Annotated in this window: 452 protein-coding genes, 4 tRNA genes and 5 pseudogenes (2 of these 461 only partly in view); 181 read left to right on the forward strand and 280 right to left on the reverse strand. The window is 65.0% G+C overall.

Going from position 1 to position 447,327, the window contains the following annotated elements; translation table 11 throughout:
* Positions 1-879, reverse strand: the 5' portion of a protein-coding gene (locus tag LH19_RS19110; RefSeq protein WP_234715970.1) for a GGDEF domain-containing protein. 267 nt of this gene lie to the left of the window's left edge; the window shows 879 of its 1,146 coding nt (coding positions 1-879); it begins with the start codon at positions 877-879; its stop codon lies beyond the left edge, outside the window.
* 229 nt (positions 880-1,108) lie between these two features.
* On the opposite strand from LH19_RS19110, the gene LH19_RS19115 reads away from it, so the two are divergent.
* Complete coding sequence (locus LH19_RS19115) at positions 1,109-3,049, forward strand: lipoxygenase family protein (protein WP_234715971.1); 1,941 nt, start codon at positions 1,109-1,111, stop codon at positions 3,047-3,049.
* Between the two features lie 79 nt (positions 3,050-3,128).
* Here the strand turns inward: LH19_RS19115 and purC are convergent, their stop codons facing one another.
* Positions 3,129-3,908, reverse strand: coding sequence for a phosphoribosylaminoimidazolesuccinocarboxamide synthase (gene purC, locus LH19_RS19120; protein WP_054589128.1), 780 nt, complete (start codon positions 3,906-3,908; stop codon positions 3,129-3,131).
* Positions 3,909-4,147: 239 nt separating this feature from the next.
* Between purC and LH19_RS19125 the strand changes: the two genes are divergently transcribed.
* A complete protein-coding gene (locus LH19_RS19125; protein ID WP_054731363.1) occupies positions 4,148-5,047 on the forward strand; it encodes a crotonase/enoyl-CoA hydratase family protein in 900 nt (299 codons plus the stop codon).
* A 78-nt stretch (positions 5,048-5,125) separates the two neighbouring features.
* On the opposite strand, the gene LH19_RS19130 is transcribed toward LH19_RS19125, so the two are convergent.
* The 28 genes and pseudogenes from LH19_RS19130 to LH19_RS19265 all read right to left on the reverse strand — a co-directional run bounded on the left by LH19_RS19130 (position 5,126) and on the right by LH19_RS19265 (position 29,103).
* Positions 5,126-5,668 (reverse strand): hypothetical protein, encoded by a 543-nt coding sequence (locus LH19_RS19130; protein WP_054589130.1) that lies wholly within the window; start codon positions 5,666-5,668, stop codon positions 5,126-5,128.
* A gap of 195 nt (positions 5,669-5,863) precedes the next feature.
* Positions 5,864-6,391 carry a hypothetical protein gene (locus tag LH19_RS19135; RefSeq protein WP_054731364.1) on the reverse strand — a complete coding sequence of 176 codons (528 nt, stop codon included), beginning with the start codon at positions 6,389-6,391 and terminating at the stop codon, positions 5,864-5,866.
* Between the two features lie 188 nt (positions 6,392-6,579).
* On the reverse strand, positions 6,580-7,428 hold the full coding sequence (locus LH19_RS19140; protein WP_054731366.1) for a glycine zipper 2TM domain-containing protein: 849 nt from the start codon (positions 7,426-7,428) through the stop codon (positions 6,580-6,582).
* A 123-nt stretch (positions 7,429-7,551) separates the two neighbouring features.
* Positions 7,552-8,049: a GAF domain-containing protein gene (locus LH19_RS19145; RefSeq protein WP_054731369.1), complete on the reverse strand. Its 498-nt coding sequence runs from the start codon at positions 8,047-8,049 to the stop codon at positions 7,552-7,554.
* A gap of 16 nt (positions 8,050-8,065) precedes the next feature.
* On the reverse strand, positions 8,066-9,205 hold the full coding sequence (locus LH19_RS19150) for an exonuclease/endonuclease/phosphatase family protein (protein ID WP_054731371.1): 1,140 nt from the start codon (positions 9,203-9,205) through the stop codon (positions 8,066-8,068).
* Positions 9,181-11,334 carry a prolyl oligopeptidase family serine peptidase gene (locus LH19_RS19155; protein WP_082395909.1) on the reverse strand — a complete coding sequence of 718 codons (2,154 nt, stop codon included), beginning with the start codon at positions 11,332-11,334 and terminating at the stop codon, positions 9,181-9,183. The genes LH19_RS19150 and LH19_RS19155 overlap by 25 nt, the downstream gene beginning before the upstream one ends.
* Positions 11,335-11,431: 97 nt before the next feature.
* Complete coding sequence (locus LH19_RS19160) at positions 11,432-13,087, reverse strand: SDR family oxidoreductase (protein ID WP_054731373.1); 1,656 nt, start codon at positions 13,085-13,087, stop codon at positions 11,432-11,434.
* Positions 13,088-13,089: 2 nt separating this feature from the next.
* Entirely contained in the window at positions 13,090-13,509 is a 420-nt protein-coding gene (locus LH19_RS19165) for a thiol-disulfide oxidoreductase DCC family protein (RefSeq protein ID WP_054731375.1), read from the reverse strand.
* A complete protein-coding gene (locus LH19_RS19170; RefSeq protein ID WP_054731378.1) occupies positions 13,502-14,179 on the reverse strand; it encodes a DUF4166 domain-containing protein in 678 nt (225 codons plus the stop codon). The genes LH19_RS19165 and LH19_RS19170 overlap by 8 nt, the downstream gene beginning before the upstream one ends.
* A 10-nt stretch (positions 14,180-14,189) precedes the next feature.
* Positions 14,190-14,765 carry a GbsR/MarR family transcriptional regulator gene (locus tag LH19_RS19175; protein ID WP_054731380.1) on the reverse strand — a complete coding sequence of 192 codons (576 nt, stop codon included), beginning with the start codon at positions 14,763-14,765 and terminating at the stop codon, positions 14,190-14,192.
* Between the two features lie 155 nt (positions 14,766-14,920).
* Positions 14,921-15,250, reverse strand: a complete 330-nt coding sequence (locus LH19_RS19180; protein ID WP_054731381.1) for a helix-turn-helix domain-containing protein — start codon at positions 15,248-15,250, stop codon at positions 14,921-14,923.
* A 188-nt stretch (positions 15,251-15,438) separates the two neighbouring features.
* Positions 15,439-15,861 carry a 50S ribosomal protein L17 gene (rplQ, locus tag LH19_RS19185; protein WP_054731383.1) on the reverse strand — a complete coding sequence of 141 codons (423 nt, stop codon included), beginning with the start codon at positions 15,859-15,861 and terminating at the stop codon, positions 15,439-15,441.
* A 155-nt stretch (positions 15,862-16,016) separates the two neighbouring features.
* Positions 16,017-17,075, reverse strand: coding sequence for a DNA-directed RNA polymerase subunit alpha (locus tag LH19_RS19190; RefSeq protein ID WP_054589141.1), 1,059 nt, complete (start codon positions 17,073-17,075; stop codon positions 16,017-16,019).
* Positions 17,076-17,175: 100 nt separating this feature from the next.
* Positions 17,176-17,565, reverse strand: a complete 390-nt coding sequence (gene rpsK, locus LH19_RS19195; protein ID WP_003040416.1) for a 30S ribosomal protein S11 — start codon at positions 17,563-17,565, stop codon at positions 17,176-17,178.
* Between the two features lie 99 nt (positions 17,566-17,664).
* Positions 17,665-18,033 carry a 30S ribosomal protein S13 gene (gene rpsM, locus LH19_RS19200; RefSeq protein WP_054589142.1) on the reverse strand — a complete coding sequence of 123 codons (369 nt, stop codon included), beginning with the start codon at positions 18,031-18,033 and terminating at the stop codon, positions 17,665-17,667.
* Between the two features lie 217 nt (positions 18,034-18,250).
* Entirely contained in the window at positions 18,251-19,042 is a 792-nt protein-coding gene (locus LH19_RS19205; protein WP_082395911.1) for an inositol monophosphatase family protein, read from the reverse strand.
* A gap of 11 nt (positions 19,043-19,053) precedes the next feature.
* Positions 19,054-20,397, reverse strand: coding sequence for a TldD/PmbA family protein (locus LH19_RS19210; RefSeq protein ID WP_054731385.1), 1,344 nt, complete (start codon positions 20,395-20,397; stop codon positions 19,054-19,056).
* Positions 20,398-20,455: 58 nt separating this feature from the next.
* Entirely contained in the window at positions 20,456-20,854 is a 399-nt protein-coding gene (locus LH19_RS19215; RefSeq protein WP_054731387.1) for a hypothetical protein, read from the reverse strand.
* 225 nt (positions 20,855-21,079) lie between these two features.
* Positions 21,080-21,694: a hypothetical protein gene (locus LH19_RS19220; protein ID WP_054733902.1), complete on the reverse strand. Its 615-nt coding sequence runs from the start codon at positions 21,692-21,694 to the stop codon at positions 21,080-21,082.
* 80 nt (positions 21,695-21,774) lie between these two features.
* Positions 21,775-22,290, reverse strand: coding sequence for a demethoxyubiquinone hydroxylase family protein (locus LH19_RS19225; protein WP_054731389.1), 516 nt, complete (start codon positions 22,288-22,290; stop codon positions 21,775-21,777).
* Positions 22,287-22,766 (reverse strand): disulfide bond formation protein B, encoded by a 480-nt coding sequence (locus LH19_RS19230; protein WP_054731391.1) that lies wholly within the window; start codon positions 22,764-22,766, stop codon positions 22,287-22,289. The genes LH19_RS19225 and LH19_RS19230 overlap by 4 nt, the downstream gene beginning before the upstream one ends.
* An 11-nt stretch (positions 22,767-22,777) precedes the next feature.
* On the reverse strand, positions 22,778-24,169 hold the full coding sequence (locus tag LH19_RS19235) for a S41 family peptidase (protein WP_054589147.1): 1,392 nt from the start codon (positions 24,167-24,169) through the stop codon (positions 22,778-22,780).
* Between the two features lie 130 nt (positions 24,170-24,299).
* On the reverse strand, positions 24,300-25,514 hold the full coding sequence (locus LH19_RS19240; RefSeq protein ID WP_054731393.1) for a murein hydrolase activator EnvC family protein: 1,215 nt from the start codon (positions 25,512-25,514) through the stop codon (positions 24,300-24,302).
* Complete coding sequence (locus LH19_RS19245; protein ID WP_054733904.1) at positions 25,511-25,939, reverse strand: 23S rRNA (pseudouridine(1915)-N(3))-methyltransferase RlmH; 429 nt, start codon at positions 25,937-25,939, stop codon at positions 25,511-25,513. Before LH19_RS19245 ends, LH19_RS19240 begins: the two co-directional genes overlap by 4 nt.
* Before the next feature lie 171 nt (positions 25,940-26,110).
* Entirely contained in the window at positions 26,111-26,542 is a 432-nt protein-coding gene (gene rsfS, locus LH19_RS19250) for a ribosome silencing factor (protein ID WP_054731395.1), read from the reverse strand.
* Positions 26,506-27,162: pseudogene (locus LH19_RS19255) on the reverse strand (nicotinate-nucleotide adenylyltransferase); the annotation flags it as partial. The gene rsfS and the pseudogene LH19_RS19255, both read right to left, overlap by 37 nt.
* 34 nt (positions 27,163-27,196) lie before the next feature.
* Positions 27,197-27,823, reverse strand: coding sequence for a hypothetical protein (locus LH19_RS19260; protein ID WP_145923526.1), 627 nt, complete (start codon positions 27,821-27,823; stop codon positions 27,197-27,199).
* A complete protein-coding gene (locus LH19_RS19265; protein WP_054731401.1) occupies positions 27,820-29,103 on the reverse strand; it encodes a glutamate-5-semialdehyde dehydrogenase in 1,284 nt (427 codons plus the stop codon). Before LH19_RS19265 ends, LH19_RS19260 begins: the two co-directional genes overlap by 4 nt.
* Before the next feature lie 76 nt (positions 29,104-29,179).
* Here LH19_RS19265 and LH19_RS19270 point away from each other — a divergent pair, with 76 nt between their 5' ends.
* The 6 genes from LH19_RS19270 to LH19_RS19295 all read left to right on the forward strand — a co-directional run bounded on the left by LH19_RS19270 (position 29,180) and on the right by LH19_RS19295 (position 33,645).
* Positions 29,180-30,313: a DUF3667 domain-containing protein gene (locus tag LH19_RS19270; RefSeq protein ID WP_054731403.1), complete on the forward strand. Its 1,134-nt coding sequence runs from the start codon at positions 29,180-29,182 to the stop codon at positions 30,311-30,313.
* Positions 30,314-30,379: 66 nt separating this feature from the next.
* The gene (locus LH19_RS19275; RefSeq protein WP_082395913.1) at positions 30,380-32,011 is read left to right on the forward strand and encodes an alkaline phosphatase D family protein; all 1,632 of its coding nucleotides are present in this window, start codon (positions 30,380-30,382) and stop codon (positions 32,009-32,011) included.
* Between the two features lie 56 nt (positions 32,012-32,067).
* A complete protein-coding gene (locus tag LH19_RS19280) occupies positions 32,068-32,391 on the forward strand; it encodes an ArsR/SmtB family transcription factor (RefSeq protein WP_054733909.1) in 324 nt (107 codons plus the stop codon).
* A complete protein-coding gene (locus LH19_RS19285; protein ID WP_054731405.1) occupies positions 32,388-32,810 on the forward strand; it encodes an SRPBCC family protein in 423 nt (140 codons plus the stop codon). The genes LH19_RS19280 and LH19_RS19285 overlap by 4 nt, the downstream gene beginning before the upstream one ends.
* A gap of 23 nt (positions 32,811-32,833) precedes the next feature.
* Positions 32,834-33,244, forward strand: a complete 411-nt coding sequence (locus LH19_RS19290) for a DUF1801 domain-containing protein (RefSeq protein ID WP_054733913.1) — start codon at positions 32,834-32,836, stop codon at positions 33,242-33,244.
* On the forward strand, positions 33,241-33,645 hold the full coding sequence (locus tag LH19_RS19295) for a DUF1801 domain-containing protein (RefSeq protein WP_054731409.1): 405 nt from the start codon (positions 33,241-33,243) through the stop codon (positions 33,643-33,645). The genes LH19_RS19290 and LH19_RS19295 overlap by 4 nt, the downstream gene beginning before the upstream one ends.
* Positions 33,646-33,842: 197 nt before the next feature.
* Here the strand turns inward: LH19_RS19295 and LH19_RS19300 are convergent, their stop codons facing one another.
* Positions 33,843-34,772: an isopenicillin N synthase family dioxygenase gene (locus tag LH19_RS19300; protein ID WP_054733916.1), complete on the reverse strand. Its 930-nt coding sequence runs from the start codon at positions 34,770-34,772 to the stop codon at positions 33,843-33,845.
* Between the two features lie 119 nt (positions 34,773-34,891).
* Here LH19_RS19300 and LH19_RS19305 point away from each other — a divergent pair, with 119 nt between their 5' ends.
* Positions 34,892-35,317, forward strand: coding sequence for an EVE domain-containing protein (locus tag LH19_RS19305; RefSeq protein ID WP_054731410.1), 426 nt, complete (start codon positions 34,892-34,894; stop codon positions 35,315-35,317).
* Here LH19_RS19305 and LH19_RS19310 read toward each other — a convergent pair whose 3' ends face one another.
* The 7 genes from LH19_RS19310 to LH19_RS19340 form a co-directional block, all read right to left on the reverse strand.
* On the reverse strand, positions 35,318-35,641 hold the full coding sequence (locus LH19_RS19310) for a PilZ domain-containing protein (protein ID WP_054731412.1): 324 nt from the start codon (positions 35,639-35,641) through the stop codon (positions 35,318-35,320).
* A gap of 89 nt (positions 35,642-35,730) precedes the next feature.
* Positions 35,731-36,318: an SOS response-associated peptidase family protein gene (locus LH19_RS19315; RefSeq protein WP_054731414.1), complete on the reverse strand. Its 588-nt coding sequence runs from the start codon at positions 36,316-36,318 to the stop codon at positions 35,731-35,733.
* A gap of 10 nt (positions 36,319-36,328) precedes the next feature.
* Positions 36,329-36,730 carry an alternative ribosome rescue aminoacyl-tRNA hydrolase ArfB gene (gene arfB, locus LH19_RS19320; protein ID WP_054731416.1) on the reverse strand — a complete coding sequence of 134 codons (402 nt, stop codon included), beginning with the start codon at positions 36,728-36,730 and terminating at the stop codon, positions 36,329-36,331.
* The gene (locus LH19_RS19325; RefSeq protein ID WP_054731418.1) at positions 36,723-37,406 is read right to left on the reverse strand and encodes an RluA family pseudouridine synthase; all 684 of its coding nucleotides are present in this window, start codon (positions 37,404-37,406) and stop codon (positions 36,723-36,725) included. The genes arfB and LH19_RS19325 overlap by 8 nt, the downstream gene beginning before the upstream one ends.
* Positions 37,407-37,412: 6 nt before the next feature.
* Positions 37,413-38,231, reverse strand: coding sequence for a DODA-type extradiol aromatic ring-opening family dioxygenase (locus LH19_RS19330; RefSeq protein WP_054731420.1), 819 nt, complete (start codon positions 38,229-38,231; stop codon positions 37,413-37,415).
* Between the two features lie 4 nt (positions 38,232-38,235).
* Positions 38,236-38,832, reverse strand: a complete 597-nt coding sequence (locus tag LH19_RS19335) for an FMN-dependent NADH-azoreductase (protein ID WP_054731422.1) — start codon at positions 38,830-38,832, stop codon at positions 38,236-38,238.
* Between the two features lie 89 nt (positions 38,833-38,921).
* On the reverse strand, positions 38,922-39,620 hold the full coding sequence (locus LH19_RS19340) for a pirin family protein (RefSeq protein WP_054731425.1): 699 nt from the start codon (positions 39,618-39,620) through the stop codon (positions 38,922-38,924).
* A gap of 135 nt (positions 39,621-39,755) precedes the next feature.
* On the opposite strand from LH19_RS19340, the gene LH19_RS19345 reads away from it, so the two are divergent.
* Together LH19_RS19345 and ctrA are read left to right on the forward strand one after the other, a co-directional pair.
* Positions 39,756-40,703, forward strand: coding sequence for a LysR family transcriptional regulator (locus LH19_RS19345; protein WP_054731428.1), 948 nt, complete (start codon positions 39,756-39,758; stop codon positions 40,701-40,703).
* A gap of 204 nt (positions 40,704-40,907) precedes the next feature.
* A complete protein-coding gene (gene ctrA, locus LH19_RS19350) occupies positions 40,908-41,615 on the forward strand; it encodes a response regulator transcription factor CtrA (protein ID WP_054589165.1) in 708 nt (235 codons plus the stop codon).
* A gap of 89 nt (positions 41,616-41,704) precedes the next feature.
* Here the strand turns inward: ctrA and LH19_RS19355 are convergent, their stop codons facing one another.
* From LH19_RS19355 to ald, 6 genes are all read right to left on the reverse strand, one after another.
* The gene (locus tag LH19_RS19355) at positions 41,705-42,139 is read right to left on the reverse strand and encodes a PilZ domain-containing protein (RefSeq protein ID WP_054731429.1); all 435 of its coding nucleotides are present in this window, start codon (positions 42,137-42,139) and stop codon (positions 41,705-41,707) included.
* A gap of 189 nt (positions 42,140-42,328) precedes the next feature.
* Positions 42,329-44,131 (reverse strand): succinate dehydrogenase flavoprotein subunit, encoded by a 1,803-nt coding sequence (gene sdhA, locus LH19_RS19360; protein WP_054731431.1) that lies wholly within the window; start codon positions 44,129-44,131, stop codon positions 42,329-42,331.
* Position 44,132: 1 nt separating this feature from the next.
* The gene (sdhD, locus tag LH19_RS19365; protein ID WP_054589168.1) at positions 44,133-44,540 is read right to left on the reverse strand and encodes a succinate dehydrogenase, hydrophobic membrane anchor protein; all 408 of its coding nucleotides are present in this window, start codon (positions 44,538-44,540) and stop codon (positions 44,133-44,135) included.
* Complete coding sequence (gene sdhC / locus LH19_RS19370) at positions 44,533-44,913, reverse strand: succinate dehydrogenase, cytochrome b556 subunit (RefSeq protein ID WP_407696669.1); 381 nt, start codon at positions 44,911-44,913, stop codon at positions 44,533-44,535. Before sdhC ends, sdhD begins: the two co-directional genes overlap by 8 nt.
* A 324-nt stretch (positions 44,914-45,237) precedes the next feature.
* The gene (locus LH19_RS19375; RefSeq protein ID WP_054589170.1) at positions 45,238-45,471 is read right to left on the reverse strand and encodes a hypothetical protein; all 234 of its coding nucleotides are present in this window, start codon (positions 45,469-45,471) and stop codon (positions 45,238-45,240) included.
* A 20-nt stretch (positions 45,472-45,491) separates the two neighbouring features.
* A complete protein-coding gene (gene ald / locus LH19_RS19380; protein ID WP_054590379.1) occupies positions 45,492-46,607 on the reverse strand; it encodes an alanine dehydrogenase in 1,116 nt (371 codons plus the stop codon).
* Between the two features lie 161 nt (positions 46,608-46,768).
* On the opposite strand from ald, the gene LH19_RS19385 reads away from it, so the two are divergent.
* The 4 genes from LH19_RS19385 to LH19_RS19400 all read left to right on the forward strand — a co-directional run bounded on the left by LH19_RS19385 (position 46,769) and on the right by LH19_RS19400 (position 50,523).
* Positions 46,769-47,242: an Lrp/AsnC family transcriptional regulator gene (locus LH19_RS19385; protein WP_145923527.1), complete on the forward strand. Its 474-nt coding sequence runs from the start codon at positions 46,769-46,771 to the stop codon at positions 47,240-47,242.
* A 217-nt stretch (positions 47,243-47,459) separates the two neighbouring features.
* Entirely contained in the window at positions 47,460-48,812 is a 1,353-nt protein-coding gene (locus LH19_RS19390; RefSeq protein ID WP_054731433.1) for a methyl-accepting chemotaxis protein, read from the forward strand.
* Between the two features lie 43 nt (positions 48,813-48,855).
* Positions 48,856-49,548, forward strand: a complete 693-nt coding sequence (locus LH19_RS19395; RefSeq protein WP_054731435.1) for an SDR family NAD(P)-dependent oxidoreductase — start codon at positions 48,856-48,858, stop codon at positions 49,546-49,548.
* A gap of 3 nt (positions 49,549-49,551) precedes the next feature.
* A complete protein-coding gene (locus tag LH19_RS19400) occupies positions 49,552-50,523 on the forward strand; it encodes a 50S ribosomal protein L11 methyltransferase (protein ID WP_054731437.1) in 972 nt (323 codons plus the stop codon).
* 100 nt (positions 50,524-50,623) lie between these two features.
* On the opposite strand, the gene phhA is transcribed toward LH19_RS19400, so the two are convergent.
* From phhA to LH19_RS19475, 15 genes are all read right to left on the reverse strand, one after another.
* On the reverse strand, positions 50,624-51,493 hold the full coding sequence (gene phhA / locus LH19_RS19405; RefSeq protein WP_054731439.1) for a phenylalanine 4-monooxygenase: 870 nt from the start codon (positions 51,491-51,493) through the stop codon (positions 50,624-50,626).
* A gap of 51 nt (positions 51,494-51,544) precedes the next feature.
* On the reverse strand, positions 51,545-52,162 hold the full coding sequence (locus LH19_RS19410) for a molybdenum ABC transporter ATP-binding protein (protein ID WP_054731442.1): 618 nt from the start codon (positions 52,160-52,162) through the stop codon (positions 51,545-51,547).
* Complete coding sequence (gene modB, locus LH19_RS19415; RefSeq protein WP_201258381.1) at positions 52,152-52,847, reverse strand: molybdate ABC transporter permease subunit; 696 nt, start codon at positions 52,845-52,847, stop codon at positions 52,152-52,154. Before modB ends, LH19_RS19410 begins: the two co-directional genes overlap by 11 nt.
* Positions 52,847-53,614, reverse strand: coding sequence for a molybdate ABC transporter substrate-binding protein (gene modA / locus LH19_RS19420; protein ID WP_054733925.1), 768 nt, complete (start codon positions 53,612-53,614; stop codon positions 52,847-52,849). Before modA ends, modB begins: the two co-directional genes overlap by 1 nt.
* Before the next feature lie 26 nt (positions 53,615-53,640).
* Positions 53,641-54,984, reverse strand: coding sequence for a PepSY-associated TM helix domain-containing protein (locus tag LH19_RS19425; RefSeq protein WP_054731444.1), 1,344 nt, complete (start codon positions 54,982-54,984; stop codon positions 53,641-53,643).
* Positions 54,985-54,996: 12 nt separating this feature from the next.
* Positions 54,997-56,988: a TonB-dependent receptor family protein gene (locus tag LH19_RS19430; RefSeq protein ID WP_054731446.1), complete on the reverse strand. Its 1,992-nt coding sequence runs from the start codon at positions 56,986-56,988 to the stop codon at positions 54,997-54,999.
* Positions 56,989-57,059: 71 nt separating this feature from the next.
* The gene (locus tag LH19_RS19435) at positions 57,060-57,452 is read right to left on the reverse strand and encodes a hypothetical protein (protein WP_054731448.1); all 393 of its coding nucleotides are present in this window, start codon (positions 57,450-57,452) and stop codon (positions 57,060-57,062) included.
* A 40-nt stretch (positions 57,453-57,492) separates the two neighbouring features.
* Positions 57,493-58,662 carry a sterol desaturase family protein gene (locus LH19_RS19440; RefSeq protein WP_054731450.1) on the reverse strand — a complete coding sequence of 390 codons (1,170 nt, stop codon included), beginning with the start codon at positions 58,660-58,662 and terminating at the stop codon, positions 57,493-57,495.
* Positions 58,663-58,821: 159 nt separating this feature from the next.
* Positions 58,822-60,966, reverse strand: a complete 2,145-nt coding sequence (gene ligA, locus LH19_RS19445; RefSeq protein WP_054731452.1) for an NAD-dependent DNA ligase LigA — start codon at positions 60,964-60,966, stop codon at positions 58,822-58,824.
* Positions 60,963-61,358, reverse strand: a complete 396-nt coding sequence (locus LH19_RS19450) for a putative quinol monooxygenase (protein WP_082395917.1) — start codon at positions 61,356-61,358, stop codon at positions 60,963-60,965. Before LH19_RS19450 ends, ligA begins: the two co-directional genes overlap by 4 nt.
* Entirely contained in the window at positions 61,358-62,041 is a 684-nt protein-coding gene (locus LH19_RS19455; protein WP_054731455.1) for a GNAT family N-acetyltransferase, read from the reverse strand. The genes LH19_RS19450 and LH19_RS19455 overlap by 1 nt, the downstream gene beginning before the upstream one ends.
* Positions 62,038-62,403 carry a hypothetical protein gene (locus LH19_RS19460; RefSeq protein WP_054731456.1) on the reverse strand — a complete coding sequence of 122 codons (366 nt, stop codon included), beginning with the start codon at positions 62,401-62,403 and terminating at the stop codon, positions 62,038-62,040. Before LH19_RS19460 ends, LH19_RS19455 begins: the two co-directional genes overlap by 4 nt.
* The gene (gene recN, locus LH19_RS19465) at positions 62,403-64,085 is read right to left on the reverse strand and encodes a DNA repair protein RecN (protein WP_054731458.1); all 1,683 of its coding nucleotides are present in this window, start codon (positions 64,083-64,085) and stop codon (positions 62,403-62,405) included. Before recN ends, LH19_RS19460 begins: the two co-directional genes overlap by 1 nt.
* 49 nt (positions 64,086-64,134) lie before the next feature.
* A complete protein-coding gene (locus tag LH19_RS19470; protein WP_054731460.1) occupies positions 64,135-64,926 on the reverse strand; it encodes an outer membrane protein assembly factor BamD in 792 nt (263 codons plus the stop codon).
* Between the two features lie 61 nt (positions 64,927-64,987).
* Positions 64,988-65,707 carry a peptidylprolyl isomerase gene (locus LH19_RS19475; RefSeq protein WP_054731462.1) on the reverse strand — a complete coding sequence of 240 codons (720 nt, stop codon included), beginning with the start codon at positions 65,705-65,707 and terminating at the stop codon, positions 64,988-64,990.
* Positions 65,708-65,809: 102 nt separating this feature from the next.
* Between LH19_RS19475 and LH19_RS19480 the strand changes: the two genes are divergently transcribed.
* The gene (locus LH19_RS19480) at positions 65,810-67,333 is read left to right on the forward strand and encodes a M28 family peptidase (RefSeq protein WP_082395921.1); all 1,524 of its coding nucleotides are present in this window, start codon (positions 65,810-65,812) and stop codon (positions 67,331-67,333) included.
* Positions 67,334-67,611: 278 nt separating this feature from the next.
* Here LH19_RS19480 and pnp read toward each other — a convergent pair whose 3' ends face one another.
* The 6 genes from pnp to LH19_RS19510 form a co-directional block, all read right to left on the reverse strand.
* Positions 67,612-69,930 carry a polyribonucleotide nucleotidyltransferase gene (pnp, locus tag LH19_RS19485; protein WP_054731464.1) on the reverse strand — a complete coding sequence of 773 codons (2,319 nt, stop codon included), beginning with the start codon at positions 69,928-69,930 and terminating at the stop codon, positions 67,612-67,614.
* A gap of 192 nt (positions 69,931-70,122) precedes the next feature.
* The gene (gene rpsO, locus LH19_RS19490) at positions 70,123-70,392 is read right to left on the reverse strand and encodes a 30S ribosomal protein S15 (protein WP_054733936.1); all 270 of its coding nucleotides are present in this window, start codon (positions 70,390-70,392) and stop codon (positions 70,123-70,125) included.
* A gap of 25 nt (positions 70,393-70,417) precedes the next feature.
* Entirely contained in the window at positions 70,418-71,314 is an 897-nt protein-coding gene (gene truB / locus LH19_RS19495) for a tRNA pseudouridine(55) synthase TruB (RefSeq protein ID WP_054731465.1), read from the reverse strand.
* A 47-nt stretch (positions 71,315-71,361) separates the two neighbouring features.
* Positions 71,362-71,769: a DUF6491 family protein gene (locus LH19_RS19500; protein ID WP_234715973.1), complete on the reverse strand. Its 408-nt coding sequence runs from the start codon at positions 71,767-71,769 to the stop codon at positions 71,362-71,364.
* A 44-nt stretch (positions 71,770-71,813) separates the two neighbouring features.
* Positions 71,814-72,356: a GNAT family N-acetyltransferase gene (locus LH19_RS19505; protein ID WP_054731466.1), complete on the reverse strand. Its 543-nt coding sequence runs from the start codon at positions 72,354-72,356 to the stop codon at positions 71,814-71,816.
* Entirely contained in the window at positions 72,349-72,951 is a 603-nt protein-coding gene (locus LH19_RS19510) for a thymidine kinase (protein WP_054731467.1), read from the reverse strand. The genes LH19_RS19505 and LH19_RS19510 overlap by 8 nt, the downstream gene beginning before the upstream one ends.
* 123 nt (positions 72,952-73,074) lie before the next feature.
* On the opposite strand from LH19_RS19510, the gene LH19_RS19515 reads away from it, so the two are divergent.
* Positions 73,075-74,502, forward strand: a complete 1,428-nt coding sequence (locus LH19_RS19515; protein WP_054731468.1) for a WS/DGAT/MGAT family O-acyltransferase — start codon at positions 73,075-73,077, stop codon at positions 74,500-74,502.
* Positions 74,503-74,514: 12 nt separating this feature from the next.
* Here LH19_RS19515 and LH19_RS19520 read toward each other — a convergent pair whose 3' ends face one another.
* Genes LH19_RS19520 through rimP form a run of 6 tightly spaced genes read right to left on the reverse strand, consistent with a single transcriptional unit; the run spans position 74,515 to position 81,227 of the window.
* Positions 74,515-75,270: a hypothetical protein gene (locus LH19_RS19520; protein WP_145923528.1), complete on the reverse strand. Its 756-nt coding sequence runs from the start codon at positions 75,268-75,270 to the stop codon at positions 74,515-74,517.
* Complete coding sequence (rbfA, locus tag LH19_RS19525) at positions 75,267-75,668, reverse strand: 30S ribosome-binding factor RbfA (protein WP_054731470.1); 402 nt, start codon at positions 75,666-75,668, stop codon at positions 75,267-75,269. The genes LH19_RS19520 and rbfA overlap by 4 nt, the downstream gene beginning before the upstream one ends.
* Positions 75,669-75,720: 52 nt before the next feature.
* A complete protein-coding gene (gene infB, locus LH19_RS19530; protein WP_054731471.1) occupies positions 75,721-78,264 on the reverse strand; it encodes a translation initiation factor IF-2 in 2,544 nt (847 codons plus the stop codon).
* 17 nt (positions 78,265-78,281) lie between these two features.
* Entirely contained in the window at positions 78,282-79,052 is a 771-nt protein-coding gene (locus LH19_RS19535; protein ID WP_082395923.1) for a DUF448 domain-containing protein, read from the reverse strand.
* Positions 79,033-80,682 carry a transcription termination factor NusA gene (nusA, locus tag LH19_RS19540; RefSeq protein ID WP_054731472.1) on the reverse strand — a complete coding sequence of 550 codons (1,650 nt, stop codon included), beginning with the start codon at positions 80,680-80,682 and terminating at the stop codon, positions 79,033-79,035. The genes LH19_RS19535 and nusA overlap by 20 nt, the downstream gene beginning before the upstream one ends.
* Entirely contained in the window at positions 80,682-81,227 is a 546-nt protein-coding gene (gene rimP / locus LH19_RS19545; protein WP_054589192.1) for a ribosome maturation protein RimP, read from the reverse strand. The genes nusA and rimP overlap by 1 nt, the downstream gene beginning before the upstream one ends.
* 300 nt (positions 81,228-81,527) lie before the next feature.
* Here rimP and LH19_RS19550 point away from each other — a divergent pair, with 300 nt between their 5' ends.
* Positions 81,528-83,018 (forward strand): CpaF family protein, encoded by a 1,491-nt coding sequence (locus LH19_RS19550; RefSeq protein ID WP_054731473.1) that lies wholly within the window; start codon positions 81,528-81,530, stop codon positions 83,016-83,018.
* 4 nt (positions 83,019-83,022) lie between these two features.
* Here the strand turns inward: LH19_RS19550 and LH19_RS19555 are convergent, their stop codons facing one another.
* Both LH19_RS19555 and LH19_RS28790 read right to left on the reverse strand, forming a co-directional pair.
* Positions 83,023-84,009, reverse strand: coding sequence for an isopenicillin N synthase family dioxygenase (locus tag LH19_RS19555; protein ID WP_054731474.1), 987 nt, complete (start codon positions 84,007-84,009; stop codon positions 83,023-83,025).
* A gap of 10 nt (positions 84,010-84,019) precedes the next feature.
* Complete coding sequence (locus tag LH19_RS28790) at positions 84,020-84,205, reverse strand: hypothetical protein (protein ID WP_145923529.1); 186 nt, start codon at positions 84,203-84,205, stop codon at positions 84,020-84,022.
* A gap of 55 nt (positions 84,206-84,260) precedes the next feature.
* Here LH19_RS28790 and LH19_RS19560 point away from each other — a divergent pair, with 55 nt between their 5' ends.
* Entirely contained in the window at positions 84,261-85,109 is an 849-nt protein-coding gene (locus LH19_RS19560) for a class I SAM-dependent methyltransferase (RefSeq protein WP_054731475.1), read from the forward strand.
* Positions 85,110-85,114: 5 nt separating this feature from the next.
* Positions 85,115-85,879, forward strand: a complete 765-nt coding sequence (aat, locus tag LH19_RS19565; RefSeq protein ID WP_054733945.1) for a leucyl/phenylalanyl-tRNA--protein transferase — start codon at positions 85,115-85,117, stop codon at positions 85,877-85,879.
* Positions 85,880-85,923: 44 nt separating this feature from the next.
* Here the strand turns inward: aat and LH19_RS29750 are convergent.
* The 4 genes and pseudogenes from LH19_RS29750 to LH19_RS19585 form a co-directional block, all read right to left on the reverse strand.
* Positions 85,924-86,283: pseudogene (locus tag LH19_RS29750) on the reverse strand (DUF2155 domain-containing protein); the annotation flags it as partial.
* 53 nt (positions 86,284-86,336) lie between these two features.
* Positions 86,337-86,723 carry an NADH:ubiquinone oxidoreductase subunit NDUFA12 gene (locus tag LH19_RS19575; protein ID WP_054731477.1) on the reverse strand — a complete coding sequence of 129 codons (387 nt, stop codon included), beginning with the start codon at positions 86,721-86,723 and terminating at the stop codon, positions 86,337-86,339.
* Positions 86,724-86,784: 61 nt separating this feature from the next.
* Positions 86,785-87,246 carry a DUF192 domain-containing protein gene (locus LH19_RS19580; RefSeq protein ID WP_054731478.1) on the reverse strand — a complete coding sequence of 154 codons (462 nt, stop codon included), beginning with the start codon at positions 87,244-87,246 and terminating at the stop codon, positions 86,785-86,787.
* Positions 87,247-87,281: 35 nt separating this feature from the next.
* Positions 87,282-87,854, reverse strand: a complete 573-nt coding sequence (locus LH19_RS19585; protein ID WP_054731479.1) for a regulatory protein RecX — start codon at positions 87,852-87,854, stop codon at positions 87,282-87,284.
* A gap of 181 nt (positions 87,855-88,035) precedes the next feature.
* On the opposite strand from LH19_RS19585, the gene LH19_RS19590 reads away from it, so the two are divergent.
* From LH19_RS19590 to LH19_RS19600, 3 genes are all read left to right on the forward strand, one after another.
* On the forward strand, positions 88,036-89,796 hold the full coding sequence (locus tag LH19_RS19590) for a fatty acyl-AMP ligase (RefSeq protein WP_054731480.1): 1,761 nt from the start codon (positions 88,036-88,038) through the stop codon (positions 89,794-89,796).
* Between the two features lie 97 nt (positions 89,797-89,893).
* The gene (locus tag LH19_RS19595; protein WP_054731481.1) at positions 89,894-92,245 is read left to right on the forward strand and encodes a putative bifunctional diguanylate cyclase/phosphodiesterase; all 2,352 of its coding nucleotides are present in this window, start codon (positions 89,894-89,896) and stop codon (positions 92,243-92,245) included.
* Positions 92,246-92,420: 175 nt separating this feature from the next.
* Positions 92,421-93,002: a CHAP domain-containing protein gene (locus tag LH19_RS19600; protein WP_054731482.1), complete on the forward strand. Its 582-nt coding sequence runs from the start codon at positions 92,421-92,423 to the stop codon at positions 93,000-93,002.
* A gap of 305 nt (positions 93,003-93,307) precedes the next feature.
* Here LH19_RS19600 and LH19_RS19605 read toward each other — a convergent pair whose 3' ends face one another.
* From LH19_RS19605 to hflK, 4 genes are all read right to left on the reverse strand, one after another.
* Complete coding sequence (locus tag LH19_RS19605) at positions 93,308-93,676, reverse strand: VOC family protein (RefSeq protein ID WP_054731483.1); 369 nt, start codon at positions 93,674-93,676, stop codon at positions 93,308-93,310.
* 133 nt (positions 93,677-93,809) lie between these two features.
* A complete protein-coding gene (locus LH19_RS19610) occupies positions 93,810-95,306 on the reverse strand; it encodes a Do family serine endopeptidase (protein ID WP_054731484.1) in 1,497 nt (498 codons plus the stop codon).
* A 138-nt stretch (positions 95,307-95,444) separates the two neighbouring features.
* Positions 95,445-96,296 carry a protease modulator HflC gene (gene hflC / locus LH19_RS19615; RefSeq protein ID WP_054731485.1) on the reverse strand — a complete coding sequence of 284 codons (852 nt, stop codon included), beginning with the start codon at positions 96,294-96,296 and terminating at the stop codon, positions 95,445-95,447.
* Complete coding sequence (gene hflK, locus LH19_RS19620; RefSeq protein WP_082395927.1) at positions 96,296-97,462, reverse strand: protease modulator HflK; 1,167 nt, start codon at positions 97,460-97,462, stop codon at positions 96,296-96,298. Before hflK ends, hflC begins: the two co-directional genes overlap by 1 nt.
* Before the next feature lie 91 nt (positions 97,463-97,553).
* Between hflK and LH19_RS19625 the strand changes: the two genes are divergently transcribed.
* The 8 genes from LH19_RS19625 (at position 97,554) to phbB (ending at position 106,234) form a co-directional block, all read left to right on the forward strand.
* Positions 97,554-98,531, forward strand: a complete 978-nt coding sequence (locus tag LH19_RS19625; RefSeq protein ID WP_054731486.1) for an Mrp/NBP35 family ATP-binding protein — start codon at positions 97,554-97,556, stop codon at positions 98,529-98,531.
* Complete coding sequence (locus tag LH19_RS19630; protein ID WP_054733951.1) at positions 98,531-98,953, forward strand: CoA-binding protein; 423 nt, start codon at positions 98,531-98,533, stop codon at positions 98,951-98,953. The genes LH19_RS19625 and LH19_RS19630 overlap by 1 nt, the downstream gene beginning before the upstream one ends.
* Entirely contained in the window at positions 98,950-99,546 is a 597-nt protein-coding gene (locus tag LH19_RS19635) for a hypothetical protein (protein ID WP_054731487.1), read from the forward strand. The genes LH19_RS19630 and LH19_RS19635 overlap by 4 nt, the downstream gene beginning before the upstream one ends.
* 54 nt (positions 99,547-99,600) lie before the next feature.
* Positions 99,601-100,317 (forward strand): SIMPL domain-containing protein, encoded by a 717-nt coding sequence (locus LH19_RS19640; protein WP_054731488.1) that lies wholly within the window; start codon positions 99,601-99,603, stop codon positions 100,315-100,317.
* A 65-nt stretch (positions 100,318-100,382) separates the two neighbouring features.
* Positions 100,383-102,671: a xanthine dehydrogenase family protein molybdopterin-binding subunit gene (locus LH19_RS19645; RefSeq protein ID WP_054731489.1), complete on the forward strand. Its 2,289-nt coding sequence runs from the start codon at positions 100,383-100,385 to the stop codon at positions 102,669-102,671.
* Positions 102,668-103,639, forward strand: coding sequence for a ferrochelatase (hemH, locus tag LH19_RS19650; RefSeq protein WP_054731490.1), 972 nt, complete (start codon positions 102,668-102,670; stop codon positions 103,637-103,639). The genes LH19_RS19645 and hemH overlap by 4 nt, the downstream gene beginning before the upstream one ends.
* 77 nt (positions 103,640-103,716) lie before the next feature.
* Complete coding sequence (locus LH19_RS19655) at positions 103,717-105,402, forward strand: DUF1963 domain-containing protein (protein ID WP_054731491.1); 1,686 nt, start codon at positions 103,717-103,719, stop codon at positions 105,400-105,402.
* A gap of 109 nt (positions 105,403-105,511) precedes the next feature.
* Positions 105,512-106,234, forward strand: coding sequence for an acetoacetyl-CoA reductase (phbB, locus tag LH19_RS19660; RefSeq protein ID WP_054731492.1), 723 nt, complete (start codon positions 105,512-105,514; stop codon positions 106,232-106,234).
* A 294-nt stretch (positions 106,235-106,528) separates the two neighbouring features.
* Here the strand turns inward: phbB and LH19_RS19665 are convergent, their stop codons facing one another.
* On the reverse strand, positions 106,529-107,278 hold the full coding sequence (locus LH19_RS19665; protein ID WP_054731493.1) for a helix-turn-helix domain-containing protein: 750 nt from the start codon (positions 107,276-107,278) through the stop codon (positions 106,529-106,531).
* Positions 107,279-107,391: 113 nt separating this feature from the next.
* Here LH19_RS19665 and LH19_RS19670 point away from each other — a divergent pair, with 113 nt between their 5' ends.
* Complete coding sequence (locus LH19_RS19670) at positions 107,392-107,619, forward strand: ribbon-helix-helix domain-containing protein (RefSeq protein WP_054731494.1); 228 nt, start codon at positions 107,392-107,394, stop codon at positions 107,617-107,619.
* 25 nt (positions 107,620-107,644) lie between these two features.
* Here the strand turns inward: LH19_RS19670 and LH19_RS19675 are convergent, their stop codons facing one another.
* From LH19_RS19675 to LH19_RS19690, 4 genes are all read right to left on the reverse strand, one after another.
* The gene (locus tag LH19_RS19675; RefSeq protein ID WP_054731495.1) at positions 107,645-107,950 is read right to left on the reverse strand and encodes a hypothetical protein; all 306 of its coding nucleotides are present in this window, start codon (positions 107,948-107,950) and stop codon (positions 107,645-107,647) included.
* 52 nt (positions 107,951-108,002) lie between these two features.
* Positions 108,003-108,866, reverse strand: a complete 864-nt coding sequence (locus tag LH19_RS19680) for an ATP-grasp domain-containing protein (protein ID WP_054731496.1) — start codon at positions 108,864-108,866, stop codon at positions 108,003-108,005.
* Entirely contained in the window at positions 108,866-113,578 is a 4,713-nt protein-coding gene (locus LH19_RS19685; RefSeq protein WP_054731497.1) for an NAD-glutamate dehydrogenase, read from the reverse strand. Before LH19_RS19685 ends, LH19_RS19680 begins: the two co-directional genes overlap by 1 nt.
* A gap of 160 nt (positions 113,579-113,738) precedes the next feature.
* Positions 113,739-115,070 carry a PAS domain-containing protein gene (locus LH19_RS19690; RefSeq protein ID WP_054731498.1) on the reverse strand — a complete coding sequence of 444 codons (1,332 nt, stop codon included), beginning with the start codon at positions 115,068-115,070 and terminating at the stop codon, positions 113,739-113,741.
* Between the two features lie 313 nt (positions 115,071-115,383).
* Here LH19_RS19690 and LH19_RS19695 point away from each other — a divergent pair, with 313 nt between their 5' ends.
* Positions 115,384-115,815: a DUF983 domain-containing protein gene (locus LH19_RS19695; protein ID WP_054733955.1), complete on the forward strand. Its 432-nt coding sequence runs from the start codon at positions 115,384-115,386 to the stop codon at positions 115,813-115,815.
* Entirely contained in the window at positions 115,805-117,175 is a 1,371-nt protein-coding gene (locus LH19_RS19700; protein ID WP_269465196.1) for an aminotransferase-like domain-containing protein, read from the forward strand. Before LH19_RS19695 ends, LH19_RS19700 begins: the two co-directional genes overlap by 11 nt.
* 5 nt (positions 117,176-117,180) lie before the next feature.
* Here LH19_RS19700 and LH19_RS19705 read toward each other — a convergent pair whose 3' ends face one another.
* The 5 genes from LH19_RS19705 to LH19_RS19725 form a co-directional block, all read right to left on the reverse strand.
* A complete protein-coding gene (locus LH19_RS19705) occupies positions 117,181-118,590 on the reverse strand; it encodes an efflux transporter outer membrane subunit (RefSeq protein ID WP_145923530.1) in 1,410 nt (469 codons plus the stop codon).
* A gap of 11 nt (positions 118,591-118,601) precedes the next feature.
* Positions 118,602-121,787 carry an efflux RND transporter permease subunit gene (locus LH19_RS19710; protein ID WP_054731500.1) on the reverse strand — a complete coding sequence of 1,062 codons (3,186 nt, stop codon included), beginning with the start codon at positions 121,785-121,787 and terminating at the stop codon, positions 118,602-118,604.
* Between the two features lie 135 nt (positions 121,788-121,922).
* Complete coding sequence (locus tag LH19_RS19715) at positions 121,923-123,191, reverse strand: efflux RND transporter periplasmic adaptor subunit (protein ID WP_054731501.1); 1,269 nt, start codon at positions 123,189-123,191, stop codon at positions 121,923-121,925.
* Positions 123,192-123,593: 402 nt separating this feature from the next.
* On the reverse strand, positions 123,594-124,205 hold the full coding sequence (locus tag LH19_RS19720) for a TetR/AcrR family transcriptional regulator (RefSeq protein WP_054731502.1): 612 nt from the start codon (positions 124,203-124,205) through the stop codon (positions 123,594-123,596).
* Positions 124,206-124,255: 50 nt separating this feature from the next.
* On the reverse strand, positions 124,256-124,636 hold the full coding sequence (locus LH19_RS19725) for an OsmC family protein (protein WP_054731503.1): 381 nt from the start codon (positions 124,634-124,636) through the stop codon (positions 124,256-124,258).
* A gap of 140 nt (positions 124,637-124,776) precedes the next feature.
* Here LH19_RS19725 and LH19_RS19730 point away from each other — a divergent pair, with 140 nt between their 5' ends.
* Positions 124,777-126,168 carry an amidohydrolase gene (locus LH19_RS19730; protein WP_082395929.1) on the forward strand — a complete coding sequence of 464 codons (1,392 nt, stop codon included), beginning with the start codon at positions 124,777-124,779 and terminating at the stop codon, positions 126,166-126,168.
* Between the two features lie 19 nt (positions 126,169-126,187).
* On the opposite strand, the gene LH19_RS19735 is transcribed toward LH19_RS19730, so the two are convergent.
* On the reverse strand, positions 126,188-126,943 hold the full coding sequence (locus tag LH19_RS19735; RefSeq protein ID WP_054731504.1) for a helix-turn-helix domain-containing protein: 756 nt from the start codon (positions 126,941-126,943) through the stop codon (positions 126,188-126,190).
* A 202-nt stretch (positions 126,944-127,145) separates the two neighbouring features.
* Between LH19_RS19735 and LH19_RS19740 the strand changes: the two genes are divergently transcribed.
* From LH19_RS19740 to LH19_RS19785, 10 genes are all read left to right on the forward strand, one after another.
* Entirely contained in the window at positions 127,146-129,299 is a 2,154-nt protein-coding gene (locus tag LH19_RS19740; protein ID WP_201258382.1) for a prolyl oligopeptidase family serine peptidase, read from the forward strand.
* Positions 129,300-129,331: 32 nt separating this feature from the next.
* Positions 129,332-130,780 (forward strand): amidohydrolase family protein, encoded by a 1,449-nt coding sequence (locus LH19_RS19745; protein WP_054731505.1) that lies wholly within the window; start codon positions 129,332-129,334, stop codon positions 130,778-130,780.
* Positions 130,781-130,859: 79 nt separating this feature from the next.
* Entirely contained in the window at positions 130,860-132,365 is a 1,506-nt protein-coding gene (locus LH19_RS19750) for an amidohydrolase (RefSeq protein ID WP_234715975.1), read from the forward strand.
* A 380-nt stretch (positions 132,366-132,745) separates the two neighbouring features.
* On the forward strand, positions 132,746-133,291 hold the full coding sequence (locus LH19_RS19755; protein ID WP_054731507.1) for a Csu type fimbrial protein: 546 nt from the start codon (positions 132,746-132,748) through the stop codon (positions 133,289-133,291).
* A 22-nt stretch (positions 133,292-133,313) separates the two neighbouring features.
* The gene (locus LH19_RS19760) at positions 133,314-133,859 is read left to right on the forward strand and encodes a Csu type fimbrial protein (RefSeq protein WP_082395932.1); all 546 of its coding nucleotides are present in this window, start codon (positions 133,314-133,316) and stop codon (positions 133,857-133,859) included.
* Between the two features lie 22 nt (positions 133,860-133,881).
* Positions 133,882-134,643 carry a fimbrial biogenesis chaperone gene (locus tag LH19_RS19765; protein WP_054731509.1) on the forward strand — a complete coding sequence of 254 codons (762 nt, stop codon included), beginning with the start codon at positions 133,882-133,884 and terminating at the stop codon, positions 134,641-134,643.
* A gap of 6 nt (positions 134,644-134,649) precedes the next feature.
* Positions 134,650-137,019: a fimbria/pilus outer membrane usher protein gene (locus LH19_RS19770; protein ID WP_054731510.1), complete on the forward strand. Its 2,370-nt coding sequence runs from the start codon at positions 134,650-134,652 to the stop codon at positions 137,017-137,019.
* A complete protein-coding gene (locus LH19_RS19775; protein ID WP_054731511.1) occupies positions 137,007-138,002 on the forward strand; it encodes a Csu type fimbrial protein in 996 nt (331 codons plus the stop codon). The genes LH19_RS19770 and LH19_RS19775 overlap by 13 nt, the downstream gene beginning before the upstream one ends.
* A gap of 90 nt (positions 138,003-138,092) precedes the next feature.
* On the forward strand, positions 138,093-138,641 hold the full coding sequence (locus tag LH19_RS19780; RefSeq protein ID WP_145923531.1) for a winged helix DNA-binding protein: 549 nt from the start codon (positions 138,093-138,095) through the stop codon (positions 138,639-138,641).
* A gap of 126 nt (positions 138,642-138,767) precedes the next feature.
* Positions 138,768-139,544, forward strand: coding sequence for a GntR family transcriptional regulator (locus tag LH19_RS19785; RefSeq protein ID WP_054731512.1), 777 nt, complete (start codon positions 138,768-138,770; stop codon positions 139,542-139,544).
* On the opposite strand, the gene LH19_RS19790 is transcribed toward LH19_RS19785, so the two are convergent.
* From LH19_RS19790 to LH19_RS19825, 8 genes are all read right to left on the reverse strand, one after another.
* Positions 139,545-141,500 (reverse strand): cellulase family glycosylhydrolase, encoded by a 1,956-nt coding sequence (locus LH19_RS19790; protein ID WP_054731513.1) that lies wholly within the window; start codon positions 141,498-141,500, stop codon positions 139,545-139,547.
* The gene (locus LH19_RS19795) at positions 141,497-142,369 is read right to left on the reverse strand and encodes a phytanoyl-CoA dioxygenase family protein (protein ID WP_054731514.1); all 873 of its coding nucleotides are present in this window, start codon (positions 142,367-142,369) and stop codon (positions 141,497-141,499) included. The genes LH19_RS19790 and LH19_RS19795 overlap by 4 nt, the downstream gene beginning before the upstream one ends.
* Positions 142,366-143,184, reverse strand: coding sequence for a phytanoyl-CoA dioxygenase family protein (locus LH19_RS19800; protein WP_054731515.1), 819 nt, complete (start codon positions 143,182-143,184; stop codon positions 142,366-142,368). Before LH19_RS19800 ends, LH19_RS19795 begins: the two co-directional genes overlap by 4 nt.
* Positions 143,181-143,984 carry a phytanoyl-CoA dioxygenase family protein gene (locus LH19_RS19805; protein WP_082395937.1) on the reverse strand — a complete coding sequence of 268 codons (804 nt, stop codon included), beginning with the start codon at positions 143,982-143,984 and terminating at the stop codon, positions 143,181-143,183. Before LH19_RS19805 ends, LH19_RS19800 begins: the two co-directional genes overlap by 4 nt.
* A 96-nt stretch (positions 143,985-144,080) precedes the next feature.
* Positions 144,081-145,448 carry an MFS transporter gene (locus LH19_RS19810; protein ID WP_054731516.1) on the reverse strand — a complete coding sequence of 456 codons (1,368 nt, stop codon included), beginning with the start codon at positions 145,446-145,448 and terminating at the stop codon, positions 144,081-144,083.
* Positions 145,445-147,028, reverse strand: coding sequence for a carboxylesterase/lipase family protein (locus LH19_RS19815; protein ID WP_054731517.1), 1,584 nt, complete (start codon positions 147,026-147,028; stop codon positions 145,445-145,447). The genes LH19_RS19810 and LH19_RS19815 overlap by 4 nt, the downstream gene beginning before the upstream one ends.
* On the reverse strand, positions 146,992-147,882 hold the full coding sequence (locus LH19_RS29095; RefSeq protein WP_158514455.1) for a hypothetical protein: 891 nt from the start codon (positions 147,880-147,882) through the stop codon (positions 146,992-146,994). The genes LH19_RS19815 and LH19_RS29095 overlap by 37 nt, the downstream gene beginning before the upstream one ends.
* On the reverse strand, positions 147,869-150,094 hold the full coding sequence (locus tag LH19_RS19825; RefSeq protein WP_158514456.1) for a TonB-dependent receptor: 2,226 nt from the start codon (positions 150,092-150,094) through the stop codon (positions 147,869-147,871). Before LH19_RS19825 ends, LH19_RS29095 begins: the two co-directional genes overlap by 14 nt.
* A gap of 146 nt (positions 150,095-150,240) precedes the next feature.
* On the opposite strand from LH19_RS19825, the gene LH19_RS19830 reads away from it, so the two are divergent.
* From LH19_RS19830 to LH19_RS19860, 7 genes are all read left to right on the forward strand, one after another.
* On the forward strand, positions 150,241-150,951 hold the full coding sequence (locus LH19_RS19830; protein ID WP_158514457.1) for a phytanoyl-CoA dioxygenase family protein: 711 nt from the start codon (positions 150,241-150,243) through the stop codon (positions 150,949-150,951).
* Complete coding sequence (locus tag LH19_RS19835) at positions 150,948-152,156, forward strand: glycoside hydrolase family 1 protein (RefSeq protein WP_054731521.1); 1,209 nt, start codon at positions 150,948-150,950, stop codon at positions 152,154-152,156. Before LH19_RS19830 ends, LH19_RS19835 begins: the two co-directional genes overlap by 4 nt.
* 305 nt (positions 152,157-152,461) lie before the next feature.
* On the forward strand, positions 152,462-152,755 hold the full coding sequence (gene fliQ / locus LH19_RS19840) for a flagellar biosynthesis protein FliQ (protein ID WP_234715976.1): 294 nt from the start codon (positions 152,462-152,464) through the stop codon (positions 152,753-152,755).
* Positions 152,756-152,771: 16 nt separating this feature from the next.
* Positions 152,772-153,533 carry a flagellar biosynthetic protein FliR gene (locus LH19_RS19845; protein WP_158514458.1) on the forward strand — a complete coding sequence of 254 codons (762 nt, stop codon included), beginning with the start codon at positions 152,772-152,774 and terminating at the stop codon, positions 153,531-153,533.
* Positions 153,534-153,537: 4 nt separating this feature from the next.
* Entirely contained in the window at positions 153,538-154,626 is a 1,089-nt protein-coding gene (locus LH19_RS19850; RefSeq protein ID WP_054731523.1) for an EscU/YscU/HrcU family type III secretion system export apparatus switch protein, read from the forward strand.
* Positions 154,623-156,653: a flagellar biosynthesis protein FlhA gene (locus LH19_RS19855; RefSeq protein ID WP_054731524.1), complete on the forward strand. Its 2,031-nt coding sequence runs from the start codon at positions 154,623-154,625 to the stop codon at positions 156,651-156,653. Before LH19_RS19850 ends, LH19_RS19855 begins: the two co-directional genes overlap by 4 nt.
* A 43-nt stretch (positions 156,654-156,696) precedes the next feature.
* Complete coding sequence (locus LH19_RS19860; protein ID WP_054731525.1) at positions 156,697-157,812, forward strand: tetratricopeptide repeat protein; 1,116 nt, start codon at positions 156,697-156,699, stop codon at positions 157,810-157,812.
* A 25-nt stretch (positions 157,813-157,837) separates the two neighbouring features.
* On the opposite strand, the gene LH19_RS19865 is transcribed toward LH19_RS19860, so the two are convergent.
* Genes LH19_RS19865 through LH19_RS28145 form a run of 3 tightly spaced genes read right to left on the reverse strand, consistent with a single transcriptional unit; the run spans position 157,838 to position 159,321 of the window.
* Complete coding sequence (locus tag LH19_RS19865) at positions 157,838-158,182, reverse strand: hypothetical protein (RefSeq protein WP_054731526.1); 345 nt, start codon at positions 158,180-158,182, stop codon at positions 157,838-157,840.
* A 15-nt stretch (positions 158,183-158,197) separates the two neighbouring features.
* A complete protein-coding gene (locus tag LH19_RS19870) occupies positions 158,198-158,764 on the reverse strand; it encodes a tetratricopeptide repeat protein (RefSeq protein WP_145923532.1) in 567 nt (188 codons plus the stop codon).
* A gap of 5 nt (positions 158,765-158,769) precedes the next feature.
* On the reverse strand, positions 158,770-159,321 hold the full coding sequence (locus tag LH19_RS28145) for a sigma-70 family RNA polymerase sigma factor (protein ID WP_082395947.1): 552 nt from the start codon (positions 159,319-159,321) through the stop codon (positions 158,770-158,772).
* Here LH19_RS28145 and LH19_RS28150 point away from each other — a divergent pair.
* Positions 159,299-159,454 (forward strand): annotated as a pseudogene (locus LH19_RS28150) (dihydrofolate reductase family protein); the annotation flags it as partial. The gene LH19_RS28145 and the pseudogene LH19_RS28150 overlap by 23 nt on opposite strands.
* Positions 159,455-159,674: 220 nt before the next feature.
* On the opposite strand, the gene LH19_RS19880 reads toward LH19_RS28150, so the two are convergent.
* The 8 genes from LH19_RS19880 to ectA all read right to left on the reverse strand — a co-directional run bounded on the left by LH19_RS19880 (position 159,675) and on the right by ectA (position 168,338).
* On the reverse strand, positions 159,675-160,934 hold the full coding sequence (locus LH19_RS19880; RefSeq protein ID WP_234716197.1) for a chloride channel protein: 1,260 nt from the start codon (positions 160,932-160,934) through the stop codon (positions 159,675-159,677).
* Positions 160,935-161,075: 141 nt separating this feature from the next.
* The gene (locus LH19_RS19885) at positions 161,076-162,428 is read right to left on the reverse strand and encodes an MFS transporter (RefSeq protein WP_054731530.1); all 1,353 of its coding nucleotides are present in this window, start codon (positions 162,426-162,428) and stop codon (positions 161,076-161,078) included.
* Positions 162,421-163,689: an MFS transporter gene (locus tag LH19_RS19890; RefSeq protein WP_054731531.1), complete on the reverse strand. Its 1,269-nt coding sequence runs from the start codon at positions 163,687-163,689 to the stop codon at positions 162,421-162,423. The genes LH19_RS19885 and LH19_RS19890 overlap by 8 nt, the downstream gene beginning before the upstream one ends.
* Positions 163,690-163,710: 21 nt before the next feature.
* Positions 163,711-165,150, reverse strand: a complete 1,440-nt coding sequence (locus LH19_RS19895) for an aspartate kinase (protein ID WP_054731532.1) — start codon at positions 165,148-165,150, stop codon at positions 163,711-163,713.
* Positions 165,147-166,067 (reverse strand): ectoine hydroxylase, encoded by a 921-nt coding sequence (gene thpD, locus LH19_RS19900; protein ID WP_054731533.1) that lies wholly within the window; start codon positions 166,065-166,067, stop codon positions 165,147-165,149. The genes LH19_RS19895 and thpD overlap by 4 nt, the downstream gene beginning before the upstream one ends.
* Positions 166,068-166,097: 30 nt before the next feature.
* On the reverse strand, positions 166,098-166,499 hold the full coding sequence (locus LH19_RS19905) for an ectoine synthase (protein ID WP_054731534.1): 402 nt from the start codon (positions 166,497-166,499) through the stop codon (positions 166,098-166,100).
* A 17-nt stretch (positions 166,500-166,516) separates the two neighbouring features.
* Positions 166,517-167,821, reverse strand: coding sequence for a diaminobutyrate--2-oxoglutarate transaminase (gene ectB, locus LH19_RS19910; protein WP_407696744.1), 1,305 nt, complete (start codon positions 167,819-167,821; stop codon positions 166,517-166,519).
* A gap of 4 nt (positions 167,822-167,825) precedes the next feature.
* Entirely contained in the window at positions 167,826-168,338 is a 513-nt protein-coding gene (gene ectA / locus LH19_RS19915; RefSeq protein ID WP_054731536.1) for a diaminobutyrate acetyltransferase, read from the reverse strand.
* 257 nt (positions 168,339-168,595) lie between these two features.
* Between ectA and LH19_RS19920 the strand changes: the two genes are divergently transcribed.
* Positions 168,596-169,075 carry a MarR family winged helix-turn-helix transcriptional regulator gene (locus LH19_RS19920; RefSeq protein WP_054731537.1) on the forward strand — a complete coding sequence of 160 codons (480 nt, stop codon included), beginning with the start codon at positions 168,596-168,598 and terminating at the stop codon, positions 169,073-169,075.
* 522 nt (positions 169,076-169,597) lie between these two features.
* On the opposite strand, the gene hemN is transcribed toward LH19_RS19920, so the two are convergent.
* From hemN to ccoN, 10 genes are read right to left on the reverse strand one after another with little or no spacing between them, the layout of a single operon-like run.
* Complete coding sequence (gene hemN, locus LH19_RS19925; RefSeq protein WP_054731538.1) at positions 169,598-170,920, reverse strand: oxygen-independent coproporphyrinogen III oxidase; 1,323 nt, start codon at positions 170,918-170,920, stop codon at positions 169,598-169,600.
* 59 nt (positions 170,921-170,979) lie between these two features.
* Entirely contained in the window at positions 170,980-171,210 is a 231-nt protein-coding gene (locus tag LH19_RS19930; protein WP_054731539.1) for a hypothetical protein, read from the reverse strand.
* On the reverse strand, positions 171,207-171,362 hold the full coding sequence (ccoS, locus tag LH19_RS19935; protein ID WP_054731540.1) for a cbb3-type cytochrome oxidase assembly protein CcoS: 156 nt from the start codon (positions 171,360-171,362) through the stop codon (positions 171,207-171,209). Before ccoS ends, LH19_RS19930 begins: the two co-directional genes overlap by 4 nt.
* Positions 171,359-173,473 carry a heavy metal translocating P-type ATPase gene (locus tag LH19_RS19940; RefSeq protein WP_054731541.1) on the reverse strand — a complete coding sequence of 705 codons (2,115 nt, stop codon included), beginning with the start codon at positions 173,471-173,473 and terminating at the stop codon, positions 171,359-171,361. Before LH19_RS19940 ends, ccoS begins: the two co-directional genes overlap by 4 nt.
* Complete coding sequence (locus tag LH19_RS19945) at positions 173,470-173,940, reverse strand: FixH family protein (protein ID WP_054731542.1); 471 nt, start codon at positions 173,938-173,940, stop codon at positions 173,470-173,472. Before LH19_RS19945 ends, LH19_RS19940 begins: the two co-directional genes overlap by 4 nt.
* Positions 173,937-175,394, reverse strand: a complete 1,458-nt coding sequence (gene ccoG / locus LH19_RS19950; protein WP_054733974.1) for a cytochrome c oxidase accessory protein CcoG — start codon at positions 175,392-175,394, stop codon at positions 173,937-173,939. The genes LH19_RS19945 and ccoG overlap by 4 nt, the downstream gene beginning before the upstream one ends.
* Positions 175,381-176,307, reverse strand: a complete 927-nt coding sequence (gene ccoP, locus LH19_RS19955) for a cytochrome-c oxidase, cbb3-type subunit III (protein WP_054731543.1) — start codon at positions 176,305-176,307, stop codon at positions 175,381-175,383. The genes ccoG and ccoP overlap by 14 nt, the downstream gene beginning before the upstream one ends.
* Positions 176,300-176,458: a cbb3-type cytochrome c oxidase subunit 3 gene (locus LH19_RS19960; RefSeq protein WP_054731544.1), complete on the reverse strand. Its 159-nt coding sequence runs from the start codon at positions 176,456-176,458 to the stop codon at positions 176,300-176,302. The genes ccoP and LH19_RS19960 overlap by 8 nt, the downstream gene beginning before the upstream one ends.
* Complete coding sequence (ccoO, locus tag LH19_RS19965) at positions 176,455-177,219, reverse strand: cytochrome-c oxidase, cbb3-type subunit II (protein ID WP_054731545.1); 765 nt, start codon at positions 177,217-177,219, stop codon at positions 176,455-176,457. Before ccoO ends, LH19_RS19960 begins: the two co-directional genes overlap by 4 nt.
* Before the next feature lie 12 nt (positions 177,220-177,231).
* Positions 177,232-178,890, reverse strand: coding sequence for a cytochrome-c oxidase, cbb3-type subunit I (gene ccoN / locus LH19_RS19970; protein WP_054733977.1), 1,659 nt, complete (start codon positions 178,888-178,890; stop codon positions 177,232-177,234).
* A gap of 171 nt (positions 178,891-179,061) precedes the next feature.
* Here ccoN and LH19_RS19975 point away from each other — a divergent pair, with 171 nt between their 5' ends.
* The gene (locus tag LH19_RS19975) at positions 179,062-179,733 is read left to right on the forward strand and encodes an OmpW/AlkL family protein (RefSeq protein ID WP_054731546.1); all 672 of its coding nucleotides are present in this window, start codon (positions 179,062-179,064) and stop codon (positions 179,731-179,733) included.
* 25 nt (positions 179,734-179,758) lie between these two features.
* Here the strand turns inward: LH19_RS19975 and LH19_RS19980 are convergent, their stop codons facing one another.
* Together LH19_RS19980 and LH19_RS19985 are read right to left on the reverse strand one after the other, a co-directional pair.
* Positions 179,759-180,448, reverse strand: a complete 690-nt coding sequence (locus tag LH19_RS19980) for a Crp/Fnr family transcriptional regulator (RefSeq protein ID WP_054731547.1) — start codon at positions 180,446-180,448, stop codon at positions 179,759-179,761.
* A gap of 31 nt (positions 180,449-180,479) precedes the next feature.
* Positions 180,480-181,289, reverse strand: coding sequence for a universal stress protein (locus LH19_RS19985; protein WP_054731548.1), 810 nt, complete (start codon positions 181,287-181,289; stop codon positions 180,480-180,482).
* Between the two features lie 334 nt (positions 181,290-181,623).
* Here LH19_RS19985 and LH19_RS19990 point away from each other — a divergent pair, with 334 nt between their 5' ends.
* From LH19_RS19990 to LH19_RS20000, 3 genes are read left to right on the forward strand one after another with little or no spacing between them, the layout of a single operon-like run.
* Positions 181,624-182,169, forward strand: coding sequence for a GNAT family N-acetyltransferase (locus tag LH19_RS19990; RefSeq protein ID WP_054731549.1), 546 nt, complete (start codon positions 181,624-181,626; stop codon positions 182,167-182,169).
* A 51-nt stretch (positions 182,170-182,220) separates the two neighbouring features.
* A complete protein-coding gene (locus LH19_RS19995; protein WP_054731550.1) occupies positions 182,221-183,237 on the forward strand; it encodes a zinc-dependent alcohol dehydrogenase family protein in 1,017 nt (338 codons plus the stop codon).
* Positions 183,237-183,503: a hypothetical protein gene (locus LH19_RS20000; RefSeq protein ID WP_054731551.1), complete on the forward strand. Its 267-nt coding sequence runs from the start codon at positions 183,237-183,239 to the stop codon at positions 183,501-183,503. Before LH19_RS19995 ends, LH19_RS20000 begins: the two co-directional genes overlap by 1 nt.
* 22 nt (positions 183,504-183,525) lie before the next feature.
* On the opposite strand, the gene LH19_RS20005 is transcribed toward LH19_RS20000, so the two are convergent.
* The 3 genes from LH19_RS20005 to LH19_RS20015 form a co-directional block, all read right to left on the reverse strand.
* Positions 183,526-183,939, reverse strand: coding sequence for a response regulator (locus tag LH19_RS20005; RefSeq protein ID WP_054733980.1), 414 nt, complete (start codon positions 183,937-183,939; stop codon positions 183,526-183,528).
* Between the two features lie 136 nt (positions 183,940-184,075).
* A complete protein-coding gene (locus LH19_RS20010; protein ID WP_054731552.1) occupies positions 184,076-184,870 on the reverse strand; it encodes a universal stress protein in 795 nt (264 codons plus the stop codon).
* Positions 184,871-185,008: 138 nt separating this feature from the next.
* Entirely contained in the window at positions 185,009-185,668 is a 660-nt protein-coding gene (locus tag LH19_RS20015) for a BON domain-containing protein (protein ID WP_054731553.1), read from the reverse strand.
* A 284-nt stretch (positions 185,669-185,952) separates the two neighbouring features.
* On the opposite strand from LH19_RS20015, the gene LH19_RS20020 reads away from it, so the two are divergent.
* Positions 185,953-186,438 carry an Hsp20/alpha crystallin family protein gene (locus LH19_RS20020; RefSeq protein ID WP_225940942.1) on the forward strand — a complete coding sequence of 162 codons (486 nt, stop codon included), beginning with the start codon at positions 185,953-185,955 and terminating at the stop codon, positions 186,436-186,438.
* Positions 186,439-186,517: 79 nt separating this feature from the next.
* Positions 186,518-186,646 carry a hypothetical protein gene (locus tag LH19_RS29670; RefSeq protein WP_257720438.1) on the forward strand — a complete coding sequence of 43 codons (129 nt, stop codon included), beginning with the start codon at positions 186,518-186,520 and terminating at the stop codon, positions 186,644-186,646.
* Positions 186,647-186,670: 24 nt separating this feature from the next.
* Here the strand turns inward: LH19_RS29670 and LH19_RS20025 are convergent, their stop codons facing one another.
* Positions 186,671-187,615, reverse strand: a complete 945-nt coding sequence (locus LH19_RS20025; RefSeq protein ID WP_234715977.1) for a L,D-transpeptidase family protein — start codon at positions 187,613-187,615, stop codon at positions 186,671-186,673.
* Between the two features lie 37 nt (positions 187,616-187,652).
* Positions 187,653-188,336 (reverse strand): Crp/Fnr family transcriptional regulator, encoded by a 684-nt coding sequence (locus LH19_RS20030; RefSeq protein ID WP_054731554.1) that lies wholly within the window; start codon positions 188,334-188,336, stop codon positions 187,653-187,655.
* A 268-nt stretch (positions 188,337-188,604) separates the two neighbouring features.
* Between LH19_RS20030 and LH19_RS20035 the strand changes: the two genes are divergently transcribed.
* The 4 genes from LH19_RS20035 to LH19_RS20050 are packed head-to-tail and all read left to right on the forward strand — an operon-like array spanning position 188,605 to position 191,860.
* Positions 188,605-188,853 (forward strand): YdcH family protein, encoded by a 249-nt coding sequence (locus tag LH19_RS20035; protein ID WP_054731555.1) that lies wholly within the window; start codon positions 188,605-188,607, stop codon positions 188,851-188,853.
* Positions 188,853-189,182 carry a TraR/DksA family transcriptional regulator gene (locus LH19_RS20040; RefSeq protein WP_054731556.1) on the forward strand — a complete coding sequence of 110 codons (330 nt, stop codon included), beginning with the start codon at positions 188,853-188,855 and terminating at the stop codon, positions 189,180-189,182. The genes LH19_RS20035 and LH19_RS20040 overlap by 1 nt, the downstream gene beginning before the upstream one ends.
* 20 nt (positions 189,183-189,202) lie before the next feature.
* Positions 189,203-190,480 (forward strand): MgtC/SapB family protein, encoded by a 1,278-nt coding sequence (locus LH19_RS20045; protein ID WP_054731557.1) that lies wholly within the window; start codon positions 189,203-189,205, stop codon positions 190,478-190,480.
* A gap of 60 nt (positions 190,481-190,540) precedes the next feature.
* The gene (locus LH19_RS20050; RefSeq protein ID WP_054731558.1) at positions 190,541-191,860 is read left to right on the forward strand and encodes an NRAMP family divalent metal transporter; all 1,320 of its coding nucleotides are present in this window, start codon (positions 190,541-190,543) and stop codon (positions 191,858-191,860) included.
* On the opposite strand, the gene LH19_RS20055 is transcribed toward LH19_RS20050, so the two are convergent.
* From LH19_RS20055 to LH19_RS20065, 3 genes are all read right to left on the reverse strand, one after another.
* A complete protein-coding gene (locus LH19_RS20055; protein ID WP_058538791.1) occupies positions 191,857-192,180 on the reverse strand; it encodes a response regulator transcription factor in 324 nt (107 codons plus the stop codon). The two genes, LH19_RS20050 and LH19_RS20055, sit on opposite strands and share 4 nt — an antisense overlap.
* A gap of 72 nt (positions 192,181-192,252) precedes the next feature.
* On the reverse strand, positions 192,253-192,867 hold the full coding sequence (locus LH19_RS20060; protein WP_054733988.1) for a response regulator transcription factor: 615 nt from the start codon (positions 192,865-192,867) through the stop codon (positions 192,253-192,255).
* Positions 192,857-194,416 (reverse strand): PAS domain-containing sensor histidine kinase, encoded by a 1,560-nt coding sequence (locus LH19_RS20065; protein WP_234716199.1) that lies wholly within the window; start codon positions 194,414-194,416, stop codon positions 192,857-192,859. Before LH19_RS20065 ends, LH19_RS20060 begins: the two co-directional genes overlap by 11 nt.
* A 644-nt stretch (positions 194,417-195,060) precedes the next feature.
* On the opposite strand from LH19_RS20065, the gene LH19_RS20070 reads away from it, so the two are divergent.
* The 8 genes from LH19_RS20070 (at position 195,061) to LH19_RS20105 (ending at position 201,913) form a co-directional block, all read left to right on the forward strand.
* A complete protein-coding gene (locus LH19_RS20070; RefSeq protein WP_054731560.1) occupies positions 195,061-195,645 on the forward strand; it encodes an NAD(P)H-dependent oxidoreductase in 585 nt (194 codons plus the stop codon).
* A gap of 48 nt (positions 195,646-195,693) precedes the next feature.
* Entirely contained in the window at positions 195,694-197,310 is a 1,617-nt protein-coding gene (locus tag LH19_RS20075) for an MBL fold metallo-hydrolase (protein WP_054731561.1), read from the forward strand.
* Between the two features lie 89 nt (positions 197,311-197,399).
* Positions 197,400-198,467 carry a zinc-dependent alcohol dehydrogenase family protein gene (locus LH19_RS20080; RefSeq protein ID WP_054731562.1) on the forward strand — a complete coding sequence of 356 codons (1,068 nt, stop codon included), beginning with the start codon at positions 197,400-197,402 and terminating at the stop codon, positions 198,465-198,467.
* Positions 198,464-199,117 carry a hypothetical protein gene (locus tag LH19_RS20085; protein ID WP_054731563.1) on the forward strand — a complete coding sequence of 218 codons (654 nt, stop codon included), beginning with the start codon at positions 198,464-198,466 and terminating at the stop codon, positions 199,115-199,117. Before LH19_RS20080 ends, LH19_RS20085 begins: the two co-directional genes overlap by 4 nt.
* Before the next feature lie 73 nt (positions 199,118-199,190).
* On the forward strand, positions 199,191-199,748 hold the full coding sequence (locus LH19_RS20090; RefSeq protein ID WP_054731564.1) for a hypothetical protein: 558 nt from the start codon (positions 199,191-199,193) through the stop codon (positions 199,746-199,748).
* Positions 199,736-200,110 carry a SpoIIAA family protein gene (locus LH19_RS20095; RefSeq protein WP_054731565.1) on the forward strand — a complete coding sequence of 125 codons (375 nt, stop codon included), beginning with the start codon at positions 199,736-199,738 and terminating at the stop codon, positions 200,108-200,110. The genes LH19_RS20090 and LH19_RS20095 overlap by 13 nt, the downstream gene beginning before the upstream one ends.
* Positions 200,107-200,838 (forward strand): VIT1/CCC1 transporter family protein, encoded by a 732-nt coding sequence (locus LH19_RS20100; protein ID WP_054731566.1) that lies wholly within the window; start codon positions 200,107-200,109, stop codon positions 200,836-200,838. Before LH19_RS20095 ends, LH19_RS20100 begins: the two co-directional genes overlap by 4 nt.
* Positions 200,839-201,028: 190 nt before the next feature.
* Positions 201,029-201,913 carry an ATP-grasp fold amidoligase family protein gene (locus LH19_RS20105; protein WP_082395951.1) on the forward strand — a complete coding sequence of 295 codons (885 nt, stop codon included), beginning with the start codon at positions 201,029-201,031 and terminating at the stop codon, positions 201,911-201,913.
* Between the two features lie 30 nt (positions 201,914-201,943).
* Here LH19_RS20105 and LH19_RS20110 read toward each other — a convergent pair whose 3' ends face one another.
* The 4 genes from LH19_RS20110 to LH19_RS28795 all read right to left on the reverse strand — a co-directional run bounded on the left by LH19_RS20110 (position 201,944) and on the right by LH19_RS28795 (position 204,460).
* Positions 201,944-202,399: a potassium channel family protein gene (locus tag LH19_RS20110; protein ID WP_054731567.1), complete on the reverse strand. Its 456-nt coding sequence runs from the start codon at positions 202,397-202,399 to the stop codon at positions 201,944-201,946.
* A 73-nt stretch (positions 202,400-202,472) separates the two neighbouring features.
* Positions 202,473-204,026, reverse strand: coding sequence for a flavin-containing monooxygenase (locus LH19_RS20115; protein ID WP_054733998.1), 1,554 nt, complete (start codon positions 204,024-204,026; stop codon positions 202,473-202,475).
* A gap of 129 nt (positions 204,027-204,155) precedes the next feature.
* The gene (locus LH19_RS29675) at positions 204,156-204,284 is read right to left on the reverse strand and encodes a hypothetical protein (RefSeq protein WP_257720439.1); all 129 of its coding nucleotides are present in this window, start codon (positions 204,282-204,284) and stop codon (positions 204,156-204,158) included.
* 2 nt (positions 204,285-204,286) lie between these two features.
* Positions 204,287-204,460, reverse strand: coding sequence for a hypothetical protein (locus LH19_RS28795; protein ID WP_156344052.1), 174 nt, complete (start codon positions 204,458-204,460; stop codon positions 204,287-204,289).
* Positions 204,461-204,666: 206 nt separating this feature from the next.
* Here LH19_RS28795 and LH19_RS20120 point away from each other — a divergent pair, with 206 nt between their 5' ends.
* Complete coding sequence (locus tag LH19_RS20120) at positions 204,667-205,134, forward strand: NUDIX domain-containing protein (RefSeq protein WP_054731568.1); 468 nt, start codon at positions 204,667-204,669, stop codon at positions 205,132-205,134.
* 61 nt (positions 205,135-205,195) lie between these two features.
* Here the strand turns inward: LH19_RS20120 and LH19_RS20125 are convergent, their stop codons facing one another.
* The 4 genes from LH19_RS20125 to LH19_RS20140 all read right to left on the reverse strand — a co-directional run bounded on the left by LH19_RS20125 (position 205,196) and on the right by LH19_RS20140 (position 208,532).
* Complete coding sequence (locus LH19_RS20125) at positions 205,196-205,858, reverse strand: BON domain-containing protein (RefSeq protein WP_234715978.1); 663 nt, start codon at positions 205,856-205,858, stop codon at positions 205,196-205,198.
* Between the two features lie 293 nt (positions 205,859-206,151).
* The gene (locus LH19_RS20130) at positions 206,152-206,457 is read right to left on the reverse strand and encodes an alkylphosphonate utilization protein (RefSeq protein WP_054731569.1); all 306 of its coding nucleotides are present in this window, start codon (positions 206,455-206,457) and stop codon (positions 206,152-206,154) included.
* Positions 206,458-206,553: 96 nt separating this feature from the next.
* The gene (locus LH19_RS20135) at positions 206,554-208,215 is read right to left on the reverse strand and encodes a SulP family inorganic anion transporter (RefSeq protein WP_145923534.1); all 1,662 of its coding nucleotides are present in this window, start codon (positions 208,213-208,215) and stop codon (positions 206,554-206,556) included.
* A complete protein-coding gene (locus LH19_RS20140) occupies positions 208,212-208,532 on the reverse strand; it encodes a helix-turn-helix domain-containing protein (RefSeq protein ID WP_054731571.1) in 321 nt (106 codons plus the stop codon). The genes LH19_RS20135 and LH19_RS20140 overlap by 4 nt, the downstream gene beginning before the upstream one ends.
* Before the next feature lie 149 nt (positions 208,533-208,681).
* Between LH19_RS20140 and LH19_RS20145 the strand changes: the two genes are divergently transcribed.
* A complete protein-coding gene (locus LH19_RS20145) occupies positions 208,682-209,185 on the forward strand; it encodes a DUF983 domain-containing protein (protein WP_322787389.1) in 504 nt (167 codons plus the stop codon).
* A 181-nt stretch (positions 209,186-209,366) separates the two neighbouring features.
* On the opposite strand, the gene LH19_RS20150 is transcribed toward LH19_RS20145, so the two are convergent.
* Entirely contained in the window at positions 209,367-209,795 is a 429-nt protein-coding gene (locus LH19_RS20150) for a hypothetical protein (protein WP_167346289.1), read from the reverse strand.
* Positions 209,796-210,071: 276 nt separating this feature from the next.
* On the opposite strand from LH19_RS20150, the gene LH19_RS20155 reads away from it, so the two are divergent.
* On the forward strand, positions 210,072-210,353 hold the full coding sequence (locus tag LH19_RS20155) for a DUF1153 domain-containing protein (protein ID WP_054731574.1): 282 nt from the start codon (positions 210,072-210,074) through the stop codon (positions 210,351-210,353).
* A gap of 89 nt (positions 210,354-210,442) precedes the next feature.
* Here the strand turns inward: LH19_RS20155 and LH19_RS20160 are convergent, their stop codons facing one another.
* Positions 210,443-210,817 (reverse strand): glycine zipper 2TM domain-containing protein, encoded by a 375-nt coding sequence (locus LH19_RS20160; protein WP_054731575.1) that lies wholly within the window; start codon positions 210,815-210,817, stop codon positions 210,443-210,445.
* 749 nt (positions 210,818-211,566) lie between these two features.
* Between LH19_RS20160 and LH19_RS20165 the strand changes: the two genes are divergently transcribed.
* From LH19_RS20165 to LH19_RS20175, 3 genes are all read left to right on the forward strand, one after another.
* Positions 211,567-212,292, forward strand: coding sequence for an Ntn hydrolase family protein (locus LH19_RS20165; protein WP_054731576.1), 726 nt, complete (start codon positions 211,567-211,569; stop codon positions 212,290-212,292).
* Between the two features lie 132 nt (positions 212,293-212,424).
* A complete protein-coding gene (locus tag LH19_RS20170; RefSeq protein WP_006954973.1) occupies positions 212,425-213,639 on the forward strand; it encodes an IS256-like element ISSpma2 family transposase in 1,215 nt (404 codons plus the stop codon).
* Between the two features lie 546 nt (positions 213,640-214,185).
* Positions 214,186-215,100 carry an MBL fold metallo-hydrolase gene (locus LH19_RS20175; protein ID WP_054731577.1) on the forward strand — a complete coding sequence of 305 codons (915 nt, stop codon included), beginning with the start codon at positions 214,186-214,188 and terminating at the stop codon, positions 215,098-215,100.
* Between the two features lie 142 nt (positions 215,101-215,242).
* On the opposite strand, the gene LH19_RS20180 is transcribed toward LH19_RS20175, so the two are convergent.
* Entirely contained in the window at positions 215,243-216,136 is an 894-nt protein-coding gene (locus LH19_RS20180) for a LysR family transcriptional regulator (protein WP_054731578.1), read from the reverse strand.
* Positions 216,137-216,234: 98 nt separating this feature from the next.
* On the opposite strand from LH19_RS20180, the gene LH19_RS20185 reads away from it, so the two are divergent.
* The 9 genes from LH19_RS20185 (at position 216,235) to LH19_RS20225 (ending at position 224,880) form a co-directional block, all read left to right on the forward strand.
* On the forward strand, positions 216,235-216,984 hold the full coding sequence (locus tag LH19_RS20185; protein WP_054731579.1) for an SDR family NAD(P)-dependent oxidoreductase: 750 nt from the start codon (positions 216,235-216,237) through the stop codon (positions 216,982-216,984).
* A gap of 29 nt (positions 216,985-217,013) precedes the next feature.
* A complete protein-coding gene (locus LH19_RS20190; RefSeq protein WP_054731580.1) occupies positions 217,014-217,436 on the forward strand; it encodes a hypothetical protein in 423 nt (140 codons plus the stop codon).
* 72 nt (positions 217,437-217,508) lie between these two features.
* Positions 217,509-218,120: an outer membrane protein gene (locus LH19_RS20195; RefSeq protein ID WP_054731581.1), complete on the forward strand. Its 612-nt coding sequence runs from the start codon at positions 217,509-217,511 to the stop codon at positions 218,118-218,120.
* The gene (locus LH19_RS20200) at positions 218,075-218,764 is read left to right on the forward strand and encodes an RrF2 family transcriptional regulator (protein ID WP_234715979.1); all 690 of its coding nucleotides are present in this window, start codon (positions 218,075-218,077) and stop codon (positions 218,762-218,764) included. Before LH19_RS20195 ends, LH19_RS20200 begins: the two co-directional genes overlap by 46 nt.
* Positions 218,761-219,411 carry a response regulator transcription factor gene (locus LH19_RS20205; protein WP_054731583.1) on the forward strand — a complete coding sequence of 217 codons (651 nt, stop codon included), beginning with the start codon at positions 218,761-218,763 and terminating at the stop codon, positions 219,409-219,411. Before LH19_RS20200 ends, LH19_RS20205 begins: the two co-directional genes overlap by 4 nt.
* 94 nt (positions 219,412-219,505) lie before the next feature.
* Positions 219,506-219,886, forward strand: a complete 381-nt coding sequence (locus LH19_RS20210; RefSeq protein WP_054731584.1) for a response regulator transcription factor — start codon at positions 219,506-219,508, stop codon at positions 219,884-219,886.
* Positions 219,883-221,916, forward strand: coding sequence for an ATP-binding protein (locus LH19_RS20215; RefSeq protein ID WP_054731585.1), 2,034 nt, complete (start codon positions 219,883-219,885; stop codon positions 221,914-221,916). The genes LH19_RS20210 and LH19_RS20215 overlap by 4 nt, the downstream gene beginning before the upstream one ends.
* Positions 221,913-223,766: a PAS domain-containing sensor histidine kinase gene (locus LH19_RS20220; RefSeq protein ID WP_054731586.1), complete on the forward strand. Its 1,854-nt coding sequence runs from the start codon at positions 221,913-221,915 to the stop codon at positions 223,764-223,766. The genes LH19_RS20215 and LH19_RS20220 overlap by 4 nt, the downstream gene beginning before the upstream one ends.
* A gap of 283 nt (positions 223,767-224,049) precedes the next feature.
* Positions 224,050-224,880, forward strand: coding sequence for an alpha/beta fold hydrolase (locus LH19_RS20225; RefSeq protein ID WP_054734004.1), 831 nt, complete (start codon positions 224,050-224,052; stop codon positions 224,878-224,880).
* 87 nt (positions 224,881-224,967) lie between these two features.
* On the opposite strand, the gene LH19_RS20230 is transcribed toward LH19_RS20225, so the two are convergent.
* The 5 genes from LH19_RS20230 to LH19_RS20250 form a co-directional block, all read right to left on the reverse strand.
* Positions 224,968-225,576 (reverse strand): LOG family protein, encoded by a 609-nt coding sequence (locus LH19_RS20230; protein WP_054731587.1) that lies wholly within the window; start codon positions 225,574-225,576, stop codon positions 224,968-224,970.
* Positions 225,576-226,559 (reverse strand): SDR family NAD(P)-dependent oxidoreductase, encoded by a 984-nt coding sequence (locus LH19_RS20235; protein ID WP_054731588.1) that lies wholly within the window; start codon positions 226,557-226,559, stop codon positions 225,576-225,578. Before LH19_RS20235 ends, LH19_RS20230 begins: the two co-directional genes overlap by 1 nt.
* 111 nt (positions 226,560-226,670) lie before the next feature.
* The gene (locus LH19_RS20240; RefSeq protein ID WP_054731589.1) at positions 226,671-227,885 is read right to left on the reverse strand and encodes an NAD(P)/FAD-dependent oxidoreductase; all 1,215 of its coding nucleotides are present in this window, start codon (positions 227,883-227,885) and stop codon (positions 226,671-226,673) included.
* A gap of 245 nt (positions 227,886-228,130) precedes the next feature.
* A complete protein-coding gene (locus tag LH19_RS20245; RefSeq protein WP_006954973.1) occupies positions 228,131-229,345 on the reverse strand; it encodes an IS256-like element ISSpma2 family transposase in 1,215 nt (404 codons plus the stop codon).
* An 877-nt stretch (positions 229,346-230,222) separates the two neighbouring features.
* The gene (locus tag LH19_RS20250) at positions 230,223-232,481 is read right to left on the reverse strand and encodes an AAA family ATPase (RefSeq protein ID WP_082395953.1); all 2,259 of its coding nucleotides are present in this window, start codon (positions 232,479-232,481) and stop codon (positions 230,223-230,225) included.
* Positions 232,482-232,756: 275 nt separating this feature from the next.
* Here LH19_RS20250 and LH19_RS20255 point away from each other — a divergent pair, with 275 nt between their 5' ends.
* On the forward strand, positions 232,757-235,306 hold the full coding sequence (locus LH19_RS20255) for a hypothetical protein (RefSeq protein ID WP_054731590.1): 2,550 nt from the start codon (positions 232,757-232,759) through the stop codon (positions 235,304-235,306).
* A 406-nt stretch (positions 235,307-235,712) separates the two neighbouring features.
* On the opposite strand, the gene LH19_RS28800 is transcribed toward LH19_RS20255, so the two are convergent.
* The 6 genes from LH19_RS28800 to LH19_RS20285 all read right to left on the reverse strand — a co-directional run bounded on the left by LH19_RS28800 (position 235,713) and on the right by LH19_RS20285 (position 240,386).
* Positions 235,713-235,874, reverse strand: coding sequence for a hypothetical protein (locus LH19_RS28800; protein WP_156344053.1), 162 nt, complete (start codon positions 235,872-235,874; stop codon positions 235,713-235,715).
* 178 nt (positions 235,875-236,052) lie between these two features.
* A protein-coding gene (locus LH19_RS20260; RefSeq protein ID WP_145923348.1) for an IS3-like element ISSpma1 family transposase occupies positions 236,053-237,230 on the reverse strand; the annotation gives its coding sequence in 2 pieces (ribosomal slippage) (positions 236,053-236,966 and positions 236,966-237,230; 1,179 coding nt in all).
* Between the two features lie 60 nt (positions 237,231-237,290).
* Complete coding sequence (locus tag LH19_RS20270) at positions 237,291-237,491, reverse strand: site-specific integrase (protein WP_054731591.1); 201 nt, start codon at positions 237,489-237,491, stop codon at positions 237,291-237,293.
* Positions 237,488-238,426, reverse strand: coding sequence for a tyrosine-type recombinase/integrase (locus tag LH19_RS20275; RefSeq protein WP_054725041.1), 939 nt, complete (start codon positions 238,424-238,426; stop codon positions 237,488-237,490). Before LH19_RS20275 ends, LH19_RS20270 begins: the two co-directional genes overlap by 4 nt.
* Positions 238,423-239,640 (reverse strand): tyrosine-type recombinase/integrase, encoded by a 1,218-nt coding sequence (locus tag LH19_RS20280; protein WP_054732971.1) that lies wholly within the window; start codon positions 239,638-239,640, stop codon positions 238,423-238,425. The genes LH19_RS20275 and LH19_RS20280 overlap by 4 nt, the downstream gene beginning before the upstream one ends.
* Before the next feature lie 59 nt (positions 239,641-239,699).
* Positions 239,700-240,386 (reverse strand): ArdC family protein, encoded by a 687-nt coding sequence (locus LH19_RS20285; RefSeq protein WP_054731592.1) that lies wholly within the window; start codon positions 240,384-240,386, stop codon positions 239,700-239,702.
* A 551-nt stretch (positions 240,387-240,937) separates the two neighbouring features.
* Between LH19_RS20285 and LH19_RS20290 the strand changes: the two genes are divergently transcribed.
* The gene (locus LH19_RS20290; RefSeq protein ID WP_054734008.1) at positions 240,938-241,171 is read left to right on the forward strand and encodes a helix-turn-helix transcriptional regulator; all 234 of its coding nucleotides are present in this window, start codon (positions 240,938-240,940) and stop codon (positions 241,169-241,171) included.
* A gap of 52 nt (positions 241,172-241,223) precedes the next feature.
* On the opposite strand, the gene LH19_RS20295 is transcribed toward LH19_RS20290, so the two are convergent.
* From LH19_RS20295 to LH19_RS20405, 23 genes are all read right to left on the reverse strand, one after another.
* Positions 241,224-241,547, reverse strand: coding sequence for a DUF736 domain-containing protein (locus LH19_RS20295; protein ID WP_054731593.1), 324 nt, complete (start codon positions 241,545-241,547; stop codon positions 241,224-241,226).
* A gap of 722 nt (positions 241,548-242,269) precedes the next feature.
* The gene (locus LH19_RS20300; RefSeq protein ID WP_054731594.1) at positions 242,270-244,045 is read right to left on the reverse strand and encodes a ParB/RepB/Spo0J family partition protein; all 1,776 of its coding nucleotides are present in this window, start codon (positions 244,043-244,045) and stop codon (positions 242,270-242,272) included.
* Between the two features lie 493 nt (positions 244,046-244,538).
* Positions 244,539-244,706 (reverse strand): helix-turn-helix domain-containing protein, encoded by a 168-nt coding sequence (locus LH19_RS20305; RefSeq protein WP_054731595.1) that lies wholly within the window; start codon positions 244,704-244,706, stop codon positions 244,539-244,541.
* Positions 244,707-245,674: 968 nt separating this feature from the next.
* A complete protein-coding gene (locus LH19_RS20315; protein WP_082395954.1) occupies positions 245,675-246,991 on the reverse strand; it encodes a tyrosine-type recombinase/integrase in 1,317 nt (438 codons plus the stop codon).
* A gap of 163 nt (positions 246,992-247,154) precedes the next feature.
* A tRNA-Cys gene (locus LH19_RS20320) sits at positions 247,155-247,228 on the reverse strand.
* Positions 247,229-247,377: 149 nt separating this feature from the next.
* Positions 247,378-248,412 (reverse strand): tyrosine-type recombinase/integrase, encoded by a 1,035-nt coding sequence (locus LH19_RS20325; protein WP_054731597.1) that lies wholly within the window; start codon positions 248,410-248,412, stop codon positions 247,378-247,380.
* A complete protein-coding gene (locus tag LH19_RS20330) occupies positions 248,399-248,668 on the reverse strand; it encodes a MerR family transcriptional regulator (protein WP_054731598.1) in 270 nt (89 codons plus the stop codon). Before LH19_RS20330 ends, LH19_RS20325 begins: the two co-directional genes overlap by 14 nt.
* A gap of 4 nt (positions 248,669-248,672) precedes the next feature.
* Entirely contained in the window at positions 248,673-249,002 is a 330-nt protein-coding gene (locus LH19_RS20335) for a hypothetical protein (protein WP_145923536.1), read from the reverse strand.
* The gene (locus LH19_RS20340; protein WP_201258385.1) at positions 248,999-250,048 is read right to left on the reverse strand and encodes a hypothetical protein; all 1,050 of its coding nucleotides are present in this window, start codon (positions 250,046-250,048) and stop codon (positions 248,999-249,001) included. The genes LH19_RS20335 and LH19_RS20340 overlap by 4 nt, the downstream gene beginning before the upstream one ends.
* Entirely contained in the window at positions 250,017-250,220 is a 204-nt protein-coding gene (locus LH19_RS20345; protein WP_054731600.1) for a TraR/DksA C4-type zinc finger protein, read from the reverse strand. Before LH19_RS20345 ends, LH19_RS20340 begins: the two co-directional genes overlap by 32 nt.
* Positions 250,213-250,521 (reverse strand): hypothetical protein, encoded by a 309-nt coding sequence (locus LH19_RS20350; protein WP_054731601.1) that lies wholly within the window; start codon positions 250,519-250,521, stop codon positions 250,213-250,215. Before LH19_RS20350 ends, LH19_RS20345 begins: the two co-directional genes overlap by 8 nt.
* Positions 250,521-250,706 carry a hypothetical protein gene (locus tag LH19_RS20355; protein WP_054731602.1) on the reverse strand — a complete coding sequence of 62 codons (186 nt, stop codon included), beginning with the start codon at positions 250,704-250,706 and terminating at the stop codon, positions 250,521-250,523. Before LH19_RS20355 ends, LH19_RS20350 begins: the two co-directional genes overlap by 1 nt.
* A gap of 1 nt (position 250,707) precedes the next feature.
* Positions 250,708-251,439, reverse strand: a complete 732-nt coding sequence (locus LH19_RS20360; RefSeq protein ID WP_054731603.1) for a hypothetical protein — start codon at positions 251,437-251,439, stop codon at positions 250,708-250,710.
* Positions 251,440-251,474: 35 nt separating this feature from the next.
* Positions 251,475-251,798 (reverse strand): hypothetical protein, encoded by a 324-nt coding sequence (locus tag LH19_RS20365; protein WP_054731604.1) that lies wholly within the window; start codon positions 251,796-251,798, stop codon positions 251,475-251,477.
* Positions 251,795-252,004, reverse strand: a complete 210-nt coding sequence (locus LH19_RS20370; protein ID WP_054731605.1) for a hypothetical protein — start codon at positions 252,002-252,004, stop codon at positions 251,795-251,797. Before LH19_RS20370 ends, LH19_RS20365 begins: the two co-directional genes overlap by 4 nt.
* Positions 252,005-252,233: 229 nt before the next feature.
* A complete protein-coding gene (locus tag LH19_RS28805) occupies positions 252,234-252,497 on the reverse strand; it encodes a hypothetical protein (RefSeq protein WP_145923537.1) in 264 nt (87 codons plus the stop codon).
* A complete protein-coding gene (locus LH19_RS20375) occupies positions 252,494-252,712 on the reverse strand; it encodes a hypothetical protein (protein WP_054731606.1) in 219 nt (72 codons plus the stop codon). Before LH19_RS20375 ends, LH19_RS28805 begins: the two co-directional genes overlap by 4 nt.
* Positions 252,709-253,677, reverse strand: coding sequence for a hypothetical protein (locus tag LH19_RS20380; protein WP_054731607.1), 969 nt, complete (start codon positions 253,675-253,677; stop codon positions 252,709-252,711). Before LH19_RS20380 ends, LH19_RS20375 begins: the two co-directional genes overlap by 4 nt.
* Positions 253,678-253,789: 112 nt before the next feature.
* On the reverse strand, positions 253,790-254,485 hold the full coding sequence (locus LH19_RS20385; protein WP_054729124.1) for a hypothetical protein: 696 nt from the start codon (positions 254,483-254,485) through the stop codon (positions 253,790-253,792).
* Positions 254,482-255,741, reverse strand: coding sequence for an ATP-binding protein (locus tag LH19_RS20390; protein ID WP_054729127.1), 1,260 nt, complete (start codon positions 255,739-255,741; stop codon positions 254,482-254,484). Before LH19_RS20390 ends, LH19_RS20385 begins: the two co-directional genes overlap by 4 nt.
* A complete protein-coding gene (locus LH19_RS20395) occupies positions 255,738-256,868 on the reverse strand; it encodes a DUF6551 family protein (RefSeq protein WP_054729130.1) in 1,131 nt (376 codons plus the stop codon). The genes LH19_RS20390 and LH19_RS20395 overlap by 4 nt, the downstream gene beginning before the upstream one ends.
* Positions 256,865-257,386 carry a hypothetical protein gene (locus tag LH19_RS28810; protein ID WP_145923538.1) on the reverse strand — a complete coding sequence of 174 codons (522 nt, stop codon included), beginning with the start codon at positions 257,384-257,386 and terminating at the stop codon, positions 256,865-256,867. The genes LH19_RS20395 and LH19_RS28810 overlap by 4 nt, the downstream gene beginning before the upstream one ends.
* A 41-nt stretch (positions 257,387-257,427) precedes the next feature.
* Entirely contained in the window at positions 257,428-258,069 is a 642-nt protein-coding gene (locus tag LH19_RS20405) for an XRE family transcriptional regulator (protein WP_054731608.1), read from the reverse strand.
* Positions 258,070-258,153: 84 nt separating this feature from the next.
* Here LH19_RS20405 and LH19_RS20410 point away from each other — a divergent pair, with 84 nt between their 5' ends.
* From LH19_RS20410 to LH19_RS20420, 3 genes are read left to right on the forward strand one after another with little or no spacing between them, the layout of a single operon-like run.
* A complete protein-coding gene (locus LH19_RS20410) occupies positions 258,154-258,435 on the forward strand; it encodes a hypothetical protein (RefSeq protein WP_054731609.1) in 282 nt (93 codons plus the stop codon).
* Between the two features lie 52 nt (positions 258,436-258,487).
* Positions 258,488-259,921, forward strand: a complete 1,434-nt coding sequence (locus LH19_RS20415) for a DnaB-like helicase C-terminal domain-containing protein (RefSeq protein WP_054731610.1) — start codon at positions 258,488-258,490, stop codon at positions 259,919-259,921.
* Positions 259,918-260,736, forward strand: a complete 819-nt coding sequence (locus LH19_RS20420; RefSeq protein ID WP_054731611.1) for a DUF1376 domain-containing protein — start codon at positions 259,918-259,920, stop codon at positions 260,734-260,736. The genes LH19_RS20415 and LH19_RS20420 overlap by 4 nt, the downstream gene beginning before the upstream one ends.
* A 34-nt stretch (positions 260,737-260,770) precedes the next feature.
* Here the strand turns inward: LH19_RS20420 and LH19_RS28815 are convergent, their stop codons facing one another.
* The gene (locus LH19_RS28815; protein ID WP_145923539.1) at positions 260,771-261,274 is read right to left on the reverse strand and encodes a hypothetical protein; all 504 of its coding nucleotides are present in this window, start codon (positions 261,272-261,274) and stop codon (positions 260,771-260,773) included.
* Positions 261,275-261,322: 48 nt separating this feature from the next.
* Here LH19_RS28815 and LH19_RS20430 point away from each other — a divergent pair, with 48 nt between their 5' ends.
* From LH19_RS20430 to LH19_RS20555, 27 genes are all read left to right on the forward strand, one after another.
* Positions 261,323-261,799: a hypothetical protein gene (locus tag LH19_RS20430; RefSeq protein WP_054731613.1), complete on the forward strand. Its 477-nt coding sequence runs from the start codon at positions 261,323-261,325 to the stop codon at positions 261,797-261,799.
* The gene (locus LH19_RS20435; protein WP_062913001.1) at positions 261,783-262,340 is read left to right on the forward strand and encodes a terminase small subunit-like protein; all 558 of its coding nucleotides are present in this window, start codon (positions 261,783-261,785) and stop codon (positions 262,338-262,340) included. The genes LH19_RS20430 and LH19_RS20435 overlap by 17 nt, the downstream gene beginning before the upstream one ends.
* Complete coding sequence (locus LH19_RS20440; protein ID WP_201258386.1) at positions 262,315-263,949, forward strand: terminase; 1,635 nt, start codon at positions 262,315-262,317, stop codon at positions 263,947-263,949. The genes LH19_RS20435 and LH19_RS20440 overlap by 26 nt, the downstream gene beginning before the upstream one ends.
* Positions 263,950-264,118: 169 nt before the next feature.
* On the forward strand, positions 264,119-264,394 hold the full coding sequence (locus LH19_RS20445; RefSeq protein ID WP_054731615.1) for a hypothetical protein: 276 nt from the start codon (positions 264,119-264,121) through the stop codon (positions 264,392-264,394).
* 103 nt (positions 264,395-264,497) lie between these two features.
* On the forward strand, positions 264,498-264,629 hold the full coding sequence (locus LH19_RS29680; protein ID WP_257720440.1) for a hypothetical protein: 132 nt from the start codon (positions 264,498-264,500) through the stop codon (positions 264,627-264,629).
* Positions 264,630-264,754: 125 nt separating this feature from the next.
* Positions 264,755-266,443 (forward strand): portal protein, encoded by a 1,689-nt coding sequence (locus tag LH19_RS20450; RefSeq protein WP_054731616.1) that lies wholly within the window; start codon positions 264,755-264,757, stop codon positions 266,441-266,443.
* Positions 266,443-266,730 carry a hypothetical protein gene (locus LH19_RS20455; RefSeq protein ID WP_054731617.1) on the forward strand — a complete coding sequence of 96 codons (288 nt, stop codon included), beginning with the start codon at positions 266,443-266,445 and terminating at the stop codon, positions 266,728-266,730. Before LH19_RS20450 ends, LH19_RS20455 begins: the two co-directional genes overlap by 1 nt.
* Positions 266,705-267,505: a hypothetical protein gene (locus tag LH19_RS20460; protein WP_145923540.1), complete on the forward strand. Its 801-nt coding sequence runs from the start codon at positions 266,705-266,707 to the stop codon at positions 267,503-267,505. The genes LH19_RS20455 and LH19_RS20460 overlap by 26 nt, the downstream gene beginning before the upstream one ends.
* A gap of 19 nt (positions 267,506-267,524) precedes the next feature.
* Positions 267,525-268,547, forward strand: coding sequence for a major capsid protein (locus tag LH19_RS20465; protein WP_054731619.1), 1,023 nt, complete (start codon positions 267,525-267,527; stop codon positions 268,545-268,547).
* Positions 268,548-268,567: 20 nt separating this feature from the next.
* A complete protein-coding gene (locus LH19_RS20470) occupies positions 268,568-268,996 on the forward strand; it encodes a Bbp16 family capsid cement protein (RefSeq protein ID WP_145923541.1) in 429 nt (142 codons plus the stop codon).
* A 13-nt stretch (positions 268,997-269,009) separates the two neighbouring features.
* On the forward strand, positions 269,010-269,462 hold the full coding sequence (locus tag LH19_RS20475) for a hypothetical protein (RefSeq protein ID WP_054731621.1): 453 nt from the start codon (positions 269,010-269,012) through the stop codon (positions 269,460-269,462).
* A 146-nt stretch (positions 269,463-269,608) separates the two neighbouring features.
* A complete protein-coding gene (locus tag LH19_RS20480; RefSeq protein ID WP_145923542.1) occupies positions 269,609-270,115 on the forward strand; it encodes a hypothetical protein in 507 nt (168 codons plus the stop codon).
* Positions 270,115-270,792, forward strand: coding sequence for a hypothetical protein (locus LH19_RS20485; RefSeq protein WP_054731623.1), 678 nt, complete (start codon positions 270,115-270,117; stop codon positions 270,790-270,792). Before LH19_RS20480 ends, LH19_RS20485 begins: the two co-directional genes overlap by 1 nt.
* Positions 270,783-271,433, forward strand: a complete 651-nt coding sequence (locus tag LH19_RS20490; protein ID WP_054731624.1) for a ubiquitin-activating E1 FCCH domain-containing protein — start codon at positions 270,783-270,785, stop codon at positions 271,431-271,433. The genes LH19_RS20485 and LH19_RS20490 overlap by 10 nt, the downstream gene beginning before the upstream one ends.
* A gap of 15 nt (positions 271,434-271,448) precedes the next feature.
* Positions 271,449-273,215: a hypothetical protein gene (locus LH19_RS20495; RefSeq protein ID WP_054731625.1), complete on the forward strand. Its 1,767-nt coding sequence runs from the start codon at positions 271,449-271,451 to the stop codon at positions 273,213-273,215.
* Between the two features lie 3 nt (positions 273,216-273,218).
* Positions 273,219-273,677: a hypothetical protein gene (locus LH19_RS20500; protein WP_054731626.1), complete on the forward strand. Its 459-nt coding sequence runs from the start codon at positions 273,219-273,221 to the stop codon at positions 273,675-273,677.
* Positions 273,598-274,173 (forward strand): hypothetical protein, encoded by a 576-nt coding sequence (locus tag LH19_RS20505; RefSeq protein ID WP_145923543.1) that lies wholly within the window; start codon positions 273,598-273,600, stop codon positions 274,171-274,173. The genes LH19_RS20500 and LH19_RS20505 overlap by 80 nt, the downstream gene beginning before the upstream one ends.
* Positions 274,174-274,176: 3 nt before the next feature.
* Entirely contained in the window at positions 274,177-276,312 is a 2,136-nt protein-coding gene (locus LH19_RS20510; protein WP_082395960.1) for a transglycosylase SLT domain-containing protein, read from the forward strand.
* Positions 276,309-282,413, forward strand: coding sequence for a hypothetical protein (locus tag LH19_RS20515; RefSeq protein WP_054731629.1), 6,105 nt, complete (start codon positions 276,309-276,311; stop codon positions 282,411-282,413). The genes LH19_RS20510 and LH19_RS20515 overlap by 4 nt, the downstream gene beginning before the upstream one ends.
* Before the next feature lie 117 nt (positions 282,414-282,530).
* Positions 282,531-282,737, forward strand: a complete 207-nt coding sequence (locus LH19_RS20520; protein WP_054731630.1) for a hypothetical protein — start codon at positions 282,531-282,533, stop codon at positions 282,735-282,737.
* Positions 282,734-282,937 carry a hypothetical protein gene (locus tag LH19_RS20525; RefSeq protein ID WP_054731631.1) on the forward strand — a complete coding sequence of 68 codons (204 nt, stop codon included), beginning with the start codon at positions 282,734-282,736 and terminating at the stop codon, positions 282,935-282,937. Before LH19_RS20520 ends, LH19_RS20525 begins: the two co-directional genes overlap by 4 nt.
* A 60-nt stretch (positions 282,938-282,997) precedes the next feature.
* Positions 282,998-285,139 (forward strand): hypothetical protein, encoded by a 2,142-nt coding sequence (locus LH19_RS20530; RefSeq protein ID WP_145923544.1) that lies wholly within the window; start codon positions 282,998-283,000, stop codon positions 285,137-285,139.
* A gap of 1 nt (position 285,140) precedes the next feature.
* Positions 285,141-285,425, forward strand: a complete 285-nt coding sequence (locus tag LH19_RS20535; RefSeq protein ID WP_054731633.1) for a hypothetical protein — start codon at positions 285,141-285,143, stop codon at positions 285,423-285,425.
* 45 nt (positions 285,426-285,470) lie between these two features.
* On the forward strand, positions 285,471-285,926 hold the full coding sequence (locus LH19_RS20540; RefSeq protein WP_054731634.1) for a hypothetical protein: 456 nt from the start codon (positions 285,471-285,473) through the stop codon (positions 285,924-285,926).
* Positions 285,923-286,630: an N-acetylmuramidase domain-containing protein gene (locus LH19_RS20545; protein ID WP_054731635.1), complete on the forward strand. Its 708-nt coding sequence runs from the start codon at positions 285,923-285,925 to the stop codon at positions 286,628-286,630. The genes LH19_RS20540 and LH19_RS20545 overlap by 4 nt, the downstream gene beginning before the upstream one ends.
* The gene (locus LH19_RS20550; RefSeq protein ID WP_054731636.1) at positions 286,627-286,968 is read left to right on the forward strand and encodes a hypothetical protein; all 342 of its coding nucleotides are present in this window, start codon (positions 286,627-286,629) and stop codon (positions 286,966-286,968) included. Before LH19_RS20545 ends, LH19_RS20550 begins: the two co-directional genes overlap by 4 nt.
* Positions 286,965-287,327, forward strand: a complete 363-nt coding sequence (locus LH19_RS20555; RefSeq protein WP_054731637.1) for a hypothetical protein — start codon at positions 286,965-286,967, stop codon at positions 287,325-287,327. Before LH19_RS20550 ends, LH19_RS20555 begins: the two co-directional genes overlap by 4 nt.
* A 258-nt stretch (positions 287,328-287,585) precedes the next feature.
* Here the strand turns inward: LH19_RS20555 and LH19_RS20560 are convergent.
* From LH19_RS20560 to LH19_RS20580, 5 genes are all read right to left on the reverse strand, one after another.
* Positions 287,586-287,659, reverse strand: a tRNA-Gln gene (locus LH19_RS20560).
* Position 287,660: 1 nt separating this feature from the next.
* A tRNA-Trp gene (locus LH19_RS20565) sits at positions 287,661-287,734 on the reverse strand.
* 19 nt (positions 287,735-287,753) lie between these two features.
* Positions 287,754-287,829: transfer RNA gene (locus LH19_RS20570), tRNA-Pro, on the reverse strand.
* A gap of 104 nt (positions 287,830-287,933) precedes the next feature.
* Positions 287,934-288,161, reverse strand: coding sequence for a hypothetical protein (locus tag LH19_RS20575; RefSeq protein WP_054729234.1), 228 nt, complete (start codon positions 288,159-288,161; stop codon positions 287,934-287,936).
* Positions 288,151-288,591, reverse strand: a complete 441-nt coding sequence (locus tag LH19_RS20580) for an HIRAN domain-containing protein (RefSeq protein WP_054729237.1) — start codon at positions 288,589-288,591, stop codon at positions 288,151-288,153. The genes LH19_RS20575 and LH19_RS20580 overlap by 11 nt, the downstream gene beginning before the upstream one ends.
* 424 nt (positions 288,592-289,015) lie before the next feature.
* On the opposite strand from LH19_RS20580, the gene LH19_RS20585 reads away from it, so the two are divergent.
* From LH19_RS20585 to LH19_RS20595, 3 genes are all read left to right on the forward strand, one after another.
* The gene (locus tag LH19_RS20585) at positions 289,016-289,678 is read left to right on the forward strand and encodes a protein-L-isoaspartate O-methyltransferase family protein (RefSeq protein ID WP_054731638.1); all 663 of its coding nucleotides are present in this window, start codon (positions 289,016-289,018) and stop codon (positions 289,676-289,678) included.
* A gap of 34 nt (positions 289,679-289,712) precedes the next feature.
* The gene (locus LH19_RS20590) at positions 289,713-291,206 is read left to right on the forward strand and encodes a TolC family outer membrane protein (RefSeq protein ID WP_054734013.1); all 1,494 of its coding nucleotides are present in this window, start codon (positions 289,713-289,715) and stop codon (positions 291,204-291,206) included.
* A 102-nt stretch (positions 291,207-291,308) separates the two neighbouring features.
* The gene (locus tag LH19_RS20595; RefSeq protein WP_234715980.1) at positions 291,309-291,707 is read left to right on the forward strand and encodes a DUF2497 domain-containing protein; all 399 of its coding nucleotides are present in this window, start codon (positions 291,309-291,311) and stop codon (positions 291,705-291,707) included.
* On the opposite strand, the gene nudC is transcribed toward LH19_RS20595, so the two are convergent.
* The 3 genes from nudC to LH19_RS20610 are packed head-to-tail and all read right to left on the reverse strand — an operon-like array spanning position 291,708 to position 294,936.
* Positions 291,708-292,577 (reverse strand): NAD(+) diphosphatase, encoded by an 870-nt coding sequence (gene nudC, locus LH19_RS20600; RefSeq protein ID WP_054731640.1) that lies wholly within the window; start codon positions 292,575-292,577, stop codon positions 291,708-291,710.
* A complete protein-coding gene (locus tag LH19_RS20605) occupies positions 292,574-293,863 on the reverse strand; it encodes a serine hydrolase domain-containing protein (protein ID WP_054731641.1) in 1,290 nt (429 codons plus the stop codon). Before LH19_RS20605 ends, nudC begins: the two co-directional genes overlap by 4 nt.
* Positions 293,860-294,936 carry an A/G-specific adenine glycosylase gene (locus LH19_RS20610; protein WP_407696671.1) on the reverse strand — a complete coding sequence of 359 codons (1,077 nt, stop codon included), beginning with the start codon at positions 294,934-294,936 and terminating at the stop codon, positions 293,860-293,862. Before LH19_RS20610 ends, LH19_RS20605 begins: the two co-directional genes overlap by 4 nt.
* 26 nt (positions 294,937-294,962) lie before the next feature.
* On the opposite strand from LH19_RS20610, the gene LH19_RS20615 reads away from it, so the two are divergent.
* The 4 genes from LH19_RS20615 (at position 294,963) to smc (ending at position 300,644) form a co-directional block, all read left to right on the forward strand.
* Complete coding sequence (locus LH19_RS20615; RefSeq protein WP_054734018.1) at positions 294,963-295,535, forward strand: DUF721 domain-containing protein; 573 nt, start codon at positions 294,963-294,965, stop codon at positions 295,533-295,535.
* 14 nt (positions 295,536-295,549) lie between these two features.
* Positions 295,550-296,275 (forward strand): thioredoxin domain-containing protein, encoded by a 726-nt coding sequence (locus LH19_RS20620; protein WP_054731642.1) that lies wholly within the window; start codon positions 295,550-295,552, stop codon positions 296,273-296,275.
* 37 nt (positions 296,276-296,312) lie between these two features.
* Positions 296,313-297,056 carry a thioredoxin domain-containing protein gene (locus tag LH19_RS20625; RefSeq protein WP_054731643.1) on the forward strand — a complete coding sequence of 248 codons (744 nt, stop codon included), beginning with the start codon at positions 296,313-296,315 and terminating at the stop codon, positions 297,054-297,056.
* A 144-nt stretch (positions 297,057-297,200) separates the two neighbouring features.
* Positions 297,201-300,644, forward strand: coding sequence for a chromosome segregation protein SMC (gene smc, locus LH19_RS20630; protein WP_054731644.1), 3,444 nt, complete (start codon positions 297,201-297,203; stop codon positions 300,642-300,644).
* A 14-nt stretch (positions 300,645-300,658) separates the two neighbouring features.
* On the opposite strand, the gene ubiA is transcribed toward smc, so the two are convergent.
* The 4 genes from ubiA to LH19_RS20650 all read right to left on the reverse strand — a co-directional run bounded on the left by ubiA (position 300,659) and on the right by LH19_RS20650 (position 304,809).
* The gene (gene ubiA, locus LH19_RS20635; RefSeq protein WP_054731645.1) at positions 300,659-301,567 is read right to left on the reverse strand and encodes a 4-hydroxybenzoate octaprenyltransferase; all 909 of its coding nucleotides are present in this window, start codon (positions 301,565-301,567) and stop codon (positions 300,659-300,661) included.
* 70 nt (positions 301,568-301,637) lie between these two features.
* On the reverse strand, positions 301,638-302,294 hold the full coding sequence (locus tag LH19_RS20640) for a TadE/TadG family type IV pilus assembly protein (RefSeq protein ID WP_054734023.1): 657 nt from the start codon (positions 302,292-302,294) through the stop codon (positions 301,638-301,640).
* Positions 302,291-302,890, reverse strand: a complete 600-nt coding sequence (locus LH19_RS20645) for a TadE/TadG family type IV pilus assembly protein (protein WP_054731646.1) — start codon at positions 302,888-302,890, stop codon at positions 302,291-302,293. The genes LH19_RS20640 and LH19_RS20645 overlap by 4 nt, the downstream gene beginning before the upstream one ends.
* On the reverse strand, positions 302,887-304,809 hold the full coding sequence (locus LH19_RS20650; protein ID WP_054731647.1) for a TadE/TadG family type IV pilus assembly protein: 1,923 nt from the start codon (positions 304,807-304,809) through the stop codon (positions 302,887-302,889). The genes LH19_RS20645 and LH19_RS20650 overlap by 4 nt, the downstream gene beginning before the upstream one ends.
* A 204-nt stretch (positions 304,810-305,013) precedes the next feature.
* Between LH19_RS20650 and LH19_RS20655 the strand changes: the two genes are divergently transcribed.
* The 4 genes from LH19_RS20655 to LH19_RS20670 all read left to right on the forward strand — a co-directional run bounded on the left by LH19_RS20655 (position 305,014) and on the right by LH19_RS20670 (position 311,630).
* Entirely contained in the window at positions 305,014-305,760 is a 747-nt protein-coding gene (locus LH19_RS20655) for a 16S rRNA (uracil(1498)-N(3))-methyltransferase (RefSeq protein WP_054731648.1), read from the forward strand.
* Positions 305,761-305,894: 134 nt separating this feature from the next.
* On the forward strand, positions 305,895-307,829 hold the full coding sequence (locus LH19_RS20660; protein ID WP_054731649.1) for a proprotein convertase P-domain-containing protein: 1,935 nt from the start codon (positions 305,895-305,897) through the stop codon (positions 307,827-307,829).
* Positions 307,829-310,195, forward strand: a complete 2,367-nt coding sequence (locus LH19_RS20665; RefSeq protein ID WP_054731650.1) for a beta strand repeat-containing protein — start codon at positions 307,829-307,831, stop codon at positions 310,193-310,195. Before LH19_RS20660 ends, LH19_RS20665 begins: the two co-directional genes overlap by 1 nt.
* A gap of 61 nt (positions 310,196-310,256) precedes the next feature.
* Positions 310,257-311,630, forward strand: a complete 1,374-nt coding sequence (locus LH19_RS20670) for a glutamate--cysteine ligase (RefSeq protein WP_054734028.1) — start codon at positions 310,257-310,259, stop codon at positions 311,628-311,630.
* 60 nt (positions 311,631-311,690) lie between these two features.
* Here the strand turns inward: LH19_RS20670 and LH19_RS20675 are convergent, their stop codons facing one another.
* The 4 genes from LH19_RS20675 to LH19_RS20690 all read right to left on the reverse strand — a co-directional run bounded on the left by LH19_RS20675 (position 311,691) and on the right by LH19_RS20690 (position 313,921).
* Complete coding sequence (locus LH19_RS20675; protein WP_054731651.1) at positions 311,691-312,158, reverse strand: Dps family protein; 468 nt, start codon at positions 312,156-312,158, stop codon at positions 311,691-311,693.
* A 106-nt stretch (positions 312,159-312,264) separates the two neighbouring features.
* Positions 312,265-312,825: a hypothetical protein gene (locus LH19_RS20680; RefSeq protein ID WP_234715981.1), complete on the reverse strand. Its 561-nt coding sequence runs from the start codon at positions 312,823-312,825 to the stop codon at positions 312,265-312,267.
* A gap of 42 nt (positions 312,826-312,867) precedes the next feature.
* A complete protein-coding gene (locus LH19_RS20685; RefSeq protein WP_054589242.1) occupies positions 312,868-313,197 on the reverse strand; it encodes a hypothetical protein in 330 nt (109 codons plus the stop codon).
* Positions 313,198-313,276: 79 nt separating this feature from the next.
* Positions 313,277-313,921 carry a GGDEF domain-containing protein gene (locus tag LH19_RS20690; protein ID WP_054731653.1) on the reverse strand — a complete coding sequence of 215 codons (645 nt, stop codon included), beginning with the start codon at positions 313,919-313,921 and terminating at the stop codon, positions 313,277-313,279.
* A 178-nt stretch (positions 313,922-314,099) separates the two neighbouring features.
* Here LH19_RS20690 and purE point away from each other — a divergent pair, with 178 nt between their 5' ends.
* From purE to LH19_RS20735, 9 genes are all read left to right on the forward strand, one after another.
* Positions 314,100-314,597: a 5-(carboxyamino)imidazole ribonucleotide mutase gene (gene purE / locus LH19_RS20695; RefSeq protein ID WP_054731654.1), complete on the forward strand. Its 498-nt coding sequence runs from the start codon at positions 314,100-314,102 to the stop codon at positions 314,595-314,597.
* Between the two features lie 4 nt (positions 314,598-314,601).
* The gene (locus LH19_RS20700; RefSeq protein WP_234715982.1) at positions 314,602-315,675 is read left to right on the forward strand and encodes a 5-(carboxyamino)imidazole ribonucleotide synthase; all 1,074 of its coding nucleotides are present in this window, start codon (positions 314,602-314,604) and stop codon (positions 315,673-315,675) included.
* The gene (locus LH19_RS20705) at positions 315,672-316,166 is read left to right on the forward strand and encodes a dihydrofolate reductase (RefSeq protein ID WP_054731655.1); all 495 of its coding nucleotides are present in this window, start codon (positions 315,672-315,674) and stop codon (positions 316,164-316,166) included. The genes LH19_RS20700 and LH19_RS20705 overlap by 4 nt, the downstream gene beginning before the upstream one ends.
* Positions 316,166-317,383 carry a dipeptidase gene (locus LH19_RS20710; protein ID WP_054734035.1) on the forward strand — a complete coding sequence of 406 codons (1,218 nt, stop codon included), beginning with the start codon at positions 316,166-316,168 and terminating at the stop codon, positions 317,381-317,383. Before LH19_RS20705 ends, LH19_RS20710 begins: the two co-directional genes overlap by 1 nt.
* On the forward strand, positions 317,380-318,309 hold the full coding sequence (locus tag LH19_RS20715; RefSeq protein ID WP_054731656.1) for a bifunctional riboflavin kinase/FAD synthetase: 930 nt from the start codon (positions 317,380-317,382) through the stop codon (positions 318,307-318,309). Before LH19_RS20710 ends, LH19_RS20715 begins: the two co-directional genes overlap by 4 nt.
* A gap of 75 nt (positions 318,310-318,384) precedes the next feature.
* Complete coding sequence (locus tag LH19_RS20720; RefSeq protein WP_082395965.1) at positions 318,385-319,431, forward strand: glycerophosphodiester phosphodiesterase family protein; 1,047 nt, start codon at positions 318,385-318,387, stop codon at positions 319,429-319,431.
* A 147-nt stretch (positions 319,432-319,578) separates the two neighbouring features.
* Positions 319,579-322,575, forward strand: a complete 2,997-nt coding sequence (locus LH19_RS20725) for an isoleucine--tRNA ligase (RefSeq protein WP_054731657.1) — start codon at positions 319,579-319,581, stop codon at positions 322,573-322,575.
* A complete protein-coding gene (gene lspA / locus LH19_RS20730) occupies positions 322,572-323,105 on the forward strand; it encodes a signal peptidase II (protein WP_054731658.1) in 534 nt (177 codons plus the stop codon). Before LH19_RS20725 ends, lspA begins: the two co-directional genes overlap by 4 nt.
* Before the next feature lie 25 nt (positions 323,106-323,130).
* The gene (locus LH19_RS20735) at positions 323,131-323,550 is read left to right on the forward strand and encodes a DUF3035 domain-containing protein (protein ID WP_054731659.1); all 420 of its coding nucleotides are present in this window, start codon (positions 323,131-323,133) and stop codon (positions 323,548-323,550) included.
* A 56-nt stretch (positions 323,551-323,606) separates the two neighbouring features.
* Here LH19_RS20735 and LH19_RS20740 read toward each other — a convergent pair whose 3' ends face one another.
* The 5 genes from LH19_RS20740 to LH19_RS20760 form a co-directional block, all read right to left on the reverse strand.
* Entirely contained in the window at positions 323,607-324,275 is a 669-nt protein-coding gene (locus LH19_RS20740) for a hypothetical protein (protein WP_054731660.1), read from the reverse strand.
* 295 nt (positions 324,276-324,570) lie between these two features.
* A complete protein-coding gene (gene dxs, locus LH19_RS20745) occupies positions 324,571-326,499 on the reverse strand; it encodes a 1-deoxy-D-xylulose-5-phosphate synthase (RefSeq protein ID WP_054731661.1) in 1,929 nt (642 codons plus the stop codon).
* Positions 326,500-326,554: 55 nt separating this feature from the next.
* Positions 326,555-327,076: a hypothetical protein gene (locus LH19_RS20750; protein ID WP_145923545.1), complete on the reverse strand. Its 522-nt coding sequence runs from the start codon at positions 327,074-327,076 to the stop codon at positions 326,555-326,557.
* Positions 327,063-327,311 carry a hypothetical protein gene (locus tag LH19_RS20755; protein WP_054731663.1) on the reverse strand — a complete coding sequence of 83 codons (249 nt, stop codon included), beginning with the start codon at positions 327,309-327,311 and terminating at the stop codon, positions 327,063-327,065. Before LH19_RS20755 ends, LH19_RS20750 begins: the two co-directional genes overlap by 14 nt.
* Positions 327,308-328,135: a hypothetical protein gene (locus LH19_RS20760; protein WP_054731664.1), complete on the reverse strand. Its 828-nt coding sequence runs from the start codon at positions 328,133-328,135 to the stop codon at positions 327,308-327,310. The genes LH19_RS20755 and LH19_RS20760 overlap by 4 nt, the downstream gene beginning before the upstream one ends.
* A gap of 188 nt (positions 328,136-328,323) precedes the next feature.
* On the opposite strand from LH19_RS20760, the gene LH19_RS20765 reads away from it, so the two are divergent.
* Positions 328,324-329,334, forward strand: a complete 1,011-nt coding sequence (locus LH19_RS20765) for a MipA/OmpV family protein (RefSeq protein ID WP_054731665.1) — start codon at positions 328,324-328,326, stop codon at positions 329,332-329,334.
* Positions 329,335-329,374: 40 nt separating this feature from the next.
* On the opposite strand, the gene LH19_RS20770 is transcribed toward LH19_RS20765, so the two are convergent.
* Together LH19_RS20770 and LH19_RS20775 are read right to left on the reverse strand one after the other, a co-directional pair.
* Positions 329,375-330,088 (reverse strand): Bax inhibitor-1/YccA family protein, encoded by a 714-nt coding sequence (locus LH19_RS20770; protein WP_145923546.1) that lies wholly within the window; start codon positions 330,086-330,088, stop codon positions 329,375-329,377.
* Positions 330,089-330,334: 246 nt separating this feature from the next.
* On the reverse strand, positions 330,335-331,687 hold the full coding sequence (locus LH19_RS20775; RefSeq protein ID WP_054731667.1) for a flavin monoamine oxidase family protein: 1,353 nt from the start codon (positions 331,685-331,687) through the stop codon (positions 330,335-330,337).
* A 65-nt stretch (positions 331,688-331,752) separates the two neighbouring features.
* Between LH19_RS20775 and LH19_RS20780 the strand changes: the two genes are divergently transcribed.
* Both LH19_RS20780 and LH19_RS20785 read left to right on the forward strand, forming a co-directional pair.
* On the forward strand, positions 331,753-332,385 hold the full coding sequence (locus tag LH19_RS20780; protein WP_054731668.1) for a TetR/AcrR family transcriptional regulator: 633 nt from the start codon (positions 331,753-331,755) through the stop codon (positions 332,383-332,385).
* A gap of 143 nt (positions 332,386-332,528) precedes the next feature.
* Positions 332,529-334,529 carry a serine hydrolase domain-containing protein gene (locus LH19_RS20785; RefSeq protein ID WP_201258387.1) on the forward strand — a complete coding sequence of 667 codons (2,001 nt, stop codon included), beginning with the start codon at positions 332,529-332,531 and terminating at the stop codon, positions 334,527-334,529.
* Between the two features lie 67 nt (positions 334,530-334,596).
* Here LH19_RS20785 and LH19_RS20790 read toward each other — a convergent pair whose 3' ends face one another.
* Genes LH19_RS20790 through LH19_RS20805 form a run of 4 tightly spaced genes read right to left on the reverse strand, consistent with a single transcriptional unit; the run spans position 334,597 to position 338,676 of the window.
* Positions 334,597-335,637 carry an alcohol dehydrogenase family protein gene (locus LH19_RS20790; protein ID WP_054731669.1) on the reverse strand — a complete coding sequence of 347 codons (1,041 nt, stop codon included), beginning with the start codon at positions 335,635-335,637 and terminating at the stop codon, positions 334,597-334,599.
* Between the two features lie 21 nt (positions 335,638-335,658).
* Entirely contained in the window at positions 335,659-336,885 is a 1,227-nt protein-coding gene (locus tag LH19_RS20795) for an acyl-CoA dehydrogenase family protein (protein WP_054731670.1), read from the reverse strand.
* Positions 336,886-336,899: 14 nt separating this feature from the next.
* On the reverse strand, positions 336,900-337,637 hold the full coding sequence (locus tag LH19_RS20800) for an SDR family NAD(P)-dependent oxidoreductase (protein WP_054731671.1): 738 nt from the start codon (positions 337,635-337,637) through the stop codon (positions 336,900-336,902).
* A gap of 10 nt (positions 337,638-337,647) precedes the next feature.
* Complete coding sequence (locus LH19_RS20805; RefSeq protein ID WP_054731672.1) at positions 337,648-338,676, reverse strand: phosphotransferase family protein; 1,029 nt, start codon at positions 338,674-338,676, stop codon at positions 337,648-337,650.
* A 70-nt stretch (positions 338,677-338,746) separates the two neighbouring features.
* Between LH19_RS20805 and LH19_RS20810 the strand changes: the two genes are divergently transcribed.
* Positions 338,747-339,382: a helix-turn-helix domain-containing protein gene (locus LH19_RS20810; RefSeq protein WP_054734045.1), complete on the forward strand. Its 636-nt coding sequence runs from the start codon at positions 338,747-338,749 to the stop codon at positions 339,380-339,382.
* Between the two features lie 2 nt (positions 339,383-339,384).
* On the opposite strand, the gene LH19_RS20815 is transcribed toward LH19_RS20810, so the two are convergent.
* The 7 genes from LH19_RS20815 to LH19_RS20845 all read right to left on the reverse strand — a co-directional run bounded on the left by LH19_RS20815 (position 339,385) and on the right by LH19_RS20845 (position 346,876).
* Positions 339,385-340,881 carry an acyl-CoA synthetase gene (locus LH19_RS20815; protein ID WP_054731673.1) on the reverse strand — a complete coding sequence of 499 codons (1,497 nt, stop codon included), beginning with the start codon at positions 340,879-340,881 and terminating at the stop codon, positions 339,385-339,387.
* Complete coding sequence (locus LH19_RS20820) at positions 340,878-341,384, reverse strand: hypothetical protein (RefSeq protein WP_054731674.1); 507 nt, start codon at positions 341,382-341,384, stop codon at positions 340,878-340,880. Before LH19_RS20820 ends, LH19_RS20815 begins: the two co-directional genes overlap by 4 nt.
* Positions 341,381-342,472 (reverse strand): zinc-binding dehydrogenase, encoded by a 1,092-nt coding sequence (locus LH19_RS20825; RefSeq protein ID WP_234715983.1) that lies wholly within the window; start codon positions 342,470-342,472, stop codon positions 341,381-341,383. Before LH19_RS20825 ends, LH19_RS20820 begins: the two co-directional genes overlap by 4 nt.
* Entirely contained in the window at positions 342,469-342,987 is a 519-nt protein-coding gene (locus LH19_RS20830) for a cupin domain-containing protein (RefSeq protein ID WP_054731676.1), read from the reverse strand. Before LH19_RS20830 ends, LH19_RS20825 begins: the two co-directional genes overlap by 4 nt.
* 12 nt (positions 342,988-342,999) lie before the next feature.
* Entirely contained in the window at positions 343,000-343,791 is a 792-nt protein-coding gene (locus tag LH19_RS20835; protein WP_054731677.1) for an SDR family NAD(P)-dependent oxidoreductase, read from the reverse strand.
* A 13-nt stretch (positions 343,792-343,804) separates the two neighbouring features.
* Positions 343,805-346,132 carry a TonB-dependent receptor gene (locus tag LH19_RS20840; RefSeq protein ID WP_054731678.1) on the reverse strand — a complete coding sequence of 776 codons (2,328 nt, stop codon included), beginning with the start codon at positions 346,130-346,132 and terminating at the stop codon, positions 343,805-343,807.
* 102 nt (positions 346,133-346,234) lie between these two features.
* Positions 346,235-346,876 carry a TetR/AcrR family transcriptional regulator gene (locus LH19_RS20845; RefSeq protein ID WP_167346290.1) on the reverse strand — a complete coding sequence of 214 codons (642 nt, stop codon included), beginning with the start codon at positions 346,874-346,876 and terminating at the stop codon, positions 346,235-346,237.
* A 191-nt stretch (positions 346,877-347,067) separates the two neighbouring features.
* Between LH19_RS20845 and LH19_RS20850 the strand changes: the two genes are divergently transcribed.
* Together LH19_RS20850 and LH19_RS20855 are read left to right on the forward strand one after the other, a co-directional pair.
* Positions 347,068-348,282: an IS256-like element ISSpma2 family transposase gene (locus LH19_RS20850; protein WP_006954973.1), complete on the forward strand. Its 1,215-nt coding sequence runs from the start codon at positions 347,068-347,070 to the stop codon at positions 348,280-348,282.
* A gap of 578 nt (positions 348,283-348,860) precedes the next feature.
* Positions 348,861-350,129: a site-specific integrase gene (locus LH19_RS20855; protein ID WP_145923658.1), complete on the forward strand. Its 1,269-nt coding sequence runs from the start codon at positions 348,861-348,863 to the stop codon at positions 350,127-350,129.
* 13 nt (positions 350,130-350,142) lie between these two features.
* Here the strand turns inward: LH19_RS20855 and LH19_RS20860 are convergent, their stop codons facing one another.
* Together LH19_RS20860 and LH19_RS20865 are read right to left on the reverse strand one after the other, a co-directional pair.
* Entirely contained in the window at positions 350,143-353,346 is a 3,204-nt protein-coding gene (locus LH19_RS20860) for a hypothetical protein (protein WP_054731681.1), read from the reverse strand.
* Between the two features lie 61 nt (positions 353,347-353,407).
* A complete protein-coding gene (locus tag LH19_RS20865; protein ID WP_234715984.1) occupies positions 353,408-354,754 on the reverse strand; it encodes an antitoxin Xre/MbcA/ParS toxin-binding domain-containing protein in 1,347 nt (448 codons plus the stop codon).
* 48 nt (positions 354,755-354,802) lie between these two features.
* Between LH19_RS20865 and LH19_RS29515 the strand changes: the two genes are divergently transcribed.
* A complete protein-coding gene (locus LH19_RS29515) occupies positions 354,803-355,033 on the forward strand; it encodes a hypothetical protein (RefSeq protein WP_234715985.1) in 231 nt (76 codons plus the stop codon).
* A 9-nt stretch (positions 355,034-355,042) separates the two neighbouring features.
* Here the strand turns inward: LH19_RS29515 and LH19_RS29890 are convergent.
* The 12 genes and pseudogenes from LH19_RS29890 to trbB all read right to left on the reverse strand — a co-directional run.
* A pseudogene (locus LH19_RS29890) lies at positions 355,043-355,276 on the reverse strand (competence protein CoiA family protein); the annotation flags it as partial.
* Positions 355,277-355,326: 50 nt separating this feature from the next.
* The gene (locus LH19_RS20870; RefSeq protein WP_037556048.1) at positions 355,327-355,542 is read right to left on the reverse strand and encodes a DUF2274 domain-containing protein; all 216 of its coding nucleotides are present in this window, start codon (positions 355,540-355,542) and stop codon (positions 355,327-355,329) included.
* Positions 355,539-356,753 (reverse strand): TrbI/VirB10 family protein, encoded by a 1,215-nt coding sequence (locus LH19_RS20875; protein WP_054731683.1) that lies wholly within the window; start codon positions 356,751-356,753, stop codon positions 355,539-355,541. The genes LH19_RS20870 and LH19_RS20875 overlap by 4 nt, the downstream gene beginning before the upstream one ends.
* Positions 356,750-357,586 (reverse strand): P-type conjugative transfer protein TrbG, encoded by an 837-nt coding sequence (trbG, locus tag LH19_RS20880; RefSeq protein ID WP_082395975.1) that lies wholly within the window; start codon positions 357,584-357,586, stop codon positions 356,750-356,752. The genes LH19_RS20875 and trbG overlap by 4 nt, the downstream gene beginning before the upstream one ends.
* Positions 357,583-358,266 (reverse strand): conjugal transfer protein TrbF, encoded by a 684-nt coding sequence (gene trbF, locus LH19_RS20885; RefSeq protein ID WP_054731684.1) that lies wholly within the window; start codon positions 358,264-358,266, stop codon positions 357,583-357,585. Before trbF ends, trbG begins: the two co-directional genes overlap by 4 nt.
* 4 nt (positions 358,267-358,270) lie before the next feature.
* The gene (trbL, locus tag LH19_RS20890) at positions 358,271-359,557 is read right to left on the reverse strand and encodes a P-type conjugative transfer protein TrbL (protein ID WP_054731685.1); all 1,287 of its coding nucleotides are present in this window, start codon (positions 359,555-359,557) and stop codon (positions 358,271-358,273) included.
* Positions 359,554-359,805 carry a putative entry exclusion protein TrbK-alt gene (gene trbK-alt / locus LH19_RS20895; RefSeq protein ID WP_039579026.1) on the reverse strand — a complete coding sequence of 84 codons (252 nt, stop codon included), beginning with the start codon at positions 359,803-359,805 and terminating at the stop codon, positions 359,554-359,556. Before trbK-alt ends, trbL begins: the two co-directional genes overlap by 4 nt.
* Before the next feature lies 1 nt (position 359,806).
* Entirely contained in the window at positions 359,807-360,523 is a 717-nt protein-coding gene (gene trbJ, locus LH19_RS20900; protein WP_037553367.1) for a P-type conjugative transfer protein TrbJ, read from the reverse strand.
* The gene (gene trbE / locus LH19_RS20905; RefSeq protein ID WP_054731686.1) at positions 360,520-362,961 is read right to left on the reverse strand and encodes a conjugal transfer protein TrbE; all 2,442 of its coding nucleotides are present in this window, start codon (positions 362,959-362,961) and stop codon (positions 360,520-360,522) included. Before trbE ends, trbJ begins: the two co-directional genes overlap by 4 nt.
* Positions 362,958-363,227, reverse strand: a complete 270-nt coding sequence (locus tag LH19_RS20910; protein WP_054731687.1) for a VirB3 family type IV secretion system protein — start codon at positions 363,225-363,227, stop codon at positions 362,958-362,960. The genes trbE and LH19_RS20910 overlap by 4 nt, the downstream gene beginning before the upstream one ends.
* The gene (locus LH19_RS20915) at positions 363,227-363,559 is read right to left on the reverse strand and encodes a TrbC/VirB2 family protein (RefSeq protein ID WP_054731688.1); all 333 of its coding nucleotides are present in this window, start codon (positions 363,557-363,559) and stop codon (positions 363,227-363,229) included. Before LH19_RS20915 ends, LH19_RS20910 begins: the two co-directional genes overlap by 1 nt.
* A gap of 2 nt (positions 363,560-363,561) precedes the next feature.
* On the reverse strand, positions 363,562-364,539 hold the full coding sequence (gene trbB / locus LH19_RS20920; protein ID WP_054731689.1) for a P-type conjugative transfer ATPase TrbB: 978 nt from the start codon (positions 364,537-364,539) through the stop codon (positions 363,562-363,564).
* A gap of 271 nt (positions 364,540-364,810) precedes the next feature.
* Between trbB and LH19_RS20925 the strand changes: the two genes are divergently transcribed.
* The 4 genes from LH19_RS20925 to LH19_RS29105 all read left to right on the forward strand — a co-directional run bounded on the left by LH19_RS20925 (position 364,811) and on the right by LH19_RS29105 (position 367,128).
* Positions 364,811-365,278 carry a LuxR C-terminal-related transcriptional regulator gene (locus LH19_RS20925; RefSeq protein WP_234715986.1) on the forward strand — a complete coding sequence of 156 codons (468 nt, stop codon included), beginning with the start codon at positions 364,811-364,813 and terminating at the stop codon, positions 365,276-365,278.
* Positions 365,279-365,339: 61 nt separating this feature from the next.
* Complete coding sequence (locus LH19_RS20930; protein WP_054731691.1) at positions 365,340-365,672, forward strand: hypothetical protein; 333 nt, start codon at positions 365,340-365,342, stop codon at positions 365,670-365,672.
* 38 nt (positions 365,673-365,710) lie between these two features.
* On the forward strand, positions 365,711-366,190 hold the full coding sequence (locus LH19_RS29100; RefSeq protein WP_167346291.1) for a hypothetical protein: 480 nt from the start codon (positions 365,711-365,713) through the stop codon (positions 366,188-366,190).
* 164 nt (positions 366,191-366,354) lie between these two features.
* Positions 366,355-367,128 carry a JAB domain-containing protein gene (locus LH19_RS29105; protein WP_257720455.1) on the forward strand — a complete coding sequence of 258 codons (774 nt, stop codon included), beginning with the start codon at positions 366,355-366,357 and terminating at the stop codon, positions 367,126-367,128.
* 23 nt (positions 367,129-367,151) lie between these two features.
* On the opposite strand, the gene LH19_RS20945 is transcribed toward LH19_RS29105, so the two are convergent.
* Positions 367,152-367,382, reverse strand: coding sequence for a hypothetical protein (locus LH19_RS20945; protein ID WP_054731693.1), 231 nt, complete (start codon positions 367,380-367,382; stop codon positions 367,152-367,154).
* A 166-nt stretch (positions 367,383-367,548) separates the two neighbouring features.
* Between LH19_RS20945 and LH19_RS20950 the strand changes: the two genes are divergently transcribed.
* The 3 genes from LH19_RS20950 (at position 367,549) to LH19_RS20960 (ending at position 369,333) form a co-directional block, all read left to right on the forward strand.
* Positions 367,549-368,265: a hypothetical protein gene (locus tag LH19_RS20950; RefSeq protein WP_054731694.1), complete on the forward strand. Its 717-nt coding sequence runs from the start codon at positions 367,549-367,551 to the stop codon at positions 368,263-368,265.
* 2 nt (positions 368,266-368,267) lie between these two features.
* The gene (locus LH19_RS20955) at positions 368,268-368,897 is read left to right on the forward strand and encodes a hypothetical protein (RefSeq protein ID WP_054731695.1); all 630 of its coding nucleotides are present in this window, start codon (positions 368,268-368,270) and stop codon (positions 368,895-368,897) included.
* A gap of 238 nt (positions 368,898-369,135) precedes the next feature.
* The gene (locus LH19_RS20960) at positions 369,136-369,333 is read left to right on the forward strand and encodes a hypothetical protein (protein ID WP_145923548.1); all 198 of its coding nucleotides are present in this window, start codon (positions 369,136-369,138) and stop codon (positions 369,331-369,333) included.
* 14 nt (positions 369,334-369,347) lie between these two features.
* On the opposite strand, the gene LH19_RS20965 is transcribed toward LH19_RS20960, so the two are convergent.
* From LH19_RS20965 to LH19_RS29110, 13 genes are all read right to left on the reverse strand, one after another.
* Positions 369,348-369,767: a hypothetical protein gene (locus tag LH19_RS20965; RefSeq protein WP_054731697.1), complete on the reverse strand. Its 420-nt coding sequence runs from the start codon at positions 369,765-369,767 to the stop codon at positions 369,348-369,350.
* Positions 369,764-371,734, reverse strand: coding sequence for a conjugal transfer protein TraG (locus LH19_RS20970; RefSeq protein WP_054731698.1), 1,971 nt, complete (start codon positions 371,732-371,734; stop codon positions 369,764-369,766). The genes LH19_RS20965 and LH19_RS20970 overlap by 4 nt, the downstream gene beginning before the upstream one ends.
* A 13-nt stretch (positions 371,735-371,747) precedes the next feature.
* A complete protein-coding gene (locus LH19_RS20975) occupies positions 371,748-373,493 on the reverse strand; it encodes a relaxase/mobilization nuclease domain-containing protein (protein WP_054731699.1) in 1,746 nt (581 codons plus the stop codon).
* 223 nt (positions 373,494-373,716) lie between these two features.
* The gene (locus LH19_RS20980) at positions 373,717-374,430 is read right to left on the reverse strand and encodes a lytic transglycosylase domain-containing protein (RefSeq protein WP_082396359.1); all 714 of its coding nucleotides are present in this window, start codon (positions 374,428-374,430) and stop codon (positions 373,717-373,719) included.
* Positions 374,431-374,435: 5 nt separating this feature from the next.
* Positions 374,436-374,768, reverse strand: a complete 333-nt coding sequence (locus LH19_RS20985) for a DUF736 domain-containing protein (protein WP_054731701.1) — start codon at positions 374,766-374,768, stop codon at positions 374,436-374,438.
* Positions 374,765-375,355 (reverse strand): S26 family signal peptidase, encoded by a 591-nt coding sequence (locus LH19_RS20990; protein WP_054731702.1) that lies wholly within the window; start codon positions 375,353-375,355, stop codon positions 374,765-374,767. The genes LH19_RS20985 and LH19_RS20990 overlap by 4 nt, the downstream gene beginning before the upstream one ends.
* Entirely contained in the window at positions 375,352-375,873 is a 522-nt protein-coding gene (locus LH19_RS20995) for a DUF2840 domain-containing protein (protein WP_054731703.1), read from the reverse strand. The genes LH19_RS20990 and LH19_RS20995 overlap by 4 nt, the downstream gene beginning before the upstream one ends.
* Positions 375,873-376,115 (reverse strand): helix-turn-helix transcriptional regulator, encoded by a 243-nt coding sequence (locus LH19_RS21000; protein WP_054731704.1) that lies wholly within the window; start codon positions 376,113-376,115, stop codon positions 375,873-375,875. Before LH19_RS21000 ends, LH19_RS20995 begins: the two co-directional genes overlap by 1 nt.
* A 128-nt stretch (positions 376,116-376,243) precedes the next feature.
* Positions 376,244-376,654 carry a DUF2285 domain-containing protein gene (locus LH19_RS21005; RefSeq protein WP_257720441.1) on the reverse strand — a complete coding sequence of 137 codons (411 nt, stop codon included), beginning with the start codon at positions 376,652-376,654 and terminating at the stop codon, positions 376,244-376,246.
* A gap of 163 nt (positions 376,655-376,817) precedes the next feature.
* A complete protein-coding gene (locus LH19_RS29520; protein ID WP_322787390.1) occupies positions 376,818-377,132 on the reverse strand; it encodes a transcriptional regulator domain-containing protein in 315 nt (104 codons plus the stop codon).
* A gap of 78 nt (positions 377,133-377,210) precedes the next feature.
* Positions 377,211-377,522: a DUF736 domain-containing protein gene (locus tag LH19_RS21010; protein ID WP_054731705.1), complete on the reverse strand. Its 312-nt coding sequence runs from the start codon at positions 377,520-377,522 to the stop codon at positions 377,211-377,213.
* A 263-nt stretch (positions 377,523-377,785) separates the two neighbouring features.
* Positions 377,786-378,274 (reverse strand): hypothetical protein, encoded by a 489-nt coding sequence (locus LH19_RS21015; protein WP_145923549.1) that lies wholly within the window; start codon positions 378,272-378,274, stop codon positions 377,786-377,788.
* Between the two features lie 123 nt (positions 378,275-378,397).
* The gene (locus tag LH19_RS29110) at positions 378,398-378,562 is read right to left on the reverse strand and encodes a hypothetical protein (RefSeq protein ID WP_162928261.1); all 165 of its coding nucleotides are present in this window, start codon (positions 378,560-378,562) and stop codon (positions 378,398-378,400) included.
* A gap of 349 nt (positions 378,563-378,911) precedes the next feature.
* Between LH19_RS29110 and LH19_RS21020 the strand changes: the two genes are divergently transcribed.
* Positions 378,912-379,763 (forward strand): hypothetical protein, encoded by an 852-nt coding sequence (locus LH19_RS21020; protein ID WP_145923550.1) that lies wholly within the window; start codon positions 378,912-378,914, stop codon positions 379,761-379,763.
* Between the two features lie 57 nt (positions 379,764-379,820).
* Positions 379,821-380,951, forward strand: coding sequence for a hypothetical protein (locus tag LH19_RS21025; RefSeq protein ID WP_054731708.1), 1,131 nt, complete (start codon positions 379,821-379,823; stop codon positions 380,949-380,951).
* Positions 380,952-380,959: 8 nt separating this feature from the next.
* Here the strand turns inward: LH19_RS21025 and LH19_RS21030 are convergent, their stop codons facing one another.
* The 4 genes from LH19_RS21030 to LH19_RS21045 form a co-directional block, all read right to left on the reverse strand.
* Positions 380,960-381,280, reverse strand: a complete 321-nt coding sequence (locus tag LH19_RS21030; protein ID WP_037553339.1) for a DUF736 domain-containing protein — start codon at positions 381,278-381,280, stop codon at positions 380,960-380,962.
* A gap of 186 nt (positions 381,281-381,466) precedes the next feature.
* Positions 381,467-384,676: an error-prone DNA polymerase gene (locus LH19_RS21035; protein WP_054731709.1), complete on the reverse strand. Its 3,210-nt coding sequence runs from the start codon at positions 384,674-384,676 to the stop codon at positions 381,467-381,469.
* Positions 384,673-386,481: a DUF6504 family protein gene (locus tag LH19_RS21040; RefSeq protein WP_082395981.1), complete on the reverse strand. Its 1,809-nt coding sequence runs from the start codon at positions 386,479-386,481 to the stop codon at positions 384,673-384,675. Before LH19_RS21040 ends, LH19_RS21035 begins: the two co-directional genes overlap by 4 nt.
* Entirely contained in the window at positions 386,399-387,181 is a 783-nt protein-coding gene (locus LH19_RS21045) for an ImuA family protein (protein ID WP_201258388.1), read from the reverse strand. Before LH19_RS21045 ends, LH19_RS21040 begins: the two co-directional genes overlap by 83 nt.
* 128 nt (positions 387,182-387,309) lie before the next feature.
* Between LH19_RS21045 and LH19_RS29525 the strand changes: the two genes are divergently transcribed.
* From LH19_RS29525 to LH19_RS21055, 3 genes are read left to right on the forward strand one after another with little or no spacing between them, the layout of a single operon-like run.
* The gene (locus LH19_RS29525; RefSeq protein ID WP_234715987.1) at positions 387,310-387,558 is read left to right on the forward strand and encodes a hypothetical protein; all 249 of its coding nucleotides are present in this window, start codon (positions 387,310-387,312) and stop codon (positions 387,556-387,558) included.
* Positions 387,559-387,574: 16 nt separating this feature from the next.
* A complete protein-coding gene (locus tag LH19_RS29530; RefSeq protein WP_234715988.1) occupies positions 387,575-387,943 on the forward strand; it encodes a retropepsin-like aspartic protease family protein in 369 nt (122 codons plus the stop codon).
* 54 nt (positions 387,944-387,997) lie between these two features.
* Positions 387,998-388,555 (forward strand): cytochrome b, encoded by a 558-nt coding sequence (locus tag LH19_RS21055; RefSeq protein ID WP_054731710.1) that lies wholly within the window; start codon positions 387,998-388,000, stop codon positions 388,553-388,555.
* Here LH19_RS21055 and LH19_RS21060 read toward each other — a convergent pair.
* Complete coding sequence (locus LH19_RS21060; protein ID WP_054731711.1) at positions 388,552-389,004, reverse strand: DUF1810 domain-containing protein; 453 nt, start codon at positions 389,002-389,004, stop codon at positions 388,552-388,554. The genes LH19_RS21055 and LH19_RS21060 overlap by 4 nt on opposite strands.
* On the reverse strand, positions 389,001-389,618 hold the full coding sequence (locus LH19_RS21065; RefSeq protein WP_054731712.1) for an SOS response-associated peptidase family protein: 618 nt from the start codon (positions 389,616-389,618) through the stop codon (positions 389,001-389,003). Before LH19_RS21065 ends, LH19_RS21060 begins: the two co-directional genes overlap by 4 nt.
* Before the next feature lie 136 nt (positions 389,619-389,754).
* On the opposite strand from LH19_RS21065, the gene LH19_RS21070 reads away from it, so the two are divergent.
* Genes LH19_RS21070 through LH19_RS29760 form a run of 3 tightly spaced genes read left to right on the forward strand, consistent with a single transcriptional unit; the run spans position 389,755 to position 390,771 of the window.
* Positions 389,755-390,186, forward strand: coding sequence for an SOS response-associated peptidase family protein (locus tag LH19_RS21070; protein ID WP_234715989.1), 432 nt, complete (start codon positions 389,755-389,757; stop codon positions 390,184-390,186).
* The gene (locus LH19_RS29755; RefSeq protein ID WP_322787391.1) at positions 390,183-390,395 is read left to right on the forward strand and encodes a hypothetical protein; all 213 of its coding nucleotides are present in this window, start codon (positions 390,183-390,185) and stop codon (positions 390,393-390,395) included. The genes LH19_RS21070 and LH19_RS29755 overlap by 4 nt, the downstream gene beginning before the upstream one ends.
* Before the next feature lie 49 nt (positions 390,396-390,444).
* The gene (locus LH19_RS29760; protein WP_322787392.1) at positions 390,445-390,771 is read left to right on the forward strand and encodes an alpha-ketoglutarate-dependent dioxygenase AlkB; all 327 of its coding nucleotides are present in this window, start codon (positions 390,445-390,447) and stop codon (positions 390,769-390,771) included.
* A gap of 13 nt (positions 390,772-390,784) precedes the next feature.
* Here LH19_RS29760 and LH19_RS21080 read toward each other — a convergent pair whose 3' ends face one another.
* From LH19_RS21080 to LH19_RS21105, 7 genes are all read right to left on the reverse strand, one after another.
* Positions 390,785-391,165, reverse strand: a complete 381-nt coding sequence (locus LH19_RS21080; protein ID WP_234715990.1) for a nuclear transport factor 2 family protein — start codon at positions 391,163-391,165, stop codon at positions 390,785-390,787.
* A gap of 24 nt (positions 391,166-391,189) precedes the next feature.
* The gene (locus LH19_RS21085; RefSeq protein WP_054731713.1) at positions 391,190-391,444 is read right to left on the reverse strand and encodes a hypothetical protein; all 255 of its coding nucleotides are present in this window, start codon (positions 391,442-391,444) and stop codon (positions 391,190-391,192) included.
* Between the two features lie 48 nt (positions 391,445-391,492).
* Positions 391,493-391,861, reverse strand: a complete 369-nt coding sequence (locus LH19_RS21090; RefSeq protein ID WP_054731714.1) for a PRC-barrel domain-containing protein — start codon at positions 391,859-391,861, stop codon at positions 391,493-391,495.
* Positions 391,862-391,995: 134 nt separating this feature from the next.
* The gene (locus LH19_RS21095; RefSeq protein WP_054731715.1) at positions 391,996-392,265 is read right to left on the reverse strand and encodes a hypothetical protein; all 270 of its coding nucleotides are present in this window, start codon (positions 392,263-392,265) and stop codon (positions 391,996-391,998) included.
* A 74-nt stretch (positions 392,266-392,339) separates the two neighbouring features.
* Positions 392,340-392,636, reverse strand: a complete 297-nt coding sequence (locus LH19_RS21100) for a hypothetical protein (protein ID WP_145923551.1) — start codon at positions 392,634-392,636, stop codon at positions 392,340-392,342.
* A 281-nt stretch (positions 392,637-392,917) separates the two neighbouring features.
* On the reverse strand, positions 392,918-393,091 hold the full coding sequence (locus LH19_RS28825; RefSeq protein ID WP_156344055.1) for a hypothetical protein: 174 nt from the start codon (positions 393,089-393,091) through the stop codon (positions 392,918-392,920).
* Between the two features lie 343 nt (positions 393,092-393,434).
* Positions 393,435-393,710 (reverse strand): HU family DNA-binding protein, encoded by a 276-nt coding sequence (locus LH19_RS21105; RefSeq protein ID WP_054731717.1) that lies wholly within the window; start codon positions 393,708-393,710, stop codon positions 393,435-393,437.
* Between the two features lie 139 nt (positions 393,711-393,849).
* On the opposite strand from LH19_RS21105, the gene LH19_RS21110 reads away from it, so the two are divergent.
* On the forward strand, positions 393,850-394,755 hold the full coding sequence (locus LH19_RS21110; protein WP_201258389.1) for an endonuclease/exonuclease/phosphatase family protein: 906 nt from the start codon (positions 393,850-393,852) through the stop codon (positions 394,753-394,755).
* A 208-nt stretch (positions 394,756-394,963) separates the two neighbouring features.
* Here LH19_RS21110 and LH19_RS29685 read toward each other — a convergent pair whose 3' ends face one another.
* A complete protein-coding gene (locus LH19_RS29685; protein WP_257720442.1) occupies positions 394,964-395,092 on the reverse strand; it encodes a hypothetical protein in 129 nt (42 codons plus the stop codon).
* Between the two features lie 268 nt (positions 395,093-395,360).
* Here LH19_RS29685 and LH19_RS21115 point away from each other — a divergent pair, with 268 nt between their 5' ends.
* The 4 genes from LH19_RS21115 to LH19_RS29255 all read left to right on the forward strand — a co-directional run bounded on the left by LH19_RS21115 (position 395,361) and on the right by LH19_RS29255 (position 402,681).
* Positions 395,361-398,033: a TrlF family AAA-like ATPase gene (locus tag LH19_RS21115; protein WP_054731718.1), complete on the forward strand. Its 2,673-nt coding sequence runs from the start codon at positions 395,361-395,363 to the stop codon at positions 398,031-398,033.
* 109 nt (positions 398,034-398,142) lie between these two features.
* Positions 398,143-398,829, forward strand: a complete 687-nt coding sequence (locus LH19_RS21120) for an MgtC/SapB family protein (RefSeq protein WP_054731719.1) — start codon at positions 398,143-398,145, stop codon at positions 398,827-398,829.
* A 133-nt stretch (positions 398,830-398,962) separates the two neighbouring features.
* Positions 398,963-399,748 carry a hypothetical protein gene (locus LH19_RS21125; RefSeq protein WP_054731720.1) on the forward strand — a complete coding sequence of 262 codons (786 nt, stop codon included), beginning with the start codon at positions 398,963-398,965 and terminating at the stop codon, positions 399,746-399,748.
* A complete protein-coding gene (locus tag LH19_RS29255) occupies positions 399,745-402,681 on the forward strand; it encodes an SEC-C metal-binding domain-containing protein (RefSeq protein WP_054731721.1) in 2,937 nt (978 codons plus the stop codon). Before LH19_RS21125 ends, LH19_RS29255 begins: the two co-directional genes overlap by 4 nt.
* A gap of 141 nt (positions 402,682-402,822) precedes the next feature.
* Here LH19_RS29255 and LH19_RS21135 read toward each other — a convergent pair whose 3' ends face one another.
* The 3 genes from LH19_RS21135 to LH19_RS28830 all read right to left on the reverse strand — a co-directional run bounded on the left by LH19_RS21135 (position 402,823) and on the right by LH19_RS28830 (position 405,587).
* Positions 402,823-403,731 (reverse strand): hypothetical protein, encoded by a 909-nt coding sequence (locus tag LH19_RS21135; protein ID WP_054731722.1) that lies wholly within the window; start codon positions 403,729-403,731, stop codon positions 402,823-402,825.
* Complete coding sequence (locus tag LH19_RS21140; protein ID WP_054734069.1) at positions 403,731-404,828, reverse strand: MarR family transcriptional regulator; 1,098 nt, start codon at positions 404,826-404,828, stop codon at positions 403,731-403,733. The genes LH19_RS21135 and LH19_RS21140 overlap by 1 nt, the downstream gene beginning before the upstream one ends.
* 135 nt (positions 404,829-404,963) lie before the next feature.
* Complete coding sequence (locus LH19_RS28830; RefSeq protein WP_145923552.1) at positions 404,964-405,587, reverse strand: hypothetical protein; 624 nt, start codon at positions 405,585-405,587, stop codon at positions 404,964-404,966.
* Between the two features lie 175 nt (positions 405,588-405,762).
* On the opposite strand from LH19_RS28830, the gene LH19_RS21160 reads away from it, so the two are divergent.
* From LH19_RS21160 to LH19_RS21180, 4 genes are all read left to right on the forward strand, one after another.
* On the forward strand, positions 405,763-405,993 hold the full coding sequence (locus LH19_RS21160; RefSeq protein ID WP_234715991.1) for an EexN family lipoprotein: 231 nt from the start codon (positions 405,763-405,765) through the stop codon (positions 405,991-405,993).
* Between the two features lie 49 nt (positions 405,994-406,042).
* Positions 406,043-406,738 (forward strand): HNH endonuclease, encoded by a 696-nt coding sequence (locus LH19_RS28835; protein ID WP_145923553.1) that lies wholly within the window; start codon positions 406,043-406,045, stop codon positions 406,736-406,738.
* On the forward strand, positions 406,738-407,610 hold the full coding sequence (locus LH19_RS21175) for an RES family NAD+ phosphorylase (protein ID WP_054731728.1): 873 nt from the start codon (positions 406,738-406,740) through the stop codon (positions 407,608-407,610). Before LH19_RS28835 ends, LH19_RS21175 begins: the two co-directional genes overlap by 1 nt.
* A gap of 332 nt (positions 407,611-407,942) precedes the next feature.
* A complete protein-coding gene (locus tag LH19_RS21180) occupies positions 407,943-408,848 on the forward strand; it encodes a HEPN domain-containing protein (RefSeq protein WP_054724984.1) in 906 nt (301 codons plus the stop codon).
* A gap of 18 nt (positions 408,849-408,866) precedes the next feature.
* Here LH19_RS21180 and LH19_RS21185 read toward each other — a convergent pair whose 3' ends face one another.
* From LH19_RS21185 to LH19_RS21210, 6 genes are all read right to left on the reverse strand, one after another.
* Positions 408,867-409,868, reverse strand: a complete 1,002-nt coding sequence (locus tag LH19_RS21185; protein ID WP_054724983.1) for a tyrosine-type recombinase/integrase — start codon at positions 409,866-409,868, stop codon at positions 408,867-408,869.
* On the reverse strand, positions 409,865-410,791 hold the full coding sequence (locus LH19_RS21190; protein ID WP_054724981.1) for a tyrosine-type recombinase/integrase: 927 nt from the start codon (positions 410,789-410,791) through the stop codon (positions 409,865-409,867). The genes LH19_RS21185 and LH19_RS21190 overlap by 4 nt, the downstream gene beginning before the upstream one ends.
* Entirely contained in the window at positions 410,788-411,780 is a 993-nt protein-coding gene (locus LH19_RS21195) for a tyrosine-type recombinase/integrase (RefSeq protein WP_158514395.1), read from the reverse strand. Before LH19_RS21195 ends, LH19_RS21190 begins: the two co-directional genes overlap by 4 nt.
* A 289-nt stretch (positions 411,781-412,069) precedes the next feature.
* Entirely contained in the window at positions 412,070-412,978 is a 909-nt protein-coding gene (locus LH19_RS21200) for a HEPN domain-containing protein (RefSeq protein WP_082395986.1), read from the reverse strand.
* Between the two features lie 83 nt (positions 412,979-413,061).
* Complete coding sequence (locus LH19_RS21205) at positions 413,062-413,385, reverse strand: DUF736 domain-containing protein (RefSeq protein WP_054731729.1); 324 nt, start codon at positions 413,383-413,385, stop codon at positions 413,062-413,064.
* Between the two features lie 306 nt (positions 413,386-413,691).
* Positions 413,692-414,093 (reverse strand): MerR family transcriptional regulator, encoded by a 402-nt coding sequence (locus LH19_RS21210; protein WP_054734077.1) that lies wholly within the window; start codon positions 414,091-414,093, stop codon positions 413,692-413,694.
* A 74-nt stretch (positions 414,094-414,167) separates the two neighbouring features.
* Between LH19_RS21210 and LH19_RS21215 the strand changes: the two genes are divergently transcribed.
* The 7 genes from LH19_RS21215 to LH19_RS21245 all read left to right on the forward strand — a co-directional run bounded on the left by LH19_RS21215 (position 414,168) and on the right by LH19_RS21245 (position 423,971).
* Entirely contained in the window at positions 414,168-415,007 is an 840-nt protein-coding gene (locus LH19_RS21215; protein WP_082395989.1) for a cation transporter, read from the forward strand.
* 181 nt (positions 415,008-415,188) lie between these two features.
* On the forward strand, positions 415,189-416,115 hold the full coding sequence (locus LH19_RS21220; RefSeq protein WP_054731730.1) for a lipid kinase: 927 nt from the start codon (positions 415,189-415,191) through the stop codon (positions 416,113-416,115).
* Positions 416,116-416,329: 214 nt separating this feature from the next.
* A complete protein-coding gene (locus tag LH19_RS21225) occupies positions 416,330-417,142 on the forward strand; it encodes a TerC family protein (RefSeq protein ID WP_054731731.1) in 813 nt (270 codons plus the stop codon).
* A 234-nt stretch (positions 417,143-417,376) separates the two neighbouring features.
* Complete coding sequence (locus LH19_RS21230) at positions 417,377-418,021, forward strand: RNA polymerase sigma factor (protein WP_145923554.1); 645 nt, start codon at positions 417,377-417,379, stop codon at positions 418,019-418,021.
* Complete coding sequence (locus tag LH19_RS21235; RefSeq protein WP_054731733.1) at positions 418,018-418,938, forward strand: FecR family protein; 921 nt, start codon at positions 418,018-418,020, stop codon at positions 418,936-418,938. Before LH19_RS21230 ends, LH19_RS21235 begins: the two co-directional genes overlap by 4 nt.
* Before the next feature lie 87 nt (positions 418,939-419,025).
* Positions 419,026-421,953 carry a TonB-dependent receptor gene (locus LH19_RS21240; protein WP_054731734.1) on the forward strand — a complete coding sequence of 976 codons (2,928 nt, stop codon included), beginning with the start codon at positions 419,026-419,028 and terminating at the stop codon, positions 421,951-421,953.
* Positions 421,954-421,964: 11 nt separating this feature from the next.
* The gene (locus tag LH19_RS21245; RefSeq protein ID WP_054731735.1) at positions 421,965-423,971 is read left to right on the forward strand and encodes an Atxe2 family lasso peptide isopeptidase; all 2,007 of its coding nucleotides are present in this window, start codon (positions 421,965-421,967) and stop codon (positions 423,969-423,971) included.
* A 91-nt stretch (positions 423,972-424,062) separates the two neighbouring features.
* Here LH19_RS21245 and LH19_RS21250 read toward each other — a convergent pair whose 3' ends face one another.
* The 10 genes and pseudogenes from LH19_RS21250 to LH19_RS21290 all read right to left on the reverse strand — a co-directional run.
* The gene (locus tag LH19_RS21250; RefSeq protein ID WP_054731736.1) at positions 424,063-425,775 is read right to left on the reverse strand and encodes an asparagine synthase-related protein; all 1,713 of its coding nucleotides are present in this window, start codon (positions 425,773-425,775) and stop codon (positions 424,063-424,065) included.
* Entirely contained in the window at positions 425,772-426,422 is a 651-nt protein-coding gene (locus LH19_RS21255) for a lasso peptide biosynthesis B2 protein (RefSeq protein WP_158514467.1), read from the reverse strand. The genes LH19_RS21250 and LH19_RS21255 overlap by 4 nt, the downstream gene beginning before the upstream one ends.
* An 81-nt stretch (positions 426,423-426,503) precedes the next feature.
* On the reverse strand, positions 426,504-426,635 hold the full coding sequence (locus LH19_RS29690; protein ID WP_257720443.1) for a hypothetical protein: 132 nt from the start codon (positions 426,633-426,635) through the stop codon (positions 426,504-426,506).
* A gap of 81 nt (positions 426,636-426,716) precedes the next feature.
* On the reverse strand, positions 426,717-427,355 hold the full coding sequence (locus LH19_RS21260) for a GntR family transcriptional regulator (protein WP_054731738.1): 639 nt from the start codon (positions 427,353-427,355) through the stop codon (positions 426,717-426,719).
* Positions 427,352-428,260 carry a phytanoyl-CoA dioxygenase family protein gene (locus LH19_RS21265; RefSeq protein WP_407696745.1) on the reverse strand — a complete coding sequence of 303 codons (909 nt, stop codon included), beginning with the start codon at positions 428,258-428,260 and terminating at the stop codon, positions 427,352-427,354. Before LH19_RS21265 ends, LH19_RS21260 begins: the two co-directional genes overlap by 4 nt.
* A 16-nt stretch (positions 428,261-428,276) precedes the next feature.
* Positions 428,277-428,894: an acyl-homoserine-lactone synthase gene (locus tag LH19_RS21270; RefSeq protein WP_054731740.1), complete on the reverse strand. Its 618-nt coding sequence runs from the start codon at positions 428,892-428,894 to the stop codon at positions 428,277-428,279.
* Between the two features lie 91 nt (positions 428,895-428,985).
* Complete coding sequence (locus tag LH19_RS21275) at positions 428,986-429,729, reverse strand: helix-turn-helix transcriptional regulator (protein ID WP_054731741.1); 744 nt, start codon at positions 429,727-429,729, stop codon at positions 428,986-428,988.
* Positions 429,730-429,973: 244 nt separating this feature from the next.
* Entirely contained in the window at positions 429,974-430,906 is a 933-nt protein-coding gene (locus LH19_RS21280) for a DUF2493 domain-containing protein (protein WP_054731742.1), read from the reverse strand.
* Positions 430,907-431,212: 306 nt separating this feature from the next.
* On the reverse strand, positions 431,213-432,244 hold the full coding sequence (locus LH19_RS21285) for a DUF7146 domain-containing protein (protein ID WP_054731743.1): 1,032 nt from the start codon (positions 432,242-432,244) through the stop codon (positions 431,213-431,215).
* An 11-nt stretch (positions 432,245-432,255) separates the two neighbouring features.
* Positions 432,256-434,121, reverse strand: a pseudogene (locus LH19_RS21290) (strawberry notch C-terminal domain-containing protein); the annotation flags it as partial.
* A gap of 53 nt (positions 434,122-434,174) precedes the next feature.
* Here LH19_RS21290 and LH19_RS21295 point away from each other — a divergent pair.
* The 3 genes from LH19_RS21295 to LH19_RS21305 are packed head-to-tail and all read left to right on the forward strand — an operon-like array spanning position 434,175 to position 437,631.
* Entirely contained in the window at positions 434,175-435,722 is a 1,548-nt protein-coding gene (locus tag LH19_RS21295) for a tyrosine-type recombinase/integrase (RefSeq protein WP_054725389.1), read from the forward strand.
* A complete protein-coding gene (locus tag LH19_RS21300; RefSeq protein WP_030540399.1) occupies positions 435,716-436,630 on the forward strand; it encodes a tyrosine-type recombinase/integrase in 915 nt (304 codons plus the stop codon). The genes LH19_RS21295 and LH19_RS21300 overlap by 7 nt, the downstream gene beginning before the upstream one ends.
* Complete coding sequence (locus tag LH19_RS21305) at positions 436,627-437,631, forward strand: tyrosine-type recombinase/integrase (RefSeq protein ID WP_030540398.1); 1,005 nt, start codon at positions 436,627-436,629, stop codon at positions 437,629-437,631. Before LH19_RS21300 ends, LH19_RS21305 begins: the two co-directional genes overlap by 4 nt.
* 137 nt (positions 437,632-437,768) lie before the next feature.
* On the opposite strand, the gene LH19_RS21310 is transcribed toward LH19_RS21305, so the two are convergent.
* From LH19_RS21310 to LH19_RS21335, 6 genes are all read right to left on the reverse strand, one after another.
* Positions 437,769-440,327, reverse strand: coding sequence for a strawberry notch-like NTP hydrolase domain-containing protein (locus tag LH19_RS21310; RefSeq protein WP_082395994.1), 2,559 nt, complete (start codon positions 440,325-440,327; stop codon positions 437,769-437,771).
* Between the two features lie 91 nt (positions 440,328-440,418).
* A complete protein-coding gene (locus LH19_RS21315; RefSeq protein WP_054731744.1) occupies positions 440,419-441,219 on the reverse strand; it encodes a DUF7007 domain-containing protein in 801 nt (266 codons plus the stop codon).
* Complete coding sequence (locus LH19_RS21320) at positions 441,216-441,695, reverse strand: hypothetical protein (RefSeq protein ID WP_054731745.1); 480 nt, start codon at positions 441,693-441,695, stop codon at positions 441,216-441,218. Before LH19_RS21320 ends, LH19_RS21315 begins: the two co-directional genes overlap by 4 nt.
* Before the next feature lie 70 nt (positions 441,696-441,765).
* Positions 441,766-442,269 carry an NUDIX hydrolase gene (locus LH19_RS21325; RefSeq protein ID WP_145923555.1) on the reverse strand — a complete coding sequence of 168 codons (504 nt, stop codon included), beginning with the start codon at positions 442,267-442,269 and terminating at the stop codon, positions 441,766-441,768.
* Positions 442,262-442,753 (reverse strand): hypothetical protein, encoded by a 492-nt coding sequence (locus LH19_RS21330; RefSeq protein WP_054734083.1) that lies wholly within the window; start codon positions 442,751-442,753, stop codon positions 442,262-442,264. Before LH19_RS21330 ends, LH19_RS21325 begins: the two co-directional genes overlap by 8 nt.
* A 150-nt stretch (positions 442,754-442,903) precedes the next feature.
* Positions 442,904-445,033 (reverse strand): ParB/RepB/Spo0J family partition protein, encoded by a 2,130-nt coding sequence (locus tag LH19_RS21335; protein WP_054731747.1) that lies wholly within the window; start codon positions 445,031-445,033, stop codon positions 442,904-442,906.
* A gap of 431 nt (positions 445,034-445,464) precedes the next feature.
* Between LH19_RS21335 and hutC the strand changes: the two genes are divergently transcribed.
* On the forward strand, positions 445,465-446,235 hold the full coding sequence (gene hutC, locus LH19_RS21340) for a histidine utilization repressor (protein WP_082395996.1): 771 nt from the start codon (positions 445,465-445,467) through the stop codon (positions 446,233-446,235).
* A 4-nt stretch (positions 446,236-446,239) separates the two neighbouring features.
* Here the strand turns inward: hutC and LH19_RS21345 are convergent, their stop codons facing one another.
* Complete coding sequence (locus tag LH19_RS21345; protein ID WP_054731748.1) at positions 446,240-446,974, reverse strand: PepSY domain-containing protein; 735 nt, start codon at positions 446,972-446,974, stop codon at positions 446,240-446,242.
* Positions 446,971-447,327 carry the 3' portion of a PepSY domain-containing protein gene (locus tag LH19_RS21350; RefSeq protein WP_054731749.1) on the reverse strand. The gene runs 348 nt beyond the window's last position, so only the last 357 of its 705 coding nucleotides appear in the window; the start codon falls outside the window, past its right edge — the gene reads right to left on this strand; it ends in the stop codon at positions 446,971-446,973. Before LH19_RS21350 ends, LH19_RS21345 begins: the two co-directional genes overlap by 4 nt.

Genomic DNA, 447,327 nt, shown 5'->3' on the forward strand with positions numbered 1-447,327 from the left:
GCCCTGCCGCGCCACCGCCGCATGGTCGCCGCACGCGCGGCGCAGGCGCGCCGCGACTTCGCAGAGCAGCAGGTCGCCGGCCGCATGGCCGTGCCGGTCGTTGACGGGTTTGAACCCGTCGAGATCGAGCAGCGCGATGGCAAAGGGCCTGCCCGGGCTCGCTGCGGCGATTTCCTCGTCGAGCCGCAGGTCGAATTCGCGGCGGTTCGACAGGCCGGTGAGCGGGTCGGTATGAGCAAGCTCGCGCATCTGGCGCTGCAGTTCGAGGAGGTCGATGAGCTGCCCGTGCTGCTGGATCATCATCCGGAGCAGGAACAAGGTCGCGACGACAAGGCTAGTCCCCGCGCCGATCTCTGCCGGGTTGCCCGACAACAGCATGAGCAGCGAGATCGGGACGAGGCCGATCGACAGGTTGACGAAGGTCGCGAGACGGATCGACGACAGGCAATAAGCGGTCGCGAGCGAGCCCATCGCCATGATCATCGCATAATAGCTGTGCGCTTCGGGCGGCGCGGCGAACCAGTTGGTCACCGTCCAGATGCTGCACATCGCGCCCATCGATCCCGACAGCCAGGTCGATTCCTTGACCACCCGGCGGGCGCGGCGCGGGCTCATCTTGCGGCCGCGATTGTGCATCAGGACGCCGAAGCCCAATAGGCAGACGACCGCGAGGATCACCGGAAAACCGATGCGGATGAAGGGATGGACGCTCGCGACGCCGGCATAGATGGCGGTCGGCGTCGTAGCCGCGAGCATCAGGAACAGCATCGGGGTCAGTGTTTCGACGCGATAGGCGCGCAGCATCGCGACATCGTCGCGGATTGCCTCCGGAACCGGCGGGAAAAACCGCCGCTGTATCGATTGAAAGACCCCCGTCATGCGAGGGGGATAGCGGGTCAGGGGTAAAACATCGGTTAAGGAAGGAAGCGTCGCCTTTTCCTCCGCTTGGCAGGGCTTTCCCCACAGATGGCTCGCGAAATATTAACCATGTTGGGGCACCTCCGCAGGCCTTATCGCAGGAGCCCAGCCCATGTCCTTTGTGTCGCCTTCGCTGACCCCGTCTTCGTCCGCCCCTTCGCCTGCCCCATCGCCTGCCCAAGCATCGCCGTTGCCATCGGCCAATCCCAGCCTGCCGCAAAACGATACGCCCGCCGAGCAAGCGGCGCGCGCGGCACAGCTCGCCGCTTCGCAGGCCGTCTATGTCTGGACCACCGACGTCCCGACGCTGCCCGGCGTGCCGCTCGCCACCGACGTGCCGAAGAACGACGAACCGACGATCGCCTGGTTCGGCATCTTGATCGGCGTCGGCCTCGCGATCGTGCGCAATGCGCTGACGGTGAAGCTCGGCGGCGTCGACCGGGGCGAGCTCGACACGCCGCGCGCCGAATATGAAACCGCGCTCGCCGAGTGCGACGCGATCGAGCTATCGACCGCGAAGATCGTCGCCGAACATGGCGTTCACAGCGGCGGCAATATCTTCGAACGCATCGTCGGCGACGTGGAAAATGCCGTCGCCGCGGCTGAGCGCGACGTGCATCTCGCTTTGCTTCAGGGATATAAGGAGCGGCTCGAGGATCTCATGAAGGTCGACGAGGCCGAGGTGGCGGGGCTGGGCAGCAAGACGCCGCGCAGCCTCGACGCATATCGCGCGCTGTTCGCTACCCTGCCGGTGCCGGGCATCAGCTATATGTTCCAGGACGACAAGGAGTTCGCCCGCCTGCGCGTGCAGGGGCCGAACTGCATGCTGATCGCGGCGGTCGAGGGAGCGCTGCCCGCCAATTTCCCGCTGAGCGAAAAGGCTTACGCCGCGGTGGTGAATGGCGACACGCTGGCCGCCGCGCTCGCCGACGGCCGCCTCTTCATGCTCGATTACAAGCCGCTCGCGATCCTCGACCCCGGCACCTATGGCGGCGAAGCCAAATATGTCTCGCAGCCGATGGCGCTGTTCGCGGTACCGCCGGGCGGCGCATCGCTCATCCCCGTCGCGATCCAGTGCGGCCAGGACCCCGCCGACTGTCCGATTTTCACGCCCTCACCGGCGGCCGACAGGCAATGGGGCTGGGAAATGGCGAAATTCGTCGTGCAGGTCGCCGACGGTAATTATCATGAGCTCTTCGCCCATCTGGCACGCACCCATCTGGTGATCGAGGCGTTCGCGGTCGCGACGCACCGCCATCTTGCCGAGGCGCATCCGGTGTGGGCGCTGCTCGTCCCGCATTTCGAGGGGACATTGTTCATCAACGAACAGGCGGCGACCTCGCTGATCGCGGCGAACGGCCCGATCGACCATATTTTCGCGGGGACGATCGCGTCGAGCCAGCTTGCCGCAGTCGATGCGCGGCTGGCGTTCGATTTCCGGGGCAAGATGCCGCACGCCGATTTTGCCGCGCGGGGCGTCGGGGTCGATTCGGCGCTCGCCGACTATCCGTATCGCGACGACGCGCTGCTGGTGTGGGACGCGATCCACGAATGGGCGCGGCAATATGTCGATCTTTATTATACGGGCGACACCGATATCGTCGCCGATACCGAGCTGGCGGCATGGGCCGCGTGCCTCGCGGGCGAAGCCAAGGTCGGCGGGCTCGGCCCGGTGACGACGCGCAACCAGCTCGCCGAAATCTGCGCGATGGTGATGTTCACCGCCAGCGCGCAGCATGCGGCGGTCAATTTACCGCAAAAGGACATCATGGCCTTCGCCCCCGCGGTGACCGGCGCAGCGTGGCAACCGGCGCCGAACGGCCAGCGCGGACACGACAAGACGGGCTGGCTCGCGATGATGCCGCCGATGGCCCTCGCGCTCGAACAATTGAACGTGCTCGAACTGCTGGGGTCGGTGCATTATCGCCCGCTCGGCGACTATCGCAGCAACGCCTTTCCCTATCCGCAGTGGTTCCAGGATCCGCGCGTCACCGCGGCGGAGGGCCCGCTCGCCTGGTTTCAGGCGGCGCTTGCCGACGTCGAGGCGGAAATCGTCACGCGCAATGCCGAGCGGATGCAGCCCTATCCCTATCTGCAGCCGAGCCTGATCCCGACGAGCATCAATATCTGATGCGCTAATGAGAACCCCGGCAAAAGCCGGGGTTCGTTGGCAAGCCATGCTGGCTCCGGCTTTTGCCGGGTTGGCCCGCTCAGCTACCCTTTTTCTTGCGGTGGCTTTCGAGGTCGAGCACGGCATTTTCGCTGCCTTCGGGCAGCAGGCCCAGACGGCGTGCGACTTCCTGATAGGCTTCGACCTCGCCGCCGAGGTCGCGGCGGAAGCGGTCCTTGTCGAGCTTTTCGTTCGTCGTCATGTCCCACAGGCGGCAGCCGTCGGGGCTGATCTCGTCGGCAAGGATGATGCGGCTGAAGTCGCCTTCGTAAAGCCGACCGAACTCGAGCTTGAAGTCGACGAGGCGGATACCGACCGCGGCGAACATGCCCGACATGAAATCGTTGATGCGGATCGCCATGTCCTGGATGTCGTGAAGCTCGTCCTGGCTGCACCAGTTGAAGCAGGCGATATGCTCCTCGGCGACCAGCGGATCGCCGAGGGCGTCGTCCTTGTAGCAATATTCGATCAGCGTGCGGGGAAGCTGCGTCCCCTCCTCGATCCCGAGCCGCTTCGACAGCGTGCCCGCGGCGACGTTGCGCACGATCACTTCGATCGGCACGATCTCGACCTGCCGGATCAACTGCTCGCGCATGTTCAGGCGGCGGATGAAGTGGGTCGGGACGCCGATATTGCCGAGCAGCGTGAAGACATGCTCCGAAATCCGGTTGTTGAGCACGCCCTTGCCGTTGATCGTGCCGCGCTTCTGCGCGTTGAACGCGGTCGCATCGTCCTTGAAATACTGGATCAGCGTGCCGGGTTCGGGGCCTTCGTAAAGGATCTTGGCCTTGCCTTCATAGATCTGGCGGCGACGGGACATGGGCGCGGACTTTCTGTCGGAACCAAAAGAATGACCCCGGCAAGCGACTCAGTGGGAGGCGCGGCGCCGGGGCGGTCGGGCGCCCTATAGCGACAAAGGTCGCGCACGTCATCCCCGGCGTAAAGCACCCCTTCTCCCCGTCCGAAGAGCGAGGATTTACATCTTTACGCTTACGTAAACTAGAGCTTGCCTTCGGCCGCTTGGCTTGCGACCATGGCCGCAACCACAAGGAGAGAAACATGAGCTACGACCAGATTCGCCTCGACAAGCACGAGGGTATCGCGCTGCTGACGCTGTACCGGCCCGAGCGGATGAACGCGTTCACCGGCGAGATGATGGCCGAGATCATCGCGGCACTCGACGACTGCGACGCCGACGACGGCGTGCGCGCGGTGATCTTCACGGGCCATGGCGAAAAGGCCTATTGCGCGGGCGCGGATCTGGGCGCGGGCGCCGCGACCTTCGATTATGACAAGCATGGCGACGGATCGGACAGCCCCGTCGCGGCCGACGGCACGATCGACTGGTCGCACCCGCTGGTCCGCGACGGCGGCGGCCGCGTATCGATGCGCATCTTCGAGGCGAAGAAGCCGGTGCTCGGCGCGATCAACGGCGCCGCGGTCGGCATCGGCGCGACGATGACGCTGTCGATGGATGCGCGGCTGGCGAGCGATACCGCACGCTATGGTTTCGTCTTCGCGCGCCGCGGTATCGTGCCCGAGGCGGCGTCGAGCTGGTTCCTGCCGCGCCTCGTCGGCATCCAGACCGCGGTCGACTGGTGCTATTCGGGACGGCTGATCCCCGCCGCCGAAGCGCATGAAAAGGGCCTCGTCCAGTCGGTGCACGCCCCGGGCGAACTGATCGACGCCGCGATCGCCAAGGCGCGCGAATATACCGCCGACAGCGCGCCGGTATCGGTCGCGCTGACGCGGCACATGATGTGGCGGATGCTCGGTGCGCCGCACCCGATGAGCGCGCATCGCTGGGACAGCCGGGTGATCTTTTCGCGCGGGCGCAGCGCCGACGCCGCCGAGGGCGTCACCAGCTTCCTCGAAAAGCGCCCGCCCAATTTCACCGCCAGCGTCGCGAGCGACTATCCGTCGTTCGCCGAGTTCGAGGATGCGCCGCCTTACGGGTGATCGCTACCCGCACTTCACAAACGAAAGGCCCGCCGCATGCCGGAGCATGGGCGGGCCGAAAGGGACTGCTGCTATCGCTTAACGCAGGCCCGAGAAACGGATGTCCTGCACGCGGCCATAACGGATGTCGCAGCTGAACTTGCCCTTGTCGTAATAGCCGCCGCGACCCCAGCGGCCGCCGTAGCCGTCGCGGACAACGACGCGGCCCTTGATCTTGTAACCGTCGCGCTTGCGATCGATACCGGTCACCTCGGTCACGTCGGTGCGGCCGTAACGGCTGCTGCCGCGTTCAACCGCGCTGACGCACTGGCTGACCGCGCTGCGGCTGTTGCCATAGCGGTTATAGTCATAACCATAGCCATAGCGTGGGTCGTTATAGCCACCGCGGTAACGGTCGTTATAGCGGTCATTGTAACGGTCGTAGCGATCATAGCGGTCGTTATCGCCGCTCGACAGGATCGCGGCGAGGCCGCCGATCACGACGGCGCCGGCGATGATTTCGCCCGCGCTGATGCCGTCGCGGTCATAACGGTCGCGCGCAGCGGCGGGTGCGGCGCTCATCAACATCGCACCGGCGGTGGCCGCACCAATCGCGGCCTTGGTCAATTTGGTCATAGCCATGGTTCGGTCTCCTCAAGCGCAGGCGTCGTCGTCGCTGCCTGTTGATGCGCTTTTACCGCGGCGGGGGTGACACGGTGCTGAACCCCCTGCTTATCTGCGGTTCAGACTCGGTTGGCTGGCGTTCAGCTTCAAAAAGAAGGGCCCCGCCATCGGGTGGTGGCAGGGCCCTTGTGGCGGCAGCCAGAAACGGCCGGGTCAGCCGAAACTGACGTCGACGACGCGGCCGTTGCGGTAGCTGCAGCCGAAACTCCGCGTCTCGCCGCCCAGCCGCGACGCGGTGCCGGTGACGTACCAGCCGCCATCGCTCGGTTCGGTGCTGCCGATGCTGTCGACGCGGGCGTCGGCCCCCATTTCGCCCTCGACCGCCCAGCTGCACGCGTCGGCGGCGCGCGCCTCGGCCTCGCCGCGCCCATAGGCGCCGGGCTGTGCCTCGCCCTGGTTCTCGGGCTCGTAGCGCGGGACTTCGCGATAATCGTCATCGCGGTAAGGCGGGTCGTAGCGATCGTCGCGGCGCTCGGCCTTGTTCTTGCTCGCGGCGCCCGCGATGGCAGCGATCGCGCCGATCACGAACAGTCCGCCCAGCACTTCGCCGGTGCTGATCCGGTCGCGGTCGCGGTGGCCCCAGCCGCCATGGCGGCTTCGTGCTTCGGCGGGCACGGCGCTGAAGCCCACCGAGGTAACAACGACGGCGGCGGCGGCCGCGAGGCTGGTCAATTTACGCATAGCGGGAAACTCCCCACAGCACGGGCAACGACAGTCGGCCCGCAATCGCCCTCGTCTTTAGGCCCAGGATGCTGTCGCGCCGGTGAACCGCCCCGCACGCGCGACGGGCCGACACCGGACGGCAAAAGGCCCGCCTTCCTTGCGGAGGGCGGGCCCATAACCGTTGGGTGACCAGACCTTCGGGTATATCAGCAGACGCAGCGCGGCTTGGGCCGCGGTTTCCACTTCTTCTTTGCGACATAGCGCTTCCGCACCGGGACGTTCTCATAATAGGTGCGGGTCGAGGTCTCGACCGTTTCGGTCACGACCGGCGCGCCATTGGTGATCACCGTCGTCACGACGACGCCCGGCGTGTAATAGCCATAAGGCGCGCCATAATAGCCGTAGCCGCCCTGCTGGTAGACGGTGGTGCCGCCCTGATAATAGCCGTCCTGCGCATAACCGCCGCGGCTGGCCCACCATTCTTCGCATTTCTTGCGGTCGGCCGCATTGCCGATCGCGCCGCCGGCGATCGCGCCGATCCCGCCGCCGATCAGCGTGCCCGCAGTGCGGTCGCCGCGTCCGGCTATGCGGTTGCCGGCGATGCCCCCCACGATGCCGCCGACAACCGCGCCGCCCACCGTGCCCCCCCGGCCACAGCGGCGTTCCATATCGGCGTCGTAGCGGCCGTCGTAACCGCGGCGATCGTCGCCGTCATAATAGGGATCGTAGGGCGGCGGGGCATAGCTGGTGCCCGCACCCTCGACCGTACCCTCGTAACGGCCGTCATAGCGGCGGCCGTCGGGGGCTTCGTAGGTGCCATCCCAAGTGCCGGTCCAGCGCCCTTCGGCGTCATAGGTGCCATTGACCTGCCGATAGTCGCCGCCGCCACGATAATCCACTTCGCCCGGCACGCGGTCGGGATAGCCGGTGTAGACGCGCGTATCGGGTGCCGCAGGCATGCCATAGTCGAGCGTCGGGCGCGGATCGCCGGCGAATGCGGGCGTTGCCATCAGCATCGAACCCGCCGCAGCCCCCAGGATGAAAATGGTGCGCATGCTAAACTCCCTGCTTCCGTCGGTCGCGCCGGCGCGGCGACAACCAATTGGTTAACAGCTTGTTAGCAAAATCGCTCCTTTTCGGCGAATCCGTTAACCTTGACCTTTGCGTCCCATTTTGGGTCAGAAGCCCGCAGGGGCGAGCGCTGCCGCGATGCGCGCGACGAGCGCCTCGGCGCCCGACTGGTCGTCGGCCGTGAAGCGGCCGGGAACCGGGCTGTCGAGGTCGAGCACCCCGACCAGCCGGTCGCGCGCCACGATCGGCACGACCAGCTCGCTGCGGCTCGCGGCGTCGCAGGCGATATGGCCGGGAAAAGCATGGACGTCGTCGACGCGTTGCGTAGCACGCAGCCGGGCCGCGGCGCCGCACACGCCCTTGTCGAGCGGAATGCGGATGCACGCCGCCTTGCCCTGAAACGGCCCAAGGACGAGTTCCTGCCCGTCGAAGCGGTAGAAGCCCGCCCAGTTGAGGTCGGGGATCGCCTGCCAGATCAGCGCCGCGATATTGGCCATGTTGGCGATGGCGTCCGGCTCGCCGGCGACCAGCGCCTCGGCGGCGTCGGCCGCCTCGGCCCAGCGCGCGTCGGCCTCGGTCGCGGTGAAGGAAAGGGCATAGGACATCGGCGGTTCTTTCCGGTCAGGCGGGGCAGCGGGGGACGGCAACCGGCAGTGCCGGCGCATCGCCGCGCCAGCTCAACCGGAAGACGATATATTGGGCGTCATGGTCCGAAAGGCGAGGACCATTTTTGCCGTCGAACAAGGTCGCGACCGCCAGCGGCTCGATGCGAAGTGCGTCGGAACTGCGAAAGCCGAGGAGATCATAGGCGTCGGTCCACGCTTTCGCGTCGGTCATCGGCGCCGCCCGCGCGCGCAGGCCCGCACCCTTGGCAGCAAGCCGGAACGCCGGGTCGTTCGCGAAGCGGCCGATCCGGTCGCCGGCGCGATAATTGTTGAAATCGCCCGCGGCGATCATCGCACCGTCGCCGCCGAACCCGTGCAGCAGCGCGTCGTTCTCGCGCGTCTGCATTGCATGCGCGGCTTCGGCGCGCGCGATGCTCACCCCCGACGGCTCGCGCGAATTGCGGTGGGTGTTGAAGATGGTCAGCGGCGCGGGCGCGCCGGGCACCGCGAGATGGACGATCATGCCGCCCTTGTTGGACAGGCAGTCGTAGCCGGCGCAGCTATCGGCGTAAAAGGCATCGCTGGCATAAGCGGGTAAGGGCCGTTCGCGCGTCCCCTCGAGCAAAGGCAAGTCGGTCGCGACATAGAGGCCGCTGTCGAGCCATTTGCCGATGCCCTCGCCTTTCCACCACCGGCCGCCTTCGGCATGTCCCGCCGGCGGTATGGGGATCGGCATATGGCGCGGTCGATCGACCGCCGGACCGGGAAGGATCGAGCGATAGCCCGCAGCACCGGCGATTCGCGACGCCGCAGGGATAAAAGCCTTGTGCAGGATCAATATGTCGGGGCCGAGCCCCGCCGCCCGCCGCTTCGCGATCCAGTCGGCGATGCGGGCCAGCTTGGGATCGCGCCCGCTGCGGATCGGCCAGGGCAAACCCTCAACGTTCCAGAGCAGCACGCTGAGTTGCACCGCCTTCCGCCCGTCGGCGAGCGTTTCGACCGATGGCAGTCCGGCGGGATCGTAGCAATCGGCGCGCCGCTCGACACGCGCGAGCTTGCCGTTCGGCAGCACGGCCCACACCGCAACCATCAGCCCGAGCAGGGTGACGGCGGCGATGGCGAGCCGGCGCGCTATTTTACGTCGAGGCCGGTCCATCGGGCGGCAAAGGCATATTTGTCGGCGGCTTCGGCGATGATCTTGTCGGTCGGCTTGCCCGACCCGTGGCCGGCGCGCGTTTCGATGCGGATGAGGTGCGGCTTGCCGCCCGTCCGCGCATGCTGGAGCGCGGCGGCATATTTGAAGCTGTGCCCAGGCACGACGCGATCGTCGGTGTCGGCGGTGGTCACCAGCACCGCCGGATAGGCCTTGCCGTCGCGGATATTATGATAGGGCGAGTAAGCGAGAAGGTTCCGGAAATCGGCCTCCTTCGACGGAAAACCATAATCGTCGGTCCAGTAGCGCCCGGCGGTGAAGCGGTCGAAGCGCAGCATGTCCATTACCCCGACGGCGGGGAGTGCGGCGGCGAACAGATCGGGGCGCTGGTTGGTCACCGCAGCGACGAGCAGGCCGCCGTTCGACCCTCCCTCGATCGCAAGCTGTCCCTTGCCGGTAATCCCCTCGGCGATCAGATATTCGCCCGCGGCGACGAAATCGTCGAAGACATTCTGTTTCTTGTCGAGCCGACCAGCATCGTGCCAGGCTTTGCCATATTCGCCGCCGCCGCGCAGGTTGGCGATCGCGAGCACCCCGCCCTTGTCGACCCACGCCAGCCGGGTGGGCGAAAAGGCCGGGGTCATCGACACGTTGAAGCCGCCATAGCCGTAGAGGATCGTCGGCGATCCCTTGGTTCGGTCGAGCCCCTTTTTCATCACCAGGAACATCGGCACTTCGGTGCCGTCCTTCGAGGTGTAGAAGCGCTGCTCGACCGTGAAATCGGCCGGTTTGAAGGTCAGCTTCGGTTCGGCGAAAATCTCGGTCTGTCCCGTCACCGTGTCGAGCCGGTAGATTGTCGTCGGCCGCGCGTAGCTGGAAAAGGCGTAGAAGGTTTCGGCGTCGGTCGACTTGCCGCCAAAGCCCGACGCCGACCCGATGTCGGCAAGGTTGATGTTCGCAACCCGCCTGCCGTCGAGCGCGACCATCCGCGCCTCCGATTTTGCGTCGCCGAGATAGGAGAGGATGATGCGGTCGCCGACACGCGAAGCACCGACGAGCGTGCCCTCCTCTTCGCCGACGAGTTCGGTCAGCACGCCGGGTTGGCGGATGTCCATCGACACGAGCCGCTGGCGCGGCGCCCCCTTGTTCGTGAGGAAGGTGAAACGCGTGCCGCTGTTGGTCACATATTCCCAATTATTCTCGTAATCGCCGACCAACAGCTTCGGTTTCGTGCCCGCCTTGCCCGTCCGGTACAGCGTCAGGCTGTAACGTTCGTCGGTACCCGTCGAACCCGTCACCAGCAGATATTTGCCGTCGTCGGAAACCACCGCCCGGTTGCTCAGCTCCGGCTGGCCGGGCGTCGCGTGGATCAGCCGGTCGGCGTCCTGCGGCGTGCCGAGACTGTGGAAATAGACCGCGTGATTTTCGTTGAGCGACTGGAAGGCTTCGCCCGCTTTCGGGGCGGGAAAGCGCGAATAATAAAAGCCGCTGCCATCCTTCGCCCAGTCGAGCGCCGAAAATTTCACCCAGCGGATCTCGTCGGGCAGATCCTGCCCGGTCGCGACATCCTTGACCCGGACGATGCGCCAGTCGGTGCCACCGTCCTGCACCGAATAAAGCAGGTGCCGGCCGTCGTCCGAAGGCACCCATTCGGCAAGCGCCGTCGCGCCGTCCTTTGCCCAGCCATTGGGGTCGATCAGCACCCTGCCCTCGCCCTTCAGCCCTTCGCGGACGTAAAGCACCGATTGCGGCTGCAGCCCGTCGTTGCGGGTGTAGAAATAGCGTGTCCCCGCGCGCCTCGGCAGGCCGAAGCGTTCGTAATTATAGAGCTCGGTCATCCGCCTCGCGAACGCATCGCGGCCGGGCAGCGTGCCCAGATAGGCGTCGGTCACCCTGTTCTGCGCCGCCACCCACGCCGCAACCTTCGGGTTGACGCGGACGTCGTCCTCCAGCCAGCGATAGGGATCAGCGACATCGACGCCGAACTGCGGGTCGACGATATTGTCGCGCGCGGTATCGGGATAGGCGAGCGCCGGCGCGGGCGCCGCCATGTCGCCCGCCGCCTCTGCCGTCACGGGAGTCATCATCAGCGCGGCCAGTGCCAGCGGTGCCGAGACGGGTCTGCGGGACATGGCAAGGCGATCCTCATTCTTCGGGTCATGGTCGGGAGCTTCAATGTAAGGACGGACAAGGCGGCGGCAAGGGAATTTGCGCCGCCGGCAGGCAAGATCATGCGGGTTCGAGCGTGCCCTGATAGGCGACGATCAAGCCAATCAGGGGCAGCGAAATCTCGACATGGAAACCGAATTTCTCGTCGCTTTCGCTCTCGAAGCTCGTTCCGCGGGGGAGCAGGAAGCGCGGCATCGGGATGCCGAATGCCGACCAGCGGCGCGGCACCAGATGCAGTCGGCCGTGCTCGGCAACGAGCGCCATGGCGAAGGCCAGCGGCCCGAAACGCTCGACCAGCAAATAGGCGTTGCGACCGGTGCCGGCGGACTGGAGCGAAGCGAAGCTGCGGCCCCCGAAGTCGCGCGTCCAGCGCTCGGCATCGCCCTCGGGTGTGAAGCGGACGGTGACGGGCACGCGCGCCGCGGCCTTGGGAAAGCCAAAGAGCGCCGCGACGAGGCGCGCGAGTAGCCCCCGCCCGCGGCGAACCGCGGCCTCGCCGCGCCATTCGCGCGCTTCCCGCTTGTCGTGCAACGCCTGCACCTGCGGCGGCAGGCCGTCGAACGCCGAACCGAGCAGGCGGCGGTAGAGCGGCGCCTTGGCGTCGTCGCTGCGAAAGCCGCTGTGGATCGACCGGCCGGCGAACAGATTGTCATAGTCGACGAGGTCGAGCGCCCCGACGCTCGACCGCGCACCCGCCGCCGGCCGCTCGCCGGCCAGCAGCTTGCGGACGATCGCCTCGATCGCCATCGACGGAATATACGGGCCATCGTCGCCTTCGGCCAACAGATGCCAGCTCCGCTCGACCGCCTTGCCGCCCGCGACGCCGCGGGCGCGGATGAACATGCCGCCGCGATGCTCGCCGAACTTCATCCAGTTGAGGATGGTGTAGAAGAGGCGCGAGAAGGGCAGCAGCGACGGCAGGCGGAACCGCGCCCGCGCCTTGGCCAGCAGGTTGAGGATGCGGTGCAGAATCTCGGGCACCGGCCCCGCGCCCATCCAGATGTCGGCGATAGCCGGATAGGCGCGCGGCAGGACGAGCAGGTCGGGCACATCGACCAGCGAGAAATGGATGTTCCTGAGCGGCAGGCGCCCCGGCACCGCGACGGTGAAGCGCAGGCTTTCGGCGAGCCCAATGCCATGGGTATCCCGGCCGCCGCGCCGCAGCCTCACCGGCGCGCCGGCATAGCCGACGACGGCGCGCATGACGTTGAGGCCGATGCCGGCGAAGGGAGATGGCGCGATACCCCCGTCGATACTGTGAATGTCCATCGTCTTCGCCATTTCGGCGAGCACGGCTGCGGTCAGCGCCGGAAAGCTGCTGACCCCCGACAGGACGAAGACCCCCGCCGCCTGCGCCGCCGCATCGAAACGGTCGATGCCGAAGACGAAATCGGCGGCATCGGCGAAATCGAGATAATCGACACCCGCCGCGATGCACGCCTCGACGACGCCGTAGCGCTCGGCGCCGTAATCCTGGAATGGCCCCGACGCATCGATGACAAGGTCGGGCGTGTGGATCGCAAGCGCCTCGCCGATCGCGCGCCGGTCGAGCCTGCAGGGTATCGCGCGCGGGTGGCCGCGATAGCGGGCGCAAAAATCTTCGGCGCGCGCGAGGTCGCGGCCGCAGATCAGCAGTTCGACATCGGAGAGGTCGGACAATAGCTCGGCGAGCCTCCCGCCAAAGACGCCATAGCCGCCGAGAATCAATATCTTCATCGTCACAGGATGCGGCCCCTATATTCGGGCGGCGCGACCCAGCAGCTATCGCGCCGGCCGAACAGGCGATAGCGATGGCGCGCGACCCAACGATATGCGGCATCGCGGATTTTCGCCGGGATAAGCCGCAGCACCCCGACCAGCCGCCACGGAAAGCCGAGCTGCTCGTAAATGAACAGCACCGCATCGCTGTCGCGCCGGACGCGCGCGCCATCGACGACGAGCATAGTGACCGGATCTGCGGGATCGATGCCATGGCGGCGACAGATTTCGGCACCGATGCCGGTCTGCACCGACGCGAGCCGGAAACGCGCCGCCCGATCGCGACGCAGGACGAAGCGGGCATTGGCGCAGCAGAGGACGCATTCGGCGTCGAACAGGATGACCGGCCCTCGCGGCGCGGGATCTTCGGGCTCAACCATCGCGGAACAGCCCATGCTGGTTCACCAGCTCGCCCAGCCGGCGGTGCACGACCCTGAGGTCGAAAGCGAAGCGGCCGCTGCCGAGATGCTGATGCGTCACGACGGTCGTCCCGGGCGCCAGCCATGACGGAAACGGCAGCCGCAGCCGCCCCGCCTGCCAGAAATAATGGTCCGAGGTGAAGACCAGCGCATCGCCTTCGGCCTGCACCGTCAGCGCCATGCCGAAGCCGCCGCCGATATGTTCCTCTAGCCCCGTCGGCCCTGCGAAGCGCTTGGCGCTGTGGATCGCCTGCGGATGGCCGCGCATGCGGCCATAGAGGCGCGTCCATATCTGTCCGCCGCTCACGCGATCCTCGCTAACCACCACCGCTGCAGGCGCCGGGCCGCTGGCGGCCGTCGGCAGCGGCGCGCCGATCAGCCGGCAAAGCTGCGCGAGCAGCCAGCCAGCCGGCGACAGCCGCGTCCACACGATCTCGCCGCTGTAGGTCGCGGTCGCCCGCCCCGTGAGGCGCTTGGAAAAGCGGCGGCGTACGTCCGCGGGCAGCGCGTCCCACGCGTCGGCGGCGACCAGCCGGCGGAAGCGGTCGTCATGCGGCGCGGCCTCGCCAACGGGCGCCGGAACGGCGACGGCTGCCGGCGTCTCGCCTCGCTCGATCGTCCGCCCGTGCATTGCCCTTCTCCTACCCCGCGTCCTTCGCCTTGCCCGGCCGCCAATTGAGCAACTTGGTCACCCCCGCGCCGAGCTTGATCAGCCGCATCAGCGCGGGTTTCGGGACACCCAGCATCTCGTCGTGCCAGCGGCTCATCGTCGTCACGAAATCGAGCATGTCGGACAGGCGCGCCTTGGCCCCCGCGCTGAGGCCGGGGTCATGTTCGGCGCGTGCCACGCAGGCGCGGAGCGCCGCCTCGGCGGGATCGACTTCGCGCGCCTTGCGCCCCGCGGCGATCCGCGTCACCATTTCCCAGATGTCGGTCTCGGCCGCGAAATGGTCGCGGCGGTCGCCGAGGACGGGCACGCGGTGGATGAGCCGCCAGCCGAGCAGTTCCTTGATCGAGTTCGACACGTTCGAGCGCGCCAGACCGAGCAGGTTGGCGATCTCCTCGGCGTGCAGCGGACGGTCGGAGACGAAGAGCAAGGCATGGATCTGAGCCACCGACCGGTTGACGCCCCATTGTCCGCCGAGATTCCCCCAATGGAGAATGAACTCGGTTGCCGCCGGAGACAGTTGCGCCGTTCTTTCGTTAATTTCTGTCATAACAGAAATATCGGACAAAACAGGTTTGGAGTCAAGCGGCCGCGCGTCCGTTGTCCGGCCGCGCCTTTGCGTGTCGCTACTGACGATAGGACGTGACCACGAAAGGCCGTCGCGGACGCCCGTTCGAAACGTGGTGGGTGCGGTGACCGCTGTTCTTAGACCTCGATGATAATCCGCACCTTTTCCGGCGTCGTGCCGGCGATGCGCGCGATTTCCTCGCGGCTTTGCGCGAGCTTTTCGTGCAACTGTCCTGTCGGGCCGCTCGTCAGCAGCTCGGCGGTCGAAAGGCTGAGCAGCGCGGCGATGGCATGGATCCGGCTGACCTTGGGGCGCGACCGATCCTGTTCCCAGCTGCACACCGCAGCGGTACTCACCGAAAGCGCGGCCGCGAATTCGGACTGGGTAATACCCTTTGCGCTGCGCAGCCGCCGCAGGCGGGCGCCGAAACTTTCAGCAGAAATATCCTGGCGCCGAACCTGATCCATGACCTCGTGATGACAGAAATTTTAGCAGATGAGAAGCATTATCAAGTAAACTTAAGTTAATTTCGCTTTGTTTTCAATTCGAAATGCTTCAAATGCGCGACCGAGCGCGTGTTCCTGTCAATCCAACGCACGAAAAAGGGCGGCGATCCTTGCGGACGCCGCCCTTGATTCGATTCGGGACCGGAAGCTCAGGCGGCTTCCATATCCTCGTCATATTGCTCGACCGGACCCGAGTCCTGGCCCTTGGCATCGACGTCGCGGTCGACGAATTCGATGATCGCCATCGGCGCCGCGTCCGAAGCGCGGATGCCAGCCTTGATGACGCGCGTGTAACCGCCGTTGCGGTCCTTGTAACGCTCGGCGAGGACGTCGAACAGCTTCACGAGCTGCGTGTCGTCCATCAGGCGGCTGTTGGCGAGACGGCGATTGGCAAGCCCGCCGCGCTTGGCGAGCGTGACCAGCTTTTCGACATAGGGGCGCAGTTCCTTCGCCTTGGCGAGGGTCGTCGTGATCTGCTCATGCTTGATGAGCGAGGCCGACATGTTGCGGAACAGGGCCGTGCGGTGCGCGCTGGTGCGCTGAAGCTTCCGGCCACCCGATTTATGACGCATAATCCATTCCTTCGTTTGTCAGAGGGGCCGTTCGAGGTACCCCAAGCCAGGCCCACTTGAGGGGGAGCCCTTTGCCCTTCGTGTTCCCCGGCGAAAGCCGCGGCCCATATACGCTTGCGACTGGACCCCGGCTTTCGCCGGGGAACAGTTTGAGATCAGCCGAGAAGTTCCTGTTCGAGCTTCTTGGCCATTTCCTCGATGTTCTCGGGCGGCCATCCGGGGATGTCCATGCCGAGGCGCAGGCCCATCGACGACAGCACTTCCTTGATTTCGTTCAGGGACTTGCGGCCGAAGTTCGGGGTGCGAAGCATTTCGGCTTCGGTCTTCTGGACCAGATCGCCGATGTAGATGATGTTGTCGTTCTTGAGGCAGTTGGCGCTGCGGACCGACAGTTCGAGCTCGTCGACCTTCTTGAGAAGGAAGCGGTTGAGCTGGTTGACGTCCGACTCGTCGGCGGTGGTCGACGGCGCGGCCATGCCGATCATGCCGCTGTCGTTCATCGCTTCTTCGAAGTGGACGAAGACCTGAAGCTGGTCCTGAAGGATGCGCGCGGCGTAAGCGACGGCGTCTTCCGGGGTCACCGTACCGTCGGTTTCGACGGTCAGGTTCAGCTTGTCATAGTCCAGCTCCTGACCGATGCGAGCATTGTCGACCTTGTAGGCGACCTGGCGCACCGGCGAGTAGAGCGAGTCGACCGGGATCAGGCCGATCGGCGCGTCGGCCGGGCGGTTGGCGGTCGCGGGGACATAGCCCTTGCCGGTGTCGGCGACGAGTTCCATGTTCAGCGTCGCGCCGTCGTCGAGGTGGCAGATGACATGGTTCGGGTTCATCACCTTGATGTCGCCCGACACCATGATGTCGCCGGCCTTGACGGTCGCGGGACCGGTCGCCGAAAGCTGCAGCCGCTTCGGGCCTTCGCCTTCCATCTTGAGCGCGATCTGCTTCACGTTGAGCACGATGTCGGTGACGTCTTCACGCACGCCGGCCAGGCTCGAGAATTCGTGCAGCACGTTCTCGATCTTGATCGACGTGATGGCCGCACCCTGGAGCGACGAGAGCAGCACGCGGCGCAGCGCGTTGCCGAGCGTCAGGCCGAAGCCGCGCTCGAGCGGCTCGGCGACGAAGGTCGCCTTGCGCTTGCCGTCGCTGCCAGCCTTGATTTCCAGGTTGCTGGGCTTCTTCAATTCCTGCCAGTTCCGGATATTGACAGTCATGGACTTCCCTTTGCTTTGGGCGGGACGGGCGGGGATCGGCCACCTGTCCAGCGAGGATTTTATGCGGGCGGCGCTCCGGCGGAGCGCGCCCGTAGAGACGTCAGACGCGGCGGCGCTTGGCCGGGCGGACGCCATTGTGCGGGATCGGCGTCACGTCGCGGATCGACGTGATGTGGAAACCGACCGCCTGCAGGGCGCGGAGGGCCGATTCACGACCCGCGCCGGGGCCCTTGACCTCGACTTCGAGGGTACGGACGCCATGTTCGGCGGCCTTCTTGCCGGCGTCTTCGGCGCACACCTGAGCGGCATACGGGGTCGACTTGCGGCTGCCCTTGAAGCCCATCATGCCGGCGCTCGACCAGGCAATCGCATTGCCCTGCGCGTCGGTGATGGTGATCATCGTGTTGTTGAAGGTCGCGTTGACGTGGGCGACGCCCGACGAGATATTCTTGCGTTCGCGCCGACGAAGACGCTGCGGTTCACGAGCCATGATATATTCCTAACCTAATCCTGAATGGCCGGCGGTGGGCACTGGGCCGCTGCCCCGGCAGGGAAAGCAAGGAAGCGCGCCGGAAGGGCGCGCTCGACCTTACTTCTTCTTGCCGGCGATCGGCTTGGCCTTGCCCTTGCGGGTGCGCGCATTGGTGTGCGTACGCTGGCCACGAACCGGCAGGCCCTTGCGATGACGCAGGCCGCGATAGCAGGCGAGGTCCATCAGACGCTTGATGTTCATCGCCGTGTTGCGGCGAAGGTCACCCTCGACCGTGTGGTCGGCGTCGATCGCTTCGCGGATCTGCAGCACTTCGGCGTCGCTGAGGTCCTGAACGCGACGCGTGTGGTCGATGCCCAGCTTGTCGGCGATGTCGACGGCGGTCTTGCGGCCGATGCCGTGGATATAGGTGAGCGCGATGATCACGCGCTTGTTGGTGGGCAGGTTGACGCCCGCAATACGTGCCATTTATTCTTTCTCCTGCTCCACAGGGCGGCTGGCAATCGGCCCCATCTCAAAGCGTCTGATTTCCAACGCAAAAAACGGACCACGATGCGCAGGCGCGCTTCGCCGTCCGGTCAAGATGTCGGAATGGATGGGCAATTAGGGTGAGTCGCGCGCAAAGTCAAGGGAAGTGCGGCGGATCGCACCAACTCCTCCCTGTCGCGAAGCGATGGGGAGGTGATCAGGGTTGCGACGTAAGCGCGACCGCGCGATCGTGCAAGCGCTCGACGACGGCCCGGTGGATTCCGGGGGCGCAAGCGATGACGCCAAAGGCCTGCGCGCGCGGGGTGTTGAAGACGAGCGGCTGGCCGAAGGCATCGGTGACGGTCGCCCCCGCCTCGGTGCCGATCAGCGCTGCGGCGGCCACATCCCATTCGAAACCCCAGCGCAGCGTCGCCACCAGATCGGCGCGGTCGTCGGCGACCAGCGCCATGCGCAGCGCGATGCTGTTCGGTTTGGTGACCATGACGAGGTCACGGTCGATTTTCGGCAGGCTGTCGGCGGGAACGCGCGCACCGTCGAAACTCGTGCGGCGGCTCGCCTGCAGCGGCTCGCCGTTGAGAAGCGCCCCCTTGCCCTTTTGCGCAACCCACAGTTCATCAAGCGCGGGCGCGTAGAGCACGCCCAGCTCGACCGCACCGTCGACGACGAGCGCGACCGACACTGCCCAGCCGGGGCGGCCACGAATGAAATCGCGGGTGCCGTCGATCGGGTCGACGCACCACATCGCGCGGCGCGACAGGCGGTCGGCGCTGTCGGCGGTTTCCTCCGACAGCCAGCCGGCTTCGGGCACCATCGCGCCGAGCACCGCCTTCAGCCGCGCATCGACCGCGAGGTCGACGTCGCTGACCGGGTTGTCGTGCGACTTGTTCCAGACGTTGACCGCCTGCCCCTCGCCGCGCCAGCGCGCCATCGCCATGTCGCCGACCTCGCGCGTCGCGGCGATCACCGCCTCGAGATTGCGACCCGGCACCCGCCGTTTGCCTAGCTGCTCGCGACGGTCATGCCGTCGATGCGGAGGGTGGGAACGTTGGTGCCGTGGCGGAACACCAGGTCGTCGGCGGGAATGAGCGCGGCGAACATGTCGACGAGGTTGCCGGCGACGGTGAATTCGGCGATCGGCCCGGCGATCTCGCCATCGCGGATGACGAAACCCGACGCACCGCGGCTATAGTCGCCGGTCACCGGATTGACCCCCTGCCCGATCAGTTCGGTCAAGTAGACCCCCGTCTTGATATCGGCGATCAGCGCCGTGGGCGACTGGCTGCCCGGCGCCAGATGCAGGTTGCTCGCGCTCACCCCCGATGCGCCGCCGCCACGGCTCGCATGGCCGGTGGGTTCGAGGCCGAGTTGCTTCGCCGAGGCGGTGTCGAGCAGCCAGCCGGTGATCTTGCCGCCGGTCACGATATCGCGCGCCGCGGTCGGCAGGCCCTCGCCGTCGAAGGCGCGGCTGCGCAGGCCGCGCGGCCGGTGCGGCTCGTCACGGATGACGATGCCGCTGTCGAACAGTATGCTGTCTTCCTTGCCGAGCAGGAAGCTGGTTCCGCGCGCGATCGCGGGACCGGCGATCGCGCCGAGCAGATGGCCGACGATGCTGCTGCCGACCCGCGGATCGATGACGACCGGGACTTTGCCGACCGGCGCCTTGCCGGGATTAAGGCGCGCGACGGCGCGCGTGCCGGCGCGCGCGCCGATCTCTGCCGCACTTTCGAGGTCGCCCAGATAATGCGCGCTATGCCAGCCATAGTCGCGCTGCATGCTCGCGCCCTCGCCCGCGATGACGCTTGCCGACAGGCTGTGCCCGCTCGATCCATAGCCGCCGACGAAGCCATGGCTGGTCGCGAGCGCGAAGCGGGTGCGGCTGTGGCTCGCGGTGCCGCCTTCGCTGTTGGTGACCCCGGCGACGGCGCGCGCGGCCTCTTCGACCGCCAGCGCCGCTTCGCGCAGCGCCTGGGGATCGGCCTCGCTGCCGTCGTCGAGATCGAGGTCGGGCGCCGGGCCGCGCATCAGCCGGTCCTGCGGCGCGAGGCCGGCATAGGGATCCTCGGGCGCCTCGCGTGCCATCGCGACGCAGCGCTCGACCAGCTTGGCGAGTTCGCCCGCATCCATGTCGGCGGTCGACACGCTGGCGCTGCGCTGGCCGACGAAGACGCGGAGCGCAATATCCTGCCCTTCGGAGCGCTCGACATCCTCGAGCGCGCCGAGCCGCATCGAGACCGAGGTCGCGGCGTTGCAATAATAGAGGGCATCGGCGGCGTCGGCGCCGGCTTTGGTCGCGGCGTCGCACATCATCTGCGCGCGGTCGAGGGCTTCGGCAACAGTCAGCATGGCCGCGCCCTATACGGCGCAGGCGTGGGCGTCAAAATCTAAGTCTGTGAGCGAGAGCTCAGCGGGTGATCGCGGCGATGGCGTCGGTTGCTGCCATTGCGCCGCTGACCCACAGGAAGGGCAGCGTCAGTGCCGCGACCCACAGGCGGCGCACGTCGCGGCGAAAGCGCGCGTGCAGGCCCCAGCTTGCAAGCGCCTGACGGCTGAGATGATACCAGCGCCGCTCGGTCGAGCGAGCGACGGGAAGCGCGAGCGCAAGCAGCACGACCAGTGCGACGACGATCAGCGCCGAAGGGGCGCCCGCGGCGATCGCGCTCGACACCAGCCAGATCTGCAGCGCGGCAAAGGCGATCAGGGCGGCCGCCGTGTGCAGCGTCATCCGGCGTCCGAGGCTGCGCGCGGGAGGCACGCTGGCCGATGAGCGCCGGAACAGGCGCGGTCCGAATGTCGATGCCATTATCAGCCTCCCCGGCCGGCGATTCCCAGAAACGCCAAGTTTTCAGCCAAATATTACCTCGTCAAGACAGGCTGCCAGCGAAACGTTAATTTTTGCACTCGGTTCACCCCGGATTCGCAACAAAAGTGCGCCGGGCTGCAAAAAACGGCGGCCGAAACCCCACATCGCGATCATTTCAGGGTGAAAAAAGGGCAACCCGGCGCGCGCTGCGGCCGAATCGCGCGATCAGTGCTGCGGCGGCACGGGGAGCGGCTCCGCATCGGCGCCGCTTTCGTCCGCAGTTGCGGGTGCAGGCGCCATGCCGCCGGCCTGGCGCTCCAGCTCTTCGGCGGCGCGCTGGCGTTCCTGCAGCGCCTTTTCCTCGGCGACCACCGCGGCTTCGACCTCGTCGGCGGCGGCGTCGATACCGGCGATACGCTTTGCGCGTTCATCGGCGATCATCGCCTGCCAGTCGGTCTTGTCGGCCGCCTTGCGTTCGGCCTTGGCACCCTCGACGAGCGCCCGGGTGCAACCGGTGAAACCGCCGAGACCCGTCGGCGAACAGCTGTCGGTGCCGAAGCGGCCGACGCGTTCGACCGCGACGATCTTGTTCGCCCAAGCTTCGTTGCGCGGATCGAGCGGGCTGCCGCCACGGAAGATCTGCGGCACGCGATAGCGTTCGGTTTCGGGCAAGCGGTTGCAGACGACGATTTCGTCGGGGCTCGACTGTTCGCACTTGTCGTCGCCATAGACGATGACCTGGTTGATCTTTTCGCCGTCGACCGTCGTTTGCTGCGCTGCGGCGGGCACGGCGGCGGCGCTGCCGGCAAGGATCAACGCGAACAGGGGGAGGCGGGTCATCGATCGTTCCTTCATCATGTCGTGCCCTCTGGCATCGGAGTCCTGCATCCGTGCTGAACGGGCAGGCAGGTCACACTCTATCAGATACGTTTCGACAGCGCGATGGCTGCACGGCAACCGGCGCGAATGGCAAGGCTGAGCAGCGGATAGCCGGGCGCCTGTTCGGCCCCCGAAGCGAGCGCCTTTTCCTTATGCTCGAGCTCTTCGGCACGGAAGTCGGCAACCGCAGTGCTGAGTTCGGGGTCGCTGTCCGCAAGTTCGTCGAGCTGGTCGCGGTAGTGGCGGTCGATCTCGGTCTCCACCGCGGCGGTGCATGCCATCGCCGCGCGCGGCCCCATCGCGGCAGTCACCGCGCCGAGGGCGAAGCCCGCGACGTTCCAGACCGGCTGCAACGCGGTGGGGCGCACGCCGCGCCGCGCCACCATCGCGTCGAAGAATTTGCGGTGCCGTTCTTCCTGCTCGGCCATATGCGCGATCTCGCGCGCCATCGGATGGCGGTCGCCCATCACCGCGAGCTGCCCGGCGTAGATGCGCGTCGCGCCATATTCGCCGGCCTGATCGACGCGGATCATCGAGGCGGTGCGCTTATTGGTCATCGGACGGCCTTTCCGCGGCGAAGCAGCGCGAGGACGAAGGCAGCGCCGGCGAGCGAGAAGATCGCGTTGAACCCGGCGAGCGAAATGCCCGCCAGCGTCCATTGCGGCACGTCGCAGCGGGTGATCGGCGCGGCCATGATGTCGTCGAGCGAAATCGGCCCGCTCGCGGTCGTGCTGCACGTCGTCAGCCCTTCCCACCAGCCATATTCGACCCCGGCGTGGAAGATGCCGATCGCACCGCTGACCGCAATCGCGAGCGCGGCGAGGATGGTGAGCAGGCGCATCGCGCCGTCGTTGCGGCGCAGCAGCAGCGCGAGCGCCGCGAGCGGCATCGCCGCCTGATGCGGCCAGCGCTGCCAATAGCACATTTCGCATGGGTGCAGGCCAAAGCCATATTGCGACACGAGCGCGCCGCCATAGAGGAGCAGCGGCACGGCGAACGCCACGACCGGCGCAGCAAGACGCGAATTCAGCATCGCTTAGCGGCTCAATTGCGCTGCGCGGGCTTGGCAGCGGGCGGCTTCGTGCCCTGCGCCACGCGCGTCGCTGCCGGTCCGATCCGGCCGATCGTCTGCAGCGCGTAATAGAGCTGATAATCCTCGATGCCCTTGGCCTTGAGCTGCTCGGCAGTCTGGCTGAAGCGCGGATCGGTCTTCTCGTCCTTTTCGAGCAGCCCGTCGTCGACCTTTTTCTCGTTGATCAGATGGCGGCGCAGGTCGCTCTCGCGGAACTTCGGCCGCGACGCATAGTCGGGGTCCGAAAGCTGCGGCACGCGAATGTCGGGCGCGATGCCGCCCTCCTGCACGCTGCGACCCGAAGGCGTGTAATAGCGGGCGGTGGTCAGGCGCAGCGCGGTGGTGTCGGTCAGCGGCAGCACCGTCTGGACCGATCCCTTGCCGAAGCTGCGTTCGCCCATCACCAGCGCGCGGTGCTGGTCCTGCAAGGCGCCGGCAACGATTTCCGAGGCCGAGGCCGAACCCGAATCGATCAGCACGACGACCGGAGCGCCCTGCGCCGCATCGCCCGGTTCGGCGAAATAGCGTTCGATATCGCCCTTCTTGCGTCCGCGCTGCGAGACGATTTCACCGCGTTCGAGGAACAGGTCGCTGATCCCGACCGCTTCGTCGAGCAGCCCGCCGGGGTTCGAGCGGAGGTCGAGGATCCAGCCGCGCGGTTTCTTGCCGAGCGACTTTTCGACCGCGAGCATCGCAGCCTTGACGTCGGTCGTCGCGTCGGCGGAGAAGCTCGCGACCGTCAGCACGCCGACGTCGCCCTTCACTTCCCACTTGACCGGTTTCAGGTCGATGATTTCGCGCGTCAGCGACAATTCCATCGGCTTGTCCTGGCCTTCGCGCACGACGGTGATGTCGATCTTGGTGCCCGGGCGCCCCTGCATCTGCTCGACCGCTTCGTCGAGGGTGAGGCCGAAGATGAGCTGGCCGCCGATGTGGGTGATGAAATCGCCGGCCTTGATCCCGGCGCGCGCCGCCGGGGTGTCGGCCATCGGCGCGATCACCTTGACCACGCCGTCCTCCATCGTCACCGACAGGCCTAGCCCGCCATATTGGCCGTCGGTCTGGGTCCGCAGCGTCGAATAACCGCGCTTGTCGAGATAGCCCGAATGCGGGTCGAGGCTGGCGAGCATGCCGTTGATCGCGCCTTCGATCAGCTTGTCGTCGCTGACCGGCTCGACATAATTGGCCTTCACCTCGAGATAGACGTCCATGAAGCGCGCGATTTCCTGCTGCGTCGAGGCATCGACGCTGGCCATCGCGCCGGTCGCGAGCGGGATCAGCGCCAGCGTGCTGAGCGCGGCCGCTCCCTGCCAGAGCGCGAAGCGGCGCTTGGGAGTGGCGGAAATCTTCGTCGTTTCGGTCATGATCGTCTTTCGGACATGCGGGCCTTTGCCGCCTTATAAACCCCGGCGCGCCAACCTCCAACGCATTTGCGCGGGCGTCAAGCGCGACATCCCGATACGGTTCAATTGCCGAACCGGGGCTTAATGCCGCCTAACCCAGCATCTGCGCGACATCGACCGGACGGCCGCCGCGGCGCAGTTCGATCGTGATGCGGCTGTCGTCCGACCCGGCGCGGCCGATCGGGGTGCCGGCGTCGACCGTATCGCCGACCCCGACCGACAGGCCGATCATCCCGGTGAGCAAGGTCGTCCAGCCGCCGCCATGGTCGATGATGACGATCTTGCCATAGCCGCGATAGTCGCCCGCATAGCTCACATGGCCGGGGGCGGGCGCGACGACCTGCCCGCCCGGCTGCGCAGCAACGGTCAGCCCGCGCGAACGCACGCCGCTTTCATTGACCTCGCCAAGCCCCGCGACGATGCGTCCGACGACGGGCAGGCGATAGGCGCCCCGCGTCAGTTCGGGTTCGGCGGCGACGGGCGGTGCGGCATTCGGCGCCGCGCTGGCGGGGTTGCGAGGGCGCGGGACGGGGCCGGACAGTTCGGCAAGCTCGGCGCGCACCGCACCATCTTCTTCGAGTGCGTCCATCAATTCGACGATATCGCGCGCCTTTTCGCCGAGGCCGAGCGCGCGGTCGGCCTCGAGCCGGGCGCTGCTCATCAGGTCGCGCGACCGCAGCCGGCCTTCGTTCTCGAGCCGGGTCAGCGCGTCGCGGCGCGCCGCAAGCTGGGTCCGGCTCGCGCCAAGCGCCTGCAGCGCCACCGATTGCTGCCGCCGAATCGTGCGCAGCGCGCCAAGCTCGCGGCGGACGCCGGCGGTGCGGCGCTCGATCACCGGCATCACCGCGTCGAGCACCGCGCGGGCATGGACCATGTCGGTGAGTGATCCAGGCTGCGCCAGCACGCTTACCGGAGGCTGGCGGCTCAATTGCTGGAGCGAAGCGGTGAGTTCGAGCAGCGGCTGCTGCTGCTCGGCGAGCCGCGCCTCCTGCGCGGCCAGCCGCCGCCGGACAAGCGCGACGCGCGCCTCGCCGGCGCTGATGTCGGCTTCGGCCGACTGGATGCGCGCGGCGAGCGCGGCGCTGCGCTTCTTCAGCCGGTCGGCTTCGCTGAGTGCCGCGGTCGCCTGTCGTTCCAGCGTCGCGCTCCGCGCCATCGCTTCGGCCGATTGCTGCTTGGCGGTCAGCAACTGCTCGCGTTCGCGCGCCGCGATCGCCTGCGGATCGAAGACGTCGCTTTGTGCCACGGCAAGCGCGCCGCCGCCAGCGGCGGCGAGGATCGCGAGCGCGGCAAAGGCGCGCCTCACTGCCGGCCCTCGCGGTGATAGGGATGGCCCGCGACGATGCTCGTCGCACGCCACAATTGCTCGGCGAGCATCGCGCGCGCCATCAGATGCGGCCAGGTCGCGCGGCCGAAGGCGATGACCTTGTCGGCGCCTTCGCGCTCCTCTGGCGTAAAACCGTCGGCGGCGCCGAGGCAGAAGCGCGCCTCGCGCACCCCGCCGTCGCGCCATTTTTCGAGGAGCCGGGCAAATTCGAGCGACGACATCTGCTCGCCACCCTCGTCGAGCAATATGGTCCGGCTGTTGTCGGCGGGAAGCGGTATGCGCCCGCCGGTATCGGGAAGTTCGCTGATCTTCTGCGCCCAGGTCACGCGCTTCATATAGCGCTCGACCAGCTCGGCCTCGGGTGAGCGCCCGATGCGCCCGCGCGCGATGATGTGCAGCAACATGACGTTTTCGTTCACCTTCGGTGAAAGCGGCACCAGCCCGCTCCCCCTCCGCCCGATGACGACGCGTGGCGTCGGAGGGCCTCCCTGACGATAGTAGCCTATGGGAGGCCGGGAGGGGGAGCGGGCTGGTGCCGCTTCTGTTCGGGCGTTAGGCCGAACAGAACATAGACGTCAATTCGCTGCTGCAACCGGCGGCGCGTCGCCGAACGACCACATGCGTTCGAGGTTGTAGAAGCTACGCACCTCGGGACGGAACAGATGGACGATGACGTCGCCCGCGTCGATCAGCACCCAATCGGCGTTGGGAAGTCCTTCGACGCGAACGCTGCGGCCCGCTTCCTGCTTGATCCGCTGCGCCAGCTTGTCGGCGATCGCCGAGACATGGCGCGTCGACCGGCCGCTCGCGATCACCATATGATCGGCGATGCTGCTCTTGCCGGCAAGCGGGATGGAGATGGTCTCCTGGGCCTGGTCCTCGTCCAGCTGGTGGAGGATCAGCGCGTGGAGCGCGTCCACGCTATCATTGGCGGGTGCGGCGCCGGAGGCGGCCCCCTGGGTGGCGGAGATCAAATGCGTCCTTTCCTGATCGGTTCCACCAGCCATGAACGCGTCAGCGGGTCGCGCATCGCGCGGCCTTCATAGCGTTCGAACCAGCGGGGGTTGGCCTGCCGTATCGCAGTCGCGGATCGCACATCGGGCGAAAATCGCAAGAACACGAGGGCGGGCGGTCTCCAGTCTGTCCAATGCTTCTTCTGGTCTGCGGGCCGGACAAAGCGCCGCAGCCATCCCATCGCACGTCTTGCATGGGCGCGGTCATTATAGCCCGGACGCGCGACAACCGCAATCGGCATGAGTCGGGCAATTCCCCGCCAGTCGCGCCATTGGGGCAACTGGACCAGATTGTCGGCGCCCATGATCCAGATGAACCGCCGGTCGGGGTAGCGGCGCACCAGCTTCTTCAGCGTGTCGATGGTATAACGCGTGCCAAGCTCGGCCTCGATCGCGGTCGCGCGGATCGGCGCGCGGCGTGCCATGTGCTGCGCCGAGCCGAGCCGCGCGGGGAGCGACGCCATGCCGGCCTTGGGCTTCAGGGGATTGCCGGGCGACACCAGCCACCAAAGCTCGTCGAGATCGAGCGCATCGATCGCATTGAGGCTGATCGCGCGATGCCCGCCATGCGCGGGATTGAAGCTGCCGCCGAGGAGGCCGGTGGTGATCACAGGCTTTTTTTCCGGCCGCCACGCTCGTGGAGAAAGCTCAAGGCTTGATCACCCGCGGCATCGTAAAACATGATCGCCCCGACTCTTTCGCGCGCCGAAGCATAAGGCCGCGCGACACCATAACTTCGCGATAGCTCTTGTAATATTTGTCCCTCAAACGGTCCGATATCCGCGCTTCGCACCAACCGGCGAAAGGCGTCGCCGAGAGGCAGGCATTGAACAGCATGAGCTCGCTCGTCGAAAAGTTCCTCGAAAGAAGCTGATGTTGTGAAATCTGAGAGGCTGCACGCTCGGCAAGCATTTCGTGTTTGGCAAAGATCTTGTCGAATTCAACCCAACGCTGGCTTCCCTCGGGCGATTGCGCGGGGGGCGTATCGCTCGGGCGAAATGCCGACGCATCGACAACAAAGCAGTTCGGCTCATGCGCCCGTGAGCTTATCATCGGCGCTTGCGCATCGGTCCTGATGTCGGAATAACCGATGGTCTGGGCAAGACGCTCTGCCAAGATCCACTGGGCTTCTTCCTTCTTCTCACCGTCGTTGGCGCGCAGCAGCATCACCGTGTCGCGGACGATCAACCAGAGGAAGGGCGTGGCGGCGATCACGGCGGCCAGTACAGACCAGCAAAGCCATTTCCTGACTTGCGGTCGTGCGGCGGCCGTCAAAGCCGGACCTGTCCCGTACCGCGCACCAGCCATTTATAGGTGGTGAGCCCTTCCAGCGCGACCGGGCCACGCGCGTGGAGGCGGCCGGTGGCGATGCCGATCTCCGCGCCTAGGCCGAACTCGCCGCCATCGGCGAACTGTGTCGAGGCATTGTGCATGACGATCGCGCTGTCGACTTCGGCGAGGAAGCGTTCGGCCGTCGCGGCGTCTTCGGTGACGATCGCGTCGGTGTGGCGGCTCGAATGCGCGTCGATATGGGCAAGCGCGCCGGCGAAGCCGTCGACCTGCCCGATCGAGACGATCGCGTCGAGATATTCGCAGTCCCAGTCGCCCGCCGTCGCGGGTTCGACATGCGGGCTGAGCGCCGCGATGGCCTTGTCGCCGCGCACTTCGCAGCCCGCCGCAATCAGCGCATCGACGATCGCGAGCGGCGCCGAATAGGCGCGGTCGATCAGGATCGTCTCGGTCGCGCCGCAGATGCCGGTGCGGCGCATCTTGGCGTTGACGGCGAGTTCCACCGCCTTCGCGGGATCGGCCGCGGCGTCGATATAGAGATGGTTGATCCCGTCGAGATGCGCGAGCACCGGCACGCGCGCCTCGTCCTGGACGCGCGCGACAAGGCCCTTGCCGCCGCGCGGGATGATGATGTCGACCAGCCCCTGCGCGCGAAGCAGCGCGCCGACGGCGGCGCGATCCTGCGTCGGGACGAGCTGCACCGCATCGGCGGGCAGGCCCGCTTCTTCTAGGCCCGCGACGAAAGCGGCGTGGATCGCGCGGTTCGAATGGACTGCTTCGCTGCCGCCGCGCAGGATCACCGCATTGCCCGACATCAGGCCAAGCGCCGCGGCGTCGGCGGTGACGTTGGGGCGGCTTTCATAGATGATGCCGACGACGCCCAGCGGCACGCGGACGCGGCTCAGCTCCATGCCGTTCGGTCGCACGCTGCGCTCGATTTCGGCGCCGACCGGATCGGGCAGCGCCGCGACCGCTTCCACCGCATCGGCGATGCCCGCCAGCCGGCCTTCGTCGAGCCGCAGCCGGTCGAGCAGCGCGGCGGTGAGGCCGGCGGTCTTTCCCGCCGCCATGTCGCGCGCGTTGGCTTCCAATATCACCGCCGCCTGCGCCCGGAGCTGATGCGCAGCGGCGTGCAGCGCCGCAGCCTTGTCGGCAGTCGGCGCGACGCCAAGCCGTTTCGCGGCGGCGCGCGCGCGCGCGCCCATCTCGGCGATCAGCGTGGCGGCATCGGCCAGCGGCGGCAGGGTCAGGGCTTCGGCGTTCATCGCGCCGCCCTATCACGCTTTGCGGCGGCGGTGAAAGTCCCGTTGCGCCATCGGCGCGCGCTGCTACCTAGGGACGATGAGCGGGGATATCGAGGCAATCGGCGCGGCGGTGACCGCGGGGCTGGCGGGACATGCGGTCGAACCGCGCCATGGCGGCGACGCGGCGCATGGCGGCGCGCGCTGCCTCAACTGCGGAACCAGCCTCGCCGGTTCGCACTGCCATCATTGCGGGCAAAAGGCCGACATTCATCGCAGCTTCGGCGCGATCGGCCACGACCTTGTCCACGCGATCTTCCATTTCGAGGGCAAGATCTGGAACACGCTGCCGCTGCTCGTCTGGCGGCCGGGCGACCTGACGCGGCGCTATATCCATGGCGAGCGTGCGCGCTTCATCTCGCCGCTGGCGCTGTTCCTGTTCGCGGTGTTCCTGACCTATGCCGTGCTGGCGATGGTCGGCAGCGGCGGGGGCGTCGGCGAGGAACTCAGCAAGGCCGCCGCCGAGCAGACGCGCACCGCGGCGATCAAGGACAGCATGCAGCAGGAGGTCGACCGGATCGACGCCGAACTGGCGAAACCGGGGCTCGCCGCTGGCTCCCGGCGCGAACTGGAGACCGAACGCGACGTGCTGCAGAAGAGCGCCGATTATCTCGGCGTCGCGCGCAGCCGCAGCAAGACCGAACGCGCCGCCGATCGCGCCGCCGGCCCGCCGGTCCTCGACGATCCCGCGGCGCAGATAAAGACCAGCGCCGATTTCATCTCGCAGAACAAATATGACACCGGGGTGGCGTTCATCGACCACGGCCTCGCGAAGGCGTTCGCGAACCCCGCGCTCGTCCTCTACAAACTCCAGGCCAACGCCTATAAATTCGCCTGGGCGCTGATCCCGCTATCGCTGCCCTTCATGTGGCTGCTCTATCCGTTCAGCCGCCGCTTCCACACCTATGACCATTTCGTCTTCGTCACCTATTCGATCTCGTTCATGCTGCTGCTCTTCGTCGTCGTGCGGCTGTTCAATCTGACACTGCTTGGCGAAATCGCGACCTTCTGCGCGATGCTTTACGCGCCGTTTCACATGTACCGGCAAATCCGCGGCGCCTATCGCGCGTCGTGGTTCGGGGCGCTGGCGCGCACGACATTATTGCTGTTCTTCAGCCTGTTCGCGGTGATCACCTTCATGCTGCTCCTGCTGGCGCTGGGGGTGATGGGATAGACGGCGAGACGTAACAAAAGGCGGGCAGGACCAGACAGGCCCGCAAATCCGCAAAGGAGAGAGGCGATGCATCGGCTGTGGGGCGAGATGGACAGGCGCCTGCTGATCAAGCTCGGTACCGCGGGGCTTGCGGCGCTGACCTTGCCCGGCGCGGCCAAGGCGGCGATGGCGGAAGGTTTTACCCACGGCGTCGCGAGCGGTGAGCCGGGGCCTTATTCGGTGCTGCTGTGGACGCGCTATGCCGCGGCGAACGACACCGCGCTGACCGCCGAGCTTTCCGAAAGCGCCGATTTCGCGCGCATCGCGGGCGGCGGCACGGTGACGGCGGCCGGCGCGCGCGATCATACCGCCAGACTGCTCGTCGACGGGCTCGAACCCGGGCGCTGGTATTTCTATCGCTTCATCGCTCCCGACGGGACGACATCGCCGACCGGGCGGACGCGGACGCTGCCTGCGGGACCAGCGAGTGCCTTCACCCTCGCGCTCTTCTCCTGCGCCAACATGCCCTTCGGCTGGTTCAACGCCTATGCCCATGCCGCCGCCCGAAACGACATCGACCTCGTCGCGCATGTCGGCGACTATCTCTACGAATATCGGGTCGGCGACTATCCGTCGCTGCGGGATGCGGTGCCGGGCCGCGAGGTGCAGCCCTCGCACGAACTGATCGCGCTCGCCGATTATCGCCTCCGCTATGCCGCCTATCGCAGCGATCCCGACCTGCAACGGCTGCACCAGTTGTTCCCGATGATCGCGCAATGGGACGATCATGAATTCGCCAACGACACATGGAAGGGCGGCGCCGAGAACCACAACGAGGGCGAAGGCGAATGGCGCGCCCGCGAAGCGGCGGCCGAGCGGGCCTATCGCGAATGGATGCCGGTCGCCGACACGCGCTGGCGCCACTATCAGGTCGGCGACCTCGCGACGATCTTCCTTCCCGAAACGCGGATCACCGCGCGCGACAAGCCGTTCGAGATCGAGGAGATCGTTGCGGGCGGCGGCGACGCGGCGGCAAAGCTCAAGCGCTTTGCCGAAACCGCCTATCGCGATCCGGCGCGCCAGTTGCTCGGCGGCGATCAGGAAAAATGGCTGTTCGACGGCTTTGCGGCGTCGGTGAAGGCCGACACGCGCTGGCAGGTCTGCGCGCAGCAGATCGTCATGGGCAGCCTGTTCACGCCGCCCGAATCGGCGGGCTGGTTCGGCGCCAATCCGCCCGACATCGTCCGCCGCCGCGTCGCCGCGGCACAGCTCGCGGCGAAGGTCGGGCTGCCGCTCAACCTCGATGCATGGGACGGCTATCCGGCGGCGCGCGATCGCCTGCTCGCGGCAGCACAGGCGGCCGACGCCGATCTCGTCACGCTTGCGGGTGACAGTCACAATGCCTGGGCCTTCGACCTGTCGCACGACGGACGCCCCGCCGGGATCGAGGTCGGCGGCCACAGCGTCAGTTCGCCGGGGTTCGAAGCCTATACGCCGGAGATTCCCGACGCGACGCGCGTATCGGCGCTCCGCGCCTCGTCGCCGCAGCTCAAATGGGCCAATACGCAGGACCGCGGCTATGTCTCGGTCGCGCTGACGCGCGATCGGGTCACCGCGAACTGGCACAATATGACGGACATTCGCACCCGCAATCCGGCGCTTTCGGGGACGCACAGCATGACGGCCGAACGCGGGCGGCGAGCGTATAGCACCACTTGACTCATTCATAACCCAATGGTTATGAGAAATCCATAACCAGAAAGTTATGAATGCCGATGACCGCATCCCCCGACCTGCTGTTCCGGGCGCTCGCCGATCCGACGCGGCGGGCGCTCTTCGAACGGCTTTGCCTCGACGGCGAACAGACCGTCGGAACGCTCACCGCCGGGGCCGGCATTTCGCAGCCGGCGGTGTCCAAACATCTCGGCGTGCTGCGGCAGGCGGGGCTCGTCGTCGACCGCCACGAAGGGCGCCAGACCCACTATCGCGCGCAGCAGCGTGCGCTTGCGCCGCTGGTCGACTGGACCGGCCGGATGGCGCCGTTCTGGGAGGCGCGCTTCGACGATCTCGAAGATTTTCTGAAAAGGATGGATCAATGACGGCGATCGAACTGCGCAGCGTGACCGTCGAGCGCGACATTCCGCATCCGCCCGAAAAGATCTGGCGGGCGCTGACGACGCAGCATCTGATCGAGGAATGGCTGATGAAGAACGACTTCGGGCTCGACCTCGGCCACCGGTTCCAGTTCTGCGGCGACTGGGGCCATGTCGATTGCGAGATCCTCGATGTCGATCCGGGCCGCAGCCTGTCCTACACTTGGAATTATGCGCACGACGATCCGGCCTATCGCCTCGACAGCAAAGTGACCTTCACGCTCGAACCGAGCGGATCGGGCACGTTGCTGCGCATGGAACAGGTCGGCTTCCGCCCCGATCAGAAACAGGCGTTCGGCGGCGCCAAGAGCGGCTGGCGCATCCATCTCGAAAATCTCGAGAAGCTCGTCGCCGGGCTCGATTGAAGATTGGCGAAGGAGAAGAAGCGATGACCGGCAAGTCCCCGAAACTCCTCTCGGGCGGCAATCCGCAGATTCCGAAAGGCTATGGCGACGCGCCGGTGCAGGCCTATATCGCCGCGATGCCCGGGTGGAAGCGCGCGGTCGGCGAACGGATCGACGCGCTGATCGAAAAGGCCGTCCCGGGCGCCGAAAAGGCGGTCAAATGGAACTCGCCCTTCTATGGCATGGAAAAGGACATCTGGTTCGTGTCGTTCCATTGCTTCGACAAATATATCAAAGTGAGCTTCTTTCGCGGCGGGTCGCTCGATCCGGTGCCGCCGGTCGCATCGAAGGTCGCAGACACGCGCTATTATCATATCCACGAGGATGATTTCGACGAGGTGCAATTCGCCGACTGGGTGAAACAGGCGAGCACGCTGCCGGGAGAGAAAATGTGAGCGCTGACGACAATCCCTCCGACCTCATCGATGCGCGGATCGCAAAGCTGGACGACTGGCGCGGATCAGCGCTCGCCAGGATGCGCGCGCTGATCCGCGCGGCCGAGCCCGAGGTCGCCGAAACGGTGAAGTGGCGCAAGCCGTCGAACCCGACGGGCGTGCCCGTCTGGGAGCATGGCGGCATCCTCTGCACCGGCGAGACCTACAAGGACAAGGTCAAGTTCACCTTCGCCCGCGGCGCCGCGCTCGACGATCCGGCGCGCCTGTTCAATTCGAGTCTCGACGGCAATGTCCGGCGCGCGATCGACATTTTCGAAGACGACGCGATCGACGAAAAGGCGTTCAAGGCGCTGGTCCGCGAAGCGGTGGCGCTCAACGCATCGAAAGCGCCGCGGAAATAGGGGTGGTGCCGGGTTAGCTTCGCGCATCGACGGCTCTCGGCCGGGAGTGGACGTAAGTCGTTTGGAATTCCTCAATTGTGTCATTCCCGCGAAAGCGGGAACCCAGGGCGGGTTTACACTACTCTGGGTCCCCGCTTTCGCGGGGATGACAAAAGTTGGCAACGTCCGCTTCCCACCCCAAAGTGATCTATCTACCGCTACGCCTTCAACCCGATCTCGCGGAGCCGTTCCTGCAGATAGGTATCGGCGGTAATCGGATCGGGATAAAGGTCGGGGTGCGCCGCATCGACGCAGCTTGCCAGCGTCTCGATCGGATAATCGGACCGGAAGTGCAGGAAGAAGGGCATCGAATAGCGCGCGAGGCCGGCCCGCCCCGCGTCGGGATTGCGGACGCGGTGGGTGGTCGACGGCAGGCGGTTGTTGGTCAGCCGCTGGAGCATGTCGCCGACATTGACCGCCATCGCCCCCGGCGGCGGATTGACCGGCAGCCAGCTGCCGTCCTTGTCGAGGATTTCGAGCCCCGCCTCTTCGGCGCCGAGCAGCAGCGTGATCGTGTTGATATCCTCATGCGCCTCGGCGCGGATACCCTTCGCGGGGGCGGCGACCGGCGGATAGTGGAGCAGGCGCATCACGCTGTTCCCGTCGGCGATCGTGTCGTCGAAGAAGTCGGGAGCGAGCCCCAGATAGCGCGCGATCCCCGACAGGAGCCGCGCGCCGACGCGGTCGAACTCGGCAAAGAGCTTGTCATAGACGGTACGGAAACCCGTAACCTCGGCGGGCCAGACATTGTTCGGCTGTTGCGCCGCGAGCCGGTGCCCCGGCGGCAGGTCGCGCCCGACGTGCCAGAATTCCTTGAGATCGACCTCCTTCGCCCCCTTCGCGATCTCGGTACCGAACGGCGTATAGCCGCGCGCGCCGCCGCCGCCGGAGATATGATAGGCGCGCTTCACCTCCTCGGGCAGCGCGAAGAAGGCTTTCGCCTTGTCCCACGCCTCGTCGATCAGCGCCGGGTCGATGCCATGATCGGTGATCATCGCGAAGCCGAAGCGCTCGAAGGAGGCGCCGAAAGCGCGGGCGAATTCGTCGGCGGGAAGCGACATCGAGATTGTGGGTACGGCGGCAGTCATGATCTGGATCCATATGGGGCGGCCGATGCCGCGATTCTGCTTCCGCATGTAGGGCGACCGGCGCTGCGGCGAAAGAGGCTCGCTCTTTTCAAACCGGCGATCGTTGCTAAGAGAGCGGCATGGCAAAGCAATATTGGCTGATGAAATCCGAACCCGACGCCTATGCGTGGGAACAGCTCGTCGCAGACGGCACCGGCATGTGGGACGGGGTGCGCAACCACACCGCCAAGCTCAACCTGATGGCGATGAAGAAGGGCGACGAAGCGCTTTTCTATCACAGCAATATCGGCAAGGAATGCGTCGGGATCATGAAGATCGTCGAGGAAAGCTTCCCCGACCCGACCGCCGAAAAGGGCGCGCCCTGGGTGGTGGTGCGCGTCGAACCCGTCCGCGCGCTGAAGCATCCGGTGACGCTGGCGGCGATCAAGGCCGATCCGAAGCTCGCCGACATGGACCTGATTCGCCAGTCGCGCCTGTCGGTCGGGCGCGTCACGCCCGACGAGTGGAAGCATATCCTCAAGAAATCGGAGAAGCCCGCGGGCTGATTATTTGCGCAGCTTCGACTGCATATGCTGCGTCACCGACGGATGCAGCGGGCTGACGAACTCGCAGCCGCAATTGGTTTTGTCGACACGGCGAACGACCGCTTCGAGCAGTTGCAGCCCGGGCAGGTTGACCCACAGATGCGTGTCGACCGCGGGCGGCGAGTAAGAGAAGAAGCGAAAGCCCGTCGCCGACAGGTCGAACAGGTCGACGTCGAACGGGTTCATGCCGGCCACGCGCAGGCGGGCCCGCGCTGAAACATCGGTGCGTGCGGCGCGGCGGCCGTCGGGGGCGGATTGAGCGATGCTGCTGTTGTTACCCGGCACGGTTAGCGATCCCTGAAGCGATTCGATTCGGGCTTTTCTACTCCGCCGATGGTTACCGTTGTGTCAAAACACGTGGTGAAATCTTCGGGTTAAGGCGGGGTGTCGCCGACCGTCATTAACTGGCTGGGAAAGGCGGATACGAGCGCTTTCGCCTCGCGCCAGTCGGCCGACAGCCAGCGACCATAATCTTCGGCATGGATGATGACCGGCATCGCGCCCGGACGGTGATGCGCGACCAGCCGATTGGCCTCGGTGGTGACGATCGCAAATCCGGGCCAATCCTCGATCTGCCGCTGGATTCCGGCGAAGGCGAAGATGCGGCGCGACGATACCGAAAACCAGTGCTGCCGCTTCGCACCCGCCGCCCCCGACCAGGCGGGAAATGCCGTCGCGGGGACAAGGCAGCGCAGTTCGGGATGGCGCAGCGTGCCGATCCAGAACGGGCTTTCAAGGTTACGCACCGTGGTTACCGGCTGCGTTCCCTGCGGTGGCGGCGGAACGCCCCATAATTTCGGACGCAGATATCGCCGGGCTCCGCCGCGGCCGTCGCTGACGATCACCGGCGCGGGGCGCCCCGGCGCGACATAGCCGCCCATCCAAGGATCATTGCCCGCCTCGGCACCGCAGGCCGCGGCAATCGCGCTCGCCGGCGCGTCGAGGCGGTAGAGGCTGGTCATGTCGGACGCGCTAATCGATCCCGCGAACCCGCCCGCGCCCAGTCTTTACCGTGCTGCGCGCTTTCTTGCTGTCGACGCGCTTCGCCTTTGCCGCCTTGCTCGGCTTCGTTTTGACGCGGCGTTGGGGGCGGACGAGCGCAGCGTCGATCAACTCGCCGAGCCGCGCCCGCGCATCGGCGCGGTTGGCTTCCTGGGTGCGGTAGCGGCGCGCGAGGATGACCAGTTCGCCTTCGCTTGTCATCCGGCTTCCTGCCAGTGTTTTCAATCGCTTGTAGGCATCGGGCGCCAGGCCGAGCGCGTAGACGTTGACGCGAAGCTGGCACGCGGTTGCGACCTTGTTGACATTCTGACCGCCCGGACCCGATCCCGCGAGGAACTTCTCGCTGATCGCGCTTTCGGGAATGTCAGCCACGGGTCGGCTCCGCACCCTCCGGCGCGGCAAAGCCCAGTGCGACGAAGCTTTCCGGAAAGGGCGCCTCGGCGATTATTGGCGGCTTGACGTCACGTTTTACGACCAGCCTTTCGGCGTGAAGCAGCGTGCGCGTCCTTGTGCCGCCACGCCCGTAAACCGGATCGCCGACGAGCGGAAAGCCGAGCCCTTCGAGGGCGTGGACGCGGAGCTGATGGGTGCGGCCGGTTTCGGGGCGAAAGCGGAGCAGGCTGCGGCCATTGGCAACAGCGAGCTTCTCCCAATGCGAGACCGACGGCTTGCCTTTCGGATCGACGACCATGCGCCAACCCTCTTCGGCGGTCGATACCTTGCCGAGCGGCAGGTCGATCGTGCCGCCGTCGCCGTCGGGCACGCCATCGACGATCGCGAGATATTGCTTCTCGACCTCGCGATTCTCGAACGCGCGCGTGAAGCGGCCGTGCGCCTTCGGATTGCGGGCGAGCAGTAGGCAGCCCGACGTGTCGCGGTCGAGCCGGTGGACCGCGAGCGGCCAGCGCTTGAAACCGAAACGCAGGCCGTCGAGATGATTCTCAAGGCTGAGGCTGCCGTCGCGCGGCGCGTCGACAGGCAGGCCGGCAGGCTTGTCGATGACGAGGGCCTCGCCGTCGAGGAACAGGACACGGTCTGAAAGGAGCATGGCGCGCTATAGGGCGGCGGCTTCTCCACCGAAAGCGTAAACGTCCATCGCGAGCAGGCCGTAGGTGACGCTGGCGTGCAGGCGCTCGGCAGCGAACGGCTCCCCGCCCGCGCCCATCGCGACGAACAGCGGCAGGATATGGTCGGGGGTCGAGTGATTGTCGCGGCCGTGCGGCGCGCGCTCGACTGCGCCCAGGATATCGTCGACGGCGCCCGCCGCCATGCGATCGGCGAGCCAGTCGGTGAAGCCGGTGACCCACGCCGGCGCGGGCGCGTCGATCGGTAGGCGTGCGGAAAACAGTGCACGCAGATTGTGGGTCATGCTGCCCGATCCGATGATCAGTACGCCCTCGTCGCGCAAAGGAGCGAGGGTCTGGCCGAGCGCATAATGCCATTCGGGGCTGGCGTTCGACGCGATCGAGAGCTGGACCACGGGGACATCGGCATCGGGATAGACCAGCGACAGCGGTACCCACGCGCCATGATCGAGTCCGCGATCGGGGTCGGCAGTGACAGCGAGGCCGTGCCCCGCGAAAAGCTCGACAATGCGCACGGCCAGCGCCGGATCGCCCGGCGCGGGATAGCGCATCGCGAACAGCTCGTCCGGAAAACCGCCGAAATCGTGGATTGTCGGCGGCGCGGGCGAGGCCGTTACCGTTGCTTTGCCGTCCTGCCAGGCCGCGTCATGATGCGCCGAGACGACGAGGATCGCGCGCGGACGCGGCAACCGGACACCCAGCCCGGCGAGGAAGGTCCGCACCGGGCTGGGCTCGAGCGCCATCATCGGCGAGCCGTGCGAAACGAAAAGGCTCGGGAGACGGCGCATCGGGTCAGGCCGCCTGCTTGAGGCCGTCGATCGCCGAGGTGGCGCGGCCGACGGCTTCGCCGTCGGTCAGGTGGCCGTCGGCTGCGATGATCGTGACGTCGGTGATACCGACGAAGCCGAGGATATGCTTCAGATAGCCGCTCGCGAAATCGACCGCGCTGCCGAGCGGAACGCCGCCCGAGGCGAAGACGATGAAAGCGCGCTTACCCTTGAGCAGCCCTTCGGGGCCGGATTCGGTGTAGCGGAAGGTGCGGCGGGCGCGGGCTATCAGGTCGACCCACGCCTTGAGCGACGCGGGAATCGCGAAATTATAGATCGGCGCGGTGATGACGATCGTGTCGGCGGCTTCGAGTTCGGCGATCAGTTCGTCCGATCCCGCAAGCAGCGCCTTCTGTTCGTCGGTCCGCGCCGCCTCGTCGGTGAAATTGGCGCCGACCCAGCCTTCGGTGAGCAGAGCCGGCGGCGCGGCGTTGAGGTCGCGGCGGGTGACGGTCGCGCCATAGCCCTGTTCGACAAGGCGGTTCACCAGTTGGTCGGCGAGCAGGCGCGTCGTCGATCCTTCGTTGCGGGCGCTGGCGTCGATGCGAAGAATATGGCTCATTTCGGTTACTCCTTTGGCGGGGATGGAAGGCAAGAAGGGGGTGGGCCGCCGCACCAGGGAGGGGGACATGCGGCGGCCCGGGGGAGGGCTTAGAGGCTGTCGACGAGCACCAGCTCGGCATCGTCGAGCGCCTCGACTTCGATCGTGCCGACGTCGCGGAGCGCGATGCCGTCGCGGGGCTCGGCATCGGTGCCGTTGACGCGGATACGCCCCTTGGCGGCAACCAGATAGGCGTGGCGCCCGCCGGCAAGGTCATAGGAGACCTTTTCTCCGGCGTTCACCGTCGCCGCCGCGACGCGGGCATTGGCGCGGATCGGCAGCGCATCGTCGTCGCCTTCGATACCGCTCGCCAGCGTCACGAACTGCCCCGAGCGGTCGGCCTTGGGAAACTGGCGCGCACCCCAGCCGGGATTGCCGCCCGCCTGGTCGGGGATGATCCAGATCTGGAACAGCGTCGTTTCCTCGTCCTCGAGGTTGAACTCGCTATGCGTCACACCGGTGCCGGCGCTCATCACCTGCACGTCGCCCGCTGCGGTGCGGCCGGCGTTGCCCATAGAGTCGCGATGGCTGATCGCGCCGCTGCGGACATAGGTGATGATTTCCATGTCGCGGTGCGGGTGGGCGGGGAAGCCCGACTGCGCCGCGATCGCATCGTCGTTCCAGACGCGCAGCGCGCCCCAGCCCATGCGATCGGGATCGTGGTAGTTCGCGAAGGAGAAATGATGGCGGGCGTCGAGCCAGCCGTGGTCGGCGTGGCCCAGCGTGTCGAATTTGCGAATGTCGATCATGGCCTTGTCCTTTCAATCGGGCCGCTCGCAGGCATCGGGCCCGGCGGCGCATCGTGTTGAGGCCAAGATAGGGATATGTATCGTTTCGAAAATAGCGTAGATGGAAAACCATCGTTTCCATTTACGAGATAATCAATGTCGCTTCCCGATTATGAAGGCTGGGCCTGTTTCGTCGCGGTCGCCGACGGCGGCAGCTTCACCGCCGCCGCAACCGCGCTCGGCCTCTCCAAGGCGAGCGTGTCGAAAGCGGTGACGCGGCTCGAAGCCTCGCTCGGCATCACCCTCCTCCACCGCAGCTCGCGCGTCGTGGCGGTGTCGACCGCCGGCGAGGGCCTGCTCGGCGAAGCGCGCGCCATGGTGGCGGCAGCGACCGCGGCGACCGAAGCGGCGCGCGGCGACCGGGTCGATCTCGCGGGGCCGATCCGGCTCGCGGCGCCGATGAGCTTCGGGATCAAGGTGCTCGGCCCGCCGCTCGCCGCCTTTCTGGACAGGCATCCGGCGGTCGAGATCGAAGTGCTGCTGAGCGACGCGCGGCACGATCCCGTTGCCGAGGGCATCGACCTGACGCTGCGGATTGCGCCGCTCGCCGATTCGAGCCTGCTCGCGCGGACGATCGCGCCGGTCGCCGCGTCGGTGATTGCCAGCCCCGCCTATCTGGAGAAGCACGGCACGCCGAAACATCCGCTCGAACTGTCGGGACACCGGCTGATCGGTTACGGGCATCGCCAGCGTGCGCTGCCGCTCCATTTCCAGCGCGCGGGCGAAGAGGCGACGGTGCTGCCGACCGGACCGTTGTTCGCGAACAACGGCGACATCATGGTGCCGCTGATCGTGGCCGGCGGCGGCATCGCAGTGCTCCCCGATTTCATCGCGGCCGACGAACTGGCGTCGGGCGCGGTCGTCCCGGTCCTTGCGGACTGGTCGTTGCCGCAGTCGCACCTGCACCTGCTGTCGCCGCCGTCGCGGCTCCGCCCCGCCCGCGTGCGCGCGCTGTCGGACCATCTGGTCGATGTGCTCAAGATCAGTTGCACCGGTGCGCATGAGCGCTTCCTAAAGCAGCATCATGGCATCGAAAACGGCTGACCGGGGTGTGGCAAATTGGCCGCGACTCGTGGAGTTCTGCGGGTTAAATCAAAATTAACCTTTTCCCTTCATTAGTTTCATGGTTAATGTTCCGGCAGTCCTGCAACAGGGGTCGGTCGGCGCATTTCCACAGGGTCGCGCGGATGGATCGCGGGATCATCGTGGGAAACAGTCCCAATCGGGATAGAGGTTAAGGGGTGCCCAATGCGCGTACTGCTGATCGAGGACGAGCCGACGACCGCGAAAGCGATCGACACGATGCTCACCACCGAAGGCTTCAACGTCTATACCACCGATCTCGGTGAGGAAGGCCTGGACCTGGGTAAGCTCTATGATTACGACATCATCCTGCTCGACCTGAACCTGCCCGACATGCACGGCTATGACGTGCTGAAGAAGCTGCGCACCGCGAAGGTGCAGACGCCGGTGCTGATCCTGTCGGGCATTTCGGAAATGGATTCGAAGGTGCGTTCGTTCGGCTTCGGTGCCGACGATTATGTCACCAAACCCTTCCACCGCGACGAACTGGTGGCCCGCATCCATGCGGTCGTCCGCCGTTCGAAGGGCCACAGCCAGAGCGTGATCAAGACCGGCAAGCTGGCGGTCAATCTCGATACCAAGACGGTCGAGGTCGACAGCACCCGCGTGCACCTGACCGGCAAGGAATATCAGATGCTCGAGCTGCTCTCGCTGCGCAAAGGCACGACGCTGACCAAGGAAATGTTCCTGAACCACCTCTATGGCGGGATGGACGAGCCCGAACTGAAGATCATCGACGTCTTCATCTGCAAGCTGCGCAAGAAGCTGGCGCTGGCCTGCGGCGGCGAAAATTATATCGAGACGGTCTGGGGCCGCGGCTATGTGCTGCGCGACATCGACGACGACGGCAACGAAGTCCGCCGCGTCGCCTGACACAGCATCCTATCGAAACAAACGGGGGAACCGGCGCGGAGCGATCCGCGCCGGTTTTCCTTTGTCCGGCGTAAACGCATGCGGCTTGTTCAGTGCCGTTTCCAGCTATCATTCCGGGGCGACACGCCGAGCGTGAGCCCCGGCCGGCGCGCCGAGAGTCGGGGTGCGGGGACGATCTGGAATTCGGCCTTGCTGTCGGTGGTCGTCAAACCGTCGCCCTGCGCACCGCGCAGGCGTGCGGTGTCGATCGCCCGGTCGGTCTCGATGCCGAACCGCCGGTCCTGGACCCAGCGGACCGTTCCAGGCATCGGGTCGTGGCCGGGCAGGATTATCGTCATTCGCTCGCCGATCTGCAGCATATGCGGGCCCTGCCCGCCGATACCGGTCTGCGAGACATTGCGGATCGTGACGTCGAACCGGCCAAGCCGCGCACAGCCAAGCTCCGCCTTGACCAGACGCGACTGGCGCGGCTGGCGTTGGTCGGCGGCGGCCGGCGAGTCGGTCTCGGCCCCAGGATCTGGCATGGGCGACCCAAATGCTGCCCCCCGGCATCCCACTCCGGGCGGTGACGATGGTCCCGTCCGCCGCATTAGCAGCGGAAGGTAAATTTTCGTTATAGATGTTCGGTCATGATTTGGCGGCGGCCGGCGCCAAACGCGATCGGGCCCCGGCTTTCGCCGGAGCCCGAGAAAAATAGACCGTTCCGCGGCGCCTTAGTAAACGCGCGCCTTCGGCTTGATATATTCGACGTCGTCGGACAGCGTATATTCGTGAACCGGACGGTAATCGAGCTTCACGCCGCCGCCCTTGCCACCCCAGCCGTCGAACCAGCTGATCGTGTGCTTCATCCAGTTCGGATCGTCGCGGTTCGGGAAATCCTCATGCGCATGCGCGCCGCGGCTTTCCTTGCGGTTGTACGCCGAATGCATCGTCACCGTCGCCTGCGCGATCAGATTGTCGAGCTCGAGCGTCTCGATCAGGTCGGTGTTCCAGATCAGGCTGCGGTCGGTGACGTGGACGTCGTTCATCCGCTGGTAGGTCTTGGCGAGCTTTTCCTTGCCTTCGGCCATCAGCTCGTCGGTGCGGAACACCGCGGCATGCTGCGACATGGCGCGCTGCATCTCGGTCCGGATTTCCGCGGTCGGCGAACCACCGCTCGCGTTGCGGAAATGATCGAGACGGCCGAGCGCGAGGTCGGCGCTGTCCTTCGGCAGCGCGGCCTGCGCCGCGCCGGGCTTGATCAGTTCCTTGAGGCGATGCCCCGTCGCGCGGCCGAAGACGACAAGGTCGATCAGGCTGTTCGAGCCGAGGCGGTTAGCGCCATGGACCGACACGCACGCGGCTTCGCCGACCGCGAACAGGCCGGGGACGACGGTGTCGGGGCCGTCCTTGCCCAGCGTCACGACTTCGCCGTGATAGTTACAGGGGATGCCGCCCATATTGTAATGGACCGTCGGCACGACCGGCAGCGGCTGGCGCGTCAGGTCGACGCCCGCGAAAATCTTGCCGCTTTCGGTGATCCCCGGCAGGCGCTCGGCGAGCACCGCGGGATCGATATGGTCGAGGTGCAAGTAGATATGGTCGTTGTGCGGCCCGACGCCGCGGCCTTCGCGGATTTCGAGCGCCATTGAGCGCGACACGACGTCGCGCGACGCAAGGTCCTTCGCCGACGGGGCATAGCGTTCCATGAACCGCTCGCCTTCGCTGTTGGTCAGGTAACCGCCCTCGCCGCGCGCGCCTTCGGTGATCAGCACGCCCGCGCCATAAATGCCGGTCGGGTGGAACTGCACGAACTCCATGTCCTGCAGCGGCAAGCCGGCGCGCAGCACCATGCCCCCGCCATCGCCGGTGCAGGTGTGCGCCGAAGTCGCAGTGAAATAGCAGCGGCCGTAGCCGCCCGTCGCGAGCACGACGGCCTGCGAACGGAAGCGGTGGATGCTGCCATCCTCCATGCACAGCGCAATCACGCCGCGGCACGCGCCGTCTTCCATGATCAGGTCGAGCGCGAAATATTCGATGAAGAAGTCGGCGTCATACTTCAGGCTCTGCTGATAAAGCGCATGGAGCATCGCGTGGCCGGTACGGTCGGCCGCGGCGCAGGTGCGCTGCACCGGCGGGCCCTCACCCATATTCTGCATATGGCCGCCGAACGGACGCTGGTAGATCGTCCCGTCCTGATTGCGGCTGAAAGGCACGCCGGCATGTTCGAGTTCGTAGACCGCCGCCGGTGCCTCGCGCACCATATATTCGATCGCGTCCTGATCGCCGAGCCAGTCGGACCCCTTGACGGTGTCGTACATGTGCCACTGCCAATGGTCGGGGCTGTTGTTGCCGAGCGAGGCGGCGATGCCGCCCTGCGCCGCGACGGTATGGCTGCGGGTCGGGAACACCTTGGTGATGCACGCGGTCTTGAGGCCGGCTTCGGCACTACCCATCGTGGCGCGCAGGCCCGAGCCACCGGCGCCGACGACGACGGTGTCGTACACATGGTCGATGATCTTGTACGCTTCGGTCATCTTACATTCCCCCCGGAGCGAGCCCGGCGGCGGGCGCAAGCACGATGCGGACGATCGCGAAGATGCCATAGGCAGCCCCGCCGATCGCGTAGAAATTCAAAAGGACGAGCGCGAGCAGGCGCGTCCCGTCGCCGTGGACATAATCCTCGATCAGCACCTGCAGGCCGAGGCGAAGGTGCCAGAAGACGCTGACCACCATCAGGATCAGCGCCAGCGCGACCGTCGGGTTCGACGCCCAGCGCACGACCGCGCCATGGTCGGTCATCGGCAGGCGCAGGAACGAGACGAAGAGGAAGCCGACAAGCAGGATGTTGCCGAGCGCGGTCAGGCGCTGCTGCAGCCAGTGGTGCGAACCATGGTGCGACGAGCCGAGCCCGCGTACCCGGCCGAGGCGCGTTCCGTTACCCATTGAGCGCCTCCTTGAAGATATAGAGCCAGGTCACCGCGGTCGCGAGCAGCGCGCCGAGGATGACGACGGTCGACCACAGCTTGTTCGTCTTGAGCTCGTACCCCGCGCCGGTGTCGAGGACGAGGTGGCGCAGGCCCGAGAAAAGATGCTGGAAAAAGGCCCAGGTCAACCCGATCAGCACGACCTTGCCGAGGATGTTGGTGATCAGGTGGAACGTGCCCGCCTCGGGGCTGGGATCGTGCCAGACGCAGGCAATGAAGGCGGCATAGGCGTCGGGGCCGGCGGCAAGCGCGCCGAGCCACCAGAGGAACATCAGCGCGCCGACGATCGCAAGACCGTCGCCGCTGACGCGGTGGAGGATCGAGGTGGCCATCGCGGGCCCCCATTTATACACCTGCAGGTGCGGGGCGCGCGGACGCGCACTCGGTTCGTTGCCAGCCATATCAGCCCTGTCCTGACTCTAAACGGTCGATGCGGTGCCGGTAAGCCCTCCTGCCACGATATGCAATTGCCTTAAGTCCATCTTGTCGAGATTGGGGCGAAGACGAAGACGATCGCGCGGCCATCATGACGCACGGCTGGAAGCTGCCATTGCTTCGCGCAGGAAAAAGGGCGGCACAGGGCCGCCCTTCGAATCCCTCCGTCAGGGGGACGACGCATGTCCAATCCACGCGCTGTCAGCGCGCGGGGAAATGCGTCACTTGATCTTGCCGCGGTTCGCGTAGAGCAGCGCGGCGATCACCGCTGCCGACCCGATGCCGAGACCCGCCGCCGCCGCCGTTTTCCAGCCGCGCTTGCCCTTCGCGGCGTCCTTGTCGGCCGCTTCGGTGGCTTCGGCTGCCTCGCGCTGCTGCTGACGCTCGCGCGCGGCGCGGATCACTTCATTCTCTTCTTCCTCATCCTGCGGGGGAGGCGGCACCTGGTCGGTCATCGGGTCTTCTGTCCTTGTTGTCAGGCGAGCGCCTGATCAACAGGCACATAATCGGTTCCGATCGCTTCCGCTACGGCTTCGAACGTCACCTTACCATTCCAAACGTTCAAACCCTGCGCAAGATGCATGTCGCGCTTCAAAGCCTCTTTCCAGCCGAGGTCGGCGATGCGCAGTGCGTGCGGCAGGGTGACGTTGTTGAGCGCATAAGTGCTGGTGCGCGCGACGCCGCCCGGCATGTTGGCGACCGCATAATGCACGATGCCGTCGACGACATAGGTCGGTTCGGCGTGCGTCGTCGCGTGGCTGGTCTCGAAACAGCCGCCCTGGTCGATCGCGACGTCGACGAGCACCGACCCGGCCTGCATCGTGCCGAGCATCTCGCGGCTGACCAGCTTCGGCGCCTCGGCGCCGGGGATCAGCACCGCGCCGATGACGAGGTCGGCCTCGGCGACGCATTCGGCCAGGTTGGCGCGGTTCGAAAAGCGCGTCTTGGCGCGCGATTCGAAGAAGGTGCCGACGCGTTCGAGCACTTCGGGATCGCGGTCGAGGATGGTGACGTCGGCGCCGAGGCCCGCCGCCATCTGCGCCGCGTTGAAGCCGACGACGCCGCCGCCGATCACCGTGACCTTGCCCGGCGCGACGCCGGGAACGCCGCCGAGCAGGACGCCGCGGCCGCCATGCGCCTTTTCGAGCGCGGTAGCGCCGGCCTGGATCGACATGCGGCCCGCGACCTGGCTCATCGGCTTCAGGAGCGGCAGGCCGCCGTGCGGGCTGGTGACGGTTTCATAGGCGATGCACACCGCACCCGATTTCATCAGGTCGCGCGTCTGCTCGGGATCGGGCGCGAGGTGGAGATAGGTATAGAGGATCTGCCCTTCGCGGAGCATCGCGCGCTCGACCGCCTGCGGTTCCTTGACCTTCACGACCATTTCGCAAGTGGCGAAGATTTCCTCGGCGGTCTGGACGATCTCGGCCCCCGCTTCGACATAATAGCGGTCGTGCGCGCCGATGCCTGCGCCGGCGCCGGTCTGGACGAGCACGCGGTGGCCGTGGACGACGAGTTCGCGCGCGCTTTCGGGGGTCAGGCCGACGCGATATTCGTGGTTCTTGATTTCCTTGGGGGTGCCGATGATCATGCTTCGCTCTCCATTGCCAAGCCGCCGCTCGCGCACTGCCGCGATGCCGGCGATCTTATGGACGCGATATAGCAGAACCATGGTGCGAGGTGCTTGCATATCGTCGTTCGTTTCGCGACAAGGACGCGCGATTTTTGCGCGTAATCGGCATTGGACGCACAATGATTGATCGAATCGACATAAAGCTCCTCAACTTGCTGCAACGGCACGGCCCGCGCCCCGCCGCCGAACTGGGCGAAGCGGTCGGCCTGTCTGCCTCGGCATGCCATCGGCGCATCCGCGCGCTCGAAACCGCGGGGATCATCACCGGTTACACCGCGCGGCTGGCGCCGGACCGCATCGGGCTCGGCCTCGACGTGTTCGTCGACATCAGCCTGACGTCGCAGAGCGAGGAGGCGCTCAACGCGTTCGAAAGCGCGGTCCGCAGCTATGACGAGATCCTCGAATGCCAGCTCATGTCGGGGGCGTCGGACTATCGGCTCCGCGTCGCGGCGCGCAGCGTCGCCGACTTCGACCGGCTGCACCGCCAGTGCCTGTCGCGCCTGCCCGGTGTCGCGGCGATGCACAGCGCCTTCACCCTGCGCACGATCAAGGCGTTCGAGGGCTATCCGGTCCGCGCCGCCGACGGGCGCTAAGTCTCCGGCACCGGCCCGCTTCCCCACCCGGCCTCCCTTACGATAGTAACCTAGGGAGGCCGGGTGGGGGAGCGGGCCGGTGCCGGTCTCTTCGAAAAAACGGACGCTGGTTAACGGCGAATTTACCCGGCCCGCAGCATATCCCGGTTACGAGTTTCGCGGACCAATGCGGGCGGCAGATCCGCGCCTCCGCGCGCGATCGACGAGGGCACGGGATATGGTGAAGGAAAATCCGATTCATAAGCAGCAGATCGACCCCGTGTTGATGGTCGAACGCTTCCCCTTCTACGATCTCGACGGAAGCCTCGCCGCCGATGCCATGGAAATCCACGGCATCATCGCCGGGCGCGAAGAAAGCATCGCGCGCGCCTATTGGGACAGCTTCAACGCCCTGCCGTCCATCGAGCGCAAGGTCGAGGGCGAGCTTCTCCATTCCTATATCAAAGGCAGCACGCGCCATACCGAGGCGAAATATCGCGATGCCGCCGGGCAGGAAGTCGCGACGATCGCTTGCCAGAACACGCATATGGCGCGGCGCGTCAAACTGCCGCTCGCGTCGGTGCTGTCGTGCATGGCCGAGAGCCAGCGCCTGACGATCGAATATGTGGTGGCGGCGTGCAGCGGCGATGCCGAACGCATCGTCCGGCTGACCAGCGCGATCAACCGCCTCGGCCTGCTCGAATATGACGTCATGCAGCGCTATGCGAAAAAGCTCGACCGCGCGGTCATATCGGCCGAGCGCCAGTCGCTCGCGGGCGATTTCGACCGCTCGATCGCCTCGCTGGTCCAGGACACCGACGGGGTGCGTCAGCAGCTCGCCAAACAGGCCGCATCGGCCGACCACGCCGCAAAGGATATGATCGCCAAGACCAGCGAAGTCGCCGCAGCGTCCGAACAATCGGCGATGGCGATGCGCGAAGCGGCGTCGACCGCCGCGGGACTGATCCGCGCGATCGAGGATGCGCGGAGCGAGGTCGAAGCATCGGCGAGCGTCGCAACGCGCGCCTCCGAACAGGCGGGCGAAGCGGTCGCGATGTCCGAAACGCTGTCGCACCATGCGCAGTCGATCGAATCGATCCTCGGCCTGATCCGCGAGATTGCGGGCCAGACCAACCTGCTGGCGCTCAACGCGACGATCGAAGCGGCGCGCGCCGGCGAATCGGGCCGCGGCTTTGCCGTCGTCGCGCAGGAGGTCAAAAGCCTCGCCAATGAAACCGCACGCGCGACCGACGATATTGCGGGCAAGATCACCGCGATCCAGCAGGCGACGCGCGGGTCGGTCAGTGCCAACCAGTCGATCCAGGCGACGATCGTCGAAGTCCAGCAATCGGCGCGGCGCATCCAGCACGCGATGGACGCGCAGGCGCAGACGGTCACCTCGATCACCGCGGCGGTCGACGAAACTGCGCTCGCCGCCGACAGCATGTCGTCGACGATCGCCAGCATCCGCAACGATTCGGGCATGGTCGCGAGCGAGATCAGCGTGCTCAGCAACGAATTCGCCAAAATGGGCGCGCGGCTCCAGTCGCTCGAACAGGCGGCGAGCGAGTTCAGCCGCAGGGTGGCGTAACGCCAAGCTAGCGCGGTCCCCTGGACGGCTCTATGGCGGAGCCATGCAGACCCATATCCTGATTACCGGCGCCAGCCGCGGTATCGGCGCCGCGATCTCCGATGCGCTGGCCGGCGACGCGACGAAAATCGTGGCGCTGTCGAGCGCCGACGGCGACCTTGGCGATCCCGCGGTTCCCGAGCGGCTGTGGCAGCAGAGCCTTGACCGGCTGGACGGGCGGATCGACGTGCTCGTCAACAATGCCGGGGTGTTCGAAGACAATGTGCTGGACGCCGGCGATGCCGACTGGCTCGCGAACTGGAACCGGACGCTGCAGATCAACCTGACCGCGAGCGCGCAGCTCTGCCGCCGCGCCGTACTGCACTGGCAGGAGCGCAACGCCGCGGGCCGCATCGTCAACATCGCGAGCCGTGCGGCGCATCGCGGCGACAGCCCGTCGCATTGGCATTATGCGGCGTCGAAGGCGGGCATGGTCGCGATGACCAAGACGATCGCGCGCGGCTATGCGAAGGATGGCATCCTGGCCTTTGCCGTCTGTCCCGGCTTCACGCTGACCGGGATGGCCGAAGCGCATCTGGCGGGCGATGGCGGCGAAAGACTGCTCGCCGAAATCCCGCTCGGCCGTGTCGCGACGCCCGACGAGATCGGTGAAATGGCACGCTGGTGCGCACTCGACGCGCCGCCGTCGATGACCGGCGCAGTGCTCGACGCCAATGGCGCCAGCTATGTGCGCTAGACCATGAGCTGGCTCGTCTCCCTCCCCTGCACGCGCGGCGAGGCCGAAGCGCTGTCGGGCGAAATCCCCGAACTCGATGTGCGGCCCGAAGCCCCCGTCGTGGTGACGCGCGAGATCGACGAGGACGCAGGGCTGTGGCAGCTCGACGCCTATATGGATGACAAGCCGGGCGCGGCGCTGCTCAAACTGCTCCAGTCGTTCGTGCCGAGCGCGAAGGGCGTCAAACCCGCGGTGAGCGAGCTGCCCGAGGAGGATTGGGTGACGCTGAGCCAGCAGGGCCTCGAGCCCGTGCAGGCCGGCCGCTTCTTCGTCCATACGAGCAGCCACGCCGATCGCGTCCCGCCGGGGACGATATCGTTCCTGATCGATGCGAGCCAGGCGTTCGGCACCGGCGGGCACGACACCACCGCGGGCTGCCTCGCGATGCTCGACCGGCTCGCGCGCGCCGGCGCCAGCCCGCGCAACATCGCCGACATCGGTACCGGGACCGGCCTGCTCGCCTTTGCCGCGATGGCGCTGTGGCCCCGCGCCAAAACGATCGCATCGGACATCGACCCCGCGAGCATCCTCGTCACCCGCGACAATGCCGCAATCAACGACGTGCCGCTCGGCCGCGGCGGCGGACGCCTCGCACTCGCGGTCGCGCCGGGAACCGACCATCCGGCGATCCGCCACCGCGCGCCTTACGACCTCGTCGTCGCCAACATCCTTGCGGGGCCGCTGATCACGCTGGCGCCCGATATCGCCGCCGCGACCGCGCCGGGCGGCCATGCGATCCTCGCCGGGCTGATCGCGCGGCAAATGGAACCGGTGCTCGCCGCCTATCGCGCGCAGGGCTTTCGCCTCGCCGCGCGCGGCGGCAGCGCTGAATGGCCGTGCCTGCTGTTAGTCAAGCGGCGGCGCTATGGCTGGCGGCGCAAGGAACGCGCGCGACACCGCGCGAGCCCGTCGGACGCGAGCTTCGGGAGCTGGTAGTTAAAAGTCATTGCGAGCGCAGCGAAGCAATCTCCAGCCTTCGTTCAGCTTTGCCGATAGCTGGAGATTGCTTCGTCGCTACGCTCCTCGCAATGACGGGCTAAGCTTTCGCCGTTGCATAATCCTGCGTGCCGCGCGTGATCACCTCGTCGCCGGGCAGGATGTCGGCGATCGGGATCGGCGGTAGCGCGGCGTTTTCGACATAGAGCGGCGCGAAGTCGGTGTTGACCGTCGTGTCGAGCAACTGGCCCAAGCTGTCGATGACGAAATAATTCTGCTGGAAATCGTCGATCCGGTAATCGGTGCGCATGACGCGCGCGAGGTCGAAACCGATGCGGTTCGGGCTGTCCGAATCGAGCGCGAAGACGCTCTCGGAATAGGAAGAGACGATGCCGGCGCCGTAGATGCGCAGGCCGCCAGCTTCGCGGATCAGACCGAATTCGACCGTATACCAATAGAGGCGCGCGAGTTGCTTCAGCGCGTCGAACTTCAGGCTGCGCAGCCCGCCGAGGCCATAGGCAACCATATAGTCGGCAAACACCGGGTCGGCGAGCATCGGGACATGGCCGAACACGTCGTGAAAGACGTCGGGCTCCTGAAGATAATCGAGCTGTTCGGGGGTGCGGATGAAGTTGCCGGCGGGAAAGCGCCGGTTCGCCAGATGGTCGAAAAAGACCTCGTCGGGCACCAGCCCCGGCACCGCGACGACCTGCCACCCCGTTGCATCGACGAGCCGCGCATTGAGTTCGCGATAATCGGGAATGCCGGGTTTTTCGAGCCGGAGGACGTCGATCCCGCGCAGGAAAGCGTCGGAGGCGCGCCCCGGCAACATATCCCACTGGCGCGCGAAGAGGCGATCCCACATCGCATGTTCGCCGGGCGAAAAGGCGTCCCAATTCTGCGGACAGGTCCAGTCCGGCGCGGAACCCGGCGGCGGCGTCTCGTGGACGTGCGTATCAGGACTTTTCATCGACCCCGCCCATAGCATGACAAGGTTTCAATTGAAATTTCCCCTGCCGCCTCACTCCAGCGCGACGACCCCGGTCGCCAGCCGGTCGACCTCCGCCCGGTCGTGGCTGACATAGAGGATCGGCAACTTGAGCTCGTCGCGAATCCGTTCGATCACCGCCATGATCTCGCCGCGCCGCGCCGCATCGAGCGAGGACAAAGGTTCGTCCATCAGCAGGCATTCGGGGCCGCTGAGCAACGCGCGGCCGATCGCGACGCGCTGCGCCTCGCCGCCCGACAGGCTTGCGGGCCAGCGCCCGAGCAGGTGACCGATGCCGAGGAAGTCGACCGCTTCGTCGAGGCCCATCCAGCGCGCGGCGGGGTCGGCAAGGTCGTGGCCGTACAGCAGATTGGCGCGTACCCGGCGATGCGGGAACAGGCGCCCGTCCTGAAACACATAACCGATCCGCCGCGCTTCGGGCGGCAGGTCGACGCCGTCGCCGAACAGCGTTCGCGTCCCAACGCGGATATGCCCGCGGTCGGGGCGCAGCAGCCCCGCGACCATGTTGAGGATGCTCGTCTTGCCCACCCCCGACGGGCCGAACAGCGCGGTCAGCCCCGGACCGGCGGTAAAGCGCGCCGCGATGACCCGGTCGCCGAGCCGCCGTTCGATGTCGATATCAATCGCCATGCGGCGGCCTTCCGGCGTGCGTTCGCCGCACCAGCCATTCGGAGAGCACCAGCGCGCCGAGCGACAGCGCGACCGAGAGCAGCGCCAGCCGCGTCACCATCGCTTCCGCCCCCGGCACCTGCAACGCCGAATAGATGGCGAGCGGCAGCGTCCGCGTTTCGCCCGGGATGTTCGAGACGAAGGTGATCGTCGCCCCGAACTCGCCGATCGAGCGCGCGAAGCCGAGGACGAGCGCGGCGAGCACGCCGGGCAGCGCGAGCGGCAGGCTGACCGTCCGGAACGCGTGCCAGCGGCCGGCGCCGAGCGTTCGCGCCGCGCCCTCCAGTCGCCGGTCGATGCCCTCGATCGACAAGCGCATCGCGCGCACCATCAGCGGCAGCGCCATGATCGCCGCCGCGAGCGCGGCGCCGGTCCAGCGGAACATCAGGCTGACCCCGAACCAGCTTTCGAGCCATCGTCCGGCGGGGCCAAGCGGCCCGAAGGCGATGAGCAGCAACCAGCCGGTGACCACCGGCGGCAGCACGAGCGGCAGATGGACGAGCCCGTCGAGCAGCACGCGCCCCGGAAAGCGCTTGCGCGCCAGCACCCAAGCGAGCGCAAAGGCGACCGGCAGGGTGACGAGCACCGCCGCCCCGCCGACCTTCAGCGACAGCGCGACAATGCTCCATTCTTCGGCGGAAAGCATCAGGGCGTGGAAAATCCGTGGCGGGCGAAGATGGCGCGCGCCTGTTTCGACAGCAGGAAGGCGCGGAAACCGGCCGCGTCTTTGTGGCGCGACGCCTTCAGCACCGCGACCGGGTAACGGATCGGCGGATGGCTCGCCGCGGGAAAGGTGCCGACGACACGCACGGCGCGCGATGCCTTCGCATCGGTCGCATAGACGATGCCGAGCGGCGCGGCGCCGCGTTCGACGAGCGCCATGGCGGCGCGGACATTTTCGGCGGGCGCGACCCGCGCCGCGACGCCGCGCCACACGCCGAGGTGCATCAATGCTGCCTTCGCATATTTGCCCGCCGGGACGGCATCGGGATCGGCCAGCGCGAGACGGCCGCTGCCGAGGGCGCGGGCCAGCGGGAAACCGCGCGCGGGCGTGAGCCGGACCGCACTCGCGGCCGGGGCGATGAGCACCAGCCGATTGCCGAGCAATGTCGTGCGCGTCCCCCGGCGCAGCAGCCCCGCCTTCGCGACCGCGTCCATCCATTCCTCGTCGGCCGACAGGAACAGGTCGGCGGGAGCGCCCGCGATCACCTGCCGCGCGAGTGCCGACGAGGCGGCGAACGACAGCACGGGTTTGGGGTGCCCCTTCGCCGCCCAGGCACCGGCCGCTTCGGTCAGCGATTCCTGCAGGCTGGCGGCGGCCAGCACCACCGGACCGCGATCGGCCGCCAGCGCAGCGGGTGCGAACAACAGCGCGGCAAGGACGAGGCAAAGCTTGCGGAGAAGTCGGATCATCGGACCGCTATATACGGCCGGATAGGTCACGCCAAGGCACGAACGCCAAGCCAGCGTGCGAGCCGCGGCAGCCGGGGTATCACCAGCCGGTCGACGATCCACAGCAGGATCAGCGACGCCGCGAGCAGCGGTAACAGCGCGGCCAGCAACAGGACGATCGCCGCGACGCCCTTCAGCCGGGCCGGATCGCGCGGCAACGGCGGCGCGCCGAGCGCCGCTTCCGGCTTGCGCCGCCGCCAGAGCAGGAAACCCGAAATCGCGAGCGTCACCAATGCCAGCGCCGTCGCCACCCCGATCAACTGGCTGACGATCCCGAACAGCGCGCCCTCGTGCCAAGCGATGCCGATGCCGACGATACGGTCGATGACATGCTTGTCGGCAAAGCCGCTTCGCGACACCTCGATGCCCGTTGCGGGATCATAGCCGACCTTGCGCACCAGCGGCCGGTTCTGCGTCTGCGTCGTCAGCGTCCACACATCGCCGTTCGGGGCCCCGAACAGGTTCGGCGCGCCGGGCGGCTGGACGATCACCGGCGGCGGCAGCGCCTCGCTCCGCGCGCGCAACACGATGGTGGCGAGCGGGACGCCGGGCGGCGCGGCGGAGGGTGCCGCCATCGCCATCGCGCGATGATCGTGCGCGGCATGATGACCGGCGGCCCCGCCCTTCCAGTCCGGCGCCCCCGCTACCCAGCCCATTTCGGCGCGCACGGTCCGGAAGCCGCTCGCCCAGACGTCGGTCCACGGCAGTGCGGTGAGCAGGAGGACCAGCGCGAGGCCCGAGACCCAGAAGCCCGTCACCGAGTGAAGATCGCGCAGCGCCGTTCGCCCGCCGAGCGACAGCCGCGGCCAGACCACCCCCGCCGCCCCGCGCCCGCGCGGCCACCAGAGATAGAGGCCGGTCAGGATCATCACGATCGCCCAGCTCGCCGCGAGTTCGACGAGCAGCCCGCCAGCGCGCCCGATGAGCAGGCTCGAATGGATACGCGCGAGCCAGGCCGAGATGCGCGTCTCGGGATCGGCGGCGCCGACGACGCGCCCGCGCGGCGACACCGCGACGTCGCGCATGCCGCCGTCCGGCAGGGCGAGGTGGACGACCGCCGCATCGCCCGACGCCTCGGGGATGCGGTAATAGTGGAAGCTCGCGCCCGGAAACGCCGCCAGCGCCGCCGCGACCTGCGCGTCGGCGTCGACGCGCTCGGCCGCCGGCAGCCCGCGCCAGCCGCGTTCCTGCCATCGGTCGAGCTGCGGCTTGAACAGATAGGCGGCGCCGGTCAGCGACAGCAGAAGGACGAAGGGGATGACGAACAGCCCGGCATAGAAATGCCAGCGCCAGATCGTGCGATAGAGCGGTGCGGTCTTGATGTCGGTCATCCCCCGCCCCTCTCAGAAACGCGCGCGAAGGCCGGCCGACACGGCGCGGCGTTCGACCGGATAATAGATGGCCGACGTATCGGTCACCGCGATTGCCGCGCTGATATCGCCGATCGCCTTCTTGCCGGTGATGTTGCGGACATCGACGAAAGCGTCGACGCCCTCGGCGAGACGCGCGCCGCCGGTGAACCCGATCAGTGTATAGCCGGGGGTCCGAACGCCATTGCCATAATCGGCGAACGGCCCCCGCGGCACCCATTCGAAATTGGGCGCGATATGCAACGCGTCGCTGCCGAGCCGCAATTCGGCGCGATAGACGTGGCGCGGCACCACCGGCAGGCGATTGTCGCCATATTGCGCATCATCGCGGAAGCGGAAATTGCTGTAGGTATAGACCTGCCGCAGCCGCAGCCAGTCGGCCGGCGCGAGCTCGACCGCCGCCTCGATGCCTTCGTGCCGCGTCCTACCGGCGTTGAAGGTCGAGGCGGGAATATCGGCGCCGACCATATATTGCAGCAACTCGCCCTTGATGTCGGCGCGGTAGAGCGACAGGTCCCAGCTCGCGATACCCGACCGGCCGCGCGTGCCGATCTCGGCCGTCCACGCGCGTTGCGGATCGAACGGAACGAAGGCCGACACCTGCGCGAGTTCGATGAACCCGGGAAATTCGACCGAGCGGCTGTAGTTGGCGTAGAATTGCATCCCCGGCGCGGGCTCGTACAACAGGCCGAGCTTGGGGGAGAAGGCGTCGAAATCGGCGCGGCCACCGCGATCGACCGGGCCATTGTTGAACGCCTCGTGCTGGCGCCGCATCCCGTCGCCGTAGATGCCGCCCGCGATCAGGGTCAGCGTATCGACCGGCCGCAGCCGCAGCTCGCCGTACAGCGTCGCGGTGCGCGCATCCTGCTTGGCGTCGAAGGTCTTCGCGCCGCGTTTGCCCGCGAGATTGAGGAAGCGCCGCGAATTGACGTCGCCGACGCGCAATTCGCCGCCGAGCGTCGCCTCGACCGGACCGCCCGCATAATCGAAGCGGAAGAAGGCGCCGCGATCGACGCTCTTCTGGTCGATGAGCTGATAGATGGGATGATGCAGCGCCTTCGCATTGACGAAAGCGCCGACGTCGAGTTTCACCGCACCGAAATCGAAGCTGGTGCGGTTCTGGAGACGCAGCGAATCGATATCGCGCGCCTGATCGAGTGCGACGGCGCCCGCATTGGCCCGGCGCGGCGTGGTTAGTGCCTCGTCCCGGGTCAGCGCGCCGGGCAATTCCTGCCGGATGCGGTTGAGGCTGGCATAGAAGCGGGTGGCAACCGTGTCGCTGAACTTCAGCCCGACATTGCCGTGGAAACGGACGCTGCGACGCTTCGCATGGTCGCGATCGCCGTCCGACGTGTCGGCGCTGATCGCCCCCCATGCGTCGACCTGCGCCCCCGCGACGCCCGCGGCGACGAGCCCGCGCCAGCTATCGAAACTGCCCGCGTCGGCGCGCAGGTAAACTCCCCCGGCGCTGCGGCCGGTCGGGGTAACCCCATTGATGGCGCCGCCCAAGGTGCCCGACCCGAAGCGCAATGCGTTGGCGCCGCGATAGACTTCGAGATGGTCGAAGAAGATCGGTTCGAGTTCCTGGAAATCGCCATTGTCGTCGGCGAGGTTGATCGGGATCCCGTCCTGCAGCAGCGTCAGCCCGCGCATATGATAGCCGCGCGACAGCCCCGAGCCGCGAATCGAAATGCGCACTTCCTGCCCGAAACGCGGCTGGAGATAGACGCCGGGCGAGAAGGCGAGCGCGTCGCGCAGCGATACGACCGACTTGTCGGCATAATCCTCGTGCGCGACGATATCGCTGCCGCCGGGCGTGCGCGCGGCGCGCGCTTCGGCGGCGTCGGTCGCGGTCGGCGCGGTGACGATGATGGTGGCGTCGGCCTCTTCGGCGCGGACGGGCAGGGCGGCAAGGCAGGTGACGAGCGCGAGCAAGGGCGCCGCGCGGCAGATATGGTTCTTCATCGGAAAATCTTCCCCGGATACAGGCATGGAACCGCGCCGCGCTTTCCGCGCGGGCGGCGTTTCAGGCTGGATCAGGCGAAAGCGGGTGGTCCGGTACTCGGCGGCAGCGGTGAAGCGATGCCCGGCGCGAAGCCGAGTGAAGCCAGCGCGACGGGGGCCGGTTCGGCAAGCATCGGCGCCGCGGGCAGCACCGGCAGGTCGGGAACGATCGGTGCGGCGGCGAGCGCGCCCCATGGGCAATGCTGCTGCCCCTCGCCCGCCTGATGATCGCCGACCTTTTCGATCGGGATCGTCACGGTTCCGCCGGGGTTGGCGGGATCCGAACAGACGCGGACGGTGATCGCCCCGCCGGCATCGCTTTCGATCATCCAGCCCGGCGCGACGAGCACCCGCGCGGCGAGCGCCAGCAGCAAGGGCAGCAGCAAGAGGATGCCGGGACGGCGAAAGGCGGCGAGCGGACTCACGCGGCGGCTCCTATGCGCGCCGCCCGGGCGTGGCAAGCCGCTATTCGGCCGGCGTCTCGTCGGTCTTCTTGCCAGTGCGCGTCCATGGGTAGAGGAACTGGCCCCAATAGTTTTTCGGCACATCCTCGGGGATGCCGTAATTTTCGGGCCAGCGGTCCTTCGGCAGATGGAAGGTGCCGAAGAGCTTGTCGATCCAGGGGAAATGGATCGCGAAATTGACGTCGAACGCCTCGCGCTCGAGCCCGTGATGCCAGTGGTGAAAGCGCGGCGTCGCGATCCAGTGGCCGAGGCGGTTGAAATTGCCCCCGACATTGGCGTGGAGCAGCGACGACCAGACATAGACGAAGCCGATATAGGCTTGCATCACCGACGGGCTGAAGCCGAGGGTGAACAGCGGCAGCGAGGTGATCGAACGCAAAAGGATGATCTCGACGAAATGCATCCGCGACCCCGCGAGCCAGTCCATCGACTTCGCGCTGTGATGCACCGCGTGGAAACCCCAGAGGAAGGGGTAGCGGTGGAAGGTGCGGTGGAAGAAATATTGCGCCACGTCCGACGCGACGAGCACGATCGCGAACTGGACGATCCACGGCAATGAGGCGACCGCGGCGCGGAACGCCTGCCAGTTCGACGTATGTTCGTTGATGATCGTCGAGGGCGCGAGCGCGAGGAAACCGAGCACCTGCACGAACATCGTGCTGACGAGATAATAGAAGAGGTCTTCGCGCCATTCGGTGCGGAACAGGCGCTGCGTCCGGCGATGCGGAAAGGCGCGCTCCAAGGGCGCGAACATGAAGCCGGTGACGAGCAGGTTCACGACGAAGAAGTCGAGCCCGAAGAAGATGCCCCAGTCGCGCGTCTCCTGCGGCTGGACGTTCGAGCCGCCGACGAGGATTGCCGCCAGTCCGATCATCAGCGCGGTAAGGCCGAGCACCTTGCGCGGCCGCAGCAGCAGGCTGAGCAGGGAAAGGCCATAGCTGACGAGCAGCACCGCGTGAACAAGGCCGCGAAACCCGCCCCAATCCTTGATGATCGCCAGCTCGGGGGTTGCGAACCAGTCGGGAAAGCGCAGCGCAACGACCATGAAAAAACCGGCGATCGCGAACAGCAGCCCGAAAAAGCCCGACAGCCAGCCGCTGCCGAAGCGGCGCACCTCGGTATGCGATTCGAGGTCGCGCATCAGGTTCTGAAGATAGTCACGCTTTGCCATGTGGCCCCTTCACAGCATATTGGCCGCGCCGTCTGTGACGATGCGCACCGTTCAGTCTCAGCCTCTCATTCGTCATGCCGGGCTTGACCCGGCACCCGCCTTCACTCCTGCAAGAAAGGCGGGCCCCGGATCAAGTCCGGGGTGACGGGATAGTGTTACTTACCCAGCCGCCGCGACAATCTCCGCCCATTCGGCCTCGTCGATCACGCGGATGCCGAGCGCGCTCGCCTGCTTGAGCTTCGATCCCGCGCCGGGCCCCGCGACGACGAGGTCGGTCTTCGCGCTCACCGATCCCGCGGCCTTGGCGCCCAGCGCCTCGGCCTGCGCCTTTGCTTCGTCGCGGCTCATCGTTTCGAGTTTGCCGGTGAACACCACCGTCATTCCCGAAACTTCGCTTTCTCGCGTCTCCACCACATAAGGCGGCGGCGAGACTTCGGAGAGGAGATCGTCCCACAGGGCGCGATTATGCGGCTCGTGGAAGAAATCGCCCAGCGCTTCGGCGACCGCGGGCCCGATCCCGTCGGCGCGAACGTCGAGGATCGCCTTGATCGCCTCCATCTTGCGGGCGACGAACTTGCCGTCGGACTCGCCTTCGGCCTGCGGGTTTGCGTCGAGATAGGCCTGAATTTCAGCGGCTTTTCCGGGAAGAACGGCGATGTCGCCGAGCCCCTTGAGCAGGTCGCGCGCGGTCACCGCACCGATATGGCGGATACCGAGCCCGAACAGCAGCCGCGCCGCGTCGGGTTGCCGTTTCGCCTCGATCGCGGCGAAAAGATTGTCGACCGACTTTTCCTTCCACCCCTCGCGCCCGAGCAGGTCGGCGCGGTGGTTCCTGAGGCGGAAAATGTCCGCAGGCCCCTTGTCGAGCCAGCCAAGCTCGAGAAATTCGGCGATGCTCTTTTCGCCGAGCCCCTCAATATCGAGCGCGCCGCGGCTGACGAAATGGCGCAGGCGCTCGAACTTCTGCGCGCCGCAGATCAAGCCGCCCGTGCAACGGACGTCGACCTCGCCCTCTTCGGCGACCGCCTCGCTGCCGCAGACGGGGCAATGGTCGGGGAACATGTAAGGCGCGCGGTCCTCGTCGCGGGTCAGATTCTCGACCACCTGCGGGATGACGTCGCCGGCGCGCTGGACGACGACGCGGTCGCCGGGGCGTACCCCCAATCGGCCGATCTCGTCGCGGTTGTGGAGCGTGACGTTCGACACGACGACGCCGCCGACGGTCACGGGAACGAGCCGCCCGACCGGGGTCAGTTTCCCGGTGCGGCCGACCTGGATGTCGATGGCTTCGAGCGTCGTCTGCGCGCGTTCGGCAGGGAATTTATGCGCGATGGCCCAGCGCGGCGCCTTGGCCACGAAGCCGAGGCGTGCCTGCCAGTCGAGCCGGTCGACCTTGTAGACGACGCCGTCGATGTCATAGGGCAGTTCGGCGCGCTCAGCCTCGATCAGCGCATAATGGGCGAGCACATCCTCGACCGCCTCGAAGCGCCTCAGCAGCGGCGACACGGGCACGCCCCAGCTTTCGATCTGCTTCATCATCGCAAATTGCGTCGTCTCGGGAACGTCGCTTACCTCGCCCCAGCCGTGCGCGAGGAAACGCAGCGGGCGCGCGGCGGTGATGCCGGCGTCCTTCTGGCGCAGCGAGCCCGCGGCGGCATTGCGCGGATTGGCGAACTGGCGCGCTTTTTCGGGGTCGTCGGCCTCGGCGAGCAGCCGTGCGTTGAGCGCGGTGAAATCGGCCTTCGCCATGTAAACTTCGCCGCGGATCTCGAAGACATCGGGAACCGCGCCGGCAAGCTGTTGCGGGATGTCGGCGATGGTGCGGACGTTGGGCGTCACATCCTCGCCGACGCTGCCGTCGCCACGCGTCGCGGCCTGCACGAGCAGGCCCTTTTCGTAGCGTAGCGAACAGGACAGGCCGTCGATCTTGTCCTCGGCAGTCAGCGCGACGATGTCGCCCTCGCCGAGATTGAGGAAGCGCCGCACCCGCGCCGCGAACTCCTCGACATCCGCGCCGCTGAACGCATTGTCGAGGCTCATCATCCGCTGTGCGTGCGTCACTTTTGCCAGCGGCGAAGCCTCGACCGCGGCGCCGACCTGGTTGTTCGGGCTGTCGGCGCGGATCAGGTTCGGGAAGGCCGCTTCGAGCTCGTTGTTGCGGCGGACAAGCGCGTCATAGTCGGCATCCGAAATTTCGGGCGCGTCCTCGGCATGATAAAGCTTGCTGTGACGGGCGATGGTCTTCGCCAGCCGCATCAGTTCGTTGGCGGCATCGGCTTCGGTCAGCGATTCAATCTCGGTCATGCACGGGCTTTTGCCACCGGCTTGAACTCGGCGCGAGCACCAAATCCTGCAATCAGCGGGCGTCCCCTTTTGATTGCGTCCTGCACCGCCGGCAGCGCGAGCGACGCCGCATGAGCCTCCTGTGTCTCCCAGATTTCGACGATCCAGATCGCGTCGGGGTTCGTACTGTCCTCGCCGATCAGATAGCCCATGTTGCCGGGCATCGATCCCGTTCCTTCGGACAGGATTGCGATCAGCGCCGCGCGCTGCCCCGGATGCGCAATCATCTGGCCGATCAGGCCATATTCGGGAATCAGTTCTTCCATTTGCGCCTCCAGCGCCTTCAATTGTCCCGCCGGCAACAACATCGTCGCCATCGCCACCAGCGCCGCGATATGTTCGCGCCGGTTCATCACCGCGCGATCACCAGCACATGCACCTCGCGGCGGATGCGAAAGCCGAGCGATTCATAAAGCCCGATCGCCCCCGCATTGTCGGCGTAGCTGTGCAGAAAGGGTTGCTCGCCGCGCCGGACCATATCGCGCATGACATGGCCGATCAGCGCCCGCGCCAACCCGCGGCCGCGGCAATCCTCCCATGTCGATACGCCGCTGACCTCGGCCATGCCCGGCACGAGGATGCGCTGCCCCGCCATCGCGAGCAGGCGGCCCTCTTCGCGGATGCCGAAGAACGGACCGTAGCGGTGCGTCGCCGGGCCCCATGGACCGGGCTTGGCATGTTCAGCCAGCGCCGCCATTTCGGCAGCGTCGTCCTCGCCGAGCGGCAGAATATCGGGTTCGCCCGCGCGCGGTACCGGCGGCGCGCCTTCGGCGACCATCTGCGCGAGCACAGCGCGCTTCACCTCACGCATCCCGGGCGGCACGGACGCCGGCTCGCCCTCTACGACCCAGATTTCGCCCTCGTCGGGCACCAGCGCGGCAAGCGCCGCCTGCGCCTCGGCGCCCGTATCGGCCGCGACGCCGAAAACGCCGTAACCGCGATCGATGCGCAGCGCGCGATCATCGCCCTCGGCAAGATGCGCCTGCCGCCCGGTGAGCATGCTCCAGATCGGCCGGTCGAGGGGATGGGGAGTCATTTCCCGACGTCGCCCGGATAATATTCGCGCGTCACGACGATCTCCCCAACAATCGCGGCATTGAAATTACCGAGATCCTCGGCCGGAATCCAATATTCCTGATGCGCGCGGCCGCCTGCGGTTTCGACCCGATATCGATCGAGATAGGATTTGAGGACATCGAAGCGGGTAACGAAGCCGCTGCCACTTGCGCGTACGTTCCAGTCGCGTGCAATCTTGATCGCATACTCCTCGGTGGTAACCGGATAGAAGATGGGCTGTTCGGGCAGACGCGGCGGAAATGCGCGCATGCCGCTGTCGCGGATCAGCGCAAGCTCCCTTGGCCCGACCGGACGCCACAATGTGGTTGTTGGGTTATCCATCACACCGTCTCCAGCAACCGTTCGGCCTGCGCGCGCGCTTCGTCGGTGACTTCGGCGCCCGACAGCATGCGCGCGATTTCTTCGCGGCGGCCGGCGGCGTCAAGCGCGCGGACGCTGGTGCGGGTGACCGTCCCTTCGCTCGACTTGGCGATGATGAAATGCGCGGCGCCTTTCGCCGCGACCTGCGGGCTGTGGGTGACCGCGAGCAATTGCTTCCCCGCAGCGCTCCCAGTTCCCTTGGCCAGCCGCGCCAGCCGCTCGCCGATCGCGCTCGCCACCGCGCCGCCGACGCCGCGGTCGATTTCGTCGAAGATGATCGTGTCGGCGCCGCCCTCTTCGGCGAGGGCGACCTTGAGGGCGAGGATGAAGCGCGAGAGTTCGCCGCCCGACGCGATCTTGGCGAGCGGCGCAAAGGGCGCGCCGGGGTTGGTCGAGATGAGGAATTCGACGCGATCGATGCCGGCCTCGCCCCAGCGTTCGGCGGGCAGACGCTCGACGAGCGTCCGGAAACGCGCGGCGTCGAGCTTCAGCGGCAGCAGTTCGCCCGCCACCGCCGCGTCGAGCCGCGCCGCGGCTTTCGTGCGCAGGTCGGACAGTGCAGTCGCGGCATGGGTGTAGGCGGCGGCCGTCTCTGCCACCTCGGTTTCGAGCTTCGCGAGCCCGGCGCTGCCGCCCTCGATCGCATCGAGCCGCGCAGCGAGGTCGTCCGCCAGCGCCGCAAGATCGTCGGGCTGACACCCATGCTTGCGCGCCATCGCGCGCAGTTCGAACAGGCGCGTCTCGGTCGCTTCGAGCCGATCCGGGTCATATTCCATCGCGCGCGCCGCTTCGTGCAGCTTCGTCTCGGCCTCGTCGGCCTCGATGATCGCGCGGTCGAGCCCGGCGAGTGCCTCGGCGAGCAGCGGATGGTCGCCCGCGAGCCGGTCGAGCCGCCGCGCCGCACCGCGCAGCAGCGCCGGACCGCTTTCGCTGCCCTCGAAGGCTTCCATGATCGCGCCGAGATCGCCAGCCAGCCGTTCGCCCTTCTGCATCGCGGCGCGGGCTTCGGCGAGTTCGGCTTCCTCCCCCGGTTGCGGGCCGAGCGCCTGCAATTCGGTAACGCAATGCTCGAGCCATTCGCGATCGCGTTCGGCTTCGAGGATCGCGGCGCGCGCGGCGGCGAGTTTCGCTTCGGCGGCGCGCCACGCGGCATGCGCCGCCGCCACCGCCGCCGTATCGGCGCGCCCATAGGTATCGAGCAGGGCGCGGTGCCCCGCGGGCGCCAGCAGGCCGCGGTCGTCGTGCTGACCATGAATCTCGACCAGATGGGTGCCGATTTCGCGGAGCAGCGCCGCCGAACAGGGCTGATCGTTGAGGAAGGCGCGGCTGCCGCCGTCGGCCTTCAGTGTGCGGCGGATCAGCAAAGCTTCGCCCGCTTCCAGCGCGATTTCGTTCGCCGCGAGCAGCTCGGCAAGCGGGGTGCCCGGCGCGGGCGGCGCGAAACTTGCCGTCACCTGTGCCTGATTGCTGCCCTGCCGGACCAGCGCGCTGTCGGCGCGCATGCCGAGCGCGAGGCCGAGCGCGTCGAGCAGGATCGACTTGCCCGCTCCGGTCTCGCCGGTCAGCACGCCGAGCCCCGCCTCGAAATCGAGGTCGAGCCGCTCGATCAGCACGATATTGGCGATGGACAGGGCGGTCAGCACAATGCGCCCCTTACATTAGAACAAAGCGCGAATCCACGCCGACGCGAGTTCAGGCGCTGGGCGCGTGCTTCTGCATCAGCTTGTACGCGCGCTCGTACCATTTGCTGCCCGGATAATTGGCGCCGAGCACTGCGGCCGATTTCTTGGCTTCCGCCGGGATACCGAGCGCAAGGTAGGATTCGGTCAGGCGATAAAGCGCCTCGGGCGCGTGGCTGGTCGTCTGATATTTGTCGATGACCTCGCGGAAGCGGATCGACGCGGCAAGCCAGTTCGAGCTGCGCTGATAGAAACGGCCGATCTCCATTTCCTTGCCGGCAAGGTGATCCTGCACAAGGTCGACCTTCAACCGCGCGTCGGCAGCATAGCGGCTGTCGGGATAGCGGCGGATGACCTCGCCCAGCGCGTTCGACGCCTGCTGGGTAATCTTCTGGTCGCGGGTCACGTCGCTGATCTGCTCATAATAGCTGACGCCGATCAGATAATAGGCATAGGCCGCGTCCTTGTTGCCCGGATGGATGGCGAGAAAGCGCTGCGCGGATTCGATCGCCGGGGTATATTCGCGGTCCATATAATAGCTGAACGAGCTCATCAGCTGCGCCCGGCGCGCCCAGGGCGAATAGGGATGCTGGCGCTCGACTTCGTCGAACAGCGCGGCGGCAAGGCGGTACTGGCGCCGTTCGAGCCGGTCCTGCGCCGCGCGGTAAAGCGTGTTGACGTCGCGCGCGACATAGCGCGTGTCCTTCTTGACCCCGCCACCCCCGGCACAGGCCGCCAGGGGCGAAATCAACAGGGCGGCGGCGAGCAGGCGCGTCATGGCGCGCGAAGAGGGACGCTGAGTCATGCGGGCGGTATAGCCACAGCGCGCATGAACGCAAAATAAATGATCGCCTGTGGACGCAGCTTTACGGCGCCTTGACGACACAGCCTTTCGGAGCGTCCGCGGGCGCGGGAATCCGGCGGGCGGTCTTGATCGTCACCATCGGTTCGAGCATCTGGCCCTGCATCACGCCTTCGCCCGCGGTGGGCGAGACCGGAGCCGCAAAAATCTTTTCGGCGACGTCGGCGCCGCCGACCAGCTCGCCGAACACCGCAAAGCCCGCATTGTCGCCGCTCTGCGCCGGATCGGCGTCGAAACCCGGGATATCGCTCAAGAGCAGGAAGAAATCGGTCATCGCATCGCCGGGCGCGAGCCGTGCCATCACCAGCGCCCCCTTGCAATTGGTGAGGCCCGTGACGTTCGTCGGCTCGTGCGCGATGACGGGAAAATTCTTGCGCGCATCGCCGCGATTGCCCGCCTGGATGAGCTGGCTGGCGGGGCCCCAGCTGCGCGTCGAGCGATAGAATTTGAACCCGTCCATCCGCTTCGTATCGACATAGCGGAGGAAGTTGGCGGCGGTGACCGGCGCGCGCTTGTCCTCGAGCCGCACGGTGATCGTCCCGAGATCGGTCGCGAGCGCGACATAGGGCCGTGTGTCGGCCTCCACGACCCCGACGACAGGCGACGTAACGGGCGCGGGGACCGGCGGCGCAGGCGGCGGCAATTGGGTCGCCGAGGGTGGGACGGTCGGGGTGGTCGGACCTTGGGCGGCGAGCGCGAGCGCGGAGAGAATGATGGTCAGCATGGGCCAAGGCATAACCGCGCGGCCCGGCGGTGGCGACCCCTTTTGCTGTTTGTCAGCGCGGCTGCCTTCGTTAAGACACCCCGGTTGAACAAGGGGATTGGCATGCGTTTTCCATCGCTTCTGTGTGCGGCAAGCCTGACGGCGGCTTCCCTGGCAACGGCCGCGCTGGCATCACCGCCCGAAACGGCCGACGCCGACACCAAAGCCTGGTGGTCGATCACCGAGGAGTTGTCGAGCGACGCGATGGAAGGCCGCGACACCGGTTCGGCGGGTTATGACCGCGCTGCCGATGTCGTCGCGCGCGCCTTCGCGGCGGCCGGGCTCAAGCCCGCCGGTAACGACGGCGGCTGGTTCCAGCCGGTGGCCATGGACGAGATCGCGATCACCCGCGCCGCATTGCGCGTCGGCGGCCGTCCGTTGACCTTCCTGCACGATTATCGCTTCACCCCCACGGCGGCGATGCCTTTGCAGTTCACCGCCCCGCTCGCCTATCGCGGCTATTGCGATGCGTCGGTACTGGGCACGGTCGCAGGCAAGATCGTCATCTGCCATGCGACGCGGCGCGCCGGACTGCCCGGCGATGCCGATCGCGAAGCCGCGGTCAAGGCGGCGGGCGGCATCGGCATATTGAGCATCGCCGACCCCGGCTTCACCGTCGAGCCACCGCGCTGGCCCGCTGCTTACGCGCGGCAGGTCAAGCTCGCGGGGGCACCCGCCGATACCGACCGCTTCGTGCGGATCGTCGTCAACGCGGACGCGCTCGGCACGCTAACCGGCAAGAGCGGCGCCGAAGCCGCCGACCTGATCGCGCGGGGCAGCCGCGGCGAGCCGCTGCCGGCGTTCGACATCGCCGATCCGCTCGACGCGCGTTTCGAGACCAAGGCCCGGTGGATCAGCTCGTCGAACGTGCTGGGGCTGCTGCCCGGGACCGATCCCGCGCGCGCCGGCGAAGCGATCGTCCTGTCCGCCCATCTCGACGGTTATGGCTATGGCGAGCCGATCGACGGCGACAATCTCTATAACGGCACGCTCGACGATGCCGCCTATGTCGCGCTGTTGATCCGCCTCGCGCAGCAGCGGCAGGGCAAGGGTTATGCGCGCCCGGTGCTGTTCGCGGCCTTTGCGGGCGAAGAAAAGGGCCTGCTCGGCGGCGAATATTTCGTCGCGCATCCGACGCTCCCCAAGGCGGCGCTGGCAGGGAACATCAACCTCGACCAGCTCCGGCCGATCTTCCCGCTCGATCTGCTCACCGTCCATGCGCTGGACGACAACAGCCTCGGCGCCGATGCCCGGGATGTGGCGGCGGGGCTGGGCGTCGCGGTCCAGCGCGACCCCGAACCCGAACGCAATATGCTGAAGCGCTCCGAGCATTGGGCGTTCATCAAGGCGGGCATCCCGGCGACGGGCTTCGTCTTCGGATATCGCCCGGGCACGAAGAGCGAGGAAATATACCGGCACTGGTACAAGACCGGCTATCACACGCCGCAGGACGATCCGGATCAGCCGATCGACTGGCAGGCGGCGGGCGATTTCAACCGCTTCTTTTACGCGCTGGTCGACCGGGTCGCGAACAAGGATAGCGCGCCGGGATGGAATGCGGGGAGTCCGCTGGCGCCGAAGCCCTAGGAAATTTGCGGTCGGGGAGTGACAGGAAGGAATGGCTGCTTTCGGCCGGGAGTGGACGTAAGTCGTTTGGAATTCCTCAATTGTGTCATTCCCGCGAAAGCGGGAACCCAGGGCGGGTTTACACTACTCTGGGTCCCCGCTTTCGCGGGGATGACAAAAGTTGGAAACGTCCGCTTCCTACCCCAGCCGCCAACGATACCGAGCCTGCAAGTCCTGGACCGCCAACGAAAAAGGGGCCGCAAGCGCGGCCCCTTTCCCTTGTTCGATAGCCGAAGGACTTAGTCCTTCAGGAAATCGGGCACATGGCCCTGATCTTCCGGACCGTCGTTGCGCTCGCGGCGCGGACCACGATCGCCACGGTCGCCGCCGTCGCGGCGCGGACCGCGATCGCGGCCACCGCCGCCACGCGGACCACGGTCACCGCGGTCGCCGTCGCGGCGCGGACCACGATCGCCGCGCGGTTCGCGCGGTTCGCGGGCCGGACGGGTGTCTTCCAGCTCTTCGCCGGTTTCCTGATCGACGACGCGCATCGACAGGCGGACCTTGCCGCGCTGGTCGATCTCAAGCACCTTGACCTTGACTTCCTGGCCTTCGGCGAGGACGTCCGAGACCTTCTCGACGCGTTCGTTCTTGATTTCGCTGACGTGGACGAGACCGTCCTTGCCGCCCATGAAATTCACGAACGCACCGAAATCGACAAGGTTGACGACCTTGCCGTCATAGATCTTGCCGACTTCGGCTTCCTCGACGATCCCGCTGATCCACTTGCGGGCCGCCTCGATCTGGTCGAGGTCGCTCGACGAAATCTTGATCAGGCCTTCGTCGTCGATGTCGACCTTGGCGCCGGTGGTCGCGACGATCTCGCGGATCACCTTGCCGCCGGTGCCGATGACGTCGCGGATCTTCGACTTGTCGATCTGCATCGTCTCGATACGCGGCGCGTGCGCCGACAATTCGCTGCGGGTTTCGCCGAGCGCCTTGTTCATTTCACCGAGGATGTGCGCGCGGCCTTCCTTGGCCTGGTTCAGCGCGGCTTCGAAGATCTCGCGCGTGATACCCGCGATCTTGATGTCCATCTGCATCGTGGTGATGCCTTCGGACGTGCCGGCGACCTTGAAGTCCATGTCGCCGAGGTGATCCTCGTCGCCCAGGATGTCCGACAGGATCGCATAATCCTTGCCTTCGAGGATCAGGCCCATCGCGATGCCCGAGACGGGGCGCTTGATCGGCACGCCGGCGTCCATCATCGCAAGGCTGCCGCCGCAAACCGACGCCATCGACGACGAGCCGTTCGACTCGGTGATGTCGCTGGTGAGGCGGATCGTGTAGGGGAATTCGTCCTTCGTCGGCAGCACCGGGTGCAGCGCACGCCACGCCAGCTTGCCATGGCCGACTTCGCGGCGGCCCGGGGCGCCGAAGCGGCCGACTTCGCCGACCGAATAGGGCGGGAAGTTATAGTGCAGCATGAAGTTCTGGTACGACAGGCCATTGAGGCCATCGACCATCTGTTCGCTTTCCTTGGTGCCGAGCGTTGCCGTGGCAATCGTCTGCGTTTCACCGCGGGTGAACAGCGCCGAGCCGTGGGCGCGGGGCAGGAAGTGCGTTTCGGCGACGATCGGGCGAATCTGGGTCGTCGTGCGGCCGTCGATGCGCTTGCCGTCCTTGAGGATGGCGCCGCGAACGATCTCGGCTTCCAGCTTCTTGGTCAGTTTGATGCCGGCCATGACGTCCTGCGGGCTGAGGCCATCCTCGGTGAACTGCGCCTTCGCCTTCGCGCGTGCTTCGTTCAGCGCGTTCGAGCGCGCCGACTTGTCAGTGAGCTTGTAGGCGGCGGCGATGTCCTTGCCGATCAGCTTCTTGAGCTTGTCCTTGATCGCGGCATTGTCGTCGCCGGCGGCGACTTCCCACGGATCCTTGGCGGCCTGCTCGGCGAGCTTGACGATCGCTTTCACGACTTCCTTGCACGCGTCGTGCGCGAACAGGACGGCGCCGAGCATGACCTCTTCCGACAGCTCGTTTGCTTCGGATTCGACCATCATCACCGCATCGTAAGTCGCGGCGACGACCAGATCGAGGTCGCCTTCGGCAACCTGCGCGTCGGTCGGGTTCAGGATATATTCGCCGTCGACATAACCGACGCGCGCAGCGCCGATCGGGCCCATGAAGGGCACGCCCGAGATGGTGAGCGCGGCCGACGCCGCAACCATCGCGAGGATGTCGGGCTCGTTGTGGCCGTCATAGCTCAGCACCTGAGCGATGGCGTTGATTTCGTTATAGAAACCTTCGGGGAACAGCGGGCGGATCGGACGGTCGATCAGGCGGCTGACGAGCGTTTCCTTTTCGGTCGCGCCGCGTTCGCGCTTGAAGAAGCCGCCCGGGATGCGGCCGGCAGCCGAATATTTTTCCTGATAATGGACGGTGAGCGGGAAGAAGTCCTGCCCGTCCTTCACCGACTTCGCGGCGGTCACGGCGCACAAAACGACCGTTTCGCCCAGCGTCGCCATCACGGCGCCGTCGGCCTGGCGGGCAACCTTGCCCGTTTCGAGCGTCAGCGTTTCACCGCCCCACTCGATCGATACTTTTTTCACGTCAAACATGTGGTTTCCTTCGCCCGCCGGGCCCTATGCCGGGCGGGGCCTCTGATTCCGGGCAATCCGGCCCGGGGCGGTTCAGGGCATCGGTCTGCCCTATGGCGGTCCCGCCGGATGCGGGAGCGGCCCTGCGGTCCGGCGCGATTGCACGGGACCAATATGACAGCGGCCCCGGAAGTCCGGGGCCGCCAGAAATTCTTATTTGCGGAGACCCAGCTTCGCGATCAGTGCCTGATAGCGTGCCTCGTCCTTCTTCTTCAGATAGTCGAGGAGGCTGCGGCGCTTGTTGACCATCATCAGCAGGCCGCGGCGGCTGTGATTGTCCTTGTGGTTCGCCTTGAAATGGTCGGTCAGATTGTTGATGCGGTCGGTCAGGATCGCGACCTGCACTTCCGGCGAGCCGGTATCACCCTGTTTGCGGGCATTGTCGTTGATGACTTCGGTCTTGCGCTCGGCGGTAATCGACATATGCAAACTTCCTTCGAACATCGTGTCAAAGATTGAAGCCGCGGACGACCTTCAGCGTTCCCGCCAAAGCCTCGATCAGGGCAACGGGACGCATTTCGCTGTCCCTTCCCCAATAGAGCCCGTCGTCCGTGCTACCCCCGGTCCAGACGCGACCCTGACGGATCGCCCCTGCCGCTTCCGGGGAAAGGTTCAGAGCCGGGATGTCGACCAGCCCTACCTCGAGCGGCAGAAATATTTCTGATTGGGCGGCCCCTTGGCCGAAAGCGTTTAATTTGTCCAGCGAAATCGCCTGTTCGAGCGTGAAGGGCCCGGCTTTCGTGCGGCGCAGCATCGTGACGTGGCCGACGCTACCGACGGCATGGGCAATGTCGCGGGCGAGGCTGCGGATATAGGTGCCTTTGGAGACATGCGCGGTGAGGGTGATAGATTCAAGCCGCCCCTCTCCCGCATCGCCGCCCGCGCGCAGCGAATGGACAGTGACGGCCCGCGCCTTCATCTCGACCGCTTCGCCTTTGCGGGCGCGGTCATAGGCGCGCTCGCCGTCGATCTTGATCGCCGAATAGGCCGGCGGCACCTGCTCGATCGGCCCGGTGAAGCGCGGCAGCACCGCCTCCACGTCGGCCAAGGTCGGCCGGATGTCACTCGTCGCGACAACCTCGCCCTCGGCATCGAGTCCTGCGGTCTCGGTCCCGAATGCAATCGTGAAGTCGTAAATCTTGCTGGCGTCGAGCATCCGGCCGCAGAGCTTGGTTGCCTCGCCGAGCGCAATCGGCAGCACGCCCGAGGCGAGCGGGTCGAGCGTCCCGCCGTGACCGACCTTGACCTTGCCCAGCCCCGCCTCGCGGCACACGCGCTTGACCGCGCCCACCGCCTGCGTCGATCCGAGCCCCACCGGTTTGTCGAGAATGATCCAGCCGTTCATCGCAGCGCCGCTAGGGCGCCGAGGCGGAGCTTGTCAATTTGGGCTTGTCAATTTTTGGCGGCCTTTTCGGCCTCGCGCGCCGCCTTTTGTTCTTCCTTCGTCGGCGGGGGCGCTGAGGTGACGAAGCTGGTCAGCATACAACGCTGGCCGCGCACGATCAGCGTCCCGAACTTGTCGAGCCGCGAGACGCCGCGCGTATCGACGCCGATCGCTTCGGCGAAGTCGAGATTGCGGCAGGTCCCGGCGAAGGTGCCGTAAAACCATTCGCCGCTGCGACCCTCGATCCAGATGCCGCGTTCGCGGTCGGCGCGCCAGTTGCGGATCGTGCTGTCGCTCGGGAAGGTGATGCTCGATTCGACGCCGAGCGCACGCGGCGCCTCAGCGGGCTCGGTGGCCGCCGCCGCAGAAAGGGGAAGCAGCATGGCGGCCAGGGAGAGTGCGAGTTTCTGTTTCATGGACGGCGGATAGCACAGCGAGTCTGAACCGGTGCTGACCCCTGCTACGAACGCGCGCGCCATTCCGCCGCCAACAACGACCACAGCCCGGTATCGCGGACATATCCGGTCCAGGTGATGCGTTCGGACCGCAGCACGCCTTCCTTCGTGCAACCGAGCTTGGCGACCGCCGCCTGGCTACGTTTGTTGCGCTCGTCGATGCGGAATTCGATGCGGCGGATGCCGGCGCCGAACGCATGGTCGAGCATCAGCCGCTTGACCCGCCCGTTGAAACCGGTGCCGCGCGCATCGGGATGGATATAGCTGTTGCCGATCTCGACCGTCTCCGCCGACCAGTCGGGGCGCAGATAGGCGGTCATTCCAACCAGCCGGTCGCCGTCGACGATCGCATAGGGCATGCGGGCATCGTGTCCGATCAGCGCGGTAAAGCTGGCATCGAAATGGTCGGGACCGAAACTCGACGAATAGATCGGCCAGATATCGGCGTCGGCGGCGCAGACGGCGCGCAGCGCCTCGCGATGCGTTTCCGCCAGCTTGACGAGGCGGAGGTCGCCATCCGCGAGTTCGACATAGAGACGGTCACGCATCGGCCAGCACCTTTGCTGCTTCGCGGCGCTTGGCCATGAAATGGCGCCGGCACATCGCGACATAACGATCGTTGCCGCCGATCTCGGTCTGCGCCCCTTCGACCACGGCGCGGCCATTTTCATCGACGCGCAGGTTCATCGTCGCCTTGCGTCCGCACTCGCACACCGCCTTCAATTCGACGAGCGCATCGGCGATGCCGAGCAGCGCCGCCGAGCCGGGAAACAGTGCCGCCGAAAAATCGGTGCGCAGGCCGTAGCAGAGCACCGGGATATTCGCCTCGTCGGCGAGCCGGGCGAGCTGGAAGACTTGTTCGCGCGACAGGAATTGCGCCTCGTCGACGAGGATGCAGGCCAGCGGGCGTTGCCGGTTTTCCGCATTCGCCGCTTCCCACAGGTCGCTGTCGGGGTCGAATTTATGCGCCTCGGCCATCAGCCCGATCCGGCTTGTCACCTGTCCGGCGCCGTAACGGTCGTCGAGCGCCGCGGTCCACAGCATCGTTTCCATGCCGCGCTCGCGATAATTGAAATCCGCCTGCAGCAGCGTCGTCGATTTGCCGGCGTTCATGCTGGCATAGTAGAAATAGAGCTTGGCCATGGGTGGGAGATACCGCGCCATTCCCTCTCCGTCACCCCGATCTGTGAGCGCAGCTTGACTCGCCCACCGCCGCTGTCATGCTGCATCCAAAGAGTGCAGCATATTCAGTGGGGAGAGCTGCGAATGCGCCTGATGCCGGTCAGCGATGCGATGTTCCTGGTGGGCGAGAGCCGCGAGATGCCGATGCATATCGGCGGCATCAATCTCTACACCTTGCCCGAAGGGGTCGACGAGACCGAGTGGCTCAACGAACAGCTCGCGCTGCTCCGGCAATCCGAAGGGCTGCGGCGCCCGTTCAGCGAGGTGCTGAAGCTCACCCCGCTCGGCCAATATGGCCCGATCCGCCTCGAACCCGACCGCGACATCGACATGCATTACCATGTCCGTGCCTCGGCGCTGCCCAAGCCGGGGCGCTATCGCGAGATGTTCGAACTCGCCTCGCGGCTCCATTCGGGACTGCTCGACCGCACCCGGCCCTTGTGGGAGATCACCCTGATCTCGGGCTTGCCCAATCGCCAGATCGCGACCTTCAAGAAGGTCCATCATGCGCTGATGGACGGCGCGGCGAGCATCCATTTCTACAATTCGATGTTGTCGGCGGACCCGAAGGAGCGGCGCGCCGCGTCGCCGCTGTCGGTCGAGGCCTATGAAGCGTATAAACGCCAGTTCCCGGCACCGAAGAAACCGCCGCGCCCCAACCTGATGGACATCAAGGCGATCGGCGATTTCCTGAAGGAGCAATGGGGCAACAGCGTTGGCGTGACCAAGGCGATGAACCAATATCTCGCCGCGATGTTCGGCCTTGGCGGCGACGGGCTGGTCACGCCCTTCGCCGGGGTACCGCGTACCAGCTTCAACCGCAACATTACCGGCGCGCGGCGCTTCGTCGCGCAAAGCTGGTCGCTGGAGCGCGTGCGTGCGGTCGGCAAGGCCTATGACGGAACGATCAACGACGCGGTGCTCGGCATGTGCGCGGGCGCGATGCGCAAATATCTGCAATCGCTGAACGAGCTACCAGACAAGCCGCTGAAAGCCATGGCGCCGGTGTCGATCCGGCCGAAGGACGATATCGATTCGGGCAATTCGGTCGCGTCGGTGACCGCCAATCTCGCGACGCATATCGACGATCCGGCGACACGCATGGCGATGATCCAGGAATCGATGAACTCCGCCAAGGCGCAGCTCCGCGCGATGACCGCGGGGCAGATCCAGCTCTATACGGCGATCACGAGCTTCCCGATGATGCTGACCGCACTGACACGCACCGCCGACAAATTCCCGGCGTACAGCGTAACGATTTCGAACGTTCCCGGCCCGCGCGAGCAGATGTACTGGAACGGCGCGCGGCTCGACGGCATGTATCCCGCGAGCATCCCCGTCGACGGCATGGCGATGAACATCACGCAGGTGTCGAATTTCAAGAATATCGACTTCGGCATCACCGCCTGCCGGCGGAGCGTGCCGCATGCGCAGCGGATGATCGATTATCTGGAGGAAGCGCTGGTCGAACTGGAGCAGGCAGCGGGGATTAAAATGCCGAAGGCGAAATAGACGCCCGCAGCGTCAGAATGCCGAATAGGGACCGTCGGTCGGGAAATCCCATTTGCCCTCGTCTGCGAGCAGACGGATCGAGTCTGCGACAACTGCGCCGGTGTCGACATCCGAGATCATCAGGAACGGTTTCCATTGCTTGTCGGCAGGAATCGGGACCGACATGTCGCCATAGAAAACGCACATGTCGGGGCGCGTCGCATAGACCCAAGCGAGCCGCCGCCCATCGCGCGACCATCTGACGCCGCTGCCGGAAGCCTCCATTTTGTCGACGGGAAGGCACGGCGAAACGCGGTGCGCTTGCGCAAGCCCGGCATCCAGATGACGCCGATGCTCCACGATTCCGGACGGCGTCACCTGAAACACACGCGGCTGCTCCAGGCCCGACCCGATCCAATGATTGATCAGGAACCAGTCGCGCCGCGGCGACCATCGCAGCACGAACGGCATGCTGTCATTGAGAGCAGGGATCGAACCGATGATTCGCCCGTGCGCATCCTCGATCCGAACGTCGTAGATTTCCTGTTCGCCGCCGGTGGGCGGCGTCTGAACGACCTTCCAGCGTCCGTCGGGCGACGTCGCCGATCGCGGACATATCACCATGAACTGCACGCTGCCGTCAGGATTGGCGCCGCTATTGTTGCAATCGGCATCGAGCGCGCCCCGCGCCACATGCCATTCTTGCTCGCCGCCGGACAGCGACACGCCGAGAGCCACCGCGATCGCGATCAGGGTCGCACTGACCACCGCGATCCAGCGGCCCATCATTCCGGATCCCCGCCCCCCAGATCGCGCAGCACCTTCGGATCGCGTAGCAGCTGATCGATATGGCTCGCCTCGTCGAAGCTTTCGTCGGCGAGGAATTTGAGCTTCGCGGCATATTTCATGCGGATGCGATGCGCGACCTCGCGCTGCAGATAGGCGGTGTTGGTGCGCAGCGCCTTGAGCACCGCCGCCTCATCCTTGCCGAGCAGCGGTTTCACAAACACCGTTGCGTGGCGGAGGTCAGGCGACATGCGCACCTCGGTCACGCTGACCGGATGCGTCGCCAGCACATCGTCGTGCACGTCGCCGCGCGCGAGGATTTCGCTCAGCACATGACGCACCTGCTCGCCCACGCGCAGCACGCGCACCGACGGGCCCTGGGGTTGTTCCTTATGCCGCATCTATCGATTCCTTCCGCGTCCCCGCACCGGCGGGGAACGCGGGGGTTTTCAATTACAGCGTCCGTTCGCGCAGCTCGACCTCGAAGACTTCGAGGTGGTCGCCCGGCTTGATGTCGTTGGTATCGGCCAGCACGACACCGCATTCCAGACCGGCGCGCACTTCGGCGACGTCGTCCTTGAAACGGCGCAGCGACGCGATCGTCGTCGCCGAGACGATGACGTCGTCGCGGGTGAGACGCGCGTGGAGGCCCTTGCGGATCGACCCTTCGAGCACGAGCAGGCCGGCGGCCTTGTCGCGCTTGCCGGCCGGGAAGACTTCCTTGACCTCGGCGCGGCCGACGACGTTTTCGATGCGTTCCGGACCGAGCTCGCCCGCCATCTCCTTCGCCACGTCGGCGGTCAGGTGATAGATGACGTCATAGTACATGAAGCGCACTTTTTCGCGCGCCGCGATTTCGCGCGCCTTGGCGTTCGGACGGACGTTGAAGCCGATGATCGGCGCACCGGTCGACGCCGCGCGCGTCACATCGCTTTCGGTGATCGCACCGGCACCCGACAGGAGCACGCGGACGCGGATCTCGTCGGTCGACAGCTTGTTGAGCGCATTGACGATCGCCTCGACGCTGCCCTGCACATCGCCTTTGACGATGACCGGATATTCGATGACGTTCGCCTTGTCGGCGAGCGCCGAGAACATGCCTTCGAGGCTGACCGGCGCCTGTTCGGTGCGCTTGCGGGTCGCCTGTTCCTGACGATAGGCGGCGACCTCGCGGGCACGCGCCTCATTTTCGACGACGGTCAGCGTGTCGCCGGCCATCGGCACCCCGCCGAGACCGAGCACTTCGACCGGCATCGACGGCGTCGCCTGCTTGATCTGCTTGCCATGGTCGTCGACGAGCGCGCGGACGCGGCCGCTTTCGGCGCCGCAGACGAAGATGTCGCCGACCTTCAGCGTCCCGCGACGGACGAGAATCGTCGCGACGGGGCCGCGGCCCTTGTCGAGCTTTGCCTCGATCACCGTGCCTTCGGCGGCGCGGTCGGGGTTCGCCTTCAGCTCCATGATCTCGGCCTGCAGCGCGATCGCGTCGAGCAGCTTGTCGAGGCCGGTCTTCTTGAGCGCCGAGACTTCGACATTCTGGACGTCGCCGCCCATTTCCTCGACCACCAGCTCGTGCTCGAGCAGGCGTTCGCGGACGCGCTGCGGGTTGGCGCCGTCCTTGTCGACCTTGTTGATTGCGACGATGATCGGCACCCCGGCCGCCTTCGCATGGTGGATCGCCTCGATCGACTGCGGCTTCAGCCCGTCGTCGGCCGCGACCACCAGGATGACGATGTCGGTGACATTGGCACCGCGCTGGCGCATGTCGGAGAAGGCTTCGTGGCCCGGCGTGTCGAGGAAGGTGATGACGCTGCCGTCATTCGCTTTCACCTGATAGGCGCCGATATGCTGGGTGATGCCGCCGGCCTCGCCCGCCTGCACATTCGCGCCGCGCAGCGCGTCGAGCAGGCTGGTCTTGCCGTGGTCGACATGGCCCATGATCGTGACCACCGGGGCGCGCGGCTTGAGCTGCGCGGCATCGTCGACATCCTCGTCGTGGCGAATGTCGATATCGGCTTCGCTGACGCGCTTGATCTCGTGCCCGAACTCGGTGACGAGCAGTTCGGCGGTGTCCTGATCGATCGCCTGATTGATCGTGACCGGGCTGCCCATCTTGAACAGCGCCTTGACCAGATCGCTGCCCTTTTCGGCCATGCGGTTGGCGAGTTCCTGTACCGTGATCGATTCGGGAACGACGACTTCGCGGACCTGCTTCTCGCGCGGACCCGACGAGGTCATGTGCGAGCGCTTTTCCTTTTCGCGGGCGCGTTTCAGCGCCGCGAGGCTGCGCGCGCGGGCGCCCTCGTCCTCGTTGAGCGCGCGCGTGACGGTCAGCTTGCCCGACTGGCGGCGATTGTCGGTGCCGCGGTTCGCCTTCGGCTCGGGGCGCTTGGGTTCGGGGCGCTTGGGCGCCTCGACGGGCGTGAAGCGGCGCGGCGCAGGAGCGGCGCTGGTGGTCGCAGGACGCGGCGCAGCCTCGGCCTGCGGCTCGGCGGCTGCGGCGGGGGCTTCGGGTACGGCCGGTTCGGCAGCAGCCGGCGCCGGAGCGGGTTCGTCCGCCTTGGCGGCCGCCTGTTCGACACGCGCTTCGGCCCGCGCCTTTTCTTCCTCGGCAGCGCGCGCGCGCGCCGCTTCGTCGCGGCGGCGATTTTCCTCGAGCGCCGCCATGCGGGCCTCTTCGGCTTCGCGGAGCAACTGCGCCTGGCGTTCCTGACGCGACATCAGGCTGTCGGACTCGGTCGCGCGCGGCGCCGCAGGCTTGGGCGCCGGGGCGGGTGCCGGGGCGGGCGCGGGCGCCGGAGCGGCCTGAACCTCTTCGACCTCGGGCGCCGGAGCGGCTTCGCCCGGACGACCGAGCACGCGGCGGCGCTTCACCTCGACCACCACCGTGTTGCGGCGTCCGTGGCTGAACTGCTGCTGCACCTGCCCGGCCTCGACCGTCCGCTTCAGCCCCAGAGGCTTGCGGGTAAGGGTCGGTTTGTCCTGTTCGTCACTCATCGAAAACCATCATTCCTTCAAAACGCGTCCGAAGCGGCGGTGCCAGCAGGCGCCGTCCCTGTTTTTTCCTCGCCGGCGGGCGGCGGGGCAAGCGGATCGGAATCGCGGTTGGCCGCGTCCCTACTCCATCCTGTGAAAAACTGCCAGCGGCTCAAATGCGCCAGCACCCGGTCCGCCGCGCGGGCGTCCGTAATCGCCAGATGCACCGCATTCTCGCGGCCCAATGCCATAGATAGGGTGTGCCGGTCCACCGGCAAGACCTGGCCCTCGCGGCCCGAGCCCTCGTCATCCTCGCCGACGCGCCACGCCTGCGCCAGTTTCTTGCGACCATCCTCGCCCGCGTCGCTGGCGTGGAGCAACAGCCGGACCTGTCCGCGCCGCGCCGCCTGCTCGATCTTTTCGTTGCCGCTGATCAGCGTTCCCGAGCGGGATTCAAGCCCCAGCCGGTCGAGCGTCGCGCGCCGAAGCTGTGCCTCGATCCGCTCGCCCAGATCGTCGGGGATGGTGAACTGACCCTCGTGCAGCGCACGCGCTAGCCCGCCTTTCAGCTTGCCCTTCGCCTGCGCGGTTTCGAGGTCGGCGCGCGACACGCCGATCCACGCGCCGCGTCCCGGCGCCTTGCCATGCACGTCGGGCGCGACGCTGCCGTCGGGGCCGAGCGCCAGACGCACGAGCTGCTCCGCCGGCGAAACCTCGCCGGTGAGGACGCAGCGCCGCTCGGGCACATGCTGGCCGCGCCCCTTTGCGCGGTCGGTTTCGGTCAGCTGATCATTGCGCGGGGTCCGCATCGGCGGCCTCCCCGTTTTGCGGCTCCGCCGCGGGCCCGGCTTGCGCTGCTTCGGCTGCAGGTTCGTCTTCGAACCAGTGCGCACGCGCCGCCATGATGATCTCGTTGCCCTGCTCTTCGCTGAGGCCATATTCGCCGAGCACGCCGCCCTTGTCCTCGGCGCGTTCGCCGCGCGGCGGGCCGCGACGGTTGTCGGTGCGCTTCTTGGCGATCAGTTCGTCGGTCGCGAGGTCGGCGAGGTCGTCGAGCGTCTTGATCCCCGCCTTGCCGAGCACGACGAGCATGGCTTCGGTCAGGTGCGGAATATCGGCCAGATCGTCCTCGACCCCGAGCCCGCGGCGTTCCTGACGCGAGGCTTCCTCGCGGCGTTCGAGCGCTTCGGTCGCGCGGCTCTGCAGCTCCTGCGCCAGTTCGTCGTCAAAGCCTTCGATGCTCGCGAGTTCGTCGATACCGACATAGGCGACTTCCTCGAGTTCGCCGAAGCCTTCGGCGACGAGCAGCTGCGCGAGCGTTTCGTCGACGTCGAGTTCTTCCTGGAACATCGTCGAGCGTTCGACGAATTCGCGCTGGCGCTTCTCGCTCGCGTCGGCTTCGGTCATGATGTCGATCTGGCTGCCGGTGAGCTGGCTGGCGAGACGGACATTCTGGCCGCGGCGACCGATGGCGAGGCTGAGCTGGTCGTCGGGAACGACGACTTCGATGCGGCTGTCGTCCTCGTCGATGACGACGCGCTGGACCGTTGCGGGCTGGAGCGCGTTGACGACGAAGGTCGCCGTGTCTTCCGACCAGGGAATGATGTCGATCTTTTCGCCCTGCATTTCCTGGACGACCGCCTGCACGCGGCTGCCCTTCATGCCGACGCAGGCGCCGACGGGATCGATGCTGCCGTCATAGCTGATGACGCCGATCTTGGCGCGCGAACCCGGGTCGCGGGCGGCCGCCTTGATCTCGATGATGCCGTCGTAGATTTCGGGCACTTCCTGCGCGAACAGCTTCTTCATGAAGTCGGGGTGCGCGCGGCTGAGGAAAATCTGCGGGCCGCGGGTTTCGCTGCGCACCGACAGGATCAAAGCGCGGACGCGGTCGCCGACGCGCATCAGTTCGCGCGGGATCTGCTGGTCGCGGCGGATGACGCCCTCGGCGCGGCCGAGGTTGACGACGATGTGGCCGAATTCGACCGACTTGACGACGCCGGTGATGATCTCGCCCGCGCGGTCCTTGAATTCCTGATACTGGCGCTCGCGGTCGGCTTCGCGGACCTTCTGGAAGATCACCTGCTTCGCCGACTGGGCGTCGATGCGGCCAAGGTCGACCGCGGGCAGCGGATCGACGATGAAGTCGCCGATCTTGGCGTCCTTCTGCAGCTTCTGGCCCGACGCGAGGTCGACCTGCTTGAAATAATCCTCGACCTGTTCGACGACCTCGACGACCCGCCACAGACGGAGGTCGCCGGTCTGGGCGTCGAGCTTGGCGCGGATGTCGTTTTCGGCGCCGTAGCGGGCGCGCGCGGCGCGCTGGATTGCTTCCTCGATCGCCTCGATGACGATCGTCTTGTCGATCATCTTCTCGCTGGCGACCGAATTGGCAATCGCGAGGAGTTCGGCCTTGTTGGCGGAAATGGCAGTGGCCATCAGTCCTGTCCTTCTTCTTCCATTTCGTCGGCGCCCTCGATCGAGAGCGGGACGGTTGCGGCAATCAGTTTGTCGGTGAGGACGAGCTTTGCCGTGTCGATCGCGTCAAACGGCAAGCTGTGCTCCACCTCTTCCTTGTCCAAAATCCTGACGGTATCGCCGTCGATGCCGACGAGCTCGCCGTTGAAACGCTGACGCCCGTTCAGCTTTTCCTTGAGCGCGATCTTTGCCTCATGCCCCGCCCAGTCGGCGAAATCGGCGCGGCGCGTCAGCGGCCGGTCGATGCCGGGCGACGAGACCTCCAGCCGGTACGCCTGGTCGATCGGGTCCTTGCCCGCTTCCTCGAGCGCGTCGAGCCGGTCCGAGATGCGGCGCGACAGGTCGGCGCAATCGTCGATCGTCAGCTGGCGCGTGTCGGGCCGTTCGGCCATCACCTGCAGCGTCGGGTCGCTCTCGCCGCCGAAAAAGGCGACGCGCACCAGCGCGAGGCCCATCGCCTCGGCTTCGGGCGCGATGATCGCATTGAGGACGCCGATATCGACCAATGAAAATTCCCAAAACCATGAACCGGAAGCCATGCAGGAACGGCCGCCGCGGCCCGCGGCCCCGACGTCCCAACTGGCTAACCATGTCAAGAAGTACGCCGCATATAGGCCGATGCGCCGGAGTCGGCAAGGGGGAATGGGAGGATCGCCGTCCGGCCGCAAAGCCCTTGTGCCCGTGCGGGCGCTTCGACGTTCCGCATTAGGAGAATGTCAAAGTTTCCGGATTATTCACCCTGTCGGATTGGGGGTCCGCGTACAAATGTCGCGGTTTCCCGTATAAATAGAGGCAGGACCCACGCGATGAGTGCATTCGGACGTCGACCCGGAACCGCAGGCCGCCCCGCTTTTGGCGTGGCGAAGCCGATGCAGGGCGGTGGCGGAGCAGCCGGCGGCAGCCAGTTTCCGGCGATCGAGCCGGCCGCGATGCCCGAGTCGCCGTCGGGTCCGCTGTCGCCCGAAATGGAGGCGATGGAACGGCTGAACCAGCGTTCGACCGCCGAAATGGCCGAACCCGAAAAGGCCCAGGGGTTCGAGGCTAGCGTCCACAAGATCAAGGAACAGGTGCTGCCGCGCCTGCTCGAACGCGTCGATCCCGAAGCCGCGGCGACGCTGAGCAAGGACGAGCTGACCGAGGAATTCCGCCCGATCATCCTCGAAGTGCTTGCCGAACTGCGCATCACGCTCAATCGCCGCGAACAGTTCGCGCTCGAAAAGGTGCTCGTCGACGAACTGCTCGGCTTCGGCCCGCTCGAGGAATTGCTCGCCGATCCCGACATCAGCGACATCATGGTCAACGGCCCGTACCAGACCTATATCGAACGCAAGGGCCAGCTCGTCATCGCGCCGATCCAGTTCCGCGACGAACAGCATCTGTTCCAGATCGCACAGCGCATCTGTAACATGGTCGGCCGCCGCGTCGACCAGACGACGCCGCTTGCCGACGCCCGTCTCAAGGACGGTTCTCGTGTGAACGTGATCGTGCCACCGCTCTCCTTGCGCGGCACCGCGATCTCGATTCGTAAATTCTCGGCCAAGCCGATCACGCTCGACATGCTCTGCCAGTGGGGCGCGATGAGCCAGAAGATGTGCACCGCGCTGAAGATCGCGGGCGCGAGCCGTTTCAACATCGTCATCTCGGGCGGTACCGGTTCGGGCAAGACGACGATGCTCAACGCCCTCTCCAAGATGATCGACCCCGGCGAGCGCGTCCTGACGATCGAGGATGCCGCCGAACTTCGCCTGCAGCAGCCGCACTGGCTGCCGCTGGAAACGCGCCCCGCGAACCTCGAGGGCAATGGCGCGATCCACATGGGCGACCTCGTCAAGAACGCGCTGCGTATGCGTCCCGACCGCATCATCATGGGCGAAGTCCGTGGCTCGGAGTGTTTCGACCTCCTCGCCGCGATGAACACGGGTCACGACGGGTCGATGTGTACGCTGCACAGCAACAGCCCGCGCGAATGCCTCGGCCGTATGGAGAATATGGTGCTGATGGGCGACATCAAGATTCCGAAGGAAGCGATCTCGAAGCAGATCGCCGATTCGGTCGACATGATCGTCCAGATCAAGCGTCTGCGCGACGGGTCGCGCCGCGTCACCAACGTCACCGAGGTGATCGGCATGGAAGGCGACGTCATCGTCACCCAGGAACTGTTCAAGTTCGAATATCTCGACGAGGACAAGGACGGCAAGATCGTCGGCGAATATCGCGCGATGGGCCTGCGCCCCTATACGCTCGAAAAGGCGCGCCAGTACGGTTTCGACCAGCCCTATCTCGAGGCGTGCCTCTAAGGGCTCAGTCGCGAAACGCTTTGCCGGCGAGGTCGGGAAAGACCTTGCCGACCTTGCCGAGCAGATAATCGCCATAGGTGCCGCTGGCCGCATGGACGTCGACATCGTCCCAGCGCGGCAGGCTGCGCGCCGTAGCCGCGATCGGCAGCGGATCGACCGGCGCGGCAAAATCGGGATCATAGAATAAAGGCCAGGACAGCCGGTCGCGTCCCGATGCGTTGATCACGCGGTGCGGCGCCGAGCGGAAGCGGCCGCGCGTCAGCCGTTCGAACATGTCGCCGATATTGACGACCAGCATCCGTCCTTGCGGCGGCACGGCAATCCAGTCGCCGTTCGCGGCGCGCACTTCCAGCCCGCCATGGCCGTCCTGCCCGAGCAGCGTGAGCAAGCCGTAATCGCTATGCTCGCCAACCCCGAACCGGCCGGGCGCGCCGTCCGGAGGATAGTGGAAGATACGAAAAAGCAGGGTGGGCCGCCGCGTCATGCCCGCCGCGAAATGCTCCGCGGGCAGGCCGAGCGCGAGCGCCATGCCGCGCATCAGCGCCTCGGCGGCAGCGACCGCCGCGTCCAGATAGTCGCCCACCGCTTGCCGCAGTTCGGGGACCGCGCGCGGCCAGAGGTTGGCGCCGTGCAGCGGCCAGCCGGCAACCACCCGCGGGTCGTCGGCGGCCAGATCCTCGCCGAGATAAAGCCCCTCCTTGCGGTCGGGGAGGCCCGAGGTCAGCTCGCCGCCGAGCGGGAACCAGCCGCGCCATGCGATGCCGCCATGCGCCATCGCGATTTCGGCCTTCTCTTTGTCGGACAACGCAAAGAAACGATGGCTCGCCGTTTCGAGCCGCGCGACGAGGCTGTCGGCGATGCCATGTCCATCGGCGTAGAAGAAACCGAATTCGGCGCTCGCCGCGCCGATCGCCGCGGCCGTGCGCTCCACCATCTCCGCATCGTCCATCGCGCGCAGCGGCGCGATATCGATGACGGGAAGCGTCGTCACCGGCGCCGCATCACTGGTGCAGCCAGAGCGCGGTCGAGAGCAGCGCCACCATCGCCGACAGCATCGCGATCCCGCGCCACGGCATGAATCCGACCTTGTCGACGTCGCGGCGGTTGCGGCGGCGCCAGTCGGCGACCTCGGCGAAACCGAACATCGCGGCGGCGCCGATGCCGAGCGAGAGCATGGATACTTGCATTGCCGCGCATCCCTACGCAAACAGGGGCATTCCCCCCAAGAGAGAGGTTGCCCATATGCGTTCCCTGTTGCTGGTTGCAAGTGCCGCCATCGCCCTTTCGGGTCCCGCCGCCTTCGCACAGGACGGCCATGCCGGTCACGACGCGCACGCCGCCCACCAAAGCGCCGATGCCGACGGCACGGCGATTGCCGCCGCGGTCGCCGCTTCGACCCGCAGCCCCGCCAACACCGCGCGCGACCCATATCGCCACCCCGCCGAGACGCTCGCTTTCTTCGGGGTCAAGCCGGGCGACACGATCGTCGAACTGTGGCCCGGCGGCGGCTGGTACACCGAAATCCTCGCCCCGCTGACCAAGGCCGGCGGCGGCACGCTCTATGTCGCGGCGCCGTGGGAAAAAGGGCTGAACAGGATCAAGGAAAAGCAGGCGGCGGACGCCGCGACCTATGGCGCCGTCAAGCTCGCCGAATTCCCGGGCACCGGCGCGGGCGACAAGGTTCCCGACGGCGGCGCCGACGTCGTGCTGACCTTCCGCAACGTCCACAACTGGCGCTTCGGCGGCGCCGACAAGACGGCGGATGCGTTCAAGCAGATCTTTGCGATGCTGAAGCCCGGCGGCACGCTCGGCGTCGTCGAGCACCGGCTGCCCGAGGAGATGGCTTCGGCGCTCGAGGAAAAGAGCGGCTATATGAAGCGCTCTTCGGTCGTCGGTTTCGCTGAGGCGGCGGGCTTCAAGCTCGTCGGCGAGAGCGATATCAACGCCAACCCCAAGGACACGCACGATTATGAAAAGGGCGTGTGGACGCTGCCGCCGAACCTGACCGAAGGCGACAAGGACCGCGAGAAATATCTGGCGATCGGCGAGTCGGACCGGATGACGCTGAAATTCGTGAAGCCAGCAAGCTGAAGCATATAGAGACCATCGACCCCGCGCTGCTGCTGAGCGCCTATGCGCAGGGGCTTTTCCCGATGGCCGACGGGGCGGACGACCCGTCGGTCCATTGGGTCGAACCACGGCTGCGCGCGATCCTGCCGCTCGACGGCTTTCACCTGTCGCGCAGCCTGAAGAAGGTCATCGTCTCCGACCGCTTTCGCGTCACCACCGACACCGCCTTTGCCGAGATGATGGCGCTGTGCGCCGAGTCTGCCGACGACCGCCCGACGACGTGGATCAACCCGGTCATCAAGGCGAGTTACGAGCGCCTGTTCCGGCTCGGCCATGCGCACAGCGTCGAGGTGTGGCTGGACGGCGCGCTGGCCGGCGGACTCTATGGCGTTTCACTCGGGCGCGCCTTTTTCGGCGAATCGATGGTCAGCCGGGCGCGCGACGCGTCGAAGGTCGCGCTGGCGCATCTCGTCGCGCGGCTGCGCGCCGGGGGGTGGCAGTTGCTCGATTGCCAGTTCATCACGCCGCACCTCGCCAGCCTCGGGGCGATCGAAATTCCCCAGCGCGATTATCTGGCGCGGCTTTACTCGGTATTGTCGGAAGGTGCCGGCGGGGCCTTGGGTGCCGGCGCGGGCGCTGCGGCGGGTGCCGGGCTTCCCTCGCCGCCGTTCGTCGCCGGCGACTGGGGGGCGCTCGACGCCTTGGGCGCGGCGGCGCCGGACGCGGCTTTCGGCGCCGAACGCGCGACCGGCTCGCCGCCCGGATATGTCATCGCGCAGCTTTTGACATAAACGTCATAGATCGGATGCTCGATCACGTTGCGGTCGGGCCGTTCCTTGAACAGCCAGCCCGAAAAGACGCGATACCATTTGTCGTCGCGCTGGTCCTGCACGGTCAATTGCACGAAGGCACCGGTTTCGGGCGGGTCTTCCCATGGCGCGGTCTGTTCGCACGCGCGCAGGCGGACGATCGCGCGGCCGACGCGCGCCGAATCGCCGGGCTTCATCTCGAGATCGCGGACCAGCCCGTTGCGCTTGTTGAGCAGGCCGAGCACCGCGACGCGATCGGCCATCGGGGTTGCGCCCTCGATGCCGCCGACTTCCTGCGGCACGCGTTCCGATTTGGCGATCTGCGGCGCCTTGTCGGTACCGCCCGTTTTCGTGGCGGGTGATCGGTCGCAAGCTGCGAGCGACATGGCGGCAACAATCGCCAGCCCCGCCGCACTGGTCAGCCTCGTCACGCCGGCGCTCACTCGGCGCCGGGCCGCCAGGCCTCGTAATCGCCCGTCGCGGCGGCGCGATGCCCGCCGCGTTCGAGCGCGCCCGCCGGGCGATAGGCGCCGGTGCTGCCGGTAAGATTGGCGGTCGGCTCCCTTTCCCACGCACGCGGCGCGGGAAGGACATCGGCGGGAAGCTCCTCGAAAGTGCCGTGCAGCCAGCCGTGCCATTCGGGGGGGACGCGGCTCGCGTCGTTCGATCCGTTATAGATCACCCAGCGGCGGCCGCCCTTCTTGGCGCGGAAATAACGGTTGCCGAGGCTGTCCTCGCCTACCTTCTCGCCGGTGCTCCAGCTGTTCAGCAGCGTGCCGACGGTCGCGCCGTCCCACCAGGTGAAAATCTTGCCCAAAATGCTCATGGCTGCGGCGTTTACAGCCAAGCTGGCGCAATCCGCAAGCCGCAAACCGCCCGCCGCACCGCTATTTCTTGTCGTCCCATGTCACCCTGGCGTTCTCGTCGAGGCCAAGCTCGGCCGCCGTGCCCCCCGCCAGTTCGAGCACCGCCGCCACCTCGCCGCCGCTGGCGACGGGTTCGAGCGATTCGGGGATGGTGTTTTCGGCGATCCGGTCGATGCTGCCGTCGGCGCGGACGAAGATCATGTCGAGCGGGATCAGCGTATTCTTCATCCAGAAGCTCGCGATGCGCGGTTTTTCGAACGGGAAGAGCATGCCGCCGCCCGCCGGCAGGCTGGTGCGGAACATCAGCCCCTGCTGCTGCTCTTCGGCGGTGCGCGCCACTTCGACGTTGAATTTATGCACTTTTTCGCCCGCTGCGATGGTCAGCGGGATGGTCGCGGCTTGTTCCGCCCCGTTGCCGTGCGAGCTGCACGCTGCCATCGGCAAGACGAACGACAGGGCAAGGGCGGCAAGCACGGCACGCATCGGCAAGATCCTTTCGCCGGAAATGATGTCCCGGCCTAGTCGAGCGCCGCTTCGGCGTCCAGCGTGGCCAGGGCATCCTCGTCCCCCGGCGCGACCGCCAGAATCCGCCGCGCGAGCGCGAGGCTGTGGCCCGCGCGGGCAAAGGCCGCGACCTGCCGTTCGCGCATCGCCGGGTCGTCGGCCGCGCGCATCGCGAACGGCCCGAAGCGCCGCCGCCGCGCAAAGCCGATCGCCGACGCCAGCGCCTTGTCCTCGGCTTCCGACAGCGCATCCTCGCTGTCGCCGGGCGCGATTCCGTCGACGAAGAGCTGTGCCTTGACCTGCCGGACGCCCAGCCCGCGGCGCGTCATCGCCCCGGCGCGCATCGCGGCATATTGGCGGTCGTCGAGAAAGCCGAGCCGCTCCATCCGGCCGGCAATCGCCTCGCACGCGGCCATGGCGTCAATTTCGTCAACCCATTCGGATTCGCGAATTTTTCGGGAAAGATAGCGCGTCAGCTTGGCGCGGCTGGTCGCGAATCGCGCCACATAGGCGAGCGCCAGTTCGTCGAGCTTTGCTGCGCCCAAAGGCTTCGGAGACCGGTCGGAACGAGCGTAGCGGTTGGCCATATGCCATGTTTATGCCACAGTCGGGCCCGATTGAGAACGATCAGCACCGCCATATCGGGCAACAAAGCCCGGAAACGGGCCATTTTGTTCCAACAATATAGGGTTCGCGCACGATAACATGGCTCAGAAAGATGACATGCTTGTTGCCGCGCAGCCCGGTTCACGGGACTCAGCACCCATTATGACCGAAAATCCTGCCCTCACCGCAGATGCCGCGGACGGCCTCGCGCCGACGCCGACCCATTGCGCCCAGCCGCGCCGCTTTTCGGATTTCGCCACGGTCGGCGAAGCACTCGATTATGCCGCCAGCGGCTCGCGCGGGCTCAATTTCCACGATCCGCGTGGGCGTCTGACGCGGCCTTATCCGTACCGCGAGCTGCAGGCCGACGCCATCGCCACCGCCTATCGCCTGATCGCGGCGGGGGTGAAGCCCGAAGACCGCATCGCGCTGATCGCCGAAACCGGCCCCGAATTTGCGGCGCTGTTCTTCGGCACCATCTATGCCGGCGCTTGGCCGGTACCGCTGCCGCTGCCGACCAGCTTCGGTGGCCGCGACTCCTATGTCGGCCAGCTCAATGTCCAGCTGACGAGCTGCGACCCGGTGATGTTGTTTTTCCCGCCCGAAATCGCGGCGATGGCGATCGAAGCCGCCGAAGCGAAGGGTGTGACCCCGATCGACTGGAGCGCCTTCGAACAGCGCCCGGCGCCCGTGACCGACCTGCCGGTGCAAGATAGCGACGCGACCTGTTATCTTCAGTACAGCAGCGGCTCGACGCGCTTCCCGCATGGCGTCGCGGTCACCCACGGCGCGCTGCTCAACAATCTGTCGGCGCATTCGCACGGGATGCAGCTCCAGGACAGCGACCGCTGCATTTCGTGGCTGCCCTGGTATCACGACATGGGTCTGGTCGGCTGCCTGCTGTCGCCCGTCGCCAACCAAGTGTCGGTCGATTATCTGAAGACCGAGGATTTCGCCCGCCGTCCGCTCGCCTGGCTCGACCTGATCAGCCGCAACGAGGGCACGACGCTCAGCTATTCGCCGACCTTCGGTTACGACATCTGCGCGCGCCGCATCTCGAGCCAGACCCACGTCGCCGACCGCTTCGACCTGTCGCGCTGGCGCGTCGCTGGCAATGGCGCCGACATGATCCGTCCCGACGTCATGCAAAGCTTCGTCGACGCCTTTGCCGATGCGGGTTTCAAGGCGACCGCCTTCCTGCCGAGCTACGGCCTCGCTGAGGCGACGCTCGCGGTCAGCATCATGCCGCCTGGGCAGGGCATTGTCGTCGAACTGGTCGAGGAAACCGAATTGTCGGGCGCGGCGAATGACGCCGGCCGCCCGACGCGTTATCGCGCGATCGTCAACTGCGGCCGCGCGGTCAAGGACATGACGATCGAGGTCCGCGACGAAGCCGGCAACATCCTGCCCGACCAGACGGTGGGCAAGGTCTGGTGCAGCGGTCCGTCGCTGATGACCGGCTATTACCGCGACCCCGAATCGACCGCCGCCTGTCTGGTCGACGGCTGGCTCGATACCGGGGATATGGGCTATTTGTCAGATGGTTACATCTACATCGTCGGCCGTGCCAAGGACATGATCATCATCAACGGCAAGAATCACTGGCCGCAGGATATCGAATGGGCGGTCGAACAATTGCCGGGCTTCAAGTCGGGCGATATCGCGGCCTTCGCGATCACCGCGCCGGGCGGCGAGGAAACGCCTGCGGTGCTCGTCCAGTGCCGCACCAGCGACGATGCCGAACGCGCCTTGCTGCGCGAGACGATCCGCGAACGCGTCCGCGCGATCACCGGCATGAACTGTGTGATCGAGCTGATTCCGCCGCGCACCCTGCCGCGGACCAGCTCGGGCAAATTAAGCCGGTCGAAGGCGCGCGCGCAATATCTGGCGGGCGAAATCCAGCCATTCGCGATCGCCGCCTGACGATATCGGAAATTTGTCCTGCTGCGGGACAAAAATGATCGACGCGCAGGCCGGTACGGTTACCTTCGGGTAACCCCACCGCATTAAACAGGCACTCGTGAAAAGCCTGTTGACCGACCAGATCTTTGCCGACGACATTCCCGCGCGCACCCTGTTGGGGCTGGGTCCGCGCGACGAGGATGTCGGCGACCTCCGCCAGCTCCAGCTCGCCCCGCTGCGCGGCAAGGGCAGCCTGCGCCTGTGGATGGGGCTCGGGATGGCGCTCGTCGCCGCGCTGACCATGGTCCTGCGCGTCCCCGTCGCGATTGCCGGCGCGTGGTTCGCCGTAGCGCTGCTGTTCAGCCTCTGGTCCTATCGGGCGTTCGCCAGCCTTGCGATCGGCGAACTCAAATTGTCGGGCCTGCCCGAATACCGGCTTTGCCATCGCCACGCCTTTTATTCGGCGATGCTCTGGTCCTCGACCTTTTGGCTGCAGGGTGTGCCGACGCTCGACCATGTGCTGTCGATCTGGACGATCGCGCTGCTGATGATGCTGACGCTCGCGATGATCGCGCACAGCATGCCGATGATCTGCATCCTGTACATCGCGCCGGTCAGCCTGTCGGCGGCCGTGGCACTCGTCCGCGCCGGGGCGCCGCAACTCGCGGCCGTGGCGCTGGTCGCCGCGCTGCTGCTCTGCACATCGTGCATCCGCTTCGCCAAGACGCACGTCCGCTTCCGCCGCGCCGAAGAAACGCTGCACGAAAAGAACGAGACGGTCAGCCTGCTGCTCCGCGAGTTCGAGGAAACCTCGGCCGACTGGCTGTGGCAGACCGACAACGCCCGCCGCCTCGTTCACGTCTCGCCGCGCCTTGCCTATGCGCTCGGCGCCTCGGCCGAAGGGCTGGAGGGCGTGCCGCTGCTCCAGGCGCTGTCGGGTGACGCGTGGGAGACGGGACAATTCCCCCGCAGCCTGCACGACATCGCCGAGCGGATGAAGCGGCGCGAGAGCTTTTCGAACCTGATCGTGCCCGTGACCATCGGCGGCAAGCCGCGCTGGTGGGAATTGTCGGCATCGCCGCGCCTCGACGAAACGGGCAAGTTCCTCGGCTTCCGCGGCGTCGGCTCCGACGTCACCGAACAGCGCGCGTCGGCCGAACAGATCGCCAAGATGGCGCGCTTCGACAATCTGACCGGCCTGCCCAACCGCCTGCACCTCAACGAGGAGTTGGCGCGGGCGCTGAAGCACGCGAATGATGCGAAATCGCGCTGCGCGCTGCTGATGATCGACCTCGACCGGTTCAAGGCGGTCAACGACACATTGGGCCATCCCGTCGGCGACAAGCTGCTCGCGCAGGTCGCCGCGCGGCTGAAGAGCATGATGGATCGCGGCATGACCTGCGGACGGCTCGGCGGCGACGAATTTGCCGTGGTGCTGCAGGATGTGCCCTCGGCGCTCGATGCCGAGGATCTGGCGCAGCGCATCATCGCGGCGGTCAGCCGGCCCTATGTGGTCGACAATCACCAGTTGTTCGTCGGCGCCAGCATCGGCTTCGCGATCGGGCCGCAGGACGGCGCGACGGTCGAGACGCTGACCCGCAACGCCGACCTTGCGCTCTACAAGTCGAAGGACAAGGGCGGCAACCTCGTCGCGGCCTATGTCGCCTCGCTCCATGCCCAGGCCGAGGAGCGGCGGGTCATGGAACAGGAACTGCGCGGTGCGCTCGATCGCGGCGAGTTCGAGATGTATTATCAGCCGGTGGTCACCGCCGCCGACGGCACGCTCAACGGGTTCGAAGGCCTGATCCGCTGGAACAACCAGAAGCTCGGCAATGTTTCGCCCGGCCGCTTCATTCCGCTGGCCGAGGACAGCCGCCTGATCTCGCCGATCGGCGAATGGGTGCTGCGCACCGCCTGCCACGAAGCGATGCGCTGGCCGTCGAATCTCAAGGTCGCGGTCAACGTCTCGGCCGAACAGCTCACCGACCCCGCCTTCGCGTCGGTCGTCGTCTCGGCACTCGCGCAGAGCGGGTTGCCGCCCGAGCGGCTCGAGATCGAAGTCACCGAAAGCGTCTTCCTGCGCGACGGCGGCGGCGCGGCGCAATTGCTCGACCAGCTCATCAGCCTTGGCATCCGCCTGTCGCTCGACGATTTCGGCACCGGCTATTCGTCGCTCGGTTATCTGCGCAAGACGCAATTCTCGACGATCAAGGTCGACCGCAGCTTCGTCGTCGGCGCCGCCAAGGGCAGCATCGAATCGATCGCGATCATTCGCGCCGTCGTCGCGCTCGCCGACAGCCTCGGCATGTCGACGACCGCCGAGGGCGCCGAGACCGAAGTCGAGGTCGATACGCTGCGCGCGCTCGGCTGCAGCAACATCCAGGGCTATTATTATGGCCGCCCGATGCCGGCGAGCGACGTGCTGACGCTTTTCCGCCGCCCGGATTCGCTCGATACCGAAGCGGCATGAAATTCCGTTCCGGCGACGGGCCGAAGGCCTGCCGCGACGAGTTGAAAGCTTTACCAAAAGGTTCCGCCGCCCATCGCACTTCGGGCGCAACTCACCGCTAGATTGTGGTCGCGTTCGTCAAACGTGGCAAACAGCCTCCAACGCTTGAAGACAAGCCAAATGGGGGTCGCAATCCATGCTTTACAGCCGCTTTCTGGGTGCCGTCGCCGCGTCCTTGATGATGCTGACCGGTATCCTTGCCGCCACCCCTGCGGCGGCGCGCGGTTATCTGCAGTGCGTCCCCTTCGCCCGCGCCGAATCGGGCGTCGAAATCCGCGGCAATGCCAAGACCTGGTGGTCGCAGGCGGCAGGCACCTATGAACGCGGCGAAGAACCCCGCAAGGGCGCGGTGATGGCGTTTGCCGGCACCCGCGGCATGCCGCTCGGCCATGTCGCAGTGGTCAAGAAGATCGTCAGCGACCGCGAAATCCTGATCGACCATGCCAATTGGTCGCCGATCAACGGCCGCCGCGGCCAGATCGAACGCAACGTCCGCGTCATCGATGTCAGCGACCGCGGCGACTGGAGCATGGTCCGCGTCTGGTACGCGCCGATCGGCGACCTCGGCCTGCGCGCCAATCCCGTGCAGGGCTTTATCTACGCGGGCGGCGCCAGCGCCCCCGACCGCAATGTCGTCGACGAAGAGCCCGTCTGGACGAAGAACGACTGGAAACCCGGCAACGGCCTCGCAATGGTCGTCGCCTCGCTCGCCAACTGAGCCTTACCCCCCAACCCTCTAAGGCCATTGGCGAGCACTGAAGCCATCCGGGACGGTTCGCCGCTCCGGGTGGCTTCCCCCCTTTTGGGGGTGGGCGCGTCTGTGCATCATGGATAGCTGCGGTGTGCGCGACTGGCGGGTCACGGCCGGTTTCTGCCATTGCCAAGCTGTACCCCGGCGAAAGCCGGGGCCCAGAGCGCCATAGCGCAACCTTGGCTTTCCAACGCCCTGGGCCCCGGCTTTCGCCGGGGTACACTCTAAGCAGAACGTCCGCTTCCCACCCCGAAGCCGCCGTCGGCGTCCCCTCACCCCATGATGAAGGCGTTGAGCTTGTTGCCGTCGGGGTCGCGGAAATAGCCGGCGTAAAAGCCTTCGCCACGCGGTCCCGGCGGGCCTTCGCAGGTGCCGCCGTTCGCGAGTGCGATGTCGTAGAGCCGATGCACCTGTTCCTTGTCGCGCGCCTGCAGCGCGACCATCACGCCATTGCCGACACTCGCCGGATTGCCGTCGAACGGCCGCGTCAGGCCGATGCCCGCGCCGCCGCCATCCTTGCCCCAAGCGATGAAGCCGTCGAATTCCATCATCCGCGGCGTATCCAGTTCGGCGGCGATGGCGTCGTAAAAGACCGCCGCCTTGGCCAGATCGCGCGTCCCCAAAGTCACATAACCGATCATCTTTTCTCTCCCGACTCGATCAATGAGAACATTTTAGGAACAAAAATCCGGGACGCAAACAAAAAGGGCGCCGGACCCGAAGGTCACGGCGCCCTGTTCGATAGCTTGTCCCGCGAGCCGGGACCGCAGCCGATTAAGGCTTCACCCGCACTGCGATAAAGGCCGAGGGGCCGCCGCGGCGGAGGATTTCGAGCAGCACCGCATCGCGGCCCGCCTTCTTCGCATCGCTGACGATCTTCGCCAGCGCGTCGCTCGTCGTCACCGGCGTGCGATTGGCGCTGAGGATCACGTCGCCGCGGCGCAGGCCCTTGCGGCCGGCATCGCTGTTCGCCGACGCCGCGCCGATCACGAGACCCTTGGTCGTCGCATCGACGCCGATCGAGCGCGCGATGTCGCTGGTCAGCGGCTGCACCGCAAGCCCGAGCGCTTCCTGGATCGTCGTATCGGCGGCGCCCGAAGGATCGTCGGGCAGCGTCTGTTCTTCCTCGGGGTCGAAGTTCGTCCCCGCGAGCTGTTCCTCGGGCGGCCGGGTGCCGACGACGGCGTTGAGCGTCATCGGCTTGCCGTCGCGGACGATTTCGAGGGGGATGCGCGTCCCCGGCTTGGTATTGGCGACGATGTACGACAAGGTTTGTTGCGGCGTCACATCCTTGCCGTTGACCTTGGTCACGACGTCGCCGCGCTTCAGGCCGGCCTTGGCGGCAGCGCCGCCATCCTCGACGCGCTGGACGAACTCGCCGCGGTCCTTCGGCAGGCCGAGGGCGGCCGCCAGATCCTCGTCGACCGGTGCGATACCGATGCCGAGGTAACCGCGCTCGACCTTTTCGCCGGCGCGCAGCGCGTTGATCACCGGGATCGCCGCATCGGCGGGGATCGCGAAGTTGACGCCGATGTTCGCGCCGACGGGCGAGATCAGCATGTTATTGATGCCGACGACATTGCCCTGCAGGTCGAACAGCGGACCGCCCGAATTGCCGCGGTTGATCGCCGTGTCGGTCTGGATGTAGCGGTCATAGGCGCCGCCCTGCCCGAGGTTGCGCTGCACCGCCGAGATGATGCCCGCAGTCACCGTCGAACCGAGCCCGAGCGGGTTGCCGATCGCGACCACCCAGTCGCCGACGCGCGCCGTGCTGCTGTCGGCGAATTTGACGAAGGGCAGCCCGGTCGCATCGATCTTGAGCAGCGCAAGGTCGGACGCGACGTCGCGGCCGACGATCGTCGCCTTATATTCTTTCTGGTTGGTCAGCGTCACCGTCACCTGATTGACCGCCTCGCCGCGCGGGCCGCCCGAGATGACGTGGTTGTTGGTGACGATATAGCCGTCGGCCGAGATCAGGAAGCCCGAGCCGCCGCCCTGCTGCTCCTGCGTGATCGGTTCGCGTGTCCCGGCGAAGGGATTGAGCCGGACGCCGAGCGTTACCTCCTGCTTGGTCGAGATGTTGACCACCGCGGGCTGGAGCTGTTCGACGAGGTCGGCGAAGCTTTCGGGCGCGCCCGAACGCGGAACGACCTTGGCGATCTCGCTCTTTTCGTTCTGCGCGACCTGCGCGCCGACGGGGGATTGGGTTACCAGCGCCAGCGCCGTGCCACCCACCAGCAAGGCCGAAGTGATGCCATAAACATAACGCACGATCGCAAATCCTTTTCTCTTACGAAAACCGTTGAAGGTCCTGAATCCCGGCGCTGCGGTATCTGCTCGCCGTTGGCTGAACGCTATTTGAACATGAACGATCCTTGCATCATCCGTTCATCGGGCGTCTTGCCGCGGTCAACCTCCCTGAAAGCGCTTCAGATATTCATTGTCGGGCGACAGGATGATCGACGTCCCGCCCTGGTTGTTCTCACCAAGGAAGGTCTGCCGATAGCTTTGCATCGCGCGATAGAAATCATAGAATTCGGGGTCCTTGCCGAAGCTTTCGGCATAGATGCGCGCCGCTTCGCCGTCGGCGCCGCCGCGAATGATCTGCGCTTCCTTCTGCCCTTCGGCGCGGATCGAGATCGCTTCCTGCTGACGCGCGGTGCGCATGCGGTTGTACGCCGCCTCGAGCGTCGCGCCTTCGGGCAGGTCGGCGCGCTTGATCCGGACGTCGATAATTTCGGCGCCATATTTGTTTGCCTCGCGATTGAGCGCGACCTGGATATTGTCCATCACCGCGCCGCGTTCGGCCGACAGCAGCGTCGCGAAGGTGCGCTTGCCGAGCTCGTTGCGCAGCGACGAGCCGAGGATGGTCGCAAGCTGCGCCTGCAATTTATCCTCGGTGCGGATCGCGGTGTACATGCGCACCGGATTGGTGATGCGGAAACGCGCAAAGGCGTCGACCTGCAGCCGCTGCTGGTCGGTCGACAGCACCTGCTGGCGTTCCATGTTCACGCCGAGAATGCGCTTGTCGATATACTGGATGCCGTCGGTGAACGGCACACGCAGGACAAGGCCGGCGCCCGAGCGTCCGAAATCCTCGTTCGGCTTGTAGCGGTTCACCGTGCGCTCAATCTCGCCGAAGCGCAGGATCAGCGCCTGCTTGTCCTCGGGCACGATCGCCAGCGACTGCGACAGGATGACGAGCAGGACGACAAGGCCGACGAGCAAGCGCATCGGGTTGCGGAAGAGGGCCTCGAACATCACTGGCCTCCCTTCGTCGCCGCTTCGGGCTCGGCCGCCACGCGGCGCTGGACCTGATTGAGCGGCAGATAAGGCGTCACCCCGCGGGGTTCGACGATCGTCTTGTCGACGTTCGACAACACATTCTCCATCGTTTCATAATAAAGCCGCTGGCGCGTCACCGCGGGCGCAAGCTTGTACTGTTCATAGATCTTGTCGAACGCCGCGGTATCGCCGCGCGCGCGTTCGAGCACCTGCTGCTGGTAGGCGCGCGCAAGGTTGATCGCCGATTCGCGCTCCTGTCGCGCCGCGGTCACTTCCTTGAACGCCTCGTCGACCTGGCTCGGCGGGTCGGCCTGACGGATCGCGATGCCCTGGATCGTCACCCCGGCGCGATACTGGTTGAGCAATTCCTGCATGCGCGCCTGAACCTGCGTTTCGATCTCGACGCGGCCGGGACCGATCGCCTGCACAAGGTCGAAATTGGCGACGGTCGCGCGCATCGCGCTTTCGGCGACTTCGCGGATCGTGCCTTCGGGGTCGGCGAGCTGGAAGAAGAAAAGTTCGGGATCGCGCACCGACCAGCGGACCTCATAGGCGAGGTCGACGATGCTCTGGTCGCGCGTCAGGACGAAATTCTCGTCGGTCGCATTGGGCGAGCCGATCGCCATCGTGCGGATGGCGCGCACGTCCTCCAGCCGGATGCGTTCGATCGGCGCCGGCCAGGTGAATTTCACGCCCGGGCCGACGGTGCGCGAATAGCTGCCGAGCCGGGTGACGACGCCTTCCTTTTCGGGCGGGACGATGTGGAAGGAGGAAAACAGCACCCACAGCACGGCAACCGCAAGGATGCCCCATTTCCACAGCCGCGCCGAATCGGGGAGGTTCAGCCCACCGCCACCGCCGCCGCCCGAGCCGCCGCTGCCGAAGCCGCCGCGCCCCTTGCGCAGCAGTTCGTCGAGCGCCGAGGGGCCGCGCGGTTTGCGCGGGCGCTGCTGGTCGGCGGGATCGGGGGTGACCCAGGGATTGCGCGGGCCGGGTTTCTTGCCATCGTCGGGTCCGCCATCGCCGCCGCCCTTGGGGCCGCTGCCCCACGGGCTGTTCGCCATCAGGCTGATCGAATCGAAAAATTGCCGCAATCCCCGGGGAGTGCGGCGTCCCATGCTGCCGTCAATCTTGTCGTTCATATTGCTTTTATAGGGGCGACGGGCGCGATTAACAGGGGGTGCGCGCGAAAATGGCTGGCAATCCCCCCTGCCATCCCTATTTCCCGCTCGCATGACCGATATCGCTCCCCTCGCCAGCATCGCCACCGACCTCAGCGGCGGCCGCACCTCCGGCCTCCGTTTTCTCGACGAGCAAGGCACGCTCGCGATCGTCCTCGACGTCACCGGGCTGGCGGAAGCCGAGCGCAAACCGCTTGAAGACAAGCTGCGCGCCGGACTGCTCGCCCGGCCCGGCGTTGCCGAGGTGCGCGTCGCGATGACCGCCGAGAAAAAGGCGCTGACGATCATCGCGGTCGGCAGCGGCAAGGGCGGCGTCGGGAAGTCGACGCTCGCCGCCAACCTTGCCGTCGCGCTGCGCCGGCAGGGGGTGAAGGTCGGGCTGGTCGATGCCGACATCTACGGGCCTTCGCAGCCAAGACTGATGGACAGCGAGGGCGTCAAGCCCGAGGCGCGCGGGTCGAAGCTTGCGCCCGTCCCCAACGCCTATGGCGTGCCGATGCTGTCGACCGGCCAGATCGCGGCGCCCGGACAGGCGATCGCCTGGCGCGGCCCGATGGCGGGCAAGGCGCTCGAACAGCTCGTCGACGCAAGCTGGGGCGATATCGATACGCTCGTCGTCGACCTGCCGCCCGGCACCGGCGACGTCCAGTTGACGATGATCCAGCGCCACAAGCCCGCCGGCGCGGTGATCGTATCGACCCCGCAGGACCTCGCGCTGATGGACGCGACGCGCGCGATCAGCCTGTTCGAACAGGCCGAGGTGCCGATCATCGGCCTCGTCGAGAATATGGCGGGCTATGCCTGTCCGCATTGCGGCGAGGTCAGCGACCCGTTCGGTTGCGGCGGCGCCGAGGCGGCGGCGCAGACGATGGGGCTCGACTTTCTCGGCCGCGTGCCGCTGTCGATGGGCATCCGCCTCGCCAGCGACGGCGGCGTGCCTCCGGCCGCCGGAACCGATCCGGTGGGCGAGCCGTTCCACGCGATAGCGGCGAAGGTCGCCGCATGGCTGGCCGCAAGAAAGGGGCGATGATGGCGATCAATGACGAAAATGAGATTCGCGAGCTGTTGGGCCAGCCGCGCCGTATCGCCGTCGTCGGCGCCTCGCCGAACCCGGCCCGCGCCTCGAACGAGGTCCTCGCCTTTCTCGTCCGGCAGGGCCATGACGTGATCGCCGTCAACCCCGGCCACGCCGGCAAGACGATCCATGACGCTCCCGTCGTTGCGACGCTCGCCGATGTCGAGCCGCCCGCGCATCTCGTCGATATTTTCCGCAATAGCGCCGAAGCCGGCGCCGCGGTCGACGAAGCGATCGTCCATGGCGCCAAGGCCGTGTGGATGCAGATGGGGGTGATCGACGAAGCCGCCGCCGCGCGCGCCGAAGCGGCGGGGCTGGCCGTGGTCATGGACCGTTGCCCCAAGGTCGAAATCCCGCGCCTCGGCCTGCTCAGGTGAAGGCCCTTCTGCCGCTGCTCATTGCTACCACGCTTGCGGGATGCGCGACCGCGGCGACGCGCGCGAACCCGCAGGACGCTTTCTTCGAGGCTCTCGCCGCGCGCTGCGGCAAGGCCTATGTTGGCAAGCTCGCGAGCGATCAGGACGCCGACACCGACATGCGCGGCAAGGCGATGGTGATGCATATCCGCCATTGCACGCCCGACCGCATCGAAATCCCCTTCCACATCGACGGCCTCGGTCCCGACGGCGGCTGGGACCGCTCGCGGACGTGGATCATCAGCCGCACGGCCAGCGGCCTCCGCCTCAAGCACGACCATCGCCATGCCGATGGCAAGCCTGATACCGTCACCCTCTACGGCGGCGACACCGCCGATGGCGGGACGGCGACGCGCCAGACCTTCCCCGTCGATGCCGAATCGATCGCGATGTTCACGGCGACCGGCCGCAGCGTTTCGAACACCAACATCTGGTCGGTCGAAACGACCGCTGCGGGCTTTACCTATGGGCTGAACCGCGAAGGAAGGCATTTTCGCGTCGCGTTCGATTATGCCAGTCCGGTAGCGCCGCCGCCCGCACCCTGGGGCTGGTAGGGGGAACCCTTCCGCCCGTCATGCGCTAGCCCGGCATCGAACGGGAGAAAATTCATGCGCACCCAGCCCCTAATGCTGATCCCTCTGCTCGCCCTCGCCGCCTGCGGCGACAAGGCGCCCGACCCACGCGGGGTCGAGCATGACGAAACCCTGCTGTCGGTGTCGGCGACCGGCCGGTCAGAGACACGCCCCGACGAGGCGCGCTTCACCGCCGGGGTGAGCACGATCGCCGCCGCGTCCGAAGAGGCGACGCGGCGCAACAACGAAACCATGGCCAAGGTGACCGAAGCGCTGAAAGCCTTTGGCGTTGCCGAAAAGGACCTGCAGACGCGCCAGTTGACCGTCAACCGGATCGACTGGGGCGCCAACAAGGGCAAATATGAAGCTGTGAATCAGGTCGAGGTGCGGATGCGCGCCGTCGACAAGGCGGGCGAAGCGGTGGCGGCAACCACCCGCGCCGGTGCCAATGTCCTGTCGGGTCCGACGCTGCGCGTCTCCGATCAGGAGGCCGCGACCAAGTCGGCCTATGCTGCCGCTTACCGTGCCGCGCGGGCGCGCGCCGACGCCTATGCCGGCGCGGCGGGGCTCAAGATCGACCGCGTCCTTGCGATCCGCGACGGCGGCGGCGCGCCGCCGCCAATGCCCTATTATGAAATGGACGCCGCCAACCGCGTCGCGCCGCAGGCCGTCGCCGCCGCGCCGCCTTTCAACCCCGGCGTCAGTGAATCGCAGGTATCGGTGCAGGTCGATTTCGCGCTGACGAAGAAATAGCGCCGGGCTCCCGCTCGTCCGAAAGCCTTTGCGTCGCCGACTCGCGCCGACTATCAGCGGCGGGGATGGCGGGCATTCGCGACACTGTGGGGAAAGACAAAAGGCGCCTGCCGCATGTCAGCCGCCGTTCGCTGCTCGTCGGCGCGACCGCCGCAGGTGGCCTCGCGATCGCGTGGAGCCTGTGGCCGCGCGATTATAGCCCCAATCTGACTGCCGCGCCCGACGAACATGTCTTCAACGCCTTTCTGAAGATCGGCGACGACGGGCATATCAGCGCCATCGTCCCGCAGTGCGAGATGGGACAAGGCGTCACCACGCTGCTGCCGCAGATCATGGCCGACGAACTCGGCGCCGACTGGCGCACGATCGCGGTCGAAACCGCGCCGATCAGCCCGCTCTATACCAACACGCTGGTGGTCGACGAGGATAGCGCCATCTTCACCCCGCGCAGCGGTGTCCCCGATTTCGTCCAGGACGTGCGCGGCTGGGTGCGCTGCGAATGGGCGGTCCGCCACGCCGTGATGCTCACCGCGAACAGCTCGTCGGTGCGGATGTTCGAGGCGCCGTGCCGCGACGCGGCGGCGCAGGCGCGCGCGCTGCTGATGATGGCGGCGGCGCGGCGCTGGGACGCCGACTGGGAAGCGTGCGACACGCAGGACGGGTTCGTCATATTGGGCGCGAAGAAGCTGCGCTTCGCCGAAGTCGCGGCGGCGGCCGCATTGCTCGAGCCGCCCGCCGAGCCCGTCTATCGCGCGTCGAGCGCCGATCCGCTGTACGGCAAGGAACTGACGCGGCTCGACCTGCCGGCGAAGGTCGACGGATCGGCCAATTACGCGGGCGATATCCGCCTGCCCGACATGGTCTTCGCCGCGATCCGGCAAGGCCCGGTCGGCGCGACCCGATTGAAGAGCATCGACCGCAAGGCGGGGATGAAATCGCCCGGCCTGCTCCATATCGTCGAGCATGAGCGCTGGCTCGCCACCGTGGCGCGCAACTGGTGGGCTGCAAACCGCGCGCTCGACCGCTTCGCCCCGGTTTTCGAAACCGAGGGGGCGCCGGTTTCGAGCGACCGGATCGACAAGGCGCTGAAAAGCGCGCTCAAGGCGGATGCCTTCCGGATCAGGAGCGAAGGCGACGTTGGCGAGGCGATGGCGGGGCGCACCAAGGTCGCGGCCGAATATGCCGTCGCCCCGGCGCTTCACGCCCCGATCGAAACGCGCACCGCGACCGCCGCCCCCGACGGCGCCAAGCTGCGCGTCTGGGTCGCGACGCAGGCGCCCGCGCAGTGCCGCGATGCGATTGCGCGCGCGACCGGGCTGGCGCCGGCGGCCGTCACGCTGTTCCCGATGATGGCCGGGGGTTCGTTCGACGCCTGCCTCGATCACAATGTCGCGGTGCAGGCGGCGATCATCGCCTTGCAGATCAAGCGCCCCGTCCAGCTCGCCTGGTCGCGCGCCGAGGAAATCATGCGCGTGCCGCCGCGCGCGCCAGCGCGCGCGAAGCTGACCGCGACGCTGAACGCCGCCGGCGGGATCGACGCGCTCGTCACGCGCATCGCGGTGCCGTCCACCAACCACGAAGTCCGCGACCGGCTGTTCGACAATAGCCCGCCCGACGTCGCGCAGCGCGCTTCAGCGGGCAAACCCGACGCTGCATCGGTCGAAGGCGCCGCGAACGGCTATGCGATCCCGCATCTCGCGGTCGATCATTGTCCCGCCGATATCGGCCTGCCGACCGCGCGCTGGCGCGGCAACGCCGACAGCTACACCGCCTTCTTCACCGAATCCTTCGTTGACGAGATGGCGGCGCGCGCCGGGACCGACGCGCTGTCGTACCGGATGGCGATGCTCGGCAATGCGCCGTTGCTGGCACGCTGCCTGCTCACCGCGACCAGCCTCGGCGGCTGGGAGGGTGGCCTGTCTGGAACCGCGCAAGGCCTCGCCTGTCACAGCATGCGCCGCAGCCATATCGCGCTGATGGCGACCGCGCGCCAAAGCGACAAGGGGCTGCAGGTCGAACAGCTCGTTGCGGTCGTCGACGCCGGCCGTCTCGTCAATCCGGCGATCGCACGGCAACAGGTCGAGGGCGGGCTGATCTTCGGCCTCGCCGCCGCAGTCGGCGCGACGACCGACTATGAGGGCGGGCTGGCGACCGCGCGCAAGTTCGGCCAGCTCGGCCTGCCGCGACTGTCGCAAACGCCGCAGATATTGATCGAGTTCGTTGACAGCGACCGCGATCCGGGCGGGCTCGGCGAGATCGGCGTACCGGTGGTCGCCCCCGCGATCGCCAACGCGCTGTTCGCGGCGACCGGGCGCCGTATCCGCCGCCTGCCCCTCTCGGCGCATCCACTATGAGTGCCGACGACAGGATCGGGGTGCTGCTGGTCAACCTCGGCACCCCCGACGCGCCCGACCCAGCGTCGGTGCGCCGCTATCTTGCCCAATTCCTGTCCGACCGCCGCGTCGTCGAAATCCCGCAAATCCTGTGGCAGCCGATCCTGCGCGGCGCAATCCTGACCACCCGGCCGCGCAAGTCGGCCGAGGCTTATGCGCAGGTATGGACCGAAGCGGGATCGCCGCTCGCCGCCATCACCCGCGCCCAGGCCGAAAAGCTGCAAGCGGCGCTGGGCGACGCCGCGCTCGTCTCGCACGCGATGCGCTACGGCCAGCCCGCCATCGGCGCCAGCATCGACGCGCTGTTCGCCGCCGGGTGCCGCCGCATCCTGATCGCGCCGCTCTACCCGCAATATTGCGCCGCGACGACGGCGACGGTCGCCGACGCCGCCAATGCGCATCTTGCGACGCTGCGCTGGCAGCCGGCGCTCCGCTTCCTGCCCCCTTATCCGGACGACGGCGCCTATATCGGCGCGCTGAAAATATCGGTCGAGGCGGGATTGGCGGCGCTCGATTTCACTCCTGATGTGCTGCTCGCAAGCTTTCACGGCATGCCCGAACGCACCCGTGCGCTCGGCGACCCCTATCACGACCAGTGCCGCGACACCGCGCGGCGGCTGTCCGAGGCCTTGGGGCACCCCGTCGAGGTCGCCTTCCAGTCGCGCTTCGGCCGCGCCAAATGGCTCGAACCCGCCACCGACGCGACGCTCGCCCGGCTGGGCGCGGCAGGCTCCAGCGTCGCGATCTTCGCACCGGGCTTCGCCGCCGATTGCCTCGAGACGCTCGAGGAGCTGGCGATCCGCGGCAAGGAGCAGTTTGCAGGCGCGGGCGGGCGGCAGTTCGCTTACCTGCCGTGTCTGAACGACAGCGCGCCCGGCATGACGATGCTCGAAACGCTGGTCCGGCGCGAACTCGCAGGATGGCTTTAGCCGCTTACTTCCTGTTTAGGTCCTTGCGTTAAGCTCTCCGGCGCGGCGCAAAGCCGCTTCAGTCGGAGGTAGGATCGATGAGCCAGCTTGAATCGGCAGCAGTGAAGCTGATCGGCGTTACGCTCGCCTTCCTGCTGGTCGCCTGGTTCGTGTGGCGGAAACGTCAGGGCGAGACCGTGCCGGCCGCCCCGAAAACGCCCCGGTCGCCGTCGATGCCGCGCGAATTCAAGCTGCCGACGCTGTCGCGCAAGGAACGCGCGGTCGCCGAGGAACCGGTCGAAATCTCGCCATCGCGGCTCGCGCGGGTCAGCGGCAAGGCGCCGCTCGCCGGGCTAAGCGAACCTGCCCCCAAATCCGAACCGAGCGCGCCGCCGCCCGATCCCGAAACGCGCGCGATGGCCGAAGCGATGCTCGCGTCGATGGTGGCGCAGGTCGAGCATGAGGCCGATCTGGTCGATCGGCGCGGCAGCGAAGCCGTGGCCATCCGCCTTGTCCCGCAAATTCCGCCGCGCGACACGGACGGGGCGACGAGCTGGCTCGGCGGCGCGCCGCGCCTCGACGCGCGCACGCCATGGCCCGAGATTCGCGAGACGCCGGCCGATTTCCTCGCGCAGATCGATTGCACCGCGCTGCCCGCCGAGCTTTGGGACGGCTTGGGACCGCGCAGCGGCGCGCTCGCCTTCTTCATCCATCCGCGCGACGGCGACATGCTCGTCGTCCATGTCGCCGAGCCCGGCGATCCGGTCGGCCCGCCGCAGCCGCAGGACGAGGAGGATGTTTTCTTCGCCCCGCACGGCGGGCTGCGCTTCGGCGACCTGATGCCCTTCGCGCGGCGCGCCTTTCCCCAATGGCCCGTCGATCTGGTCGCGGTACGCCCGGGCGACCCCGATCCGCGCGACGCCGAAGGCAGCGACGACGGCCCGGGCCACCGCCTTTATCGCGCCGGCTATGATATCGCCGACCCGGCATGGCACCCGTTCGACTGGGCGAGCATGACCGCGATGGCCGAGATTCTCGACATGCGGATTTCGCGCTTCTGGCGCGATCCCGGCGATGCACCGTCGCCGATCGAGGTCCAGCGCGCCAATGTCGAGCGGCGCCTCGCCGAGGCTGCCGGCGGAGAAGGCGAACCGGTCGACCGGACGCTGCTCGAAAATCAGCTTGCGACGCTGACCGAGCTTGCCGAAGCCGCACATGCCGCAGCCGAGATGAACCGCGAAGCGCTGGCCAATGCGCAGGAGATCATCGCGATCGTCCGCGAAAGCGCAGGCCGCGACGATTTCTCGCCGGCGGCCGCGGCGGCAGTAATGGGGGCGCTGCAGACGATCCGCTGGGCCAAGGTCAACCGCAAGCCCGATCCCGCGGGACGCCCCGGCGCCGAGGCGATCGAGACGCTCGTGCTGCCGCTCACCGAGCATCATCCCGAGGCGCCCCTGTGGGCGCATGATTACCACAGCATCTGGTTCGACCATGCCAAACATGCCTATGCCGCCGGATCGGACGCGCTGTCGGCCGAGGCGCTCGCGGTCCTCGAACCCTATTGCCGCGAGCTGGCGGCGCGCGAGATGGGCGGCATCGGGCATGTCCCCTTCGCCTATGTCCATGATTATGATGCGGACGCCGATGCGACGATGCTCGAATTGCCGTCGAGCGGGCTGATGAGCTGGATGTTCGGCGATGTCGACCATCTGGTGCTGACGATGCGCAAGGCCGATCTTGTCGCCGGACGGCTCGACCGGCCGGTCGTTCAAGTGAGCAACTAGCGCCCTGCCCACCCCCTGAAATAGCGTTGCGATTGACGTTCCGGTCAACTTGCAGCGCCCCGTAGCGCCGCCTAGTCTGGCCCTCCAACTCTGTGGGAGAGCCTGATTCATGACACGCGTAGCAATCGTCACCGGCGGCAGCCGCGGCATCGGCGAAGCCATTTCGCTGAAATTGCAGGAGCAGGGCGTCACCGTCGTCGCCAACTATGGCGGCAACGACGAAAAAGCCCGGGAATTTACCGAACGCACCGGCATCGCGGCGATGAAGTGGGACGTCGGCGACCATCAGGCGTGTCTCGACAGTTGCGCGCGCATCGCCGAAGAGTTCGGCCCCGTCGACATCGTCGTCAACAACGCCGGGATCACCCGCGACGGCACGCTCGCCCGCATGAGCTATGACGATTGGGACGACGTCATGCGCGTCAATCTCGGCGGCTGCTTCAACATGGCGAAGGCGACCTTTGGCGGCATGGTCGAGCGCGGCTGGGGCCGCATCGTCAACATCGGCTCGATCAACGGACAGGCCGGCCAGTACGGCCAGGTCAATTATGCCGCCGCCAAATCGGGCATCCACGGCTTTACCAAGGCGCTGGCGCAGGAAGGCGCCAAGAAGGGCGTGACGGTCAACGCGATCGCGCCCGGCTATATCGACACCGACATGGTCGCCGCGGTGCCCGCACCGGTGCTCGAAAAGATCGTCGCCAAGATCCCGGTCGGCCGCCTCGGCCAAGCCGACGAAATCGCGCGCGGCGTTGCCTTTCTGTGCAGCGAGGATGCGGGCTTCGTCACCGGATCGACGATGAGCATCAACGGCGGCCAGCATATGTATTGACGATGGCAGGCGCGTAACGAAGGCGTTCGCGCAGCGAACGGCACGTTAGGCGCCGGTGCCGCAAAGCGGCAGCCACCGGCTCGGCCAGCGGGGCGACCGGCCGAAGCCGGGCGAACCCGTCTGACGTCATGGCGGCGGCTTTGCCGTCGCCGCTAGCGCTCCGCCAAATAAAAATCCGTTCGCATCGAGCGAGGTCGAGATGCCCCTCGGGCTTGGCTATCTCGCGGCGTGTCTCGACGTCGCTCGACGCAAACGGGAAGAGGGGGAATTCCGACCCCGCACTGCCCCTCTCGATTACTCCACCATCACGCCCACAACCCGCCAGCTCCCGCCCTCGCGCACTAGCGACAGCGTTTCGATCGCCCCCGCCTTGTTCGCATAGTCGGTGCGGAACTTGACCATCTGATAGCCATAGGGCGGCGCGGGGACCGCCTCTTCGCTCAGCAGCACGCGTGCCTTCACCGCGCCGAGCGGCCCCTGCACCTGGTGCGCCACGCGCGCCCAGGTCTCCGGCGTGTTGAGCGTCTTGAACGACTGGCCCGTCGCCTCCCAGCTACCGTTCCAGTCGCCGCGGTCGACCAGCGCGAGCCAGCCCAGCGCCGCCGCGACCGCGGCGCTTTGGGCGGGGGCGGTCGAGGGCGGTGCCGCAGGGGTATCGGCGCTTCCGGACATCGAGGCGAAAGCGAGCAGGGCAAGAGCGAACGACATGAACAAACCTCCGGCTATCCAGCCGGACCGCCGCCCCATGCGGCGCGTCGCGGCTGATGCCGTCGTCTGTTCCATGCCGGGGACGGCCGCGGCTTCCCCCAAAGCCTTGTCTCCGAGGATTTGGGGGTCTCGATGCTCGAGGTCGCGCAGTTGCCGCGCCGCTTCGCGGCTGCTCGATACCGCGAGCTTGCGCCGCGCATCGCGCAGCCGCTCGTTGACCGTGTGCACCGACAGGCCGAGGTGGCGCGCCATCGACTTGGCGTCATAGCCGCTGACCAGCAGCCGCAGCGTCTCCTTCTCCTTTTCGGTGAGCGCCTGGATTCCGGCTGTCGTCACGTTTCCTGTCCCTCACTCCACTGCTATCGACGCCGACATTAAGCTCCGCCCGAACGCGGTCACCCCCAAATAATTCGTACTCCAATCGGCAGGCGAGCGGCTATGCTGCGGCGATGGCCGCCCCCTATCGTCCCCCCGTCAAACGCTCGGTCACCATCGCCGGCCACCCGACGTCGATCAGCCTCGAACCTTTGTTCTGGGACGCGCTGGAAGAAGCGGCGGCCCGGCTCGCGCTCCCGGTCAACGCGCTCGTCGCACGCATCGATGTCGAGCGGATGGACGCCGACGATCCCCCCAACCTCACATCGGCGATCCGGCAATGGCTATGGCGCGAACGCTGATCCCGCGAGCAAACTCGCCGCTGTGCTAGCCCAAACGGTGCGGCGTCGGGTCGCCCAGTTCGCCGACGAGCTGCCGATAGGCTTCGGCACGGCAGCGCGCATATGACGCGCCGAGTTCTGCCCGATCGAGACTGCGGTCGGCGACAAGCCGGTCCAATATTCCCGCATCGTCGGAAAGCGCGATCTCGCCGACCAGCTCGTCGCCGCTCGCGCCCAGCGCGTCGGCGAGCAGGCGGAACGTCCGCGCGCGCTGCCGGAACTCGAAATCCATCAGCCGCGCCGATTCCACCTCTTCCTTGCGAAGCAGGGCCGCTCTGAGGTCGAAAGCCATGGCGTCGATTTAGGCCGCGAGGCGCGTCGGCGCAATCGTCGTGCGCATGCGCTCAGCCGAACAGTGCCGCCGCCACCGCCCTGCCGAACGCCGCCCCCTTGTCGGGCGCGTGGTGCAGAAAGAGCGAAGGCTCGATCAGTTCGAGTTCGATGATGTGCAACCTGCCCGCCGCATCGCCGACCATATCGACGCGCGCATAGACCGGCGGTGCCGGTGCCGCAGCGAGCGCGGCGGCAGCAAGGTCGCGCGCCGCTTCGCTCGCGTCCCAGTCGGCCTCGCGCCCGCCGAACTGTTCCTGGACGCGAAAATCGCCCGCCGCAGGGCGCTTGACGATCGCGTGGCTGAACTTGCCGGCAAAGAAAAAGAGCGAATATTCGCCGTCGGTCAGAATGCCTTGCATCAGCGGCTGGACCAGCCGGCGCCGGCCGAGCGCATCGCCGGGGATCGGCGCCCCCGGAGCGATACGGTGCGTGCCGTCGGCGCCGCCCGAAATGGCGGGCTTGATCACCACCTCTTCGGCACCGAGCGCGACGCGCGCCTCGCCAAGCCCCGCTTCGTCGAGCGCGGCGATCTCGACCGTCGGCACCACGGCAACCCCTGCCGCGCCCAGTTCGGCCAGATAGGCCTTGTCGCTGTTCCAGCGCAGCACCGGCACCGGATTCACCACCGGCAGCGCCTCGGTTTCCAGCCGGTCGAGCAATGCATACCAGGCCGCGACGTCGCGCTGATAGCCCCAGGTAAAGAGCGGCAGGATCAGCTCATATCCCGTCAGATCGCCGGGATCGGTCCACACGCGCTGCTCGACGACCAGCCCTGCCGCTGTCAGCGCCGCCGCCTTGCGCGCGAAGGCCGGCTGCCATTTTTCATAATAGTCGGACGCCGGGACGAGGATCGCGACGCGGGGCTGGAAAGGCATTACCTCCCCAGCAGCCCGCGCGCCTGCCCGGCGATATGCGACAGCATCGCGCCGTTCGGGTTCGGAATCGTCCGCGCGCGGTCGACCGTCGCCCTGAATTGCGCGACACGCTGCGCATTGTCGGCGAGCCATTTGGTCACCGCCGCGTCGAGATCGCCCTTCGGCAATCCCGCCAGGAAACCCAGCCGCATCTGCTGGAAATCGCGCGCCAGGCTGTTGACCAGCAGCCGCTCCCACGGATCGGCGGGGCTCATATGCGCCGCCAGCGTCTGCGCCCAGTCGAGCCCCAGCGCTTCGCCCAAATGGGTGAAGGCGTGCGTCACCGCGATCTCGTCGTCGCCGCGCCGTTCGGCAAGATCGACGATGCCGATCGCGCCGTCGGTCTTGAACAGGCGCACGACCGACGCGGTCAGCGCCTCGGGCGCCCCGGCATCGAGCAATTGCTGGCTGAGCATATCCCACTGGCGCTTGACCGACGGGCTGAGCAGTCCGTCGACCCCGGCGGTCAGGCGATCGACCCCGGGTTCCAGCCGCGTCACCACCGGACCCGGCAGCGTCAGCGTCGGGTTGACGCGGAGCAGGTCGGCCATTTGCGATGTCATCGCCGATGCGGCCTGCGCAAACAGCGACAGGCGGATCGTCTCGTCGATCTTCGCCGCGTCGAGCGCGGTCCAGATCGCGGGCATGTCGAGCAGGCGTTCGACCGCAACAAACGCCGCCGCGATGTCGCCGAGTGCGCAGCCTTCCTCTTCGACGAGTTCGAAGGGATGGACGACGCCCAGACGGTTGATCATCCGGTTGGCGAGCTTGGTCGCGATGATTTCGCGGCGTAGCTGGTGATCGGCGATCGCCCCCGCAAAGTCGCGCTGCATCTCGGCCGGGAAGGCGGCCGCAAGGTCGGAGCCGAGCGCCGGGTCGCCCGGCAGGTCGCTGTTCTCGATCGCGTCCTGCAAGGCGAGTTTCGCGGTCGACAGCAGCACCGCGAGTTCGGGCCGCGTGAGCCCGCGGCCCTCGGCCGAGCGGCGGAGCAGTTCGTCGTTCGCCGCGAGCCCCTCGACCTTGCGGTCGAGCCGGCCCGACGCCTCGAACGTCTCCATGATCCGGACGAGCGACGGCACCGCCGACGAACCGCCCTTTTCGGCGATCGACAGCGCCAGTGCCTGCAGCCGGTTGTCCTCGAGCACCAGCGCGGCAACATCGTCGGTCATCCGGACGAGCAAGGCATCGCGATCGTCCTGCGCCAGACGGCCTTCGGCCATCTCGCGGTTGAGCGCGATCTTGATATTGACCTCGTTATCCGAGCAGTCGACGCCGGCGCTGTTGTCGATGAAGTCGGTGTTGATCCGGCCGCCCTTCGCCGAAAAGGCGATGCGCGCCGCCTGCGTGACGCCAAGGTTGGCGCCCTCGCCGACCGCCTTGACGCGCAGATCCTCGGCATCGACGCGCAAGGCGTCGTTCGCGGGGTCGCCGACCTCGGCATTGTTCTGGCTCGCGGCCTTCACATAGGTGCCGATGCCGCCGAACCAGAGCAGGTCTGCGGGTGCCCTGAGGATCGCCGAAATCAACGAGCCGGGGTCGATTTCGGACTGCGAAAGGCCAAGCGCCGCCTGCACCTCGGGGGTCAGCGGAATGCTCTTCTGGCTCCGCGGAAAGACGCCGCCGCCCTTCGAGATCAGCTTCTTGTCATAATCTTCCCAGCTCGACCGCGGCAGCGCGAACATGCGGTCGCGTTCCTTCCAGCTCTTCGCCGGATCGGGATCGGGGTCGAGGAAGATATGGCGATGGTCGAACGCCGCGACGAGCTTGATCGCCTTGCTGAGCAGCATGCCGTTGCCGAACACGTCGCCCGACATGTCGCCGCAGCCCACGACGCGGATACTGTCGGTCTGCACGTCGACGCCCATTTCGGCGAAGTGGCGCTGGACCGAGACCCATGCGCCCTTGGCGGTGATGCCCATCGCCTTGTGGTCATAGCCCTTCGACCCGCCGCTCGCGAAAGCATCGCCGAGCCAGAAATTGCGCTCCATCGCAAGGCCGTTGGCGACGTCGGAGAAGGTCGCGGTGCCCTTGTCGGCGGCAACGACGAAATAGGGGTCCTCGCCGTCGTGGATCGCGACGCCCTTCGGATGCACGACCTTGCCCGCGACGATATTGTCGGTGATCGACAGGAGCGAACGGATGAAGATGCGATAGCATTCGGTGCCCTCGGCAAACCACGCATCGCGGTCGAGCGCCACATCGGGGAGCGCCTTGGGATAGAAGCCGCCCTTTGCCCCCGTCGGCACGATCACCGCGTTCTTGACCCGCTGCGCCTTCATCAGGCCAAGGATTTCGGTGCGGAAGTCGTCGCGGCGGTCGGACCAGCGCAGCCCGCCGCGCGCGACCGGACCGGCGCGCAGGTGGATGCCCTCGACGCGCGGGCTGTACACCCACACTTCGCGCCACGGCAGCGGCTTGGGCAGGCCGGGGATCAGGCTGGAATCGATCTTGAACGCCAGCGCTTCGGCCGCCGCGGGCGCAAAGGCGTTGGTGCGCAAGGTCGCGCCGATCACCGCGTGGAAGAGCCGCAGGATGCGGTCGTCGTCGATCGACTTGATGTCGGCGAAACCGGCGACGATCTCTTCGCCGAGCGCCTTGGCGCGGGCCGCGTCGGCGCGTTTCGGATCGTGGAGCGCGCAGAAACGCTCGATCATCTTGGCGGTCAGTTCGGGCGCGTGGCGCAGCGCCGCGACGACCGTGTCCATGCCATAACTCGCCCCGCCCTGCCGCAGATAGCGGAACCAGGCGCGCAGCCAGACGATCGCCTGCGGATCGGTCTGCGTCGCGATGACCAGTTCGTTGAACGCGTCGTTTTCCGCCCCGCCATCGAGCACTGCGGTAATTGCGCCCTCGATCACGTCGGTGTGCGGGAGCAGCGCGGTCTCGTCGACGTTGGCCGGCACGCGCAGCGTGAAGTCGTGGATGAACGCCGGCTGCTCTTCGCCGTCGGCGTCGGGCGCACGGTTCTGCCCGAGCGCGGTCGGGATTTCCTCGAGCACCTCGAAGCCGAAATGTTCGAGCGCGGGGACGACGTCGGACAATGCGAGCGCGCCCGCCGAACTGTAGACCTTGAGCCGCAGCCGGTCGTCGCCGTCGAGGCTCTTTCGCGCAAGACGGACTCCGCGCGGGCTGTCGGCGTCGAGGTCGCGGAGCCGCAGGATGTCGCGTGCGGCCTCCTCGGGCGAATAGAGGTTGCGGTAATTGGGCGGAAACAGCGCGGCGAACCGCGACGCCAGCGCCGCCGCACGGCCGGGATCGCCGCGCTTCGCCAGTTCAGCCTCGACCTCGGGCTGCCAGCCACGCACCATCTGTTCGAGCTGTGCGTTCAGCGTATCGGCGTCGGGAACGACCCCGCCGCTGCGCAGGTCGAGCGTATAACGGAGCAGCGCGGCACCGCCGTCTTCGAGGACCATCGTCCAGCCGATCACCCCGGCCTTCGCCTCGCGCACCAGCAATGTTTCGACCGCAAGCCGGCGGCCGGTCGACACTTCGTCGCGCGGCAGCCAGACAAAGGCGAACAGATGGCGGCCGAGCGCGCTCTGCACCATGACGATGCGCGGACGCGGCCGGTCGGTGATCGACATCGACGTCAGCACCAGTTCCTCGAGGGAGGCGGCGTCGAAGGCGATGAGCAGGTCGTGCGGCAGCGCGGTCAGCGCGTGGGTCAGCGCCTTGCCGGCGTGGCCCGTCGGATCGAAACCGAATTTCGCCATCAGCGCGCCAAGCTGCGCACGCAGCATCGGCACCTTGTCGGGACGCGCCGACAGCGCGGCGCTAGTCCACAGGCCGGCGTGGATCGACAGGCGCTCGGCCTTCGTCCCTTTATATTCGGGGACGATAACCAGATCGAGGAGGACGCGGCGGTGCACCGCCGACAGCCGGTTCGACTTGATGAGCAGCGGCCCCTGATTGCCCTTGTCGAACCAGGCGAATGCCGCTTCGAGCGCCGCCGCGGACAGGAGATCGCCGGCACCCGACGTCGAGATACCGAGCGGGTCCTGCGCCGGGCCCGAACGCGCACGCCATTCGTGGCCGAGCTGCGTCAGCGCGCCGCCTTCGAACCAGCGCAACAGTTCGGCGGCTTCGCCGTCGGCGCGCATCGCGGCATCGGCGAGCATCGCGGCGCGCATCGCCTTCCAGTCCTGGACTGCGGCGCGGACGTCGCCGAGCGCCTGTTCGAGGCCGTCGAGCAGGCGGCGGCGCGCGCGCGCATCGCCGCGTTCGAGTTCCATATAGATGACCGATTCGCGGCCGGCGCTGCCGGGCTGCGCATCGCCGGCTTCCTGAAGCTGTCCCTTGGCATCGCGCTTTGCCGCGACGACGGGGTGGAGGATGCGGTGGACGACGAGCCCCTGCGCCGCGACGACCTGCGAGGTCGAATCGACGAGGAACGGCATATCGTCATTGACGATCGCCAGCCGCATGCGCCGGTCGGTGCCGTCGGCGACGACGGGCTCGAGCAGCAACGAAGGCTTGCCCGGCGCGCGCGCGATCGAGGCGCGGCCGACGAACTGCGCCGCATCGGCAAGTGCCGCCTGATCGAGGTCGTCGCCTTCGCCGGGCAGCGCGCTGCCGCGCAGCGCGGCCAGATAGGCGGCGGCGATTTTGGCGGGGATTTTGGGGATCGAAAGCGTGGCGTCCGTATCGGGGGTTTCGGACAATTTTTTAGGCATGGGGTGCGGCATCCTGAACCGAGGCGAACCCTTGCCGACGATCGGCTGGTCCGTTCGCTGCCGCCCCTATGCGCCTGCCGCGCGCAGGGCTCAACCCCCCGCGCAGCGGTCGCGCAAATAAATATCACGCAATTGATTGACTATTACGTGAACGTCAACGTCAGGGCAAAATCGGGCTCGCCTTGCGCGCCAGCCGGGCGACGAGAGCGGGGTCATCGGCCGCCTTGGCGACGATGCCGATATGCCCGCCCGGCAGCGCCCGTGCGATCAGCACGACAAATTCGGCGCCCTCGGCCTCATGTTCGAGGATCACGGCAGGATGCGCCTGACGGAGCGTGTCGAGCGCCGTACCGCTACCCTCGTCGCCATCCTTCGCCGGCCGCCGCCGGGCGCGCTCGTCCTTGACGAGGCCCTTGAGCCCGCCCGGATAGCGATCGAGATAGGCGGCGAGTTCGCCGCGGCCGACACCCTCGCCCTTCGCATGGCCAAGGACGCAGGCATATTCGGCGAGGCGCGTCTTGTCATAGGCGGCGCCGAAAACCAGTTTCACGACCGGCGTCATCGGCGCGCGGTCCTGCACCGTCAGCCCGGCATCGTCGAGCAGCGCGGCAAAGGCTTCGGGCTGGCGTTCGGCAACGAGCGCAAAATCCCATGCCTGGCCGACCGCCTGATACAGCGCGCTGCGGCTGCGGCTGTCGGCGGCGCTCGCCCGGTCGGCGGTTTCGCGCGCAAGCGCGAGCCAGTCGGCAAGCTCGGCGTCATCGCCAGGATCGACGGCCGAAAGACCCGCGTGCCGCGCGCCACCGCGGACCGAGAGCAATTCGCTCCCCTCGCCCAGCGCCGCAAAGCCCGGCGCCGCATCGTCGTCGATATGCCCCGAGTCGGGACCGTCGGCCCACACCGGTACCGGCGCGGTGAGCGGCGGCGCGCTGCGCAGCGACTGTTCGACCGAAAGCTGGAGCTCCTCCGCCTCGTCGGCGGGCGCCGCTTCCTTCCAGTTGATCACGCCGAGGATGAAATCGATCGTGTCGTCGTCCGACGAGAAGGGCAGCAGGATGCCGCGGTACATGATCGTCACGCCGCGGTCGTTGACGAATTCGGCCTCGAAACCGATCGGCGCGCGGTTGGCGATGATCTGCAGATAATGGTCGGTCAGCCGCGACAGCAGCGAACGCCCCGGTATCTGGTTGATATAATGGACCTCTTCGTCGATTTCCGACTCGGCGCGCAGCCGCTCGCCGATGAAGGCGATGCCGGGGTTCTCGACCCCGGTGGTGAAATCGAGCAAGACCGAATGCGGGCCGAAATCGCCGACATTCTCGAGGTCGAGGTCCTCGACCGACGGGTAGGCGCGATCGGCGAGCAGCGACGCCCAGTAATTATAGGCGCGCACCTGCATCCGCCGTTCGTCGACGCCGACAGAGACGGGCGCGTCGATCGCCCCGTCATCGTGGCCGTGGCTGCCCGAGAGCAGTCCGCGCATGCTGTCCATCATTCATCCCCAGTCGCAAACATTGGTAAACACCATGCAACAGGACTGGTAAAAGCGGCGTAAACGATGGCTTCGCCGCCTCGCGCCGACGCGATGCGCGATCAAGCTGCGCTGCGACCCTCCAGGCCAGGCAAGATTACCGGCAAGACATAGCTGATCATGCATTTTATATGCATGGATACATGGCCTGCTTTATCCATACAAAATAGCCTGTTTGAGATTATATCCTTGTTAATAACGTATTTTTATCGATATGGACAATATCGATTGCATGCCTATGTACGGCACATTGCATGTACAAGCGAGATGACGAATGTTGAGCGAACTCGGCAATGACAAGTTGCGCTGGATCCTGTGGGCAGGCTGGCACGGGCGCTGTCCCGAATGCGGCGAGGGCAAGATGTTCCGGTCGTGGCTGAAGCTGGCCGACCGCTGCGAGGTTTGCGGACTCGATTTCCGCTTCGCCGCGCCCGACGACGGCCCGGCCTTCTTCTCGCAATGCTTCGTCGCCTTTCCGCTGACCTTCCTCGTCCTGTGGCTCGAGATCGCCTATGATCCACCCATCTGGGTCCATCTGTTTTTTTCGATCCCGTTGATGGTCATCGGCTGCGTACTGCCGCTCCGTCCGATCAAGGGTTGGCTCGTCGCTTCGCAATATGTGAACAAGGCGCAGGAATCGGGGACCGAACATCTGTGGGCCAAGCTCCATGCCCGCGAGGAGGCGGACAAGCGGCGTGACAAATAGCGGCTGGCTGCCCGACCTTTCGGCAGAGGCGGGTCCGAAATATCGCGCCGTCGCGGCAGCGATCGCCGCCGACATCGCGCGCGGCCGCCTCCACCATGGCGACCGCCTGCCGCCGCAGCGCGACCTGGCTGCGCGACTCGGCATCGACCTGACCACCGTTACCAAAGCCTATGATCTTGCCCGCCAGCGCGGGCTGATCGTCGCGCGCGGGCGCGCGGGAAGTTTCGTCAGCCCGCAGGCGCGCGATCACGCGGCGGCATCGGCCGCGCAGACCGATATCATGATGAACAGCCCGCCAACCCCGCCCGAAGCACGGCTGAGCGAAGCGATGGCGGCCGCTTTGGGAGCCTTGGCGCGGCGGGGAGAATCGGCGCGGCTCCACTATCAGCGCCCGGGCGGCGCGGCGGCGGATCGCGAGACCGGCAGCGCCCTGCTCGCCCGGGTCGGCCTGGCATCGGACGCCGAACAGCTGGTGGTGACCGCCGGCGGCCAGAACGCACTCCACGCCATCGCTTCGATGCTGCTTCGTCCCGGCGACCGCGTTGCGTGCGGCCTCTATATCTATCCAGGCTTCCATGCTCTTGCCCGGCGGATCGGCTTCACGCTCGTCCCGCTTGCCGAGATCACGCCCGCCGCCCTCGCCGCCGCGCACGACGCCGCGCCGCTCCGCGCGCTTTATGTGGTCCCGACGAACGACAACCCGACCGCGCAGACGATCGCCGCCAACGACCGGGCAGCGATCGCGACCTGGGCGGAGAATGCCGGCGTGCGGGTCATCGAGGACGACGCCTATGGCCTGCTCCCCGAAAAGCCGGTGCCCGCGATTACCAGCTTTGCGCCCGATATCGGCTGGTACATCGCGAGCACGGCGAAGATCGTCTCGCCTGCGCTGCGCGTCGCCTTCGTCCGCGCTCCGACGGTGGTCGACGCCATGGCGCTCGCCGCATGCCAGCATGAAAGCGCGGTGATGGCGCCGCCGGTCAATGCCGCGATGGTCTCCTTATGGCTTGCCGACGGCAGCTTCGACGCATTGGTCGGGGCGGTGCGCAAGGAGTCGGCGTGGCGCCAGCGGCTGGCGGACACGATGCTCGGCGACGCACGGCACACGGCGCACCCCGAGGGTTATCATCTGTGGCTGCCGCTCGCGCCGGGCCTCGCGCCCGAAGTCCTCGCCGCAGCGCTCGCGCTCGAGGGGCTGTCGGCGGTGACCTCGGACCGCTTTGCGGTCGCGGCCGATGCACCGAAGGCGCTGCGTATTTCGCTCGGCGGCGCGATCGACCGCAACAGCCTAGCGCGCGGTCTCCGCACGCTCGACGGCCATTTGCGCTCGCCCGCCGCGCAGGCGCTGCCGGTGATCTGAAAAACTCAGCTCGACCAGCCGCCAGCCAGCGCACGGAACAGGGCGATCTGGCGGCGCGAGATTTGCGCGTCCTGCGCGGCGAGCACCGCTTCGGCCTCCGCGAAGGTGCGTTCGGCGTCGAGCCATTCGAGCGAATCCGACGCGCCCTCGGCGCGTTTCGCGCGGACGATCCGCGCCGCGCGTTCGGACTGGTCGCGCGCCGCGCGCAGCGCCTGCCGCCGGTCGAGCGAGCGGGCGTAGGAGGATAGCGCGGTTTCGGTCTCCTCGATCGCACGCAGCACCGTGCCGTCGAAGCGCGCCAGCGATGCCTGCGTCTCGGCCTCGGCCGCCGCGATGCGGGCCCGCGCCGGTTCCTGATTGGGGAAGGCCCAGTTGAGCAAAGGCCCGAGCAGCCAGCGAAGCGGGCCGCCGCCAAAGACGTCGCCGAAACCCGCTCCCGTCGATCCCACCGAGCCACCGAGCGTGATGCGCGGATAGAGGTCGGCGGTCGCGACGCCGATGCGCGCGGTGTCGGCGGCAAGCCGCCGTTCGGCGGCGCGGACGTCGGGGCGGCGCTTCAGCAGCGCCGCCCCGTCACCGACCGGGATGGGGTCGGTGATCTCGAGGCTGATGTTGCGGTCGGCGGCCATCGTCGGCAACGCCGCGGGGGGGCGGCCGGTCAGCGTTGCGAGACGAAATAATGCCGCCTGCCGGTCGGCCTCGATGTCGGGAATGTCCGCCGCGCGCTGGTCGCGCAGCGTCGTGATGCGCGCGAGGTCGAGCCCGGTCGCAAGCCCCGCCTCCTTGCGCCGCTCGGTCAGCTTCACCTGCTGGTCGAGCAGCTCGACGATATGCCGCGCGACGTCCAGCCGCGCCGCGCCCGAGGCGGCGTCGGCATAGGCGAGCGTGGTGTCGGAGACGACCATCACGCGCACCGCGTCGGCATCGGCCTCGGCGGCTTCACTATCGTCGCGCGCCGCCTCGACCGAGCGGTCGACGCGGCCGAACAGATCGAGTTCATAGGCGACGTTCAGCCCGACATCGACGTTCCAGTCTTCGCGGTCGGCGCCGGGGAGGCGCTGCCCTTCGGGGCTGCGGCCATAATTGGCGCCCGCGCCGATCTCGCCCTGCGGCAACCGGTCGGCGCGCGCGCCGCGCAAGGAAGCGCGGGCCTTGGCGATATTGGCGACCGCGACGCGGACGTCGGTGTTCGCCGCCAGCGCATCGGCGACGAGCCCGTCGAGCACGGGGTCGTTGTATAATCGCCACCAGTCGGCCGCGACCGGGTCGAGGCTCACGGCGCGACTGCTTGCCGAGAGGAACGGCCCGGTCGCGGCGGGCGCCGACGCGGACTGCGGCGCCTTATAGTCGGGGCCAACGGCGCAGGCGGCAAGCGCGAGTGCCGAGGCGGCGGTTATAAGATTGCGGAGCAGCATGGTCATTCTCCTTATTCCGCCGGCACGGGCAGCGCCGCGCCATGGTCGTCCGATCCGCGTCGCCGCGCAGCGATCCATTCGCCGAGCGCGCGGCAGACGACATAGAAGGTCGGGGTGAAAATGAGGCCGAACGCCGTCACGCCGAGCATGCCGAAGAAGACGGCGGTGCCGAGCGCCTGGCGCAGCTCCGCCCCCGCCCCGCTCGCGATCAGCAGCGGCACCGCGCCGAGGATGAAGGCGAAGCTGGTCATCAGGATCGGACGCAGGCGGTCGCGCGCGGCACGCACCGCGGCCTCGACCGGCGACAGTCCGTCCTGTTCCTCGGCCTGCTTGGCGAATTCGACGATCAGGATCGCATTCTTCGCCGCGAGCGCGATCAGCACGACCAGCCCGATCTGGGTCAGGACATTATTGTCCATGCCGCGCAGATTGACCCCGATCATCGCCGCGAGCAGGCACATCGGCACGATCAGGATGATCGCGAGCGGCAGCGTCAGGCTCTCATATTGTGCCGCGAGCACGAGGAAGACGAACAGCACCGCGAGCGCGAAGACGATCCCCGCGGTGTTCGCCGCCGCCTTCTGCTGAAAGGCGATGCCCGTCCATTCGGTGCCGTAGCCCGCGGGCAGCGTTTCGGCGCCGAGCTTCTCCATCGTCGTCAGCGACGCGCCCGACGACGAACCGGGGGCGGTGTCGCCGTCGACCTCGACCGCGGGGAACAAATTGTAACGCGTGACGCGGTACGGCCCGGTGCGGTCCTCGAAATTGGCGACCGACCCAATCGGCACCATCGCGCCCGAATTCGACCGGGTGCGCAGGTTGGCGATGTCGGCGACCGTCTGGCGATAGGGCGCATCGGCCTGCGCGGTGACGCGATAGGTGCGGCCGAGCAGGTTGAAGTCGTTGACGAAGGCCGATCCGAGATAGACCTGCAGCGCCTCGAACACCCGGTCGGACGGGACGCCGAGCGCATTCGCCTTGGCGCGGTCGATATCGGCATAGATGCGCGGGTTGCTGGGATCGAAGAAGGTGAAGACATTCGCCAGCCCCGGCGTCTGGTTCGCCTTGCCGATCAGGCCGTTCACTTCCTTCGCCAGCTCGGCATAGCCGTGGCCGCCGCGGTCCTGCACGATCATCCGGTACCCGCCCGCAGTGCCGATCCCCTGGATCAGCGGCGGCGGGATGATCACGATCTGCGCCTCGGTGATATCGGCGGTGCGCTTTTGTGCCTCGCCCATGATGTCCGCCAGCGTGACGCCGAGTTTCTTGCGCTCCTCGAAGCTCTTGAGCGGGAAATAGGCGGCGGCCGAATTGGGCGCCAGCGTCTGCGACGGGCCGTCGAAGCCCGCGAGCATCACCGACCCGAGCACGCCGTCGACCGGCAGCACCCGCTGCGCGACCTTTTGCAGCACCGCGACGCTGCGTTCGACCGAAGCACCCGAGGGCAGCTTGGCGACGACGAGGAAATAGCCCTGGTCCTGCGCCGGGATGAAGCCCGTCGGGGTTGCCCAGAACAGCGCGACGGTCGCCGCGATCAACCCCGCATAGGTCGCCATCACCTTCTTCGGCGCGCGCACGAGCCGCGCGGTGAGCGCCGCATAGGCGTCGCCCATCCGTTGGAAGCCGCGATTGAACGCGTCGCCGGCGCGGCGGACGAGCTGCATGCCGCGCCCCTCGTTCACCGGCGCCGCGTGAGGCCTGAGCAGGATTGCCGCGAGCGCCGGCGACAGGGTGAGCGAAAGGATCAGCGAGATGATCGTCGCGGTCGAGATGGTGACCGCGAACTGCTGGTAGAAAGCACCCGACAGCCCGGTAAGGAACAAGGTCGGCACGAACACCGCGCAGAGCACGAGCACGATGGCGACGAGCGCCGCCGACACTTCGTCCATCGACGTCCGCGCCGCTTCGAGCGCGCTCATGCCGCGTTCGAGATTGCGCTCGACATTCTCGACGACGACGATCGCGTCGTCGACGACGATCCCGATCGCCAGCACCATGCCGAACAGCGACAGGTTGTTGAGGCTGTAGCCGAAGCCGGCAAGCACCGCGAAGGTACCGATCAGCGACACGGGAATCGCGAGCACGGGGATGATCGCGGCGCGCCATTTCTGCAAGAAAACCAGAATGACGATGACGACGAGCACGACGGCTTCGAACAAGGTATCCATCACCGCGTCGATCGACTGGGCGATGAATTCGGTGGGGTTATAGATGACGCGATATTCGAGCCCCTTGGGAAAGCTCTTCGAGGCGGCCGCCATTTCGGCCTCGACCGCCTGCGCGGCGGCGAGCGCGTTCGATCCCGGGCGCTGGAAGGTTGCGAGAATGACGGTCGGATCGCCCGACAAATAGGTGTTCGAATTATAGTCCGAAGCGCCAAGCTCGACGCGCGCGACGTCCGACACCCGCACCTGCCGCCCGTCGGCGTCGCTGCGGATGACGATGTTGGCAAAATCGGCGGGGTCGGCGAGGCGGCCCTGCGTTTCGACGTTCAACTGAAAGCTGCTGCCATTCGCCTGCGGCGGCTGGCCGAGCGACCCCGCCGCGACCTGCACATTTTCGCGGCGCAGCGCCGCGACGATCTCGCCCGCCGTCAGATCGAGCGCGGCGGCGCGACCGGGATCGATCCACACGCGCATCGCATAATCGCGGCTGCCGAACAGCCGGACGTCGCCGACCCCGTCGATGCGCGACAGCCGGTCGCGCAGCTGGGTCAGCGCATAGTTGGAGATATAGGCGCGATCGAGCGACTTGTCGGGCGACACGAGGTTCACGATCAGCAGGAAGTCGGGCGACGTCTTGCGCGTCACGACGCCGAGCCGCTGCACCGTTTCGGGCAGCCGCGGGGTCGCGATCGCGACGCGGTTCTGCACCAGCACCTGCGCGGCATCGAGGTCGGTACCGATCTTGAAGGTCACGGTGATCGTCACCGCGCCGTCGCCGGTCGACTGGCTGCTCATATAGAGCATATTGTCGACGCCGTTGATTTCCTGTTCGATCGGCGCCGCCACCGTGTCGGCGACGGTTTCAGCCGAAGCCCCGGGATAGGTCGCGGTAACGGTGACCGTCGGCGGGACGATGTCGGGATATTGCGAGACGGGCAGGCCGATATAGGCCACCGCCCCGACGATGGTGATGATCACCGCAAGTACCGCCGCGAAGATCGGCCGGTCGATGAAGAAGCGTGATAGGCGCATGGGAGAGCCCCTGTTCTGGGATGGTGTCGAACCTCCGGACCGATCCGGAGCGTAAGGGGTGAGGACCGCCGGCCTTTGCGGGTGGCCGCAGCCCCCACCCCGGCCCCTCGCCCGATGGCGAGGGGCTAACTCAACTCACTTCGCGAAGGTCGCCTGCGCCGACAGCGGTTCGCTGGCCGATGCGGCTTTCTTCTCCGCCGCCGCCGCGATCCGGCCGGGCTTGGTCGCGGCCTTTTCACCGGGCCGTGCGAACTGGTATCCGGTGATCACGACGCGGTCGGTCGCGGCGAGCCCCGAACGGATGACGCGCAGACCGTCGACCTCGGGGCCCAGCTCGACCGGCTTCGCGGCAACCATGCCGTCCTTGCCGACGACATAGACGATCTTGCGCGCCTGATCAGTCTGCACCGCCGCCGCGGGGACGAGCAGCGCCTGAACGGTCTGGCCGGTCGACAGGCGCATGTTGCCGAACATGCCGGGGGTCAGGAACATTTCGGGGTTGGCGAAGCGGGCGCGGGCGCGGATCGTCCCCGAACGCGGGTCGAGCCCGTTGTCGGTGAAATCGAGCTGGCCCTTCCAGCGATAATCGCCCTCGTCCTGCAACCGCACTTCGACCGTCGACCCATTATCGGCGCCGGCGCGCTTGGCTTTGAGGAACAGCGCTTCCGAACCCTGGAAGCTGAAATAAATGGGATCGAGCGCATTGATCGTCGTCAGCAGCGTGCCGCCGGCGTCGCCGGCCGAGACGAGGTTGCCGGCGTCGATCATGCGATCGGAGATGCGCCCGCTCAAGGGCGCGCGAACGGTAGTGAATTCGACGTCGAGGGCGCGCGCCGCGATGCGGGCGTCGGCCCCGGCGAGCGCCGCGTTCGCCGCGCGGACGCGGGCGCGGAGGCGATCGATCTCGCTCTGCGATACCGCCTCGACATCGACGAGCCGGCCGGCGCGTTCGAGTTCGAGCTCAGCGAGCGCCAGATCGCTGCGCGCGCTGGCCGCCGAGGCGCGCGCTTCGGCGAGTGCGGCGCGATAGGGACGCGGGTCGATGGTGAAAAGCGGCTGGCCCTGACGGACGACCTGACCGTCCCTGAAATGGATCGCGGTGATCGCGCCCGAGACACGCGGACGCACCTCGACCGATTTGCTCGCCTCGAAGCGGCCGATATAATCGTCCCATTCGGTGATCTCGCGCGCCAGCGGCGCCGCGACGGTCAGCACCGGCGGCGGTGCGGCGGCGGCCTGCGGGGTGCGGTCGCCGAGCAACCACCAGGCGCCAGCGATCAATACAAGCAAGGCGCCGACCCACGCTGCGCGCCGGCGGCGGCCGGGGTGGAGCAGCTCATTGAGGTCGCGGCGGACCTTGGCATCGGCGGGATCGAATTTTTCGATCGGAGTGTGGACGGTCATGGCTGGGCCTCTTCTTTTTGTTCGGTCGATCAGGCACACGCCCCCGATCCCGGAAGCGCATCTTCCGGGCCGGATCGGGCAATCCCTTGTCGAGAAGCGGCAAAGCGCCGCCCTCCCTGGACAGCCGCTTCGCCGCGGCTGCCGGTTATTGGCTATATTCGTCGGATCTGTGGCCGCCCCCGGTGGACCGGGCAGCGGCGAATCTTCCCGGCGGCCGCACGGACGGGGTGCGGCAGCCGGTCGGGGGAGAGACTGTTTCCTTTCGAACGCGACCGCGCCTTCTCGGAAAAGCGCCAAGCGCTCCACCGGTGCCGGTTCATCCTTCTTTATGTACTATGCGGTATATAATCTATGCTGCGCCGCGTCAAGACCCTTCTGTACCGCGCAGTAAAAATATTTCTATCAGCGTCCCGGCCACAGCTTCAGACTGGTCTCGACAAGCCGTTCGAGTTCGGCGCGCGTCGCGCCCGCACCCGCCTGCACCGCCATTCCCTGGTTCACCGCGGTGAGGAAGGACGCGAGGCCTTCGGGATCGGTGCCTTCGGGAAAATCGCCCTCTTCCTGGGCGCGCGCGAAGCGTGCAAGCATCGCGCGCTTCGCCGCCGCGCCGCGCGAGACGACCGCCTCGCGGATGCATTCGGCCTCGGCGCCGCAGGCGACCGAGCTGATCACCCCGAGGCAACCGTTCGGATTGTCGGGGCAAGTGTGCATGTCGAGCGCGCCATACATCAGCCGTTCGGCGACCCCGCGCGCAGTCGGCGCATCGAGCGCCGCATGCATATAATCGGCCTTTTCGCGCTCATAGAGATCGAGCGCCTTGTTAAAGAGCGCTTCCTTGTTGCCGAAGGCGGCGTAAAGACTGGGCTTGGTGATCCCCATCGCGTCGGTGAGGTCGGCCATCGAGGCGCCCTCATAACCTTTGCTCCAGAAGACGCGCAGCGCCGCCGCGAGCGCGGCATCGACGCAGAATTCGCGGGGACGGCCTTTAGTGGCTGGGAGGGAATCGACTTCCATAACGGGCGGTATATATGTGGCCTAGAACGATTTGTCTAGTGGCGCCGCATTCAGGCCAGCCGCGTATCGATCGGCAAGCCATTCTTCAGCGTCAGCGTCACCGGCGTCCGCTCTGCGATATCGGCCATCCGGGCCATTTGTTCGTCGTCGAGCCCCGCAATCGTCAGCACCCGGTCGATCCTTCGTTCGTCCTTGCCGTGAAGACGCAGCGCGACTTCGACCGACGCCATCGGCCAGCCCTTGCGGTCGGCATACATGCGCAGCGTGATCGCGGTGCAGGCGCCGAGGCTGGCGAGTAGCAAGTCGTAAGGCGCCGGTCCCACCCCCTGCCCGCCGAGCGCGGCGGGCTCATCGGCGACGATCGCGTGGCCGCCGACCTCGATCTCGGTGCGATAGCGGTCGTTGCCGATCCGTGCGGTGCCCTGCGCCATGCCGTCTCTCCTTTGCTGCCGCACCACTAAGGCGATTTGCGGCCGCCGGGCAAGCCGGCAGCGCTTGCCAGCCCTCCGATAAGCGGGCACCAGAAGCACGGCCCGGGCGCAGCCCCGGTGCGACGAAGGGATGAGCAGCAATGGGGGAAGCAATCGTGGCGCATCGGACGCAAGGCAGGGGCGGGATTCACAAGGGCGTACGGACCTTCCACCGGACGGGATTCGCCGCGCTGGTCGCGGCATGCCTCACCGCCACGCCCGCGCTTGCCGCGTCCGACGTCGTGCCCGCCGTCGAAGCCGATTATGCCGCGCATCTCGAAAAGCTGTTCCTCGATTTCCACCAGAATCCCGAACTGTCGTTTCTCGAGGTCCGCACCGCCGCGATCATGGCGAAGGAACTCCGCGCGATCGGCGGGATCGAGGTGACCGAAAAGGTCGGCGGTACCGGCGTCGTCGGGGTGATGCGCAACGGTGACGGACCGGTGCTGCTGATGCGTGCCGACATGGACGGACTGCCGCTGAAGGAAGACAGCGGGCTGCCCTATGCCTCGACCGCGACGCAGGTCGACCGCGACGGGGTGACCAAGCCGGTGATGCAGGCGTGCGGCCACGACGTCCATATCACCGCGCTGATCGGCGCCGCCCGCCAGCTCGCGCGCCTCAAGGACCGGTGGCAGGGTACGATCCTGTTCGTCGTCCAGCCCGCCGAGGAACGGATCGCGGGCGCCCGGATGATGCTGGAGGACGGGCTCTACACGCGCTTCGGCAAGCCGGACTATGCGATCGGTTTCCATGTCACGTCCGACTTTCCGTCGGGGACGCTCGGGATCGAGCCCGGAACCGTACTGTCCTCGGCCGACAGCGTCGACGTGATCATCCCGGGTGTCGGCGCGCACGGCGCTTCGCCGCAGATGGGCAAGGACCCGATCGTGATGGGGTCCGAAATCGTCATGGCGCTCCAGACGCTGGTCAGTCGCCAGATATCGCCCCTCAAACCCGGCGTCGTCACCGTCGGCTCGTTCCAGGCGGGCAACAAGCATAATATCATTCCCGACAAGGCGCTGCTGCAACTCAGCGTCCGCGCCGATGACGAGGCGACGCGCGCCAAGCTGATCGACGGGATCAAGCGGATCGCGGTCAATGTCGGCCGGATGAACGGCATGCCCGAGGACAAGCTGCCCGAGGTGAAGGTCGGGTTCGAATCGACCCCGGTGACCTCGAACGACCCGGCGCTGACCCAGCGCGTGCGCAGCGCCTTCGTCGCCGGGCTCGGCGAGGATGTCCTCTATTCGAAGCCGCGCGAGAGCATGGGGTCGGAGGATTTCTCCTATTTCATCCAGCCCGACCTCAAGGTGCCCGGCGCCTTCTTCTGGGTCGGCGGCACCCCGCGCGCCGAATATGACGCCGCGGCGAAGGGCGGCGCCCCGCTCCGTCCACACCATTCGCCATTCTTCCGGATCGAACCCCGCCCCGCAGTGACGCTGGGAACGCAGGCGATGACGGTCGCGGCGCTCGATATCCTCAAGAAATAGCCCGCGCGGCGGGGCAGCGTCACGCCGTCGTTTCGAGCCGCCGCATTTCGGTGGGCGCCATCCCGAAACGACGCGCGAAAGCGCGGGTGAAGCTGGCGTTGCTCATATAGCCGCAGCGATAGCCGATGCTCGAAATCGGCAGGTCGCTCTGCGCGAGCAGCCGCTTCGCATGCTCCAGCCGGCGTTCGCTGACCGCTTCGGGAACCGTGCACTGATAAAGCTCGCGAAAGCCATAGGTCAGCTTCGCCTTGCTGAGCCCGCACCGCCGCGCGACATTGCCGACCGTCAGCTTCTCCTGCCAGCGCTCGTTCACCATCTGGTGCGCCGCCGCAATCCGCGTGATGTCCTGCTCGCTCAGCGTCGTGACACCGCCGACCTCGACCATGCTGTTCGCCTGGAGCGCAATGAAAAGCTGGCAGAGCAGCTCCATGCTGCGCGCGACGCGCAGCATCTCCGACACCAGCCCTTCGCCCTCGACCGCAACGACGGCGCGCCCCAGCCCGCGCAGATTGGCGGGCAGATACCAGCGGCCATCGGCGCGCGGCAACAGGTCGAACAGGCGCAGACATTCGCTCCGGCTGATCGCGAAGACGATCAGATGGTCCTGCGCCTCGCCGTCCAGATCATCCGCGGTCAGCATCATGACCGCCGGCTCGCCGATATCGCCGAAGCCGAGGATCACGGCATCGGGCGGCAGGCGGGCGGGATCGCAGGCGCCGCGCCCGACGAAGCTCGTGAACGCGGGCGAGATGATGACGGAAAGCTTGCTGGTCATTGGCAATGGTTCACATGTCACGGCTGCGCCAAGTCTAGCAAGATACAGCAGTGTATCAATCGCGCAATTCTCCCTTGGCCACCGAAGCCAATCTCGCCTTCAACCTCATTCCCGTTCGGAACAACATGTGTCCGAATCCGGCATTTTCACGTCACGGGCAGTATGGAATATATTATACGATAATTAAAAATGGGAGGCGAGCATGCGGGGACATTTCCTATTCGCGATGTCGGTGTCGGGATTGATGCTGATGACACCGCCCGCTGTCCGGGCTGCGCCGGAAACGGCAGCGGCAGTGGCGGCGGCGCCTATCGCTTATCCCCAAACCCGCCGCGATAATGTCGTCGAGGATCATTTCGGACAGAAGGTCGCCGATCCCTATCGCTGGCTGGAGAATGACGTCCGCGAGGACAGGCAGGTCGCGGCGTGGGTCGAGGCCCAGAACAAGGTAACCGGCGCATATCTCGACTCGCTGCCCGGGCGCGACCTGTTCAGGGCCCGGCTGAAGCAGTTATTCGACCACGAGCGCTTCACCGTGCCGATCAAGCGCGGCGGCCGTTATTTCTATCGCCGCAATTCGGGGCTGCAGAACCAGGCAGTGCTCTATGTCCGCGACAGCCTGAACGGGCCCGAACGGGTGCTGATCGACCCCAATAGCTGGTCGAAGGACGGCGCCGACGCGCTCGCCGAGCTGTCGGTATCGAGCGACGGCAGGCGCATGGCCTATGCCGTGCAGGAAGGCGGCGGCGACAAGCGGACTTTCCGCGTCCTCGACGTCGACAGCGGCAAGACGCTGGCCGACGAGGTCCATTGGGCGCGCTTCACCACGATCGAGTGGCTGAAGGACGGGTCGGGCTTTTTCTATTCGCGCTTTCCGGCCACCACCGCGTTCCAGAGCCTGGCGCACAACCACAGCATCTATTTCCACAAGGTCGGGACGCCGCAGTCGCAGGACCGGCTGGTCCATGCGACGCCCGACGAGCCCAAGACCGCGCATTATTCGGGGATCACCGACGACGGGCGCTATCTGACCATCGTGTCCGACAATGGCTCGATCCAGCCCAAGCTGGGCATCGTCGATCTGAAATCCAGGGACTGGAAAGTCCGCCACCTCGCTGGCGACTATAACAGTAGCTGGTTCTATGTCGGCAATGTCGGCACCAAATTCTATATCGCGACCAGCGAGGGCGCCGAGCGGTTCAAGCTGGTGTCGATGGATATCGCCGCCGCCGATCCGGTCGCGACCGATGTCGTGCCCGAACAGGAAGCGACCCTCAAATCCGGCCGGCTGATCGGCGACACGCTGTTGCTGTCCTATCTGGTCGATGTGAAGTCGGAGGTGCGGCGCTTCACGCTCGACGGCAAGCCGGCCGGGGTCATACCGCTGCCCGGCATGGGCGTCGCGGGCGAGATCAGCGGCAGCGCGAGCGATCCGGAGACCTTCTTCGAGTTCAGCAGTTTCAACATCCCCAAGACGATCTACCGCTACGATGCGGCCGCCAACACCGTCACCCCGTGGGCCAGCCCGGAGGTGAAGGCCGATCTCGACAAGATCGTGGTCGAGCAGCGCTTCTATCATTCGAAGGACGGCACGCGGGTGCCGATGTTCGTCGTGCGCCGCAAGGATGTGACCGGACCCGCGCCGACGATCCTCTATGGCTATGGCGGCTACACGCTGGTCTTCCCGCCCGAATTTTCGGAAGAAAAGCTCGCCTGGGTCGAGCAGGGCGGCATCTATGCGGTCGCCCATATCCGCGGCGGCGGCGAATATGGCGAGGCTTGGCACGATGCCGGCCGCCTGCACAAGAAGCAGAATGTTTTCGACGATTTCATCGCCGCCGGCGAATATCTGAAAGCGCAGAAGATCACCCCGGCCAAGGGGCTGGCGATCCAGGGCGAGTCCAATGGCGGCATGCTGATCGGCGCGGTCGTCAACCAGCGGCCCGATCTGTTCGAAGCGGCGTTGCCGATGGTCGGGGTGCAGGACATGCTGCGCTTCCACAAATTCACCAACGGCATCTTCTGGACCACCGAATATGGCTCGCCCGAGTTGGAGGCCGACTTTCGCAACCTCTATCGCTATTCGCCCTATCATAATATCCGGTCGGGCGTGACCTATCCGGCGATCCTCGCGGTGACGGCCGACACCGACGATCGCGTGATCCCGGGACATACGTTCAAATACACGGCGGCGCTGCAGGCCGCGGACATCGGCCCCCGGCCGCATCTGGTCCGCATCGAGACGCGCGCCGGGCACGGCCGCGGCAAGCCGGTCGACAAGATCGTCGAGGAGACCGCCGACATGTGGGCCTTCGCGGCGAAGTGGACCGGATTGCCGATCGAACCGGTCGAGTGACCGGCAGGCGCAGGACTTGGACAAGGGGAAAGATGATGACAATCGCACGGATCGCCGCGCTGCTGCTTGCGACCGCTATCACCGCGACGCCGGTTATGGCGCAGGACAAGGATAGCGGACCGGAGGCGCGGCCGCTCTATAATCGCGACCGGTGGTTGCCCCCGACGGTGCCGACGTCCGACGAGGTGCTGCGTATCCCGGTACCCGCCGACTATAACGCGCCCAAGGGGTCGTTCGTACTGGTGGGCGGCCGGTTGTTCGACGGCACCGGCAAGCCGGCACGCCCGGCGACGGTGGTCGTTGAGGGCAAGTCGATTACGGCGGTGCTGAGCCCCGGCAACAGGAACTGGCCGGCCGATGCGGTGGTCTATGATGTCGCAGGCAAGACGGTGATGCCCGGCCTGATCGACCTGCATACGCACCTCACCAACTTCCGTTCGGCAGACGCGGCCAACGTCTATTCGTCCGCCGGTATCAGCGGCGCAGAATCCGTGATGCGCGGGCAGTGGCGCATGGGCATCTTCCTGCAGGCCGGGGTCACCAGCATGCGCGACGTCGGGTCGCATGGCGATGCGCCGTTCGTGCTCAAGCGCGCGCAAGCGGCCGGCGAAATTCCCGGTCCGCGTATCTTCGCGGCGGGCCAGCTCATCACGCAGACCGGGGGCCACGCTGCAATCCATGCCTTCGGCCCGGGCTTTCCCGAAGTCCCCAACGGCAACCCGAATTCGATGACCCGTATCGCGTCCGGTCCCGACCAGTGGCGCGAGGCGGTGCGCATCCAGTTCGCCAAGGGCGCCGACCTGATCAAACTTGCCAGCGAATATAATCAGGCCGAGATCACCGCGGCGGTCGACGAGGCGCATTCGCTTGGCCTGCCGGTGACGACGGATACCGAAACCCAATATATCGATATGGCGATCAAGGCCGGCGTGGACTCGATCGAACATCCGTTGCCGCGGAGCGACGCCGCCATCGTGCTGATGGCCAGGCGCGGCATCGCCTCGGTCCCGACCTTCGTTCCCTATCGCCTCGTCATGCGGACTTGGGGCGGTGGATATTTCGGCTCCACCTCGCGCCGGTTCGAACTGAACGAGGAGAGCATCCTGGCGATGGGCAGGAAGATGCGGCGCGCCGGCATCAAGATGGGGATCGGGCTCGACCTGGTCACCGATTGGCCGGACTATATGCCCGGCGCCTATATCAACGAGCTCGAGAGCTTCGAACTGATCGGCTACACGAAAGCGGAAGCGCTGGTCGCGGCGACCAAGACAAGCGCCGAGATCATGCACATGGGCGACCGGCTGGGGACGATCGAGCCCGGCAAACTGGCCGACATCATCGTCGTCGATGGCAATCCCGACGAGGATTTCACGGCGCTGCGCAAGGTCAGGACCGCCTTCGTGAACGGCCGGCTGATGCTGCAGGACGGCCGTCTCTACAAGCCGCCGCACGAAGAAGTGCCGATGCCGGAGAGGAAATAGCCTGACCGGGATCGCCGTCGCCGAGGCGCGCCCCGCCCGTCACGATCGGACATCTTCGTGCTATCTTGCTCCGCCGGCCATGTTTTCGACGTCGCGATATCGGAACTCGCTCCGCAATTGCACTTGTTTAGTTGATAATTCAATTCATATTGCATCAAGTGTTGAAGCAAGGCAAGAAGGTCGCTTGAAACGCGATCCTTCGGTGCCCGCGCACCGAATGGCCGGGAGAGACACGATGCGCAAAAAGTTGCTGGCGATCGCCGCCGGGGCCGCTGCAACGCCAGCCCTCGCCCAGACGCCTCCCGCGCCGGCCTTCGACGTGGCAGCCGCGAGGGCCCGCATCGCGCCGATTCTCGAAAAGGCTTATCCGCATCTGGATGCGATCTACAAAGACATCCATGCCCATCCCGAACTCGGATTTCAGGAAACGCGCACGGCCGCTCTCCTCGCCGGGGAAATGCGCCAGCTCGGCTTTACCGTGACGACCGGAATCGGCGAGACGGGGATTGTCGCGATCTACAAGAATGGCGATGGCCCGATCATCCTGGTGCGCACCGAACTCGATGCGCTGCCGATGGAAGAAAAGACGGGGCTTCCCTATGCGAGCCGCGTCCAGCAGACCGCGAACGGCAGCAGCACCTTCGTCGCCCATAGTTGCGGGCACGACCTCCACATGGCCTGGTGGCTCGGCACCGCGACAACCCTTGTGAAAATGAAGGATCGCTGGAGCGGAACGCTGATGTTCGTCGGCCAGCCCGCCGAAGAGCTTGGCACGGGCGCCAAGGCGATGCTCGACGATGGTCTTTTCACCCGCTGGCCGAAGCCCGACTTCGCCTTTGCGGCGCACGTCATGCCGCTGCCCACGGGCCTTGTCATCGTGAAGGACGGCGTCGTCAGTTCGGCGTCCGACGCGATCGACATCAGCTTCAACGGCGTCGGCGCTCACGGATCGATGCCCGACAAGGGTATCGACCCCATCATGATGGGCAGCCGCTTTGTGACCGACGTACAGTCCGTCATCAGCCGCGAAAAGGATCCGAAGGTCTTTGGCGTCATCACCGTCGGCAGCTTCGTCGCCGGCACCGTCGGCAACATCATTCCCGACCGGGCGGACCTCAAGCTGACCCTTCGCTCCTATGACGACGCGACACGGAAGCTCCTGGTCGAGGGGGTCGAAAGAACGGCGCGCTCGGTAACCGACATGGCGCGCGCGCCGGCCCCTGTGATCACCCATCAGGGCGGGACCGCCGCGGTCGTAAATACCACCGACCTCGCGCAAGAAGCCGCGACGATGCTGAAGGCCGCATTCGGCAGCGAAGCCATCTTCGTCCCCGCCAGCGAAGCGGGCGGCAACGCCAGCGAAGATTATTCCGAACTGGTGAAGGCGGGCATAGCATCGGTTTTCTTCGCGATCGGCGGGCTCGATCCGGCCCTTTTTGCCAAAGCGCAGGCCGACAAGACCGCGATCCCCGTCAATCACTCGCCGTTTTTCGCACCGGTGCCGGAAGCGACCATCAAGCGCGGCGCCGAAGTTCTGGCCCTCGCCGCTCTCATGGCACTAGCGGAGCGCGGCGCGGGACAATAGCCGGGCGTGCGAGACGCGCCGGAAGAGAGTCGCGCTGGCTGTGCGATGTCCGCCAGCAAATATGGCTATCGGAGCGAAACATCCATTACGGAAGAACCCGTCGTCCAGCCCAGCGCCCTGCGCCGATGATTCCGCAAAATCCCTCGCCTCCCGTCGCATCCGGCCTGAAGCAGCAATGCTCCAGATCGGACCCACCCCGCCGTGACAATTCAACAATTTCCCTATAGTATAAACCTAATATGCCGGAAGTATAATTTTAATAACAATATAAATTAATTCATCATATTGTTGCAACTTGTTAACTCCATGATCGTATGTTGGTTTTGCCGAGAACATAAATAGCGGCGAACAAAAGGGGGGATAGATCAGGAGTTATTCTCGTGCGTAAACATCTATTACACGCCGCCCTCCTCCTTCCTGCCCTGTTTTTTGCTGCTCCCCCGGCGCACGCCGATATTACGGGAACGATCGACGCGACGATCACGCTCGAAGCCGGCTGCATCATCAATGGTCAGAATTACGACGATGGCTCGATCGGCGTCGATTTCGGCACGCTCGATTTCGGGACCCAGAACACGCTGTTCACCCAGACCGATGCACAGGTGCTCAGCGGCGCGACCGGCTTCACGATCCAGTGCAGCAACGGCATCACGCCGACCCTGTCGTTCGACGCCGGGCAGAATGACGGGTCGGGTGCGGGCACCGGGCTCCATGCCATGGCGCATCAAACCGCCGCGGGGCAGTTCGTGACCTATAATCTCTATTCGGACGCCGGCCGTACGGCCGTCATTCCTGTCGGCGGAGACATCGTCCTCGCCGGCGACGGATCGGTGCAGACGGTGAATGTCTATGGCCGCGCGTTTGGCGAGGCCGGGCTGACGCCGGGCGTTTATGCCGATGTGGTGACGGTGGTGGTCGAGCTTTAGGGCCCGCCGCCGGTTCGCGGCGATGTCCCGCCCACGCCCGTGGACCGCATTGGCGGCTTTTGCCGGGCTCGTCGCCTATGCGGCGGGCAGCTCCGCGCAAGCCGAAACGACGGCCCAGTTCGACGTTTCGGCGACGATCACCGCCGGATGCCTGGTCGACGGCCTCGGCGGCAGCGGCAATGCCGGACGGGTCGGCACGCTCGATTTCGGGCTCGATTCGACCTTCTCGACCGCGACGCACACCGCCACGACGACCGGCACCCAGGCAATCCGCCTGCGCTGCACCCCGGGCGCCAATCTGACGATGAGCATCGACGGCGGCAGCCATGCGGCCGCCGGCACCCGCAATCTCCAGCTTGGAGCCAACAGCGGCGCGCGCCTCGTCTACACGCTGTGCCGCGATGCCGGATGCACCCAGCCGATCGCGATCGGCACACCCTACGCAGTCCCGGTCTCCGGCGCGAACAGCGAGGATGTGCGCCTGCCGATCTACGGCTCGCTGACGCTGCCCGGAACGCGGCCGCCCGGCACCTACACCGACACGCTGACGGTCACGCTGACCTGGTGACCGCGCTTCCAAGGATTTGCCCATGAAACGCGCTTATCTTCCCGTCGTCCTGTTGATCGTTGCGATCGTGATGCTGCTCATCGCGCCTCGCCCCGCGGCGGCGCGGCAGCCCGGGTCGATCCTGATCTGGCCGATCAATCCGGTGATCGAGGGCGACGATCGTGCGGCGGCGCTATGGCTCGAAAATCCGGGGAAGACGCCGGTGACGCTGCAGATCCGCGTCTATGCCTGGGCGCAGCACGACGGCCGCGACGCCTATGCGCCGCAGGACGAGGTGCTGGGGACGCCGCCGATCGTCAGCATCCAGCCCGGCGAACGGCAACTGGTCCGCCTGACCCGCACGACGCCGCCGCCGACCGTCGCGGAAAAGCCTTACCGCGTCGTGGTCGACGAAATCCCGACCAGCGATGCGCCGACGGCGCCCGGCGCCGCGGTCAGTTTCCGGATGCGCTACTCGCTGCCATTGTTTTCCTATGCCGGGGGCGAGGCCCGTAAAGGCAAGGCAAAGGCGCCGCCGCCGCCCGCGCTCGGCTGGCGTGTCGGGTCCGACGCGAGCGGGCGCTTTCTCGAGATCCGTAACAGCGGCGCCGGCCACGCGCGCCTCACCGATGTCGCGTTCGTGACGAGCGGCCGCCGCTCGGCGATCGCCGAAGGACTGTTCGGCTATGTGCTCCCCGGCGCCACGATGCGCTGGCCTTTGCCGCAAGGAACGACGGCGCCGGGCGACCTGTCGGCGGCGATCAACGGGCAGCAGAGCGCGCGCATCGAGCGTCTGCCGGAATGACGGGCGGTGGCGCGCGCGATATTTCCGCCGGGACGCCTCCGCTGGGCGCCGGCATTTGCCGCCGCGCTCTGCAGCCCCGGCGGCGCCTATGCCGCGAATGGCGATAGGCGCCTCGATGGCTACGCCGACCTGCCGCCGCCGGTGCGACCGGACGACGTTGCGAAGCTCGCCGCCGAGCAGCGGCTCGAACTCGAGCTCTTCGTCAATGGCCTGCAGACCGGCATCGTCGCGGCCGTCGTCAAGCAGGGTGGCCGGTTCCGGATGCGTGCCGGGGACCTGCGCCGCGCCGGACTGTTGTTCGAAGCGCCGGGCGACATGCTGTTCCTCGACGAACTCGAAGGCGTGCGCGCCGACTATGATGCGCTGACGCAGCAACTGCACCTGACCGTGTCGCCCGAATATCTCCCAGCGCAGCGGCTTGGCGGGGCGGACCGCGAATTCCGGCCGGCGCAATATGATATGGGGGCGCTGCTCAATTACGACCTTTATGTCACCGGCGGCAATCGGGGGTCCGTCCAGGCGTCGCTATGGCACGAAGCCCGCATATTCGGATCCGCAGGCATTTTTTCGACCACCGGTGCGATCCGCACCGGCGCCGGGAAGCGCTACGTCCGCTTCGACAGCTATTGGCGCTGGTCCGACGAGCGCAGCATGACGACCATCGAAGCAGGCGACATCATCACGCGGACCTTGCCCTATGCGCCCGCCGTCCGGCTCGGCGGCATCCAGGTGTCGCGCGACTTTTCCGTCCGCCCCGACATCATCACCTATCCGCTGCCCGAATTCGCCGGCAACGCCGCGCTGCCGTCGACCGTCGATCTGGTCGTCGACGGCCAGCGGATCGCGGGCAGCCGGGTCAATCCCGGGCCCTTCACGCTCGGCACGCTGCCGCCGATCAACGGCTATGGTCAGGCTAATCTGATCGTTACCGACATGCACGGGCGCAGCGTCGCGACGGCGCTGCCCTTTTATGTGAGCAGCGCGTTGCTCCGCCCGGGCCTGACCGATTATTCGGTCGCAGCGGGCGCGTTCCGCCGCAACTACGGCATCCGTAATTTCGATTATGGCGGCTTCGCGGTCAGCGCCTCGGCGCGCCACGGCGTGACCCGCGGCCTGACGCTCGAAGTGCGCGCCGAGGTCGCCGACGATATGCGCCTCGCCGGCGGCGGCGCCGTCGTGAAGCTCGGCAATTTCGGGACGGTCAGCGCCGCCTATAGCCGGAGCTTCGGGAGCAATGCCAATGGCGGCCAGCTCGACCTTAGCTATGAATATCAGGCGCGCGGCTTTTCGATCGGACTGCGCCACACGCGGCGTGGCAGCGGCTATCTCGACCTCGGCCTCCTCGATCGCGGCAATCGTGGCGATCGCCCGGGCCGGGAACGGCTGAGCGCCGCGACCGCGAGCGTGTCGCTGGGATCGGCCGGCACGCTGGGTATCGGCTATTTCGAACTGCGGCAGGAACGCGGGCGCGATGCGAGGCTCGCGAACCTCGCCTGGGCGATCCCGCTTTGGGGCGAAAGCCGCGTCTATGCGTCGCTATCGCGCGATTTCATCGACCGCAGCTGGTCGGGCGCCCTCACGCTCAGCATCCCGCTGGGCGGCGGCACGCTCAACGCCGGGGTCGCGCAGGATCAGGACGGGCGCACCGGTGTGCGGGCCGACTATTCGCGGCCGGTTCCGACCGAGGGCGGTTTCGGCTGGAACGCCAGCGCAGTGAGCGAGGACGGCGGCAGTCCCTATCTGCGTGGCGACGTGATCTGGCGGACGCAGCCGGTCCAGCTCCGCGCCGGCGCCTATGGCCGCGACGATGTCACCGGCTGGTTCGGGGCAAGCGGCTCGCTGGTCCTCATGGACGGCTCGCTCTTTGCCGCGAACCGCGTTTCCGACGCCTTCGCGGTGGTCAGCACCAACGGCGAGCCCGGCATCCCGGTGCGATACGAGAACCAGCTGATCGGTACGACCAACAGCAAGGGCCAGCTGCTCGTCCCGGCGGCCAGCGCTTATTATCCCGCGCGCTACGACATCGATACGCTCGACCTGCCCGCAAATGTCCAGACCCCGGTCGTCAGCCAACGCGTCGCGATCGCCGCGGGCAGCGGCCATGTCATCCGCTTTCCGGTCGCGCATATGGCCGCGGCGCGCGCCACGCTCCGCGACGCCGCGGGCGCGGTGATCCCGGCAGGGGCGGCGGTCACGATCAACGGCGATCGTTCGACTTACGTCGGCTGGGACGGCCTGCTCTTCATCGAGCAGGTCGCGGCGGACAATCGCATCGCGGTCAGCCTGCCCGACGGCACCACCTGCCACGCCGCCTTCGCCGCCGATCCGAAAGCCGACGCCATCATCGAACTGGGGAATGTAACATGCCGACCCTGACCCGCCTTTCCGGAGCCTCCCTCCTGTTCGCTGCCGCAATCATGGCGCCGGAGGCGGCATCGGCTTGCACCACCGCGACGACGAATACGAATCTCGGCAGCTTCAGCTCCTATACGATCGCCTCGACGCCGCAGCAGGGCAGCGGTCTGGCCGGCCTTCAGTGCGATATCCTGCTCGCGGCGCTCACCACCCATTATATCGGCCTGCGTGTCGAAGCGTCGACATTCCGGCTGACCGGACCGACCGGGCAAACGATTCCCTATACTGCATCGCTGACGTCGGGCGGTACGCCGCTGGCGGTGGGCAATGTCCTCGACCTGTCGTCGCTCAGCCTCGTCAGCCTGCTCTCTGGAACGAACAACAGCGTGCCGATCTATTTCCGTACCAGCGCGGCGGCGGGCCTCCGCGCCGGCACCTACAGCGGCTTCATCGATCTACGCTGGTATTATTCGGTCTGCTCGCTCGGCGTCGCGGTATGCCTTGCCTATTCGTCCAGCCCCGGTTTTGTCCGCCCGCTCATTGGGCCGGCGACCGTCTGGGGAACCGGGGTACCGGTGCGCGTCAATGTCCAGCTGACCGTCCAGAACGACTGCATCATCACCGCACCGAACGTCGCCTTCGGATCGGCACCGCTGGCCGGCGCCTTCAATCCCGTGACGCGCACGATCCTGATCCGCTGCAGCGCGGGCGCGGTTTACACGGTCGGTCTCGACGACGGCAACAATGCCCTCAGCGGCGTGCGGCGGATGCGCAGCGGCACCAATTATCTGCGCTATGAACTCTACAAAACCGCCACGTCGGCCGACCGGTGGGGCGCCGTCGGCGCCGCGCGCCGCAGCAGCGCCAGCGCCGACACCAACGCCGGCATCTATGATTCCACGACGACGCAAGGCTATAGCTATCGCGCCGCGATCCTCCCGGGCCAGATCACCCCGCCGGCGGGCAGCTACAGCGACACGATCCGGATCGACGTGACCTTTTGAGACTGCATTCGGCCCTGCATGAACAAAATATGGAACAAATCCCGCATACTACGCGCTATAGGGCGGGGACCGTAGCGAAGGGGGTGACCAATGGGTCATCAGGCGCAGGACGGTGCCCGCAGCGAATCCGAAGAATCGCGTCTCGACCGGCTGGAAGGCCGCCTCGACAAGCTTGTCGCGTTGCTGGAAACCATGGTCGCGGGGGCTCCGGAAACGGGACCGCCATCTGCAGCAGCCGCGCTCACTCCCGATAGCTTTTTGCCTGCCTCCGAGCGCAAGGCGGACATCATTCGCCCGACCAGCTTTCCGAAGGCGCGCGCCCGCTTTGCCCGCGAAACGATTCGTCGCAGGCGCAAACGCGAGGAATATTTCCCGGCCGAACTATTTTCGGATGCCTGCTGGGACATTCTGCTCGACCTCTATGCCGCGCACTACGAGGGCGAGGCGGTCTCGATTTCCAGCCTTTGCATCGCGGCATCGGTGCCGCAAACCACCGCGTTGCGGTGGATCGCCTTGCTGACCAACGAAGGATGGCTGGTTCGCTGGGCCGATCCGAACGACCGCCGACGCTCGTACATCAAATTGAGCGACAGGGCGCGCGGCCGGCTGGATGCCTATTTCGACGATCTGCCATATTGATAGCCGGCGCAGACTTACGCGCCGCCTGCATCCATAACCGTCGTTTGACGTCTCGCAACTGCCCCCGGCGGCGGGCGTAAAGGTCGCGCTGGACACGGGGTGCTTTCGGATTATGGAATATTGGCTGTGACGACCGATATTCCATCTATTTCGACCTTTTCGGGGCAAGGCGTATCGGGTCCGTTCGATCCGGCACAGAATCCTTCGAAAGCGGCCGCCTTCTGGCTGCGCCGCGATATCGTGCGCGGGGTTTTCGAACCGCACGAGCGATTGAAGGTCGAACACCTCGTCCAATTCTACAGCGTCGGCCATAGCCCGATCCGCGAGGCGATCTTGCTGATGTCCGAAAGCGGCCTGGTCGTCCACGAGCATCAGAAGGGCTATCGCGTCGCACCGGTATCACTCGACGATTATGACGATGTGCTGTCGGTGTATCAGCGGCTTTACAAGCTCTCGATCGAGATGGCGATCGACCTTGCCGACGATGAATGGGAAGAACGCGTCGTCGTCCAGCTCCATCGCGCGTCGAAGGCGAAGGTCGTCGAACCCGACGGCGAGGCAGAAGCACGCGAGCAGTGGCAGCGCGCCTATTGGGAGTTCCACGGCGCGCTCGTCTCGGGCTGCCGCTCGCCGCTGTTGATGCAGTTGCTCGGCGACATCGGTTTCCGGCTCGAACGCTATGTGAACCTGTTTGCCGAACCCAGCGAGGGGCGCAGAAGCGCCGATGGCGAGGTGTCCGGCATGCACCGCGCCATCGTCGAGGCGCTGGTCGCGCGCGACAAGGCCCGCACGCTGGCATTGATCGACGACTATTTCGCGACCAGTCAGCCGGTGCGCAACACGATCAAGGAACGGCTGCGCAGCGGCGCGAAAGCCAAGCGCGGACGCAAGCGCGCTGCCTGATCAGGCGGATGGAAGTATCTCCACCGACATCGCGCCGCTGACCGTCGCGCGGATGCGCGCGCGCTGACGCGCCGGGTCCAGATCGACCTCCGCGGGCACGCCTTCGCAGCGCAGGACAAAGCCCGCCGGATAATGAGCCAGCGGGACATAGATCTCGCTCGCCCCGGCGATATTCGCGTCGGCATCGATTGCCGCCGTGAAGCGGCGCATTTCACGCTCAAAAAGCACGCTGCGGATACGGCCCTGCGCGCGGCGCACCCACGGCCGGCTGAACCCCGGCACTGCGCGTCCGCCGTCACCGGGATCGCCGCCGCCGGTCTGCTGGTCGACCGACCAGATCGACAGGTCCTCCTGGTTCCAGCCGTCGCCGATGCGCAGGTCGTTGCGGTTCGACGCGGTGTAGTTCCACTGCGTCGAATGCAGGCCGAGCGCATCCATCGCGTCGTACATCAAGGTCAGCGCGGCTTCGTGCTGATCCCACACAGCGCGTTCGCCATTTTCCCAACGCTCATAGGCTTCGCCTTCGTCGAGGTCGTAGGGAATGCCGAATTCGCCGATCAGCGTCGGCGCGCCGCCGCCGGGGAAGCCCCCGCTTTCCTCGGCGAAGCTGCCGAGCTGACGGCGATAGCGCGCGGCGATGGCATCGAGCGAGGTTTCCGCCCGCCCGGTCGCCGCGTCGCGGTGGTTCGCGGGGTCGAAGCGCTTCAGATACAGCATTCCCATGTCGTACCAGTGGCTCGCATTGACCGTGCGCTCGGGCAGGCGGGTGGGGAATTGCCGCCCCGCGATATGCGCGAACACGTCCATTTCCGCGAAGATCGACCAGTCGGGCCGATGCCGGCGGATCGCGTCGGCGACCTTCCGGAAAAAAGGGCGATAGACATCCTCGCTCGGGTCTATCGCGGCGAGCACATCGTCGCCGGCGGCAACGGCCACGCCGTCTTCGATGCGGTAGCGGCCGGCCGCCTCGAAGGGGCAGGCCGCGGCATCGCGCCAGATCGACACGCGGCCGGGATTGAAGATGCGCGTCGTCGTGGGGACCGCCGCACCGGCCTCGTCGCGCGTCAGCACCGGCACCTCGACCGACAGGCCCCGCGCCATCGCAATCGCATCGAGCGGCGCAAGCGCCGGGCCGATACGCGGCCGTTCGGGATTGGCGTCGGAGGGCGCGAGGTGCCGGTAAGCGATCGGCTGGCCGGCCCAGCCGAGACTGGGTTCGTTGAGCGTATCGAAGCCGATCACGTGCGGCATGTCGGCCAGGCGCCGCGCGATCTCGTTCATCGCGCCCAGGTAATGGCGCTGCAGATAATCCTGCACATTGACGCCGTCGATCAGAAAGTCGGGGGTTATCGTTTTCCCGGCCCAGAAGAGCGTCCACATGATCCCGTTGGCGGGAAGGCGGTAATTCGACCCCCAACTCATCTGCGGATATGCATCCTGCCGCCGTTCGGGCGACGCATAGTCGTAGCGCGCCTGCATCACATGTGCCGCGCCCGCGGCGTCGAATTTCGTGAAGTCGAGACCGACCGCCTCGAAGGTCCAGCCGGGGGCGCCGTCGCCGCCCGACATCCGGCTCCACACATCCTGATGGAAATCGACGAAGAGGGTGAGGCCATGCTCGCCCGCCTTGCGCGCGACCGCGGCGAAATAGTCGAGATAGGCCTCGTCATATCGCCCCGGCCCGGCATGCTCGACGGCTTCCCACGTCGTCAGCAGCCGCAGCGTGTTGAAGCCCCAATGCGCGATGCGTCCCAGATGCGCGTCGGCCTCTTCGATCGGGAAGGGCCGGCCGACGAAGGATATGCTGCGATGATCGGCAAAATCGCTGTAGACATCGGTGCCTTGCCCCGGCGGCACCTTGCAGTCGCCGCCGAGATTGACGCCGCGCAGCATCACCTGCCCGCCGTCGGCATCGAGGAACAGCGGGCCGTGCTGGCGGATCGGCAGCGTCGTCATGCGCGCTTGGGAATGATGCCCAGCCGCTCGGCGCGTTCGCGCCATTCGAGGCCGGCCGCCTCGGGCCAGGGCTCGGGATCGGGGATACGCCCGCCTTGGAGCGGCCAGGTGACAGGGGTCGCGCCGCCGTCGATGACCGCGCCATCGGCGATCGCGTCGCGATCGACCGACGGGTGCGGCCGCGTGCCGCCGCGGTGCGATCCGTCGGCGAAATAGATGGCGGTATAAACGCGGCGCGTCTGGTCGGAGCGGTTCGCCTTGGCCATATGCGTCGTGTAGCCGTTGTGGAAGATCACGTCACCCGGCGCGCATTCGATGAACACCGGCGGCGTACCGGCATATTTGTCAACCAGCCTTTTGCCGTCGCCCGGCGTGCCGAAGATGTCGACATATTCGGCTTCACCGCGGTGCGAGCCGGGGACATAGCCCATGCAGCCCATTGCGGCGTCGACCTTCATCAGCGGGATCCACGCGGTTGCGGTGTCGCGTTCGACGATCGGCCAATAGGGCTGATCCTGATGCGCCTCGGTCTCGCGCCCGCCCGCTTCCTTGTAGAGCGCCTGATCGTGCCACAATCGCACCTTTTCGGCGCCGAGCAGCGCCGCGGTCACTTCGCCGACCCTGGGGTGAAAGGTGAGCGGCCGGACACCGGGGAAATCTTCCCAAATATACTGGCACTGGAGGAAGCTCTGTTCATAGGGCGATTTCTCGTCGAGCGTGCGCGTGTCGCCGGCCTTGCGCGTGGCGACCGCTTCGTCGACCGCGGCAGCATAGGCGGCGAGTTCGTCCGCGGGGATCACGCCGGGGACATGCACGAAGCCATCGCGCCGGAACGCTTCGGCATAGGCGGCGAGCTGGCCCGGCGTCACGGTCTTTTCCCGCCCTTCAGGATCGGGAACTGCCGGTCGGGATCGGTCTGGGGTACGCGCTCGCCCTCGCGCGTCCACGCCTCGGCGCCTTCGGGGGCGTATTGGAGGATATAGGCCTTGCGTACCGTCCCGCTTTTCAAATTCGGGCCGGTGCGATGCGGGGCGAGCGACGAGAAGATGATGATGTCGCCGCGCTTGCCGGGCGCTGGGACGGCGTCCTCGGCCTCCTCGAGGCATTTGAGGCCGATCGGGGTGATCCAGTGCTCGAGCGTGCCGAGCTTGTGCAGCCCCGGCGCGATCCACGGACAGCCGTTCTCGACATCGACGTCGACGAGCGGGATCCAGAAGGTCAGATATTGCTGCGGCTCGATGAAGGTATAGCCATTGTCCTGATGCCAGGGAAATTCCTGCGGCTTGCCCGACTTCTTGTACACCGACTGATCCCAATAGAGGCGCACATCGGGGCCGATCAGGTCGTGGCACACGTCGGCGATCACTTCATGGGCGGCGAAGGATTTCAGGATCGGCGACTGCTTGACGATATGGCCGGTGAAGGTGATCGCATCGGCCGACGAGATGCCTTCGCGGCCTTCCTCCTTGGCGCGGATCGCCAGCTCGTGCCGATGCTCGAGCGGATCGATCGCCGCCTCGACCGTGTCGAGTTCGGCATCGGTGAAGGCGCCGCGCAGGATGAAATAGCCCTGTTCGTCGAATTGCTTTTTCTGCTCGGGCGTCACGCGGCGCATCCCGGTGTCGGGCGCGTCGGTCCAGGTGAAATCCTTGTTTTGCGGATGGATGCGATAGGGGGCGTTCATGCGGCCTCTGCCTCTTTGCGGCGGATCGGAATCCAGCGGTTGACGGGAGCGAGCGACGCCGCAGCTTCGGCGTTCACCGGCTGCGTGCCGGCGCGGCCGTAGTGATAGACCATCGCCGCGCGGCGCTCGTCGGCGACATTGTCGGTCGACATGTGCATCAGGAAGCTGTGGAAGAAGAGCACGTCGCCGGGCTCCATCAGCGCCGGTTCGCGCGCGCTGTCGTCCTCGCTGACGATCTCGGTATAGGCGCGGTTCGCGGCGGGGCGGCGGTCGGGCACATGGTCGTGGATCGGGCCCTTGTGCGAGCCGGGCAGCACCCACAGGCAACCATTCTCCAGTGTCGCACGGCTCAGCGCCAGCCACACTCCGACCTGCGGCTGGCGGTCGAAGCGGAAATAATAGCTGTCCTGATGCCAAGGCTGGCCGATGACGCCGGGGTTCTTGAAGATGAACTGGCTCTGGAAACAGTCTATGTCGGGGCCGAGCAGGCCCTCGACCACGTCGGCGACCGCTTCGCTTTCGGCGATCCGCCGCGTCATGCCTTCGGCGTGGCAGTTGAAGACCTTGGCGATGCGGTCCTCGGGGTTCACCGCGCTCGGGCTTGGTTCCTTTTCGGGGAAGATCGCATAGTCGGGGCCTGCCTGATAGAGGGTCTCGCCGGGATGGTCCTCGGGCGGGTTGGCGCGGATGCGCGCGATAACCTCGTCCTCGACCGCCTTGGCGTCGGCGGGATCGACAAGGCCGCGGATCACGAAAAACCCTTGTTCGTTCCACGCTTTCAGGCGCGCTGCATCGTCCACGACTCTCTCCTCTCGAGTCACAATAATATATCTATTTTATCATTTAAAGCCAATTTTAGATCTATTTTTGAGTGATGGCGGGTTGGCGCGGCGTTGTCAGACACCCGGCGGCGGGGCGCTGGCGCGCCGCGCCGCCAGTTCCTCGACAATCGCTTCGTGGGTGCCCTTGCGAATGGGGTAAAAGATCATCGCGATCCCGGCGACGATGAAGCCCGCGCCGGGCAGCCAGATCATGATGTCCTTGATCCCCGCGATGGTCTCTGCCGACTGCTGGGCGTTGGCGACATAACCGACGCGTTCGAGCAGCCAGCCGAACAATCCGGCGCCGACCCCCAGCGCGACCTTCAGGAAGAACTGGAACAGGCCGAAGATGAAGCTTTCGGTGCGCTCGCCGGTCTTCCATTCGCCATATTCGACCGTGTCGGGCAGCATCGACCAGAAGGTCATCGACAGCCCCAGCGTCCCGAGGCTCCACAGCAGCAACCAGACGGTCATCACCAGCGGCGTGCCGAAGTCGCTGACTGCAAAGACCGTCAGCAAGACGATCCCGATCGCGGTCCCCGCGAACCAAGCGTTGCGCTTGCCGATATATTTGGTGATCCACACCCACATCGGGATCGAAACAAGGCCGATCGCCGACATGCCGACGAGCGCGGTCCGTGATGCCGGTTCGTCGTTCAGCACATATTTGAAATAATAGAGCACCGATTTGCCGAGCGCGACCGAGCAGACGAAGGCCGCGACGGTCGCGGCGATCAGGACCCAGAAGGCGCGGTTGGGGGCGAGCGCGCGCCAATAACCCGCAAGGCTGAGCCGCGGTTCATCGCCGACCGCCTCCGGAGGTTCGCGGGTGATCCGGACAACGAGCGGATAGATCGCCGTCGCGACGATCGCGAACACCGCCGCCGCCCAGGTGAAACCCGTCGTCGCGCTGCTGCCGCCGAAGCGGGTGACGAGCGGAAAGGTCAGGTAGATGATCGTCATCGCCGCGAGCACGCCGAAGATCATCCGCCAGCCTGCGATCGTCGACCGCTCGTCGCTGTTGTCGGTTAGCCGCGCGTTGAGCGAGGTGTAGGGGATCGTCACGACCGTATAGGCGGTGCGGAAGACGATGTGGGTAAACAGCATCCACAGGACCAGTGCGGTGCCCTCGAAGAAGGGCGGGCGCCAGTAAAGCAGCACGAACGACAGGCCGAGCGGAACGCAGCCGAAGAGGATATAGGGGCGGTAACGCCCCCAGCGGCTGCGCGTGCGGTCGGCGATCGATCCCATGATCGGGTCCTGCAGCGCATCGACGATCGAGGCGATCATATAGATGAGGCCGGCGGTTGCCGCCGGAATGCCGACCGCGTCGGTGTAGAAGAAGAGCAGGAAGATCGAGACGCTCTGCCAATAGATGTTGCTGGCATAATCGCCGAGCGTGAAGCCGATCTTCTTTGCGGTGCTCAGCCGGTGCTGGGTCATGGAATGCTCTTCTCCTTGGCACGGCGGGCGTTGGCATGGCGTTCGACGGCGTCGAGGCGCGCGGCATCGCTGTCCTGCTCGACCGCCGCCGATCCGGCGCGGATCCGCAACAGATTGTCCTTGCGCCCGGCCTGCGGCCAGTCGGGCAGGCCGCGCCCGCCCGGATGGCCACTGCGCGCGAAATTGACCCAATAGTCGCCCATCAGTCGCGCCGTTTCGCGATCCGACGGTCCGGCCGTGGCGGGGAGGTTCCCGAACAGATAGGCGAGCTCGCTGGCATGGCCCACGCCCTTGCGTTTCGCGCGGTCGGCCTCGGCGACATGGTCGAAGACATAGCGCCATGCCGGCGCGCCATGGTCGCGCATGATCCGGGCATAACCGCGCGCGGCTTCCTTGAAGAAATAATCGTCGATCAGCGCCGGCGCCGGCGGGTCGCCATAGGCGCGAGTGAGATCGGCGAGGCTGGCCGGATCGAGCTGGCTTTTCAGATAGTCCATCATCGCGGGCGCAAAGACTTCCTCGCTGAGTTCGGCGCTCGTCGTGCCGACGATGAAGGGTATCCTGGGGACGTCGCCCGCGGTGAAGCGCTCGATCGGGTCGGCGAGCACGCTTTTGCCGTCGATGATCGGGCCGTTGAAGCGGTCGGCCTGCATGTCCCACATGGCGAGCTGGCCCTGCACGACATCGGCGGGCAGCGCACGGAGCGCGGCGGCGTCCGGGTCGGCAAGACCAGCCTTGGCGGCGAAGGCGGCGCCCGCCTTCTCGCCCGAAATGCGCGTCGGGCGATCGGTCCTCAGCCGCGCATAGGGTTCGCGATTGGCGCCCGACTGGACGATGGCCTTGTGGAACAGCCCCTGCGCGAGCGGCGAGGCCATCAGGAAATCGACCGCCGCGCCGCCCGCCGATTCGCCGAAGATGGTGATGTTGCCGGGATCGCCGCCGAACGCCGCGGCATTCGCCTGCACCCATTTGAGTGCGGCGATCATGTCGAGAAACGCGAAATTGGCATCGGGCTGTCCGCCCGCCTCGGCGGACAGCGCCGGGTGGGCGAAGAAGCCGAAGCGGCCGAGGCGGTAGTTGAAGTTCACGACCACTGCGCCGCGCCGCGCCAGATTGGCCCCGTCGAGCGTCGGCGACGCCGCCGACCCCGCGACGAAGGCGCCGCCGTGGATATAGACCATCACCGGCAGCTTGCGTGCGCCTTTGGCCGGGCGCCAGAGGTTGAGGTAGAGGCAGTCCTCGCTCAACGGCTGCGTCGAGGGCGTCGCGTCGCCGTCGAAGCGCACCTGCGGGCAGTCGTTGCCGAATTCGGCGGCGGGCCGGACGCCTGGCCATTCAGGCGCAGGAGCCGGCGGGCGCCAGCGCAGGTCGCCGACCGGCGGCGCGGCATAGGGGATGCCCGCAAAGCCTTCGACGCCGTCCTTCGCACGGCCTTCGAGCGTGCCCGCCGGCGCCTTGACCGTCGCGGGTTCGCCGTCGAGCGAGCGCGCATGGGCGGGCTGCGATATCAGCGCGGCAAACATGAGGACCAGCGCCGCACGCATCAGGCGGCGACCGAGGCCGCGGCTTCGGCGAAGCATTGCCGCGCGACATCGATCAGAAAGGCGGATTCGGTCCAGCGGTCGCTCTCCTCGCGCCATTCGCCATCGGGGCCCCGCACCATCTTCGGATAGAAGGCGCGCGCGGGCAACAGCTCGGGATGCACCGCAAAATAGTCGCCCGGCTTCGCATCGCGCAGAAACCCGTCGAAGCTCGCGGTCCACATGCGGCGGTAATAGTCGAGATGTCGCGTCTCGGCAGGGTCGCTCGCGGTAATCTGGCCAAAGGCGTTCGACGAGACGCGCAGGTGCATGAAGCGCGTGCGCTCGAACACCGGACGCATCGCCTCGAACTTCATGTCCATGTCGCCATAGGTCAATTCGTGGCCGATGTACCAATGGCCGAAATCGCCGTTGAAGCGGAGTTCGGGCAGTTTCTCGATCAGGTCGAGCGTGCGGCGGATATCCTGCGTCATCGTCGCGCGGTGCGTTTCGAGATAAATGGGATGATCGATCGTGGTCGAAATATCGAGCATCGCCTCGGCAAGCCGGAGCATTTCGCTGTCGCTCTCGAGCCCGGTGCCGAGCTGGACGGTCGAGCAATCGCAGCCGGCGTCTTGCCATTTCATCGCGGCGTCGGCCATCTGGTCGACGTCGTCGAAGATGCGCATCAGCCCGGTCGGGATCAGCCCGGCGTCGATCGCCGCCTGCGGTTCGAGCGTCTGGATCGCTTCGTACCCCGCCGCCTTGAGCGCCGCGTAGATCGTCGCGCGGTCGCCACGCGGCCCGGCGGACCAGTCGGGCAGCTCGGCCGGCGTCAGGAAGCTGATGCCGGCGAGCAGCCGCGGCGGCGCCGCACTGCCGTCACTCGTATTCGCCGGCTCAGAACGTAACATCGAGCGCCGCGCCGACGATCCGCCGCGATTCATAGACGCGATACTGGTTAAGCGTCCCGTTGGTATTGTTGAAGGCGAAGGTGCGGAAATTCTCGTCGGTCAGATTCTTGCCGAAGACCGAGACTTTCCACGCGTCGTTTTCGGCCCCGATACCAATCGTCGCGGCAAGCAGGCCATAGCCGGGCTCGTTCACGTCGACATAGTTGGGAAAGCCGATCACCTGCTTCGAGCGATAGTTGTAATTGACGCTGGTGCTGATCTTCAGCCCGCCGCCGAGCGGCTGCGCATAGTCGAGCCCGAGATTATAGGCCCATTTGGGGGCGAAGGGCAGCGGCTGACCGGTCAGATCCTGCACCCCGCCGATGCAGCCCTGCGCCGCGGTCTGGCCGCCGGCGCAGGGCGCCCCCGGAAAATCGCCCCATTCGGCGTTGGTGTAGGCGACGCCGGCGGTCAGGAACAGATCGGCTGTCCGCACCGGTCGCCAGCTCAGTTCCGCCTCGAACCCCCGCGTCTTCGCATCGCCGTTGGTGAGCGGGAAGGTGAGCGCGATCGGATCGCGGCTGGCGGTCTGATAGCCCTTGATGTCGGCATAATAGCCGGTGACGTTGAAGGTCAGCCCGGCGCCGGGGAAGGTGGTGCGCAGCCCGGCCTCATAGCTCGTCGGCCGTTCGGGACCGACCGGCAGCAGCGCCTGCACCGCAATGTTGCTGTCGAAACCGCCGCCCTTGTAGCCGCGCGTCACCGATGCAAAGGCCATGATGTCGGGGGTGAAATTATATTCGATCGCGGCGCGCCAGGTCAGCGCGTCGTCCTTGCCGCTGACGCTCGCGCTGTCGGTGGCGAGCGTGATCGTGTCGAGGCGCGACTTCGCGACGCGCTGCTTTTCGGTCAGCCAGCGGCCGCCGAGCGTCACGGTGAGCTGGTCCGTGATGTTGAAATTGGCCTGTCCGAACACCGCCATGTTCCGCGTCGCGACATCGACGTCGACCTCGCGATTGAAGAAGGGCAGGAAGAACAAGGTCGGGAAGAGCTGGTTCGTATAGCTGTCTACCGTCTGGCGGAAATAATAGAGCCCCGCGACATAGTCGACGAAACCGCCGGTCGGCGACGCGATGCGCAGTTCCTGCGACACCTGCCGCTGCTTGTGGTCGCCATAGTTGATGTCGAGGAAATTGTCGGTCGACGAATCCGAATCGAGCCCGTCGACCGTCTCGAACCCGCGCCAGGCGCTGATCGAGGTCAGCGTGTGGCCCCCGCCGATATCCCAGTCGAGCTGGAGCGAGGCGCCATAGCTTTTGGCGTGGGTGAAGACGTCGCCGTTGATCGACTGTTTCTGGTTTTCGCGGCCCAGATCGTCGCCGATGATGCCGACCGCGGTGTTTTCCCAGGGATAGCGGAAGGCGGGGTCGGGAAAGCGCTGAACCGTCCAGATGCAGCAGTTGGAATTGCTTTCCCAATAATCGCCGGTCAGCGTCGCGCGCAGCGCGCTCGACGGCTCGAATTCCAGCTTGCCGCGGAAACCATATTCGTCGCGGTCGTTGAGGCGGCGCCCGTCGGGCTCGTTACGGATATATCCTTCGCGATAGCTGCGCCGCGCCGAAACGGAAAAGCGGAGCGTTTCCGCGAGCGGGCCCGACAGATAGCCATAGGCATGAAGGTCGTTGTCCGGCGAGCCGAGGCTCACCCCGGCGCGGAAGGTCAGCGTGTCCGACGGCCGCCGCGTCGCGATGTTGATCACGCCCGCGCTGGCATTCTTGCCGAACAAGGTGCTCTGCGGCCCGCGCAAAACCTCGATGCGCTCGATGTCGGGAAGGTCGACGAGGGTCGCGCCGCTCTGACCCATGACGACGCCGTCGATGACATAGGCGGTGCTCGGTTCGATCGTTTCGGAACTGAACGTGTTGGTGCCGACGCCGCGGATGAAGAAGCCGAAGTTGCGGGGCCCCGACTGGGCCGGCGACATCAGGCCCGGCACGACATATTGCAGGTCGGTCGATGCGTTGAGCTGGAGGTCGTTCAACCGGTCGCCGCCGACGACGGCGATCGACAGCGGGACATCCTGCAACCGTTCCTCGCGCTTCTGCGCCGTGACCACGATCGCCGTATCGTCGCGCGCCGCCGTTTCGGGCTGATCCTGCGCCATCGCAGGGGCGGCGGCAAAGGCGATGGCGCACGCCGGAATCGCGGCTGCACAGGTAAAAAACGTCCGCATCTTCGGCATGTCTCCCACTCCCACAAATTTATCGTTATTTTTAATATGCCTCAAATTCGATCTAATATTGCATTTTGTCAATGGTTCAATTTAATCTGGCGATGCAGCCGTGGCATCGCGCCGCGGCATCGGATCGAGGATCAAAGATGCAGGCGATCGAGGTCGAGCGCTTCCGGCGCGACGGGTTCCTGGCTATCCCGCAGCTGATCGGCGCGGACACGGTCGCGGAGCTGGCGGGGGTGTATGACGCGATGCTGCGCGGCGAAATCGACTGCAGCGCCACCGACAATCCGCTGGGCATGACGACGCGCCAGATCATGGTCCCGTCCGCCTATCATCCGATCTTTCGCGACAATCCCGCGCTCGACGCCGCGCGCGATATCGCGCGGGCATTGCTGGGTATCGACGATCCGAAGCCGGTGTTCGACATGTTGATCTACAAGGAGCCCGGCCAGCTTGCGACAACGCCCTGGCATCAGGATTACAGCTACGCCGAAATGCCCTTCACGCCAGCGGGGACGCCGGTGCCGTCGGACGAATATGTGCAATTCTGGGTCGCGCTCGACGATGTCGACGAGGAGAATGGTTGCATGCATTTCGTCCCCGGCGCGCATCGCGCGCCTTTGCTCGACCATTATATCGCGGGCGGAGATGCCGATTACAGCCAGCGCCTGCTGGCGATCCGCGATCCCGAGGCGGCGCTCGACCTCGACACCGCGGTCGCTTGCCCGCTGAAGGCCGGCGGCGCGACGGTTCATAATTACGGAACGCCGCATTTCACGTCGGGCAACCGAACGACCGACCGACCGCGCCGCGCCTATATCTTCAATTTCTCCAGCCGCGACCCGCGCGCATGACGGGCCGCCTGCCGCCCGGATTCCTGTGGGGCACCGCGACCGCCGCGCATCAGGTCGAGGGCAATAATGTCCATTCGGACTGCTGGGCGCTCGAACATGCGCAGCCGTCGCTCTTCCTCGAACCCTCGGGCGACGCCGCCGACCATTATCATCGCTATGCCGAAGATATCGGCATCGTTGCCGCGCTGGGGTTCAATGCCTATCGCTTTTCGGTCGAATGGGCGCGGGTCGAACCCGAGGCAGGCTTTGTGTCGCAAGCCGCTCTCGACCATTATCGCCGCGTCACCGATGCCTGCCTTGCACGCGGGATCGCGCCCGTCGTTACGCTCCATCATTTCAGCCAGCCGCGCTGGATGGCGGCGCGCGGCGGGCTTGTTTGGCAGGAATTCCCGGAGCGCTTTGCCGAACAGGCGGCGCGCGTCGTTCGCGCACTCGATGGTCTCGCGATCGTCTGCACGATCAACGAACTCAACCTGCCCGCGATCGCCGCGCCCTATTTCCGCGGCCGCGCCAGCGCTGCGCAGCGCGCGGCGGCCGAGCGCGCACTGGGGGCGCCGCTCGATGCCTTCTTCCTCCACAGCCCCGAAGAAGCGATCTTCGGCAACGGCCTTGCCGCGCATCGTGCGGCGCGCGCAGCGATCCGCGCCGAGCGGCCAAACCTTGCGGTCGGCATGACGCTCGCGCTGTCCGAAGAATATGCCGAGCCCGGCGGCGAGGCCCATCGCGACGCGCGGTGCGAGACCTATTATGCCCCTTTCCTCGATGCCGCCGAGGAAGACGACTTTGTTGGCGTCCAGACCTATTCGCGCATGACGAGCCGCGCGGACGGCAGCGTCGGCATCGCCAAGGGCGGCGTGCCGACGACGATGGGCTGGGAAGACCGGCCCGAGGCGATCGGCGCGGTGTGCGAATGGGTGGCGAGCCGCTGGAGGGTCCCGATCGTCGTTACCGAAAATGGCTATGTCGGCGACGACGACGATCGCCGCGCCGTCTTTATCGACGCCGCTATTGCCGGAGTGCGGCAGGCGATGGCGCGCGGGGCCGACGTGCGCGGCTATTTCTATTGGTCGCTGCTCGACAATTTCGAATGGATGCTGGGATATCGTCAGCGCTTCGGCCTCGTCGCCATCGACGCCGCGACGAAGGCGCGGCGCGTCAAGGCGTCTGCACATGTCCTCGCAAAACTTTACCCGGGCCGGGAGTGAAGATCGCGCCTTCGCCCGGACGCGAAAGCTAGCGACCCACCCGGCTTGGAGGGACACCTGGATGGTAATCACTGCATGGCCCCACCAAATCCTGAGATGTCACACCCCAAGCGTTCCCTGCCTCGGGAGCGACGGCGATCGTCACCGGCCATTTGCGAGTTGTAAGCTTCAACACAGTCCGAGTGGTCAGCAGACTTTAGGGTTCGCCTCAGCCTTCTTTTTGCTTTTGGCATTCATCGCGAAGCCATTGACTTTGCGTCACCGGTCGTCTGATTGAAACAGGGTTAACAGGGCAAGAATCATCCGTGTTCGAAAAATTCGGGGGACGCGTGGAACAGGGGCAAGCGCTCGATTTGCTCGACCAGATGCTGTGGAACGCGGTGGTATTGGCGATGCCGGTACTCGTCGGCACGCTGGTTGTCGGGTTGATCATTTCGGTATTTCAGGTCGCGACGCAGATACAGGAAATGACGCTTTCCTATGTCCCGAAGATCCTGACCGCCGCATTTCTGCTCATCGCGCTCGGGCCTTGGATGCTCGGGCGGCTCACCGACTGGGCGCGCGAACTCTATCTCTCCATCCCCACGCTCGGCCAATAGGCACGCGAGGCCCTTCGTGGACGATTTCACCCAGCAGATTCTGGCAGTGCTCTGCACATCCCTGCGTATTGCGCCCGCGCTCGCCTTCGCACCGCCCTTCACGCTCGTGCGAGTGCCCGCTCTGGTCCGTGTACTAATGGCCATCGCCCTCGCCGCATGGATGGTCGACACATGGCCCGACCGCACCACGGTGCTGATCGAGAATGCACCTTCGTTCGCGGTGCTAGCGATCGGCGAGTTGACGATCGGAATCGCGATTGCGCTGGCGCTGCAACTCTGTTTCGCGGCGTTGCTGTGGGCGGGGCAGACGCTCGATATCCAGGCCGGATTCGGCCTCGCGATGGTCGCCGATCCGACGACGCAGGCACAAATGCCGCTCGCCGGCACCATTCTTGCCTATGCAACCGCTGCCATATTTTTTGCCGGATCGGGGCCGTTTGACCTGCTGGCAGTATGGGCCGCCTCGCTTGACGTTGTCCCGCTCGGCGCGGCGCTGCACCCCGACCTTGGCGCGATGGCGAAGCTGATGGGCGGCCTCTTCGGCATCGCGATCGGGTTAGTCGGTATGGTGATTATGGCGCTCTTCCTGCTCGATCTCGCCATCGCCTTCATGTCGCGAACCTTGCCGCAGATGAACGTGCTGCTACTCGGCTTTCAGGTCAAGGCGATCGCGATGCTGCTCTGCCTGCCAATCGCCATCGGCGTCTCGGCCGGGCTGTTTCTCCGTCTCATCCGTCTCGCGCTTTCGGATGCGCTGACGCTCGTCGCCGTGGGCTGAAAAATTGGAGGGGCAGGAACAGAACCGGACCGAGGAAGCGACGCCCTTCAAGCTGAAGCGCGCGCGCGAAAAGGGCCAGGTCGCACGTGGTATGGACCTTGGCTTCGTCGGCAGCCTCGTCGCGCTGATATTCTTCGCTCTAGCTGCGGGCGCGAGTTTTGCGGTAATGCTCGCGCAGGTCATGCGGCGCGCGCTGACCCTCGGCATCGAGCGAGCGGACGCCCCCGCCGAACTGCTCGCAATCGGCGGCGGGGTGCTGCGCGAAGGTCTCTATCCGCTCATGCTGCTCGGCATCGCGATCGTCGCCGTGCTGATCACGCTCGACCTCATCCAGCTACGCGGACTGATTTTCAGCTTCCAGCCGCTCAAGCCCGACTTCAGCCGGCTCAATCCGGCCAAGGGGATCAAGCGCCTCTTTTCGGTGCGCATGCTGAAGGAAACACTGAAGAATATCGTCAAGATGATCGCTTACGCCGCGGCCACCTGGCTGGTTATCGTCGCCGCGATCGAGAGTTTCGGCGGTGGCATGGCCGGTACCGGGGCGGTCGTGCGCGCGCTCACCGGAGCGGCGGGACAATTGATCCTGGCCTTTCTGGGTCTCGCCGTCGTTTTCACGATCGTCGACCAGCTGATCGTGCGCCGCGAATTTCGCCGCCAGATGAGGATGAGTCGCCGCGAACTGACCCGCGAGATCAAGGACCGCGAGGGCGACCCACGCATCAAACAGAAGCGCAAGCAGCTTCACGCACGGATGGCCGAACAAGCGCGCGGGCTCGAACGTGTCGCTGGTGCCGACCTTATCGTCACCAATCCGGACCATTATGCCATTGCCCTGCTTTACGACGCCGAGCATATGGACGCGCCAGTCGTGCGCGCGCGCGGCCGCAACGTCTTTGCGCAACTGATGAAGCGGAAGGCGCGGCTTTTGAACATACCCATCTTTGCCAATCCGCCGCTCGCGCGGGCGCTCTATTACCGGCATGAGGTCGACCAGCCGATCGGTACCGACAGCTACCGCGCCGTTGCAGCTCTTTATATCCGCCTGCGCGAGCACGACGCCGCGCCGGGCGTACCCCCAGGCGATCCCGCATGAAAACCCTTCTTGGCCGCAACAAGGATCTGATCCTGGTCGCCAGCTTCGTGCTGATTCTGATCATTTTGTTCGCGCCGATACCGCCGGCCTTTCTCGATCTCGCGATCATCATGAACTTCGGCCTCGCGCTGACGATCATGCTGTTGACCTTCTACGTCGCGAAGCCGGTCGATTTTTCGACCTTTCCCTCGTTGCTGCTCGTCGCGACCTTGTATCGGCTGTCGCTCAACGTCGCTGCGACGCGGCTGATCCTGACCGGCGGCGACGCGGGCGAGGTGATCGGGTCGATCGGCTCGTTCGCGGTGCAGGGCAATTTCGTCATCGGGCTCGTCGTCTTCTCGATACTCGTCGTCGTTCAGTTCATCGTCATCACCTCGGGCGCGCAGCGCGTGTCCGAAGTCGCTGCGCGCTTCACGCTCGATTCGCTGCCCGGCCAGCAAATGAGCATCGATGCCGATCTCAACATGGGTCTGATCGACCAGAACGAGGCCGCGGCACGACGCAAGAATCTGGAGAAGGAAGCATCGTTTTACGGCGCGATGGATGGTGCGAGCAAGTTCGTGAAGGGCGATGCGGTCGCCGGTATCATCATCGTCCTGATCAACATCGTCGCCGGGTTGATCGTCGGCGTCGTGCAGATGGGGATGAGTTGGGGCCAATCGCTCGAACATTTCGCACTGCTGACAATCGGCGACGGCATCGCGACCCAGCTCCCCGCGCTGATCATCTCGATCGCAACCGGTATCATCGTTACCCGCTCGGCTTCCGACCGTGAGCTGAGCACAGAAATTTTCAATCAGCTGTCTTCGGTGCCCCGCATTCCCCTCATCGTTTGCGGCATATTGTTTGCTCTCATGATTCTACCCGGCATGCCGAAGTGGCCGATCTTGCTGATCGGCTTGCTGGCGTTGGCGGCGTGGGTGCGCATCCGACGGCGGATGCGCGCGGAAGCGGCGGACGCGGAGGCGGCGGGCGAAAGCGACCTTCCCGAAGCGAATTCACTGGGTGACACCGCGCCGATCGAAATCCGGTTGGGCAGCGAGCTTGCGACCTTTTGGGCTGAGCGGCGGGCATTGCTGCTCGACCGGATCGCCACCGGCCGCGCCGCGCACGAGACGTCATTCGGGATCGTCTTCCCGCAGGTCCGGCTGACCGACGCCGCCGAACTCGGTTCGCAGGATTACCGGGTCATGCTTCATGGCACGGCCTATGGTGCCGGACGGATCGTTCCCGACCATCTGTTTGCGGTCCGCCCCGGCGATAGCGGCGCGACGATCGAGGGCATCGAGGCCAGCGATCCGGCATTCGGCCTGCCCGGCTGGTGGATCGGGACGGCGCGCGAAAGCGAGGCGCGGGCAAAGGGGCTGACGCTGATCGACCCCGAAACGGTGCTGATGACCCATTTCACCGAGGTCATGAAGGCCGAGGTCGCGACGATGCTGACCCGTTCGGTCACCGCGCAGTTGATCGACCTCGCCCGCGAGCGGCAGCCAAGCCTGGTCGAGGAACTCGTCCCGAACGTCATGACCATATCGGATATCCAGCGCGTCCTGCAGAATTTGCTCGCCGAGCGCGTGTCGATCGCGAATATCGAACTGATCCTCGAAATCCTTGTCGACGTCGCACGTACCGAGCGCGACCATGTCGTGCTCACCGACCTCGTTCGCCGCCACCTGAGCACGAGCATCTGCAACGGCCTGCGTGGCAGCCACAGCCATCTCGCGGTAATCAGCCTCGATCCGAGGGTCGAAAATCAGATCGCGCAGAGCCTCGGCGCCGGCGGCGCCCATACGGCGATCGGGCTGGAGCCCAAGCTCGCCGATCAATTGCTGCGCAAACTCGCACCGGTGGCCGAAACCATGCTGCGTCAAGGCCGATCGCCGGTACTGCTGTGCGCGGCGGAAATACGCCGCAACCTGCTGCGCCTGACCCAGCGTGCCATCCCGCAGCTGTCGATCCTCGCTATCGAGGAAATTCCGCTGCGAACCGCGCTGCAGTCGTTCCAGGTCGTAAAGCTCGATAGCTAGTCGACGAGCATAGACAGCGCTTATCCAAAGGATTGATAAGAAGATGGACGTATCGGGACAAAAGGACACCGTCGCCCGGCTGCTTGGCTATCTAGAAAGCGACCCTGCCAATGTCGCATTGCTGCGCGACTGTGCGGCTGCGGCGATGGCGGCAGGCGATGTTGCGACCGCCGACGACTGCTATACAAGGCTCGAACGGGCGGCCGGGCTCAGTGACGTCGAAAGCTCGGCTGCAGGCCTCGCGGCGATGCGGAACGGGCGGCAAGCGCGCGCGATCGCGCTGTTCGCGGCTCTGGCCGATACCCATTCGGACGATATAGCGGTCCGGTTCAACCTCGCCTGGAGCCTGGCGCTCGACCGGCAGTTCGAGCGCGCGGCGGCGCTGCTCGACGAGGCGACGGTGGCGGCGCTGCCGCAGGCGGCGATGCTCGACCTGCAATTGGCGCATGAACGCGGCGACTTCGACGGCGCCGCCGAGAAGCTGCTGCCCTATCTGACGGCGCACGGTGACTATGCGCCGCTGCAGGCGGCAGCGTCGGTGCTTGCGATGGATCTCGACGACGAGGTGCTGGCACGACAGGCCGCCATCGCCGGCGGCGAGCATCCCGATGCGTTGACGACGCTCGGCACCCTGCTCCTTGGCGACGGCGACAGCGAGACGGCGCATTCGCTGCTCGATCGCGCACTGGCGCAAAACGACAGGTCGCCAAGGGCGTGGATTGGTCTTGGTCTCGCCAATCTGAGCCTTGGCGCGACCGACGAAGCTCTGCGCCAGATCGACCATGGCGCTGAGCTTTTCGAGGATCATCTCGGTAGCTGGATCGCCGCGGGTTGGGCACATCTGATTGCCGGCAACCGCGAGGGCGCGGCGGCGCGATTCGAAAAGGCGATGGCGCTCGACGACAGTTTCGCCGAATGCCACGGGTCGCTCGCGACGATACAGGTATTGGCGGGCGAGATCGAGGCGGCGGAGCGCAGCATCGCGGTGGCCTTCCGGCTCGATCGCCAATGTTTTTCCGCCGCCTTCGCCCGGGTGCTCGTTGCCGCCGCCCAAGGCGATGGCGAGCAGGCCGGCCGCATCTTGGATCGCGCGCTCGACCAGCCGCTCGACGATCAGGGGCGGACGCTGCGGCAATTGCTGGGTCGGCTCGCCCGATAGCGCGAAGCCATTCGCCGCACGCCAATTATTCGCGCAAGTCGCGCCGCGCGGCACCCAGCAAAGCTTTTCCGGCATCGTCGTTCGCAAGCAGATCGACGATGCGCGATACGAGCTGCTGGAATTTGGGATCGTTGACCAAAGCTTCGCCGAATTCCTCGAGCAGCAGACCCTGGATCAGCGATCGATCGATATCTTCGTCGCCGAGCGCTTCCAGCTGGGCGAGAGCGCGGACGCGATGGATGCTTGAGGCGTCCTTACCGGCTAGTTCGCCGGATTTCTGCGATTTTCTGCCTTTCTTGAGCGCGGCCGCCCGTTCCAGCTTCTGGCGCAGCAGAATGATGATGTGGTCGGAGGCCGAAATCCGGGTCATACGCCGGTCGTCCGGTCAATGATGGGTCGCGCCGGGCGACACTTGGCCCAGCAGGAAAGAGGTCGCCGATTCATCTTCGCCGCCGTCTGCCGTTCCGCCGTTGAGCGCCTTGCGGCATTCAGCGACCAGCAAGCCGATATCGTGGTTCATCGGCAGGTTGTCCTGATTGAGCGCGATGCCCGCCTCGAACTGCGCTATCGCGGCGGCGAATTCGTCGCGGATGAGATGGGTCAGACCGTCGACAAAACGCCGAAGATAATTTTCCGTAGGTAACTTGAGCAACGGCCCCCAGGTCGAAAGGGCACGGTCGGCTTCGCCCGAGGTCAATTCGAAGAAGCCGAGCTGATAACGAGCCAGCGCATAGTCGGGTGCGAGTTCCACCGCCTTCTGCAGTGATCGATGCGCTTCGATCGCCCGCTGCTTGCCAGCGAGGGTCGAGCCGCGCAGGAAATGCAGCCGCGGATCCTCGGGGAAGAGACTGAGCTGGCGTTCGATCTTTTCGATGTCCCGGCTGTCGTCGCCGCGAATATCTTCGATCAGCGCCGCAAGATCCCGATCGCTGCATAGCTTGCTCATCGTCATTCCCTTCATCCTGCTTTGGCCAGGCGCCCGTGTAGTCGACCAAGCGCACGCCCGTGCAATTGCGAAATACGCCCGTTCGAGAGACCTAGCGCGACCGCGATCTGGCGAAAACCGACCCCGTTCAGATAATGTTGCCGAACGATAAAGGCTTCGTTTGGCGGCAGGTTGTCGATCGCCTCGCGCAGCAGAAATTCCGTCTGTTTCCACGCGAGCGTATCATAAGCGGTCGGCTCGGCAGTTCCGATCTGTTCGATTTCGCTTTGCCGCCATTCCTCAAGGATCATGCCGATCGCGAGCGTTGCGGTCAGCTTGGACAACTCCTGCAGGGGACTGGCGGCGTCCTCTCGCCGCTCGGCCATGAGCGACTTCAGCCGTTCTCGCTCCGTCCGCCGGCGATAGCCCGCATTGGCGACCGCTTCGCTATATTTGCCGAGCCCGTTGGCAATGCTGCCAACGATACGGGGGCGCGCGAAGGCGCGAAAAGGGACCGCACGCAGCGGCTCGAAGCGGTCGATCGCCTGATTCCTCGAACGCGGCGCGCTCGACGAGATCGAGATCTATATGTTTCCGGAGTTGCTCGGCGGCGGCAGCCCGCTCTTTCCAGCCGCCGGATTTCGCAGCAGCCCACGGCTGATCCAAGCGAAGGCGCTCGATAGAGGATGCGTCCGTCTTCACTATCGGTTCGATTGAAACGATAGGCGGTGGGCTCACGTCATGGCCGAGCGGTACACCGCGAACGTTCGCTTTTCTCGGGTGGGCGATCTGACCTCAAACGGCCATCACACCCCTTCCGTTGATTTTCACCGCAGCCTTGATCACCGGCGATAAGTGCGCGGGTGGCGGACTTTTCAGGCCGGACGCCGATGTTCTCCGGCCGCATTGCAGTCGTAGGCGTTCAATGCCGTTTTGGTCATTCCAGCGCTTCACGGCTTGGCTGAGCCGACGGCAGGAAGGCTTTCGACAGTCCATGATATAGTCGCTCGCGCGAGACGAGGGCGCTGACCGCATCGGCAATCAGGGCCGTGGCAAATAGCGGCAACACCATCCCGCGGCTTGCCGTCGTCTCCGTTATGATGATCACGGCGGTGAGCGGCGCGCGGACAACGCCCACGAAATAGGCGGCCATGCCCAGAACAACGATCGCCCCAGGCGGCGCGTCGAATAACGGCGCGAGAAGGCTGCCGAGGCCGGCCCCTACCGACAGCGACGGCGCAAATATGCCTCCGGGCGTGCCGCCCACAGCCGTCGCAAGTGTCGCGACGAATTTGGCAGCGCCGAACCAGGACGACGCCGCTTCGCCCTCTACCATCCCGCGGGTTGTATCATAGCCTGTGCCCCAAGAGTTTCCTGTCACGACACCGATGATGGCGACAAGCATCCCGCAGCCGAGGGCAAGCCGCACCGGGCGGGCACGCAGCGCGACCAGTATCGGGCTCTGCGATTTCGCGAAGCCCAGAACGGAGCGGGAAAAAAGTCCACCTGCGATCCCGCCGCACAGCGCCACGACCGGGACAACAGCGAGCGTCTCGCCAAGCGCGAGGCTGTGGCGCATGGCGCCGAAATAGACATAATCCCCCGATATCCCGAGGCTGACGAACCCGGCGACCATCACGGCGGCCATCACCAGGACCGCGACCTTCTGCTCATAGGCGGCGGCAAGCTCCTCGATCGCGAATGCGACACCCGCCAAGGGTGTGTTGAACGCCGCCGAGACGCCTGCGGCCCCGCCGGCCAAGAGCACGCCGGAAGTAATCGGCACGCGCAGGAACCGATGGACGGCGACCATGATCGCGGCGCTGATCTGCACCGTCGGGCCTTCGCGGCCGACCGAGCCTCCGCTCACAAGCATCGCGAGCGTCAGCACAAATTTTGCGATGGCCGAACGGAGAGATACGAGGGGGCTGTTGGCCGACCGCTCGGGATCGCGCGCCGCTGCGATGACCTGCGGTATCCCCGATCCGCGAACTTCGGGAAACCATCTGGTCGTGAGCCAAGCCCCCAACGCAAAAACTGCAGGCGTGACTACAAGCGGTGCGAGCGGCCAGCGCGCGACCATTGCGGCGAATGCCCCCTGCATCTGATCGCCGAGCTTCGCAAACAGCAGCGCGACGAGCCCAAGAAGCACGGCGCCCAAGCCGGTCGCGAGACGCCGACGAGCGACCGGGATCATTTCTTCGGCCGCGGCGGGCAGCGAACGGCCGCGCAAGTATCGAATCAGGGACATGGGGATAATGCTTGGCCCATTCCGGCCCGTGCCTCCACCCTGCGGCCGATACCCATCAATTCGAAGCGCAGGACTTGCTGGGGAAAATCATGGCGCCGATCCAGATCCTGCTTTTGGTGCAAAGGGATTTTCGCGCAGCGAACGGCCGGCCGTTTCAGGCATGTAGCGCAGCGCGACGAGCCCGACGACGCAGGCCAGCATCATATAATAAGCAGGCATCAGCGGGTCGCCGGTCAGGCTGATCAGGCCGCTGCCGACGATGGGTGCCGTACCGCCGAAGATCGACGTCGAAATATTATACGCAATGGCGAAGCCTGCGAAGCGCACCGCGGTCGGGAACATCGCCGGAAAGGTCGCCGAGATCGTCGCGAGCTGCGGCACGTAGAGCAGACCGAGCGCCAAGAACCCGGCTATGGCGCCGGCAAAGCCGGTTCCGATCAGCATGTAGAGCGGTACGACAAGCAGCAGTAGGCCGATCAGCGACCACCGCCACATCGGCCGCCGGCCGACCCGGTCGGACAGCGCTCCCGCGAACGGGAGAAAGATCATCATGAAGACCATGCCGATGATCGGTACGAGCAGCGCTTCCTCGTTCGACAGGCCGATACGACGCTGGAGATAGGTCGGCATATAGCTCAGCAGCGAATAGTTGACGACGTTGAGCGCGACGACGAGTCCGCCGACGACCAGCAGCGGGCGCCAGTAATTGCGCGCGAGCGTCGCAAGCCCGGGCGGCTTGCGTGCTTCGACTGCGGCCATTTCCTCGCGGAAAATCGGCGTGTCCTCCATTTTCGAGCGCACATACATGCCGATCAACCCGATCGGTCCCGCGATCAGGAAAGGAATGCGCCAGCCCCATTCGTGCATCGCCTGATCGCCGAGGTGCAGCGAATAGCCGAGCATCAGCGCCGCGCCGAAGGAAAAGCCCGCGAGCGTCCCGAATTCGAGGAAGCTGCCATAGAAGCCCCGCCGGTCGTCGGGCGCATATTCGGCCATGAAGGTCGCCGCGCCGCCATATTCGCCGCCGGTCGAAAAGCCCTGAAGCATGCGGAGGATGATCAGCAGCGTTGGCGCCCAGAAGCCGATGCTCTCATAAGAGGGGATCAGCCCGACCGCAAAGGTCGCGCCCGCCATCAAGAGGATCGTCATCGCGAGCACCGACTTGCGCCCGATGCGGTCGCCGAGCGGTCCCCAGAACAGCCCGCCGAGCGGGCGGACGAGGAAGGATATGGCAAAGGTGGCGAGCGCGAACAGCACCGCTTCGTCGGTATCGCCCGGAAAGAGCGCGGCCGAAATATAGGTCACGCCATAGGCGTAGATGCCATAGTCGAACCATTCGACGGCATTGCCCAGCGCCGAAGCACCGACCGCGCGATGCAGCGGCGAGGGCTCACGAAAGGGCGGCGGATGCCCGGGGGCGTGGATGACGGGTTTATCCATGGGTCACCTGTTGTTGGGGTTGCTCTGTCGAAGCGGCGGCGGATTCAGGGCCCGCCGGATCGAGCAGCGCGGCGACGGGCGTCGTGCGCGGGAGAATCTGGAAATCCTGTTGCCGGTCGGCGGGGACGGGAGGGCGTATCGCTGCGCGCCATATTCCGAAGGTGAACATGACAGCAGACGCCAGCGCGATGAAAAGAAAGAGGCCGCCGGCGCCGATCATAGACATCGAGGCGGCCGCGCCGAGTGGACCGAGTGCCGCGCCGGAAGAATAGACGAGCACCAGTTGACCACTTGCCGCAACCCGCTCGGCGGGAAGGAGGCGGTCATTCGCATAGGCGACGCAGAGCGGATAGAGCGCGAAGCTCAACCCGCCGAAAGCGGCGCCCAGGCCAAAAAGGAGGATGCCTTGCGGTTGCGACGCGAGCGCGATGCTGATCATCCAGGTCGCGGCGAAACAAGCGAGGATGACGCGCCGCCGGTCGTAGCGGTCGGACAGCCGTCCAAGCGGCCATTGCAGCGCGACGCCGCCGAGGATGACCGTTGTCATGAAAGCGGCAGTATCGGCGAGATCGAGACCGATCCGGCGAGCGTAGATGGCCGCCAAGCCATAGAATGCACCGAGAAGCAGGCCTGTAACGCCAGCGCCCGCAACCCCGAGCGGCGAGGCCTCGACAAGTCGCCGCAAAGGTACGGAAGCGGCATCCTCGAGCTGCGGCGCGGTGGCTCGCGTCAGGCAAACGGGGATGATCGCGAGCGAAATCAGGATCGAGGCGAGTTCGAACGGGATTTGCGGCGCGCTATTTCCCGACCGCAATATGAGTTGGCCGAGCGCCTGTCCCGAATAGAGGGCGACCATATATCCGGCGAGCACCGCGCCGCGTGTCGCAGGTTCGGCGCGGTCGTTCAGCCAGCTTTCGACGCATATGAAGACACCCGCCACGCACAGCCCGTCGACGAAACGAAGCGCCATCCATAACGCGGGATGCTGAAGCAGCGCATAGGTGAGCGTGCTAGCCGACAGCAGCGCGACGAAGGCCGCGAAGGCGCGGATGTGACCGACCCGGCGCACGACCTCGCCGGCGCGCAGCGCGCCTAGAACCAACCCGCCAAAATAGGCGGTCGCGACGATGCCGATAATGATCGTCCCGCTGCCCGCGCGCTCGAGCCGCAGCCCGATCAGCGTCGACAGGAAGCCGCTGCCTGCCATCATCACGAAAATCGCGACCAGCAGGCTCCGTACGGGCAGGATCATTGCGAACATCGGCCGTCCTCGGCCGCCGCATCATGCGGCGCGCCGGTCCTCCGCGGCTTCGGCGGCATCTTCGACCAGCGTCTTGTGCAGCACGCGCACCGCCGCGTCGAAATCGCGGCTTCCGACGATGAACTGGACGTCGACGTTGCGGATCTGGTGCTGCATCGCGATCATGGCGATGCTGGCATCGTGGAGCGCGCGCAGCGCATCGGGCACCAGCCCGGGGCGCGAGATGTCGCTGCCGATCGCTGCCACCATCGCCACCGGCTGTGCCGAGATGGCGGCCTCGGGATAGTCTTTCTGCAAGTCGGCGATCACGCCTTTCACGGCGTCGGCGCTCGCCGACAGATAATGGGTGATCGTATTGGCGTTCGATGATTTGCTGACGATCCACAGGCGATGGCGCGTCAGCGCGTCGAGGATCGCGGCGTCGTAACCCTTCACCCCGACCATATCCTGTTCGAAGAAAGTCAGCGCCTGCATCTGGCGGATACCGGTGACGATCTCGACGCGCGGGACGTCGGATACATAATCGCCGGTGACCAGCGTGCCTTCATCCTCGCGGTCGAATGTGTTGCGTACGCGCAAGGGGATGTCGGTCTGGCGCAGGCCACGTCCGGCGCCGGGATGGATCGCCTCCATTCCCAGATTGGCGAGCTGGTCGGCGACGTCATAGTTGGTCCGGCCGATCTTGCGCGCCTTGTCCTCGCCGACCAGCTTCGGGTCGGCGCTCGACAGGTGGAATTCCTTGTGGATGATCGCCTCGCGCGCGCCGGTGAGGACGGCGAGCCGCGAGAAAGTCATTTCGGTATAGCCCCGCGCATAGCGGCGTACCATGCCGCCCTCGCAGCCGGCATAGCCGGTCACGATCGGAAGGGTGGTCGACAGGTCCATGCCCTTGAAGGTGTCGCCAATCCGCGCGTCGAGGCTACGCAGGTCATCCTGATCCCATAATGTGAGGTCGACGAAGCGCGCGTTGACGTCGCGGTCGCGCAGCAGCAGCGCGGTGCTGTGCGCGCTGTGCGCTTCGCCGATGCCCGCGAGCAGCTCGCGCACCGTCATCAACTGCTCCTTGACGCAGAAGCGGCCGTGGCTGCGCAGCCGGGCAAGGTCGTCGAGGCAGGCGGTAACCGCCGCGATCCGCGCATCGATAAAGGTGTCCGCCTCGGCCCGGCCTTCAGGTCGGGCGAACATCTCCGCATTGCGTGCGCGCATTGCGCTGCGGACCGCCTCCATCGCTTCGCGCCAGCCGTCCGGATCGTCGTCGGCGACGAAACGGCCATAGACGCCCGGCGCGCCGCTCTTTTTATTTTCGAGCAGCAGGTCGGTCATCCCGGCATACGCCGAGACAACAAAAATCCGGTTGTAGAGATCGCCGCCCGATCGGCCCGCGATCAGGACATTGTCGAACAGGGTCGCGGTCGCGGCCATTGAGGTGCCGCCGATCTTTTCCACGCTGTGCCCCGTCATGCCGCCATCGCCTCTGCCAGCGAGCCGCTTTCGATCCGCAGCGGTTCCGGATCGCCGCGATGGGCGAGGAACCAGGGACGTGCCTTATCTACGCCGAACGGCTTTTGAAGCCGGTTGCTGACCGCATTATAGACGAGAAAGGCGTTGGCGCGCGGGAAGGGGGTGATGTTGCCGTTCGATCCGTGCATCAGGTTGCAGTCGAACAATATCACCGTCCCCGGCTTGCCGGTCGGCGCGACGATGCCGTGCCTGTGCGCGAGCTCGGCGAGGCTCACCTCATCCGGGACACCATATTCCTGCTTCTTGAGCGAGCTGAGATAATGATCGTCAGGGGTTTCGCCGACGCAGGTGAGATAGGTGCGGTGCGATCCCGGTATGACCATCAGCGGGCCGTTGTGCGGGGTGTTCTCGGCGAGCAGCACCGACATCGACAGCGCGCGCATGCGCGGCATACCGTCCTCGACATGCCAGGTCTCGAAATCGCTGTGCCAATAGAATTCCCGGCCTTTGAAACCGGGCTTATAATTGAGGCGCGACTGGTGGATATAAACCTCGTCGCCGAGCAGGAAGCGCGCGATGTCGGCGAGCCGCGCGTCGGCGCAGAGCCGCGCCATCACGCGGCTCTGCGCGTGAATTTCGAAGATCGATCGAATTTCGTTGCTTTGCGGCTCCGTCACGATCGTTTCGCTATCGAGCGCGGCCGGATCGGCGAGCAGGCCGCCTGCGGCCCGTTGCAGAAAAGCGACCTCTTCGTCCGAGAAGATATCCTCGAGCACGATATAGCCGTCGCGGTCGAACTGCGCCGCTTGGGCTGGGCTGATCGGTGCGTCATTGCTCCAGTCGCTATGGATAACGGGGTCCTGCCGCGGCCGCATCTCTGCTTCGGCCGCGTGGCGCGAGGGGTAGAGGTCTTGCATCGGACGCCTCCCTTTCTGTTTTTGTGATGGTCAGTCGGCGGCGACGAGCTCGGCGTCGGCCGGATAGGCGCCGCTTTCGTCGTGCACTTCCTTGCCGGTGACCGGGGGATTGAAGGCGCAGGCCGTCAGAATATCGGTTTCGGGGCGCACGATGTGCCGGTCATGGGCGTTGAGCGCGTACATAACGCCGGGTTCGAGCTTGTGGATTTCGCCCGTACCCAAATCCTCGATCGTACCGGTGCCCTTCAGCACGAAGACGGCTTCCAGATGGTTCTGGTAATGCATCTTGAGTTCGGTGCCCGCGAACATGGTGGTGATATGAAAGGAAAAGCCCATGCCATCATCCTTGAGCAGCATGCGGGCACTCGCCCAGCCGTCCGAACGGACGTTGCGGTCGGTCTTGCGGATGTCGTTGAGGTTGCGAACGATCATGTGGATGTCTCCTGCAATTATTCGGCGGCGACGGCGTAATCGGCGGCCATCGCTTCGCGGATTTTGGTTTCGAGGATGTCGAGGCCGGTGCCCAGTACGGCGTCGTCGATAACGAGCGGCGCGAGCACCTTGATCACCTCGTCATGCGCGCCGCTGGTCTCGATAATGAGGCCTGCGTCGAAACACGCACCGGTCACGGTGGCGGCCAGTTCGCCCGAGCCGACGTTGATGCCGCGCATCATGCCGCGACCGCGGGTTTCGAAACCATGTTCCGCTGCGATTGTCGCCAGCCGGGATGCGAGAAGCGCGCCTCGGCGATCGGCGTCGCGGCGGAACTCGTCGGTGCTCCAGAAATGGCGAAGCGCGGCGGTCGCGGTTACGAAGGCATGGTTGTTACCGCGGAAGGTGCCATTGTGCTCGCCCGGCGACCATTGGTCGAGTTCGGGGCGCAGCAGGGTCAGCGCAAAGGGCAGGCCCATGCCCGACAGCGATTTCGCGAGCGTCACGATATCGGGGGTGAACCCCATATCCTCGAAGCTGAAAAAGCCGCCGGTGCGGCCGCAGCCGGCCTGAATGTCGTCGACGATCAGCAGCGCGCCATGCGTCTTGGCAATCTGGGCGATCCGGCACAGCCATTCGGGCGACGCGGCATTGAGCCCGCCTTCGCCCTGTACCGTTTCGACGAGGATCGCCGCGGGCGCGTCGAGCCCGCTCGAGGGGTCGGAGAGGCGTTGTTCGAGCAGATCGGCGGTGTCGACCTCGGGGCCGTAATAGCCATCATAAGGCTCGTGCGAAACATGCGCGAGGGGAACCCCCGCGCCACCGCGCTTGGCGGCATTGCCGGTGCAGGCGAGCGCGCCCAGCGTCATCCCATGGAAACCGTTCGTAAAGGCGATGACCAGTTCGCGCCCCGTGACCTTTCGCGCCAGCTTGATCGCCGCCTCCACCGCGTTGGTCCCGGTCGGGCCGGTGAACATCACACGATGGTCGAGATCGCGCGGTTTCAGGATCAACTCCTCGAAGGCGGCGAGGAATTCCCTCTTGGCGTCGGTGTGAAGATCGAGGCCGTGCGCGATCCCGTCGGCAGCGATATAATCGAGCAGCGCCTGCTTCAGGATCGGGTGATTATGCCCATAGTTCAGCGTCGAGCAGCCTGACAGGAGGTCGAGATAGCGCCCGCCCTGATCGTCGTGCATCCACACACCTTCGGCGCGGCCGAATTGCCGCGGCATCGATCTGGCGTAGCTGCGGACTTCGGATTCGCGGCGCTCATAGAGGGCCCGGTCCGGAAGAAATCCGGACGGTTTTGGTTTCATAATCATCATCTTATCCCTGTTTTTCGTGAATTTTATCGCGGTCGATCGGCCCGATGCGGGCCAGATATTCGGTGGCGTGGGCGCCCGCGAAATGCGCTTCGCGCTCGAACAGCGCGCTACGCTCGAGTTCGGTGTCCCACTTGCGGGCGAGGCTGCGGAACAACCCCCATGACGCCTGGTTGTCGGCGGTGATCGTGGTGATCATGTAGGTCACCCCATCCTGCGCCGGCCTCTTGAGCAGGTCGGCGATCATGCGGCTCGCAAGTTGCCTGCCGCGCCCCTCGCTGGAGACGGCGACCTGCCACACGAAAAAGGCATGCGGGTCCGAAGGCGGGCGATAGCCCGACACCCAGCCGACGATGCGCCCCGCCTTTTCAGCGATGATGCAATGGTCGGCGAAATGTTCGCATTGAAGAAGGTTGCAATAACGCGAGTTGCGATCGAGTGGCGGGCAGGCCGCGATCAGCGCGGTGACGGCGGGGCCGTCCGTAGCAACCGGTGCTCGAAACTCTATGTCGGCCATCTTGGCCGGTATCGCGTCCAAATCTGTCCCTGGAGGCAATGACTCTTCGTCTTTTTGCCGATCTAATATCTTTCATCTCCTGAAATAATATAGGGTGGAAGCCCTCCTTTCCGGAGGTGATTCGGCGCAAATATAGGTCATACTGAAGCGTGGGCAACCCTGATCGGCTAAATATATTTGGATATATGAAATAAAATCCGTTCGTGGAACCGGCAAAATAGATTTGCGCCGGCGTTTCCAGCGGCTACCAGTCCGGGATGGAGTCAGAGATTGCCAGTGCGACGCTGAAGGCGTTGCGGCGTGTCCTTCGCGCGACCGAAGGCGGAACGCGCATGCTCGCTGTCGCGACGGGGCTCACGCCGTCGCAGCTACTGGTTCTGCGCGAGATCGACGCAGGCGACGACGTCACGCCCGGTGTGATTGCGCAGAGGTTGCAGTTCAGCCACGCGACGATCACGGCGATCGTAGATCGCCTCGTTGCGCTCGATCTTGTGAACCGGACACGCAGCGAGCACGACAAACGAAGGATGCTTCTGAAGGCGACCGGCGCGGGCCGCCGCCGCCTCGTGGAGGCGCCCGATATGCTTCAGCTGAAATTCGAGGCCGCATTCGCTGTGCTACCCGGATGGGAGCAGGCAATGATATTGGCGGGCACCGAACGCTTGGCTGATCTGCTGGGCGCCGGAGATGTAGACGCTGCGCCGCTACTCGATGCCGGGGCGATAGACCGGGACTGAGGCCCCATATTGCGAGTTCGACGATTCAATGCCGGCGTCGGCTTTTGCCAACTACGTCCTCCAAACGGACAGTCTGCAATCGGCCAAAATCGACAGTAAAACGGTATTATGGAAGCGCACGTCAACGCGCACTGCTGCCGTATAACAACGGCACAGGATCGAATCCCTACATGCAGATTTACGCGCAGAGACTCTGGCCAAAAGCGCGGGTGTTTTCGGCATTCTAAGAAAAGGCAGAGATGCTTATGGCTCACCGGAGGGCCCGCAATTGCGCCCTCTGGGCGAGACTAAAGCGCGTCTGCCGGTTTATCGAATATGGTTGGAGGCCGAGCCGGATTCAAACTCGTGAATTTTTCCACACAATTACAAATGCTTGATTTTCACCCCCGACACAGGTGCCCCCAACGAGGCCCCCACAATTTTTTGCTTCTAAATGAATCGAACCGATTCCGACTAGCATGCCACAACGTGCTGTTTAACGCTTCAACCGACGCGATCCCTTGAGGGAACCTGGTGCTTCATTCACACCCGCATTCCAGCCCGGAGGTTAGCCATCCGCCCTCGCAAGAGATCGAATTCGGAAGCGATATGTCTCGCATAAGGTAGCCCCCGCGCACGAATGACCAGTTCACTCTTGTCCCATCCGATGATCCCTCGACGCTCATAATCCGCCAAAGTCTCACGGACCGCTAAATGCTCGTCGCTATCCAGCTGCGTTTTGCCGAGGCAAAGGAGTTCGCGAATATGATGTGCCCGGCGCTGTTCATCTTGGGAAAGTCGAACCCCACGAGCCGAAGCCAACCTGCCCTCGCCGATTATGTCGCGATAAGCCCCGGCCTTCTTTTCGTTTTGTACTATCAAGTCTGGGAAGCGGCTGATGGCGCTCGCGCCAAATCCGACCAGCAACGTCGCGTCATCTTCGGTGAACCCTTGGAAGTTACGGTTCACTCGCCCTTGCTTCGCGGCGGCGGCGAGCGCGTCACCCGGAAGGGCGAAATGATCGAATCCGACGGGAACATAGCCCGCATCGGTGAGGCGCTCATACCCGCGCCGGGCCTGCTCGAAGCGCAATTCATGGTCGGGCAGATCGCTGGCGTCGATCTGGCGCTGGCGCGGAATCATGTTCGGGAGATGCGCATAGCCGAAAAGCGATATCCGGCTCGGCGCGAGACGGATCGTTTCGTCGAGCGTCTCATCGAGATCGGCGAGGGTCTGACCCGGCAGGCCGTACATCAGATCGAAATTGATGGCGTCGATATCGCGCAGCCGAAGCCCGGCAACAACGCGTTCGATATGGGAAAGCGGCTGGATCCGTCCGATTGCCTGCTGGATATGCGGTGCGAAGGTCTGCACACCGAGGCTCACGCGGGTCACGCGGGCGGCAGCCAGCACAAGCGCCCATTCCGCGGAGAAGCCGCGCGGATCGAGCTCGATCGATATCTCGGGCCGGTGCGCATCGAAAAGGGTAAGCAACAGGTCGAGCAGGCGCACCAGCTCGACCGGGGCGATCGCGTTGGGGCTACCCCCGCCGAATGCAATGCGCTGGACGCGCCCGCGGCCTCCAAGCCGTTTGGCGACAAGCGTAATCTCCGACTGGAGAGCCGCGAGATAGTCGGCGAGCCGATGCTTGCGTCCCGCCGCGCCGGTGTTGCAGCCGCAATACCAACAGATTTGCTCGCAAAAGGGGATATGGACATAAAGCGAAATCGGCGTCGCGGCGTCGACCGCGTCGAGTGCCTGTGCATAGGCGTCGGCGCCGACGTCGTCGGCAAATTCCATCGCCGTGGGATAGCTGGTGTATCGCGGCACGGGCCGGGCGAGAAGATCGGGATGATAGGACCACATGCAGCGGTGTTACGCGGCGCCCGCAGCGGCGACATTGACCGGGATCAAAACCCGCCGCGTCAACAGCACCCTCGCTTGGCGGACAGCCGGTCCCGGCGGTCGGTCATGGCGTGACACGCCTTGACGCAATTGCCGCCCTCGTTGTTCGGCCGGGCGGGATCGGCAGGCAGGACGAGATGCTGCGCGGCGCCGCCGCACGTCCCGACGCGTATGACGCGCGCGTCGGTCGCGAGCGGTGCGGTGGCGAGGCCCGCCGCAGCCACAACGGCCCCGATCCGGCGCGCGATCATGCGGTTCGATCCTCTTCATCCTCGACGAAGATCCGCAGCGCCGCACCGTCGAGATCCTCGAACTGCCCCTGGCGCAATGACCAGAAGAATGCGGCGAGCCCGAGCAGGCCGAGCCCGAGCGCGATCGGAATGAGCAGTATGAGGCCGTTCACCGGATCGCGCCTTTGAGGCGCAGGGCATTGCCGACGACGAGAAGCGACGATCCCGACATCGCGACCGCGGCAATCAATGGGGTGACGAGTCCGGCGAACGCAAGCGGCACGGCGACGACGTTGTAGACGATCGCGAGCATGAAATTCTGCCGAACGACCGCCTGGGTCCGCCGCGCCATGCGCACCGTCTCGACCACGGGCATCAGCCGGTCGCCCATAAATATGCAGTCGGCGGCATTTTTGCCGACGTCGCTCGCAGATCCCGGCGCCATCGAGGCATAACCTGCGGCAAGCGCCGGACCGTCATTGAGGCCGTCGCCGAGCATCAACACCTTGTGCCCGAGCGCCGTCTGCCGTGCGATCGCGGCGAGCTTGTCTTGCGGGCTCATACCGGTCTGCGCGGTAAGGCCGAGCTCGCGCGCCACGGGGGCGACGGCTTCGGCGCGATCGCCCGACAGGATCATGGCCGCGAGCCCGGCTTCGCGCAGCGCATCGACCGCGCCGCGCGCGTCGGGACGCAGCTGGTCGGCGAAGCGGATCGTCGCCACCGGACGCCCGTCGACGGCGAACTGGGTCGCGAGCGCATCGCCCAGCCCGGCGCCGAGCGGCCGACCGAGCGTCACGGTGCGGTCGGCCCAGCGAGCCTCGACCCCGAACCCCGCGGTTTCTCGGATCGAAGCGATCTCGGCGGGACGAACGTCATAGGCTTGCAGCCCGCGGGTCAGCGCTTCGCTGAGCGGATGACGGCTCGATTGAGCCAGCGCGAGGATCAACGATTTGACCCCGATATCGAGCTGCCCGAGATCGAGCGCCTCGGGGCGGCCAAGCGTGAGCGTCCCGGTCTTGTCGACAAGCGCGAGGTCGACTTCGGACAGGCGCTCCAGCGCCGAGCCATCCTTGATCAGCACCCCCTTGCGCATCAGGGCTCCCGCGGCGACGATTTGCGCGGCGGGCACAGCCAGGCCGAGTGCGCACGGACAAGTGATGATCAGCACCGCTGCAGCGATGAGCAGGCTGTGATGCCAGCCCGCGCCCGCGATCATCCAACCTGCAAAGGCAAGCAGCGCAAGGCAATGGACGGCCGGTGCATAGAGGCGGGCCGCGCGATCGGCGATCCGGACATAGCGGGACTTACCCTGCGCGGCCTCGCCCATCAGCCTAGCGATATCGGCGATCGCAGTATCGGTGCCCGCAGCGGTGACGCGAACCTTGAGCGGCGCATCGAGGTTGAGGGTGCCCGCATGAACGACGTCGCCCGGGCGAACCGTCTGCGGCGCGCTTTCGCCGGTCAGCAGCGACAGATCGATGCTGCTCGATCCGCTCGCGATGACGCCGTCCGCCGCGAGCCGCTCGCCGGCAGCAACGAGCATGATCATATCGGGCTCAAGCGCAGTCGCGTCGACCCAGTGCGTCGAGCGTTCGTGGCGAAAAACCATCGCGCCGGTGCCCATGTTGCGGAGCAGCGCGGTGACGCCGTCCCGCGCACGGTCGCGCATCACGCTGTCGAGCCAGCGGCCGCAGAGCAGGAAAAAGAGCAGCATCGCCGCGCCATCGAAATAGGCGTGGGCGCCGTGCGTCGCCGTCTCGTAGAGGCTCATGACGCTGACGAGCAGGACCCCGATGCTGATCGGCACGTCCATATTGGTGCGGCGATGACGCAGCGCGCGCCAGGCCGAACGGAAGAAGGGGCGTCCGGCGTAAGCTATCGTCGGCAGGGCGATCGCCGCCGACAGCCAGTGGAACAGGTCGCGCGTAGCCCCCGCCGCGCCCGACCAGACCGACACCGAGAGCAGCATGATGTTCATCATCGCGAAGCCCGACACCGCGACCGCCCGCAGCAACTCACGGCTCGTTTCCGCTTCGGCATCGGCTTCGTCGGGGCCGCTCCCGATCGGGTGAGCTTCGAAACCCAGATTGGAAAAGGCGCCGATCAGGTCGGGCATGTCGGTGTCGGGGGTGCAGGACAGATGGACGCGCTTCTCGGTGAAGTTGACGCGCGCGGCGGCGATGCGCCTGTCGCGCACCAGTCCTTGCTCCAGCTTGGCGATGCAGCCCGCGCAGCGGATATCGGGCACCGCGAAGTCGCGTTCGACGAGGGCGGTCGCGGTCATTGAAGATTCTCGCGATAGCGGGCTTCGTCGGCGCCGTGCCGGACGATAAGGTCGAGCCGCCAGCGCCCCAACACCAGCGGCTCGACCGAGCGCAGCACGCCGCCCGCCGCCGGCTCGAAATTGAGCGCGGCGGGCGGGGTGCGCCCAACGGGGTGGTTGATCGTTGCCGACGCCCGAATGCCGCCGAGCGGAACGCCATCCTTGCTGATCGCCAGCAGGACGTGCCGCTTCGCGTCGAGCGTGATGCGCGCATCCCATCCGAGCCGGTCCTGCGCGTCGGCGCGTTTCAGCCATTCGTTATAATGCTGGCTCGCAACATAGCTGTTCTCGACCACCTTGCCGCCAAAGGTCGACATGGCGAAGCGCGCCATGGTGAAATTGACCGCGATCACGACCGCAAAAAAGCCGACGAGGATCGCCGTCATATGCCGGCCGGTGAAGGCCTTGGGTTTGCGTGTGTCGGTCATTGTCCTGCCTCCGGCCGGTCGAACTGGATGATGTCGCTGTCGCCGCGCGGATCGCCGTCGAGCCCGCGCGTACCGATCGTGAAATCCTGCCGCGCCGGACCGATGGCGGGCGCCGCGACGAAAAGTTTGACGCTCGTGACGCTGTCGGCGGGCAGCGCCAGTTCGATACGCTGCCCGGCCTTTTCACGCGAACCGGCGTCGGTCCACAGCACCGCACCGGGAAGCCCGCTGACACTCACCGCGACCCGGCGCGGGCGCGTTTCCATATTGCGCAGCTTCAGCGTGTAATTGTTGCGGATGTGGCCGTCGGAAAGCTGGACGAAGAGCGGGCTGCGCTCGTGCTGGACGGCAAGGTCGAGCCGCGTCCGCTGGCCGAGCGAAAAGAGCATCGCCGCACCGATTGCGGTCCAGACGCCGAAATAGATCAAGGTGCGCGGACGCAGCAGCGTCTTGCGGATCGGCTGCCCGGTGCCGCCTGCCTTTTCGGTCGCCGCATCGTCGAGCGTGCAATAGTCGATCAGCCCGCGCGGGCGACCGACCTGCGCCATCGCCCCGTCGCACGCGTCGATACAGAGTGCGCAGGTGATGCAACCGATCTGCGGCCCTTCGCGAATGTCGATTCCCGTCGGGCACACGGCGACGCACTGGTTGCAGTCGATGCAGTCGCCGAAGCCGCCGGGGTGAGCCTGCGCCTTCTTGACGCTGCCGCGCGGTTCGCCGCGCCAGTCCTTGTATGTCACCAGCAGCGATTTTTCATCCATCATCGCGGTCTGGATGCGCGGCCAGGGGCACATGTAGACGCACACCTGTTCGCGCATAAATCCGCCGAGGATGAAGGTCGTCGCGGTCATCACGGCGACGGTGCCATAGGCGACAAGCGCCGCCTGCCCGGTCCAGAAATCCGCCGTCAGCGTCGGCGCATCGGCGAAATACATGATCCACGCACCGCCGGTCCAAAAAGCGATCGTCAAATAGATGCTATATTTGACCGCCCGCTTCGTCAGCTTTTCGGCCGTCCACGGGCCGTTCGCCAGCCGGACCTGCGCATTGCGGTCGCCGTCGACCAGCCGGTCGACATGCTGGAACAGGTCGGTCCACACCGTCTGCGGACAGGCATAACCGCACCAGGCGCGGCCGACTGCGCTGGTGACAAGGAACAGCCCGATCCCCGCCATGATGAGCAGGCCCGCGACATAATAGAATTCATGTGGCCAGATCTCGATCTGGAACATGTAGAAACGCCGGTTCGCAAGGTCGACGAGCACCGCCTGATCGGGCGCGTAAGGACCGCGATCCCAGCGGATCCACGGCGTGCCGTAATAGATCGCCAGCGTCACCGCCATGATCGCCCATTTGAAGCGGCGGAAGGGACCGTTCACCGCTTTCGGGTAAACGCCCTTCCGCGCTTCATAGAGCGGCGCCGACTGGCCGGAAAGATCTTCAGGGCTGGCCATCGGCTCCCGCCCCTTCGGCGACGGGCGCGAGCCCCTTCTCGCCGCCGCCCAGCGCATAGACATAGGCCGACAGCATCTTGATCGTGACCGGATCGAGCCGGCCACCCCAGCGCGGCATCACGCCGTTTCGCGGCTGCGTGATCGTCGCGGTCAGGCTGTCGCGATCGCCGCCGTACAGCCAGATCGCATCGGTCAGTTTCGGCGCGCCGACCTGCCGCCCGCCTTCGCCGCCCGCGCCGTGGCAGACCGCGCAATTGTCCGCGAACAGCGTCGCGCCGCGCGACGACGACGCGCTGACCTTTTCCTGCCGGCTGATCGTGCGCACGAAACTGACGACATCGCCGATCTGCGCCGCGTCGAGAATGCCGTCGCGGCCGAAGGCGGGCATCAGGCTGGTGCGGGTCGCCTTGTGGTCGGGATTCCGGATGCCGTGGGTGACCGTATATTCGATGGTCGCCAGATCGCCGCCCCACAGCCAGTCGTCGTCGGTCAGGCTCGGATAGAGGTTCTTCACCCCCGCACCGCCAGCGCCGTGGCACTGGACGCAATGGACGCGGAACGCCGCGCCGCCGCCCTGCACCGCCGCCTGCATCAGTTCGGGCTTCGCGGGCAGATCGGTAATCGCGGTTGCGGCGATGGCATTGACCGTCGGCGCGCGGCGCTTCGCATCGGCCGCCATTTCCTTTGCAAGGTCGCCGCGGCTCGACCAGCCGAGGACGCCCTTGGTCGCGCTGTCGACCATCGGCCACGCCGGATAGAGGACGACATAAGCCAGCCCCCAGACGATCGTGGCGTAAAAGGTCCAGAGCCACCAGCGCGGCATCGGCGTGTCGAGTTCCTCGATCCCGTCCCACTCATGGCCGACCGTGCTCGTGCCGGTCGCCTCGTCGATGCGCTGTTTCAGATCAGCCATGCTCGTCGTCCTTGAAGATCATGTTCGCGGCCTCTTCGTTGCGGGCGCGCGCGCTCGGCCGGAACGGCCAGGCGATAAGGGTGAGGAACAGCAGCGCCATCGCGAGCAGCCCCCAGCTATCGGCGAAATGGCGAAGCGCGTCGTAGCTCATCGCGCCGCCTCCGTTTCGCCGGCGCGTTCCTGCGCCGCCGCCTTGTCGACATCGACCAGCGTGCCGAGCATCTGAAGATAGGCAATCAGCGCATCCATCTCGGTCACGCGCGCGGGGTCGCCGTCAAAATCGCGGACCTGCGCCTTCGGATAGCGCTTCTGCAGATCGCCCGCGCCGGCATCGGGGTCGGCCTGCGCCCGGATGTCATCGTTCGCCTTGGCGATGTCGGCCTTCGTATAGGGCACACCGACGCGATAGAGCGCGGTTAGGTCGTTCGACATATCCCCCGTCTGGAGATCGCGCTCAGCAAGGAAAGCGTAAGGCGGCATGATCGATTCGGGCACGACGCTGCGCGGGTCGATCAGATGCGCCTTGTGCCATTCGTCCGAATAGCGGCCGCCGACGCGCGCCAGGTCGGGCCCGGTGCGCTTCGACCCCCATTGGAAGGGATGGTCGTACATGCTCTCGGCGGCGAGACTGTAATGGCCATAGCGTTCGACCTCGTCGCGGAACGGACGGATCATCTGGCTGTGACAGGTGTAGCAGCCCTCGCGCATATAGATGTTGCGCCCGGCGAGTTCGAGCGGGGTGTAGGGCCGCATGCCCTCGACCTTCTCGACCGTGTTGTCGATCCAGAAGAGCGGCGCGATCTCGACGATGCCGCCGATGGTGACGGTGAGCAGCGCGAGCGCGCCGAGCAACGTCACATTGCGTTCGATCTTCTTGTGGCTGAAGCCCTGTTTGGCGGGTCTGGTGGCCATGATCCGGGCTCCTTATTCGGCAAGGACGGGCGCGAGCGGGCGGTCCGCTGCGGCGTTGTACGGGGTTTCGGTCATCGGCTTTTCGGCGCGCACCTTGCCGCTGAGCGTCGCCCAGACGTTGAAGACCATGATCAGGAAGCCGGCGAGATACATCGCCCCGCCAGCGGCGCGGATCAGGTACATCGGGTGCATCGCCGCGACGCTTTCGACGAAGCTGTAGACGAGATAACCGTCGGCTCCATATTCGCGCCACATCAGGCCCTGCATGATGCCCGCGACCCACATCGACGCGGCGTAGAAAACGATGCCGACGGTCGCGAGCCAGAAGTGCCAGTTGACCATGCGCAGGCTGTAGAGCCGCTCGCGGCCCCACAGGCGCGGCACGAGATAATAGACGCAGGCGAAGGTGATCATGCCGTTCCAGCCGAGCGCGCCCGAATGGACGTGGCCGATCGTCCAGTCGGTATAGTGCGACATGGAGTTGACCCATTTGATCGACATCATCGGGCCTTCGAAGGTGCTCATGCCGTAGAAGGCGAGCGCCATCACCATCATGCGGATGATCGGGTCGGTGCGGATCTTGTCCCACGCGCCGTTCAGCGTCATCAGCCCGTTGATCATGCCGCCCCAGCTCGGCATCCACAGGATCACCGAAAAGACCATGCCCAGCGTCTGTGCCCAGTCGGGCAGCGCGGTGTAGTGGAGGTGGTGCGGCCCCGCCCAGATGTAGAGGAAGATCAGCGACCAGAAGTGGATGATCGAAAGGCGATAGCTATACACCGGCCGCTCGGCCTGCTTCGGCACGAAATAATACATCATCGCGAGGAAGCCGGCGGTCAGGAAAAATCCGACCGCATTATGCCCGTACCACCATTGCGTCAGCGCATCCTGCACCCCGGCAAAGGCGGCGTAGCTTTTGGATCCGAAAATGCTGGTGGGCATCGACAGATTGTTGACGATGTGGAGCATCGCGATGGTGACGATGAAGCTCAGGTAAAACCAGTTCGCGACATAGATATGCGGCTCGCGGCGCTTCACGATCGTGCCGACGAAGACGACCAGATAGGCGACCCAGACAATCGTCAGCCACAGGTCGACATACCATTCGGGCTCGGCATATTCGCGTGCCTCGGTGACGCCCATCAGATAGCCGGTCGCGGCCAGCACGATGAAGAGCTGGTATCCCCAGAAGACAAAGCGCGCGAGCGTCGGGAAAGCGAGCCGCGCGCGGCAGGTGCGCTGGACGACGTAAAAGCTCGTCGCGATCAGCGCGTTGCCGCCGAAGGCGAAGATCACCGCCGAGGTGTGCAGCGGCCGCAGGCGCCCGAAGGTCGTATATTCAAGATTGAGGTTCAGCGCCGGGAAAGCGAGCTGCAATGCGATGAAGAGGCCTGCCGCCATGCCGGCGATGCCCCAGAACAGCGTGGCGACGACCCCCCAACGCACCGGATCGTCGTCATAGACGCCCTGATCGGCGGGCATCTTCAATATCCCGCGCGCGATCGCCTCATAATCGGCGCGCGACACGGTCGTCCAGAGCATCAGCAAAGCGGCCAGCGCGACGATGATCATATGGACGGCGAAGGGCGCATCGACCGCGACCGCCGCCATCACCAGCGCGAGCAGGGCCAGGCCGAGCCAGCCCCCCGCCTTTGCTACCAGAGTGTCCATATCGCTTGTCCCTGTTTTCGCGCGGCTTTGGCGCCGCATGGTTCAGGACCGCTCTTGGCCATGCGGCGGGGCAAAAACATTGACCAGGATCAACGAATAGATTGCGCGGCATCAATGCCCGGCCGCCACGCCGGGTGCAGGGAGCCCAGGTCAACGCAAGGAGCAACGACCATGAAAAAACAGCATCTCTCGCTGATCGCGCTGGCGGCCGCCGCCGCGATTCCCGGGCAGGCCGCGGCCAAGGCTGGCGATGTCCAGTTCAAGATTTTCGCGACCTATGTCGCACCCGACGGTAAGATCAGCGACGTCAAGCTCGACCGGATCGGGCTTCCGGCCGGGACACAAACCAAGGCCGACGACAATGTCACGCCGACGGTCGCGATCGAATATTATGTCGCCGACCATATCTCGCTCGAGACGATTGCCGGGGTGACCCAGCATGACGTGAACGGCCGTGGCGCGCTGAGCGGCGCGACGTTGGTGTCGAACGCCAAGATCGTCCCCGCGACGCTGACGCTCAAATATCATTTCGGCAAGGAAGGCGACATCCAGCCTTATGTGGGCGCGGGTCCGAGCTACTTCATCTTCATCGACGAAAAGCCCGGCGCCACGACCCGGTCGCTCGGCGCGACCCGCCAGAAGATGGGCGACAAGTTCGGCGCCGCGCTCCAGGCCGGGGTCGATATTCCGGTGAACGACAAGGGACTCGCGCTATCCTTCGATGCCAAACGCTATTTCCTGCGTCCGACCGCGACATGGTATGCCGGGACGACCGAGGTGCTGAAGACGCGGCACAGGCTGGATCCCTGGGTGATCAGCGCGGGCTTCGCTTTTCGTTTCTGACCTCCCAACTGGCGCCGGTGACCGGTCAGCCTGCCATTTCGTTCAGAGCCGCAAGGTCGTTGATGACGATCTTGCGGCGGGATGGAAGGTCGATCAGGCCATCGGCGCGCATTTTGGTGAGCTGGCGGCTCGTGGTCTCGATGGTGAGACCCAAGATGTCGGCGATCTGCTGACGGCCGAAGGGCAGCTCGAAGCCGCGCGCCGTATCCGCCGCACCGGGAGGCGGCGACAAGCGATCGGCCATTTCGAGCAGGAAGGAGGCGACCTTCTCGGACGCCGACTTGCGCCCGAGCAGAAGCATCCAGCGGCGCGCACGATCGAGTTCGCCGAGTGTGCGGCGCAGCAATTTTTGTTGCAGATCGGGATGGTCGGCAGCGAACTCGTCGAACTGGTCGCGATGGAAGATGCAAAGCTCGGCGGCGCTGATCGCGCTGACGCTATATGGGCTTTCCTTACCGAACGGTCGTCCGATGAAGTCCGAGGGAAAGACGATGCCGACGATCTGCTCGCGCCCGTCGGCAGTGGCGGCGACGAGTTTCAGGACGCCTTCGAGGACATTGGCGACGACCGGCGCGTCCTCGCCCTCCCACAGGAGCGTATGCCCGCTGCTCACGCGCTGGCGTCGGCCCATCCGGCCGAGCAACAGGAGCTCGTCCGGCCGCAGGCTCGCACAGATGGCGCGGTTGCGCACGATGCAGGACAGGCAATCGGTCATGCGTCGGACGCCCGGCAGGCGAGCATCGCGGTCAATGGGCGAGGAGGAGCGGCGCCGGCGCGGCTTCGAGCAGATAACGCGTCACCCCGCCGAACAGGGTTTCGCGTAGCCGCGGACGCCCATAGGCGCCCATCACGATGAGCCCCGGTGCCATTTCCTTCGCGGTTCGCTCGAGTATCTCCTCGGGCGTAAGCACCCCGCGATCGAGGCGGCGAAGCTCAGCATGAATGCCGTGCCGCGACAGATAGCAGAGCGCGTCCTCGGCGGGCACCCGTCCCTCATCCGGCCCGACCTGCACCATCGCCACGCTGCCCGCGCCCGCCATCAACGGCCCCGCGGCGCGCAAGGCGTGCGCGGCTTGCGGGCTGCCGTTCCACAGGATCATCACCGGGGCATCAAGGTCGAGCGGCGGGCCTTCGGCGGGCAACGCGAGCACGGGCGCGGGCACGGTCATTGCGAGGTCGCCCGCCAGCGTCGGCTGCGCGAGGCCGCGCCGGTCGCGGGGGCCGAGCGATACGATGGCAAGATCGGCTAGCGTCGCGGCGAGCGAGAGCGCCGCGAGCGCATCGCCGTCGGCGATGGCGACGTCCCAGGGCACATCCTCGCGCGCGAGCTGCGCCGCGAGCCGGGTCTCGAGCTCGGCATCGGCAAGCTGCGCCTTGGCGAGCTGTTCGCGCGCCAGATACATGCCGCCGAAGGGATCGGAGGCGATGAACTGCTGGAAGGGCGAGCAGATCAAGAAACTGAGATGAGCGCCGAGGCGCCGTCCGATAGCGAGCGCCGTCTCGGTGCGCGCGGCCATGGCCGGGCTGGCGTCGGCGTGAATCAAAAGATTTCGCATGTCTTGCTCTCCTTCATGATGGAGAGGGAAGCGCTTATGCGCGCCGCCTTCATTGACCCTGATCAACAAATCCGCGCTTTCAGGCCGGCCGGCACAGTGGGTCGCTCCGTATAATTACGAAATGCGCCGACCGCGCGGGGCGTTAGCCTGACGTCGCAAAGGAGCAAGCGATGCCGAGACCCAGTCCATTGACCCCATTTCGCGCGCACCCGTGCCGGACTCCGGTGAATCGCGCGCCGGCGGACCCGCGACGCGAGCAAAGCCGTATCGCGGGCACCCTCACCCTTCGCCCTTCGCCGCTCCGGCGGTCCGATCCAAATCAAGGAGACAGAGGATGACGCTCACCAATGCGCCCGACACCACGCTCAGCGAGGCGACCGAGACCTGCCTGCAGACCCGCAGCGGCGTCGACCTTCGTCTCCGGCCGGTCGCGGAGAGCGACGCGGATATCGTCGATCATTTCTTCGACGGCCTGACGGCGGACGATATGCAGTTCCGCTTCCTGAGTGGCCAGTCGCACCTGTCGAGCGCCCAGCTCGCGGCGATGATCGGTGTCGATCACCGCCATCGCGAGCATCTGCTCGCGTTCGATGCCGCGACCTCGGAGCTGATTGCGAGCCTGCTGATTGCTGCCGACGATGGGTTCGTGACCGCCGAGGTCGCGATTTCGGTCGCGCCGGCGTATAAGACACGCGGCGTCGGCTGGACCCTCCTCAACCATGCCGTCGATCTCGCCCGCGCCCGCGGCCTCAAGACGTTGCGGTCGATCGAGAGCCGCGCCAATCGAGGCGCGATGGAGGTCGAGCGGACGCTGGGGTTCAAGGCGAGCGACTATGATGGCGACGCCACGCTCGCTCTGCTCGAACTCGAGCTTCGCTGACCTTGGCCATCGGGTCGGCGCCCGGCAGGCAGGCGGCTGGAGACACTCCCAATGGAGCAACGCTTTCATGCCATGCAGCTCGACACGCCGGGCGCACCGCTGCACCGTGTCGAACGCGCGATGCCGGCCCCGGCAGACGGCGAAATCAGGATCGCGATCACCGCTTGCGGCGTGTGCCGGACCGATCTCCATATCGCCGACGGCGACATCAGCGGCCGGCATCCGATTGTCCCGGGCCATGAGATCGTCGGCCGCGTCGATGCACTCGGCGCGGGCGTCACGCGGTTCGGGCTTGGCGAGCGGGTCGGCGTGCCCTGGCTCGGCAGGAGTTGCGGCACCTGCCCCTATTGCGCTGCGGGCCATGAAAATCTCTGCGACGCGCCCGAGTTCACCGGATTCACGCGCGACGGCGGTTTCGCTTCGCATGTCGTCGCCGATGCGCGATTTTGCCTCGCAATCCCTGCCGCCTTCGACGATCTTCATGCGGCGCCTTTGCTCTGCGCCGGCTTGATCGGCTACCGCGCCTATCGCATGGCGGACAGCGCGAAGGCGCTCGGCCTCTATGGTTTCGGCGCCGCCGCACATATTCTCGCGCAGCTCGCGATCGCCGACGGCACCGATGTCTACGCCTTCACACGCGAAGGCGATACCGCTGGTCAGGATTTCGCCCGCCGCCTCGGTTGCGCCTGGGCGGGCGCGTCGACCGAAGCACCGCCGGACCCGCTCGACGCAGCGATCCTCTTTGCGCCGGTCGGAGCACTGGTTCCCGAAGCGCTACGCCATGTCCGCAAGGGCGGACGCGTCATCTGCGCCGGCATTCATATGAGCGACATCCCGTCCTTTCCTTATGCCGATCTCTGGGAGGAAAGGTCTATCCGGTCGGTCGCCAATCTGACCCGTGCCGATGGCGCAGCGTTTCTCGAAGCCGCGGCGCGCTGCGGCGTGCGGACGCATGTCACCGCGCTACCGCTCGCCGACGCCAATCGCGCGCTCGACCGGTTGCGCGCCGGCGAAGTCGAAGGCGCGCTCGTCCTCGTCCCCGAGGGCGCGCCTAGGGGGAATCCCTAATGGCGCGCCCGCACCAGCGGCGCGAAAGTGGCGAAGGCCAGATCGGCCTGTCAGGAGAGACTGCCATGGATCGTTTCGAGCGAGACCCCGCCAGCGCGGCGCGCCCTCCCGAATGTCCCGATTGCGACCCGCCGGCGCAGCCCGACAAGGCCTATCCGGAGACGCCGGCACCGGACCCCGATCGCCAGCCGCTGCGCACGTCGCCGGAGGCACCGGTGCTTCCCGACAGCCATCCGGAAGCCACGCCGCGCGAATATCCCGAATAGCTGCGCGCGGCCGGACAAGACCTCAAGGGCTTGCGGGCGGCGTGCCGCTGCGCGTGAGCCTCGTCACGGCGTCGACAAGCATATGCTCGCGCAAGGGCTTTTCCAGAACGAGCGCGAAGCCCGCCTCGCGCGCGCGCGCGCTCAGTTCCCCGGACGGATAGGCGGAGATCAGGATGGCCGGCCCATCCCAGCCCTGCGCGCGCAGCGCGCCCAGCATCGCGATCCCGTCGCTGCTCTCGAGCCGGTAATCGACGATCAGGCAGTCGGGCGCGGCACGCGCCGCCTCGGCGAGCGCGGGATCGGCGGCGGGCCAGGCCTTCACCGCAAATCCGCGTCCCTGCAGAAGCAGGAGGAGCGAGCGGCGCACTGCCGGGTCATCCTCGACGATAAGAATGGTCGGCGGTGCCTCGCTCCAACCCGATCGGGCGATCAACATGTCCATGGTCCCGTTATCGAAGCTTTGGCATGGCGGCAGGTTTCCGGCCGCTACCGGCCAGGTCTTGCAGAATTGTCGGGCTCGCCCTTTCGGAGGTGCGAGCCCGAAGCCGGAAAACAGGGCCGGGGGCCACCGATCAATGGCTCATGAGCAGGGGGAATTTGCTCTTCGTCAGCAGATTCTTCGTGGTGCCGCCGAAGGTCTCGCGCAGCCGGCCGCGGCCGTAGGCGCCCATCACGATATAATCGGCGCGGAACATCTTTGCCTCGTCCGAGATCAGGAAATCGGCGTGAAACTTGCCGATGTCGGTCTTGCGCACATTTGCCGCGATGCCGTGGCGCGACAGATAGGCCGCGGCATCCTCGGGCACGATATGATTGTCGGACCCTTGCGCGGTGAAGATCTCGACCTCTTTCGCGAAGACGAGCAGCGGTACAGCGGCGCGGAGCGCGGCCGCCGCCGAGGGGCGGCCGTCCCACGCGACGAGCGCGCGCTCGAGCTCGAAGCGTTCGAGCGTCTCGGGCACCGCCAGCACGGGCGCACTCGCGCGCGCGACAATGCGGCTCGCGATGTCGCGCATGTCGGGCATCGGAAAGCCGTCGAGCGCGCGATTGAGGATGATGAGGTCGGCGAGGTCGGCTGCATCGAGTACCGCATTCGCGATCTCGTCCATCGCGTCGATCCAGCTCCAGCTGACATCCTCGCGCGACAGGCGCTCGCTGATCACCGACTTGTTCTTCGCCTCGCTTTCGCGCTCGTCGAGGATGACGACGGTTTCGGCAAAGCCGAACCCGTCACCGGCGATGAGGGGATAGGGCGTGACGTCGATGCAGGTCAGATGGCCTTCGACCGCGCGGGTGATATCGAGCGCCGCCTGCAGGCGAGCTTCCTGGCCATGGTCGTCATGTACGAGCAACAGGATATTCTTCATGAGCCGTCTCCTTGGTTTCTGCGCCGAGACTATGTGTCGTCAGCCGAGGCCGATATGCGCAATGATACGGATAGAAAGGCGGCCGCCCGGATGTCCGGACGGCCGCAGGGGGGTCGCCTCTTCCCCAGGCGAGCGGGATCAGCTGTCGACCGCGAGATAATCCTCGACGTCGGTCACGCCGGGCGCCGACCAGGCAGCGAGCTCGGCCATGCGCCGCTCGCCCCACGCCTTGACCCGGCCGCGCAGTGTGACCGTGCTGCCCTCGGTGGTGACCGATACGCCGCTTGCGTCGAGACCCGCCTGGCGCTTGAACGCCGCTATGATCCGCGCCTTGACGTCGGCAGGGGTGGGAATATCGCCGACCTTGATCAGGTTCGAGACGCCGGTGACCCCCGATATCTGCCCCGCGGCGCGCGCGACTTCCTTTGCGATGAAGTGCCAGTCGACGGTGCCGGTCAGCGTGACCCAGCCGCGCTCGACCTTCACCTTGATCTGCCCCTCGGGGATCGCGACCGTCCAGCCGATCATGTCGACGATCCGCTTGGCGATTTCATGGTCGGCGGTCTTGGGATCCGACGCGAAGCGCACTTTCAGTTCCTCGGCGAGCGCGCGAACCCCCGCGACGCGCCGTACGGCGCGCTCGGCCGCGACCTTTTGCGGAAAGCTCTTCACATAGCCCGCCAGCGTCACGACGCCGTCGTTGACGGAGACGCCGATATCGGCGTGATCGACGCTCGGATCCCATTCGAGTTCGGCGACCACATCATCCTGCAGCTGGCCGTCACTCTTCTTCTGCATGATCTTTCTCCTTCGAAAGAAATCCGGCTCGCGTTGCGAGCGGACCGAAGCCGGCGAACATCGGCAAGAACCGCCGGCGCGTGCGGGCAGCCTTACCCGGGACGAAGGGTGCGGCTTATCCGCAACTTTCCGTAAGGAGAGCTCCGCTTGGGAGCTTCCCCGATTCTGCCGTCGCGGACTGCTCGCTAGGTCCCGATTGCGCTCCGGCGCATCGCGGCGACGAGGGTCCGCCCGGCACAGCCCGCCGCCGCGATCCCTCTCGATTTTCAAGAAGGAGCAAGCTGATGAACGATCTGACCCCGACCCGCACCGCGGGTAGCCAGCCCGCTGAGGCGGAGCTTGGCGCGATGAACTGGCTGCGCGGCGAGCTCGACCGCATGTTCGAGGAATTCGCTCTCCCCGGCCGCAGCCTGCTGAGCTATGTTCCGCGGCTCGTGAGCCCGCTCCCGGCGGTCGAGCTCGTCGATACCGGCCCGGCCTACAAGCTGACCGCCGAGCTCGCGGGCCTCACCGAGAAGGACATCCGGCTCGAGGTCGCCGACGGGGTCCTCCTGCTCGCGAGCGAAAAGGAGGAATCCTCCGAGCGCCGCGAGGATGGACATCTGATCAGCGAGCGGCGTCACGGCAGCTTCCGGCGCCGCATCGCCCTGCCCGCCGACGCCGATGCCGACAAGATCGAAGCGAAGTTCAAGCACGGCTTGCTCAGCGTCGAGATCGCGAAGACCGAAAAGGCGCGCGATCACGCTCGCAAGATCAAGATCGCCAGCTAGGCAAACGGGCCGGAACCGCAGACGCGGCTCCGGCCCTCCCGCTCGATCTCGCGCGATTCCCTCGCACCGGAGTTATATCATGCCCCCTGGTATTCACACCGACCGGCACGGCGAGGCGCTGCTTCGGCTCAAGCTCGGATCGGCGATGCTTTCGCTTGTGATCTGCGCGTCGTTGATCCTGTCGCTCGCTCCGCGGCTGTGGCCGTAGGACCGGACGCGCCGATATCGGCGCCTAGCGATCCGGCGCGCCTTCCTCGTCCCCGCCGAGAATCTCCGCTGGCACCGGGCTTCCGGCGCGCAGCGAATCGGGCGTGATGATCACGCTCGTTCCCGCGACCAGAAGCGGGCCGAGCAGCGCGCGCAGATCGGCCGCGATGTGGACGCGCCCGGCGAACGACGTCGGTGTCCTCGCGGCGATCGCGCCCGGGAGGGGGACTTCCGTCCAGGCTGCCGGCCCCTCGACACCCGACCGCCGGATGAAAGCGGAAGTGCCCGTCATCGATCCCTCGATGCGCGCGGGCGCCGAGCCGATGATCGTTCCGTTGCGAAGGATCAGGATCCGCTGGTCTGTGGCACTGGCGATGATCGACAGGGGGCCGCTGGGCGCGCGTTCGGGCGTCCAGAGCAGCGCGCCATCGGAAGGGCGCGTTTCGGTCATGGCGAGCGGATCGGTCGGGGCCGCACGCGGCACCGCTGCGGCATCGGTGACGATGACCGTCATGCCGAGCCGGGAGACGCCATAGAGGAGACGGGCGAAGCCATGCGGCAGGCGAATGCAACCGTGCGAAGCGGGGTAGCCCGGCAAGGTGCCGCCGTGCAGCGCCACGCCGCCCCAGGTCAGCCGCTGCATATAGGGCATCGGCGCATCGTCGTAGAGGCTCGAGCGATGGTCGACGTCGCGCTGGAGGATGGTGAAGACACCGGTCGGGGTTTCATGGCCGGCCTTGCCCGTCGAGACAGTGGTAATCGCGATCGGGACGCCATTGCGGTACAGCGTGCCGCGCTGGGTCGCAAGACTCACGATCATCATCAAGGGCCCGCGCGGCGCGATCTCGGGCGCCCAGATATAATCTCCGGGCTTCAACCGCTCGGCGGCATCGAGCACGCTCCCATGCGGGCTTGAGGGCTCGGCCGAGGCCGCGAGTGGCAACAGCAGCGCCGCTCCCAGCAAAAGCACTGCCCTTCCGGCGAGCTTCGCCCAGGTTCCCACTTTCTCAACCGGCCATCGCTGCCACTCGGGCGCGGTCGTTGATCCGTACCGCGCGCCTCGAGGGCAAGTCGACGAGGCCGTCGCTGCGCATGCGCGTCAGCTGCCGGCAGGTCGTTTCGATCGTCAGCCCCAATATGTCGGCGATCTGTTGGCGGCCGAAGGGGAGCTCGAACCCGCCCGGGGTCTCGCTGGCATCGGCGGGCAGCCGCTCTTCCATGTCGAGAAGGAAGGAGGCGACCTTTTCGGGTGCCGACTTGCGGCCGAGCAGCATCATCCAGTGCCGCGCGCGGTCGAGCTCGTCGAGCGTGCGATGGAGCAGTTTCTGCTGGAGATGCGGATGGCGACCCGCGAAATCGTCGAACTGCTGGCGATTGAAGATGCAGACCTCGGCGTCGGTCATAGCGGTGACCCGGTAGGGGCTTTGCTTGCCGAACGGGCGGCCGATAAAATCGGAAGGGAAGACGAGCCCGACGATCTGCTCGCGGCCATCGGCGGTGGCGACGACCAGCTTCAGGACGCCCGACAGGACATTCGCGACCGTCGGGGCTTCGTCGCCTTCCCAGAGCAGGGTGTGACCCGCCTTCACGCGCTGCCGCCGCCCCATGCGGCCGAGTTCGGCGGCTTCGTCGGCGGCAAGGCTGGCGCAGATGGCGCGGCAGCGTACGGCGCAGGATGCGCAATCGCTCATCGCCGTGCGCCCGCAAGCGACGCGCGCTCCGCACGCCACTCCGTTGCTTGGCGGTCGCGGCCTGGATAGCGGAAAAGATGTGGCTGACCCCTCATGCGGCCGGGAATAGCGGCTCTGCATGCGCCCGTGATTACGCAACTGTACGTATGTGGTGCGAGGAAAGGCCCGACCGGCGCGAACCGCCAGGGGCGTAAGGGCTATTGCGTAACGACAGGGCGCGCGTCCCGGCGCAATCCGGCGAGACAAATCCGCGACGAAAGGACCCAGGATGAGCGAAGCCGGCCACGATCTTCATGCGCTGTTTCCGGACCACGGACCGGCGCTCCATGCGCTCAAGCTTGGCAGTTCGAATTTTCGCCAGCTCGCCGATGAGCATCATGACCTTCAGAGCCGGATTCAGCGAGTCGAGGCCGGTCTTGCGGCGGTCGCCGACGACCAGCTGGAGGACCTCAAGAAACGGCGGCTGTTCACCCTCGACGAGATTGCCGCGCTCATCGCGATCGAGGAGGAGGCGTGATGCACAGTCTTTCCGAAATACGCGCGGGCCTGGTCGTGCGCCTCGACCAGCTCGCAGCGGAGGTTGAGCGGCTGGAAAGCGAGCAGCGCGTGCCGCTCGACGACGATTCCGCCGAGCAGGCTGTCGAGCGCGAAGACGACGAGACGATCGATGCGCGGCAAAGCGCCGCAACTGAGCAGATGAAGGCAATCCGGCTCGCGATCGCGCGTCTCGATGCCGGCCATTACGGCCTCTGCACCGCGTGCGGCATCCCGATCGATGCCGCGCGCCTCGAAGCCGTTCCGCACACCGCGCATTGCATCGACTGCGAGCGCGAGTTCGGCGGCTGAACATACGTCCGGCGAACGACATGATCGAATCCCTTCCCGACGCCAACCTGCAGCAGCTCGCCGGCATCGGACTGGCGCTTCTTCTCGGGCTGCTTGTCGGCATCCAGCGCGGCTGGAGCCTGCGCAACGAGACCGCGGGCAGCCGCTTCGCGGGTGTGCGGACCTTTGCGCTGTTCGGCCTTGCAGGCGGCATCGCGGGAGCTACCGGATCTCAAAGCCCGGCGATCGCGGCGATTGTCGCCGGGGCTGCAGCTGTCCTCACCCTCATCGGCTATGCGAAAACCGCGCGGGCGCCCGAGCAGCTGAGCGGGACATCGAGCCTCGCGGCCCTCATCACGCTCGGTTGCGGCTATCTCGCGGCCAGCGGTCGGAGCGAGATGGCGACGGTGGTCGCCGTCGCCATGACGCTGGTGCTTGCGCTGCGCACCGAGCTTCATCGCTGGGTTTCCGGTCTCAGCGATATCGAGGTCGGCGCGATCGTCCGGTTCGCGCTCATCGCGCTCGCCATATTGCCGCTGCTGCCCGACCAGCGCTTCGGCCCCTATGACGCCTGGAATCCCCGCCAGCTCTGGCTGGTCGTAGTGTTCGTCTCGGGCTTCTCCTTTCTCGGCTATATCGCAGCGAAACGCTTTGGCGCCTCGCGGGGCACGCTCGTAATGGCCGCGACCGGCGCGATGGTTTCCTCGACCGCGGTGACCGCAGCGCTCGCGATGCGCGTGCGCGATGGCGAGGAAAGCGAGGCGATGGCCATTGCCGGCATCGGCGCGGCGTCGGCGGTCATGCTGATCCGCGCGATCATCCTGACCCTGTTCCTCGCGCCGGCAGCGATGCCGGCCTTCGGCTGGCTTGCGGCACCCGCCGCGCTGGTGAGCGGCGGCGCGATGTTCTGGGCTTTGCGGAGCCGCCGCAAGGAAAGCGCTGCCAACCGTCCCGTCGAGCTCAAGAACCCGTTCCGGCTCGCGCCGGCGATCGGCCTCATGCTGCTCGTCATGGTGCTGACCGTCGCCGCACGCTGGATGATGGCGATGGTGGGCGAACGCGGCCTCGCGCTGGTCATCGCGCTTTCGGGCCTGGCCGACGTCGACTCGGCGATCATCACGGTGGGATCGCTACCTCCGGGTCTGCTCGAGGGCCAGATCGCGACGATCGTCATCATTGCCCCGGTGCTCGCCAACACGCTGTTCAAAGGGGCCACCGCTCTGGCGATCGCAGGGCTGCGCAAAGGATGGAAGCTCGCCTTGCCGCTTGTGCTGAGCGTTGCAGCCAGCCTCGCGGTCCTGCCAACCCTTCTCGTCTGAGCCCGATCGGACGCCGCATGGAGTGGCCAGAGGTGGAATGGTTTCAAAAGGGGGCCTTCGGTGACCGCAGCAACAGACCATAATGAAGGACCGCCGACCCAGCCGGCGAACCTTTCGTCAAACCCGCGGACATTTCTTCGTGCGCTCGGTCCGGGCCTGATCGCCGGCGCCGCCGACGACGATCCGAGCGGAATCGGAACGCACAGCCAGATCGGCGCGGCATTCGGTTACCGGCTCTCCTGGACCTTCGTGCTGAGCTTCCCGCTGATGGTGGCGATCCAGGAGATCGCCGCCGAGATCGGGCGGGTTACCGGCGCAGGGATCGCGCGCAACCTCCGCCGGCATTATTCGCGTCCCCTGCTCTGGTCGATGGTGTCGCTGCTGCTCGTCGCGAACATCATCAATCTCGGCGCCGATCTCGGCGCGATGGGTGCGGCGCTGGCCCTGCTCGCCGGAGGCAAGGCCGGACTCTATACCTTGTTGTTCGGGATCCTCAGCTTCGTCCTCGAAGTCGGCCTTAGCTATTCTCGCTACGCCGCAATCCTCAAATGGACGACGCTCACCCTCTTTACCTATGTCGCGGTGCTGTTCGTGGTGCATGTTCCATGGGGCACGGCCCTCACGGCGCTGCTGCTTCCCGACATCGAACTCAATGCAGCCTATGCCACGGCGTTCGTCGCAATCCTCGGCACGACGATCAGCCCCTATCTCTTCTTCTGGCAGGCGGGGCAGGAGATCGAGGAACAGCATCGCCATCATGCCAAGCCGCTCTGCCTGACGCCCGCGGCAGCCGATGGCGAGTTCAGGCGCATTCGTGTCGACACGCTGACGGGCATGGCGTTCAGCACGCTCATTTCGCTCGCGATCGTCTTCGCGACCGCGGCGACGCTGCATGCCGAGGGCATACGCGATATCGCCACATCGGCGCAGGCCGCCGAAGCGCTGCGTCCACTCGCCGGGCCGTTTGCTTTCGCGATGTTCGCGCTCGGAATCATCGGCACCGGCCTTCTCGCCGTCCCGGTACTGGCCGGATCGGCCGCCTATGCCGTCACCGAGATGGCGGGAATGGCAGGTAGCCTCGACGCCAAGCCGCTTTCGGCGCGTCTCTTCTACGGAACGATCGCCGCGACCACGCTTGCCGGCGCCTCGCTCTCGGCGATCGGCATCGACCCGGCACGCGCGCTCTACTGGGCAGCGGTGGTCAATGGCGTGCTCGCCGCGCCGCTCATGCTGGTGATGATGCTGATCGCCCGCAATCCGCGCGCGATGGGCCGTCTCGTCATTTCGCGCCGCCAGAGCTGGTCGGGCTGGGCGGCAACCGCGGTAATGACGGCAGCAACCTTGCTGTTTTTCTTCTTCCTCGTGACGGGAGATATCTAGCGCGGGGCGCGGGCGTGCCGCGCGATCAGTGCGTCGATCCGGTCGCGCTGGGGCAGGATGATACCGAGGAGCCCGGCGAGCGTCGCGGCGCCGAGCTTGCGCATCAGGCGCGAGCGATGAATTTCGACGGTGCGGTGACTGATGCCGAGCTCCTGCCCGATCTGCTTGTTGGTGAGACCGCGCACGAGCCCGCCCACGACTTCGAGCTCGCGATGTGTGAGCTGTTCGATGAGAGGGGGCGAATGCCGCGACCGCGCAGCGCGGTCCGGCGCGGGGCGGCGGATCGCGGCCTGTGGGTCTTCGCGGCGGGCTGTCGTCATGCGGTCCATCCTCCGATGGACAGTCGTCTAGCGCTCGGGCGTCCTGCGGTCGTTACGTAATGTCCGCAGATTTCAGGCACCGAGTCCTGCGGCGAAGGCGAGCCGCAGCGCGTCGGACAGGCTGCGGACATCGAGCTTCGCCATGAGGTTCGCGCGGTGGACTTCGACGGTACGCGGCGAGATGCCGAGGTCATAGGCGATGGTCTTGTTCGGCAGTCCCTGCGCGAGCCCTTCGAGAACCTCGCGCTCGCGCGGGGTCAGGATGCCAAGAACGACCTCGGCCTCGGCGGCACGCGCCACCGCTCCATCGGCCGCCGCCATGCGGGCGAAAGCGGCCTCGATCGAGGCGATGAGCACCGCCTTCTCGAACGGCTTTTCGAGGAAATCGACCGCGCCGGCCTTCATCGCCCGGACCGCAATCGAGACGTCAGCGTGCCCGGTAAGGACAATCACCGGCATGGTGACGCCGCGCTCTAGCATCGCCTGCTGGACCTCGAGCCCGTCCATTTCGGGCATGCGCACGTCGAGCAGGACACAGCCTTCGGGCACGTGCCGGATTTCCTTCAGGAACAGCGCGCCATTGGCCCAGGTCTCGACCGCATAGCCCGAGGTCTTGAGCATGAAACTCGCCGACCGCCGGATCGCCTCCTCATCGTCGACGATATGCACGAGCTTCCTATCCGACATCATTTTCCTCCGCCTTCGCGCTCACCAGTGTGAAGTGAAATTCGGTCCCGCCGCCGGTGCGCGGCTCCATCCAGATACGTCCGCCATTGGCCTCGACGATCGTCCGGCAGATCGAGAGACCGAGTCCCATGCCTTCTGCCTTGGTGCTGACGAACGCCGTAAAGAGCTGCTCGGCGACCTCCGGCGTCACGCCCGGTCCGGTATCGGCGACGATCACGCGGACAAAGCCGCGCTGGTCGGGACGGCTCGTGACGGTCAGCTGCCGCACCGGACTGTCGGCCATCGCTTCGACAGCGTTGCGAATGAGGTTGATCAGCACCTGCTGGATCTGGACCTTGTCGACGAGCACCGGCGAGGCATAGGGATCGAGGTCGAAGCGCGGCTCAACGCTCTTCTCGCGCGCGCCCATCAGTCCGAGCACCGCCGCCTCGTTGATGAGCACCGGCAGTTTCTCGATCGTCTTCTCGACCTCGCCGCGCGCCACGAAGTCGCGCAGGCGGCGAACGATATGCCCTGCGCGCAACGCTTCCTTCGCCGTATCGTCGAGCGCATCGCGGATCATCGGAATATCGTCGGGATCAGGATTGGCGAGCAGGTCGCGCACCGCTTCGACATAATTGGCGACCGCGGTAATCGGCTGGTTGAGCTCATGCGCGAGCGTCGAGGCCATCGTCCCCATCGCGCTGACGCGCGAAACATGGATCAGCTCGGACTGGAGCGATTCGAGCCGGGCCTCGGTCTGCTGGCGTTCGGTGAGGTCGCGGATGAAGCCGGTAAAGAGCGGGTGGCTGTCGCTCGACGCCTCGCCGATCGACAATTCCATCGGAAAGGTCGAGCCGTCCCTGCGCTCTGCGAACACCACGCGTCCGATGCCGATGATGCGCTTTTCCCCCGTTTCGAGAAAGCGCCGGATATAGGCATCGTGGCGCTCGCGATCGGGTGAGGGCATCAGCCGGCTGACATTGACCCCGAGCAGCTCGGCCTCCTGATAACCGAACAGTCGCTCGGCGGCCGCGCTGAAGGACACGATCGAACCCTGATCGTCGATGACCACCATCGCATCGGGCACCGTCGAGAGGATCGACCGCAGATGGCTTTCCTGCGATCGCAGCGCCTCCTCGGCCGCGCGCCGTCCGGTGATGTCCGAGACGACCTTGGCGAAACCGCGAAGATCGCCGCCCGCGGTGCGAAGCGCCGTGATCGAGACATCGGCGAGGAACTCGGACCCATCCTTGCGGACGCGCCAGTCCTCCATCTCGAGACGTCCCTCGCGCGCCGCAACGGCAAGGTCGCCCTCAGGTTTGCCGGCCGCGACGGCGTCGGGCGGATAGAAGATCGCGGCATCCTTGCCGACAACCTCTTCCTCGCGCCAGCCCTTGAGACGTTCGGCGCCCTTGTTCCAGATCGTCACGCGGCCTTCGGCATCGAGCAGGTAGATCGCATGCCCCTGCGCACCGTCGATGAGCAGATTGAGTTCCTCGGCGACCAGCGCCGCCTCGGCATCGCGCCGCGCAGCGCGATGGTCGCTTTCATGCACGCGCCGCCGCATGCGCTCGAAGGCTTGCGAGAGCGCAACAATGCCGACGGCGGTGACCAGAAACACGATGGCCTCGACGAGATTATAGGCGCTGCCGTCGCGGAAGCCCGCGAAATAGAGACCGAACGCAAGCGCCGGCGCGGTCGCGATCGATGCCGCGAGCGGACCGGCATAGAAAGCGCCAGCAAGGATCGCGGGTGCGAAAAGCAGGAAGGATGCACTGCCGCCAAGCCAGGGAGTGAGTGCATAGCGAAGGAGCGCCGCGGCAGCGATGAGCAGAAGCGCCAGCACCAGGCGTATCGCAAAAGGACGTTGTATCATCGACATCGACCGCGCGGCCTCCGCCCGCGCTGCAAAGGCGTCGCCGCCCTCGCGGTGCGCCTTCCCCCGATCACCGTCCATAGCGGCTTTTGGCGGGGCGCGAAACGCCCGGCGCGTTCGCGATCCGTATTGTTCCTTAAGGGACATCCCGCTTCGCTAGGGCGGTATGCGCCGTGCGCCCATGCGGGAATCTACGGATAGGAGGAACCCGCCCGCGATATCAAAAGCGGCACGCGGATCGTCGCGCCTCGCCCGTCCCGTCCAGCTCGGCCCGGCGCGGCGGTCCATTGCTCCCGCCCCAAAATCCGGCAGCGGCCCTTCGTTCAGGATGTCACATGCAGACCAGACGGATCACGCTCATCGACGGACATCCCGACCCCGATCCGGGACGGTTCGTCCATGCGCTGGCCGATGCCTATGCGGCGGCGGCGCTGGCGGCGGGTCATGGGATCCGCCGGATCGCGGTCGCGGAGCTCGCGTTCGATTTGCTCGAAAGTCGCGCCGAGTGGGAAGCGGGTCCGCTTCCGCCCGCGATCGCCGAGGCGCAGGACGATATTGCATGGGCCGAACATCTGGTGATTTTCTACCCGCTCTGGCTCGGAGACCTGCCCGCTCGCCTCAAGGGCTTCTTCGAACAGGTGATGCGCCCGGGCTTCGCGTTCGCGCCCAAGGCGAACGGCTTGCCCGAAAAACGCCTCAAGGGCCGGACGGCCCATATCGTCGTGACGATGGGGATGCCCGCGCTTTTCTACCGCTTCTATTTCCGCGCGCACAGCCTGCGCAGCCTCGAGCGCAACATTCTGCGCTTTGTCGGCATTGCGCCGACCAAACGCAGCATCGTCGGCAATGTCGAGGGCGATCCCAAGCACCGCACCATGTGGCTCGAGACAATGGCCGAACATGGCGCGGCGGGCCGCTGAGCCGATGCACGGTCGTCGATCCCATCCGCGAACGAAGGGCAGCTAGTCATGGCCAATACCGAAACGCCGCTGACGATCCAATTCCATGGTGCCGCCGGAACCGTCACCGGCTCGTGCATGGAACTCACGCTCGGGCAGCACAGGATCCTGATCGATTGCGGACTGTTCCAGGGATCGCGAAGCCTCGAAGCACTGAACCATGGCGCGTTCGCGTTCGAGGTCGGCAAGATCGACGCGGTGCTCCTGACCCATGCCCATATCGATCATTGCGGGCTGTTGCCGAAGCTCGCGAAGGAAGGCTATCGCGGCCCCGTCTGGTGCACCGCACCGACCGCAGACCTTCTCGAATATATGCTCGCCGACGCGGGACGAATCCAGGAGAGCGACACCGCGCGCCGAAACCGCCGCTATGACCGCGCCGGCGAAGATATGTTCGAGCCGCTCTATACCGAGGCTGATGGCCTTCGCGTTTGGCGGCTTGCCGAGCCGGTCGGACTTGGGACCTGGTTCGAACCCGCGCCGGGTTTCCGGGCGCGGCTGTGGAACGCCGGCCACATCCTGGGTTCGGCCTCGGTCGAACTGGAAGCCGGCGGGGTGCATCTGCTCTTTTCCGGCGACATCGGCCCCGACAACAAGGCGTTTCACGACGATCCGGCAGCGCCGGCGGGCGTCGATTTCCTCATATGCGAAGCGACCTATGGCGACCGCACGCGGCCCAAACTCTCGATCGAACAGCGCCGAGCGCTGCTCGAGACCGAAGTAAAAGCAGCTCTGGCAAGGGGCGGGAATCTCGTGATCCCGACCTTTGCGCTCGAACGCACGCAGGAACTGCTTCTCGATCTCGCGCGCCTCGCCGACGCGAACCGCATCCCCAATGTTCCGATCTTCGTGGACTCGCCGCTCGCGAGCCAGGCGACGAAGGTATTCGCAGCCCATGCTGCCGAGCTCGAAGATGTCGAAGGCTCCGACATCTTCCGGCATCCGTCGATCCGCTATGTCGAGGATGTCGCCGAATCGATCCGCCTCAACAGCGTATCGGGCGCCATCATTCTTGCTGCCTCGGGCATGTGCGAGGGCGGGCGCATCCGCCATCATCTCGAGCATAATCTGCACCGGCGGCAATCGACGATACTGTTCGTCGGGTTCCAGGCGCGCGGATCGCTCGGGTGGGTGATCCTCGACGGAGCCGAGCGTGTGCGGATTTCCGGCAAGGACATCAATGTTCGCGCCGCCGTCCGGCGCATCGACAGCTATTCGGCACATGCCGATCGCGACGAGCTTGCGGCCTGGATATGCGAGCGTCAACCGGTCCGCGGCGGACTTTTTCTGGGTCATGGCGAGAGCGAAGCGATCGAAGCGCTTCGCACGCTCGTCCAATCCGAAACGCCCCGCCTCGCCGTCGTCGCTCCGGCGATCGGCGAGAGCTTTGCGCTCGCCCCCGGCGCGTCGCCCAAGCGTATACGGACCGGACGCGTCGATATCGCTCAGCTCGCGGGGGAAGACTGGCAGAATGACTACGCCGATTTCGCCGCCAATCTGAAGCACAACCTCGCGCACATCCGCAGCGAGGAAGGGCGGCGCAAGGCGCTCGACGAGATGCGGCGGGTGCTCGCCGACTATGAGGCGGCGCGCTTCCAGCAGAAACGCCGCCGCCGCGCGGCATAGGCAAAATCCTCGCACCCGGCGGGGCCCACGCAATCGAGACCGCCAAGGCAAGGGTCCGGACGCCTCGCCACTTATAAAGGAGACATCGCATGAAAGCCCTCGTCTATAACGGCCCCGGCCTGAAAGCCGTCGAGGAGCGGCCGGTGCCCCAGGTGCAGGATGCGGGCGACGCGATCGTGCGCGTCACCAGGACGACCATTTGCGGCACCGACCTTCATATATTGAAGGGCGATGTCCCGAGCTGCGAACCGGGGCGCATCCTCGGGCACGAGGGCGTGGGTATCGTCGACAGCATCGGGACGGGCGTGACCGTTTTCGCGCCCGGCGACCATGTTCTGATCAGCTGCATCACCGCGTGCGGCCGCTGCGACTATTGCCGCCGGGGCATGCCATCGCATTGCACGACGGGCGGCTGGATCCTCGGCAACATCATCGACGGTACGCAGGCAGAATATGTTCGTATCCCGCATGCCGACACGAGCCTCCATGCCATTCCCGAAGAGGCCGGCGAGGATGCGCTGGTCATGCTCAGCGACATCCTGCCGACGGGCTTCGAATGCGGCGTGCTCAACGGCAAGGTCGCGCCGGGATCGACCGTCGCGATCGTCGGCGCGGGCCCGATCGGCCTTGCCGCGCTGCTCACGGCGCAGCTCTTCTCGCCCGCCCGGATCATCATGATCGATCTGGACGAGGCACGCCTTGAGGTCGCGCGCCGGTTCGGCGCCACCGACACGATCAACAGCGGCACGCGCAATGCCGCGGCGGCGCTGATGGAGATGACGGATGCGCGCGGCGCCGACACGGTGATCGAGGCTGTCGGCGTTGCCGCCACCTTCGAACTTTGTCAGCTGCTTGTCGCAGCCGGCGGAACGATTGCGAATGTCGGCGTGCATGGCGCCAAGGCCGACCTGCACCTCGAACACCTCTGGTCCCGCAATATCACGATCACGACGCGATTGGTCGATACCGTCTCGACGCCGCAGCTCTTGCGGATGGTCGAGGCGAAACAATTGGATCCCGGAGAGCTCGTCACCCATCATTTTGCGATGGCCGACATGATGGACGCATATGAGGTCTTCTCGCGGGCGGCCGAGACCAAGGCACTGAAGGTCATCATCGAAGCCGACGATCCGCGCACGGCGAGGCCCGCCGCGTGACGCAGCGCATGAAAGAGATCGCGCGGACCATCGTCGATCTGCAGGCCGAACTCGATCGCGAGATCGAACATCGGCGGAGGGCGCTGGGCGTGCGGGTCCATGACCGGCTTGTCGAATTCGAGCGCGGCATCGTGATCGAACAGAGGAAACTCAAGACGAGCGTGCGGGCGTTTCTCGCCCGCTCCTCCTTCGGTGCCATCATCACCGCGCCCGTCATCTACTCGATGCTGCTTCCGCTGGTCCTGCTCGATATCTGGATCAGCGTCTACCAGGCCGTATGCTTTCGCGCCTATGGGATCGCCCGTGTCGAGCGGCGCGACTATATCGCATTCGATCGGGGGCGCCTCGCCTATCTCAACTGGGTCGAAGCGTTGAACTGCGGCTATTGCGCCTACGCCAATGGCGTGATCGCCTACGCTCGCGAGATCGGGAGCCGGACCGAGCAATATTGGTGCCCGATCAAGCATGCGCTGAAGATCAGCGACCCGCATCAGCGCTATTATGAATTTCTCGAATTTGGCGATGCCGAGGGGTATCGGACGCGTCTCGCCGCGTTTCGCGCGTTGCTGGCCGCCGACGGCGACGATATCGCCAAAGGGACCCGCGCCGCGTCACCGCGACCGGAAGCGGAGGAACGGGCGAGTCCGTAGAATCCCGCAATGCGGCGCTTCCGGCACGGCGTTATGCCTGCTCCCGACGCAATTTCCGCAAAGGGAGACGACAATGATTGCGACCGATGCGCCCGGCCGACCCGTGCAGAGCGGCCTCTGGAAGGAAATCTCGGTGCTCGAGATCGGAGTGGCGGTGTGCCTCCTCATCCTGTTCGTCCTCTCGCGCACCTTCCTCGAGACGATCGCCGCCATCTACATGCTGGTCGCCGCGATGCTGTTCGCCGCGCTCGTCCAAGGTCGCATGGCGGCGACCTGCAATGACCGGCTGGACCGGCGGCTCTGGCAGGCAAGCGCGCTCGCCTGTCTTGTTCAAGCGATCATTCTGTTCGTCGATCCGCTGCTCGGCGGTTATCATACCGCCATGGCGATGGCGGGCATTCTCGCCGCTGGAGCGGCGGCGCGGCTGACGCTTGCCCTCGTGCGGGGCCATGCGGGCCGCGGCTGGCTCTATCTCTCGGGCACAGTCAGCATGATGGTCTCGCTGGCTATCGGATTCGCCTGGCCGTTCGCCTCGATCGTCCCTGCGGCGCAAAGTCTCGCGCTCGACCTGCTCGCCGTCGCGGCGATGCTGGCGAGCGTCACCGGAAAGGCCCCGGCATGTTCGAAATGATCAAAACGAACGACGACGTGCTCGCCGTCCGTATCGAGGGCAACATCACGGGAGAGGATCTGGCCGCAATCATGGACCGGCTCGACGTCGCGATGGCGGCGAACGAGACGGTGCATGTCTATGCCGAGACGCGGTCGATCGACGGTATCGAGATCAGCGGGCTGGCCGCGCATATCGCGCGGGCCGCGCCGCTTTTCGCAAAGCTCGACCGGTTCGGCCGCGTCGCGGTTGTCGCCGATCAGTTTTGGATTCGGGCCCTCACGCGGATCGAAAGCGCGCTTCTGCCGCATATCGGCTATAGGGTGTTCAAGCCCGAGGATCGCGGCGCGGCGTTGATGTGGGTCGAAGGGCGCGACGGATGACGGGCACCCTTCTGTCCGGTCCCTGGCCGTCGGCGCGCGGCGATCACCGCGAAGCCCATCTCGTATCGCGGACGGGGTGGCTGCGGGCAGCCGTGCTCGGCGCCAACGACGGGATCGTCTCCACCGCAAGTCTCATTATTGGCGTCGCGGCGTCGGGCGCCACCCGTCAATCGATCCTGGTTTCGGGGGTTGCCGGCCTCGTTGCCGGCGCCATGTCGATGGCGGCCGGCGAATATGTGTCGGTCAGTTCGCAGGCCGATACCGAACGGGCGGACCTTGCCCGTGAAAAGCGAGAGCTGGCGAGCGACCCCGCGGCCGAACGCGACGAGCTGGCCGGCATTTATGAACGACGCGGCCTCGATCCGGAAACCGCGCGCATCGTGGTCAACCAGATGACCGCGTTCGACGCGCTCACGACGCATGCGCGCGACGAACTCCATATCACCGACATGACGGCCGCGCGCCCGGTCACCGCGGCGCTGGCGTCTGCCGCCACCTTTACCGCCGGCGCGGCGCTGCCGCTCCTCGTCGCCGCGCTGACGCCGACGACAGGGATCGTTGCACTCGAAGCCATCGGTTCGCTGCTGTTCCTCGCCGCGCTGGGATGGCTCGGCGCATTTGCAGGTGGCGCCGCGCCCACCCGTCCGGTTGCACGCGTCATATTCTGGGGCGCGCTCGCGATGGCCATCACCGCGGGAATCGGCCGGCTGGTGGGCACGGCTGTCTGACGGACAAGGATGGACCCCGCCCAAATCCTCGAACAAATGATCGGGAGAGGCAGCCTTTTCGCACCTGCACGGTTACCTGTTTCATGACGGCCGCGGACACACCATCGAAGCATGTGCGGCTCCCGGCCGCTTGGGCCACCCTGCACGCATGTGGAAATCCGGGCGCCGGTCGTAGTGGAACGGGAGCGCCATGACCACGGCAGTCGCTGCCGCGCCGACCCAACCCGGTGTCTATCGGGGGCTTCGGCTCGCCGCGCAGCGCGTCGGTCTTCTCTATGGCTGGCGCCATGGCCACCGCATCGACTGGAACCATCCCACCCGCTTCACCGAACTTGTGCAGCTTAGAAAGCTGACCGATCGGTCTCCGATCCAGACCCAGATGATGGACAAGATCGTCGCGAAGCGCTTGGCGGGGACGCGGCTGGGCGAGGAGTGGATCGTGCCGACGCTCTGGCAAGGCACGGACCTGCCCTGGCTGATCCCGTTCCCGGCCCCCGCGATCATCAAGTCGCGCCACGGCTGCAATCAATATCGGGTCGTCACGGCCGTGCCCGACTGCGAGCGATGGCAGCAACTGCGCAGAGCAGCTCGCCGCTGGCAGCGCAGACCCTACGGGCGCTGGCTCGACGAATGGGCCTATCGCGACGTTCCGCGCGGCATCCTCGCCGAACCGCTGCTTGGCGGCGCGCTCCCACTCCCGATCGACTACAAGATCTATGTGTTCGGCGGCACCGCAACGCATGTCCAGGTCCATCTCGGGCGCGGCCGCCGGCATCGATGGATCCTTCACGACCGTAGCTGGCGACAGCTCGTCAGGGCCGCGGACGAACCGCCCCCGCCGCCGTCACTGCCTGCGATGCTGGAGGCGGCCGAAACGCTTGCCGGCGACATGAATTTTCTTCGCGTCGACTTCTACGACATCGCGGGCCGGCCCTATTTCGGGGAATATTGTCTCTATCCGGGTTCCGGGCTCGATCCCTTTGCCGCGGACTGGATCGATCTTGAACTGGGCGCGCTGTGGCTCGCAGCCCTGGCTGAAAATCCAGTGTCATCCGCACCGACTGGTTATGCCTAGCAGCTACACCGCGTCAGCATCACCGCTAGGTCACCCGCCACCATGATCGGTATCGAAACTGCGTTCGAGGAGTTTCATGCGATCGACAATCGAGAAAAAGAAGGCCGTTGACCAGCCGATCAGGATGATACCGCTCGCGCCCTCGATCGCGCCGAGGATGCGCAGCCCCGGGGGCAGGACGACATCGCCATAGCCTATCGTGACATAGGTCGATGTCGAGAAATACAGGGCATGCTCGAAGTCCGTGAAGGCGCCGAGAAGCTGGTAGATTCCCGCCCATATCCAGATTTCGGCCGAGTGCAGCGCAAACAGCCCAAAGGCGGCGACGAGGATCGCGCCGCCGTTGAGAAGAATGACGAGATAGCGTCGCGACGCACGCCGGTAACGGCGCAGGATCGCAAGCAACAGCGCCAGGCCGGCGAGGTGCACCACGACCGTGACACCGACGACGAGCGTGGCGAGAGCGAGCTGATGGGCGAGCGTCAAGATCCGCTCCGGACGGCCGCGGTTAGGATGGCGGGCCTGTGCCCCCGGCCGGCCTTGCGGCGCGGCCGAGCCATCAGGCTGTTACTTCGGTACCGGCGCGCGCCGACGTTCCCGAGCGCTCGCCGTCATAGACGAACTCCGCTCCGCGCAGGTCGATCCGCGGGAAGGCGTCCTTCTCCGCCCAATAATCCTGATTGTGGCGCCATTCGGGTTTGTCGCCGCGGCGCGGCATCGCGTCCAGACCGCGCATCAGATAGCCCGGATTGAAATTATCCTCCTCGATCCACGGCAGGATCTGCATGCCCTCATCCTCGGGCCTGAGCGCGACCTCGACCCTATTCGCACCGATGTCGTCCATATGGTTGAGGAGGTTGCAGACAAAGTCCCCCATCATGTCGACCCTGAGGGTCCAGCTGGCGCGGAAATAGCCCATGACCCAGGCGAGGTTGGGCACGCCGGTCATCATCATTCCGCGATAGGTGATCGTCTTCGCCCAATCGACCGGCGTACCGTCGATATCGAACGGGATGCCGCCCATCACCGACAGATTGAATCCCGTCGCGGCCACGATGATGTCGGCCTCGATCTCCTCGCCGCCGACCGTGCGGACACCCGTCGCGGTAAAATGGTCGATCGTGTCGGTGACGACCGTCAGCTTGCCCTGCACCGCCGCCTTGAAGATGTCGCCCTCGGGGCAAAAGGCGAGCCGCTGCTGCCACGGACGGTATTTCGGCGTGAAATGCGGCTCGAAGACGAAGTCGGGATTGCCCGAATAGGCCCGGATCAGCGCTTTCAGATCCTCGAACACCGCGTCGGGCTCGGATTGGCACCGCCGTGTCATCAGATCCTGGTCGTGCATGATCTGTGCCCGCACGACGCGATGGACCGTGGGCTCGTCGATCCCGACCTCGCGAAGCCGGTCGGCCAGTTCGTTCCTGTTCTCGCTGCAATAAAAATAGGTCGGCGAACGCTGGAGCATCGTCACATGCGCCGCCTTTTCGGCGAAGGCCGGCACGATGGTCGCGGCCGTCGCACCCGACCCGATGACGAGTATGCGCTTGCCCGCATAATCGGTCGCCGGATCCCAGAGCTGGGCATGGACGAACTGCCCCCCATAATCCGAAAGGCCCGGCCAGTCGGGGATGTAGGGCTTCTCATGATCATAATAGCCCTGGCACATCCACAGGAAGCCGGCCGTGAAGGTGACCGCCACGCCATCCGATGCGCGCACCGCCTCTATCGTCCAGCGATTGGCGGCGCTCGACCAGTGGCAGGCGGTAATGCGATGACCATAGTGGATATGGACCCCGATCTCGTTCTCCTCGATCACCTCGCCGATATATTTGAGGATTTCGGCGCCGCTGGCGATCGGCGCGCCCACCCAGGGCTTGAAGCGATAGCCGAAGGTGTAAAGGTCCGAATCCGAACGGACGCCGGGATATCGGTGCGTGTCCCATGTCCCGCCGAAGGTCGGTTTCGCCTCGAGGATCGCGTAACTCTTCCCCGGACATTGTTGTTGGAGATGATAAGCCGAGCCGATGCCCGAGATGCCCGCACCGACGATCAACACGTCGACATGGATTGGGCGGGGCTGGCTCGCGTGCCCTCGGTGCCTGATTTCCGCCATCGACAGCTCCCTTATCTTGTATCTTTGGAAAGGCATGAACACCGCATCGGCAAAGGTCATTGACCTTGGTCAACCAGGCCGTCGCCGCATCTGCTCGAGGATTAGCCGCACCCGCGTGGGCGGCGCCGGTCAGAGCCGGAAGAGAAAGAACCAGACCGAACCCAGAATGACGAAGGCGAAATAGACGAGCCACAGTCCGAGCGAAGCCGCGTGCTCGCGGTCACGCTCAATCGGATCCTCGGGGTTCGATGGCGCCACTTTCAGGACCCCTTGCGTGCCAACCTTCGCGCCGCGAGGAGGCCAGCGGTAAGAATGGGGACGAGCGCCGCCGCCGCGCGAAGCTTGGGCGATCGCGAAACGCGGCCGATCTTCTTGCGCATCCGGCGCGGCACGCCGAGTTTCGCAAGCGACTTGTCGACATCGGGCATATCCATATTGGCCTCCTTCGCCTTGAGCGTGGTCAGAGATTGAGCGAAAGCGTCAGACCGCGAAATACGTAGATTCCGCACATGGCCGGGGAACGAAGGGCGCGTTACCTTTCAGCCATAGCTGCGCGGCGGCGCCGAAGACTGGCGGGCAGAACCCCTCGCAGCGATGATCAGGAGAGGGGATCGATGCCGACAAACAGCTGCGACTGTCAATGATCGCGCGAAGCGCCGGGATACTGCTTTATCGGCTGAAGGGCGGGAGCGCGGAAGTCTTGCTCGTCCATCCCGGCGGGCCCTATTGGCGTGGGCGCGACCGCGGCGCCTGGCAGATACCCAAAGGAGAAATTGCGGCGGGTGAAAACGCAGAGGCGGCCGCCGTCCGTGAAGCTCAGGAAGAGCTTGGCATATCGCTGCAAGGTACGCTTGTTCCGCTGGGCCAGCTCCGGCAGGCTGGCGGAAAGATCGTCGAAGGCTTCGCGCTCGAGCAGGATCTCGATGCTACCGCGGTCGTGAGCAATCGCTTCGAGATCGAGTGGCCGCCTCGCAGCGGACGGCGCCAGTCTTTTCCCGAAATCGACGCGGCGCGATGGTTCTCGGTCGCGGAGGCTGAGACCATGATACTTCCGAGCCAGCAGCCTTTTCTCGACCGGCTCACCGCTCATCTGACCTTCCGGAACTGACGCAAAGCGGCCACCCCGTTTTCGGGGGTGGCCACAAAGCGCTTCCATCCGGTCGGCCGGGTCAGAGCGCGATCGTGATATTATCCTCGACGCGGGTGACCCCCGGCGCCGACCATGCGGCGCGCTCGGCGACTCCGCGCTCGGCCCACGCCTTGACCTTCCCGCCGAGCTTCACGGTTCCGCCCTCGGTGGTCACGGTCACCCCGGCGGCGTCGAGATCGGCCTGACGTTTGAAGGCCGAAACGATCCGCTCCTTAACGTCGGCGGGCGCCGGGTGTTGCTTGACCTCGATCAGGTTGCTTACGCCCGCGACGCCGGTGACGCGGCTGGCGGCCCGGAAGGCTTCCTTGCGCTGATAGTCCCAGTCGACCATGCCGCTGAGCGTCACCCAGCCCCGCTCGACCTTGACCTGAACCCTGTCGGTCGGGATCGACACCGTCCAGGCCATCATATCGAGCAGGCGCCTGGCGATTTCATGATCGGCCATTTTGGGCTCGGAGGCGAAATGAACCTTGATCTCTTCGGCGATCGCCCGGACGCCGGCGACGCGGCGCGTCGCCTTCTCGGCGGCGATCTTCTCCGGATAGGTTTTCACATAGCCCGAGAGAGTGACGACGCCATCGGTTACGGCGACGCCGATATCGGCATGATCGACGCTTGGCTCCCATTCGAGCTCGTCCATCACGTCGCGCTGCAACTGCCCGTCTGTCTTCTTCAACATCATCTGTCTCCTCTTCGTCCGCAGGTCGCAACCCGGCCAAAGGCCGGCAGGACCTGATGCTTCGGCTCGGAGATTTTCGCCTTCCCGGCGCATCGCCCCAATTCGGAAACATCCGTAAGGGTAGCACCTGCTCCGGATAGCGCCGGACGTCAGCCTAATGTCGGTCGGCCAATGGATATCCACCAGTCTGAGGAAAAGTTGGTCAATTTACCCCGCAATCTTCACCACCACCGCGTCCTGCCACTCTCTTCATGCTGCGGAGGCGACGATGTCAAATACATGCCGCGCCGAAGAACCTAGCGCTTGCGCACGAACTCGGCGCGCAGGACGAGCCCCCTAATGCTTTCGTGACGGCAATCGATCTCCTGCGGATCGCCCGTCAGGCGGATCGACTTGATGACGGTCCCCACCTTGAGCGTCTTGCCGGCCCCCTTGACCTCGAGATCCTTGATCAGTGCGACGCTGTCGCCGTCCTTGAGCAGGTTCCCGACCGCGTCGCGAACCTCGACCTGCGAGGCTGCGGCCTTGCGTTCCGCAAGCTCCGACGCCGGCATCCACTCGCCGCTTTCCTCGTCATAGACATAGTCGTCACTGTTACTCATTCCATTCTCCAGACTTGGTCAGAATTGGGCCTTCCCGGCCGTCGGCCGATCGAGAAGCGGCGCGTGCGAATGGCCTGCCGCACACGGGGGCCGCCGTCATTTCACGCCCGCCAGATCGACCGCAAGCGCCTGCGCGCTCGCATAATCGGCCGCATAGGCGATGCGCCGCGCAGTTTCGCCCAGACCGATCCGATCAAGCATGGTGCGCGGCTGGGGCTGCACGCCCGAGACGATCACCCGCGCGCCCGCCAGCCGGGCCTGTTCGACAAATTCCCCGAGCGCCTGCGCGCCGCTCGCATCAAGGAGCGGTACGAGCCGCATCCGCAGGATGATGACGCGCGGCGACTGCCCGACGCGGCGTAGCGTGTCGAGCAGTTCGCCCGCGACGCCGAAAAAGAAGGGACCGGCGATCCGGAACACCTCGACCCCGGGCGGCAAATCGTCGCGCTGGTCGAGGTCTTCGGCATCGAGTTCAGCGTCACGGCGGCCGCTCCGGTCGACCTCGACCGTTTCGGCCATACGCGCCATGAACAGCAGCGACGCAAGCGTCACCCCGACCGCGATCGCCACCGTCAGATCGACAAGGACCGTCAATCCGAGGGTGATCAGCAGCACCGCCCGGTCGCTGTTCGGCATCCGCAGCAGCGCGAGGAAGCGCTGATACTCGCTCATACCCCAAGCGACCATGAACAGGATCGCCGCGAGTGCCGCCATTGGAACATAGGCCATCAGGTCCGTGCCGAAGAGGATGAAGACAAGCAGGAAAGCCGCATGCATCATGCCCGCAACCGGCGTCTTCGCACCCGACCGGATATTGGTCGCGGTGCGCGCGATCGCTCCGGTGGCGGGGAGACCGCCGAAGAGCGCCGAGCCGAGATTGGCGACGCCCTGCCCGATCAGTTCCTGGTTCGAGCGATGCCGCGTCCCGGCCATGCCGTCGGCGACGACTGCCGACAGCAGCGCTTCGATCCCGGCGAGGAAAGCGATCGTGAAGGCCGACGGCAGAACGGCATTGATCTTCGCGAGCGAGATGTCGGGAAACGACGGCACCGGGATCCCGGCCGGTATATCGGGAAAGCGCGAACCGATCGTGTCGACCGGCAGGTTCAAAAGTGCCACCGCAACGGAGCTCGCCACGACCGCGATCAGGAAGCCCGGCAGCCGCGGCGCGAATTTGCGAAGCGCGACGATCATCGCCAACGCGCCCGCACCGACGCCGATCGCGGCCCAGTTCGCGCTGGACAGCGCTCCCAGATAAGCCTGCCACTTGGGGAGGAAGTCGGCCGGCACCTTGTCGATGGCGAGGCCGAGGAAATCCTTGACCTGGCTCGAGGCGATGATGACCGCGATCCCCGCGGTGAAGCCGGTCACCACTGGATGCGGGATATATTTGATCATCTGGCCGAAACGGAGCAGGCCGGCAGCGATGAGGATAAGCCCGGCGAGCAGGGTCGCGATCAACAGGCCGTCATAGCCGTGGCTCGCAATGACGTTGAAGATCACGACGACGAAGGCGCCCGTCGGCCCGCCCACCTGCACGCGCGATCCACCGAGCGCCGAGATCAGGAAGCCCGCGACGACGGCTGTGATCAGCCCCTTGTCGGGCGACGCGCCGCTCGCGATACCAAGCGCCATCGCCAGCGGCAGCGCGACGATGGCAACCGTCAGGCCCGCGATCGCATCGGCCCGAAATGTGGCGACGGAATAGCCCTCGCGAAAGACCGTGAAGAGCTTCGGCGTATAGGCCTCGGACTTCACCGGATTGCGGGCCGACTCGGAAATTTAGCGGACAGAAGCGCGCGGCCGGGCGCCTTGAGATCGGCGTCGGCGGGCTCGCGAAGCCGCACGCCGCGCCCGGATCCGACACTCGACGAATATTCGCCGAGCAGTTCGATGCCGGCGCTTTCCAGCGCCGTAATCACCTTCACCAGCGTATCGACGACACCACGGACCTGGCCGTTCGACGCCTCCATGCGCTGGATCGTCGGAAGCGAGAGACCCGCGAGTTCGGCAAGTTCGCGCTGGTCGATCCCGAGGAGCGCGCGCGCCGCGCGCATCTGCTGCGATGTGATCATATCGACTCCAATGATGTTTCATGCATCATTTATCAATCTTAACATTATGGATCGATACTGTATATATACATCATGCTCGCCTTTATATCGAATATGCTTGCTTCGGCGGGAGCCGCTCGCTGCGCCCCCCTTCGCGCAGGAGGCGGCTGATGCCCGATTTCATGCAAACGCCTCTGGATCGCTCTTATCGTGCGGACAACGCCCGAAAATTACCGATCTCCGCCAATCACGGGAATCCTAAGACGGAAAGCGCGGAGCTTCCTGCCTCGGCCTGGAAAGCGATGCTCCGCGGCGCGCGCGGTCGCTGTCCCCGCTGCAACGAAGCGAAGCTATTTCATCGCTTTCTCAAACCCTTCCCTTTTTGCTCCGCGTGCGCGCAAGACTGGACGCATCAGCAAGCCGACGATTTCCCGGCCTATATCGCGATCCTCCTGACGGGGCATATTATGGCGCCGATCATCATTGCACTCGTTCAGGACACGAAGCTGTCGCTCATCGCATTGGCCGCGATAATCGTGACCGCCATGCTCGTTTTGATGATCGGGTTCCTTCAACCCGCCAAGGGCGCGATAATCGCATTACAGTGGTGGTTCGGCATGCACGGATTCACCAGAGAACGACGCGCTCCGGAAAATACCGGTCGCGACAAATGAAGGTTATCGGTGGACTTGCCCCGATCATGGCCCATCAGGCGGGATTTGAAACCTCCGCGCGGCATCCGAACCACGACAGCGCGGCTAGTGGCTGATAGCGGGCGGGCTGCTATCACATCGGATCTGGCCCAAGCGGTCCCTGATTTTGTTGCCGGAAATTATTGCTCCGCTCGTTGGTCAGTCACTTCCGATATTGCCATTGATACTCGGGAATATTGCCCTTGCGAAGAAAAGCGGCGGTCCAGAAATTGATCTTCAATCCGGGCTTGCCGTCGTAGGCCGCCGACTGCACGAAAGCGTGACCAGGGCACGCCATCGTGTCTGACCGCGAGGTGTCGATCAATTCGAGGCATTGGCCGACGAACCGCGCCGACTTGGGTCCGGTCGATTCCACGCCCGTGATGCGAGCGATGACGGTTCCGGCAGGTGCCGCGATTTTCTTGAGGTAGGGATCGGCGGTGTCGTTCTCCACGATCGTTACCACGCCATTTGCCACGGACAACTTGATCTTGTGGTCGACGCCATACCATTCGCCGTCGATCGCCTTCAGCGGATTGGCTGGCAGGTCCGGCACCGTCTGAGCCTGAGCCGGCGATGCCACCAGCGCCATCGCCATCGCCATAAAAATATTCGCATTTCTCATAAGTTTCCCCCTCTTAATGGAAAAATGCTGCAGCATTCCGCCCGGCCTGGCAATAGCAGCAATCGTTGAGAGGACCGCAGGCGGCTCGCCCTCCCGCACATAAATTGGCCCGTCGCGTCCCATGAGCGACGAACGGTTGGGCGCATCCCATGCCCCTCCGCAACCTTTTGTTAACCTCGAAACCGCATTTTTGACGCGGGGGGGCACTCATACGGCAGCAGCCGAGCGAATGGAGAGTTCGCAGTGCTCGAATCTACGACGAGGCCGACATCGGTCGCCGGGCCGGTCGGGCCGCTGACAATCGACGACCTGCCTTCATCGACGGCAGGCTATTGGGTCGCGCGCCGCAAGGCGGAGTCGCTTGCCGCGATCGATGGCGGGCTGATCGGGCTGGCCGACGCCTGCGCGAGATACCGCCTCAGCGGCGAAGAGCTGGAATCGTGGCGCCGCACCATCGACCGGGCGGGCATACCCGGGCTGCGCGTGACGAAGGCACGTCGCCTGCGCGATCAGACTGTCGAGTAGATTTTTCGTCACCGCCCGCACCCCCACTGCGTGCGGTGCCCAAGGGGACGGCGCGAGCAGACTGGTCCCTCTCGCGCCGTCCTTTCATATCAGCGGCATTTCAGTTCGCCGCGATCAATAGCCCGACCGAGCAGCCCGCCGCCGGCCGCGCCGATGATCGTGCCGACCGTGCGGTCACGCCCGCCATCGAGTTCGCGCCCGACGAGCGCACCAACGGCAGCGCCAATGATCAATCCCGTCGTGCCATTCTCGCGGCGGCAATGGTAGCGGCCATCCTTGCTGCGCCAAATACGGTCGTTGTGTGAAATGCGGCGAGGCTCGTAGTAGCGCCCATATCCGTCATAGAGACCACGATCCTTGGCGCGCTTGCCGTGCGCCGGCGCCCAAGGCGGCGGATCCGCGAGCGCCGGGCCAATGGGAACGGCGAGCGCGGCGAGAACCACGGCGGCGATATATTTTTTCATGACCCGTCTCCTTCAATCATGGACCAAGCGTAGCGGCGCGCAACCGAACCCGGGCTGAACAAACCGCCATGAGCGGCCGATTGCAGACCGCACGAGTCCTATTTGAACCAACCTGTAGTCGGCGTCTTAGACGCTCCTAGGCATCTTTTTTGGCGCAGCGGTACAATTATTACCCGGCCCGCGACATTATCTGCGCCGTGCGACCCAGGAGACCTCGTCCTTTCAGGAAACCGAGATCTTCATCTGACGCCCGCACGGTTTCGGCCGCGCGGGCGTCTTTTTTGTGTGCCCGCCGGTTGGTGATTGGAAAGACTGGCCGTTTGTTGCCCGTCTGCTTTCGGCGCCAAATCGTGAAAGGCAGACATCGCTCACAAGTTTAGTATAGGCTTTGCCGTTCTCGTGAGCCGCGCGCTAATCTGCGCGATAGGGAGAGGACGAAGCCATGGGCACCGGACTGATCGAAGCCTTGCACGTTCTTCTCAGTCGAGACCACGACGGCGCGCTGTTCGACCGCGAAGCGCCCGAGTATCCATATCGCTCACAGGGTCTCGAGGACGCGAGACGCACCATACGAACGAAACCAATGACCTCCCCGGCTGAACGGCTGAGGACCCGCACCGCAACCACGGCGGATGACCGCTCAAGATGGGGCCCGTTCAAATAGACGCCAGAGAGCGGCAGAAGACGCGCTTTGACCGGCACATTCCTCTAGTCATCCCGCGCCATCAACCAAAATTAGGAGAGCTATTATGACGCTGGTGCTTGCGTGGAATATGGTCGAGGGCGTGGCCGTGGCGGCCGACACCATGTTTGGCAGTAACTTTCAAACGGTCGCGATGGCCGGCCCGAAGATCTTTTCGGTGCCGATCGTGCTGAATCGCTGGGGTGACCGAATTGCGACGGAGAAGACCTATCTGCCCAACATGGGCTTCGCCTTCGCCGGCAACAGCTTTGCCGGACAGACCGCGCACGGATTGGCAACGACCTGCCTTCAGAATCTCGTCTCGCTCGTCGAAAACGATACAGGCCCGACCGTCGAGGAGGTTGCGAACCTCTATGCGCGCTGTGCCGCGCTTGTCGTGAATGAGCGCCGCCAGTGGCTGCGAACAGACGCGCATCTCTTTGAAGGCCTGGTATTCGGACGCAGTACGCCCGAAGCTTCAGCCCAAGCCTTCACGTTCGAGGTCAGAATCGACGATAATGCCCTCGCGATGTGCACCGCGGAGGAAGTCGACTTTACGCGGATAGCCGTGATGGTTTTGGGCAGTGGGACCGAAGCGGTGAGGGAGATTGTCGAATCCGCACGCGGTACAGGCACGATCCTCAACGCTCTGGACGTCTTGCGGCAAGTGATGGATGATCCGGAGGTTCCCAGCGTGGGCGGCTATCAGCAATATGCGGTAGCTGCTGTTGGCGGCGTTGAAATAAGGCCGAGCCTCAGCGTAGTTCCGTTAGCGTCCGCGCTCGTGGTGTAATTTCCGGTGTAGGCGATGGTGTATTCCGGGGTGGGGCATGCCCCACCCCGGAATGCGGCGTCGCTGGTGGCCACCGGGTTCATCGTTATGGTGGAGTTTGCACACTTCAACCGTGACGAAGAGGAGTTCCCGATGACCGAGGACAGATTACTGATCGAAGAGCTTGCTGCGAAGGGCGGCCAACCGGATTTTTTGCGCACCATCGCCGAGAACGTGCTGCAGCTGATCATGGAGGCCGACGTTGATGGCCTGATCGGCGCGGGTCGCCACGAACGCAGCAGCGAGCGCGCGACCTGGCGCAACGGCTATCGCGACCGTTCGCTGGATACCCGGGTAGGCACGCTGAACCTGAAAATCCCCAAGCTGCGTGCTGGGTCCTACTTTCCGGGCTTCCTTGAGCCCCGCAAGATGGTCGAGAAAGCGCTGGTTGCGGTGATCCAGGAAGCGTGGATCGGCGGGGTCAGCACCCGGCGGGTCGATGAACTCGTCCAGGCCATGGGCATGACCGGCATCTCCAAGTCCACCGTCTCCAAGCTTTGCAAGGACATTGACGAGCGCGTCCATGCCTTTCTGAAACGCCCGCTCACCGGCGAATGGCCGTATCTCTGGCTCGATGCCACCTATCTCAAGGTACGCGAAGGCGGGCGGATCATCAGCGTTGCCGCAATAATCGCCATGGCCGTCAACACCGAGGGCCGGCGCGAGATCGTCGGCCTGCATATCGGCCCCTCGGAAGCGGAGGTCTTCTGGTCCGACTTCCTGAAGGACCTTGTTCGGCGCGGTCTTACCGGCGTGAAGCTGGTCATCTCCGATGCTCACGAGGGCCTCAAGGGCGCGATCACCCGCGTCATGGGCGCCACCTGGCAGCGCTGCCGGGTGCACTTCATGCGCAATGCCCTGTCCTATGTGCCCAAGGGCCAGAACACTGTCGTCGCCGCCGCGATCCGCCAGGTCTTCCTGCAGCCCGATCAGAAAAGCGCAACGCAGGTCTGGCGACAGGTCGCCGACCAGTTGCGCACCCGTTGGCCCAAGCTCGGCGCCTGCATGGACGAGGCCGAAACCGACGTGCTCGCCTACACCGGCTTTCCCACCCAGCACCGCACGAAGTTACACTCAACCAATCCGCTCGAGCGGCTCAACAAGGAGGTCAAGCGCCGCGCCGACGTCGTCGGAATCTTCCCGAACGAAGACAGCATCATCCGCCTCGTCGGGGCTGTGCTGATGGAGCAGAACGACGAGTGGCAGCTCCAGCACCGATACATGCAGATCGAAGGCATGGCCGAACTCAACCAACCCATGATCGAGGAGGAAAATCAGCCCCTACACATCACCGCCAAAGCCGCCTGACGATGGCCCACGGCCACAGCCGAAATTACACCACCTTGACGGACGCGACCGTAGTTCCTGCCCGACCTGCCCAAACGACCGCAAGTCAGCCAGGCCTTCCCGACGCCGAACCTCCGTTGCGTGGAATTGACTTTCAGATCATGGGCTTCGACCTTGGCGATATCGGAAACGTCGGGCGTTATTCCCCCACCGCTACCCATTTCGCGGGAAGCTGATCACCCTATAATCCGCCGACCGCTCATTAACCTCGACTTGGTAAGTTCCCGCTATGAGACAACGCAGACTGGCCGATTTCGGACTGACGGCTTTTAGCGTGTAAACGGGGATAGCGGACGTTTAGCGACAGGCCAAAGCGTTCGCTCCCAGAGGGCGTGGTCCTTGTCAGCGCCGCAAAGCAAGCAAAAGCAGCTTTGCGGCTATCGATGCCGGCAATCGTCCCTGTCCGAAGGTATGGTCCAACCAATGCCTCGATCCAATCGACCAGGAGCCGACCGCTGCCTAGCTTGCTGAACGTCGTGATTGCACGGCTTTCAGGAGGATCGAGACATGAAACCCGACACTATTGCATCGCCCGACACCTCGGGCTTCGAAGAGCTGGTTCCGTCGCGCTATGCGCTGCGGATCGGCGACATCGATGTGCTTGTCGTAAGCGACGGCGTGCTGCCGCTGCCCACCGAAACGATGGCCACCAATGTGGACCCCGCGGTCCGCGCCGAATGGTTCAAGGATATGTTCGTCGGACCCGACATGTTCGACTGGGCTCTCAATGTCCTCGTGCTGCGCAGCGGCGACAAGACCATCTTGGTCGATGCGGGCCTCGGCGGCCAGTTCCCCGGTTTCCCACGCGCCGGCCAGTTTCCCAAGCGGCTGCAGGCCGCGGGGATCGACTTGGCATCAGTCACCGACATCATCATCACGCATATGCACATGGATCATGTCGGGGGGCTGCTCGTCGAGGACGTGAATCGACGGCTGAATCCGGACGTGCGCATCCATGTCACGGCCACCGAAATCGCCTTCTGGCAGACCCCCGACTTCGAACAGACGGCGATGCCTAACCCCGTTCCCGAGGTTCTGCGCAAGACCGCTACGCAGTTCATCGATGCCTATGCCGACAAGATCATGGCCTTCGACGAGGAGTGCGAAGTGGCGCCGGGCGTGGTCGCAAAGCTGACCGGCGGGCACACGCCGGGGCACTGCGTCGTCCATGTCGCATCGGGTGGCGAGCGCCTCACCTTCGCGGGCGACGCGCTCTTCCCCGTCGGTTTCGACCATCCCGACTGGCATAACGGCTTCGAGCATGATCCCGAAGAATCGGTGCGCGTGCGCGTTCGCCTGTTGCAGCAAGCGGCCGCGAGCGGTGAGTATCTCGTCGCGACGCATTTGCCCTTCCCTTCGGTGGGCCGCGTCGCCGCCGATGGCGACGCCTTCCGCTGGGTCGCTGCCTTCTGGGATTTCTGATCTCCAGCCGAAGGCTCCCCCGGGGGCGTACCGACCGAGCGCGCCGGTATGCCCCCAACCGGCAGAACACCGCCCCCTCCAGTCCAGGGAATTCGAAATGCGGCATCCGTGCGAGCCCGTCTCGCTGCACGCTTATGGTCCGTCAGGCCGAATGCGCAGCAAGCCTGTCTGCAAGAAAATCGGTGAACAATCGGACGCGCAGCGGTGCAAGGCGGCCGAAAGCGTGCAGCGCCTGGACGGGAACCGAGGCGAGCGGATCGTGCGGGAATATCTCGGCGAGGCGTCCCGCGGCAAGATCGTCCGCCACCGCCAGCCGAAGCAGCTGCGCAATGCCGACCCCGCCGAGCGCCGCAATCCGCATCGCCTGACCCGAATCGGTGTCGAGTGCCCCTTCGGGCAGCAGATCGGTCCCGTCGGCGAAGCGAATGGGATAGGCCTGCGACCCAAGCCGATACCGGATATGCGGCAATTGCGCGAGCGCTTCGCGCGTCGCGGGATGGGCAACGCGTTCGAGCCATTGAGGCGCCGCGACGAGGATGAGCGGCAGGGTCGCAAGACGTCGCACCATCCAGTCGACATTCCCCATTTCGCCGACACGCAACGCCACGTCATAGCCTTCGCGGATCAGGTCGACATGGCGATCGGTGATACTGATCTCAAGCTTGATCTCGGGATAGCGCGGGACGAATTCCCGGGTGAGCGCTTCCATCAACGCGGAACCGAGCACGCCGGGAATGCTGGCGCGCAGCACCCCCTGCGCGCGTTCAGCCCCCTTCAAGGCGTCGCCGGCTTCGTCGAGGGCACGCAGCAGCGGGGCGATGCGCTCGTAATAGGCGGTCCCGTCGACAGTCAGCGTCAGCGAACGGGTGGACCGGAGGAAAAGCTTGACGCCGAGGCGTCGTTCGAGCCGTTCGACGCTCTTAGAAACCGCGGAGGGGGTGGTCCCGGCAAGACGCGCCGCGGCGCTGAACGAACCCGTCTCGACGGCGCGCACGAAGGCTTCAAGTCCCGTCGTCGGTTCGAGGCCAGCGGTCATTCGATAGTTTTTAGCAAAAATGATGTGCCTGCCTCCAGTCTAATTTTCCGAAGTGGAAAAGCCAAATCCATCTCCGTCTTCAACCACAGAGGTGAATTATGGACAGTTTGAAGGGAAAGGTCGCCGTAGTAACCGGCGGCAACAGCGGCATCGGTTTCGCGAGCGCGAAGCTCTTTGCCGAGCAGGGCGCGCAGGTGGTGATCACCGGGCGGCGCCAGGCCGCACTCGACGAGGCAGTCCGGTCGATCGGCCCTGCTGCGGTAGCGATCTGCGGCGACGTCGCCGACCCGGCGCACCACCGCGCGGTCGCGGACCTTGTTCGCGAGCGTTTCGGCGGTGCGGACATCTATATGGCGAACGCCGGAGTCAACACGATCACGCCATCGGGCGAGGTGTGCGAAGCCGAGTATGACACCCAGTTCGGAATCAATGCCCGCGGCACTTTCTTTGGGGTCCAGGCGATCGCGCCGCACCTGCAGGAGCGAGCCTCGATCATCCTTGTCGGTTCGCTCGCGAGCGACAAGGTGCTCGACGGCCACGCCGTCTATGCCGGGACCAAGGCGGCGATCGCGGCGTTCGCGCGAAGCTGGGCGCTCGAATTCAAGGACCGCGGCATCCGCGTCAACATGCTCAGTCCCGGGCCAACCGAAACCGAGATCCTCGGCAAGCTGGGCGTGGCACCCGAAGAGCGTGGCGCCTTTGCCGAGATAATGGCGGGCGAAATCCCGCTCGCGCGGCTCGGCCGGCCGGAGGAACTCGCGCGCGCTGCGCTGTTCCTCGCGTCCGACGCCAGCAGCTTCGTGACCGGCATCAACCTCCGCGTCGACGGCGGCATGGCGCTGCTCTGACTCATCCCCAAACATCGAAGGAAATAAGCATGACCCAATCTCCCGTCGAGCCCGCCATCGCCGCCTTGATCCACGACGTCGTCCATGTCGGCAGCGCTTATGACATCGAAGGCATGGAAAGGCTCTACACGCCCGACCAGATTTTCCTGGTCCTCGGCAGCGACGGAGAGGTGACCCGAATTCTTCGCGACGATTCGATCGCTGAATTCCGGTCGCGTCGCAACGCGGGCGAAGCGCCGCTTTCGACCGAACATCGGGTGCTTCACGTCGAGCAGCAGGGCGATCATGCGACGGCGATCCTCTATCGCCGCATGAGCTCCGACGCTCCGCCCGCGATGTACGAGCTTCGCATGCGCAAGGATTCCGGCACCTGGATGGTCGCCGGTGAAACGGTGACGCCCTGGCCGGGCGGCATCGATGGCGCCTTCCTCCCTCCCCGGAAGGGCGCCTGACTGCGGGGCGCGCGCGGCCCCGCCCCCCAGCCGCGCGCGCCCCAATTTTCAACCGACAGAAAGGAACATGCGTTGAAAAATCTTGCTCTCCCCCTCTCGCTCGGCGCGTTGATCGCCGTCGGCACGGCGGCGCCCGCGGCGGCCCAGACCTTCGAGGGCCCCTATGTCGGGGCGCAGGCGGGCTGGAGCCAGAATCGGCTCGGCTCGGTCGAGACCGACCTTGGCACCGCCACGATCGACGACAGCCGCGATGCGGCGACCGCCGGCATCTTCTTCGGCTATAATCTCCAGCCAACCGCCAAGGTCGTGCTTTCGGCCGAAGGAGCGGTCAATTTCGGGTTCGACGACGACCTGTCGCGTGCGCAAAAGGACGCATCGGCCGCGATCAATCCCGAATATGGTTTCGACCTGGGCGTCCGCGCCGGTTACCTCGTGACCGACAAGACGCTCGTCTATGCGCGCGGCGGTTATGAGAATATCCGCACCAGGGTGCAGATCCTCGATCTCGAAGGTCCGCGCAGCGGCAAGGACAATCTCGACGGTTGGTCGGTTGGCGGCGGCATCGAACGGGCTGTCACCGACCATATCTCGGCGCGCGTCGAATATCGCTACAGCGACCTTGGCAGCGGCGGCACCAAATGGGATCGGCATCAAGTCCTGGCGGGCGTCGCCTGGAATTTTTGAGGATCGCTCATCCCATCCGAAAACTGAATGTGGCAGGCAAGGCAAGGCAAGGCAAAGGCAGGAATGTCTTGCCTTGCCAAACGCGGACAAATATACTCTGCGTTATGGCGCACATGACCGTAAGCGTGGAATATGGGCTGCATTGCCTGCTGGGCCTGATCGATGCGGGCGATGCGCCGCGCAGCGCCCGCGATCTGGCTCTCTTCCAGGGAATTTCGTCGAGCTTCGCGGCCAAGATTTTTGCCAAGCTGGAAAAGGCGGGGATCGTGACGGCAGCGGAAGGCGTGCGCGGCGGGTATCGGCTCGCGCGGCCGGCCCATGCGATCAGCGTGCTCGAACTGGTCGATGCGATCGAGGGGCGCAAACCCTTGTTCGACTGTCAAGACATACGCGGGCGTTGCGCTCTGTTCGAGGACGGCGCGCCCGAGTGGGCGACGCGCGGCGTGTGCTCGATCCATGCGGTCATGCTCAAGGCCGAAAAGGCAATGCGCGACACGCTGGCGAGCGAGACGCTGGCCGACATTGGCGGCCGGCTCGAGCGCAAGGCCCCCGCCGAGTTCGGCGGCGACACCAAAGCCTGGTTCGACGCGCGACTCGCAAGACGGCGGTCGCGCCCGTCGCAAGCAGAGGATAGGCAAAGATGATCCGACCGGCATGCGAGGAACAGCCGCCGCTCGTGCTGGTCGTCGACGACGATGAGGACGTTCGCACCGCAATCAGCGAGCTGATGTTATCGGTAGGGATAGAGGCCGAATGCTGCGCCTCGACCCGCGACCTCATCGAATCGCCGCTTCTAGATCGCGCGGGCTGTCTCGTCCTCGACGTACGAATGCCGGGCGCGAGCGGGCTCGACCTCCAGCAGCATCTGGCCTCTGCGGGTATTTCCAAACCCATCGTCTTCCTGACCGGGCACGGCGACATCCCCATGTCGGTGCAGGCGATGAAAGCCGGCGCGGTCGATTTTCTGACCAAGCCGGTCCGCGATCAGACCTTGCTCGATGCCGTAACCGCGGGGATCGAACGCGACATTGCCGAGCGTGCCAATGCGCAAATCGTCCATGAACAGGTCGAACGCTATGCGACGCTGACGCCGCGGGAAAGTCAGGTCATGCGCGAAGTCGCACTGGGGCGGCTGAACAAGCAGATCGCTTACGACCTAGGTATAACCGAGATCACTGTGAAGCTGCACCGCAGCAATGTGATGCGTAAAATGCAGGCCGCTTCGGTTGGCGAACTGATCCGCGCGTGGGAAAAATTGCCGGCGGAGGTGCGCGAACCGGCCCCGGCCTAGACTTTGGTATGGTTATAATGGCTTACAAGCTGCGCGACATTGACTCCATCGGCCAGCGAGGCCGCGTGAAAGAGGATGCCGCCGCTTGTCCCATATGCCGACCGTCGCGATCGTGGACGATGACGAGGCCGTTCGCGAAGCCCTGGGCGACCTTCTGATGGTCTCGGGGCTCGCCTGCGAATGTTTCGAGGGCGCTGCCGAGTTTCTTGCGGCGCTCCGCGTCCGCCAATTCGATTGCCTTGTGACCGACATTCGCATGCCGGGCATGTCAGGAATCGATTTGATCGAACGATTGCGCGACGAGCGCGCAGAACTGCCGGTGATCGTCCTATCGTCGGTGCTCGACGAAGCGACGCGTTCCCATGCCCTCGCGATCGGTGCGCAGGCGTGGCTCACCAAGCCCGTCACCGACGAGCATCTGCTGGGAGCGCTCGCGCAGGCAATCGCAAGTTCAGGTTCGAGCTCAAAGCGGTGACGGCGACCCTCCTCGACCCGCTTGAGAGCGATGTGAAGGGCATCGCGGAACTCGCATCGGAGAGCATCGTCATCCTCGATCCCGCCGGGATCATTCGCTATTGGAACCCGGCCGCCGAGCGCCTGTTCGGCTGGCCCGCACTCGCCGTTTGCGGGACCGATGGCGCACAGCTGTCGCCCGCGCCAGGCGACGAGGCGAACGCCTGGTCGCAATTGCTTCAGGAAGGCGCGTGGGAGGGACGTGTTCGGCGCCGCACGCGCGACGGCGACGTGCGGGTCGCAAGGATCCGGCGGCATCTGCGTTACGACGGCGCCGGAACGCTGCGCGACGTCGTCGAATATGCCCGCGCGGAGCCCGAGGCACCAGGCTGGACGGGAGCGCACGACCCAGTCCCTGATCGGTCGATGGCGGCGAGTTGGGAAATCGACGTCGCGCCCGCCGCCGACATCCTCGCTCGTCTCGCCCCCCGCGCGCCCGGCGCCGACACGTCCGAGCGCGATGAACTTCTCCACGGCCTCGTCAATGCCGCGCAGATCGTCGAGGTCAACGATCGGACCGCGAGACTGGTTGGCGGCAACCGCGGGCGGGCCCTGATGGCCGGACAGTCGGTCGCGGCTTTCTGGCCTCTCGAAAGTCGGACGATCCTTGCTGATCTCATCCTCGAGGCACGCGCCGACCGCGAGTGCCGCAGCGTCCAGCGCCGCCTTGCCTCCGACGGCATCCTGCGCGATCCGCTCGTTACCGTGTGGCGCGCGGGCGACGATCGACCGGACCGGTTATTCGTTGCCGTCGACGGCGTGGCCGACGACGATCGATCCTACCTCTATCTGCGCGCCAGCGAGGCGCGCTACCGCAAGCTCATTCACTATATGCCGGTCGCGCTCTGGCAGGTCGATGCGAGCCACATGGGCAAGATATACGCCGAGTTGCGCTCACGCGGTGTCACCGACTTTGCAGGACATCTCGACGATCACCCTGAACTCGTCGAATTCGCAGCGGCGAGCGTTCCGGTCACCGACGTCAATCGATGCGCGATCGAACTCGTCGGCGGTGCCAGCGTACAGGACTTAATCCGGCCCGTCGGATATCTGTTCGCCGAAAGCCCGGAATCGCTGCGCCGCGTCATGATCGGGCGATTCAGCGGGCGCAAGAATTACAGCGAATATATGAAGATACGCGCGCTTGACGGTCGCCTGCTCGACGTCCGCTTTTCGGTTACCTATCCCGAACCGCTGCTCGAACTCGATACGACAATTTTCAGCCTCGAAGATGTGACGGAACGACTCCGCATCGAGACCGAGCTCAGGCAACTCCAGGCCGATTTTAGCCACGCCGCGCGCATCTCGACCCTCGGCGAGCTGACCAGTTCGATCGCCCATGAAGTCAATCAGCCGCTGGCGGCAATCATGACGAATGCCGAGACGAGCCTTCGCTGGCTGGCGCGCGACGAACCCGACATCGGCAAGGTCGCGCAGCTGACAACGCGGATCGCGACGAGCGCGCGCCGCGCCGACGATATCGTCCGCCGCATTCGCAGCATGGCCGTCAAGCAGGCACCCGAACCGGTACCGATCGCGCTCAACGACGTCGTGCAGGAAAGCCTCCTCTTCGTCCGCCACGAGATCGAAACACGCGGCATTCGCGTGACGACATCCTATGCACGCCGCGTTCCGAAAATCGTCGGCGATCGCATCCAGCTCCAACAAGTCATCGTCAACCTGCTGATCAATGCGGCGCAGGCGGTCGAGGCATCGTGCGAGGCCGACAGGGAAATCCATATTGCAACGACGGCGGGCTCAAAAGGCGAAGCCGTGCTCACTTTGCGCGACCGCGGACCGGGGATCGACCCTGACCATCTCGGCCAAATCTTCGACGGCTTCTTCACTACGAAGCCGCAAGGGATGGGAATCGGCCTCGCAATCTGCCGATCGATCGTCGCGGCGCACGGCGGCGGAGTGTCAGCCTCCAACCATCCAGAGGGCGGCGCGGAATTTCGCGTCCGCTTGCCGCCCGCGCGTCAGGCATCATGATCGAGCCGGCTGGCCTGTTCGCCGGTCTGGCAATCGGCGTCGCGATGGGCGCGCTTGTATGGCGGCGCCATGCCGAACCCCATATCCATGCGGACGAGGCGATTCATCCCGGAGACCGCCAAGCCATTGCACAGGCAGAAGCACGCGCCTTTTGCAGCGGCGTGCCGCAGGTCGTCAGCTACCGCCAGCGCTCGCCAAGGCACGGATGGCGATGGCACAAATATCGTGCCGAACCTGCCTATTCCTCCAATGTCACCGTACGCCCCTTGGTTCACGACCCGGGCGAAAACTGGGCGCTCGCCACCTCGCTCGGGGAAACCGGCGATGCGGTAAACGCCGCGAAGATCATCGAAGACGTCTACGGCTCTGCGTTCGCCTTCGACGCTGAAGGACGCTTCACCTATGCGACCCCCATGGCCCAGACATCGCTTGCGATGACATTGGACGATTTCAACGAGCCGCTGAGCGATGCGGCTTTCCTCGACGGCGGTGACCTTGGCTGGAAGAGGGGCGTGCATCCGGCAGACTATGACAGCGCTTCTGCCGAGCTGCGCCGTTGCATGCGCAGCGGAACACCGTTCAACTATGAATATCGCGTGCTGCGGGCAACCGGCGAATATGTTTGGCACCGCTTTGCGATCCGCCCTGCACGCGCCGGCGACGGCCGCGTTACGGGTTGGTACGGCACGGGTTTCGACGTCGATGTCTTCCGCCGGACCGACGCCGCCCTGCACGAAAGCGAGCGCTCCCTGCGCGAACTGCTCGAGACTGCGCCCGCTCTTATCTGGTGCATGACGCCCTCGGGCCGGCCGATCTACTTCAGCCGCCACATGCGCGAATTCCTCGGCTTCGACGTCGCGGCGAAGGACGAACCCGATGTTCCGCGATTGCAAAGCCTGTTGGGCGCCATCATCCATCCCGACGATCTCGACCGCGTAAACGAGCGTCTCGATCATTCGCTGCGCACGGGCGAGCCCTATGCGCTCACCCATCGGCAGCGCCGCTTCGACGGGATGTTTCGCTGGGTCGAAACGCGGCTCGCCGCCATGCGCGACGAAGCCGGCGAAATCGTGCAGTGGAACGGCGTTTGTCTCGATATCCACGACCAGATCCGGGCGCAGGATGAGCTCCGGCAAGCGCAGGATAAACTCGCGAAAGCCGGCGAGGCGGCGAGCCTCGCCGAGCTCTCGGCATCGATCGCGCATGAGGTCAACCAGCCGCTCGCCGCCATCATGACCAACGCCCAGGCTTGCCAGCGGTGGCTGGCCGGCGAAGAGCCGAACATCGCCCGCGCGCGGGGCATCGTTGACCGGATCGTGCGAAGCGCCGAATCCGCAGCCGACATCGTCAGCCACATCCGTGCCCTTTTCCAAAACAGCGCCGGTCCGCGCCGATCCACCGACCTCGGCGCGCTCGTCGGCGAAGTGCGAGACCTCCTCGCCGAGCCCTTCGCGCAAAGTCGAACATCGCTCGACATTCGGCTCGCCCCCGGCCTTCCACCCGTCGCAATCGATGCCGTCCAGATCCAGCAGGTTTTCGTCAACATCCTGCGCAACGCGATCGAGGCAATGGCTGCGAGCCCGGAGGGCAGCCGAAAGTTACGGCTGGAAGGAGCCGTTGAGCGCGGTCGCATACGGATCGATATCACCGACACGGGGCCAGGCCTTGCCGACCCCGATCACGCGTTGGAAGCCTTCTTCACGACCAAGGCGCACGGCATGGGAATGGGTCTCGCCATCTGCCGCTCGATCGTCGAAGCGCACGGCGGCCCACTCCGAGCCAACAACGTCGAACCCACCGGCGCGCGCTTCACCTTCACCCTTCCAATAGCGAAGGGCGGCGACGACTAGTCGCCAACCTGCCTCGACCTTGGCATAGTCGCAGCGCATCCCCCGTATAATCGCGCTCCCGCCCGAAATCCTTATCCCAAGTGGGCCGATCCCGTCCCGGGCATCCCGTATACGGCATCGGTTCGATGCGAAGGATCACAGCATGCCCATACTTCAGGATTTCATGATCGGTCGCCGGGCGCTCGTCGCCGCCGGTGGCGCGGCGACGCTTGCAGGCGGCCTGGGCTGGTCGGCTGTCAGCCTTGGCACAATCCCCCCGAAAGCTCACAAAGGAGCCGATCCCATGACTTATATCACTGCCAGTGACGGCGCGCAGATTTTCTACAAGGACTGGGGGCCGCGCGATGCGCAGCCGCTCGTCTTCCATCACGGCTGGCCGCTCACGGCCGACGAGTGGGACAACCAGCTGCTCTTCTTCCTCTCTCAGGGCTACCGCGTGATTGCCCACGACCGGCGTGGTCACGGCCGCTCGACGCAGACCGATCACGGCAACGAGATGGACACCTATGCCGCCGACGTCGCGGCGCTGGTCGCTTCGCTCGACCTCAAGGGCGCGGTACACATCGGCCATTCGACCGGCGGCGGCGAAGCTGCGCATTATGCCGCACGCGCCAAAGCCGGAACGATCGCAAAGCTGATTCTCGTCGGCGCAGTTCCGCCAGTCATGGTGAAGAAGGCCAGCAACCCCGGCGGTCTTCCCGTCGAGGTGTTCGACGGGTTCCGCAAGGCACTGGCCGAGGACCGGTCGCAATTCTACCTCGATATCGCCTCGGGCCCTTTCTATGGCTTCAACCGCGACGGCGCGAAGGTCAGCCAGGGCCTGATCCAGAATTGGTGGCGGCAAGGCATGGTCGGCAGCGCCAAGGCCCACTACGACTGCATCAAGGCGTTTTCCGAAACCGACTTCACCGAAGATCTGAAGAAGATTGCGGTCCCTACGCTGGTCATGCACGGCACCGACGATCAGGTCGTGCCGTTCGCGGACTCCGCCCCGCTCTCGGCGAAGCTGCTCGCGAATGGCACGCTGAAGGCCTATGAAGGCTTTCCGCACGGCATGGCGGCGACCCACGCCGACGTGGTCAACAGGGATATGCTCGATTTCATCCGGAGCTAAAATAGAGGCCGGGACGAACCGCCACGTTCGTCCTGGCTAATTTGCGATCGCGGCAGCGCCAACCCGCCCAAGCGAGGATGCGTCAGCCTATCTTTGAGCCGGGCCGATCCACTTGCTCGCTACCGGCGCACAATATTGCGCCATGGCCCGCAGGAGCATAGCGGGGTCGTCCTCGACGATCAGCATGTCGCGGTGGACAGGCTTCAAAAAGCCTTGCCCGGCAATATGATCGAGGAATCGCAGCAGCCCCTCATAGAAACCCGATACATTGAGCACAGCGCATGGCTTGATGTGACTTCCGAGCTGCGCCCAGGTCCAGATCTCCAACAGTTCTTCCAGCGTTCCGATCCCGCCTGGAAGTGCGATGAAGCCGTCAGACAGCTCGGCCATCAGAGCCTTGCGCTCGTGCATCGAGGCCACGATGCGCAGGTCGGTCAGCCCCGGATGAGCGACTTCCCTTTCGACGAGCGCCTGCGGAATGACGCCGGTTACCCGGCCGCCGCGCGCCAGCACGGCATCGGCAACGGCGCCCATCAGGCCGACGGACGCGCCGCCATAGACCAAGTCTATTCCGCCGAGCGCCAGCTGCTCGCCAAGTCTCCGTGCGGCGGCTCCATAGGCGGGCGAAATTCCCGGGCTGGAACCCGAAAATACGCAAAGCCGGCGGGCCTGCCCCCGTGTCCGTTCGGCGGTCATCAGCAATATCCCGGCTGATGAATATCGAGCAACCGGGCGCTTTCGCGCCACAGCGCTTCGGCCGTTTCGCGGTCGATCGCGAACGGGCGCACACCGGGGCCGCCGAGTTCGCCGTCCGCTTCGACGGGGGCAATGTCGCAGTCCTCGCAATAGACCCCGCCAACACCCTCCAGCGCGAGCGACGTGGCGCACCAGATCGTCGTGGCTGCACCCTGTTGCGGATTCTTGAGGTCGCGGTCCGGATCGACGACCGCCGTGCCGTCCGGATGCACCGCCCCGAACTGCTCGATCTCCTCCCGGCTCAGGTGGCGCGCCAGTGGGCCCAGAATCGAGCCGGGGTGGACCGAATAGGCGCGAATGCCATGATCGGCGCCGCGCGCGTCGAGCGCGACGGCGAAGAGAGCGTTTGCCGTCTTGGCCTGGCCGTACGCCAACCATTTGTCGTAGGCGCGGCGCCGGAAATCGAGATCGGACAGGTCGAGACCGCCAAGTTGGTGGGCGCGCGACGACAGGACGACCACGCGCGCGCCGCCGTCTGCGCTCCGAAGCCGCGGCCAGAGCGCCGCTGCAAGACGGAAATGAGCGAGATGATTGGTCGCGAACTGGCCTTCTCGTCCCGCGGCATCGCGGAATAGCGGCGTCGCCATGACTCCGGCGCTCAGGATCAGGAGATCGAGCGCGCGACCGCTCTCCTTAAAGCCGGACGCGAAGGCTGTGATCGACAATGGGTCGAGAAGGTCCATCGCGGCGACTTCGACGTTTGGCATATCGTGGAAAACTTGCCGGGCCGCGCTCGCATTGCGTGCGGGTACGACAACATGAGCGCCTTTCAAAGCGAGTATCTTGACCGTCTCAAAGCCCAGATTCGATGCGCCGCCCGTGACGATCGCGGACTTCCCTGTAAGATCGACGCCATCGGCGACATCAGCGGCGGTCGTGAACGGGCCGAAGGGCTTATCAAGCGGCGATTGCACAGCAGTCATGGAGAGTTCCTGTTCGATAGGGGACGACGGGCCGCAATTGCGCCCGCGGGAAAAATGTCGGTCGAGAATGAGTGAGGCGCACGACCATCGCGGAGCCCGGCAAAGCGCCCCTCAGAAATCGACCGTGCGCGCCTCGAAGGCATTCTGGAATGCTGCCGCGCGCTCTGCCGCGGGCGGATATATCCAAACGCTATTGACCTCCATCTTGACCTTCTTCGCCTCGGGTCCGGTGATCTCGACGGTCCGGGGCGACCAACCGCGGGTGAAGATCGCGGCATCAGGACCGAGATCAAGGCACACGACATAGGATGGTTGGTCATATGGCAGGGTTGTCTCGCCAAGCAGGTCGGCGGCGGCATTATGCCCGGCAAAGGCGCCGAGGCGGCGCGCGTGCTGGCACGACATCAGCGAAAAATTACCCTTATCGTCGGTAGCCGCCTTCGCGGTATCGCCGGTTGCGAAAATATGCGGCGCTCCAGGGACTCGCAAATCGGGATCGACGAGGACGCGGCCGAGCGTGTCGCGCTCGCCGGGCAATTGTGCGGTCAGAGGCGAAGCACGCATGCCTGCCGACCAGATCACCGTGTCGGTTTCGATCCGCGCGCCATCGTCGAGCGCGACACCGCCTTCGTCGAGGCCGGAAACGCCGGATCCGACGATCGTCTCGATACCGAGCTCGCGCAGCCGTGCCTCGATATAAGGACGAGGCTCGTCACCCATGTCGCCGGCGACACACGGCCCATGCTCGACGATCACCACGCGCACCGGCGCGTCCTGCCCCAGGATTTCGCGCAGCCGGTCGGGCATTTCGGTCGCCACCTCTATGCCCGTGAACCCGCCGCCGACCACCACCACAGTATCACGCGCGGGCGACGCTGGTCGATCGGCGAGTGCTTGCAGATGTTTATCGAGTGCGACCGCGGCCGCCCGATCGTTCACGCTATGGCCGAAATCGGCAAGGCCAGGTATCGGCGGCTGAAATCCGTGGCTTCCCGCGGCGACGACCAGACGATCATAGGGCAGCATTTCGGCCGAGCCGTCCACGCCCTTCAAATTGACGACGCTTTTCTCTGCATCGATCTTGTCGACCCATCCGGCACGGAAATCGATATCGGTCGCGGCGAACAGCTCGCCGAGGGGCGCCGTCATCGACGCGGGATTGCGTTCATAGAGGCGCGGCCTGACGATCAGCGCGGGTTCGGGCGCGACGACGGTAATGGTCAAATCCGCTGGCGAGACACCCTTCTCATCACGCAGCCGCGCCGCCGAAAGGGCGGCCAGCAGTCCGGCGAAACCGGCTCCGATAATCACGATTTTCTGTGCCACGGGACTCTCCTTGCTGAATGGGGCCTCCTCCAACCCGCTGAAGCGGGCGCCGGGAAGATCGACCCGAGCATCGCGGACCGTCCGGCCCTCGCCTATCGTGCAAGGGGCTAGCGGCTGCAGACCGATGGCGAGGCAGACCTATTCCTTAGGACAGGGCGAGGTGACGGAATGTCGCACCCATCAAGTTGGCAGGCTGGTCGCGTCCGTCAAGGTGGTGTAATTTCGGCTGTGGCCGTGGGCCATCGTCAGGCGGCTTTGGCGGTGATGTGTAGGGGCTGATTTTCCTCCTCGATCATGGGTTGGTTGAGTTCGGCCATGCCTTCGATCTGCATGTATCGGTGCTGGAGCTGCCACTCGTCGTTCTGCTCCATCAGCACAGCCCCGACGAGGCGGATGATGCTGTCTTCGTTCGGGAAGATTCCGACGACGTCGGCGCGGCGCTTGACCTCCTTGTTGAGCCGCTCGAGCGGATTGGTTGAGTGTAACTTCGTGCGGTGCTGGGTGGGAAAGCCGGTGTAGGCGAGCACGTCGGTTTCGGCCTCGTCCATGCAGGCGCCGAGCTTGGGCCAACGGGTGCGCAACTGGTCGGCGACCTGTCGCCAGACCTGCGTTGCGCTTTTCTGATCGGGCTGCAGGAAGACCTGGCGGATCGCGGCGGCGACGACAGTGTTCTGGCCCTTGGGCACATAGGACAGGGCATTGCGCATGAAGTGCACCCGGCAGCGCTGCCAGGTGGCGCCCATGACGCGGGTGATCGCGCCCTTGAGGCCCTCGTGAGCATCGGAGATGACCAGCTTCACGCCGGTAAGACCGCGCCGAACAAGGTCCTTCAGGAAGTCGGACCAGAAGACCTCCGCTTCCGAGGGGCCGATATGCAGGCCGACGATCTCGCGCCGGCCCTCGGTGTTGACGGCCATGGCGATTATTGCGGCAACGCTGATGATCCGCCCGCCTTCGCGTACCTTGAGATAGGTGGCATCGAGCCAGAGATACGGCCATTCGCCGGTGAGCGGGCGTTTCAGAAAGGCATGGACGCGCTCGTCAATGTCCTTGCAAAGCTTGGAGACGGTGGACTTGGAGATGCCGGTCATGCCCATGGCCTGGACGAGTTCATCGACCCGCCGGGTGCTGACCCCGCCGATCCACGCTTCCTGGATCACCGCAACCAGCGCTTTCTCGACCATCTTGCGGGGCTCAAGGAAGCCCGGAAAGTAGGACCCAGCACGCAGCTTGGGGATTTTCAGGTTCAGCGTGCCTACCCGGGTATCCAGCGAACGGTCGCGATAGCCGTTGCGCCAGGTCGCGCGCTCGCTGCTGCGTTCGTGGCGACCCGCGCCGATCAGGCCATCAACGTCGGCCTCCATGATCAGCTGCAGCACGTTCTCGGCGATGGTGCGCAAAAAATCCGGTTGGCCGCCCTTCGCAGCAAGCTCTTCGATCAGTAATCTGTCCTCGGTCATCGGGAACTCCTCTTCGTCACGGTTGAAGTGTGCAAACTCCACCATAACGATGAACCCGGTGGCCACCAGCGACGCCGCATTCCGGGGTGGGGCATGCCCCACCCCGGAATACACCATCGCCTACACCGGAAATTACACCACGAGCGCGGACGCTAACGGCAGGCTGGCGGCACCGACCTTCAGAATCGATACAGAAGGCTCAGCAAGCTGGCCGCGACAAGATCGCGCTCAAGAGGAGACAGGCGCATTGTGAGGGCCACCAGCGTAACCACGGTTTCGAATATCTGGGACAGTGCGTTGCGAAGAAAAGCACCTTGCAGCAAAGGCGCCCTTCGAACCCCATTGCCCGAGCGCACCGCAAGTACCGCGAACGCGAAAACGCTGGCGCATTGCGCAAGCGGCAAATATGCCGAAGCCGATAGGCAACCTCCGAAAGCGAACAGCTGAGAAAGTCGGGCGCTCGATTGCGCCGACGGGAAGATATTTCTCCGAGCGCTGTTCCAGAGAATGCGTGAAAGGGTTGGGGGGTGGCCTCGCATGATTTCTGCCTCGATGATGCGATGGCAGATTGCGTCCAGGAATGATTTACGACCATTCTACTCAATAGCCTAGTGACCCTGTGCGAACATATGGGTCGGAGGACTTGCGCCCAACATGCGGTGCCCTCAGGATGCAACTCTCCATCTCTGGCCGTTTGGAGACGGTCCGGTCCTAAGCGATAACTCAGAATAGCGGACACTCACTGCTACCCCCGCCGCGCCCCTTTGCAGTGTCCGGGCCGCCCGACGAATATGGCAAGAAGTCGAAGCATGTCGATGTCAACCGGCCAGCCGTTAATACTCCCGACCTAATCAGGGTTCCTCCAGCAGTTTGACGGCTAAGCGCCTCGAGCGACCGCTTCACCGGCGGGCGCTCGTCTCACTTGGCCGTCGACGGCATGCGCGGCCTCTCCCATCATCATGCGATAATGAGCGCCATGCTGTGTCACTTCGAATATCCGGCGGAACACATCGAGGTAGGCATCGACGACGGCATCGTCCGCCGACAGGTACAGATCGTCACGCGCGCTGTGCGACCCATCGTTCACCCATGAGAAAAGCGAGTTGCAGATGATCTTGTCACGCCCTTCGAAGCGCGCGCAAATATCGTCCTTGTCCAGATTGCCGAGAATCTTGAAGTAATTCTCCAAGATACGTCGCAAGGTGTTCTGGATCGTCATCCGCGAGCGATTTTCATTTTTCACCTCGCCCCAGAGCAGCTCATAAGAGGTCTTGATCGGGTTGGCGGGTTGGTTCTCAACCACGGAGACATCGTCGCGCTTCCGCACGATCCAGAAGCTTTCGTCGTTTCGGCATTGCACAGCCGAACGGTTCGGATCGAACGAGACCTCCTTATGGAAGTAGATGTTGTGCGTGAGGATGAAGACCTGCTTGATCTGCCCCCCCGACCGGCAAAGCTCGAACACGCGTTTGATCAGGCTGCTGACGATGAACAGCACGTCGCTGTCGAGACTGGACACCGGATCATCAATCACGACGACCCTGTCGTCCGTCATCCCTGTGGCGGACTGGCTGCCCCGGATCAGATGATAGAAATAGAGGAAGGCGATAAAGGTTCGCTCGCCTTCGCTGAGCGTTCGCTTCGCATCGCTGCCATCGAGCCGCTGGATCTCGTAGAAATTATTGTGCTCGCCGGCGGTCGCGAGCTTGAAACCCCGAAAGCCGAACGATCGCAGGAGCGCGTTGATCTCGGTCACGGTGGGCTCGACGCTGGTGATCCCGGCCTCGAGCGCCCGCAAAGCCTGGAGCGTCTCGGCCTGACGCCCCTCCCGCTCGCGGATACTCGCGTTCAGGCCCGCGATCGCGGCGTCGCACGCAGTCTTGTTCGCGTGATAGGCGGCGAGAACCCCGCGGTTCTCCTCTACAATAAATTTCCAGATCTCGGCGATGAGCCGTTCGCTCTCGTTCGCCTGGTTGGCGACCATCGCGTTATGGCGTGCGATCTTCGTCGCGCCGTCCGCAAGGCAGGCCGCGATCTCGTCGAAGAGGCCCCTGTTGTCCTCTAGGGCAACGACTGAACTCGGCTCGCTGCGCTTTCGCGCCAGACTCTGAATGTTGGCGCCGAGGCGCGCCCCGGCCCGCTCCACCAGCGATTGCAGCGCGGCCACGTCGACGTGGCGGGTCTGCTCCGCGAGAATCGTCTCCAGCGCGTTCACAAAAACTCCGGCCGCGGCCCGGTAGCTTTCGCCGGCCTGATCGACCAGCGAGATGTCGCGATCATAGCTTTCGTCGAAAAATCCTTTGAGCCGGGCTGTCGTCTCCGCATCGACCGTCTGCTGGCAGAAAGGACAATGCGGATCGGTCTGGGTGAAGTAGCCGATGCCCGCCTTCATCCAGTCGCTGCTCCCGAGGCGGTTCACGATGGCGGCGATATCGACATCGCCGGCGCCAATGATCTTCTTCGCGAGGATGGGGTTGTTCTCGCCGGCGACGAGATCGGCAGGATTCACGGCGGGGAGCAACGGCAGGCTCGAGAGCGTCTCGTCGAACACGACGGCGGCGCGTGCTTTCAGGTCTTCGAGACCATGAAGCTCGGCCACATTCTCCGAAAACTCCTTGAGCATGCGGTCGCAGAAGTTGGAAGCATTGTTCCGCAGCCCCGTGAACGCAGCCTTGAAATGGGCGTCATGTAGCCCTTTCGCCGCCCAGCACTGCTGCTGGATATCATCGCGATGCGCGGCCAATTCGCCGATCTTCCCAGATCGTCCATCGGCTCCCTGGAGTGTGTTCCGACGATTTGCGATGTCGTCGCGAAACCCTGCTTCCTGCACCTTGAGCCCATCGATCTGCGCTAGCGTTTCGACATTCTCCTCGCCTAGCGTGAAGATACCGGGGATGGTCGTCGCGAAGTTGCGTTCGACGAAGTCCGAATTGTAGACGAGTCTCGCAATCGGGGCACCATTTCGCCAAGTGATGGAGCAATTCGGATAATCTTCGGGCTGACCGATCAGGCGCGAAAGCGTAGTCTTCCCCGACCCGTTGGCACCGTAGATAAAGTTGAGCGCGCGCAAGCCGGTTAAATTTTGCCCTTCAGCAGAATAACTAGCCGTTTGGGCAACTTTGATATCTTCGATCATTTCGCCCCTGCGTCCTCGAAATCCGCCTGCGTGGAAGAGATTTACCCACTAAGCCTCCGCGAGGCAAAACAAAGCTTAAGCTATTTACAACGCACGCAACACACTCCGACAACCGTGTACGGTTGGCACGGCTGATCGACCGTATGGTGAGCTAGATGCGTCCGCTGTCTATCGCGTCGTGAGGTCGCGGCGCGCAACTCGTGACTGTCAAAAATTCCAGCGAACGGCGGCTTCTCTCGCTTGCGGAACCGACTAATGGTGAAATAAGGCGGCGCATGAATTGGCACGACTGGATAGCGCTAACGCCAGAGACTTTTATCAAACGTTTGCGACGGCGCCTCACCAAGCCGATCGGCCACAATGATTTCATCGCACTTTATAATGTCCTGATGGCGGCGACCGACGAACGGGTGGAATGGGTTCTCGTTCTCGCGCCGAGGCTGAACGCACTCCTGAAGAAAAGGAAGCGACCCCGCGAGGCGCTCCTATTCCTCGAAATGACCGCTCGCGCACAAATCATTGCCGGCAAAGCGATGGAGGCGTTCGAAACCCTGAACGAACTTGCGAGAGCGGACTCTTCGTCCGAAACGCGCGAGACGGTCCTCGAACTGACACGCGGGCTGGTCGGTCATTCGGAGGATTACGCCGCTAGCCTCGACCACCGGCCGGCGATGCTGAAAGCCGCGTGCACCTTGCTAGCTCATTATGAGCTTTGGGAGGAAAGGGGAGAATTGCTGCTTGAAGCGGCTCATATCTATTCTCGCCATGGCGCAGTCCAAGCTGCGTACCGAGCCATCGATGACGTCGAACGGCTAGCCCATGACATAGGATCGCTGCCCCTGCTGGCACGGGCATTTCAGGCCGCAGTGGCAGTCGCTTGCGACGAGGGCGATCCCGAATTTGCCGTGCATGCCGGCCACCGCGCGATCGAGACCCTCGACGAGATCGGAAAGCCTGCGCCCGTAAGCCTGCTCTGCAACATGGGCACAGCAATGATGCGAATGGGTGACACTTCAAATGGCGAAATCCAGCTTCGCCGCGCGCTTGCTGCATCGGGGCCTGATAGCGAGATCCGGCCGTCGATCATGGTCAATCTCGCCGCATGTCTGCGACAAGCCGGAAAGCTCAACGACGCCAAGGCGGTCATTACGGACGCGCGAACGGCCCATGATGCGGACTCCAAGCCCGAGTCCGTTCTGGAACTGGAACTGATCTCTGCCCGGATCGGCGTTGAGGCCGGCGAAGCCTCCACGGTTGTGAAGGCCCTGTCAGCGGCCGCCGAAGCGTTCGACCTTGCGCTCGCTGATGTCCTTCGCCTCCATCACCGGCGAGGTTTACGCGAACGGTATCTTCCGCGGTTCGAGACAATCTTGCGAAGCTTGCCCGAAAACGGACCCGCCCATTACGCATTGGCGCCATTGATCGCTTGCAGAGGGAATGCCCTCGGGGACTGGATGGCCCTCCTTCGCTGGCGACAAGAGGTCGTAGCTGGCGCGAGTCCCGAGATGGCGCAGGCGATCGAGAGCATCGTCGATGGCTTGCGCAGAGAAGGCGCCCCACATCTCTTTGGATTTCTGGAGAAATATGATGACGCGTGGGAGCCAGGCAATCTTGTCGGCGAGTTTTGGGACCGCTTGTCGCGAATTGTTCCCGAGCTTAACGAGCGATTTGGAAACCCTTTTGCGGATGCCAGGCTTACGCCCATGCTGGAGGCAATTCACGAACGGCTGACCGAGGGCCATTGCATTGTCGCTATGACTTACGCGGGCGAAGAGCCGATGCTGTGGGCGTTTCACGGGAACCAGTACTCGCGTGTCCAGCTTCCTGCGACCCCGCTGCAAGACTGGCTGTCGGCGACAATCAAATTCTCTAATGGGGAACAGAGCCGCCGAGATTTCGCCCATGCGCTCGCGTCTCTTCTGGATATTCTCTCTCCGCTCCTCGACCCGTTATGGGAGCATGTCGCATACAGTGGCGCGCAGTCGGTCCGATACCTCCAAGACTTTAGCCCTGCACCGCCAATCGGCGCGCTGGTCATGCGCAATTGCGGTCTTCGCGATCGCATGCGGAAGGGTGAATTCGAAGTCCGCATTGTCGCTGCCCTAAGACAAGCAGATGAAGCAGAAGCGGTGCATGGCCCCATCGTGGCCATCATTGACAAGGATGGCGACCTCTTGCTGCCCCGGCATGAGGGCGTTGCACTTGCGAGGGCGGCCGGGCTCCAGGAGCCGACAGTGGTCGATGTCAGCGAGCAGAGAGACCTTCCCGAGGTGATGGGCCGCGCCGACATGATGCTGGTTTCCACGCATGGCGCACCGATCAGCGGTTTCACCGACCCTTTTTTCGCCAAGCTTGGCGGTTCGAAGCAGCATCCGATCAGCATCAGCTCTCTTCAGGCGCATGGCGACCGCCTCAACGTCCGTGTGGTCATCTTGAATGCCTGCTATTCCGGGTCGGGATCCGCAAAGAATTTCCAGCGACAGTTCCGGACCAGCGACATGGTCAGTTATCCGGCTTTCTCGCTCCTGAATGGCCGCACCATCGCATGTGCGGGAGGGTGGCGCACGAGCGACACCGCGGGATTTCTATTCACATGGCTCGTAGGAAAAGCCTTGGGCGCAGGCCTCGGCCCGGCGGCCGCCATGTCATCAGCCATCGGAAGCCTGCCGGAAATGACCCGCGATGAAGCGATTGCAGCTCTGGAAGAAATCGACGATCCGGTCGATCGCCAAGCCGCCATCGAGAGGCTCGATCAAGCCCCCGCGTCTGGCCCGTTTAGCCATCCATATCTGAGCGGAGCACTTACAATCCACGGTTTGCTATAGTTGACAAACTGAATGGCAGACGCACTCAATCCAGTGGCAGCCCATCAGCCATGAACCTCTGGCGCCGCAAGATCGAGCACGAAAACGGCGATCCCGTCACGCAGGGCTGCGGGAAGCTGCCCTTCGACCATGGCCATGAGCTCACTGGCCGATCACAGACGGTCAGCTTCTATCGAAAGAATGAGAAAAAGCGGACGCGCCTCCTGTAGACAGGGCAACATGCTCGCTCGAATATCGGGTTCAGCTACCTCAACGAGATCGGGAGCGAAAAATGGCTGCAAGCGAACTTGGCAAACAAGACGTGGCTCGGCGGTTAATACATGCGGCTGTCGACATGTTCGAATCCGATGCAGATCCTCTCGCGATCCACGTTGTCGGATCTTCGGCTTTCAACCTTCTTCGGGAGCTATCGAAAGTCGGCGGCACCTTGTTCTTCGAGCGAGTCTTCCGTTCGGTCCTCTTCAATGGTGCGACGAAAGTTTTGAAAGGCGAAGAGAGCGGACTCCCGGACCATCCGATCGTGGCTGAGTGGGTTGAAGGCATAGCGCGAGCAATTGAAGCGGGACATGTCAATTCTCCCGAGGATATCAATGTGAAGGACGCCCCTGGTGCCGAGTTCGAGGCCCTAAGATTCTTAACTGGACCGTTCAATTTTCTGAAGCACGCAGACAGAGACCCCGATGGTATGCTCCATGAGAGCGACGTGAAAGCGTGGTCTGCCCCCACCGAGTGGACCGATTGGTTTGTTAGTGCATTAAGCTCATCGCCGCCATATCCGGACGGAGGTGGAGCGAAGCGGAACCGGAGGCCGGATATGGCGGTGTCGCCGTTTCCGGTGCCGGTGGCCGGTAGCCCAAGCTGCTATGCGGGCGGACGGTGTTGTAATGCCGCCGCCATGCCTCGATCAGCACCCTGGCCTCGGCGAGGCTGTAGAAGATCTCGCCATTGAGCAGTTCGTCGCGAAGCGACCCGTTGAAGCTTTCGTTATAGCCATTTTCCCATGGTGATCCCGGCGCGATATAGAGGGTCTTTACGCCGATCTGCCCCAGCCATTTCTGGACGGCGGTCGCGATAAACTCGCTACCATTATCGGATCGTATATGCGCTGGCGGCCCACGCGAGATGAACAGGTCGGCCAGGGCCGCCAGAACATCCTCATGCTTGAGTTGCCGTGCAACGATGAGCGCCAGGCATTCCCTGCTGGCCTCGTCGATGATCGTGAGGATGCGGAACTTGCGACCGTCATGCGTCCGCCCCTCGACGAAATCGTAGGCCCAGACATGCCCCGGATATTCGGGGCGTAGCCGGATGCACGATCCGTCATTGAGCCATAGACGCCCGCGCTTTGGCTGGCGCTGCGGGACTTTCAGTCCTTCACGCCGCCATATCCGCTCGACACGTTTATGGTTCACCGTCCATCCCGCATGGCACAGCAACGCCGTGACCCGGCGGTAGCCGTAACGACCATATTGCTTCGCCAATGCAATGATGTCCTCGGTCAGTGCCTGTTCGTCATCCGCCCCGCGCGGCATCTTGCGCTGCGTCGATCGATGCTGACCCAGCACCCGGCATATCCGTCGCTCGGATACCCGGACTGGCAGATCCCGTCGTACCTGATCGATGCAGCGCCGCCGCCGCGCGGGGCTCAGAAGTTTCCCCGTGCAGCCTCCTGCAAGATCAGCTTGTCCAAGGTCAGGTCCGAGATCGCCCGGCGCAGCCGCTGGTTCTCCTTCTCCAGATCCTTCATCCGCCGCGCCTGGTCGGTCTTCAGGCCGCCATACTCCTTGCGCCACCGATAATAGGTCTGCTCGCTGACCGCGATCCGGCGACAGGCTTCAGCCGTGCTCGCTCCCTGCGCCAGCACAATCTCAACTTCACGCAGCTTGCCGATGATCTCTTCCGGCTTGTGCTTCTTGCTCGGCATTCAATGTCCCTTTCATGGTCCAGACTATCATAGTCTCTGGGCCACTCAGCGGGGGGCAGATCAGTCGGCAACCAGATCGGCGTCGATGTCTTCGACCGTCAGCTTGACCGGCGGCTTGCCACGTTGCGCGCTCGCATATCGAAGCAGGAGCCGGAACGTGTCGCGGTAGCCTGCAACCGTGTGGCGGCTTGCCTCCAGTTGCGTGCAAAGCCGGTCGGTGAAGAAGCGCTGGATCAGCGCAGGCAAGGTCGCGACGCTCATTGGTTCACCTCCGGCCGGCGGGTTGCACGGGCCATCGCCAGATCGAGCAGTTCCGGGACCGCCTCCAGATACCAGAACGTGTTGGAGGGATTGGTATGACCCAGATAGGTCGTCAGTCGGATCATTTCGCGCGCGGGGTCTTTGCCCGCGCGATACCACCCGATCATCGTGCGCACCGCGAAGCTGTGGCGAAGGTCATGGATGCGCGGCCCCCGGCCGTGCCGACCATATTGTTGGCCGGGCCGCAGCCCGATCCGCTGGCAGACGTGCGCGAAGTTGTAGCGGGCACTGCAGTCGGTCAGGCGGGTTCCCTTTTCCGTGACGAACAGTGCTGGCGAGGACCGTCCAAGCAGTCGGTCGCGCTCTGCAGCATAGGCGATGAGCTGCGCTACCACGCTTGGGTCGAGCGGAAGCAACCGTTCCTTGCCAAGCTTTCCGCGCCGTATGCGCAGCACGCCAGTCTCGGTGTCGATGTCATCGTCTTTGAGCGCCAGCGCTTCACTGATCCTGAGCCCTGTTACGGCGATAAGCCCGAACAGGGTTGAGCAGGCCAGCGCGCGCAGGCCATAGATGGACGGCAGACCCTTGGCCGCCATGACGATCGCGGCGATCTCGGCCTCCGTATAGATATAAGGACGCTGCCGCGCATAACGCTCAGGGAGCAGCCCGCGCGGCGGCACCTGGTGCGCCGGGTCGATACCGCTCAGCCACTGCGCGAACAGCCGCACCTTGCCGAACCGTGCCGAGCGTGTGGATGTGCCTACAACGGGCAGGCTCGCATCCCAGCGCAGGAACAGCGCCGTATCGACGTGCGAAGCGCGTTCCTGATCGGCGAAGCGGGCGAAGCGCCGGAGTATCCGTTCATCCGTACGAAGATCGTAGCCGAGACTGCGCCGAACGCTCAGATAACGGTCGAGTTGAAGGACGATGCTCATTGCACGCCTCCCGCAACTGGCCAAGGCTGCGCGACCGACCGCAGCCCGTCAATGTCGAGCCGCGCATATATCAGGGTCGATGACCGTGAGCGGTGCCGCAACACGTCGCTCACCTCGTCGAGCGAAGCACCGGCGTTCACCAGTCTGGTCGCAAGGCTATGACGCAACACATGTGATCCGACGTATGGCGTCACCGGCTTTTGCCCGGTCGCCGCCAGTGCATCCTTGATGATGGCGTTGACGATCTGGCCGTTCTTAAACGCGCGGTGCGGCGCGCGGTGGCTGACGAACACGGCTCGGCATGTCGTTGGCCCGCGCTCATCGCGAAGATAGCGGCTCAGCGCGTCCCCGACCTCGCCGGATATCGGCAACCGATCGTGCAACTCGCCCTTGCCGCGCACCATGAGTTCGCCCGCGCGCCAGTCGATATCGTCCAACCGTATCGCGATCACCTCGGGCGCTCGCAACCCGAGCCGCGCCATCAGCAGCAACATCGCATAGTCGCGTGCGGCATGTCGGGGATTGCTGCGCACCGAGCGAAGCACCGCCTCAACGCCATCGGGCGAGAGGTGCCGGGGCAGTCGCGCATCCCAGCGCTGGGCTGTCTTGGGGACGCTGGGTGCGAGATTGGTCGCGGTCGCGCCACGCGCGAACAGATATTGGAAGAAGGTCCGCAGATGCGTCGCTACCGTCTTGTCGCGATAGGGCGTCCGGCGCGCCAGCACTTGCTGCACGAAGCCAGTGATGTCGGCACCGCTCAACCGCGTCAGGTCGATCATTTGCCTGCCGAAGCGATAGTCGAGGAACCGGTTCGCGAAGCCCAGCGTGTGCCTGATCGTGCGCGGGCTCAGGCCCCGTTGTTTGACCAGATAGGCCTCGAAGTCCGCCAACAGCGTGGTCCGCATCACCTCAGCGTCCGTCAGCGGCACAGGCTGCGCCACGCCAATGTCGATGAGATGCGCGGCGAACCGACGCGCCAGATTATGCGGACAAAGCTTCTGACCCTGTTTTCGCGGCACCATCCGTCCCAGCCGTTCGGCCTGATCGAGCGTCAATGCGGAAGGCTCCACGCCCTCAGCGTCCATCAGCCGCCCCAGATTCCGAACGAGATGGCGGTAGGTTTTGAGCGTTCCCGTTTTGTAATTGGCGGCCGCGAAGCTCTCGATGAACGAGTCGAGATAGGGTTCGATGCAAGTGTACTGAGTTTCCGTCATGATCATCGTGCTCCATGTTGTTGGAGCGACGAAGATTATGCCGAATGGGCCAAGCGCGATCATGCCGCCAACCGCGCCTTCTCGCCACGATGCGGCATAATTTGGGTTACGGCATTATGGCCGAGTTCGTGGAGCGCGGTCCGATACCAGTTCACCGGCTCGTGGAACGCCGCCTGCGGCGGCACAGCCACAAAGTCGTGACTCGGGCTGTAAAAGGCTTCGCCGCCGCCGATGTTGAAACGGGCGCCGCTCGCTGCGATCAGCGCGTCGGCCGCGCCAATGGCAAGCACCGGATCGGGACCGACCATCGGCGCGATATAATCCTCGGGCAGTCCCTCGCACTGGTCGACGTTGAACACGACAAAGCGCTTGAGGAACGCGACCTGCCGCGCCTCGCGATCCTCGCCGCGCGCGGCCTCGGCTTCGGCCTTTGGCGTGAAGCGGTCGGCGTAGCAAATGACCGTGCCCTTCTCGCCGCGCCGGACATTGCCGCCCGCCGCCTCGGTCTGCCGGTAAGTGAGCCAGCGCTGCGAGGCATAGCCTCTCGCAATGCCTTCGGCCCACAGAATCAAAATATTGATGCCGGAATAGGGCCGCGCCGTCCCCGCATTCTGCGGCATCGTGCATCCGCATGCCGCGCTGTCCCACGGCTGCACCCAAGGCAGCCGCCCTTCTTCAAGCTCCGCGATGATCCGCTTGGTAACCTCCGAATAGAGGCTCGCCCTCTCGATCCGTTCCTTGCGCATATCCTTTCTCCTTCCAGCCACCGCACCCCGGCCCGGAAGGGGGCGGAGGTGGGCGGCAGGAGGGAGCCGGCAGACCCGCATGATCGGCCGGGCTGCATCCGAAGGACCGCAATGAAATGGAGGACCCGCGGCACGCGGGTTGCGGCCCGGCCGGGCGGGGCTAAGGCGAGTGACGCCCGCCTCCGCCCCCGCAGCGCCGGGGACATCTCACGCCGCCGCGACGCGGCGACCGCATCCGCGCCAGGGGCGCCTCCCCAATCGCGACTCGGACAACGCCGCGCCGTAATCGGCGCGTCATTTCGAGGCGCGGCCGTCACCGACGGCCTCATTCTCCCTCCGCGACGCAACGGGCGAGACCCAGTGAGAAAAATATCTGCGCCTACGCCATCACCCGCCACAGACGCCCGGGGACGCCCGCGGATGCCGGCGGCCCTACGCCAGCGTACGATGCGATAAATGGCACTTTTCTGCGGTGTTGACTTAGGGCGCGACGCTCCCCTTCTATCATCTCACGTCGACGTATGATCCCCCAGCATATGGAGAAACAGAGCATGGCATATCAGTCTCCCTTACGCATGATGCGCCTTGATGAAGTCCTGGCCCTCACCGGTCTCAGCCGCGCAACCCTCTATCGCAAGATCGCGTCCGGTACCTTTCCGACGCAGCACAAGCTCGCGGAGCGGTGCTGCGGCTGGCGCGCCGGCGACGTCGACATCTGGCTCCGCAATCCGGTCACCTTCACCCTCGCCGACCTCAAGCGCGACGAAGATCGCGACGCTGCCTGAAACGCACGCCAAAGCCCCGCGCCGCATCTGCGGCGCGGGGTGGAAGCCCGCCTCAGTCGGCGGGGTTCCAGATGAGGGCGTAACCGTCCTCGCCGTCCTGGCCGGCAGCGCGGCCGAGGTTCGCATAGAGGCGGCGGGGCCCGAACTCGGGAGCGGCGAGGCTCAGGGACACATAGGGCTCGCCCGATACTTGTCCGACGCGGATCCAGCCGGCACCGATCTCGACGCCTTCGGAATAGACCCGGTAGTCGGGCTGGACGTCGCCCGCCTTCGAGCGGTTGGTCCGGATTTCAATCGCCGCGCGGATCGAGAGGGTTTTCAGCTGGCCAACGAAACCCGTTTCGATGGTGCCGTTCACAAAGCCGATAGCTGCCATTGGTCGTCTCCTTGAATGTGCCGCGGGACCATCCCTGCGACATGGGCGGACCAAGGACCGGCGCATGAGGCGGCTCGCGAACCCGCAAGGGCCGCAGCGAAGCGGAGGAGTGCAGCGGCGCGATTATTTGAAGCGAAGCGCCCGCGAGGAGCCGGCAGAGCCGGCGGGGAAATAATCGCGCCGCCGCACTTTCGCGGGACGCCGCGCCGGTTCAGGTCAGATCGCCCGTCGCCGGGATGGTCCTGCAGAGGAGGTGGAGCGAGCCCGCGCTATCGGCGCGGACGATCAAACGCCGAACCTTGAGTAAAAAAACGATCTAACCGCGAACTTTGCCTGCGATCAGATTGGCCGCGCCCGAGTTGGCAGTCCGCCCTCCCATCGGCTCATTCCTGGCGGCAAGAAAACCTTGTTCAAGGCATGCGATTTGGCGTTTTCGTACAATCCATGCGCCAATGCTGACATTATCGGGCTCGCCAACTTCCGTCCGGACTTGGCGATTAGCGACCCCGGCAAGTCGGGACGGCGGGGCGAAGGATGCAGCATCCTCGTATGGGCGGCGCGAAGGCAACTTCGCGTCGCCTCTTTCTTTTGGCCGAACCGCGCGACGGCGCCGCTTACGGCGGCGACGCGCGCAAAATCAAAAGCGCCGCGCCGGCCCCAAGGTCGGCGCGTCATTTTGCGCCCGAAAAAGAGGCGGGCGACCAAAGCCGCCCGCCATATTCTCATGCTGCCAAAGGCCGCTCGTCCTCGGCATCGGGCTCAGGCGCTGCCCGGATAGCAAGCTCGTGCGCGATCCGCGCCGCCGATGCCACGCTGCCGACCCCGCCGCGAGCCGTGTAAGCCGAAGGCGGAAAGGCCATCCACTGCGGAATCCACGGCTCGGCCTTGGCCCGGCCGTTGGCCCCTTCAAGGCAATCCGAGACAATGGCCTTCAAGGCTTTGCCCTTTTCACCGGCGTTCGCTGCCGCGACCTCGGGTCCTGCAACCTCGCCGACGATGGCGAGAAGGACTTCGCGGTCGCGAAGCTGGTCGAAGAAGGCCGCGTCCGCCGACCAGTGTTGGCGCATGTCGGTACCGAGATGGAGGCCGATCATCTCCACCGCTTCGCTTCCCGCCTGCAGCGTCTCGCCCATGACGATCGCCACAATCTCCAGCACCACCGGATCGGGAAGGTCCAGCAGCCGCGCGAACAGCGGGGCAAAAGGGGGACGGTTCAGCGGCCTTCCCGTGACGGTCAGGCTTTCTTCGTCGCAGGCGAGCACTGCGAGCACGGCGCGGCGCTTGAGGTCGAAGGTCGTCTCGGCGGAAGACGTCTCGACGCTCTCGGCAATATCCTCCTTCGGCGCGCGCTGGCCCTCGACATCGACGCGCCAGAGGTCGGCCCCCGCAATGACATGCGCGAGCATCGCCCGCAGCGCGACCCCGCCATGCCCTGCCAGATCGGCGCGCACCGCCGCATGGCGATGAAGGTCGATATAGGCATTGAGCGGACCCGACACCTCGGGATGCACCGGCTTGGCCATAACGGCATCCCCGTCCTCGCTCCCGCCGCCACTCGAAAGCCGCTTGGCTTCCTTGGTGGTGACGAAGCCTTCATGGAAGGCCACCTCGCCGCTCTCGCGGACCTCGACATAGATGCGGCCGCCCTTGCGCTTGCCCGCATGGGCGTAGTCCCACGAGCGGAACCAGTCGCCCCGCGCCATGATGACGACATCGGACCACCCCGCTTCTAGATAGTCCGCCTTGCGCGCCTCGATGGCCGCCACCTGCGCCGACCAGAAGGCATCGCCATCGGCAAAGAAGCTGTCTTCGCCGAACAGGTCCGACACTGTAGCGAGCTTCGCTTCCTCGGTGTCGAACAGCGCGTGCTTGACCGCGATAGCCGTGCCGCCGAACAGCCAAGCTTTCAGCTGATGACCGGTCGGGCAATAGCTGCCTTCATCGTCGAACAGCGCCAGCCATGCTTTCTGCTGGCTCTTCGATGCGAGGGTCAGGTGACGGACGGTGCCCGCATCGATCTCGCCGCCGCGATAGAGGGTGCGGATGCGGGGGAGCAAATTGCCGAGCGCAAGGATGCGTTTCACCGCACGCGGCTCAAACCCGAAGCTGTCCGCGACCTCCTCGACACTGCGCCTCGCCTTGACCAGCGCGACGAACGCTTCCCACTGGCTGACCTCGTCGGGCTGCACCCGTGCGAGATTTTCGAGCATCGAGGCTTCGAGCGCATCGGCATCATCGCCCTCGTCGAGAATGGCGCAAGGGATAGGCTTCACCGCCCCGCCCTCACGCGCGATGGCGCCCACGGCGGTAAAACGCCGACGCCCCGCGACAATCTCGTAATGCCCTTCCGAGCAGTTCGGACGAACGAGCAGCGGAACGAGCACGCCGCGCGCACGAATGCTCGGCATGAGGTCTGCGACGTCGGGGTCTTTCCCCTTCCCGCGCATATTGGCGGCAGCGATGGACAGATTGCCCAGATCGATGAAATCCAGCTTCATGACTTTCTTCCTTCTCTCTTCAACCACACCCGGCCCCGGACGGCGGGGCGGGCGGCGCGAAAAGGCGACGGGACCGCGCCAAAGGACGGCGCGCACCTGAAGGGCTGCAACGAAGTGGAAGAGCCGGGCATCGCCCGGCTTGCGCGACGGCCGAGCGGTCCCATAGCCGTGCGCCGAACGACACGCAGTCCGTGGCCGGCAAACCCGGCAACGCCGCCGTGCGGTCAGCGCGGCGTCAACATCGGACAACAGACGCGCCCTTGGCGAAGCCGCAGGCGGGGCGGCATGCGTGCGGGCTTGGGCTTAGCCGCCGCCCCGCCAAGATCAGCGAGCCGAGAGCGCTGCGCGGCCTACCGCAAAAACGTGCGACCTCTGGCGGCAGCCTGCCGCCGCCAGTGCGCGCTCATTTGAGGCCGCGCTCAATTTGAGCTCAGCATCGTGTTTCCTGTTTTGGGTGTTGCAAAGAAAATCGGCGTGGGCGCCGCCGGCTATATCATCTGTCGGATTGAGCCAGGCGGCGGATCGATTCTGTCGTCAGCAAAGTGCGCGTGCCAATCTTGATCGCGTCGAGCGATCCCGATTTGATAAGGGCATATACAGACGACCGGCCAATGCCGAGCGCTTTGGCGGTTTCGTTGATCGAAAGGACGAGAGGTTCCATGAGGGTCTCCGTGTGTGACGATTGTTGGCGGGAGACAGCCCAGGTTGCACATGATTGCGCGTGCGTCGTCCGGTAACCCGAACCCGCGCAAATCTGCGAGCGGTTGGAAATTTCGGTAACTACGCGCTGATGATTTTGGCGCTTTTCGGCGAGTTTTCGGTATCTCCCGGAGCTTCCCGCCTAGTCGGCGCCTCGATTTATTTTTACCGCCGCGACGATTTTGTTCGCAAACTCTCGCAGCCGGGTGTTCTCCGGAACGCGGATATCGTTGTCATGGTCGTCGCTCGGTGCGCAACGACCTCGTACAAGATCCATCACCGCGGTCTCGGCGCCATATTTTTCCGGATCGATCTCCCGGAGATCGGGGTGCTCGATCAGGGCCAGCAGCATTGCCTCATAATCATATTCCTTCGGACGCCCTCCGCTGCTGGGCCGCACTTTGAGCGCGCGGATGATTTCTTCCGGTTCGGCATCGACATAGATCTGAGCGCTAAACCAGAAGCCATGTGGTGGAAGCACGATCGCCCGGTCGCTGGCGACTTCAGACAACAACAAGCCGCGCAGCCGCCCGTAAAAGTGGCGGCGATGGACCGGGCGCCTCATGCCTTTCCGGTCGTAGTAATAGGTGGCTGGCGCGGTTCGGCGGCCTAGATAGTCAAAGAGCTTCTCGAGCGTTTCGACAGTTGAACGCCGGCTGCTGCCATAGACGGGGGCTCGCTTCGTCTCAACGATCCCCAAGCCATACTGAAAATGGCGCCAGTACGCTGCGACGCAGGCTGCTATCGCGAGCAGGGCGATCACCGCAACGGAAGCTGCTGCACCGATGTCATCTCCGTTCAATGCTGCCGCGCCCCAAATCGCCAGGACGAGCAACACCAGAAGAATGCAGAGCAGGAATGACGTAGCCAGGATAAGGAAGCGGCGCCGGACCGCGCGATCGATGGCGACCGCTACCCGGTCGACTTCTTCTAGCCCCAGCTCCTCCTTGTCCTTGGCGTATAAGAGGCGAGCGGCAATCCGCGCGAGACTCCGATGTGCATCGGCCGACCGATGCCATATGCCGGGCGGGGCTGCGGTCTCGGCGACGGGCATCGATTTCCTCCTTCACGCAGATCGTCGAGGTAATCGCTCCACCATTGGGCCATCTCGACGCGTTCGGCCCAGTAGGCTGACTGATTGTAAATACGACGTATTGTGCCGCCGACCGCGTGCGCAAGTGCCCGTTCGATCGCGTCGGGATTCCAGTAGCCTGATTCGTTGAGCAGCGATGACGCGGAGGTGCGAAAGCCATGCGCGGTCATCTGGTCTTTTGGAAATCCCATTCTCCGCAGCGAGGCGTTCAGCGTGTTGTCGCTGATGGGCCGGGACCGCGTGCGAACCGATGGAAAGACATATTGGCCGGAACCCGACAGTATCCGCATGTCGGCCAGGATCGTCAGAGCCTGCCGAGAAAGAGGCACGGCATGCGGCTGCCGCATCTTCATCTTGCCCTCTGGGATCGTCCACACCGCCTTGTCGAAATCGATCTCGCTCCATTCCATCTGGCGCATTTCCCCTGGGCGCTGGAACAAATGGGGTGTCAGCTTCAAGGCCGCCATGACGGCGGGATCACCCTGATAATCGTCGATCGCGCGCAGCAATCCGCCGAATGCCACCGGCTCTGTAATTGCAGGAAAGTGCTTCACCTTCGGAATGGTCAGCGCGCCGATCAATAGGTGCGCAGGGTCGCGGTCCGCGCGCGCGGTCGCCACGGCATAACGGAAAACACGGCTGACGAACGACCGCAGCAGATTTGCTGTTTCCAGCCGGCCCCGACGCTCATGCTTCCGCAGTTCATGCAAAATCTCATGCGGCGTGATGTCGGCGATGGGACGCCTGCCGAATTCAGGACCGAGCAGCTTTACGAACCAACGCATCTTTTTCAGCGTCGGCGCGGCCAGACCTTCGCGGGTTTTCTTCTGGATCAGATCGTCGGCCACATGCGCGAAACTGTTGCGAGCGCGCACGGCCGCTTCAATTCTTGCTTCCCGCTTGGTGAAATTTGGATCGATCGAATGCGCTACCTGCTTGCGCGCGGCGTCACGTGCTTCCCGCGCCTCGGCTAAACTGATCTCAGGATACGAGCCGAGTGCCAATTTTCGCTCGACCCCATTGATGCGATACTTCACCCGCCAGAGCTTACTGCCGCTCGGATTGACCTGGAGGTACAAACCTTTTGCATCCGCAACCTTGTAGGGCTTTTCTCTTGGCTTGGCGTGTCGGATCGCCGCATCGGTCAGAGCCATTTGGGGGCCTCGCAAATTTGGGGGCCTCGGCTGCCCCAAAAAAGCCCCCAACAGCCATAATTACGGGCAATCAGAGACCATCACCGGCAATCAGTGAATGCCCCATAACTAGCAGAAAACCGGTAGTTTTTCAACCATCAGCAACCGTCTGCTGACAGGGTATTGGAGGCCCGAGCCGGAATCGAACCGGCGTATACGGATTTGCAGTCCGCTGCGTCACCACTCCGCCATCGGGCCTTATCAACGACTTAGCTGCCATTGACCGGGTCGTTTCGCACTGCGATCCGTATCGTTTCGCACTTTGGCAAGAACAAAACTGGACCGACGCATGAAACGTGGTTCGGGCGCGCTAGCGGCGATTGTGCCGTTTGGCAACGGTGAAACGGTCAGGCGCTCGCTTCCATCAGCGCCATCGCCGCCTCTGCGTTTCGGCGCTGGCTGGCGTACTGCATCGCGATCTGGAATGTCCGGTGGCCGATGATGTCGGTGATCTGGACGACAGTGCATCCCACAGCCTCGAGCGCGCCGGCGGCGGCGTAGCGGAGGCCGTGCAGCGAGCGGTGCGGCATCGCGTCGATCGACGCGACGGCACGATTGATCTGCGCCGAAATGGCGTTGGCGTTCAAAGGGCGGCCGAGCGCGCTGCGGACGATGGGGCCGCCGAACGCAGACTTGATCGAATCGAGGTGCGCCTTCAGCTTCGGGTGGCAGGGGATCGACAGCGGCGTGCCGGTCTTGTTCTGGCGAACGCGGATGATGCCGCCCTGATAGTCGGTCCAGTCCATCTGCGCGAGGTCTTCGCGGCGCTGGCCCGTGTAGAGCGCCAGCATGACGATCGTCTTCGCCACCGGGTCGCACTTGGACAGGAACAGGTCGATTTCCTCTGGCGACCATACCTCGATGTGCTTCACCTTCGCCTTGATCTTCTTGACCTTGGCGGCCGGGTTGAAATTCTCGGCGACGTGGCCCTGCTCCTCACCCCAGCTATAGAGGCGGCTGATTAGCTGCTTGACCTTGTGCGCGGTGCGGGGTTGCTTGCGGTACTGGTTGCGCAGCTCGACGACGACGGCCTTCGTCACGCAGTCGAAGCGCTCGGCACCGATCACCGGCCGGACGCGCTCGGCGGTGTCGCGGTAATCCTTCTGCGAGGAATCGGCGAGCACCTCAAATTCCGGGCTCGCAAAGAACTCGTCCAGCAACCAGTTCACGGTATGCGGCGCGGGCTTGTCGTTCGCCTGGTCGGCGATGCGCTCCTCGCGGCCGAGCAGTTCGCCATAGCGCTCGTGGAACGCTGCTTCGCCGGGCTTACCGGGGAGAGCGCAATCGGTGTCGTCGCGGCGGAAGCGCCAATAGTCTTTGAACTTGCCCGACGCGAGCTTGCGACGAACGATATATGTGTACTTGATTTCAGTCTGAGCCACGGGCAATTCTTTCCCTCACGCGGGCGAGCATGTCCGTTCCTTCGTCCTTTTTCTGCCCCTCGTCTAGCGGCTGACCGTCGAGTGCATCGGCCCACCTGTCCAAATCTTGGATATCGTAGAGGATCCGGCGGCCCTTCCGCTTCGGCACTGGCCCATCTTGGGACAGGGTGGTCGTGCCGATCCCCAGATAAAGGGCGGCAAGCTCAACGCTCATCAGGCGGGGCCAGTACGGCATCGTGGCGGCCTTGTCGGGCATCAGCCTATTTCGGCGCGCCGTTCGCGGAAATCATGGTGCGGTAAATTTCGCGAGCGGCGGGACCCGGGCCAAGCTTGGCTATGCCGCTCAGACGCTTCTCCTTGGAAATTTCGCCCCACGCTTTCGCGATCATATCAGGCGTCGGCTCTATCGGCACCACCGCGTAACCGGCCTTCGATATGGCAGTGAGGGCGGCTTCGGCATCGCGGACGAGGTGCGGATTGACGACCTCAGCGCAGCACCGATTGTTGGCGAGGCACTTGGCGGCACAGTCCTGCGAACCGTCGCCCCAGCACACTGCCCGAGCTATTGCCTGTACCAGTGGGGTGGTCATGACGGGCGATCCAGCGCCACGTCTTGCAGACCCATCTCGTCATCGAGGCGCGTCATTTCGGCAAGCGGGTTCGGGGATGGGCCAACGAAGGTCAGGCCCTGCTTTTCGCAGTACCGGCGGAAGGCCGCTTCGTGCAGCTCGCCGGGCAGCATTTCGATGCTGTGCCCGATGGTGCCGCCCTTCCAAGACCCCTTGCGCTGACCGACCTCGGACGAGAACCGCAGGTCGAGCGAGCGGGCAACGCTGTTGCGGCCAAGGAACAGCAGCCGGAAAATCCCCTTGCCGCGCTTCCATTCCATCTCTTCGATCCTGCACGTCGCGGAGATTCGCTCGCCGTCGAAGTCGTCGAACTCGAATTTCGCGACAGGGCAGGCATCCTGCAGAGCATTGCGCGCCGCCCATCCGTTCTTGCTGCGGAAGCCCCATTCCGGCAGGTGCGCGAACAGGTCACCGTCGAGGTCGTAGATGCTGTGCCGGATGCATTGATGCTCGCGCCACGGATAGAACCAGCACTTGCTCTTCGTCGTCGTGCTGTCGTGCGTCTGCGGGCCATAGTGCCAATGCACGGCGCCCTCGGCAGCCGAGAAACCGAACTCGCGGCGATGCTGATCCCAATAGAAGGTGTCGCGCCCGGCCGCCTGTGCCTGCGCGATGATGTCGGGCGTCGAATAGTGGACCTTGCGCCGGTACGGTTTGATGATCTCGGGCAGTTTCAGCATGACGGTCCAGCCGCGAAGCATGAAGCGCAGCGTATTATGCGCGCTGTCCTCGTCGCCGCCGGTCGCCAGCATGATCCCGGTCGAGCGATAGTGCCCGCTCGGCGCCGCGAATAGAAACCGGCCGAAATGGCGGTCGTTGTCGCTCCAACGGGTTACGTTGGCCCAGTGCTTATTCATTCCGATTCCTTCTGTTTGTAGCAGCGCGTGCAGACGAGGTTCGCCGTGCGGCAGTTCAACGCGACGAATTTCGACCGGCGCCAGTCGTGGATGCCGAGCATGCAAAGGATGCGCCCGATCATGTCCGGCTCCTCGGCCCGCGCCCGTCACGGCAGTATCCGCATCGGCCGTCGATCAGCCGCGGCATGTCCTCGCCGCATTCTTCGCACTCGCCAGGCACGCCGGCGGAAGTCGCTGTGACCGCAGCGGCGCGCGCGGCGCGCAGGCTGTGATTGAGGTGCTCGTCTGCCAATTCGTTGGCGCGATCGATGTCGTCAGCCATGGCCGGACCCCCGCGCTTCCGCCCATTCTTCGAAATCGAAAAACGGGATCGGCATCCAGCCGATGATCGGACGGGGGAAAGGTTTGATGCCCTTCCCGTTTGCCCAATAGCCACCGTACCGTGCGATCAGGTCGCGTCCCGCCTTGCTGACGTTCTCAGGACGAGGCTGGACCCAGCGCCCAAGCGTGACGTAGCCCGGATAACCGCGATCTGGTCGCGGAGACACGACAAGCAACAGGTCGGTCCCGTCGCGCGGAGCGTCTCGAAGCGGGCGCCATTCGGCAATTTCGATCACAGGCATCAGCGTTCGCCCGGCATCACCCGCGCGACTTCCTGCGCGACGATGTACGAATGGTCAGGGTACAGCCCGACGAGACGCTTTGCCTCGCGTTCGGCGGCGGCGAAGGTCGGATGTGGCTTCGTCAGCCGCACGGCGTCAGCCTTATGGACGCGGTATCCGCCCGGCTCGCGGATGGTGACGCTCATTTCAACCACCCGTCATGAAGTCGGCGCCGAACCTGCGCCGGCCCTCTTCTTCGAGCAGGTCCGCCTCCCGGCGCTGCATCTCGCCGCGGCGCCTCAATTCCACGCCGCACTGCTTGCGCTCCTCGGGGGTAAGTGCGCCGAAATATTCGAGGAAGTCAGGATGACCCGTCAGGTCCGCGTGGATGGTGCAAGCCCAATCGCACGCCCTGATCTGGGCGGGCGTAAGGCTCGGATCGGCGCGCTCCGCGATGTAGGTCAGCATCTCTTTGCCCTCGGCATCGAGTGCCGCCGCCCGGCTTTCGAGCGCGCGCAACACGGCGACCGATTCGGCGTCGGAGAGATGGTCCATATGCCTCTTGAAGTCAGGCTGTTCGGTGATCTTTTCCATCGGCGGGACCGTGATCGCCCACTCGAAAGCCGCGCGGGCGGCCGGGCTCAGGCCCTCAGTCTCGGGCATAATTATCTCCATGTTTGCGGTGGATTCTGTCGAAGAGTGGAAATGGAGGCCGAGTTTGTCGCTGGCCATTGTGATGGCGTCGCAAAGCTCGACGACACGATTGCGCGGAACAGCGAAGCCCTCGGACAGCGCCACCATCTCAGGCAGTCCCCGGTCCTCAAACCGGCGAATATCGAGGTGCTCGGAGCCGTTGAGAGACACGATCGCGACGCGCAATTCGGTGAGCTGGCCGACGGGTATTTTAGCGACGATCTCGGTTTTCAGTTCATTGGGCATTCGGGCCTCCTGTTGGTTTGGTGAATTTTTGGTGATCACGACCGCTGTCCTTTGATCCGCGCCGGAAACACGGGCGCCCAAACGATGGCGTTGCGGCCGCTCACGTTCGGTCGGCGCTGGCCGCTGTCGCGGACCTTGCCGAGCCGCGACAGTTCGGTGAGCCGCGGCCGGATCGAAAGGATCGACAGCCCCAGCTTGCCCGCGACTTCATCGGCGGTCAGGCCATTCGAGCGCTCGACGACCGCGAGCGCGCGGGCGCGAAGCTGCGGCGTTTCCGGCGCGATTTCCGCCGCTGCCGCGCGCGACGTGTCGCGATCCTGCGCGCCGGGCGCGTGGGGATAGGTGAAGAGGTCGGTCATTTGCCCACCCCGAGCGCGTCGCAGCGCGCCTTCATGTGGGGCGGCTGGAACCGGCTGTCTTCGCGGTCCATCATACAGTCGAACGTGTCGAGGGCAGCGTCGACACCCTCTCGGTGCCCGAGATTTCGTCCGACATTCAGGCCCGACGCGAACGCGAGCAACAAGAACAGTAGGAAGAAGACCAGATCGTACCATCTCACCTTCATGCTGGTTCCCTTTCGGGCTCAGCAGCAGCGCCGCCATCATCGTGGCGCGGGCGATCGGGAATGACCGGGACCGAGCCGGGCGCCTCAGGCCGCTGGCGCGGCGCGCGCGGGATAGGTTCGGTCAACACGCGGCGCCTTGGGTTCACCGTGACATATCGCCGGGGCACGACGCCCTGATATTCAGCGTCGCTGTGGTTGCAGCCGAAGGGTTGTCCGCAGGCCTTGCAGGTCATGCGCTCGCCTCCGGGCCAGTCCACGTCACGCTCCAACTGGGATTGCCGTTGAAACAAATGACGGAGTGCTGTCGCGCCAGACCGTCGGCGTACGAGTATGCCTCGCCCTGGTGCAAAAATGCGCGTCGAGGAGGCGCGCCCGGTGGGCAGGGCAAGATAGTCACGACGAACGTGTCATCGAGTTCGCAGTGGATCTTGACCTTGGTTGTCGGGTGATCCGGGATGCCGCAGTTCGGGAAAGGGATGATGTCGGCGCTCATGCAGCGTCTCCGGGATCCGATGGAGCAAGGAACAGGGCGCGCCATTCGTCCCAGAGCCGCGCGGCTTCCTGCGCAGCGGCCATGCGGTCGGCCACCTTCTCCGGCGTGTCGAGCAGCGGGCGCTCTTGATATTTGAGTTGGAGTCGGATCGCGGCGGCGTCGAAATTCGCCCAAGCGATCTCGACCGGCGAGCTTTCGGAAACGAGCCGAATCATACCGCATACGCCTTGTCGACGAAGCCACGGCCCCGGACCATCGTCGCATTGACCCACGTCATGCGGCCCTCGCCCAGATAGCGGAGCTGGCGGATATGCCCGCGGCGAAGGTGGCCACGGCGCGAGCCGCCGGTGCCGGTGACGTCGTGATCTCCATCGACGGCGCCCGCGACCTGCAGGATATGGAAATCCTTGAGCGGCAAATCGCCGCGCCGGATGCGGGCCTTGTTCAGCTTCTCCGGGGCCGGATGGCGCTCCGGGCTGACGTTGCGGCAGGACAGCGCATAGCAGACGTCGATATAGGCGTTCACCTCGTCCATGAGGTCGGCGCCTACGGTGTCCATCAGGGCTGTGTGACCGATGCGCTGGCGAGTTTCGGCGAGCATCTCGGGCAACAGCGGAATCAGGGTGAAGGGGATGGTGCGAGCCGCCGCGACTTTGCTCGCGATCCGGCCGGCTGCAACAGCGGCTTCGTAGAAAGGCGTCGCCGCAGGCCGTTCCACCCATTCCGTCGAGAACGAGACGTGCGCCGCTGCGGCGACCGGCACCCAGAAGCCGAGCCGATCCATGAACGATATCGACGCGACCACCACACCGTCCTCGATGTCGGCCGGCGACCAGCGGCGCAGCTCGGGCGGTATGTCCTCGGACCAGCGCCACGCGAGCGCGATACGGCGTGACGCGGGAGAATCGGTATATCCGGGCGTCCGCTGCGCCTTGTCGGCCGGGGCGGCATATTCCAGCGCCACGACGGGGAACGCGGGAGCGAAGGTTAGTCCTGGCACCTCGGGACGTGGCTTGTCGCGGTCGAGCACCATCCCGTAGTCGGGCAGGATGAAGACCTGAGCCTCGCGCAATTTGCCGAGAAGGTATTGCATGCCGATCTGCGACAGCGGCGCCTTGGGTAAATCGCTGGCGACGAAGTTCTCGATCGCTTTGACGGTGAAGTTGAGCGCCTGCGTCATCGGATCACCTGCGCGGCAAGATCGGCAATAGCGAAGCCCATCGCGACCAGCGCGAGGGCGGTGAACAGGATCGCGGCCTCCCAGAGACGGCCGGACGGGTTGCGGGGCGCGCTCATGCGGCAAGGAGCCATGCAGGCTCGCCTTCTTCGGATTGCCCGGGGTCAGTGCACCGGCCGGACGCAATGGCGTCGTCCCGCTTGGCCCTTTGCTCGGGGGATAGCCATGTCATGTGGCGATAGACGGCCGTTTTCGACATGCCGGTCTTGGCGCAGATGCTCGCCACCTTCTCGCCAGCAACGAGCATCGCCGGAACTTCCCGATCGCGATTATTCGATTGGAGCCTGTGAAGCTTGCTGAGGTGCCGCGCCCGCTTCGGCGAGATGCGCTCCATCTCCATCGCCTTGCGCTGTTCGCGCTGCTCGGGCGTCAGGTAGCCTAGATATTTGCGGGCGGTCTTCGGCGCCATGCCGAACATCTTTTCAATTTCGGAGTACGCCAAGCCCGTCATGATCGCTTCGACCATGACCCGACGCTTCTCGATCTCTTCGGGCGAGGCCGTGCGAGTATCGGCGCGAGCCTGCAACGCCTTGGTCCGGGTGCGAACGCAGCCCCACTTATGAAAGCGCTCCTTGCCGCAGACGCAGGGCGGCAACGTGCCTTGCAGCTTCATGATCGCCACGAAGGGCGCCATGGCTGAGCGCGTCTGTTGGTGGCCGACACCTGTCATCGCGGACAGGTCGCGGTAGCTGTCGACGGTCGGCAGCAGCTCGACCATCATCGCCAGAAGCTCCGGGGCAACCTCGGTCATTTCGCCCTCCCGTGAAGCGGAACGACGTTGTCGTCTTCGTCCTCGGCATCGTCGGCGAGCAGGAGGGCTTGCATGTCCTCGGGGCGCATCGCCGGGAGCGGTGTGATGCCCTTCTCCGCCCCGGCCTTGCCCTGCGTCATGCAGGGGCCGACGGTGACCATCATCGGCCGGCGGGAGATCGCGGGACCGAGGGCGAGGAAGTGGCCCCGGACGAGATTGCGGACGCGCTCGCCGTCCTGCCGGGCGAGCCCGAGCAGATCGACGGCACGGTTGATGTCGATGTCGAGGAAGGTCCGGCCAAGCAGGAAATTGCTCGCCTCGGCGGCGACATTCTTGTGAAGCTTCGACAGGCGCTGCGTTGCGATGATGCCCGCGAGGCCGCGCTTGCGGCCCCGGCACATAAGGTTTTGCATCGCCTGCAGGCTGGCCTTGCGGGTGTCGCGATCTTCGCCATTGTCGCCGGTCGGCGCGAACAGGTGAGCCTCGTCGACCGCAACGATTGCCGGGTGCCAGTCTTCGGCCGGGGCGTCGAACAAGCCGCCGAGGAACGCGGCCACGGCATCCATCTGCCCGTCGATATCGAGCCCGTCGAGGTTGAGCACGACGGACCCCCGCGCGCGGCGGGTCCTGCCCGCGATCGACGCGAGGCGCCCGGTGTTGAAGTCGGCCGCATTGATGACCGTATGGCCGAACGCCTCACCGAAGCTGATGAAATCGCCTTCGGGGTCAATGATGACCTGCTGAACGATGCCCGCGCATTCTTCGAGCAGGCGGCGCAACAGGTGCGTCTTGCCGCTGCCGCTGTTGCCCTGAATGAGCAGGCGCGTCGTCAGCAATTCCTCAAGGTCGACGAAAGCCTTGCCGTCGATGCGGTCGCCGATCTCAAGGGCATTCTCGCCGGCCGGTTGAACCGGCGCGGCAAACGCCTCCTGAGCTTGTGCGGGAGTGATCAGCCGCGGCTCCGTCACCGAGGGGGATGAGGAAGGCGGCGAGAGCCGCGGCTGATCCGGCGCGGGGGCGTTGCGCCGTGGGGGTTCGATATAGCGCGCCTCGGCAATCCGCTCGGCGGCGCGCGCGGCGGCGGCGGCCGGGACGTGCTCGCCCAGCCCCTCCTCCTTGCGCCACCAAGCGATATTGTTGACGGAGGTCGAGCAGGCGTCCGCAATCTCGCGGTCGGTCTGCCCGGCCTCGTACAGGGCGCGCGCCAGCGACTTTTGAACTTCGCCGAAGTGGGAGCCGGTGCGGTGGAACATCATTCCGACTCCGCCTCGGCATAGGCTTCTTCCATCGCCTTGAGCATGGAGTCGATGCGGTCCTGACCGCTGTCGACGCCTTCGGTCGCCTCCTTCCAGCCGGGAATGCCGACTTCGGAGAGAACGCTGACCATCAGGTCGGCGTCGATCGGCCGGCCGTCCTTCTCCCTGCTCTGAATGAAGATGCAGAGCCCGGTGAAAATTGCGCCGCCGCCGGTCAGCACCAGCCCGTCAAAGGCTTGCGCGATCATGGTCAGGGCGCGCGTCGAGATTTCCCGGCCCTGCGAAATGAGCGCCTTCTTGATGGCCGCGACGAAAATCACCTCGCCCGGTTGCCAATACTGCCACGCCTGATTGCGGCCGACGATCAGGCCCGCGTCGGTGACGACATTGTGGATCTCGACCGCCTTGGCGTCGCCAGCGACGACAGCGGCGTGGAAGTCGTCGAGCGTGGACATCGCGCGGCGGCTGCGGTTGGCCTGAACGAACAGTTCGGCCTCTTGCTTCGGGTCGTCGAAATCGAACACCACGACGGGCAGATCGCGAATGTCGCCGCGCAGCTTGGCGCCTTCAAGGCGGTGCTGGCCGTCGATGACATAGAGCGAGCCTTCACGGCGCGAGACGATCAGGGGAAGGCACAGACGCCAGTCCCAATTCTCGGCGATCTTGATGATCAGCTTCTTCGACGCCCCGCCCTCGATCGAGCGCTGATAGGTGTCGTCCACGTTCAACTGGTCGAGCTGAGCGAATTGCGGCGCGGGCGGCGAGCCGATCATCGGCTTGAGCCGAAGCTGCTTATCACCGGCCCGGCGAGCCTCGCGGCTCTGGCGCTGGATGGCCGGGACCGGCGCGCGGGCCGCCTCGGTCTTCTGCGCCAGTTCGGCGACCGCCTCGTTGTCGGCGCCGACAGTCGCGGCGAGCTTCGCCTGAACCTCTTTCGGCAGGCAGGCATAGACCTGCCCGTCATAATCGAAGACAGCGAAACCACGTTCGACCCGCGTTTCGCCATCGCCGCCCGCGATGATGAAGCTACCGTTATCGGCGATTTCGGGCGATGCCATGGCCGCGACAACCCACTCGGGAAGTTCCTTGCCGACGGCATTGATCCAGATGCGCGAGGGGGCGGTCACGGCTGGCCCCCGTTCTGTTCACGGAGCGCAAAAAGGGCGGTGCGAAGCTGGCCGCTTGCGCCTTCCAGTCGATCCTCTACGAGCCCGGCGAAGACAGTAGCCTTCTCGATCAGATCGCAAAGATAGACCGAGGCATTACCGCCGGCCGGACGAACTTCACGGAGCGCGTCGTGCGTAAATCGGGCGATGGCATCCAGCAGCGCCTCGACAACCTGAAGATCGCCCAGCGAATTATCGATGAGGTTGGAAATTTGGACCTCTGCGGCCCGCGCGCGCGCCGCTTCTGCGGCGTCTTCCATGTTGGTAGTGCTGCGGACAATCCGCGGCGGACTTACATCGGCGGCCATGAGCCAACCTCCTGCTAGTGTGGAGCAGGTGGGATCGGCGGAGGCTGGCCCCGTCTGGTGGCCGAGCGCGTCTTTCCGTGCCTGCATCACCGTCTTCGGCCCGGAGGCGATCAGGTGATGCGGCTTTTTTACCGTGGTTAATTTGACGCGGTCAAACTCTTTTTGCGTCAAATTTGCCAAAGTTAGGCTAAGATGTTGGAATAGTTAACAACTTACATTTTTCGGACTATCGCAACAACGCGGCCGACCACGAATAGCTCGCCGTCATAGGCGGTGTCCGGCGGCACGGCCTGATTGTCCGAAAGTATTTTGACGCTGCCGTCAGGGGAAGGCCGAAGCCGCTTGATGATGCCGACCTGCCCGAACGCCGCCGCCCAGATGCGATCGGCCATGCGAACCTCGCGCTGCGTCGTGTCGATCATCACCATGTCGGCATTGAGGATCGTCGGAAACATTGAATCGCCCGTTGAATCGGCGAGGAAAACCTTCTCCGGCGGGGCCGAGGTGAATTGCCGCAACCACGAGCGCGAGAACTTGTGTGTCTCTCCGGTCGTGGGAAGATCGAGGAAGCCGCCGCCGCCCATGCCGTAAGAGACATCCCATTGCTGAATTTCGACGTCATCGTCATTGTCGGCGGGCGCCTGGCTTACCTCGCCAAGCAGCCAGCCCACCGTTGTCTCAAGGACTTGCGCGAGCTTTAGCAATCGGAAAGCCGAAGGGATCGAACCCTTTTCGGAGATATTCCTTATGACATCGGGTTGGTCGCACGCGCGCATGGACGCATCGCGGGGGGACATGCCGAGTAGCGTCAGGCGCTCGGCAATGCGGTTCGCAAGATCAGTGGTTTCGCTCATGCGTCATCTATGCCGCACATTCGTGAATAAATCATGCGTCAATTATGCCTTCCAAGTGCGGTTAAAATGCCGTATCGGGACAGAATGACGAACCTCAGAAACGCCCTCCTATCGGTGGCCGACGCCTATACCGACGAGATCAACATGCACGGCGGCAAGTCCCTCGCCCGGGTTTCGACCATCGTCCTGAACCAAGGTCGCTTCTTCCAGCGACTGCGCGACGGCAAAACCTGCACGCTCGACAGCTTCGAGGCGGTGCTGGAATGGTTTTCTTCGCCCGCCAACTGGCCGGGGGGCACCATCCCCCCTGCGGCGGCTGACATGCTGGCGCACTTCGCTACCCCCGTCCCTGCCGCTGCGGAGTGACCGCCATGCGGGGGAGGCGCCGACGCACCGGTAGTGGCGGGGTGCGCGCGTCGTGAACGAAATCAAGCTGCCCTATAATATCGAGGCCGAGGCGGCATTCCTCGGCGCGCTGCTGATCGACAATCGGCTTGCCGATGAAATCCCGGTGCCGTTGGGCGCCGACCATTTCTATGAACCGCTGCATGGTCGCATCTTCACCCAGACGGTGAATGACATCGCGGCCGGGAAGACGGTGACTGGCGTCACGCTCAAGCCCTATTTCGAAGCCGACGAGGCGATGAAGGCGGTGGGCGGCGTCGGCTATCTCGCGCAACTGACCGGCAGCGGCGCCGGAATCATCGGCTTCCGATCCTTCGCGCAACAGATATTCGATCTCGCGGTCATGCGCGAACTGGTCGCCGTCGGCCGGGAAATCGTAGATCGCGCGCTGGACACGAGCGAGAGTATCGATCCGCGCGCTCTGGTCGACGACGCCGAACAAAGGCTCGGCTCGATCACCGGCGCCGATCATGGAGACAAGCAGGCCTATAGTGCCGCCGAATGCGTCGACGAGGTTATGGCGGAATGGGATCGCCCCGCGGCCGGTGTTCGCTGCGGTTGCATCCCGGAACTGGACGAGGCAATCGGCAAGATCAAGCCGACCGAGTTCATTCTCGGTGCCGGACGGCCGGGATCAGGAAAGACCGCGCTCGCCATTTCATATGGCAACGGCGTCGCGCGCAAGGCGCTCGATCCCAACGATTCAGACGGCGGCGGCGTGCTGTTTTTCAGCCATGAGATGTCTGCGCTGCAAGTCGGCGGGCGCCTTATCACCGATACCGCCGCATATTCGTACCCGTTGCTCTATCAGCGTGTCGAGAGCGGCGAGCTTGACGAGGACGAGCGGAAGCGGGTTCGTGCGATCCGCGATGAATTGCGCAAGGTCCCGTTCCAGATTGTCCCGATCGGCACATTGACGGTCGTCGAGATGCGCCGGCGTGTGCGCCGTTGGAAGCGCATATTCGAAAAGCGCGGCGTGCCGCTGCGCTTGGTGATCGTGGACTATCTTCAGCTCATGTCGGGTAGCAAGAAGTCGCGGGACGAAAACCGGCAGGCAGAAATCAGCGAGATCAGCCGCGGCCTCAAGCAGTTGGCGATGTCCGAAGATGTCGGCGTCTTTGCATTGTCGCAGCTCAGCCGCGCGGTGGAGAACCGCGACCCGCCGAAGCCGCAACCGAAAGACCTGCGGGAGTCCGGCTCCCTTGAACAGGACGCCGACAAGATCATCCTGCTGTACTCGGAATATACCTACCATCTTCAAAAGCAGCCGCAGCGAGGGTCGAAGGATTTCCTAAACGCCATCATCGACTGGCAAGCCGACTGCGACGCCCTCAAGGACAAGATTGAGTTCATCATCGGGAAGCGGCGTAACGGCGCCTATGGGATGAGCATCACAGCGCGCTTCCTACGCGAGTACCAGGCCATGCGCGGGGCGCCACGCGGATGAGCGTCCGGCCGTGGCATAAGCGCTACCATAGCGATGCCTTGACGGGTTTCCGGCCGCTCTCGCTCGAGGAACGCGGCGCATACCAGACGCTGCTCGACATGATCTACGATACCGGCGGCTCGATCCCCGACAATGAACGCTACCTCGCTGGGGCGATGAACTGCACGATGGGCAAGTGGCGGAAGCTGCGCCAGTCGCTCATCGATCAGGAGAAAATCGCGCTCGACGACGACGGCCGGATCATGAATTTTCGGGCGCTCGACGAGTTGGAAAAGTCCGAAAAACAGTCAGAAACCTTATCAAAATCCGGAAAGAAGGGCGCAAAAAAGAAGAAAGAATTGGCGAAAAAAACTAATGAAAACAGTGGAAGCGAGGAGACAGGGCTTAAGGGTGGCTCAAGCCATATCAGAGGCCAGAAGCCAGATATGGATGAATTAAAAATTCATCCTCAGGGGGATGGCCTATTTGCAGATGGTCAGGCCGAGCTCGATCAGCCCGATTCCCGGTACGCCTTCGAGGGCGAGGTTATCCGTCTCAACAAGCGCGATTTCGACAAGTGGCAGCAGCGCTACCACGCGATACTCGATTTGAACGCCTATCTTGGCACGCTGGACGACTGGATCGCAGACAAGCCCGAAAAGCATTCCGGCTGGTTCCATGTGATTGGGGGCGCCCTCAACAAAAAGCATCTCGCCATGCTCGCCGAACGGCAGGCCGCCGAAGCCGCGCCTTCGTACCAATCGCAGCGAGATATCCCCGAGGCAGAGCGCGAGGCGATCCGCCTGCGCCTCATCGAAACCGGAGTGTTGGACTAATGAGCGCGCCGTCGCCTTTGCGCGCGCATCGCGCCTATCGCTGGCGCCGGTCGGCGCGCGCCACGTTCCTGTTCACGCTGATCTGCGTCTGCGCGGGTTCGGTGTTGGTCGCGCGCTGCGTCGGGCCGCAGCCGGCGTTCGTTCGGAGTGCGGGCCAATGAGACACGAGCAACACCTGCTGAGCGAGGCCGAGAGCCGACAGGTGATCGATGATGTCGACGCTTGGCTGCGGCGGACGGGGACGAATTATAATCGGTTGATCACCGCGGCGCGCGTCAATGCATCGACACGGCATTGCGTCCGCATCAAACATCGCCGCCTGACGATCGACACGGCCCACCGGCTGCGGGACGCGATGCAGGCGCATCCGCGCGGCATCGGGAAGGGCGAGCACAAGGCGCGCGTGCGCGCCGCTGCCGCCGAGCAGCTCGAAAGGCAGAGGGCGAAGCGCCGCCGGGATTTTCCTGCGTTGCCGATCACCGTTGACCGCTCGCCCTGCCCCCGCTGCGGCGTCCGTCGCGATCTGGGGTGCGATCACTACCCGCGATTTTGAGTGCGGCGTTGCTGCGTGTGAAAGGATTGAAATATGAGCGAGATGAACATTGCCGAGATGATGCGCCGCGAGGCTCACGACGTTCTTGTTGCGCAGGGCTGGGAATATATCCCGGCCGTCTATCGCAAGACGGGGTTGGCTTTTGCGCCGCTGAAAGGCCCGGTCCCCGTCGTCGTCGACGTCGATCCCGACATGCTCGCGCGCGTGCCGCATGCGCCCGCCTATGCCGAGGGCGAGTTCGCGGCGGCTGTGGCTGTAATTGAAGGCGGCGATTCGATCTTCGAAGATTATGCAGGCCGGGTGAATGCGTCGAAGTTCGGCGAAGTCCCCGATGAGAAGCGGCCCGCGGCCGAATTTTCCGTCCCCGCTCCCAGCCCGGGCGAATTGTATGAGGATTGGCTAAGGCGGCTCGCCGCTGAGTTCCAGACATGGAGCAATCGCAAATTCGCCGATATTGGGGAGAAAGTGCAGTCTGCGCTTGCGAAGGTGGGCGATGGCAAGCCCTCCTAAACCGAAGAAGGCTGCGCCGCGGGCCAAGCGCGCGACAAAGGCACTGGACCGCGAAAAGGCGATCCCGGTTATTCTCGCCGGGGTCGCTGCGGGCAAAGCTCTTGATGTCGTCCTGAAAGAGGATCCGACACTCCCGTCACCGTCGACCTTCTGGCGATGGCACATGGACGATGTGAAGTTGCGGGATAATCTCGCGCGCGCCCGAGAAATGGGCGTCGAGGTCCATATGGATGAAGCGCTGTCGATCGCTGATACGCCGATGCAGGGCCAGATCGTCACCCGCAAACTCGACAAGGATGGCAACGAGTATGACGAGGTGCGGACCGAGGACATGCTCGGCCACCGCAAACTGATGATCGAAACCCGCATCAAGCGGGCGCAGATGATCGCGCCGCGCAAGTACGGGCCGAAACTGGACGTGACCAGTGACGGCGAAAGGATCGAGATGGAAAGCACGGATGTCGCCGTGCGGCTCGCGTCGATCTTCGCTGGCATTGAAAAGCGGAGGGCCGGCGATGGCGACGATGACGCCGCAGGCTGATCCAGCATATCTCGAAGCGCTGTGGGAAGCTGCGACGCCGGAAGAGCGCGAAGAGATTCGGCGTCTGCTCGATCACGATCTGTCGCACCACATCTGGCGCGCGCAGCTCGGCCGCCAATCAGAGGCGGCCGACAGCCTCGCATTCATCACCGGGTATGGCGGTGCGGCGGGCGGCGGCAAGACGGACCTGATCGCCGGTCTCTCGCTCACCGAGCATCAACGCTCCGCGATCTTCCGACACGAGAAATCGCAGACCGAGGGCATCATCCAACGCCTGAACGAAATCCTTGGCGGCAATACGGGGTACAATTCGCAGAAATCCGTCTGGAAAACGACGGTCGCCAATATCCCCCGATTGATCGAGTTTTACGGCCTCGCCGATGCCAGCGATCACCAGAAGGCGCAGGGCCGCGCCCACGACGGAAAATTCTATGACGAGGTGACGGAGCAGCGCGAATCGCAGGTCCGCTTCACGATGGGCTGGACGCGTTCCAAGGCGCCCGCCCAACGCTGTCGCGTCCTGATGACTATGAACCCGCCGACCACGACGGCGGGGCGCTGGGTGATCAAGTTCTTCGGACCGTGGCTCAATGACCAGCACCCGAACCCCGCCGCGCCTGGCGAACTGCGCTGGTTCACGACGGTCAATGGCAACGAGGATTATGAATGTCCCGACGGCCGGCCGTTCGTCCTGTTCCGCGGCGAACCGCTCTATGATTACGATCCGCGCGAGTTCCCCATCGAAAAGATCATCACGCCCATATCGCGCACATTCATCCCCTCGCGGACCAAGGACAATTATTTCTACGTCCGCTCGGGCTATATCCAAACCCTGCAGATGCTGCCCGAGCCGCTCCGCTCGCAGATGCTCGACGGGAACTTCTCGGCCGGCGTCGAGGATGATGAGTGGCAGGTCATCCCGACTGATTGGGTGCAGGCTGCGATGGATCGCTGGGAGCCCCGCCCGAACGGCAAAGGCGAAATGGACAGTATGGGCGTCGACCCCGCGTGGGGTGGCCGCGATAATTTCGTCATCTCGCCCCGCTACGGTGCATGGTTCGACGATCTGGTCATTATTCCCGGCCATGAGATACCGAAAGAGACGGCCGGCCGCGTCGGCGCCGCGAAGGTCATCCAGCATCGCCGCGACCGCGCCCCGGTGCATGTGGACCTGCTCGGCGGGGGCCTCGCGACCTACAATGCGCTGCACGAGGATCAAATTCAGGTTGTCGGCGTCGACTGGTCGCGCGGCTCGAGCGAGCGATCGGCTGACGGCCAATTCGAGTTCTTCAATCTCCGATCCGAGCAGGTGTGGCGCATGCGCGAGGCGCTTGACCCGGCCAGTCCTGTCCCTATCGCTCTGCCGCCCCGACCAACGCTCAAGGCCGATCTCTGCGCCTACCGCTGGACCCCGATCAAGGGTGAGAAGCGAACCAAGGTTAAGGTGCGTTCCAAGGATGAGATGAAGTCCGAACTCGGCCGATCGCCTGATGAAGGCGATGCGGTGGTGATGGCGAATATCGACACGATCAAAACCGAGGTCGTGAAGGCCTTGACCAAGGCGCTGAGCCGGACGCGACACGACCCCTATGCGGATCTTCACCGATGAACGAGCATTGTCAGATAGGCCTCCATTCCTTCGGCGACTGGCGGGACAAGGATAAGGCGGGAGTGGAGCAGATTCGGCTCTGTCGCAAATGTCCGGCCGTGGAGCAGCGCGAATATCGGCCGGAGAGCCATGCTCGACGATCATATGATCCCTATAAGGATCTCGCCTGATGTGCGGCGCGACCCCATATGTTCGACCGATCGCCGCGGAGACGAAACGGTCCGCGATGATCGACGGCCACGACGGCGTGGCGGTAACGGGCCGGGCAGATGCCTATGCGACCGCGCTCTGGCTCGAAGGTCCGTCTGCGTTCTGGCTGCACCCCGAGGGGCCGCTGTCCGATACCACCCCTGACGAATGGCGCGAGAAGCAGTCTCGTGCCGTCGGAGTGCGCATCGAGAACTGCTTCATCGAGAACAGCGGCGAGCGTGTCGTCCGATTTTGAGTGCCGATATCGGCTGAAATAGCGTCGCCTGCGAAAGGTGACCGCTCGCATGTGCATGCCGAAAGCTCCCAAGGTTCCGCCGCCACCGGCCCAGCGCCAGGCGATGAAAGAGCCCGAGTACAAATCCGCAGCGATCGACGATCCGATGCGTCGCCGTCGGGGTTACGCGGCGCTGATGACGCGTGCCGCTCCGTCGCTCAACGCACCGATGACGACCTCGACCCTCGGTGGCTGACCGTATCGACATCCGCGGCAAGCCCTATCTTCGCTTCGATTGCGAGTGTGGCCAGCGCCAGCAAACTCCCGAACCGCAGGAGGGCAAGGTGAAGTGCGCTCGTTGCGGGAAAGAGCATGCCCCCGATGCGTGAAACGCTGAGCCTCAAATCCAAGCCGAAGAATGCTCCCGCAGGCGAAAAATCGCGCCGCGAGCACGCTGAGAAGGTCTCCAAGGATCTCAAGGCAGCTCGCCGTGACGCCGAAAGCGACTGGTACAGCATCGCCGATTATTCCGGCTACGGATCGGTGCCCGGGCTTATGACGGATGCTCAGGGAAAAGAGCGGCCAAAGCTTCGGCATCTTCTCGACAGCCACCCCATCCTTGCCTTCCGCACCGTACGAAATGGCATGTACTCTGGCCTTTCGTCGCCGAACCGGCCGTGGATCGAGTTCAAGTTCGTCGATACCGAACTGAACGAATATCAGGTCGCACGCGAATGGCTCGATGAGTTTCAGTCGGTCATCTACGCGCTCTTCGACGCCTCGAATTTCTACTATGTCGCGCGCCAGAATTATGGGTCGATGGCACGCTTCGGCCCGGCGGCCGGGATCATGACCGAGCACCCGATCGAGGTAGCGCCCTGCCTCAGTCTCGGGATCGGCAGCTACTGGCTCGGCCTCAACGATGCGTTCAACGTCGACACGCTGGTGCGCAATTGCCCGATGACCGTAAGTCAGGTGGTACAGCGCTTCGTCGGGCGGCCGGGCGGGACATATGACTGGTCCACCGTCTCCGACACGGTGAAACGGAAGTGGGACAACTCCGACTATTCCGCCATCGTCCAGTGCAAACAATTGATTGAGCCCGGCGCGAACGATGCGTGGGACTCGGTCATCTGGGATCACAACGATCAGCGCCAGACCGCGATGCTGGAAGCGAAGCGCTATAGCGAGCAGCCGTTCTGGGCGCCGCGATGGGATGCGGGCGACAGCAGTCCCACGCACTATGGCCGCGGTCTGGGGCACGATTGCCTCGCGGACATGCGCGAGCTGGCCCTGATCAACCTGCGCGAGCAGAATATGTTCGATCTTCTGGCCAAGCCTCCGACAGTCGGCGGCGCGCACAATCTCGATATGCGACCCGGCGCCCACACGCATGTCGCGGACATGAGCGATGTTCAGGCAGCGAAGCCGATATACGAAGTCAATCCGATGGCGCTGCAATGGGCCGAGAAAAAGATCCTCCGGCTCCACGACACTATCGACCGCCTCGCCTTAGCGGACCTTTTCTTCGCCATCACGAACATGCCAGGCGTGCAGCCCCGCAACGTGGAGGAACTGTTCCGTCGCGACGAAGAGCGGCTGACCCAGATCGGTCCCGCCGTCGAAACTGTGAACGATGACATGTTGCCGATCGCCGTCGCTCGCATGATCGGCATCGCCCGCCGCGGCGACCTGATACCGCCCGCGCCGGAAGAGTTGCAGGGCCGCGAGCTTAAGGTCGAGTTCGTTTCGGTCCTTGCGATGGCGCAGAAGATGCAGGGCTTGCAGATTACCGAGCGTGTCGTCGGTTTCGTCGGTTCTCTCGGCTCAATCTTTGGTCCGCAGGTGCTCGACAAGATCAACCCGGATGCGATCGTCGATGACTATGCCGAGCGCGCGAACATGCCGGCGAAGGCAATCCGCGACGATGCATCGGTTGAGCAGATTCGCGCTCAGCGCGCGCAGGAACAGCAAATGGCGCAGATGGCTCAGATGGCCCAGCCCGCCAAGGATGCCACGGCCGCCGCGCTCAATATCGCTGAGATGTCCAACGCTTCGGAGAGCTTCTGATGAGTAACGCTCAATGGCGCGCCGACTGCGAATGGCTCCTCAAGCAAGACGCGTTCCGGCGCTTCATTTTTGAGTTTTATAGGGCGAGCGGTATCACCCGTTTCACTCGCGAAGAGCAACAGCGCCTTTTCCACGAAGGCAAGCGCTCCTTGGGGTTGGAAGTTCTCGGTTGGTTTTCCGCAACGCCTGCGGAGCCTCACGACGTCATCGCATTGGCGATCGAGGCCGGGAAGCAACTCACACCCCCGAAAGGAGCAAGACATGACGATCAAGAACATCCTGAATAACCACCGATCCACCCGCATCCGTTTGCTGTCGGGCTCGCGGCTGTCGCCGATCGAGCGCCAGATGGGCCGCCTGATGCGCTCTCCGGACGAGCACACCGATGATACGACCGCCCCTGCCGCTGATCCTCCGGCGACTACGGCGCTTGGCGACGCCGCGGCGGCCGAAGATACCGCCGCCGAAGACACGGCGGACAAGACGGACGTAACCGACGGCGACAAGGGTGATGCCGACAAGGCGAACGGCGACGACAAATCCGGTGATGAGGCTGCGGATTCGATCATCGGCGCGCCCGAGGCTTATGACGTCGCGGCCTTCACGATGCCCGAAGGCGTCGAGTTCGACGCCGAAATGTTCGAACTCGTGCAGGATGATCTCAAGACCCTCAATCTGAGCCAGAAGGGCGCCGAAAGCATCGTCGGCCTGTTCGCCAGCAAGATCGCACCGAAAATCGAAGAGCGCGCTGCCAAGGCGATGGACACTGCTGCGGCCACCCTCAGCGCCGACCTCGCGCGCGACTTGCAGGCCGATCCGGAAGTCGGCGGAGCCAAGCTCAGAGAGAGCCAGGCGTATGCCGCAAAGGCCATCGCCCGGTTCATCCCGGATGCTGCGGCTCGCTCCGAGTTCTCCACATTCCTCAACGAAAGCGGTCTCGGGAATCACCCGCTGCTGACCCGCGTCATCGCCGGCGCCGGGCGCGCGCTTTCGGAGGCCAGTACTCCCGCTGCCGAGGCCGAAAAGGCCGAACGCTCGGAAGCCCAGAAATTTTACGGTTAGAAGAAAGGGGTAATAGAAAATGGCTGTTCTCGGTCAAAAACTGCACACCATCGCCGACCTGACGGCGCGTATCGATCCTGACGGCAAGATCGCGTCCATCGGCGAATGGCTCGCACAAACCAACGAGGTCTTTGCATGGCTGCGCTGGAAGGAAGGCAACCTGCCGACCGGCGAGCGCACGACTGTCCGCACCGGCCTGCCGACGGTCACCTACCGCGGCTACAATCAGGGCACGGATGCGTCGAAGAGCCGCGTCGCTCAGATCGACGAAGGCGCCGCGCTGCTGGAAGGCAAGTCGGCTGTCGATCGCGAACTGGCGAAGGCTCACGGCGATGTCGGCGAATATCGCCTGACCGAAGCGTCGGCATTCTTCGAAGCGCTGACGCAGGCATTCTGCACGACGATGTTTTTCGGCAACGCCGCAGCATCGCCGCAGGAGTTCACTGGCCTCTCTCCGCGCTTCAATGATGTTAACAGCTCTGTGGGCGATCAGCTCATCGATGCTGGCGGCTCGGGCACGGACAACGGTTCGATCTGGCTGGTCGTCACTGGCCCGCAGGGCGTGATGGGCATCTATCCCAAGGGCACGAAGGCGGGCATCAGCCATCTCGACGTGACCAAGGGCACGGAGAAGCAGGACGATGGCGTCGACACCGGCGTCTATTGGGACGATGCCGACGGCAAGCAGTTCCTTGCCCTCGTCGACCAGTTCAACCTCCACTGCGGCCTGTCGGTCAAGGATCCCCGCAAGGTGGTCCGCATTGGCTCGATCGACCGTTCGGAGCTGGCGGTCAGCGGCGGCAAGCGTCTGCAAATGCTGATGGCGGATGCGGTCGAGCGTGTCGACGGCCTGAGCGCCGAAGGCCATCAGGCGGCTTTCATCATGGATCGCCAGATGCGCTCGATGCTGCGCCAGCAGCTTCTCAACGACAAGAATCCGTACCTCTCATGGGATGAAAGTGCCGGCAAGAAGATGCTGCACTTCGGCGAGGTTCCGATTCTCCGCACCGACGCGCTGTCGGTCGACGAAGCCGCCATCTGATCCGGAAAGGGGATATCGAAATGGCCATGTACGATCGCGAACTGATTTTCTCGAAGAACCAAGCGGTTACGACGGGAACGCAGTATTCCACCGACAAATACGACGCGGGCTCCGCGCCGTTCAACATCAACACCAACCGGGAATTGCAGGTGGCGTGCCAGGTCACGACGGACTTCGCGGATGGCACAAGCCTCAACGTGAATTTCGTCGAGAGCGACAATGCCGACCTGTCGAGCCCGACAGTGCTGGCGTCGTCCGGCGTGATCGCGGAAGCGAACCTGAAGAAGGGCAAGACATTGCTCCGTACGGCGGTCCCCCGCACGACGAAGCGTTATCTCGGCTTCCAGTTCGTCACCGTCGGCACGCACACTGCCGGCACCGTTTTTGGCGGCATTCTGCGCGACACGGACGATACCGTGTTCCCGGCGCAGGAAACCGGCTACGTTTGATAGGAGCTGAACGATGACGAAGGTAAAAACTGTCGATGCGATTGTCCGAGGCCCCCGCCCCGTCTTTCGCGATAGCGTCCTCTACGCGCCGGGCCAGATCGTGCAGGATGTTCCCGAGGACGAGGTGAGCGACGAGAAGTCGCGCATCGTCGAAGTCGAGGTGGAGAACGGCGATGGCGAACTGATCAAGCGTCGTATCGAGCGGCGCTATCTGTTCCGCCCAATCGGCGGCGCTACTGTCAACGAAGCCGTGACGACCGCCGACATTGCGACCGGCGATCCGGCTCGACTGAATGTGACGGACTTCCTCAAGCAGGGCACTGACGAAATCGTCGCGGCCATCGTGTCTGGCTCGGTCGATGCTCACATTGGCGCCATCGAGCAAGCTGAAATTGCCCGGCGCGGCCCCGCACGCGTCGCGGTGAAGGAAGCCATCGCGGCTCGCCTGGCTGCGATCCGCGGCTGATCAAACTCTCTGGGGCGGGAAGGGGCTGGGAGCAATCCCGGCCCCTTCTTTTTGAGTGCCGATGCCGCGCGGCGTAATTCAGCGCAATGGCCCGGTCGGCGAACCATCCTCGCGGCTCCAACCGCTCCCAGAAGCGCGTGACTGTCATGGTCAACAGCGGCTCGATCCCGATGACGGAGAAGGGGGCGGCGCGCGGGGTAGCGACGCTCGATAATTCCGGCAAAGTACCGTCGTCGCAGATGGGCATGCCCAGCGCGGTGGAGCAAGCGCTGGCCGCGGTGAACGGTCGAATTGATACGATCCAGCTTACGCCCGGGCCTCGCGGCGATTCCGGCCAGAAGGGCGACAAGGGCGACGCAGGCATCCTCGGTGCGACTGGCCCGGCCGCCGCAACGTTCATCGGCAATGTCACGATCACCGAAACCCTGCTGGTTTCGCTTTCCCTCGGCATGAAGCGCGTCACAAAGGCGCTCGCCGGTGTTGCCTTGTCCGACAAGCTCATCGCAGTGCCCAATGGTGCACCGAGCGCCGGCTGCGAAGTGATCAACGCATACCCTTCGTCGGCTGGCAATGTGAGCATTGGCTATTTCGTCCCGGCTCTCGGCATCGGAGCGACATATTCGATCCCCGTCTCAATCTACCGGATGAACTGATGGCCCGAAACATCGTCCAGATTTGCAACGAGGCAATTTCCGACCTTCCTGCTCACCCGATCGTTGGCATCGATGACAGCGCAGCCGAGGCTCGCGAGTGCAATCGTCATCTCAACGGCGTGGTCGCGGATCTGATCGGGATGCATGACTGGTCGTTCTGCAAGCGCCGCTCGCCGCTCGCCGTCGTACCGAATGATCGCTCTGGCGAGTGGGGCTATGCATATTCGCTGCCCGACGAGATCGTCTCACCGATCGTGCTCGTTCGCGATGCGAACGCGTCCTCGGTCCCCGGAATCGTCGTCACGCCGATGCTATATTGGCCAGGCCCTGCCGCTGGGTATGAGCAGATCGATTACGCGCTGGCCGACAACAAGCTCTATACCAACCTCGAGGCCGCAATCCTTGAATATTCGCTCGATGCGGTCGAGCCGAACAAGTGGCATCCGCTGTTCGCGCAGGCTGTGATCCGCACCCTCGCGGCCCGCATCTACCGCCCGATCCTTGGCGAAAAGGCCGACACACAAGAGTGGCTGGTCAAGCAACAGACGGCCCGCGCCGCCTTGAACCAAGCCATCGCGGACGACCTCAACCGCTTTCCGCGCCGCCGTAAGGAATTTGTGCCCGAGGCGGTCATTGCCCGCGGCGCCTATGGATATGGGAGTGTCGTGTGGCCATAGTCAGCAAGCGCAATTTCACGCGCGGTATCTTCTCGCCCGTCGTCCAGTCGCGCCGCGATGTGGAAGCGTGGTCGGCCGGCGCCCGGCGCCTGAAGAACGTCACGCTCCTCAAATATGGCGGCGTGCGCAAGCGGCCGGGAACGCGTTTCGTCTATAAGCTCCCGGCTGATGATGACGAAACCCGCCTTTTGCCGTTCACCTATTCGCCGGGGCAAAGCTACGCGCTGCTTATGGGGCAGGCCACGATGCGCCCTCTCGCGCTGGGGGGCGCCGTCCTGTCGGAAGGCTTTGGCATTACGGCGATCACCAATGCCAATCCCGGCGTTGTCACCGCACCATTCCACGGCCTGACGACCGGGCAAGAGGTCTTCATATCGGGAATCGAGGGCATGCCGGAGCTGGACGGACGTGTGGTCACGGCGACCGTCATCAACGACGACAATTTCAGCATCGGCATCAACACGACTGGCTTCGGCGCCTTCGTGTCCGATGACGGCGATGTGCGTGTTGCGCCGCCCGCGCCTCCCCCGCCCGCGCCACCGGTACCGGCCCCGACCCCGGCGCCCACGCCCGCTCCCACCGTCCCGCCGGGCGGTGGCGGAGGTGGCGGCGGCTGGCGCTGGCAGAATAACCTCCAATAGGATCGAGTTTCGGCAATGGCGGTTTATCCCCTCTACAAGATGTCGACGCCCTACAACGGCGCCGAACTCGTCGACCTTGATTTCGCTCAGTCGTTCGACACCATCTATCTGGCTCACGAATATTATCCGGTCTCGAAGCTGGTCCGAGCTGATCATGCCGACTGGTCCTATAGCGAGGTGAGCTTCTCGCCTGGCATCGCGCCGCCGACGGCGGTCTCGGCGGTCGCGACGGTGGCGAACACCGACTCCGCAAACTCGGGCGATTCCTACTTCCCGCAGAGCTATTCCTATATCGTGTCGGCTGTAAATTCGGACGGGCAGGAAAGCCGCGGCTCGACGCCGGACGCAGCGACCAACGACACTGAGCTGCCCCGGAATTACACTACCATCTCGTGGGTCGCCCCGGCCGGGACCGCGGATTACTATCGCGTCTACAAGGCGCACGAAAGCGGCAGCTACGGCTTCATTGGGGAGACAGAGGGCCTGTCATTCACTGATGATGGCTTTCAGCCCGACTATGCGGACGCTCCGATCGAGGCCTATTCTCCCTTCAACGGGACAGGGAAATACCCGGCCCGGCTCGGCTTTTGGGAGCAGCGGTTGTGGTTTGGCCGCACGACGTCGAACCCGAATGCTGTCTTCGCCTCGCGCACGGCCGACTTCGAGAACATGGACTTCGCTCGGCCCCAGCGGGAAAACGACAGCATCTCCATGTCCATCTCGACCGGCGAAAGCAACGTCATAGAGGCCTTCATCCCCATGGACCGGCTGATGGTCGGCACGAGCGATAACATCTTCTCGCTCGTCGGCCCGAATGACGATGTGCTGGTACCAACGCCGTCGCCCGGGGCGAAGCGCCACGTCGGACGGGGGATCGCGCGGCCGAAACCGCTTATGGTCGGGGAAGTCGCCTTCTACCAGCCCCGCGTCGAAACCGGCCTCCGCACCATCGGCTATTCCTTCGAGATCGACGGATATCGTTCGAGCGATGTTTCGATCTTCGCGCCCCACCTCTTCGAAAATTACCGCATCGTCCGCATGGCGTATCAGGCCGAGCCCGCCTCGATCATCTGGTGCGTGCGCAATGACGGGGTGCTTCTCGCTTTCACATGGGAAGCGGAGCAGCAGGTCTGGGGCTGGACCGAGATGGATGTCGGCGGGAAGGTGCTCGACATTTGCTGTGTTCCCGAAGGGGAAGAGAGCCGGGTCTACCTGACGGTGGAGCGCGAAATTAACGGCGAGACGGTTCGCTATGTCGAGTATCTCGATCGCCTCAAATGGACCGACTATCGGACAGCTTCGTTTCTGGACTGCTCCCGCATCTACGTGTTCGACGAACCGCAGACCCGGATTTTCGGCCTCGCTCATCTCGAAGGCGAGACCGTCATGGTGCTGGCCGATGGCTACAGCCTGACCACCGTTGTCGCCGGCGGCGAGATCCATCTGGAAGACGCGGCGACCTATGTCATCGTCGGGCTCGCCTATGATGCGATCATCGAAACGCTGCCGATCCCGCCGGAGCCGAGGAAGAAGATTACCGGCGAAATCTATGTCGAACTGGTCGAGAGTTTCGATGTGAAGGCCGGAAGACGGGAAACCGAACTGGAACTGGTCAGGACGCGGCAGGAGGGTGAAATCGGCGCACCTGTCATGTTCACAGGCTATCCCGAGCCCGCACGTCCGACGCAGGTCGTCGACCGGGAATCGACGATTATCGTCAAGCAGACCTCGCCCTACCCGATGACGGTCACTGGCCTATATTATGGCGTCGAAGCCAAATAGCTGATGAGGCTCGTACCGTCCGATCGCAGCCATATCCCGTTCCTTGCTCAGAATATGCGCGCCGCCGACGTTGTGGAAAGTGCTGCAGACGGCTGGCTCCCTGCCGAAGCGCTCGGCCGCGCCCTCAACTCTTCGTTGTGGGCCCTGACCGCGATGGTCGATGACGAGCCTCACGCGATGCTCGGCGTGGCGTCGATCAACATGCTCGCTGGCAAGGGCTCCCCATGGATGCTCGGGACCGAGCGGATATACGATCACGCCCGCATAATGCTCCGAAAGGCGCCTGCGATCCTTGGGGAGATGCATCGCACCTTCCCGGTTCTGGAAAACCGCGTGTCTGTCGACAACGCCCGCGCCCGCCGCTTCCTCCGCCGCATCGGTTTTGAGTTTCACGGCGAGCCAATCATGGTCGGCGGCATCGCCTTCGTTCATTTCCGAAAGGGAGCCTCTGACAGTGTGTAATCCGGCTCTTCTCGCTGCTGGCGCCGCAGCCGTTTCCGCCGCCGGGCAAATTCAGGCCGGCATCTACCAGAGCCGCATGTCGCGATATCAGGCGCAGGTTGCCGAGCAGAACAAGGTGCTGGTGCGCGAAAATGCCGCTGACGCGATCGTGCAGGGTCAGGAGCAGCAGCGGCAGCTCGGCCGCGAGGTTGCGGCGCGCGTAGGGTCGCAAGAGGCGCGCATGGCAGCAAACAACGTCGACATCACCACCGGCAGCGCAGCGCGGGTGATCGCAGACACACGAATGGTCGGCGCCGAAGACTCGGCCGCGATCAGCGAGAACGTGCGGCGTCGCATCAAAGGCCTTCAGGTCGACGCATGGAACATCGAATCGGAGAAGCGGGCGGCGAAAGCTGAAGGCAAGCAGGCGCTCGTTGCCGCAGGGTTCGGGGCGGCCACGACCCTACTCGGCGGTGCGCAGCAATATTCCAAGTTCCGATCGGGGGCAAAGGGATAACCTATGGTCACCGTCCCCGTCACCCCCGGCCGCTCCGTCCAAGTTCAGCCAATGCCGGAAGCGCGCTTCCGCTACGCGGAGTCGCGCAACTTTGTAGGGCAGGCGCTTCAACAGGGCGGCGAGAACCTTGGCCGCCTTGCTGGCCAATGGGACGAGATACAGGCCACACATGATGAGGCGGCGGTGAAGAAACTCGCCGTCGAGACATCGAGCCAAATGCGCGAGATGTTGTGGACTGGTGACGACGCCTATTTCAACAAGCAGGGTTTCGACGCGGGGAGTGCGCGCGAAGACGTGGAAAAGCGCTTCACCGAAATGCGGGACGAAGCGATGACCCGCGTCCAGAATGAGCGCCAGCGCGTCATGCTCACCAACGTCTTGGACAAGAGTATCGGTGACAATCTCGTCGATGTCGCTCGGTATGCGACCGGCCAGCTCAATGTCGAATGGCAGAAGCAGTCCGAGGCGCGGCTTGCTGGGTTTCAGCAGGACGCGGTTCAACTCTTTGCGGAGCCTGATCGATATGCCGACAACATCGCTGGCGGCCTCCTTGAAATTCAGAGCATCGCCGACCGTCAAGGGTGGAGCGAGGAGCGTGTCGAGGACGCCGAAGAGCGCTTCGTCTCGGGCGTGCACACTGCGGTCATCAATGGTCGCCTGAGCGCCGATGACATCGACGGTGCCTTGACGATCTTCGAAAAATACCGCGACGATCTGTCCTTCAACGATGCGCAGGCGATCCAGTCGAAATTGACACCGGCGATTCAGTATCGCGTCGCAGAAGAGCGAGCGCTTGTCGCGCTCGGTTCGGTTCCCACTTCCGGACCCGACGATGCGCCGACGCCGGGCGTTGCGTCGAGCCTCTATTCGCAGCTCAAAGCGATCGAGAGCAACGAGAGCGGCGGCAAGCAATTCGACAAGGCCGGAAAGCCCCTGACGTCCAGCGCGGGCGCGATCGGGGTTATGCAGGTGATGCCCGGTACCGGCCCCGAAGCTGCACGCTATGCAGGGCTGGCGTGGGATCCGAAGCGCTTTCGCGAAGACGAGGACTATAACCGCGCGCTGGGTCAGGCCTATTATAAGGAGATGCTGCGTAAATTCGGAGGCGATCCCGTGAAAGCCGCTGCGGCGTATAATGCCGGGCCCGGCAGCGCGCGGAAGGGAACGGGCGTAAATGGCGCGATGGCGCGCGCTCGGAAAGCTGGAGAGCCAGAAAATTGGATCGCATATCTCCCGGCCGAGACGCGCGACTATGTGGCGAAGTTTCAGCGTAAGACGGGCGCAGCGGCCGACGGCGGGTCGACCCCGCGGAAATGGGACTTGTCGGCGGCCTATACCTCGCTCGAAGATCGCGCAAAGCGTGAAGGATGGTCGCCCGAAGAACTGGAACGTGCTCGCCAGCGAGTCGATGAGCATGTGCGCCGTGACGAGATGCTCGACAAGCGCCGCGACGATGAAGAGTGGGATGCGGCGCTCGGGACTGTTGATGCGCTCGGCGATAATTTCACCGATGTCTCGCAGATCCCAAATTTCGACCGCCTCTCGCCCGATCGCCGCGTTCAGCTCCGAAATTCGGCGGACGCAAACCGCCGGGCCGTGCTCGCCGGCGAGGCGCCGAAGGCGAACGGCGACACGGCAATCATCTTGGGCAAGATGGCGATCGAGCAGCCCGAAGCGTTCCTGAACGTCGATTTACGCGAGTACCGCAACAAGGTCACCCCGGCCGAGTTCGATGAACTGCAGAAATCGCAATCGCGGATTAGCGCCAACCCAGCCGAAGAAAAGTCGCTGCTCGGGGTGGTGAACAGCGCCATCTCCTTCTTCTCCACGCCCGACATGAGACTGAACGGCGCTGGGAACAACGCCCTTCGCCGCAACCGCGTCGCGAACGCCATGCTGGTCTATCTGCGCAAGAACGTCGATCCGAAGCGGCTCCCGACGGACTCCGAGCGTCGCGCGGCATTCAATTGGGCGGTTGGCGAGGTTCATGGCGAAATGCGCGCCGATGATGAGGTGTTCGATGTGCCAGCCGAGTTCATCCGGTCCTACGGCGAGCGGCAGCGGCAGCTTACCGGCAAATGGCCGACGAACCGGCAGATCATGGACGCCTATGCGCGTCGGGGACAGGCGACACGATGATCATCGACAATGACGATTTTCTAGGGCCGCGACCGCGAGCCAAGCGCCGCAGCGTGCTTGACGACGAGGCGCGCCGTCTGGCGGAAGAGGATGCAGGGCAGAACCTCTCGGCCGGGCTTCTCCTGTCCGGTCCGCCGGATGTCATCGGGCAGTCGAACCGCCTATCGCGCAGCTTGGGCGTGCCATCGCCCATCGTCGACAGCGATCCGAAGGGGTTTCAGCGGCAGCAGGAAATCCAGAATTTCGTATCAACCAGTCTCCGCTTCGCTGGGCTCTCGGTTTGGGCAGGCGAGCCCCGAAACGCCGCGATCGCGGTTGACGACAGCGACAACCTCAGCGTCCTCGGCGAAGTCTGGCAGGGCATCAAGAATATCGGTTCATCGGCGAAGGCGGGCGCGCTCAATACCATCGCAGGGCTGGGCGATTTGACGGCGGGGGTGATAGAGGATGAGGTTGCGCGCACTCGCGCGAACTGGGCCAACCCGAACAGCGACATCAATCGTCTCGGCCTTGGCGACGTCGACCAGGCGATCATGTCGCCAGTCCTCGATATCCTCGAAGACTATCGGCAGTGGAACCAGCGCGAGGCGGCAGCTTATCGCGCGAGTGCCGCGGCGGCGCGGCCCGAGGTCTCGAACTGGATCGCACGCGACCTTCTGTCAGGGGTGGAGTCCATCCCCAGCACAGCGGCCTCGCTCGCGGTCGGTTTCGCCACGCGCAGCCCCACGGCCGCCACCTCCCTGATGACGCTCCCGGTCGCAGGCAACGCGTACCGTGACGCCCGAGACAAAGGGCTCGCTCCCGATCGCGCCCTCGATTACGCGATCACACAGGGCGGAATCGAGTATCTGACCGAAAAGCTGCCGGCCTCGCGCCTGTTGGGCGACATTGCCGCGAAATCGCCACTCGGGAAAAAGCTGCTCGGGCAGCTCGTGACGGAAATTCCCGGCGAACAGGCGGCGACCTTTCTGCAGGACTTGTCCGAATGGACGACGCTCAACCCTGAAAAGTCGCTCGGCGACTTCATGCGCGAGCGACCGGAGCGGGCAATTTCGACCCTGCTCGCGACCGTTGCTGGCGTCGGCGGAACCGTCGGTGCGGTGACCGCAATCGAAAAGTCGGCTGGCGCCGGGGGACGCCTCATGGCGCGCGTCAACCGCAGCCGTCAGGCGGCGGAAGAATCGGCGCTGATCGATGCCGCTGCTGAGGCCGCTGCCGCGTCAAAGGTGCGCGGACGCGATCCCGAAGCATTCCGCTCGCTGATGGAAGCGATGGCCGAGGATAGCCCGAACGATCGCATCTACATCCCGGCCGAGGATGTCGTCGCTTACATGCAGAGCGACGGCTACGACGGGTCGTTCGATCAGTGGTCCGATCAGGTCAGCGAGGCGTCGGCGCTGGGGGGCGATGTCGTCATTCCATTATCGGATGCGATGTCGTCGCTCGCCGGCACGGGCGGCTGGGCCGCGACGCGCGACAGCATGCGCCTCTCGCCGGGGGGCATCTCGGCAAAGGAGACGCAGAGCTTCGAGGAAGCGTTGGCCGATGTCGTCGCCGAGTTGGAAGACGTGGCGGAAGAGGTCCGGACTGGGCGCGAAACGCTGTTCCAGTCCATCGCCGATACGCTGATGAACGCGGGCTACACCCCGTCCATCGCTCGAACGCAAGCCGAATTGCTGACGCAGCGATACGCGACGCGACAGGAGCGCCGCGGTCGCCATGTTTCAGGTGACGAGTTTGCCGGGGTGACCGTCGCGCAGATACTCCCCGAAAAAGTGGCGCTGGCTCAAAAGGCAACCGGCCTTGATCGCGTCATCGACGCAATGAAGCGGGGCATAAAGGGTGAAAGCGCGGGCCCGTCGCTCCTTGAATTTATCGCCAAGCGCGGGGGAATCGACGATCCGGGCGGCGATCTGGCGTCTATGGGCGCAGACACTTGGCACCGGGGAAAACCGGGCACGCGCAAGCTGTTGCAGGCGACGGACAAGCGACAGGGAAAGATGCTTGCGTCCAGCGGCCCCCGCGACACGTCGCATGAGATGGTGCTGCGCGCGGCGATCGATGCGGGGTATTTCCCCGACCTCGTAACGACCGAGAACAAGATCGACAATCGCGTGCTCCTCGATGCCATCGGCGAAGAGCTGGGCGGCGCAAAACGCTATGCCAAGTCCCCCGATAACACGATCGCCGACGGGGCTGCGGAGCTTGAGCGGCTCCTGCGCGAGCGGGGTATCGATCCGGGTCAGGCCACGCGAAAGGAGATCACCGCTGCGGTCGATGCCTATGTTGCCGAACAAGACGGCGGGCGTTCGTACGATCAGGACGAGATGGACGAAAGCAAGCGCCAGCCGCGCGGTCGCATCATCTTCCCCGAATCTGGCTTCGATGGCTTCAACGCCGTAATCGAGCTTTTCCAGTCCCGCGACCTTTCGACGGTGATCCACGAAATCGGACACCTCTGGGTCGAAGAGCTTCGGTTCGATTCCTACGATCCCGATGCAGGCGACAGCATTCGCGCGGACTGGGACATCGTGGCCCAGTGGTTTGCCGACAATGGCCATCCCGTCGTGGGCGACACGATCCCGGTAGAAGCGCATGAGATGTGGGCTCGGGGCGTTGAGCGCTACCTGATGGAGGGCAAGGCGCCGGTCGAGGGGTTGGCGCGCGTCTTCGAGACCTTCAAGACATGGATGACGAACATCTATCGGTCCGTCCGCCGCCTCAACACCCCGCTCACGGACGAAGTTCGCGGCGTGATGGATCGCCTGCTCGCGACAGACGACGAGCTCGCTACCGCCTCTCGGCAGCAAGCGATTGAGCTGCTCTTCGACGACGCGGAAACAGCGGGCATGACCAAGGAGGAATTTGCGGCGCTGCAAGACCTCGCCGACACGGCCCGGCGCACCGCGAATGACGCGATGCTCGCGAAGGTGATGGCGCCGATCCGCGCGCGCGTGACTGCGGAGCATAAGGCCCGTGCCGCCGTCGTGCGTGAAGAAGTGGCGGCCGATGTCGACAACCGGGCGGTTTTCAAGGCGGTCAAGTCGCTGCGAGCAACACCGATGGATTCGGACTGGCTGCGCGATCGCATGGGCGATGACGTGATTTCGCGCCTGCCCCCGAACGTCCCCCCGCTGGTGAAGTCGGGCGGCGCCAATCCGGCCGATATTGCTGAGATGGCAGGGTTCGGAACCGCTGAGGACATGATCGATGCCCTGCTCGCGGTCGAAGTCAGCCGGAAAGAGATGCGCGAGAATGGCGACAGCCGCTCGGTGCGGACCGCACTGATTGAGCAGGAAGTCGAGCGGATTATGAACGAGCGCTACGGCGACCCGTTCACCGATGGCTCGATTGAAGACGAAGCGCTCGCGGTCATCCACAACGACGCCCAAGGCGAGGTGATGGCTGCGGAACTGCGGGTGCTCGGCCGCTCGACAGGCCGGACGGCGACCCCGTACCGCGTCGCCCGCGAATGGGCCCGCAACCGCGTCCGTTCGGGCATCGTCAACGATGTGGCAAGCCTGTCCGCGATCCAGCGTTACCAGCGTGCCGCGGCGAAGGCCGGCCGCGCCGCTATGGATGCCGCCATCGCCGGGGACCGTAATGCTGCATTCCGCGCCAAGCAGCAGCAGATGATCAACAATGCGCTGGTCTCTGAAGCGAAGGCGGCGCAGGACGATATCGAGACCGCGCTGTCGCGCCTCGGGAAGGTGGCGAAGCGCCGGACGTCGCCCTCAATCGATCAGGACTATCTTGAACGTGCGCAGGGCCTTCTCGAGCAGGTGGACCTCCGACCGCGTTCGCAGGCGAATATTCAGCGCCAGGCGCAATTCGAGGAATGGGCACGCGCACAGGAAGCCGACGGCGTTGACGTCGCCGTGCCGCCGTCTTTCGCTGCCACGCTCGGCTCGACGCATTGGTCTCGGCTGTCAGTTGACGAGTTCCTCGGGCTCGACGCTGCGGTGAAGCAGATCATTCACCTCGGCCGGTTGAAACAGACGCTTCTCGACAATGCCGAGCAGCGCGCCTTTGACGACGTGGTGAATGAAGCGCTCGATGGCATGGGCGGCCTGCCCCAGAAGCCCCCCAGCGACCTGTTCGAGCCGTCGTGGTGGGACAATGTGAAGGCAGGCGTCGCCAGCGCTGATGTCGCGCTCCTCAAGGCCGAGACCCTCGTCGACTGGCTCGATCAGGGCAATTCCAACGGGGTCTTCAACCGTATTGTCTTCAAGCCGATCGCGGACGCGCAGGACCGCGAGAACGACATGCTCGCCGATTATCAGGCGCGGCTCGGCGACATCATCGGGAAATTGTCGAAAGAGGACTTGCGCCGCTGGTCCGAACCGATCTCGACCCCGCAGCTTCGCAACCGGGAAACCGGAAACGCATGGAAGGGCGATCGGTCGCACCTGATCGCTATGGCGCTCAACGTCGGCAACGAGGGCAACCGGCAGCGTCTCGTCGACGGCTACGGTTGGTCGGAGACCGGTGTGATGGACGTGCTCACGCGTGAACTGAGCGAGTCCGACTGGCAATTCGTGCAGGACGTGTGGGATCTGGTCGAAACGCTATGGCCGGCGACCGCGGCGATGGAGCGCCGCGTCAACGGCGTGGCGCCCGACAAGGTGGAGGCTATCCCGGTCGAAACGCCATACGGCGTCCTGCGCGGTGGCTACTACCCGGCGATCTACGACAGCAAGAAGGATTACAATGCCGAGCGGCACGCCGACAAGGCGACCGATATGTTCTCGGCGAAATACACGCGCGCGACGACGCGGGCGTCATCCACTAAAGATCGCGTCGAGCGCGTCGAGCGTCCCATCCTGCTAAGCCTCGGCGTGATCAACCGGCACCTTGGCGAGGTGATCCACGACATCACACACCGCGAGGCCGTGATGCAGGCGCACAAGTTCTTGAGCGATCCGCGCGTCAAGCGCGGCATCGACGAGACGCTCGGCCGGGAATATCGCCGCGCCTTCACGCCCTGGCTGAAATATGTCGCGAACCAGTATGCGCAGGAGCGCGCTGGCAACGAGGGCATTGGCGCCTTCATGTCCAGCCTGCGCTCGAACACGACGGTTGTCGGCATGGGCTTTCGCTTTTCGACTGTCATCATGCAGGCGGCCGGCTACTCGAACAGCCTCGAATTTATAGGCGCGAAATGGGGCGCGCAGGGCGCCGCTCAGTTCGCGGCGCGTCCTGTCGAGACCTTCGATATGGTGATGGCCAAGTCTGGCGAGATGCGGCACCGCATGGACACGCTGGACCGCGACATTCGATCGACGATCGCCAAGATGGCGGGGCAGAATAACCCGCTCACCGCCGCCAAGCGCTTTGCCTTCCATGGCATCGGCTACATGGATCGAATGGTGACGATCCCGACATGGATCGGCGCGTATAACCGCGCCCTGCATGAGGGAATGACCGACGATCAGGCGGTCTATTATGCCGACAAGGCTATCCGTTCGACGCAGGGCTCCGCCTCGGCGAAAGACCTCGCCGCCGTCGCGACTGGACAGGGGCAATGGGGACAGGCGCTCAAGCTGATGACGCTCTTCTATTCCTATGTGTCGACCGTCTATCAGCGGCAACGCACGCTGGCGCGTGACGTGCGCCGCGCTGGCGCCCGAGACATTCCGCAGCTCATGGCCCGGGCGTGGTGGTTGATGGTCCTGCCGCCGCTGCTTTCGGAATTGCTCGCCGGCCGCGGTCCGGAGGAAGACGAGGATTGGGGGGCTTGGTCGTTCAAGAACATGCTGTTCCAGATGGTGGGCGCAATTCCTGTCGTGCGCGACGCGGCCCGGCCGCTCTACGACAAGCTCGCGGGGAACCGGGGGTTCGACTATCAGCTCTCGCCTATTCAGCGCTCAGTGCAGACCGTGATCAACGCGGCCGGGGCAGTGAAGGATATCGCGACCGGCGAAGAGACGACGAACGCAACGCGCACGATCATGGAGGCAACCGGCTACATCACCGGCATGGTTCCGGGCCAGATCGCGCAGTCGACGCAGTTTCTCGTTGATGTCGGCTATGGCGAGCAGGATCCTCAAACCTTCGGCGAATGGTTTGAGGGCCTGACCAAGGGTAAAATCGAAGATTGAGCGCGTCCTGATTTCGGACGCTCTTCCTCGCTCTGTTGAAATTTTAACGATGCCGAGATAGGCACTGCTCCCTCAAGACGGGGAAATACTATGCGCTATGTAATTGTCGCGAGCCTCATGCTGACCGGCCTTGGTGGCTGCGCGTCGACAGGCGCGAACGTGACTGGCAACGAGGTCGGCGTCACGGTGAACAATGTCTGGAATCGGAACGAGGCATTTCCGAAAGCCGACGAGCATTGCCGGAAATTCGGCAAGGTCGCCAAGCCTGCGGCCGGCGATGGTGAGTATGCATTCTCATTCGAGTGCGTGAAACCCGACGCTTGATTGAGCGCATCGGCTCCTTGGGGGCGGGAATCGCTCTCGTGCTTTTGGCCATCGTCACGATCGCGGCGGCCTTATCCGCGGGCTATTTCGCCGCCACCACGACGAAAAAGAATGCTGCGGGATGGGTGGCTGGCCTAGCCGTCTTCCTGCTTCTGGCCTTGGCGTTCGGGCCAAGCATGGAAGCCCTTCGGGCGATATAGACGCCCAGCCTTTTTGAGTGCCGATAGGGCGCGGTTTACCTCGGGGTCGAGGATGAACCGATGCCCGTATCAAGCGAAAATTCTGTTACCGGTCCCTACTATCCGAATGGGGTGACGACGAGCTTTGGCTTTGACTTCAAAGCCACGGCAGCGGGCGAGGTTATCGCGGTCGACCAGAGCGGCGCGCCGATCTCGGCCGCGCTCTACAGCGTCACGCTGGATAGCGATGAGGGCGGCACCCTCACCTTCAGCGTAGCGCCGCTGCTCAGCGATTATTCCGAGATATATGTCGTCGGCGATCCGGCGCTGACGCAGCCTTCGGACTTCGACAACGCAGGCCCCTCGTTCAATCCGGCCGCGTTGACCAAAGCGCTGGACCGGGCTGCGGCGCGCGATCTCAAGCAGCAGCGAGAGATTGATCGGGGCTTCAAAGTTCCATTTGGCGAATCCGGTTTCATGGTGCCGCGCGCTGACGACCGGGCGAACGCGTTCCTATCGTTTGGGCCGGACGGTAATCCGGTTATGTCGTCGGGCACCGGCGCTGACGCCGGGCTGCGCGGAGATTTGGGCGCTGCGGCCGATCCGGGCAAGGGCGCGGCACTCGTTTGGTATGTTCCTCCTGAAGCGGCGGCCATTGGGCGCCCTTCCAGTGCCAAACTGGGCGATTTCGTCGATGCGCGCGACTGGGGGGCGCGGTTCGACTGGAACGGCGTCATGGGGACCGACAATTACGGGCCGATCATGACGGCGATCGCGGTGGCGAAGTTGCGCGGCGGCCTGCCTGTCATGCTCCCCGAGGGTGTCGGCTATCTTTCGCAGGCGATCGTCAATGTCGCGAGCGCCAGCTATTATAGCCTTACTCCGGTCGTCAGCCTGGTCGGCCGTGGCGCTAACACGGTGCTGACGCGCAACATCATCACGCCCGTAGATATCACAAACGAAGCTGCCTGCCGCGCATCGGCCGCAATCGTCTGGGCTGCATCGAACGGCATTATCGACCAGTTGACGATCCGCGACAGCGGTGCGGGGATCGTGTTCACCGAGAGCCCGACTGCTCCGGTCAATCCGCCGACAACCAGCGTTACCATGGGCCGCAGCCGCGCGCTGTGGATCAAGGGCTGCGGGGTCGGCGCCATAACCTTCGCGCCGCTCAATTTCTATTATAACTGGTTCGACGCCTTCCATATCATGGAGTGCCAAATCGGCATCGCGCTCGACTGGCATCCCAATTCCCCATACGTCGGCGCGGTCGCGAACTGCAATCGCAACCGCTATTCGGGCCGCATCTCGCGCTGCTGGGTCGCGCTGTGGAACAAGGCGGGCGGGACCAATCATTTCGACATCGACATCGAGGGCTGTTCCGGCCCGACGCCGGGCACCGCGCCTTCGGGCAACCGCTATGCGATGCCATCGGGCCTGCCGGGCGGTCTCGCCGTCGCCGGGGCGGTGATCAACGGCGCGAAGTCCAATCTGAATTTCTATCGCGGCGTATACGAGAACAACGACTTCGACATCTATAACGAGGGCTTGCAGAATAGTTTCGTCGGCGATTTCGATGCGGCGAAATGCACCTTCGTCAAGGCGCCGTGGCGGTTCGTCATTCCCGAGCAGAGCATCACGACGACGGGGAATGACAGTGCCGTCACCTCACTCACCGCGACCCCGCATCTCAACACAAAGACGTATCAGGGCGTCGTCGTCCCGGCGCTGACCCATTATCAGCTTGCCGATCGCGGCCGCGAGCTGGTCTCGACCAGTTTTGGCGACAAGCATTTCATGGCGAACGGCAAAACGCATCGCCGGATAGTCGATTGCGGCGCCTTTACCAGCGGGCAGGCGAAGGTGATTGCGGTGCAGAGCGGCGTCAGCTCCGACGACTATATGTCGGACAGCGTCGGGATCCTTTCGGGGCGGCTGGTCGGCTTCGTTACCGGCGCCGGGCAGGCGATCGCCGCGAAATTCGATATCCTTTATCTGCGCGCGACCAACCGGTCGACGACGCGGGTCTTTCTGTTCAACCAGGTCAATGGACAGGCGACAGGCTCCGGTACGGGTGGATCGTCCAATCCCTTCACGCTGGCGGCGACCGCCAACGGCACCGACGCGCGCATCATCGACCTGACGGTGACCGCCCCCGCGCTCGCGTTCGATCGCGTCATCCTGTTCATCGACGAAGCGCAGGCCAAGGACAAGGACCTCTGACATGAGTGACGATATCGAAGACACCCGCCCGCTGCATGACGGCCAGACGTTCGAGGGGCTGACCATCGTCATAGACAATGGGCGGTGGCAGGATTGCACGTTCATCGACTGCAAGCTGATTGCGAAGGTGCCGCCGGCGGCGACCGGGTGCGACTGGAGCCAGAGCGATATCGTCGGATCGGGCTGGCCCGAAGAGGCCTATGACGGCGTGCGCAATATCTGGCCGCATCCGGAGCCCGTTGACGTGCCGGCGATCGTAGCCAATCCCGGCGAGCCTGAGGACTGATCGGCGTGCCCGACGGCGCCGGCAACACCGAGATGGTTCCCCACAATGAACGCTGAGCAACTGATCGGCGCCGCTCCATGGGCTGTGGCTACCTTCGCCCTGACATGGGCATGGCAGGTCTATGTGCATCGGGACGCGCGCCGCGAGCGCCGGGAGGCGAAGGCTGCGGAAGTCGAGCAGCACCGCGACGACCTGACCCTGAAGCTGATCAAGACCGCCACCGACGAAGCCGCACAGGTCCGCAAGGAAATCGAGGAAGTACGGCAGGAGAACAAGGCCCTCCGCGCGCTGGAAGAGCATTTCTACCACTTCGAGCAGGCGCTGAACCATCTCGAGGCCGTCTTGACCGCCACCGACGCCGACGCCCGCAAGGTGGCGGAGAAGAACGCCAACGCCTTCCTGACCCGCATGCGCCGCCTTCAGCAGGCCAAGGGCAACATTCAGCAGGAAGTGCAGATCATCGAAAGCGCTAGCCGCTTGGAAGGAAGGGATAAGCCGTGAACCTTCGCGACCTACAGCTATGGCTCAACGCCCACGGCGCTAGCCTTGTCACCGACGGTCTCGCCGGACCGGCAACGCGCTCGGCGATCCTCAACACCTTCGTCAACCTCGATGCGCCGGCGGTCACGCCGCAAGACATCGCGCAGATCGCCGCACGCCTCGGTGGGACGCCCCGACAGGTCGCGGCGGTCGCCAAGGTGGAAAGCGCCGGCGGAGGCTGGGACGATGCCGGGCGGCTGAAATGCCTCTATGAGCGACACTATTTCTGGAAACGGCTGCGCATCCTCATCCCGCTCCTGTCGAATCCGACGCCCGGTGGCTACACCATCGACGCTGACCGCGACGGCATCAACGATAGCTGGGAGAAGGTCGCGGACGCTGCCATGCGCTCGCCGATCGCGGCGTTCGAAAGCGCGAGCTGGGGCAAGTTCCAGATCATGGGCGCCCATGCCAGCGCGGATCCGGCGCGTCGTGACCAGGTCGTCTATCAGGGCAACGCCGTCGAGTTCGTCTGGTGGCTCACCCGGTCCGAGCGCAACCATTATGAGGCGCTCGCCCGCTTCATCGAAGTGAACGGCCTGCGCGGTGCTTTCCAGCGACTGTCGACGAATCCCGACGACTGCCGGGCTTTCGCGCGCGGATATAACGGGGGCGGCTACGAGAAGGGCTCCTATCACCGGAAACTGGCGGAGGCGATGCGATGATGATCCTCAACGCCCTCAAAGGCATCGGCGGCGAGTTCGAGCTTAACCGCCTCGTCGGAGCATTCGGCGGAATCGCCTATGTCATCGGCGCCAACGCTTTCGTGGCATGGTCGATGGCTGAGGGGCGCGAGTTCGATATCGTCGCCTATTGCGCGGCATTCCCCGCCGGCCTCGCGGTCATTGTCGGCGCGATCGCTGGCGCGGTGGCATGGAAGGATAAGGGCGTCGCGTCGGCAAAGGTGATCGAACAGACTGGGGCAGTTCCTGCCGCGCCGCCCGCTGGGCCGAAGGCGTCGACCGGCGCGCTGTCCGGGGAAGCGTCGGGAGAGGCTGGATGATCAGCATCATCGCCTATGCCCTCGCACCTCGTCTCGGCGCCCGCATGGCCACCTTCACCGCATGGGCGCTCACCATCGGCATCGCAGCCCTCGCGCTGTACCTGGCCTATTGCTGGGCATGGGATCGGGGGCGGGAACACGAACGGGCAAAGTGGGAAGCCGCCGCCGAACTGCTCGAAGACGCCGACGCCGCGGCCGATGCCGAAGCGCTGGACGTCGCCCACGATATGAAAGGACAGGTCGATGCGACCAATCAACGCGCGCGCGATGCTGCTGCCGCTTCTGATGACCCTCTCGCTGCCGGGATTGGCGAGCTGCGGCGACAGGGTGGCGGTCAAGGCGACCAAGCCGCCAAGTGAATTGCTCACGTGCTCGGGCGAGCCTGTCGCGCCGCTCCTAGAGCCATCGGACGGGAGCGCAGAGATTCAGCGTCGCCGGGATTTGGCTACGCTGGCATACATCCTCAGCCTGCGATCCGCGTGGGGAGATTGTTGGTCAAAACTATCGGGCGTTAGGGCATGGGCTGATCGGCTGCCGGATTAAAAGGTAACCGACGCTTACATTTTTGCGCTGGGGCGAAGGGGCGGGGTGGACTTCGGTCTGTCCCGCCTTTTCTCTGGATCTCGCTGGTGGGCTCGAACCACCGTTTCCGCAGCCAAAATGCGGCGTCCTACCGCTAGACGAAGCGAGAATGGCATCGGTGGTAGGAATCGAACCCACGTCTTCGGGATTGGAAGCCGCTGCTCTACCATTGAGCTACACCGACACAGGGTGCGCTGATTAGCTGGTCAGGGGAACAGGATTTGAACCTGCGGCCTCTCGGATCCAAACCGAGCGCTCTACCAACTGAGCTACCCCCTGAAAGGCGGAGGTAGCGGACGCGCTTACCCTCGCCAGCTTTCGCTGACGGGTCGCGGTCGTTGTTGGAGGCGAGCATTCATTGCCATAGCCCGCATATGGCAGAATCAGCGTTGCTGCGCAACCCGCTGCGCCACCGCCATCCCTTTCCCGGTCAGGTCCGCGAATGCGCCGCCGAACGGCTCGGTATAGCGGACGATCAGGAACATAGCGGCAATCTCGTCGTCGCCCGCGGCCCATGCCAGCGCCTTGCCCGCCCGGGCGAGCGCGAGGAGGCGGCGCTGCTGGGGCCCTGATAGCTGGTCGGCGATATAGGCGAAGTCCTCACGCGCCAAACTCAGGCCCTTCCTCGTCTGGCCACCACTCGTCGCCAGCGCCGCGCTTCCCCGGCTCTGGCGCCGCGCGCGCGCCGCGCTGGCCCGGCTCATCGCGTTCGCCAGCGGCGGGCTCGGGCAGCACCGGCGCCTCGTCGAAGCCGATCCGAATGAAGGCGCCGAAGTCGTCGGCCCCCTGAAAGATCGCCGTCACTTCGCCGCGCGTCATCATCATGCCAATGAACGGCGCGCGCTCGGCCGGGACATAGCCCATCTGCACGCCCTCGGCCGTGTGGACCGCTATAGCGTTCGGGTCGGCCGGGTTCTTCGGCTCGCGGCGCAGTTCGACCGGATCGCCCGGCCTCTGTAGGTCGACGGCGAAGCGGCGGCTCACGCCGCGCGCGTTCGGGAATTGGACGCCGACGATCGGCAGGGTGATTTGCGACGGCATCCCCGCAACATAATTTGCCGCGCGCGTTTCGCAATTGCACGCGCAACCCAGCGGAACTCCGTGGAACGAACGGACCGTGAATAGTGCGAAATAGGAGAGATTTGCGCCGGGTGTCGGTGGATTTGCAGTCCGCTGCGTCACCACTCCGCCATCGGGCCTCAAAGCGCAGAAATGCGTGGAGACAGCGCCCCTAGCCGTTTCACTTCGCGACTGCAATCCGATTGTTGGGCAAATCGGCGGCAGTTCCGCGCTTCCTATCGAACCGACGCATTCGCGGAAGGGCGATGCGGGCTTGGCGGCACCCCCATTGCCAGCTATGCGGCGTCAGCATGGGGATGCACCTGTATTACTATTGCAATACAGCACCGCTTCGGTTAGAGCTTCCCCGTAAGGATAAGACCCTTAGGAATCGGAAAACAGGCTGATGGCGACCCAATATAGCGAGATAAGCGCGGCCGACATGCGCGCGGCGATGATCGACAGCCAACTGCGTCCCAACGACGTCATCGATCCTGCCGTCATCGGCGCGATGGCCGAGGCGCCGCGCGAGGCCTATGTGCCCGCGGCGCTCGCGGGCGTCGCCTATATGGACCGCGCGATCGCGCTGGGTCAGGGCCGGGTAATCAATCCGCCGCTCGTCACCGGCCGCCTGCTCGCCGCCGCGGCGATCCGGCCGGGATCGCGCGTGCTGCTGGTCGGCAGCGCCACCGGTTATACCGCCGCGCTGCTCGCGTTGATGGATGCCGAGGTCCATGCCGTCGAGGAAGCAGCCGAGTTGATGGCAACCGCGCAGGCCACCGCCACCGACGACAATATCCGCTGGACGCAAGGCCCGCTGAATGCCGGTGCGCCCGACGCCGCGCCGTTCGACCGCATCATCGTCGAAGGCGCGATCGAGACGCTGCCCGAGGCACTCGCCGCGCAGCTTGCCGAGGGCGGGCGACTGGTCGCGGCGCGCCGCGAGGGTGCGGTGACCCGGCTCGTCCAGGGCGTCAAGACCGGCGGGACGATCGCCCTGCGCAGCTTCGCCGATATGGATGTCGCGCCGCTGCCCGGCTTTGCCGCCCCGGCGGGATTTCGCTTCTAAACGCCCCTCCCTCTTGCTTCAGGCGACGACCATAATGCACGATATCCAGATCAGACCGCCAATCCGCCGCGCGCGGCTGTTCGGCGGGCTGGCGTTCGGCGCGCTGATGCTGGCATCGCAGGCGCAGGCCGAAACGCTGCAGGGGGCGCTCGCCAAAGCCTATGAGAACAACCCGACGCTGACCGCGGCGCGCGCCGGACAGCGTGCGAACGACGAAAATGTCCCGATCCAGAAAAGCTATGGCCTGCCGAGCCTCGGCGGCCAGGTCGATTATCAGGAAAATATCGTCGTCCCGGGCAACAGCTTCACCTCGCCCGGCCGGGTGCTGAGCGCGACGGGGCAGTTTTCGGTCCCCATCTATCAGGGCGGCGCGGTGCGCAACGCCGTGAAGGCAGCAAAATTCCGCGTCGAAGCGGGCCAGGCCGACCTCCGCGCGACCGAGGCGAGCATTTTCTCGCAGGTTGTCGGCGCCTATATGGACGTGATCCGCGATCAGGCGATCGTCCAGCTCAACCAGAAGAATGTCTCGGTTCTGCGGACCAATTTGCAGGCGACGAGCGACCGCTTCGAGATCGGCGACCTCACCCGCACCGACGTCGCCCAGTCGGAAGCGCGGCTGGCGCTCGCCGAGGGCGATTTGCGCACCGCCGAGGCGAACCTGATCGCCAGCCGCGAATCCTACATCCGGCTCGTCGGCGACGCGCCGGTCGATCTCGAGAGCCCGCCGACGCTGCCGAACCTGCCGGCGAGCGCCGAGGATGCGGTGGCGATCGCGCTCAGCAGCAATCCTGACATCGAAGCGGCGAACCAGATCGTCAATGCGAATCGCGCCGACATCGGCGTTGCTCGTGCTTCACGGATGCCCAAGCTGTCGGGCACGGTCGGCGGCGGCTACAGCGACTATCTCGGTTCGCTGCGCGGCACCGACCAGACCGGCGCGCGTTTCGCCCAGACGACGACGAGCGCGCAGGCCGGCCTGTCGCTGACCGTGCCGATTTTCCAGGGCGGCCGCCCCGCGGCGCAGGTCCGTCAGGCGCAGTCGCGGACCAGCCAGGCGATCGAAAATTATGTCGAGACCGAACGCGGCGTGATCGCGCAGACGCGCGGCGCCTATGCCGCGTGGCAGGCGAACGAGCGAATCATCGCGGCGACGCAGCAGGCGGTCGGCGCCAATGCGCTGTCGCTCGAGGGTGTGCGCGCCGAAAACAGCGTCGGGACGCGCTCGATCCTCGACATTTTGAACGCCGAACAGGAATATCTGAACACCCAGGTCCAGCTCGTGTCGGCGCGGCGCAACAGCTATGTCGCTGCTTTCTCGGTGCTCGCGGCGATGGGCAAGGCCGAGGCGCGCGACCTCGGGATCGAGGGCGGCGCGCTTTACGATCCGGCGGTCAACTACGAGCGCGTGCGCGGCAAGATCTTCGACTGGGACGACGATCCGAAGCCGCAACAGCAATCGACCGACACGCGCAATATCCCCGCTGCCAATGCCGATGTTCCCGCCGGCGAACCGCTGCCCGGACAATAGGGCTTGGCAAGCGCCGCCCCTCGCCGGTATGATCATGGTTAATCGCCCTTGCCGGGCGGGCCGAAGGGGGATCTGATGGGCGACATGTCGCGAGAGCCATCGATGGAAGATATCTTGTCGTCGATCCGGCGCGTTATCGCGCGCGACGAGGCGCCGGGCGCCGCCCGCGATGCGCAGGCGGTCCGCGTCGAGGATATCCTCGACCTTCAGGACGAAGACGTCGGCGGCGGCGATCCCGCGCCATCCACTGAGGAGCTGGTATCCGCGGCGAGTGCCGATGCTGCGCGCCAGTCGCTCGAGGCACTGAGCGCTGCCGTGACGCCCGATACCGCCGCGACCAATGCTCACGTTGCTCCCGTACCGGCCGCGCGTACGATGGAAGACGTTGTGCTCGACGCGCTGCGCCCGATGCTCAAAGACTGGCTCGACACCAACCTGCCGTCGCTGGTCGAAGCTATGGTAGCCAAGGAAATCAGCCGGATTACCGGCAAGCGGCTCTAACTAGCCCACCCAATCTTCCAGCAGGTGCCGGGCGATCGCCAGCGATGGCGGCGCCGTGAACGGCGCGCCCATGTCTCCCGCCAGCGCAGCGCGGACTTCGGCGCGATCGACCCACATCGCCGCTTCGATCTCGGTCGTGTCGAGCGTCAGCGCCGGGTCGCGCGCGACCGCGCGACAGCCGATCATCAGCGACGACGGAAAGGGCCACGGCTGGCTCGCGACATAGGTCACCTCGGAAACGCGTATCCCGGCTTCCTCGAATAATTCGCGCGCGACGGCTTCCTCAAGCGATTCGCCGGGCTCGACAAAACCCGCGAGTGCCGAGAAGAAGCCCGCCGGAAAGCCGCCCTGCCGCCCGACGAGCACGCGCCCGTCGCATTCGGCGAGCATGATCACCACCGGATCGACGCGCGGAAAATGTTCGGCGCTGCAGGCATCGCACTTGCGGCCCCAGCCGCCACGGAACAAGTCGGTCGGGCTGCCGCACACAGCGCAGAAGCGATGCCGCGCGTGCCAGTCGACAAGGCTGCGGGCGCCACCATAAAGCGCCGCATCCTCGCCCGAGAGCAGCGGCAGGAGGCGCATGACGGTGCGCGAACGCGCATCGATTCGCTGACTCGGCGCAGGCTCACGCACGAAATGCGGCACCCGGTCATCGTCGAGACCGAGCAGCAACAGCGCGCGATCATCCGTGCGGTCGAGCGGCTCCCAACGGAGCCCGCCGCCATCGCCGGGCACGAAATCGATCCCGTCGAGCGCGAGGCAGCGCGCCCGCGGATCGGACGCCGCCGCCGCAAAGGCATCGGCATCGGTGCGCAACTGGTCGGCGCGGTCGAGCCGCGCGCCGGTGAAACCCAGCGGCAAAGTCATCGGCCCGCGACGTCCTTGAAGAAGGTCTCGCCGAACTTGCCCTGGAAAGAAACGGCGTCGGGCGGCATGATCTGCGTATAACCGGCCGCCCGATAACCGAGCCCGCGGTGAACGAAGCCGATCGTCCCCGCCGCGCCGGCCCAGCCGAAAATCCCTTCGCCGCCCGGCGAGGTCGGCAGCGACACGCGGCCGCCCGCACCGAAACCTTCGCCGTCGATGAAGCTGCCCTTGCGGTCGACGCTGTCGGAGATGAGGTTCGACATCGCGAGCCGCGCCGTTTCGGGTTGCATCACCCGCACCCCGCCCGTCTCGCCTTCCCCCAGCAGCATCGCGAGGAACCGGTCGTAATCGCGTGCGCTCGACACCAGTCCGCCGCCGCCGAACGGATAGGGCGGCGGATCGAGATAGATCGAATTCGCCGCCGGATCGAACGGGATCAGCGCGCCGCCGAACGGGGCATAATTGCTCGTGAAACGCGAAACGTCCTGCGCGCCGACCATGAAGCCCGTGCTGGCCATGCCGAGCGGATCGAACAGCCGCGCCTTGAGGAAGGCGTCGAAGGCCTGCCCCGATACGACCTCGATGACGCGGCCCATCAGGTCGAGGCCGATCGAATAGCTCCATTTGGTGCCGGGCTCATAGACCAGCGGCAGCGCCGCGAGCCGGTCGGCCATCGCGGCGAGGCTCGGCGCAGGCTTCACGTCGGCAAAGCCCGGGATCGGCAGGCGGCTGGCCTGCCCGCCGACGATGCCGGCATCGTCATAGGCCTTTTTGATCGGCCCCTTCTGGATGATGTTATAGCCGAGCCCCGCGGTGTGGGTGAGCAACTGGCGCACCGTGATCGGGCCCTTCGCCGGGCGCACATCGGTGATCGAGCCATCGGGCGTGTTCTGCACATTCATCTTAGCGAACAAAGGCAGGAAATCGGCAATCGGCTGGTCGAGCGTCATCTTGCCATCCTCGATCAGCAGCATCGCGGCGATGCCGGTGACCGGCTTGGTCATCGAATAGAGCCGCCAGAGCGTGTCGGGGCCGACCGGGGTCGGCGCATCGTTCGATTGCACCCCGGCGCCGAAAAACACCGGCGCCTCCTGCCCCTTGCCGATCGCTGCGAGCGTGCCGACGAGTTCGCGGCGGTCGACGAAGCCTTTGATGAAGCTGTAGGTTCCGGGGTAAAGCTGCTCGCCGCCCGCCTTCCACGCGAAGGCATTGCGCGGCAGCAGCGCCGTCGCCCCGGCGGCGGCAAATCCGCCGAGCAGCGCGCGCCGCGAAACCATCATGTTCATGCATCTCTCTCCCGCATCTTGCCGACCAGCTTGCGATAGAGCGTCGGCAAACCCGCCGCGTCAAGGTCCGAGATCGGCCACCATTCGCCTTCCGCTGCGGCATCCCGGGCTTCCGGAGGTCCTTCGGGAGGCGCTTCGCGGCGGATGAGGGTCAGCGTCAGGTCGAAATGGGTGAAACCATGATCGACGCTGGCGATTCCCGACTCGCCCGTGCGCCTATCGGTCCATTCGCCGCCCGGGAGCGCACGCATCCCGCCGAGCATGCCCTTGCCCGGCCGGCGGACCAGCCAGAGCCGGCCGTCCTGCTCGATCCACCACGCGACCCCATGCCGGTGCGGCTTGGCCTTTTTGGGCGGCTTGACCGGTATCCGCTCGATATCGGCGCGTCCGCGCGCCCGGCAATCGCCCATCACCGGGCAGATCGCACAAGCGGGCGCACGCGGGGTGCAGACGGTCGCACCAAGGTCCATCAGCGCCTGTGCGAAATCGCCCGGACGATCTTCGGGCACCAGCGGCGCCAGCGCGGCACGAATCTCGCGCTTCGCCAGCGGCAGCGGGGTTGTGATCAGCCGGTGGCGTGCGAGCACGCGTTCGATATTGGCGTCGATCACGACCGCCGGACGGCCGAAAGCGATCGCCGCGACCGACGCCGCGGTATAATCGCCGATACCCGGCAAGGCACGCAGCCCCGCCTCGCTGTCGGGAAAATGCCCGCCATGCGCTGCGACCACCGTCCGCGCGCAAGCGAGCAGGTTGCGCGCGCGGGCATAATAGCCGAGTCCCGCCCACGCCGCCATGACGTCGGCGTCATCGGCCGCAGCAAGATCGGCGACCGTCGGCCAGCGCGCGGTGAATTTCAGGAAATAGCCGGTAACCGCTGCAACGGTCGTCTGCTGGAGCATGATTTCGGCAAGCCAGACGCGGTACGGATCGGGGACGGTGCGGTCGCCGGGGCCGATCCGCCAGGGAAGGTCGCGTGCCGCGCGGTCGTACCAGTTCAGGATGCGTCCCGCGAAATCGCCGGCCGTCGCGCCAATCGGGTCGTCGATATGGTCGGATGTCTGGACGCTCACCCCCCGCCTATGGCATGGCGCATGCGATGACGAAAGACACGGGAGACGGGCCGCCCGCCAAAAAGGCGAAGGCGAAAGCGGGCGGCAAAAAGCCCAAGGCCAGCGCGCGCGCCTATGAACGCCCGCGCGGCGGCGAAGCGCGGTCGATCGCCGACCTCGTTCCCGAAATCGGCCGCACCGCCTTTCGCAAGTTCGGTTTCATCCAGTCGTCGGTGGTCAGCCGCTGGCGCGAGATCGTCGGCGACCGGCTCGCCGACGTCACCCAGCCCGCGATGATCCGCTTTCCGGCCGGCCAGAAGGCGGGCGGCACGCTGCACCTCACGATCAGCGGCGCGCACGCCCCGATGCTCCAGCATGTCGCGCCCGACATCATCGGCGCGGTCAACCGCTTCTTCGGCTATGCCGCGATTGCCACTGTCCGCATGACGCACGGGCAGGTGACACCGGCGCCGCCCGTTCAGCCTCCGGCAATGCTGAAACCCGTACCCGCCGAACTGGGGGACAGTCTTCGCGACATCGGCGACCCGGAGCTCAGGACCGTGCTCGAACGCATGGCGGCCGGGCTGGCGACGGCACCGAAGCTTCCCCGCATCAGTTAGAAAGACCCGCGACGATGCCCGCTTACCGCTCCATCCTTTTCGGACGCCGCGCCGCGATCGGCGCCCTCGCCGCAGGCGCGCTGACGCTGATCGGCGCCGCCGCACCGGCCAAGCCCGCGGCGCCGCGCTGGTCGGCCAGTGTCGCGACCACCGACATCGGCTCGTTCAGCATCGGCAACCCGAAGGCGAAAGTCCGGCTGATCGAATATTTCAGCTATACGTGCAGCCATTGCGCCGACTTCGCGCGGCTGGGCTCGGTGCCGCTGAAGACGCTGTATGTCGACAAGGGGCTGGTGGTCTTCGAATATCGCAACCTCGTCCGCGACCCGGTCGACATGACCGCGGCGCTGCTCGCCCGCTGCGGCGGCGGCAAGGCATTTGCGGGCAACCATCAGGCGATTTTCGCGGCGCAAAAGGTCTGGCTCGCCAAGGTGCAGAAGGCCAGCGAGGCCGAAATGAAGAGCTGGTATCAGGGCGATCTCGGCGCGCGGGCGAAAAAGATCGCCGCCTTTACCGGGCTCGACGCGCTGATGCGCGCGCGCGGCTATACGGCGGCACAGCTCGATCGCTGCATGAACGACGGCGTTGCGCAGGCCGAACTCGAGGGCATGACCAATATCGCCTTTAACGGTGACCGGGTGAGAGGCACGCCGACCTTCTTCATCAATGGCCGCGAGGCCGGCACGACGACGTGGCCAGCGCTGAAAACGCCGCTCGACGCCGCGCTCAAGGGCTCCTAAAAGCCCGCCAAACCCTTTTCGTCCGGAGAGAAAACCCATGACCCGCACGCTGCGTATCGCCATCCTGTCCTCGCTCGGCGCACTCGCGCTTGCCGGCTGCGGCGACAGCAAGACCGACCCCGCCAAGGAACAGGATGTCATCGCCAAGGTCGCGGCGCCCGCGAACAAGAGCTGGTCGCAGACGGTCGCCGTCTCGCCCGACGGCGGCTATGTGATGGGCAACCCCGACGCGCCGATCAAGATCGTCGAATTCGCGTCGATCACCTGTTCGCACTGCGCCGAATTCTCGAAGGAAAGCCACGAAGAGATCAAGCGCGACTTCATCGATACCGGCCGCGTCAGCCTCGAACTTCGCAACTTCGTCCGCGATCCGCTCGACGCGTCGGCCGCCGCGATCATCCGCTGCGCGCCTGTCGACCGCTTCTACCCGCTGATCGAGAATACCTTCGCCTCGCAGGCCGAACTCTTCGCCGCGGCGCAGGCAAACCCGAAGGGCGGCGAGGAAGCGATGGCGCTGGCGCCCGCACAGCGTTTCCCCGCGCTCGCCAAGGCGTGGAAACTCGACACCTTCTTCCAGTCGCGCGGCGTGACCGCCGAACAGGTGAACGCCTGCCTCGGCAAGATCGAGAATATCTCGAAGCTCGAAGAAGGCACCAACGCGGCGATCGAGAAATATCAGGTGCAGGGCACCCCGACTTTCGTGATCAACGGGCAGGTCGCCGAGGGTGTAGCCACCTGGCCGCTGCTCCGCGACCGGCTGCGCACGATGGGCGCGCGCTGATAACGGATCCTTCCGCCGCGTCCCGGCGGAGAGGATATCTGCCCCTTGCGACTCCCCCGGCCACACGGCATGACGGGTCGCAGGGGGAAATGTGACATCAAGGTTGCAACAGCTCCGATTCGATAGCCTGCGCGGGAGCCCTCCGTGCAGATAAAGCGTTTGCGCCTGACCGGTTTCAAAAGCTTCGTCGAACCCACCGAGCTGCGCATCGAACCCGGGCTGACCGGCGTCGTCGGTCCCAACGGCTGCGGCAAGTCGAACCTGCTCGAAGCGATTCGCTGGGTGATGGGCGAATCCTCGCCGAAATCGATGCGGGGCGGCGGGATGGAGGATGTCATCTTCGCCGGCACCTCGACCCGCCCGGCGCGCGACTTTGCCGAGGTCGCAATTCATTGCGACACCGAGGGGGCGCTGGTCGCCGGACTGTCGGACGCGAGCGAAGGCCACGAACTCGAAATCATCCGCCGCATCGAACGCGGCGCCGGCAGCGCCTATCGCGCCAACAGCCGCGACGTGCGCGCCAAGGATGTCGCGCTGATCTTCGCCGACGCGGCAACCGGCGCGCACAGCCCGGCGCTCGTCAGCCAGGGCAAGATCGCCAATGTCATCGCGGCGAAGCCCACCGACCGCCGCGCGATGCTCGAGGAAGCGGCAGGCATCGCCGGGCTGCACGTCCGCCGCAAGGACGCCGAACAGAAACTACGCGCGACCGAAACCAACCTCACGCGCCTTTCCGAAATCGTCGCCGATATGGAGGTGCGCGCCAATGCGCTGCGCCGGCAGGCGCGCGCGGCGGAGAAATACAAGAAACTGAGCGATGAGATCCGCATTGCCGAGGCGCGGCTGATCTATGCGCGCTGGCGCGATGCCGCCGCCGCCGCCGACCAGGCGCGACGCGACGCCGACGCGGCCGAAGCCGCGGTAAAGACCGCGCAGGACGAGCTCGAAACCGTCTCGAAAGCGCAGACCGAGGTTGCGACGCGCGTCGCTGCAGCGCGCAGCGATGCGCAGACGCAGCGCGACGCGCTGGCCGAGGCGACCGCGACGCAGGTGCGGCTGCAAGGCGAGGAACGCGCCGCGCTCCAGCGCCTCGAAGATCTGGCGGCGCAGCAGCGGCGCATCGCCGACGACCGCGCGCACGAAGGCGAACTGGCGCGCGAAGCGCACGCCGCACTCACCGCACTCGATACCGAGACAAAATCGCTCGCGCAGGAGATCGCGGGGCACGACGCCGGCAAGGCGGCACTCGCCGAAGCCAGCCTCGCCGCGCAGGCGCGCCTCCGCGACGCCGAGGTTGCGCTGGCGCAGGCGCGCGCTAGGGCGGCGAGCGAAGCCGCCGACCGGCGCATCGCCGCCTCGGCCCGCGACAGCGCCGAGGCCGCGGTGCGCCGCGTCGCCGGCGACAAGGCGCGGGTGGACGCCGAAGTTGCCGCGCTTGGCGACAGCGACGCGCTCGCCGCGCGGCAGGTCGAAAGCACGGAGGCGGCCGGCGAGGCCGAAGCCGCGATCGCAGCGGCCGAAACCGCGCTGCAGGACGCCGAGGCCGACCGCGAAGCCACCGCCGCCGACCTCGCGGGCGTCGAAGCCGGACTGGCCGAGGCCCGCGCCGCGCTCGCCGCGCTCGACGGCGAGGCCGCGACGCTCGAACGTGCCTTGGCGGCAGCGCGTAGCGGCGACGACCGCGTTCTCGACCAGTTGCGCGTTGCCGCCGGCTATGAAGCCGCGCTCGCCGCCGCGCTCGGCGACGACCTCGACGCCGGAACCAACAGGCAGGCGGCGCGCAGTTGGGGCGGCGCCGACCCGGCCAAGGGCGATCCGGCGCTCCCGACCGGGACCCGCTCGCTTGCGGATTTCGTGACAGCGCCGACGGCGCTGGCGCGGCGCCTCGCGCAGGTTGCGGTCACCGAAACCGACGACGGGCAACCGCTCGCGGTGGGCCAACGGCTTGTGACCACCGAGGGCGTGATGCGCCGCTGGGACGGCTTCGTCACCCGCGGTGACGGAGCGACCGCGACCGAGCGCCTGCAACGCCAGAACCGGCTCGACGCGCTCGTGGCGCAGCGACCACAGGTCGAACTGGGGGTGCAGGAATTGCGCGACCGGCGCGATGCCGCCGCGACAAAAAGCGCCCGGATCGTCGAAGCCGCCGCAGCGGCGCGCAAGGCACTGGCGCAGGCCGACGAGGCGCGCCGCACCGCCCTGCGCGCTGCCGATCAGGCGCAGGCCGCGCTCGACCGCCACCGCGATGCCGCCGCGCTCTTCGACCGCCGGCTGGCCGAAATCGCCGAAGCCGCGAAAGAGGCCGCCGACGCGCTCGCGGTGACCGAAGCCGCGCTCGCGGCGCTGCCCGACGACAGCATCGCGCGCGCCGCGCTTGAGGCCGAAGAGGCAGCGGCCGAACGCGCCCGCACCGACGCCGGCACCGCCCGCGATGCGCTCGCCGCGCACGAACGCGCGCTTGCGGCGCTGAACGAACGCCAGGCGGTGGTCAGCGCCGAGATCAAGAGCTGGAAGGCGCGCGCCGGCGAGGCCGCGCGCCGCGTGACCGAAATGGACAAGCGCGCCGACGCGCTCGCGGCCGAGGCGGCGAAGCTCGCCGATCTTCCGGCCCGGCTCGCCGAACAACGGACCGCGGCCGAGCAGCAGCAGGCAACCCTGCGCGAAAAGGTCACCGCCGCCGAAGCGCAGGAACGAGCCGCCGAAGCGGCGCTGCGCGAAGCCGAAACGGCGCTTGCCGCGATCCGCGAACGCGTCGCGGCCGCGCGCGAAACGCGCGCCGGCGCGATTGCGCGCTCCGAAAATGCCGAACTCCGCCGCATCGAAATGGGCCGCCTGTCGGGCGAGCGCTTTGAATGCCCGCCGCCGCTGCTGCCCCAGAAGGCCGGTTTCGACAGCGCCGAGGTCGGCGACGCCACGAACGAATCGACGCAGCACGACAGGCTGATCGCCGACCGCGAACGGCTGGGCCCGGTGAACCTCGTCGCTGCCGACGAGCTCGCCGAACTCGACACCGAACGCGAAAAAAATGCCGCCGAGATCGAGGAACTGACGCAGGCGGTGAATCGCCTGCGCGGCTCGATCGGCAATCTCAACCGCGAGGGCCGGGTTCGCCTGCTGGCGGCGTTCGAGACGGTGAACGAGCATTTCCAGCGCCTTTTCACGACGCTGTTCAACGGCGGGCAGGCGCATCTCGAACTCGTCGATTCGGACGATCCGCTCGAAGCCGGGCTCGAGATCATGGCGCAGCCGCCGGGCAAGCGGCTCGGTACCCTGACATTGCTGTCGGGCGGCGAGCAGGCGCTGACCGCGGTCGCCCTGATCTTCGGCCTCTTCCTCACCAACCCGGCGCCGATCTGCGTCCTCGACGAGGTCGACGCGCCGCTCGACGATGCGAATATCGAACGTTTCTGCGACCTGCTCGACCGCATGACACGCGAGACCAACACGCGCTATCTGATCGTCACCCACAATGCGGTGACGATGGCGCGCATGCACCGCCTGTTCGGGGTAACGATGATCGAAAAGGGCGTCAGCCGCCTCGTCTCGGTCGATCTCGGCGGCGCCGAGGAACTGCTCGCCGCCGAATAGCTAGGGTCAGGACCCTAGGGCGCGCTGCCGACCACCAGCATCGCGGCGAAGATCAGCAAACCGGCGAAACGATTGCTGCGGAACTTCGCGAGCGCATCGGCCTCGTTCGCCGGATCGAGCGTCACCACCTGCCCGGTGAAATGCACCGCCGCCGGAAGCAGTGCGACGAGCACGAGCGGATCGGGACGCACCGCCCATAACGCCCCGCCCCACGCCGCCAGCGCGGTGCCGTAGCAGAGCGCGACCCCGCCGCGAACATGGCGCCCCATCGCGCGCGCGCTCGACTTGACGCCGACAAGCATATCGTCCTCGATATCCTGCAGCGCATAGATGGTGTCATAGCCGATCACCCATGCGATGCAGCCGGCGTAGAGCAGAGGCAGCGCCAGGCCGTCTTGCCCGCCGACGGCCGTCCAAGCGACGAGCGCGCCCCAGCTGAACACAAGGCCGAGCCACGCCTGCGGCCACCAGGTGATGCGCTTCATGAACGGATAGCCGGCGACCAGCAGCAGGCTGCCCAGCGCGACGATCTGCGCGCCGCGCGGCAATTGGAGCAGCACGGCCAGCCCTACCAGCGACAGCAGCAGCGTCCACAGCAAGGCATTACGCACCGGCACCGCGCCGCTGGCGATCGGACGCGATGCGGTGCGCGCAACCTTCGCATCGAGGTCGCGGTCGACGATGTCGTTATAGACGCAGCCCGCCCCGCGCATGGCAATCGCGCCGAGCAGCAGCCACAGGAACAACGGCCAGTGGCTGACCGCTCCGCCGCCGAGCGCGAGGGCAAAGGCGCAGGGCCAGTAAAGCAGCCACCAGCCGATCGGCCGGTCGAAGCGCGCGAGCAGCGCATAGGGCCGCGCGCGGGCGGGCAGCAGGGCGACGAAACCCCGGTGCTGGCTGTCGGGAGGATGGATTGCAGTCATCGGCCCCGGCGCGATAGCAGGCTGCGGCGCGCCGATAAATGCCGATTATCTCCGCGCGCCGCGCGGCGCGTCAGCAGCTAGATTTGGTACCGGGGCTGTAGACCTGGGTCAGGTCGCGCGTCTCGCGGATATTGAAGGCTGCGGTCGATTTGATCGTCTTCGGCCCCAGCCATTTGCCGTAGACGAGGGGCTGATATTTATAGCTGATCTCGACGAACATCACCGCCGTGCCGCCGGCTGCGGTCACTTCCTTGCCCTTGTCCCCCATGCCGGCGAAGCTCTTGCCCGTCGCCCCCGTTCCTTCCGTACCGTAGGCCGACGCGACGGCAAGCTTGCCGTAGCAGCGCTGCCATTTGATCGTCTGACCGCCGTCGTTGTTGCGCTGGAGACTCGACAGGATGATGCGGCCGTTTTTCTGGAAATCCAGCCCGACACCCTGTTTCTCGATGCCGGCGAACACCTCGTTGATGTCGGCCTCGCGCACCTGCGGCAGCGCGAGGTTGCTCCCCGCCGCGATGCGCGACGCGTTGTCGGCAACGCTGAGACCGATCTGGCTGATCTGCGTGTTGACGAGCGTCAGGTTGGCGACCTCGAGCCCGCCGAAGCCGATGAGGACGAGGATCGGGATGGCAAAGGCCATTTCGATCATGATCGCGCCGCGCACATTGCGCGCGAGGCGCCGGGTTGCGATCCGCGCGCGGCGGAGAAGGTCGGGACGGGCGATCATTTGCATTCATCCGGCGGTGAGTCGGTGCCGTTCGCGAAAGGCTGGTTGCGCAGCACCGTCGACGACGACAACGTCGTCTCCTGCGGCTGGCCCAGCATGTACCACACTGGCAGGACGCGTTTGAACTTCATCGATGCAGTGTAAAGGACGACGTCGCCCGCGGTGCCGTTGCTGTCGCGGCCACGGTCGCTGTCCCACCGCCCGTTCCTGTTGAAGTCGTCGAAACATTCGCCAACGTCGTAACGGCCGTTTTTCGGCTTGTCGTCGGTGTAGCGCTCCTCGGTGCCCACCTGGTCGAAGGTGTCATAGGCCTTGCGGGTGAAGGTCACATCGGCATGCTTGAACACGTTCAGCACCTGCGCCTTGACCCGGTCGTCGAGCGCTTTCTGATTGATCGCAAATTGTTCAAGCGTCGAATCGCGGCCCGCCTTGCTGACGGCGCCCTGCAGCACCTGCTGTGCATACATCTGCCAGCAATAGTCGAAGATGCCCATCAGCAGGAGCAGGAAGACCGGCGCCGTGAGCGCGAACTCGACCATCGCCACGCCGCGCTTGTTGCGGCGCAGGCGGCGGATCAGGGCGTGGCGGCGCGTCATTGCGACAGCCTCAGCTTCGAAATCTGCCGCGCGATCGACTGGAAGTTCGCATTGAGCTGGGCCGAATCGTCGGCCTCATAGGCCTTGCCCGAGGTCGAGCAGCTATCGAGCTGGGTATTGGTACCGACCCCGAACGACACGACCCAGATGGTGACTCCGAGTTCGCGCGTCCGCCGGCACAGTTGGACGAAGCGGTTGTTGTGCCGGGCGACAGCGTCGTCATTGCTGGTCGCGCCGATACGCTGCATCGTGATCTCATTGCCCTGATGCGACAAATTGTCGCGCGGCGCGGTCATGTCGCCGTCGGTCATGAAGACGATATGGCGGCTGATCGGCCGATTGTTCGACGCAGTGGCATTTTCACTGGCAAACAGGCCGACCGGAGAAATCAGCCGCGCGCCCCACGCCATGCCGGAATCGTGATAGGTATAGCCCTTGGGCTGCAGGGCATTGATATAGGCTTCGAAGGTCGATTTGTCCGCCTTCGTCATCTTGGTCAACTTCATCGCCGCGACCGGACAGGCGCCATAGTCGCTGGTCAGGGAACGTTCGGCGAAACTCGCACTGTTGGTCGTGCTCGTCGAGTTGCTGCTCGACGACCGGCCATAAGAGACCTCCGACAGGAACATCTGCCATTGGGTGTCGGCATCGTTCGGGTTGGGGACCAGCGTGATATCCATGTCCAGGGCATCGTCGGGGGCCGTTGCTTTGGGCCCGAACGGATCGGTGGCGCGTTCGATGATGCACCCGTTCCAGGGCACGGTGACATCGACGCCGTCCTTGCCGGTGTTGGTGACGAGCGAATTGCCCTGTTTCAACGCGGTGACGTCGAACGAACGGTTCTGATAGGTATAATTCTGGAACGTCTTGATCGGCTCTTCGGTCACGGTTTCCTTGTAGGTCCGTGTGAAGGTCATCGTCTTTTCCTGCAACTTGCACTTGTTGCTGGAGGTCGTGTAGCGATACCGGTAATAGATATATTTCTGGTTCCGGTCGTATGTCGTGATGCGGTCGCCGTCGCCGTCGATGAACTGCGCGGTCTGGTTGCGCGTCGGCGTGCCGCTGGTCGTCGGCGTTGTGTCGGGCGGCGGGGTCGCATTGTTGTTGCAGAAACTCTTGTCTACGTTCGAACCCGACGACCAGCTGCCTTCGGTCGTTGTGCCGTCGGTATAAGTATTGCTGATCTCGCTCGACGCATTGCCGAAGGTGATCTTGAAATTGGGCGTTCGCGACGGCAGCGTCGTTTCGTTCGCCAGCCAGTCGGGATTTTTGGCGCGCAGAATCTGCCCGACATTGACCGTCGAGCTATAGGGAACGACGCCGAAGCGCAGCTGGCCGTCGCCGATATCGGCCTTGGTCAGCGTATCGAAAAAGTCGATCGCCGCGGTGCGCAGACCCTGGATCTTCGTCACCGTATCCGACCCGTTCGCGCGCGACATCGATCCCGTCACGTCGAGTACGAGCATCACGTCGACGTTCGAGATTTCGAGCTTCGCGGTGCAATTGACCGACAGGTCGAACTTGTCGGTCCCGAAAATATACATGATCGCGGTCGGCAGCTTCGCGGTGGCGGTACCGGTGACGTCGGCCGTGCTCGGCGCGCTTGAGGTGAAGGTGACGGTATTGCTGCCGTAGATGCCGGACGGCATGTTGAAGTTGAACATCTTGTTCGCTTCGGCTTTCGCCGTATCGGAATAGGTGCCCGCCGCCATCGCGCGGCGCCCCGCGAGCACGCCGGCGTCGCACGCCTGCTGGAGGCGGAGCTGCGTCATATAGGCGCGGCCGATATCGACACCCGATCCGACGATGCCGATGACCGGCACGATCGCCGCAGCAGTCAGAATCAGGGCATTGCCGCGCTGATCGCGCGCAAGGCCTTTTGCCGTTCGCCGCAAGCGGCTGAAAATGGTCCCACCCATGGTCAAAACCCCTCTTGGACCAGGCTCGCAGCCCACCCGGATGCGCGACTGGTATCGTCGCACTAGCGGGAAACTGCTTACCAAATGGCTAATCGGCCCGGCGGCGTTTGGCGGCCAAACGGCCGATTTGCCCCGTTTCAGGACAGATTCGCCGTCCTGCCGCAAAAGATGCACAAGGAATCGCCTTCTGCTATTGCGTGCGCCATGCCCGCGACACCCGCCTGGCCGCCTGCCAGCACCCCCCGCCTGTTCATCGATACCTTGCTCGGCCCCGATGCCGCGCCGGTCATCAACGGCAGCTCGGCCCATTACTTGCTGGGCGTGATGCGGCTGAAGGCAGGCGATCCGGTCTTGCTGTTCGACAACCGCAGCGGTGAATGGCTGGCGACCGTCGCCGACGCCGGCAAGCGGTCGCTGACCGTGCGGATCGAGCGCCAGACCCGGCCGCTCGAACGCGTGCCCGACCTCTGGCTCTGCTTTGCGCCGGTCAAGAAGGCACGGCTCGACTGGATTATCGAAAAGGCGACCGAACTCGGCGTCGCGCGCCTGCAGCCGGTGATCACCGAACGGACGATCGTCGAGCGGGTGAAGGCGGAGCGGATCGCAGCGCAGATCATCGAGGCGTGCGAACAATGCGGCCGCACCGCCCTTCCCGCACTCGCCGACCCCGTAAAGCTGCCGCAGCTTTTGAAGGACTGGCCGGCCGAACGTGCGCTCCTGTTCGCCGACGAAGCCGGCGGCGCAGCTTTCAATAGCGTCGATGCCCCGGCCCCGGCGGCAATTCTGACCGGGCCCGAAGGCGGCTTTACGGCCCGCGAACGCGACCTGCTTCTGGACTGTTCCGCAGTCCGCCGCGTCGCGCTGGGCCCGCGCATCTTGCGCGCCGAAACCGCGGCGATCGCGGCGACCGGCCTGTGGATGGCCAGGCATGGCGATTGGGCCGGCAGCTAGCGATATGTGTGCCCATCCGACACAATGACGGCCCAAACTTCCCAATCTTAACCCGCTGTTAGCCACAATTGCCCCATAGCGCCGCCATGCAGCGGCGGGACCAGAGCCGAAACTGCTGGTGTGGGGACCAGTATGTGCAGCTATTGCGAGCGTTGATGGCGCTCGCCTGTCTGGCGGCGGGTCTCGTCGCTGCGCCCGTCGGGGCGCAGACCACCACAAGCTACAGTAACACCGTCAGCGGAACGATCAGCGAGACGGCGACGCCATGTACCGCCCCGCTGGTGCGCAATTTCACCGTCGCGGCGAACATGCAGGTCACCGACGTCGATATCGGCGTCCAGCTCAGCCACACCTATCGCGGCGACCTGCGCGCGAAGCTGGTGTCGCCCGGCGGCACGGTGGTCAACCTGATCACCAACGTCGGCACATCGGCGGACAATCTGAACGTCCTGTTCGACGACAGCGCGGCGGCGAGCATCTCGACGCACAGTTCGAACGACAATACGACCGCCGCCCCGCCCTATCAGCGCACGTTCAGGCCCGAAGGCTCGCTCGCCAGCTTCAACGGCGAAGCGTCGGCGGGAAGCTGGCAATTGACGATCTGCGATTCACTGAACGGCGACAGCGGCAGTTTTGCCCGCGCACATCTCTATCTCACCACCGTACCGCTCACGCCCTATGCCGACCTTTCGCTGACCAAGACGGTGAGCAGCGCATCGCCGGCGTTCGGCGCGAGCATCAGCTATACGTTGAGCGTCACCAATGCGAGCGCCTCGCCGCTCACCGCCACCGGCGTCACGGTGCAGGACAGCCTGCCGCCGGGGTTCGCCTTCACCGGCGCCTCGGGCTTCGGAAGCTACAGCAGCGGTACGGGGGTCTGGACCGTCGGCAGTATCCCGCCGGGTACGACGCGAACGCTGACGATCAGCGGCACGGTGACCGCAACGTCGGGCGCCACCGTCACCAACAGCGCCGAGATCAGCGCCTCTTCGGCCTATGACATGGACTCGACCCCCGGCAACGGCGCCGCCGGCGAGGACGATGGCGATTCGGCTAGCTTCACCGTGTCGGGTACGCGCACCGCGGGCGTCGCGCCGACGCTCGTCTGCCCCGCGCTGACGACGACCCACGACTGGGACAATATCAGCTGGTCGGCCGGAGCGACCAGCGGCAGCTATGCGCTTGCCGGCATCGGCACGACGAACTTCGGCATCACGATCAGCGGCGGCAGCTTCCTCAGCAACGCGACCTATGGTGGACAGTCGCCGACGCGGCAGAATGTCGTCACCGGCGGGCTGTCGCCGGCGCAATATTCGATCTTCGAGCTTGTCGATTTCACCAGCCAGGCGGGCACCGTCACCTCGACGATCACCTTGCCGACCGCGGTTCCCGGCGCGCAGTTCCGGTTGTTCGACATCGATTATTCGTCGGGCCAGTTCGCCGACCGCGTGACCGTCACGGGCAGCTTCAACGGATCGCCCGTCACGCCGGTACTGACCAACGGGGTCAGCAATTATGTCATCGGCAACAGCGCCTATGGCGACGTCCTGTCGGCCGACACCAGCGCCAACGGGACGGTGACCGTGACCTTCACCGCGCCGGTCGACACCATCGTCATCGAATATGGCAGCCATTCGATCGCGCCCGCAAATCCGGGGCAGCAGGGGATGGCGATCCACGACATCGTCTTTTGCCGCCCGGTCGGCAATCTCGCGATCGCCAAGACGAGCGGCATCGTCAGCGATCCGGTCAACGGCACCACCGACCCCAAGGCGATCCCCGGCGCGACGATGCGTTACTGCCTGCTCGTGACGAACAACGGCAGCAGCACCGCGACCGCGATCAATATCGCCGATCCGCTGCCGCCGACGGTGACCTTCGTTGCCGGCTCGCTGCGCAGCGGAACAAGCTGTGCCGGGGCGACGACGGTCGAGGACGACAATGCCAGCGGCGCCGACGAAAGCGACCCGTTCGGCGCGTCGTTCGCGGGCGCGACCGTATCGGCGACCACCGCGACCCTCGCCCCGGCCGCCGCGATGGCGGTCGCGTTCAACGTGACGGTCAACTGATGGCTTCGCTGGGTCGCTTGGCGCGCCTCGGCGCACTCCTCCTGATCGCCGCGGGGGTCGGCGCCCCCGCGATGGCGCAGCGCGTCATCGTCAATCCCTCGTTCGAATCGAACAACCCGCAGGGCGCGGGCGCGGCGAATTACGAAATCTACGCCAACGGATCGGTGACCGGCTGGGATTCGGCGTCGGGCGAGATCGAGCTGTGGGATACCGGCTTTCAGGGCGTTCCCGCCTATGACGGTTCGGTGTTCGCCGAAATGAACGCCAATGTGCCCGGCGCGCTCTACCAGAATATCTGCATGGTGAACGGCGAGACGATCGGCTGGACCTTTGCCCATCGCGCCCGCTCGGGCGGCCCGGCGACGCAGACGGCGCGTTTCCAGATCGCGAACGGCAGCGGCACGCTGATCCAGAATCTGGCGACGCAGGCATCGACCACGGCGAACCAGGTCTGGAACGTCAACACCGGCACCGCGACCTACAGCGGCGCATCGGGCGTCCAGCGCGTCCAGTTCATCACCACCGACGCGGGCAGCTACGGCAATTTCCTCGACGACATCCGCATCACGCTCAATCCGTTCATCGAGCTGTCGGCCGCGACCGCCTCCGGGGTCGAATCGATCCCGGCGGCGAACCTGCCGGGCCTTGTCGTCAGCGGCACCTTGTTCTCCGCCCGGACCGTCAACGTCAGCATTACCGGCGGCACGGCGACGCGCGGCACCGACTATACGACGCCCGGCGGCGGCGCGACCTTCACCGTCACCATTCCGGCCGGCACCTATCAGAATGTCACCGTGCCGCTCGGCATCCAGATCATCGACGATACGGTGAGCGAGGGTAGCGAGACGATCCAGATCGCGCTGAACACGGGCACCGGCTACACCGTATCGAGCACATCGAGCTGCGGCGGCACCCCGCGCACCGCGAGCACCTATACGATCACCGACAATGATTCGCCCGTCGTGCTGGCGAAGAGCTGGACGAACGGGATCGCGGGCGACGCGGTCGGCCTGTCGATTTCGGGGGGCCTCGTCCCCGTCGCCGGATCGTCGACGGTCGGGGGCAGCGCCACCAACGCAACCGCCGTCGCCGTCGCCGGTTCGACGCTGACCCTGACCGAAAGCTTCACGACCGGGTCGGCGGCCAATTACACCAGCAGCATCGAATGCCGCCGCAACAGCGACAATGCCGTCGTCGCCACGGCGGGCAGCGGGCTCAGCCGGACGGTCACCATGCCCTCGGGCACATCGCTGACCTGCACCTTTACCAACAGCCGCAAATCGGCGACGCTCGTCGTCCGCAAGACCTGGGTCAACGCCCAGACGACCAACGCCGTCACCGTCGCCAGCGACGGCTTTACCAACGATGCGACGCTGTCGTCGGTCGCGAACAGCGCCAACGAAACCGACACCAATGCCGCGGTCACCGTCTATGCCGCCGAGAGCGGCGCGCTGACCGAAAGCTGGACGGTGGGCAATGGCGCCAATTATGCGCAGACGCTCGCCTGCACCGGCAATACGACTGCGCTTTCGGATAATGTGCTGACGGTCAATCCCGCCGATACCGCGATCGTCTGCACCTTCACCAACAGCCGCATCGCGCAGCAATTCCGCCTCGCCAAGGCGTGGTCGGGCGCCACGGCCGGCCACACCGCCAGCGCGACGACCAGCGGCGGCACCGCCAACGCGACTTTCAGCTCGACCGCGCCGACCGCGACGAACGGAACGCAGGTCATAATGCGCGCGGGCGACGTCGTGACCCTTCCCGCCGAAAGCTGGGGCGGCGGCGCGGTCGCCGCGCTCTATAACGCCACCGTCGAATGCACCGGCGGCAGCCCGCTGGCCAGCGGCGCGACGGGACGGACGCTGACGATCCAGCCGAGCACGACGGCGACGGTCTGCACCTACACCAACGCCTATGTCCTGCCGCTCGCGATCGCCAAGACTTCGGTCCCCTATAGCGACCCCGTGAACGGGACGACGAACCCGAAGCTGATCCCCGGCGGTTTTGCCGATTATAGCATCACCGTCACCGCGCCGTCGGGCACCGCGCCGACGAGCAACAGCGTCATCGTTACCGACGCGATCCCCGCGAACCTTGCGCTGTTCGTCGGCACCTATGCACCCGGGCCCGGGCCGATCGGCTTTACCGCGGGGAGCAGCGGATTGACCTACAGCTTCACAAGCCTCGCGAGCGGCAGCGACGACATCAGCTTCTCGAACAACGGCGGCGCGACCTGGACCTATACCCCGGTCGCCGATGCCAATGGTGTCGACACCAATGTCACCCATGTCCGCGTCAATCCGAAGGGCAGCATGACACCGGGATCGAGCTTCACGATCAACCTGCGCGCGCAGGTCAAATAGGCGGGCAAAAGGCGCTGCAACAGCCGATTGTATTTTGTACCGAACCGTCTAAATGCGCGAAATGAGCACGCGCACCGCCTCGGACAGCAACGATCCCGTCGTCGAACATGCGAGCGACCTCGCAGTCCCCATGATCAAGGGCGAAAAGCCCCGCGAACGCTGGCGCATCGGCACCGAGCACGAGAAATTCGTCTATCGCACCGCCGACCATCGCGCCCCGGGTTATGACGAACCCGGCGGCATTCGGGACCTGCTGATGGCGTTGACCCGCTTCGGCTGGGAACCGGTGATCGAGGGCGACAATGTCATCGCACTGGCGGGCAGCGACGGCACCGTCAGCCTCGAACCTGCGGGGCAACTCGAACTTTCGGGCGCGCCGGTCGAAAATCTCCACCAGACCTGCGCCGAGACTGGCCGCCACCTGAAGCAGGTCAAGGAAGTCGGCGCCGAGCTCGGGCTCGGCTTCCTCGGCCTCGGTATGTGGCCCGACAAGACGCGCGCCGAACTGCCGATCATGCCCAAGGGCCGCTACAAGATCATGCTCGAACATATGCCGCGCGTCGGCAGCATGGGGCTCGACATGATGCTGCGAACCTGCACCATCCAGACCAACCTCGACTATTCGTCGGAGGCGGACATGGTGCAGAAGTTCCGCGTGTCGCTCGCGCTCCAGCCGCTCGCGACCGCGCTCTTCGCCAGCTCGCCCTTCACCGAGGGCAAGCCCAACGGCTATATGTCGTACCGCAGCCATATCTGGACGGATACCGATCCCGCACGCACCGGCATGCTGCCCTTCGTATTCGAAGACGGCTTCGGCTACGAACGCTATGTCGACTATATGCTCGACGTGCCGATGTATTTCGTCTTCCGCGACGGCAAATATATCGACGCTGCGGGGCAAAGCTTCCGCGACTTCCTCAAGGGCGAACTGCCGGCGCTGCCCGGCGAAAAGCCGCGCCTCTCCGATTGGAACGACCATCTGTCGACCGCCTTTCCCGAGGTGCGGCTCAAAAGCTTCCTCGAAATGCGCGGCGCCGACGGCGGCCCGTGGAACCGGATCTGCGCCCTGCCCGCGCTCTGGGTCGGATTACTCTACGACCAAAGCGCGCTCGATGCCGCATGGGACCTCGTCAAGGGCTGGAGCATCGAGGAACAGCAGACGCTCCGCGATGCCGTCCCGGCCGAAGGCCTTGACGCCCCCGCCCCCGGCGGCGGCACGCTCGGCGAACTCGCACACCGCGTGCTCGATATCGCCGCGGCAGGGCTGGCCGCGCGCGGCGAGGTCAATTCGATGGGCGACAACGAGGTCGGCTTCCTGGAACCGCTGCGCCGCATCGCCAAGAGCGGCAAATCGCCGGCGCACGACCTGCTCGACCGCTATGACGGCGCGTGGAACCACGACCTTTCGAAGATCTACGACGAACTAAGTTTCTAGATATTGCTGCGGGAGGAGAGGCTCCGGCACCCTGGAGCCCTCGCACACTCACGCGGCACCTCAATATCCCAGCGTCGCTTCCAGAAACCAGATGCGCTGCTGCGTTTCGTCGGCCCAGCCGTCGACCAGCCCGCTCGTCGCGATGTCGCCCGCCTCCTCGGCAGCCGCTTTCGCTTCCCGGATCTGCGCGAGCAGCGTCCGGTTGTCCTCCGCGAGCGCACGGACCATCGCGTCGGGCGCGACGCCGGCCGCATCATCGTCCCGGATCGACTGGCGGCGGCCGATGTCGCCGACCGAGCGCAGCGTCGCCGCGCCATTCTTGCGCACCCGCTCGGCGATCAGGTCGGTCGTCGCGAGGATCTGCGTCGCCTGTTCGTCGAACAGCAGGTGCAGTTCACGAAAATGCGGGCCGTGGACGTGCCAGTGGTAATTCTTCGTCTTGAGATAGAGCGCGAAGCTGTCGGCGAGCAGCGTGTTGAGCGCGTCGGCAACCGCGGGCTGGTTTTTCTGGGTCATCGTTTCGGACATGGGAGAGATCCTTTCTGTTGCCGCTCCGATATAGGAGGCCGGCACCGCGAAGGCCCATGAAGGCTCTGCGTCGCTATCATCGAAAAAATCGATGATCCGAAATTTTTCAGGCAGAGCCGCCGATCAGTCCGAAGGCGCCGAGCGCGGTACGGAGCGCCCAGATCAGCAGCACGGCAGCGCTCGCCCCGCGGACGATACGCGCTGCCCGCTTTTCGCGCAGCGCCGGACCGAAAGCGAGGAAGGGCAGCATCGCGATCGTCCAGCCGACCAGCCCGCCGGCCGCCGCCCATACTCCCGCGCCGCTGGTCGCGGCGAGCGCGCCGATCAGGAAATGGCTGCGGTCGCCGAATTGGGTGACCAGCATCCGCCCGGCAAGCAGCGCGGGCGGGGCCTGGTCCGCGTCGGAGGGGACAGCGCGGTCGCGCCAGAGCAGCGCAACCACCGCCGAAAGCATCGCAAACGCGACGAGCAGCGCCGCTACGCCCTGCCCGATCATCCGGTTCGCTACCGACCCGAGGACCGCCGCGACGACCGCGTTGAGGATGAAGGCCGCAAAGGTGATAACGACGACGACGCGCCGGTCGCTGCGCACGCTCAGCAGGTTCGAGAGAGAGGCGCCCGTTCGTCCGTCGGCATTGGCGAGCGCCACCGCGACGAGGGCCAGCATGATCGCGTCCATAATCCGACCTGCGACGTCAGCGCGCCGCGGTCAATGGCCGAGCCGCATCGCCACCGAAGCAAGCCACGCTTCCTCCGCGGCGGCGGGGAGCGGTCCCCGCGGCGCGCTCGCGGCGTCGCTCATCGCGTCGAGATAGGTCAGGATCGCCGCGCGGTAACCGCCCGCGGCGACCGCCGATTCGAGCCGGCTGGCGAGCGTCTCGACCGCCCCGAAGCCATTGTCGCGCGCCAGACAGCGGATATCGTCGATGCCCTGGACGATCTGCGCCAGCGCGCAGTGCGGCAGCGCCTCGGCCAATGCGCCGATCTGGCCGGTGATCCGGCCCTGAATGTCGTGAAAAGGATCGCCCTGCGTTTGCATGCCATACCCCCCTGTGGTCCGGGGACGACGATGCGCCTTTTTGGTTAACGATCGGTTTAGGCCGGCTTGAACCCTAACCCTAACGGTGCGACCGGGGCCGGTCCTGCCGCTGCTTGCAGCGATACATGTCGCGGTCGGCGGCGGCCAATATGTCGGCCTCGGCCATCCCGACCTGCAGCATTGCGACCCCGAAACACGCCGACAGCGCGATTTCGTTCCCGTCGTAGAGCGCCGGACCGGTGCTGAGCACCTCGCCGAGCCGTTCGATTTGCGCGCGCGCGCCGCCCTCGGTCGACTGGTCGAGGATCAGCCCGAATTCGTCGCCGCCGATCCGCGCCGCGACATCGGTCGAACGAATCGAGGCGGCGAGCCGCGCCGCGACTTCCATCAGGGCGAAGTCGCCCGCAGCATGGCCGAAGCTGTCGTTGATATATTTGAGCTGGTTGACGTCGACGAACACGACCGCCGCGCATTCGGCATGGCGTTCGAAACGCGCCAGACGGTGATGGATCGCAGTCAGGAAATAGCGGCGATTGTAAAGCGGGGTCAGCGTATCGCGTTCGGACACGCGCTCGAGTTCGGCGACGGCGATCTTCAGGACGCGATTCTCGCGGCGCAGCGCATCGCGTTCGCGGCGCACGTCGCGCAGTTCGTCTTCGATGGAGACGATCGGAGCGACGCCGAACTGGTCGACCGCTATCCGTGCCCCCCCTACGCTATCCATTCTCTGTCCCCGGTGCGACCCCAGTTTCCGGCGGCGGGATGCCGACGGTGCGAAGCGGTGTAACCCCCGACATGATACCAATCGGTAAACGCGCCCGCCGCGCGGCGTTGCCCCCATCGGGTACAGTCGCTAGGGGAAGGGCGACGGCGGTGAATCGCGCCGCGAGGAGGGTTGATCGATGGGCGAGAATGCGCCGCTGGTGGGCGTCATCATGGGCAGCCAGTCGGACTGGGCGACGATGACGCACGCGGTCCAGATCCTCGAGGAATTCGGCATCGCGCACGAGGTGCAGATCGTCTCGGCGCACCGCACCCCCGACCGCCTGATCGCCTATGCCAAGAGCGCCGCGGATCGCGGACTGAAGGCGATCATCGCGGGCGCCGGCGGCGCCGCGCACCTGCCCGGTATGGTCGCGTCGATGACGCGGGTGCCGGTGCTCGGCGTGCCGGTCCAGTCGGCGGCGCTGAACGGCGTCGACAGCCTCTATTCGATCGTCCAGATGCCCGGCGGCATTCCCGTCGCGACCTTCGCGATCGGCAAGGCGGGTGCGACCAACGCCGGGCTGTTTGCCGCCGCGTTGCTCGCCAACGACGATCCCGGCCTCGCCGCAAGACTCGATGCCTGGCGCGCCGCGCAGACCGACAGTGTGGCGCCTGTCCCCGTGCGTGAGGGCTGAGCTTTTGTTGCCACCCGGTTCGACCATCGGAATCCTGGGCGGCGGCCAGCTCGGCCGCATGCTCGCCGTCGCCGCGGCGCAACTCGGCTACCATATCCACATCTATGCCCCCGACGCCGAAAGTGTCGCCGCGCAGGTCGCTGCGCAGCACACGCAGGCGGCGTGGGACGACGAACCGCGCCTCGCCGCCTTTGCCGCCGCATGCGACGTCGTCACCTATGAGTTCGAAAATGTGCCCGTCGATACGGTGCGCTTCCTGTCGGGCCATGTCGCCGTCCGCCCCGGGGCCGGCGTCCTCGAAATCGCGCAGGACCGGCTCGCCGAGAAGAATTTCGTCGCCGGGCTCGGCGGCCGCCCCGCTCCCTTTGCCGCGGTCCCCGACCGCGCCGCGCTCGACGCCGCGCTCGATCAGGTCGGCGCTCCGGCGATCCTCAAGACCGTGCGCATGGGCTATGACGGCAAGGGGCAGGCGCGCCTCGCGGCCGCCGGCGACGCCGATGCGGCGTGGGATGCGATCGACCGCCACGCCGCGGTGCTCGAAGGCTTCGTGACCTTCGCACACGAATTTTCGGTGCTGATGGTCCGCGGCATCGACGGCGAGACGCGCTTCTGGGACAGCAGCGTCAACGTCCATGAGGGCGGCATCCTCGCGACGTCCTCGCTGCCGCCACCGCGACAAATCCTCGACCAGCAGGACGAAGCACGCGCGCTGTTGGCGAAAATCGCCGACGATCTCGACTATATCGGCGTCCTCACCGGCGAATTTTTTGCCACCGACGACGGCCCGATCTTCAACGAGATGGCGCCGCGCGTCCACAATAGCGGCCACTGGACGATCGAAGGGGCGGTAACGAGCCAGTTCGAAAATCACATCCGCGCCGTCGCGGGCCTGCCGCTCGGCGACACCGCAACCGTCGCCCTGCCCGTCGTCATGCGCAACCTGATCGGCCACGACATCGATGGCGTGCCCGAGCTGCTCGCCGACGGCGCCGCGCATGTGCATCATTATGGCAAAGCCGAGGTCCGCGCCGGCCGCAAGCTCGGCCACGTCACCTGGGCCGGAACCTCTCCCGCATGAACCATCCCGAAATCACCTTGATCCTGGCGCGCGCCGCCAATGGCGTCATCGGCGCCAACGGCAAGATGCCCTGGCATATCCCCGCCGACCTGCGCCGCTTCAAGCAGCTCACCATGGGACGGCCGATGATCATGGGGCGCAAGACCTTCGACAGCCTGCCGGCGGTGCTCGAAGGGCGGCGGCATATCGTGCTGACCCGCGACGCCGACTGGCAGGACGAGAATGCCGAGGTCGCGCACAGCGTCGAAGAGGCGCTGCGCCTCGCCAACGCGCCGCAGGTGATGGTGATCGGCGGCGCCGAGATTTACGGGCTGTTCCTTGGCCAGGCCGACCGCATCGAACTGACCGAGGTCGCGCTCGAACCACAGGGCGACGCCGCGATCCCCTATCCCGACGCCCCCGTCTGGAAAGAAGTCGCGCGCGAAAACCACACCGCCGACGAGGCGGGGCGCCCCGCCTACAGCTTCGTCACCTTCGTCAGGAAAGCATGATGCGCCGCTGGCTCCTCGGCATATTGATCGTCGCGTTGGTCGCCGCCGGCGGCTTCTTCCTCTTCGGGCCCGGGATGATCGAGCGCGGGACGAACAAGATCGACGGCAAACCGCTCCTGCAAGTCAGCGAACGAGCTAGGGCGCTGCACCGGACGCTGACGATCGTCGACCTGCACAGCGACACCCTGCTCTGGAAACGCAGCATTCTCGATCGCGCCGACCGCGGCCATATGGACCTGCCGCGGCTCGAGGACGGCAATGTCGCGCTGCAGGTGCTTGCCAGCACGACCAAGTCGCCCAAGGGGCAGAATTATGACGCCAATAGCGGCGACACCGACAATATCACGACGCTGGCGATCGCCCAGCTCCAGCCGCTGCGGACGTGGGGCTCGCTGCTCGAACGCTCGCTGTGGCACGCCGAAAAGTTGCACCGCGCGGTCGCCGCGTCGAGCGGGGAGCTGCGCGCCGTCGCCGCGCCGGCCGATGTCGACGCGCTGCTCGCCGCGCGCCGCGGCAAGGCGGTGCCGGTCGGCGCCATGCTCAGCATCGAGGGGCTGCACGGACTCGAAGGCAAGCTCGCCAATCTCGACCGGCTCTATGCGGCGGGCTTCCGCATGGCGGGACCGGCGCATTTCTTCGACAATGAGGTCGCGGGCTCGATGCACGGGCTCAAGAAGGGCGGGCTCACGCCGTTCGGCCGGCAGGTCGTGCAGGCGATGGAAGCCAAGGGGATGATCGTCGACATCGCGCACTGCAGCAAGGCGTGCGTCGCCGACATCCTCAAGATGGCGCGCCGCCCCGTCGTTTCCAGCCACGGCGGCGTGCAGGCAACGTGCCGGGTCAACCGCAACCTCGACGACGCGCAGATCCGCGGGGTCGCCGCGACCGGCGGCCTGATCGGCATCGGTTACTGGGACGCGGCGGTGTGCGACACCTCGCCCACGAGCATCGCCAAGGCGATGAAGCATGTGAAGGACCTTGTCGGCATCCAATATGTCGCGCTCGGCAGCGATTATGACGGCGCCACCACCGTCCGCTTCGACACGTCGAAGCTGGTCCAGATGACGCAGGCGCTGATCGACGCGGGCTTTACCGACGACGAAATTCGCGCCGCGATGGGCGGCAATGCGATCCGCGTCCTGAAGGCGGGCATCGCCCCGATGGCGTCCCCCGCACCGCCCCCATCCGCGCCGCCCCCGTCCGCTCCGGCGCGATGATCCGCCTCGACGGCCACGACCGGATCGCCGAACCGCTGCGCGGCGGGGTGATCGCGCTCGGCAATTTCGACGGCTTCCACGCCGGACACCAGGCGGTCGTCGGCCGCGCCGTGCGTCACGCACGGGACGAGGGCCGCCCTGCGATCGTCGCGACCTTCGACCCGCATCCGGTGCGCTTCTTCAAGCCCGACGTACCGCCCTTCCGCCTCACCACGCTCGACCAGCGGCAGGAGTTGTTCGCCGCGGCGGGCGCCGATGCGATGCTCGTCCTGCCCTTCGACGCGGCGCTCGCGGGCACCATGGCCGAGGATTTCATTACCGGGCTCCTCCTCGACCGCTACGGCGCCGCCGGTGTCGTCACCGGCGCCGATTTCGTCTTCGGCAAGGGCCGCGGCGGCAATGTCGTGACGCTCGCCGATCACGCCCGCCGCCTCGGCTTCTTCACCGAGATGGTCGCGCCGGTCGACGACGCCGACGAAGTGATCTCGTCGAGCCGTATCCGCGACGCGCTGCACGCCGGCGACTGCGCCGCCGCGGCGCGCCTGCTCACCCGCCCGTTCACCGTCCGCGGCACCGTCCAGCACGGCGACAAGAACGGCCGCCTGCTCGGCTTTCCGACCGCGAACATCGACATGGGCAATTATCTGCGCCCGCGTTACGGCATCTATGCGGTCACCGGCCGCCTTCCCGACGGGCGCATCCTGAAGGGCGCGGCGAACCTCGGCATCCGCCCCAGCTTCGATCCGCCGAAGGAATTGCTCGAACCGCATTTCTTCGACTTCGCCGAAGACCTTTACGGGCAGGAAATTGACGTTGCCTTCCACGCCTTCATCCGCCCCGAAGCGAAGTTCGACGGGCTGGAGGCGCTGATGGCGCAGATTGCGGCGGATTGCGACGAAGCGCGCAAATTATTGGCGGACATATAATTTCCCTCGTCATGCCGGACCTGATCCGGCATCCATGGACCCCGGATCGGGTCCGGGGTCACGGAGGGGGAAAAGATGGCCGATAGCGACGACTGGGCGGCGGGGCTCGAAGGTCCACCCAAAAAGCCGATGAAGCGCGGCACGAAGATCTTTCTCTGGGTCTTCGCGGCACTCGTCGCCTGGCTGACGCTGTCGAATGCCAGCTTTCTCGCCCCCGATCCGGCCGGCAAGCCGAAGCTGATCGCACACCGCGGCGTCTATCATCTCTACGACAAGCGCGCTGCCGCCGGCCGCGACACCTGCACCGCGCGCCATATCCTGCCGCCGCGTGACGCGACGTTCGAGAATACCCCCGAATCGATGCGCCGCGCGGTCGGCATGGGCGCGACGATGGTCGAGGTCGACGTCGCGCCGACCAAGGACGGCCGCATGGTGCTGTTCCACGACTGGACGGTCGATTGCCGCACCGACGGCAAGGGCGCGACGCGTGACCTGACGCTGGCCGAGCTCAAGGCGCTCGACATCGGCTATGGCTATACCGCCGACGGCGGCCAGACCTTCCCGCTGCGCGGCAAGGGCGTCGGGCTGATGCCGACGGTCGAGGAGGGCCTCGCGGCGCTGCCCGTCCATCCGATCCTCTTCAACTTCAAGTCGAAGGATGCCGCCGAGGCCGACCAATTGTTTGCGTTCCTGAAAGCCTCGGGCCGCGACAGCGCCAAGATCGGCGACGCCTTTTACGGCGCCGAAGCTCCGGTGAAGCGGATGCGCCAACTGCTGCCCGCGAACTGGTCGTTCGACCTCAAGACCGGGGCGATGGCCTGCTCGAAGGATTATGTGACGTGGGGCTGGACGGGTATCGTCCCCGCAAGCTGCCGGAACGGCGTGATCGCGATCCCGGTCAATTACCAATGGGCCTTCTGGGGCTGGCCCGACCGGCTGATCGCGCGGATGGACAGCGTCGGCGCGCGGATCATCGTCTTCGGCCCCTATGAAAGCGGCAAGTCGAACGAGGGGCTGACGACGCCGCAGCAACTCGCGAAGGTGCCCGCGAGCTTCAACGGCTATATCTGGGTCGAGGATATCCGTGAAATCGGGCCCGCACTGCGGCCGCGGCAGAAGTAACCTCGCAAATTCTGTTCGTGTCGAGCGAAGTCGAGACACCCCGAAGGCGTGTACGCCCGATGGGCATCTCGACTTCGCTCGATGCGAACGGGAATTGAAGACGACGGTGGTTTGCTCCCACGCAAATCTGCGCTAAGCGCCCGGGCCATGACCGACAGCACGCCTGCCCCCGAAGCCCGCGATTACCGCGACACCGTCTTCCTGCCCAAGACCGACTTTCCGATGAAGGCCGGCCTGCCGCAGAAGGAGCCGTTGATTCTGGCGAAATGGCTCGAAGGCAATCTCGAGGGGCAGATTCGCGAAGCGCGCAAGGACCGCGAGCAGTTCATCCTCCACGACGGCCCGCCGTACGCGAACGGCGACATGCATATCGGCCATGCGCTCAACCATATCCTGAAGGACATGGTCGTCCGCACCCAGACGCTGAAGGGCATGGATTCGCCTTACGTCCCCGGCTGGGACTGCCACGGCCTGCCGATCGAGTGGAAGGTCGAGGAACAGTATCGCAAGAAAAAGCTCAACAAGGACGAAGTGCCGGTCGAGGAATTCCGCGCCGAATGCCGCGCCTATGCCCAGCATTGGGTCGACACCCAGCGCGAGCAGTTGAAGCGCCTCGGCATCGGCGGCGACTGGGACCACCCCTACCTCACCATGGATTTCGACGCCGAAGCGGTGATCGTCCGCGAGCTGATGAAATTCGCCGAATCGAACCAGCTCTATCGCGGCGCCAAGCCGGTGATGTGGTCGCCGGTCGAAAAGACAGCGCTCGCCGAGGCCGAGATCGAATATGAAGATATCGTCTCGACCCAGATCGACGTGGCGTTCGAGATCGTCGAAAGCCCGATTCCCGAGCTGGTCGGCGCGCATGCGGTGATCTGGACGACGACGCCGTGGACGATCCCGGTCAACCAGGCTTTGGCCTATGGGCCTGAGGTCGAATATGCACTCTACGCCTTCCGCACCGATGCAGAAGCGACCTATGGCGCTGACGAAAATCTCGCCAACGCGGTTAGCGAAGCCTTGGCAGAAGCAGGTTGGCCGCACGAAGGTCGTCCCGTTCTGCTCGCGGTAGAACTGGCACGACAATTCGAGGCGCGCTGCCGCGCGACGCTGCCCCCGATCGACCTGAATGCAATCGGCGCAACGAGCCTGGCTCTCACTCTGGAAGCTGCTGGCCCCACGATCCGCGGAGCGGACCTCGCCGGCACCATCGCCCGCCACCCGATGCACGCGCTCGGCGGCTTCTACGCGCGCCCGCGCCCCTTCCTGCCCGGCGATTTCGTCACCACCGACAGCGGCACGGGCCTTGTCCATATGTCGCCCGACCATGGCGAGGACGATTTCGACCTGTGCAAGGCGAACGGCATCGACCCCGTCTTCGCGGTCGAGGGCGACGGCAAATATCGCGCCGACTGGGCGTGGCTCGGCGGTCAGGGCAGCGTGATCAACCCGAAATTCAATGCCCCCGACGGCCCGATCTGCACCGACCTGCGTGAAGCCGGGGCGCTGCTCGCGGCCTCGGCCGACTATATGCACAGCTATCCGCATAGCTGGCGCTCGAAGGCGAAGGTCATCTATCGCTGCACCCCGCAATGGTTCGTGCCGATGGACAAGGTCATCGACCGCGACACCCCGCGCTGCGCCGACGAAGCGAATATCCGCGCCGCGCAAGGCGATGGCGAAACGCTCCGCCAGCTTGCGATGCAGGCGATCGAGGATACGCGCTTCGTCCCCGCCAAGGGCCGCAACCGCATCGGGTCGATGGTCGAAGGGCGTCCCGACTGGGTTCTGTCGCGCCAGCGCGCGTGGGGCGTGCCGATCACCCTGTTCGTCCACCGCAAGAGCGGCCAATATCTGATCGACACCGCGGTCAACGACCGCATCGTCGCTGCGGTGAAGGCGGGCGGGGTCGATGCATGGAGCGATGCGCGCGCACAGGAATATCTCGGCGATCAATATGACGCCGCCGATTACGAGCGGATCACCGACATCCTCGACGTGTGGTTCGATTCGGGCTGCACCCACGCCTTCGTGCTCGAAAGCGGCAAATGGCCGGCGCTGATCCGCCGCGACGGTTCGACGCACAGCGCCGACCTCTATCTCGAAGGCAGCGACCAGCATCGCGGCTGGTTCCAGTCGTCGCTGCTCGAAAGCTGCGGCACGCGCGGCCGTGCGCCGTACAAGGCGGTGCTGACGCACGGCTTCACGATGGACAGCAAGGGCATGAAAATGTCCAAGTCGCTGGGCAACACGATCAGCCCGATTGACCTGATGCGCGACTATGGCGCCGATATCCTGCGCCTGTGGGCGCTGTCGGTCGATTTCACCGAGGACCACCGCATCGGCAAGGAAATCCTCGCCGGGGTCGCCGACCAGTATAGGAAGCTCCGCAACACCTTCCGCTACCTGCTCGGCGCGCTCGACGGGTTCACGGAAGACGAGCGCGTCACCGACGTTGCGGCGATGCCCGAACTCGAACGCTATATGCTGTCGCTGCTCGCCGAACTCGATGCGAAGCTGGCGCGCGCGGTCGATGATTTCGACTTCAACAGCTACACGCGCAGCCTTGCCGATTTCTGCAACGAGGATCTGTCGGCCTTCTATTTCGACATCCGCAAGGACCGGCTCTATTGCGACGTCAACCCGGCGACCGGCTACCAGACGGCCGAACGCGCCGCCTATCGCACCGTGCTCGACACGCTGTTCCACGCGCTAGTGCGCTATGCGGCGCCGGTGCTGGTGTTCACCAGCGAAGAGGTGTGGGGCACGCGCTATCCCGAAGCGACGTCGGTTCACCTGCTCGAATGGCCCGCGGTCGATGCCGCGTGGAACGATGCCAATCTTGGCACGAAATGGGCCGGGGTCCGCGCGCAGCGCGAAGCGGTGACCGAAGCGATCGAACCCTATCGCCGCGAAAAGACGATCCGCTCCAGCCTCGAGGCAGAAGTCGCGATTCCCGCGCCCACGCTCGACACCGCCGCGCTCGAGGAAGTGTTCATCGTGTCGGTGGCCCGCGCCGGCGACGAACTTGCGGTGACCCGCACCGAAAACCACAAATGCGGCCGCTGCTGGCGCCATCTGCCCGAGGTCGAAACCGACGGCAGCTTGTGCAATCGCTGCGACACGGTATTGGAAGCGGAATGAGTAGCCAACGTTCGCCGTATCTGCGCTTCGGCCTGTTGATCGCGGCCTTCGCCTTTCTTCTCGACCAGGTCAGCAAATGGGTCGTGATCGTGCCGCTGTCGCTCGAACCGAAGCGCGTCATCGAGATCCTGCCCTTCTTCAACCTGACCTGGGCGGAAAATTGCGGCATCTCGCTGTCGATGTTCGCCAGTTGCACCGACACGACGCGCTGGACGCTCGTTGCGGTGACGGGAATCGTCGCCGGTGCGGTCGCCATCTGGATGACGCGCGAAAAGGCGCGCGGCGACGTCATCGCGCTCGCGATGATCCTCGGCGGCGCGCTGGGCAATATCGTCGACCGCGTCCGCTACGGCTATGTCGTCGACTATGCCGACCTGCATTTCGGCGACTTTCGTCCTTTCATGATCTTCAACGTCGCCGATGCCTGCATCACCCTGGGGGTGCTTTTGCTGGTTGCGCGCGCGCTGCTCTTGCGCGAAAAGGCCCCCGAGGCAGCCCCTTCACCGAACAAGGGCGCCGCCGCCGATTAACGGGGCGCATAGGAGAGATTTTCAAGTGAACCGGACCACCGCCATCCTCGCCGTCGCCGTTGCCGCATCGACCCTGTCGGCCTGCGGGTCGAACAGCCTGTTCAGCCGCGACCGGCCCGACGAATTCGCCGTGTCGCGTCAAGCGCCGCTCGTCGTACCGCCCGATTTCGCGCTCACCCCGCCCGCGCCCGGCTCGGCGCGCCCCGGCGGCGAATCGACCGCAGAGCAGACGCTGCGCGCCCTGTTCGGCGGCCCCGCCCCGCGCAGCGCGACCGAAGCCGCGATCATCGGCAGCGCCGACGGCACGCGCGGCGACCCGGGCATCCGCAGCCAGGTCGGCAGCCCCGACACGCAGGTCGTCGACAAGGGTCTCGTCACCCGCGACATCCTCGCCGCCCCCGAAGGCGACGGCCGCGAAGCCTCGGCGGCGATCCCGGGGAACTGAAACGCCCCGCATCGCGCATGAAACCGGCCCGGCTTTCCGGGCCGTTTTCTTTTGGGTCAGGTGACGATCAGCGAAAAAAGCACAAAGAGGACCAGCGCCTCGACCATCGCGCGCGAGGCGTGCAGCGCGGCGCGCCAGCGACTGATCCGCAGATGCTGCGCGAACCACAGGATCTGCAGGCTGCCGAACCACAAGAGCGCGAGCGCGAGCAGCACCAGCCCCGCGATCCCCGCCGCGAGCGGCTTGAGCTGCAGCAGGATAGAGGCGCCCGAGACCATCAGCGCGAAGGGCGCGGCGACATAGCATTGGCTATAGAAAGGCGCCTTCAACGGCACCCGGTCGAGCTTCACATGCCGCGCCCGCACCAGCCGCGCCGCCATGACGAGCGGAAACAGGCTGAAGAAGGCGACGCGCATCAGGATATAGGTCGTATCGTCGTTGACCAGCCCGCCCAGCCCGGTCTTGTCGGCGACGATCGCGCTCTCGCCCACCGTCGACAGTTCGAGGGCATGGCTGATCACCAGCGTCAGCAGCAGGAACAGCGGCGGCGACAGCGTGTCGGTATATTGCTTTTCCTCGGCATCACCCTGCTCGGCGTCCGAATAATCCATCATCTTGAGCGGCCGGGTCAGCCCCTGCCACAATGTCACCGGATAGAAGATCAGCCACGACATCACCTCGTAAAGCAGCTCGTCGAGCGACTTCAGGAGGTTGAAGAAGTTCATGCCGCCCCCAGTTCCGCGCGGTTAGGGCCAGAACCCATTAATTCCACGTTCGAGGCGTCGAAATGGCGAAGATATCGAGCTTGGGCGGGTGCAGCGGGTAGCATCGCTACCCGCAAGATCGCGCAAGCTTGAGATCGAAGCCATTTCGGCGTCCCTGCGGGATTTGACCGATTTTGCTCATTGCTTCGTCGAAAAGCCTTGAAATATCGACATATTCCTGCGCCTTTTCTCCTCGCACTGAGCAAAATCGCCTCAAACCTCGAACGTGGAATTAATGGGTTCTGGCCCTAGCAGTTCACGCCCGCGCGCCCGCCTCTTCGACGCCCGCGCTGTTGTGGCGCAGCGCCTTTAGCACGGTATCGACGATCTGCGGCGCGTTGAGCCCCGCCGCGTCATATTGCAGCTCGGGCTTGTCCTGATCCTGAAAGACGTCGGGCAGGCGCATCGTGCGCAGTTTCAGCCCCGCATCGATCAGCCCTTCGTCGCTTGCCAGAGTCAGCACATGCGCACCGAGGCCGCCGACACTGTTCTCCTCGATCGTCACGCAAACCTCGTGGCTCGCCAGCGTCTTGCGAATCAGTTCCTCGTCGAGCGGCTTCGCGAAGCGCAGGTCGATGACGCTCGTCGACAGGCCCCTTGCTTCCAGCGTGTCGGCGGCTTTGAGCGCCTCGGCAAGGCGGGTGCCGAGCGACAGGATCGCGACGGTCTTGCCGCTGCGCACGACGCGGCCCTTGCCGATCTCCAGCTTTAGCGGGACCTCAGGAAGCGCCACCCCGGTGCCGTTGCCGCGCGGGTAGCGAAAGGCGATCGGACCGTCGTCATATTCGGCGGCGGTATAGGTCATATGGACGAGTTCGGCCTCGTCGGCCGCCGCCATCACCACCATGTTCGGCAAGGTCGCGAGGTAAGTGACATCGAACGAGCCCGCGTGCGTCGATCCGTCGGCGCCGACGAGCCCGGCGCGGTCGATCGCGAAGCGCACCGGCAAATTCTGGATCGCGACGTCGTGGACGACCTGATCATAGGCGCGCTGGAGGAAGGTCGAATAGATCGCCGCGAACGGCCGCATCCCCTGCGCCGCCAGCCCCGCCGCGAAGGTCACCGCATGCTGCTCGGCGATGCCGACGTCGAAGGTACGCGTCGGATGCGCCTGGGCGAATTTGTCGACCCCGGTACCCGACGGCATCGCCGCGGTGATCGCGACGATGCGCGGATCGGTGTCCGCGAGCTTCGCCAGCGTTTCGCCGAAGACATTCTGATAGGCGGGCGGCCCCGGCGGCGCCTTCGCCTGTTCGCCGGTGATGACGTCGAATTTCTGCACGCCATGATATTTGTCGGCCGCCGCCTCGGCGGGGGCATAGCCATGCCCCTTCTTGGTCACCGCATGGATCAGCACCGGGCCATGGTCGCTGTCGCGGACATTTTCGAGCACCGGGATCAGATGTTCCAGATTATGCCCGTCGATCGGCCCGACATAATAAAAGCCGAGCTCCTCGAACAGCGTGCCGCCCATCGCCATGCCGCGTGCGAACTCGTCGGTCCGTTTCGCCGCCTTGTGCAGCGGCTCGGGCAGCTTCCTTGCGAAGCGCCGCGCGATCTCGCGCAGTTCGAGGAACGGCCGCGACGACACCAGTTTGGCGAGATAGGCCGAAAGCCCGCCGACCGGCGGTGCGATCGACATGTCATTGTCGTTGAGGATGACGATCAGGCGATTACCCGCCGCGGCGGCGTTGTTCATCGCCTCATAGGCCATGCCCGCCGACATCGACCCGTCGCCGATCACCGCGATCGCGCGTCCGGGCTCGTCCTTCAGCTTGTTGGCGATGGCGAAACCGAGCGCGGCGCTGATCGAGGTCGAACTGTGCGCGGCGCCGAACGGGTCATATTCGCTCTCGCTACGCTTGGTGAAACCAGAAAGCCCGCCGCCGGTCCGCAAGGTCCGGATGCGGTCGCGCCGCCCCGTGATGATCTTGTGCGGATAGCATTGATGGCCGACGTCCCAGACCAGCTTGTCGCGCGGGGTGTCGAACACATAATGGATCGCGACCGTCAGCTCGACGACGCCGAGCCCCGAGCCCAGATGACCGCCGGTGGTGCCGACGGCCGAGATCATCTCGGCGCGCAGCTCGTCGGCGAACGGGCGAAGATCTTCGGGCTTCAGCTTGCGGAGGTCGGCTGGGACATCCACCGTGTCGAGCAGCGGCGTATGCGGACGATCGGTCATGCCGCCGTCATAAAGCCAAGCCCCGAAGCTGTCGAACGAAAAGGGGGCGTGCCGGTCAGGGCGCGCCGGCCTTGTTCCGGATATCCTGCGTCAATTGCCAGCAATCGGCCGCCTTCCGGAAATGCAGCGACCCGCCCGGCCCGGTCTTTTCGATCAGCGTTCCGGGCCCGTCGCCCTCGTCGGGTTCGAACCGCCCCGGCACCCAGTCGACACGCTCGACACCGCCCGGCCCGGTGCTGAAATCGACCTGCACATAGACGAGCTGGCGCGGATCGCCGCCGTTCGCCTCGAACAGCCGTTCCGACGCGCGAGTGACATAGCTGTAATCGATCATCACGATCGGAAAATCGTCGGCCCCACCGGCAGCCGTGCCATAACGCGCGCGCACGGCGCTACTGTTCGCGAAAGGCCAGAGGAAGGCCGGAAAATCGCCGCTGCGACACGCACTTGCGGCCTCGTCCAGAAAGAAACGGTCGCTTTCGCTCGCCGGTTCGTCGGCCATGACGCTCGCTGCCGGCGCCAGCGCGAGCAGCGCCGCCGCGAGCATGCGGCGGGTCCGGGCTTCACTCTTTTTCATCGCGTCGCTTCTCCTCGTCGGGCGCGGCGTTTTTCGCCGCGCCGACCTGCGCATAGAGCCCGCGCACCATCAAATCTGTGAACACGAGCATAACCCCGATCATGCCGACGAGCAGCGCGACCGCCGCGACCGGAAAGGGGCCGATCTGGTCGATCGCGCCGCGCCGCATCGCGAGCGCGAGCAGCGCCGCGACCGCCATCAGCGCATAGCCGGCAAGACGCGGTGCCCGGCTCATGCCGTCTGCTCCGGCGGCGATCCATAGTCGGCAAGGTCGACATTCATGATATCGGCGACAATGTCGCGTTTGGCCACATAGCGCGCGGCATCCCTGAGGTCGGCGGCAAGATGCGGCTTCAGATAGGGCACAGCGGTGAGCGGATCGCGTCCCGCCAGCGCTTCGCTGACCGCCAGCGCGGTCATCAGCGCGCGTTCGGACAGATAGCCCTGCGAACCCGAATGATACCAGCCGCCGACCTGTCCTGCCTCCGCTGCCGTGTGATAACCATAGCGGGCATTGTTGCCGAGAAAGATGCCGAAGCCGAGCGCCACGGCGACAAGGTCGGTCAGCAATTCCTCGCAATCGGGCCCGCCGGGGGCGGCGCGGCGGGTCGCCGTCATCCAGTAATGCGCCGTTTCATGGCCCAATGTCGCGACGAGCGCCGCCTCGTCGGCGAGCTGGCTGCGCGCCGCAACGATCTCCGCCAGCCACCCTCCTGCGCCATCCTCGACGAGCTGGAAGGTGCCGGCGGCGCTTTTGCCCGCATGGACAATAGCATGCCGGTCCGACACCGGCATGTGCGCCCGCCCTCCGTCGACCATGACCAGCCGCACCGGCCAGTCGGCGATGCCGGCAATCGCCATGACCTCCCCCAAAAGTTCATTCGCCCGGTCGTCGCCGGTCAGGCGGCTGTCGGGAAAGCAACTGCCGTCGGGGGTAGCCAAAATCCGTCCGCGATGCGCGGCAAGACCGCCATGTTCATCGAGCAGCCATCGAAAGGCGGCAAGTTGCCACTCCCACTCTTCGGCCGACAGCGGGCGGCGCGGCCCGAACAGGCTCATGCCGCACCGCCTGCGGCTGCGGCGGAACCAAAGGCGGCCGGGGGGCATATCAGCACGGGAACACAAGATTGATGCATGGAAGCCACGTTGAAACGAAAAGCACGCGCCCGCAAGACGAAGCCTTTGCATTGCGCCGACAATCACTTACACGCGTGTCCAGAGGGGCGGATCACAGGATATTCAAACCCATGCCGATGAGCTTGACCCGCCTTGCCTGCCGCTTGCACCTGTTTGCGTTTTGCGTCGGCGGCGGATTGGCCGCCGCGCCGGCGCACGCCGAAGATTTCGCCCTGCCCTATGATTTGGCCGGCGACCCCGACACGCGGCTGGCTGCAAGCGATAACGGGCCGGCCCGCTACGTCCAGGACACCAGCGATCTCGACGAGAATATCCTGCTTCCCGCCGCGCGGCCGCAGGACGACAATCCCGAACGCAAATGGTCGCGCGATTATCTCGCGGTCGGCGCCGGGGTGCTGAGCACCCCGAGCTACAATGGTTCGGACGACCGCAACATCCTGCCCGCCTTTTACCTGCGCGGGCGCGTCAGCGGCTTTTCCTTCTCGACCCGCGGCACCAATTTCCAGGTCGACCTGATCCGCCAGCGGCGGGGGCAAAAGACCGATTTCAAGTTCGGCCCGATCATCAACCTGCGCAGCGACCGGACCGGCCGCATCAAGGATCCGCAGGTCGAGGCGCTCGGCGAAAAGAAAATGGCAGTCGAACTCGGCATATCGGCGGGCGTCACCCACACCGGGGTGATCACCAGCGAATATGATCAGATCGGTTTCCGCGTCGTCGGGCTCAAGGATATTTCGGGCAAGCACGGGAGCTGGGTGGTCTCGCCGACGCTCGACTACGGCACCCCGATCTCGAAGCGCGCCTATCTTGGCGCCTCGGTGTCGGTGAACGTCTATGGCAAGGGCTTCGGCCGTTATTATTACGACATCGACCCGCTCGGTAGCGCTGCAAGCGGACTGCCGGTCTATACCGGTGCCGGGCGCAAGGCGACCGCGGGCAAATATACCATCGGCGTCGCCGGCGCCTATGCCCTGTCGGGCGACCTCAGGAAGGGCTTCGTGCTCGTCGGCGGGGCGCAATATGGCCGGTTGACCGGGCGCTATGCCGATTCGCCGATCGTGTCGCAGGCGGGCAGCGCCGACCAGTGGCTGTTCGGCGGCGGCGTCGCCTACCAGTTCTGAGGGCGACCGGGCCTTCCGGCTTCGGCCGCCCCGAAAAGCCCTATTCCTCGCGCTGACCCATCATGGTGAGCAGCATCTGGAACAGGTTGACGAAGTTCAGATACAGCGACAGCGCGCCGAAGACGGCGAGCTTGCTGTTCGCTTCATCGCCGTGATGCGCGGCATATTGCGACTTGATGTTCTGCGTGTCCCACGCCGTCAGGCCGGTAAAGACGATCACGCCGACGATCGACACCACCAGTTGCAGCGCGCTCGATTGCAGGAACAGGTTGACGAGGCTCGCGAGCACGACGCCGATCAAGCCCATGATCAGGAAGCTGCCGACCTTCGACAGGTCGCGTCCGGTCGTATAGCCGTACAGGCTCATCGACAGGAACATGATCGCCGTGACGAAAAAGGTCTGGGCGATGCTGGCGCCGGTGAAGACCAGAAATACCGAGGCGAGCGACAGGCCCATCAGCCCCGAAAAGACCCAGAACATCGTCTGCGCGGTCGCGGCCGACATTTTCTCGATCCGGAAGGAGAAGAGAAAGACGAAGGCGAGCGGTGCGAGCATGACCACCCATTTGAGCGGCGTGCCGAAAATCGGCTGATAGAGCGCCGGCGTCGAGGCGACGAGCATCGCGACGATGCCGGTCAGCAGAACGCCCGACGCCATATAATTATAGACCCGCAGCATGTGGCGCTTCAGGCCCGCATCGAACTCGGCGCCCTGAGCGGCGGCGGTCCGGTGAAGAGATTGCTGTTCGAACATAACCATCCTCGTTGATCGATCCAACGAGCCGCACGAACAGGTTCTACGAAAGAAAATAGAAATGGACCTGCATCGAGCACGCTCGATGCGGTCCGACATCACGACCGCCCGAAGACGATCGCCAGAGGGGCCCGGCCCGCATGCGAGCCAGATGGCACAGCCGCGATGAAATTTCAATGAACGGTGAGTCCCGACCGTTCGGCGAATAGCCGGGCAATCCCTGCTGCCGAAGCGAATAGTCCGTTCTCAGGCGGCCTGGCGCAGAACATCGGCGGCGCGGATGCCGGCGCGCAGCGCGCCTTCGAGATATCCGGGGAATTCGGTCGCGGCCTCGGTCCCGGCCCAGTGGATGCGCCCGCACGGCTCGCGCAGCGTGTCGCCATAGCCGGTCATGACGCCCGGCGGCATATGCGCCGCATAACCGCCGAGCGACCATGGCTCGGCCAGCCAGTCCTGTTCGACATAGCCGATCGGCCGCGACGCCGCGGCGCCGAAATAATGAACGAGGTCATCGACGACCGCAGCGCGGCGGGCGTCCGGGTCGAACGCGCTCAGGGCCACGGCGTGGCGGGCCTCGATCAGGCCGACCAGCACGCCGATCCCGTCGTCGCCGAGCGACTGATCGAACACCGTACCGAGATGGCGGTCGCCGCTGACCGCCGAACCGCTGAGGCCCGCTTGGCGCCAGAATGGTGTCTCATAGGCAATATGAACCTTGATGACCGCGCCCATCGGCATGCGCTGCATCAGCCCCGCCCGCCGCGCCGGCAGCCCCGGCGCGAAGTGAATGCGCGATGCGAAAATGGGCGGCACCGCCACGACGACGTGGCGCGCGAGACAGGCGCCGCGCGCAGCAAAGACCCGAACGCCCGCAGCATCCTGTTCGACGGCATGCACCGGATTCTCCAGTTCGATATCGGCGCCGAGGATATCGGCAAGCCGCTTCGGGATCTGCCAGGCGCCGCCGGCAAATTTGTCCTGCTGTGCGCCGCCCTCGACGCCGATCATCGTTTCCAGCCCTCCACAGCTCCGGAGCATCTCGAGAAAATGGAGGTAGGATATCTGGCTGGTATCGATGCATAGCAGCGCCCCGGCAATCGTCCGGACGAAATAGCGGGCGCCCTCCGTGCGCACATGGCGCAAGGCCCAGCTTTCGAGCGACAGCGCGTCCCATTCGCGGGCCCGTTCCGCCGACCAGGGCGCGCCCAGCGGCAGAGCCGCGATGTCGCGGCGCCAACGCCGCTCGATCAGACCCAACTCGACGAGCGACGGCAATGGGAGTTTCGGCGTCGAGGTATAGCGGCTGACCCGGCCATGGCGGCTCAGCAGGTTCGCCCCTTCGGTATATTGCGGCCGGGTTTCGATCCCGAGTTCGCGGGCCTGCGCCAGCAATTGCGTTTGCTGCGGCCCGACCCACTGTCCGCCGAAATCGACGGTCTGGCCGCAAATCTCGCCGGGCATCGACCGCCCCCCGACACGATCGCGCGCCTCGAGGACCAGTACGCTTTTCCCGGCCTTCTTGAGTTCGAGAGCAGTCTTCAGCCCCGACAAGCCGGCACCGATGACGATCACGTCGTAACGCCTGTCCGAATCGGCCATCCCGTATCCCTTTCACCGCAATAGGACTTGCATTTAAATGAACGCGTTCTTTAAAAGCAAGTTCCATGGATGAGAAACGCCCCGAACCGCCCCGACGCGGCCGCCCGCCACGCAGTTCCGATGCGATCGAAGCCCAGCGTCAGCATATCGTCGCCGCAGCGCGCGACCTCTTCGCCGCCGAGGGCTATGACGGGGTTTCGATGCGCAAGGTGGCGGCAAAGGCCGGATGTCTGCCGTCTACGCTCTACACCCTCTTTCCCGGCAAACGGCAGCTGCTCCATTTCCTCTGGGGGCACATTTTTGCCGAGCTGAACGATGCGCTCGACCATAGCGCGGAGCAGGAGGCTCCGGACGGTCTCACCCGCCTGTGCCTGACGCATATCGACTTCTGGCTGCAGCGTCCGCAGGACTATCGGGCCATCTTCCTCGTCGAGGACCGCGTCCAGGACTCCGACGATCCCTATTTCGTCGAAAGCGCCGTCGCGGCGCGCTATCTCGGCATCATGCACCGGGCGATCGTCGATGGGCAGGCGCGCGGTGAAATTGGTTCCGGCGACCCCGACGAGATCCGGAAGATACTGCTCTGCTGCATTCAGGGCGTGGCCTATAATCTGATCGCGATACCCGAATATGACTGGGGCGATGCCGACAGGCTCAAGACGATGGTGATCGGGACCGCGATACTCGGACTACGATGAAATGGGTTGCCGAGATCTTCACGACGGATGACCTGAGGATGAAGGCGCGCCCCGCCGCCGGCCACCCGATGACCGCCTTTCCCGAGGCCGTTGCAACCTCCCCATAAGCCATTCATAACGGCCAGGAGAATCTGGGGGGATTTATGAAAATGCGATCATTCTTCGTCGGGCTGAGCTTGTCGGCGGCGCTTCTTGCCGTTTCCCCGGCGTCGGCGGAACAACCCTCGCCTGCGCCGGCATCGATCGCAGTCGGGTCCGATGCGTCGATGGTTCCCCCGGAAGGCTGGAGCGTCGCGCGCGAGGGCAACATGGTCCGCTTCGTCCCGCCCGAAGCCAATCTCGTCATCACGCTCGTCCCTGTCGCCGAGGCGAAAAGCGGAGCCGATGCCGCCGCGGCGGCCTGGACGATGGCCAAGCCCGGTTTCGCCCGCCCCGTCCACTTGTCCCAGACCCTGCCCGCGCGCGACGGGTGGGACGAGGTCGTCGTCGTCAGCTACGACGTCCCCCCGGCCGAAAATGCGGTTGCCCAGGCCGTCGCATCGCGGAAAGGCACGGCGTGGACCGTGGTGACGATCGATGGCGCCCTCGCAACGCTCGCCAAGCGGGGCGCACAGATCAACACCGCCGCCGAGACGCTGCGCCCCGCCAATTACACCAAGGAGAGCTTCGCCGGCCGCCAGCCGCATGCGCTCGATACCGCGCGGATCGCCGAGCTCGAAACCTTCATCCGCACCTCGATGGACGAGCTCAAAATCCCCGGCGCCGGCATCGCGCTGATCGACGATGGCAAGATCGTCTATGAGCGCGGGATCGGCGTGAAGGATATCGAGACCGGCGCGCCGGTCGACAAGGACACGCTGTTCATGATCGCGTCGAACACGAAAGGCATGGCGACGCTGCTGCTCTCCACCCTGGTGGATCAGGGGAAGCTCGACTGGGACAAGCCGGTGATCGACTATATGCCGAGCTTTCGCCTCGGCGATGCGGAGACGACACGCAAGGTGCTCGTCAAGCATCTCGTCTGTGCCTGCACGGGCCTGCCCCGGAAAGACATGCTGTGGCTGTTCAACACGCGCCCCGAAACGGGCGCCGACGACACGTTCAGGCAGCTTGCCGAGACCCAGCCGACGTCCGGCTTCGGCGAGGTGTTCCAGTATAATAATCTGATGGCGAGCGCGGCGGGCTATCTCGGCGCGCATATCCTTTATCCCGACATGGAAATCGGCGCGGCGTTCGACCGCGCGATTCAGGAACGGATTTTCGACCCGCTCGGCATGCGCGACAGCACGATGAGCAATCCGAAGGCGATCGCAGGCAATTGGGCCAAGCCCTATGACACCGACCTCGACGACAAGATCGCGCTGGTCGATATGAAGTTCAACGACACCGTCGTGCCCTATCGCCCGGCAGGAGGCGCCTGGTCGTCGGCGCACGACATGGCGCTCTATGTCCTCAACGAGCTCAAACAGGGCGAACTGCCCGGCGGCAAGCGGATGGTCTCGGCCCGGAATCTGCTCGCGCGCCGGGTCCATTATGTGCCGACCGGCGAGAACCAATGGTATGGCATGGGTCTCGAGGATGACGCCAGCAGCGGCGTCTCCGTCATCTCGCACGGGGGCAGCCTGTTCGGCTACAAGAGCAACTGGTTCGCGCTCCCCGCATCGGGGATCGGCGTGGTTGTCCTGACCAACTCGGAAAATGGCTATACGCTGGCCAATCAGGTCAAGCGCCGGCTGCTCGAACTTGTTTTCGACGGCAAGCCCGAGGCGAAGGAAAATGTCGCGAGCGCCGTGAAACGCAATGCCGAATCCTTCGCCAAGTTCCGCAGCGAACTGACGCTCCCTGTCGGTGCGGACGCATCGAAAGCGTGGGTCGGCGAATATTCCAATCCCGAACTCGGCCCCCTGTCGGTGCAATATAGGAACGGCACGCTGTCGGTCCGGGCGACTTCGATATGGTCGGACGTCGCGACGAAGACGAACAAGGACGGGACGATTTCGCTGGTCACCATCTCGCCCGGGATCGGCGGCGTCGACCTGCTGGCGGCGACGCGCGACGGCAAACGGGCGCTCATTCTCAACGACGGCCAGCACGAATATGTGTTCATCGAGGCACGCGACAGCGGGATAGCCGCGGCTCGCTGAGCCCCGGACGCAAATTTCATCGCCTTCACCTGCCGCCGGACCCAGCCTTTGGACCGGCGCGGGTTCTTCAGTCGGGCACCAGAAGCATCTTGAGCGCCCCGGCGCTTCGCCCGTCGAACAGCTTATAAGCTTCGGCGCCCGCGCTCAGCGGCATGCGATGGCTGATATATTTTTCGGGTTTCAACCGGCCCGATTGCACCAGCGGGAACAGCGTCGGCAGTTCCTCGGGCACCGAACAGGTCCCGGCGCGGAAGGTCAGGCCCGCAGCGAAGAAGCGTTCGAGCGGGAAGGCATAGCGACGCGATTGCTGTACCCCGATCACCGACACGGTGCCGCGGGCCCGGACGAGGCGCAGCGCCAGATCGACCGCCTCGTCGCGCCCGACGACCTCGATCGCGCAGTCGAGCTTGCGTCCCTTGGTCGCGTCGCGGATCGTCTCAACCGCTTCGCCCGGATGGAGCGCGATCGCGCCCGCCTCCTCCGCTAGCGCGCGGCGCTCGGCGATCGGGTCGATCGCATAGACGACGTGCGCGCCCATGACGAAGGCGCTTTCGACCGCCATCAGGCCGATGGGTCCGAGCCCGATCACCGCGACGCTGCTGCCCGGGACGATATCGGCATTGCGGGCACCGAACCAGGCGGTCGCGAGCGCGTCGGTCATCAACAGCGCCTGTTCCTCCGTCACGCCGTCGGGGATCGGTACCGCATTGACGTCGGCGGCGGGCACGCGCACCGCCTCCGCCTGCGAGCCCTGCAACTTCGCCGACAGGCCGTAGCACGAGCCCATGCCAAATTCGCAGAGGTTGACGACGCCCGCGAGACATTGGCGGCACGATCCGCAGCCGACCGCGGCGGGGATCATCACCTTGTCGCCGACCTTCAGCCGTGACACACCGCGCCCGGCTTCGACGACCTCACCCACCGCCTCATGCCCGACGCAAAAGCCGACATCCTCGGAAAAGCCGTGGCCGTGATAGATGTGCAGGTCGCTGCCGCAGATCGCGCAGGCGGTGACCCTGACGATCGCGTCGCGGTCCGACTGCGGCACCGGATCGTCCATGCTCTCGTAACGGATGTCGTGGGCGCCGTAATAGCGAAGGGCTTTCATGGCCTTGGCTCTCCGTCCCGCTCAGCGCCGGTTCGCGGCGACATATTCGGCGATCTTCTGCTTGCCGAGCTGCGACATATGCACTTCCTCGGGCCCGTCGGTAATGCGGACATAGCGGTTGAGCGTGAAGAAATAGGCGATCGGCGTGTCCTCGCTGACCCCCATGCCGCCATGCGCCTGAATTGCGCGGTCGGAGACCGTCTGCGCCATCGTCGGCGCGACGACCTTGATCGCCGCGATCAGATCCTTCGCCTGCTTGTTGCCGTAGCGGTCCATCGCATCGGCCGCCTTCAGCGTCAGCAGCCGCGCCATTTCGACCTCGCAAAAGCTTTTCGCGACGTCCTGCCGGATGCTGCTCTGGTCGGCGAGCTTCTTGCCGAAGGCGACGCGGCTGTCGACGCGGCGCGCCATATGTTCGAGCGCGCGCTGCGCCTGCCCGATCGAGCGCATGCAGTGATGGATACGCCCCGGCCCGAGGCGCCCCTGCGCGATCTCGAACCCGCGCCCTTCGCCGAGGATCAGATTTTCCTTCGGCACGCGAACATTGTCGAACCGCAGTTCGGACTCGCCGCCCGGCGAGTTGTACGATCCGAAGACGGTCTGGTGGCGCACCACCGTCACCCCCGGCGTGTCGCGCGGCACGAGGATCTGCGAATGCTGCGCATGGCGCGGTGCGTCGAAATCACTCTTGCCCATCACGATGAAGATGTCGCAGCGCGGGTGCATCGCGTTCGAGATCCACCATTTGCGACCGTTGATGACATAATCATCGCCATCGGGGATGATCGACAGTTCGAGGTTGGTCGCGTCGGACGAGGCGACCTGCGGCTCGGTCATCACATAGGCCGAGCGGATTTCGCCCGCGAGGAGCGGCTTCAGCCATTTTTCCTGCTGTTCGGGCGATCCGAATTTCGCCAGCACCTCCATATTGCCGGTGTCGGGCGCCGAGCAGTTGAAGACCTGGCTCGACCAGGGCACGCGGCCGAAGAGTTCGGCGAGCGGCGCATATTCGAGGTTGGTGAGACCCGGCGAGAATTCGCCATATTCGTGCGGCAGGAACAGGTTCCACAGCCCCTGTTTGCGCGCCTTTTCCTTCAGCGCCTCCATCCCCGGCCATTCCTGCCAGCGGTTGTTCTGGTCGTGGACGAAGTCGTAATAGGCCTGCTCGTTCGGATAGATATGCTCGTCCATGAAGGCTTCGATCCGGGCGAGGAGCGCGGCGACCTTGTCGCTATATTCGAAATTCATCTGTCAGCCTTTCGTTAGAGGGAGAGCCCGCCATCGACGATGAGCGTGTGGCCGGTGACATAGGAAGCGAGCGGCGAGGCGAGGAAGATCGCGCCGCCGGCCATGTCGCCGGGCGTGCCCATCCGTCGCTGCGGGATGTGGGCGAGCGTGCCTTGCAATCGCTCGGGGTTCTGGGTGGTGACCTTGGTCAGCTTGGTATCGACGAGGCCGGGGGCGAGCCCGTTGACGCGGATGCCGTCGGCGGCGAATGCCTGCCCCAGCGTCTTGGTCAGGCTGATCGCGCCCGCCTTCGACGCGGCATAGGCGGGGTTGCCGATATTCGCCTTCAGCCCCGAGATCGAGCTGACGATGACGATCGAGCCGCCTGCATCGGAGAGCTGCGCGCGGAACTTGCGCGATATGTGCATCAGGCTGTCGAGATTGACCGCCATCACGCGGTCCCACCCCGCGCGCTCGAACTCGCCGCGGCGATAGACGACGGTGCCCTGACAGAGGATCAGGACGTCGAGCCCGTCGAAGGGCAGCGGCGCCGCCTCGATCGCGTCGGGATCGCCGGCATCGACGCAGCTGTAGCCGAGCCCGCTCAGGTCCGATCCGTCGGCCGGGTCGTAATCGGCCGCCGCCGCACGCGTACCCCAGACATGCACGTCGGCGCCGCGCTCGCGAAAGCCGTGTGCAACACCGTTGCCGATGCCGCTCGATCCGCCGACGACCAGCACCCGCCGGCCCGTGAAATCGGTATCGTCCTTCATATCATTTCCTTCAATTGATGCGGCGGAGCGCGCGGTCGAACAGGTCGAGCGTATGGGCGTGGAGGCGGTCGCCGGTTTCCTTCGCCGCCTTGCCGGCACAGGCGCGGGCATGCGTACCCTCGAGGATGATGCCGAGCTTGTAGCAGGCGAGCACGACATACCAGTCGAGCGCCGCGAGATCGCGGCCGCTGACCGCGGCATAGTGCTGGGCGAGCTCGTCGGGAGCGGCGAACCCCTCCCACGGCGTGATCGCAACGTCGGTAGCGCGCGGGGCGTCGCCCTCAGGCCAGGTCGCGAGGAGCCAGCCGAGGTCGAGCAGCGGATCGCCGATCGTGCTGAGTTCCCAGTCGACCACCGCAGCAAGATCGCCGCTGGCGGGGCGCACCATGACATTGGCGAGATGGAAATCGCCGTGAATGATGCCGGGGTGGAAATCCGCCGGACGATGCGCGTCGAGCCAGTCCGCGACGCGCTCGACCCCGGGGATCGCTTCAGGGCCCGGCCATTCGGCGAAATCGGCATAGCTCGCGAGCTGCGCCTTCCACCGCCCGACCTGCCGCTCGAGATAATTGTCGGGCTTGCCGAAGCCGTCGAGCCCGACCGCGCGATAATCGAGCCCGCCGAGCGCCGCGATCGCCTCGACCATCGACAGGCCGATGCGATGACGGACGCCCGCGTCACCGGCGTGGAGAGCGGGCAGGCCCTGTGTCGGGTTGAAACCCTCGACGGGCTCCATCAGGTAGAAGGCGACGCCCAGCACATCTTCTTCGGAACAGGCTGCGACGAGCCGCGGATGCGGGACCGCCGTGCCGTCGAGCGCGGCGAGCACGCGTGCCTCGCGCCGCATCGTATCGTTCGAATTGGCGCGTGGTACCGGCGGCGGGCGGCGGAGCACATAGGCCGCCTCGCCGCGGCGAAAGCGCATCAGGATATTCTGGGTGCCGCCCGACAACAGGCGTGCGTCGGCAATCGGCCCGAAGCCGACGCCCTGCCCGTCCATCCAGCGCTGGAGCGCCGGGAGATCGACTCCCTCCATCATCCTCTTCCCTTGTTTATCCATTTGGATAAATGCATTTGACGCGTGCCGCTGTCAATGGCAAATGCGGCGCATGCCCCGTGCCCCCTCGACCGCGCATTCCGAAGCGCCCGGCCATATCAAGGCGGTGGCGCTGAAGCTCTTCGCCGAACGCGGCATCGACGGGGTGACGGTGCGCCAGATCGCCGAGGCGGCGGGGCAGAAGAATCACGCCGCACTCACCTATTATTTCGGGTCGAAAGAGGCGCTGATCCGCGAGCTGATCGTCGACGGCGCACGGGCGATCGACGAACGGCGCAACGCCGCGCTCGATCGCAGCGTCGCGGCCGGCGGGCCGCGCAGCGTCGTCGAGGTGATGGAGATATTGGTCGAAACCTCGGTCGATCCGGACCCGCCGCCATGGGGCGAATGCTACAACCGCTTCATCGTCGGCCTGCAACTGTCGAACCGGGCGCTGTTCATGGACGCGCTCGCGGGGCGCTGGAACTCCGGCTATCAGCGCTGCCTCGACGAGGTCCGGCGGCTGATGCCGCAGGCCCCGTCCGACCTGCTCAACCAGCGGCTCGTCTTCATGGGCGGCGCGATCAACGGCATATTGGCGGGCCGCGAAACCGAACTGGCCGACCGGTCGCGCCAGCACCCGATGTGGTCGCATGCGGAAACGCTGGGCCGCGTCGCCCGCGCGCTGGCATCGATCATCGAGGGCTGACCTCAGCCGCGCAGCTCGGCCTTCAGTATCTTGCCCGCCGCCGAGAGCGGCATTTCGCTGCGGAACTCGACCGAGCGCGGGCATTTATAGGCGGCGAGCTTTGTACGCATATGCGCGATGATGTCGTCAGCATCGGGCACTGTGTCGGGCTTCGCGACGATCACCGCATGGACGCGTTCGCCCCAGCGCGCATCGGGAAGCCCGACGACGGCACATTGCGACACCGCCGGATGGCCCGCCAGCACGGCTTCGACCTCGACCGAATAGACATTCTCGCCGCCGGTAATGATCATATCCTTCAGCCGGTCGACGATATGGATATAGCCGTCGGCGTCCATCCGCCCGACGTCGCCGGTATGCATCCAGCCGCCGCGCAGCGCCTCCGCCGTTTCTTCCGGGCGGTTCCAGTATCCCGTCATCACCGCCTCGCCGCGCGCGACGATCTCGCCGATCTCGCCGGCCGGCACCTCGACATCGTCGGCGTCGACGATGCGCGCCTCGATCGCCATCACCGCGCGCCCCGCCGAGCGCCGCCGCACCGGGTCGCGGTGGTCGGCGGGCTTCAGCAGCGAGATCGAGCCCGAAGTCTCGGTCATGCCATAACCCTGCACGAAACCGACGCGCGGCATCGCGGCGATCGCACGGTCCATCAACGCGGGCGGCATCGGCGCCGCGCCATAATAGATACGCTCGACGCTGGTGAGATCATGCTCGCCGAAGCGCGGATGGTCGAGCACCGCCAGCAACATTGTCGGGACGAGGAACAGGTCGGTGACATGCTGGGCCGTGATCGCCGCCATCACCGCCTCGGCATCGAAGGCGGGCAGGAAAACATGCCGCCCGCCGCCGAGCAGACAGGCGAGGAAGCCCGAGATCGCACCGACATGGAACAAGGGCGCAGTGTGGAGCATGCATTCGCCCGGCGCCGCATCGCCCGCGCCCGCGAGGCACAGCGCATAGGTCATCAGCGCGCGGTGCGAAAGCATGACGCCCTTCGATCGCCCGGTCGTGCCGCCGGTGTAGAGGATCATCGCCAGATCGTCGCCGTGGCGCAGATGCTCTTCGGGTTCGGCGGCCGCGGCGATCAGCTGCTCGAATACCGGTCCGGCCATCACGACCTCGCGCAGCGCCGGGGCCGCCCGGCGGATGTCCCGCAGCATGGCCCGGAAATCCGGATCGACGATCAACACCTCGGCGCCGCAATCGGCGAGCGCATAGGCAATCTCGTCGGCGGTCCAGCGCGTGTTGATCGGACAAGCGACCGCGCCGGCCCACAGGCTGCCGAACAGGAAATCGACGAACAATTCGCCATTGGGCGCAAGCAGCGCGATGCGATCGCCCGGCGCGACGCCAAAGCTTTGCAAGACCGCCGCAATACGGCGCGTTCGCGAGGCGACCTCACGCCAGCTCTGCTGTCGCCCCCCGTCGACGGTCGCGACACGATCCGGCATTTCGCGCGCGGCGCGGTGCAGCGGATGGGTGATCGCAAGCCCGGTCATGCTGCCGCCGCCACGCGCCGCGCCACGATTGCGCGTCCGGCCGCAACGATGCCGCCGAAGTAGAGCGTGGCGAGGGCGATCGCGGCCATGACATGGCCAAAGCTTTCGCCCGCCTGCAGCAAAGGCGCCGCCATCACGGTCAGATAGAGCATATAGGGCCTGTTGATCAGCAACGGCAGCCAGCCGCGAAGCTGACAATAGATCGCGGCGACGATCAGGCCGAGCACCGGCGCCACACCGGCCAGCCCGCTATGGACCGCGCCATATTGCAGCAGCCACGCCGTCGCGGTGCCGCCGCACGCGCCGACGAGCAACGGTGCGAGCGCCTTGCCCTCGACCATATCGACGTTGCCCCAATACCAGAGCAGCAGGAAGCCGGCGTAGAGCGGCGTCAGCCCGAACAGCAAGCCGAGCGCGATGAAGCCGGCGATCAGCAGCACGACACCGCCGGTGACGGCCGCCGCCATGCCGCCGGCCATCGCCGGGGCCGCTTCGTCGCTCATCGCCAAGGCTCCACGACGATCTTCACCTGATCGCCCGGCGCGGCGAGCCGTTCGAACGCCGTCGGCGCCTCGCCAAGCGCAACCCGGTCGGTCAGGAAGGCCGTCCCGTCGATCGCGCCTTCGCCCAAGGCATGCAGCGTCTCGGCGAATTCATCCGGCGAATAGGCCCAGACGAAGCTGAAGCGCATCTGCTTGTTGATGCCGAGCACGGGGAGGATGCGGTCGTCCTCCATGCACGCGCCGACCACGACGATATGCGCGAGCGGCGGCGCCTGTTCGAGCAGGTTCTGGAGCATGCCGGGCACGCCGACGCATTCGAAGACGATCGCATCGCGTATCGAGCGGCCCGACAACTGCGCCATGCCGAAGGTGGCGAGCGTCGCGGGGACGTCGAGCGCCTCCCATTGATCGTGCGGCGAGGTCGCTGCGGGATCGACGACGATGTCGGCGCCCAGCTTCTCGGCGCGCGCCCGCCGCGCCGGGGAGAAATCTGCGGCGATGATCGGACCGATGCCGCGGCGCTTCAGCGCGACGATCACCGCGAGCCCGATCGGCCCGCAACCGATCACCATCGCGACGCTGCCCGGCCCCGGATTGGCGACCGCGACGGCATGGGTGCCCACCGAGAGCGGCTCTGTCAGCGCCGCGATCTCGGACGGAAGACCGTTCGGCACCGGCAGCAGCAACGCCTCGGTGAGCACCACCCGCTCGGCGAGCGCGCCGCGGTAGCGGGTCGAAAAGCCGATCAGTTCGGCACCGAGCGGGCCGAAGGCGAAGGGCGTCGAGACCACACGCGTCCCCGCCGCGAAGCGCTTTTCGGTGCCCGGCCCATGGTCGAGGATCTCCGCGCAGAACTCATGCCCCAGCACCAGATCCTGCGCCGGATCGATCGTGTCGGGCGCGCCGCAGCGGCGGCCGATTTCGACGCCATGTTCCAGATGATGGACGGCGTGCAGGTCCGATCCGCAGATCCCGCAGGCGAGGGTTTTCGCGACGACCTGCCCCGCCTCCGGCACCACGTCGGGAACGTCGGTGACGGTCAGCGCAGCGCCGCGGCGCACCGCGGCGCGCATCGTGGCACCGCTCATTTGCTGCCTGCGAGTTCGGTCGGCTTGCGCTGGCCGGCCCAGCCCGGCTTTTCCTTGCGCAACCCGTCGACGATCTTGTCCCAAAAAGCGGTGGTATTACCCTTGAAACGGATGTCGAACGCATCGGCGGTGCGGAATTCGAGCACCTCGACGCCCTCGGGCCCGGGCTTGTAGGTATAGGGGACGTCGGTACCGACATAGAAGCCGTCGCCGGGGCCGAGTTCCTCGGTGCCGAGCTTCAGCGAACCCGCGATGATATAATAGAGGCAATCGGCATTGTGGCTGTGCAGCGGCAGCGGGAAGCCGCTCTTGAACCACGCATAGGTCAGGCTCATCCCCGGCATCGAGAAGAGCAGCTTCACCTCATTGCCGTCGTCGGCGCCCTCGGCGGTGGCGCGCACGATGCCATCCTCGATCACCGGGGTGATGCCCGAATATTCCATGCACGACGTCTCGCTGTACGGCGGTGCGTCGGCGGCGCGATAGACTTCGAAGCTCGGTTTTTTGGCAGTCATCCTCTTATCCTTTCACGCTGTGCCCGCGGCGCCCAGCACGTCGCGGAGGTCGGGCTGGCCCGTATGCGCGGTCAGCCCGCCGTCGACCGGAACGGTCGCGCCGGTCATGCCGCTGGCATCGTCCGACGCGAGGAACAGCGCGACGGCGGCGATCTCCTCGGGACGTGCGAAGCGACCTGCCGGAACGATCCGCTCCCATTCGGCACGCAGCCCCTCGATCTCGTCGACGCCGCTGGTGAGAAGCGGCGTATCGACGGGCCCCGGACAGATCGAGTTGGCGCGGATATTGTCGCGCGCGTGGTCGATCGCGAGGCAGCGGGTGTAGTTGATCACCCCCGCCTTCGCGGCATTATAGGCGGTGAAACCATAGTCAGCGGCCATGCCCGAGGCCGATGCGGTGTTGACGATGGCTCCACCGCCGCGCGCTTTCAAATGGGGGATGACGGCGCGGCAGGCATAGAAGACGGCGTCGAGATTGACCGCGATGCAGCGCCGCCATTGCTCGATATCCATATCCGGGGTCAGGCCGAAATTGCCGATCCCCGCATTGTTGAAGAGGATATCGATCCCGCCGAAGCGGCGGGCCGTCTTGTCGGCGAGCGGCGCGAAGGCTTCGGCGTCGGCGACATCGACGAGTTCGTAAGCCACCCGCTCACCCAGTTCGGCGGCCAAGGCCGCGGCGCGCTCGACATCGAGTTCGGCAATCATCACCGACCCGCCCTCGGCGACGAAGCGGCGCACGAACGCCGCTCCGATGCCCGAAGCGCCGCCGGTGACGATTGCGGTCTTGCCTGCAAAACGCATGGCTTCAGCTCCCTCAGTAACGCCAGCCGACCGAGATTCCGTAGGTCGCGGGGCGGCCGGCCATGCGCCAGGCGGTGTCGGCCTGGAAGGTCGAGTTCCAGTAATATTCGTTGAAGATGTTGCGGCCCCAGAGCTGGACGCGCAGCTTGCCATCCTCGCTCTCGACCCCCGCGCGCACATCGACGAGCGTCCGCGCGTTGATCCGCAGGATCGCCGGATCGCCGAAGGTCGAATTGGTCGCGCTGTTATAGTTGACGTTGGTGCCGACCACCCCGTTCCAGCGGTCATTCACGGGAAACTTGTACTGGATGTCGCCGGTCAGCTGCCATTTGGGCGTGAAGGGAAAGGCCGACCCTTCATAATCGGCAAAGACCCCGGTGCCGTTATAGCCGGTGAACTCGTCGATGCGGCTCTTTACATAAGTGCCCGACAGGTTCGCCGTCAGCCCCTCGACCGGACGCCAGTCGATCGCCGCCTCGACGCCATAGATGTGCGAGGTCGGGATGTTGACCAGCCGTTCGAGTAGCCCGAAAATCGGGTCGAGGATGCGGCCGCGCACCTGCTTGTCCTTATAATCATAATAGAAGCCCGCGGCGTTGAACTGCAGCGTGCGGTCGGCGAGCGGCAGTTTGAACCCGGCTTCATAGGCGAGCAAAGATTCCTGCGTCGCGGGCAGGAAACCGGTGAAAGACGAAGCCGGCACCGTCGGAAATCCGCCGGCCTTCCAGCCGCGCGAGATATTGGCATAAATGATCGCGCGATTGTCGAAGGTATAGGTCAGCCCGCCGCGCCACGAGATATTGTCCTGCTTGAGCTCGTCGACGACCAGCGACGGCTGGAATTCGGGGCTGAAGGTCAGGCAGCCGCCGGCCGGAATCGGCGTGATCGGCGGCGCGCCGGTGAACAATTCGGTCAGTACGTTGAAGCTCAAATAGGTCGTACCGTCGCCGTCATAGCCGCAACCGTTGAAGCTGCGCTCGTTGCGCGTGTAGCGGATGCCGCCCTGCGCGGTGAGGTTCGGCGTCAGATCATATTCGACATTCGCATAGCCCGCATAGGTCGTCACCTGCTGGTTGGTGAACACCGCCGAGACGGTCAGGATCGGCAGGCCGGGGATGATGACGTTGCTGCTGAGATCGTTCGTGAACAGGATCTGCCGCTCGCTCGCCTTGTCGCGCGAATAATTGGCGCCGAGAATCCAGCGCGCATCGCCGCTGGTGCCGGTGAGGCGCAGCTCCTGGAAGAAGCTCTTGACGCTGCCCGGGGTATAGCTGTCGAGCTGGCGCCACTGCGTCGCGTCGAGATCCTGCGTCGCATCGGTGTTGAATTCGAGCCACGAGGTGATCGAGGTCAGACGGACATCGTCCGACAGGTCAAGGTCGGTACGGAGCGACGCCTGATAGAAGTCATCGTCGCGACGCATCGGCGTCGACGCCGACCAGTTGGCGGCACGGGCATTTTCGGGCGCCAGCGGGGTGGCGAGCACATAGGGATACGCGCCCGCCGGGTTATAGGGCGTGTGCGCGGTCAGTTGCGGCGCCTGCACATCGGACTTGTCACGCCAGCCGTTGAGGTTGAGCGTGAATTCCAGCGTGTCGGTCGGGTTCCAGACCACGAGCGCGCGACCCGCGATGCGGCGGGCGCTGCCGAGCTTGTCGTCGCGCGTATAATTTTGCTGCCAGGCGCCGCCCTCGTCGATGCGCGCGCTGAGGCGCACGCCCAACGTGTCGGTGACCGGGGCGCTGACGAAACCCGACAGCTCCAGCGCACCGAATCGTCCGAAGCTGGCGTCGGCACCCGCTTCGAAATCGTTACCCGGCTTGGCGGAGATGTAGTTGATCGCACCGCCGGTCGCATTCTGTCCATAGAGCGTGCCCTGCGGCCCCTTGAGCACCTCGACGCGCGACAGGTCGAGCGCCGCACCCTGCGTCAGGATCGCGAAAGGCAGCGGCACTTCGTCGACATAGACGCTGACCGCGGGGGATGCGGCGAGCGTCGATTCGTAAAAGCCGACGCCGCGGATCGTATAGACCGGGGTCGCGATCTGGCTCTGGGTAAAGGTCAGGCCGGGCACGATCTTGGCGAGATCCGCGACGGTGCTGATGCCCTGCGAGACGAGCTGGTCGCCGCCGATCGCGGTGATCGACATCGGGACCGAATTCAAGGACTGTTCGCGGCGTTGCGCGGTGACGATGATTTCGCCGGCGTTGTCGGCGGGCGCGCTCGTGGCGCTATCGTCGCCGTCGGCTTCCGCCGTCTGCGCCATCGCCGGTGCGGCAGCCATCAACGCGATATAGGTAACACCGGCACACAGCCGCGCGGCCACTCCCTTGGACATCATACTCTCCTTTTTGGGGCCGGCTTTTGATGCCGGCTCCCAGTCAGGAAACCAGATTGCCCAAAATTAGTCAAGATCGACTAATCAAAGATGACTATTTTTGTTCTATGGCGCGTCTCGTGCGGCGAGATTGGCGCAAAACCGTCGGTGCCGTTCCTTCATGCGTTCGATCGCAGCGAGGATCATCGGGCGCGACTGGTTCACGCTATGCTCGATGATCAGGCCGCGGACGCTGGCGATCAGCAACCAGCCGTGCGGAACCAACGCCTCGGCATCGGTAAAGCCCGCCTCGCTTGCAAGCTTGATGAATTCGTCATGGATTTCCTGTTCGACGCGACTCGTGATCGGTTGCAACCCGTCGAGCAGTTCGCGATCCCAGCGCGCCGCCAGCAGGATGTCGGTCAGCGCCAGCCCCTCCGGCAACGAATGCGTTTCCCATGAAATCCGCGCATAATCGGACAATCGCTCGAAGGGGTCCTCGATCGCCTCGGCCATGACGCGCGCCGAATCCATCACGCGCCGCATCGCCAGTTCCGCCGCCGCCGCCATCAAGGCAACCCGGTTGGGAAACTGATGCAGCACAGAACCCCGGCTGAGTCCGGCTTCAGCCATCACATGCTCGACCGTCGTTGCGGTGAAACCCGCGCGCACGATGCAGTTGATCGTGGCGTCGAGAATTTTTTCCCGCGTGTCGATGCCTCGTCGTGTCATCCGGCGCGGGCGACCGGAAACAGGAATAGTGGTCACATCACTCATCGGACCATTTGGCTGCGCAGCGTCAGTTAGCGTCCGCGCTCGTGGTGTAATTTCCGGTGTAGGCGATGGTGTATTCCGGGGTGGGGCATGCCCCACCCCGGAATGCGGCGTCGCTGGTGGCCACCGGGTTCATCGTTATGGTGGAGTTTGCACACTTCAACCGTGACGAAGAGGAGTTCCCGATGACCGAGGACAGATTACTGATCGAAGAGCTTGCTGCGAAGGGCGGCCAACCGGATTTTTTGCGCACCATCGCCGAGAACGTGCTGCAGCTGATCATGGAGGCCGACGTTGATGGCCTGATCGGCGCGGGTCGCCACGAACGCAGCAGCGAGCGCGCGACCTGGCGCAACGGCTATCGCGACCGTTCGCTGGATACCCGGGTAGGCACGCTGAACCTGAAAATCCCCAAGCTGCGTGCTGGGTCCTACTTTCCGGGCTTCCTTGAGCCCCGCAAGATGGTCGAGAAAGCGCTGGTTGCGGTGATCCAGGAAGCGTGGATCGGCGGGGTCAGCACCCGGCGGGTCGATGAACTCGTCCAGGCCATGGGCATGACCGGCATCTCCAAGTCCACCGTCTCCAAGCTTTGCAAGGACATTGACGAGCGCGTCCATGCCTTTCTGAAACGCCCGCTCACCGGCGAATGGCCGTATCTCTGGCTCGATGCCACCTATCTCAAGGTACGCGAAGGCGGGCGGATCATCAGCGTTGCCGCAATAATCGCCATGGCCGTCAACACCGAGGGCCGGCGCGAGATCGTCGGCCTGCATATCGGCCCCTCGGAAGCGGAGGTCTTCTGGTCCGACTTCCTGAAGGACCTTGTTCGGCGCGGTCTTACCGGCGTGAAGCTGGTCATCTCCGATGCTCACGAGGGCCTCAAGGGCGCGATCACCCGCGTCATGGGCGCCACCTGGCAGCGCTGCCGGGTGCACTTCATGCGCAATGCCCTGTCCTATGTGCCCAAGGGCCAGAACACTGTCGTCGCCGCCGCGATCCGCCAGGTCTTCCTGCAGCCCGATCAGAAAAGCGCAACGCAGGTCTGGCGACAGGTCGCCGACCAGTTGCGCACCCGTTGGCCCAAGCTCGGCGCCTGCATGGACGAGGCCGAAACCGACGTGCTCGCCTACACCGGCTTTCCCACCCAGCACCGCACGAAGTTACACTCAACCAATCCGCTCGAGCGGCTCAACAAGGAGGTCAAGCGCCGCGCCGACGTCGTCGGAATCTTCCCGAACGAAGACAGCATCATCCGCCTCGTCGGGGCTGTGCTGATGGAGCAGAACGACGAGTGGCAGCTCCAGCACCGATACATGCAGATCGAAGGCATGGCCGAACTCAACCAACCCATGATCGAGGAGGAAAATCAGCCCCTACACATCACCGCCAAAGCCGCCTGACGATGGCCCACGGCCACAGCCGAAATTACACCACCTTGACGGACGCGACCCAGCGTCAAAACGTCAAACTCGGCCGATGTCCGCCAGTCGGACATTTCGCGCGAGGGTGGCCTGTTCGAGGAAATGAGCGCGGTTGGCCCAAATGCGCTCGAAACGCACCCGATGCATTGCGCTCCTCTCCCGGTCCCGCTCACCATTCCAGCGGCAGAAGAGGTTCGGAAACCTCGTTCGGGGAGCCATCGAAAACGAGCGAATTGTCACTCGAATCGGCGAAACGGCCGTCCCAGGACGCGATTTGCGGCCGGTTCAAAAGAACAGGCGCCGCAACCAACATACTGAAATTTAGAGGAAAACTGGAGCGGGCGAAGGGATTCGAACCCTCGACCCCAACCTTGGCAAGAAATTACTGCAAATACCCCAGAGCTTCTTTTTCTACGCCAAAGTACGAAAAACCAAGCATTTGTTGACTTCTGCCTATGATATTCTATCCTAGCCCTACCCTGCGAAGCGGTGAATTTCTATTACGTCCTTATTACTTTTCGAATCGGCCACCCTCGCGTAATATGATGGAGGAACTTGTGGCGCTAGCAAAGCTCAATAAGCGGACGGTCGATGCGCTGGCTGCACCAGCGACAGGCCAGGCATTTCTTTGGGATACCGAGATCAAGGGTTTCGGTGTCCGTGTCGGCGCAACCGGGGCGAAAACCTTCGTCATCCAGTATATGAATGAGGAAGGCCGGGTTCGGCGAGTGAAGATCGGGCGCTTCGGCGTGATGACGGTTGAGCAAGCCCGCGAGCTCGCGAAGATTCAGATGGGAAAAGTGGCCTCAGGCGAAGACCCGGCGGAGGAATCGCGTCGGGTTCGGAAAGAGCTCAATGTAGCCGAAATGTGCGAATGGTATCTCGTCGAGGCGCGGGCGGGTCGCATCCTCGGTCGCAAGAATCGCCCGATCAAGGAATCCTCGCTCGACATGGACGAGAGCCGCATCCGGACGCACATTATCCCGCTCGTCGGCAAACGCCTCGTGCGGAAGCTGACGATCGCGGACGTCGAGGCGATGCAAAATGATATCGCCACCGGTCAGACCCGAAAGCCGCCGTCAGGCGGGCGCGGTGGTCGCCCAACGGGCGGCATCGGCGTCGCCGGAAGGAGCCTCGGCACCCTTCAGGCTATTCTCGGCCACGCAAAGCATAAGGGGTTGATTGCCGAGCATCCGACGAAGGGGGCGAAGAAGCTCGCGACCAAGAAGAAAACCCGCCGTCTTAGCATTGCCGAGATCGAACTGCTTGGCCGGGCAATCGGCCGCGCTGAACTGGGTGCCGAGAACCCCGTTGCGCTCGCCATCGTCAGAACGCTCCTTCTGACCGGCTATCGGCGGGAAGAAGCACAGGCGATGCAGCGGCAATGGGTCAACCCGATGGGCGGCTATGTCGCGTTTCCAGACACAAAGAGCGATGCGCAATATCGGGCAATCGGACCCGAGGCAGTAAAGATCGTCGTGGCTCAACCGGAGATCGCTGGCTGCCCCTTTGTCTTCCCCGCGTCGAACGGCGAAGGCCCGTTCACAGCTGTCAGCGACTGCTTGGCCCGCCTATGCCGCTCGGCAAGCATCGTGGGCGTAACTCCGCATACCCTGCGCCACACCTTCGGGAGCATGGCAGGCGAACTCGGTTTCTCCGAGCTGACAATCCGCGCCATGCTGGGTCACGCGTCTCAGAGTGTGACGCAGGACTATGTCCATATTGACGAGGCCGTGAAGCTAGCGGTTCGCCGAACATCGGACGAGATCGCCAAGCATCTCGAGACTGGGGTCCGCAAAGCAGCCCAGATGAAGTTTGCAGCCTGATCAGTTACCGTGGTCAGGACGAAGCATCGCGGGCTTCCATTTCCTCCAGAATCTGCACCCCGATGATCTCCAGACCGGATTTCCCGATGTCGGCGACCTTCCGGATCGCAAGGTCATGTTTCAGGATGGCGAGGTCCATCATGAGTTCCGGCTCCCCATTCTCCTTCACGTAGCTCGGCACTAGAATGTACGAGCCGCCCGCTGGGTAATTTTCGAGAAAGAAACGGAGGTTCGTGTCAACGGCCGGCTCAAGCAATTTCAGGCGGCTGGGCATGCTCATCAGCGTACCCTTGAATTCCGCGGGCTCGACTCCCGGCATCAGGAGCACGGCATAATGTGACGGAGGCCGCCCGGGCAGTTCGCGCAAGATCACGACATGAATAGCGCCCTCAGCATCGCGCGCGCCAAACCGCTCGCGCCAACGCTCGAAAATCACCCGGCCTTCCTCGCGGTCCTCGAAATGCAGGCCCACGACCGGGAGGTCGTGATCCAGCCCGAGCATCACTCCGATCCAACCCGCGCGCTCCCATTGCGGAATGTCTAATATCGACCGCACTTCGACGCTGCGATGATCGCCTGTTGCAAACCGCTCGCTGACCTTCTCCTCTTCGGGATCGGTTTCGGGTACGCGCACGATCACGGGCCGCTCGGGTTTCGGCGGAAAGCGCTCAAGGGCTAGCTCATCCCACCCGGCCAGACGAGATGCTTGGCTGTTCATTGCACGAATGCGGCTATTGGAGCTCGCCACTGCGGCGCTGACCCGCTCCAACAAAGATTCCTGGCGGAATAGTTTTTCTAGCGAAATCTTCTGCCCGTCGGCGGCCGAGGTTGCGACGAGCATCAACGTCGACAGCAGCAGAAACTGACTGTGGGTCCCATTTTCGCCCAGATGGTCGGCGGGTGTTGATCCGGTCGGCCAGTGCAGCTTCGCCCGCATCATCTTTTGATCGAAATCGACGCTCGGCGCTGTAACGTCTCTAGTCTCGACAAGATCGATATCGAAGCGCTCGACAAAGGCCCCGATCCGCAGGCCGATTGTCGTCGCGAAAAGCGTTTCGATCACGGCCAGGAGTGTCTGCCCGGCAAGGATCGAACTGTCGCTGCCCGGCACATGCACGACCACGCGCATACCGATGACGCGGGTTTCGATGCTGTGAGAGTCCGAAGGGCCAATGAGCAGCGGCCGCCCACGCAGGTCGCCGGCCGGCTGATTGGCTACTCGCGCGAACGTCTCTTCCAGCCCGCCGTCCGGCTCCTCCTCCGGTTGCCGCTCGCCGAGCCGCTCCACATAGCCAAGGACATAAAGAAGCGCGCCGCAGCACATGGGCAGACCCAGCTGCTCCAGTACCGACGGCAACGCCGCCATCGTCTCAAGTTCTTCGGCCGAACTATTCAGAAACTGACTGGCGAGGACCCCATCCATCTGTTTGAGCCGGTCATCCACGCGCGCTTTCGATGCGTCGTCGAGCGGCAGCATTTTCCTGCAGCCGTTAATCATGCTGATCGCGTCAAGCGTTTCGGGAAGCAGTCGCAGTTCGATATCGATCCAGGTCAGCAGCATGAAGGCGGGGACCAAGCTGACCGACGGATGGGTGTCATGTTCCGAATCTGCGATGATCGACGCGACCGCGAACAGCGCAGCGGCGCGCGCAGCCCACAGCATCCCGATCCCCTGATATGCGACGGCGAGCATGTAGCTCGCCTCGATCAGCTCTTCGGCGTATTCGCGCTTGGTGAGCTGGTGCGTTGCCCGCCCAAGCAGGCGGATGCGTTCGAGGCGGTCGGCGTTCGCATCGAGGCGGCTTGCGCGTCGGAGCAGGATTCGACCGCTCTCTCCCTCGCCCACGCGCTTTCCCATGAAGTCCGCGAGCTTGTCGACCAGTGCGCCATAGACCGGGTCGTTCCCCGCGAGCGGCCCTACCTGTTCGATGAGCTGCGAAAGCCGCTCCGCATCATATTCTGCAAGGCCAGACGCCGCTTCGAGAATAGAGTCGGCTTCCTGCCAAAATGGAGCGATCTTGTCGCGCCGGTCGAACGCCAGCGAAGTAATCTCAAGCATCAGCGAGGTCGTGCGGGCTTCGAGCGCATTATTGGGGCGATCCTTTTCTCCCGCAAAGAATTCGAGCCGGTCGACAAGCGGCCCCCGTCGTTCATCAAGGCGCACGACCTCGGCCGGCCGATAGCCCTGCGCAACCGCACTGATCAGGCACTGCAGGAGATTTGCGACACGTTCCGCGTGCCGCGCCGCCGGGGACCCGAGCGCGAGCGCTGCAAACGCGTCGAATTCCCGCTCGAGAAGATCGAAGTCGTCGAACCAGTAGAAGCCGGTCCAGAGCCGCTGATAACGCGCTTCGATACGTTGGCTGAGCGATCCCGACTGATCGGCAAGACGGATGGCCCGATCAAGCCGTCCGTCGGTCTCGAACCGCGGCCGCTCCAATTCCTTTGAAAGCGTCGCAGCGAGCAGCGCGTCGGTTGCGCGCTGCGCCTCAACACCCTGATAGGCTGTGGGGTCCTGAATCGCCTTCTCAAGATCCTCAAGCTGCTGCGATCGCGCATAGTCGGCCGGACCGACCCGCGCCTTCTCGTTGCGCTTTCCGACACCGAGGTAATCGACCGCCAGATCCTGATGCCCCTGGTTCAGGAGCCGATCGATGATCCAGCTTCGATCCAATATCTCGACGCGAAAGCCAACCTTTGCGGACAGCTCATCCTGAATCTTGGCGACGTCTTTGGAGCGGCCGTAGCGCGACGTGACCACGAACACCTTCGTATAGGGCCGTCCCGTCCCAGCGATGCCCTCGATGTCCGAGCGCGCCTTTTGCTGCCACTGCTTCTTTGCACTGAAAGCAAAGGCCCAGCGCTCGCTGCCCGAATTTGCCTCGCCGACATAGTGCAGGGTCGCGATCTCATCGGCGACGGCGAAGGTCTCACTATCGGCCTTGCTGTCGCCGCCACCTTCGGGGCCGGTAGCCAGCTTCAGATTGGGGCAGATAATCCGCTCGCAAAGCTTGCGGCAGAAGATTTCGAAATCATGGTGCTCGTTGCGCGCCGTGACATATTCGAGCCGTTGCTCCAGCTCATAGGCTTCGAGAATGAAGGCCGGTTCGGAACCGCTATCGGAAAACTCGTCGGGTCTCAGCTGGCGCATGAATTCCGAAGGAAGAATAGCGCCCATGGCCTCAGGCAGATCGGCCGAATCGTCGGGATGGTCCATAGAACAAGTCTAGAACATCGGAAATTCACACGCGAGCGGGAATTCCCTCCGACCTGCTCCGCTACGCTTTCGGAAGAAGGGCCAGTGCGACTCTCAAATCCGCATCGGTCTCGCAAGCCTCGATGGGGCGCCGACCGGCGAGCTTCGGATGCGCGCTGTTGAGGAAAAGGCGTGCGCGGTCTGGATCGCGGAAGGCTTTGTTGGAAGCGGTTGTGAGCCGCTTGCGCAGCTCCCCCGCCGCTTCCGCAGCCAAAACCCGTCGCTTCCTCGCATCTTCGGCGCGGTCGATATGGCTGAAGGCTCGCCAATAGAAATCGTCGCTGCCACACGCCCACTCGGTGATCGGCACTCCGTCGACGACCGTCGATGCCAGCCAGATCTCGGCCTCGTCCTTGAGCGCGTTTTGCGCGGCGATGGCGAAGTTCCGCCGCCGGCTCTCCTTGGCGTCTTCGATCCGCTTGCGTTCGGCGGCTTCCTTCTCCTCGCGCTTCTTCCGGATTCCGTCGCGCCACTCCTGAAATGGCAAGCCGCAAAGATCGTCGACAATCGGAAGGTCCCTGTAGCTCCGCGACATGTCGAAGATCGCCTGGACCCGCTTGTCCAACGCGCGAAAATCATCGCCGCCTTCCGCCGCTACCTTCCAGGGATTTCGCCCGCCGACATTATATCGCCGCATCCAGCGCCGGCTGAAACCATCCGGATCGGGATGGCCGGCATCCTTGGCGATGCAGGCAACGGTGCGCTCGAGGTCATAGCGGTTGTGTACGCGGGCATGAAGATCGGGGTCGACATAGAAGCGCTGCTCGTCACGCTCCCACACCACGGCCTGCCGATCAGTGAAGAGGTTGAAGAGATATTCGGTCACCGCTTGGCTGGGCGACCCGAAACTCTCCCGCGAGTAGCCGGCCGCCGCGAGTGCCTTCGGTTTGTAATTGCTGAGATCGGTGCGCAGCATCCATGTCGGCAGCACGCTCTCGAGATTCGCCTCGTTCGGCCACTCGCCATGGATATGGATGTCCGATCCCGCCGAGTATTTGATACTCGGCGTGTAGATCAGGGCATGCACGAGCGCCGCCTGCCAAAGCTGCGGCCTTACCGTGAACCAATGGCCCATCCGGCTCTTGGCCCCGAGCAGATAGTCCAGTTCGGCATATTGCAGGTCGGCCATGATCTCCGCGACCCATTCGGTATCGACGGGAGGCTTCTGCGGTCGCTCTCGGATATGCCATCGGAGCGCCTCGCCCTTGCGCGTCGCTTCCGCCGTGACCCGCTCGGACAGGCGCTGCGCGGAACGCTCGCGATCCGGATGATGGATCCAATGCCGCGGTGCGTCGTGCAAAATCTGCTCGTCGAGTTCGGCGCCATCAAGCTGGCGCCAACGCACTCCGGAAAGATCGATCTCGATCATCGGGCAGCCTGCGCGCGCGACCTTCTGCTGCTTCTCCTCATCGACCGCGTGCGACACCTTGAATTCCACCGCGCGGCGATCGGACCCGATCCACGCCATGGCATCGGGCTGGAAATCGCCCTCCGATGTCTCCAGCCTCACCTCGTCGAGCGCGAATTGCCCGCCTTCGAAAACGACCTCCTCCAATCGCTCCTCGCGGAGGACAAGGCTTGGCAGGGTGACCCGCCGGACAGCAGCCAGCAGCAGCTTGGCGTAGAGATGCAGGGCCGTCTCGCCTGAGCATCGGCTGTCGGACTGGTGCGCGAAATGCTTCCGCATCTTCTTCGGGAGGCGAAGGGTCAGTCGTTCCTTGCATCCAAGGCAGGTAAAGGGGCCGTCGCGGTGCGATACGATCTGTTCGACGTGCCGAACCACGCCATCGCCGCATGCAGCGAAAGGCACCCGCAAGCCCAAGGGATCGGGCTTCGTTGTGCAAGGCCGCGGAGGTTGGGTCGGCCGCTCAGGAGCAAAATGCTCGTCCACAGGGCGATCATAATCGACCCTGTGTGCGCATACAAAATACTCTTTACCGCCTAACGCCGCGCCTTCGCAAAACCGCGATCGGTCGCGACGAAGCGTTCCAGCATCGGCGGTATGAGCCGTTCGATCGACAACGGCTCCGACAGGCCATTTTCCTTCGCATGTGCCGCGGCATAGTCGGCGAGATCGCGCGCAAGCTTGCCCGTGAGTTCGACAGTAGCCTTGACCGGCTTCTCCTCGACGATCGGCCCAAGGCGCAGCCGACTCATCTCCAATCCACCTGCGGCTCGAGAATGAGGTCGCGGGTGACGATCACACGGAGCGCGAAACCCGGTCGGATGGTGAGCGTCGGACGCACCGCCAGTTCGCGCTCGACGATGCGGCGCCCGGCTTGGCTCGTGCTGTCCTGCATCCCGTAGCGCAGCGCCCGGGCGAGTTCGTCGTCGCCGCCGACGCTGAGCTCGCTCCCGACCCCGAGCAGGGTCGAGACGAGCGCGGCGCGGACCATCCGGCCCCAATGATTGTTCACCCGATCCTCCAGCCCCGACATGCCTGCGGCGTCGGCGCCGGGCTGCCGTTCGAGGCGGATCGATCGTCCGCCAGGCAAGATGAGGCGATCCCATGCGAGGAGCACCCGGCTCTGTCCCGCCGCGATCTCGCTGTCATATTCGCCGATCAACCGCGACCCTTGCGGGATGAGCAGGATACGCCCGGTCGGACTGTCATAGATATTTTGCGTCACCTGCGCGCTGATCTGGCCCGGCAGGTCGGAGCGTATGCCCGTGATGAGCGCTGCCGGAATGACAGTCCCGGCCTGGACGACCAGCGCGGAACTCGGGGCAATCAGGCGCTCGCCACTTTCGAGGGGCCTTTTCGAACCCGACGCCAGAAACTGACGCCGCCCCTCATTGGCCGTGCGAGGCTCCGCCGCCTGTTCGGGCGCGGCCGCCTCGGCGGACACAATGTCTGTTGCTGCGGAACTTGCGTTTCCGCCCCCCAGAAAGAGCCGGCTCGTCTGGGCGCTCTCGCGCTCCTGCAGTGCCCGCTGCCGCGCCTGTTCGGCGGCCGCCACGCGCGGATCGGGAGGATTGCCCCCTTCCGCGCCGATCGGCGGGACGGGGATGGCTTCGCCGCTGCCCTGCGCCGCAACGATCGGCCGGCCGAGGTCGCCGGGGAGCGGCGGACCGAGCTTCGGCACGGCGCCATAATCGGCGGGGGCTCCGGTGACCGCGTCGGGCCTCGCATTGTTGCTCGCTTCATAGAGTTCCTGTCGCTCGGCCGGGGCCGGGGTGCGCAGCGCCCACATGAGCGATGCCGCGATCGCGATGCCGCCGGCCCCGCCGATAACCGCCAGCGTTTTCCGCGACAGACGCATGACCCGCGGCGTCTCACCCGCGAGGCGGAACGCATCGGGGCTCGCAGGCGCGACCTCGGCCTCGGCGGGCACAACTTCTGCGCTCGGCTGTTCGGGCGCCGTCACGACCGGCCTCGCGGGCGCGGTGTTTCGCGTTCGATCCGCACGGCCTTGGCGCCGCGCCCGCTCCCGAGCCGGAGTTCGGCGCGATCGAAAAGGCGGTCGACGATCATGTAACGGCCGTCGACCCGGTAGTTGAGCAGCTCCGCCGCGCCTTTCTCGCCGATCGCGAACAGCGGGGGCATGTCCGCGGTTGCGATCGCAGCGCCGAACTCGACGAAGAGCTGGCGCCCATCGTCGAAGACGCGCACCGGCCGCCAGGGGACCTTCGCGCCGGAGATGCGATAGGCAAAGCTCAACGCCGCGAAATCGATCCCGCCTGCAATCGGGGCGAGCCGCGCCCGTTCGGTCTCGGCGGCGCGAAGCGCGATCAGCTCGTCCTGCGGATAGGACCAGGAGACCGCTGCCATATAGGTGGCGGGGGTCGCGCGCAGCTCGATGTGATAGGTTCGACGGCTAGTGTTGATGACCAGATTCGTCATGATGTCGGGGCGCGTGGGCTTCACCAAAATATGGACGCGGCGCGACGCGCCCGTCCCGCTCATCGTATCGCCGATGACCCAGCGCACCGTGTCGCCGGCCGCGACAGGCCCCGGACCGACAAGCTCCTCGCCCTCCTGCAATGCGATGTCGGTAACCTGTCCGGGCGCGGTGTAGACCTGAAACAGCGCGCCGTCGGCCCAGGCATATTTCTGGATGGCGTTGAGGAAGGTCGCGCGCTCGGGCTGGACGCGCGCCGCGTCGTTCGCGCGGCCGACCTGCGTGCGCGGATCGGCGGGCGCAGCCTGCGCCGGCAGCGCGAGCGCGGCGGCGCCGAGAAGAAGGGTAAGGCGGATCATTGGCTGAGCTCCTTCGACCAAGAAATTGCGGTGACAAAAACGCCGAGTGGGTTCCGACGCAGGGCGTCTGGGGTGCGGGGCGGCTGGATCGAGGTGGTCAGGATCGCCGACCAGCGCGACGTCTCGACGAGGCTGCCATCCTGATAGCGGCGCTCGGTCCATGCGATGCGGAAGCTGTCGCGCGACGCGCGGATCACGCTCGACACGTCGACGGCGACTTGCATCTTGCCGACCTCGGCAAAGGGATCGTTGGCGCGCGCGTGGTCGCTCAGCGCCTGTGCGCCCTTGGGCGTTGTGAAGTCATAGGCGCTGAGCCAGTCCTTGCGGAGCACCACCGGATCGGCCGGGATCGAGCGGACATGCTCGATGAAGCGGGCGAGATGGAACGCGATCTGCGGGTCGGTCGGCGAATAGTCGGCATCGGCGGGCGCCACTGATCTTGCCTCGCCGAGCTTGTCGACCTCGACCACCCAAGGGGTGATCGTGCCGCGGAGCGACTGCCAGACGAGCGCCGAGGCGAGCCCGCCCGAAAGCGCGAGGCAGCCGAAGAAGGCAAGACGCCAGCTTTTTGCTTGGGTTCGGGCCGAGCCGATGCGGTCGTCCCAGACCTGCGCCGCGCGCTGGTAGGGCGTAACCGGGACCGGGGACTTGCCATAATGTTGGGACGGGCGTCGAAACATGGGTTCAATCCTTCTGGCTGATGTCGGGAGCGGAGCCGGCGCCATGACTGTCGCCGGCCTTGAGGGTCTGCGAGGCGATGGTGGCGCCCGAGGTGACGGCCTGCCGCCGCTTCATGGCGGCCGCCCAGGTCGGGGGCGACGCCGCGCCGTCGCTGGCGGCTGCAGCGCCGGCCGCGGACTTGCCCGCCTGCCCCGCGGCATAGCTTTGATGCAGGCGGTCAGCCGCGGCCCGGAGCGGCGAACCCGCGCCGCGCGCCGTGTCACGCGCCACATTGGCGAGCCCCGCACCGAACGCCCGCATCCCGCTCTTCCCGGCCGCGCCCCGGGCATAGGAAGCCGAGGCGCTGCCGGACGCGCGCGAGGCGCCGAGCGCGGTGCGACCGACGGCGCTGCTCGCCGCCCCGGCCGCGAGCGTTGCGCCAGCCGCCCCGGCTGCGATCGTCGCGCCTGCAGCGAGCGTGGTGCCGGCTGCGGCTCCGGCGCCGAGCTGCGGACCGCCCGCCACGATGCCATTGGCGACGCTCGGACCGAAGATGCCGAGACCGAGCAGTGTTAAGGCGCCAAGCGCGATAGCCATTACTTCGCGGATATCGGGTTCGGTCCCGAGCCCCGCGTCCATGAAGCGCTGGAAGAGGGTCGTGCCGATTCCGGTGATGACCGCGAGCACGAGCAGCTTGATGCCCGACGAGATGATATGGCCGAGGACGCGCTCAGCCATGAAGGCGGTGCGCCCGAAGAAGGCGAAGGGCAGCAGGACGAAGCCTGCGAGCGTCACCAATTTAAACTCCAGGATCGTGACGAAGACCTGCACCGCGAGAATGAAGAAGGCGATCACGACGATCACCCAAGCGATCAGCAGGATCAGGATTTGGACGAAGTTGGTGAAAAGCCCGACCGGACCTACAAGATCGGCGGTCGCGTCGAGCAGGGGCTCGGCGGCGTCGAGGCCGGTGGATGCGATCATGCCGGGACGCATGAAATCGCCGATCGCCATCGCGCTTCCCGCTGCCTTCAGGCCGAGACCCGCGAAGCTCTCCAGCAATATGGTCGCCAGCGCCTGAAAATTGCCGATGATGAAGGCGAAGACACCGATATAGAGCGTCTTCTTCACCAGCCGCTGCAGCACGTCCTCGTCGGTGCCCCACGCCCAGAAGAGCGCCGCGATCGTTATGTCGATCACGATCAGCGTCGAGGAGAGGAAGCCGACCTCGCCGCCGAGCAATCCGAACCCGCTGTCGATATAGGTCGAGAAGACCGACAGGAAATTGTCGATGACGCCGGTGTCGTTCATGGCTTGCTCTTTTCGGTCCGGAAGAAATGGCGCCGCTTCGCTTCCCAGGCCGCCTCGCATTCGGGGTCGGCCTCGGTGGCGGTTCGGCAGCGGCGAAGCGTGTCGCCATAGTCAGGGGGTGCGTCCGCTCCGGAGATCGCGGGAGCGGACGCACGGGGCGCGGGCGGATCGAGCGCGGCGACAAGGGCAAGGGTCAGCGCAAGACCCAGGACGATTGCCCCCATCACCAGCCCGCCCGCCCTGCCCATCTCAATTGCCCTTGCGGAAGCGGCGGAAGCGTTCGCGGCCTTCGGCCTCGGCGGCCGCCGCACGCGCGGCGTCGAGCATCTCGGCGCGGCCCTGTGCGCTCATGACCGCGGCGAGATCGGCGATCTGCTGCGACTGGATGGCGAGAAGCTGGTTGCCCGCCTGCGCGGCCTGCAGCGCGCCGGTCGCCGACTGGCTGGCGCCGACGATCGTCGAGATCGACGTCCGCGTTCCGCCCATATTCGTGACGATGCCGGCCTGCACCTTCATCGCATCCTCGAAGGCGCCGACGCTGTCCTTCCAGCGCGCCTCGGCATTGGCGACCATCTCGGCGGCAGAGCCCGTCAGCGCTCCGCCCTTGTAGCGCGCCTCGAACCCCTTCTGGATGTCCGACACGTTGAACGCGATGCCCTCTGCCTGCGCGAGGAGCTGGCGCGTCTGGTCGACCTGCGCCTCGAGCGTGCCCAGCGTCGATGTCGGCAGGCTGTTGAGGTTCTTCGCCTCGTTCATCAGCGAGGTCGCCTGATTCTGCAGCTGCTTGATCTGGTTGTTGATCTGCTCGAGCGTGCGCGCCGCGGTCAGGATATTCTGCGAATAGTTGCGCGGATCGTGGACGATGCCGCCGAGCTGGGCGCTCGCCGGAACGGCCAGCATCGCGCCCGACACGGGCAGCAACACAAGTGCCGCGGCAGCGACGGCGCGGACGATATTCTTCTTCATCGGGGGAACTCCTCATTGGGGGCGGCAATGGTGGCGAGCAGCTCGGCCGCCCATTCGAGCTTGCGGTGGGAAAGCCAGGCGGCCGCGAACCCTTCGGGGCCGTGCGCTGCGAACAGCTCGGCGATGTGCGTCTGGTCGGTCTTCGAGGATGCGGCGGTGAAGGCGAGCGCAACCTCGCCTAGCCCCAAGTCGAAGAGACGATTGCCGCGGCGCGACTGGCAGTAATAGTCGCGCTTCGGGGTCGCCCGGCTCAGTATCTCGATTTGCCGGCCGTTGAGACCGAAGCGCTCGTAGATGCGCGCAATCTGCGGCTCGAGCGCGCGCTCGTTCGGCAGGAATATGCGGGTCGGACAGCTCTCGATGATCGCCGGCGCGATACTCGAGGTTTCGATGTCGGCAAGGCTCTGCGTCGCGAAGACCACGCTCGCATTCTTCTTGCGGAGCGTCTTCAGCCATTCGCGGAGTTGCGCCGCGAAAGCCGGGCTATCGAGCACGAGCCAGCCTTCATCGATGATGATGAGCGTCGGCGAGCCGTCGAGCCGTCCGGCGATCCGGTGAAACAGATAGGACAGGACGGGTCCCGCCGACGCGGCGCCGACAAGGCCTTCGGTCTCGAAGGCCTGCACGCGCGCGGCCCCGATGCGCTCCTCGTCGGCATCGAGCAGCCGCCCCCAAGGTCCGCCGACCAAATAGGGCGCGAGCGCCTGCTTGAGTTCGCGCGACTGGAGGAGCACCGCGAGCCCCGTCAGCGTGCGTTCGGCGACAGGCGCCGTCGCGAGCGAGGTCAGCGCCGACCAGAGATGCTCCTTCGCCGCCGGGTCGATCATTATGCCTTCGCCCGCGAACAGCGCGGCGAGCCATTCGGCCGCCCAGCTCCGCTCGGACGCCTCGTCGATCCGGGCGAGCGGCTGCAACGCCACGCCGCCCTCGCCATCGTGGAGCGCCCCGCCGAGATCCTGCCAGTCGCCGCCCATCGCGAGCGCTGCGGCTCGGATCGAGCCGCCGAAATCGAAAGCGAAAATCTGCGAGCCAGGATAGCGGCGAAACTGCATGGCGATCGTCGCGAGCAGCACCGACTTGCCCGCCCCCGTCGGACCAACGACGAGGCAATGGCCGACGTCGCCGACATGGAGGGAAAGGCGGAACGGGGTCGAGCCTTCGGTCTTGCCGTACAGCAAGGGGGCGTCACCGAAATGCTCGTCCCGTTCCGCCCCCGCCCACACGGCGGACAGGGGGATCATGTGGGCAAGGTTGAGGGTGGAGATCGGCGGCCGGCGAACATTGGCATAAGCGTGACCGGGCAGGCTCCCGAGCCATGCCTCGATCGCGTTCATGCCTTCGATCGTGCAGGTGAAGTCGCGGCCCTGGATGACCTTCTCGACCAAACGGAGCTTCTCGGCGGCGAGCGCCGCGTCCGTGTCCCACACGGTGACGGTCGCGGTGACATAGGCGACGCCGGCATGATCGGCGCCGAGTTCCTGCAAGGCCATGTCGGCATCGGCCGCCTTGTTCGAGGCATCGCTGTCGACAAGCGCCGATTGCTCGTTGGTCATCACCTCCTTGAGGATCGCGGCGATCGATTTGCGCTTGGCGAACCATTGCCGCCGGATTTTCGTCAGCAGCTTGGTGGCGTCGGTCTTGTCGAGCATGATCGCGCGGGTCGACCAGCGATAGGCGAATGCCAGCCGGTTCAGATCGTCGAGCAAACCCGGCCAAGTCGCGGTCGGAAAGCCCGTGATGGTCAGGGTCCGAAGATGGTGCTCGCCGAGCCGCGGCTCGAGGCCGCCGACCAACGGCTGGTCGGTCAGCAGCGCGTCAAGATAAACCGGGGTCTCGGGCACCCGAACACGCTGGCGCTTGGTCGATACCGTCGAATGCAAATAAGTCAGCGTCTCGCTGTCATCCAGCCATTCGGCCTCGGGCATGAAACCTTCGACGAGATGAAGAGTGCGGTTCGATCGGTCGATGAAGCTCGCAAGATGCTCCTTCGGATCGACACCCGAGCGCTCCATGCCTTCGTAAAGCCAACCTTCCGCCCGCGAGGCATCCTCAGCCGGCGGCATCCACAGGAGAGTCAGATAATAGCGGCTCTCGAAATGCGCCCCCTCCTCCCGGAACTGCTCGCGGCGCTCCAAGTCGACAAGAGCAGATGCCGGGTCGGGGAAATGCGATTCGGGATAATCGCTCGACGGCAGCCGCTGCGCCTCCACGAACAAGGCCCAGCCCGAGCCGAGACGCCGGATCGCATTGTTGAGCCGGGCGGTGACCGCGACGAGTTCGGCGGGGGTGGCGCTGTCGAGATCGGGACCGCGGAAGGCAGCGGTTCGCTGGAACGAGCCATCCTTGTTCAGCACCGCGCCTTCGGCGACCAGCGCGACCCAAGGGAGATAATCGGCAAGGCAGGCCGACTTCGAGCGATATTCGGCGAGATTCATCATGGCCGCATCCAGACAGGATATTTGAGGTGACGTTTGGCGACGTCGACGAACTGCGGGTCGCGGCGCGCCGCCCAGACCGAGAGCGCATGGCCCACGACCCAGAGGACGAGCCCCGCGATCCAGAGGCGGAGGCCAAGGCCGATCCCGGCCGCGAGCGTGCCATTGGCGATCGCGAGGGCGCGCGGCGCGCCGCCAAGCAGGATCGGCTCGGCGAGCGCGCGGTGCACGGGCGCGAAAAAGCCGGTGATTTCGGCCGGGGCATCCATCAGACGACGGCTCCGCCGCCGAAAGAGAAGAAGGTCAGGAAGAAGCTCGACGCCGCGAAGGCGATCGACAGTCCGAATACGATCTGGACCATGCGGCGGAAGCCGCCCGACGTGTCGCCGAACGAGATCGTCAGCCCGGTGATGATGATGATGATCAGCGAGATCACCTTCGCCACCGGCCCCTCGACGCTTTCGAGGATCGACTGCAGCGGCGCTTCCCACGGCATCGAAGAGCCACCGGCCCGAGCGGGCAAGGCGGCAACGAGCGCGACATAGAGGGCGGTCGAGGCGAGCAGGAAGCGCGGGGCTTCCCGCCGGGCGGCGTGGGTCATGGTCAGTCTCCTTCGGGGGTCAAGAGGGGGGTAATGCGGTAGTCGCCGGTCGGCGCATCGAGACCTTCGACACGGGCGAGTTCGGCGAGGCGCCGGCCGGCGCCGTCGCGCACGAGAACGGCGACGAGATCGATGGTCTCCGCGAGAAGGGCGCGTGGGACGGTGATCACGGCCTCCTGGATGAGTTGCTCCATGCGGCGGAGCGCGCCGATCGCGCTGCCCGCGTGGATCGTGCCGATGCCGCCGGGATGGCCGGTGCCCCAGGCCTTTAGAAGATCGAGCGCCTCGGCACCGCGAACCTCGCCGATCGGGATGCGGTCGGGCCGGAGACGGAGCGACGAGCGGACGAGATCGGACAGTGATGCGACCCCGTCCTTGGTACGCATCGCGACCAGATTGGGAGCAGCGCATTGCAGCTCTCGAGTGTCTTCGATCAGGACGACACGCTCGCTGGTCTTGGCGACCTCGGCGAGCAAGGCATTGGTAAGGGTGGTCTTGCCTGTCCCGGTGCCGCCCGCGACGAGGATGTTGAGGCGTTCGGTGACCCCCGAGCGCAGCGCCTCGGCCGAAGTCGCGGACATGATGCCTGCCGCAACATAGTCGCCGAGCGAGAAGACCGCGACCGCGGGCTTGCGGATTGCGAAGGTCGGTGCCGCGACGACCGGCGGCAGCAGACCCTCGAAGCGTTCCCCGCTTTCGGGAAGCTCCGCCGATACGCGCGGCGATCCGGCATGGACCTCGGCGCCGACATGATGGGCCACGAGGCGAATGATGCGCTCGCCATCGGTTGCTGCGAGCAGGATACCGCTATCGGTGATCCCGGTGCCGAGCCGATCGACCCAGAGCCGACCGTCGGGATTGAGCATGATTTCGATAACCGCCGGGTCCGCGAGCCACTCGGCGATCGCGCCGCCAAGCGCTGTCCGCAACATGCGCGCACCACGTCCCTGTGCCTCGAAACGGACTGCTTCTGCGCCCATGAGATTCCCCGTTGGATGGTCCGGGCAAAGGCGCCCGGCTCGACGGGGACGAGTAAGAGACGCAGAAAATCACTATTTTCAACAGAGATTTGCGCGCGTCGTACTGTGGGTAAGAAAGACAGGGAATGGCGTAGGCTGCGATGCGATCAATTCCATTTCAGCAACGACTAAATGAAGGTCGGCGGGTTGTGCCGAGCGCAATTTTGACAACAGTGTAAGGATGAGTGATTCGGGGTTGCAGCATTCGGACGAGTTCTCGAGGTGGACGCGCTTGACAGAAAAGCAGCGGGCATGCCTCGATCTGGTGCTTGAGCGGAAAACTTCGAAGCAGATCGCCCGCGACCTCGACATATCGAAGCAAGCGGTGGATTTGCGGCTCACCACCGCGCGCGACACACTGGGCGCGGCCAACCGCGACGAGACTGCGATCATTTATGCGCGGCTTCGCCAGACCTATGATCGGATACCATGTGATCCGATCATACTACCGCCAGCCCCCGAACTGGTGCCATCCGACTTCCCGGACGGTGACCCCGCCAGCTTGCTCCATCTGAACGATAATTTGGAGAGGCGCGCCGGGTTTCGGAGCGAAGGCTCTCCGTTCAGGGATTTGCTGAGGCCGAATTATAGACCTCAGGTCCGGGTCGTGATCGTCGTGAGCTTGCTCATCGCGATCCTTCTCATGGTCATCGCAGGCCTGTCGATCGGTCAAACTCTGACCGGGCTCGCCTCGACCTGATCCCAATTCTTGTTGAACCATGGTCCGGGAGCGCGGCGCGCTTCTCCGGAGAGGAGAGTCTATGCAAAATCTGAACAGCGTTGCCGCCGATCGGTTGCAGCAAGTGGTGCCTGCCGCCGAGGCACAGATAGATGGCGCCCTCATCGCCGTGTCGTCGCTCATGGCGGAGGTGGTGACCGCGCGTCGCGACACGGCAGGCGTTCCTGCCGCCAAGGGACATGCGACGATCCGCCGTATCGCCGAGGCACAACTGGCGCTGGTTGGTGTGAGCGGCGAAATCCTTCGGGTCCATGGCGACCTTGCCGACATCGGCCGTGAAACGGCGGGCCTCGACCTTCACGAATGTCCGGCAGTTGCCGAAGGCGGCCCGGCAAAGCTTGCCCTGGTGAGCTGAGCGACGTTGACGATGGGCCATCGGCATGGTGAATAAGCGTGATGCTGCGGATCGCAATCTTCGTGACATTGCTGCTGGTGGCCCTCGCCTACGCCGCCCGGAAAGGCGGCGGTCCGGAGAAAGCGGTCGCAGCGATTCTCCTGTTCATGCTGGTTTCCGACCAGGCTTTGCACCTGATATTTGCGGTAAACCTCGTAACGGTCGATGCGGGGCACCTGCTGATCGATCTGATAGCTGCGGCCGCGACGATGACCGTGGCGCTGACGGCCTATCGCTTCTGGCCCATGCTGGCGGCAGTCCTGCAATGCCTTCCGCTGTTGGCTCACACGACCCGCGCGATCGACATGGACCTCCACCCGATAGCCTATCTGACGATGCAGGTCGCTGCATCCTGGCTTCTTCCCCCGCTCCTCGTGGCCGCAACCTGGCAACACCAAAAGCGATTGGCTCAGTTCGGCAGCGATCGGTCCTGGTACATTTCATTGCGACCATCGAGCCCGAGCGCTGCGAAGCACTAGCGGACCGGCTTCTTGTCGCGTTTCATTCGATCAGCCGCATTTGGGCGCAGTCGCCGGAATCGCTCGGTCGCGTTCTTGATGACGCCCCTCAGGTAGCGCAGGTCATTGTCGAGGCGTGCAACCTCGCTACCGAGAGCCTTTCGGGCGACCTTCGAGGTATCAGCATCGATCCTTTCGACCGAAGGCTCCGCTCCTATCTCATCATGTCGATGGGGTCGCTTTCCGATGAGCGGCTTCGCATCCTCTTTCTCGACGGTGGGTGCCATCTTATCGCCGACGAGGTTCTGCAAACCGGCACTCTTGCTCAGCTCGCCATCTATCCCCGGACGATCTTCCGGCGTGCGCTCGAACTCAATGCCGCCGGGCTGATTCTCGTCCACAACCATCCGAGCGGCGACCACCGCCCCAGCGCCGAGGACATCGAGGCGACGCGGAAGCTCGAAATGATCGGACGGTCGCTCAATGTCGAGATCATCGACCACATCGTGGTGACCTCAACCCACTGCCATCACGTCATGAGCAATGACACTCTTGCCGGGACGCCTGTTCCGTCAGCGTCGTTAACATTGCGAAGTCCGGGAGGTTCCGCGCGCATCGATCAGGGGGATATTGCGCACGCCAACGCAAAGGCTGCGATGCGGCGACGACTGCTCCGCCAGCAGCTGATTGGAGCCCCCGAACTGTTTGGCGATCCCGCTTGGGAAATGCTGGTCGATCTCTTCGTTCACGAATGCGAACGCAAGCGCTTGTCCATCAGCGCGCTCTGCGTCACATCCTCGATTCCGATGAGCAGCGCGCTAAGGCTTGCGCAGCGGCTGTGCGATGCCGGCATTACCCGCCGCGTGCCCGACCCGATCGACGGGCGCCGGACCTTCATCCGGCTCGATCCTGCAGTCGCACACCGTATGCGCGCCTATTTTGAGGCCGGTGCCGAATGAAGGGCGTAAAGATGCTGCTTCGGTCAATGCTCGCGGGCGCCACCCGCATTTTCGGCAGCAGCGCGCACCATCTGTGCCCAGCTCCCGATATAGGCAGCACGGTTCTTATACTGATCCCCTGACTCGGCGGTCATCAGCGCCACGCTGCCAAGCGTTTCGGCAAATTCGTTGGTCGTGCAGACACCTTTTCGTTCCAGCACGCCGCCGAGCGCTGCCAATATTGAACCAACCGCAAAAAGTGCGTCCTCGTCCATGATAAACTCCCTTTATATCCGGCAATTGGGGCCGCGGAACGGTGGCTCTTGGATGGCATTTTTCAGGCCCCGGCGCAAAGCGTCAGCGGCAACTCGGAATTAGGAGCCGTGACAATGTCGCCATATAAGCTGTGGCCGGATCTGATCGCGCGGAAGAGGAAGAACGGTGCCCAAAACGCTCGCTGAGGAGTCGCCCGATGGCCGCGTCTTTTTCGCGCCGGGCATTCTACGCCATTCGCCGTTCGCCAGCGACGTTGCCTATGTCATCGCGCTGTGGGCGCATATCGATGGTGACATTGCCTCGATCCTCAGCCGGATGTTGAAAAGTGACATTGCGGTGGGCACTGCAATGTATCTCTCGCTTGTCGGGGCTGGAGCGCAGCGGGGCGCTCTCGACGCGGCAGCGCAGGAAGCACTTCCCGAGTGGCAGCAACTTCTGTTCAAGGCGATCGGCTCGATCGCCGAGGAGTCGCGCAAGACCCGCAATCATTTTGCTCATCGCATCTGGGGACATTGCTCTGAACTCACGGAAGCAATCCTGCTCACGCATCCCAAGACCATCGTGAAATATAACATCAGCCATCGTCAGCGCGTCGAGGAACTACCCGACGGCCGCGGTGTGATCCGGCCGATGCCGATCGATGAGCATGAAATTCTTGTCTACCGGCGGCCTGATTTCGATGACGCGATCGAGGAAGCGGAGCGCGCGCAGACGCTCTATCGGCTCTTTTACGCCCTTGTGTGCGATTCCGGCGAAGGGCCAAAGGCTCAGCTCCTCGCCGACCCCATTTTCAAGGCGCGCCTCAATCAGATTGCGAAGGGAGCGAGCGCCGAGGCGAAGGCCATTCTTGGAATCAAGCCTAAAGAGAAACGGAAGCACTGACCATGCGATACTGGAACACAGGGGACACGCCCACCAATTCGAACCTTGGCGCGCTCGAGAATCTCGCGCGGCCGTGGGCCGGGATCGACGCTGAGCATCTCCTCGATGTGATCCGAGGGGTCATCCGGATCGAGAAGATACTGCCGAAGGCGGTGCGGGTGCATTTCAAGCTGCCGCATCTTTTCGTCGGCGCTGGCCCCTATGATTGGGACGCCGCGCGCCGAGATAAATATCATAGCGAACTCTGCGAGGCACTCAGTGCGGGCCTTGCCAATGTACAGGCCGACCCCACTCTAGCGAAAGAAGGTGGGGCCGATCTCAGCGACCGCCCTCCCACACGGGGCGAAGAGCTTGAATTCGCCTGCAGGACCTGGAGCCGCAATCGCACAAGCGGCAATCTAGACGATCTGCGCATCGCGTGCAGTGTACCGGGGATGCAGAGCCGGTTCGACAAGCTGGAGCGCTGGCTGGGCCGAAAACGTCCGGGTTCGTCGCCCCATTCGGTGGAGTATGAGGTCGAATGCGCGCTCGGCGACATCGATCGCTACGCCGATACGTATCACTCCATGGAAGCAAGCTACCGCTACGCCGAAAAACTGCGCGAGCGCGAGCAGCAGGGCGAAGAGGATTGAGCGAAGTCCGGCTTTCCCGGAAATGCCGGGAGATATCCCCAGACGCACCCCGGACAGTTGATAAAATTGCGATTCACCCTGTTGACAAGCGACTCGCCTGAGGGGCATTCCAGCCCGGAGGGCTTATCCCTCACGGTAACCCGCACGCGCATCTGTAACAGCGCACCATTTTTGCGATGAATCCGTGAGGTTTGTGATGACCGATATGCTCCCTCTCCCGCACGTAGGCGATCGTTCGATGACTGACCGTGAGGCCGAGCTCGCCCAGTTCATGGCGCTCGTGCAACAGGGCCGCCACAAATCGGCGGTGCTTCTCGAGCTGTCACGAACTCCTTTGGCGAAATATCTGGCTCTCACGATGCTCCTGCTCGCCGCTGCCCTTTGTGATGTCCCCGCGGAGGCCATCAGCTTTCTCTTAAAACTGCGGGCTGGATGAGCCGGTTAAAGGCTTCAATCGGAACCGCTGACGTCGCGCATCAGCTCCGCGGCGAGCTTTGGTCCAACTTCCATTCTACGTGAGAGGGCATCGACGAAAGCCTCCCACCGCCGCTTCCCGCTGGCCTGCGCAGCCGGCAACGCATCATCGGGCAAGGGCGCCGTGCTCGTGAGCCAGTGCCGGACGAACAGGGCCAGCGCCTCGCCCGACATTTCGCCATGCCATTCGATGCGGTCGAGCTGGCGGCCGATGCGGTCGAGGCGCCGGGTCAACAGCGCCTCGATCCGCTCCTCCTGATCGGGCGAGAGAAAGGAGCGCAGCGCAGCCTCCAGCACTTCGGTCCGGGTGAGGCCGCGTCGGCGGGCAAGGTCTGTCAGTTCGCGCGACAGGCCAGTTTCGATCCGGAAGGTCTGTTTGACATGCGATCGGATCACAGCTGGATCCCGTCGTCAGGATCGAGCGCCGCTGCCCGGGCGCCTCGCGCCATCTGCCGATCGGCCGCGGCGCGGAGCCTCGCCGCATCGGCCTGTGCTCCATCTTCGCTGAAATCGAACTCGCCGTTGACGCTGCGCGGCGGCGGCGGCGCGATATCCTCATGGACGGGAAGTTCGGGTTCCTGCCGAATGCCGCCATTGGCCGCGTCACCGTCCTCCGCCGCCTTCGCTTTCGTCTCCATCGGCTGCTGTACCCAGTCGGCCATCCAGTCGTGGGTGGCGGGAAGACCGCGACCGGGTGCGGGCGGCGGAATGACGCGGCCGGCCAGGCGCCGGTCGCTATAGTATCGCGCCTTCTTGGCCCTGATCGGCGCGAGGCCGGCGGCCATCACGATCTCGTCGTCCGGTGGGAGCTGCATCACTTCACCGGGGGTCAGGAGCGGCCGGGCGGTTTCGGTACGCGATACCATCAAATGGCCGAGCCAGGGCGAGAGCCGGTGGCCGGCATAATTTTTCATCGCGCGTTGCTCGGTCGCGGTGCCGAGCGCATCGGAAATCCGTTTGGCGGTTCGCTCATCGTTCGTCGCGAAACTGACCCGGACATGGCAGTTGTCGAGGATCGCATTGCTCTGCCCATAGGCCTTCTCGATCTGGTTGAGCGACTGGGCGATCAGAAAGGCCTTGATGCCATAGCCCGCCATGAAGGCGAGCGCGCTCTCGAAGAAGTCGAGGCGTCCGAGCGCGGGAAATTCGTCGAGCATGAACAGCAATCGTTGCGGGCGCGCCTTGGGATTGAGCTGCTCGGTCAGGCGCCGTCCGATCTGGTTGAGGATAAGTCGCATGAGCGGCTTGGTCCGGCTGATATCGCCGGGCGGGACCACGAGGTAGAGCGACACCGGACGCTCGCTCCCGATCAAGTCGGCAATGCGCCACTCGGAATGTCCCGTGACCTTGGCGATCACCGGATCGCGATAGAGGCCGAGGAAGGACATGGCGGTGGACAGCACACCCGACCGCTCATTCTCGCTCTTGTTGAACAGTTCCTGTGCCGCCGCGGCGACGACCGGGTGAACGCGATCTCCCAAATGGCGCGTCGTCTTCATCCGCTGAAGGGTCGCCTCGATCCTGCGTTCGGGGTCCGACAGAAAGGCCGCGACGCCGGCGAGGCTCTTTTCCTCCTCGGCGTAGAGGACATGGAGGATCGCGCCGACGAGCAGGGCGTGGCTCGTCTTCTCCCAGTGGTTTCTTCGCTCGAGGCTTCCTTCGGGATCGACCAGCACGTCGGCGACATTCTGCACGTCGCGAACTTCCCATGCGCCGCGCCGGACTTCGAGAAGCGGATTATAGGCAGCCGATGCGGGGTTGGTCGGATCGAAAAGCAGCACCCGGCCATACTGCGCGCGAAAGCCCGCGGTAAGCTGCCAGTTCTCGCCCTTGATGTCATGGACGATGCAGCTCCCAGGCCAGGTCAGCAGGGTCGGCACCACGAGGCCGACGCCCTTCCCCGACCGGGTGGGCGCGAAGCAGAGCACATGCTCCGCGCCATCGTGGCGCAGATAGGTCCCGGCCATGCGCCCGAGAATAACCCCGTCCGGACCGAGCATGTTGGCGGCCCTTATCTCGCGTTCGTTCGCCCATCGCGCCGATCCATAGGTCTCGGCGCGCCGGTGTTCGCGCGCTCGCCAGACCGACATGCTGATCGCGACGACGGCCGACAGCAGCCCGCCCGACGCCGCGATGGCGGCACCGCGGTAGAAGATGGGCGGCGCATAGGCGTCGAACGCAAACCACCACCAGAAAAAGGCGGGCGGCGGATAGACGGGATAGTCGCCGATACGGAACCAGGGGGCGCCGAGCGCCTCCTGAAACCCGAGCGCTTCCGCGGTCGACTGGGTCGCGGTCCAAATCGCGGCTAGGACGATCAGCAGCACCGCGAAGATCTGGCCCCATAATATCCTGTCGCTCATCGTTGGTCCTTTCTCAGATTGCGATCCCGCGGCTGCGACCGAGGCTCCAGTCGATGCCGCCCGCGGTGGCCGTCCCGCTGACATGCTGGCCGAGGTGCCGGTCGAGCGCCGGGCGCCAGGGCACGAGCTGGAAGCCGAGCCCATCGTCGATCATCGCGAAACGCCCCGAGGCCAGCGACACGCGCTCGCGGTAGGTTCCGCTCACCGCGTCGCCGCTGGTGGGCGGTCGATGCGCAAGCCCGGTGCGCGCCGCGACGGCTTCGCAAGCCGCCTCGAGGTCGCGCCGCTTCAGCGTCTCGATGAGATCGGGCGCCAGAGTGAGCTTGCCGTCCCGACGGCTCGCGAGGCCTTCGCTCGCGAGAACCTCGGCACGCGCGGCCATGGCGCGGCGAACGTCGATCCCGAAGCCGGTCGTTGCTGCCGTGGGTCTCGCCGCAACCAGCTCGCGGTCAAGCCAGGTTGCTCCGCGCGCGGATATCTGGTCGGCGATCGCAAGGTCCGATCGGAGGGCAAGCGATAGATGCTCGCCGCCGTCGCGTCCTTCCCAGCGGCGCAGTTCGACGATCGCGCCCGGCTTCGCGTCCCCGGTCCATTGGAGATCGGAGAATTTGATGTGATGGGTCCGGCCATCGGTCCCGTCGACGATGGCGAAGGCAGAGCCGGCAAGCTCGTCGTCGAGGCCGCGTGCGACCAGCCGCCCGACGAGGCCCGATCTTTCCGCCTCGCCGTGAAGAGCGAGCCGCGATGCGTCGAAGGAGAGCCCTTGCATGCGCATGGCGCGGTGGACACCCTTGATGATGTCGCCGCGCTCGCCAAGGTGGCGCAATATGGTTTCGGCGCGCGGATCGATCTCGAATATGCCGGGTCCAAGGCGCGCCGCGAGCCCAAGCGTCTCGAGCTTCGCCGCGCGTCCGATAAGATGCCGGTCTCGGCCGGGCGCTGCGGCCGGATCGGGACGAAGATCGACGATCCCCGCCTCGCCGCCGCGATCGCGCAGCCGCCTGTCGAGCTCGGTCCAGCGCTCCGCGCCCGTCTCCCGCGCGAGGCTCGCATCGATCTCCTGTTCGTTTCGCGGACCGAGTTCGAGGGTGGCGAGCTCCGACGCCCGTCCGCGCACGCCTCCCGACATATAGGCGCGGTCGACGACCAGGTCCGCTCCATCGGCTGCGACGCCTCGCACGAGCACATGGATATGTGGGTTGTCGGTATTCCAGTGATCGACCGCCACCCAGTCGAGCCGGGTCTCGAGGTCCTTCTCCATCTGGCCCATGAGATCGCGGGTGAAGGTACGAAGATCCTGCAGCCGCTCCGCGTCTTCGGGGCTGACGATGAAGCGGAAATGATGGCGATCATCGGCGCAGCGATCTGCGAAAGCCTCGCGGCCGGCGGCGTCTCCAGACGCATCGAACATCATGGCATCGCGTCCATCGCGGGTGACGCCGTCGCGTTCGAGATAGGCGATATGCCGTGCGAGCGGCGCGGAACGAAACTGCGCGCCCTTATGCCGGACGATGCGCGCCATGACCGTCACGCGGCGCTGCGCGGGGCCGCGCCGGATCGTCGCAAGCGCGGCGCGGCCGCGGCCATGCCGACCGGTTCCGCTGCGGACGCCCCCGCCGCGACGGGAGCGCGTGTAACCCGAGCGGGCGGCTGCCTTGCGCACCTGCGCGGCGAGCCTTTTCCCGCGCCGCGCCGATCCCGAACCAGCATCGCGCCCTCTTCCCGGCCGCACCCGAAAATCATGCTCGTCGCCGCTCACGGCGCCGGTGCCATATCGTAAGCGCTTGTTCTGCTTCGGGAATCCAGAGGTCGATATGGCAGCCGAAGGGGGGTGCCATACGCATAAAGCGCTGTAATCCAACCACAATCTGCCGGCGAGCTGGCAGGTCTTTTATCTTGCCATCCCCCCACACCCCTTCTGAACGCCAAGCAGAACCGATCCATAGACCGGCGCACTCCAGCAAATATCGCCAGGACGACCATCACCGATTGTTCCCGGAAAGCGGGACGAAGAGGGGCGAGGGTGCAGGCGCGGAATGCGACGGTCCTGCAGCCGCGCCGACGCCGCGCTGCATCGACGTTGCAGCCGGCGTGTCCGATCGCTGCTCGGTGAAGAGCGACGCGCTGCGCCAGCTCGGCGGTTCGGCTGTCCGCGCCATCGCCGCTGACGGAGCAGCCGGCGCACCGAGCGCGGGCGCGATGGCTGCGACATAGGCGACCGTCTCGGCGGGCAAGCCGCGCCGCCCCGCTGCATAGGCGTCGGCGCGGCCGGGGCCCGCATTATAGGCAGCCAGCATGAGCCGAACGTCGCGATATCGGTCCCACATCGCGCGCAGATAGGCCGCGCCCGCGAGGATATTGGCGCGCACGTCGAAGGGGTCGGACCCGAGACCGTGCTGCGCCGTCAGCATCGCCCAGGTCGCGGGCATGATCTGCATCAGCCCCATTGCACCGGCATGCGAGAGCGCCCGCGGCTTGCCGCGGCTCTCGACATGCATCACGCGCCATATCCAGACCTGCGGAACGCCGAAGCGTTGCGATGCCTCTGCTACATGGGCGGCATAGGGGTGGACGGCGGCCGCCGGCGGTTCCGCCGGTGCCGCGCCCCATGCCCGGTCCGGGGCGGCGCTCGCCGAGCAGAGCAGCAGCAAGGCGAGGCGCACGGCGCGGACGCGCGCCGAGCGAGCCGGATGCATGATGCTCACGCTTGTTCGCGTGGGACGGGACGCGTCCAGAGGAGATGATATTCATCCTCGTTCTGCGTCGAACTTAGCAGATTGGCACGCAGCGGAACCGCGAGCGCCGGGTCGTCGATCTGCAGGGCAATATAGGAGCCGGCGCGTTCGCTGCGCCGTTCCCAGCCTGCGCCGATCTCGACGCCGGTGTCGGCTTCAACGAGCAGGACGCGCCAGGCTGGTGCATTTTCCGCGTCGTTCGGCTTCGCCGGAACGATCGCGATCATCGCATCGAGGAGCAGCGTCCGGATCTGTCCGGCATAGCCGTCGCCGGCGGATTGAAAGCTTCCGATAATCATGAGGACATATCCTTTCCTTCGGGGGTGAATGCGGAGCGATCGGCGTCACGGCGCCAGCGCAGCGGCGCGCCGGGCGCATCGCGCACGAGCAGCGGGTGCGCGACGCCGACGACGCCGGTGTCGGGGAGCGGTCCGAAATATCGGCCGTCGAGACTGTCGGGCGCGGGGTTGAGGAGAAACAGTTCGCCGGCACGCAGGCGGTAGCAGCCGAGCCAGCGCGGCAGCGGCCGCCCGAGGCGGTCGGCGTCCTGCGCGCGCGCTGCCGGCGCGCCGTCGATCGTTACGAAGGTGCCACTGCGACAGACGAGCGCGCCTTGGCCTGCGGCGACGTGCTTCAGGAGCGGCACGCCGCGCGGCACATAGCCGCGCACAGCGAGACGCGCCGCGACCGCCTCGGGCGGGTGGAAGAGGATGAGGTCGCCGACCGCGGGCTCGGCGCCGACATCGACGCGGTAGAAGCCGATCGGAACGCTCGGACTCGCATTCCAGATGAGGCGCGGTTGCGGCGCGAGCGCAGCCGCGGCGACGAACAGCGCCGCGAAGAGCGTAGCGCTCGCCGCGGTCGCGCGGAGCCAGCGGCGGTTCATGGCGCGATCGCCTTGCGCTGGAGCCACGCCAAGTGCCGTTCCGGACCATAGGGCCGGAACGGCAGGCCAGCGGCGATATGACTGCCGATGTGGCGCCAATGATCGGGCGCCGTCTCGCACGGGTCGAGCCCGGCGGCCTCGATCGCGTCGATCGCCGAGAGCACCTGCTGGACTCTCGGCCACCCATCGACACGCAGCAGGATGTCACCGCCCGGGCGCACGAACGGATGCGTCGCGAAGGGAGCGCGGAGTGCGGGCGCGGCGATGACCGAGATACTCGAAAATATGGTGCCGAAGTCGTTCGCCCCCCAGCGGACGAAGCCGAAGACGGCCTCGGGCCGGAAGGAGACGATGCGGGTCCGGCGACTGACGATGCGCTCGGCGGCGACGCGGCCGAAGCGCAGCCAGTGCTCGAGGCGCCGCTCGATCCAGGTGAGCTCGAGATCGGTGAGACCGCTCGCGGTCGCCGCGACCGGCTGCACGCCGGTAGCGGGCGGGATGTTCTGGGCGGGGCGCATCAGCGGCGGACCGGGCGCGCGGGATGGACGACGCCCTTGCCGGGATCGGACGTCGATCTCTTGCGGCCGATCTCGGCCCAGGCGTCAAGATCGGCGATCGCGTAAACGATTCGCCCGCCGAGCTTGCGATATTCGGGACCCGTTCCGAAGCAGCGATGTTTTTCGAGCGTCCGGCTCGACAGGCCGAGGTGCAGCGCAGCGTCGGGCGTCTTGAGGTAGCGCGGCGAAATGGGAATATGCATGTCGCTCAAAAGGGGCCTCCGTTCGCAGCGCCGGGTCCCGTGGCGGGCTCCGGCGGAGAGGCGGCGACATTCGGAAATCCGGATGCCGTTTAGGAACGGACAAAGTGACGACGCGCGGAATGTCCCGATCAGGCGGCGCCGAGCAGCTCCTGATAGCCGCCGTCGCGCATCGCGACCGCGGCGCGATGCCAGCGCGCGATGCGACGGCGCTCGCTCGATCCGTCCCAGTCGGCGGCGGAGAAATCCTGGGCATCGTCAAGAATGAGGGCGGCGGCGATGTCGCGCGCCGAACGCCCCTCGGCGGAGGCGTCGAGGAGCCGCAGCCACTGGATGAGACGCCAGCGCTCGGACGGTCCGGGGGCGCCTCCTCGGAGGAAGCGGTGTGTCGTGACGCCTGCGGAGAAGCGGCGCTGCACCGCGAGGCTCACGGCCATGCGTAGCTCGCTATGCGGATCGGCCGGGTTCACATAGGCGAGCCGTTCATCGGCCAGGAAGCGGCGAAGCCAGAGGCGGAAGCGCCGTCCGTCGGCCACGAACACGAGGTGCCACTCGCCCGGGAGGATGATTTCGGAGGCGATGTCCGCCGAAGCGATGAGCTCGGCGAGCCGCGGCGCGGCGAAGCCGTCGGGCGCCGGCTCGGCGATTGCGACATGCGCGCAGGCCTCGGGCTGCCAGAGCGCAGGGGATTCGGTGACGGATCGGTCAGGGTCCAGGGCGAAAGACCAACCCCCATCGTCGCGCGAGCCCCGCGAGGCGCGCGGTGCGCCGCCGCGTCGGCGCCAACGCGGCCGAACGATAGGCGCGGCGGTACGCCGGGCTTCGGCGCAGGAACTCCTGCGCGAAATCGGCGCGATCATATGTTTCGAATATTCTCGGAAAATATGGCGATTGCCAATCGACGACCTGATCCATTCGCACCTCCGGCTGATCTTCAGGAATGAAAGCAAAGCCTATCAGCAGCTTGCCCGCATCGGCTGGAACATGGTTAGCGGCATGCAAAGGATCATCGTAACGCATTGAAGCGCAGAATCCCCGCGCGAAAAGCCTCAAAATGAGAGTATCGCCGCCCGGCTTGTGGCCGGGCGGCGTGCTCGATCAATCCCGCCGCTGGGGACGGGTCCAGACGAGGTCATAGTCGCCGTCGCTTCCTTCGAAGAGCTGCGCGAAGAAGGGCGCGGTGAAGCTCGGGTCGTCGAACTTGGTCGAGAGATAGGTGCGGTCGTCCTGGCTGGTCTTCTCCCAGGCCGCACCCACCTCGACGTCGCCGACATAGATGCGGTGGGTCGGAGCGCTGGGTTTGGGATTGTCCTCGGGGACGATGCGAACCGCGTCGACTGAGAGGGCGAGGCTCGCGATTGCGCCCTTATATTCGCCCTTCGCTTTCTTGAAGGTTCCGATCTTGGCCATGTTGAAGTCCTTTCCTTGCTTTCGAGCCGCAGGATCGCGGTCTCGATGCGCATCGGTGGCCGGAAAGGAGGCCGCGCCGCAGCCGCAGGCCCGGAGCGCATGCGGAGGACGGCAGCGCAGCGATTTTCTTGGTCCGCGAGGAACGGCGGCACGCCGGGGGAAGAAAATCGGGGAGCGCCGTTGCGGCCAGCGGGCTCAGCGCAGCGGCTTGCCGGCAGATCGCGCAGGGAAGAGACCGTGTTCCTGCGGCGGGAGCGAGGGACTCAGAGGCGGTCGGAAGCGGGCGAAGCGGAGGCCGGGATCGCGGATGCGCGATCGTCACATTCCCGGTCACCGACGCCGATTGCATCCACCGAAGACCCGTCAAGTCCCCGGACCGCCGCCACGGCGGCGGCGACGGCAGCGAGGATAGGCAGGATCGTTACCAGCATGCCCTCCGTAGCGAAGAGCCGCACGATCCCTGTCATGCCATAATAGCCTGCCACCCCCGCCGGGAGGAGGAAGAGCATTGCGACACAGGCTCGCAGCAATGTCGATCCGCCGTGCGCGTAGAGGTGCCGTCCAGCAAGATGGAGAAGAAGCCCCGCCAGAAATGCCATCGCAAGGGCAGCGCCAATGCCATAGCCGCGGTCCTGAAGTTCGAAGGCGAGAGCAATGCCGGTGCCAAGCGGCAGCGCGAGGGCCGCCAGCCGGAACAGAAGCCAGATGAGATAGAGGCCTGCGGCAGCGCCGAGGATAAGCATGAAAGTCACGAGCGTCCTCCTTGGGGACGCGCTCTCCACCACCACCACAGCGCGGTCTGCACCGTCAATTTAGCAGACGACCACCCGCGACGGAACCGGAACTGGAACCATCGCGGGGCAAATTTTGCGGGCTCAGCGGTTGAACGGGTCATATTCGCACACGATGTGTTCCGGATCGCCGTCGAACTCTTCGATGGGCATCACCGCATAGCCTTTTGTCGTTTCGATAAGGACGATGATCGTCATCATCGTGCGGGCGAGGCTCCAGCCGAGCGATTGAGCGGTGGAAAGCGGCATGGGTTTGACTCCTGTCCTTTCGGAGCGGGACCGTTCCCGCTCGACAGTCGCCCCGCCGGCCGGGGGCGGGCCGCAATCACCGCAGCAAGGCTGCGGCCGCACGCGAAGCGTAGCGGACCCTTCACGGGTTGATTGAAGGAGGCCCGGCTCCGCGCCCAGGGATCAGCGGCTATCGAGAGCGGGTACGGTTTCGCGGGGGGACGAGAGGCCCTTGCGCCTTCCTCCCGGACCATAATCTGCGTGCTCCGTCGCCCCGGCGTGCGCGAAGAACAGGGAGAACGACGCAATGGCGGGTCAGCGCAGCGAGTTCGGATATTATCCGCGGCCGCTCGATATCACGGTCGGACCGGTGTCGATCGCGACCCTTGCCGGTCTCCCGGAGACGGTGGCGGACATCGAGGCCGATCCCGGCCGTGAGGGGAAATGGATCTACGCCCCGCTACAGCCGGTTGCCCATCTCGGTGGCGGCACCAGCGTTCGGCCCTATCCCGCGCGCATCTTCGGCCTGCCGAAGACGCACGCCATCGTCCATGCGACGGCGTCGGAGATTGATCAGGTCGACTTCCATGTATGGAGCCTGTCCTTTTTCAGCGGCATGCGCTTCACGATTACCGAGGCCGGCTTCCTCGATTCGACACCGATCGAGCCCGGGGTTCTCGTCGACTTCGTGCTGATGGGCGGCAGCCTGCCGAAGTCGATCGAACTCGCCGAAGCCTTCTGGATCGATAATCGCGCAGTTCCGGAGCGAGCGCGCATCTGGGTGGCCGCAGTACACGCCCTCTTCATGAGCCAGAATCCGCAACATCTTCAGTTTGAGCGGTTCACGCTGCTCTACACGGCGCTCGATGCCTGCTTTGCCCTCGCAAAGTCCATAAACCCGCCTCCCAAAAGCCTCACGCATTCCCAGCGCATCGCGTGGATGTGCGACTGGCTCGGAATGCCGGTTCCCGCATGGGCCGACCCCGCGGGCGGTGGCGGTGCGCAAGTTGCCGGGATGCGCAATCCGACGGTGCATGAAGCCCTCTATATGGGCGAACCGCTCGGCTTTGCACTGCACGGCGTCGGCGGGGGACCGAACCTCACGCTCGAGATGTCCGGCCTGGTGTCGCGACTGCTCGTCGCCCTCCTCGGCGCCCGAAACAATCGTTACATAAGCTCATCCACAGGCACACGACAAAGACAGGGGCTCGATCTTGGCTGAACGCAGACCGCAGAATTTCGCCATCCGCCCGGCCTCGGTGATGCAGGGGGGACAGTCATGACGGAGCCGCAAGGCGTCGCGGGTAGCGACGACAAAGCGGCGGCTCCCGCAGCCAAGCCAGCGGCTCGCGCGGTCCCCGAACGCCCGCATCCATCCATCTTTCACTATCCGATCGACGCTTGCGACGTCAGCGACAAGGACTCGCTCGAGGCGTTTCGCGATAAACTCCAGCATTGGTCCGAGCTGTTCGAGCGCGATCCCGACGCATCGCTCGCCGGGCAGTTCGCCGACATGATGTGGTTCGACATAGCCTGGCGCACGGCGAACGAGGCGCGACAATTCGCTGATGACGACGGCACCCGCGGCTCGACCGCGCCACTGATCGCCATGATGCTCGACCGCGGCTATCTTGCCGGACAGGTCATCGCCATCACCCGGCTGCTCGAGAAACCGCCGGCGAACCAGCCGAAGAAGGCCGTGATCTCACTCCCACGGATCGTCGACGAGATGCGCGCGGCGCGCGAACTCATCACGCGGGAGAATTTCGTGTGCCGCGACGCGCTGCCCTATGAGTATGAGGCTTTGCAGGAAGCCGAACTCAAGCGGCTTGCCGCCGAAATGGCCGCCAATCCGAACAAGGCGCGGCGCGTGAGCCTCAGCCTGTCGGGACCAGAAGGGTTCGACCAGGCGCGGACGGAACATGAGCTGTTCGATCAATTGTCGGGTGTTATGCCCGAAAGCCGCGCGCGCGGCGACCTGATTGGCGAGGCCTTTTTCGACCGGCTCGACGAACTGCTGGCAAGCACGCCACTTCCCGAGATCAAGGCGCTGCGCAACAAGAGCATCGCGCATGCAGCCGATGCCTTTTCGCGCGCGCAGGCAAAGGGGCTCCGGTCAGGCCTCAACATCCGCGATCTCGACCGCGCGCATTATCTGTTGTTCGCGGTATTCCAGACGCTGTCGGTCGTGCTGTTCGGCGTCTGGCGGGCCTCGCCGGTCCCGGTTCCGCAGCACAATATGTTCGAACATCTCACCGAGCCATATCTCGCCGAGAAGAGGCTCGAGGCGATGCGCGGCTTCTGGGACAAGCATATGGGTGAGCGGGAGGGCTGGATGAAAGACGCCTTCCACGAGGTCGTACCCGACAAGAAAGCCGCAAAAACGGCCCCGCCCGAAGGCGGGGCCTGATCGATCCGTCAGCTCGGCGGATTCCAGATAAGCACCTTCTTCATCGGGTCGTCGCCGGGGGCGTTCGCGATGTTCGCGTAGATCGTGCCGAATTCGGGGGCCGAGAGGGTGACCGAGACATATTCGGTGCCGTTCGATTGCGACGTGCGGGTCCAGCCGGCGCCGACCTCATAGCCGTTCTTGCGCGCGATCACGCGGAAGTCGGGCTCATTGTCCTTCACCTTGCGGCCGTTCGGGACGATCGCGATCGGCGCGGTGACCAGAAGGGTCGTCAGCGTGCCTTCGAAGCTGCCGTCGGCCTTGACGGTGAGATTTGCGATGGTGGCCATGTCGTGTCTCCTTGGGTTGCTCGGGACCATCCCCGATGGCGCCAACCGAAGGGCCCGCGAGCCGCCGTCACCGAGCGGCAAGCGAGGGCGAACCCCCGCAGGGGGTTGACGGCATGAGGCGAGCCGAGGCCCGCAGTCAGGCAGCCAAGGAGGGAGTGGTCCTGCAACCGGAGCATTTGGCCACCATCAGTGAAAGTCATGGCTCCGGACGCGCAGCGCAGGCTCACGGCTATCGGGCCCGCCCCCGTTCCGCGCCCCATCCCCGCGTCCCGGCGCAATGGAAAGCGAGCTGCGCCCGACCTGCCGCAGCATCGCGTCATGATCGGTTATCCGGTCGCAGATGATGTGGATGATCTCGCCTTCCTTCTGAACGCGGCCGCGCATCGCGATCATCGAGGCCGACATGACCTGGCGCCGATAGATGTCGAAGCGATCGGGCCAGAGGATGCCGTTGGCGACGCCGGTCTCATCCTCGATAGTGATGAAGAGGACGCCCTTGGCCGAGCCCGGGCGTTGCCGCACGAGGATCACCCCCGCGACCTCGATGTTTCTGCCATCTCGGATATTCGCAAGATCCGCGCAGCGGACGATCCCCATCGCGTCCAGTTCGTCGCGCAGGAAACTCAGGGGATGCGCACGCAAACTCAGCTGTAGCGTGCGATAATCCTCCACCACCTCGCGTCCTTCGGTCATCGGCCGAAGCGCGGTCGGCGGTTCGAGCCCTTCGGGCGAGAAGCTCGCCTCGCGGGCGTCGGCGGCCGCGAAGAGCGGTAGCGGCGCCTCGCCAAGGCCGCGGACCTTCCACAGCCCCTGCCGCCGGTCCTCAGCAAGGCAGGCGAATCCATCCGCCTCGGCGATCCTTTCGATCGCGGCGCGCGGCACGCCGGCGCGGCGCCAAACATCCTCGACACAATCATAGGGCACATCGCCCCGCGCCCCGACGATCGCGGCGCCATGGATGTTCGCGAGCGATCGAACCTGGCGGAAACCGAGGCGTACCGCGAGAGTGCGCCCGCCGCTCCTTTCCAGCGTGCAGTCCCAATGGCTGTCGTTGATCGAGACCGGACGCACTTCGACGCCATGTTTTTGCGCATCGCGCACGATCTGCGCGGGCGCGTGGAAACCCATCGGCTGGGCGTTGAGCAAGGCCGCGCAGAATACATCGGGATGATGATGCTTCATCCAGCACGACGCATAGGCGATCTTCGCAAAGCTCGCGGCGTGACTTTCGGGAAAGCCGTAGCTCCCGAAGCCCTCGATCTGCTTGAAGGTCCGCTCGGCGAAATCCTTGGGATAGCCACGCTCGACCATCCCATTTACCAGCTTGTCGTAGAAGTGACTGACGCCGCCCGTCAGCTTGAATGTCGCCATCGCGCGGCGGAGCTGGTCCGCCTCGGCGGGTGTAAACCCCGCCCCGACGATCGCGACCTTCATCGCCTGTTCCTGGAACAGCGGCACGCCCAATGTCTTCTCGAGCACGGCGCGCAGCTCGGGCTTCGGATATTCGGGCTTTTCCTTGCCCTCGCGGCGGCGCAGATAGGGATGGACCATGTCGCCCTGGATCGGACCGGGCCGCACGATCGCGACCTCGATCACGAGATCGTAGAAGCATTTGGGCTTGATCCGCGGCAGCATCGACATCTGTGCCCGGCTTTCGATCTGGAAGACGCCCAGCGTATCTGCCTTCTGAATCATGCCGAAGACCGCGGGATCGTCGTCCTGCAGGTCGGCCATGCCGATATCGACACCCTTATGCTCGCGCAGCAGGTTGAACGCGCGGTTCATGCAGCCGAGCATGCCGAGGCCGAGAACATCGACCTTCATGAATTTGAGGACGTCGATATCGTCCTTGTCCCACTCGATGATCTGCCGGTCCTCCATCCGCGCGGGCTCGATCGGCACAAGATCGTCCAGACGCTCCTCGGTCAGCACGAACCCGCCGGGATGCTGCGAGAGGTGCCGCGGCGTCCCGATGAGCTGGCGCGCGAGATCGAGCGTCAGGCGCAGTCGGTAATCGCCGGCGTTGAGGTTCAGCTCCGCAATGCGCTCCTCGGGGATGCCATCGACCGACCAGCCCCAGACGAGGCCGGTGAGCATCTTGGTGAGGTCGCGCGGCAGACCGAGCGCCTTCCCCACCTCGGCGACCGCACCGCGGGTTCGGTATCGCGTGACCACGGCGGTCAGCGCGGAGCGCTGCCGCCCGTAGGTCTCATAGATCCACTGGATGATTTCCTCGCGCCGTTCATGTTCGAAGTCGACATCGATATCGGGCGGCTCCTTGCGTTCGCCCGACACGAAGCGCTCGAAGAGCAGCTCGTGCTTGATCGGGTCGATCGAGGTGACGCCGAGCAGGAAGCAGACGCAGCTGTTCGCGGCCGACCCTCGCCCCTGGCACAATATGCCGCGGCGCCGGCTCTCGGCGACGATCGAATTGACGGTCAGGAAATAGGGCGCATAGCCGAGCTCGCCGATCAGGCGCAGCTCATGATCGATCTGTTGCCGGTATGCGGGCGGCACGCCGCCCGGAAACATCCGGTTCGCACCTTCCTCGGTGAGCGCCGCGAGCGCCTCTTGCGCGGTGCGGCCCTCCATCACCTGCTCATAGGGATATTGGTAGCGGATCTCGCCAAGGTCGAACCGGCATAGGGCCGCGATGTCGGCTGTCGCCGCGATCGCGTCGGGAAAGAGCGCGAAGCGCCGTCCCATTTCGGCGGGCGACTTCAAGGCGCGGTCCATGAAACGCTCACGCTTGAAGCCCAGCTCGTCGACCGTTGTCTTCTCGCGGATCGCGGTCAGCACGTCCTGCAGCAGCCGGCGCTCGGGCGCATGGTAGAGGATGTCGCCGAGCGCGACGCTCCGCACCCCGAGCTCCTGCGCGAGCGCGTTGAGCGCACGAAGCCGCGCGAAGTCACCGGGGCGCCGCCGCAGCGCCAGCGCGAGATGGGCGCGCGCGCCGAAGGCGCCCTGCAGCTCGGCGAGATCGAGCCGCGCCCGCTCGTCGGCTTCACCGGGCACGAGGATCGCGACGAGGCCCTCGGCCGAGGACGCGACGTCGGGCCAGTCGAGCCAGCAATTGCCCTTGCCGCCACGAATCTTGCCCAAGGAGAGCAGCCGGGTCAGGCGCGACCATGCCGCGCGGTCCGTCGGATAGAGAAGGATCGAGCGGCCATCGCGCAGGTCAACGCGCGTCCCGGCGATCAGCCGGACGCCAGTCGCCTCCTGTCCCGATAGACCGCGCACCATGCCGGCGACGCTGCCGCGGTCGCACAGCCCGAGGGCCGAATGGCCTTGGGAAGCGGCGGCCGCGAACAATTCCTCGGGCGAAGAGGCCCCCCGCAGAAAGGAGAAATGGCTCGAGGTGTAGAGTTCGACGTAGCTTGTGGCCGGGGTCGTCATCCGAAGACGCCGTGCATGTACCAGCTGAGGTCGCCGGTATTCTCGGTGATCGCGTCGCCGCGGCGAAACAGCCAGAAACGCTCGCCGCTTGTCGCTTCGACCCGGAAATAATCGCGCACGGCCCACATCTCGCCGGGGCGGCGCCACCATTCGCCATGGATGCGCTCGGGTCCGTCGCCCGCGACCACGGCATAGGTCCGTCCGCGCCACGCGAAGCGGCGCGGCGGATGATCGGGCAGCAACGCCACGACGCCCCGCAAGGCCTCGGGCAGCGCGAGCATACGGATCGGACGCGCCCACGACGGCCAGCCTTCAGGCTTGGCCAAGGGACCGGCGCGTCCGATCGCGCGCTCGGGAACATCGCTCTCGATCGAGCGCAACCGGAACAAGGCCGCCTCGCCCGCGCGTCCGCCGAGCGCGTCGACGAGCGGAGCCAAGTCGGGCGGGCGCGGGGTGCCATCGAACGCCGCGCCCCCGATCGCCTCGGCGCCCAGCGTCTCGACCTGCGGCGCCGCGAGCGTCATCGCTTCGATCCCGAACCCCGGTTCGATGCGATCGATGCGGAGCTTGAACAGGCGGAGCAGATGGCTCGCGTCACGCGTCGCCCGCGCCGTCCCGACCGCAATGACCTGCTCGCCCATATCGAGCCGGTCGCAGCGCAGGACCAGGCTCCGTATGCCGAGCCCGCGCTCGCGCAGCGCGGGCACGAGATCGGCGAGCAGGTCGGAAATGACCTGTTCGATCGCCTCCGCCGTGCCGATCGGCTCGAGCAGCGCCCGCCGCGCCTCGGGCATTTCGAAGGGGACGACCGGCACGATCGGTTCGGGCACGAACCCGCGCGCCTGATCGAGCCGCTCGACCGCAGCGCGGCCGAGCCGCCGGGCCAGCGGCCCGCGCGGCATCGGGTAGAGATCGGCGATCCGCTCGATCCCGAACCGGGCAGCGGCGGCGAGTGCTTCCGGCTTGAGCCGGAGCGCCGCCAGCGGCAGAGGTGCGAGCGCCTTTCCCTCCCTCCCTTCCGGCAAGACCGACGATGCGTGCCCGCCATAGCGCGCGAGCGCGTAAGCGGAGCCGGGTGTCCCGGCGATCGCGACACGCGCGGTGAAGCCGAGGCGCTTCAGAAAGCCGAGCAGCCGCGCCGCAAAGCGCTCTTCGCCGCCGAAAAGCTGCGTCGTCCCGGATAGATCGAGCCAGAGACCGTCGCCTCCCGACACGGCTGCCGCCGGAGTCCAATAGCGGGCTGCATGGAGCGCCAGCCGATCGAGCCAGGCGCGGTCGGCCTCGGGATCGGCGTCGAGTATTTCGAGGTCGGATACCAGCGCCCGGGCATGCGCCGCGGCCATGCCGGGCGCCAGCCCAAGGTCGAGCGCCGCCGGGCAGGCCGCGGTCACGACGTCGCGCTGGCCGGAGCGCGCGACAATGATCGTCGGACGGGCACCCCAGAGTAGCGGCAAAGGAGCGGCTGCGCCGGGAGGCGACCCGTCATCGCCGCGGAGCGCCCGGAAGACCGGTGCCGCCGCTTCGCTCCGTCGACCCAGCTCGCGCAACGTCGGCCGCTGGTGCGCAGGCAAGGCGTCGAGCGCCGACTGATCGGCGCTCGCAGGCGCCGACGCTGCCTGGGCCCAACGCGCGCCGGGCCGCCAGCCGCCGCCACGGGGCACCGAACAGGCACCCGGATTGTCGTCGACCGGTTCGGGGAAGCGCGGCGCCGCCCGCGCCGGTTCAGGCGGCGTGTCTTGCCGCCCCGCCCGCCGCAATCGCTCGATCGCGAGCTGCGGCAGGAAGAGCGAGGCGACCCTGATCATCGCACGCCTCCAGTTCGAGGGAGAAAGGCGGTCCGCCGCGCTGGCGAACGAGCTCGACCGACCAGCGCCCGCGCCCGCGCCCGACGCCCGGTGATGCGAGACGCCCGGATGGCAATGTTCCAATGCGCCAGCGCGTCATTGCGAGCGATGGATCGCCGAGCGGACATTGGCCGTAGCGCCGATAGCGACGGTAGAGCAGCATGGGCGTGTTGCCCTCGGATGCCGCGAGCTGCAGCCGCCGCGTCGCCGTCTGGTCCGCCGCCTTTACCTCGGCTATGACGCAGGCGAGCGAGCCGTCGCGCAGCGCGTCCTCGCACATTGCGAGCAATTCCTTGTCAGTCCTGCCCTGCGCGTAGAGGACACGATCGGGGCCCAGCCCGGCCTGCTCCAGTCCGGGGGCATAGAGATCGAAGCGCGTCAGCGCCCAAAGCGCCGAGACGCCAGGGGCGGCCGCGAAGCGTGCGGCAATCCCGGCGGCAAACAGCGTCGCGGCGGCATCGTCGCTCCAGCTCGCCGACGCGCCCGCGACCTCATGAAGGCCAGCGCCGTCGAGACCGCCCCCGGCGAGCAGATGATCGAGCGGGCCGACGCCGAACGGCAGCACGGGACCGCGCGACACGGCGACGCGCGCGACCGCTTCGCGAAGCGCGGCAAGCTCGTCGGCACGCGGCCGGAGCGAAGAAACGGGCATCATGCTCATGCTGGTATCGACTCGAATGTTCCCTTTATGTTCCACCCGCGAGGAACGTCCGTCAAGGCGCCTGCGACGAGCGGCTGTGGATCATTCAGCGCCGCGTCACGTTCCGCCCTGTAAAGCCGAGGAAATATATGCCGATCACCACCGACCTTGCGCCTGGCCTTTCCGGGCAGACGCTCGCGATCTACGCCGTCGGCGCGGCGCTGATCCTCTTCATCCTCTTCAAGATTCCCTATGTCGGCCGCGTGATCCGCGCGCTTTTTCTCGTTCGCGCTGCTCGCTTTCGGTATCTTCCTCATCCTTCAGCAGGCGCCCTTCGACCCCAATCTGTCGCGCATCACCGCGAGGCTGGGGCTCGACCGTCAGGAGGTCGTTGGTGAGGAGGTCCGCATTCCGATGGGACGCGACGGCCATTTCTGGGCGAAGGCCATGATCAATGGAACCGAGCGCCGCATGCTCGTCGATAGCGGCGCGACCGTGACGGCCTTGTCGCCGGCAACGGCGGCGGCGGCCGGCGTGAAGGCGGACGCAACGCTCGTGCCGCTGCTGATGCAGACGGCGAACGGCACGGTTCGCGCCGATGCGGGGACGGTGGACAATCTTGCGATCGGGGGAATCGAAGCCATGAAGCTGAAAGTGGTCATCTCACCCGGGATGGGAACCACCGACGTGCTCGGCATGAACTTCCTGTCCGCCCTTCAGGCCTGGCGTGTCGAAGGACGGACGCTCATCCTTACCCCCAAAAAGAACATAGCCGGTGCCTGACGGAACAGGCCTATCGTTCGCGCATTTGAACCACAGGCTCTGAGCGAGGACATCATGCGCGAACATCATAGCCGCTATTCGACTGTCTCGATCGTCCTCCACTGGCCGATCGCCATTCTCATCATCGCCAATGCCACCTTCGGCGGCTGGATGGAGGACGCCTCGGACAGCGAGAAGCTCGGCTATTATCAGCTCCACAAATCGGTCGGCATCACGATCCTCGCGCTCAGCCTCGTCCGTCTCGGCTGGCGGTTCGGCCATCCGTGGCCGGCGTTTCCGGGCAGCATGCCTGCATGGGAGCGCCTGCTCGCGCGCACAACCCATGTCCTCTTCTATGTGCTGATGATCGGCGCGCCGCTCCTCGGCTGGGCCGCGGCGTCGGCCGGCGGCGCGCCCGAAGTGCCGCTTTACGGCGCCGTGCCCGCGCCCAACCTTCCCCTGCCGCTGAACGACAATCTCGCCGACGAGCTGGGGGACCTGCACAAACTCATGGTGAAAGCCATCTATGTCGTGCTCGCACTCCATGTGCTTGGCGCACTGAAGCATCATTTCTTCGACAAGGACGAAGTGCTGCACCGGATGCTGCCGCTGTTCCGAAATCCGCGGGGCTAGGAAAGCCGCTCCGGCATCATGTCGCCGGCGTCGGTCAGCATGGCCAATGTGCGCGCATCGCGCTCGCCGCCGAACCAGCGCATGAGCGCGGCCGCGAACAACGGACGTCCGCTCACCGCCTCGAACAGGGTCAGCGAAGAGCGCAGCTTCGTCGCATCCACCTCGCCAAAGACGGCCACCGGATCGCTCGCGGACAGGTCCTGAAGCGCCTCGACGCATTCGACATAGCGCGCGCCGAGATGCGGGTGCGCGAGATAGACCCGCGCCTCATCGGCCCCGCCAAGACCGTAAAGCTTCGCCATCGCGCTCCGGCCGAGACCCGTAAGCTGCGGGAAAATGAACCACATCCAGTGCGAACTCTTATGGCCCCGGCGAATCTCGCCGAGCGCTCGCGCATAGATTTGATCCTGCGCCTCTACGAACCGGTCGAGCCCGTCTTCCTTCGTCATAGGGCGAGGGCGCCTTGCGCGGGCGGCTTGCCATAGACTTGCGATACATCGAGGCTCCCCTCGGGGAGCCATTTCAATATCTCGTCGGCCGGGACGCGCGGATCGAGCCAGGCCGCCCATTGATCGCGCGCGAGCGGGACGATCTGGCGATGGTGGTAGGGCGCGACGTCGGGACCGGCATCCATGGTCAGGAGGCTGAAGGCTTCGCCAACATGGCTGTCGCGCCATACGCCCGCCATGCAGAACCAGCGATGATCCTTCATCGTGAACAGCCATTTGTCCAAACGCTTCTGCGCCGGGTCGGTGGGGTCGGTGAACTCGTAGAAGCCGTCGCAGAGGACGAGGCATCGCTGCATGCCGAGATCGCGGCGCTCCGATCGCACATTATAGACCGGCTTGCCGCCTTGCCCCGGCCAGCTCCAGCGCCGGTTGACGAGCGATCCGGAGGCCGCGCCGTCGCTGCTCTTCACGATCGGCGCGGTGTCGGTGATGCGGACATCCTCGCGCGCGGGCACGTTCGGCGCGCCTTCGGGCATGTCGATATTGATCTCGAGCCCGTCAAAATCCTCGGCGATCGAAGCGATGTCGACCTCGAGCCTGTAATCATTGCACATCGTCGGCCGTCCCCTGACCCTTGCGACTCACCATCGTTCCCATTATGTTCCGATTGTGAACCTGACGCCAACCCCATTCGACTCGGAGGGTGCCGATAGTAGCGCCCGCGCCCTTATCAGGCGCAAGCCTGACGATATGACCAAGGTCGAAATGGTCAAAGCGATATGGGGAAGCGATCCGCGGTTCAGCGACGGAATCAACTTTCGTTTCGTGCGATCGGAAGGCCGCGCATTCCCGAACCGGCGCTGCCTGATCCCGGCTTCCGAGTTTCGGATGGGCACGGGCGATCATCGCTACCGGGTGACGCTCGACAGCGGCAATTTCTTCTACCTCGCCGCGATCTGGGATCCGCCGCTCGCCGACTGGCCGCTGTCCTACCGGATCCTGACGATCCCCGCGGGCGCCGATGTCATCCCCTATCAGCAGCGTCATGGCGTCATCATTCATCGCCGCGATGTGATGCACTGGCTCGACGGCACGCTGCCGAACGAGGTCCTGTTCGAGGAACCCCCGCGCCACACCTTCTTCGTCGATCCGCTTCGCGCGCAGGCCGAGCTTTCGCTATGACGCGCGCCGCCGCGCGCTCGCTCCCGTCCGCGCTCCACCCCGATCTCTTCGGCACGCCGCTTCTTCCCGGCCTCTCCGTCGCCGAAGATATCGTCACGACCGCCGAAGAAACCGATTATATCGGGCAAATTAAAGACTCCGCACTCACTCCGTTTCAGTTTCAACTGGGAAGGCAAGCGCCCCACGCGCTCGTTCGGATGGACCTATGATTTTCAGACGGGCCGATTTTCCCGCGGCGAGACGATCCCAGATTGGCTCTTGCCGCTTAGGGATCGCGCGGCAGCCTTCGCGAGGCTCGCGCCCTCCGAGCTCGAACAGGTCTTGCTCATTCAATATGGGCTTGGCGCGGGCATCGGCTGGCACAAGGACCGCCCGGTGTTCGAACATGTCATCGGCGTCTCGCTGGGCGCTCCGGCGCTGATGCGCTTTCGCCTTCGGCGCGGCGACAGGTTCGAGCGCGCCGAGGCACCGCTCGCCCCGCGCGCCATTTATCATATGGCGGGCGAAGCGCGCGAGGAGTGGGAGCACAGCATCGCGCCGATGCCCGCTCCGCGCTGGTCGATCACATTTCGTAGCCTTCGGTGAGACCAGGCCCGCATCAGCCGTCGTCGGGGATTGCCGAGCAATGGGCAAGGACGACGCGCCACTGGCCGCTTTTTTGGCGCCATATGCGCGAGTAAGCGAAGCGTCCGAAGAAGGCCTCGTCCTTGTAGAAACCGGCGAGATCGACCGTCACCCAAACCAATGCGTAATCGCCGCAAATCCGGATGTCGGGTGCGCCCACGGGCTCCAGCGTCTCGATCCGCAGAAGCCCTGACCGGTGGCCAGCCAGATCGTCGTCCTTCGAGAGACGCCGACCTGATTGGTCGGTGAACCGGACATCATCGTCGAGAAGATCATCCAGTGCCGCGATATCGCCGCCGAGCATCGCTTTGCCGAGCGCAGCTTCTGCCAGGATCAGGGTTTCATAGTCCTGCAACGCGCGCGCATCCTTCCCGCAAACTCATTGAACCGGCGAATCTGGACGCTGAAGCAAGGCGGCAATGTCGTCTGCGGAGAAGGCCTGACCATTGTCGAGAATGAGACTATAGCGCTCGCGTTCCCACGCCGGAGCCGCCGCGAACTCGGAGAGGAGGTCGCGAAGCGGCCGCAACTCGGCTTCGCCTGCGGGCAGTGGAGGAAGCGCGACATCCGCGCCTTCGTCATGTACCCGCGTCAACGTCCCGCGCTGATTCCAGATATCGTCGTCGTCGCTCATCGATCGATCTCGCTACCGGTGCCAAGCGCGGGGCGCTGCCGTGCTACGTCAGAAGGGATAGTTCATCCCGTAATAGCCATAGACCTGACGGCCATAGTCGCGGTCGAAGGCCGGCTCTTCGCTCGCGGCATAGCGCGGCGCCTTCTCGAGCACGGCCTTGTCGAGACCGACGGCATAGCCGCCCACGCTCACATCATAGGTCAGGACATCCCACGGGAGCGGATAATAGTCGCTGCCGAGGCCGAGAAAGCCGCCGAACTGCAGCACGGCATATTCGACCTTCCCCGATTCCTTGTCGACCATGAAATTGTAGATCGAGCCGAGCTTCTCGCCCTCGCGGTTGTAGACCGCGGTGCCCTCGACCTTGTTCGAGGCGATCAGGCGTTGGGTTTCGTCGGTGGCGATATCGGCTGTCATGAGACTGTTCCTTTTCTGCCCCTCGCTAACGCTACGCCCCCCGAGGCCGATCTATCCATCCGGCATCGGATTTGCGACGAACCGAGATTGAATTCGCGTCGCTGCCGCTGAGCAGACAAGCTGGCGGGCCCGAACTAGTCGGCGATAGTTTCATCTTCGATCGCGGCGCGTATCATCCGATCCCAGACCTCCGCGTCGCCGACGGCGAGCATCGCCGCACTCGGCTCGCGCAAGGTCTTCAGCACGGCAAGCGCGGCGTCGGCATATTCGCCCCAGAGGGCGTCCACCGCCTCGCCCGCGGACTGCACATCACCCTCGGCATTCTGGCTGAGCGCATGACCCGCGAGAACGCGCGCCACGCGTTCCACTGGCGACGTCACGGCCCGATCAAGCTCGGTCGGCATGATATTCTCCTTCGGCTGAGCAACACGATCCAGCGCAGGAGGTTGCAACATGCCCAGCCGCGATCGCCAAAACCCTAGATCGACATAGAGGAATCCCCGGCCGCCATCGTCACGACATTGCCGGGACGGACAGGAAGAAGCTGCCAGACATCGGCTTCACCCTTCGTCATCCGGGCCAGAAGGGTCGCTCCTTCCCAGAGCTCGACGTGGATGCCTTCCTCTTCGTTTCGCGCAACCTGAGACGCGTGGTCGGGACTTTCAGCCACGAAATCGACGCGGCGGGGCTCGGGCACTGACGCGCCCGACAAAATCAGATGGAAGGGACGCACGATGTGCTCCTCAGTGTCGGGAGCAAGCGTCACCAGGCTCACGGCATTCAATCGATCGGCCGACCGTAACAACGGGACTGCGGGTTATGCCGGAACCACGAGTAGCCGATCAGGGGTGGATCCGCAGCCAGTGGAAGCAGCGTAACAGCTTTTGGAGAAGAATGTCAGAAATCTCCGCAAAATGGCGCAATCGCGTCCGTTCGGGCGATACCCTCCTGTAATGTCCGGCTATAATTCCGAAGCGCAGAATTTGGAAGGCCGGGCCGCATCGAAATGCGGCCCGGCCCCAAGAGGACGCCTCGGCGTCGACTCTGCGATCGCGATCAGCGGTTCTGACGATTCTCGTCGTCGCGGCCGGCCTTGTTGTCGCGGTCCTGGTCTTCCTGACCGGGCTGGCGGCGCTGCTGGTCCTGCTGGTCCTGCTGGCCGCCGCCCTGACCGGGCTTCTTTTCGGGCTGGCCGCCCTGCTGTTGATTATTCTGTCCCATCTGGGTCATCCTCTTTCCATATCTGCCTGGGGGGTAGGCATGAAGACGACGCCCCGGTGAGGCGGATGTTCCGCCGCGGCCAACGGCCCGTCGCAAATCGGGGACAGAAGGAGACAGCGAGCCCGCAGGGCGAACGGACGCGCTCTTGGCGAGCCCGCAGCGGGGCGGCGTGCGATGCGGGCCTGGGCCTAGCCGCCGCCCGGCAAGGAAAGCGAGCCAAGTGCGCTCGCGCGGCCAGAACAAGACGCGGTCCCGGGCCGAGCCTGCGAGGTCCGAGCACGCTCTTCAGATGCCGCGCTCGACACGCCGCCGCGCGGCCGTCCCGCCGGGCACACCGGCGGGACGTACCGGCTTAGCCGTTCAGACGATCCTTGACGGCCTTCGCGGCGCCGAAGGTCAGCTTCTTCGAAGCCGAAATCTGGATGGTTTCGCCGGTCGAGGGATTGCGGCCTTCACGCGCGGCCGATTCCTTGACCTTGAACTTGCCGAAGCCGTTCACCGAGACTTCGTCGCCCTTGGCGGCGGCGTCGGTGATCGCGGCGAAAACGGCATCGACAGCCTTCTTCGCATCGGCCTTGCTCAGACCAAGTGCGGTTGCGACGCTGTCCGACAGTTCGGCGTGGTTCATAAAATATCTCCTCACGCGGCCGGAAGGATCCCGGCCGGGCGGGCGCTATAGCGCCGAGTACCGGGCGGCGCCATCTGCGCCGCGCCAAGGCGCGGCACGGCGAGTTGCACTCGGTGGCGGTGTGCGGCAGTAGCGGCGGATGCTTCCCCACCGTCTCATCGCATCCGCCCTGCTCCTGCTGGCTGCTGCCTGCTCGCCCGCGACCTCCGCACCCGCAAACCCGTCTGTTCCATCGAAACCGCTCAAGCTCGCGAGCTGGAACCTCGAATTTCTGGCTGAGCGGAACGGCGAGGGCTGCAACCCCAGGGATGACACCGACTATGCCGCGATGCGCCGCATCGCCGATGGCCTCGACGCCGATGTGATCGCCTTTCAGGAGGCCGAGAATGAGACCGCCGCAGCGCGGGTCTTCGATCCCGCCAAATTTGTCGTGATCATGGAAGCGCGAAAGGGTTCGCCGGACGGCACCTGCGGCGGCAAGTTCCCGGCGCAGACGGTGATCCGCCAGGCGGTCGGCTTCGCCATCCGCAAGGATATCGCGTTCGACCGCCATGCCGATGTGACCTCGTTGATGCGCGGCAACGAACAGCTTCGTTCGGGCATCGACATCACGCTCCGCCCCGAGGGCCGCACACCGATCCGCCTTCTCGGCATCCACTTGAAGTCGGGCTGCTTCTCGGGGAGCGAGGCGAAGGCCTGCCCCATATTCCAGGATCAGATCCCGGCACTCGAAGCCTGGATCGACGCGGCCGCCGCCGAGCCCGATCGCTTCGCGGTGCTGGGAGACTGGAACCGCCGCCTCGCGCTTCCCGGCGATATGATATGGACCGAAATCGACGATGGCGATCCGGTCAACGCCGACCTGACGCTCGCCGACGCGGGCCAGCCGCCGGCCTGCAACCCGCGCTATGACAGTTTCATCGATCATATCGTGCTCGACCGGCGCGCCGCCGCCGACCGGACCGGATTCAGCGAAACGCTCTATGTGCCCGGCGAGAAGCATTACTCGGACCACTGCCCGATCGCGGTCACGCTGCGGCGCTAAAAATCGCGGACGCCCACAACGCCCACGGAACTATCATGCCCCTGGCACGTTTCACTTACCTGTCCAGACGAAAGAATGGCAGAATTTGATCGCATCTTCGGATGCAATCTAGGGAAGCCCCGCTGCAGAGATGTAGCGGGGCTTACCATTTCCGCTCGCGAGATCAGCGCGACAAGATGCCGCAGGCGAGATGCCATGCGGCCGTTCATCACTCCGTTTCAGGCACATCCTCGATGCTCTCCCTGCCGTCGTCACCGGGGAGGGGAACCTGCTCCGGAATTTGTTCGGGGCCAGTCGGCAGAGAATCGGGATGCGGATCGGGCGGTGCGCTGGCCATGAGGGATTCCTTGTTATGACAGGTAGACCAACGACGCCTTGGCACGATTGTTCCGCCCGCAGCCCCGGTCTCCCCGAAAGGCGCCGCGAGTGCCTCATACGGCCCTCTAGCGCCATCGAAGGTCTTGACGAACTTGCGAGCCGATCTGGACCAATTAGCCTTGCATCTAGAGTGGTGCGGCAAGCCCACAATCTTTATGAACCTGCTGGCGGCATGTCCGTGCTGAATAAATTTGAGACAAAGCCTAAAAAGGCGTCGGGAGGGCATAATGGATATCACTCAGGCTCTGGCCCTGGACAATGGCGCCCGATTCTTCCGCGGCGATCTTCATATCCACAGTGTTACGGGCTCGCATGATGTCAGCGATGCGACCGCCACGCCGGAAGCAATAGTCGCGACCGCGAGGTCGGAGGGCTTGCACATTATCGCGATTGCCGACCACAATGAAATCGGAGGTGTCGGGCCAGCACTGGAAGCTGCGAAAGGAACCGGCCTGCTCGTCGTTCCCGCCGTCGAGTTATCGACGGCTCACGGTCATATCCTTTGTTATTTTGGCACCTTGGACGCGCTAACGCGCTTTCACGCGAAGCTGTCGCTGGCGGATCGAAACACCGCAAACTCGCGATGCTCCAATGGCGTCGTCGATATTCTTGACCTTGTGAAACAAGGAGGGGGCTTTGCCATCCTCGCACATGTTGACGGCGGGAAAGGCCTCGAAACCGAGATTCCGGGAAATCCGCCCCACAAGAAGGACATAATTTGCCATGCGGCGCTGCTCGGAATCGAACTGAAGCGAGCCGATAGCGATATCTCCTATTCCGACCTTGATCCGGATGGTGATCGAAAGACGCTCGGCCGCCAACGGATAGAAGCCCTCGGCCTCGGAAAGTCGCAATTTCTGGCGCGTCTGCTCAATTCGGACTCGCACACGCTCAACGCTTTGGGCCGGAATGCGGCAGGCGACCGCAAGGTGACCCGATACAAGATGCAGGAAGTCACTTTCGACGCATTGCGGCTTGCGCTGCAAGACAGTGATGCTCGTGTGCGCATTGAGGAAGATGTGCCGGCACGAATACCCATGGTGCGGGCCTTGGCGATGCACGGCGGCTTTCTCAGCGATCAAGGCGTACATTTCAGTCCGAACCTGAACTGCATCATCGGGGGGCGGGGCACGGGAAAATCGACGACTTTCGAAGCCATTCGTTGTCTGACGGGCCATTCCGGCGCCGGCGATGTGGTGGACTCCGAGGTTTGGCCCGACCTCATCGACCTCGTCGTCAATGACCAGTCGGGACAGACGATAAAGATGCAACGCCGGCGCGATTCCAACGTCGAGGATCCTGATGACCCGGAAGCATTGCTGCCTCATTTCGCCGTTGAATGTTATGCCCAGAGCGAGGCCGCGACGATCAGTCAAAACGCCACCGCCGACCCTGCGGGATTGCTAAGCTTCCTCGATCGGTTCATCGGCGTTTCGGCCGACCTCAAGGAGGAACGGGATGTTCGGCAAGCGCTTCTCGATTCCGAAGCCGAACTCAAAAAGGCCACGGAATATGTCGCCCTCATTCCGGGGGTGGACCGCGATCTCAAATATAAGAAGTCCCAATTGGCGGCACTCGAAGCGCAAAAGGGCAAGGAGGTAATCGCCCTCATCCGCAAGCTCGAGAAGGAGAAGGAGGTTCGCTCTTCGCTTCGCCGCGACCTAGACGAGCTTCTAGGCCTAACCTCGAACGAGGCGCTGCGGGAGTGCATCGAGAGTATCGAGACGTCTGTCGACCCTGCCGACCTCACCATTGGCGGGGACGAGTATCAAGCGATCGCGACCCAGGCGTCGGCATTTAAATCGAAGGTCGTTGCTGCGGAAACAGATCTTCAGGACGCAGCCAAGGCACTGGGGACGGTCATGGAACGCGAATTGGCCGCGTGGCGGGTAAAGGAAGCGACAGCCAAGGCCGAAATCGATCAGAAGCGCGAAGCGCTTGAGCAAAGTGGCGTCCGCCTCGACATCGTCTTCATCAATAGCCTGTCCACCGACGAGGCCAAGCTGACCGAGCGCCTCCGGAAGCTGAAGACCTGGGAGCCCGCACTCGAGCGAGCGCGAAAGGAACGCGCTGAGCTCGTGAAGAAGCGCTGGGAAATTCGACAGCGGATTGCCACGAAGCGGAGCGCCTACGGCGTCAAGGCGAGCACCACTCTCAAGGCAGTCCTCACCGACCTGAGCGTGTCGCTGAAGTTTCTTCACAGCGCATATTCGCCGTCAGGCTGCTCCGTCATCAGCGAAGCGATGAGCTGGCGGACGTCCCGGGTTCCAAGAGCGGAAGTTCTGATCGAGACCTTGTCATTGCCGGTGTTGGTGCAAGCCGTGCTGAAGAAGGATAAGGCAACGATCAAGGGCGTTAAGGAAAAGGACGGATCAACGGTTTTTTCCGACGCCGATGCGCAATCCATCATCGACAACCTGTCTCCGCCGGAGGTGATGTACAAACTTCAAGCCGTTGAAGTCAGCGACAAGCCCCAGCTGATTGTCGCCAAGGCCATGGCAGGCAGGCCGCAGCCGATGATCCGGGATTTCAGCCGGCTTAGCCTCGGACAGAAGCAGTCCGTCCTGCTTGCGCTCATGCTTTCGGCGGAATCCAACCGGCCACTCATCATCGACCAGCCCGAAGATCATCTCGACAGCGAGTTCATTTATCAAACCCTTGTTCCTGTCCTCCGTCGCGCGAAAGAGCGTCGCCAGGTGATCATTGTAACTCACAATGCGAATATTGCGGTCTTGGGGGATGCTGAGCAAATCATCGTGCTCAAGGCGCAAGATGACAATGGCCGGATCGTATCGAGTGGCTCGATCGATCATCCGGACACGCGGCAATATGCCTGCGACATCCTCGAAGGATCGGCGGAAGCGTTCAAGCGGCGCGCCGCGATCTACGGGGTCGCTTAGCCTGCCGGATCGCTCGGGCGGTCGGCCGTCCGCGACCGCTGTGGGATTGCAGATGCGCATCCTTTTCTAGTCTTCCGACGTTCAAAAATGGCTCGGCAGAGGAGAGGATATGGAGCTTTTCAACCCACAGCTTTTGTGGCCGATCGTCGGTGCGGTCGCGACTGGCACGATCATCGGAGCCGAACGCGAATATCGGGCGAGCCCCGCTGGCCTTCGCACCCATATTCTGGTTGCCCTGTCCTGCTGCCTGCTGATGCTCGCCGCGGTACACCAGATGGCCTGGCTCACCGAAACACCCAAGGAGGTCATTCGTATCGATCCAGTGCGCATGGCGCACGGGATCCTCACGGGTATCGGGTTTCTATGCGGCGGCGTAATCTTTCGCGAAGGGTTCAATGTGCGCGGGCTGACGACTGCAGCATCGCTCTGGACGACATCGACCTTGGGCATGCTCTTCGGGGTCGGCTTTTACGAGCTCGCCATGTTCGGCGCTATTGCAACGCTGCTCGTTCTTGCTGCGGTCTCCATTACGGAAAGACATGCACCACAACGCCGCATCGCGCATATAAAAGCCAGTTATCGCCGGGACGCCGCCATCACCCGCAGTCAGTTCAGCGCGCATCTCGCCCAGAACGCAATGCGCACGATTACCGTTGATCACCGCGTGGAAGGAGAGACGCGCGAATACCACGCGATCGTCGATGGCTATAGCGAGGACAGAGCGGAAACACTCGACGAAGCATGGACCCATGATGACAGCGTCATCGGTTTCGAGATCAAGCCTCAACCGGGATGACAGCTGCGGCTTGGCAGAACCCGGCGGCGTGAAAAGCCCCTCCTTGGTTGCGATTTTTCAATTGGCGTCTTTTGGACATTCTCTCCTCTGCTAAAGAAGGAAATATCTCGAGCAGATACAAGGGCGGGGGCCAATGAAGACAATCTTCCTCACTGCAGCATTAGTTTGTGCGCCTACGATGGCGCAGGCGCAATCGGGCTGCGCAGCCTATACGAGCACGACGGTACAGCCGCAGACCTTCGACCAGGCCATTGCGTCGATCAAGCCCGTTACGCCGAAAGACGAATTCGAGACCAGCGATGCATATCGCACCCGGCTTGCAGCAGCGGGCAGCTCCGGCCCCCTCATCATCTCGAAGAAGATCGAAGGCGCGGAATATCTGGCCTACAATGCCGATATCGGAGCCTTCGAGGTGAAGTCCTATCTGTTCGACAATACGAACTTCAGCGCTTGGGACACCTTCTATTACGCAAAAGTCGAAAGTCCGAAGGCCAGCACCCTCAGCAATCTCGACGTGACGATTTCGAGCAGCGAAGTCACGACCGGCACCTATTCCGCGCAGAATGGCTTCGGGGCAAAGGCCACCATCAGCAAGATTACCCGGACCGAGAAGGCGATCTTCGAGGGCGAACCGGCGCGCTACGGCGAAGAGCTTTTCCTCCCCAACAAGGGAGGGGTGATCGGGACCGTCCCCATGAGCGTCGCCGAAGCGCAAGCCTTCAAACCGCAAGCGAAGATCGCATTTGTTGTCGTGCCGAAGCTCCCGAATGTCGTTCGCGCCACCTACCCCTATGGCAAGACGACGATCAGCAATCCGACCGATATCACGGTGAATTCGACGGTCCTGGTCGCCGACATTCAGTGCGGCCTGCTCATGGACGGGACGAACAAGGTCGTCGCAGCCTTTACGACCCGATGACGGCGTCAGAAGATCCCGGAGACAATTCCGGTCATAATGCGGTCGATGACCGCGCGGAGGATGAGGCAGAAAGCACACAACCGCCGGTCGACGAATTCCTCGTTCTCGACGAGCGCCAACTCATCCGGATCGAGGCCGTACACAGGGGTTTCCTCTACCAGCATCTTTACGCGGCAGCGTGCCTTCTCCTCGCGGGAAAGGCGGGAGCCGAACATATCATCGTCGAGCGGGACGAGGACATCGAAGTCCAGCTTCCGGACGCCCGTATCTATGCGCAGGTCAAAACGCGGCAGGACGTCCTCAATCCCAGTGATATTTCAGGAGCGCTAGAGCGTTTCGAGGACATACGTGCGGAGCATCAGAACGGCCTGCGAGCTGGCGACGCGAGATTCGTGATCGCGACGAATGCGCCTCCGTCGCCAGCCCTGCTCAAGAAGATTGCCGCGGATGACTGGCCTGACGATGTCGAGCTGCATTGGTCAGGCGGTCCCGAGCCCTCCGACAATTGCCTGCCTCGACCCGCCGACAATGTTGCCGGTATGGCTGCATATTGCTCGGATCTCGCGGCGCAGCTGCCATTCGGGTTGCTCAGGCCGGAGACGCTGACCTGGAAGCTGGCCGCCATGGTCATGCTCGCATCCGCTGGCACGCCTCCCCGCGAGGATCACAGCTTTTCCCGCGAGGAATTGCCGGAACTGTTCGAGCAGCTCGTGGTGCAGATGCAGCAGCTTCCGGCGCCGCCCCCGGTGTACCGCGCCCAGGTCGACGAACCCGCCCTGCTTGGTGACCAGCCCGTCCGCATCATAGCGGGACTTTCGGGCTCGGGGAAAACCGCCTGGATGGCCGAGGCCGCGGTCCATGCTCCGCTCCCGGTTACCTATCTTGACGTCGGGGACACGCCGGGACCCGCGCTCGCGTCGGCGGTAGCGCGCGAAGTGGCGGCCAAGATGTTCGGACGCTCCAACGACAAGCTCGGCGAGATTCTTCTGCCGGGGGCGAGCGGATTGGACATGGTGAGCGCGCTGAGCATCAAGCTCGGCGAAGGCGGCCTTCACGCGGCTGTCGTCATCGATAACAGCCACCGGATTCCGGCAGCCGATATAGAGGCGCTGGTAGCACGGGGCCCCAATCTCCGATTTGTCCTGCTGAGCCAACCCGGACGGCACATCGCCGAACTCGAAGCAGGACTGGATATTCAAGCAGAGACTCTGAACGGCTGGGACGAAGACACTATCGCGGCGGCAGTTCAAGATGCTGGTTGCCGGGCCGATTTCGGCGATTGCGAGCGGCTATCCAGAATTACCGGAGGCCTGCCATTTTATGTGCTCAATGCGGCGGCGATCACGGCGCGCGAATATGGCGGCGATATTCGGGCCTTTTGTACAGATATCGAGCAGCAGACCAATATCGTTGAGACGGCTCAAGAGATTATCCTGAGGCGCGCGTTCGAAGGCTTGCCGCCGGCCGACAGAGAAACGATCGCGGTCCTGAGCCTCGCCGATGTCGCGCTCTCAAGGGACGAAGCCAGTGCCTTGCTTCAAGCCGCGTGCGACATCGACGCGAAGGCGGCCACGGCCCGGTTGCGCGCGCTTCCCGCAACGGGTGCGCTGGAATTATTCGGGAATAGCGGCCTAAAAATTCACGACGCGGTGAGGATTCTCGGCAAGGCGGACGTCTCGGCAAAGGGTCAGGACTTCGAGCAGAAGGCCTTGGGCTCGCTGCAGCGGGTCATCGTAAGCTCGATCCGCACCAACTGGAGCCTCGCGAAGTTAGGACTGCTCATCCGCCTGTTCGGGCTTCTCGGCCAGGCGAGAATATTGGTGCAGTTCGCGACAGACGAATTGTTCCACGAACTCGGGGTCTGGCCAGAAATCGAACCCTATCTGCTGACGATCGCGGCCGATCCGAACGGGGATGCCGAGACAAGGCTCTGGGCGCGCGACGGCCTGGTCTTCAATGATCTGCGCGAGGGAGATTATGAGGCCGGCCGGGAGCGGGTCGACGAGATGGAATTGCTGCTGAGGGCAAACGAGCTCGGCGACGAGGAGTGGATGGCTTGGGGCATGAAGCGGATGTTGCTCTTGTCCGAGCTTGGCGACATCGATGGCGTCCGGGCCATGCTTGACCAAGTTGCGGACCGACTTCCCGACCAACCCGAACATCTGCGCGTGTTTCGCTACAATCGCGCCCTCGCCCTGTTCAAGCTCGGCGACAACGATACAGCGGTAAGTGAGGCACTCGCCCTCATCGGCGAATATTATCGGGAGCTCGGGATCAGGCCCGACGATGTGGTGGGACGGAACGCCCCCGAACTTCGGGAGCTTCTTCCCAAAGACGAAGATCTCACCGATCGGCTGAAACATCTGGCAGACAGTCACGATCTTTTCGCGCAGGCCTTGGGCCGGAAGAGCCAGCGATCTACTCTCGCACGCATCCATGCGATGAAATTCTACGAACTGTCGCAATCCTTCCAGTCATTCGTCCGGGTTGGTCTCGATCTTGTCGAAGAACTGGTCTGGGTGAACGACTTCATAAGCGCCCGCGAGGCCTTCGAACGGAACATCTTCCCCGTCCTGCAAGGCGCGGGTCTCGCGGGACGCGTTCTCGAAGCTCGCGCTCTATACGCGGTGGTCCTTGCGTACTGCGGCGACCATGATGCGGCGGCGAATGAGGTCGAGCGGCTGCTGCCGTTCGAGGATGCGATGGATCCGAACCATCGCGCGGCATTCCAGGAGCAGAAAGCCATTATTCGCCAAGTTCGACTCAGGGGCGGTCCCCCGCAGCGACAGGTTGTGATTCCTGCTCCGTTGCAGGCGCTGTTTGATCAGCGTCGCGGTGCCCCCCGGGAGATAGAGCCGAGGAAGAAGGTCGGCCGCAACGAAAAATGTCCCTGCGGTTCTGGCAAGAAATTCAAAATCTGCCACGGACGGTGAGCGGGAGCCAAGCGGCTAGAGGCGGTCGTAGATGGCGTTCGGCAGAAGTATCCCCGAACTCGCGCCGGCTATGAGCGCTCTATTTGCGGACAAGCTCCTGAAAAGCGAAGGAACAATACTGCGATCGCGACCTTCCCGTCATCAAATTTCGAATGGGGCGAGGAAATCGGCCATGACCTCCGCGGCATGCCGTTGCCGCAATATCCGAGCGTTCAGCAGGTCAGGGTCTGCCGAAACATCGGCTTCGTCGTCTTCAAAGCTTGCGACGGCGACCGGTCCGTCGCGCAAATAGCTCTCGTCGGGATTGGGATCACGGAAGCGGGCTGCCAGACGGGCAAGCGCCTCGCGTATGGCATCGGCATGCGGCCCCGTCAGTGCTGCCCCGAATGCGGATTGCGCCGCGCTGACGCCACCTTCCAGATTCTCGATGCAGTAGATCAGATCGTGCGCATCCTTCCGCTCGAACCTCTGGTCGAAGGCAAAGGCCTTGAGGCAGGTGAATGTGACGATATCGGCGTAGCGCACGAGCTCGGTAGCGCGGCCCTTCCCGTTCAGCAGCTCGGCCGTGATTTCGACGGTCCCATGATGGTCGAACACCATGGAGGCGTGGGGAATATTCAGCGCCGAGACATTGCCGTCCGAAGGCAGCTCCTTCACCTTGCCGCCTCCGAGTTCGGGTGAGTCCGCCAGAAACTCGAGGATCATCGTCGTGCCGTCCTCGATCTCGGCGCGCCACCGCCAGGATTGCTTCGCGCCCTTGTCATTCTCGGCGCGCTCGAAGTTCATCGCCTTCAGATTCTCCTCAAGCGTGCTGTAGGCCTCGGTCGTCGTGAGGATTCCGACATCGACGACGATATCCACGTCGCCCGTGCCGGCATGTTTCGGCACCTTCGGCGGACGAGCGGTCACGAGATAGCGGGGCGCGAGACCGCCAACTAGAAAGGCGGAGTCCTTCCACGGACCCAGTCCGCGCAAGAGCGTGACCAGGACGCGCTCGCACGCATCGGTGACCAGATCCTCATAGCCGCTGATCGTTTGTGGTTTCGGCATCAGTTATCCAGACATTCGCTACGGAGGTGCATCGCCATTTCACGGGAACGGCCGGACGCCTGGAGCAGGTCGAGATAGACCTGCAGCGGCGGCGCATAGCAGACGCCATCGATCCGTTGGCCGACCGCGACATCGCGCCGGCTCTTCGCCTCGATGATACCGAGATTCCACCCCTCCGCCACGGGCCGGGCGTCGAGATTGAGCAGCGCCTCGATCAGCTTCTGCCCGGGCTCGATCCGGCAACGGAGCTGCGAGATGGAAGAAAGATAGGGGGCATAGATTTGAGCGGCTACCTCGCCAGTGACCGCATAGGCGGCTTTCGCCTCGTCGCACGCCTGATCAAGGCGCAGCGCCAGCGCCAGTGCGTCACTCCCTTTCGGGACATAGTAACGCCGCACCGTCGGCGCCTTCTGATCGCTCGCATAGCTGGTCCAAGCTTCGAGAAGGGGCCGTGCGGCGCGCAATCGACGCTGTTTCGACGGACCCGCGCCCTGCACATCGACCCACTCGCGCCGTTCGAGCTCCGTGAGGGTCTCGGAAGCCGTAGCGGGCGATACGCCGCTCGCATCGGCGAGATCCTTCACGCCCAGCCAGTCCTGCCGCCTCTCATAAATTTCATGGAGTGCGCGCGCTTTTTGCCCCTGAAAAATGGAATCGAATTTCTTCGTCCCTTTTTTCGGAGCCGGTTTATCGAGAAATATAAATGCCTTTTTGCCCGGAATATAAAGTGAGCCTCCAAGGTCGAAATATCCGACGCGTTCTTCCCGAAAAATCTCTCGAGCTCCCGGCGAGATGGCACGAGCGACGAAAAAGGGAATAATTTCCCGGTCGTCCCCGGAATTGCTGAGATGGGCCTGATTATTCCGAAGCTGCCAGATCGCTTCGCGCACATCGCGCGGAAAGAGCTGCGCCTTGATTTCGACGAGCAAGAGCAGCGGTTGGCGGTTGATAAATGCACCGATCAGCGCATCGGCTTCGCCGCGAGGCCCGATTTTGACTTCAGATTGCTCGATCTGCGCATGCGATTGCGGAAGCGCCAGAAGCGCCTCCAAAAGCGCATCAAGCAATTCGCGCTCGGTATTTTGAAATTCGGCCATATTTTGTGCCCAGCAAAAATCACCATAAAAGTGAATATTCGGAAAAACGTTGATATTTGCTGCGCAGAAAATTTGCATTAAAAAAGTGAAAAAAATTTCGGCAGGCCGTTTTGTGCCGAATTTTCCGACTTGGGGTTAAAGCCCAAATCGTTTGAGCAAATCCCCATATTCATTGAGATTGAAAATGATGCCGCCTGCAAGCGGGTCAGAAAAATCCCCGCCATGGATGCCACCATTGGACAAAAGGCCTGCCGCGAGCAAACTTTCGGCGATCGGCGTCTTCTCACGCTGAACGCCATTGCTGAAAGTGCGCAGCAATTCGAGATCTTCGGCATAACAGCGCGACACAATCGACGTCAGACGCATCATCTTATCGTAATCCAGATCGCCGCGAATATGCGCCGCAACGAGCCGCCCAAGAATGCCGGGCTTTACCGTGTCATCGAGCCGATCGAGAATGAGAAGGATCGCTTCTCCAAACTCTTCCGTCTTTCCGTCAGCCTTCAGACGGTCCACGAAATCGATCCGCTCCTGATCGGCTGTTTGATTGGTTTCGCGAAGGAAACGAGCGACTTTACGCATGAATAATTGTTGCCCGATCTCCTTGTGCGCGCGCCAAATTCCGGTCGCCGCGCCAAGAATGGGCACGCCGTCCAACGCGCCCGAAGAAATAGCGGCGTCGAGGGCAGCGTCACCGACCGTCGCGAGGGCAGTAGTTGTCTCTTTCGATGCAATCGAGGCAGGCAGCGCGGCGTTCAAATTCGACATCATTTCCCCCAAGTTAATCCTCGCAAGGCTCCTGCACCCCATATTGCGACGCGAAGCCGGCGGCAAAGTCGCCATACAGGAGAATAGCCCCAATCTGGTTCTATCTGCCAGCGCGCCGCTGCAGTTCCGGACACTCTGGCGCTAAGATCGGCCACTGGAGGTGACGATGATCGATGTGAAGATGCTGGCGATCGCCGGCCTCGCGACCCTGACAGCATGCGCGCCGCCCGAACCGCGAAGCGTTCAATACTTCGAGGCCAATCTTGAAGAGGCGCGCGATATCGTCAATCGCTGTAAGGCGGGCGATATGGGCGGCGATGAATGCAGCAATGCAAACGTCGCTGTTGAGACAGCGGACGGCAAGGCTCGTTTCGAACGCTTTCGCGGCAGGAAGTAATCCCCGCTCCAATATGCTAAGGTATCGGACGGAGCGATCTTGGGGCGAGATGAACTTATACCGGCACAAGGAATGGGCAGCCTATCGTGCAGAGCAGATCAGGCTGCATGGTGGAGTATGTGCCCACTGCCTTCGCTCCGGCGACGAGGTTGTGCTTCAAGTCCATCATCGCGATTATGTCGCGGGACGCCTCCCTTGGGAATATCCCTACCAGGAATGTGAAGTTCTTTGCAGAGGATGCCACGCAAAGGAGCATGGCATTATCCAGCCATCGAAGGACTGGGTCCTTATCGGGCATGACGATCTCGGCGGTTTAGATGGCGAATGCGAACAATGTGGCCAAGCGCTGCGCTACGCCCACATGGTGTTCCATCCTAAATGGTGGGCAATGGTCGTCGGCGAAAAATGTTGCAATGATCTCACCGAGGGCACCGTAGGAACTGAGAGCCATGCCGATTTCCTGAATTTTCTCGATCGAAGAAAGCGCTTCGTCGGTTCCAGCAAATGGCAGGCTAACAACGATGGGAGCCTGTCCATCCGACGTAGCGGCATTGCGATCCTAATCGTTATGACGGCCCCTGGGCAGTTTCGGTTTCACCTCGACGAAGCGCATGGAAAGGTCGATCATCCGACGATACTGGATGCAAAGATCAGTGCGTTCGATTTCGTTGAAAGCGGAAAGGCGGCTGCCTATCTCGCCGAGCGGCTGCAAAGGGCCAAATCCGCCTCGCATCGGAGCCAGTGATGGAACTCGACAATCCCGACGCCAAGGAGTTTGCGTCTTGGCGCAGTTACGACGTCTATGCGGATCGAGTGCGCCATTCGAGCCGGTACGTTTGGGACCCCGCAATCCAAGCCTTTTTGGCAACAGTCATCGCAACGATCGAACAGCGCGATCAGACACTGCACACCGGACGCATTCTGTTTCGTGCGCAGCAAGGCGTCGAGGTCTTCGACCAGCATGACGAACAAGGAAACTGGATCGGCGAGTACACTTCAGGTTTCGGTGCAAAGCGGATGAAGCCACTGGAACGCCGCGCGAAAGAGGGCCGAGCCAACCCCGCAGGCATCCCGGTCCTCTACCTCGGGAGCACCGCGGAGACATCCATTTCAGAAGTTCGACCTTGGGTCGGCGCAGAAGTCTCTGTAGCAAAGTGCAGAATTCTCCGCGATCTCAGGACTCTGGATCTGTCGCTCGGCCACGGACATAGTTCGTTTGGCGGTCTAAACATGGGCCAGATTATGGGAACTACGCCTATATCAGCGCCGGAGAAGAAGAGCGCCGTTTGGACCGATATCGACAACGCGTTCTCACGACCTGTCACCCTGTCGGACGATTCAGCCGACTATGTTCCGACCCAAATTCTCGCGGAGCTTTTCCGCGCGCAAGGCTATGATGCAATCGCGTACAAGAGCCAGTTCGGTGACGATGAGGGCTACAATATTGCGGTGTTCGATCCATCAGCAGTCGATGTGATCAGCTGCGCCCCATATCGCGTGGAGACGATCAAGGTCACCGCCGCGCAGTTTGACAACGACTGGTACAAGCACGTCGCTGGGGAGGAGGAGCTGAACCAGCTAGCGAACAGTACCGAAGAAGATCACCGACCGACCTGAAGCGCATCGCGCAACTTTGAGGAACAAGATCAGCCTGCGCGGCGGGCTGTGGTCTCCAGCTCGGCGATACGATCGCGGCAGATTCCATCAACGATCTCCGCGAGCCGCTCTACGCGCGCGCCGAGCCATTCAAGCTCCTCCGCTGATATGCTGTAATGCTTTGATTATGCCGAGCGCCACACTATGCCGAGCGGGCGCGGTAGGTCCCGGCTTTCCAGCAACTTTGCGGTGATCGGCTCGGCATAGTTTTACGCATCCGATCTGGGGCAATCGATGCCGATCGGCCGCAATGAGGTCTTGCCACCGGGCGTGAAGATGGCGAGACTCCGGGGATGAAGAACGATGTCGATCATCTTCCGCCGGCGCAGCAGGAAGAACTGGCGCTAGCAACGCGGATTTTGATGGACGAATTTGCCGTCGCGATCTCGCGCGCGACGCAGCCGTGGAAGAAGAACGGCAAGGTCCGGAAGGTCATCCTCTTCGGCAGCTATGCGCGCGGCGACTGGGTCGATGAGCCCGAGAACGGGTATCAGTCTGATTATGATCTGCTGATCATCGTCAGCCACGCTGACCTCGCCGATATCGCGGAATATTGGTATGTCGCCGAGGACAAGATCCTGCGTGATGCGGCGATTGCACGGCCCGTGAACATTATCGTCCACACGCTCGAAGAGGTGAATCGGGGGCTCACTCGCGGCGAGTATTTTTGGGTCGACATCGCGCAGGACGGTGTCGCTCTCTACGAGTTGCACGGCACGGCGCTCGCCACGCCGCAGCCGCTGACCGCGGCGGATGCCTATGAAATGGCGAGCGGCTATTTTGCGGACTGGTTGGCCAAGGTCGACACGGCGCTTGAGGGGGCCGATTTTTATATCGGCAAAGGACACAAGAACGACGCCGCCTTCACGCTGCATCAGGCTGCCGAGCGGGCGTACACCTGCTTCCTTCTGGTGCGCAGCCAATATGTTCCGCGTTCGCATAATCTGAAGTTTTTGCGTTCGCTCGCCGAGGACCGGGAGACGCGGCTCGTCGAGGCCTGGCCGAGGGCAACGAAGGTCGATCGCCGGCGCTTCGAACTGGCGAAACGCGCTTATGTCGAGGCGCGCTACTCGGCTGCGTACGATATCGGCAGCGATGATCTGCAGGCGATCAGGGCGGCGGTGGCCATGCTGCGCGACACGGTTGAGACGGTGTCGCGCGAATGGCTCGATGGGCTCCGGCAGAAGGCCGACCTCTGATCGCTGCGGCGGTCCGAGCTACAGCGCGTCGAGAAAGGCCAGCAGTCGATCTTCCGGTTCGAACCGCCCGGGTCGCTTCATATTATGCGGCTGGAGCTTGGCGAGCGCGGCGGTCTTGAGTGCGATATGAGCATGGAGATAGGCCTGCGTCGTCAGGATCGACTCATGTCCGAGCCACAGCGCGATCACCGACAGGTCGACACCCGCCTGGAGCAGTTCCATCGCGGCGGTGTGCCGAAGGACATGCGGCGATACCCGCTTGTGTCGCAGCGATGGGCAATGCGCGCGCGCCGTCCGGACGTGCTTGGCGAGCAGATACTGGATGGCGTCGGGGCTGAGGCGGCCACCGTGGATGTTGGGGAACAGCGCCGATGCCCCGCCGCGTGGCGACTCCTTCAGCCAGTTCTGCATCGCAGCGCGGACCTTGCCTGCGAGCGGCGTGCGCCGTTCTTTGCGGCCCTTGCCGACGCATCGGACATGCGCGCCGGTGCCGAGCATGATGTCGCTGCGATCAAGGCTGGCGATCTCCGAAAGGCGCAGGCCCGTCTGGATCGCGAAGAGCAGCAGCATATGATCGCGGCGGCCGAGCCAGCATGTTCGATCGGGCGCGGCGAGGACCGCGTCGATCTCCGGGCGCGACAGGAAATGGACCTCGCGCTTCTCGGTGAGCTTGCCGGGGATCGCGAGAATGCGCTGAATCTGCCCGCTGCTTGCCGGTTCCTCGAAAGCGAGAAAACGGAAGAACGCCCGTATCGCCGTCAGCCGGAGGTTGCGGGTCTTGGCTCCGATCGCGCGGCCCGCTTCGAGATCGTCGAGGAAGGCGATGATGAAGGGGGCATCGAGATCGGCGAGATCGAGGTGCGAAGGCGGCTTCCCGAGCCTGCGCTGTGCAAAGCGCAACAGCAGCCGGAACGTGTCGCGGTAGGATGCGACGGTGTGCGGGCTGACACCGCGCTGATGCATGAGGCGCTGAGCGAAATACCGCTCGATCAGTGGCGCAATGGACGGGGACCGGGTCATGACGCCTGCTCCCATCGGGCATCGAGCCGCCGCGCGGCATGCTCCATCAGCTCGGGACAGGCCGACAGATACCAATATGTGCAACTGGTATGGCTGTGCCCTAGATAGGTCGACAGGATGGGCAATCGCTGCTCGACGTCGTCGCCGGCACGGTACCAGCGCAGCAGGGTGGCGACCGCATAGCTGTGGCGCAGGTCGTGAATGCGCGGGCCGCGATATGCATCGCCGGGACGGCGCAAGCCGATCTGGCGAGCGACCGTACGAAATATCAGATGGATCGCGCTATGATTTAACGCGCGACCTTGTTCCCCGACGAAGAATGTCGGGCTGATCGGCGTGAAGCAGACTGCATCGCGGCGCTTGGCGTAATCGGTGAGCACGGCAACCGTGGTCGAATGGATCGGAACGAGGCGGGACTTGCCGAACTTGGTATCGCGGATAGTCAGAAGGCCAGCGCCGAGATCGACATCGTCATGCTTGAGCCTGAGCGCTTCACCGATCCGTAATCCAGTGACCGCAAGCAGGCCGAAAATGCAGTAATAGGTCCAGCGATGCAGGCCCTTCGCCGAGCGAACCGTCAGCATCGCATTGAGCAGGCTGCCGATCTCCTGGTCGGTATAGATATAGGGCGTTCGGCGCTGCCTTGCCGCGAGGATGTCCGTCGGCGGAATCTGGGTGCGCGGCTCGGTGCTCGACAAATGCCTGGCAAAGGCGCGGACGGCCGACAGGCGTCCCGGCCAGGTTGGCGGCCTTGCCTCCTTGGTGGCCCAGTCGAGGGCAAGCTTGGTGGTGATAATCGCCGCACCCTGTTGCTCCATGTCGGCGACGAAACGCGAGAGCAGCAGAGCCTGGCATCGCAGCTTGTATCCGAACCCGCGGCGCATGGTGATGTAGCGCTCGAGCGCGTCGCGTAGCGGGCTCATTGCACGCCTCCCGGCCATGGCTGGCTCAGGGTACGCAGGCTTGCCAGATCCACCTTCGCGTAGATGCGCGTGGTATCGTGATCTTTATGCCGCAGCACCTGGCTGATCTGGGTCAGAGCGGCGCCCGAACGCAGAAGTTCGGTTGCAAGGCTGTGGCGGAATATATGCGAACCGCGATGGGCGATATCGCTGATCCCCGCCCGCCGGAGCGCTCTCCCGGCAATATCCCTGATGCCGCTCGTCGGCGGGAATCCCGAATGCGGCGGGTAGGCCTTCAGGAAGAGCTGGCGTCTATCGGATACCGGGCGACCGCTCTGAAGATATGCGGCGATGGCGGCGCCAACATCGGGAGGCAGCGGCATGATCGCCTGTTGCCGTCCCTTGCCCTGAATGCGGAACTGCCCAGCGCGCCAGTCGATGTCATCGAGCGTGAGGGTCGCCACTTCTTGTGCCCGCAGTCCAAGCCGGGAGAGCAATAGCAGGATCGCATAATCGCGGCGCCCTGAAGCGGTGTTCTGGTCACAGTGCTGGAGCACCTGCTCAAGCTGCGCGGCCGAAAGATAGGTCGGCAGCGCTGTAAAGCGCCACTTTTTTACCGAGGGGACGCAGGCCGCAAGATCGTTCGCGATCAAGCCTTCGACCTGAAGATATCGCAGGAACGATCGGAGCCGTGAGCACATCGCCACCGCCGTCGCCGCACTGGCGTCGCGGGCACGCCGTTCGACATATCCGAGGACGTCGGCCGTTGTCAGTTGAGCGAAATCGCCAGGCCCGGTAATCGACATGTCGCGCAAAAAGGGGCGCGTGAACTTGACATAGGCCGCGCACGACCTCGCGTTGAGACCGTGCCGATGATCGAGATACGCGCGGAAGCGCTCGAGTATCTGATCGGTGGGGCTGGACGGAAGCGGTAACGCCGGAGCGACAATCTTCGCCTCGCGGAGGACCTCCACAAATCTACCGATCGCCGCCGGGTCGCCGCCCCGCAAACGGCAACCCCGATCCCCATCCTCAAAAAAGCGAGCGGCGAGCTGTTCGTTGATGTTGCGGCGATCGAAATGGCGCTCGGTCAGCCACCGGATGAAACCGTTGACGATCCTGACCGAATATCTTGCCGTGACCGTGCTGTAGCCGTCGTTGCGAAGCCGGTCCGAATACAGGTCGATGCAGTCCCTGAATGGCCCCGCCCGCAAATCGCGGATCGTCCAGCTTCCGTTCAAAAAATCATTTAGCGTCATAGCTTCCTCCTCTGCGATGGGTGCAGGGAGGAGCGTAAAACTATGCCGAGCCGATCACCGCAAAGTTGCTGGAAAGCCGGGACCTACCGCGCCCGCTCGGCATAGTGTGGCGCTCGGCATAATCGAAATTATGCCGAGTTCGGCATAACTTCGAGTAGCGTGCCTTGATGTACGCTTCCTTCAATTTCTCGAAGCGTGACCGATCGGTCTTCACCTCTCTAGGCCATGCCTCGAACAGGCGCGCGTCTATCCGTTCAGCCTGCGTGCGCAGGAAGGCAAGATTATGGATGTGCGGTGTGTGCAGCGTGCCAACAAGCAATACACAGTGATAGTAGCTCTCGACAGCCTGATGAAGGAGAAACGCCGCCTTCTTGAAGCTCTTTCGATCCAGGTAGAACTTGTAACCCTCGATGAATTCCGTCGCGCCGGAGTACCACTCGTCAAAATATTCTTGCGCCATCTCGAGCGCTGCATGCGGCGTCATAGGCTTGGGTTCTGCGAGCTCCTTCCCGTCGGCCTCGTACAGCGCGATCCCGTCACGAGCGACGTCGATGAAGAAATAGCGCCCCTGCGTAAGTCCGGAGTTCACCTCGTCGAGGCTGTGGACAATGAAGTTCACCGGCGTGCGGAGCCGCTTGGTCACCGACAGCTCACGAATGAGCCGATCGTCGAGCTTCGACCAATAGTCCGCCCGATCGGTCAGCCGCTTGTCGTTGACGATGATCAGCAGGTCATAGTCGGACTGATAGCCCTTCGCCGTGTGCGGCTCGTCGACCCAGCCACCCCGTGCATAGCTGCCGTAGAGGATGATCTTGGAAATCCGGCCCTTGCGCTTCCAGTCCTGCGTCGCGAGCGCCAGCGCATCCTCGAATTCCTCGAAGATGATCTCGACGACGCGCTCGATCTCGCGTTGCTTGTGCGGGGGAAGATGTTCGAGGCTGCTCTGCATTGGGGTCACCCTAACAAGGTGGCGACACCCTTGCACCCGGAAGATTGTTCCGATGCGCAAGGATGCCGCAAGATGGCTGCCGCTCAGTCGGCGGGTGTCCAGATGATCGCGAAGACATCGTCGCGATCCTGCCCCGCGGCGCGGCCGAGATTGGCGTAGATGCGCCGCGGCCCGAACTCGGGGGTCGCGAGCGAAAGGGAGACATAGGGTCGCCCGGATTGCTCGGCGACGCGGATCCAGCCGGCTCCGATCTCGACGCCATCGGACCAAACGCGATAGTCGGGCTGCACATCGCTCGCCTTGCCGCGGTTGGGGCGTATCTCGACCGGGGCCTTGATCGACAGCGTGATGAGCTGACCTACAAACCCCTTTTCGATGCTGCCGCTGACGATGCCGATGCTCGCCATATCCGGTCTCCTGCTAGTCGACCCGAGACCATCCCGGGCGTGAAGCCGGGCAGGACGGCGGCACAAGGCAGTCGCGCACCCGCAGGGCCGAAGCGAAGCGGCGGAGCGGGACGAAGGACCGCTTGCGCGGCAGCCGCCGCCGTCCAGTTTGGCGAAGCGCCTCAGGATGGTCACGGACGCGCAGGACATTCAGCGAAGGACGGTGGGTAGCGTAAGCTGGCCTCGAGGCAGGTTGGCCAAGTTAGCGGAGGATAGCGCGTAAGACCCGGGAAGAACGCCTCACGACAATCGGGCTGCTGCTTCGCTTCAGTCCCGCAGTGCGTCGAGGACCCGGCATTGCTCCACGGTCGTGTGGCTGCAAATGTCGAGCAGTCCTTCGAGCGTTCCCTCAAGCGACTTCAGGGCAGCAATCTTCTCGCGCACATCGACAAGATGCCGCGAGGCGATGTGATCGACATCGGCACAGGGTGTGCCTTCGGGCGTCTCCGACAACGACAACAGGCTGCGCACGGTGTCGAGCGAGAATCCCAGCTCGCGCGCCTTTCGCACGAAGGTGAGCCGGTCGCGATGCTCTGGCCCATAGATGCGGTGCCCGCCGCCACTGCGCCCAGGCTCGGCCAATATGCCAATCTTCTCGTAATATCGGATGGTCACCACCTGACAGCCGGTAAGCCGGCCCAAATCGCCGATCGAGAAGCTTTCCTGCATAAAGTGCTTGAACCTATAGTTGCTATAGGTCGTATAGGCCTGCGCGAACCAGTTGCCAAACATGGAACGCGATCATGGATAAATGCTGCGACGACGGCGATGCCGTCTCGAAACCTGTCACCGAAAAGAGCGGATGCTGCGGCGAGACGGCCCCGAATCCGCCGGTGATCGACAGCTGCTGCGCACCTGCCTCGGGTTGTTCCAGCACGGCTGCGAAGGCCCCCGCGTCCGACGCGCCTGCCGTCGAAGCGCCGCGCCATTTCGCCGGGGATGATTGCTGCTCGGCAAAGGAAGACGAGATCGCGGCGCTCGGCGCCTATGCGGACGTCCGCCGCGTCCTGCAGATCGTGCTCGTCATCAACCTTGTGCTGTTCTTCGCCGAGTTCACCGCGGGCGTCTTCGCCCGTTCGACCGCGCTGATGGCCGACTCGGTCGACATGCTGGGCGATGCGCTCGTCTATATTCTCAGTCTTTACGCCCTGGAACGGAGCCTCCGCTGGCGCGCAGGGGCCGCATTGTTCAAGGGCGGGATCATCGCAGCTTTCGGCATCTGGGTGGCGATCGAGGTTGTCCTCAAACTCACCGGCGACATCGTCCCGACGGCTGGAACGATGGGCATTTTCGGCTTCATCGCACTGGCAGCCAATCTCACTTGCCTCGCGCTGCTCTATCAGCACCGTAACCGCGACGTGAACATGTCGAGCACTTTCGAATGCTCGCGCAACGACGTCATCGCCAACACCGGCGTGATCGTGGCGGCCGCGGGCGTCTGGCTGACGGGGTCGGGATGGCCTGACATTCTTGTCGGGAGCATCATTGCCATCCTCTTCTTCCGGTCGGCGATCCGCGTTCTCAGCCAGGCATGGCCGCAATTTCGCACCGCGCGACCGACGGTAGCGGCCGCACTGGACTAACCGCTGGTCAGCTTCATCGCCGCCGCTCCGCATCTAGTAGGCACGAGCCTTAAAATATCCCGTCCCATCGCAAGCTCTTCCCGGTGTTCAAGAGGCGACGTATAAGCCACGTCCATCGGCGCGCCGCCTTTCAAAGCGCGCGGCGATGGCATGAATTCTTCCTCCACACAGGGATCAGCAGATGACGTGGCCCAAAGGAACGCGCGCCCTCGTGCTGCACAATGCCAAGGCGCGGCACGGCGAGCAGGCGCTCGTTCCCGTTCGCGAGCGCCTCGCTGCCGGCGGCCTGCTGGTGACGGTCGAACCGTTCGAGAGCCTTCCCGAAATTGCACGCGACGTGACACGCCTGCATCAGACCGCCGATATCATCGTCGTGTGCGGCGGCGACGGTTCGATCTCATCCGCTGCGCCGGCAGTGATCGAGAGCGGCCTGCCGCTGGGGATCATTCCCGCCGGAACCGCGAATGACCTGGCGCGCACACTGTCGATCCCGCTCGATTTCGCGGCGGCGGCCGACGTCATTGTCGAGGGTCACAGCCGGCGGATCGATGTCGGCACGGTCAATGGCCATGCCTTCTTCAATGTCGCGAGCATCGGGATCAGCAGCGAGCTCGCGCAGAAGCTCGACCCGGTGATCAAGAAAAGGTTCGGGCGCCTCGGCTATGCCGTCGCCGCGCTGCGGGTCATCCTGGCTGCCCAACGGTTCCGGGCGAGGATCAGCGAGAAAGGCGAGTCGAGGACCGTCAGTACCTACCAGGTCGCGATTGGAAACGGGCGCCTCTATGGCGGTGGCAATGTCGTCGAGGAAAATGCCGCGATCGATGACGGCACCCTCGATCTCTATAGTCTCGAGGTGAAAAACCTCTGGAAGCTCGCCCTCATGCTGCGCGCTTTCCGGTCCGGCACGCACGGCGCGTGGAAGGAAGTGCGCACCGCCAAATGCGTCGAGTTCGATATCGAGACGCGGCGACCGATGCCGGTGAACACCGATGGTGAGATCGTCACCGCGACGCCGGCGCATTTCCGGATTCTGCCGCGAGCGATATCGGTGCTCGCCCCATGCGAATGCCCCGTCACTGCGCGGCAATTCCCACTCTATCATCATTGAGCGAGGATCGGCGATCCGCCGCGAAGCCCTTGTGAGAAGGACGGCTTTGCCGTAAATCGCGAAGCGCGGGCCGGGCCCCTCTGACGGTCGTACAGCGACGGCCGTGATGTCGGACCGCATCGAGCGACGCTCGGTGCAATTGTCTGCGTTCCCATCGATCTGCACCTTCGCGCGACCGGTTCAGTGGCAGCATCGCTGAGGAAGGGCGTTCGACATGGAAGGCTTGGTCACCCTGTTTCAAGATCCCGCGGTGTGGGCGGCACTACTTACGCTCGTGGTGATGGAAATCGTCCTCGGCATCGACAACCTCATTTTCATCTCGATTATCTCCAACAAATTGCCCGAAGCCCAGCGCCAGAGAGCTCGGCGCATCGGCATCTCGCTGGCCCTAGTCATGCGCCTCGCGCTGCTTTCGGTGATTGCCTGGCTCGTCGGGCTCACGGCGATCGTCGTCGATTTCGGGTTGCAGGGCGCGCCGGATGCCTATGGCAAGCCAAGCTTCGAGACCGCCTTTTCCTGGCGCGACATCATATTGATCGCCGGCGGCCTCTTCCTGATCTGGAAGGCGACTTCGGAAATCCACCATAATGTCGATCCTAACCCGAACGACGATGTCTTCAACGCGGGCAAGAAGGCGCTAACGTTCGGATCGGCCATCGTCCAGATCCTGCTGCTTGATCTCGTCTTCTCGGTCGACTCGATCCTGACCGCTGTGGGCATGACCGAACATCTTCCGATCATGGTGATCGCGGTGGTTTCGGCGGTTCTCGTCATGCTGCTCGCGGCCGACCCATTGGCAAACTTCATCCGCGACAACCCGACCGTGGTGATGCTGGCGCTCGGCTTCCTTCTGATGATCGGTGTCGTGCTGATCGCTGATGGCTTCGGAGCAAAGGTGCCCAAGGGCTATATCTACACCGCCATGGCATTCTCGGCTGGGGTGGAGGGGCTCAACATTTGGGCGCGGCGCCGACGTGACCGGATCGCGCTTGCAAAAGCCTCGGGCGAAACCGCCGAAGCGAAATAGTCGAAGCCCCGCGGCACCGAAGCTGCTCTGCCGTCGTTTCCGGAGAATAGACTAGATCTGGATCTATCTCGGTGCAGTCGGCTTGCATGCCGCAGCGGCAAGGCTATGCTTCGAACTGCATCGGGCAAGGCGCACGGTGTCAGGCGTGAGAACCTGCTTAGCTTAGTTTTCCTATTCCATCCTGCCGGGTGGCCGCTGCGCATGTCCAAGCCCTCGGGCTAAAGGCGGCGGCGCTTGTTCGCTAAGCAAGTTCTCAACGCCCGGCTTGCCGCCTTCGTCCCGAACGGGAAGGCGGCAGGTATGGACTTCGAGGACAAGGACAGCGAGCGACCGGGTGTTGCCGGCGGCGATCCCTTGCCGCCAGAGGATTGGGAGCGGGTCGGGCGCTCGGCGCGCATTGAGGCGATCTACTCCGAACACCGGCCGCAAATCACCCGCTACTTCCGCGGGCGCGCCCCGAACCAAGATGTCGGCGACCTTGTACAGGAAGTCTTCAGCCGCTTTGCGAGCGCACGCGGCGGCCTCGCTGCGCTGGTCGAAGGCCCCGGCGCCTATCTCGTGAAAAGCGCCCGGATGCTCCTCGCCGAATATGGTCGCGCCGACGGGCGCCGTCACCGGTCGCAACACGACAGCTTCAGCGATGAACATGAGGGAGCGAGCGACCCGCACGCCGCGCTCGAGGCGCGCGACGTCCTTCGCCGGGCAGAAAGAGCCATTTCGAGGCTATCTCCGCTCACGCGCGAGATTTTCCTGATGCATCGCTTCGAAGGACTACGCTATCCCGAGATCGCTCGAATCAAGGGAATCAGCGTGAAGACGGTCGAAAGCCACATGACCAAAGCTCTTGCCGCCATCAAGCGCGCGCGGGGTAAGCAGTGAGCCGCGCCGAGAGCGAAGCCACCGCCTGGCTCGACAAGATGATGGGACCCGATGCCGAATTGCACCGGGAAGCGTTCGAGGAGTGGCTGGCCAAGCCGGGCAATGCCACGGCCTATGACGAAGCGCGCGACAATTGGACCTGGGCCGCCGCCATGTCGCCGTCCCGGATCGAGGCCGATGTCCGGGCCGATGCTCGGGAGCGAGAACCCGGCGGGCGGCGATGGGCTTTCGCCACGATACTCGCTGCGGTGATCGCGGTCGGATTCGCTTGGTATCTGGTCGGTCGAGACAGCGATCAGCCGATTGTCGCGACCAATTCGGAGCAAGGCGAGAACAGGCTTGCCGATGGTACGCGCGTGACGCTGATGGACGGCGCCCGCATCGAGACACGCTTCACGGACGGCGAACGCCGCGTCATCCTGCATGATGGCCGCGCTAGGTTCGAAGTCGCACACGACGCGTCGCGTCCCTTCCTCGTCGAGGCCGGAGATTCGGTCACGCGCGCGCTCGGCACCATCTTCGAGGTCGATCTCCGCGCGGATGTCCCGCGCATCGCACTGGTCGAAGGCTCGGTCGAGGTGCGGCGCCTTGAGGGCGGAAAGGCACTTCGCCTCCGTCCCGGCGAACGCGCCGAGGTCAGGTCGACCGGCCCCCAACAGATAGCGGGCGAGGAGGCGAACGCCCCGACCAAATCGCTGTGGGCCGACAATCTCCCGCTTGGTGCGATCCTCGACCGCGCGGGCCGCGAGAATGGCGTCAAGATCAGCTTGGCCGATCCAGCGCTGGCCTCACTGCAGGTGACGGGACGCTTCGACATGACCGACGCCCGGAAACTTGCGCTGAAGCTTGGCGCCGCGCTCGATCTCAAGGTCGAGTTCGGTGCCAACGGACCAATTCTCGGCGCTAAATCCGAGTAGGACACCCAAGAAAAACCCATAGGGTGTTCGGAGCACCCGTCATTTTTTCCCTTCAGACGGCCAAAATCGGCCGCACGGGAGGGATGAATGACGATGAAATTTTTCGCGGCCGTTCTGGCTTCGGGCGTCTCGGCGACCGCACTCTATGCACCCAGCGCATGTGCGCAGACTGGCGAGCAGACCTACAACATCGAGGCACAGCGCCTTGGCGACGCGCTTCGCAAATATTCGGATATCTCCGGCCGCGAGGTTATTGCGGCTTCGAGCCTGTTGGAAGGCCGACGCAGCACCCGAATTCGCGGGCGCCTGTCTCCCGACGCCGCCCTCTCGCGCCTCCTCACCGGCACGGGCCTAACGATCGAACTCGTCGAGGGCGCCTGGGTGCTTCGGTCGGGAAACGGCGATGCAGTCGAGACTGGATCGACTGAAGTTACGTCCGACCAGTCCATCATCGTCACGGGCACGCGGATTCGAGGAGCCGGGCCTGTTGGCTCGGCTGTCACTACGATCGATCGGGATCGGCTCGATCAGAGCGGCCGCGCCACGCTCGCCGACTTCATTCAAACTATCCCCCAAAATTTCTCCGGTGGCCCCACGGAGGCCGTGACGGGGTCGAGCGCACGCGGCAATGCTGGAACCAATCTCGGCTTTGGGAGCGGTATCAATCTCCGCGGTCTGGGAAGCGGCTCGACCCTGACCCTGTTCGACAACAGCCGACCTGCGCTGGGCGGCGGAGCGGGTGCCTTCACCGATCTCTCGCTCGTGCCTTCGGTCGCTATCGAGCGAATCGAGATCCTCACCGATGGCGCGTCAGCCATTTACGGTTCCGATGCGATTGCGGGCGTGGTCAACCTGAGGTTTCGCAACCGCTTCGACGGGTTCGAGACACGACTGCGCGCAGGTTCAGCGGGCGGCGACTTCGGCGAGTATCAAGCGAGCCAAATTGCCGGCTTCGGCTGGGGCAGCGGACATCTCGTCATCGCAGGCGAATATTATACGCGAGGTAACCTTGCTTCGACTAGCCGCGACTTCGCCACCGAAGATCTCCGCCCGTTCGGCGGACCCGACCTAAGATCGAACTTCAATAATCCGGGATCGATCCTCGCCGCAAACGGGCAGGTCTTCGGCATTCCCAGCGGGCAGAATGGCACGAACCTGACGCGCGCGCAGCTCGTCCCTGGCGGTTTCAACCGAGGCGACACGCGCCGGAACATCGACCTTCTCCCAAAACAGGAGACCGCCAGCCTCTATCTCGCTGCCGATCAGGACATCGGTAATCACATAAGCCTTTTTGCCCGGACGCTTTACGCGGAGCGGCGGTTCGAGGTTCGTCGCCGCCTCTTCGGCATCACGACCCAGCGTGTCACGAGCGCCAATCCCTATTATGTTGATCCGATTGGCACGAGCCAGCCGATCACTGTCTATTACGACCCCTCAGCCGACTTCGGACCGGAAGGAACGCGGGGACGCGTGCGTGCGCTTAACAGCCTCGTCGGCGGACGAGCAACGCTCGGCGACTGGTCAATTGAACTGTCGGGCGGGTATGGCCTCCAGCGCGAACGCGACAAAGGGGTCAATGTCGTCAACCGACTACGCCTTTCGCGTGCGGTGGCGGCGACCAATCGCGCCCAAGCGATCAATCTGTTCGGCGATGGAGCGGTGAATGACACGGCGCTTATCGACAGCTTGCGCGGCGGGCAGCTCCGCCACGTTCGCTTCGAGGTGCTCTCGGCTGCGGTGCGCGCCGATGGACCGCTCTTCACGCTGCCGGCCGGCCCGTTGAAAGCAGCGATCGGCGCGGAATATCGGCGCGATCGGCTACGCTATCAGGCGATCACGGACGTTACGAGCGACGTACCTCTAGTTTCGGGCGTGCCTGGCCTGCCGGATCAAAGGATCGTCCGCGCATTCTATGGCGAGCTTATTGTCCCAGTCTTCGACGCGGGCGACAATTTTCCAGGCACCTTCGCGTTGAGCGCCGCCGGACGATATGAAGATTACTCGGACGTCGGCGCCACTTCCAATCCGAAATTCGGCGCACGCTGGACACCCCTCCCCGGGCTGGCTCTTCGAGCATCATATGGCCGCTCGTTCCGCGCCCCCTATTTCACCGAGCTGGTTGGGAGCGCCAATGCACTTTATCAGACAGTCCGCTTGCCGGATCCACAATCCCCGACGGGCCAAACGGTCGTGCTCGGTCTTTTCGGCTTCCGCCCAGATCTCGGTCCCGAGAAGGCAGTGAGTTGGACCGCCGGGTTCGATGCCGAACCACGCGCTTTGCCGGGCCTCAAGTTTTCCGCGACCTGGTTCCGGATCGACTATCGCGACCGTATCGCAAGTGCGAGCGCAGACCTTCAAAACTTCCTTGTTCGCCGCGATGTCTATGGCGGTATCATCGATGAAAGCCCGGACCCCGCGACGATTGCAGCATATTTCGCTGATCCAAGCTTCTCCAACGCACTTGGGGTGACCGCGAGTCAAATTGGGGCGATCGTCGACGGTCGCACACTCAATCTCAGTCGTTCTAAGGTTACCGGCGTGGATTTCGATCTTGGCTACTCACGCCCAATCGGAAACGGCAACATCAATTTCTCGATCGGCGGAACGCGCACCCTGAAGATCGACAGCCAGGTCACCGATACAGCTCCGGCCATCAATGTGGTGGGAACGCTGGGCAATCCGGTCAAGCTTCGCATGCGCGGCAGGTTGGGTGTCTTACTAGGTGCTTTCGATGCGGGTGTCGGCTTCAACTATGTCGGCGGATACCGGAACCTCACGGTGACCCCCGCCGAAAAGGTGAAGAGTTGGACCACTTTCGACCTGCAAGTGGGAGCTAAAATTGCGTCCGGCTCCGACGGTCGCACACTGCGACTGGCGCTGACCGTCAATAATATTCTTGACCGCGATCCGCCCTACGTCCGGTTTCTTACCAGCAACTCGGCCTTTGGATATGATCCAGAGCAGGCGAGCGCTGTCGGTCGGATGGTCGCGCTGCAGGCCGTGATCGGGTGGTGACACGGAATTGGATGCTTGCGGGCGCCGCGCTGGTGAGCTGCGCGAGTTCCGCATCGGGAGCAGAAGTCAGCGGGCCGGGGGTGGCGGAGGTTGACCGCTCCCGGCTTCCTATCAGTGCGCGCGACTTGGTCGAGGTCGGTGAAATCAGCGGCGTGAGCCTGTCTCCTGATGGGCAATATGCGGCATTCCGTGTCAGCCGTGCGTCAGTGGCCACCAATTCGATCGCGCTTGACTGGTATGTCGTTTCCTTGGCGGGTGGAACGCCAGTCCGCATTGGCAGCGGCGGCGTCGCGCAGCATGGGGGCTCCGGTGTGCTGCTCGAGCAAGCCGCGCTTTGGGATCTGGATTCCGGGGGGTTTCGCTTCCGGGCGCTTGTCGATGGCGCAGTGGGAATCTGGCACTGGCGCCGAGGGAGCGAAGCAGAGCGCGAGATTGTCGCGCCCGGCGACATCTCCGCGATGACACTTTCGCAGGATGGCAGTCATCTTCGATATAGTGTCGGAGCGCCGCGCAAAGATATCGCCGATGCGGAAAGGCAGGCCTACGTCGACGGAGCGCTTGTCGATCACCAGCTCGACATCATGGAGCCGATCGCAGGCGGGACGATCGAAGATGGCAAGCGGATCATGCAGCGGCTTCCCGGGAACTGGTTCGAACGACGCCGTCTACTGTCGGAGAAGCCAGAAGAAACTGTCGTCATCAATCTACGGCCCGATAGCCCGTCAGCGTTGCCCACCTTCGCCGACGAGGGGCCGCGGCAAGGTCGGCGCGTTCAGTCTCGCGATGGCACCATCGCAGAACTTGAACATGATGGAGGCACCAAAGCGCTGGCCATTACGCGTCCGGACGGCAGCAGAACCATTTGCGAGATCGACCTGTGCAGAAGCGAAAAGGTCGCGGCGATTGCCTGGCGACCGGGGAAAGACATGCTCCTGCTGTTCGAACGAGCGGGAAGTGCCCGGGAGAATATATGGCTATGGAAAATCGGCGCGACGTCGGCCCGGCGCCTAGCCGAAACGGATGGCGCTCAGCGGTCGGAGATGAGACCACCGCGGTGTGCAGTCGGAGCCGACAAGATGATCTGCGCCGAAGCCAGCGCGATCAATCCCCCGAAGCTCGTCGCGATCGACTATTCTGGATACGTGCGCGTTCTTGCCGATCCGAATGAAGCGCTTCGCAGTCGAATTGTGGCTGTCGCCACATCATTCGAATGGGATCGCGGCGTCACCGGCATATTGCTCCGGCCGCGCGCAACTTCCACGCGGCCACCTGTGGTTGTTCAATATTACCACTGCGCAGGTTTTCTTAAGGGCGGGGTAGGCGACGAGATACCGATGCTCCCGCTTGTGGAGAGTGGCATAGCAGTGCTCTGTATGGACCGCGTTCGCGCGCCCGAAGGAAGCGGTACTGACCAGAGCTATGCCTTGGCGTTGAGCGATATAGACGCTGCGCTTGATGGGCTGGACGCGGATGGCCTGATCGATGGCGAGCGGGTCGGGATCGGGGGCCTCAGCTTCGGATCCGAGGTGGCACTGTGGGCTATTCGGCACTCACGGCGTTTCGCCGCCGCGACGCTCGCCTCGGGGCAGATGTCTCCGATCTACTACTGGGCGAACGCGCTCCCAGGCCGAGGGTTTACCGAGATGCTCGATCGCTACTGGAAGATCGGTGATCCAGACGTCGACAAGCAGCGTTGGAGGCAACTCGCGGGACTTGACGATGTCGGCGGGATCAACACTCCGGTACTGATGCAACTCCCAGAATCCGAAGCTCGGTTCGTCATAGAGTTGCACGCCAAGCTCAAGCGGGCCGGAAAGCCAGCCGAGCTTTACGCGTTCGCCGACGAGCCGCACATCAAGAAGCAGCCAACGCACAAGCTCGCCGTCTATCAGCGAAACCTCGACTGGTATCGGTTCTGGCTTAAGGGAGAAGAGGACACCGATCCGCAAAAGTCGGACCAATATGCGCGCTGGCGAAGCTATAGCGCGGGGCAATCCTTGCTCGCTCCCGCGCCGTAAGTCCGTGCCGAGCGGACGTTCCCCGGCGACCGCCCGGCGCGGACTTATAGCTGCCTAAGCCCACCGCCAATTCGATGGCCGGCGGCTCCACTTAATCTCGCCGACCAGATAATGATCGTGCCCAGCGCTCGATATCGACGATCTGAAGCAGACGGATATAAACGGCATCGCGCGCATCCGCCGGGCGCTCGAGTTCAGCGTCGATGGCCGCGCAATCGAGCACGCCTGCACTGGCAAGCCACCCGTCGAGTAGAAAGCGACGGATCGCCGCGCGATTCGCGTCGAACGCCGGAACAATGAGTGACTCCACGCGGCCCTTGGTGCGTCGATTGCGAACGGCCGGCGCTAAATCTTCGGCGAAGGCTCGTCTCGCTAACGCGCGATCTTGGCCACCTTCGCACCAGAGCCAGGTGGCAACGCCGAGACCGAATTCAACGATCGGTTGCGAAAGCAGGGGAGCTATCATCGGGAAAGCAAAGGCCCGATCATAGCCATCAACGAAGGGCTGGATGGGTAACAAGGCCCTGCCGTAGCCGAATTGACCAGGATTTTGCATCGGCGCGGCCTCGAGCCAGGGATGGTCGGGGTTCACGGTGGCAAATTGCCGGGCGAGGAAAGTTCCATCACGCGGCCAAGCGCGCGGGCCAGAGATGGCGCGGCGGGCGGCAAGGTATATCGCGCGCCAAACGCTGTCGCGAGTCATATGGGCCAGATCGGCCGCAGTTCGCCATGCGGTGCGAAGCCCCGCGAAATGCGCAGCATCGACGACGGGATCCGGCCGGCGGATCAGGCCGAAAATATTGTCGCCGCCGACTCCGGTGAAAATTGCATCAGCCCCAAATTCTTCGGCCGCGTTCAAAAGTGCAGCGTCACTTGTTCCGAGCAGACCGAAGCCGCCGGGGCGGGTGCGCATCACCGGTAAAGCAGCCAGCGGATCGCCTGGTACGTCGGGCATCACGATTTCGTCGAGCAACACGCCCGCTCGCTCGGCCATAGCCCGTGCATAGGGACGCTCATCTCCCGGAGCGCCCGGGGTGGCGAGGTTCGCGGCGCGCCACGATCCTTTTCTGCCACTAAGGCAGGCCGCGACGATGGAGCTGTCCAAGCCTCCGGACAGTTCGAGCTGAATGCGCTCGAAGCGATCGGACCAGGCGCCGATCGTATTGCGTACGATTTCGCGAAGCTCATCGGCGGCGATTCGGACCGGGGGCGTTCGGATATGGTCCCAAGGCGACCAGCCTCTTTTCGATCTCGTGCCGTCGTTCAGCCGTACTATCTCCCCCGGCAATATTTCGCTTACGCCTGCGATGCCTGTCGATCGCCCCCGGAGGAGAGGAAAGCGGATCTGGGCGTCCAGCGCAGCCGCATCGGGCCGATCAAGATCAAAGCCGAGCGCCCTTCCAAGCCTTAAATCGGTAAATGCAACAGCTCGCCCCGTGCCCGACGGCAAGCTCTCCTCTACCGCAAGATAGATTGCTGGCCCCGCCGCAGGCGAGCGTAGGATCCAGCCGTCGCCGTGTTCGTCGATCCAGAATAGCAGATAGTGACCCCACAGATGGCGAAGGGCCCACTGCCCTTCCGAGGCGATGATCGCCTGTTCGTCAGCGGCGGCGAGGGTCTCGTAAGCGGCGAAGTTATCACGGCGGAACGCCCACCCAACCAACGCGACCGACCGGGAAATGAAGTGTGGCCCTCGAGGTGCGCCGACGACCCGCAGAGAGCCAAGACGCCCCAACTCGAAGAGGCCAACGGGAAGGCGATCGGGCCACGCCCGCTCCGAAATGAAGGCGAGACCCAAAGTCATAAGCGGAACACCGGGGTGAACTCGGCGACGCTATCCAATGGATCGCTGAGAAGGAGAGTTCCCGTCTGGACCCACGCATGCGCGGCGAAGGGAGCCAGCCGAACGCCGAAAAAAAGCTCTGCGGGGATTCCGCGGCGCCACAGGCAGCCAATGAGCGCTAGCGAGTCGGGAACGCAGCGCCGTTGCACCGGTAGCAGGCTGCGAGCCCCAGCATAATCCTGGGATATTTTCGTTGCAGCTGCAGCAGCGTCAACCCGTCCCGGCGCCAGGCGGCTGCGCAGGTCTCGCCATCGGTCGACCGTGCCCGACAACCCCGCGATGCGCATCCACGAGCCGGCGATTACACGCGCGCTGATCACCTCAAAAGCCGGAAGCTTCTCGATGCTCACCTGAGACGAGTGTTGCGCGGCCTCGGCATATAGTGATCGCTCCAATATGCTGGTGACGACGACTGGCGCTTCGATGGGAAGGACAGGCTCGCCTCGATCGCGAGTCAGAATGCCGGCCGCAACGAGGCCATCGGCGGTGCCGGATGAGCGGGCCGTATTTGATCGCGCCAAATGTTCCAGCGTTTCCACACGCGCGCCGGTGAGACGTAGATAGCGGTCCGCCGTCAGATCGAGCACCACGGCGTCGGATCCGATCATGCCAAAGCTGATTCCTTGGGCGAGGGAGTAGGTCATAACAGCAAAGGACGCGGCTGCATGGCGGCCGCGTCCCCTTGGCCGTCAGTCGGCGGAGATGCTGCCGCCCTGCTTCAGGTCGTAGCCGCCGATTTCCGGGACGGGGAATTCCTCGCCCTGGGTTTCGACGCTGGCGATGCCCAGCTCTTCGATCGCCTCGATGTCCTTGCGGTCCATGGGACCCTCCTTGGTTGATGCCGCGGAATTGCGGCACGTTCGAAGCTAGGGAGGCCGCGCCGTATAGGAATTTAATACGACTCATATTCTCCGAATATTATCCAGTGGCTCAGACCGCCGCCGGATCTCGGCAGCGACACGGCCGGCATAGGAGGCGCGGCGGCGATGGAAGCGCGTGATTTTGCTACGCAAAGCGCTCCACCGGCCGAACCGGTAATCGTCCGCCATCGCGGTGAGCGCATCATTGGCGGACCCGTCGACACGAGCCTCCAATGTGCGGATTGTCATGCTTCGCTCGACACAATTGATGATGGAAGCGCGAAGTTCGCCATTGCTGCTGCCGATTGCGATGGTCCGGAAGAGGCCATCGAGTCCCTCCGGGTAAGCTTGGTGATTCGCGAGCGAGATCAGTCCGCCCGGCAAGTCGGGTCTCGGCGTTCTCCCTTTCAGGGCCAGGGAAAGAAGGGCGCCGGTCCACCAATAAAGTTCGACCAAATCCGCCTCATTGAGAAGTGGCTGCCGAAACCCTTCCTGGTGCCAGCTCTCGATAATCCGCTCGCCCGACAGGCGATACAGGGCATCTCGAACGGGGGTGGCGCTGGCCGCCAGCGACTTTGCGAGTTGTGCCGCCTCCAGGCGCATACCGGGCGGATAGGTGCCCGAAAGGATACGCGCCTTGAGGTCCAGATAGACCCGCTCCATCGTGGTGCCCGGGCTCATGCCGCGAGCGTCCCGTCTCCGCCCGCCGATCGTTGTTCGCCGACATAGTCAGCAAGAAGCGCCTGCTGGTCGGGCCGGAGCGCATCCACGGCTGCGATCGGGTCGGGGGGATAGCCGCGGAACAGGATCGAGGGGCACTGACCCTCGAAGTTGCCGAGGTTCGGGCGATGCTGGACATAGCCGGTCAAGGCCGCCAGCTCGGGCGGAAAGTCCTTCGCGACGTCGGGTGGATAGACGAGCCACTGATTCTCATATGGTTTCAGCCAACCAAGGCAGTAGCTGATGATGATCCCGCGCCGCACCGACGGGCTGCAATTGCCGCCGGCGCCGTGGAGCGTTGAACCCAGGAAGACGATGGCATCGCCCGGCACCGTCTCGGCAATGATCGGTTCCTCCGCCGGCTCTTCGACGAGCGCCTCGAGCCCATGGCTCTTCGGCCAGATGATTGTGGCGCCATTTTCCGCGGTGAAGGGCGTCAGCGGCCACATCACATTGACGAGATATTCGACCTCTCCGAGCGTGCCCTGCCACATATCTTGATCGCGGTGCGGGAATTGCGGAAGCGCTCCCGGATGCAGTTCGATCGCCTGGGCGAGATTGAGCTGGATGCGCTCGCACCATTCGCCGAGCGCGGCTTCGGCGAGGGCAAGGATCGCCGGGTTCATGACCAGCGCGCCGACATGCGGTGAACGGATGAGCAGGCGGCCGAAGCGCTTGGTGCGCTCACCATAGAAGCCGCCCTCGCAGAACGGCGTGGCGACGTAGCGCGGATCGAGGTCGCGATCGATCGCCGCGATCAGTTCGGCGGGCGCCGCCCCGCGGACGATCGCATAGCCGTCGTCCTTGAGCGCCTGCATCGAAGCGGAGGGTGGCTGATGGCTATCGACTGGAGCGATGTTGGTGATCATGGCCCCGCTCCTTTCACGCTGCATCGGCCGCGACCGGCGTCGCAGCGCTGCCCGAAACAATCCCCGCCGCCTTGAGCCTTGCGGGGGTATCGGCGTCGATCTCGATCCGCAGGGAGGTCAGCGCGCGGCCATCGTAAATGCCGGGTTCGCTGAGCGCCGTGCAGGCCCAGCCGAAGGTCCGGATCTGAGCGAACCAGTCGAGCTCGGCGACGCCGGTGTAGGAGCGGATGCCGTTGGCGAGCGCATATTCGACCAGCCCGACAAGAAGCGTGTCGCGCGCGGTGCGGCGTTGCCGCGCACCGATCCCAGGCGACAGGCAGAAGCGGGTGATCTCGAAGATATCGGGACCGGACGGCGGGATGCCGTTAACGAGGCCGGGGAAGAGACCATCGAGAAGAGCCGGGCGCGTGGTGGGAAGGAGGCGCGCCGAAGCGAGATGCCCGCCGTCCTGATCGCCGACGATCAGATAGGTCGCGTGGGGATCGTCGAAATGATCGATCTCGAACCGGTCGGCGAGCACCGGCAGGTCCCATTTCAGAAGATCGATGAAGACGCGCTTGCGCGCCTCGAACATCGCGCGGAGCAATTGATGCTCGTGTGCGCGGTTGGAATGGTCGATTACCGAAAGCATGGATGTGTCTCCTTTTCGAAAGAGACCATCCAATTGAACCGCTTTGGGGACCCGCACCATAGCACGATCGGGGGGTGTCGACGAAAAAAGTTCAGCGCCTGGCAATATCCTCGAAGCTGAGATCGCCGGCATAAAGCGCGCGCACGGTAAGGGTGATGCCGCCATTCGCCTCATAGCGCTGCCGCGCGTTGCGAAGATGTTCGCGAACCGTGTCGGGACTGAGATCGAGGATCCGTCCGACCTTCGGAGTGCTGTTGCCCTTGGCCGAGAGGATCAGGCATTCGCGCTGCCGATCGGTCAGTCGCGGCCCGACCTGCGCGAGCTCGGGATTGGCGAGCAGGCGCGCAGCTTCGAAGGCCGGCCCACCGATCATCCGGGCGAAGAGCAGCGCTCTGTCGTTGGCCGCGATTCCCGGCGTCCAGGCGAAGGACACCGAACCATGCGCCTCCCCGGGGATGTGTGCCGGGATGGTCAGACCGTCACCGATCCCGTGCCGCTGCGCTTCGCTGAGGATCAGCTCGTCTTCAGGCCGTTCGCCCGCAAGCGGCTTCATGTTGCGCCAGAAAAAGCCCTCGAGACTGCGGTGGCTGGCGCGATGCACCGGATCGGTAAGCCCAAGGCCGCGCTCGTCGAACCAGCGGGCCCAATCCTCGGGATAGTTGTGGACGCGAACGCCCCTGTCGGGAGCCGCCAGGAAATCGACATGGTGGCTCAGCGCGAACCAGGAACAGCCCATGCGCGCACAGGCTTCCTCGAGCAGATCGGCCAGACCCGCCGCATCCTTCACCCGCGTGACGTCGAGCGCAAAAGCATGCGCAGCGTCCATCGTCGGCATTGCGACCCATGGCAGCAGACGGCAGTCGTCGCCAAGTCGGCCGACCGTCCCTGCTCCTCGTCATGGCCTGCGAGCGATGCCCTCTCAATGGGCCGTCCCGCCGGCGACGGGTGATCGCCGCTGGTCATAGCGATCTACAATGATGTAAATTTTGCGGATGTTACGAATATATTTCAAATATATTCGGGAGATAGAACCAGATTGGGGCCATTTAGCCGAAAGCCTCCGAATGCCCCGACTGACATCATCGGGCCCGCTTGCGAAAATCCCAGACGGGAAGGCCGATCTTCGCAGCCTTGTCGGCGAGATTGTCCTGGATTCCCGTGCCGGGGAAGACGATGACCCCGACCGGCAGTGCTTCGAGCATCCGGTCGTTGCGCTTGAACGGCGCGGATTTGCCGTGCCGGCTCCAGTCGGGCCGAAATGCCACCTGCGTCACCTTGCGGGTTTCGGCCCAGCAGGCGGCGATGCGTTCGGCCCCCGTCGGCGTAGCCCCATGGAGCAGGATCATATCGGGATGACGGTCGCGTGCGCGATCGAGAGCATCCCAGATCGCCCGGTGATCGTCGATGTCGGCGCCGCCGGTGAACAATATGCGCGTGCCCTCGGGGAGGAGCGCAGCCGCTTTCTGACGCAACCGCGCGTCGAGAAAATCGCGGCCGTCGATCAGTGCCGCGGTCATCGACCGGTGCTGCGCCCGCGATCCGCTGCGGGGTGCCCAGGCTTTCCGACAATGGATCCGGAACTGCTCGGCGGCCCCCTCGCGGAAGAATTCCATCGTGTCTCGGCGTTCGATCAGCGAAATTCCTTCGCGCGTGGCCCGCTCAAGCTCGACCGAGCGTATCTCGCTGCCGTCCTGCTCGCGCTGGAGCCGCCGTTGCAGCTGCTCATTGTCGTCCAGCGCGCGTTCGACACGGTCGCCGGCGCGGTGGAAGAGGTTGACGAGGTTCCAGAGGAGGTCGTCGAGGTCAGGTTCGATACGCGTTTCCGCGAGGCAGCCCGCCAGCGCGTCGAACATATCAGCAATCGCGCCGCCGGCGAGGCGAGCGTCGGGAAGCGGCCTCGGATCGGGTTCGTCCTCGAAGGGTCGGTGACCGAAGAGCTGCATTTCCTGGAGGAGATAGGCAGTCGTGCCGGGTTCGGCGGGTTGGTCTTGGGAGGTGGCATCGCCGTGCATCTTGGGTCTCCGTCTGTCTGAGCCGCGCCTCGCGCGGCCTTCGTGGCGACGGCTCGCGGCATTCGGGGCGGGACCGCATCGCGGCTTGCCGCGACTGGAGCGCAGCGGAGGATGGCGGGCGCGCGGCTATTTTGCCTCGCGATGCAAAGGGGCCGCGTGGCCCCGGCGGAAAATAGCCGCGCGCCCGCCATTGCGGTGCTGCCCTGCATGCCGCAGTCGCCCTCTAACGAAGGCCGGGGCGCGCCTGCAGCGGAAAGCTAGCGCAGCTCCCGCCATCTCCTGCCCGTCCCGGCGATCCCGACGCGCTCAGAGATATTCCGTGCGATCGGCGGACATAAGCTGACCGCGAAGCGAAGCCGCCATCGCGCTTCGGCCCAGCGCTCGCAGATCGCCGTTGAAGTCGCCATGCTGCGGTTCGAGCGGGCAGACCTCGATACCGCATTCCGACGCACGCTCGCCGAGCTTCGCCAAAGCGGTGTCGCCGGCGGGATCATCGTCGCGCGCAACATAGAGTCGCTTGAGACGCTCCGGAAAAGCGATGGCGGCAAGATGCGCTCCCGATAGACCGGCGATCATCGGCAGGGTCGGCATTACCTGCCGCAGCGAGAGGATGGTCTCAAGGCCCTCGCCCGCTGCCATGACCGCGCCCGAGGCACCGAAGCGGACGCCATTGCCGAGGAGATGACCCATAGCCCGACGGGGATAGGCGACCGGCGCTTTGTCTTTGGTGTCGGGATCGAGCCAGGTCCTATGCACGCCTGTGACGATCCCGGCGAGGTCAGTGACAGCCGCGATTATCGCCGGCCACGCCGGCCGCCCTTGGGGCGCGTCATCGCTGGACGGCCGGTAAAAGCAGTGCGGGTGGAATCGCACGGGATCCCCGGCATGAAAATCGGTGATCAATCGGCCAGCGAGATAGGCCTCGCCGAGACTGCCCCTGAGCGGTTTTGTAGCAGCCAGCAGCCTTCGCGCCGATTCCCGCGAACCCCTCCGCGCCTTGGTCGGTGCCGGGTTTCGTGGTCCCTCAAGTGATGGCGGCAGACTGAGAAAGCGCCGCGCTTCGTCCAATGTTTCGCGAAAGCCCGTGTGACCACAGCTCGCGGCGATGATGTCGAGAAGGTCGCCATGGTCGCCGCTCGCGGCATCGGTCCATTTTCCCGGAGCGCCGCCATCGCCGTTGACGGCAAGCCGTACATAGAGACTGCGGCCCGGGGTATTGCGGACGTCGCCGACCATCCAATACTGGCCTTCGCGTCGGCCGTTGGAAAGATAGCGTCGGCACACCGCCTCGGCAATTTCTCCGAGACGGCGCGCGATATCTGATGCTGAACTGGTCATGCGGGGCTCCTTCAGGCGGCCTTGCGATCCTGAACCCGCTGGATCGGAAACCGATCGACGAGCGCAGCGAACACGTCGGCGCCAGCAGCCCCTGCCGGCACGTAGAGCTTCAGTTGCCACGAGACGATCTCAGAAATCAAGCCGATCGTCTTCAGGCGCTCGACCCCTAGATCGTTGAATCCCGAAAGCTCGATCCGCCAGTCGTTCATGGCGCGAACTCGCCGCAGCGTCTGGCCTTCGGCAAGCGACAGCGAGATGTCGCCAGCCAGGAGCATTCGCCAAGCTTCGGGTACGGCAAGCCGTCCCGGCGCATCGCCGGTGACGCTCGCCGCCCATGCGGGAGAGACCTTGCGCCCGATGATCCGCTCGCCGCCATCGGACTGCAGGCGATACACCCGTGTCGATTCCTTGGGCAGGCGTTTCCAGATCGGGAGCAGCAACCCCGCGACGATATGAAGCGTCGACATCTCATGGCTTGGAAGCTCGGCGAGTTCGCCATCCCACGCCGAGCCGAATGCCTCGGCGTCGACCGCCTGCCAGTGCGAATGCTCGAAATCCTCGGCGAGCATATGCATCTTCTCGAGCGGGCGCTGGAGAGCCACGCGCCGATGAACGGCGCCATCGTCGTCGATCAGGCTGCGCGCGCGAAGCTGCACCGCGGCCCGGCCCGAGCGGGCGTTGACGACGAGCTGACCGCCCCATGACGTGACAAGCTCCAGCGCGTCCGCGCGGAGAAGCGGCGCGACGCGGTCCTTGCGCTCGATCGTGAGCAACTGGGTCACGGCCCCGGTGCCGGGATGCGTGTAGATCGTCTCGCGTCCGGTCACGAGGAAGCTCTCTGCCCGCAGCGTCTCGAGTCCCATCTCGTATGTCCCCGACACGATCGCTCCCTCGATCCGACTTGCGAGCAGGCCCTCGAAGGTCTCGAAGAGGATGTTCTGGAGGCCGATCGTCAGCGCGAGCATGCGGTTGAGGAACGTCGTGATCGACGGCAGCTCGTCCTTGAGGCCGCAGTCGTCGACCAACGACAGCCCCGTCGCTGCCTCGAAGGCGAGCAGTGAGCAGCCCTCGACCTTGCCGTCGGCGAGCAACTGGTAGAGCTGGCGCAGAGCGTCGCGCGCATAGGAGGATTCCAGATTGTCCTGCGGACGGAACATGTTCTGACCGCCCGTCTGCCGCTGGCCGCGCGTAATAGCGCCCAAGGTGTCGAGACGCCGTGCGATTGTCGAAATGAAACGTTTCTGCGCCTTCACATCGGTCGAGACGGGACGGAAAAGCGGCGGCTGCTTCTGGTTCGTGCGGTTGGTGCGCCCGAAGCCCTGGATCGCGGTGTCGGCCTTCCAGCCGGGTTCGAGCAGATAGTGAATGCGCCGCCGCTGATTCTTGACCCCCAGGTCAGCATGATAGGATCGCCCCGTGCCGCCTGCCTCCGAGAAGATAAGGATGCGCTTCTCATCGTCCATGAAGGCGTGGGTCTCGCCGAGATTGGCGCCGCCGGGCCGGTTCTGGGCCGCAAAGCGCGTCGAGCCGTCGCCCGCCTTGACCGGCACGATGCGCCGCGAGCGCCCGGTCACTTCGGCGACCACGTCGGTCCCGAAATGCTGGACGATCTGGTCGAGCGCCCCCGGCACCGGCGGCAGCGATGCAAGCTTTTCGATCATCGCATCGCGCCTGCGGCAGGCCTCGCGATTGACGATAGGATTGCCGTCGCCGTCGAACGCGGCGCGCGACGCGAGATTGCCTTCGCTGTCGGTGCAGGGCTCGTAAAGCTGGACCGGAAAGCTGTGCGCAAGATAGTCGAGGACATATTCTTTGCAGTCGCAGTTTATGTCGAGCGTGGCGGCGGTAGGCGCAGGTTTCCTTCGGTTTTCCATGATTTCACTCCAGATAACTACGGTTCCGTCGACCTCAGCAAGTCGAAGGAGCCAACATGCGAACACGATCATCACTGCCGTTTCGGACTGCCCCGCTCCGGGTCGAAGATTCGCCCAGTCACGGCACTCTTCTCGCCGCATTTCTCTCCTCTCTGTCGCTCGACGAGAGGTCAGGCTGTGCGGTTCTGTATGGCGCGGCGGTCCGCCATTTCCTGCATTGGCTGGACCTGCACGAGATCGCGATCCGCACGATTGACGATCGGGCTGTCCGGCGGTTCGAGAAGCATCGGTGTCGGTGCCACCGGTATTCGGCGCAGCAAGCGCACTACAAGGCTGACCAAGCAGCAAGGGTCAGGCGCTTCGTCCGGTTCCTGGAAGATCAAGGCTACGTCGAAGTCGACGACGGGATCGACGATCTGCCACGGCACCTCGCTGACTATTCCGATGCGATCGATCGCCTGCAACTCGCCGAGGGACCCGCGCAGGCCTATCGGTCCGAGGCCGAGCATTTCATGGCCTGGCTTCGCATTACGCGACGCCAATGGATCGATATCGACGACACGATCATCGACCAGTACGCTGCGCATGATTGCCGATGCCCGGTATGGCGCAAGCGCGGCAAGCTGGTCGCCACGGGCACGAAGCGGCGGCGGCGATGCGCACGGCACTTCGTCGAGTTCCTGCGAGGCCGCGGTGTCATCCCATCGGTTGAACCGGTGGCTGACGATGACCCGCACATGTCGGCTTACCTCACGTGGCTCAAGCAACATCGCGGCGTCACCGATGAGACGATCCGGCGCTACCGGACCGATATCAGACGGCTCATGCCGATGCTGGGCGAGCCTTCGCAATGGGATGCCGCCGGACTCAGGAGCGCATTTCAACGACGAAGCAAGGAGACGCCGGGCTCGGCATCGCTGCTCGTCACGATAATGAGGAGCTACATCCGGTTTCTGGTCGTGCGTGGCGAGTGCCGGCCTGCATTGTTGCATGCAGTTCCATCAGTGCAGCGCTACCGCCTTTCGACGCTGCCGCGCCACGTCGACCCGGCAACGATCGAGAGGATCATTGCGGCCTGCCCGACAGATCGTCCGGTAGAAGTCCGGGACAAGGCCATCATTCTCCTGCTCGCCAGGCTCGGCCTGAGGGCTGCCGATGTTCAGGACATGCGTCTCGACGACATCGACTGGCGGTCCGGCCACCTGACGGTCAAGGGCAAGACGCGTCGACCGGACCGTCTGCCATTGCCGCAGGATGTCGGCGACGCGATCTTGGCATATCTTGCGGCAGCCCGCCCGGAGGCCGCCGAAGAGCATCTGTTCCTGCGTGCACAAGCACCGTTTCGGCCATTCCGCTCGTCCGCCGAGATCGCGGGCATCGTCGCTCGAACGCGCGACCGCGGTGGGATCGAAGGAGTGTCGACCGGGTCGCACATATTCCGGCATTCGCTTGCCACCAACCTGCTGCGCGCGGGCGCAGGCCTGGAGTCCGTTGGGACCATCCTGCGTCACAGCTCGCCTGAGACCACTGCCATCTACGCCAAGGTCGATCTGCCGATGCTCATGAAGATCGCGCAGCCATGGCCGGGAGAACCGTCATGCTGAACATGCACATTTCCAGATACGTCTCGCTCCATCGCAGCTTGGGACGGAAGTTCTCCGAACAGGAACGCTTGCTGCGCCAATACGCCGATTTCGCCGGCCGCGCCGGTGACCGGCACACCCAAGTGCAGCGCATTTACGACTGGTGCCACACGGCAAGCTCGCAGAACGTGGCCCGCCATAGGTTCGACGCCGTACGTAACTTCAGCCTTTTCGCTCATGCTGAAGATCCAGCTCACGAGGTTCCGCCTGCGGGCGTCTTCGGTCGGGGCAAGCGGCCACGCCCGACCCCGACCATCATCGAACCGGAACAGGTCCGGGCGATCATGACCGCGGTATTGGACGTTGCGCCCCAAGGCACGATCAGCCCGTACACGTATCATTATCTGTTCGGCCTGCTGGCGGCGACAGGTCTCCGGATTTCCGAGGCCCTCGCTCTTCAATGCAACGATCTGGTCGAGGATGGCCTGATCGTCCGCAACGGCAAGTTCGGCAAGCAGCGGCTGATTACCTTGCAGCCATCGACCCGTCAGGCGCTCGAAGCATATCTCGCCACCCGAGCAAGGCTTGGCGCCACGGGCAATGACCTGTTCGTGACCATTCGGGGGAGAGCACCACACAAGGTGCGCGCCCACGTGGTGTTCGTCAGGCTGGCCCGGCAGCTCGGATACCGCGGACCGACCGGAACGGCCGGGATGCGGTTACACGACCTGCGGCACACTTTCGCCGTGCGTTCCCTTGAGTCCTGTCCGCGCGACAGGGAAGCCATCGCACACCACATGGCCGGACTCAGCGTATATCTGGGGCATGCGTCGGTCGCCAACACCTATTGGTATCTCGAGGCCACTCCGGTGCTGCTGCGCGATATCGCTGTCGCCAGCGAGCAACTTTACCGGGGAGAAGCGGCATGACGGCACTCGCTCCGCACCTCTCGATCTACCTGCGTGAACATCTGCCGCGCGAACGTGCTGTCAGTCCGCACACGGTGAAGACCTATGCCAACTGCTTTGTCCTCCTGGTCCAGTTCGCTGCCGATCGGCTGAAGCGTCGGCCGACCGATCTCGAGATCGAGGATCTCGGCACCGACATGATCATGGCCTTCCTTGACCATGTCGAGAACGGTCGCGGCAGCTGTGTTCGGACCCGCAATGGCAGGCTCGCCGCGATCCGGTCCTTCTTCCGCTACATCGAGTATCGTATTCCGGCCTGCCTGGATCAGGCCCTTCGCGTCAGATCGATCCCTACCAAGAAGACCGACAAGGCGCTGATCGACTACCTCGACCGGGCAGAGATCAAGGCTTTGCTCGACGCCCCGGATCCCCGGACACGCCTTGGCACCCGCGATCGCGCAATGCTGCATCTGGCCTATGCTGGCGGGCTGAGGGTGTCGGAACTCGTAACGCTACAACTGCGCGATTTCCCGGACCGCTTCCTGTCCACCGTGCACATCATGGGCAAGGGACGGCGTGAACGGGTCCTCCCGCTCTGGAAGGAGACTCAGTTCGCATTGCGCGCGTGGCTTGCGATCCGCCCCGATGCGCAAGCTGCCGAGATATTCCTCAATGCCAGCGGGCAACCCATGACCCGCGACGGATTTGCGTTCCGTTTGGCGGAGCACGTCAAGCGCGCGGCAGAGAAGCAGCCGTCGATCCTTGGCAAGCGCGTAACACCGCACGTGCTGCGCCACTCCTGCGCAATGCACACGCTCGCGGCGACAGGGGACATTCGCAAAGTCGCATTGTGGCTCGGCCATGCCAGCATCCAGAGCACCGAGACCTATTTGCGCGCCGATCCCGAGGAGAAGCTGCAGATTCTCGCGGCGCACGGCGCTCCTGCCATCAAGCCCGGGCGCTTCAAGCCGCCATCCGATGCCCTGATCACGATGCTCACCGACGTTCGAAGGCGGGCCTAGCCCGTCTCCGGACAACCCCCTGGCACTCATATTATCTGGAGTGAAATCATGGAAAACCGAAGGAAACCTGCGCCTACCGCCGCCACGCTCGACATAAACTGCGACTGCAAAGAATATGTCTAATGTTGAGCTCAACATTACACGTATTCGCGCGGCGTAATGTCGACCGACACATCGCCCCATTCCTCGGTCGGGATCTCGGCAAGCCGACGCTCCTGCAGCGCCTCGCCGGTCGAGACGATCTGCACCACCGCGGCATGCCCCGCCTCGAGATCGCCCGCGATGCTCGCGATCGTGCTCGGCGTCTGCATCGCGGTGATGAGATGGTTGAAGAAGCGCTGCTTGGTGCTCTCGAAAGCCGAGCGGGCCGCCGACTTCGCCTGCGCGTTGAGCGTGCCGTGGAGCGAACTCGTCACGCCGGCAGCCTCCATCGCAGCATCCAGATTGTTGTGGATGACCTGGAAGGCCCCCGCATAGCTGTCGTAGATGCGCCGCTGCTCATCGGTCAGCGCATGCTCGAGCAGCTCATATTCGACGCCATCGAACGAAAGCGACCGCGCCGCATAGAGACCGAGCGCCTTCAGGTCGCGCGCGAGTACCTCCATCGCCGCGACCCCGCCGTCCTCGATCGCCGCCACGAATTCGCTTCGCGACGCGAAGGGGAAGTCGGTGCCGCTCCAGAGACCCAGGCGCTGCGCATAGGCAAGGTTCTGGACCGTTGTTGCGCCGGTCGCCGACACATAGACGATGCGCGCATCGGGGAGCGCATGCTGAAGTCGCAGACCGGCACGCCCCTGTTGCGACGGTTTCTGTTCACCGCGCGCCCCCTTGCCGCCGGCGGCATTCGCCATCGCATGCGCCTCGTCGAAAACGATCACCCCGTCGAAATCGCGGCCCAGCCATTCGACGATCTGCTCGACGCGGCTCGCCTTGCCCTCGCGCGCCTGGCTGCGCAGCGTTGCGTATGTGGTGAACAGGATGCCTTCGGCGAGCTTGATCGGCGTGCCCTGACGCAAACGCGAGAGCGGCGTCACGAGCAGCCGTTCCTGCCCGAGCGCCGACCAGTCGCGCTGTGCATCTTCGAGCAGCCGGTCCGACACCGACAGCCAGACGGCGCGGCGCCGACCCTTGAGCCAATTGTCGAGAATGATCCCCGCGACTTGCCGCCCTTTGCCGGCACCGGTGCCGTCGCCGAGGAACCAGCCGCGCCGGAAGCGAACCGCCTCGTCATTGTCATCGCTGACCGCGGACAGCATGTCCCAGGTTTCGTCGACCATCCAGGCGCCCGAAAGATGACCGCCATGGGCTTCACCCGCAAAGATCACCGATTCCAGCTGCGCGTCAGAGAGGATGCCTCCCGTCACCAGCCGCGCGGGAAGATGTGGCCGATAGGAGGGTTTCGGCGGCGCGACCGATGCCATTGCTGCTGACTGCACAAGCGCGGTCGGATGCGGGTGTGCGCCCTCGATAGAGAGAGACTGCAGCGCATAGGGTTCGTATATCGTGTCGCCAAGGCGGCCTTCGGGCGCCTTCCAGTCGCGCGTCACATAGGCAAGTTCGGGCGGCGCTTCGTGCGCCGGACGCTCGAAGACAGGGGCCGCCGGAGCTGCGGCGGCCGCGCGCCCAAAGCCGGGCATCGCCGACCGGGATGATGTTGCCGTCGCCGCCGGTGGCGGCTCTGACGGACCCGGCCGGTGGGGCACATCGCTTTCGACCCATGCGAGGAGCGAAGCGAGGTCGGGCGTCTCACCACGGCTCGGGACAAGCAAGGCCGGGTCGCTCGCCGGAACCTTGTCGAACACCAGCAGACGCGTGCTCGTCGTGGTTCCGTGCTTCGCATAGACCTTTCCGGCAATGGCCGCCGAGAAGCGAAGCGTGCCATGCTCCTGCAAGCGCATAAAGGCGTCGCGCCAGGCGGGCGCCTCGGGGGCGCAGTTTGCGCCGACAATGGCAACCAGCCGCCCGCCATCGCGCAGCCGGGCGAGCGCCGAGGCGATATGTCGGAGCGCGGCATCGCGCATCGGACGGTCGACGCTCGCGACGGCCGAGAAGGGCGGGTTCATGAGGATGATGTCGGGGCGGACACTCTGGTCCAGCCGGTCGTCGATCGAAGCGGCATCGTGTCGCGTGACGCCGACGGCCGGAAACAGCAGGTCGAGGAATTCAGCGCGGCCGGCATCGAGCTCGTTGAGCGCGAGCTTGGCGCCCGCCAGCTCAGCGTGAATCGCCAGCATGCCGGTGCCGGCGGAAGGCTCGAAAACAAGATCGCCTGCGACGATCGAAGCGGCGTGAGCCGCGACATAAGCGAGCGGGAGCGGCGTCGAAAATTGCTGGAGCGCCTGTCCGGTCTCCGACCGGCGCGTGTGCGTGGGCACGCGCCGCGCGATCCGCTCCCACATCGTCAGGCGGTGCTGGGATGAGCCGGCCCGGCTCATCAGCGCGCGGCCATAGGCGCGCAGCAGGAGGATCTGCGCACCCTCGCACGCGTCATAAGCCGCCTTCCAGTCCCAGCCGCCCTCGGCATCGGTGGCGCCAAAGGCAGAGATCATCGCGGCGCGAAGCTGGCCCGTGTCGAAGGGCTGCCCGGCCTCGAGAAGCGGCAGGATAGTTTCGGCGGCAGCGAGGAGGCGCGGGGCGGCGGACGAAGGCGCGTGCACCGCGGCGCCTTGCGCCGCGCGGGAAGGAAGGAATTGCATGTGGGAATCCTCGAGAGAGCGGGACGGGGCGAGCCGCCCGGCGCTCTCTCTAGGCCCGGCGGTTCCCCCGTCCCGGCCCCGCCTCTCCCTCTCAATCCGCGCGAAAATGCCTCGAAAGATCTATCACAAAGCCGTGCCTGCCTCGCTCATACTCGCCGCCCGGGATCAGAAAGTTGCGCGTGGGGGCAGCGCCGCGCTTGCCGCCGCGCGACGCGATGCCGATGACGTCGCCCGGATGCGCCTTCGACTGGGTCGCTGCAATCACGATCCAGTCTTCTGCGTGATCGCGCTCGAATCCTTCGCGATCGCGCGCGAAGGATTCGGCGCGCTCGAGCTGCGGGCCGTGAAAGCCCTCCCAGGCATCGGGGAGCCAGTCGCGCAGCGTCTTGTCCGCCGACGCCCTTTCCTTGTCGGTGAAGAGGTCGGGATAGCCGGTGGCGACCAGCGCCCAGTCGCAATCCTCTTCGTACCAGCCGTCCTGCAGCCGAAGGGCGGGAGGCATCGCGGCATTGCGCAACTGTTCGAGGAAGAAGCCGCCGTGGCTCGCCGTGTCGAAACAGATGATGCCTTCGCCGTAGCGCGTCGCGAGCTGCGAGGGGCCCCATGGCGTCGACATCAGGAGGTCGATGCGCGTTCGGCTCAGCGCAGCGCGTTGACGGAAGTGCAACATGCAATCTTCGACATGTGCGCGGAAGCTGGCTTCGTCGGCGACCTGTCCGTCGAAGCCGAAGCCATCGGCGGCCGACCATTGCGAGATCGGTTTCGATCGCGTCGAGGCGGTCGCGAGGCGGTAGCCGTCACGGATCGGGATCGCGATCAGCGCGAGATAGTCGACCCGCGCCGCCCAATGGCCGTCGGCGGTGGTGCCATATTCGGCGACCATATCGCTCATGCCGCCGCCCTCCCGCGAAACAGCGGACGGTTGGGGGCGTCGGGATCATCGACCAGCTCGATGCGCGCGTTATGATAGCGATGCTCGCCGAGCCACGCCTGCGCCGCCGCCTCGTCGGCAGCGAGGTGACGCAGTTCGTCGCCCTCGCCGATGACCGTGAGCACCCGGGCCATGCCGGGTCGCGGGCGCTCGACGATCTCGAAATCGAGCCGGCTCACGACCGAATAAATGCGGCGCACGACGAGGATCTGGACGCCGCCGCTGCTGTATGTCGCCAGATGCAGCGCGAAGGTCGGCGGCGACGAGTAGGTCGTGCTCTCGCATCCGGGACGATATTCGATGAGCGTCCCGGTGCCGTTGTCATTCTCCCACGCCTTGACCTTGCGGGTGCAACGATCGGGCGGACGCGGCTCGCCGTTGGAGAAGCGGATCTTGGCGCCGAGCGGCGCATGGCAATAGATATCCATCGGTGACATTTCGGGTTTCCTGATAAAGGAAAGCCCGGCGCTGCGGCCGGGCTCTAAGTTGGGGGTGGGAAAGGTTCTGTCAGCCAGGCGGTGGGCCGAGCGACAGCGCGGCGATCGCCTCTTCGAGGAAGCTGGCGGTCGACATGCTGACCATCCCGGACTTGCTGATCAGAGTGGCGGCGCCGCCAAAGCCGTCAGGACGCATCGTCGAACAGCTCCACGCTGTCTCGATTTCGATGTAGTCGAGCGCCGAGCGCTTCACGACATCCTCAAAGATGCCCTCGAAGCTGAGCATGGACATGTCCACCTCGAACTCCGCCGCTTCCGGATCGAGCTTTTCCAGCGCCTCGCGGACGACATCGGTGACGCTGCTCGCGATGCTTTCCTCGGCTGCGATCATCCGCTTCACTTCGGCGACGTCCAGCAAGACGAAGTCGCTCACACCGTCAGAGGCCGAGAAATAGACGTCCTCGCCGACGGGCTCCGCGTCGAACATCCTCGCGAGAATGACATATTCAAGCTCGGTCATCGCCATCTTCGGGATGTCGGGGCGAACGACGATTTGAGAGAAATAGTCAGCCATGACGGTCGCTCCCCTCGTCCGCAGCCGCTGCTGGCTCGGGATCGCCCTCGACAATCAGCGGCGGCACTTCGAACTCCGCCTCGTCGAAATAGGCGAGGATCGCCTCGATGCTGTCGCGGTCAGCGACGAGATGCCGGTCGATCATCACACGGTCATTCTCATCGACCATGTAAGAGTGGGGTTCGCCTTCGGCCCGGAAGACGATACGCTCGGCGCTCCATTCCCCGGGATAGCCGCCCGACCAGCGGGCGTACGGCAGCCCATGCTCGGCACAGAAGGTTTCGAGCGGCTCGACGCGGCCCCACGCGACCTCGTGCGCGAAGAGCGACAGGGCTTCGCCGATCTCGCGATGACCCGGCTCGAAAGCGGGCCCGTCCCACTCGGTGGAGAGATCTTCGGCGGCGACGATCTCGGCGAGCACCGCGTAGGTGTCCGCGCTCACGCGCCCGCCGATCGTGATCGAGATGGAAACGCGATCAGCCATGATGCCCTCCATCGACAGGGGCTGGGAGTGCCGATCCGATTGCATTGTTCAGCTTGTCCATTTTCAGTCTCCGAAAAGCCGAAAGCCCGGCGCGACGGCCGGGCTTTCGGGAGTTTCATTTCAAGGGTGAGCCGCACAGCGCGGCCCGCGTCATTCGGCGGCGATCTCGTCGGCACTTCCATCGTAGTCGGCGGCGTCGCTGACATCGTCGGCGAGACCGGGCGGCAGCGCGTCTGCCCCATCGTCATTCGCGGCCGGCGACGGCGTGGCCCCTTCCTCGTCCGGCGTGCGCAGCGGCTCGGGCAGCCAGTTCGTCTCTTCGAGCAGCCGTTCGGCTTCGCGGGCCATGTCCGCCTTTTTCAGATGGTCGATCATCCCGGCAAACTGCTCGCCGCGCGCTTCGGTAACATCGGCGAGCAGCCGCGGCTTGGGCACGCTTTTGAAGTAGCCGTCGGCAGTCGGCCGCCAGCCAGCCGCGATGAGATCGAGACCCACCGCGCGCGCGAGTACGTGGCTGTGCACGATGCGCCGCGCGACGGTATGCGACGAGATGCGCCCATTGTCGTACTTGGGCACGATCTCAGCCTGCGCGTTGACACCGAGCGACGCGCAATGCGCGAAGAGGCTCGCCTGCTCATCGTCGTCCAGTGTCAGGAGCCAGTCCCAGGCATCGCGATCGGTCTTCGGCATCCGCGCGCGCCACGCCTCATGGCGTTCGGCGATCGCCCGTCCGGGCGGACAGTCGCGAAGGCCCGCTGGCGCGTTCGAGAAGGCAACGCCGTTCACATGAACCTGCACGCAGCCCTCGCGGCTGTATCCGAAGAAGCAGGAAACGACGAAAGCGTGAAGCACCGCGGCGAAGGCGGTCGAGGGACAGCGCGCGACGGCGTCTTGGAGCGCAAGCGTGCGCCACGCCGTCAGATCCGAGACGAGCCGATCGGACATCGGCTTGAGCCCGGCGTCCTCTTCCTCGTCGCCGCTTGCAGCATCGCCGTCCTGTCCGGCAGCGCCATCGACCCCTGGCGCCGTGTGTTCCGCGCCGTTAGCGGCGGCGTCGGCGTCCGCGCCGGGACCGTCCTCGCCCTCCGCCTCGGGTTCGTCTTCGGGACGCACGAAGCCGCGCTCGACACGCAGCGAGCCGTCATGCTCGATCGAGACGAAAACGCCGGCGATTGGCAGTTCCGCGGGATCGAAGATCTGCGGCCGCTCGCTGATCGCGCCGATCTCGGCATCGATCGCCTCGAGCTTGGCGTGGATCTCGTCGGGGACCTCGTCGGCGTCGCTCCATTCGTCGCTGAGATCTTCCGCATCGGCCTCGAGCATTGTCAGGCGTTCCTGCTCGGCGTCGCTGATCGGCACTTCCTCGCCGACGATCCGGCGCATGTCGCGGCCTGCGTGCCACGGGATCTCAATCGCGGCTTCGACCCATTTCCAGCCCTCGCCGCCGATGCGTTCGGCCTCAGCCGCGAGCTTTTCGTCGACGAGGCGGTCGAGCAGCGCCGGATCGGTGAGCCAGCCGCCGTCGTCGCGCTCGAACAGGTCGCGGATCACGCTCCCGCCCGCCGCGACATAGGCATCGACGGTCACGAAGCGGACCCGCTTGTCGACCGCGCGGACGCTGTTCTCGGTCAGCTTCTGGCGGATGAAGGCGGGCGAGGTGTTGTAGCTCGACCGCAGCATCTCGAACACCTGCTCCTGGCGGGCATGATCGTTCGACACCGTGAAGGCCATGAGCTGATCGAGGCTCACGCCGTCCTCGGCGTAGACTTCGTGCAACGTGGGCGAGACCGAGGCGAGTTTCAGCCGCTGCCGGACAACGGCCGGCGTCACGAAGCTGTTCGCCGCGATCGTCTCGATATCCTCACCCTTGTCGGCCATCGCCTGCATCGCGCGAAACTGATCGAGCGGATGGAGTGCTTCGCGCCGCGCGTTTTCGGCGTAGCTGTCGTCTTCTGCCAGAATGGTGCGACCGACCGGTTGGACGATGCAGGGAATCAGCGCGTCTTTCGCGAGCCGCTTCTGCGTCACGAGCAATTCGAGCGCGCGAAAGCGCCGGCCCCCGGCCGGAACTTCGAACAGGCCCGTTTCCTTGCCGTCCGCATCAAGCATCGGCCGCACGTTGAGGCTCTGGAGAAGCCCCAAGCGAGCGATGTCTTCCGCAAGCTCGGGGATCGTTTCGCCGGACTTCGTCCGGCGGACGTTGGATTGGGAAAGCCTCAGCTTGTCGAAGGGAAGGTCCCTTGAAGGGCTGAGGGTGATTTTCGGTTGTGCTCTGGCCATTTGCCATCTCCGTGGCGAGCGCCGCGAGACACTCTCTCGGCCCTTGACTCGCCACCCGGCACCCGGCTCCTCTCCCTCTCGGCTGGGCTTGCCCAGCCGCTTCTGGGAGCGCGCAACATTTCTCACCACAAAGCGATTAAGCAGGTCGGACTGACGCTGAATGACCACTCAGACTAGTGGATGATGCCCCGTCTGCCTATACTACCGGGCTTCATCAGTGCCCGGCTGTTCCGCATCGGTCGAAACCGTCGCTGCCCCCAACCGACGTCGTGCCAAGCACCAAATTTTTCTCCCGGCATGCACGGTGGATACCTAAGGTCTCGAAAACCGAAGCTTCGTGAGGAGAATCGCTCGGCAATGCGGTTCGACGTTTTCAACGAAATATGTCGGAGCGCTTGGAATTTAAGCAGTTTCACCTGTATAGACGGGTGATGGATCTCATCCCCGGAATGACCTCGAACAACGCCAAACGGTCCACCCATGGCGCTTCCCCGGATACGCCTCCGCGCTATGCCGCGATCAAGCAGAGCATCTATGATGCGATTCGCGATGGCCGCCTCAAGCCAGGTGACCGGGTGCCGTCGGAAGCGGAACTGGTCGGGCAATTCGATGTTTCACGCATGACGGCGAACCGGGCCCTTCGCGAACTGCAATCCGCCGGTATCATTGTGCGCCGCGCCGGCAGCGGCTCGTTCATCGCCGAACCCAAACCAATCGGGCACATGATCGAGATCCGGAACATCGCCGAGGAAATTCGCGGACGCGGTCATGACTACCGGGCCCGGGTCATCCAGAATCTCGAGGAAAAGGCCGGCGCCGAGACTGCCGCACTGCTAGAGGTTCCGGTAGGCACGAAAATCTTCCACTCGGTCATCGTCCATCACGAGGCCGAGTTTCCGATCCAGCTCGAGGAGCGGTTCGTGCTTGCGTCCGCCGCGCCCGATTACGGCACGCTCGATTTCACGCAGCTGACGCCCAACGAATATTTGACGCGCACTGCGCCGCTCGAGCGGGTCGAGCACCGCGTCCGCGCGGAAATGCCCGACGCGCGCACGCGCGGCATGCTTGGTCTCAACGAGGGGGAACCTGTTCTGCGCATGACGCGGCGGACCTGGAGTAACGGTCGGCTGGTATCGCACGCCTGGCTCTCCCATCCCGGCACGCGCTTCGAGCTTTCCGCAGCTTTTTCGGTCGACGACTGACGGGTCAGACCGTGCTGCGGGTAACGATGGGCTTGCGCCGACGGCGCAGCCAGCGAAAATCGGCGCGGCTGAAGCTTTTAAAGAGTAGATAGAAACCAGTCCCCGAAAGCCACAGCGCGCCGAAAGCGACGAAGATGATCAGCGGGTGGTTAAAGCTCTTCCGGTTCACATAATCCATATTGTGGAGCATCCAGAAGAAATCCCACGTCCGCCACGTGTCGCCGCGCATGACGAGAAAGCGCGCGTTGTCGAGCGCGACATAGGCGCTGCTATTATCGGCGTCGGCAAAGTCGACGCGCCACATCGCACCTTCATGGTCGCGTGATTCGAGATTCGGCTTCGCAATCACGCTCACCTTTCGGATTGGTGCCTCGTTCATCATCGATGCGACTTCGCGGGCCATCCCCTCATCGACACGAATATTCTCGCCGCTCGTAGCGTCGACCAGCCGCACGCCCTTGGTGGTGCGGAGCTCGTAGATCGGTCGGACGCCAAGATCGCGCAAAACCAGCCCGGTGACGGGCTCACCGCGCGGCAAGGCGGCGACGTCAAAATACTCGCCGGCCGGCAAGGGATGCGCGTGGCTCATTCCGCCGCCGTGGCCGCCGACCTTGTCTTTGTCGAGCAGCGCCATCACCGAGCCGCTCAAAGCCCAGAGCAGGAACTGGAGCCCGAGGATCAGACCGACCCATTTGTGGATGCGCCGAAAGAAGAGCGGCGTGAAACGGATTTTCTTCATGCCTTCTTCCTTTTGCGGCGCTGGAACGACCAGATCAGCAACCAAGCTCCGGTGAGCGCCATGGCGAAGGCGCTCCAGGTCGCGACGCGAAGCAGCGGATTGTTGACGTCGGTGCGCTCGTCATAGTCCATGATGTGGAGCATCCAGGCGAAGTCGAAGACGCGCCAGAGTGCGTGGCGCCGCGAGATCAACTCGCCCGTCTGCGGCGACAGATAGAGCATCGGGCGGTTCCAGCCCTCGAACTCGACCTGCCAATAGGGCGGCTTGCGCGACTGCATTTCCTGTGGCGCTTCGGTCAACAGCCGCACCGACACGATCTTGCCGTCGCCGGTGTAGATGCGCCGCGCCTGCTC

The organism is Sphingopyxis macrogoltabida, assembly GCF_001314325.1.
GTDB lineage: Bacteria > Pseudomonadota > Alphaproteobacteria > Sphingomonadales > Sphingomonadaceae > Sphingopyxis > Sphingopyxis macrogoltabida.

What these genes read in the sequence shown, in the direction of transcription:
- LH19_RS20420 (WP_054731611.1), top strand. Translation starts at nt 259,918, where the DNA reads ATGAGCGTCCGGCCGTGGCATAAGCGCTACCATAGCGATGCCTTGACG.
- LH19_RS20065 (WP_234716199.1), bottom strand. Translation starts at nt 194,416, where the DNA reads ATGCGGCGGCGCGTGCATGAAAGCGACCATCGCGCTGCGCGGCGCGAT.
- LH19_RS21240 (WP_054731734.1), top strand. Translation starts at nt 419,026, where the DNA reads ATGACGATGAAATTTTTCGCGGCCGTTCTGGCTTCGGGCGTCTCGGCG.
- LH19_RS19165 (WP_054731375.1), bottom strand. Translation starts at nt 13,509, where the DNA reads ATGGTTGAGCCCGAAGATCCCGCGCCGCGAGGGCCGGTCATCCTGTTC.
- LH19_RS20170 (WP_006954973.1), top strand. Translation starts at nt 212,425, where the DNA reads ATGACCGAGGACAGATTACTGATCGAAGAGCTTGCTGCGAAGGGCGGC.
- LH19_RS19745 (WP_054731505.1), top strand. Translation starts at nt 129,332, where the DNA reads ATGATGACAATCGCACGGATCGCCGCGCTGCTGCTTGCGACCGCTATC.
- LH19_RS19710 (WP_054731500.1), bottom strand. Translation starts at nt 121,787, where the DNA reads ATGCGCCTATCACGCTTCTTCATCGACCGGCCGATCTTCGCGGCGGTA.
- trbF (WP_054731684.1), bottom strand. Translation starts at nt 358,266, where the DNA reads ATGTTTCGACGCCCGTCCCAACATTATGGCAAGTCCCCGGTCCCGGTT.
- LH19_RS19920 (WP_054731537.1), top strand. Translation starts at nt 168,596, where the DNA reads ATGGAGTCAGAGATTGCCAGTGCGACGCTGAAGGCGTTGCGGCGTGTC.
- LH19_RS29520 (WP_322787390.1), bottom strand. Translation starts at nt 377,132, where the DNA reads ATGCGTTACGATGATCCTTTGCATGCCGCTAACCATGTTCCAGCCGAT.
- LH19_RS20350 (WP_054731601.1), bottom strand. Translation starts at nt 250,521, where the DNA reads ATGCCTGTGATCGAAATTGCCGAATGGCGCCCGCTTCGAGACGCTCCG.
- LH19_RS20710 (WP_054734035.1), top strand. Translation starts at nt 316,166, where the DNA reads ATGCGCCGCTGGCTCCTCGGCATATTGATCGTCGCGTTGGTCGCCGCC.
- LH19_RS20355 (WP_054731602.1), bottom strand. Translation starts at nt 250,706, where the DNA reads ATGAGCGTCACCATCCGCGAGCCGGGCGGATACCGCGTCCATAAGGCT.
- LH19_RS20005 (WP_054733980.1), bottom strand. Translation starts at nt 183,939, where the DNA reads ATGTTGATCGCCCGATCGGGTTGGAGCGAGGCACCGCCGACCATTCTT.
- LH19_RS20520 (WP_054731630.1), top strand. Translation starts at nt 282,531, where the DNA reads ATGCTGACCGGCCTTGGTGGCTGCGCGTCGACAGGCGCGAACGTGACT.
- LH19_RS20410 (WP_054731609.1), top strand. Translation starts at nt 258,154, where the DNA reads ATGACGAACCTCAGAAACGCCCTCCTATCGGTGGCCGACGCCTATACC.
- LH19_RS19210 (WP_054731385.1), bottom strand. Translation starts at nt 20,397, where the DNA reads ATGCTGACTGTTGCCGAAGCCCTCGACCGCGCGCAGATGATGTGCGAC.
- LH19_RS21225 (WP_054731731.1), top strand. Translation starts at nt 416,330, where the DNA reads ATGGAAGGCTTGGTCACCCTGTTTCAAGATCCCGCGGTGTGGGCGGCA.
- LH19_RS19455 (WP_054731455.1), bottom strand. Translation starts at nt 62,041, where the DNA reads ATGACTCCCCATCCCCTCGACCGGCCGATCTGGAGCATGCTCACCGGG.
- LH19_RS29110 (WP_162928261.1), bottom strand. Translation starts at nt 378,562, where the DNA reads ATGCCGCTTTCCACCGCTCAATCGCTCGGCTGGAGCCTCGCCCGCACG.
- LH19_RS20535 (WP_054731633.1), top strand. Translation starts at nt 285,141, where the DNA reads ATGAGTGACGATATCGAAGACACCCGCCCGCTGCATGACGGCCAGACG.
- LH19_RS19680 (WP_054731496.1), bottom strand. Translation starts at nt 108,866, where the DNA reads ATGCCTTTCCAGCCCCGCGTCGCGATCCTCGTCCCGGCGTCCGACTAT.
- LH19_RS19515 (WP_054731468.1), top strand. Translation starts at nt 73,075, where the DNA reads ATGCGCCTGATGCCGGTCAGCGATGCGATGTTCCTGGTGGGCGAGAGC.
- LH19_RS21220 (WP_054731730.1), top strand. Translation starts at nt 415,189, where the DNA reads ATGACGTGGCCCAAAGGAACGCGCGCCCTCGTGCTGCACAATGCCAAG.
- LH19_RS20760 (WP_054731664.1), bottom strand. Translation starts at nt 328,135, where the DNA reads ATGAGCCTGTTCGGGCCGCGCCGCCCGCTGTCGGCCGAAGAGTGGGAG.
- LH19_RS21140 (WP_054734069.1), bottom strand. Translation starts at nt 404,828, where the DNA reads ATGGCCGAATTTCAAAATACCGAGCGCGAATTGCTTGATGCGCTTTTG.
- LH19_RS29255 (WP_054731721.1), top strand. Translation starts at nt 399,745, where the DNA reads ATGACGGCGTCAGAAGATCCCGGAGACAATTCCGGTCATAATGCGGTC.
- LH19_RS21260 (WP_054731738.1), bottom strand. Translation starts at nt 427,355, where the DNA reads ATGAGCCCGGGCACCACGATGGAGCGGGTCTATCTGGACCTCAAGGCG.
- trbE (WP_054731686.1), bottom strand. Translation starts at nt 362,961, where the DNA reads ATGATGAATCTCGCCGAATATCGCTCGAAGTCGGCCTGCCTTGCCGAT.
- LH19_RS20955 (WP_054731695.1), top strand. Translation starts at nt 368,268, where the DNA reads ATGCGATACTGGAACACAGGGGACACGCCCACCAATTCGAACCTTGGC.
- LH19_RS20580 (WP_054729237.1), bottom strand. Translation starts at nt 288,591, where the DNA reads ATGCCGTCGCAAATCACCCTGCCGATCGTCGGCGTCCAATTCCCGAAC.
- pnp (WP_054731464.1), bottom strand. Translation starts at nt 69,930, where the DNA reads ATGTTTGACGTGAAAAAAGTATCGATCGAGTGGGGCGGTGAAACGCTG.
- ligA (WP_054731452.1), bottom strand. Translation starts at nt 60,966, where the DNA reads ATGACCGAGATTGAATCGCTGACCGAAGCCGATGCCGCCAACGAACTG.
- LH19_RS20360 (WP_054731603.1), bottom strand. Translation starts at nt 251,439, where the DNA reads ATGCCCAATGAACTGAAAACCGAGATCGTCGCTAAAATACCCGTCGGC.
- LH19_RS19265 (WP_054731401.1), bottom strand. Translation starts at nt 29,103, where the DNA reads ATGAACGCCGAAGCCCTGACCCTGCCGCCGCTGGCCGATGCCGCCACG.
- sdhD (WP_054589168.1), bottom strand. Translation starts at nt 44,540, where the DNA reads ATGGGTAACGGAACGCGCCTCGGCCGGGTACGCGGGCTCGGCTCGTCG.
- LH19_RS21040 (WP_082395981.1), bottom strand. Translation starts at nt 386,481, where the DNA reads ATGATCAGGGTCGCCTCGCTCTTCCTGCCGCAGCTCGCGATCGAGCGA.
- LH19_RS21255 (WP_158514467.1), bottom strand. Translation starts at nt 426,422, where the DNA reads ATGATCGGATCCGACGCCGTGGTGCTCGATCTGACGGCGGACCGCTAT.
- LH19_RS19580 (WP_054731478.1), bottom strand. Translation starts at nt 87,246, where the DNA reads ATGCGTGCCGTGCTTGCCGCCCTTGCCCTGTCGTTCGTCTTGCCGATG.
- LH19_RS20585 (WP_054731638.1), top strand. Translation starts at nt 289,016, where the DNA reads ATGGCGACCCAATATAGCGAGATAAGCGCGGCCGACATGCGCGCGGCG.
- LH19_RS20785 (WP_201258387.1), top strand. Translation starts at nt 332,529, where the DNA reads ATGAAAATGCGATCATTCTTCGTCGGGCTGAGCTTGTCGGCGGCGCTT.
- LH19_RS21060 (WP_054731711.1), bottom strand. Translation starts at nt 389,004, where the DNA reads ATGACGAAGGAAGACGGGCTCGACCGGTTCGTAGAGGCGCAGGATCAA.
- hflK (WP_082395927.1), bottom strand. Translation starts at nt 97,462, where the DNA reads ATGAACGACAAGATTGACGGCAGCATGGGACGCCGCACTCCCCGGGGA.
- LH19_RS19995 (WP_054731550.1), top strand. Translation starts at nt 182,221, where the DNA reads ATGGAGCAACGCTTTCATGCCATGCAGCTCGACACGCCGGGCGCACCG.
- LH19_RS20810 (WP_054734045.1), top strand. Translation starts at nt 338,747, where the DNA reads ATGCCCCGTGCCCCCTCGACCGCGCATTCCGAAGCGCCCGGCCATATC.
- LH19_RS19715 (WP_054731501.1), bottom strand. Translation starts at nt 123,191, where the DNA reads ATGACCGTCCACACTCCGATCGAAAAATTCGATCCCGCCGATGCCAAG.
- LH19_RS20235 (WP_054731588.1), bottom strand. Translation starts at nt 226,559, where the DNA reads ATGACTGCTGTGCAATCGCCGCTTGATAAGCCCTTCGGCCCGTTCACG.
- trbK-alt (WP_039579026.1), bottom strand. Translation starts at nt 359,805, where the DNA reads ATGGGCAGGGCGGGCGGGCTGGTGATGGGGGCAATCGTCCTGGGTCTT.
- LH19_RS20075 (WP_054731561.1), top strand. Translation starts at nt 195,694, where the DNA reads ATGGCCAATACCGAAACGCCGCTGACGATCCAATTCCATGGTGCCGCC.
- LH19_RS20815 (WP_054731673.1), bottom strand. Translation starts at nt 340,881, where the DNA reads ATGACCGGGCTTGCGATCACCCATCCGCTGCACCGCGCCGCGCGCGAA.
- rplQ (WP_054731383.1), bottom strand. Translation starts at nt 15,861, where the DNA reads ATGCGTCATAAATCGGGTGGCCGGAAGCTTCAGCGCACCAGCGCGCAC.
- LH19_RS21200 (WP_082395986.1), bottom strand. Translation starts at nt 412,978, where the DNA reads ATGCAGAGCAGCCTCGAACATCTTCCCCCGCACAAGCAACGCGAGATC.
- LH19_RS19590 (WP_054731480.1), top strand. Translation starts at nt 88,036, where the DNA reads ATGACCGAAAATCCTGCCCTCACCGCAGATGCCGCGGACGGCCTCGCG.
- LH19_RS20365 (WP_054731604.1), bottom strand. Translation starts at nt 251,798, where the DNA reads ATGACCGACCTCTTCACCTATCCCCACGCGCCCGGCGCGCAGGATCGC.
- LH19_RS20550 (WP_054731636.1), top strand. Translation starts at nt 286,627, where the DNA reads ATGATGATCCTCAACGCCCTCAAAGGCATCGGCGGCGAGTTCGAGCTT.
- LH19_RS19170 (WP_054731378.1), bottom strand. Translation starts at nt 14,179, where the DNA reads ATGCACGGGCGGACGATCGAGCGAGGCGAGACGCCGGCAGCCGTCGCC.
- LH19_RS20015 (WP_054731553.1), bottom strand. Translation starts at nt 185,668, where the DNA reads ATGCAGAAGAAGAGTGACGGCCAGCTGCAGGATGATGTGGTCGCCGAA.
- LH19_RS20870 (WP_037556048.1), bottom strand. Translation starts at nt 355,542, where the DNA reads ATGAGTCGGCTGCGCCTTGGGCCGATCGTCGAGGAGAAGCCGGTCAAG.
- LH19_RS19215 (WP_054731387.1), bottom strand. Translation starts at nt 20,854, where the DNA reads ATGGCATCGACATTCGGACCGCGCCTGTTCCGGCGCTCATCGGCCAGC.
- LH19_RS20300 (WP_054731594.1), bottom strand. Translation starts at nt 244,045, where the DNA reads ATGAAGCTGGATTTCATCGATCTGGGCAATCTGTCCATCGCTGCCGCC.
- LH19_RS19705 (WP_145923530.1), bottom strand. Translation starts at nt 118,590, where the DNA reads ATGCTGCTCCGCAATCTTATAACCGCCGCCTCGGCACTCGCGCTTGCC.
- LH19_RS19325 (WP_054731418.1), bottom strand. Translation starts at nt 37,406, where the DNA reads ATGCTCCTTTCAGACCGTGTCCTGTTCCTCGACGGCGAGGCCCTCGTC.
- LH19_RS19155 (WP_082395909.1), bottom strand. Translation starts at nt 11,334, where the DNA reads ATGTCCCGCAGACCCGTCTCGGCACCGCTGGCACTGGCCGCGCTGATG.
- LH19_RS21095 (WP_054731715.1), bottom strand. Translation starts at nt 392,265, where the DNA reads ATGCCGACCGAGCTTGATCGGGCCGTGACGTCGCCAGTGGAACGCGTG.
- hemN (WP_054731538.1), bottom strand. Translation starts at nt 170,920, where the DNA reads ATGTGGTCCTATCATCCCGATCTTCTCGCCCGGCCCGTGCCGCGATAC.
- LH19_RS19390 (WP_054731433.1), top strand. Translation starts at nt 47,460, where the DNA reads ATGGTGAAGGAAAATCCGATTCATAAGCAGCAGATCGACCCCGTGTTG.
- infB (WP_054731471.1), bottom strand. Translation starts at nt 78,264, where the DNA reads ATGAGTGACGAACAGGACAAACCGACCCTTACCCGCAAGCCTCTGGGG.
- LH19_RS20615 (WP_054734018.1), top strand. Translation starts at nt 294,963, where the DNA reads ATGACGAAAGACACGGGAGACGGGCCGCCCGCCAAAAAGGCGAAGGCG.
- trbJ (WP_037553367.1), bottom strand. Translation starts at nt 360,523, where the DNA reads ATGAAGAAGAATATCGTCCGCGCCGTCGCTGCCGCGGCACTTGTGTTG.
- LH19_RS21300 (WP_030540399.1), top strand. Translation starts at nt 435,716, where the DNA reads ATGCTGAACATGCACATTTCCAGATACGTCTCGCTCCATCGCAGCTTG.
- LH19_RS20040 (WP_054731556.1), top strand. Translation starts at nt 188,853, where the DNA reads ATGCACAGTCTTTCCGAAATACGCGCGGGCCTGGTCGTGCGCCTCGAC.
- LH19_RS19940 (WP_054731541.1), bottom strand. Translation starts at nt 173,473, where the DNA reads ATGACCGCGACCGCCCTCGTCGAACGCGACTTCGCGGTGCCCGATATC.
- LH19_RS20230 (WP_054731587.1), bottom strand. Translation starts at nt 225,576, where the DNA reads ATGACCGCCGAACGGACACGGGGGCAGGCCCGCCGGCTTTGCGTATTT.
- LH19_RS20010 (WP_054731552.1), bottom strand. Translation starts at nt 184,870, where the DNA reads ATGAAGAATATCCTGTTGCTCGTACATGACGACCATGGCCAGGAAGCT.
- ctrA (WP_054589165.1), top strand. Translation starts at nt 40,908, where the DNA reads ATGCGCGTACTGCTGATCGAGGACGAGCCGACGACCGCGAAAGCGATC.
- LH19_RS20640 (WP_054734023.1), bottom strand. Translation starts at nt 302,294, where the DNA reads ATGATCGCCCGTCCCGACCTTCTCCGCCGCGCGCGGATCGCAACCCGG.
- LH19_RS20960 (WP_145923548.1), top strand. Translation starts at nt 369,136, where the DNA reads ATGACTGACCGTGAGGCCGAGCTCGCCCAGTTCATGGCGCTCGTGCAA.
- LH19_RS19890 (WP_054731531.1), bottom strand. Translation starts at nt 163,689, where the DNA reads ATGTTCGCAATGATCCTGCCCGTACGGAGCCTGCTGGTCGCGATTTTC.
- LH19_RS20515 (WP_054731629.1), top strand. Translation starts at nt 276,309, where the DNA reads ATGATCATCGACAATGACGATTTTCTAGGGCCGCGACCGCGAGCCAAG.
- LH19_RS19335 (WP_054731422.1), bottom strand. Translation starts at nt 38,832, where the DNA reads ATGAGCCATATTCTTCGCATCGACGCCAGCGCCCGCAACGAAGGATCG.
- LH19_RS20465 (WP_054731619.1), top strand. Translation starts at nt 267,525, where the DNA reads ATGGCTGTTCTCGGTCAAAAACTGCACACCATCGCCGACCTGACGGCG.
- LH19_RS19905 (WP_054731534.1), bottom strand. Translation starts at nt 166,499, where the DNA reads ATGATCGTTCGCAACCTCAACGACATCCGCAAGACCGACCGCAACGTC.
- LH19_RS20380 (WP_054731607.1), bottom strand. Translation starts at nt 253,677, where the DNA reads ATGACGCAGGCGCTCAACTTCACCGTCAAAGCGATCGAGAACTTCGTC.
- LH19_RS20060 (WP_054733988.1), bottom strand. Translation starts at nt 192,867, where the DNA reads ATGTCGGATAGGAAGCTCGTGCATATCGTCGACGATGAGGAGGCGATC.
- LH19_RS20090 (WP_054731564.1), top strand. Translation starts at nt 199,191, where the DNA reads ATGATTGCGACCGATGCGCCCGGCCGACCCGTGCAGAGCGGCCTCTGG.
- LH19_RS20445 (WP_054731615.1), top strand. Translation starts at nt 264,119, where the DNA reads ATGTGCGGCGCGACCCCATATGTTCGACCGATCGCCGCGGAGACGAAA.
- LH19_RS19520 (WP_145923528.1), bottom strand. Translation starts at nt 75,270, where the DNA reads ATGATGGGCCGCTGGATCGCGGTGGTCAGTGCGACCCTGATCGCGATC.
- LH19_RS19780 (WP_145923531.1), top strand. Translation starts at nt 138,093, where the DNA reads ATGGGTCATCAGGCGCAGGACGGTGCCCGCAGCGAATCCGAAGAATCG.
- LH19_RS20455 (WP_054731617.1), top strand. Translation starts at nt 266,443, where the DNA reads ATGAGTAACGCTCAATGGCGCGCCGACTGCGAATGGCTCCTCAAGCAA.
- LH19_RS19605 (WP_054731483.1), bottom strand. Translation starts at nt 93,676, where the DNA reads ATGATCGGTTATGTGACTTTGGGGACGCGCGATCTGGCCAAGGCGGCG.
- LH19_RS20620 (WP_054731642.1), top strand. Translation starts at nt 295,550, where the DNA reads ATGCCCGCTTACCGCTCCATCCTTTTCGGACGCCGCGCCGCGATCGGC.
- LH19_RS28825 (WP_156344055.1), bottom strand. Translation starts at nt 393,091, where the DNA reads ATGACCCAGATGGGACAGAATAATCAACAGCAGGGCGGCCAGCCCGAA.
- LH19_RS20540 (WP_054731634.1), top strand. Translation starts at nt 285,471, where the DNA reads ATGAACGCTGAGCAACTGATCGGCGCCGCTCCATGGGCTGTGGCTACC.
- LH19_RS20790 (WP_054731669.1), bottom strand. Translation starts at nt 335,637, where the DNA reads ATGAAAGCCCTTCGCTATTACGGCGCCCACGACATCCGTTACGAGAGC.
- LH19_RS19975 (WP_054731546.1), top strand. Translation starts at nt 179,062, where the DNA reads ATGAAAAAACAGCATCTCTCGCTGATCGCGCTGGCGGCCGCCGCCGCG.
- LH19_RS19735 (WP_054731504.1), bottom strand. Translation starts at nt 126,943, where the DNA reads ATGACCAGCAAGCTTTCCGTCATCATCTCGCCCGCGTTCACGAGCTTC.
- LH19_RS20305 (WP_054731595.1), bottom strand. Translation starts at nt 244,706, where the DNA reads ATGGAACCTCTCGTCCTTTCGATCAACGAAACCGCCAAAGCGCTCGGC.
- LH19_RS20805 (WP_054731672.1), bottom strand. Translation starts at nt 338,676, where the DNA reads ATGATGGAGGGAGTCGATCTCCCGGCGCTCCAGCGCTGGATGGACGGG.
- LH19_RS19220 (WP_054733902.1), bottom strand. Translation starts at nt 21,694, where the DNA reads ATGACCCGCCTCCCCCTGTTCGCGTTGATCCTTGCCGGCAGCGCCGCC.
- LH19_RS20860 (WP_054731681.1), bottom strand. Translation starts at nt 353,346, where the DNA reads ATGGACCATCCCGACGATTCGGCCGATCTGCCTGAGGCCATGGGCGCT.
- LH19_RS19440 (WP_054731450.1), bottom strand. Translation starts at nt 58,662, where the DNA reads ATGGCAAAGCGTGACTATCTTCAGAACCTGATGCGCGACCTCGAATCG.
- LH19_RS21160 (WP_234715991.1), top strand. Translation starts at nt 405,763, where the DNA reads ATGATCGATGTGAAGATGCTGGCGATCGCCGGCCTCGCGACCCTGACA.
- LH19_RS19930 (WP_054731539.1), bottom strand. Translation starts at nt 171,210, where the DNA reads ATGATCGCGCGCCGGATCGGGGCCGTTGTGGCTGCGGCGGGCCTCGCC.
- LH19_RS19225 (WP_054731389.1), bottom strand. Translation starts at nt 22,290, where the DNA reads ATGACCAATAAGCGCACCGCCTCGATGATCCGCGTCGATCAGGCCGGC.
- LH19_RS20385 (WP_054729124.1), bottom strand. Translation starts at nt 254,485, where the DNA reads ATGACCGAGGTTGCCCCGGAGCTTCTGGCGATGATGGTCGAGCTGCTG.
- LH19_RS20590 (WP_054734013.1), top strand. Translation starts at nt 289,713, where the DNA reads ATGCACGATATCCAGATCAGACCGCCAATCCGCCGCGCGCGGCTGTTC.
- LH19_RS20045 (WP_054731557.1), top strand. Translation starts at nt 189,203, where the DNA reads ATGATCGAATCCCTTCCCGACGCCAACCTGCAGCAGCTCGCCGGCATC.
- LH19_RS20800 (WP_054731671.1), bottom strand. Translation starts at nt 337,637, where the DNA reads ATGAAGGACGATACCGATTTCACGGGCCGGCGGGTGCTGGTCGTCGGC.
- LH19_RS20680 (WP_234715981.1), bottom strand. Translation starts at nt 312,825, where the DNA reads ATGCTGGCCCTCGTCGCGGTGGCGCTCGCCAATGCCGACGGACGAACG.
- LH19_RS19160 (WP_054731373.1), bottom strand. Translation starts at nt 13,087, where the DNA reads ATGAAGATATTGATTCTCGGCGGCTATGGCGTCTTTGGCGGGAGGCTC.
- LH19_RS20055 (WP_058538791.1), bottom strand. Translation starts at nt 192,180, where the DNA reads ATGACGACAGCCCGCCGCGAAGACCCACAGGCCGCGATCCGCCGCCCC.
- LH19_RS29755 (WP_322787391.1), top strand. Translation starts at nt 390,183, where the DNA reads ATGACGCGCGCCGCCGCGCGCTCGCTCCCGTCCGCGCTCCACCCCGAT.
- LH19_RS19235 (WP_054589147.1), bottom strand. Translation starts at nt 24,169, where the DNA reads ATGACCGAAACGACGAAGATTTCCGCCACTCCCAAGCGCCGCTTCGCG.
- LH19_RS19150 (WP_054731371.1), bottom strand. Translation starts at nt 9,205, where the DNA reads ATGGACCGGCCTCGACGTAAAATAGCGCGCCGGCTCGCCATCGCCGCC.
- LH19_RS20755 (WP_054731663.1), bottom strand. Translation starts at nt 327,311, where the DNA reads ATGAGCCGGGCACCGCGTCTTGCCGGCTATGCGCTGATGGCGGTCGCG.
- LH19_RS19685 (WP_054731497.1), bottom strand. Translation starts at nt 113,578, where the DNA reads ATGCCTAAAAAATTGTCCGAAACCCCCGATACGGACGCCACGCTTTCG.
- LH19_RS20485 (WP_054731623.1), top strand. Translation starts at nt 270,115, where the DNA reads ATGGCCCGAAACATCGTCCAGATTTGCAACGAGGCAATTTCCGACCTT.
- sdhA (WP_054731431.1), bottom strand. Translation starts at nt 44,131, where the DNA reads ATGACCGAAGCGTACAAGATCATCGACCATGTGTACGACACCGTCGTC.
- LH19_RS19690 (WP_054731498.1), bottom strand. Translation starts at nt 115,070, where the DNA reads ATGGACAGCATGCGCGGACTGCTCTCGGGCAGCCACGGCCACGATGAC.
- LH19_RS21045 (WP_201258388.1), bottom strand. Translation starts at nt 387,181, where the DNA reads ATGAGCATGATGCCCGTTTCTTCGCTCCGGCCGCGTGCCGACGAGCTT.
- LH19_RS21035 (WP_054731709.1), bottom strand. Translation starts at nt 384,676, where the DNA reads ATGACGACCCCGGCCACAAGCTACGTCGAACTCTACACCTCGAGCCAT.
- LH19_RS20225 (WP_054734004.1), top strand. Translation starts at nt 224,050, where the DNA reads ATGACTTATATCACTGCCAGTGACGGCGCGCAGATTTTCTACAAGGAC.
- LH19_RS21070 (WP_234715989.1), top strand. Translation starts at nt 389,755, where the DNA reads ATGACCAAGGTCGAAATGGTCAAAGCGATATGGGGAAGCGATCCGCGG.
- rsfS (WP_054731395.1), bottom strand. Translation starts at nt 26,542, where the DNA reads ATGGCTGGTGGAACCGATCAGGAAAGGACGCATTTGATCTCCGCCACC.
- LH19_RS20795 (WP_054731670.1), bottom strand. Translation starts at nt 336,885, where the DNA reads ATGAATTTCGAATATAGCGACAAGGTCGCCGCGCTCCTCGCCCGGATC.
- hutC (WP_082395996.1), top strand. Translation starts at nt 445,465, where the DNA reads ATGGATCTCATCCCCGGAATGACCTCGAACAACGCCAAACGGTCCACC.
- purC (WP_054589128.1), bottom strand. Translation starts at nt 3,908, where the DNA reads ATGTCCCGTCGCCGCCAGATCTATGAAGGCAAGGCCAAGATCCTTTAC.
- LH19_RS20970 (WP_054731698.1), bottom strand. Translation starts at nt 371,734, where the DNA reads ATGAGCGACAGGATATTATGGGGCCAGATCTTCGCGGTGCTGCTGATC.
- LH19_RS19870 (WP_145923532.1), bottom strand. Translation starts at nt 158,764, where the DNA reads ATGACGATGAGCAAGCTATGCAGCGATCGGGATCTTGCGGCGCTGATC.
- LH19_RS20460 (WP_145923540.1), top strand. Translation starts at nt 266,705, where the DNA reads ATGACGATCAAGAACATCCTGAATAACCACCGATCCACCCGCATCCGT.
- LH19_RS19450 (WP_082395917.1), bottom strand. Translation starts at nt 61,358, where the DNA reads ATGAACCGGCGCGAACATATCGCGGCGCTGGTGGCGATGGCGACGATG.
- LH19_RS20740 (WP_054731660.1), bottom strand. Translation starts at nt 324,275, where the DNA reads ATGAACTTCTTCAACCTCCTGAAGTCGCTCGACGAGCTGCTTTACGAG.
- rpsO (WP_054733936.1), bottom strand. Translation starts at nt 70,392, where the DNA reads ATGTCGATTACCGCCGAGCGCAAGACCGAAGTCATCAACGACAATGCC.
- LH19_RS21335 (WP_054731747.1), bottom strand. Translation starts at nt 445,033, where the DNA reads ATGGCCAGAGCACAACCGAAAATCACCCTCAGCCCTTCAAGGGACCTT.
- LH19_RS20115 (WP_054733998.1), bottom strand. Translation starts at nt 204,026, where the DNA reads ATGGCGGAAATCAGGCACCGAGGGCACGCGAGCCAGCCCCGCCCAATC.
- LH19_RS28800 (WP_156344053.1), bottom strand. Translation starts at nt 235,874, where the DNA reads ATGTCCCGCTTCAATTGCTCGCGCTATGCCTTCAACCCACTCAGCCAC.
- LH19_RS19130 (WP_054589130.1), bottom strand. Translation starts at nt 5,668, where the DNA reads ATGGCTATGACCAAATTGACCAAGGCCGCGATTGGTGCGGCCACCGCC.
- LH19_RS20245 (WP_006954973.1), bottom strand. Translation starts at nt 229,345, where the DNA reads ATGACCGAGGACAGATTACTGATCGAAGAGCTTGCTGCGAAGGGCGGC.
- LH19_RS20835 (WP_054731677.1), bottom strand. Translation starts at nt 343,791, where the DNA reads ATGCGTTTTGCAGGCAAGACCGCAATCGTCACCGGCGGCGCTTCGGGC.
- LH19_RS21000 (WP_054731704.1), bottom strand. Translation starts at nt 376,115, where the DNA reads ATGCATATTCCCATTTCGCCGCGCTACCTCAAGACGCCCGACGCTGCG.
- LH19_RS19775 (WP_054731511.1), top strand. Translation starts at nt 137,007, where the DNA reads ATGCCGACCCTGACCCGCCTTTCCGGAGCCTCCCTCCTGTTCGCTGCC.
- LH19_RS19800 (WP_054731515.1), bottom strand. Translation starts at nt 143,184, where the DNA reads ATGAACGCCCCCTATCGCATCCATCCGCAAAACAAGGATTTCACCTGG.
- LH19_RS20270 (WP_054731591.1), bottom strand. Translation starts at nt 237,491, where the DNA reads ATGAGCGTCGCGACCTTGCCTGCGCTGATCCAGCGCTTCTTCACCGAC.
- LH19_RS20175 (WP_054731577.1), top strand. Translation starts at nt 214,186, where the DNA reads ATGAAACCCGACACTATTGCATCGCCCGACACCTCGGGCTTCGAAGAG.
- LH19_RS20295 (WP_054731593.1), bottom strand. Translation starts at nt 241,547, where the DNA reads ATGGCAGCTATCGGCTTTGTGAACGGCACCATCGAAACGGGTTTCGTT.
- LH19_RS20675 (WP_054731651.1), bottom strand. Translation starts at nt 312,158, where the DNA reads ATGTCCGAAACGATGACCCAGAAAAACCAGCCCGCGGTTGCCGACGCG.
- LH19_RS21315 (WP_054731744.1), bottom strand. Translation starts at nt 441,219, where the DNA reads ATGAGCGATATGGTCGCCGAATATGGCACCACCGCCGACGGCCATTGG.
- LH19_RS20715 (WP_054731656.1), top strand. Translation starts at nt 317,380, where the DNA reads ATGATCCGCCTCGACGGCCACGACCGGATCGCCGAACCGCTGCGCGGC.
- nudC (WP_054731640.1), bottom strand. Translation starts at nt 292,577, where the DNA reads ATGACTTTGCCGCTGGGTTTCACCGGCGCGCGGCTCGACCGCGCCGAC.
- lspA (WP_054731658.1), top strand. Translation starts at nt 322,572, where the DNA reads ATGAGTAGCCAACGTTCGCCGTATCTGCGCTTCGGCCTGTTGATCGCG.
- LH19_RS20105 (WP_082395951.1), top strand. Translation starts at nt 201,029, where the DNA reads ATGACCACGGCAGTCGCTGCCGCGCCGACCCAACCCGGTGTCTATCGG.
- LH19_RS20370 (WP_054731605.1), bottom strand. Translation starts at nt 252,004, where the DNA reads ATGAAGGTGAGATGGTACGATCTGGTCTTCTTCCTACTGTTCTTGTTG.
- LH19_RS20070 (WP_054731560.1), top strand. Translation starts at nt 195,061, where the DNA reads ATGCAGACCAGACGGATCACGCTCATCGACGGACATCCCGACCCCGAT.
- LH19_RS20140 (WP_054731571.1), bottom strand. Translation starts at nt 208,532, where the DNA reads ATGATCACATCGCAGCAGATGCGCGCGGCGCGCGCGCTCCTCGGGATC.
- hemH (WP_054731490.1), top strand. Translation starts at nt 102,668, where the DNA reads ATGAGTGCCGACGACAGGATCGGGGTGCTGCTGGTCAACCTCGGCACC.
- LH19_RS20275 (WP_054725041.1), bottom strand. Translation starts at nt 238,426, where the DNA reads ATGAGCATCGTCCTTCAACTCGACCGTTATCTGAGCGTTCGGCGCAGT.
- LH19_RS19175 (WP_054731380.1), bottom strand. Translation starts at nt 14,765, where the DNA reads ATGACAGAAATTAACGAAAGAACGGCGCAACTGTCTCCGGCGGCAACC.
- LH19_RS19640 (WP_054731488.1), top strand. Translation starts at nt 99,601, where the DNA reads ATGCGCACCCAGCCCCTAATGCTGATCCCTCTGCTCGCCCTCGCCGCC.
- LH19_RS21185 (WP_054724983.1), bottom strand. Translation starts at nt 409,868, where the DNA reads ATGACCCGGTCCCCGTCCATTGCGCCACTGATCGAGCGGTATTTCGCT.
- LH19_RS20280 (WP_054732971.1), bottom strand. Translation starts at nt 239,640, where the DNA reads ATGACGGAAACTCAGTACACTTGCATCGAACCCTATCTCGACTCGTTC.
- LH19_RS19400 (WP_054731437.1), top strand. Translation starts at nt 49,552, where the DNA reads ATGAGCTGGCTCGTCTCCCTCCCCTGCACGCGCGGCGAGGCCGAAGCG.
- LH19_RS20910 (WP_054731687.1), bottom strand. Translation starts at nt 363,227, where the DNA reads ATGGATGCCCCGGCCGAAATCACCGGCTTTTTCGCGCCCGTGCACCGC.
- LH19_RS19655 (WP_054731491.1), top strand. Translation starts at nt 103,717, where the DNA reads ATGAGCCAGCTTGAATCGGCAGCAGTGAAGCTGATCGGCGTTACGCTC.
- LH19_RS19730 (WP_082395929.1), top strand. Translation starts at nt 124,777, where the DNA reads ATGGGGGAAGCAATCGTGGCGCATCGGACGCAAGGCAGGGGCGGGATT.
- LH19_RS21345 (WP_054731748.1), bottom strand. Translation starts at nt 446,974, where the DNA reads ATGAAGAAAATCCGTTTCACGCCGCTCTTCTTTCGGCGCATCCACAAA.
- LH19_RS20690 (WP_054731653.1), bottom strand. Translation starts at nt 313,921, where the DNA reads ATGGATAGCGTAGGGGGGGCACGGATAGCGGTCGACCAGTTCGGCGTC.
- LH19_RS20190 (WP_054731580.1), top strand. Translation starts at nt 217,014, where the DNA reads ATGACCCAATCTCCCGTCGAGCCCGCCATCGCCGCCTTGATCCACGAC.
- LH19_RS28790 (WP_145923529.1), bottom strand. Translation starts at nt 84,205, where the DNA reads ATGCAAGTATCCATGCTCTCGCTCGGCATCGGCGCCGCCGCGATGTTC.
- LH19_RS19275 (WP_082395913.1), top strand. Translation starts at nt 30,380, where the DNA reads ATGCATCGGCTGTGGGGCGAGATGGACAGGCGCCTGCTGATCAAGCTC.
- LH19_RS20440 (WP_201258386.1), top strand. Translation starts at nt 262,315, where the DNA reads ATGGCGACGATGACGCCGCAGGCTGATCCAGCATATCTCGAAGCGCTG.
- LH19_RS29685 (WP_257720442.1), bottom strand. Translation starts at nt 395,092, where the DNA reads ATGGCCAGCGCACCGCCCGATCCGCATCCCGATTCTCTGCCGACTGGC.
- LH19_RS19290 (WP_054733913.1), top strand. Translation starts at nt 32,834, where the DNA reads ATGACCGGCAAGTCCCCGAAACTCCTCTCGGGCGGCAATCCGCAGATT.
- LH19_RS19830 (WP_158514457.1), top strand. Translation starts at nt 150,241, where the DNA reads ATGCAGGCGATCGAGGTCGAGCGCTTCCGGCGCGACGGGTTCCTGGCT.
- LH19_RS21125 (WP_054731720.1), top strand. Translation starts at nt 398,963, where the DNA reads ATGAAGACAATCTTCCTCACTGCAGCATTAGTTTGTGCGCCTACGATG.
- LH19_RS20160 (WP_054731575.1), bottom strand. Translation starts at nt 210,817, where the DNA reads ATGAAAAAATATATCGCCGCCGTGGTTCTCGCCGCGCTCGCCGTTCCC.
- LH19_RS21215 (WP_082395989.1), top strand. Translation starts at nt 414,168, where the DNA reads ATGGATAAATGCTGCGACGACGGCGATGCCGTCTCGAAACCTGTCACC.
- LH19_RS20035 (WP_054731555.1), top strand. Translation starts at nt 188,605, where the DNA reads ATGAGCGAAGCCGGCCACGATCTTCATGCGCTGTTTCCGGACCACGGA.
- LH19_RS20335 (WP_145923536.1), bottom strand. Translation starts at nt 249,002, where the DNA reads ATGACCACCCCACTGGTACAGGCAATAGCTCGGGCAGTGTGCTGGGGC.
- LH19_RS20980 (WP_082396359.1), bottom strand. Translation starts at nt 374,430, where the DNA reads ATGCATCCGGCTCGCTCGGCGCGCGTCCGCGCCGTGCGCCTCGCCTTG.
- LH19_RS19460 (WP_054731456.1), bottom strand. Translation starts at nt 62,403, where the DNA reads ATGGATAACCCAACAACCACATTGTGGCGTCCGGTCGGGCCAAGGGAG.
- trbL (WP_054731685.1), bottom strand. Translation starts at nt 359,557, where the DNA reads ATGAACGACACCGGCGTCATCGACAATTTCCTGTCGGTCTTCTCGACC.
- LH19_RS19500 (WP_234715973.1), bottom strand. Translation starts at nt 71,769, where the DNA reads ATGAAACAGAAACTCGCACTCTCCCTGGCCGCCATGCTGCTTCCCCTT.
- LH19_RS20500 (WP_054731626.1), top strand. Translation starts at nt 273,219, where the DNA reads ATGAGGCTCGTACCGTCCGATCGCAGCCATATCCCGTTCCTTGCTCAG.
- LH19_RS19790 (WP_054731513.1), bottom strand. Translation starts at nt 141,500, where the DNA reads ATGACGACGCTGCCGATCCGCCAGCACGGCCCGCTGTTCCTCGATGCC.
- LH19_RS20185 (WP_054731579.1), top strand. Translation starts at nt 216,235, where the DNA reads ATGGACAGTTTGAAGGGAAAGGTCGCCGTAGTAACCGGCGGCAACAGC.
- LH19_RS19675 (WP_054731495.1), bottom strand. Translation starts at nt 107,950, where the DNA reads ATGGCTTTCGACCTCAGAGCGGCCCTGCTTCGCAAGGAAGAGGTGGAA.
- LH19_RS21030 (WP_037553339.1), bottom strand. Translation starts at nt 381,280, where the DNA reads ATGGCCACCATCGCAAATCTCACCGTCAAGGCCGACGGCAGCTTCGAA.
- LH19_RS19670 (WP_054731494.1), top strand. Translation starts at nt 107,392, where the DNA reads ATGGCCGCCCCCTATCGTCCCCCCGTCAAACGCTCGGTCACCATCGCC.
- LH19_RS19425 (WP_054731444.1), bottom strand. Translation starts at nt 54,984, where the DNA reads ATGACCGACATCAAGACCGCACCGCTCTATCGCACGATCTGGCGCTGG.
- LH19_RS20510 (WP_082395960.1), top strand. Translation starts at nt 274,177, where the DNA reads ATGGTCACCGTCCCCGTCACCCCCGGCCGCTCCGTCCAAGTTCAGCCA.
- ccoG (WP_054733974.1), bottom strand. Translation starts at nt 175,394, where the DNA reads ATGGCCAGCCCTGAAGATCTTTCCGGCCAGTCGGCGCCGCTCTATGAA.
- LH19_RS21275 (WP_054731741.1), bottom strand. Translation starts at nt 429,729, where the DNA reads ATGCCGACGATGGACGCTGCGCATGCTTTTGCGCTCGACGTCACGCGG.
- LH19_RS21310 (WP_082395994.1), bottom strand. Translation starts at nt 440,327, where the DNA reads ATGCAATTCCTTCCTTCCCGCGCGGCGCAAGGCGCCGCGGTGCACGCG.
- LH19_RS20625 (WP_054731643.1), top strand. Translation starts at nt 296,313, where the DNA reads ATGACCCGCACGCTGCGTATCGCCATCCTGTCCTCGCTCGGCGCACTC.
- LH19_RS19760 (WP_082395932.1), top strand. Translation starts at nt 133,314, where the DNA reads ATGTCCCGCCCACGCCCGTGGACCGCATTGGCGGCTTTTGCCGGGCTC.
- LH19_RS19270 (WP_054731403.1), top strand. Translation starts at nt 29,180, where the DNA reads ATGAGCGGGGATATCGAGGCAATCGGCGCGGCGGTGACCGCGGGGCTG.
- LH19_RS21090 (WP_054731714.1), bottom strand. Translation starts at nt 391,861, where the DNA reads ATGACAGCCGATATCGCCACCGACGAAACCCAACGCCTGATCGCCTCG.
- LH19_RS20125 (WP_234715978.1), bottom strand. Translation starts at nt 205,858, where the DNA reads ATGATGTTGAAGAAGACAGACGGGCAGTTGCAGCGCGACGTGATGGAC.
- LH19_RS20765 (WP_054731665.1), top strand. Translation starts at nt 328,324, where the DNA reads ATGCCGATGAGCTTGACCCGCCTTGCCTGCCGCTTGCACCTGTTTGCG.
- LH19_RS20145 (WP_322787389.1), top strand. Translation starts at nt 208,682, where the DNA reads ATGCCCGATTTCATGCAAACGCCTCTGGATCGCTCTTATCGTGCGGAC.
- LH19_RS19645 (WP_054731489.1), top strand. Translation starts at nt 100,383, where the DNA reads ATGGCGGGCATTCGCGACACTGTGGGGAAAGACAAAAGGCGCCTGCCG.
- LH19_RS21280 (WP_054731742.1), bottom strand. Translation starts at nt 430,906, where the DNA reads ATGCACGGCGATGCCACCTCCCAAGACCAACCCGCCGAACCCGGCACG.
- LH19_RS20605 (WP_054731641.1), bottom strand. Translation starts at nt 293,863, where the DNA reads ATGAACATGATGGTTTCGCGGCGCGCGCTGCTCGGCGGATTTGCCGCC.
- LH19_RS19135 (WP_054731364.1), bottom strand. Translation starts at nt 6,391, where the DNA reads ATGCGTAAATTGACCAGCCTCGCGGCCGCCGCCGCCGTCGTTGTTACC.
- ubiA (WP_054731645.1), bottom strand. Translation starts at nt 301,567, where the DNA reads ATGACTGCAATCCATCCTCCCGACAGCCAGCACCGGGGTTTCGTCGCC.
- LH19_RS20100 (WP_054731566.1), top strand. Translation starts at nt 200,107, where the DNA reads ATGACGGGCACCCTTCTGTCCGGTCCCTGGCCGTCGGCGCGCGGCGAT.
- LH19_RS21190 (WP_054724981.1), bottom strand. Translation starts at nt 410,791, where the DNA reads ATGAGCCCGCTACGCGACGCGCTCGAGCGCTACATCACCATGCGCCGC.
- LH19_RS19245 (WP_054733904.1), bottom strand. Translation starts at nt 25,939, where the DNA reads ATGTTGCTGCACATCATCGCGCGCGGGCGCATCGGGCGCTCACCCGAG.
- LH19_RS20475 (WP_054731621.1), top strand. Translation starts at nt 269,010, where the DNA reads ATGACGAAGGTAAAAACTGTCGATGCGATTGTCCGAGGCCCCCGCCCC.
- LH19_RS20130 (WP_054731569.1), bottom strand. Translation starts at nt 206,457, where the DNA reads ATGAGTAACAGTGACGACTATGTCTATGACGAGGAAAGCGGCGAGTGG.
- LH19_RS21120 (WP_054731719.1), top strand. Translation starts at nt 398,143, where the DNA reads ATGGAGCTTTTCAACCCACAGCTTTTGTGGCCGATCGTCGGTGCGGTC.
- phhA (WP_054731439.1), bottom strand. Translation starts at nt 51,493, where the DNA reads ATGAAAAGTCCTGATACGCACGTCCACGAGACGCCGCCGCCGGGTTCC.
- LH19_RS20450 (WP_054731616.1), top strand. Translation starts at nt 264,755, where the DNA reads ATGCGTGAAACGCTGAGCCTCAAATCCAAGCCGAAGAATGCTCCCGCA.
- trbB (WP_054731689.1), bottom strand. Translation starts at nt 364,539, where the DNA reads ATGGGCGCAGAAGCAGTCCGTTTCGAGGCACAGGGACGTGGTGCGCGC.
- LH19_RS19230 (WP_054731391.1), bottom strand. Translation starts at nt 22,766, where the DNA reads ATGCTGAATTCGCGTCTTGCTGCGCCGGTCGTGGCGTTCGCCGTGCCG.
- ectA (WP_054731536.1), bottom strand. Translation starts at nt 168,338, where the DNA reads ATGGCCGACATAGAGTTTCGAGCACCGGTTGCTACGGACGGCCCCGCC.
- LH19_RS19865 (WP_054731526.1), bottom strand. Translation starts at nt 158,182, where the DNA reads ATGACCCGGATTTCGGCCTCCGACCACATCATCATTCTGCTGCGCCAG.
- trbG (WP_082395975.1), bottom strand. Translation starts at nt 357,586, where the DNA reads ATGATCCGCCTTACCCTTCTTCTCGGCGCCGCCGCGCTCGCGCTGCCG.
- LH19_RS19475 (WP_054731462.1), bottom strand. Translation starts at nt 65,707, where the DNA reads ATGCTGACCATCATTCTCTCCGCGCTCGCGCTCGCCGCCCAAGGTCCG.
- LH19_RS20555 (WP_054731637.1), top strand. Translation starts at nt 286,965, where the DNA reads ATGATCAGCATCATCGCCTATGCCCTCGCACCTCGTCTCGGCGCCCGC.
- LH19_RS21180 (WP_054724984.1), top strand. Translation starts at nt 407,943, where the DNA reads ATGAAGAACGATGTCGATCATCTTCCGCCGGCGCAGCAGGAAGAACTG.
- LH19_RS20470 (WP_145923541.1), top strand. Translation starts at nt 268,568, where the DNA reads ATGGCCATGTACGATCGCGAACTGATTTTCTCGAAGAACCAAGCGGTT.
- LH19_RS19330 (WP_054731420.1), bottom strand. Translation starts at nt 38,231, where the DNA reads ATGCGCCGTCTCCCGAGCCTTTTCGTTTCGCACGGCTCGCCGATGATG.
- LH19_RS19625 (WP_054731486.1), top strand. Translation starts at nt 97,554, where the DNA reads ATGACCGATATCGCTCCCCTCGCCAGCATCGCCACCGACCTCAGCGGC.
- LH19_RS19355 (WP_054731429.1), bottom strand. Translation starts at nt 42,139, where the DNA reads ATGCCAGATCCTGGGGCCGAGACCGACTCGCCGGCCGCCGCCGACCAA.
- LH19_RS19430 (WP_054731446.1), bottom strand. Translation starts at nt 56,988, where the DNA reads ATGAAGAACCATATCTGCCGCGCGGCGCCCTTGCTCGCGCTCGTCACC.
- LH19_RS20495 (WP_054731625.1), top strand. Translation starts at nt 271,449, where the DNA reads ATGGCGGTTTATCCCCTCTACAAGATGTCGACGCCCTACAACGGCGCC.
- purE (WP_054731654.1), top strand. Translation starts at nt 314,100, where the DNA reads ATGGGCGAGAATGCGCCGCTGGTGGGCGTCATCATGGGCAGCCAGTCG.
- LH19_RS19305 (WP_054731410.1), top strand. Translation starts at nt 34,892, where the DNA reads ATGGCAAAGCAATATTGGCTGATGAAATCCGAACCCGACGCCTATGCG.
- LH19_RS20530 (WP_145923544.1), top strand. Translation starts at nt 282,998, where the DNA reads ATGCCCGTATCAAGCGAAAATTCTGTTACCGGTCCCTACTATCCGAAT.
- LH19_RS19375 (WP_054589170.1), bottom strand. Translation starts at nt 45,471, where the DNA reads ATGACCGACCAGGTGCCGCCTCCCCCGCAGGATGAGGAAGAAGAGAAT.
- LH19_RS29095 (WP_158514455.1), bottom strand. Translation starts at nt 147,882, where the DNA reads ATGTTACGTTCTGAGCCGGCGAATACGAGTGACGGCAGTGCGGCGCCG.
- LH19_RS19505 (WP_054731466.1), bottom strand. Translation starts at nt 72,356, where the DNA reads ATGCGTGACCGTCTCTATGTCGAACTCGCGGATGGCGACCTCCGCCTC.
- LH19_RS19560 (WP_054731475.1), top strand. Translation starts at nt 84,261, where the DNA reads ATGCGTTCCCTGTTGCTGGTTGCAAGTGCCGCCATCGCCCTTTCGGGT.
- LH19_RS19190 (WP_054589141.1), bottom strand. Translation starts at nt 17,075, where the DNA reads ATGACTGTCAATATCCGGAACTGGCAGGAATTGAAGAAGCCCAGCAAC.
- LH19_RS19885 (WP_054731530.1), bottom strand. Translation starts at nt 162,428, where the DNA reads ATGGATAAACCCGTCATCCACGCCCCCGGGCATCCGCCGCCCTTTCGT.
- LH19_RS19815 (WP_054731517.1), bottom strand. Translation starts at nt 147,028, where the DNA reads ATGCTTCGCCGAAGCCGCGGCCTCGGTCGCCGCCTGATGCGTGCGGCG.
- LH19_RS20990 (WP_054731702.1), bottom strand. Translation starts at nt 375,355, where the DNA reads ATGAACCGCCGCTGGCTCCGCGCGACCGCGGCGAGCGCTACGCTCTTC.
- LH19_RS19125 (WP_054731363.1), top strand. Translation starts at nt 4,148, where the DNA reads ATGAGCTACGACCAGATTCGCCTCGACAAGCACGAGGGTATCGCGCTG.
- LH19_RS21285 (WP_054731743.1), bottom strand. Translation starts at nt 432,244, where the DNA reads ATGACCAGTTCAGCATCAGATATCGCGCGCCGTCTCGGAGAAATTGCC.
- LH19_RS21055 (WP_054731710.1), top strand. Translation starts at nt 387,998, where the DNA reads ATGCGCGAACATCATAGCCGCTATTCGACTGTCTCGATCGTCCTCCAC.
- LH19_RS19630 (WP_054733951.1), top strand. Translation starts at nt 98,531, where the DNA reads ATGGCGATCAATGACGAAAATGAGATTCGCGAGCTGTTGGGCCAGCCG.
- LH19_RS19140 (WP_054731366.1), bottom strand. Translation starts at nt 7,428, where the DNA reads ATGCGCACCATTTTCATCCTGGGGGCTGCGGCGGGTTCGATGCTGATG.
- LH19_RS20985 (WP_054731701.1), bottom strand. Translation starts at nt 374,768, where the DNA reads ATGATTATCGGAAGCTTTCAATCCGCCGGCGACGGCTATGCCGGACAG.
- LH19_RS19180 (WP_054731381.1), bottom strand. Translation starts at nt 15,250, where the DNA reads ATGGATCAGGTTCGGCGCCAGGATATTTCTGCTGAAAGTTTCGGCGCC.
- LH19_RS20650 (WP_054731647.1), bottom strand. Translation starts at nt 304,809, where the DNA reads ATGGGTGGGACCATTTTCAGCCGCTTGCGGCGAACGGCAAAAGGCCTT.
- LH19_RS20865 (WP_234715984.1), bottom strand. Translation starts at nt 354,754, where the DNA reads ATGATCGAGATCGATCTTTCCGGAGTGCGTTGGCGCCAGCTTGATGGC.
- LH19_RS20250 (WP_082395953.1), bottom strand. Translation starts at nt 232,481, where the DNA reads ATGATCGAAGATATCAAAGTTGCCCAAACGGCTAGTTATTCTGCTGAA.
- rpsM (WP_054589142.1), bottom strand. Translation starts at nt 18,033, where the DNA reads ATGGCACGTATTGCGGGCGTCAACCTGCCCACCAACAAGCGCGTGATC.
- LH19_RS19810 (WP_054731516.1), bottom strand. Translation starts at nt 145,448, where the DNA reads ATGACCCAGCACCGGCTGAGCACCGCAAAGAAGATCGGCTTCACGCTC.
- LH19_RS19300 (WP_054733916.1), bottom strand. Translation starts at nt 34,772, where the DNA reads ATGACTGCCGCCGTACCCACAATCTCGATGTCGCTTCCCGCCGACGAA.
- LH19_RS20180 (WP_054731578.1), bottom strand. Translation starts at nt 216,136, where the DNA reads ATGACCGCTGGCCTCGAACCGACGACGGGACTTGAAGCCTTCGTGCGC.
- LH19_RS20995 (WP_054731703.1), bottom strand. Translation starts at nt 375,873, where the DNA reads ATGCGCCCCGCCCAGAACATCCCGCCCGCTACCGGCGTGCAGCCGGTC.
- LH19_RS20825 (WP_234715983.1), bottom strand. Translation starts at nt 342,472, where the DNA reads ATGAGCGGTGCCACGATGCGCGCCGCGGTGCGCCGCGGCGCTGCGCTG.
- LH19_RS20665 (WP_054731650.1), top strand. Translation starts at nt 307,829, where the DNA reads ATGGCTTCGCTGGGTCGCTTGGCGCGCCTCGGCGCACTCCTCCTGATC.
- LH19_RS19765 (WP_054731509.1), top strand. Translation starts at nt 133,882, where the DNA reads ATGAAACGCGCTTATCTTCCCGTCGTCCTGTTGATCGTTGCGATCGTG.
- LH19_RS19285 (WP_054731405.1), top strand. Translation starts at nt 32,388, where the DNA reads ATGACGGCGATCGAACTGCGCAGCGTGACCGTCGAGCGCGACATTCCG.
- LH19_RS19145 (WP_054731369.1), bottom strand. Translation starts at nt 8,049, where the DNA reads ATGTCCTATGCCCTTTCCTTCACCGCGACCGAGGCCGACGCGCGCTGG.
- LH19_RS20655 (WP_054731648.1), top strand. Translation starts at nt 305,014, where the DNA reads ATGCCCGCGACACCCGCCTGGCCGCCTGCCAGCACCCCCCGCCTGTTC.
- LH19_RS19855 (WP_054731524.1), top strand. Translation starts at nt 154,623, where the DNA reads ATGAAAACCCTTCTTGGCCGCAACAAGGATCTGATCCTGGTCGCCAGC.
- LH19_RS19980 (WP_054731547.1), bottom strand. Translation starts at nt 180,448, where the DNA reads ATGACCGATTGCCTGTCCTGCATCGTGCGCAACCGCGCCATCTGTGCG.
- LH19_RS19725 (WP_054731503.1), bottom strand. Translation starts at nt 124,636, where the DNA reads ATGGCGCAGGGCACCGCACGGATCGGCAACGACCGCTATCGCACCGAG.
- LH19_RS19535 (WP_082395923.1), bottom strand. Translation starts at nt 79,052, where the DNA reads ATGCGGACCCCGCGCAATGATCAGCTGACCGAAACCGACCGCGCAAAG.
- LH19_RS20670 (WP_054734028.1), top strand. Translation starts at nt 310,257, where the DNA reads ATGAGCACGCGCACCGCCTCGGACAGCAACGATCCCGTCGTCGAACAT.
- LH19_RS20430 (WP_054731613.1), top strand. Translation starts at nt 261,323, where the DNA reads ATGAGCGAGATGAACATTGCCGAGATGATGCGCCGCGAGGCTCACGAC.
- LH19_RS21135 (WP_054731722.1), bottom strand. Translation starts at nt 403,731, where the DNA reads ATGCCGAAACCACAAACGATCAGCGGCTATGAGGATCTGGTCACCGAT.
- LH19_RS20255 (WP_054731590.1), top strand. Translation starts at nt 232,757, where the DNA reads ATGAATTGGCACGACTGGATAGCGCTAACGCCAGAGACTTTTATCAAA.
- LH19_RS20780 (WP_054731668.1), top strand. Translation starts at nt 331,753, where the DNA reads ATGGATGAGAAACGCCCCGAACCGCCCCGACGCGGCCGCCCGCCACGC.
- LH19_RS19575 (WP_054731477.1), bottom strand. Translation starts at nt 86,723, where the DNA reads ATGAGCATTTTGGGCAAGATTTTCACCTGGTGGGACGGCGCGACCGTC.
- LH19_RS19480 (WP_082395921.1), top strand. Translation starts at nt 65,810, where the DNA reads ATGCGTTTTCCATCGCTTCTGTGTGCGGCAAGCCTGACGGCGGCTTCC.
- LH19_RS20030 (WP_054731554.1), bottom strand. Translation starts at nt 188,336, where the DNA reads ATGAGCGATTGCGCATCCTGCGCCGTACGCTGCCGCGCCATCTGCGCC.
- LH19_RS21305 (WP_030540398.1), top strand. Translation starts at nt 436,627, where the DNA reads ATGACGGCACTCGCTCCGCACCTCTCGATCTACCTGCGTGAACATCTG.
- LH19_RS21250 (WP_054731736.1), bottom strand. Translation starts at nt 425,775, where the DNA reads ATGACTTTGGGTCTCGCCTTCATTTCGGAGCGGGCGTGGCCCGATCGC.
- LH19_RS20645 (WP_054731646.1), bottom strand. Translation starts at nt 302,890, where the DNA reads ATGACGCGCCGCCACGCCCTGATCCGCCGCCTGCGCCGCAACAAGCGC.
- LH19_RS20770 (WP_145923546.1), bottom strand. Translation starts at nt 330,088, where the DNA reads ATGTTCGAACAGCAATCTCTTCACCGGACCGCCGCCGCTCAGGGCGCC.
- LH19_RS29690 (WP_257720443.1), bottom strand. Translation starts at nt 426,635, where the DNA reads ATGGACCGCAAGGACATCGAGGCGATCGAAGAGCTGGGCATCGCCAGC.
- LH19_RS20850 (WP_006954973.1), top strand. Translation starts at nt 347,068, where the DNA reads ATGACCGAGGACAGATTACTGATCGAAGAGCTTGCTGCGAAGGGCGGC.
- LH19_RS20405 (WP_054731608.1), bottom strand. Translation starts at nt 258,069, where the DNA reads ATGAGCGAAACCACTGATCTTGCGAACCGCATTGCCGAGCGCCTGACG.
- truB (WP_054731465.1), bottom strand. Translation starts at nt 71,314, where the DNA reads ATGAACGGCTGGATCATTCTCGACAAACCGGTGGGGCTCGGATCGACG.
- ectB (WP_407696744.1), bottom strand. Translation starts at nt 167,821, where the DNA reads ATGATTATGAAACCAAAACCGTCCGGATTTCTTCCGGACCGGGCCCTC.
- LH19_RS21065 (WP_054731712.1), bottom strand. Translation starts at nt 389,618, where the DNA reads ATGTGCAATGATTACAGGCTCGAGGTCGACATCGCTTCGATCGCCGAG.
- LH19_RS20930 (WP_054731691.1), top strand. Translation starts at nt 365,340, where the DNA reads ATGCAAAATCTGAACAGCGTTGCCGCCGATCGGTTGCAGCAAGTGGTG.
- LH19_RS19600 (WP_054731482.1), top strand. Translation starts at nt 92,421, where the DNA reads ATGCTTTACAGCCGCTTTCTGGGTGCCGTCGCCGCGTCCTTGATGATG.
- LH19_RS19470 (WP_054731460.1), bottom strand. Translation starts at nt 64,926, where the DNA reads ATGACTCAGCGTCCCTCTTCGCGCGCCATGACGCGCCTGCTCGCCGCC.
- LH19_RS19280 (WP_054733909.1), top strand. Translation starts at nt 32,068, where the DNA reads ATGACCGCATCCCCCGACCTGCTGTTCCGGGCGCTCGCCGATCCGACG.
- LH19_RS21210 (WP_054734077.1), bottom strand. Translation starts at nt 414,093, where the DNA reads ATGCAGGAAAGCTTCTCGATCGGCGATTTGGGCCGGCTTACCGGCTGT.
- ccoN (WP_054733977.1), bottom strand. Translation starts at nt 178,890, where the DNA reads ATGGACACTCTGGTAGCAAAGGCGGGGGGCTGGCTCGGCCTGGCCCTG.
- LH19_RS19395 (WP_054731435.1), top strand. Translation starts at nt 48,856, where the DNA reads ATGCAGACCCATATCCTGATTACCGGCGCCAGCCGCGGTATCGGCGCC.
- hflC (WP_054731485.1), bottom strand. Translation starts at nt 96,296, where the DNA reads ATGTTCGAGGCCCTCTTCCGCAACCCGATGCGCTTGCTCGTCGGCCTT.
- LH19_RS20315 (WP_082395954.1), bottom strand. Translation starts at nt 246,991, where the DNA reads ATGGCTCTGACCGATGCGGCGATCCGACACGCCAAGCCAAGAGAAAAG.
- LH19_RS29680 (WP_257720440.1), top strand. Translation starts at nt 264,498, where the DNA reads ATGAAAGAGCCCGAGTACAAATCCGCAGCGATCGACGATCCGATGCGT.
- LH19_RS21010 (WP_054731705.1), bottom strand. Translation starts at nt 377,522, where the DNA reads ATGGCCAAGATCGGAACCTTCAAGAAAGCGAAGGGCGAATATAAGGGC.
- modA (WP_054733925.1), bottom strand. Translation starts at nt 53,614, where the DNA reads ATGATCCGACTTCTCCGCAAGCTTTGCCTCGTCCTTGCCGCGCTGTTG.
- LH19_RS20330 (WP_054731598.1), bottom strand. Translation starts at nt 248,668, where the DNA reads ATGCCCGACAAGGCCGCCACGATGCCGTACTGGCCCCGCCTGATGAGC.
- LH19_RS21330 (WP_054734083.1), bottom strand. Translation starts at nt 442,753, where the DNA reads ATGGCTGATCGCGTTTCCATCTCGATCACGATCGGCGGGCGCGTGAGC.
- LH19_RS20290 (WP_054734008.1), top strand. Translation starts at nt 240,938, where the DNA reads ATGGCATATCAGTCTCCCTTACGCATGATGCGCCTTGATGAAGTCCTG.
- LH19_RS19740 (WP_201258382.1), top strand. Translation starts at nt 127,146, where the DNA reads ATGCGGGGACATTTCCTATTCGCGATGTCGGTGTCGGGATTGATGCTG.
- LH19_RS20020 (WP_225940942.1), top strand. Translation starts at nt 185,953, where the DNA reads ATGAACGATCTGACCCCGACCCGCACCGCGGGTAGCCAGCCCGCTGAG.
- LH19_RS20095 (WP_054731565.1), top strand. Translation starts at nt 199,736, where the DNA reads ATGTTCGAAATGATCAAAACGAACGACGACGTGCTCGCCGTCCGTATC.
- LH19_RS20200 (WP_234715979.1), top strand. Translation starts at nt 218,075, where the DNA reads ATGGGATCGGCATCAAGTCCTGGCGGGCGTCGCCTGGAATTTTTGAGG.
- phbB (WP_054731492.1), top strand. Translation starts at nt 105,512, where the DNA reads ATGACACGCGTAGCAATCGTCACCGGCGGCAGCCGCGGCATCGGCGAA.
- LH19_RS19860 (WP_054731525.1), top strand. Translation starts at nt 156,697, where the DNA reads ATGGACGTATCGGGACAAAAGGACACCGTCGCCCGGCTGCTTGGCTAT.
- LH19_RS21105 (WP_054731717.1), bottom strand. Translation starts at nt 393,710, where the DNA reads ATGAACCACGCCGAACTGTCGGACAGCGTCGCAACCGCACTTGGTCTG.
- dxs (WP_054731661.1), bottom strand. Translation starts at nt 326,499, where the DNA reads ATGACCGATCGTCCGCATACGCCGCTGCTCGACACGGTGGATGTCCCA.
- LH19_RS20705 (WP_054731655.1), top strand. Translation starts at nt 315,672, where the DNA reads ATGAACCATCCCGAAATCACCTTGATCCTGGCGCGCGCCGCCAATGGC.
- LH19_RS20840 (WP_054731678.1), bottom strand. Translation starts at nt 346,132, where the DNA reads ATGATGTCCAAGGGAGTGGCCGCGCGGCTGTGTGCCGGTGTTACCTAT.
- LH19_RS21115 (WP_054731718.1), top strand. Translation starts at nt 395,361, where the DNA reads ATGGATATCACTCAGGCTCTGGCCCTGGACAATGGCGCCCGATTCTTC.
- LH19_RS19895 (WP_054731532.1), bottom strand. Translation starts at nt 165,150, where the DNA reads ATGACGGGGCACAGCGTGGAAAAGATCGGCGGCACCTCAATGGCCGCG.
- nusA (WP_054731472.1), bottom strand. Translation starts at nt 80,682, where the DNA reads ATGGCCACTGCCATTTCCGCCAACAAGGCCGAACTCCTCGCGATTGCC.
- LH19_RS19345 (WP_054731428.1), top strand. Translation starts at nt 39,756, where the DNA reads ATGTCGCTTCCCGATTATGAAGGCTGGGCCTGTTTCGTCGCGGTCGCC.
- LH19_RS21025 (WP_054731708.1), top strand. Translation starts at nt 379,821, where the DNA reads ATGACGGAGCCGCAAGGCGTCGCGGGTAGCGACGACAAAGCGGCGGCT.
- LH19_RS20000 (WP_054731551.1), top strand. Translation starts at nt 183,237, where the DNA reads ATGGCGCGCCCGCACCAGCGGCGCGAAAGTGGCGAAGGCCAGATCGGC.
- LH19_RS20775 (WP_054731667.1), bottom strand. Translation starts at nt 331,687, where the DNA reads ATGGCCGATTCGGACAGGCGTTACGACGTGATCGTCATCGGTGCCGGC.
- LH19_RS20435 (WP_062913001.1), top strand. Translation starts at nt 261,783, where the DNA reads ATGGCAAGCCCTCCTAAACCGAAGAAGGCTGCGCCGCGGGCCAAGCGC.
- LH19_RS20165 (WP_054731576.1), top strand. Translation starts at nt 211,567, where the DNA reads ATGACGCTGGTGCTTGCGTGGAATATGGTCGAGGGCGTGGCCGTGGCG.
- LH19_RS19960 (WP_054731544.1), bottom strand. Translation starts at nt 176,458, where the DNA reads ATGAGCTACGACGCGCTTCGCCATTTCGCCGATAGCTGGGGGCTGCTC.
- LH19_RS28795 (WP_156344052.1), bottom strand. Translation starts at nt 204,460, where the DNA reads ATGGATATGCCCGATGTCGACAAGTCGCTTGCGAAACTCGGCGTGCCG.
- LH19_RS21245 (WP_054731735.1), top strand. Translation starts at nt 421,965, where the DNA reads ATGCTTGCGGGCGCCGCGCTGGTGAGCTGCGCGAGTTCCGCATCGGGA.
- LH19_RS19550 (WP_054731473.1), top strand. Translation starts at nt 81,528, where the DNA reads ATGAGTGCATTCGGACGTCGACCCGGAACCGCAGGCCGCCCCGCTTTT.
- LH19_RS20150 (WP_167346289.1), bottom strand. Translation starts at nt 209,795, where the DNA reads ATGGCGCTGGTGGCATCGCCGGCTCAGGCTCAGACGGTGCCGGACCTG.
- LH19_RS20210 (WP_054731584.1), top strand. Translation starts at nt 219,506, where the DNA reads ATGCCGACCGTCGCGATCGTGGACGATGACGAGGCCGTTCGCGAAGCC.
- LH19_RS20375 (WP_054731606.1), bottom strand. Translation starts at nt 252,712, where the DNA reads ATGATTCGGCTCGTTTCCGAAAGCTCGCCGGTCGAGATCGCTTGGGCG.
- LH19_RS20080 (WP_054731562.1), top strand. Translation starts at nt 197,400, where the DNA reads ATGAAAGCCCTCGTCTATAACGGCCCCGGCCTGAAAGCCGTCGAGGAG.
- LH19_RS19410 (WP_054731442.1), bottom strand. Translation starts at nt 52,162, where the DNA reads ATGGCGATTGATATCGACATCGAACGGCGGCTCGGCGACCGGGTCATC.
- LH19_RS20820 (WP_054731674.1), bottom strand. Translation starts at nt 341,384, where the DNA reads ATGAGCGACGAAGCGGCCCCGGCGATGGCCGGCGGCATGGCGGCGGCC.
- LH19_RS20720 (WP_082395965.1), top strand. Translation starts at nt 318,385, where the DNA reads ATGGCCGATAGCGACGACTGGGCGGCGGGGCTCGAAGGTCCACCCAAA.
- LH19_RS19825 (WP_158514456.1), bottom strand. Translation starts at nt 150,094, where the DNA reads ATGCGGACGTTTTTTACCTGTGCAGCCGCGATTCCGGCGTGCGCCATC.
- sdhC (WP_407696669.1), bottom strand. Translation starts at nt 44,913, where the DNA reads ATGGCCACCTCGATCCTCCACCGCGTCAGCGGCGACGGTCTTGCGATC.
- LH19_RS20120 (WP_054731568.1), top strand. Translation starts at nt 204,667, where the DNA reads ATGATCGCGCGAAGCGCCGGGATACTGCTTTATCGGCTGAAGGGCGGG.
- LH19_RS19315 (WP_054731414.1), bottom strand. Translation starts at nt 36,318, where the DNA reads ATGACCAGCCTCTACCGCCTCGACGCGCCGGCGAGCGCGATTGCCGCG.
- LH19_RS19990 (WP_054731549.1), top strand. Translation starts at nt 181,624, where the DNA reads ATGACGCTCACCAATGCGCCCGACACCACGCTCAGCGAGGCGACCGAG.
- LH19_RS20205 (WP_054731583.1), top strand. Translation starts at nt 218,761, where the DNA reads ATGATCCGACCGGCATGCGAGGAACAGCCGCCGCTCGTGCTGGTCGTC.
- LH19_RS29670 (WP_257720438.1), top strand. Translation starts at nt 186,518, where the DNA reads ATGCCCCCTGGTATTCACACCGACCGGCACGGCGAGGCGCTGCTTCGG.
- ald (WP_054590379.1), bottom strand. Translation starts at nt 46,607, where the DNA reads ATGATCATCGGCACCCCCAAGGAAATCAAGAACCACGAATATCGCGTC.
- thpD (WP_054731533.1), bottom strand. Translation starts at nt 166,067, where the DNA reads ATGCAAGACCTCTACCCCTCGCGCCACGCGGCCGAAGCAGAGATGCGG.
- LH19_RS20830 (WP_054731676.1), bottom strand. Translation starts at nt 342,987, where the DNA reads ATGACTGCCAAAAAACCGAGCTTCGAAGTCTATCGCGCCGCCGACGCA.
- LH19_RS20945 (WP_054731693.1), bottom strand. Translation starts at nt 367,382, where the DNA reads ATGGACGAGGACGCACTTTTTGCGGTTGGTTCAATATTGGCAGCGCTC.
- LH19_RS21110 (WP_201258389.1), top strand. Translation starts at nt 393,850, where the DNA reads ATGCTTCCCCACCGTCTCATCGCATCCGCCCTGCTCCTGCTGGCTGCT.
- LH19_RS20285 (WP_054731592.1), bottom strand. Translation starts at nt 240,386, where the DNA reads ATGCGCAAGGAACGGATCGAGAGGGCGAGCCTCTATTCGGAGGTTACC.
- LH19_RS20480 (WP_145923542.1), top strand. Translation starts at nt 269,609, where the DNA reads ATGGTCAACAGCGGCTCGATCCCGATGACGGAGAAGGGGGCGGCGCGC.
- modB (WP_201258381.1), bottom strand. Translation starts at nt 52,847, where the DNA reads ATGCTTTCCGCCGAAGAATGGAGCATTGTCGCGCTGTCGCTGAAGGTC.
- LH19_RS21295 (WP_054725389.1), top strand. Translation starts at nt 434,175, where the DNA reads ATGCGAACACGATCATCACTGCCGTTTCGGACTGCCCCGCTCCGGGTC.
- LH19_RS19985 (WP_054731548.1), bottom strand. Translation starts at nt 181,289, where the DNA reads ATGCGAAATCTTTTGATTCACGCCGACGCCAGCCCGGCCATGGCCGCG.
- LH19_RS21320 (WP_054731745.1), bottom strand. Translation starts at nt 441,695, where the DNA reads ATGTCACCGATGGATATCTATTGCCATGCGCCGCTCGGCGCCAAGATC.
- LH19_RS19340 (WP_054731425.1), bottom strand. Translation starts at nt 39,620, where the DNA reads ATGATCGACATTCGCAAATTCGACACGCTGGGCCACGCCGACCACGGC.
- LH19_RS20345 (WP_054731600.1), bottom strand. Translation starts at nt 250,220, where the DNA reads ATGGCTGACGACATCGATCGCGCCAACGAATTGGCAGACGAGCACCTC.
- LH19_RS20725 (WP_054731657.1), top strand. Translation starts at nt 319,579, where the DNA reads ATGACCGACAGCACGCCTGCCCCCGAAGCCCGCGATTACCGCGACACC.
- LH19_RS19695 (WP_054733955.1), top strand. Translation starts at nt 115,384, where the DNA reads ATGTTGAGCGAACTCGGCAATGACAAGTTGCGCTGGATCCTGTGGGCA.
- rpsK (WP_003040416.1), bottom strand. Translation starts at nt 17,565, where the DNA reads ATGGCTCGTGAACCGCAGCGTCTTCGTCGGCGCGAACGCAAGAATATC.
- LH19_RS21175 (WP_054731728.1), top strand. Translation starts at nt 406,738, where the DNA reads ATGGAACTCGACAATCCCGACGCCAAGGAGTTTGCGTCTTGGCGCAGT.
- ccoO (WP_054731545.1), bottom strand. Translation starts at nt 177,219, where the DNA reads ATGGCCACCAGACCCGCCAAACAGGGCTTCAGCCACAAGAAGATCGAA.
- ccoP (WP_054731543.1), bottom strand. Translation starts at nt 176,307, where the DNA reads ATGGCTGATCTGAAACAGCGCATCGACGAGGCGACCGGCACGAGCACG.
- LH19_RS20750 (WP_145923545.1), bottom strand. Translation starts at nt 327,076, where the DNA reads ATGAAAAAGAGTGAAGCCCGGACCCGCCGCATGCTCGCGGCGGCGCTG.
- LH19_RS19585 (WP_054731479.1), bottom strand. Translation starts at nt 87,854, where the DNA reads ATGGCCAACCGCTACGCTCGTTCCGACCGGTCTCCGAAGCCTTTGGGC.
- LH19_RS29525 (WP_234715987.1), top strand. Translation starts at nt 387,310, where the DNA reads ATGCCGATCACCACCGACCTTGCGCCTGGCCTTTCCGGGCAGACGCTC.
- LH19_RS28805 (WP_145923537.1), bottom strand. Translation starts at nt 252,497, where the DNA reads ATGAGCGCCGACATCATCCCTTTCCCGAACTGCGGCATCCCGGATCAC.
- LH19_RS20915 (WP_054731688.1), bottom strand. Translation starts at nt 363,559, where the DNA reads ATGACCCACGCCGCCCGGCGGGAAGCCCCGCGCTTCCTGCTCGCCTCG.
- LH19_RS19945 (WP_054731542.1), bottom strand. Translation starts at nt 173,940, where the DNA reads ATGACCGACACACGCAAACCCAAGGCCTTCACCGGCCGGCATATGACG.
- LH19_RS21270 (WP_054731740.1), bottom strand. Translation starts at nt 428,894, where the DNA reads ATGCTTTCGGTAATCGACCATTCCAACCGCGCACACGAGCATCAATTG.
- LH19_RS19720 (WP_054731502.1), bottom strand. Translation starts at nt 124,205, where the DNA reads ATGGAAGTCGATTCCCTCCCAGCCACTAAAGGCCGTCCCCGCGAATTC.
- LH19_RS21205 (WP_054731729.1), bottom strand. Translation starts at nt 413,385, where the DNA reads ATGGCGAGCATCGGCATCGTCAGCGGCAGCATCGAAAAGGGGTTTGTA.
- LH19_RS29530 (WP_234715988.1), top strand. Translation starts at nt 387,575, where the DNA reads ATGGGACGCGACGGCCATTTCTGGGCGAAGGCCATGATCAATGGAACC.
- rbfA (WP_054731470.1), bottom strand. Translation starts at nt 75,668, where the DNA reads ATGCGGCATAAGGAACAACCCCAGGGCCCGTCGGTGCGCGTGCTGCGC.
- LH19_RS20390 (WP_054729127.1), bottom strand. Translation starts at nt 255,741, where the DNA reads ATGATGTTCCACCGCACCGGCTCCCACTTCGGCGAAGTTCAAAAGTCG.
- LH19_RS19510 (WP_054731467.1), bottom strand. Translation starts at nt 72,951, where the DNA reads ATGGCCAAGCTCTATTTCTACTATGCCAGCATGAACGCCGGCAAATCG.
- LH19_RS21325 (WP_145923555.1), bottom strand. Translation starts at nt 442,269, where the DNA reads ATGGCTGACTATTTCTCTCAAATCGTCGTTCGCCCCGACATCCCGAAG.
- LH19_RS20685 (WP_054589242.1), bottom strand. Translation starts at nt 313,197, where the DNA reads ATGCAAACGCAGGGCGATCCTTTTCACGACATTCAGGGCCGGATCACC.
- LH19_RS19880 (WP_234716197.1), bottom strand. Translation starts at nt 160,934, where the DNA reads ATGATCCCGGTCGCTCGTCGGCGTCTCGCGACCGGCTTGGGCGCCGTG.
- LH19_RS19750 (WP_234715975.1), top strand. Translation starts at nt 130,860, where the DNA reads ATGTTTTCGACGTCGCGATATCGGAACTCGCTCCGCAATTGCACTTGT.
- LH19_RS19835 (WP_054731521.1), top strand. Translation starts at nt 150,948, where the DNA reads ATGACGGGCCGCCTGCCGCCCGGATTCCTGTGGGGCACCGCGACCGCC.
- LH19_RS21085 (WP_054731713.1), bottom strand. Translation starts at nt 391,444, where the DNA reads ATGAGCGACGACGACGATATCTGGAATCAGCGCGGGACGTTGACGCGG.
- LH19_RS28835 (WP_145923553.1), top strand. Translation starts at nt 406,043, where the DNA reads ATGAACTTATACCGGCACAAGGAATGGGCAGCCTATCGTGCAGAGCAG.
- LH19_RS20220 (WP_054731586.1), top strand. Translation starts at nt 221,913, where the DNA reads ATGATCGAGCCGGCTGGCCTGTTCGCCGGTCTGGCAATCGGCGTCGCG.
- LH19_RS19385 (WP_145923527.1), top strand. Translation starts at nt 46,769, where the DNA reads ATGATTGATCGAATCGACATAAAGCTCCTCAACTTGCTGCAACGGCAC.
- LH19_RS20595 (WP_234715980.1), top strand. Translation starts at nt 291,309, where the DNA reads ATGGAAGATATCTTGTCGTCGATCCGGCGCGTTATCGCGCGCGACGAG.